This is a genomic window from Yoonia sp. R78084, from assembly GCF_044595625.1.
Taxonomy (GTDB): Bacteria; Pseudomonadota; Alphaproteobacteria; order Rhodobacterales; family Rhodobacteraceae; genus Yoonia.
In genome coordinates this window covers 955339-1407424 of sequence record NZ_CP138993.1, presented here as the reverse complement: position 1 = coordinate 1407424, position 452086 = coordinate 955339, and the positions used below count along the sequence as shown (strand labels likewise).

The window sequence follows — 452086 nt, the reverse complement described above, 5'->3', positions numbered from 1 at the left end:
CACACCATCAAGTGGCGGGAACAGCCCGAAATTCACGTTCATCGGCTGAAAGGTCTTGGCCTCTGCGCCGCCGGTGATGTGGGTCACTAAGGCGCCCATGGCTGTCGTGTTCGGGACCGGTGCAAGGCTGCGCCCCGTCATTTCCGCCACCGCCATCCGCCCCGCCAAAAGGCCCATGGCAGCACTTTCGACATAGCCTTCAACGCCGTTGATTTGCCCCGCAAAGCGGATATTGGGGCGGCTGCGCAGGCGCATTTGATCGTCCAGCAAGGTGGGTGAGTTGATGAATGTGTTGCGGTGGATCCCACCCAGCCGCGCGAATTCCGCATCCTCAAGGCCGGGAATCATTTTGAAAACAGCCTTTTGCGCGCCGTACTTCATCTTGGTCTGAAAGCCCACGATGTTATAGAGCGTGCCCAATGCGTTATCGCGGCGCAATTGTACCACTGCATAGGGCTTGTTTTGCGGATCATGGGCGTTGGTCAGGCCGACGGGTTTCATCGGCCCAAAGCGCAGGGTTTCGCGCCCGCGTTCGGCCATCACCTCGATCGGCAGACAGCCGTCAAAGTAGCCAGCGGTTTCGCCTTCCTTGAATTCGGTCTTTTCGGCATCCAAGAGCGCATCAATAAACGCTTCATACTGGGCTTTGGTCATCGGGCAATTCAGGTATGCGGTGCGTTCCGCCTCGGTTTCGCCCTTGTCATAGCGCGACTGCATCCACGCCACATCCATGTTGATGCTCTCGTGATAAACAATTGGCGCAATCGCATCGAAGAAGGCAAGCGCCTCGGCACTTGTCTCGGCCTGAATGGCCTCGGCCAAGGCGCCCGAGGTCAGCGGACCCGTGGCAATGATCCAGTTTCCGCTTTCAGGAAGTGCCGTAATCTCTTCATAAGACACAGAAATATTGGGATGGGCCTTGAGCGCCGCTGTCACGCTTTCCGCGAACGGATCACGGTCCACCGCCAGTGCACCACCGGCAGGCAGGCGGTGTTTGTGGGCGGTGTGCATGATCAGCCCATCGGCCTGCATCATTTCCCAGTGCAGCAATCCGACAGCGTTTTGTTCATGATCATCCGAGCGGAACGAATTGGAACAGACCATTTCGCCAAGGTTGCCTGTGCGATGTGCAAAGGTTTCCACCTTGGGGCGCATTTCGTGAATGACAACTTTCAGGCCCGCGTTCGCCGCCTGCCATGCTGCCTCTGATCCGGCCATGCCGCCGCCGATGATATTGAGTGTTTTATCCATAGGCGTGATCTAATCCGCAGCCCCGCAAAAGAAAAGGCCCGCGACAATCTGCGGGCCTTTTGCGTTATTCTGTGACGGGGTTTTCCTCATCCTCGCCCTGGTCGGCAATCCAGGCCACGCTGACAACCGTTTCGCCCTTGCCGGTGTCGAACACTTTGACGCCACCAGCCCCGCGTGAGCGGAAGGAAATCCCCTCAACCGGCACACGGATCGACTGGCCGGTCGAGGTGACCAGCATGATCTGATCGGACATTTCCACAGGGAAGGATGTGACCAACGGCCCGCCGCGCATCGCCTTGTCCATCGCTGCCACACCCATGCCGCCACGTCCGCGCACAGGGTAGTCGTGGCTGGAAGACAGCTTGCCGGACCCTTTTGCCGTGATCGTCAGGATCAGGTTTTCGGCTGCAGACATCTCTGCATAGCGTTCGGGGCTGATCGCACCGGCCACGGCCTCTTCCTCGTCATCGACCTCCGCATCATCGGCCAGACCAGCCATTGCGCGGCGCATTTTCAGATAGGCGGCGCGCTCTTCGGCCTCGGCCTCGAAGTGGCGGATGATCGACATGGACACGACCTTGTCGTCGCCTTGCAGACGGATCCCGCGTACACCCACCGAACTGCGCGAGTTGAAAATGCGCACGTCGGTCGCGGGGAAGCGGATCGCGCGGCCACTGTCGGTGACCAGCATCACATCATCATCGTTCGACGCTATGCGCGCGTTGATCAGCGTGGTGTCGGCGTGTTCATCCTCGAACTTCATCGCAATCTTGCCGTTGCGCATGACATTGGTGAAATCCGACAGCTTATTGCGGCGCACAGTACCTGCCGAAGTCGCAAAGACCACTTGCAGATCGTCCCATTCTTCCTCGGGGCGGTCCACAGGCATGATCGCAGCAATGGAAACACCCGGCGGGATCGGCAGGATGTTTACGATTGCCTTGCCCTTGGCGGTGCGGCTGCCAAGTGGCAGACGCCATGTTTTCAGCTTGTAAACCATGCCGTCGGTCGTGAAGAACAACAGCTGCGTATGCGTATTGGCGACGAAGAGGGTGGTCACCACGTCTTCTTCTTTGGTGGCCATGGACGACAGGCCTTTACCGCCACGCCGCTGCGCACGGAAATCGGCCAAGGCGGTGCGTTTGATATAGCCGCCCGAGGTGACGGTGACGACCATGTCCTCTTTTTCGATCAGGTCCTCGTCTTCCATATCGCCCGACCAGTCGACGATCTCGGTGCGGCGCGGCACGGCGAAAAGATCGCGCACCTCGGTCAGCTCATCACGGATGATCTGCATGATGCGTTCGCGTGAGCCCAGAATCTCAAGGTATTCGCGGATCTTGCCAGCCAGTTCCTGCAGCTCGTCGGTGACTTCTTTGACACCGATCTGTGTCAGGCGCTGGAGGCGCAACTCAAGGATCGCGCGCGCCTGCGCCTCGGAGAGGTTATAGGTACCATCCTCGTTTGCGGGGTGGGTCGGGTCATCAATCAGCTTGATATATTCAAGGATCGCCTCGGCGGGCCAACGGCGTGTCATCAGCTTTTCGCGTGCGGTTGCGGCGTCGGCAGAAGACCGGATGGTCGCCACAACCTCATCAATATTGGTGACAGCCACGGCCAGACCGCAGAGCAGGTGCGAGCGTTCACGCGCCTTGCGCAATTCAAACGCAGTGCGGCGTGCCACCACATCTTCGCGGAAATCCACGAAAGCGGTCAGGAAGGCGCGCAGGGTCAACTGTTCAGGCTTGCCGCCATTCAGCGCCAGCATGTTACAGCCAAAGTAGGTTTGCATCGGCGTAAACCGAAAGAGCTGGTTTAGTACCACTTCGGCTGTGGCATCGCGCTTGAGTTCGACCACAACGCGCACGCCATTGCGGTCGGATTCGTCCTGCACATGGGCGATGCCCTCAATCTTCTTGTCGCGGGCGGCCTCGGCGATCTTGTCGATCATCGCAGCCTTGTTCACCTGATAGGGAATCTCATTGATCACAATGGCATAGCGGTCTTTGCGAATTTCCTCGACCACGGTTTTCGCGCGCACGATCACGGACCCGCGGCCTTCCAGATAGGCTTTGCGCGCACCCGCGCGGCCGAGAATGATCCCGCCGGTCGGAAAATCGGGGGCAGGGATATATTCGATCAGTTCCTCGGACGACATATCGGGGTTGTCGATCAGCGCAAGCGTGGCATCGACAACCTCGCCAAGGTTATGGGGCGGAATATTCGTGGCCATACCCACGGCAATACCACCCGCGCCATTGACCAGCATATTGGGATAACGTGCAGGCAAAACCGTCGGTTCACGATCTTTACCGTCGTAGTTGTCCTGAAAATCGACAGTGTCCTTGTCGATATCCGCCAGCAGATAGACAGCCGGCTGGTCCATCCGCACCTCGGTATAGCGATAAGCCGCCGCGCGGTCGCCATCCATGGAACCAAAGTTACCCTGACCGTCCAAAAGCACCAGCGACATCGAGAAATCCTGCGCCATCCGCACCAGCGCGTCATAGATCGCACTGTCACCGTGGGGGTGATATTTACCCATTGTCTCGGCCACAGGTCGCGAAGATTTCCGGTAGGGTTTGTCCGGCGTGTTGCCCGTGCCGTGCATCGCATAGAGGATACGACGGTGCACCGGTTTCAGACCGTCCCGCAAATCCGGAATCGCGCGCGACACGATGACGCTCATGGCGTAATCCAGATAGCTGGTCTTCAGCTCATGCTCGATCGTGACAGAAGGCCCCTCATACGCAGGGCGCATGGGCGGGTTTTCTTCATCGTTTTCAGGTGTTTCTGGGGTATCGTTCACGTGATCCGCCTGTTGGTTTTTGGACTGCTACATCTGGTTGCGCCTACTCTATCAGACACTTGATGTGGGGTGCAATGATGGATGCTATCCGGCATTAGCAGCCACCGGCACGTGCTGCTAACATTTTGTTTTTGTTGACATAAATTTATCCCGTGGAATCATCAGGCTGAGGTTCACCAGAGCAGAGGAAAAAACATGCCATCCGAAACCGAATTGATGTTGAAGGGCTACGGGCTCACCACAGCCGAGATGTTCTATCACATGCCAGACTATCCGCATGTCCTGAACACCTTTGTCTGGCAGGATTATGATCTGGCACCCGACCACGACAAGCTTCTGAATTTCATCAGCTTTTGGCGCAAAGAGCTGGAAGGGCCGCTCCATTCAGTCCGTTTTGTCCACCGCAAGATGATCAGCCCAGGTGAATGGCGCCATGTGACAGGCGAATTTACCTATCATTAAGCGTTAGAATTGTCCCGGCGTCGGTTGTGGCACAAGCGGAATATCACGGGCAGGCGCACTGCATGCCGCCAGTGCGAGGAGGCCAATCAGTGCGGTCAAAACAAGGGCGCGTTTATGCATTCAAGAATACCTTCTTCGTTCTTTGCCCAAAGTAATCGCAGCAAATTCTTTCGAAAAGATAGATAATCAAAATTCACAAAATTCCGCCTATCCCGCGCGTTTGATCATCCCGAAAAGATCACGCGGATCATCAGGATCTGCGATCAGGTCCAGATCAATATAGAAAGGCGTATCCTGGATTTTGCGGTGCACATAGCGCAGTGCGCTGAAATCCTCGATGGCAAAGCCGACACCGTCAAAAAGCGTGACTTCACTCGCCGATTTGCGCCCAGTCTGCGCGCCAGTGATCACCTGCCAAAGCTCGGTCACGGGGTGATCGGCGGGCATCTGCTGGATTTCACCTTCAATCCGCGTTTGGGGCGGGTATTCGACGAAGACCGAGGACCGCGCGACGATATCGCGGTGCAGTTCGGTCTTACCCGGGCAGTCGCCGCCAATGGCATTAATATGCACGCCCGCACCGACCATATTGTCGGTCAGGATGGTTTGCATGTCTTTGTCGGCAGTGGCCACAGTGATCACTTCGGCACCTTCAATCGCCTCTTCCGGCGTTGTGCAGGGGGTGATGTGAAAGCCAAGACCGGCAAGGTTCTTGGCACATTTCTCTGTCGCGGCACTGTCGATGTCATAGAGGCGGATAGTGTCGATCCCGCAAACCGCCTTGATTGCGAGGCACTGGAATTCCGACTGCGCGCCATTGCCGATCATCGCCATCGTCTTGGCGTCTTTGGATGCAAGGTGCTTTGTTGCCACGGCCGACATCGCACCGGTGCGCAATGCCGTCAGGATCGTCATTTCGGAAAATAGCACCGGATAGCCGCTATAGACATCGGATAACACGCCAAAAGCGGTGACCGTTTGCAGGCCTTCTTTCATGTTCTTGGGGTGGCCGTTGACGTATTTGAAGCCGTAGAATTCACCATCAGACGTTGGCATCAACTCGATAACACCCACGTCCGAATGGCTACCGACACGCGGTGTTTTATCAAAGAGTTCCCAGCGGGCGAAATCCGCTACGATCTCGGCGGCAAGATCGGCCAGAAACGCCTCGATCCCGATGTGATGCACCAGACGCATCATGTTATCGACGCTGACGAAAGGCACCATGGCCCGCTGCGATGCTTTCAAACTCATTTTTTGTCTCGTGTTGGGCGGTCAAAGACGCGACGGCCGAGGAGTGAGGCGGTCAGATCGACCATCAGGTTTGCAGTGGTGCCGCGGTCATCAAGGAAGGGGTTCAGCTCAACCAGATCGAGCGAGGTGACGAGTTCACTGTCCGATAGGATTTCCATTACTAGATGCCCTTCGCGCACGGTCGCACCGCCGGGCACAGTGGTGCCGACGGCAGGGGCGACAGAGGGATCAAGGAAATCGACGTCCAGCGATACGTGCAGCATGCCATCGACAGCCGCGACACGCTCCAGAAATGCTTTCAGAGGGGTGCTGATGCCTTCCTCGTCGATCCGGCGCATATCGACCAGTTCAACATCACCGCCCGCAAGAACCGCATGTTCTGCCTCATCGACCGAACGCAGACCGATCATGCAGATGTTCTGCGTCTCAACCTTCGCGGGCAGGGGCGGGAAGGCATCGAACCCGTCGCGCCCAGTCACGTAACCCACGGGCGTGCCGTGCAGATTACCGCTGTCAGAGGTGTCGGGCGTGTGAATATCGCTATGGGCATCAAGCCAAAGCGCAAAGAAAGGGCGGCCCAGCTTTTGCGCATGTGCGGCCATGCCCGCCACGGTGCCAGCGGCCAAAGCGTGATCACCACCAAGGAAAATGGGCATCCCGCGCGGGGCGGCCTCTTGTGCGGCGGCCATCAAGGTCTGGGTCCAACCGACGTTTTCCGCCAGTTTATGCACCAGCGGGTTCTTCGGGGCAGCGACAGTCACATCGGCTGGTGCCAGATTGCCCACATCCTCAACCGTATGGCCAAGTTTCGTGATTGCCTCGGCAATGCCGGCGGTGCGGTAGGCGTCGGGGCCCATCAGGCAGCCCTGGCGGCGTTTGCCACAGTCCACAGGGGCGCCAATCAATATGCAGTGTTTTTGTGTCATGGCCGGAGTGTTGCCCAAAACAGGGGGTGGGTTAAGCCAGCAAATTGTGCAAAATGTAAATGGATTAGCCAAAATGGATAATAGGAATGGACGAACTGGATGCTCACTTGATCGCGGCGCTGAAACGCAACGGGCGCGCATCGCTGTCAGAGCTTGCCGCGCAGCTTGGTGTCACCCGCAGCACGGTGCGCGTGCGGCTTGACCGGCTGGTCCAGGGGGGCGAGATCGCGGGGTTTACAGTGCTCACACGGTCAGACGTGCGGCCTGACCCTGTGCGCGGTCTGATGATGCTGGAAATCGCCGGACGCGGGGCCGAAAAGGTGATGAAGCAACTGCAGCGGATGACCGAGGTGCAGGCCGTCCATTCCACAAATGGTACATGGGATCTGATCGCCGAGATCGGGACCGACACGCTGGAAAAGTTCGATCAGGCGCTCTTTGCGATCCGGCGTCTGGACGGCGTTACGCGATCCGAGACGAATCTTTTGTTGTCGACGCGGCGCTAAGCCGGAACGCGATGATCCAGCCGATCATCAGCACAAGCGACAAGATCGCGTTCCAACTGGCCATGGAGAGCGAAAACAGCTCCCAGCTGACCTGATCACACATGACAACGCGCGGGCCTGCGACGCTTAGAAGGTCCGCGCCGGTCAACCCTTCGAGGCTACTTCCGCCGGTACAGCTGCTGGGGCCTTCCCACCAGTCACGTTCTACGCCGGTGTGAAACACGCCAATCGCTGCGGTTGTCGCGGCGGCCAATGCCCCAAGCAAAGGCAGAAAACGGCCCGGAAACCGCAAGGCCAGCATACCGATCAGGATTGCTGCCGCATGGGGCCAGCGTTGCCACAGACACATCGCGCAGGGCGGATATCCAAGCGCCTGAAACAGGAAGGCGCCGGCCAGCAATGCGGCAGATCCACCCGCAGACAACAGGATCATCAGGTTTCTGGTCATAACAGCCCGATCATAGCGAATCCTCCGATCAGGAGCACGCAAAAGACGATGAACACCAACCCCAGCCGACGTTCGATAAAGTCGCGAATGGGAGCGCCGAACTTCCACAAAAGTGCAGCAACAAGGAAGAACCTCAGCGCACGTGCAAAAATGGACGACACGATAAAGACGGACAAGGGCAGACCGGTGACACCAGAGGCGATCGTGATCACCTTGAACGGCAGGAAGGTGACACCTGCCACCACCACGGCCCATGCGCCATATTCATTGAAGACCGCCGACATCTCGGCAAAGCTGTCACCCTTGCCATAAAGCTCAAGTATCGGCTGGCCGATCGTCTCCATCAAGACAGCGCCAATGTAATAGCCGAACAGGCCACCCGCGACAGATGCAATGGTGGCGACGGCCGCAATCAGGAAGGCACGCGAAGGCCGTGCAATAATCATCGGGATCATCAGCACATCGGGCGGGATAGGAAAAAACGAGGATTCAATAAAGGACACAAACGCCAACACCCAAAGGGCGTAGGGCGATTGCGCGCTTGATATGGTCCAGTTGTAAAGCCTGCGTAACATCGTCTGCCCGGTGGTTTTCTGCCTTAGGCCATGAAGTGCCCCTATCGTCAAGCTTGTGTTATGCGCGTTGGCATATTGTCCCTCTGTATTATCGTGGCGGGCAGGGGCGAATGGCTGCATGCGCCACCAATGTGAAAACGACCCGCGAAGTGCGCGATGACACTCCGCGACGCAGGTCAGCGTGTGGAACCTCATACCATGACGCATGGCACGGCAACCGTGGCTCCAGCGCGGACTGGATGGCGGAAACCTCGCGGATTGCGATCCGTTTACTACCAACCGTTTGTCGTAAATCGCGATTGACGCGCCCTGGCTTGCATATTAGGAGATGCGCTGTTGCCGATGTGGCGGAATGGTAGACGCAGGGGATTTAAAATCCCCCGATAGCAATATCGTGAGAGTTCGAGTCTCTCCATCGGCACCACTGGTCCTGCTTGTATGACCAGTCCGCACCTATCTACCAGCGGTTGTGACTTTCTACAGGAAAGACACAACATGAGCATAATTTAGCCAAATTTGTCATGTTTGAGCACAGAGGGTCTTTCCTTTAACGGTGCATCTATGTCTTTTTGCTTAGATAGTATTTTAGCCGTCGGGATACCCATCAAATTGAGACTGTGACGCGCGTCGGTATAGACAAACGGCGCGATAGAAAATCCGGATTGTTGGTCTCGTGCCGACGTGTTCGTAGCGGCCTGTTGTTGGGCTTGGTTCAAGAGTTGAATTTGCGCGGGCCCGACGTGGGGTTTCGCCGCGATGTTGAGAAGAGTGGTCAGATGCCTGCGGATATTGAGGCTGGTTTGAAATGACGAGAGATACGCAAAACGTGCTGTCAACCGACATTGATAGCGACAACACGGATGCAGGTGCAGGCGCTGATTTCGTCAACACCTCTCCCGAAATTGAGCGCGTGGTGCCTTGCTTTACCCCCGGGACGATGATTGCGACGCCACGGGGCGAGGTCGCGGTCGAAACGCTGAAAGCAGGCGACCGTATTCTGACCCGCGACAACGGTATTCAAACCATCAACTGGGTTGGTCAAAAGCGGCTCGATTTCATGGAGTTGAAAAAAGCGCCACAACTGCGGCCTATTCTCATCGCTGCCGGCGCGCTTGGCGACGGAATGCCGGAACGGGATATGATGGTGTCGCCGACCCACCGTGTCCTGATCACGTCGCACAAGGCCGAACTCTATTTTGGCCAGTCCGAAATTCTCGTGCCCGCCAAATATATGCTGGCAATTGACGGGGTATCAGTCTCGGATCAGCCCTATGTGACCTATATCCACATGATGTGCGAAAATCACGAGATCGTACTTGCTGACGGGGCATGGAGCGAGAGCTTCCAGCCCGGCGACCACACACTCAAGGGCTTTGACGAGGATCAGCGCGAAGAACTCTTTACACTGTTCCCCGAGTTGGCAACTGAAGAGGGGCTTGCCGCCTATCGCGCAGCACGCCGGACTTTGGGCAAGCGTGAAGCGGCCCTTTTGTTCACGTCCTAGTCAATCGCCAGGCGTCCCAGTCTTCCGGCGTATCAAGATCGAACCGCGCGCGTGCATCCGGCAGCGCGACAAGATGCGTGGCACCTGTGTGTTTTTTCACGAGCGCATCCGCGCCTTTATCGCCCGCAAGACCTGCAAAATCGGGCCGCAATGATGCATCGAACAGGATAGGATGCCCCGGTTTTCCGTCAGCGGACGTGCCCCGCCAGATCAAGGCATCAGGGGCCGCGTTGCGGGCACCTAGAACCGCCAGAAGATCTGCGGTCTCAAGGGCCACCAGATCGCCCAGCATGACCAAAAAGGCCGGTGCATCTGGCAATTGCGCCACGCCACTGCGCAGACTTGCGGACAAGCCTTCATCTGCATCCGCGACGATCAAAGCTGTTGCCTTGCTTTCTTCAATGATCGCCCGGCGGGCGATAGCATCGGGGGGGACGGCCACAAAAACCGGCTGACCTGTGGCCTCTGCCTTTGCAATCTGGCGGTGCAGAAGCGGCAGGCCATCGACATCTTCCAACAGCTTGTCACGCCCGCGCATCCGGCGGGACCGGCCTGCTGCAAGGATCAGGATCGGGATGATGGCCATCTCGGGCACTCCTCATTGCGGCGTCGTATGTCTCGCGCTGAAAAAACCGCTGACGGTTCGGAAAACGACAAAAGGTGTCGGTCGGCAGCTATCGCTTGTTCTTACCATTGCAGACGGTGGACATGTCATCAAACGAAAGGTTCTGTCGATGCGCACCCATGCCCAAGCTGTTGTAATCGGAGGCGGTGTGATCGGTTGTTCTATTCTCTACCATCTCGCCAAACTTGGCTGGACCGATGTTGTTCTTCTGGAACGCGATGAACTGACATCCGGTTCTACATGGCATGCGGCGGCGAATATCCACGGGTTGCATGACAGCACCAATATCAGCCGCATCCAGCATTATACGATGAACCTCTATAAGGCGCTGGAAGAGGAAACGGGCCAGTCTTGCGGCGTCTTCCAGCCCGGATCGCTCTATCTGGCGCAAACCGAAGCGCGCGAACACCAACTGCGATTGCAGGCTGCCAAGGCCAGATTCTACGGGATGAATTTTCACGAAGTTGACCGCGCCGAGGCTGAACGCCTGCACCCGCTGGTCGATTTTGATGGCATTCGCTGCATCATGTTCGAACCCGACGGCGGCAATGTCGATCCTTCGGGTGTGACCAACGCCTATGCCATCGGCGCGCGCCAGCGCGGTGCCGAGATTCACCGCTTTACGCCGGTGACGGCGACTGTCCCGCAGCCGGATGGAACATGGATTGTCGAGACGCCCAAAGGCAATATCCACACCGAATGGGTCATCAACGCCGCTGGGCTTTGGGGGCGCGAAGTGGCGCAACTGGCAGGCATCACCTTGCCGCTTTTGCCGACCGAGCATCAGTATTTTGTCACCGAAACGATCCCCCAGATCGCCGCACTGGACCGACGCTTGCCTTCGGTCGCGGACCGTGACGGGGAATATTACCTGCGTCAGGAAGGGCAGGGCCTTTTGGTGGGGGCCTATGAAAAAGACGTGCGCTTCTGGGCCGAAGACGGCACACCGCAGGGCTTTGGCCATGAATTGTTTGCCGATGATCTGGAACGGATCGAAGACAATATGATGCGCGCCATCGCCCGCGTACCGGCAGTGGGCGAGGCGGGGATCAAGCGCGTCATCAACGGGCCGATGATCTGGTCACCTGACAGCAACGTCCTTTACGGTCCGCATCCTGATTTGCGCAATTACTTCTGCTGCAACGGCATTATCCCGGGATTCAGCCAATCGGGCGGCATGGGCCTGATGGCAGCACAGTGGATCATCAACGGCGAAAGCGATTATGACATGTTCGCGTGGGATGTGGCGCGTTTCGGTCCTTGGGCGGATGCGAAATTCACCAAAGCCCGCGTCGGCGACCAATACGCCAAACGTTTTGCGATCCACTTTCCCAATGAGGAGCGCAGCGCAGGAAGGCCTGTGCGCACACGGCCTGTCTATGAGATGCAAAAGGCTATGGGCGCGGTCTTTGGCCTGAACTACGGCTGGGAACATCCGCTCTGGTTCGCCGATGCGCCTGATGTGCGCGAGACAAATGGGTTCACCCGCCAGAACTGGTTCGCACCTGTGGGCCGTGAGGCGCGGATGCTGCGCCAAACCGCCGGGATTATTGATATATCAAACTTCGCCAAATACTTCGTCAAAGGCCCCGGCGCCGCGGATTGGTTGAACGCCGTCTTTGCCAATCATATGCCCAAAGCGGTCGGACGGTCGTGCCTGACGCCGCTCATTGGCGTAAACGGCGGCATCGCAGGGGATTTCACGGTCACGCGGCTGGCCGAGGATGCCTTCATGATCATCGGCAGTGGCGCGGCAGAGCGCTATCACCAGCGGTTCTGGAGTGCGGTGCCATTGCCGGCAGGCACAACATTCGAGAGCCGCACCGATACGATGTGCGGCTTCAACGTGGCGGGGCCACTATCACGCGCTTTGCTGGCCAAACTGACCGACGCGGACCTCAGTAATGACGCATTCCCCTTCATGCGCTCGCAACAGATCACGGTCGCTGGCGTCGATGTCGTCGCGCTGCGGGTGTCCTTTTCCGGTGATCTGGGCTGGGAGCTGCATTGTGCGCAAGCGGATCAGTTGCAGCTCTATAAGGCGCTGCTCGTGGCAGGGCGCGATCTGGGCGCAGGGCCGGTGGGATCGCGGGCACTGATGTCGCTCCGGATCGAAAAGGGCTATGGCAGTTGGGGCCGCGAGTATTCGCCGGAATACTGGCCGCAAGAGGTGGGGCTGGATCGCCTGATCAAGCTTGGGAAGGATTTTCTCAACAAAAGCCGTTATTTGAAGATCAAAGACAATGCGCCGCGCGAACTTTTGCAGGTCATTGAGGTGACTGAGGTCACCGATGCGGATGCATCGGGCGGTGAGCCGATTTTCTTGCCGGACGGCACGCCGGTCGGGCGTGTCACCTCTGGCACCTACGGCTATAGCGTCGGGAAATCACTTGCCTTGGGCTATCTCAAAAACGTGCCCGCAGGCACCGCTGTTGACGTCATGATCCTTGGCAAACCACACCGCGGTGTCGTTCTGGCGGAGCCACCGTTTGACCCCGCCGGAAAGCGGTTGCGCGCTTAAGGAATGATGCGCGTGTATTTGGTGCCTTCCAGTGTCGCGCCGACGCGCAAACCTGTCTGCGCAAAAACCACGGCAATGACCGGAGCCAAGGAGGTTGTCGTCTCGGCGCGGATCATCTCGCTTTGATCGCGGAACGCGTATTCCATGTCCGCGCCAGCGGCCCAACCGGGGCCTTGGCGGAATTCCATCAGCGCCTCTGGCGTCATAAAGAACAGCACATGGCTGAACTGTTGTGCACCAATCTGGAAACCCGCACTGCCGGATGTGGCCGAATAATAGTCAACCGTCGACCCGCCGACGCGCAATGCGCCACGGCCGAATGAACCGCCTACACCGAGGCCGACTTCGGTCACCAAGGGCATCACCAAGAGCCCCGAAGCCCGCGCCGCAAGATCACGTGTGCCCGGATACTGTTGGAACATACCGTTCAGCGTGCTGTCGACGCGCGCGTCAATTGTCGCACCACCGGGGCTGCCGATGCCATTGCTGCATGCTGCCAGCGTTGACGCTGCCAAAGTTCCCAGCGCAAAGCTGCGCCTTGTCAAATTACTCATGATATATCCGCCTATTGCCTGTGATGGGGCCGTTTTTCGACCCTTATGCACATTTTTATAGGGCAGGATCACAGCGGTGTCACCCTTCAAGGTGCCCTGCGCGCCAAAGTTCGCCCTTCAAATGGTGCGGGACAGAACGCGCGGGCGCAAAAATATGATTAACCATTCAGGACTTTTGCCGCTGCAGGTGCGAAATAGGTCAGGATCCCGTCACATCCGGCACGTTTGAAGGCCAAAAGGCTTTCCATCATCACCTTCTCACCATCAAGCCATCCGTTCTGGGCCGCAGCCTGCAACATCGCGTATTCACCGCTGACCTGATAGGCATAGGTCGGCACGCCGAAATTGTCCTTCACACGGCGGCAGATATCCAGATACGGCATCCCCGGCTTGACCATGACCATATCGGCCCCTTCGGCCAGATCACGGGCCACAAGGCGCAAGGCCTCGTCACTGTTGCCGGGGTCCATCTGATAGGTTTTCTTGTCGCCCGTGAGCGCAGAAGACGCGCCCACCGCATCACGGAAAGGGCCATAAAAGGCCGAGGCATATTTGGCGGTATAGCTCAGGATCGTCACATTCTGGTGCCCTTCGGCTTCCAAAGCCGTGCGGATTGCTGCGATCCGTCCGTCCATCATATCGGACGGGCCCAGAATATCCGCACCTGAAGCGGCCTGTGCGAGCGCCATTTTGACCAGAGCCTCAACGGTCCGGTCATTCACGATTTCGCCGTTCTCGACGAAACCGTCGTGGCCGTTGATGTTGTAGGGATCAAGCGCGATATCGGTCATGACCGCGATATCAGGGGCTGCATCCTTGATCGCGCGGATTGCCTGATTGGTCAGGTTGTCGGGGTCCCATGCCATGGCACAGTCCTCGGTTCGCGCCTCCATGCCTGTATAGGGGAAAATACAAATCGCCGGAATGCCAAGGGCTTGCGCCTCTTTTGCGGCTAGCGCGACGCGGTCAACCGTGCGCCTCACAACGCCGGGCATAGATGCTACCGGCGTTTCTTCATCCTTGCCGTCCATCACAAAGACCGGCCAGATCAGATCATCCACCGTCAGCGTGTTCTGGCGGGACAGGGCGCGCAAGGCAGGGCTCTGGCGCATCCGGCGCAGACGTGTGGCAGGGAAAGGTGCAACGATCGGTTTCATGGTCTGTGGCCTCAAATGACGTGAATTTCTTGGTGCCACGGATTTTGCGCCATCACAAGGCTGGGCAAGTGCGGCCCCGGGCGCTAGGTTCCGGCCAAATACGCAGAGACAAATGGATAAGACGCTTGGAATCGACGATTGCGCTGCTCCGGTTACTTGATTTTCAGACGTTCGGCAGCCTCTGGTACTGGATGGCTGTGATGGTCACGTTTGCCGTGGCCAGCAATTGGTTACTTGGCGTACCTTTTGATGTGCTTTTCCGGGCGCGCAAACTGGACGCCCCGCATCTGGCCGATCTTGAAGCGCTTGTGTATGTGAACGTCCGGCGGATTGTTGAGCTAAACGCATATCTTGGCGTCGCCATTACGATGATGGTCGCCTTCAGCCTGAGTGTTCTTGTGGTCCTGAGCATCTTCTACCGTATGGAACTTGCGCAGGGGCTTTTGGCACTGGCCGCGCCGCTGACGTTGATCATGGTGATGAACATGCGTCTGGCACATCAGTTGAACGCAGCACCACTGCACGGGCGTGACCTGGTGCAAAGGCTGTTTCGCGTGCGGCTCTGGACACAGGTGGTCAGTATGATCGCGCTGTTCTTTACGGCCATGTACGGCATGTATGCGGTAATTTCCGCGCAGCATTTCTTCTAAGCAGTTGACACTGCAGGCGCGCGGGGTAGGTCAGCGGCATGTCTGATCCCAATCATATTACCGTCAGTGGCGCGCCCGAAGGGTATGATGCCCAATTGATCCTTGCCGAACTTGGCAAAGGTGCGCCCGTTCTGCATGTCGCGCGCGATGATAAACGGCTCGCGGCGATGCAGGCCGCTTTGGCGTTTTTCGCGCCCGATATGCCCGTTTTCGTCTTTCCTGCATGGGATTGTCTGCCTTACGACCGCGTCTCGCCCAACACCGATATTTCCGCGGCGCGCATGGCAACGTTGGCGGCACTGGTGCACGGGATGCCGCAGCAATTCATCATCCTGACAACGCTTTCGGCGGCGATGCAGCGGGTACCGGCGCGCAGCCTGCTGCGCGAGGCGGCGTTCAAGGCCACTGTCGGGAGCCGTATGGACGAAGAGGCGCTGCGCCATTTCCTTGTCCGTATGGGGTTCACCCAAAGCCCGACTGTGATGGAACCGGGGGATTATGCCATTCGCGGCGGGATCATCGACATCTATCCACCCGGTCAATCGGGGCCTGTGCGCCTTGACCTGTTTGGCGATGTGCTTGATGGCGCGCGTCGCTTTGATCCGGCGACGCAACGCACCACGGAAAAGTTGACCGAGGTCGAACTCGCGCCGGTGTCCGAGGTGATCCTCGACGAGGCCGCGATCACCCGTTTCCGCCAGAACTACCGGCTTGAATTCGGGGCCGCCGGTACGGACGATCCGCTTTATGAGGCGGTTTCGGCAGGACGCAAACACGCAGGCGTCGAACACTGGCTGGGGTTCTTTCAGGACGATCTGGAAACGCTGTTCGATTACCTGCATCAGGCAACTATCACACTTGATGACCAGATGACCCCGATGCGTCTGGCGCGCTGGGACAGTATCGCCGACCAATACGGCACGCGCATGCATGCGCTGAGCCAAAAGGGGCGCATGGACAGCGTCTATAAACCGGCGCCGCCGCAACTGCTCTACCTCGATGAGGCCGCGTGGGACAAGGCAGTGACCAACCGCCGCGTGATGCAGTTTTCACCGCTTAAGCAGGCCACAGGTCTTGGCGTGATTGATGCAGGCGGGCGGATCGGGCGGAACTTTTTACCGGAGCGTCAACAAGAACAGATCAGCCTTTTCAGTGTCTTGGCGGATCATATTAAAGTAAAACTGAGCGACGGTCCTGTCGTGATTGCGTCATATTCCGAGGGCGCGCGCGAGCGTTTGGAAGGGCTGATCGAGGATGAAGGGATCGGTGAGACGATCACGGTCTCTGATTTCAGCCGTGTCGGGAAACGGGGTGTGCATCTGGCGGTTTGGCCGCTGGATCACGGGTTCGAGGCCCCCGGCCTGACCGTGATTTCCGAGCAGGATGTGCTGGGCGACCGGCTGATCCGGCAGACCAAACGCAAACGCCGCGCCGAGAATTTCCTGTCCGAGGCCAATAGCCTGTCGCCCGGTGATCTGGTGGTGCACGTCGACCACGGTGTCGGGCGCTATATGGGGATGGAAGTGGTCACCGCTTTGGGTGCGGCCCATGAGTGTCTTCTGTTGGAATACGCAGAAGACTCAAAGCTTTACCTGCCTGTTGAAAACATCGAACTGCTGTCGAAATACGGCCATGAGACAGGGCTCTTGGACAAACTGGGTGGTGGAGCGTGGCAGGCCAAGAAAGCCAAGCTAAAGGAACGCATCCGCCAGATTGCCGAACGTTTGATCCGTGTGGCGGCAGAGCGCGAATTGCGCACCGCACCCGCGCTGGACCCGCCTGACGGGTTATGGGACCAGTTCCTTGCGCGCTTTCCCTATGTCGAAACCGACGATCAACTGGCTGCGATTGCCGATGTGCTCGAAGATCTTGGGTCGGGCAAGCCGATGGACCGTCTGATCTGTGGCGATGTGGGCTTTGGCAAGACCGAGGTCGCGATCCGCGCGGCCTTTGTCGCCGCACTGTCAGGCGTGCAGGTGGCGATCATTGCGCCCACGACCCTGCTGGCGCGCCAGCACTACCAGAGTTTCGCCGAACGTTTCCGCGGGTTTCCTGTGAACGTGCGGCCTTTGTCGCGTTTTGTGTCGGCAAAGGACGCGAACCTGACCCGCGAAGGTCTTGCGAACGGGACCGTTGATATTGTGGTCGGGACCCATGCGCTGTTGGCCAAAGGGGTGAAGTTCAAGAACCTTGCCTTGCTCGTCATTGATGAGGAACAAAAATTCGGGGTGCAGCATAAAGAGCGCCTGAAACAGTTGCGCACCGATGTGCATGTGCTGACCCTAACTGCGACACCCATTCCGCGGACCCTTCAGCTGTCGCTCTCGGGCGTCCGCGATCTGTCAATCATCGGGACACCGCCCATCGACCGGTTGGCGATCCGGACCTATGTCAGCGAATTCGACACCATCACCGTGCGTGAAGCGCTGTTGCGCGAACACTATCGCGGCGGACAGTCCTTTCTCGTGGTGCCGCGCATTACCGATATGGCAGAGATGGAAGAATTCCTCAAACGCGAGGTGCCGGAAGTCACCTTCATCTCCGCCACGGGGCAGATGGCGGCAGGTGAACTCGATGACCGCATGAATGCGTTCTATGACGGCAAGTATGACGTGCTGCTGGCCACGACGATTGTGGAAAGCGGTCTGGATATTCCGACTGCAAACACGATGATCGTCTGGCGCGCGGATATGTTCGGTCTCAGCCAGCTTTACCAGATCCGGGGTCGTGTCGGGCGCTCGAAAACCCGCGCTTATGCGTACCTGACAACCAAACCGCGCCAGAAACTGACCGATACCGCACAGAAACGCCTGCGCGTGTTGGGGTCGATTGATACGCTGGGGGCAGGCTTTACGCTGGCATCACAGGATCTGGATATTCGTGGTGCGGGAAACCTTTTGGGTGAAGAACAATCAGGCCAGATGCGCGAAGTGGGTTACGAGCTTTATCAGCAAATGCTTGAAGACCAGATCGCCGCAATCCGGTCGGGTGCGGCCGAAGGCATTATCGACGATGGCCAGTGGGCACCACAGATCAATCTGGGCGTGCCTGTGCTGATCCCCGAGGATTATGTGCCTGATCTGGACGTGCGTCTGGGGCTGTACCGGCGCCTGTCAGAGCTTGCCACCAAGGTTGAACTGGAAGGCTTTGCTGCGGAGCTGATTGACCGGTTCGGCAAGCTGCCGCGCGAGGTGAACACACTGATGCTGGTCGTGCGGATCAAGGCGATGTGCAAACGCGCAGGCATTGCCAAGCTGGATGCAGGGCCCAAAGGGGCCACGATCCAGTTCCACAATGACAAATTTGCCTCGCCCAAAGGTCTGGTTGATTTCGTCCATGCACAAAACGGAACCGCAAAGATCAAGGACAACAAGATCGTGGTGCGCCGCGATTGGGACAAGGAACGCGACAAGATCCAGGGCGCGTTCAATATCGCCCGCGATCTGGCGCAAAAACTGGCGGATGAGAAGAAAACCAAGGCCAGCACCTAAGAGATTTTATGCCTCCGGCGGGGATATTTACGGGCCAGTAATAGACCCTAGGTTTCGCCGGGGCGTTTGATTTGCGTCGTCAGCCAAAGGGCGATTGAGGCCAGCACCAATGAACCGGTCGCGGCGGGCAGGGGTGTGCCGTCGAAAAGCAGCGCGATGGGTACAGCGATCAGCACACCGCCAACCGTGGCGACCGAGGTCAGGACAGAGGCGGCAAGCCCGGCCATATGTCCCATTTCTTCCATGCCGAGCGCGTTGAGGTTGCCGATACTCAGGCCAGCCTGAAAGAAGTTCGACAGTACCCAAACCACGTAGACCGGAAAGGCGATGTGGTCGGGTGTCCCTGCCACAAGTACAGCAATCAGCAGAAGCGTCATGAAAATTTGCGCTGTGTACATCGCTTTGATGATCGCCCGCATCCCCAGCCTGACAACAAGGCGCGCGTTCAGAAAGCCTGATGAGGAAGCCACCACCGCAATGCCGCCAAACCACAAGTGAAAGTTGTCGCCTTGCCCGTAGGTCAGATCAAAGATCGGCTGCGTCGAGGACAGGATGCTGTAAAGCATCGCGAATGTGAGCGTCTGGATCAGGATTGAGAGGCGCGCAGTCGGGTGGGTGAACATCTCGATCAGCGCGCGCCAGAGGGCAGTGACGCTGAGCGGGCGGCGGTTTTCAGGGCTGAGGGTTTCCGGTTGGCGGATCAGCAACCAGGTTGTCGTGATGAAGGAAAACAGGATGCAAGCCACAAAGATCGCGTGCCAATCGAAGGCTGCAACAATGTAATGCCCCATTGTGGGTGCGATGGCAGGGACCAGCGTGAAGATGATCATCACGAATGACAGGATACGCGCCATTTGCGGGCCTGCGTAAAGGTCGCGGATCAACGCCATCGCAACCACCCGCGGCCCGGCGGCACCCAGCCCTTGCAGGACACGGGCCGCCAGCATCACCTCAAGCGTTTGGGCCTGCCATGCGGCTGCACTGCCGAGCATGTAGATGATTGTGCCCCCGATCATGACCGGCTTGCGGCCGAAGGCATCGGACAGGGGGCCGGTAAAGAAAGTGCCCACGCCCAACCCCAGAATAAAGCTTGTGACGATGAGCTGCGCGCGGTTGAAGTCATCCGGTGAAAGCGCCGCCGCCATTTCCGGCAGCGCTGGCAGCATCGCATCAATCGAGAACGCGACTGTCGCCGAGACCATCGCCATCAACGCGATGAACTCGCCTTGTGGCAGTGCGCGGGCTTTGGCTGGCTGGCTCATTCGTCGGCAGCGATCTGTTCCATGATGTCCTTGATGACATTCACCCAGATTTCGGGCGGCTGCGCGCCGGGCACCGCGTGCTGATGTGCGACAATAAAGGTCGGTACCGAATTCACACCCATATCACGGCTGTGCTTGTCACGGGCGCGGATGTCGGCGGTGTCAGCATCAGAGCTGAGCAGTTTTGTCACCATTGCTGCGTCCATTTCGGCAGTGTCGGCAATATCAGCCAGCACTTCATGATCGCTGATATCGCGGCCATCGACGAAATAGGCTTTGAAAAGCAGGTCCACGACAAAGGACTGGCGCTGTTCGATACCGGCCCAATGGATCAGGCGGTGGGCGTCGATCGTGTTGGGGGTGCGGTGGATGGCTTCAAAGTTGATATGCGCGCCGGATTTTTCGGCATGTGCAACGACAGGGGCGTAGGCTTTGACAGCGCCTTCCTTGCCGCCGAATTTGCCCTCCAGATAGGCGCGGCGGTCCATGCCTTCTGCGGGCATGTCAGGGTTCAGCTGGAACGGGTGCCATTCGATTGTGAACGGATGGTCGGGGAATTGCACCAGTGCCTTATCCAAGTTCGTTTTCCCGATATAGCACCAAGGGCAGATCGGATCGGATATGATATCAAGCTTGACCATAGGTGGTCTCCCATTCGTCGCGCAGCACGCGGCGCAAAAGTTTGTTGTTGGCCCCGCGGGGAAGTCTGTCTCGGGCGATCAACAGGCGGGGCATCTTGTAAGCGGCCAGACGCGCAGCTGCGAAATCGCGGAGTTCCTTTTCCTCTATCACGTCTGTCGCGACGTAAAACCCCGCAATCACATGAACCCCTGTGCGCACCTGCACAGCGCAAGCAGCGGCCTCTGATATCAGCGGATGCGCGGTCAAGGCGTCTTCCACCTCAATCGGACTGACGCGGTGGCCGCCTGCGTTCATCATATCATCGGCGCGGCCCGCGTAGGTGATCGCTCCGCTTTCGTCCATCGTGGCCAGATCACCGGTGACAAACCAGTCGCCCTGATAGCGCGCGGCTGTTTCTTCGGGGCGGTCAAGGTAGCCCAGCATCAGGCCAGGATCGTCCTTGTGGACCGCGATTGTGCCAACTGTGTCACGCGGGACCGGCCCGTCAGGGCCAATCAGCGCCACGCTGCGGCCTGGCTGGACAAACCCCGCAGCCCCTGCCGGGGCGGGCCTGTCCGGAGCGGATGAGATGAAGGTGGAACATTCGGACATTCCGAAGGCCTCATGTATTTGCGTGCCGGTTTTATCCTGCCAATCGGCACGGTCCCGCGCCGAGAGTTTTTCACCCGCAGAGAGCCCGTGGCGCAGCGCGGGAAGCGGCGGTATGTCCGCCCGCAAGAGCCTGCGATAAATGCCTGGCGCTGCGGCAAAGAGCGTTGCATCGAAGCGTTTCATCAGCATCGGCAATTGATCGGGGGTGACGCTGCTTTCGGGGATCAGTGCCGTCGCCCCGACTGACCAAGGATCGAGCAATCCGGTGCCCAAAGTATAGGTCCAGTTGAAAGCACCCGCGTGCAGCATCCGGTCATCTTCGCGCAGCCCGTACCAGCCATCCCACATCATCCGGCGCGCCCAGATTGCGCGGTGCGCGTGCACCACAGGGGTAGGGCGGCCGCTCGTGCCGGAGGTATAGATGATATAGGCAGGGCGGTTCGGATCACCAAAGGCAAAACCCGCTTGCGGCAACGTCCAGAAACGGCGCAGCGCTGCGAATGGGAGCGCGCTGCGCGGTGTTTGCGGTGCGCTGGCCGCGCGGATTTCCAAAGCGGGCCGGATCGTCTTGACCACATTGCTGTATTCATGCCCGGACAGGGCGCGCGACAAAGACACCGGAACAATGCCGGCCGCAATCGCACCCAAAAAAGCAATTGGGAATTCCGGCGTATTGCCAAGCTGGAGGATTATCCTCTGCCCCGGTTGCACCAAAGCGCGCAATCCGGTGGCGGTCCCGAGAACCGCGCGTTTCAGGAAACGGTGGTCAAAGCTGTCGCTGCCCTGCATGCCGATAATGCGCAGCGCAGTTTTGTCGCCCAGACGATCCGCATGGCCCAGCACATGGGCGGCCATGTTGAACCGGCGCGGGGCGGGGGGATACCTATCTGATTGCACAAGCGACAGCATGTCTCACCGCTACCCACACCTCGGTCCTGTTGCAAGATGCATGCGGTCTGCTTAATAGAAAGCGCATGACAGACAACGGCCCCAAAGATATGATCCGCGTCGCGCGGGAAAGCGGCGAAGCAAGCGTCGCACAACCGCTTGACCTTGGCGCGCGTGTGCGTGAACTGCGCAAAGCCCGCGACTGGACGCTGGAACAAGCGGCACAGCAGGCGGGGCTTGCACGCTCGACCCTGTCCAAGATCGAGAACGGCCAGATGTCACCCACCTATGACGCGCTGAAAAAACTGGCCGTCGGGCTGGAGATTTCGGTGCCTCAACTGTTCACGCCGCCCTCCAAGGGGCAGGTGAACGGGCGTATGGCGGTCACACGCAACGGCGAGGAAACCGCCAAGGTCACGACCACATATGAACACGCGATGCTGGCCGAGGCGCTGACCACCAAAAAGATGCTGCCCTATCGTGCCCGTATCCGCGCGCGCAAGATCGAGGATTTTGACGGCTGGGTGCGCCATGACGGCGAAGAGTTTCTCTATGTGCTCACCGGCCACATCCGGCTCTACACCGAGTTTTATGAGCCCATTGAGCTCAAGCGCGGCGACAGCGCCTATTATGACGCTGCCATGGGGCACAATGTTGTTTCGATCAGCGCCGAGGATGCAACGATCCTCTGGGTCACTTCCCTCAGCTAGCGCCGTCATTATTGGCCCGGAAATATCCCCGCCGGAGGCCTGAAAGTCGCGCGCAGCGCGCAGGTCTCCGGCAGTTATCCCGTTTCTATTCTTCGTACCACCAGACATCGGGCTGCCAGCCCGGCCAGTCGCCAAAGATCGGCAGTTTTTCGGGGAATTTCAGTTCTTTGGCATGAGCAAGCCGGCTGATGTTCCACTGATAGATGGGAATCACATAGCGGCCAGCGGTCAGGGTCCGGTCGAGTGCTTTGACGGCTGCGACAAAATCATCCTGACTTTCCGAGGTCAGCAAACGGCCGATCAGCGCATCCACCGCAGGGGATTTGACGCCCATCAGGTTGCTGCCACCGGGCGTGTCGGCGGCCTCTGAGCCGTAATAGACATATTGTTCGTTGCCGGGCGACAGCGACACACCGCGCCGGTAGTAGGTCATGTCAAAATCAAAGGCATCGGTCCGTTCGGCGAATTGCGCGCTATCGACCACTGCAACGGTGGGAGAAACTCCGATCCGTGCGAGCAATTCCGTATACATGTCGATGATCGCCTGATTTTCCGAACCACCCTGCGGGAGCAGGATTTCAAAGGTAAAAGGCTCACCTGCGGCATTGGCCATCACGCCGTTCTGCACCGTCCAGCCCGCGGCCTCCATCTGCGCAAGGGCCGCAGCGGTGCCGGCACGGTTGCGCTCGGATCCATCGCTGACGGGCAGGGCATAGCCCTCAAGCGTGCCGGGTGTCAGATCGGCGGCGAATGGTGCCAGAAACTCTGCAACGCGCCCTTCTGCGGGGCCATGTGACATGCCGAGGGGCGAGTTGGACCAATAGGAGGTGATGCGTGGCTGGGCCGATCCTGTCATCGCCTCGTTGATGAATTCAAAATTGAAGGCATGGATCATCGCATCGCGCACACGCCAATCGGCAAACTGGTCGCGGCGGGTGTTCATGACAAACCCTGTCATCCCCGATGGGCGTTCATGCGGCAGAATTGACAAAACCACATCACCGTCCTGCACGGCGGGGAAATTGTATTGGCTTTCCCAACGGGCCACGTTGAATTCGCGGTTGGAATTGACCTCGCCCACCTTGAAAGCCTCGAATGCGGCGGTTTCATCGCCGAAAAACTCCAGCCGGACCTCATCAATGTTGTTGGTGCCAACACGGAACGGCACATCCGCACCCCAATAATCGGGATTGCGGCGCAGCGAGACGAAACGACCCGGATCATATTCGGCAATCACATAGGGGGCGGATGTGATCGGCACGACCTCGGTTGTGCTTTCGGCAAAGTCGATGCCGTCCCACTGCGCCTTTTTCAGGATCGGGCGCAGGCCTGCCAGCAAGGCCAGTTCGCGGTCTTCTTCGGTGAAGGTAAACCGCACGGACCGTTCGCCGGTTTGTGCCATACTGGCGACCTTTGCCCAGAACCCCAGATAGCGGGGGTGGCCCACGGTGCCCAAGGTTTCATAGGACCACATTACGTCTTCGATGGTCACGGGGCTCCCGTCCGAGAATTCCGCCCCTTCGCGCAGGGTGAATTCCACCCATTCGCGGTTCGGTCCGGTCTCAACCAATTCGGCCAGAACACCGTAAAGCGAGAAGGGTTCGTCCAAAGACCGGCCCATAAAGCTCTCGCCCAAGAAGAACCGCAACTGCCATGGAGTCGATCCTTTGCGGATAAACGGGTTGAGGCTGTCAAAGCTGCCGACCTCTGCCGTAACGATCTGCCCGCCTTTGGGCGCGTCGGGGTTGGCGTAGGGGAGGGACACAAAATCCGGTGGTAGGGCAGGATCGCCATACATAGCTATGCCATGGCGGGGTTCGGCAAAGGCTGATTGCCCTGCCAGTCCCAGCACCAATGCGATGGCGGTGCTGCGGATCGCGCTGCGCGAAAGTCGTCTCATTTTGGTGTGCTCCCTGCGGCCTCATTTGCTCTTATCACCGGATCGTAGAGAGGGTTACCAACCTTTTCAAACTTTTAGCTTGGAGGCGGGCAAGGGATTGCTTATAAAGAGGGCACTGCTCGATAGGTTTCTTGCCTGTATGAAACCTGCCTCAATAACTTTACGCCCGCCTTGTGCGGGCGTTTTTTTTATGGCTCACGCAACCGTATCGTGGCTTTCGCAGTTGCAGCATATAAGGTGAGTCGCAACGCAGCAGAATCGGAGCCAAACTATGTCCCTGTCAGGAAAAACCGCCGTTATTACCGGATCGAACTCGGGCATCGGCCTTGGAATCGCGCGCGAATTGGCCAAGGCGGGGGCGAATGTCGTGTTGAACTCTTTCACTGACACCGAAGAGGATCACGCGCTTGCCGCTGAAATCGCGGACGTGACAGGGGTTGAGGCCAAATATGTGCAGGCCGACATGTCCAAAGGCGAGGATTGCCGCCGCCTGATCGTGGCGGCTGGCGGATGCGATATTCTGGTCAACAATGCCGGTATCCAGCACGTCGCACCGGTGCAGGATTTTCCCACCGCCAAATGGGATGCGATTATTGCGATCAACCTGACATCGGCCTTTCACACCACTGCCGCCGCTGTGACGGGGATGCGCGAACGCGGCTATGGCCGGATCATCAACATCGCCTCGGCGCATGGTTTGACGGCATCGCCCTATAAATCGGCCTATGTCGCCGCCAAACACGGCATCGTCGGCTTTACCAAGACGATTGGTCTGGAAACGGCGCGCGATCCGATCACCTGCAACGCGATCTGTCCGGGCTATGTGCTGACACCATTGGTCGAGGCACAAATCCCCGACACTATGAAGGAATACAACATGTCCCGCGAGGACGTGATCAAGAACGTCATGCTGGAACGTCAGCCGTCTAAGGAATTCGCGACCACCGAACAGTTGGGCGGCACAGCCGTTTTCTTGTGCTCGGATGCGGCAGCCCAGATCACCGGCACCACCATTAGCGTGGATGGCGGTTGGACAGCCCTGTGAAGCGGATCAATCTAGCACTCCAGGGCGGGGGCGCGCATGGCGCGTTCACCTGGGGTGTTCTCAACCGGTTGTTGCAGGACGAAGATATTGAAATTGCCGCCATTTCCGGCACATCGGCCGGGGCGCTGAATGCAGCGGCGCTCAAATCCGGCTGGGTCGAGAACGGGCGCGCGGGCGCACTAGAGAACCTCGATTGGCTTTGGAAACAGATCGGCGCGGTCACTGATCCGCAATTTACCCCGTGGATCGGGGCTGCATCGCCCACTGCCGAACTCTGGGCCAAGGCACTCAAGTATTCGCCTGCCTATACCGCTTTTGACATGACCACGCGGATGTTTTCACCTTATGTCTATGGCCCCGCCATGCAGAACCCTCTAGCCAAGATCGTGAAGAAATTCCACTACGATGCGGTCTGCGCCGGCACCGGCCCCGCATTGCACATCTGTGCCACGAACGTGCGGTCGGGCAAGATCCGCGTGTTCACAGGTGACGAAATCATGCCCGAAGTCATCATGGCCTCTGCCTGTTTGCCCAGCCTGTTTCAGGCCGTGGAATTCGAAGACCCGCAGACCGGCACGGTCGAGGCATTCTGGGATGGCGGCTATACAGGCAATCCCGCACTTTTTCCATTGTTTGCCAATGACTTGCCAGACGATATTCTGATCGTGAATATCAATCCTCTGTATCGCGAAGAGCTGCCGATGGACAGCCAGTCCATCGAAAACCGCGTCAATGAAATCAGCTTCAACAGCTCTTTGTTGCGGGAATTACGCGCCATTGATTTCGTCAAACGCCTGCTGGCCGATGGGTCGATCAAACGTGGGACAATGAAGGATGTGCTGGTGCATATGATCGCGGATGACGCGCTGATGAACGGGCTGAATGTCGCCACCAAAACCATCCCGACACCCGTGATCCTAGCGCGCCTGAAAGAAGCGGGCGAAGCGGCGGCGGATGCATTCCTTGCGCAGCACAAGCAGGACATCGGCAAACGCAGTTCGGTCAATCTGACCGAGATGTTCAACTGAGAAGTTTGACCGCCAGCGCCCACATCACAACCCCGATCAGGATATCAAGTATCCTCCATGCGCGGGCTGATTGCATGACAGGGGCCAATAGGCGCGCGCCATAGCCAAGGCTGAAGAAGAAAACGAACGACGATGTGACCGCCCCGATCCCGAAAGCTGTCTTTTCGATCGGATCAATAAACTGCGTGGATATCGCCCCCACAAGACCAAGCGTATCAAGATAGACATGCGGGTTCAGCCACGTAAAGGCAGCACCAGTTGCCAGTGTGGCCCAAAGACCCGCGCTTTTGCCGGCCAGTTGCAACGTATATGCGCCTTGCCACGCCGCCCACAGGCGCAACGCCCCGTAAACCGCAAGAAACGCGGCACCACCCCAGGCCATGAACTGTGGCAGCATCGGATAAAGCGTGACGATATACCCGAAACCAAGCACACCTGCCGTAATCAGGATCGCATCAGAGGCCGCGCAAAGCAGGCAAAGCCAGAAGACATACGCCCGCAACAGGCCCTGCCGCAAGACAAAGGCGTTCTGCGCCCCGATCGCAAGGATCAAGGCAAATGCCGTCGCAAAACCGGTCAGCGCAGCCGCGATCATGTGTTACGCAGCTGGGTTCGTGACGGGCAGAGCGGTTTTGTCGTTTGGGTAAACAAGTCCAGCCGAAATCACGAGCTTGGCTGCATCCTCGACCGTCATATCCAGCTCTTTGATGTCGCGCTTGGGCAGGAACAGCAGGAACCCTGACGTGGGGTTCGGTGTGGTCGGCAGGAAGACAGTAACGAAAGGCTCACCGTCGTTCAGTTTGGTATCAATCTCGCCCTTGGCATTGATCGAGATAAAGGCAATCGCCCAGATGCCCTTGCGCGGATATTCGACGAGACAGGCCTTGTCGAATGATGTCTCGCGCTGCGAAAAGACCGTTTCCGCAATCTGTTTGACCGCGTTGTAGATGGACCGGACAACCGGCATCCGGTCGACAAACCGTTCCCCGATGCCAAGAAACGAACGCCCGATCAGTCCCTTGCCGACCCAACCGACGATGATGGTAAAGATCAGGAAGATCACAACGCCAACACCGCGGACGTTGACCTCGATCTGGTCTTCGCCTTCCAGCCCCAAGAGGCCATTCAAAAGCGCAGTGGGCTGATAGGCTTGCGGGATAAAGGGCCAGACCCAGCTATCGACCCAGCCGACAGCCGTCCAGATCAGCCAGATGGTCAACCCGATGGGGGCCACAATGATCAGACCCGCCAGAAAATTACTGCGCAATCTGGCAATGATGCCCGGCTTGTGGCGCCGCTTGTCGTCTGATTGTGGGTCGATCATTTTGATGGTCTCGGACTCTCTTGCCGAACACTTAGGTGTTGCGCGGCCTTGCAGCAAGCAGTCATCGGACCGTGCTGGCGCTATTTCGTCATTGCGATGGCAATTTGTGCAGCTAACCGCGCATTGTTCCGCACAAGTGCAATATTTGCAGTCAAAGAGCGGCCTTCGGTCAATTCAAAGATACGTCCCAGCAGGAAGGGTGTGACGGCTTTGGCGGTGATCCCTTGTGCCTCGGCCTCTTGCAGGGCCTGGGTGATGATCGGGTGCAGGACCTCGGCGGGAATTTCATCAGCTTTCGGGATCGGATTGGCCACCAGCTGTCCACCCTGCAGGCCCATTGCGGTGCGGGTTTGCTGGGACTTGGCGATGTCTTCGGGCGTATCCATCCGCAAAGGTGCAGGCAGATCAGAGCTGGCAGACCAGAAAGCGGGCAGGCGGTCTTGCCCGTAGGCAATCACAGGCACACCCAGTGTTTCCAGCACTTCAAAGGTTTTCGGCAGGTCAAGAATGGCCTTGGCGCCCGCACCGACAACCGTGACAGGGGTTTGTGCCAATTCGTGCAGATCAGCAGAGATATCAAAACTCAGTTCCGCCCCGCGATGCACGCCGCCAATCCCGCCTGTCGCAAAGACATGGATACCTGCCAGATGTGCGGCAATCATGGTTGCGGCAACTGTCGTTGCTCCTGTCCCACCCGTTGCGATGCAGGCCGCCATGTCGGCACGCGACAGTTTGGCGACATCGCGGGCCTGACCCAATGCCTCAAGCGTCTCGGGTTCCAGCCCCACGTGCAGCTTGCCATCCAGCACGGCGATTGTCGCCGGTACCGCACCTGCGGCGCGCACGTCGTCTTCAACCAGCCGTGCGGTTTCCACATTTTGCGGGAAAGGCATGCCGTGGGTGATGATGGTGCTTTCCAAGGCCACAATGGCTGTGCCGGCGGTGCGGGCCGCGGCGACTTCGGTGCTGTAGTGGATCGGGATCATAGGGGTGTTTCTCCGGAAACATATGTGGCGGCGGCGTTCAAGGCGCGGGTGAGGGAGGCTGCACGGTCCATGCCTTGTGCCTCTGACGCGATATGCGCGGCCATGAAAGTATCGCCTGCACCGGTTACCCGCGTCACCATCACAGCGGGCGGAGTTTGCGTGATGATATCGCCTGCGGTGCCTTCGGATGCAGATTTGCCACCATCGGTCACCAGCACACGGTGGGCGCCTCGCTTGATCAAGGCTGCGGCGGCATCGGCAGATGTGTCAAATATGGTCTGGCAGAGCAGCCCGGCCTCTTCAAGGTTCACATAAAGTGTGGCGGAGGGGTGCCCGACAAGCGCCAAAAGCCGCTCGGCCTTGCCGGGGGATGCAGGCGCGACACGCAAATCAGAGGCGATAAAAAGCGGTGAGATTGCAATGATCTGCAACAACTCTTCGGTCAGGTTGCCATCAAGGGCAACAATCCCCGCGAAAGGGGTTTCAGCCGACCCCAAGCGGCCATCGGCCATCGGTCGCAGGATTTTTTCGCCAGCGGCTTCGAGCGAATGCGCGTCGGCAATGGCCGCGACCAGCCCATTGGCCCCCTCGATTGCCATATAGACATCGGTGGGCAGGTCATCGGAACGGTAGACATAATCGCAGATCATCCCCATGCGGAGCGCTTCGCCCATGAGTTCCTCGCCCTCCGCATCGCGGCCAACGGTGGTCAGCAGGGCAGGCGTCATGCCAAAGCGGCGCAGGGTCATGGCGATATTCATGGCCACGCCGCCGGGCAGGCGGGTGATCCGGCCCGGCACATCAGAGCCCACGCGCATGTGGCTGGCAGCGCGCCCGATCACGTCCCACAGGACGGACCCTATGCATAAAATATCAGGTGTCTTGGTCATACCGGTCTTCTGACCGAGAGCCGCGCCCAGAGCAAGCCCTATGGACAGGACCCGTCTTCAGAACGGTCATCATTAGTGTGATTTCGCTATTGAGGCCCCACACTTAAGGGGTTTTACCCCCGACGACATGCGGGGTGGTTGAGCGCAACAGATGCGCTTCGCCCAGTATCGCGATGAGCACCTCGACATGGCGCGCGGGCCGATAGCTTGCGGCATTGTCCTTGCGCTGCATGTCCATGACAGCCTCCACATCCAGCAACTGCATCAGAGCGGGGCCCGAGCGGGGCAGGCTGTCGCGCCCCAGAATACGGCGCAGATGCACCTCACGGCGGTAGTCATCGACGCCGAAGCGGGCGGCGCGCGCCAAGAGCGCGGGGCGTTTGAGCGTGGCAATTCGAGTGTGAAGATCAAGCATCTGTCAACTTCCTGTTACAGCGTAAGAGTTTGCCCAACATGACACAACCTAAGCGGGTGTTGCGGAAACACCATGAGCTAAGAACGCTGCGGTTAGGTTTGTTTATCTTTTGGAAAGAATAGTTGACGGGCAATTGGCGGCGTTAACAAATACGTAACCATGCACGCTCAGGTGGTATGCCATCATGCCCCATTGCATGTGGCTCTGTCTGTTGCGTCGGTAGTTTCGGCAAAAGGATGCATGATCATGACAGCACCACAAGGGCGCAGAACCACGTCTGATCTTCCACGTTGGGTTCCTGATGCAGCCCGTCACTATCTTGTTCACACGGAAACTGGGCTGTCTATCCGCGCGCTTGCGCGGGCCAGTGACTGTCACCCGTCAACGGTTCTGCGACAGGTACGTCGCCTGGAAGGCCGCCGCGATGACCCGCTGATCGATGCAGCGTTGCGGTCGCTCTCTGCGCAGGTTTCTGCGCGTGACATCTTGAAAGAGGGGAAGTTGAAAGCGATGAAAATGGAGTGTTTGAAGAGTGACCCGCATCAGCCGGTCGGCCTTACACAGGCGCGGATTGATCAAGAAGCCAAGCGCATCTTGCGGCGTCTGTGTGAACAGGGGGCCGTGCTTGCGGTGGCCCGCGAGATGGAGACATCCGTCGTCGTCCGCATGACGCCCGAAGGCGAACAGGTGCGCACGGCTGTCGTTGAACGCGAGATCGCGCAGGCTATGGCCCTGAAAGACTGGATTACCTGTCCTGATCCCGAGGGGCGGATTGCCCGATATTTTATTACCAATACCGGGCGCGCGGCCTTGCGGCGGCTGACAGCAGAGGATGAAAACCGGGCCAGCGGTTTCGCCGAACGCAGCGCCGATCCCGATGGTGATGCGGGGTGGGATATTGCCAGTATCGAAGGCACGCACCGTCCGCCATCGCGGGCCTATGCAACCGAAAGTCCGCTTGTGGGTCTGGCGCGCCGCAAAGATCGCGACGGCAAACCGTTTCTGCCGCGCGAGCTGGTCGCGGTGGGTGAACGGCTGCGCGAAGACTACGAGTTGGTAGAAGTGGGTCTTGGCGGCAGTGCAAGCTGGGAAAGCTTCGTGAACGGCGAAGCACTGGCGGAGGCTACCGAAGGCCCCAAGGGTGCGCTGGCCGCCCATGGCCGGATCAAGGATGCGCTGACCGAACTGGGTCCGGGCCTTGGGGATGTGGTTTTACGGTGTTGTTGTTTTCTGGAAGGTCTGGAGCAGACCGAGAAAAAGATGGGGTGGTCAGCGCGTTCCGGTAAGATCGTCCTGCGGATCGCCTTGCAGCGCCTGAAGCGTCATTATGAGCAAACCCAAGGGCGCTATGGACCAATGATCGGATAACCGCATCGGGCCATGCACGCCGCACAGGCCCGACATGCAGATGCGCGTGATGGTTGGACAAATGCCAAGGGCGAGGCTAGGTATTGGGTAACATCACTGGAGCCCAATATGCCCACACGCGATTTGAAGATTCCTGCGCAGCGCCACCCTGAGAAACAGCGCCGCCCGGATTCGCCGCAACCCAAAAAGCCCGACTGGATCAGGGTCAAGGCACCCACATCGGAAGGCTATAAAAAGACCCGCGATATCATGCGCGACAATAAGCTGGTAACGGTCTGCGAAGAGGCGGGCTGTCCCAATGTTGGCGAATGCTGGTCCCAAGGCCACGCCACGATGATGATCATGGGCGAGGTCTGCACGCGGGCCTGCACATTCTGCAATATCGCCACAGGCAAACCACCCGAGGCGCTGGACGTGTTTGAACCGGGCCGCGTGGCCGATGCGGTCAAAAAGCTGGGGTTGAATCACGTCGTGATCACCTCGGTGGACCGAGACGATGTCGAGGATGGCGGTGCTGAACATTTTGCCCAGACAATCCGTGCGGTACGCCGCCAGTCGCCCGGTACAACGATCGAAATCCTGACGCCTGACTTTATCCGCTGCGATCCCAAGGTCTTGGAGGTCGTTGTTGAAGCGCGCCCCGATGTATTCAACCACAACCTTGAAACGGTCCCCGGCCTCTATCCGGAAGTGCGGCCCGGTGCCCGCTACTTTCATTCCCTGCGCCTTTTGCAGCGTGTGAAGGAGCTTGATCCGACGATGTTCACAAAATCAGGCATTATGGTCGGGCTTGGCGAAGACAAGCAGGCCGTGATGCAGGTCATGGAAGACATGCGCGCCGCCGACATCGATTTTCTGACGATCGGTCAGTACCTCCAGCCAACGCCGAAGCACCATAGGGTGGACCGGTTCGTGACGCCGGAAGAATTCAAGACCTATGAAAAAGCCGCCTATAACAAAGGCTTCCTGATGGTTTCTGCGACACCGCTGACACGGTCATCCTATCATGCGGGCGATGATTTCGCGCGTCTGCGCGAAGCGCGTCAGAAAAAGCTCGGGCTGGCCTGATCACTCGGCCACAGGCGGGATCGCCTTGAGGTATGCGGCGATGGCGGCGCGGTCGTCATCGGTCAACTGGCCGGTGTTCTTGACGACTTCTGCCATCTCGCCGCCCGCACTGTCAAAATCGGGTGTGAACCCGCTTTTCAGATACTCTGCAATATCACGCTCGGACCACGACAGGGCTGCGGTTGTGATGTTCGGAATACGCCCTTCGTCGGACGGATGCGGCGCACCACCCATCCAGCGCGCTGTGTCCAACCCGCCCAATGCGTTGCGGGGCGTATGACATTCGGCGCAGTGGCCCAAGGCCTCGACAAGATAACGCCCGCGGATCAGTTCGGGGCTCGCTGCATCCTGCAAAACCCAGTCAGAGTTGGCGAAAAGGAATTTCCACGGCCCCAGCGCGATCCGCTGGTTGAACGGAAACGCCAGATCATGGGGCGCGTTCGGTTGGTCCGACGCGGGCAGGGTGCGGAGATGGGCGATCAGATCGACGATATCGCTGAGCTCTGCCTTGTTATAGCTTGTGTAGGGGAAAGCGGGATAGAGATGCGCGCCATTTTCACCGACCCCGCGTATGATCGCGCTGGCAAGCGCCAGATCGGACCACGCGCCCACACCATGCTCCGGATCGGATGAGATGTTGGGAGCGACGAAGGTCCCGAAATCCGACGCAAATGTCTTGCCGCCGCTTAAAAGCGTGGGCGGGCCGTCTTCACTGGTATGACACGAGGCACAGCCTGCTGCGGCAAAGACGATTTTGCCACGGGCGGGATCACCGGTGAGACCATCAAGCGCATCAGATGGCAACGGCGCCGGTTTGGTGATGTACCAGCCGGCACCGACCACAAGAAGGGCCAGGACCCCGATGATCCGCCATTTTGCCATGTGATCTTAGGTGCGCGGCGCGCGATAGGCTTCGTGGCAAGACCCGCAGGATTGGCCCACAGGACCGAAAGCCGCCTTCATGGCATCAAGCCCGTCGCCTGCGACTGCAGCCAAAGCAGCGGTCGCTGCGGCAAGTTTCTCTTTCTCGGCCATATATCCGGCGGCGTCGGTCCAGATTTCTGCCTTGGCGCGTGACCCTTCGATACTGGCGTCAGTCCCTTCGACCCAATAGGCGGCCTGGTCCATGCTGGCGAGCGCTGCAAGGTTTGATGCGGCTGCGGTGGCGATTGCGGCATCGTAAGGAATGCGGTCCTGCGCCATTGCGCCAATCGGGCCAAGGTTAAAAGAATAGAGGCCCATATGAGACTGCCGCGCATCCATGGCGCGCTGCTGGTCTTCGGTCAGGTGTCCTGCAGCGAATGCGGCCCCCGCGATACAGAAAGCAACAGCAGTTGCGACAACACGGTTCAGTTTTTTTGACATGGGGTTCTCCTACGAAATCAAAAAAATAATACCGAAAGCGTACCCCTCTGTGCGACAAAACGCCTCATAACGTTTTCGTGATTATCGCATTCGGCGTAAATCGGTCGGGGTGAGCCAATCCGGCCAGCCAAACAACTGCTCGAAGCCAAACAGGATCAGGCAGAACACAATGATTCCGACAATGAATTTGATCCTGGCGGGCGAGGGCGGGTTCTGCGCCCAGCGTTTGGCCTTCAAGAGCCAGCGGGGGTTCATGTCTCTTCGAGGAACCGCACTTTGCCGATAAAGCCGAGGTTACGGTTGCGTTGGGCAAAATCGATTCCATAACCCACGACAAATTCGTCCGGAATTTCAAATCCGATCCAGTCCGCCTTGAGATCAACCTCGCGGCGGGCGGGTTTGTCGAGCAACGCGATGGTTTTCATGCGCGCGGGTTTGCGCGACCACAAAAACTTGGTCACATGGGCCAGCGTATGTCCGGTATCGACGATATCCTCGACGATCAGCACATCACGCCCTTCGATCTGGCCGCGCAGGTCTTTCAGAATACGGACTTCCCGTGTGCTTTCCATACCGTCGCCATAGGACGAAGCCTCAAGAAAATCGACTTCGACAGGCAGATCCAGTTCGCGCACCAGATCGGCGATGAACACGAAAGACCCGCGCAGCAGGCCCACGACCACCAGCTTGTTGGTATCCGCAAACTCGGTGCGGATCTCGCGTGCGAGATCTTCGATCCGTGCCGCGATCGCTTTGGCGCTGATCATTTCGTCGATCACATAGGTGGGGTGCGTCATTCAGGCCTCAATACTGGGAAATAGGTTGATTTTCTGGCCCAAGTTTACGACATCCGTCAGCGAAGTCACCCGCGAAAGGCCGTTATGCCCCGTCATTCTGAAACCAAGTTTCTGCCCTATACTGCGCAGCAGATGTATGACCTTGTCGCCGACGTGGGAAATTACCCGAAATTTCTGCCGTGGACGGCTGCGGCGCGGGTGCGCAGTGTGACCGACAAGGGCGACCATCAGGAAATGCTGGCCGATCTGGTGATTTCGTTCAAAGTGTTCCGCGAAAAATTCGGAAGCCGTGTTCTGCTTTGGCCCGAACAGATGAAAATCGATACAGAATACCTTGATGGGCCGATCCGGTATCTTGAAAGCCAGTGGTCTTTCAAGGACGTCGAGGGTGGCTGTGAAGTCTCCTTCGCGGTGGATTTCGAATTCAAAAGCCGCCTTTTGCAGGGTGCCGCCGGCATGTTCTTCAACGAGGCGATGCAGCGGGTCGTGCGGTCGTTCGAGCGGCGCGCGGTGGAGCTTTATCGCTAGGCTTCAACCGCACCCAACAAGAGCGCGAGCGCATGATCGCGCGCAGCGGTGCGCACATTTGCGCGGCCCTGCGCGCCAAACTCTACCGTTTCGGTGCGCACGCCGGCTTCGGAGGCAACCCCGAAACACACGCGGCCTTCGGGCTTGTGGTCTGATCCGCCCGGGCCCGCGATACCGGTAATCGCCACCGTGATATCAGCGTCAGAGTTGCGCAGCGCGCCCTCTGCCATCTCGCGTGCGACCTCTTCCGAGACCGCGCCGAAGGCGTCCAGCGTGACAGGCAGCACCCCCAGCATCTGGGTTTTCGCGGCATTTGTGTAGGTAATGAATGCGCGGTCGAACACCGCCGAGCTGCCTGCAATATCGGTTATGGCGGCACTGACCATCCCACCGGTGCAGCTTTCGGCCGTGGCCAGCATCACACCTTTTGCCTTGGCGGCGTCCAGAAGAGCCTGCGCACTCATATCAGAACGATATGGTAAAGCGCGGCAAGTGCGGCAACGCCGATCGCGGCAAAGATGCCTGCAATCACGTCATCCAGCATCACGCCGGTTGGCCCATGGATCCGGTCGGCCCAACCAATCGGGCCCCATTTCGTGATGTCGAAAAGCCGGAACAGCGCGAATGCGGCAACCCAACCGGGCCAGAGCAGAAGGATATCAACGTCCTGACGAGCCGCGCCGAAGGCCAGCGGCAGAAGGGCGATCCATTGGCCGCAAACCTCGTCGATCACGATCTCGGAGGGGTCGTGGTTGACCTTGCCTTTGGTCTCGACACCCGTGGCCCAGACGCCAAGAACGTAAGACAGCACGATCCCCGCGATAAGGCCCCAAGGGCCGAAGAGCGCATAGATCGCCCAACCTGCGGGCAAGGCGGCAAGCGATCCCCATGTGCCGGGGGCAGGGCGGATGTGGCCCACATAAAAGAAGGTGGCAATCAGATGTGTCATGGCTTGATCAACGTCACGGTGGCGATGGCGGCAATGCCTTCCTCGCGCCCCGTAAAGCCCAGTTTTTCCGATGTTGTCGCCTTAACGCTGATGCGGTCGCTCTCGATGCCCATATAGGCGGACATCACGGCCTTCATCGCGTCATGATGCGGTCCGATCTTGGGGTATTCGCAGACCAGCGTGCAATCGGCATTGCCGATGCGAAACCCCAGCGACGCGGCAAGCGCCACCGCATGTTCGAGAAATATATGGCTGGCGGCCCCTTTCCATTGCGGGTCCGAGGGCGGGAAGTGCTGGCCGATATCACCTTTGCCCAATGCGCCATAGATCGCGTCTGTGACAGCATGCATGCCCACATCCGCATCGGAATGGCCCTGAAGGCTGCGGGTATGGGGAATTTGCACGCCACAAAGCCAGACATGATCGCCCTCGCCAAAGCGGTGCACGTCATAGCCGTTGCCACAGCGGATATCGGGGGTGGAAGTCATCGGGTTGCGCCTCATCAGCTCTGCGGCCCGGTCGAAGTCCTCGGGCGTGGTGATCTTTATGTTCGCTTCATCGCCTGCCACGATCGCAACGTCCAGCCCCGCCGCGCGGGCAACCGCCACATCATCGGTTTCCTGCCCGGTGCCCGCGGCATGTGCGTCCCGCAACGGTGCAAGGTGAAAACCTTGAGGCGTCTGCGCACGGTAGAGGCCCGTGCGGTCCTGCACACCTGCGACTGTGCCCTCTGTGCCATGCCAGAGCGTATCCGTCACCGCAATTGCAGGGGCTGCACCGACATGGGTTGCAAGAGCGTCGAGCACACGATCAATCACGGCATCAGTCACCAGTGGTCTGGCCGCGTCGTGTATGAGCACAGTCTCGATCCCGGGCTCTGCTGCCGCCAAACCCGCCTGTACCGATGCAGCACGGGTGGCACCACCCGTGACGACCGTCGCCAAAGGCTCGCGCGGCCAGAGGGCTGTGTCAACGTCATCGGGATGCAATACAAGGATCAACTGTGTGATTGCCGGGTGATTGGCGAAACGCGCCATGGCATAGGCGGCGACAGTGCGGTCACCGATCCGTTGCCACTGTTTCGGGACGTCGCCACCCGCACGGGTGCCGCGCCCTGCCGCTACGATAATTGCCGCTACTGTCATCTGTGATCTGTCCTTATCCTTGCCTCAGGTTTAGGCCCCGGACCGCGCCGGTGCAATTCGTCAGTTTGGCAAGCGAAATGCACAAAAATTAAGCAAACGCCATTTATTCGGGATTAATGGGCCGAGTTTCGTTGAAGGAGGCGCCAAATCTACGTAGATGTACCGCGACGCCTAACCTGTAAGCGAATGATTATCTCTGTGGCAGTAACCGAACAATTGGTCTTGGACGATGTGGCTTTGACGCCGCCTGTGGCGCTTGCGCCTTTGGCGGGAGTCACCGATCTGCCGTTTCGTCAACTGGTCGCGTCTTTTGGGGCTGGCTGGGTTGTCAGCGAAATGGTGGCAAGCCAGGAAATGGTGCAGGCCAAACCCGGCGTGCGCGAACGCGCCGAACTGGGCTATGATCAGGAAGGCACGGCCGTCCAGATTGCCGGACGCGAGGCCTATTGGATGGCCGAGGCGGCGCGCATGGCGGCAGGCAACGGTGCCGCGATCATTGACATCAACATGGGCTGTCCGGCCAAAAAGGTGACAAACGGCTATTCGGGGTCGGCGCTTTTGCGCACGCCCGATCATGCGCTCAGCCTGATCGAGGCCGTCGTCAATGCCGTTGATGTCCCCGTAACGCTGAAAACGCGTCTTGGATGGGATCACGACAGCCTGAATGCAGCCGATGTGGCGCGCAGGGCCCAAGAGGCGGGGATCAAGCTGGTCACGATCCACGGGCGGACACGCTGCCAGTTTTACAAAGGCGCTGCCGACTGGGCCGCGATCCGGCAGATCAAGGACGCGGTGACGATCCCGGTGATTGCGAATGGCGATATAGTGGATGCGGACACCGCGCGCGCGGCCTTGCGGCTGTCTGGTGCGGACGGCGTGATGATCGGACGCGGGGCGCAGGGACGGCCTTGGGTCCTCGCGCAAATTTCGGCTGCGCTGCACGGTCTGGCGGATCCTGTTGTGCCGCAGGGCCATGATCTGATTGATATGGTCTGCGGTCATTATGAGGCGATGCTTGCCTTCTATGGCCCCGAATTGGGGCGCAAGGTCGCGCGCAAGCATTTGGGCTGGTACATGGACGATGCGGGCACGCCGCCCGCGTTGCGTAAGGCAATCCTGACCCACGCAGCACCAGCAGATGTCCTGCGTGATCTTCCCGAGGCGTTCGATTTAAAGGTGGCGGCATGATTTTAGGACAAGCCCTTTGGTCATCCCTGCCGGTGCCGTCTTTGATGCTTGACGGCGATGACGTCATCATCATGAGCAACCCTGCGGCGGAAAGTTTTCTCAACCTGTCGTCCAAATCTCTGGTGGGTGAAAGGATCTGGGAAAAGGTCATGATCGATGCGCCGCTTGAGGCGCCCTATCGCCGTGCAAGAGAAAACCGCACATCGCTTTTCGTAAACGATGTGGATGTCGGCAGCGGCGAGCGCCCGCCGATGCTGTGCAATCTGCAATTTGCACCCCTGCAAGGCAGCGATGACCAGATGATCGTGATGATCAGCCCGCGCGAGATTGCCAGCCGGATCAACCAGAACCATTCGTCCGGTAAAGCAGCCAAATCTGCGATTGGGATGGCGGAAATGCTGGCCCATGAGATCAAGAACCCGCTGGCGGGGATCACCGGTGCGGCGCAGCTTTTGTCCATGGGGTTGTCATCGGAAGATCAGGAAATGACCGATCTCATCGTTGAGGAAAGCCGCCGGATCGTGAAACTGCTCGAACAGGTCGAACAATTCGGAAACCTGCGCAAACCGGTGCTCAAGCCGATCAATATCCACGATATTCTGGACCGCGCCCGCCAATCGGCGGCGGTGGGTTTTGGCGCCCATATGCTTTTCGTCGAAGCCTATGACCCCTCCCTGCCGCAAACGCTGGCAGATGGGGACCAGCTTTTGCAGGTGTTCCTGAACTTGCTGAAAAATGCCTCGGAGGCCTGCAAGGAAGCGGGAACCATCACCCTGCATACCTTCTATGATACCTCGTTACGCGTGCATCGGTCGGATGGCACCCATGCCCGCCTGCCGTTGCAGGTAGAGATTATTGACGATGGCCCCGGCCTGCCGCGCGAGATTGCGGAAGATATTTTTGAACCTTTCGTATCGGGCAAGGAAAACGGAACCGGGCTCGGGTTGGCGTTGGTGTCAAAACTGATCGGTGACGCCGGTGGATGGATTTCGGTGGATAGTGTGCCCGGGCGCACGGTATTCCGGATTTCGCTGCCGGTGGTGCCCAAAGACTATGAAGCAGGAGAATAGCAATGGACGGGACAGTACTTGTTGCCGATGACGACCGGACGATCAGAACGGTATTGACCCAGGCTTTGACGCGGGCGGGCTGCAAGGTGCATGCGACATCCTCGATTGTCACGCTGATGCGCTGGGTTGATGAGGGCAAAGGCGATTTGGTGATTTCCGACGTGATCATGCCTGATGGTAACGGCCTCGAGCAGTTGCCAAAGATTGCAGAGGCACGCCCCGGTCTGCCTGTGATCGTGATCTCTGCGCAGAACACCATCATGACCGCCATTCAGGCCGCTGAGGCGGACGCTTACGATTACCTGCCGAAACCTTTCGATCTGCCCGATCTGATGAAACGCGCCGCGCGCGCATTGGAGGTCAAACGCCGTGCGCCCACGACACGCGCGCCGGATGTGAATGCGACCGAACAGGGCGGTGATCTGCCGCTGGTGGGGCGCACGCCGGTGATGCAGGGCCTTTACCGGCTTGTCGCGCGGGTCATGAACACGCAACTGCCGGTGCTGATCACTGGCGAAAGCGGTACGGGCAAATCGCTGATCGCACGCGCTGTCCATGATTTCTCAGACCGGCGCAGCCTGCCGTTTGTTGTGGTGTCAGCCTCTGATCTGGAAGGGATGGATGGCCCCTCAACGGTGCTGAGCCGTGCCAAAGGCGGGTCGATCCTCTTTGACGAGGTCAGTGATCTGTCCGAGGAGGCGCAGGGCCGGATCGTGCGGATGCTGGATACGCTGGGCGACAATGCGCCGCGGATCATGGCCACCTCGCAAACCGACCTGATGGGACGTATGGAGGACGGGCTATTCCGCGAGGATCTGTTCTACCGGCTGGGCGGTGTCACCGTTGATGTCCCGTCACTGCGCGAGCGTGTGGATGATATTCCGCTGCTGGCCGAGCATTTTCTGGCCCGCGCCGAACGTGATGGCGCGCCTTTACGCCGCTTCGGCGATGCGGCCCTTGATCTTGTCCGCGCCTATAGCTGGCCCGGCAACGTGCGGCAGTTGGAAAACGCCGTGCGCCGGCTGGTGTTTACCGCATCGGAGGATGAGATCACCCGCGCCGAGGTCGAACTGGTCCTCGGTAACCAGCCCGCAATCGAACCGCTGCGATCAGGCGGCGAGGGCGACAAGCTGAGTGCGAGCGTGAACAAGCATCTGCGCCGCTATTTCGATCTGCATGGCGGGGTTCTGCCGCCGCCGGGGCTCTATAACCGAATCCTGAAAGAGGTTGAGGGCCCACTGATCGAGATTGCACTGGATGCAACGGGCGGAAATCAGGCCAAATGCGCAGATTTGCTGGGCATAAACCGCAATACACTCCGCAAGAAGATCACCGATCTCGATATACGCGTGACACGCCGCCGCAAATTGATGTAAAACCGCAACAGAACCGTGGCACTCCTACGTCAGCGTAGCAGAAAGACCACAGCGAATGGCGGTACCGTGGGGGCGACCTCACCACAATAACAGGGCATTGCGCGTGCGGCGTTCCCTACTGGGCCTGAATATGACGCGACTTGGCCGCTGGTTCCGCCAGCGCCATGTGCAAACGGCGTTTACGATCGGCCTTGTGGTGGCGGGGCCACTGCTGGCGGTGCTGACCTATATTGTCGTCGGACCGCTGGATCGCGGGGCGTCGTCCACGTCTCTGCGTTTGGTTCTGCTTCTGGATTTCATCTATGTGCTGGTCGTGGCGGCCTTGGTCATGCGGCAGGTGGCGCGCATGGTCTCGGCGCGGCGCGCCAAATCGGCAGGCTCACGGCTCAGTCTGCGTCTGACCGGGGTCTTTGCGCTGTCGGCGCTGGTCCCCATCGTGCTGGTGGCGGTCTTTTCTGTCACCCTGATTTCGATTGCCCTCGACGGGCTGTTTTCGGAACCTGTGGGCAATGTGTTGCGGACGTCTTTGACAACAGCACAGGCCTATGAAGAAGAGCACCGCCAGGAGTTGACGCGCGATGGGCTTGATTTGGCGGCCTATCTGAACCGCGAACGGCAAGCGAATCTCTTTATGGACGATGGCGAGGTGCGGCGCGCCTTGGGTGACGTGCAGGCGCAGGTGGAGCGGGGCCTGAGCGAGGCTTTTGTGATCGACGGCTTGGGCACAATCGCGGCCCGCGGCGCGCGGTCCTATGAATTTGGCTATGAACGCCCCTCAGCCGAGGATTTCACGCGCGCCGATGACACCGGCCTTGCGATCATTCAAGACTTTGCCAACAACGAATTCCGCGCCCTGATCCCGCTTTTGGCCTTCCGCGACAGGTATCTCTACGTCACGCGCCCTGTGGACGGGAATGTATTGACCTTGCTTGATGATACGACCGAAACGGTGGCGCAATATGAGGAACTGCAGAACGAGCGCGGGCAATTGTTGTTCCAGTTCGGCCTGCTCTATCTGGGATTCGGATTTATCCTGATCCTTGGCGCGATCTGGGGCGGTCTGGTCTTTGCCGAGCGCCTGTCAACGCCTGTTGGGCGCTTGGTGTCTGCGTCGCAACGGGTGGGCTCGGGTGATCTTGATGTGCGCGTGATCGAGGATGACGGCGATGACGAGATTTCCGAACTGGGTCATTACTTCAACCAGATGACGAGCCGCCTGAAAGGGCAGCGCGACCAGCTGATCGAGACAAACCAGCGGACAGAACGGCGGGGGCGTTTGTTTGACTCGGTGTTGCGGTCTGTCACCTCCGGGGTTGTCGGGCTTGATGCCTATGGCCGCGTGACGTTTGTGAACCCCTCGGCCAGCCGGTTGTTGTCCGTGGGTGATCACCCCGAAGAAACGGCGCTCACGGTTGCCGTTCCCGAGTTTGCAGATCTCTTTGCGCAGGTCTGCGAAACCGACCGTGAGAGCGTGCAGGGCCAGGTGAACCTGATCCGCAAAGGTCAACAGGAAAGCCTGCTGGTGCGGATGGCGCAACGCCGCAATGTAGACGGGACATTGGAGGGCTATGTTGTGGCCTTTGACGATGTCACCGATCTGGTCAGCGCCCAGCGTATGGCCGCTTGGGGCGACGTGGCGCGCCGGATTGCGCATGAGATCAAGAACCCGCTGACGCCCATTCAACTGTCGGCGGAACGGATTAAGCGCAAGTTCCATAGTCAGGTCGGCCATGACGCGGACAAGCTGGAACAGATGACGGACGTGATTGTGCGCCAGACCAACGATCTGCGGCGCATCGTGGACGAGTTTTCCAAATTTGCGCGCATGCCGGAACCGGAACTGCATATCAATGACATGACGCAACTGGTGCATGACGCGCTGTCCCTGCAGATCGCAGGCCAGCCCGATGTGCATTTTGCTGCTGAAATTCCCGAGGAACAGGTCTTGGTCGATATGGATGACACCATGATCGGGCAGGCGCTGACGAACATTTTGAAGAATGCAGGAGAGGCGACGGAAACCTATATCAGCCGCCACGGGGCAGAGGGCTATCGCCCTGAAATCCAGCTCCGTATGTCCAAGGACAAGGATACAGTAACGATTAAAATCTCGGACAACGGGATCGGCCTGCCGGAAGATCGCGCGCGCCTGTTCGAGCCTTACGTGACGACGCGTGGCGAGGGGACGGGTCTTGGCCTGCCCATCGTCAAGAAGATCATCGAGGAACACGGCGGTACGCTGACACTGACAGATGCCGAGGTTTTTGCAGGTTCCACTCACGCAGGCGCCTGCGCCATTATTCAACTGCCCGCATCGGTGCAAGCCGCGCGTGCCCCAAAAATTCCAGCATGAGGTAAATTATGGGCGATATTCTGATTACGGATGATGAGCGCGACATTCGCGAACTCATTTCGGAAATTCTGATCGACGAAGGCTACACCACGCGGCTGGCCGGAACCTCGGACGAATGTATGGCCCAGATTGCAGCCGAGCAGCCCGCTCTGATGATTCTCGATATCTGGCTGAAAGACAGCAATATGGACGGGATTGATATTCTCAAGACCGTCAAACGCGACCATCCCGAGATACCGATCGTTATTATTTCGGGCCACGGCAATATTGAGATCGCGGTCGCGGCAATTAAACAGGGCGCCTATGACTTTATCGAAAAGCCCTTCAACATTGACCAGTTGTTGGTGGTGATCCGCCGCGCGATGGAAACCTCGCGCCTGCGCCGCGAAAACGTGCAACTGCGGCGCGGCGAGAGCCAGAGTGCCGAGATGCTGGGCGACAGCGCGGCCTTCCGGACACTCAAATCGCAACTGGACAAGGTGACCAAATCCAACGGCCGTGTGATGCTGACGGGGCCTGCGGGGGCGGGCAAGGAAATCGCGGCACGCTATATCCACGCCAATTCCAACCGTGCCTCGGCACCCTTTGTGGTGGTGAACTCGGCCTCGATCGAACCCGAGCGTATGGAGGAAGTCTTGTTCGGCCGTGAAGACGCAGGGCGCGGCATCGAGCATGGTTTGCTGGAAGAAGCCAATGGCGGTGTCGTTTATTTCGATGAAATTGCGGATATGCCCTTGGGAACGCAATCGAAGATCCTGCGCGTATTGGTCGAGCAGCGCTTTCAGCGCGTGGGCGGCAACGACAAGGTTCAGGTGGATTTGCGGGTGATTTCCAGCACCAACCGCGACCTTTCCGCAGCCATCGCTGCGGGCATGTTCCGCGAAGAACTCTATCACCGTTTGAATGTTGTGCCGATTGCTGTGCCGTCACTGGAGGAACGCCGCGAGGATATTCCGCTTCTGGCCGAGCATTTCATTGAAACCTGCAACAAGTTGCAAGGTCTGCCACTGCGCAAATTGGCAGAGGACGCGCGCGCGCTCTTGCAAACCATGCTCTGGCCGGGAAACGTGCGGCAGTTGAAGAACGTGGTTGAACGCGTTCTTATTCTTGGGGAAAACACGGGCGAGATCACCGCCAAAGAGCTGCCGAACAGTGAAGATGGCGGCGGTGAGGAAGGCCGGATCGTGCTGGCTGGTGGTCTTGCGACGCTGCCCTTGCGCGAGGCCCGCGAGCTTTTTGAACGCGAGTACCTGCTGACCCAGATCAACCGGTTCGGTGGCAATATCAGCCGTACAGCGGCATTTGTGGGCATGGAACGTTCGGCCTTGCACCGGAAGCTGAAATCGCTAGGCGTTGTGACAACGAACAAGGCGGGTGGCCGCGTGGCCTATATTGAAGGCGAAGACGAATGAAAGTCATCATCTGCGGTGCAGGTCAGGTTGGCTGGCAAATTGCCCGTCATTTGTCCGGCGAAAACAACGATGTCACAGTCGTGGACAGCAACCCCGAACTGGTGCGTCGTGCGACAGATACGTTGGATGTGCAGGGCATCGCGGGCTTTGCAAGCTACCCTGATGTGCTGGACCGCGCGGGTGCCGCAGATGCCGATATGGTCATTGCGGCGACCCATTCCGATGAGGTGAATATGGTCACCTGTCAGGTGGCCCATTCGGTATTTTCGGTGCAGCGCAAAATCGCGCGCCTGCGTGCCCAGAACTATCTTGATCCGGCCTATGCCGATCTTTACCGCCGCAATCACCTGCCCATCGACGTGGTCATTTCGCCCGAGCGCGAGGTCGCAGAGGCGGCCTTGCAGCGCTTGGCGGCACCCGCGGCCTTTGACACCGAAAGCTTTCTGGAAGGGCGCGCGCAACTGCTCGGGATCATGATTGATGACGATTGCCCTGTCATCAACACACCCCTGCGCCAGCTGACCGATCTTTTCTCCACGCTCCGCGCCGTCGTGGTGGGCATCCGGCGCGAAGGAACGCTTTTTGTGCCATCCCCCGGTGACCAGATTTTCCCCGATGATGAATGCTATATCTTCACCGACACCGAAGATATGACGCGGACGCTGGAAATCTTTGGTAAAACCCAGTCAAAACAAGAACGTATCGTCATCATTGGCGGCGGCAATGTCGGGCTTGGAGTGGCTCAGGCGCTCGAAGCGCGCACCGAACGTGTGCGTGTCAAGGTGATCGAGAAGAACCGCGAGAATGCCGAACGCGCGGCGGATGCGCTGGACCGGACGATCGTTTTGCATGGCGACGGGCTGGACAGCGGTTTGCTCGAAGAGGCGAATATTTCTTCGGCTGACGCTGTGCTGGCTGTGACGGATGATGACAAGACAAACCTGCTTGCCGCTGTCCGCGCCAAAGAGATGGGCTGTAAAATGTCGATCTCTTTGGTGAACGATCCGACCTTGGTGCCGCTGATGGGCCCATTGGATATTGATGCCTACATCAACCCCCGTGCGGTGACTGTAAGTTCGATCCTGCGTCACATCCGCCACGGGCGCGTGCGCGGTGTCTACTCGATCGGGGATGCCGAGGCGGAAGTGATCGAGGCGCAAGTGCTGGGAACATCACCGATTGCGGGCCAGAAGGTGAAGGATATCGACTTTCCCGAAGGCACATTGATCGGCGCGGTCATGCAGCAAGGCAAAATCGTGCGCCCGACTGGCGAGACGCGCATCGAAGAAGGCAACGTGATTGCGATTTTCGCGATGTCCGATGACGTGCCCGAAGTTGAACGCCTCTTGCAGGTCTCGATAGACTTCTTCTGATGGCTTGGATTGTCCGGCTTCCATTTTTCGTGATCCTGATGGGTCTGGGTGCGGCGTCGATGATCGTTCCTGCGGCCCATGGCGCGGTCATGGAAGACTTCGACACGATGCGCGTATTCTTTTACGGGTTTATCCTGTTTTCGATCATCACGCTGATGATCGGTCTGGCCACCGCGGGCTATGCGCCCCGCAGTGTGGCCCGCAGCCAGCTGGTCGGCCTTTTTGCGGCCTTTTCGGCCCTGCCGATTATGTTTGCGATCCCCTTCTATGTGGCTGTCGGCAACACGACATTCCTGGACGCATGGTTTGAAATGGTGTCGAGCTTCACCACCACCGGTGCCACGGTTTATGACACTGCAGGGCGGTTGACACCGTCGCAGCATCTCTGGCGCGGTCTGGTGGGCTGGATGGGTGGTCTGCTGGTCTGGGTGACCGCTGTGTCAATTTTCGCACCCATGAACCTTGGCGGGTTCGAGGTGCGCGCGACGGGCAACGCGGGCAGGGGCACCAGTGGCGGATTTACGCAGATTGCGCATATTGCCGATCCGTCTGAACGGCTTGTGCGCTATACGCTGGCCCTGACGCCGATTTATATCGGCCTGACAGCGATACTCTGGATCGGGCTCGTGATTGCGGGGGAATTTCCCTACATCGCACTGATTCACGCCATGTCGACGCTCTCGACCTCGGGTATTTCGCCTATTGGCGGGCTCTATTTTGCCGCCTCGCGGTTCTGGGGCGAGCTGTTGATCTTCTGTTTCTTCATTTTCGCCCTGTCCCGCCTGACCTTCAGCCGTGGCCTGATCGGCGAGCGGGAGCGCGGGTTGCGGCGCGATCCCGAGTTTCTGACAGCACTGGTCCTGATCGGCACGGTCACGACGCTTTTGTTCATGCGCCATTTCATTGGTGCCGCCGAACGCGCAGACCCTGCCGGTTTGCAGGAAGTGGCATCAGCGCTTTGGGGCGGTTTGTTCACAGTGACCTCTTTCTTGACGACAACCGGATTTGAATCGCATTTCTGGGGCGGCGCAACGGACTGGTCAGGCCTGAACACACCGGGGCTGTTCCTGATCGGACTTGCCCTCATCGGGGGCGGTGTGGCGACAACGGCAGGCGGGGTCAAACTCTTGCGGATTTACGCGCTTTACCGTCATGGCGAAAGGGAACAGGAGCGCCTTTTGCATCCGTCCTCTATTGGTGGCGGCGGCAAGGACGCGCGACGTATCCGCAAACAGGGCGCCTATATCTCATGGGTATTCTTCATGCTGTTTGCGATCAGCATTGCTGCGGTGATGCTGGCTCTGTCGCTGACAGGGGTACAGTTTGAAACGTCAATGGTGCTGGCGGTCTCGGCACTGTCGACAACAGGGCCATTGGCCTCGGTTGCTGCAGAAACGCCGATTGCCTACTCGGGAATTCCCGATGCCGCCAAGGTCATTCTGGCCTTTGCCATGGTCCTGGGACGCTTGGAAACGCTGGCGATCATCGCGCTCTTCAATCCTGAAATCTGGCAGCGCTAAGCGCTTCTTTTAATGTGTAAATAGGGGGTGGAAACTCCAGATCAGGCGCGACATACTGAGCCTGACTACACTGGGGGGCCGGTCCGCGGCCGCAAGAAAAAGAAAAAGAAAAAAGGGTTTGGCGATGGCTGCCGACAAAGCAAATCTGCAAGACGCATTCCTTAATCATGTGCGCAAAACAAAAGTACCCGTCACGATTTTCCTCGTGAACGGTGTGAAACTCCAAGGCGTGATCACCTGGTTCGACAGCTTTTGCGTCCTTCTGCGTCGTGACGGACAATCGCAGCTTGTTTACAAAAGCGCGATTTCCACGATCATGCCGGCGCAACCGATCAGCCTTTATGAAGGTGAAGAGTAACTTTGCTCGAACATGATCGCCCCGTGACACGGGCTTGGGTACTGCATCCCGAACTAAAGAACGACCAGAACCGCCGCGCGGCTGAGCCTGCTTTGGCGGAAGGATTGGCTTTGGCCGCTGCCTTGCCTGATCTGGATGTGATTGGCGGCACCATCGTTCGCCTGCCGAAAATCCAGCCCGGTAAACTCTTTGGCAAAGGCAAGATCGCAGAGTTGAAACAGGTGTTTCACGACGCCGAAATCGAGCTTGTCCTGATCGACGGCCCCGTGACCCCTGTGCAGCAGCGCAATCTGGAAAAGGAATGGGGCGTCAAACTGCTTGATCGCACCGGTCTTATTCTTGAAATCTTCAGCGACCGCGCGCGCACCTCCGAGGGCGTGTTGCAGGTGGAAATGGCCGCACTGTCTTACCAGCGCACGCGTCTCGTGCGGGCATGGACCCACCTTGAACGGCAACGCGGTGGTTTGGGCTTTGTCGGCGGCCCGGGTGAAACCCAGATCGAGGCCGACCGTCGCGCTATTGACGAACAGCTTAACCGCCTGCGCAAGCAATTGGCGAAAGTCGTGAAAACCCGCGAATTGCATCGCGCATCCCGCGCCAAGGTGCCGTTCCCGATTGTCGCTTTGGTGGGCTATACCAACGCGGGCAAATCCACGCTGTTCAATCGTCTGACAGGGGCCGAGGTCTTTGCCAAGGACATGCTCTTCGCGACACTTGATCCGACCATGCGCAAGATCGTGCTGCCGACAGGTGACGAAATCATCATGTCCGACACGGTGGGTTTCATCTCTGATCTGCCGACCGAACTGGTTGCGGCCTTCCGTGCGACATTGGAAGAGGTGCTTGACGCGGACCTGATCGTGCACGTCCGCGACATCAGCCATGAACAGACCGAAGAACAGGCACAGGACGTACGCGCCATCCTCCAAAGCCTTGGCGTGGCCGAAGAGGCCCCGATCATCGAGGTCTGGAACAAGGTCGACCTGCTGGAAGGTGACGCGCGCGATGCGGTGCTGACACAGGCAGCGCGCATGGACGATCTTTACGCGATTTCCGCGGTCACGGGCGAGGGGTTGGACAGGCTCTTGGCGGCGATCCCCGACAAGCTCAAAGACCCGCGCAGCGAGGAAAAGCTGACGCTGACCTTCGCCGAAGGGCGCAAACGCGCATGGCTCTTTGATGCGGGGATCGTCACGGATGAAGTGCAGACCGAAACCGGTTATGACCTGACGGTGTTTTGGACAGCTTTGCAGAAAGAACGGTTTGTGCGGTTGTAGGGGAACGGCAGCTTTGCGGACCTAGTGGACATTCGCTGCGGCTGCTCCAATGGCCGCCTTTATAATTTCTAGTGCATCATGATGGTTGATGCGGGGGGTGAATTCTATCTACTTGACCTTGTGGGATCAATTAAGCGTCGATGAAGCTGCAATGCACCAGTTATGACTTGTTCGACCATACTGCAGGTATCCTCTTGGAGATAGAAACTCCCAACTAGCCAACAAGCGAGTCAGGGCAGACACTAAACGGTTTAGATTTGGTGCACCCTGCACTGGGGAAAGGGAAAAGTACCAATCATTTAGACAATCTGTTGGAAAATATGCGGACGGGGAAGCTCGGTGGCCGTAGCCGCCCGTCAATCCACCAGACACTTCATGGCCTTGGCGCTTTTCAGCTTTCCAAAATAGTATAGTGGCATAAACACAACCTATGGTGTCGGGAGTGTCTTAAACTTTGAAACGTTTGCTTCTAACTTTTGCTTGTTTTGCTGCGTTTTTCTCTACTTCGGGACGAGCAGAGGTACCTGCGGCGGATCCCGACAGAAAGGAGCAAGCACCTAGCGTGATCGACCCCGATCTACATCCCTGCCGTTACTTCACGCTAGAAGAGGAAATGATAGACTTCTTTATCGGTATGGAGCACGAGGAACGACTGGTACCGATACGCGTTCCGAAACGCTATCTGGAAGACCGCTTCGATCACGAAGAGGGCGCGGTGCATGGGGCGCAGCTATTCCGGATAGAAGTCCCAACTTTTGAGCCAATCACCCGCCGGGAAACTGGTCGACGCAACGCGGCGGGGCTTCCGTGGAACTGGATGAATTTCATTATCAAAGATCAGCTACCATTGGATCACACCCTAGGGTTGCGACTTGCATTGCCCATCTCCGTAGACGACATCGGAAAGCCTCGTTCTGTTCCAGATTTTCGTGATTTTCCCAATCTGACTGGCCCACATGGCTTGACCAGCGTGGTCGCCCCTGACCGTTTGGGAGGAGAAGATCTCTTTGTTCACTATGACGACGAACAGAATTTGGCCGGATGGATGCTCTGCAGCGTGCGGGGTTTGAATCATACTCAAAACGAGCGCTGTTATCACACTACCCGCCTCTCAGAAATGGACGTGGGCATCAGCTTCCGCCGTACAGAACTATCAAATTGGAACATCATCTATCAGAATGTTGCGCAGTTTTTAACCTGTGCGACCTCAGAAAACCTTTGAAGGGAACAGCTCAATGCCGCTTAGTCAGACCCAACTCGATATTCTGGGACTCCACGTTCAGGCGGGCGACAGAATCGCCTATTGGGAAACGCTATCATCCTATATCAGTCGTCTTTCCGCGCGGTAGTCGCGGGTCACACATTTTGCAAAGTCGGCTGTGCGGGACGGAGCGGTTTTTCGCTGCCCAGGGGCCAATGGCCGCTTTCCTTCGGGGCTCTACGAGTGATCGTTAGGTTTTTTGGCAAACGGCACGCAAAGCGGTTTCAATAGGCTTTTCACTTCCGGTTTTGTTGAATTTCCTATTTAAACCGGCTTTTAGACTTTTGGTCGCGGCATACTGATATTGCCACACTGAGAGTAATTGGCTTCTGGGCGGTTTTTGATGGCGAGACGGGCAATAGAGTGGAACGTTGGCGATGTGTTTCTTGTGGAAACGGAGGGTGGACGGCGTTTTCTCGCACAGGTGATTGGTAAAGGGCTCGATACCATGAAATCCGCCCTGTGTGCTTATACTTTGGTTGAGTACGCAGAAGGTCGGATTGAGATTGGACCCGCCGATTTTATTACTGTGCAGTTTACGACACGGGACCTCCTTGAAAGAGGTAAATGGAACATTGTAGGCAATCAGCCCGCGCCAACGATTTCCAGCTACTTCGAGAACTATGAAGACCTAATGCGCTCTGGGTTCTTCGGCGTTACCGTGCGTGGCTCCGGAGTTATCCGAAAGTTCTTGGAAGCTTGCATAGGTGAACGATATTGGGACTCTTTTGCAGATCCAGAATATTTTGAAATGCTACTTTTGCCAGGGTTAGAGAGACCTCCTACGGCAAAACTGCACGACCAATCATAGCCGACATTCGTACAGCGTGCAGCATCCGACAGTTTGGGCTCTAAGCCGACTTTCACTGCAACTCTGTGCGATCCTACTCCATAGGCCGCAACACCGTCACCCCAACCGCTGCCGCGCGCGCCAGATCGGGATCAAGTGACATCGGGATGTATTCGCCGCGCCGCCACAGCTCGCCCAGATTGTCGTAGTGCCGTGACAGCGGGTGACCGGATTGCCCTGTGGAGTTGATAAAGACCGAACTGTCGGGATCGGCGAAATCATAGACGCCGCGATAGCCTGCCGCGTGGACGTTGTGGAACGGATGCGGGTCCATGCCCGATGTCTTGGCCCGTTGCAGGGTGTGATCGCCGCCGCTGGTGGACTGGCGGATATTCACGATCCATTCAAGGATCGGGGTGTTGCCCAGTACGGGGTGGTCGTGGGTCGCCACATGGGCGTCACCCCAGCGCACGGCCTCGATCGCTTCGCCATAATTCTCGGTGATCCAGACCAGTGCATCATCCAGCGATTGCCGTGCGATATCGGTGCAGGTTTCCACCGGCGCGGACTGGATCACATCGCACCACACACTGGCCCCGTCGATATCGCGGAACACGCGTTCGATAAACACCGGCTCGACATGGGTGAACTCTTCGGCCAATGGCCCCAATTCGTCGCGGATCAGGCGTTGCTGGAATGCGCGGGTCCAGGCCGCATAGATCAGCGGCTCCGGCAGGTGTTCGTTCATCTCGCCGTTCCATGCTGACAAAAGGTCCAGCGCGATCTGGCGGCGGCGTTCGGGGGTGCCTTCGGCGGCGGCATCGCCGGTGAACCACAGATCTGCACCCATCAGGGTCGACAGCGTCCGCGCGGCAAAACTGACAGTATCAAGCTGGGTTTCAATAAAACTGTCGCGGGTATGCACCTCGCGCGCCTGCATCAGACGCCGCCAGCGGTTGATCCGTTGGGTGTCACCCCATGTGTGCGCGACGTGGAACGGAAAGGGCCGGTCGACGGTCTTGTTATTGGTGTTCCCCAAGATCCCGCCCGGCGGGTCAAGAAATTCGGGGTTGTCGCCATAGGGAAACCGTCCTTGCCAGCGGTTCTCAGGCAGATAGCCAAAGGCAGGCAGGCGGCCCTGGCTTTGATTCGCTGCATCACGGGCGGGGATGGCGCCGATCGTTTTCATGGCGATCCGGTTACGATCCGCCAGTGTCAGGTTCATAGCGGGCGCGATGAAATCCGCACCAGCGGTGATGGCCTCTTCCACGGTGCGCGCATGGTTGATGGCAAAGGCGGCAGACATAGAGGTGTCGCGATCCGACAGCGCGGTCCATGAGATCGCCGTCACATGCCCCGGCGGGGTGATGGTGCCAAGATCATACTGGCCACGCGGCATCACAGGGCCATTCGCCGTCCAGCGCAGGCGGAGCGTGACGGCAGGGGCATCCTTGATGTTGATGATACTATCGCGGGTCCGAAACGGCGCCCAGCCTGTCGGGGTGCGGTATTCTTCGGAGTTTTCGGGGTTGACCTCTTCGACCATCACGTCCTGATCATCGACATAGGCGCTTGTCAGGCCCCATCCGAGCGCGTCGCTCCGCCCGCTCAGGACAAGTGGCATGCCGGGAATGGTGCCGCCGATGATGCCACCTGTTTCAAGCTCGAGCCGTGCCAGATACCAGATGGATGGCGCGGTCAGGCCCAGATGCGGATCATTGGCCAGCAGTGTCGAGCCTGTGGCCGAGCGTGATGCGCTGGCCGCCCATGCATTGGAGGCCCCTGACAGCGGTGCGGGTTTCAGCGGCGAGAGCGGATCGTAGGCCAGCCGCATGTTGGGCGTGTAAGACGGTACACCGGGGATCAGACTTGCGTATTCGGGCAGGGCCGCAGTGGCGCTGGTGGGATCGTCGGGCAGGATATCGCGCAAGCGGTCGTTCTCAAGCAAGAGCGAGGTGCGGGCGCGCAGGACCTCATCTTCGAGGTTCGACGTCAGGTCCAGCGCCATCAGTTTCAGGATCGCAATGGAATCGGCAGGCTGCCAAGGTGCAATCGCATGATTGAAGAGCCACATTTCGGGTGCGCCACGCCCCAGCGCCCCTTTGTTCACCTCGGCCAGCCACGCATTCACGCCGCGCGCATAGGCCACCAAAGCAGCGTTGGTTTCTGCGGTCTGCACATTCACCGATGCCACGGCCGTCGTATAGAGATCAAAGCGCCGCAACACCTCATCAATGCCTAGTGTGCGTTCACCGAAGAGCTCGGACAACCGCCCTTGGGCTGTGCGCCGCAGCATTGTCATCTGCCATAGACGGTCCTGCGCGTGGGCATATCCCAGCGCGAAATAGACGTCACTGTCGGTTTCGCCGAAAATATGCGGGACATTGGCGTTATCGCGGACGATTTCGACAGGTGCCGCGATCCCCGCAACCTCGCGGTTGGCGTTGTATTCGGGCAGCGAGCGTGACGCAAAATAATAAACGAGCGCGATTGCAGCGACGCCTAGAATGATCAGGGCAGTGGCAAGCCGGATGAGCCAGCGAAAAACAAACGCCATTAGGTCCTCGGGGTGTTGTGTCTGCCCCGTTGTAGCAGGGCAGACAGCAAGGACAAGTTAGCGTTCGGGGATCAACCCGCGCGGGCTGAACCGCAGCACCAGAAGCAGCACCAGACCCATGGTCAGCAAACGCATGTGCGCAGCGGATTCGATCATCCGCTCTTTGAGCGTGCTGCCGTCTTCAAGTCCGCTGCTGAGGATATTCATCAGCCCCAGACCGAGCGGTTCCACCTGCACCCAGAGCCACCAGATGAGCATACCGCCCAGCACCGCACCAAAGTTGTTACCGGACCCGCCAACAATCACCATGACCCAGACAAGGAAGGTAAAGCGGAGCGGCTGATAGGTGCCCGGTGTCAGCTGACCATCCAGCGTGGTCATCATCGCACCCGCAATTCCGCAAATCGCAGAGCCGAGGATAAAGATCTGCAAATGCCGCTTGGTCACGTCCTTGCCCATCGCCTCGGCGGCGGTCTCGTTGTCACGGATCGCGCGCATCATGCGGCCCCATGGGCTTTTGAGTGCCTTCTGCGCCAGCCAGAGCAGGATCAGCAGGACGATGGTAAAAAGCACGGCATAGGCCATTTTCGTGTAAAGCGTTGAGGCAAGGACCGGATCAAGCCCGACGCTTGCAGCGCGTTCAATGAAAACAGGGTCCTGTTGCAGGTCGATTTCAAACGGCACCGGACGATCAAGGCCGATGACGTTTTTCACACCGCGCGCGAGCCAGTCTTCGTTCTTCATCACCGCGATGATGATTTCCGCGATGCCAAGTGTCGCGATCGCAAGGTAATCAGAGCGCAGCCCGAGTGCTGTCTTTCCGATAATCCAAGCCGCCCCGGCCGCCAACAGACCACCCACAGGCCAAGACAACAGGATTGGCAGGTTCAGACCGCCAAGGTTGCCGGTCGAGGCGGGGTTCACAGCCTCGATCGCTTCTTTCGCGGGATCGAACACAGCACGGTAGAGAAAGAAGCCGCCGACCAGGATCACGAGCGTGACAATGGTTTTCATGCGCCCCTCAAGCCGCTTTTGCGCCATGACGGCGGCAACCACGGTCAGGGCACCCAAGGCCAGACCTGCAAAAATCCGCAGACCGCCGGCCTGCCATGCCTCGGGCACAGGCTCGGTCGAGACCAGCACAGCGGCAAGACCGCCAAGGGCCACAAAACCCATGACACCGATGTTGAACAGCCCCGCAAAGCCCCATTGCAGGTTCACACCCAGCGCCATGATGGCCGAGATCAGCCCCATGTTCAGGATCAGAAGGGCCGAGTTCCAGCCTTGGATCAGGCCGGTCCCGATCAACAGGATGGCGACAAGGCCGAAGAGGGCGGTATCTTTGACTGTAGTGCTCATACGGATTGTCCCTTGAAGAGGCCCGTCGGTTTGAACAGCAGCACGATAATCAGGATCGCGAAGCTGACGGCGAATTTGTAATCGGTGGACAAAAGCTGCACCAACCCATCAGGTTCGAGGCTTTCGGGCAACAGATAGGTCAGGACCTTTTTCCACGCATAGGTAATGGTGACCTCGCTGAAGGCAATCACGAAACCACCCGCAATCGCCCCCAGCGGATTGCCCAGACCACCCACAATCGCTGCGGCAAAGATCGGCAGCAGAAGTTGGAAATAGGTGAAGGCTTTGAAAGACTTATCCAGCCCGTAAAGCACACCGGCGGTGGTGGCGAGGGCCGCGACGATCATCCAAGTAACCTTGACCACCCAATCAGGGTTGATGCCCGACAGAAGGGCAAGGTCTTCGTTATCCGAAAAGGCGCGCATGGATTTGCCGGTGCGGGTTTTATTGAGGAACCAGAACAACAGCGCCATGACGATAAAGGCCACAACGACCGTGATCGCCTGGGTCGTTTTGATCGCCAGACCTTCCTGAAGGCCGGTCATGTCGCGGAATTCACGGGCGGTGATAATGAACCGCTCGCCATCGGCAAAGTTGATGTCGCGCACGCCGATAATGAAACGCACGATGCCGTTCATTACGAACATCACGCCCATCGACACGATCACAAGGATCACCGGCGAGGCCTTTTGATCGCGGTAGAATTTGTACACGCCGCGATCAATCCCCAGCAAAAGCAGGATCGTCGCACCAATGCCGACGGGCAGGGCAAGCAGGGCGGTTGGCAGGGGTCCAAAGGTGATCCCTGCCGTCGTCAACAGGCCCGTGATCAGAATGGTGATCGCTGTGCCAAAGGCCATCGTGTCACCATGAGCAAAATTCGAGAACCGCAGGATGCCATATATCAGCGTGACACCCAGCGCGCCGATAGCAAGCTGCGCCCCGTAGGCAAGGCCCGGCACAAAAACGAAGTTCGCGAATGCGACAATCGCGTTCAGAAAATCCATAAGAAACGATCCTCGGTATTCAGAATAAAGGTCATTGCAGCACCTCGCATGTGCCCGTCATCGGCGTGACGTTGCGTGTATCGGAGTAGACGGCGCTACCATCAGGCTGCATTACAAGCACAACCTCGGCACCGTCATCCTGTGTGGTCCAGAACCCGCGGGTATCGCCGATGATGAACGGCTCTGCGGAAAACGCGGCGTCACCCATCTGCACGGTGGTAAGCTGGCGGCGGGGCGGGTCGGATGGATCCTGCGCGGGCGCAAACTGTGACGCATCAATCGCAAAAGCGACCGCCACACCGGAAAAGTCGCATCTGACGGTATCCGCACAGGCAGGCCCGGCAATCGTGGCGCAAAGAACGGCTGCCATCCTCATCCACCCAGGAAACTGCGCCGGACCTGTTCGTCCGCGAGCAGTTCTTTGCCAGTGCCAGTGTGAGCATTGCGGCCCTGTACCAGAACATAGGCTTTATCCGCAATTTCAAGTGCTTGGCGGGCGTTCTGTTCCACCATCAGAATAGGGATACCCGTCCGTGCGACCTCGATGATCCGGTCAAAAAGCTCATCCATCACGATGGGCGACACACCGGCGGTCGGTTCATCCAGCATCAGCACTTTGGGCTGTGTCATCAGCGCGCGGCCCACGGCAACCTGCTGGCGTTGACCGCCTGACAATTCACCAGCGGCCTGATTGCGCTTTTCCTTGAGGATCGGGAAAAGGTCATAGACCTGTGTCATCGTATCGCGGAAATCATCCCGCCGGATGAAGGCGCCCATCTCAAGGTTCTCTTCCACCGTCATCGACGTAAAGATGTTCGAGGTCTGCGGCACGAACCCCATGCCCTTCACAACACGCTGTTGCGGGGAGAGGTGGGTGATATCCTCGCCATCAAGGCGCACGGCACCCTGATTGACGTTCAACATGCCGAACACCGCTTTCATCGCCGTGGACTTTCCGGCACCATTCGGGCCGACAATCACGGCAATTTCGCCTTTTTCGGCGGCAATCGTGCAGGAATGCAGGATATCGGGGCCTTTTCCGTAGCCCCCTGTCATCGCATCACCGATCAGAAACGGTTCACCCGGATTGGATTGGCTGTTGCGTGCGGCGTTCTTGCCCGGCGTCATTGTGCCGCCATTGGGATTGGCGATCGACCGGTCCTTGTTGCCACGGGCGTTCTGGTAGGGATTATCGCTCACGGGGTGATGTACTCTTCAAGGAAGGGCGCATAGGTCAAAAGCGTGTCGCGCATCAGCGCCTGCTCGGTCCCATCCGCATGGTTGACATAGATGTAATAGAAGGTCGCAGCAGAGCCCAGAATGGCCCCCAGAAGAACGGTCAGTAGGAATTTCATGTCGCACTTACCTTGTCTTTGTTTTTCAACCCGGTGCCGAGATAGGCCTCGATCACCTGCTCATTGGCCTTGATTTCTTCCAAGGTCCCTTCGGCCAGGACGTGGCCTTCCGCCATACAGATCACTGGATCGCAAAGGCGACCGATGAAATCCATGTCGTGTTCAATGACGACGAATGTGTAGTTGCGTTCCTGATTCAGGCGGATGATGGCGTCGCCAATTGTGTTCAGCAGGGTGCGGTTCACACCTGCGCCGACCTCATCGAGAAAGACGATCTTGGCGTCGACCATCATGGTGCGGCCCAGTTCAAGCAGCTTTTTCTGGCCGCCAGAGAGGTTACCGGCTTTTTCTTCTTTCAGGTGATCAATCGTCAGAAACTCGATGACTTCATCGGCCTTGGCCTGCAAAGCGCGCTCTTCATTGGCGATCCGCTTGCGGCCAAACCATGTGTTCCAGAGTTTTTCGCCCGATTGGTCGCCCGGAACCATCATCAGGTTCTCGCGGACGGTCATCGAGGAAAATTCATGTGCAATCTGGAAGGTGCGCAGCAAGCCCTTGTGGAAAAGTTCGTGTGGCGGCAGACCTGTGATGTCCTCGCCATTCATGGTGATGCGGCCCGAGGTTGGTTTAAGAACACCCGCGATCACATTGAAAAGCGTTGTTTTTCCCGCACCATTGGGGCCAATCAGCCCTGTGATCGTACCTTTTTCGATTGTCAGTGTTGCGCCATCAACGGCACGAAAGCCCCCGAAGGTCTTGACCACATCTTCAACAACAATCATCGCACATCCCCTTGCGCACGGGTTTTTCCGTGTCTTGTTTTGCAAAACGGCGCGGGGGGGTAAGCCCCGCGCCGTTTCTGTGTCAAATCAACCGATTAACGGTAGTTGATTGTCGAATATACGCCGTCAGCAAATTCGATTTCCTGATAGGAACCGGCGGATTCACCGGGGCCGATCAGTTCAACTGCGGATGCACCAACATAGTCGATGTCTTCGCCAGCTGCGATCAGCTCCAGACCACGGGCCAGTTCGCCAGGCAGGATCTCGATGCCGGGTGCGTTGGCCACATCAAAGATGTGCTCTTTGTAGTCAGCCGGATCTTTCGAACCAGCCGCCTGCATCGCCAGCATGATAAGTGCCGCAGCATCGTATGATTCAGGGGCAAATGCGCCTGTCCCGTCAAAGCCTGCTTCTGCGGCCAGTTCGACAAAGATGCCTGCGCCTGCGTTATCGGTGCCGGGGTAGGCGCCGAAAGACCCGTTCAGTTCCGCACCGAAGTTGTCGTTCAGCACCGCACCAACCATGCCGTCTGGCAGGTAGAATGTGTCAAACGCGCCGCTGTCGAGGGAGGAGCGGATGATGCCGGAACCACCTTGGTCAACATAGCCTGCAACAACCAGCACCTCACCACCGGCGGATGCCAGCGCACCCACTTCGGCCGAGTAGTCGGCTTTGCCGTCTTCGTGCGCGGCAGAGATGGTGACTGTGCCGCCGGCTGCTTCAAAAGCGGCCTGGAACGCATCGGCAAGACCTTTGCCATAGTCGTTGTTTGTATATGTCAGGGCCACTTCGCTCACACCACGATCCTGAAGGATCTCGGTGATGATGACACCTTGACGTGCATCGGATGGGGCTGTGCGGAAGAACAGACCGTCATCTTCGGCTGTGGACAGGCCAGGCGATGTTGCTGATGGCGAAATCATCACAACGCCGTTGGGGCGTGCAACGTTTTGCAGGATCGCGCCGGTGACACCGGAACAGTCTGCACCCATGATTGCATCAACCGCGTCGGATGTGACCAGACGCTCGGCCGCAGCAGTCGCGGCACCGGCGTCGATACATGTGCTGTCACCACGTACGGATGTGACGGTCGCACCACCAAGCAATGTGCCGGCTGCAGTGACTTCGGCCATCGCCATTTCGGCACCAGCACCCATCGCGGGTGTGATCAATTCAAGCGGCCCGGTGAAGCCAAGGATCACGCCGATCTTTACTTCTTCAGCGTGACCAGCGGCATAGGCACCACCAGCGATCATGGCGACAGCAGAGGTCGCCAACATAAGTTTTTTCATTACTATTCTCCCAAGTTGGATTTTTTATCCTGAGTTAATTTATCAGCCGCTTTCCAAAAGGAAAGCCGGAACAACAGGATATTGTCCCTATCAATAGGTATTTGGAAGTCAAATTCACTGTTTCGGCGCAGGATGAGGCGTTTCTTGGCCCTCACTGCATTAATGGCTTTCCAGCGTCATCTCGACCGCGTCCCAGTTTTGCGCCAATAGGTCTTCTTCGCTGATCCAATACTGCACGACACCACGGTCGCCCCACATCCAGTTTACAAGCTGGTCCGAGTGCAGTTGCAGCAGTAAATGATGGTGTGTGTGCATTGACGCAGCCGAACCGATCTTGAAACCAAGCCCGAACATCTGGTGCCAACGGCCGATGTTTGCGATCCTGTAGCGCGTGTCGATATCGTCGCGCACCTCGAAAGGCAGCGTGGCATAAACCTCGGGCGGTGCATTTGCTGCGGCCACAAGGGTTGCTGTTGCTGCCTCCTGAACGCTGATCAATTCACCTTGTGTGAATTGATAAAACGGCTTGAAGCGTCCCGGCTCTGCGCCATTGTCGCGCACTTGGGCGAAATAGATTTCCAACTGTGCGGCATCCTCGGGGCTCATCCTGTCCCAAGGTTCATGTGACACGGCCCAGATGCTGACCTCATCGACAAAGGCCGAAAAAGCATCCTGATCGCGCCGGATGGTATCGACGGCGGCCTGATAGCTCGGCCCGTATCGCTGGACCCGTTTTTTGGCCTTCTGCAACGTATCCTGAATATCATCGCGCGCCAGACGCACCGACATTGTAAAACGGTAGGCCGTGTCCCAGAACCAGGGCCGCGCGAAATCCGGCAGGGTGGTACGGTAGTTCTGCGGTGAAAGCTCTCCGGCGGCCTGAAATGGCAACAGATCGCCCATGAGTTCGTGGGCGTCATCATCCCTGTTCTGGTTTGTCATCGGCAAAAGCACGAATTCGACAGGCCAGCGGGGAAAGGTGTCGGGGGCTGTTTCGCGGGCATGGCCTTTGACGTAATAGCCCCAGTCCGGCCCGTGATAGATCGGCACCAGATCCGCGGGCGGTTCGGTGGCGGTATTTCCGATCGTTGGCGAATAGATCACCTTGCCCTGACGCGGCCCGTCCGTTGCCGTATTCATAAAAAAAGACAGCGCGCCCTTTTGTGGCATACCAGTCGGTAAGAGCGGATCGGGGACTGTATCGAGGTCGATTTGTGCCAGATGATGCATCGCACGTCCGAATTCATCCCGTGGCCAGGGCGTATCCCCCAAGGTCGGCAGCCCCCCCAGCCAACTGGTCCCGCCGTAATCCACATCAAGATCGGCGCGTTGCATGCGCACCAGTGCGATCCCGGGCGTGCGCTTGAAGGTCTTGCCGCGCAGATCACGGCGGTCAATGTCAGCGGCAATCCGGTCTATTTCGTCGGGGGTCAGTTCAGGCAGGGCGTTCTTCTGGATGATCTCATGGACATGGGCGCGGAAAGCATCACCGGTTTTATGCCCCGCCAGACGCGCGAAAACGATGTAGAGCTCGTCATCCTTCAGGTCTTCGTTTTCTTCAACGGTGACCGTCGGGGCAGGGCGCGGCGGAGGGTTCGGGCGCCGCTGCTGCGGGGCACTATTGTCTTTTGGCACTTGGCGGGTGAGGGGCGCTGCCGGTACCTTGACAGCTGGTTTGCGCCGGAACACCCCAAAGGCATAAGCCGCAGCCAAGACAACCGACAAGAGGCTGAGTGCGGTTGAACGCAAATAGGCATCATTCCGGAGATGAGCATAAATCGTCAGGCCAAGCGTGGCGATCCCAAGGATAAGCAGCAGTATCTTGAGAAGCTTCAGGACCATCGCATCGGATCAACCGGGCAGCCGCGATGCATGACTGCCACGCTCACGGTAGGGCGTAGTGTCGTAATGTGATCTGTAGCATTTGGAAAAATGCGAAGGCGACGCAAACCCACAGGCCAGCGCCACATTAATCACTGTCATATCGGTCTGCATCAACAGGTTGCGCGCCTTCTGCAGGCGCAGCTCCATGTAATACCGCTTAGGGCTGCGCGCGAGGTAGCGGCGGAACAGGCGCTCAAGCTGGCGGGTGGACATGCCGACATCTCTGGCAAGGATCGCTGGACTGATCGGGTCTTCGATGTTTTGTTCCATCATTTGGATCACGCGGCTGAGTTTCGGGTGCCGCACGCCGATGCGCGTCGGGATCGACAGGCGCTGTGTGTCCTGATCGGTCCGGATCGCGGAATAGATCTGCAGGTCCGCCACCGCATTGGCCAGTTCCTCACCATGATCATCGGCGATCAGTTTGATCATCAGATCAATCGAGGCCGTGCCACCTGCGGTGGTGATCCGGTTGCCATCGACCACAAAGATCGATTTGGTGAGCTGCACTTCTTCGAACTCTTCGGCGAAGCTGTCCTGATTTTCCCAGTGGATCGTGGCCTTCTTGCCGTCAAGCAACCCCGCCTTGGCCAGCGAATAACCCGCCGTGCAAAGCCCTGCGACCGTCACACCGCGCCGCGCCTCGCGGCGTAACCAGTTCAGCAGCCGCTTGGTGGTCGCCTTCTGCACGTCAATGCCACCGCAGAGCATGATCGTATCGTCCCGCTCAAGCTCGTCCAGCCCGTGGTTGACGCGAAAGACGCAGCCGTTGGAACAGCTGATCTCGTTGCCGTCCTCACTGACAATGATCCACGAATAAAGCTCTTTTCCCGCGGTTCTGTTCGCAATGCGCAGGCTTTCGATTGCCGCCGCAAAGCTGAGCATGGTAAAATCGGCCATCAGCGCGAAGACAAACCGGCGCGGTTTGCCAATATGGTCAACATCGACGATCTGAGGGTCGGTGAGCATCGTTTTCTTTCTGGGTCGTGTATTCAGGTGCAGACATCAACAGGTTTGGCGCCGGTGGACAAGGGAAAAGTCGTCTCGGGAAGGCCGGTTCACCTGGTGCATTTTGCCATTGGCCTGCTGGTATGCACGCGCTATACGCTTCGGGCTGATAACGCTAACCGACCCTATATGGAGCAAGACGATGACTGACTGGCAAAAATCTGACTGGCGCAAAAAGCCCCGGGTCCAGATGCCTGAGTATACCGACGAAACCGCGCTGAACGCTGTTGAACGTCGTCTTGCAAGCTATCCACCACTGGTTTTTGCAGGCGAGGCCCGCAATCTGCGCAACGAGCTGGCCGCGGTCAGCCGTGGCGAGGCGTTTTTGCTGCAAGGCGGTGATTGCGCCGAAAGCTTTGCGGAATTCGGCGCGGATAGCATCCGCGACACCTTCAAGGTGATGCTGCAAATGGCGATGGTCCTGACCTATGGCGCGAAAGTGCCTGTGGTAAAGGTGGGCCGCATGGCCGGCCAGATGGCCAAGCCACGCTCTGCGCCGACCGAAACAGTCGATGGCGTCGAATTGCCTAGCTACCGTGGTGACATCATCAACGGTTTCGATTTCACACCCGAAAGCCGCATCCCCGACCCGGAGCGTATGTTGCAGGCCTATTTGCAGGCAGCGGCCACGCTGAACCTGCTGCGCGCCTTCTCCACCGGTGGTTTTGCCAATGTGCATGAAGTCCACAAGTGGACACTTGGCTTTACCGACAGCAATGAAGTGAAGAAGTATAGCGATATGGCGTCCCGTATCAGCGACACGCTGGACTTCATGGAAGCCGCCGGTTTGACGACCGAGACGAACCATGAATTGCAGACCGTGGATTTCTACACCAGCCACGAAGCATTGTTGCTCGAATATGAAGAGGCGCTGTGCCGTCTGGATTCGACCTCAGGCAAATGGCTGGCAGGCTCGGGTCACATGATCTGGATCGGTGACCGCACACGTCAGCCTGACGGGGCCCATGTGGAATTCTGCAAAGGTGTGCTGAACCCGATCGGCCTCAAGTGCGGCCCGTCGATGACGACCGGTCACCTCAAGGCGCTGATGGCCGCGCTGAACCCCAAGAACGAAGCGGGCCGTTTGACCCTGATCGCGCGCTTTGGCGCAGGGTCGGTGGGCGAGCACCTGCCGCGTCTGATCAAGGCCGTCGAGGAAGAGGGTGCCAACGTCGTTTGGACCTGTGACGCGATGCACGGCAACACGATCAAATCCTCCAGCGGTTACAAGACACGTCCGTTTGAGAGTGTTCTGCGCGAAGTGAAGGAATTCTTCGCGATCCACAACGCCGAAGGCACTGTCCCCGGCGGTGTGCATTTCGAAATGACCGGCAAGGACGTGACAGAATGCACCGGCGGTGTCCGCGCTGTGACAGACGAAGATCTTTCCAGCCGTTACCACACCGCCTGTGATCCGCGTCTGAATGCATCCCAGTCGCTCGAGCTTGCGTTCCTTGTGGCCGAAGAATTGTCTTCGCGCCGCACGGCAATGGCACAGGCAAAAGCGGGCTAATTAGCCGTTATTGACGACAAGTCTGAGGGCCGGACGTACCGCGTCCGGCCTTTCGCTTGGTGGCTTTGGAAACATCGGTGTGGGCGCAAGCCGCAAACCAATGTGGTCATGCCGAATGCGCGCCGCTTTATTGATGGTGAAGCGCCGTGGGCGACTCCCATTGTCCGGCTCAGTGACCAAAGCGCCGAGCATACGTGTGGTGTTGTCATCGCTGTCGCGCAAAGGCAGCAACAGGACCGTTCCATGCAGCGCTGGCCGCAGAATGGTGGCGGGTGAGATCAGTGGAATGCTGACGATTGCAGGCGAACTAAAGGCGGATTCCAGCAAGGTCTGCACTTGATCCTGCGCCTCCGGCAAAAAAATTGTGCTGAACGGCATGCCGCGCGCATCCATTTTCAACAGATGATGGAGCCTTTGGCCGGCAACCCGGAACCGTGCAATACCGGGGGCCACGCGCTGAAGGATGAAGGCATGGGGTAGGGCATTGTCGATCTGACTTGGTGCTACATCGTTGCGCGCCGGAAGCCGTTGGGCGTGCCGCAAGGTTTGCCAGTACTGCTCGAGGTTCTTCAATATCGGATCACGCTGCCCGCACATATCGCGGCGACGGCGTTCCGTCATTTCGTCGGAAATATCTTTACTCATAGTTACTCTTTCTTCTCCAAACACCGGAGCACTCGTTCACAAAGCTTTTCTATCAAAGTTCTGGGCTCAAATCATTTAAGAAAGTGTAAAGTGGTTAATGCCTCTCTGGCAATGCACCCCTTGCTCCGCCTTGCCGATTGGCATTAGGTGCAGGCAAACAATGACAGGTCGGTGCATCGCATGACACAATCCATGACAGCTTTCGCAAGCCGGACAGGCGCATTGGGTGCGGCCTCTTGGGCGTGGGAAATGCGCGGGGTGAACGCGCGGGGGCTGGACATACGGTTGCGGATGCCCGAGGGGATCGAGGGGTTGGAACCTGCACTGCGTGCCGCATTGGGCAAGACGCTGTCCCGCGGCAATGTCACCGTAAACCTGCGTTTGCAGCGCGACGATGTCGCGGGCGCGCTGGCCGTGGATGAAGCCTATCTTGATGAGGTGCTCAAGGCGCTGGACTTGGTGCAGGAACGTGCTTTTGCCATGGGTGTCACGCTGGGCCAGCCGACGGCGGCGGATGTGCTGACACAGCGCGGCGTGTTGATGCCTGCAAAGGCCGATGATGATGCAGCAGCCTTGGCGGCCGCATTGATCGCGGATGTGGCCCCGCTCGTTGCGGATTTCGTTGACATGCGGGCCCGCGAAGGTAGCGCGCTCGCGGCGGTGATCCGTGACCAACTGGACCAGATTGCGGCATTGACCGATGCCGCGGCCGTGGCCGCCGAGGCCCGCGCGCCGCAGGTAAAGGCCAATCTGACTGCAGCACTGCGCCGTGTGCTTGAAGACGTGGCCGAGGTTGAACCGGGGCGCGTCGCCCAAGAATTGGCATTGCTGGCCGTGAAATCGGATGTGACCGAGGAAATCGACCGCCTGAAAGCGCATGTTGCAGCGGCGCGGGCGCTGCTGGATGAACGCAAACCTGCCGGCCGGAAGCTTGATTTTCTGGCACAGGAATTCAACCGTGAAGCCAACACACTTTGCGCCAAAGCGCAGGCGGCACCGCTGACGGCCATCGGCCTTGATCTAAAGGCAGTGATCGACCAGATGCGCGAGCAGATACAGAATGTGGAGTAAGACATGACCCGACGCGGCCTTCTGATTATCCTTTCGTCGCCCTCGGGGGCAGGGAAATCCACACTGGCCGGACGGCTGCGGGCGTGGGATGACACACTGCGGTTTTCGGTGTCGGCCACAACACGCGCGCCGCGTGAGGGTGAAGAGAACGGCAAGGATTACTTCTTTGTCTCGGTGCCCGAGTTCCAGGCACAGGTTGCCGCCCAAGAGATGCTCGAACATGCGCGGGTTTTCGGGAATTACTACGGATCGCCCAAGGCCCCTGTGCAGGCAGCCATCGAAAGCGGGCGCGATGTGTTGTTTGACATCGACTGGCAAGGCGCACAGCAGATCAGCAACTCGTCGTTGCAGGAACATGTCCTGTCGATCTTTATCCTGCCGCCGTCCATCACAGAGCTTCACCGCCGTCTTGTCAGCCGTGGTCAGGATACACCCGAGGTGATCGAAGGCCGGATGCAGAAAAGCTGGGACGAGATCAGCCATTGGGACGGCTATGACTATGTGCTTGTGAATGATGATCTGGACAAGACCGAAGAGCAGCTCAAGACGATCATCAGCGCCGAGCGTCTGCGCCGCTCGCAGCAACCGCAATTGGTGGATCACGTCCGCAGCTTGCAGAGCGAATTTGGAGAAAGATCATGAGCCTTTACGCTTTGGGTGAAATCGCCCCACAGATCGCGGATGATGCCTGGGTGGCGCCGGGTTGTCACTTGATTGGCGACATTGTGCTGGAAGAAAAGACGTCTGTCTGGTTCGGCAGCACCCTGCGCGGTGACAACGAGCGGATCACGGTGGGTGCAGGGACGAATGTGCAGGAAAATACAGTGATGCACACCGATATGGGATCCCCGCTTATGATTGGGCCGGGCTGTACCATCGGCCATAAGGTCATGCTGCACGGCTGTGTGATCGGGGAAAACACCCTGATCGGTATGGGTGCCACGATCCTGAACGGGGCCGTCATCGGCCGCAACTGCCTGATCGGTGCAGGTGCGTTGATTACCGAAAACAAGGTGATCCCCGATGGCAGCCTTGTGATGGGTGCCCCGGGCAAAGTGGTGCGGGAACTGGACGCCGAGGCGATTGCCGGACTGCGGTTATCGGCCCTGCATTATCAGGAAAACGCCGCGCGATTCCGGCGTGACCTCAAGCAACTGTCCTGATTATTTCTGACAGGGTGGCGGCAGCGACAACAGGTCGAAGTCGAGCCCCTTAACTTGCGTGCGGACTTCTTTGAGGATCATGGCGACATCCGGCATATTGTCGCTAATGGCACGATACCGGCCTTGATAGCCCAATGCCACCAGCCGCTGTGCCACATCAAGCACATCAAATCCCCCTGCAAAAAGTGGCGAAAGGATCAAATCGGGATCAAATGCCTCTAGCAGTTCCTCTGTCAGATTGCACAGATCGATAAAATGCACATCCTCAAACGGAACAACCATGCGCCCCTCGGCACTCCACCGTGCCAAATTGCCGATCACCAGCGTGCGATCTGCAAGCTTGATTCTGGCCTCTGAATACGCAGCCGCAGGCTGACGCTTGGAAATCTTCATCGAAAAATCAGTAATACTAGTGTGTGAGACTATGCCTCAGTTACCCAAAATATCTTTTGCGTTTCAACTACGGATTGAAATGGAGTATCGCGATCTTATGAGGCATTTTGCCCCATGCTTTCAGAATATCGTGAAAGAGCGCAGGAACGTGTCATGACGCAAGACCAGATTGTTTCCATAATCCAAGCCTTTCCAATGCCGGTACTGGTTATTGGCCACGATGAACGTGTGCGCGCGTCAAATGCCACTGTCGATTCGATCCTCGGGCCTGATCTTTTGGACAAGCACTATATCACCGCGCTGCGCCAACCAGCGATCCTTGCCGCTATCGCCGAGACACGGCGGACCGGGGTGGGCGCATTCGTCCGCTATACCGGACGGTCAGGGTCGAAAGATGTGATTTACAGGGTAAGTGTTGCGGCGGCACAGACCGATATTGTTCTGACATTCGAGGATCAGACGGCCTCGGAGGAGGCGGGCCAAATGCGCCGCGATTTTGTCGCCAACGTCAGCCATGAGCTGCGGACACCGCTGACAGCCTTGCTGGGCTTTATTGAAACACTGAATGGCGCTGCAAAGGATGATCCGGTCGCACGGACGCGGTTTCTGGACATCATGGCACATGAAGCAAACCGGATGCGCAGGCTGGTGGATGATCTGATGTCTCTGACACGTGTGGAGGAGGACGAACGCGTGCGCCCGCGCGAAGAGGTTGAACTGGGCACGCTGCTGGCCTCGGTCATCAAAGGGTTGGAACCGCAAGCAGCAGGGGCGGGCGTCACAGTTGCCTTGGACCTGGTCGCAAGCGAGGAAACTGTGCCGGGTGATGCCGGGCAGCTGGTGCAGGTGTTTACCAATCTGGTGGAGAACGCGATTAAGTACGGGGCGACCGGAAAAGAGGTAAAAGTATCGCTGATGCCGCGCACGATGCACCAGCGCCTGCGCGCCGAGGCGGTGCAGATCACTGTGACTGACAAGGGCGAGGGCATTGCTGAACATCATCTGGCGCGCTTGACCGAACGATTCTACCGCGTCGATAATCACAGATCGCGCGAAGTCGGTGGAACCGGTCTCGGGCTTGCGATTGTGAAACACATTATCAACCGGCATCGCGGGCGCTTGACGATCGAAAGCCAGCTGGGAGAGGGGACCACCGTATCAGTTTTTCTGCCAACGGCCCGACTGTCATAAAACTTTTACATAAGTGTCACAAAAGCTTCGGGAAGGCGGCATAGACGGGCCGCGATGGTGAGGCGGCTCGCGCTTCACCGAAACCTGACAGACAGGAGTGTTTTTATGTCTCTCATGAAGCTGACCGCGACAACCGCGGTGATTGCCCTTACTGCCACCACATCTTTTGCACGTGACAACGTGCAGGTTGCCGGTTCTTCCACAGTGCTGCCCTACGCCTCGATCGTTGCCGAAGCATTCGGCGACAACTTTGATTTCCCTGCACCGGTTGTTGAATCCGGTGGTTCTTCCGCAGGCCTGAAGCGCTTCTGCGAAGGTGTTGGCGAAAACACAATCGACATTGCAAACGCATCGCGCGCAATTCGTGACTCCGAGATCGCTGCCTGCGCCGAAGCCGGTGTGACAGACATCATCGAAGTCCGCATCGGTTATGACGGCATCGTCTTTGCATCGCAGATCGACGGCCCTGCATTCACTGCATTCGAGCCTTCCGACATCTTCAACGCTCTGGCCCCGATGGTCATGGTTGACGGTGCGCTGGTTGAGAACCCGCACACAAAATGGTCCGACTTCAACGCTGATCTGCCAGATGCAGACATTCTGGCGTTTATCCCGGGCACCAAGCACGGCACACGCGAAGTGTTTGAAGAAAAAGTGATCGCTGCTGGCTGTGAAGCTACAGGTGCGATGGAAGCGATGATCGCTGGCGGCATGTCCGAAGATGACGCAGAAGATGCATGTCTTGCTGTCCGTACAGACGGTCGTTCTGTCGACATCGACGGTGACTACACCGAAACACTCGCACGTATCGACGCCAACACAAACGGTATCGGCGTGTTCGGTCTGGCATTCTATGAAAACAACACAGACAAGCTGAAAGTAGCGACAATGTCCGGTGTTGAGCCAACAACCGAAACAATCGCTGCAGGCGTCTACCCTGTTTCGCGCCCGCTGTACTTCTACATCAAGGCGGCACACATCGGTGTGATCCCCGGCCTGCAGGAGTTCGCAAGCTTCTTCATCTCTGACGAAGTTGCCGGTCCAGACGGTCCATTGGCCGCTTACGGTCTGGTGTCCGACCCGGAACTGGCCGAGACACAACAGGCTGTCATGAACAACGTGACAATGAACTAAGAGCCATCCGGCTCAGATCGGTTCCGACACTCTGTCGGGACCGATCGACCACTTTTAATAATCTATCGTTGCATTTATGCGGTGATCAGAGCCTGACACAGGCTGACCGGCAAAAGGCGCAAGGGGACACTTGATGTCAAACACACTGATCCTGCTGATTGTTCTTGTCATAGGCGTGCTTGGTTTCTTTGCAGGCCGTGTACGTGCCATGGCCGCCGCTGGCGGTGACCGCCGTAATCTGCACTCTCTGCCGAACTACTATGGGGCCAACACAGCCCTGAACGCGATTGTGCCTGCCGGTATTGCTCTGGCGGTTTGGCTGATTGTCCAGCCATTCGTAATCAACAACACAGTTTCCGGAATGATTGACCAAGAGGCAATCGCCGAGGGCAGCTCGCTCGGTCTGATCATGTCGGATGTGCGCCGCGTGGCCGAAGGGCTTGATGTGGCTGTGGCCGAAGGGGCCATGACCGAAGAGACTGCGGCAGATATGCGAACCGAATTCACCGATGTGCGCGAGCGGCTTGCCGAAGTCGGCGTTGCACTTGGTTCCGGTGTGACATCCGAAACGCTGCAGGCCGCACAGCGCTACCGCGAAATGGCGTGGACGGGAAACTGGCTCAAGACCCTTGTGGTGATCGCGATATCCATCGGTGGGCTTGCCCTGACATGGCGGCTGATCACGCGGGACTACCGTGCGCGTAATGTTGTGGAAAAAGGTGTCCTGAGCGTCCTGATTTTGGCCGCATCTATCGCGATCCTGACAACAGTCGGCATCGTCTTTTCGCTGATCTTCAACACCTATGAGTTCTTCAAGCTCTATCCGGCCGCCGACTTTTTCTTTGGTCTGAACTGGTCGCCCAGTTTCTCGGGGCGCGGCCAGTCGTCGCAACTGGGTATTCTGCCATTGCTCTGGGGTACGCTCTATATCTCGTTTATTGCTTTGCTGGTTGCAGTGCCGATCGGGCTGTTCTCTGCCATCTACCTGTCCGAATATGCGTCCAAGTCGGTGCGCGCGATCGCCAAGCCGATGCTTGAAGTGCTCGCCGGCATCCCGACGATTGTTTACGGTCTCTTCGCGCTTTTGACGGTCGGGCCGCTTCTTGTCGGGGTCTTTGGTGAAGGCGGTGCGCTTGGCGTGACGTGGATGTCAGGCGGCACCGCCGTGATGACCGCTGGTTTGGTCATGGGCATGATGCTGATCCCGTTTGTGAGTTCGTTGTCAGACGACATCATCAATGCTGTGCCACAAGCGATGCGTGACGGATCGCTGGGCCTTGGTGCCACCCATTCCGAAACAGTGCGCAAGGTGATCCTGCCTGCCGCCTTGCCTGGTATTGTGGGTGCGATCCTGCTGGCGGCCTCGCGTGCGATTGGCGAGACAATGATTGTGGTTCTGGGCGCGGGTGCTGCGGCACGGCTGTCGCTGAACCCGTTTGACGCAATGACGACGGTGACCGCCAAGATCGTGAGCCAGTTGACGGGCGATAGTGACTTTTCCTCGCCAGTGGCTTTGGTGGCCTTTGCCCTCGGGATCAGCCTGTTTGTCGTCACCCTCGGCTTGAATATTTTTGCCCTCTACATCGTCCGCAAGTACCGGGAGCAGTACGAATGACCGACGCCGCCACAGATATGCCCGAGAAAGCACCTGCGCAGACGGGGCACGGCTCACTGCTGTCAGAAAGCCCTTTGATGAAGAAACGGAACGCGGCTGAGGCGCGTTTCAAGATGTATGGCGTTGTGGCCATCACCTTTGGTCTGGCGTTCCTGATCTTTCTGACGTTCTCGATCCTGCGCAACGGCATTCCGGCCTTCACGCAAACGGTTGTGAATGTTGAATTTACGCTGACACAGGAACAGTTCGATGAGGCCGAGAGCAAGATGCTCAAGACTGCGGCCTACACAGAGATTTTTGTCAATTATATCACTGAATTGTTGCAGCAGCGCGGGCTGGACGTGGCCTTTGACGGCGATACGATCGAGCGAGTTATGGGTAAGGTTGGCGGTGACCTGCGCACATTTTACCGCGAAAACCCCGACCAGATCGGGCAAGCTGTTGATTTTGAACTGTCGGCGGCCAGCCGTGTTGACCGCTATTTGCAGGGTCAGCTGACGCGGGACATGGTTGTTGACGGGCGCTTTCTTGAAGTTGCCGACCTTGATCTGGTTGATGCACTGGCAGAAGCGGGCATCATCGGAAGCGCATTTGACTGGAATTTCATTACCGGTACGGACACCGGTGTTGATAACCCCGGCGGCGCAGGGATCGGCGCATCGGTCATCGGGTCATTCTTCATGATGCTGATCGTGCTGCTACTGTCACTGCCCATCGGGGTGGCCGCATCGATCTATCTGGAAGAATTCGCGCCCAAGAACCGGTGGACCGATTTGATCGAGGTGAATATCTCGAACCTTGCGGCAGTCCCGTCCATCGTCTTCGGTATCCTTGGCCTTGCTGTGTTTATCCAGTTTGCGCATCTGCCGCAGTCCGCGCCACTGGTTGGTGGCCTTGTGCTGACGCTGATGACGTTGCCGACAATCGTGATCTCTACACGCGCCTCGTTGAAGTCTGTGCCACCATCCATCCGCGATGCGGCACTCGGGGTAGGGGCATCCAAGATGCAATCGGTCTTTCACCATGTGCTGCCGCTGGCCATGCCCGGTATCCTGACAGGCACGATTATTGGTCTTGCGCAAGCTTTGGGTGAAACCGCGCCGCTTCTGCTCATCGGGATGGTGGGCTATGTGGCCCGCGAATATCCTGATGGTATTGCCTCGGGCCTGCTTGATCCGAACTCGGCGATGCCCGCGCAGATTTACACCTGGGCTGCGCGGTCGGACGAAGCCTTCTTTGAAAAGGCATGGGGTGGGATTATCATCTTGATGATCTTCCTGCTGACCATGAACATCATCGCAATCATCCTGCGCCGCAAATTCGAGCGCCGTTGGTAGGAGCCCAGATATGAAAGATATGATACCAGTGGACCGAAAGATGAGCACGATGCAAGATTCCAAGATCAGCGCCCGCGGCGTACAAGTCTATTACGGCGAAACACATGCCATCAAAGATGTCAGTGTCGAGATCGCCGACAATACTGTCACCGCATTTATCGGTCCGTCAGGTTGCGGTAAATCCACGTTCCTGCGCTGTATCAACCGGATGAACGACACGATCGATACCGCGCGCGTTATGGGCGATATCCTGATTGATGGCGAAGACATCTATGACCCGCGCGTTGATCCCGTACAGCTGCGCGCCAAGGTCGGCATGGTGTTTCAAAAGCCGAACCCGTTCCCGAAGTCGATCTATGATAACGTGGCTTACGGCCCCAAAATCCACGGTCTGGCCCGCAACAAGGCCGATCTGGACGAGATTGTCGAAAAATCCCTGCGCAAGGCCGCCCTTTGGGAAGAGGCCAAGGATCGTCTTGATAAGCCCGGCACGGGCCTGTCCGGCGGTCAACAGCAGCGCCTTTGCATTGCGCGGGCCATCGCCACAGCGCCTGAAGTTCTGTTGATGGATGAGCCATGTTCTGCGCTCGACCCGATTGCCACGGCACAGGTCGAGGAGCTGATCGACGAGCTGCGCCAGAGCTACTCGGTGGTGATTGTCACCCACTCGATGCAACAGGCCGCCCGTGTCAGCCAGAAAACCGCGTTTTTCCACCTTGGTAACCTGGTCGAATACGATGACACCGACAAGATTTTTACCAACCCGCAAGACCCGCGGACGGAAAGCTATATTTCCGGCCGGATCGGGTAAGGAGACACCGCTATGAACGATCATATTTCGTCGGCCTATGACCGTGATCTCGAAGGGATAACCACGCTGATCATGCAGATGGGTGGTCAGGTTGAAGAGGCAATTCTCAAGGCGGTCAAATCCCTTTCGGACCGTGACACCGAGTTGGCTGAAGAAGTGCGCGAAGGCGACAAGAGCATTGATGCGCTGGAAATCCAGATCAATGATGAAGCTGCACGCACCATTGCCCTGCGCGCCCCTGTTTCCAAGGACTTACGCTCTGTTCTTACAGTGCTTCGCCTTGCGGCATCGCTTGAGCGGATCGGCGACTACGCCAAGAATATCGCCAAACGCACGAGCGTGTTGGTCGAAATGAACTCGGTCAACGGGTCTGACGCGGCCCTGCGGCGCATGGCGCGCGAGGTTGAGCAGATGCTCAAGGACACGCTGGATGCCTATTTGCGCGGGGATGCGGAACTGGCCGAGGACGTGCGCCAGCGTGATCAGGAAGTGGACCAGATGTATAACGCGCTGTTCCGCGAGTTCCTGACCTTCATGATGGAAGACCCGCGCAATATCACGCCCTGCATGCACCTGCATTTCATGGCAAAAAATATCGAGCGTATGGGCGATCTGACCACGAATATGGCCGAACAGGTCATCTATCTGGTGACCGGCGAAATGCCGGAAGAGGCGCGGCCGAAAAGTGACAAAACAGCATATGTGACAGATCCGGGCTAAACCAATGACCCAACATCCCCATGTTTTGGTTGTCGAAGACGAAGCCGCTCAGCGCGAGGTCTTGGGCTATAATCTGGAAGCAGAAGGGTTTCGCGTGACCCGCGCCGAGAACGGTGAAGAAGGTCTGCTTTGTGTCGCCGAAGATGCGCCGGATGTCATCGTTCTGGATTGGATGATGCCCAATCTGTCAGGGATCGAGGTGTGTCGGCGACTGAAGATCAGTCCAGAGACGCGCGCTATCCCGATCATCATGCTGTCGGCGCGTGCCGAAGAGGTGGATAAAGTCCGTGGGCTGGAAACGGGCGCTGATGACTACGTCGTCAAACCCTATTCCGTGTCCGAGCTTATGGCGCGTGTGCGCGCGCAGTTGCGCCGTGTGCGTCCCGCAACTGTCGGGCAAGTTCTGACCTATGATGACATTGTGCTGGATGCGGAAACCCACCGTGTGACCCGCAATGATGTGGCACTCAAGCTTGGGCCAACCGAGTTTCGCCTGCTGTCGACGTTCATGGAAAAGCCCGGGCGCGTGTGGTCACGCGATCTGCTGCTCGATCGGGTCTGGGGCCGCGATATCTATGTCGATACCCGGACGGTTGATGTGCATGTGGGCCGATTGCGCAAGGTACTGACGCAAAATGGCGGCGCTGATCCCGTGCGCACGGTGCGCGGGGCAGGCTACGCCCTGGGTTAATTTCCCCAAGGGCCGTGGTGACCTTCACCGCCGTCGACACGTGCAAAGCCGTGGGCGCCAAAAAAGTCACGCTGGCCCTGGATCATGTTTGCCGTGCCGCGTGCGGTGCGCATGGCATCAAAATACGCCAGACCCGATGACAGCGCAGGAACAGCCAGACCGTGCAGCGCCGCTTGTGCCACCACATTGCGCAGCGCGTTGTGCGTGTGCTTGAGCCGGTTTGCGAAACCGGAGGCCATCATCAGATTGCGTTCAGGGTTTTCGCGCAGCGCAGTCGCCATATCATCCAGCATATCAGAGCGGATGATGCAGCCCTCGCGCCAGACTTCGGCGATCGCGGGCAGGGGGAGCGCCCAGCCATACTTGTCTGATGCCTTCTCTATCATGCCGAACCCCTGCGCATAGCACAGGATCTTGCCCGCAATCAGCGCCTCTTCCAGCGCGTCCAATGATAGCACATCATGGGCAATATGGTGCGGAGCCGCACCAAAAAGCGCCTCGCCAGCCGCGCGTTCGTCGCGTTGAGAGGACAGGTTCCGCGCCACAACGGCCGCCTCAATTGCGGGGATCGCGGCCGCCAGATGCTGGGCCTCGATCGCAGTCCAGCGGCCGGTGCCCTTTTGGCCTGCCGCATCGACGATCACATCCAGCATGGGTTTGCCAGTTTCGGGGTCCGCCGCAGCGGCGACTTTCCCTGAAATTTCAATTAGGTAACTGCGCAGTGGGCCTTTGTCCCATTTGGCAAAGGTGTCTGCGATGGCTGCGTTATCCATGCCCAACCCGTCACGCATGATGCCGTAAACCTCGGCGATCATCTGCATGTCGGCGTATTCGATCCCGTTGTGAACGGCTTTGACGAAATGTCCGGCACCTGCCTCGCCCATCCATGTGGCACAGGGTGTGCCCTTATGTTTGGCAGAAATCGCTTCCAGGATATGTGCGACGCGGTCCCAATGTTCCCGCTTGCCGCCGCCCATGATGGAAGGACCGAAACGCGCCCCTTCCTCGCCGCCTGACACCCCGATGCCAAGGAACGGCAGTTCGCCCGCGTCCTGCATCCGGCGGTTGGTATCGTGGAAATTCGCGTTGCCAGCGTCGATGATCATATCGTCGTCATCAAGCAGGGGCCGCAGCGCCTTGATCTGGTCATCGACCGGCGCACCGGCAGGCACCATCAGGATGATCGCGCGCGGTGATTTGAGCGCGCGGACGAGATCTTCCAGCTTTTCGGTCGGCGTGATGCGGTCTGCCAGTTCACCGGCCTGATCGTGAAATTCGCGGGTGGTTTCGGTGGTCCGGTTCCAGACGGCGATGTCAAACCCTTTGTCGGCAATATTCAATGCAAGGGCCGCACCCATGGTGCCAAGGCCGATCAGACCGATTTCTGCGTTGCTCATGGTATGGGGCCTTCTTGGTTATGGCGTCAGATATTGTGCCGCGACAAAGATCACATAGGCGGCCATCATGATGATACCGGTGGTGCGGTTCAAACGGCCGATTGTCAGCATCCACAGCGTGAAGAGAACAGCAACCGCCACAGTGATCCAGAGGTCCGCGCCGAGGAGAACCGGATCAACATCCAAAGGCGCGATCACGGCGGTCAGACCGATGATGGACAGGATGTTAAAGGTGTTGGAGCCGATGATATTGCCAAGGATGAGGCCCACCGATTGCTTGCGCGCGGCGGCGATACAGGTTGACAGCTCGGGCAGGGAGGTGCCGAAAGCAACGACAGTCAGACCGATAATTGCTTCAGGGACACCGATGGCAGAACCGGTCTGGACGGCGCCTTTGACAAGCAGTTCGGACCCGACCCCGAGGGCAGCAAGGCCTGCCAGAAGAATAACAATGGCCCCGTTCATCGTCGTAATGGTGGGGGTGTCGTCATCTTCGTCATCTTCTTCCAGCGGGATGCTGTCCGTTTTGTACTGGTAGAACACAAAGGACACGAGAATGGCGAACATGATCAGGCCGAGGATCTGGTTGAAGCCGCCAGTCAACATACCAAAGGCCATGATGCCCGTGGCCAAGAGCATCATGCAAAGGTCCTTGAGCAGATCCTTGGGGCGTGCCGTCACCTGAAACACAAAAGCCGTCGCCCCCAGGACCAACAGGATATTTGCGACATTCGAGCCGAGGACATTGCCGAGCGCTATGCCGGGGTAGCCCTGTAGGTTAGCCGTGACCGAGGTGAAAAGTTCCGGCACCGAGGTGCCAAATGAGATGATCGTCGCCCCGATAAAGAGCGGCGACAGGCCTGTGCGTTCGGCGACAAAAACGGCGGCATCTACTGTCCAATCACCACCTTTGATCAAGAGATAAATGCCAAACGCCATAGCTCCAGTGGCGAGAACGAAAAGCTCATAAGTGCTGAGTTCAATCAAAGCGGACTTCCAGATTGGTGGTCAATTCTTTACGCAGTGCGGGCCAGATAACTGATTTCCAGCGCAAGTGTAATGGTCATTGCCGGATCGGAGCCCGGAATTAGTGCTTTGGTGTCTTCTGCCCAACATGGCCCCCTCGCGATCTTGTTTGTTCGTATGCATGTAGACTTTGAAAAACAGGATTAAAGGTTTGATGTGGAAATATAAAAGGGAGCGAGGCATCCACACCGCTCCCTTCTGTTTTTCTCAAAGGTCTTCTTCGCTTATGCAACGACCCTTGGCTGCGAGACTTTGGCCATGAAATAAAGGCCAACTGCGCCACCGAGGCCGATCAGGTCGGTCAGCCAGCCGCCTGCAATCATGCAAAGTGCAGCAACCATCAGGCCAAGCCGGATCGGCAGCGCGGCACGGTTGCCGACCCACCAGCCTTGGACACCCGACGACAGCAGGAACACCCCGAAGACTGCCGTTGCACCTGCGCGGATCACCTCGAGCCATGTGCCGTCCATCAGGATCGCGCCGTTGTAGAAGAACATGAAAGGCACGATGAAGGCTGAGATGCCGATCTTGAACGATGCAACCGATGTGGCCATCGGGTTCGCCCCCGATATCCCTGCCGCCGCATAACTGGCCAAGGCCACAGGTGGCGTGATGGCAGAGACAACCGCAAAGTAGAACACAAAGAAGTGCGCGGTCAGCATCGGGATACCCAGTTGCACCAGACCCGGTGCGACGACAGAGGCCGCCACGGCGTAGGCCGCAGTTGTCGGCATCCCCATTCCCAGCAGGATCGCGATGCACATGGCAAAGAAGAGCGCGAGCAACTGGTTGGCTTCGGCGATGTTCAGCAGCACGGACGAGAAGCGCGCGCCAACACCGGTGAGCGAGATCACACCCACGATGATACCGGCACAGGCACAGACCGCAATGATCTGGATCGACATGATGCCAGCGAGTTCAAACGCTTTGGTGACCGAGCGCAGACCCATCCGGTACGGCGTGAACCAGCTGACGACGGCAGCAGAGGCAGTTGCCAAGGTTCCTGCGCGGATCACAGAGTAGCCCATGAAGAGCGCGGCAATCAGAATGATGATCGGCAGGAACAAAAAGACGCGGCGCACCATGGCCCTGAGCTTTGGAAGCTCGTCCTCGCGCATTCCGCGCATGCCCAGCTTTGCGGCTTCAAAATCAACCATGAAGTAGATCGATACGAAGTACAGGATCGCAGGAATGATCGCGGCGATTGCGATATCGGTATAGGGAATACCTGTGATTTCGGCCATGATGAAGGCACCGGCCCCCATGATCGGCGGCATGATCTGGCCGCCGGTCGAGGCGGCGGCTTCAACTGCGCCTGCCGTTGTTGGTTTGTAGCCCACCTTTTTCATCAAAGGGATTGTGAGCGAGCCTGTCGCCACAACGTTCCCCGCGGAGGTGCCGTTGATCATCCCCATGAGGCCAGAGGCAAAGATCGCTACTTTCGCTGGGCCACCGCGTGCGCGACCAGCCACAGCAAAGGCGAAGTTCACAAAATAATCGCCCACTTTCGAGGCCTGCAGGAATGCGGCAAAGATGATGAACAGGATGATATAGGTCGAGGACACGGCCGTTGTTGGCCCAAGGATACCGGCATCAGTGTAGACCTGGCTGAAGAAGCGCTGCCACGTGATATCGGGCGCGTTCAGGAAGCCTGGCAGCAGGTCACCGACAAAGACATAAACGAGAAAGACCCCGGCGATGATGATCAATGCCATGCCAGCCACACGGCGGGTCAGTTCCATGATCAGCGCAGTCCCTGCGACTGCGGCAATGCTCATGCCGATCGGCGCAAAGGGCGTACCGGTTGCGTTGCGCATCAATGTGCCGAAGATCGTGATCAGATACATTGCAACCGCGATGCCGCAGACACTCAGTACCAGATCGGCAGGGGCGATTGTGCCGCGCACGCGAGGACGCACCCAGCCAAGCACAATCCCTGCGATTGTCGCTGCGATCAGCGGATAACCATAATGATAGATTTCCGCATTGCGGATACCTTCATCCATGCCGTTCCACATGACACCCCCTTGGATGTCTGCCGCGAACCCAAGCGCGGTCCAGCAGGCATAGAGGGCAGGAAGCAAAGCTGCATACGCAAGATAGTCCAGCGGGCTGTGTGTATCAGCGTCCTCATCAGGAAAGGCCCGCGCTGAATAGAGCGTGAAGCCGAGGATCAGCGCGCCTGCCACGTGGACGATGCGAAAATTCCAGGTTTCCATGGGAAAAACCGGCAGGAGCGGAATATCAATTCCGGTCCATGCGCTGATCGACCAGCCATTCAGAGCGGCCATATGAAAAAGCGCGTAAAATGCCGAGATACCGGCAATAACCAGATAGGTCCGGCCGGTGAAGATCCGCCGGTTATGCTCAACCGGTTCTTCGTCGACCCCTTCGGCCAGAATGGGGCCGTCCGTTTGATCGTCAAGTGTTTGGTCGGTCGTCATGGTGTGGTCCTCGCATGCTGAAAGAATGCCCTGACGGACATTGAGCCTGCATCAATTTATCGAATGAATTGCGTGTCGCGGGGCTGCTTGGGAAAAGCAGCCCCGCTGTGATCACGGCTTAGTTGCCGAAGATCTGATCGGCAGGGATATCTGCACCGGCGTTCTCGATGAACCACTCGGCTGCACCTGGGTGCCAAGGCAGAACGCCAGCGTTCTTATCCCAGTTCTCTGGCAGTGTGGAACGGGCGGCACGGTGGATGTTCACCATACGCTCGTTGTCGGACATCACCACATCGACCGCTGCTTTCACGAAGGAAGCAGGCAGTTCACAGTTGGCAATCGCAAAGTTCCACATGGATACCGAACGGGCCGGTGCTTCCAGTGTGGTGTATGTGTCAGCGCCGATTTCAAATGCCGACACAGGGAAGGCGGCCATGATTGCTGCCTGCTCTTCTTCGGTGAACTCGATGATGTTCACATCAGTTTGCACTTCAAGCTGGGAAACAGCCGGCACAGGCACACCCGCAGCGAACGCGATCACGTCCAGCAGACCGTCCTGCAACTGGCCACCAAGGTCGCCCCAACCGCCGTTACGGCGCTCGAAGTTCACACCCAGCTCTTCCATCATGCGCGGGAAGTATGTGTCGGATGTCGAACCAGCAGGGCCGAAACCGATACGTGCGCCATCAGGGATATCCGCGATGGATGTGATGCCAGAAGAGGCAAGTGTCGTAACCGAGAACGGTGTCTGGTACATCGGGAACATCGCACAGGCGTTGGTCATTTGCAGACCGGGTGCAATCGGGTTTGTACCGGCGATGGACTCAGCTGCCGGACCCATTGTTGTCATGCCGAACTGTGCGTCGCCTGTGTGCACAAGCGCCATGTTCTGCATTGGGCCGCCGGTGACTTCGCCACCGCCTGTGATGCCCAGTTCTTCGGCAACCAGGTTTGCCCAGCCGGAACCATAGGCAAAGAAGGTGCCGCCTTGGGATGCTGTCCCAACGGTGAAGCTCTCTGGCCAACCTGTACGGTCCTCGTGACCGGCGGCAAAAGCTGTCGTTGCTGTCAAAGCAGTTGTCGCGATAAGCGCTGCTAGTTTCATAAGTTCTTCCTCCACAAATTAATCCTGACCTCTCCAAGATCAGGCCGTGATCTCATGCACGTTGCGTGCAAGTAGACCGCATGGCGAGCACTTCCACTGTCTGGCGTGGCCGTTACAAGGTTTCAGCAGTGATGTTTGCGATAACAGTTCATAATTGTCAGAGTGGATGGGTCGCCAAGGGGACAAAAGGTCAATTACATGTGTCGAAACGGGTGCATTTCAGCCGCTTTGATCTGCGTCCGCCTTGGATAACCCATATTTCTGCATCTTCTCGTAGAGGGCTTTGCGCGAGAGACCCAGCGCCTCATAGGTCTGTTTGAGACTGCCGCCTTGTGCGGTCAGCGTTGCCATGATCAGCGCGCGCTCGTGATCTGCCATCTTCTGGGCAAGTGACCGGGCTTCTGTTTCTGTCCCCACCGTCATGGTCGGATCCAGCCCCAGCACAAAACGATCCGCCGCATTGCGCAGCTCGCGCACATTACCGGGCCAGTCTTGCGTGGCCATGCGCGCCAGAACATCCGCAGGCACATCGGGGGCCGGTTTGGAATAGCGCGCAGCGGCCTGGGCCGTGAGATTGAGAAAGAGCGACGGGATATCATCACGGCGCTGATCAAGCGTTGGCACATGCAGCGTGACAACATTGAGCCGGTAAAGCAGATCCGCGCGGAAATTGCCGGCTGCGACGGCCTCGGACAGGTCCGTTTTCGCGGCGGCAACGATGCGGATGTCAAGATCAACCGGATCATTCGCCCCCAGTCGCGTGATTTGGCGTGCCTGAATGGCATGGAGCAGTTTCGCCTGTACGCCGACAGGCAGGCTGTCGATCTCATCGAGGAACACCGTACCTTTGCGGGCAAACTCGAATTTCCCGAAGCGGGCGCGCATCGCCCCGGGAAAGGCTCCGGCCTCATGCCCGAAAAGTTCGCTTTCCACCAGATCGACGGGCAGGGCGGCGCAGTTGATTTGCACGAAAGGGTGGGGACCACGTGCAGAGAGATCATGCAACGCATGGGCCGTCATATCCTTGCCCACACCTGTGGCCCCTGTGATCAGCACATCGGCGTCGGTGGCGGCAATCGTGCGGATCTGTTTGCGCAAAGCCACCATCGCATCCGAACGCCCGATCAAACGGGCCTCCAGCTTGTCCCGCCCGCCAACCTCGCGTTTGAGCGCACGGTTCTCGATGGTCAGGCGCCTTTTCTCAAGCGCGCGCTGTATCGTCGAGACCAGCCGCGAGGGGGCGAAGGGCTTTTCGATGAAATCATAGGCCCCTTCGCGCATCGACTGCACCGCAAGGTTCACATCGCCGTGGCCGGTCACAAGGATCACCGGAAATTCGGGATCAAGCTCAAGCACCTTGCGCATGAGCCACAGCCCGTCCTGATCCGGCATACGGATATCCGTGACCAAGACCCCTTCAAACCCGCGGCTGATCTGCGCCAGTGCCAGTTCCGCCTTATCAAGAACCACTGCGGGAATGTCGGCCAACATGAGCGTCTGGCTGGTTGCGTGGCGCAACTCCTCTTCGTCGTCGACGAATATGACTGTCTGCTTCATTGCGCGGCCACTTCAATAGGGGTTGCCGGTTGCAATGTGACTGTAAAGACCGCGCCCCCGTCAGGATGGTTTGCAGCAGAGAGCGTGCCGCCAAAATCGCTGATGATATTAAAAGAGATCGACAGCCCGAGCCCGAGCCCCTTGCCGGGCGCTTTGGTTGTAAAGAAAGGATCGAAGATACTGGCAATCGCGTCATGCTCAATTCCGGGGCCGGTGTCGCGGACCTGAAGGCGCGTATCGTCGATGTTCAACTGGACGACACGTTTGGGCTGCCCCTCCATCGCGTCAAGCGCGTTATTGATCAGATTGACGATGACCTGTTGTAGGCGCACGTGCCCGCCGGTGACCCAGATTTCCGATTTCGGCGGCGTATAGGCGATTTCGCCACCCTCTGACGCCAGCCGCATCTCGATCACCGCCAGCGCATCCTGTACGACCGCATTCAAGAGCAAGGGACCGGTTGCCTGCTGGGGACGGCGGGCGAAATTGCGCAAATGCGCCGAGATCGTGGCCATCCGGTCCGCCATTTTCGAGATGCGCGTGATATTGTCTTTAGCCTCGGCCACCTGACCGCGTGCAAGGAATGCGCCCGCGTTGTCGGCATAGGATTTCACCGCCGCGAGCGGCTGATTGAATTCATGACTGAGCGCAGCCGACATCTGCCCCAGCGCCGAAAGCTTGCCCGCCTGAATAAGATCGGTCTGGGTTTGCCGAAGATTACCCAATGCGGCTTCTAGATCCGTCGTGCGTTCGGCAACAGCGGCTTCCAGCAGGCGTTTCGCCTCTTTTTCACGGGCAAGGGCCTCGGTCTGGCGCGCCTGTTTCAGAAGATAGGCAAGCAGCGCGCCAAGCAGCAAAAGCTCCGTGAGGCCAGCAATCAGCATTGTCCGCAAAGCGCTCAGCGTCGCAGGTCCGAGAGGTGAAAGCGAAGACATCGTCCAGTCAAGATCCGCCAGACGCTGCGAGGTCAAAATGTAGGTTTCGCGCGTCGTGCCTTCGATTGTGACCAACCGCGCATCCGCATCAAGCGGCCGCACTGTGATCGGCAAAAGCTCGATCCGGTCGATCGGGTACTGCAGGTTCTGCGCGATCAGTCGCAAGGTGGCGTCACTCAGCGGGCGCATTGCACGGAAATGCCAGTCAGGGCGTGAGGACATGAAAACAAAGTCATTGCGGTCCGCGACCATGAATTCACTGTTGGCCCCGCGCCAGATGCTCTCAAAGGCCGATACATTGAATTTGACCGCCAGAACCCCGACGATCCGTTCACCGTCCTCGACGGGGGCTGCGTAGAAATAGCCGCGTTCACCTGTGGTGGTGCCATAGACGGAAAAGCTGGACAAAGCGCCGTTCAGCGCTTGGGTGAAATAGGTCTGGTAGCTGAAATTACGCCCCAGAAAGCTGCCGGGTTCACGATAGCTTGCGGCGGCGATGGTCAGACCCGAAATATCCATCAGATACACATCGCTTGCCCGCACAGTGGCTGCCGTTTGGCGCAGATCTTCATTTACCGCCGCAACAAGGGCGGGGTTCTCGGGGCTGTTCAGCAAGTCAATCAATGTGCTGCGTTCGGCGATCAACGCAGGCAGGGGGGCATATCTGTCAATTGCGGCACGCAGGCCCTCGACGGCCAGTTTCAGCGGCACTGCGTCTTTCTCTGCTTGTTGGCGCATATAATGGCGCTCAAGGGCAGGGAACGACATCGCACCTGCAATCACCATAAGCGTGGCGATCACTGCGATCAGGCCAAAGATACGAGGGCGTGTCAAATGCATGCATATCTTATGGTGCACAGCGGTATGGCTGCACAATCAGAAATTCGCGCGCGATGCTCGGTCGATCACTATGCAACCGGTTGCATTTCAGGGGTATGGAGATAAAGTACCGGACAGTCTGGAGAAAAGACCCAACGCATGTACCTGAGTTTCAACATACAAGTCATGACACCGCAGGACGTTCGCGCTGTGCGGAAAGAGCTTTCTGTGAAATTCGCAAGGATGCCCGCACATGCGGTCTGATCAACCCAAACCGGGGTTCTTCGATCTCGGGGTGCCGTTCTTTTTGCCGGTATGGCGCAGGGTTGTGACCGTCGTTCTGCCCTTGCTGTGGGCCATGGTTGAATACGCCAATGGCGCGCCGCTCTGGGCGCTGTTGTTTGTGGCACTTGGCGGTATCGCCATCTGGAAATTCGCGACGACGGATTGGGCGGCTGTGGCCGCAGAGGCGGAGAAAGATGCCACGCGAGACCGCTAGAGGGGCAATCACGCTCAAGGAAGTCGCGTTGCTTGCGGGCGTGTCGCGGTCCGCTGTGTCGCGCACCTTTACCGCTGGGGCCTCGGTGTCGGCCAAGACACGCGCCAAGGTCGAAAAGGCCGCGGCAACTTTGGGCTATAGCCCCAATGCGCTGGCGTCTTCGCTCACAACGGGCCGAACCAAGATGATCGGGCTAGTGTCGAACAACTTCCACAATCCGGTCTTTCTCGAAGTCTTTGATCTGTTCACCAAAGGCCTGCAAGCGCGGGGCCTGCGTCCTTTGCTGGTCAATCTCACCGATGAGGTGCGCCCCGAGACATCAATCCGCATGCTGCGGGCCTATTCGGTGGACGGGGTGATCGTTGCCTCATCGACGCTGCCTGCCAGCTTTGCGGAAGGGTTCCATGATGCGGGTGTGCCCGTGGTCCATTCCTTTGGGCGCCATATAGCGAACCCGCAGGTGAACGTGCTGGGGATCGACAATATCGCCGCAGGGCGATTGGCGGCAAAGACGCTGATTGAGCGCGGCTATCGGCGGATAGCATTTCTGGGCGGGCCTGCGACGGCGACCTCGACACAGGACCGTTTTGCAGGGTTTGCAGAGGTGATCAGGGCCTCCGGACTTGATCTCTCGTTCAGCTATGCCAGCAATTATTCCTTTGATGCAGGGCGCGCGGAAATGCTGCGGCTGTTGGCGGCAGGCGCACCGGCGGAGGCCTATTTCTGTGGCGATGATGTGCTGTCAATCGGGGCGCTTTCCGCCATTCAGTCTTCTGGACTGCGGGTACCTGAGGATATCGGGGTGATCGGGCTCAATGATATGGAAATGGCAGGGTGGGCCAACATCAACCTCACCACGATCCACAACCCCTTTGCACAGATTATTGCGGCCTCGATTGATGTGATCGCGGCCAGTTTGAACGACAACAGCCGCGCCCCCGAGGCGCGGCTGTTTGACTGTTCCATCGTCGAGCGGGGCACTCTGCGCCCCTTGTCGTAAGGTGGATTTCAATCCACCTTACCGGAACATCGGTGGTCGCGCATCCAGCCAAGCGCCCTCCGCTTTGCCGGACTCGGCCACAGCATAAACCGCCGCCATCGACCGCAATCCATCCTCCGCGCGCGGATAGAGGTTCGCCGCCGGATCCATCATGCGGCCTTCCTTGCGCGCACGGATCGCCTCGGCCAGATCAGCATAGATATTGGCAAAGGCCAGCGGCATCCCTTCGGCATGGCCGATGGTCACGCGACTGGTGCGGTCGGCCTCGGGCGACAGGTTCGCCTCGCCCCGTTCGATCACCTGCAGGCGCTGTCCCAGCGGCATGTAATAAAGCTGGTTGGGCTGTTCCTGGCTCCAGCGCAGGCCGCCGGTTTCACCGAAAACCTGAATCCCCAATCCGTGCTGGCGGCCAATCGCAATGGAACTGGTCCAAAGCCGCCCCACAGCGCCGCCATCCATGCGGAAATTCACCATCGCGTCGTCTTCGAGCGTGCGGACATCAATGCAGGATACTGTGTCCGCCGAGAGCTTCGTCACTTCCTGACCGGTCACAAAACTGGCCATATGCAACGCGTGGATACCGCAATCTGCGAATTGTGCCGAGACACCTGCCTGTGCCGGATCATAGCGCCAACGCACGCGCGGGTTATCCGCATCGCTCGCATCTGCGTGGTGGCCATGGGCAAATTCGGCGTTGACCAGACGGACCTTGCCGATGTCACCGCGCGCAATCATCGCCCGCATATGGCGCACCAGCGAATAGCCCGTGTAGCCATAGTTCACAGCACAGATATTGCCGGTTTTCTTGGCGATCTCGACGATCTCTTCGCCTTCTTCCACGGTCATCGTCATGGGCTTTTCGCACAGCACATGAAAGCCGTTTTCGAGGAACGCCTTGGTAATCGCGAAATGCGTGGAATTGGGGGTGGCAACCGTAACCAGATCAACGCGGTCGTCGCGTTTCAGCTCACCCTCCAGCATGTCTTCCCAACCGCCATAGGCGCGGTCGCCAAGCCCAAGGCGCTGACCGTAATCAATGCCATATTCCGGCCGGTGATCCAGCGCGCCCGCGCTGAATTCAAAAAGCCCGTCCAGCCCTGCACCCAACCTGTGTGCCGGTCCGATCTGGCTGCCTTCACCGCCGCCGATCATGCCCCATTTGAGTTTTGTCATCGTCGTCAACTTTCGTCTGATAGGTTTAGAAACCAATGGATTCCAGATATTTGCGGTTGCTTTCGGCATCCTCGAGCGGCGTGCCGGGCAGGGCAGGGTCGCAGTCCTGCTCGACGGTGCACCAGCCTTCAAATCCTGCATCCAGAAGGATCTGACGCACGGCAGGAAAGTCCACGTCGCCCTGGCCGAGGTTGCAGAAAATGCCCTGACCGCAGGCCGTGTAGAAATCCGTCCGCTTGGCGACCACATCCGCTTTCACCACCGGATCAATATCCTTGAAATGCATATAGCTGATGCGGTCGATGTGCCGCTTCATAAAGGCGACCGGATCAAAACCCGCATAGGAATGGTGGCCTGTATCAAAGCAGATTTTGAGGATGCTTTCATCGACCTCATCCAAGAGCCGCTCCAGCTCTGGCTCGAAATCCATGAAACCTGCCGCATGGGCGTGAATACCAACCGTTAGCCCGTACTCCTCGGTGCCCATTCTCGCAATCGTCGCCAGGCGGTCGCGAAAGGCGGTCCATTCGGCCTTGTCCATCTGCTCGGCCTCGGTGGCGCGACCAGCTGTGGGTGCGCGACGCGGCGAGATGCTGTCGATCAACACCAGATGCTGCGCGCCGTGGGCCACCAGCGCCTTGCAGGTCCGCACAGAGGCGTCCATCACATCATCCCATTTCGCAGGATCGTGGAAAGCGCGGAAAACGACACCGCCAATGATGCTGAGGTCGTTCTTGTCCAGCTCTTCGCGCAGCAGAGCTGGGTCCTCGGGCATATACCCGATGGGGCCGAGCTCGATCCCCTTATAGCCCGCACTGGCGCATTGGTGCAGCACGGATTGCCACGTGGGATAGGAAGGATCGGACGCGAATTCGATCCCCCACGAACAGGGTGCATTGCCGATATTGATCATATCATAGGTCTTTCGGTTAATAGTCTGAAACGTTGACCCAGGTTTGCCTTTCGCTTGAATCAATCGCGGCGGTGACGACGCGATTGACCTCAAGCCCTTCGGCAAAAGTGGGCCAGATATTGGTTTTGGTGGCGATGGCTGTCAGGAAATCCTTGGCCTCGATAATGATCTGGTCCTGATAACCGGTGCCATGGCCGGGCCCTTGGCAAAAGGGCAGATAATCGGGATGGGCAGGGCCGGTCAGGATCTTGCGAAACCCCCGTTCGGCCTCGGGACCTTCCATGGTGTAAAGATGCAGGGCGTTCTGGTCTTCCTGATCAAAACGGATCGCTCCCTTGGTGCCGTGGATCTCATAGGCATAGCCCATCTTGCGGCCCGTCGCGACGCGGCTGAAAAACAGATGCCCCTGCGCGCCGTTTTCAAAACGGCACATGAACTGTGCCTGATCATCGTTGGTGACGGCTGTGTTGCCGCGTTGGGCATGGACGGTTTCGACCTGCGCGCAGAGGGCCGTAATCGGCCCGATAAGCGCGCGTGCGCCGTTGATCATATGGGGGGCAAGATCGCCCATCGTTCCGTTGCCCATGCCCTGACAACGCCACGTGGCGGGCAGGGCGGGGTCGGCGAAAAAATCCTCGGTGTGTTCGCCGCGGAACCATGTGATTTCCCCGATGCGGCCATCCGCCACCAGTTGACGCGCGTATTGGGCCGCAGGGGTGCGGATATAGTTGAACCCGACCATGTTGATGGCACCTGCCTGATCGGCCGCTTCCGTCATTGCGATAGAATCGGCCAGCGTTGCCCCAAGCGGCTTTTCGCAGAAAACGGGCTTGCCCAAGGCAAAAGCTGCAAGCGCAATGTCGCGGTGGGTGTCCTGCGGAGAGGCGATGACGACAGCTTCAACCTTTGGATCATGCACCAACTCCCGCCAATCCGCTGTGCCGCGCGCAAAGCCGAAGGCCTTTTGATACCTGTCAGCCGAGGCATCGGATGATGCGCAGACCATTTCCAGACGCGGCCGCAAGGCAGTATCGAAAATTGCGCCAACGGATGCGTAGGCAGCCGCATGCGCCTTGCCCATGTAGCCGCCGCCGATGATCCCGATACCGATCTCTGTCATGTCCGCTCCCCTACCCAGAAACCGGTTGCAACCGGTTGCAAAATGCGTAACGTTCTTTCAGGTGGTTGGTCAATAAACAATCGCGACCGACGCAGGATTTATGCGCCGATAGGGGGACGATCATGGGGCACATCGCCGAAACAGTCACGCTGACAACGGCGCAGGCCATTGTGCGTTATCTGGCCAATCAGTGGATCGACATCGACGGGGTCGAGACCCGGATTTGCGGCGGTGGTTTAGGCATTTTCGGCCATGGTAACGTCACCTGTCTGGGCGAGGCGCTTTACAATGAACAAGACGCGCTGCCTCTCTATCGCGGGCAGAATGAGCAGGGGATGGGCTTTGCCGCTGCGGCCTATGCCAAGGCCAATTTGCGCCGCCGGTTCATGTTTTGCACGGCATCCGCCGGTCCCGGAACGGCAAACCTGTTAACCGCTGCCGCGCTTGCCCACTCGAACCGTTTGCCCATGCTGATGTTCTGTGGCGACACCTTCATCACCCGCCTGCCGGACCCTGTCTTGCAGCAGCTTGAGCATTTCGGCGATCCGACCTTCGGTGTGAATGATGCTTTCAAGGCCGTGACCCGTTACTGGGACAGGATCACGCATCCCGCACAGGTGATCCAGTCGCTGCCTGCGGCGCTCGCCACCATGCTGGACCCTGCGGATTGCGGGCCTGCGTTTCTTGGCCTGCCGCAGGATGTGCAGGGCTGGATCTATGATTATCCGCGCAGCTTCTTTGACAAACGTGTGCACCGTATACGCCGCCAGATGCCTGACAGTGCAGAGGTGGCTGATGCCGTTGCCCTCCTGAAATCAGCCAAGCGTCCGATGATCATTGCAGGGGGCGGTGTGCAGTATTCCGGCGCAGTGGCGGAACTGACCGCTTTTGCCGAGGCCACGGGGATACCGGTCGTGGAAACCATCGCAGGGCGCGCCAATCTGGTGCATGATCATCCGCTCAATATCGGGCCGATCGGGGTGACCGGATCGGACAGCGCCAATACAATCGCGGAAGAGGCGGATGTGATCCTGGCCGTCGGTACGCGCCTGCAGGATTTCACAACCGGATCATGGACGGCCTTTGCGCATGATGCGAAACTGATCGGCCTCAATGCCGCCCGTCATGACGCGGCCAAACATTTGTCGGCGACGGTTGTGGGTGACGCGAGACTGGGCTTGGTGGCGCTGCAACAGGCGCTCTCATCATACCGCACGCCTGAAAGCTGGACGCAGCGCGCGCAGGCCGAGCGGGCGAAATGGAATGACTATGTGGCCGAGAATACGCGGGTAGGGAACGGCCCTGCGTCCTACGCGCAGGCCATTGGTGAGGTGAACCGCCTGTGTCATCCGCGCGACCGCATTGTTGCCGCGGCGGGTGGTTTGCCGGCCGAGGTCACGGCCAACTGGAAAACACTGGATATCGGCACGGTTGATGTGGAATTCGGGTTCTCCTGCATGGGCTATGAAATCGCAGGCGGTTGGGGCGCGCGGATTGCGCAATCCCAGAATGAGCCGGAGCGCGATACCATCGTCTTTACCGGTGATGGATCTTATCTTTTGATGAATTCCGACATCTATTCCTCTGTTCTGACAGAGAAAAAGCTGATCGTCATGGTGCTGGACAACGGTGGCTTTGCGGTCATCAACAAGCTGCAGAACAACACGGGCAACGAGAGTTTCAACAACCTGATCGCGGATACGCCGACGGCGACCGCGCAGGTGGGTGTGGATTTCGAAGCCCATGCCAAGGCCATGGGGGCTGATGCCGAAACCGTCAGTTCGCCCGCAGAACTAGAGGCGGCCTTCGGGCGCGCGCAGGCGGCCAAAAACACCTATGTGATCGTGATGAAGGTCGACCCGTATGAGGGCTGGACGACGCAAGGCCATACATGGTGGGAAGTCGGCACACCGCATGTGACGACCTCGGACAAGGTGCGCAAAGCCCATCTCGATCAGGAAGCGACACGTCACAAGCAACGGAACGGTGTGTGATGGCGGGGCTGATTGAGGGCATAGGCGCCAATAACTTCGTCGTCGTCGGGCGCGCGGGTATCGATCTTTTCACCGATGCGGGCGTGGCGACCGAAGATGCGGAAACCGTCACTGTGGGGCTGGGCGGATCATCCGCCAATATCGCGGCTGGCATTTGCAAGCTGGGCGGGCAGGCCGCACTTGTCACCCGTGTCTCCGACGACAGCATCGGCAGTTACTGTATCGGGCAGTTGAAACGCTATGGCGTTGGCACCGAATATGTGACGCCCGTGGGCGGTGAATACCGCAATTCTCTGGCCTTCTACGAAAGCCGCGTCGCGGGGCATCGCAATGTCATCTACCGCAATGGTGCGGCCGATTTCCAGATGGATGCAGATGATGTGGCCGTCGTGGATTATGCCAAATTCGGTGCGCTGATTACGGCCGGTACGGTGTTTGCCGCCGAACCATCGCGCAGCGCGACGTTTGATGCCTTTGCGCGCGCCAAGGCTGCGGGCTTGCCGATCATCTTTGATGTGGACTACCGCCCGTATTCGTGGCCGTCACCGCAGGTCGCTGAAGAGGTTCTCAGCCGTGCTGCGGCCCAATCGGATATGATTGTCGGCAATGATGAGGAATTCGGCTTTATGGCGGGCGGGATTAACCAGGGTCTTGCCAAAGCGCGCGCGCTGGCCGCTAGCACCGCCACGATTGTGGTCTACAAGATGGGCGAAAAGGGCGCGATCACCTTTGCCGCAGGCGATGAGATCCGCACTGGTATCTGGCCTGTTGAGGCGCTGAAACCCACAGGGGCAGGGGATAGCTTTATGGCAGGTCTGGTCACGGGTCTGGCCGAGGGGCAGGATTTGCGCTGCGCGCTCCTGCGTGGATCGGCCTGTGCCTCTGTCACCGTCTCCCGCCCGGGCTGCGCGCCTGCGATGCCGGACACAGCGACATTAACCAAGTTCATGGCCGAACACCCCGGTCCGACCGACGCATAAAGGACAAGCCGATGCATATTCCGCCATATGACAACCAGAACAAACCGATCGTTGATGTGGATGACCCGACCGTTCCGCTGAACTATTTCAACATCGTGAAACTGACCAAGGGGCAGGCGTTCGAATATGCCGTGCCCGGGTATGAGACCTGCATCGTGCCCGCGACCGGAACTGTGGATATTGATATCGAAGGGTTCAAGGCTGACGGCATCGGCAATCGGGGCGAGGATGTCTGGGATGGCGAGCCTGAGGGCGTTTATGTGCCCACCGCCGCCAAGGCGCAAATGGTCTGCACCTCGGACGCGGCCGAGGTTTTCGTGTGCGGCGCACGCTATGACAAGGTGCTGGATGCTTTTGCCGTGCGTGCGGACGATCTCGATCTGGTGCAATACGGATCAGACGACACCAAAACGCACCGTAAAATCAAACACATCCTTGGCACGAAGTACCATGACAAGGTCGGGCGTTTGCTGGTGTCCGAGCTTTTCACCGTGGGCGAGGGCGGCTGGTCGGGCTTTCCATCCCACAAGCATGACACCGACCGCCTGCCGCTTGAGACACGGCACGACGAGACCTACAACTTCCGTTTCAAGCCCAACCACGGCTCTGGCGTACAGATGCTCCAGCGCGAGGACGGCAAGGCGGGCGATGCCTATCATATCGTGGATGGATCGACGATCTGTCTTGATAGCGGCTATCATCCTTGTGCAGTTCTGCCAGGCTATCAGATGTATTACTTCACCATTCTGGGCGGGCTGTCACAGCGCAGCCTGATCCAGTATTTCCAACCCTCCCATGCCGATCAGATCGAGACGATCCCCGGCATCAAAGACATGATTGCCAAATTCAAGTGACCCTTGCGACGCTCAAAGATGTGCTCCAGCCTGCGTTGCGGGGTGGCTATGCCGTCGGCGGTCTGGTGTGTCTGGGTTGGGAGGACATGTGCGCTTTTGTTGCCGCAGCAGAGGCCGAGAATTGCGCGGTCATCCTGCAGGCGGGGCCGGGGTGTCGGGCGCATACGCCTTTGCCTGTTCTGGGCAGGATGTTCCGTCATTTGGCCGAAAATGCCAGCGTGCCGGTCGTAGCGCATCTCGATCATGGTTACACATATGATGATTGTTCCGCCGCATTGGATGCTGGCTTTACGTCGCTGATGTTTGACGGATCGCGAAAACCGCTGAAAGACAACATCAAGGAAACCCGTCAAATCGTTGAACTTGCACAGCAATCCGGAATTTCCTGCGAGGGCGAGATCGGCTTTGTCGGCTATGCGGGCGGTGAGAGTTCAGCGGGAACAGACCCCAGCGAGGCCGCGCTTTTTGCAGCAGAGACCGGCATCGACGCGATGGCGATTTCGGTCGGGAATGTGCATCTTCAGCAGGAAACAGACGCGGGCCTCGATGAAGCGCGGATAGCAGCCATTCAGGCGGTCACACCGGTGCCTTTGGTAATCCATGGCGGATCAGGCGTGCCAGTTGACCAGCGCAGGCATTTGGCGCGGACGACAAATATCTGCAAATTCAACATTGGCACAGAATTGCGTATGGCCTTCGGTGCCGCGCTGCGTGAAGCGGTGAACAAGGACCCTGATCGCTTTGACCGGATCGCGATCCTGAAAGAAACCCATGATCCCGTGATGGCGGCTACACGCACGGTCTTGCGGAACCTCAAGGGATAGGGCGTTGATATTGCGGGATTTCAGCTTTATCCAATAATCGCATAATCAGTATTATGTAATATAAATACCTACGGGATGGTGAGATCGCCGCAATCCCGCGCTAACTGCTATTCTTGGATTTCCGCACGAATAGATGCCCCGTCAGCGTTGGATCCAAACCGTGCTTCTTGCACAGCTCGTCAGCAAAAGACCCCTCAGGTGGGATGCCTTGGGTGAATGCAAAGATATTCCGAAACCGACGACCGTAGAAATGCACCGATAACGTCTGTTCGGTGATCCGGCTGTAGACATCCTTTCGCAACCGCCTCCGATGAAACGAACGCGTGGACGCAAATGGCACGGGATAAAGCACGTCACCCTCAAAAGCATGTGCGACTTCGCCGGTGGCGTTGGCAAAGTGGTGCAAAGCATCCGGTCCGCAAACACCCCAACGCATCTCTGACATATGCACGCCCTCGCCCGCATCTTTCAGGCCTTGGAGCCTGTTTTGTTCGCGTGGCCCAAGCCATGGCGGAACAGGATATTCATCCTTCGTCAGTGCGAGCATAGCCTTTAGTGTCTGCGAGCCTTTTGGCAATCCCAGGACGCCCGAATAGAGCTTGCGCTGCGTATCGCTCCCCCAGCCGTAAAAGAAGCCGTGGTCGGGCCGGACGAAGGGCTTCCAGCAATACGCATCTGTGTCGATCCACAAAAAGTCGGTTTGCTCAAGCATGCGGAGCCGGAAGACGTCGGAATGAAACGCCGGACTTCCGGTATGGACATGATAGATGATCTTATCCGACGGCATGATTTCGTTGGCATCGCGGACTTCGACACCATCAGGGACAGATTTCACCTCGTCATAGACGTAAAGAATTGTGCGATGACCTTTCTCCACAAAAGAAAGAAGGCACATCTGCTCCATCCAGGTAAGTTCGGGACCAACCCAAAGACTGGCAACGTCATAAAGCTTCATCTAAGGCTCCGTTCTCGGCTCTGCGCGCCGGAGTGTGGGTGTCGTGGCGCCACCTTGCAAGTACTGCTGCATATCCAGAAATCAGCCTTTCTTTTCGGCAAGTTCATGCAGTTTTCTGACAGCATAATCATACGCGTCTTGTTCACCGGGATCGCCACGCTGAAAGGCCAGGTTGGCGTTTGTATCCGGTCCAAAAAGTCGGTCGCGATCGGGAAAGAATGCCGTGCGCAATGCGGTGTTTCGGGCTTCGAGCATGTCATTGATCAATGCACGCTCGTCCGGATTCAGCACGTCATCGCGCCCAAAAACGCGCGGATCACCACTTATCTGGAGCAACCGCCCGAGTTGCCGACGCGCCTTTTTGTCAAAACCTGGATTGCCGCGCTCAAAACGGCCCAGGGCCTCGCTTGCGACACGGGAGAGTGATTTGTTCGCGGCCCCCTCTGGCAAGACCACGTCATCGACCGGAACACCCATTAATCCCACGAAGTCCGAGATCACATCATTGCCCGTCATTTCGTCGCGCAGATACAAACGCGGGACAATCTCGGCCCCCGGCACCTGTGCGCGGATGCGGTCAAAAATGACGGAAAAATCCATGTACTCCGGATCGTTCCGGATTTGGGTCAGACGGTTGGCGACAAAAGCGTCTACACCGCCCGTTCTCATACCGTTCTTTGCGCGCTGTTTGTAGTCAGCCTCGATAAATTCATCGAAACGCCTGATGTAGACGACAAATTTGACAGGTGTCGGGATCGTCTTGAGGTATCTCTCATAAAGAGGCGAGAGATCGCGCCCGAAAAACATCTCGCTCGAGAGGATGCAGTGCTGCTCCGCATGTGTCTGGTATTCCTCGACAAAAGCCTCGGCCGCTGGTGCTTCGGCCCAGCCACGTGACATTGCGATCGCCATCGTGTTTTGGCAAATCAGACGCGCACGGCCTGTCCCCCGGTCACGGCCGGTCGCCATATACCGGATATTATGCGTTGCCAGAAAAGCAGCATTGCTATGGAGATAGCCTTGCAAGGCGGTTGAGCCTGTCTTGGGCATCCCGATATGGATCCAAAGCATGACCTGTCCTTCAATCGATCGGTTTACTGTTAGCAGATCCTGCAATGTGTCATGCGGACCCCACTATCAATATTTTTCAATGAGCACTAGGCCTTGGCCCGACATTGGCCCGATGCACAGATCTTCCAGACGGTTCACTGCGATTTCCGCAGAATGCGTGCACGCCGGTTCTGGTAGCGCTTTTGATTGGGCGCAATCCGTGCCGCGCGATCAAGCGCTGCGATTGCAGCGGTCTCATGGTTGTTCTTGCGATGGAATTCGGCGACATAGGCGTGAAGCTCCGCGGTCGTCTCATCCATAGCTGTGGCCCGATCAAATGCCAGGCCCGCACTGGCGCTATCCCCTGCCCCTTCGTGGATGACGCCGGTCAGAAAATGCCAGAATGCATGGTCTGGGCCCGATGCCATGCACTTCTCCATCTGGGCCAGCGCGCCGTCATAATCCGCTTTGAGTAACAGGATTTCCGCTTGCCGCTTGCGCACAAGCTGATCCTCGGGCGCGTGTTCCAGCGCCTGTGTGTTCCGTTCCAGCGCGCGGTCCAGTTTGCCCATCCGCGCATCCAGCAAGGCACAGAAACTGAAGGGCCCCGCCCCCGGCACAGCGTGATCGCCTTCCAAAAGCTTTGTGCGCATTGCCTTGAGCGCGTGTTTGGCCTTCAGCATTTTCTGCGTTTTGCCATCAATCGCAAACCACGGCCATTCGACCGCGATCGATGACAGGTCCAGCGCACGCGCACGAATGATCTTGTTTTGTTGCAAGACAATGTTGTGAAGCTGATAGCCAAGCTGGAGCGCCATCACAGTTTCACGGTCAAAGGGCAGCGCCTCACCGGGGCGCAAGCGCTGCCTGCGGATCATGAACGTGCCAATGACTGTAACATCCGGCAGGGACGGTTTCTGCCAAAAGCCCTTCAGGAAGGAATTGCGCGCCTGCACGGCCTTGCCAAGCGCACCAAGAATATGCGCGCGGATGGCAAGGGCAGAGACATAGTTTTCCTGCCATTGATTGGGGTCCTCAATGGCAGTCTGCACATGTGCGAGTGCCTCGTCCCACTTGTTAAGGTAGATGCAATTGGCTGCCTGTAGCAGGGGTAGAAATGCATTGTCAGCACCCGCCGTCAGGATCTTGTCCGCAAATTCCCATGCGTCTTCTTCCCGCCCTGCCACCTGCAACCTGCGGGCCACTTTTACATAGATATGAGCCGCCTCGCTGGGCGTGATGAAAGCGGAAACGCCCTTGTGGAAACGGTCAATCGTGCTGTCATAGGCGACATCCCTTTCCGCGATATCCATCACTTCGTGAAAGCATTTACGCTCTTGGCCACTCAAACGGGCCGCTGCGCGGCTGAAGGCACTCACGGGTGGCGCGATAATCTGCGATGCAAGCGACATCGCATAGAGTTCGAGAAAATCGCGCTGCACCGGTTTGCAATGTGACAGGTCCACCAGATCGGCCATGCTACGCAGTTGCGGGTGCGCGGCCATCAGCCCTGCAATGCTCTCGGCCTGATCGGAAAACACCAATGCGGCAGCACCGGGATTCTTTTTGATATAAGCTGAATAAAGCTCGTCAGGCTCAATCTTGGAGGGCCATTCCTTGTGCTTCCAAGGGGCTTCGTTCAGGATATCGCCGCGCCTGATGTGAAAGGCAAACACCGGGCCGGGCAATGCGGCCATGGCACTTTCGATCTCGGCCATATGGGCTTTGACGGTGTCGTTGAACCCGATACGCGCAATAAAGGCGCGAAACCGGTCCTGATGGTCTTCTCCCTGCTCGAAAGGCAGTCTTTCGATCTCGAACCCTTCATCAAGCAGAACGTGACCACCACTCGAAAGATGGGCGTTCAATCTGCCCGGATCGGGATCGCGCCGGAAGCTCTCAATCGGCTTGGTGATTGCGGACAGTTTTTCGAAATCATCATTCGCAATAAAGTGCCGGTCGATAAACGCGGGATCGAACAGATCAAGCGGCGTGTCCAGCTTGGGGGCCGCAGCACCGCGCGGAAACCAGTTAATGCGAAAATCGGTTTCATAGTCTTCCGCAAGGCGCATGCTGTTCAGCACCATCAAAAGGCGCGCGCCCAATTGATCCCGCCTCAGGCCAATAAAGAAACCCCGACTTTGGCCTGTCCGCGGCATCGTAAATCAACCTTTTCTAACCACCGCAAAGCCTATACATTCACGCCGATATTCACAAGCACTCCCACCGCCGGGCAGTGGAAGAAGGAGGCGCAATATCATGAGGGTAGGTCCGCGGCTGTTGCTCAGCGCCTTCATGTGGAAACCCACGTCAGCCTTCCTGGAATGGCTTGCTTATCACCGCACTCTTGGTGTGACACAGACGGTAATTTACGTTGATCGCAGACAGGATGGAAAAGAACCTCTGCTGGATGCGCTTGCCGCGGCAGGCGTGATCGACATTGTTCCTGTGTCCGTTGATTCCGACATCAAGGAAGAAATCCACAATTCGGCCATCCGCGCGGCCTGCATAGAGGCGGCAGAGACAGGCGGTTACGGGCTCTACCTCGCACCGGATGAGTATTTCTGCATCAGTGATCCGTCACAGAGCCTGCCTGCGCTGATGCAGTCCTGCGGTGATGCTGATGTGCTCTGCGCGCCCGTTCATCTTGCAGGGATTGCGCCGAAACGGCCCCATATTCCGGGCGGACTTCTGCAACACGCGATATCGCTTGCGGGTACGGGGACACAGCGCAGTGTAACTCGGCTTGGCCTGTTTGCATCACGCACACCGGAACGGCCCGTCGGACCGGTGCAAGGTGACGCAGACTCAGTTTGGGTTAATGGTGACGGCAGTGTGATCCCTGCCCCCCAAAGCCTTGCCGGCGCGACCGGTCCCGCCCAGGCCGGCAGCAAGGCATCAATTCTGAAAATTCCCGCGCCATCGGTGGAGACCTATCTCGTCCACCAGCAAGCCCTGCCCGCCAAGCAACACCCAAGTGTCGCGGTTCACACAGCACGGCTGGAAGCCTTGGCCGCGTCCACCGGCGGACGCTGGACAGTGGACATGCGCCCGGATGCAACAAGCGCGGAAGTATCTGCACTGTTGGCCTTACCTGACGTGGCAGCGGCACAGGCCGCATTGTGCGACGCGGAGACCACCACCCGCGAAAACCTGCGCAACACATCGCCTGATTTCCAGGCCGTCATCGCGGCCCTGAATGGTGAGGCCCCAGCCAAGACAATGGAGCCGTCCAAGCCGATTATCGAAACCGATGAGACCAGCATCGCAGACGATGACCCACGACCCGAGGGCGGAGCAAAGCTGCCCCGCTGGTTTGCCGAAATCCATACCAGTGGCGACAAGCAGGGGTTCTACACCCGCCTGAAAAATCATGCGGTGTCATTCGTTGAACGAGATCCCGCCCGTCTTGTTGTGACATTCGACAATCTTTCCAGCGTCAATGACATGTCAGCCGAGCGCGAGCCATGGGCCTATAAATTCGTCCATGACAACGGTTTTTCGCACCTGTCCGTCATGGCACGCCGCAAGGACTGGTTCCGCGATCCACAGTTGATTACCTATCTCCAAAAGCTGTCCTCTGACGGGTTCTTCGCGGGTTTCGACAAGGTGATTCTGACAGGCACTTCCATGGGCGGCTTTGCAGCGCTTGCCTTTGCGTCATTGTCGCCTGGTGCAACCGTCATCAGCTTTAATCCGCAAACCACGCTTGAAGAGGCCCTGGTGCCATGGGAGGAACGCTTTGCCGTGGGGCGTGCACGTGACTGGTCCCTGCCCCACAGCGACTGCGCCTTTGAAATCGACGACGTAAAGAAGGCTTATGTCATCTATGACCCATTCTTTACCCCCGACCGGCGGCATGTCGAACGGCTTGAGAGCGACAGGTTGATCCTTCTCAAGACATGGTGCTCAGGACATTATTCGCCTGTGTTTTTGCGGCGCGCAGGTTTGCTGAAGCCGCTGATGCAGCACGCCTTTGACGATACGCTGACACCTGCGGTCTTTTACGACATGATCCGCGCGCGACGCGCTTTGCCGTGGTATCGCAAGGCGTTGATTGCAAACCTGCAAGCACGTGGGCACGACCAACTCGCGGCACGCGTCACGCCTGCCTTTCGCAAACTCAAAAGAGAACGCGCAGAATGACAGATACCGCGGCCCTGCCACCCCCTGCCCTTGGCGGCAGCCATGTCATCATGTCCACGATGAAAAACGAGGGGCCGTTCCTGCTTGAATGGATTGCCCATAATCTGGCGATCGGGTTCACAGGTTTTGTGGTCTTCACCAATGATTGCGAGGATGGCACGGATCTGATGCTGCAACGGCTGGAAGAGCTTGGCTATTGCAGTCACCGGCCCAATGACGTTTCAGACGGATCACCCCCGCAGCACAAGGCGCTGCGGCGCGCCACAACCCACCCTTGGGTGACCGACGCAGACTGGTTGATGTGTCTTGATGTGGATGAATTCATCAATCTGCGTGAGGGGCTGACGACACTTGACCAGATGATGGCAAAGATCGGGGATTGCGATGCGGTCTCATTTGTCTGGAAACTGTTTGGCTGTGGCGGCATCGGCCCTTATGAGGACCGCCCTGTCATGGAGCAGTTTACACTGGCCGATATCGAAGATGACCCTGCCAACGGACGCGCCACCGGGTTCAAAACACTGTTTCGCAACAACGGGTTGTTCCGGCGCTTCAATCCTCATCGGCCCAAGAACGTTCCAAACGGGCGAGAGGCCGAGGTGCGGTGGTCCGATTGCGGCGGGAACCTGAAACCGATGGACGAGATCGGGTGGCGCGCATGGGAAGGCTTCAGCCACAAATACGCGCGGCTGAACCATTATTCCGTACGCTCGCTCGAGAGTTTTCTGGTCAAGCGTGATCGTGGCCGCACGAACCATATCGCCCGCGAACAGACCGAACATTACTGGTCGGATATGAACGTCAACCGCGCGGAGGATCACACGATGGCCCCACATGCGGATCGCGCGCGGCCTTTGCTTGCGGCGCTGAAGGCTGATCCGGTCTTGGGTCCTCTCCATGACAAGGCCTGCGCATGGCACCGCGCGAAGATTGTCGAACTGAAAGACCGTCCCGGTTGGGACGCTTTTTATGACTGGCTCTATGAGAACCGGATTGAAACCACGGCCGCCGTTGAACAAACAGATTATTGAACGCATGGTGCGGTGACGCCAACCGCGGTGAGGACGAACGGCACAGTGTCACGCGTGCCGTTTTGGATAAGGACACAGACATGACACGCTTTGTCATCGCGACCCCGATGAAGAATGAAGGGCCATTTATCGTTGAATGGGTTGCGCATAATCTGGCGATAGGTGTCGATGAAATTGCCGTTTTTTCAAATGATTGCTCTGACGGCTCTGATGCGCTGCTCGACCGGCTTGATGCAATGGGCAAGGTGCGCCATTTCGACAATACGCGCGGTGGCAAACCCGCGCCCCAGCGGCGCGCCTTCCGACGCTTTATGAAGATGGAGCTTGCGGGCCCCGAAGACTGGGTGATCCCGATTGATGCGGACGAATATATCAACATCAAAACAGGCGATCATACACTGCAGGCCCTGACCCGTGCTGTCCCCGATGCGCGCACCCTCTCGATGACATGGCGCCTTTTCGGCAATGCGGGCGTGGTCAATTACAAAGACAAGTTCCTGACAGATCAATTCCGCTCTGCCGCCGCCGATCATACACCGCGACCGCCGCAGGCATGGGGGTTCAAAACCATGTTCCAGCAAAGTCTCTGGGGGCATATCGGGGTGCATCGCCCCAAACGCCCCGCGGTCGCGCGTTTTGCCGAAACACAATGGTACAACGGGTCGGGCCAGCCCATGCCGGAGAGATACATGCAAGGCAGTTGGCGGTCGGGCCCGGATTCACTCGGCTATGATCTGGTACAAATCAACCATTATGCCGTGAAGTCATGCGAATCCTATCTGGTCAAAAAGGCCCGCGGCCGCGCCCATCACAGTGGTGAGGCGATGGGCCTCGAATACTGGCAAATGATGAACCACAACCGGATCGAGGATCGCACAATCGACGCAATCCGCCCGCGCAAAGCCGCGATCTATAAAGAGCTGCTTGCGGATAGCGAACTGCGCACCCTGCATGATGCATGTTGTGAAAATCACCGTGCCTTGATCAGGGAATTGCAAACGCGACCGGACTTCAGCGAACTGATGGCCGCACTGACACCCGGAGAGACGTTACAATGAAGGTGCGATGTGTGAAACGGGAAGGCTGCGAGTGCTTACATCGCGACGTCAGAAGGTCATATCAAATGTGTGAAACTGAACTGCCCCGCCGGTCTGCGTGCGGGGGATCAGATCGTGGAAGCGACGCAATCAGGAAGGCAGGCTTGGCATGACGCCCGCCGTTGAAACCGTGCCGGACCGTGTAGCGAGTTTATGGATAGGCAAGCGGCTGTCCATTCTTGAGAAGCTCTGCCTTAAGTCGTTTGCGGACGTGGGTCAGACCCCCATTCTATATACCTATGAGCCATTGGACGAAACGCCCGACTATATCGAATGGCGCGATGCAGCGATGATCATGCCGTTGGATAGCACGGGCCGCATTTACCGTGATCCGGTCAATCATTCTCCCGCAGTCCATGCCGACGTATTCCGCCTGAACCTGTTGCATCAAACTGACGAAATCTGGGTGGACTGTGATGCCTATGCGGTCAAACCCTTCCGCGCGAAGGACGGGTATCTTCTGTGCGGACGCCGCAATGGACGCGGGAGGCTGCGCAATGGCGTTATCAGCCTGCCCAAAGACAGCCCTGCTTTGCTGAATTGGCTTGCTTTCGTCCGCGAGACGCCATGCGTCCCGCCATGGTGGGATCCCCAGTTGAAGACCCAATACACCAAGCTCTATGGCAGCAGAGCAACATTTTCGACGCTACCTCTGGGCGTGATCGGGCCACTTGCGGCGCATTACTTCCTGACACAAAGCGGGGAAATCGACCTGACCTTGCCGGAACCTGAATATTATGCGCTGCCGTTTTCGACACGTCTGCAATGGTTTGCCGAGGATAAGGGGCAGCTTGACGTCCATGACTGGCAATCCAAGACCTCGATCCATTTCTTTTCGTCGGTTTTCCGGACGAACCTTGCACGGCGGAACTATCAAATCCGGCGCGACAGCTTTGTCGGTCGCCTCATTCTCAAGCACGGACTTGAGAATGATCCGGACGCTATTCTGATCTGATGCTTTGACAGTGTAAGGCGACGATCGGGACCGGCCCTCCAGACCGCTCAGAACGGGTTAGCAAAGGCGCCAATGATGCGCGCCATATCCTTGCGCGGCAAAGCCGTCTCATCGAGCACAAATTTTGCCATGCGGCCCCGTATTTCTACAGGTTGAAAGAAATGCTCTACGCGATGATAGCGCACGCGGTCAGTATAATCATCGAAGAGTACAACGGTCTTTTTGGTACAGCTTAGCATGACCGCATAAAAACATGCCTCACGAAAGCGTCCGTCGATCAGCACGCAGTCGGGTGCCTTGAAATCAGGATGTCCCCATATGCCAAGCGGATAATCGTGATAGTAGCGGTGCCCTTCGGTACCAACAGGGCGGCCCCATTTCCCGACTTTGCCTGTAAACACATGATGCAAATGCACTTTGGACGCACCATTCGCCTGATCAAGATAACTGCGGAGCTGATCCGCCCATTCTTTGTCATTCTCGACGGAGAAGATGGTTTTTCCCGACATTTCAGAGGCAAGAACAGTCGATCCGCCGCTGCCGTATTCCAAGATGACATCTGACGCGTGATATGTTTCACGCACCCAGTCGCTGACCTCTGGGGAAAAAGTGAGTTCTGGCCGTTGCATCCTCAAATACCTTAAATTTCTTGCGTTGCTTTTGGGAAACCGATCCACCGATCAGGCAAGACCAAAGCAGGTTTGCGCAGGTTGTGACGGACATCCAACGGATGCGGCAAGGAGACTACCGGCCGTAACCCCTGTGCGCGATCACGCCGGAGCAGCGTCACCTCGACCACGCGCGGGATCATTTCGCCCTCAATCTCCACGGTTCCCGAAACGTTGTTGGGGTGAAGATGAACAGTCACAAAGTCGTCGTGCAACTTATTGATCGCTGACAGCGCCCGTTTCAGAAATTTCGGTTTGGTCAGTATTGAGGGCAAATGGTGAAGCTCGATCACGATGATCCGAAAGCGGCGCAGCAGATCACGGGGGGCGGCCCCGAGTGTCTCGTATTCTGCGCCCTCAATATCCATCTGCAAAAGCAGATCAGCCGCCCGGTCTGGGTCGGTCTCGGCAATCCAAGATGCGAGCGTCATAAACTCCCCCGCGTCCTTGTCACCTAGAAATTTCGGAACGAACTGCGCGCCGGGCACCTGTAGCGGCGGGTTTTCAACCGAGGCATCCGCCATGAACGACGGTATACCACGTTTGGCGACATCCATCTCAAAGCTAGCCTGTTGTGACACACCCGGCGAATAACAGGCAGCAATGCCGCGAAAATCGTCCGGTACCAGATAGCCGCCGTCACCAAATTCACCCACCCGGATTAATGGTGTGTCCGTGGCGTAGGGCCGCAGAAAGTCATCGACGACAGATGCTTCAGGCAAAGCTCTGCGCGCGGGGCTATTTGCAGTCACAACGGGGCTCCTTCCCGCAAGACCTGCAAGACAAAAGAACAAGGGGTGCAAACCTGCTCCAGAAATTCACGTATCAACAACTTCCCTTTCAGCATTCCGTGGGCCATGGGCCTAGCATTTGCGAGCACCTACCGCACTTGGGCCTTAATTTGCGGCTGAAACACGCCACTGTGAATGGCATATTCGGGTGTTGTCGGAAACTGCAAAAAACTTATGGTGAAAAATCCGTTGGGCCAAATAGTTAAAGCTGGTAATGAAACCGGATGACACATTCTATTCTGATCCTAAACGGACCGAACCTGAACCTGCTTGGCACGCGCCAGCCCGAAGTCTACGGGCCAACGACGCTTGCCGATATCGAAGCCCTTTGCCTCGAAAAGGCTAAGGCGCTAGGGGTTCAGATTGTTTTTGCGCAATCCAACCATGAAGGTGAAATGATTGATATGCTGCATGGCGCGCGCGGTGTTCATGCGGGTGTGATCCTGAATGCTGGCGCCTACACGCATACCTCGGTCGCTTTGATGGATGCGATTTCAAGCATCATGTTGCCCGTGGTTGAACTGCACCTGTCAAACATCCACGCCCGCGAGGCATTTCGCCAGAAATCCTATATCGCACCCGTTGCAGTAGGGCAGATTTGCGGGTTTGGCGCAGCCGGCTATCCTTTGGCGATGGATGCGCTTGTCTCCTACATCGGGCGGGTCCAATGACAGCACTGGTAGCGCAGCTCGCAAAGCTGACGAATGCCCACTCGGTCGAGGAATTGTGGGATATTCACACCCGCCAGATGGCCACCTATGGTTTCGACAGGCTGATGTATGGATTCACCCGTTACCGGACATCAACAGGTCTCGGTGATCCGCAGGACTGGGTCCTGCTTTCAACCCAAAGCGAAGAATACATGGATGTATTCATTCACGAGGGGCTTTATGCCCACGCCCCGATGTTGCGGTGGGCGTTGGAGAACAATGGCGCCTGCAGCTGGCGCTGGATGCTGGATATGGAGCGTGTTGATCACCTCACCCCGAGTGAATTGCGGGTGGTGGAATTCAACAAATCAATGAACGTGACGGCCGGTTACACGATCAGCTTTCGTTCGGTCTCTGAACGCACCAAGGGTGCCATTGCGCTCACTGCCAAGCCGGGCATGAACCAGGACGCAGTTGAGCAGGTTTGGGGCGAACACGGTGACGAGATTGTCGTCATGAACAACGTCATGCACCTTAAACTGCTGACCCTGCCTTACTCTGGCGATCGCAACCTGACCAAGCGGCAGCGCGAGGTGTTGCAATGGGTGGGCGACGGCAAAACCACACAAGACATTGCAGAGTTACTGAAACTGACACCTGCGACTGTTGAAAAACATTTGCGACTGGCACGCGATACGCTGGGCGTCGAAACCACCGCTCAGGCTGTCTTGAAGGCCGCTTTCTACAATCAGATGTTTCTGATGGAGCCCGAAATCGCCTGAAGACACGACAAAAATCTGATGTGCAACTGTGCTATAAACTTTTTGTGAAGTCAGGTTTACCTTACTTTCGTGACCTCACGTAAGCTGGCAAGGTGTCGAAGTTCCGTGAGTGGTGGCCTTAGGCCTGGGAACATGAGGACGTATCACCATGTGATTGCATGGCTCTGCGTCCTTGTTCCGGGTAACCGGATGCTGGCGTGGCAGGTTTGCCTGTTTGCGTCAGCGCTTTAACGATTGCACTCAGTTTTTCGTCCCGAAACTGAACTGAGTATTCTCGTTGCGGCACCTGCTTTCTTCCGAGCGTGGTGTCGCGCTTTTATCCCCGCAACGGGAAACGGCCCGCGAATACCAACGCGGGCCGTGTTCGTTTTGCAAGACGCTTTGATCAGCCGTTCAGCTTTGCAACTTCGGCCGCGAAATCTTCTTCGGCTTTCTCGATGCCTTCACCCACGGCGAGACGGATGTAACCTGTGATGTCCACACCGGCCTCTTTGGCGGCCTGACCAACGGTCAGGTCGGGGTTCACAACAAACTGCTGGTTCAGCAATGTGACCTCGGCCATGTATTTCTGCATCCGGCCCACGATCATCTTTTCGATCACCGCTTCAGGCTTGCCGCTTTCACGGGCGATGTCCATCTGGACCTGCTTTTCTTTCTCGACGACTGCCGGATCAAGATCAGCTTCGGACAGGGACGCAGGGTTTGCGGCGGCGATGTGCATCGCAACCTGACGGCCAAAGGTCTCGTTGTCGCCGGACATAGCAACCAGAACGCCAATGCTGCCCATGCCGGGTGCGGCTGCATTGTGGACATAGTTGACCACGGAGCCACCTTCCAGCGTCGCCATACGACGCACGGACATATTTTCACCGATCACGGCAACAGCGTCTGTCACGGTCTGCTCGACAGTCTTGCCGCCCATGTCGGCCGCTTTCAGGGCGTCAATGTCAGAAGTGCCAAGAGCCACATCGGCGATGCCCGCAACCATTTTCTGGAAGTCAGCGTTTTTCGCGACAAAGTCGGTCTCGGAGTTGACTTCAACAGCCACACCCTTGCCACCGGATACAGCAACAGCCACGAGGCCCTCTGCTGCGGTACGGCTGGATTTCTTGGCGGCTTTTGCAAGGCCTTTGGTGCGCAGCCAATCGACGGCGGCTTCCATGTCGCCATCAGTTTCGGTCAGCGCCTTCTTGGCGTCCATCATGCCTGCGCCTGTGCTGTCGCGCAGGTCTTTCACCATTGCAGCGGTGATTGCCATGTTTCTTCTCCTTTGGAGGTATTTCAGGGGGTCGGGCGGGACATAAGGCCCCTGCCCTACAGTTTTATGACGCTTACTCGGCTGTCGCGGCTTCGGCGGCTGCGTCTTCAGCAACCACTTCCTCAACCAGCTCTTCCAGCTCGCCCATATCAACGCCTGCGGCGCCCATCTGTGCGGTCATACCGTCAAGTGCCGCGCGGGCAGCCAGATCGGTGTAGAGTGCGATGGCGCGTGCCGCGTCGTCGTTGCCGGGGATGACATAGTCAACGCCAGCAGGCGAACAGTTGGTGTCAACGACAGCAACAACAGGGATGCCCAGCTTGTTGGCTTCTGCGATGGCCAGATCTTCTTTGTTCACGTCGATGACGAAAAGAAGGTCAGGCACCCCGCCCATTTCGCGGATACCGCCCAGCGACGCCTGCAGTTTGCCCTGCTCACGCTCCATGCCAAGACGCTCTTTCTTGGTCAGACCGGCAAAGCCGTTTGCGGAAGCTTCGTCGATCGCTTTTAGACGGTTGATGGACTGCGAAACTGTCTGCCAGTTTGTCAACGTGCCACCCAACCAGCGGTGGTTCATGTAGAACTGCGCAGATTTCTCGGCGGCTTCCATGATCGGCTTGGCTGCCTGACGCTTGGTGCCAACGAACAGAACGCGGCCGCCTTTGGCGACAGTGTCACGGATGACTTGCAGCGCCTGGTCCAGCATTGGAACAGTCTGTGTCAGGTCCATGATGTGGATGCCGTTACGCGAACCGTAGATATACTGATCCATCTTAGGGTTCCAGCGGGCGGTCTGGTGACCAAAGTGTACGCCTGCTTCAAGCAGCTGACGCATGGAGAACTCGGGAAGAGCCATGTCGTTTTCCTTTTCCGGTTTCAAGCCTCAGCGGGGGATCAGCGTTGTGCCAACCGGTGGATCCTTTGGGATGTCTCCCCATGGGACCCGCCCCCGCCTGCGGGATTAAGTGAGCGCGCTATAGCGGGGGTAGATGCGCTGCGCAAGCCTTAGGATGCCTCCGGCGGGCGTTTTTAAGGGCAAGATGCGATTCAGACCCGCATTATATGCCCGTGAGCGTGCCGTATGATCGCGCAATGAACCAGTAAAGGCCAATCGCGGCGATCACGACCGAGGCCGGAACAGCGACGAAAAGGCGGTAGGCGTCGATCCGGTCACGCAGCACAATCGAGATACTGCAAAGCACCGCCATTGCGACAAATGTAACAGCGAAAAGCAGCGCAGGCGTATCGAGGATCAGAAGCGGAGATGCCAGCACCGCAGGAACCTGCGCACTGTCGAAGACGATCAGAAGTACGCCGATCACGGCAAGAAAGCCGTAAAGCGCCAATCCGCGACCGATTTCATTCGCGCCACGATCAATGCGCAATGCCTGCCAGACAAAAAAGAACATCGCCGCGATCACGGCAAGCTGTCCCACTTCGACGCCCACGTTAAAGCCGATCAAGGCCGCAACAAAGGTTTCCTCGGGCAGACCGAATTCGGCAAGCACCGATGCAAAGCCAAGCCCGTGCAACAGTCCGAAAATGAAGATCACGAAAGGCCGCCATGGGCTAATGCCCTTGGTGAAAATGTTCTCAATGGCGACATAGGCGATAGACAGCGCAATCAGCGGCTCGACGATATCAATAAAGGCAATACCGAATGTGCCCTGGGTGAAATCATCAACAAAATCTGTATAGCCAAGGGCCGCCGCCGCCAGTGTGATCGTGTGCGCAAGCGTAAAGAGCGACACCTGCAACAAAAGCGGTCGGAACCGTGCGGCCAGAAAGAACAGGCCCAATACAAAGAGGATGTGATCAAGACCCTTGGGAACGATATGGTCGAACCCGACAGGGATATAATTGGCAAAGGTGACCCACCATGTTGTCTGTCCGCCACCCGCAAGCGAGATCTGATCCGACAGCGCACCACCGGCCAAATAGCCGTCGTAAGGCAGAGGCACATCCATTTGGCGCAAAACCAGTACGCCAAATTCGGGCGCCCACCCCATTTGCACGGTTTCCGCCCCTTCCGGCAGGGCGGCACTGAATTCAAAGACGGAAAAGCGCACGACCTCGACATTGCCCACCGGTTCCACCGCGACTGATCTGAAGGTCGGCACCAAGGGCGTGCCATCTGCCGTCAGGGTGATCCCTTGGGCCATCTGCGGCCAGAAGGCCTCGAACTGCGCGGCAAGCTCGGCTGCCGGAAGCGCGCGCAAGTTATCATAAATCTCGGCGCGGTCGCTTTCATTTATGTCCTCTGTTTCGGACAGGTTTACACCGGCGATGAAGCTTTCGATGTTCGCGCGGATTTCGAAACGCAACTCGCCATCGACTGCGCGCATATCGGCGATCGCAGGGATCACCTCATGGGCCTGCGCAGTTGACAGTGTCGTGAACCAAATGAGGACAGCGCTTGACAACAACCGCAGAAAGGCCACCCTCACGCGAGTAAAAGGGGAAATATCCATGCGCATTCTTGCCTTCGCTTTCATTGTATTTGCAGTACCTGCAGCGGCCCACGAGTTCTGGATTGAACCAACCGACTATCAAGTGGAGGCCGACGGTAGTCTTGAGGCAAATATTGTCAATGGGGAAGAGTTTGCAGGCGTTAAACTGGCCTATCTTCCACAGCGCTTTGTTAATTTTGTTCTTTTTGCCGCAGACAGCTCTGCCCGCGTGAGCGGTCGTACCGGTGACACTCCCGCCTTGCAGCAGGATCCTGTGGCAGAGGGGCTGAACATCGCGGCCTATCAGGCCAACAATGCAACTGTGGACTATGAGAACTGGGAAAAATTCCAGCGTTTCGTGGATCACAAGGACTTTGGCGATGTGCTGTCCCAGCATGAGGCGCGTGGCCTGCCGCTCGAGAATTTCACGGAGGTCTATTCCCGTCATGCCAAGACCCTTTTCGGGGTCGGCAATAGCGAAGGTGCGGATCGCCGCGTTGGGCTGGAGACCGAGATCGTGGCCCTGACAAATCCTTACACAGATGATCTGAGCGAGGGATTTCAGGTGCAGGTCTATTACCGCAATGACCTGCGCGCCAACACGCAGGTAGAGGTCTTTGAGAAAGCCGCTGATTCACGGGTTTCAATCTCGCTTTACCAAACCGATGAGAACGGGATTGCCACTTTCCCCGTGCGCCCGGGCTACAGTTACATGGTTGACGCAGTTGTGCTGCGCGCACCCAGTGAACGCCTTGCGGAACAATCCGGTGCGGTCTGGGAAACGCTCTGGGCAAACCTGACGTTTGCTGTCCCGCAGTAGGGTGAAACGCGCCCGAAGAAGGGGCACCAGTGTGATTGTCTTCAAAATCAGGGTTTGGGGCGCAAGAGTGAACGTATCACCCCTGCTTTGCGCCCCAAGCTATTGAATTAAAAAGGCTTAATCTCAAGTAAATGCATCCGGCATGCTGGCCTTCTTTTCGGCCACATAGGCCCGCAGACGTGCTTCGATCTCGGGATCGAGGGGGGGCTGCTGATAGGTATCCAGCAGCTTCGCAACCCGCGCCTTGGCAAGAATTTGTGTATCGCGCGCGCCTTCTTCGTCCCATGTTTCGAAGGGCTTGTAATCAAACAGGTCCGACCGCCAGAACGCTGATTTGAAATTGGCCTGCGTGTGTTCGCAGCCAAGGTAGTGCCCGCCCGGCCCCACTTCCGCAATCGCGCCCATGGCCTGCCCGTTTTCGGACATGTCCACGCCGCGCGCGAAATGGTGCAACACGCCCAGTTGATCCGCATCCATCACGAATTTCTCGAACGAGGCCACAAGCCCGCCCTCGAGCCAACCACAGCTGTGCAGCATGAAATTCACGCCTGACAGCAGGCCCATGTTCAGGCTGTTGGCGCTCTCATAGGCCGCCTGCGCATCTGGCAGCTTCGATCCGCAGAAGGCACCTGCAGAGCGGTAAGGCAGGCCCAGACGCCGCGCCAGTTGCCCCGCGCCATAGGTGATATGGCTGGCCTCCGGTGTGCCGAATGTCGGCGCGCCCGAGTTCATGTCGATCGAGGTCACAAATGTCCCCATGATCACCGGCGATCCGGGGCGGATGATCTGGCTATAGGCCACCCCTGCCATGACCTCGGCCAAGACTTGTGTCAGTGTGCCTGCGACGGACACAGGTGCCATCGCGCCACCAACGATAAACGGGCTGATGATCGAGGCTTGGTTGTTGGCGGCAAAGACCTCGAGCGCGCCCATCATGATGCTGTCGAAGGTCAGGGGCGAGTTGATGTTGATCAGCGACGTCATGACCGTGTTCTCTTGGACAAACTCTTTGCCAAAAAGAATCTCGCACATTTCGATACTGTCTTGCGCGCGGCTGGGTTCGGTCACCGACCCCATGAAAGGTTTGTCGCTATAAATCATGTGGGCCAGCAGCATATCGAGGTGGCGTTTGTTCACCGGCACATCGGTCGGTTCACAAACGGTCCCACCGGAATGGTGTAGCCATTTCGACATATAGGCCAGCTTCACGAATTTCTCGAAGTCCGCCATCGTCGCATAACGCCGTCCGCCATCGACATCGCGCACGAATGGCGGACCATAAACCGGTGCAAGCACAAGGTTCTTGCCGCCAACCACAACATTACGTGCGGGGTTGCGGGCGTGCTGGGTGTATTCCGACGGGGCCGTCGCGCAAAGCTTGCGCGCCAGACCACGCGGAATGCGGACGCGTTCGCCGTCGACTTGGGCACCAGCCGCTTTCCAGCGCGCCAGACCTTCAGGGTTGTCCACGAAGTTTATCCCGATTTCCGCCAGAACGGTTTCGGCGTTGGCTTCGATGACGTCCAGCGCCTCTTCGGTCAGAACCTCATAATTGGGGATGTTACGTTCGATATATTTCGCCGTTTCGATGCTCACAGCCGTCCGCTCGGCGCGACGGGCAGCCCCGCCTCCGCCCCGTGCGCGTCTGCCTGCTGTTGCTGGTGCGTCCGACATGATCATTCCCCGTGGTGTCGCTGTGATGTTGGTGCTTCATACAACGCAGCGGGGAATGCACTTACCAAATTTGCGGCCCCTGAGGCGCGAAAACGACATGCGTCATCAGTAGACCCGAAAACTGGCCACAAACGGCAGGTGGTCCGACACTTCGTCCTTGAACCGCTCACGCCCCATATCCATCGTCCAATGCATTGGAAACAAACGCAACGATCCGCGCACATAATCTGCTGCAAAGGTCCGCGACACGGCAAATCCATCCAGCAGGTTCGCGCGGCCCTTATCCAGAATATGGCTGAACCGATCCTGCAAATCCCAGCTTGAGACGAAATCCATCAGGTCGTCACCGCCCAAATGGTGGAAATTGCTGACGTCCTGACCGGGGATCATGTTGAAATCACCCATTAGCAACAACGTTTTACGTTTATAACCCGGGGTATTGCGCAGGGTCGTCAGGTAGTCGCCAATCGCCACACATTGCGTGTCGCGCAGCTGTTGTTCCGGCCTGTCGCGGCCCGATTTCAGATGCACGCCAAGCAGATGCGCAGAAAACTTGCCCATCTTGACATCAACCGCAATTGCGCGACGGCCATTGGCGTAGGCCCCTTCCGATCCTGGCACCAGTCGGGGATTTTTGACCGCGACGCCCTTTTTGTGCAGAAAACCAATATGCAGCCCCCCCGGTTGCGGCAGGATCGTGGTATCGTAGTGCAAACCATAGGTGCCAATCTCGGCGGCGAGGTCATTGATGTAGCTGACAGGATTGACCTCAACGAGGGTCACAAGCTCGGCATCCAGCAAAGCCAGCCCCTCGGCCTGCCGTTTCATGCGCGCCTGATCTATGCCGCCAAAGCCCGCAAGGTTCCAGACGGCAACACGCGCCAATGTGTGCTCAAATATCTGCATCTTTCAAACTCCTCAAAATAATGGGGAGAGCGTAGCATATTTTCGGGCATTTGCGGCGCGCGAAAATCATCAGCACCCCTTGCACAAATCCGGCCCTGCCATTACCGAAGCGCCATGGAAAACAGCACCCACGAACGCCTTCTCATCATTGATTTCGGCAGCCAGGTCACGCAGCTGATTGCGCGTCGCCTGCGTGAATTGAACGTCTATTGCGAAATTCACCCCTATCAGAACGTCACCGACGCGTTTTTGGCCGCGTTCGCGCCCAAAGCGGTGATCCTTTCAGGCGGTCCAGATAGCGTCACGCGCGAAGGATCGCCCCGCGCCCCGCAATCGGTGTTCACGATGGGTGTCCCTGTGCTGGGCATCTGCTACGGCCAGCAAACGATGATGACGCAACTGGGCGGCAAAGTGACCAGCGGGCATGGCACCGCCGAGTTCGGCCGCGCCTATGTCAAACCGGAAGGCAAGCTGGCATTGCTTGAAGGCTGGTTCCTGACAGACAAGGAACAGGTCTGGATGAGCCATGGCGATCATGTCTCTGAAATTGCACCCGGATTTTCGGTTTACGGCACCTCGCCCAATGCGCCCTTTGCGATCACAGCAGATGTCGCGCGGAATTTCTATGCGGTGCAATTCCACCCCGAGGTGCACCACACACCGAACGGCGCGAAGCTCTATGAAAACTTCGTGCGCATCGCGGGCTTCAGCGGTGACTGGACAATGGGCGCCTACCGCGAACAGGCCATCGAAGCCATCAAGGAGCAGGTGGGCGACGCCCATGTGATCTGCGCGCTGTCTGGCGGTGTTGATTCTTCGGTTGCCGCCGCCCTGCTGCACGAAGCCATCGGCGATCAGCTGACCTGTGTTTTCGTTGATCACGGCCTTCTGCGCCTGAACGAGGCCGAAGAGGTCGTGGGCATGTTCCGCGATCACATGAATCTTAATGTTATTCACGCCGACGAATCCGAATTGTTCCTGGGCGAACTTGACGGCGTGAGCGACCCAGAAACCAAGCGCAAGATTATCGGGCGGCTGTTCATCGACGTGTTCCAGAAATACGCCAACGGCATTGAGGGCGCGGCGTTCCTTGCCCAAGGCACGCTCTACCCCGATGTCATTGAAAGCGTGAGCTTTTCCGGCGGCCCCTCGGTCACGATCAAATCGCACCACAATGTCGGCGGCCTGCCCGAAAAGATGGGTCTGAAACTGGTCGAGCCGCTGCGCGAACTGTTCAAGGACGAGGTGCGCGCACTGGGTGTCGAACTGGGCCTGCCCAAATCCTTCATTGGACGCCACCCCTTCCCCGGCCCGGGCCTTGCCATCCGCTGTCCCGGCGAAATCACCCGCGAGAAGCTTGAGATTTTGCGCAAGGCCGATGCGGTCTATATCGACCAGATCCGCCGCCACGGCCTTTATGATGACATCTGGCAAGCCTTTGTTGCGATCCTGCCGGTCCGCACAGTGGGCGTGATGGGCGACGGGCGCACCTATGACTTTGCCTGTGCGCTGCGTGCGGTGACATCTGTGGATGGCATGACGGCGGATTATTACCCGTTCAGCCACGAATTTCTTGGTGAGACCGCCACGCGGATCATCAATGAGGTGCAGGGGATCAACCGCGTGACCTATGACATCACCAGCAAACCTCCCGGGACGATTGAGTGGGAGTAACACCCTCACGGGCGCTGATGCGAAAAGGCACGTAGGTTCACGTGGAAACAGTAGGATTTAAATGTGAAGATTGTTTCGTTATTTTTGCGCAACTGGACAACGTGGCAAAAGCTTGAAGATTTTGCATTTATCATAATAAAACCAGCTACTTAAAATGCATTCCTCACAGGTAAAATTCTGTATGCATATCGTGCAGCGCGAGTATCTTACCTGCAATTAACCAACTATTAAGTCTTCCGCACAAAGCTCATCCCGACCGCAACTTGATGAGCTAGACCCGTGCAACCCATTCTGACCCGACCGACCTTCCGCCCATTCCGCGAAGGAATTGCTGCAAACCGGCTTTTGCGATCGCTCGCGTTGCCCCTACTGCGCAAATGCGACCGGGCGATGACCATGACAAATCCGTTCTCCGGTCTGCCATTCCACCTGCGCAGCTATGCCCACAAAGGCTATTGGTTTTACGGTCGTCACCGTGAACGCGACACCATGCAGCGGCTGGCGGCACTTACCCAGCGCGGGGATATCGTGTTCGAGGTTGGCGGGCATATCGGCTATTTTGCCCAGTTTTTTGCCAAAAAGGTCGGCCACCGCGGTCAGGTCCATGTGTTCGAACCGGGTGAGCAGAACCAGCATTTCCTGCGCCGCAACATTGCACGCTGCACGCAATGTGTTCATGTGAATGTCGCGGTCAGCGACAAGATCGGGAAGGCGCTGTTTTATGAAGAGAACCTTGGCGGCTTTATGAATTCGCTTGATCCTCAATTCGCCAAGGAAACCGGCAATGCCACGGCACAGCATGGCGATCTGAAACTCCGCAAAAGGCGCGTGAATACGACGACACTTGATGCCTATGCCGCAACCCACAACGTCTGGCCCGATGTGCTCAAGATCGACGCCGAGGGTGCGGAACTGGCTGTCTTGGTCGGGGCGGCAAAGGTGCTGCAGCATGTGCGCAGCCTGATGATCGAAGTGCAGCGCAACCATGATGAGATCTTCGATATCCTTGTGGATCACGGCTTTTCGCTTTGGCATCCGGATGGCCGCAGGATCAGCGATGCCGCAGATATGGATGGAAATGTTTTTGCGACCCGCGCCTAGAGGTTGAGCGCGTCAAGCAGCAATTCGGCAGTAAACTCGCCCGGCCCGCAGGCCGCCAGATCCCCCTGCTGTCCAATCGCCAGCCATTCCGCGCGTGCAGCCATGCCAATACTCACCTCGGGGCCAACGCGCAACGGATCACGCCCCCAATGGCTGTCAGTGAACGGCTCTTCCGCGAACGCCACCGCTAGGTCAAACGGCGGCACACCGGCCCGCGCCAGCAGAAAACCCGCGATACATTCCACCTGCCGCGTAACCAACCCGCGCAGCATCGCCTCTTCCGTGCGGCGTTGGCGGATCTGGCGCAGCGCAAAGTCAGCAACACCGTGCTGCACCTGCACCGCATGACCATAGACATGGGCCAGCATATAAGGTGTCTGGGGCGCGGCCATCGCATCACGCGCCAGCAGTATCCGATTTGTCGACGTGCAATAGGCGACAACCGCATTGACGCTCTCGTCGGCACCACAAAGGCCAGCGATCTGATCAACCTGCTGCACCACCGGCATGCGATCAAACGCGGCATTTGCAGCGGCTTCGACCTGCGCCACAGGGTCTGCACCTGCCGCCTGCCCCAGAAACACCGCCGCAATGATCCATTTCACCATTTCAAATCCCGTTATTGCTGTTCTCAACCAAACACGATCCGACAGGGCTTGCCAAATCACAAAACAAAGGCACAACTGCTGGCATGAACACCGTCGCAAAAGCAGCCTTCTGGATGATTGGCGCCATATCATCCTTTACTCTGATGGCTGTCGCTGGACGTACCGTCAGCACAGAGCTTGATACGTTCGAGATCATGCTGTTCCGCAGCCTGACAGGGATCGCGATTGTTGTCAGCGTCGCCATTGCGACAGGGACCATATCACAAATCGGGCGCAACCGGCTTGGCCTGCATGCCACACGGAACCTGTTCCATTTTACCGGCCAGAACCTGTGGTTCTATGCCATCACCGTGATTCCGCTGGCACAGGTCTTTGCGCTGGAATTCACCACGCCGATCTGGGTGATCCTTCTGTCTCCGCTGATCTTGCGCGAAAGGGTCACTGCAATCGGCCTGCTGAGCGCCTTGATAGGATTCATTGGCATCCTGATCGTCGCCCGCCCCGATCCCGCCAACCTTAGCTGGGGACTGATGGCCGCCGCCAGTTGCGCCGTCTTCTTTGCGCTGACCGCGATCTTCACCCGTAAATTAACCCAGACCGAAACGATTACGACAATCCTTTTCTATCTGACAACCATGCAGGCCGTCTTTGGCCTGATCTGCGCGGGATATGACGGCGATATCGCGCTGCCATCACTGGCAGCACTGCCTTGGGTGGTGCTGATCGGTTGTGCCGGGCTCTTGGCGCATTTCTGCCTGACCAAAGCGCTGAGCATCGCGCCAGCAAGCATTGTGATGCCAATTGATTTCGTGCGCCTGCCCACCATCGCGATCGTCGGGATGGTGCTTTACAGTGAACCGCTGGAGGTGTGGGTGTTTGTCGGTGCCGCGCTCATTTTCGGGGCAAATTATCTCAACATTACCAGCGCGATGCGGCCTGCTAAGGCCTAGGCGCGCACCCTTCCGAAAGCCTGGGCTCAAGCCGATTGTCACAGATATGTGACGCTACGGCGCGTCGCAATGAATGACGTGGCGTCAATAATTGACGTAAAGCTTAGGCACTCCCTAGGGTGATCTGCACACATTTTATTCATGACAGGGATGAGGACATGAGAAACGTAATGACAGCAGGAGCGGCGCTGCTGCTTTCAACGAGTATTGTTTCGGCGGGGGGAATTGACCGGTCCGGAAACGCATATTCCGTGCTCTTCGAGGACGGCAACTATGCACAACTGTCTTTTTCGACAGTAAATCCTGACGTCTCCGGGGACTACCCACCAGGTGCGCCACCAGCAGGACTAGGCGGCGGCTCGACAGACAATATGGCGGAAGGCTATACCAGCGCAGGCGTCGCTTTGAAGTATGGCATCAATGAAGACATTGATCTGGCTGTTTTTCTGAACCAACCTTACGGTGCGAATGCTAACTACACTGCGGGCGCCTACACTGGATTGGCGGCAGAGTGGAAAAGCCTGCAGCTTGCTGTGCTGGGCAAGTACCAACTGAATGACGCTGTTTCCGTCTTTGGCGGCTTGCGCGCTATCCAGTCAGAAGCGACAATTGCTGTACCAACTGCACTCGTCGCTGGTGCGTCCGGTGGCGCTATCGTATCGCCGTATGCCGCCACCGCAAATTCTGACGTACAGATCGGCTATGTTTTGGGTGCCGCATACGAGATGCCTGAAATCGCATTGCGCGTCTCTTTGACATATGAAAGCGGTGTCACTCATGAGTTTGACACCGACGAAGAGTTTGCCACTCTACCTGCCGAATCCAGCACTACAGAGATCGAATTGCCACAATCGCTGGCACTCGACTTCCAAACCGGCGTCGCCGCTGACACGCTCGTTTTTGGTTCAGTGCGCTGGGCGGAGTGGTCCGTTTGGGAAGTCCGACCTGCACTCTACGAGGCCGAGGTGGGTGACCGTGTGACCGGGATCGACAATGATGTCTTCACTTACCGCATCGGCGTAGGTCGCAGAATCAACGAAGAGCTCTCTGTTTTCGCTCGTGTCACCTATGAGGAATCAACGGGTGACGAAGCATCGCGGCTTGCACCTACAGACGGCACGACGAGCTATGGTTTCGGCGGAAGCTATACAATCGACAACACCGAAATCTCGGGCGGCATTGAATATGCTATGCTGGGCGACGCGACTGACGGAAGCGGTACAACCTTTGAAGATAACACAGCCCTTGGCTTTGGTATTAACATCGGCTTCAGTTTCTGATCCCATACCGCAGGTTTAAGCAACAAGAGCCCCGCCCTCACCGGCGGGGCTTTTTCATTGGCTTGCGCAGGATACGGGTTGCACAGACCGTGCCAAAGGGCGCATGTCGCCCTCATGACACCAGTACAAAAAACCATCTCGCCGCAGGCCTGGGCAGGGCTATTGATGCTGGCTTTCATTTGGGGCGGGTCTTTTCTATCGGTCCATGTGGCCTTGGAAGAAATCGGGCCGCTTACCTCGGTTGCACATCGCACCGGATGGGCGATGGTGATCCTGTGGGCCTATGTCCTGATCCGCCGTTTGCCCATGCCAACAGACCGGCGCGTGTGGGGTGCGTTTCTGGTGATGGGGCTGTTGAACAACGCCATCCCCTTCAGCTTGATGGCATGGGGGCAGTTGCACATCGAAACCGGCCTGACCTCGATCCTCAACGCCGCAACTGCGATTTTCGGTGTGAGCGCCGCGGCGCTTTTCCTTGCAGACGAACGCCTGACAGCACGCAAGGCGATCGGCGTGGGCATCGGATTTCTGGGGGTCTCGACCGCGATTGGCCTGAACGCATTCAAGGACTTTGACATCCGGTCGCTCGGCCAACTGGCCGTGATCGGCGGGACGATCAGCTATGCGCTGGCGGCTGTCTGGGCACGCAAAACGCTGGGGCACCTTAAACCGCAGGTTGCCGCGGCCGGCATGTTGACCGGTGCAAGTATCATCACGCTCCCTGCCGCATGGATCATGGAAGGCCCCATCACCCTGTCTCTCGCGCCACAAACATGGGCCGCCATCAGCTATTACGCCGTGGTCGCGACAGCCATCGCTTACATCCTCTACTACCGCGTGCTGGCGCTTGCAGGCAGTGGGAACGCGATGCTGGTCACGCTGCTGGTCGCCCCTGTCGCGATCGTTTTGGGCGCAATCGTGCTGGGTGAGGCTTTGCCAATGCGCGCCTATATCGGCTTTGCGACCCTGGCGCTGGGGCTACTGATCCTTGATGGCCGCCTGGTCAAGCCGCTCCAACACCGCCTTCGCCGCGCGTAGGCCGGGTGCCTCACCACCCTGCCCCAGCCGCTCCATGGTCAGCGCCATCGCGGCCTGCTGCGCCTGCGGGTCGGCCAGCACCGCCAGCACCGCATCGGCAATCGGACCGGGCTGGCAGGCATCGCCGATAAATTCCGGCACAACGCGGGTGTCGCTGACCAAATTCACCAAGGTCACCGTATCCACCAACAACATCCGGCTGATGATGATCCGGCTGAGCCACGCCATATCATAGGCAATCACCATCGGCGTGCCGCTTGCCGCCAGTTCCAATGACACTGTGCCAGAGGCCGCAAGTGCCACATCTGCCCGCTTGAACCACGCGGCCTTGTCCGGCGATCCCGGCGGCAGGACCGTCACGGGCGTAGCCCAGTGTTTGACCTGCGCCTGCACAAGATCGTGTACACCGCGCGTTGTCGGGATCACGAATTGCGCATCAGGCACGGACGCTGCGATTTTGGCAACCGCCACACCAAAACGCGTGGCAAGCCGCCCGACCTCGCCTTTGCGACTGCCCGGCAGCACCAGCACGACGGTGCCTGAACCCAATGCCGCCGCCTCTGCATCGCTGGCCACAGGTTCTGCGACCACAGGATGCCCTACAAAATCGCAATCCATGCCTGCGGCCTGCATCAAAGGCGGCTCAAAAGGAAACAGGGCCAAGACATGATCAATGTGCCGCGCCATCTTTTCCGCACGCTTCGGCCGCCATGCCCAGACCGTCGGGGCGACATAGTGCACGGTGCGAATATCGCTGCCCGCCTTCACCAGACGCGCGACGCGCAGGCAGAAATCAGGGCTGTCGATGGTAATCAGTACGTCAGGTTTCGTCGCGATTATCGCCTCGGCCATCTGCCGGATCCGCGCCTTGAGTGCGCGATATTTCGGCAGGATTTCGGCAAGCCCCATGACGCTGAGCTCTTCCATGGGAAAGCGGCTTTCCAGCCCCTCGGCCTGCATCAGGGGCCCACCGACACCGTCAAATGTCACCTCAGAGCGCAGCGTCTTGAACCCCACCATGAGGGCCGCGCCCAGTTTGTCACCAGAGGCTTCGCCTGCGATTACAAAAACCCTCATGCGCCCCCCTTGGGCCGCACCCAGAAGAACAACCCTGCCGCATCAAGCGTGCCCACGACATCATCCAGTTCCAGAACCATGACGCCGCCCTGTTCGATCACAATCCCACTCAGGCCTGCTGCAACCGCACCCTTGGCCGTGTGCGGCCCGATGACGGGCAAATCCGCGCGGCGGTCCTGATCGGGCTTGGGCGCTTTGAACAATACCGCACCCCGCGCATCGGTCGGCTCACCATCTGCACCACTCAGCCATTCAGCCGCACCACCCAGAACCGCCCCCAGACCGTCAACCACACCCCATAACGGATCATCGCTGGGGGCGAACCGGGCGAGCATCGCATCTGTGCCGGCCTGCCCTTCGCGCGCCAGAACACGGCCATTGCGCACCACGCAGGCCTGGCCCACATCCGCGCGCCCCATCTCGGCGATGGTCTGTTCTGCGGTCACTGCGTCCTGTCTTTGATCAATTGTCACGGGCATGCGGCTCAGCACGCCTGCAGGCGGGAGCAAATCGGGCGCGATTTCATGTGCGGCGCGCACGACCAGCCCCGCTTCTTCGAATAACGCGATGACGACGCGCAGGGCCCCGTCATCCCCCTGTGCAATGGCCTGCAAGATACGCGGAACCAAGGGTTGGGTGGCGGCATCAATGGCCGCAGGATCAATAGCCGGACGCTTGATGGCCCCTGCAAGGCAAACCTCGGTCACGCCGCGGTCTACCAATGCGTTCAGAAAACTACCCAGTTGTTCAATGCGAAACGTGATCTCGGGTGTCAGCGCGGGGCGAAACCCGTCAAGCGCACAAATCAAGGGCCGCTCTGGCAGGCGCGCCACAAGCGCGGGCGGCAAATCCCCTGTTCCGGCAATCAACGCAAGCATCAGCCCGGCGTCAGAAAATTGCGATCGGTGTCGCCCAGAATGAACGCCACCATTTGCTGCACATAGGCGCTGTCGCTTTCATCTGCCAGACGGTTGGCGCGATCCTGAAAGGTGCCTTCACCGTCCCGCAGCATCTGAAAGGCTGCACGCAGTGCCGTGATATCGCCGCGGCTGACGCCCTTGCGCTTCAACCCCACAAGGTTCAGCCCGTCCAGAACGCCGCGCGGCCCCTGCACCAGACCATGCGGCACCACGTCTTTGGTCACCATCGTCACCGCGCCAATAATCGCACCCTGCCCAATGCGCACATGCTGATGCACCCCGCAAAGACCGCCGATGATCACATCATCCTCGATAATGCAGTGCCCTGCGACGGCGGATGAATTTACCACGATCACACGATCACCGATCTGCGCGTCATGGGCGATATGGCAGCCGGCCATAAACAGCCCGTCATCACCCACCCGCGTCTCACCCCCGCCGTTCGCGGTGCCGGTGTTCATCGTCACATGTTCACGGATGCGGTTGCGGGCACCAATGCGCAGACGGGTCTTCTCGCCGTCAAATTTCAGATCCTGCGGGATTTCTCCGATCACCGCAAAAGGAAAGACCGTCGTGTCATCGCCGATATGGGTATCCCCGTCGACAACAACATGGCTTTTGAGCGTCACGCGATCGCCCAGCACCACGTCCTTCCCGATCACGCAAAACGGGCCGATCACGCAATCCGCGCCAATTTGCGCGCCGTCAGCGATCACAGCAGAGGGGTGAATGCCTGCCATCAAGCTTGCATATCCATCATTGCGGTAAACTCGGCCTCGGCGGCCATTTCGCCATCGACAGTTGCCACACCACGGAAGCGCCAGACCTTGCCACCCGGTTTGCCCCGTGTGGTTTCCACATGCATTTCAAGCACATCGCCGGGCACGACCTTGCGGCGGAACTTGCAGCCGTCAATTGCCATGAAGTAGACCAGCAGATTGCCATCGGTCAGTCCCAGAGATGCACCCACCATCACGGCCGTTGTTTGCGCCATTGCCTCGACAATCGTCACGCCTGGCATAATCGGGTTTCCGGGGAAATGGCCCTGAAAATGCGGCTCGTTCATGGTGACGTTCTTGATGCCTACGGCAGATGTGGTGCCATTGATACTATGCACCTTGTCCACCAGCAGAAACGGATAGCGATGCGGCAGGATTTTCTGGATCAGCTGGATATCGGCGGTGGTGACAGCTTCGCTCATGCGGGGCGGCTCCTCTTATTGCTTGTGGCGCGCCATGGCCGCCGTTTGGACATGACTACCAAGCCGCGAGAAGCGCGGCAAGCATCGGCTACTCTTCACCGTTGCCCAATTCCGCATCAATCCGCACGATGGCATCATCGGTGATATTCGCTGCGCGCACAGACAGGACTACGTTGCGCTGCTCCAACACCAGAACAGCTCCTCGTTCAAGCATCAAATTGGCCACGATCCCCTGCACACGTTGCTCGAACCGTGCGCGCGCTTCGGCGGTGGCAACCTGCAATTCGACGTTCTTGGCATCACGCACGCGGCGCACATCCTGCACCTTGCGGTCAAAGGCCTCGGCCTCGGCGCGAAAGTCCTCTGGTGTCATGTCGGGGCGGCGGATCGTCAGGCTGCGCTCTTCAAGCGTCAGCGATTCAACAATGCGGTCATTCTCGGCTTGCAGTGCGGCCGCCTGTTCGGCCAGCTCTGCGGCAAGACGCTGGCCGTAGAGTGTTTCGATAAACAAACGATCACTGTCCACAATCAGCACCGGAGGTGAGGATTGCTGGGCTGATGCGGGCAACACCAGTATCAGCCAGACAATGATTGCGCGCAGCATAGCCATCAGAAGTTTGTTGAAATGGTCACATCAAAGTTCCGTGTCTTGTCGAAGTCCTGAACATCCAGCGGCTCTGTAAAGTTGAACCGCAGCGGGCCGATCGGGGTGGTCCAGAAGATTGACAGACCGGCAACAGAGCGCGCGATTGGGTCATTCGACAGAATAGAAGAATCGTCCGCTACACCCACATCCCACACCGAACCGTAGTCGATAAAGGCGCCGCCCGTGATCCCGTATTCGCTTGGCAGGCCAAGCGGGAATTCAGTCTCAAGCGTCAGAACAGAGAAAGCGTTCCCGCCCAAAGCATCATCGGTATCCTCATCGCGCGGACCGATCCCACCGGCCTCAAAACCGCGCATCAGGCGGCTGCCAAGGAAGAAGCGGTCGGTCACACGGCTGTTGCCATCCAGATAGTTCAGCAAGCCTCCCTGCAAAGAGGCGCGCACGGTGACCTCCTCGTTCAGAATCGCCGTTTCGGCACCCGCAAAAGCTGTTGTCTTGATGAACTGCGAGTCACCGACGCCGAACTCCTGGCCAAAGCGCAACACATAGCCGGTCGTCGGGTTCACGCCTGTCCGGCGGCTGTCATAGCTGTAGTTATAACCGATCGCATTCGTCCAGACACCGCCGACAAGACCTTCGTTCTGGATGATGGTGCTGGCATCGGCTGACACATCGGTCAAATCGGTGTATTCAAGCGCGTAGAACAAAGACAAACGTCCGGTTTCACTGATCGGGAAACTGACCGCAGGCGACATCCGCAGTGTTTCGGTATCATAGAGCGCGTTCTCGTTGTTTGTTGTTCCGTAGTTCAGGTCGAATGACCCTCGCAGATCACGTCCCAAAAGCTGTGGCTCGGTAAAACCAAAGCCAAATCGGCGATTGGTTTCGGCGGTCGAAAAGTCAAAATTCAAACGCTGCCCGCGACCTTGGAAGTTGCTTTGACGGTAAGAGGCCAGCAAGCTGATCCCGTTGTCGGTATTGAAGTTGGCACCGAACGACAGCGTTCCGGTGGGCCCTTCTGTCACGTTCACATCAACGATGCGCTGGCTCGGGGATGAACCGGGGCGCGTGTCAACATTGACACCCTGAAAAAAGCCGAGGGCACGGATACGCCGCGCACTTTCCTGAATTTCGCGGCTGTTCAGCGGGTCGCCCTCAACCGAACGGAACTGGTTGCGGATCACGCGGTCCAGTGTTGTCCCGTTCCCTTCAATGTCGATGCGTTCGATAAAGACGCGCTCACCCGATACCAGCACATAATTCACATCAATCGTCAGATCGCGCGGATTGCGTGACAGGCGCGGTTCGACCTCGACAAAGCGTAGCCCCCGCGCTGCAGCTTCCCGCTCGATCCGGCTGATATCTGAATCGATCGGCACCGGCGAGTAAGTCGCGCCTGACCGCACACCAATTAAATCGGCAAAATCAGCAGCATTCACGCCATTGATTTCACTCGAAATAGACGTGTTGCCAAAGCTGAACTGTTGCCCCTCGCGAATATTGTACGTCACCAGATAGGCGTCGCGCTCACGCGTCAGCGACACGTCGATGTTCTGCAAAACGAAGTCGATATAGCCACGCGAGCGGTAAAAATCAGTGAGCGCTTCGCGGTCTTGCGCCACACGCTCGGGCGAGTAGGTATCACGTCCAACCAGAATGCGGAAAATACCTGCCTGTTTGGTTTCCAGCACGCGGCGCAAACGCCCTTCTGAATACGTCCTGTTGCCGACAAACGAGATGCGCTCGATCTCGGTCACGGCAGATTCCACCACCTCGAAGACCAGATCAACGCGGTTGTCGGATTGTGGAATGATCCGCGGTGTGACGGTTGCGTTGATCCGCCCGCGGCGCGCATAGGCCTCGGTGATTGCGGCGGTATCGGCTTCGGCCTGCGCAGGCGTAAAGACACGCCGTGGTTGGGATTGCACAAGTGCCAGAAGTTCCTCGTCACGCAGGCGGTTGTTTCCCTCGATATTGATACGATTGATCGTCGGATATTCGACCACACGGATGAGCAACCGGTTGCCTTGCGGGATCAGTTCGACACTCTCGAAAAGGCCGGAGGCGCGAATATTCTGCCCTGCTGTGTTCAGCTCCGCAGTCGAAAGTGCAGCACCGGGCGCCAGTCCGCCGAATGTCAGGATTGTGCCGTCTGCCACCCGCAGATTGCCTTCGATCTCGAAGCTGCTGAAGGCGAAGCTTTGTGCGTTTGCGGCACCGGTCGCCAAAACCACGATACAAAGCGCCATCCAGAATGACCGCACTTTCGCAAAACCCTGCGCCAGAAAGCGCCCTACACTTGTCTTCATAACGACCGCCCGTACCCAGATTATTCTTACAGAATTGAGTAGCGACAATATACGCGGTTGTCAAAACGCCAGCGCGTCTGTTTTACATGAAAAGCCCGTGCAGAATTACGGACAAAGGATCGTGTCGTTGAGAATCGTGAACATCATCAGCGACAGGATCAGAGACAATCCAACAAACATAAAGACTTGGACCGCACGGTCACTGGGTTTACGCCGTGTGACGGCTTCATAGGCATAAAATACAAGGTGCCCGCCATCCAGCACAGGGATCGGGAAAAGGTTGATCAGGCCCACTGCGGCGGACAGCGCGCCAATAAACCAGATAAAGCTCTGGGGGCCCTGCTCTGCCATTGACCCGCTGGTTTCGGCAATACCCACAGGACCGGACAAATTACAGGTCGAAATCTGGCCGAAAAGAATATGCTGCATCGCCGAAAGTGATGTTGTCGTCGTGTTCCACAGCCCCTGCGCGCCAAGACTGATGGCTGTGAACAGCCCCACGCTTTCGGTTTTTTCTTCAAAGAAAATCGTGCCGCTGATGCCAATCAACCAGCGCGTCTCGAACCCGCCCTCGGGATTCGGCAAATCAACGCGACGCGGCGCGATGGTTTTTTCCAGCGTTTCCCCATCCCGCCAAATCGTGAAGACCAGTGGCGCGCCATCCGCCTCAAGAACGATCTCCTGGACCTGCGCAAATGCGAAAACCGGCTCTCCGTTGATGGCGGTGACAACGTCATCCACCTTGATGTCGGCATCATCCGCCGCCGACCTTGGGCTGACACTCGACACCGCTGTGGGGAAGAAATACGGGCCTTCTACTGTTATTTGATCACCATCGCGCAGAACTGTATATTCAAGCCGCTCGCGCAGGGGCACAAGATCGGACATATCCACTGTCCGCTCGGGGTCATTGAATACAACGCCTTCGACAGCAATCACCTGATCACCCTCGCGCAGATCAGAGGCATAGCTAGCAGGCAACGGGCGCATTTCGCCAAAGGTCAACGGATCGGTCGAGCGGCCCTGAAACATGATCGAGCCCGCGAAAATCGCAATCGCCAGCACAAAGTTGAACACAGGCCCTGCCGCCACTGTTGCCGTGCGCGCCCAAAGTGGCGCACCCAGCATGGTGCGGCGCAGATCAGCCTCGGACACCTGCCCGTCGCTACCCACGCTGGCCGCATTCGCATCACCGAGAAATTTGACAAAACCGCCCAAAGGCAGCGCTGCAATCTGCCATGTCGTGCCGCGTTTATCGACGCGGCGGTAGATTACCGGACCAAACCCGAGTGAAAACACCTCGGCATGGATGCCGCACCAGCGCCCGACGATATAATGGCCATATTCATGGATCGCCACGATCACCGACAGCGCCACAATGAAAGCCACAATCATGAAGGCGAAGTTGCCGAACATCGGCACAAACTGCATCAGGTCCAAAGGTCTTATCCCAGTCGGCTAAAGGTTTCGGCGGCATAAATCCGCGCCAGTCGGTCGGTCTCTAGCACGTTATCTAGGGTAATTGCCGCATTTTGCAGCCCACCATCCGATGACATTTTGTCGAGCGTGCGCGAAACCACCGCTGACATATCCAGAAAACCTATGTCGCCTGCAATAAATCCGTCCAGCGCGCGCTCTTTGGCCGCATTAAAGACCGCACCGGACAGCCCCCCCTGTTCCATGACGCGCGTGGCGATGGCCAATGCGGGATAACGCGCCGGATCGGGTGCTTCGAATGTCAGACTGCCGATCTTGGCCAGATCAAGCCGTTCGACTGGCAGCGCGCGCCGTTCCGGCCAATGCAGCGCATAGCCGATGGCATGGCGCATATCGGGCGGGCCCACATGGGCCATCAGCGCCCCGTCGTTAAAGCCCACCAGCGCATGGATCAGGCTTTCACGGTGCACGAGCACTTCGATCATATCAGGCGTGACGTTGAAAAACTCTTTGGTTTCAATCAGTTCCATTGCCTTGTTGAACATCGACGCACTGTCGATGGTGATGCGCTGCCCCATGTCCCAGTTGGGATGGCTTGAGGCCTCAGCCAGTGTCGCAGTGGCGAGTTTCGCGATCGGCCAGTCACGGAACGCGCCGCCGCTTGCGGTAATAATGACCCGCTCGACAGCCGCCATATGTTCACCGACCAGCGCCTGAAAAACAGCTGAATGTTCACTGTCCACAGGCAGCACGGTCGCGCCATGCGCCTTGGCACGGCCCAGCAAAAGCGGCCCTGCGGTGACGAGAGATTCCTTGTTTGCAAGCGCAAGTGTCGTGCCATGGGCCAAGGCCTCTAACCCTGGCACCAGCCCCGCCGCACCCACAATCGCCGAAAGCGCCCAGTCTACAGGCCGTGCCGCCGCTTGGGCAATGGCATCCGGTCCCGCCGCAACCTCTACATCCGTATCGGCCAGCAAGTCTCTCAATTCATTATAGCATTCTGGATAGCAGGTCACGGCCAGTTCAGCGCGTAACCGCCGTGCATCCGCTGCAAGCTGCGCCACATTACGCCCGCCTGTCAGGGCCACAACATCATAGGCATCCGCATCACGCGCCACCAGATCAAGCGCATTCTGCCCGATTGATCCTGTCGCCCCGAAAACCGAAATCCGCCTCACCAGACAACCCCTGGCACACCGAAGACATCCGCAAGGACAAGCAGGAACAGCGACGCCCCCAAGAGCGCATCGAAGCGATCAAACAACCCGCCATGGCCGGGGATCAGTGTCGAGCTGTCTTTCACCCCCATCCGGCGTTTCAGCGCACTTTCCGCGATATCACCCATCTGTCCCGCAAAACTCAGCAGCATTGAAAACAGGACAATCATAATCCCCGCATCGGTGAAAAGCGAAAAGACAAAGCCCACCAGACCAGCGCCCAGCCAGCCTGCAACTGTCCCGCTCCAAGTCTTCTTGGGGCTGATCCGGGGCCAGAACTTGGGCCCCCCCAGCGATTTACCTGCAAAATAACCAAAAATATCGGTGACGATGACAACCGACATTAGCCACAAGAGCCACGTAAACCCGAAGTCCGTACGGAAATGCACAAGGCCCCAGCCCGCAAGCTGAATCCCCAAAGCAAAAAAGAAGAACGTCTTGATCTCGGTCTTGAGCTGCGTGACTCCGATCAGTGGAACCACCAGAAACAGCAGCATCCCCCACGCCGATCCTTCCGCCAACTGGCCCGACATGACCGAGGCAACCAGAGCCGCCATCAACATGCCTTTGGTCGGTTCGCCGGGGCGGATCATCATCCACAGTTCCCACACCATGACCGCTGTGACAAAAACAACGAGCATCTGGAACCAGAGACCGCCCAGTATCACACCAAAGGCGCCGATCACGACCATTGCAGCACTTGAAGTGAGGCGAACGGTCAGATCATCCCATTTTGCGGGCGGAGGCGCGGCATTGGTCATTCTCAGGCTCGGACAGCCCCGAAACGTCTGTCCCGCTTGCCATAATCACGCAGGACGCGGGCGAACTCCTCGGCCGTGAAATCGGGCCAGAGCGTGTCGACAAATTCATATTCGGCATAGGCCGACTGCCACAGCAGGAAATTCGAAATCCGCGCTTCGCCACTGGTGCGGATCACCAGATCGGGGTCGGGCAGAACATGCGTATCCAGGAACCGCGCAAGCGTTTCGGCGTCCACATCTTCATGGGTCAAGCGGCCCTGCTCGATCTCATAGGCAAGCCGCTTGGCGGCTCGGGTCACCTCATCGCGGCTACCGTAGTTCAGCGCGACAGTCAGATGCACGCGATCATTGCCCGCAGTACGCAGTTCCAGATCATCCATCAATGAGACAAGTTTATCATCTAGCCGCACGCGATCCCCGATAAAACGGACACAAACGCCGCTATCAAAAAGCTCCTGCGCCTCACGCTCGAGATAGCGACGGAACAGGCTCATCAATCCCGCGACCTCTGTCTGGGTGCGCTTCCAGTTCTCGGTCGAAAACGCAAATATTGTCAGGTACTTAACCCCAAGATCAGGACAGGCCTCGAGGATTTCACGCACCTTGCGCGCACCCGCATGGTGACCAAACAGACGCGGACGCCCGCGTTTTTGTGCCCAACGCCCGTTGCCATCCATGATGATCGCGACATGAGCGGGCGATGATTTGGCGTCTGCGTCCTTGGGCATATGGCCCCCTTCTGGTAAAAACCTTGCGGGTCAGACCTGCATAATTTCAGCTTGTTTCGTCTCGACCGTCTCATCGACCAGCTTAATATGCAGGTCGGTCACTTCTTGTACCGTCGCTTCCCAGAATTTCTGGTCATCCTCGGACAGGCCATCGCTTTTGGCTTTCTTGATCTGGTCCATGCCGTCGCGGCGCAGGTTGCGGATCGCAACACGCGCGCTTTCGGCATACTGGCCGGCGACCTTGGTCAACTCACGGCGGCGTTCCTCGTTCAACTCGGGGATCGGCAGCATAATAATCGTGCCGTTCAGTTGAGGATTGATCCCCAAGCCACTCTCACGAATGGCTTTTTCAACTTTCCCCACCAGCGCCTTGTCCCAGACGTTGATGGTTACCATCCGTGGTTCAGGCACGTTCACAGTGCCCACCTGATTGATCGGTGTCATCGACCCGTAGGCATCCACCATCACAGGTTCCAGCATCGAACCGGATGCGCGGCCGGTGCGCAATGACGCCAGTTCAACACGCAGGTTCGCGATTGCACCCTCCATGCGGCGGGTCAGATCATCGGTATCGAGTTCAAAATCGTCAGACATGTTCTACTTGCTCTTCCTCATCGGGCGCAGCCCGCTTTTGATCGTTTTAGGCCAAAGGGACAGCCTTGTATAGTCAGGCAAATCTGGCGCTATTGTGCAGTTTTCGTGCAACTGCCCTTTTTATGCTGGCAAATCACAAATGTTGTTCAAGAGGAGGCGCACCAGCGCGCCCTAGTCTTTCACAATCGTATAGGTGCCTTCACCGGCCAGAATACCCTTGAATCCGCCCGGTTCATCCAAAGAGAACACGATAATCGGCAGATCATTGTCACGCGCCAGGGCAATGGCACTGGCGTCCATCACACCCAGATGCTTTTGCAGTACCTCGTCGTAGGACACATTGTCATAGCGGACCGCATCATCATGTTTGGCGGGGTCCTTGTCATAAACACCGTCCACCTTGGTCCCTTTGAAGATCGCCTCGCAATTCATCTCGCTGGCGCGCAATGTTGCAGCGGTATCTGTGGTAAAATACGGGTTGCCCGTACCTGCGGCAAAGATGCAAACGCGCTTTTTCTCAAGGTGGCGCACGGCGCGGCGGCGGATATAGGGCTCGGCCACCTCGTTCATGGTAATCGCCGAGATCACGCGCGTGTGGATGCCCAGTTCTTCCAATGCCGATTGCATCGCCAGCGCGTTCATGACCGTGGCCAACATGCCCATATAATCGGCTGTCGTGCGCTCCATGCCTTGGGCCGAGCCTTGCAACCCGCGAAAGATATTGCCGCCGCCGATCACCATGCAAATCTCGACACCCATGTCGTGGACCGACTGCACCTCGCGCGCGACGCGTTGCACCGTTGGCGGATGTAGACCAAAGGATGTGTCGCCCATCAGCGCCTCACCCGAGATCTTAAGCATCACACGTTTATATGCTGTTTTCTCAGTACCGCTCATGGCGCGCCCCTATGTCTGATTGATTGAGCGGCAAAATGTCGGAAAATGGCGGTAGTTTCAATGCCACAATCACCACAAAAGGCATTGCCAGACGTTGACCGGAGCGAACCCTGCGCCCTATGGTCGCAACATATTCATTCCGCGAGACAAATTCAGTTGGGTCCGCGCCCGCAACCTGACCAGAGGAACACCCGATGCATACTGTGACCAAGACAAGTCTTCTTCTTATCGGTGCACTTGGCCTTGCCGGCTGTGACGGCGCGAGCGAGCCCTTTGAGTTTGCGACGACATTCGACACTTTCGCAGACTATGATCCGATCCTGACCTTTGAAGATGTCCTCATAGATGAGGGAGGCGAGATTATCACCACAGATGACATCGCACAGCCCGACAATTTCGCCACCGCAGGGACCGGCACAACCAGCTATACAGGCGCAATCCTGACAGAGACGGTACCTTCCGATGATGAAGCCAGCCGTTTGCTGGTCGGCCAGTTGCAGCTGGATGTTGCTTTCAGCACCGACACAATCACCGGCTATGCGGGCAATTTCATTTATGAAGATGATGAAGCCCTGAATGGGACCCTGATCGGAAATGGCGGTTTCGTGCGCGACTCCGTTGAGTCGACGCCGGGTGCAGAAGACTTCTCGCCCCACTTCACAGGCATGAACCTGACCGGAGCGCTTTCAGGACCAAATGGCGAGGCCTATGACGCCAACATCGCGCTGACAGGCTATTTCCTGGCTGAAGGTGATGTTCCTGGCTCCGCTGTCGACAGTATAGCAGGGATCGCAGAATTCGACTTTGGAGCCACGGGCCCCGATTTCGAAACCGGAATTTTCGCCGCATCGGATTAAGTTCCGGTCCCTGAAATCGCGCAACGACGTGTCAACACAGGCAGATAGTCCGCTGATCCTGCCGGATCGGCCCATACTGATCGCGGGGCCGACCGCCTCGGGTAAATCTGCGCTGGCGCTGCATATCGCGCAGACCCAAGGGGGTGTCATCGTGAATGCCGATGCGCTGCAGGTCTTTGACGGCTGGCGCATTCTGACGGCACGTCCCGATGACCGTGATCAGGCTTTGGCCGAACACGCGCTTTACGGGCATGTGCCCTTCGATGCGGATTATTCCGTCGGGCATTGGCTGCGCGACGTTGCGCCATTTGTGAACGGCCCCCTGCGGCCGATCATCGTGGGTGGCACCGGTTTGAACTTTCACGCCTTGACACAAGGGTTGGCCGAAATCCCCCAAACGCCGCCCGAGGTCAGAGAGGCCGGTAACGCCCTGCCCCTGCCCGCGTTGCTTGCCGCACTTGATGCAGAAACCAAAGGTCGCATCGACACGCGGAACCGGATGCGCGTGCAACGTGCGTGGGAAGTGCTGCAAGCCACCGGCCAGAGCCTTGCCGATTGGCAAGACAACACACCACCGCCGCTGCTTCCCGCGACAGCGGCAACCTGCATTACGCTGGATGCGCCCAAAGACTGGCTGAACGACCGGATCGCGCGGCGCTTTGATCAGATGCTTGACCAGGGCGCCCTGGATGAGGCGCGCGCCATGCTGTCCCGTTGGAACCCTGACCACCTGTCATCAAAAGCCATCGGCGCGCCCGAACTGATCGCCTATCTGCAAGGCACCCTGAGCCTGCCCGACGCACGCGAGGCCGCGATCATTGCGTCACGGCAATATGCCAAGCGCCAGCGCACGTGGTTCCGCGCGCGGCATAAGGACTGGCACCACATCGCGGCAGACAACCCTGACTTATCTGCAACACTCCGATTCGCTGATACGGCAGAGGATTGAATCCAAAGCGAAATCTGCAAAGACTTGCCAAAAATCAACAATGAGGCAAGTTGATGAATATGATGAGCACCGATCACGCAGCCCTTGCGCTGGCGACACTCACCCATGGCGGTCCTGCGTCCCGCTGGCGCACCGAGGCAATGCGGAGCCACAGCACGGCCCGACTGATCCACATCACCAAGGGTCAAGGCCGTATCACTGTGGCCGGTCTGACCAACGGCTACGGCCCCAATAACCTGATCTATATTCCTCCCCATACGATGTACGGCATCGAGGTTGGCCCGACAGTGTTCGGCCAGATCCTCACCTTGCCTGACACGAACGGATGGCCGGAGACGCCGTTTCATCTGCGGCTCTTGGATGTGGTGCCGCAAAAGGAACTGGTCTCGCTGATCGAGGCGATTGAACGCGAACTCAAGCCGACGGGTGATCAGCGGGCAGCGCTTTGTCACTTCGGCCTGCTGGGGATTTTCGTGGAACGTCAACTGATGAACCAGAACCCAGCAACACGCGACGCACGACGCGCGACGGCTGCGGCCAAACTTGTCGCGCAATATACCACCTTGATTGCGCAGGATTTCCGCTCGGATCGCAGTGTCGCGAGCTATGCCGCAGCCCTCGGTGTGACACCGACGCATCTGGCCCGCAGTTGCCGGCAGACTTGCGGCCGCTCTGCCCTGTCGCTGCTCAATGACCGCATCCACTATGAGGCCTGCACATTGCTGCGCGACACAACGATCCCCGTGCAAGAGATCGCCAAGCGTCTGGGCTTCAGCTCGCCCGCCTATTTCACCCGCAGCTTTCAGGAAAAATCGGGTCAGGCCCCCACGGATTTCCGCAGGACAGGGACAGCACCTGCACGGGCCTGAAAAGGCACGCTAGTCGCCCCAGATCACCCGGACATAGTTTTGTGTTTCCGCAAATGGCGGAATGCCACGATACCGCTCAACTGAGCCAGGGCCTGCGTTATAGGCCGCCAGCGCCAGTGGCCATGACCCGAAGGCCTCATATTGCGCACGCAGATAGCGTGCGCCACCCTCAAGGTTTTGTGCCGGATCCAGCGGATCAACCCCCAACGCACTTGCGGTTTCGGGCATCAGCTGCGCCAATCCCAAGGCCCCTTTCACAGACCGCGCCGTCGGGTTCCAACCACTTTCCTGTGCGACAAGACGCAGAAAAAGCCCGACCGGAACACCGTGGCGCGTCGCCGCCGCCTGCGCGAGGCGCAGATGCGGGCCGTTGTAGGTGCCTGTATAGGCGGGGGTGATCGTGAACGCTTCCGCGCGGGGCGGCTGAAGGCGGACAGAATTCTCGTATTGCTCGGCGGCACGCCCGTCCAAAACCGATGTCTGGCTTTTCAGTAGCCCTGAGCGCGACATGGTGGACACCTGCTCTTGTGCGACGACGGGTGTGGCGGCCCAAGCGACAAAAAGGCAGGCAATCATTGGCAGTCGGGACATCACGGGCGCTCTCGTCGGTTTCGCATGAGAGATACCTAGTCCTTTTGACTGCCCACGCCAATGCTCTTGCACGTGAACCACTCGTTAACCTTGTTGCGCCATCCCGTGTCTGTCACAAAAGCGCAAAGCAGAATCGTCGGAGGTGCCATCATGGCCGGATCAGTCAACAAAGTTATTCTCATCGGTAATCTGGGTGCTGACCCTGAAGTGCGGACGTTCCAGAACGGTGGCAAAGTCGCAAACCTGCGGATTGCGACATCCGAGACATGGAAAGACAAAAACACCGGCGAGCGCCGCGAAAAGACCGAATGGCATACTGTGGCGATTTTTCAGGAAGGGCTGGTGCGCATCGCGGAACAGTACCTCAAAAAAGGGTCCAAGGTTTACATCGAAGGGAAGTTGCAGACCCGCAAATGGCAGGACCAGTCCGGTCAGGACCGCTATTCGACAGAAGTCGTGCTGAACGGCTATGACGGCACGCTGACCATGCTCGACAGCCGCAACGAAGGTGGCGGTGGCGGCAACTATGGCGGCGGTGGCGGCTATGGGGGTGGCGCATCCGGCGGTGGCTACGGCGGCAACGATGGTGGCTATGGCGGCGGCGGTGGTGGCGCACCATCCGGCGGCGGCAGCGACATGGACGACGAAATCCCCTTCTAAAGCCCATGGTTCTTGCACCCGAAGCACAGATCCTGATCCTGATCGGCATTATTCTGGCGGTTGCCTATCTGGGGATATTCCCCACGCTTGAAGAGAAAACCATCAATAAGCTGATGGGGATTGATCTGGCCCTGAATGTACTGGCCCTGATTGTGGCCGGTGCATGGTTCTGGGGCACAGGCGTGACCTTTACGCTGGTTTTCTACGAGACAAACTGGGCGATCTTCACGATTGTCTGCTTTGCACTTCTCGAAATCCCGCTGTTTCTGAACTTTGCAAAGAAACACGGCATCCGATTGGATGGCCGCGACGACGACGATTAGGCACAACGCAGTCCCGGACGTGATCCGGGACCTCGTGTTGCCGTGAAACCTACGCCGAGATCAACCCCGCGACGCTGCGCCAAGCGCGTCTTCCAAGACACTCAAAACAGCTTCGCGCGGCACATCGGACGTGATAAAGGCATCGCCGATCCCGCGCGCCAGAATAAACCGCAGCTTGCCATCCAGCACTTTCTTGTCCTGCCCCATCAGCGCCAGCAGGCCCGCTGCATCAGGCAAATCGCCCGGAATATCGCGGATATCCACCTTCATGCCCATGTCGCGCAGGTGCGCGCGCACACGGCTGGGGTCTTCCTGACTGCAAAGCCCCATGCGCGCAGAGAGTTCAAACGCCAGCGCACAGCCAATCGCCACCCCTTCACCGTGTAACAGTCGGTCGGAATAGCCTGTCGCCGCCTCCAGAGCATGACAGAACGTATGGCCAAGGTTCAAAAGCGCACGGTCGCCCTGCTCTGTCTCATCACGTTGCACAATATCGGCCTTCATCTCGCACGACCGCGTGACCGCACGCACACGCGCATCCATATCGCCCGCAGCCAGTGCCGGCCCTTCCGCCTCAAGCCAGTCAAAGAACGCCGCATCGCCCAAAAGCCCGTATTTGACGACCTCACCATAGCCCGCCAGAAAATCGCGCGATGTTAGCGTGCCCAGCAAAGCGGTATCGGCTAGCACGAGGCTGGGTTGATGAAAGGCCCCAATCAGGTTCTTGCCGCTGGGGGAGTTGATGCCGGTCTTGCCCCCGACAGAGCTATCCACCTGCGCCAGAAGTGAGGTTGGGATCTGCACAAAGCGCACGCCCCGCCGCAGGATTGCCGCGGCAAAGCCCGCCAGATCACCGATCACACCGCCGCCAAAGGCCACCACGATATCGCCGCGCTCGACCTTCTGGGCCAGCAACCATTCGACAGATCGTTCCAGTTGCGCCCAGCATTTGGTCGCCTCGCCCGGCGGCAAGGCAAGCGCATCGCTCGTCAGCCCCGCGTCCGCCAACGACCTTTGCAACTGCGCCAGATGCAACCCAGCGACATTCTCATCCGTCAGAATACAGACATGCCGCCGCCCACCCATTGCGGCGATACGCGTCCCTGCCTGCGACAGCACACCGGGGCCAATCAGAATGTCATAGGCGCGGCCGGGCAAATCGACGTGGACGGTAGCGGTCATTCAGGTGCTCTCCAGAATATCGGGGCGGCTGGCCAATACATCGCGCACGGAACGCATCGTCTCGTCGATACTGGCGTTTTCCTTGACGTCGATCTTCAACCCTGCAAGCGCATAAATCGGCGTCCGTTCAGCATGGATCGCCGCCAAGGTGGCTTGGGGGTCGGCTGTGCGCAGCAAAGGCCGCGTATCTTTATGGCGCACACGTTCCCATAAAATCTTGAGGTCCGCATCCAGCCAGACCGCCACACCCATCTGAGCGATAGCCTTGCGGTTCTCTTCGGCCAGAAAGGCCCCGCCACCGGTTGAGACAATCCCCGGTGGACCTGACAAAAGCCTCTTGAGCACCTCTGCCTCGCGTTTACGGAAAAAGGCTTCGCCATCACGGGCGAAGATTTCGGCAATCGTTGACGCCGCCGCCTCTTCGATGGCCGCATCACTGTCCACAAACGGCACATCAAGTGCGGCCGCGAGGGCACGCCCGATCGCGGTCTTGCCAGACCCCATCATACCGACCAGAACAACGGTCCGTTTGAGGTGATAGGTCTGCCCTTCGGCCATCGCGATACTGCCTTTCTTGTCGGCCAACCTATGCCGAACGCAAAATTTAATGCATGAATGCCGTGATCTTGCACGAAAGGCCATATATAATCCCTTCAATAAGCGGGGAAGAACCCGCATATTGAGGCAACATAAGAATTGGGGCAGACAATGTGGCGGCTCATCAAGGCAGTTTTATTTTTGATTATTATCGCGGGTCTGGGTCTCGTGGCCTATGCCTATATCGGTCCACTCTTTTTTCCGACCGATTTCGCAGCCCCCTCAGAAGAGGTAAGTTATCCTGTTACGCTGGAAACAAACTAAGGCATTTGGTTTGGCATTTTGCCTGACGGCAACTTCAGTGTCCGCGCAAGGCGACGGGCAAAACGAACCGCTGTCCGCCATTGAATGGCTGTCACGCAGCGTCGAGCCGACCCCGCTTTACGAACCCCCTGCTGTGGATGATGCCACCTCGCCTGATGTGCAGGTCACACCGTTGGACCGCCCCTCGAAAGACCCCATCGGTCTGTTGTCTTCCGACGTAACCGGCCTGCCCCCGACACTCTGGGCCGCCAGCGATGAGGCTGTGCTGGTCGATCTTGTCCGCGCCGAGCGTGTTGATACGGTGCCCGCCTTGCAGGATTTTCTCAAAGTGCTGATGCTGGCCGAGGCTGATCCGCCACGTGGCGCGGACGGCGAAGGGGCACTGTTTCTCGCGCGTGTCGACAAACTTCTCGACATGGGCGCGCTGGAACCTGCGCAGGCGCTGATTGAACAGGCCGATCCCGATACCGCGCCGCTGTTCCGGCGCTGGTTCGATGTAGCGTTGCTCACGGGGACCGAGGATTACGCCTGCGACGCCATGCGCAGCACGCCCGCGATCGCACCCACTTTTTCGGCACGTATCTTCTGTCTTGCCCGCACAGGTGACTGGCCCGCTGCGGCCCTGTCATTGAACACACACCGCGTGTTGGGCGACATCAACCCGCAGGAAGAGGCGCTTTTGTCACGCTTTCTGGACCCCGAGCTTTACGAGGGTGAACCACCGCTGACGCCCCCTGCCCGCATCAGCCCACTGACATTCCGCATGCATGCCGCAATTGGCGAGCCGTTGATCACTGCCACCCTGCCCCTGGCCTTCTCCCATGCGGATCTGCAACCGACGACTGCTTGGAAAGCACAGCTTGAGGCGGCTGAGCGCCTTGCCCGCTTGGGGGCCATTTCCGAGAATGTCCTGCTCAAGCAATACACCGCCCGCACCCCCGCGGCCTCTGGCGGGATCTGGGATCGCGCCGCCGCGATCCAGCGCTTTGATGCGGCGATGGCCGCGAATGACCCCGCCCGCGTGGCACGCACCCTGCCCGATGCATGGGCCGCGATGCAGCAGGCGCGTGTCGAAGTGCAATTCGCCAAACTCTACGGCGCGGCGCTGCAGGATGTACCTTTGTCCGGCGAAGCCGCCGTGATCGCATTTGAGGTGGGATTGTTATCGCCCAGCTATGAGGCCGTGGCCAATGCCGCCGCGGGCACCGGTTTCGATCCGTTCCTGATCGGGATCGCACAGGGCCTTCCGCAAGAGGTGCGCGCCACTTCACCGCAGGCACGCGCCATTCAGGAGGGTTTTGAGAACGTGCCGCCCCCTGCCGCATTGGAAAGCAAGGTGGACCAAGGGCAACTGGGCGAGGCCCTGTTGCGCGCCCTTGCTCTTTTCGCGGAGGGCGCAGAGGGTGATTTGCGTTCTGTGACAGACGCGCTCTTGCTGTTCCGTGCAGTGGGTCTGGAAGATGTCGCGCGCCGTTCTGCGTTGCAATTGATGTTGTTGGACCGCAGGGCATGACCGCGACCGATCAACCGATGGCCCGTTGGGTGCAGATCTTTCTGGAGGCGCAGGCGGCAGAACTGGATGCGGCCACAAACACGCAATTAGCCTATGCCCGCGATCTTCAGGATTTCGCTGGATGGCTTGCACACAAAAAGCTGCATTTCGCGGACGCGACCCGCGATAACGTCGAAAGCTACCTGATTGATTGCGAACATGAGGGACTGGCAAACAGCACGCGGGCACGCAGGCTTTCGGCGATCAAGCAACTCTACCGCTTTGCGTTCGAGGAAGGGTGGCGCGACGACAACCCCGCCATCCAGATCAAAGGCCCTGGCCGCACGCAACGTCTTCCCAAAACGCTCTCCATTGCCGAGGTGGACAGGCTGCTGGACGCGGCGCGAAATACGCCGCGCGAAGCCTTGCGCAACACCTGCCTGATGGAACTGCTCTATGCCACAGGCATGCGGGTGACCGAGTTGGTCAGCTTGCCGGTTTCGGCTGCACGGGGTGATCCGCGCATGCTGTTGGTGCGCGGCAAAGGCGACAAGGAACGTCTTGTGCCACTGTCGCCTTCGGCGCGCGATGCTTTGGCGCTCTATCTCAAAGAACGCGATGTGGCCGAAGAGGACGCGCGCAAGAAAGGGATACCGCCCTCGAAATTCCTCTTTCCCTCACGCGGCAAGGCGGGGCATTTGACACGGCACCGGTTTTTCGGGCTGATCAAGGAATTCGCGGTTGCCGGTGGTGTCTCGCCTGCCAAGGTCACACCGCATACGCTGCGCCACGCCTTTGCGACCCATCTGCTGGCGGGCGGGGCCGATCTGCGGTCCATCCAGACGATGCTTGGCCATGCCGATGTCGCAACGACCGAGATTTACACACATGTGCTCGATGAACGCCTGAAATCGCTTGTATTGGACCACCATCCCCTTGCAAAAGCGTCAAAGTCTTGAAGCTGACGCCCAGACCCCCCATAACAACGATGTTCTTGCTTGAAAGCCTCTGATGGAAACCGCTTCTTACGACGCCGCCTTTTGGTTAACCGCTGGCGCTATTCTTGTACTTCTGGTGATGTCCGCCTTCTTTTCCGGCTCGGAAACGGCGCTGACCGCCGCCTCTCGGGGCAAACTGCGTTCCGCCGCTGACAAAGGCTCAAAGGGGGCCGAACGCGCGCTCAAGATTACCGAAGACAACGAACGCCTGATCGGGTCGGTCCTTTTGGGCAATAACGTTGTGAATATTCTGGCGACATCGCTGGCGACAGCCGTCCTGACCAAACTTTTCGGCCAGAACGGTGTAGCAGCCGCGACCTTGATCATGACGCTCCTGGTGCTGATCTTTGCCGAGGTGCTGCCCAAGACCTTTGCCATCACCAACCCTGAAACCGTGGCCTCCGGCGTGGCGCGCCCGATTTCGGTGATCGTCTTTGTCTTTTCGCCCATCGTGGCTGCCGTGCGTTATCTGGTGCGCGGTGTTCTGTTCATGTTCGGTGTCCGCACGGACCCTGACAGCAACATCCTTGCCGTGCGCGAAGAGATCGCAGGCGCGCTGTCGCTGGGCCATTCCGAAGGGATCGTACAGAAAGAGGACCGCGACCGTATTCTGGGCGCGCTTGATCTGAACGAACGCGCAGTCGAGGAGATCATGCTCCACCGCTCGCAGATCGAGATGGTCGATGCAGACCTGCCGCCGCAGGATATCCTCGCGCAGATCCTTGAAAGCCCCTATACCCGCCTGCCGCTCTATCGGGGCGAGCAGGAAAACATTGTCGGCGTGATCCACGCCAAAGACCTGCTGCGCGCGATGCACAAACTGCTACGCGGCGGGAATGACGCAGCGGGGCTGGCCGCGTTTGACGTGATGAAAGTGGCGATGCCGCCCTATTTCGTGCCTGACACCACAACGCTTGATGACCAGATGCGCAACTTCCTCAAACGCAAAACGCATTTTGCGCTGGTGGTGGATGAATACGGCGCGCTGCAAGGGCTGATCACGCTGGAAGATATCCTTGAGGAAATCGTGGGCGAAATCGCCGATGAATTCGACGACCACGAAGAAGACCAGATCGAGGCCACCTCGGACGGGGCCTATATCGTGGATGGCGGCATGACGATCCGCGATCTCAACCGCGCGCACGACTGGAACCTGCCCGATGACGAGGCCAACACCGTCGCCGGACTGGTCATCCACGAGGCCCAGATGATCCCTGTCGAGGGTCAGGTGTTCTCGTTCCACGGCTTCCGTTTTGAAGTACTGGCCAAAGATGAGAACCGGCTGGCGACGCTGAAGATCAGGAAGCTGTGACAGGCGCAGCCCGCTAGCACCCTCAAATCTCGTGTTGCGCAACAAACGGGCATGACGCTTGTTTTGCGTACAAGGTCGGTGTCGGATACGCGACGCGCATAATGAGCGTTAGAATTTACTTTGTTCTGAGCGGTCCTGCCATTATCATCCTAACAAGTGAACCGCACTTATCGACGCGCGACACAAGGTGTTTACCGGAGATCGTTATGAGTTAGATTTTACAAGTTGCAGCGATCGCCATGGCTACGGTGGGGACCGGTGCCGCAACGATGACGGTCATGAAGCCCGAGATTGCAGACCTTGCCGTGCCTGAGGGTGATTGGTCCACGGGTGAGATATTGGATGGTCAATCCTACTTTATTGAAGGTGTTGATCTCGACAGTGGCACGGTCTTGCTGGATGAGCTCGTTTTTCGCGACGGAACTTTTCAATCCGTGAATTGCCAGACCTACTGCGATTTCGGATGGAGCAACTACCGGACGAAAGTACTGGATGATGTGATCCACTTCACGGCCACGACGCAATGTCCGGATGCACCCCATACGGTCGTCTGGTACGGGACTGTGACCGAAGGCCAGATGCAGCTTGCTGGCACATGGACCACAAGGCGATGGTACTGGAACCATCAAATCAGGTTCTCGGCTGAAGGATCCACAACGCCGCCCCTTGATCCGAACGTCACCGGATAAGGCCGCACCTGTGAACCCTTCACGCACGAGCACTACGAAATTCGTAGTGCGGTTTTTGATCCTGATCGCTTTTCTTGTGCTCGCCACTTGGGGCGCGCATATGGTCAAAGAGGCACTGAACCTCGAAATCAAACCCGGCAATGAGGCGATGGTCCATCGTGCCATTATGCTGGGTGGGGTGGCCTATATCGGGCTGCTGGCCCTGCCCTTTGTGCCGGGTGCCGAAATTGGCATTGCGATGCTGGCTGCCTTTGGTCCCGGGATCGCACCTCTGATTTATATGGCGACGGTCGCATCCATGATGTTGGCTTATATGATTGGGCGGTTTCTTCCGATAAGCGCGCTGGAACGTTTTTTAAATTTGCTGCACATGCAACGCGCCGCGGCCCTCGTCGCCCGCGCCACACCGCTATCCGGCGACGACAGGCTTGCTATGCTGTTGGACGGTCAGTCCAAACGTGCGGTCCGTGTGGGGCTGCGCTATCGCTATATCGCCCTTGCTATTGCGGTGAATACGCCGGGAAATTCAATCATCGGCGGCGGCGGCGGGATCATGATGATCGCGGGTCTGAGCGGGATATTCTCGCCGCTTCTTGCCTTTCTGACGATCGCGATCGCCGTTTCACCGGTGCCCTTGGCCGTGTTGTTTCTGGGCCTGCAGTTGCAGTAGCGGTGGTCCGCTACCGCCCCTTGAACAGACCGCCCAGAATCCCGCGCACGATCCGGCGGCCTGTTGTGCCCTTGAGCTCTTTGACCACCACAGACGCCAAGGCGCCGCCGAAACCCTCATCGGAGGACTTGCGGGATGACGATTTGCGGGTGCTGCCCCCGTCATAGCGCCGCGCCGCTTTGAATTCGCGCTCTTTCTCTTCAAGGCGCGCCTCTTCGGCTTCGGACTCTTCGGCGGCTTTCGCGGCTGCGTCGGCCCGCTTGCTCAGGATTTCAAACGCACTCTCGCGGTCCATTGTCTTGTCGTATTTGCCCGCCATGTCCGACACGCTCATGATCGCCTTGCGGGTCGGTTCATCAATCGGCCCAAGCTGTGATGACGGCGGCCTGATCAGGGTTCGCTCAACCACCTGTGGGATACCTTTGCGGTCAAGGAAGGACGTCACGGCCTCACCGGTGCCCACCTCTTGGATGGCCTGCGCCGTATCGAACGCCGGATTGTCACGATAGGTTTCGGCAGCGGTCTTGAGCTCTTTACGGTCCTTGGCCGTGAACGCGCGCAGCGCATGTTGTACGCGGTTCCCCAACTGGCCCAGCACATCATCAGGAATATCGCCAGGGTTTTGCGTGACGAAATAGACGCCCACCCCTTTGGAGCGGATCAGACGCGCGACCTGCTCGACCTTATCGACCAAGGCTTTGGGTGCGTCGTCAAAGAGCAGGTGCGCTTCATCAAAGAAGAACACCAGTTTGGGTTTGTCGGGGTTGCCGACCTCGGGCAGTTCCTCAAACAGTTCCGACAGCAGCCAGAGCAGGAATGTCGCGTACAAACGCGGGCTGCCCATCAGTTGATCGGCGGCCAGAATGTTGATCTCGCCCCGCCCGTCATCGCGGGTGCGCATCATATCGGCCAGATCAAGTGCGGGTTCCCCGAAAAGCGCAGTGCCTCCCTGATTTTCCAGCACCAGCAATTGCCGCTGAATCGCCCCCACAGAGGACGCCGCTACATTACCATAGCGCAGCGAGAGCGCCTGCGCATTCTGCCCGACCCAGACCAAAAGCGCCTGCAGATCCTTGAGGTCCAGCAATGGCAGACCCTCTTCGTCCGCGACACGGAAGGCGACGTTCAGCACGCCTTCCTGCACATCGGTCAGGTCCATCAGGCGTGAGAGCAGCAAAGGCCCCATTTCTGCGACGGTGGCGCGGATCGGGTGGCCTTTTTCGCCGAAAAGATCCCAGAACGTCACAGGATAGCTATCGTATTGCAGGTCTAGGCCGATGGTTTCAGCACGCGACATGAAGGGGGCGTGCAGTTTGAAATCCGCTGAGCCGCTGAGCGCCAGACCGGACAGATCACCTTTCACATCCGACAGAAACACCGGCACCCCTGCCGCTGAAAATCCTTCGGCCATGATCTGCAAAGTCACTGTCTTACCGGTGCCCGTCGCCCCTGCGATCAGACCGTGCCGGTTGGCCTTGTCCAACAAAAGCGTTTGGGGTGCGCCATAGCCCTCACCGCCGCCACCAATAAAGATACTTTCAGCCATATCAGCGTTCCCTGCATAAATTTATCAGGCAAAATACATTGTTAACCAAATCGTGCCACCTTAAAGCGCGCGATCGTGTCAGAGATTGACATTACTGCATACGTCCTCCCTGTTTGACTGGCCGTGCCTTCGGGCACGGCTTTTTTCTGTGACACGGAGAAACAACGGTCTTCACCAAGTCGTCAAATTTTTGCTGTTGACGGTCACTTTTTGTTTTCGTAGCTTCTTTCCAATTAGTCGGCCAAGTCCGACAGGGAGAACATGAAGCAGGGTCCTTTCGGGGGCCCTTCTTCTTTTCTGGCCCCCGAAATTGTGAGCGGAAGCCAGCGCAGTCCCGGGTTTTTGCCCCTGACACCCTGCCCGCCCCGTGTTAAGCCGCCAAAAAGCGAATGAGGAACAAATCTATGCGCAGTCTATTGAAATCCGCCCTCTTGGCCGCCCTGCTGGGTCACGCCGGCATGGTTCTGGCACAAGAGACATCAGAGCAGCCGGAAACAACCGCCGAAGACGGGCTGGCATTGGGTGAGCCTCTTGGTCCACAGGTCGGCGAACCTTATGAGCGTGAGGTTTTCGGTGACTGGGCCCTGCGCTGCATCAAGGCCGAGGAAGGCGAGCGGGATCCCTGCAATCTCTATCAACTGCTGACCAATGAAGACGGTGTTGCTGTTGCAGAGTTCAATCTTTTCCCGCTTCCCGAAGGCCAGCGCGCTGCAGCGGGGGCCACTGTGGTTGTGCCGCTCGAAACACTTTTGACCGAACAGCTGACAATCGCAGTCGATGGGCAGAACGCACGCATTTATCCGTTCACTTTCTGCAATCGCGCGGGCTGTGTGGCACGGATCGGCTTTACACAAGCTGAAGTCGACCAGTTCAAGCGCGGCTCGGTCGCGACCGTCCGCCTTGTTCCTGCGGCAGCACCGGACGCAGAGGTTGTATTGGATGTATCACTGCGGGGCTTTACCGCCGGCTTCACATCGTCGTCACAAACCAGCCCCGACTGATCCAGCCGGATGTGATGCCCTTTTTGCATTGTGCGGCCCATCAGCCGCTCAATGCTTGCGCAGCGCAATCACCGCATTGAGACCGCCAAAAGCGAAAGCATTGGACAAGGCGACATCCACCTGCGCCTCGCGTGCCACATTCGGCACCACATCCAGCGCGCATTCCGGATCAGCTTCTTCATAGCCAATCGTCGGCGCAATGATCCCGTCGCGCAGCGCCATGATGCAGGCGATCAGCTCGACCGCACCAGTGCCCCCGATCAAATGCCCGTGCATGGATTTGGTCGACGACATCATCAACTGATCCGCATGCGCGCCAAAGACATCCGCAACAGCGGCACATTCGGTTTTGTCATTCGCCGCAGTGCCCGTGCCATGGGCGTTGATATAGCCAACAGAGTCTTTGGGAAGTTTCGCATCCTTCAGCGCGCCACCTATGGCACGGGCGGCGCCCTGTTTGGACGGTGTCACAATATCGCAGGCATCCGACGACATCGCAAAACCCGCCACTTCGCAAAGAATCTCTGCGCCACGGGCGCGGGCATGTTCATAGTCTTCGAATACGAAAACCGCCGCACCCTCGCCCTGTACCATGCCACTGCGTGTGGCCGAAAACGGGCGGCAGGCGTCGCGCGACATCACGCGCAACCCTTCCCACGCCTTGATCCCGCCAAAGCACAGCATCGCCTCGGACCCGCCTGTCACCATGACTTTGGCCATGCCGGAACGCACCATGTTGAATGCCTGCCCCATCGCATGGTTCGAGGACGCACAGGCTGTGGCGACCGTAAAGGTCGGGCCGCGCAGGTTCCATTCGATCGACACGTGGCTGGCGGCGGCGTTATTCATGAGGCGCGGCACAATGAAGGGATGCACGCGGTTCTTGCCCGCCTCATAGACAGCGCGGTAGTTTTCGTCCTGCGTGTTCAGCCCGCCACCCGATGTGCCAAAGATCACACCGGATTGATCTGCCAACTCACCTGAAAATGTGAGACCGGACTGGCCAATCGCCTCGCGCGCGGCCAGAAGCGCGAATTGCGTAAAGCGGTCATAAAGCGCGATTTGCTGGCGGTTGAAATGCGCGCCTTCATCATAGCCTTTGATCTGCCCCCCGATCTGGATCGCAAGGCGGTCGACGTCCGCGATCTCGAGCGGGCCAATGCCACAGCGCCCGTCCTGCATCGCCAGGAGTGTGCTGGGCATATCGGGCCCCAGCGGATTGATCGTCCCCGCCCCGGTGATGACCACACGCCGCATTCAGGCGGCCTGCTCGGACTTCAGCTTTTCAACCGCGGCCACAATTGCCGCGACAGACGAGATATCAAAATCACCGGCTGTCGGGTCATTGGCGTTGAAGGGAACAGAAATATCAAAGGTTTCTTCGATCGCAAAAATGCTCTCGACAAGGCCGAGGCTGTCGATGCCGATATCCTCCAGCGTATTCTCCATCTGGATATCGGATGGCTCCAGCATGGCCTGTTCGGCTATAATTGCAATCACCTGATCTTTGATGCTCATCTTATCACACCCATGTTGCTTGGCGGGGATGTAGTCATTCTATCAGCAATTTGAAACAGGCAATTAACGCTGCGCCAAATCGCGCAGGATACGGGGCAAACGGCGCAGGGCTTTGTAGCTGTCGATATGGACCTGCATTTTGGTGGCCGGATAGCCCATCATCACGCGCCCCGCAGGCACATTGGACAGCACGACACTGCCGCCCCCCAAGACCACATCGTCGCCGACTTTTAGATTATCCGCGATCCCGGCTTTGCCACCCACAACCACACGGTCGCCAATCACCGTGGACCCGGCGACACCGGCCTGCGCACATAGCAGACAATGCGCGCCCACAATCACATTGTGGCCAACCTGCACAAGGCTGTCGATCTTGGTGCCATTGCCCACCCGTGTGGGGCGGATTGTGCCTGCATCAATGCAGGAATTCGCCCCCACTTCCACATCATCGCCGACAACCACCCCCCCCAGTGAATGGATCCGGTGCCATGTGGGATCGTCAGGCGCGTGCATCGCAACCTCGCCCAACGTCTCGCGCGCCTTCTCAACGTTCGAAGGTTCCGCCGTCACAAAGGAAAATCCGTCGCCGCCAATCACGACATTGGGGTGCAGGATTACGCGCGCACCAAGGTGCACGCCACGTTGCAGGCGCACACCCGCGTGAATTTGGCACGCCGCACCAATCTGCACGCCTGCCGCGATGCTGACCTGATCGGCAATCCAGGTTCCCGCGCCGATGACGACATCCGCACCGATCACGCAAAACGCCCCGATTGTCACATTGGCCCCGATCTGTGCCGACGGATCAATCGCCGCCTGCGGGCTAATCCCTGTGCGCGGCAGGTCTGCATCCAGCATCTGCGTCAGATGCGCCATGGCCAGCCGTGCGCGCGGTGCGATGATCGCGGCCTCAAGCCCCAGACCCTGCCAATCGGCGCCGGGCCAGACTACAGCAACGCGTGCCTGCCCTTGCCCTAAAGCTGCGCCATAGGCGGGGCTCATGGCCAGCGCCAGATCGTCGGGGCCCGCGCTTGCGGGTTCAGACGCACCATTGACCAAAAGCTCAACGGCGCCAAAGGCTTCTGCCCCCAGCGCCGCAGCGATATCTTTTACACGATGTGCCATTCTGCCCCCGGGCGTATTATTCCGGGGTCAGATTTACCCGCGAACGGCGCGAAGAGCCACCCCTTCCCGCGCAAGCGCGTTCCAGATCCGTCCGTCACGGCCATAAACATCGCGGCGGAATTGCACACGCCCGTCCGCAGGCACAAAGGCCGTCCGGTAGATAATGTGCACCGGCACCGGTGCCTCAAGATCAACGCGCCGTTCCCGACCAGAGCGCAGATGCGCCTGAAACACCTCTTCGGGGTTGCCCACCTGCCTTGCAAGCAAGGCATAGGCAAAATCGAACGGATCGGCCAGACGCACACACCCGTGGCTATAGGCGCGCACCTCGCGGCCAAAGAGGCTCTTGGAGGGGGTGTCGTGCAGATAGATGTTGTAGCGGTTCGGGAACATGAACTTCACAAGCCCCAAGGCATTGCCCTGACTTGGGGGTTCGCGCATGGAATAGGGAAAGTTTGTCTCGGTGTAACCGCTGAAATCAGCACTGCTACGGTCAACCACACGGCCATTGCGATCTGTGATCACCAGATTGCGCACTGCATTGGGGTTTGCCCGCAACTGCGGCAGATATTCCTTGGTGATGATGGAACGCGGGACGTACCAGCTTGGATTGATGACCATAAATTCCATCACATCCGAAAACTCGGGCGTGACGCGGTCGCGGTCACGCGCGCCCACGACCGAACGGGTCGAGAAAGTCTCGACGCCGTTGTCGAATATCTTGGCGGTGAAATCCGTGATGTTCACCCAGATATAACGCTCGCCACGCGGGCGGTTGATCCAGCGTTCGCGTTCCATCGCAACGATGATGGAGCGCAGGCGTTCTTCGGGCTGCTTGTTGATCTCGGCAAGTGTGCCCGGACCTGCGGTGCCATCAATGGCAAGGCCATGGGCCTCCTGAAAGCGGGTAATCGCGCCGAAAATTGCATCGTCGTAGGTTTGGGTCGTCGTCCGCTGCAGATAGCCCATCGCAATCAGACGGTTACGCAGCGCGACAACACCCGCGCCGCTATCACCACGCTCGTATTTCTGGCCCGGAACCGTAGGCCCCCAGCCGCCATCGGCCAACAAACGTTCCATCCGCATCTTTTCGGACATCAGGCGTGTGTATTCCGGGGCGCTGGGCGGCAGCGCGCGCAGAAACGCAGCCGGATTGGATTGCGCAAAGGCACGCATCGTGCTCAAGCGCGACCGCAAGGGCACCTGCCGCACGATCGAGGCATCTATGCTTGACGGTGTCAGCAACCCTGTCTGGATATCACGCGCATAGTCCAGAAACTGGCGCGACAGTTCAACTTCCAGACGGCCCTGCTGTTGCGGCGTCGACGCAGCCTCCAGCTGGGCAATCAGACCTGCCGCATCATAACGGTTCGTTGGCAGACCATGGTCGCCCGCACTGTTGAACGCCGCAAGCAAAGCGTTACGGCGATTGCGGTCATCCCGCGCGCTCCAGATACCATCAAATCCGCGCTCGCGGTAAAAGCTGAGCAGGTCGGGATCACTTGATGCCGCCTCTGCGACAGCCTGCCGGAATTCGGTGACTTGGGCCTGCGCTTGCGGGGCGGAGAAGAGAAAAATCAAGGCGGCAAAAATCGTTGGCAACACAGCGCGCAAACGGTTCCGGGGCAAAATGGCAGCAGACATCGCGTTTCGGTCCCTTAATAAACAATGACTTACAATACACTTCGGACAGTGTGATCAAAAGTATGCATATCCCTACCCGAATTTGTGTCTATTGACAAAAGCGCGAGCCATTCACGCGGTTGTAAAGTGTTGCACCGTTGCAGCCCCGCGGTGTGACATTGAATCCTCAAAGCCACAAATGCGCGAAAATTCGCCAATTTCCCACTTGTTAAGCACAATTGCCTAAACAGGTCTTGGTCAACGATTCGAAATATGTAATACCACCTGCACATCTGGGGAGATGTCGGGACAAGCCACTGAAAAATTGGCCAATTAAGTCGAGCGACGGGACAGGCGCGAAACACATGAAAAAAACAAACTCCTCTGGGTTCACCCGGCGCGGATTACTGGGCGCATTTGCAGCAACAGCCGTTGCAGCAGCACCAACATATTCCAACGCGGCGGGTTTTTTGCGTGGTGCTGGCGATGTGCGCCGGATCGCAATGCATTCCGGCCGCACCGGCGAACGCCTGGACACGATCTACTGGATCGAGGGTGAGTATATCGCCGAAGCAGTCCGCGAAATTAATATGCACATGCGCGACTGGCGCACAGGCGAAGCAGTACAGATGGATCTGCGCACAATCGATATCATGTCGGCCGCGCTGAACCTGATGGAAACCAGCGAACCCTACCTTCTTCTTTCCGGCTACCGCTCCCCCCAGACAAACCAGATGCTCCGTTCCAGCAGCCGCGGTGTTGCACGCAATTCTTTGCACATGCGCGGCCAGGCCGCCGATCTGCGCTTGACCAGCCGGACAACAGCGCAAATGGCCAACGCGGCGATTGCCTGTCGTGCGGGCGGTGTGGGCCGCTACAACGGGTCAAACTTTGTCCATATGGATTGCGGCCCGATACGGAGCTGGCGCGGCTAGGCCACCCGCGACCCCCTAATCCAGAATAATCGGCGATTGCCCCGTCTGAAGGTTTGCGCGTGCCGCATTTCGGATCACATCCGATAGGCGCTCGAACATCCCTGCATTTGCAGCCCGCCGCCACACCAGACCAATAGACCGCGTCACCGAACTGCGCCGGAACGGACGCACTGTGACATTGCTGGACCGGCTATCAATTTCGGACCACGCATATAGCCGCGGCAAAAGTGCTACGCCCATCCCCATCCCGACCATCTGACGAATGGCATCAAGGCTCGTGCCTTCATAGTCGCGCGCGATGATGCCCCCATGCTGCTGGCACAAGGCTGCAATCTGGGCATGCATGGCATAGTCCGGCCCCAGCGAGAGCACATTCAGATCCAGCAAGTCCGCTTCGGTCACTTCTGATTTTGCTGCCAAAGCGTGGTCATCCGGCAGCGCCAAAAGCAGGGGTTCGCGAAACAGGCGCTGTGTGGTCAGGTCCGCGCCGCCCTCGGGCAATTGTGTGAGAATGACATCAAGGCTGCCCGCCAGAAGCTCACCGCGCAGATCGCGCGGCGCAACCTCGCGGATATAAAGTCGTAGGTCGGGGTATTTCGCGTGCAACCGTTCCACCACGAACGGCATCAGATAGGGCCCGATTGTCGGCGTCGTGCCCAGCCGGATGGTACCGGTCAACCCTGTCTGCAGCGCCGCTGTCAAATCCATGATCCCGCGCACCTCGTGCAGGATCCGCGAGGCCCGCGCCACGACCTCGCGCCCCTCGGGCGTCAGCGTCACAGGCCCGCGCCCCCGTTCCACAAGACGCAGGCCCAGAAGCTCTTCGAGATTGCCTATTTGCAAGCTCAGCGAGGGCTGGCTGATCCCCATTGCCTCGGCCGCTTTGCGAAAGTGCCGCGTCTCGGAAAGCGCCACCAGATAGCGCATCTGGAGCATACTGGGCAATTTGGTCATCTGTCCCCCATCCGATAGGAAATTCCTATCAAAACTTAACGTCCCATTGACTTCACTATATTATATTTGCTGCTACATCCAGTCGCAGTTGGGGACAAAAAGGGACGCGCCTGCAAGGACTTGCACAAGTTGCAATGTGTTGCGGGCCAAAAACAGAATGCAGCGATTTCAGACCAGACGCATCCGGCACCAGGCGCGCAGCGATTGCCGCATTGGCGGGCCGGCATCCTTCACCAAACTTGTTGCCTCTGCCGCTTGAAAAGCTACATCTCAACACGCAGTGAATACATTCTGACCGGATAAAAACATTGGATACATCAACGCCCACCCGCTGGATGACGCTCGCTGGTCTCCTCCCCGTCGTCATCGCTGGCAGCCTTTTTATCTGGTTCGCAGGAATGTTGCCCGTGATCGCGGCCGGCGACACGTTGCGCTTCGTTTGGGAATGGGTGCCAAGCCTGGGCGTCAATGTCAGCTTCTATATAGACGGGCTCAGCCTGACATTCGCACTGCTGATTACCGGCATTGGTGCGCTGGTGATGCTCTATTCTGCGCGCTATCTGGCGGGTCATGTGCATCAGGCGCGTTTTTCGCTTTACCTGACCAGTTTCATGTTGGCGATGATCGGTCTGGTGATTTCGGACAACCTTTTGGCGTTGTTCGTCTTTTGGGAATTGACGACGATCACGTCCTATCTGCTGATCGGTTTTAGCCATGACACGGTCAAGGCGCGCCGTTCGGCCCTGCAGGCCCTGATGATGACAGGTGTCGGCGGTCTGGCGCTTCTGGCGGGGATCATCCTCATCGGCACCACCGCAGGGACCTTTGAGATGTCCGAGATCAACGCCATGCCCGGCGTGTTGACCGGAAGTGTCATGTATCTGCCGATTACTCTTTTGGTTCTGGCCGGTGCTTTTACCAAATCTGCACAGATGCCCTTCCATTTCTGGCTTCCCAACGCGATGGCCGCCCCGACCCCTGTGAGCGCCTATCTGCACTCGGCCACGATGGTGAAAGCGGGCGTCTATCTGATGGCGCGCACGCATCCGTCGCTTGCCGGCACCGATTTCTGGCTTTGGACCCTGACCATCGCGGGCGCCATCACCATGGTGTTTGCCTCTGTCATGGCGCTGCGGCAAACCGATCTGAAACTGGCGCTGGCCTATACCACGCTCATGGCTCTTGGTGCGCTGACGCTGCTTTTGGGCAATGAAAGCGGCTATACGATCACCGCCGCAGCCACATTCCTGATCGTCCACTCGCTTTACAAGGCGGCGCTCTTCCTTGTGGTCGGTATTCTGGATGCGCAAACCGGCACGCGCGAGGCGGGTAAACTGTTCGGGATGGCGCGCGCCATGCCCGTCACAGCCGCCGCTGCCGCCGTGGCAGCACTTTCGATGGCGGGCTTCCCGCCCTTCCTTGGCTTCATCGGGAAAGAGTTAAAATATGCCGGTGCCATCGCCGTGGCATCCGAGCCGTACCTTGTCGCGGGTGCCTTTCTGATCGCCAGCGCTTTGATGGTGGCGATTGCAGGTATCGTGTCTTTCCGGCCCTTCTGGAGCAAATCCGGCGCGCCGATTGCAGGCGTAAAAGAGGCACCGTGGCCCATGCTGGTCGGCCCCGTCGTGCTGGCCCTCCTTGGTGCCTTCTTTGGCATCTTCCCGGACACATTGGCCACCATGCTGGTGAACCCGACCGTCGCGTCGATTGTCGGCAGTGCAGAGCCCGCAAAAGAACTGAAACTCTGGGCCGGCGTCAACCTGCCCCTCTTCCTCAGTATCGCGACCTTCGTTCTGGGCTTTGCGATTTATGCCTACAAACTCAAGCTGCGCGCGATCCTGATTGATCTGACCGAGCGCAGCCCGAAGTTTGACAACGGCTGGGACAAGCTGATGGCGGGAATTGCGGCGGGGTCCAAGGCCCTGACCCGTGTGATCCAGACCGGTGTACTTTATCATTATATGGTTGCGACTTTCGGCACCGCCCTTGCCGTGCTCGCTGTGACGCTGTTTTTCCGCAGCACAGGCATCCCTGCCTTGGGTGTCCCGCAAGTTCAGCTTTGGGACTGGCTGGTCTTTTTGCTTGTCCTTCTGGGGTCGATCCTCGTGCTGGTCACGAATTCGCGGATCACTGCAATTGCAGGGCTTGGCGTTGTCGGTATCGGCATGGCGATGATCTTTATTCTTTATAGCGCGCCGGACGTGGCGATTACCCAGCTTCTGGTCGAAACCCTTGTTGTGGTGCTTTTTGCTGCGGCCGCGCTGAAATTGCCAAGCCTGACGCCCGAACCGCTGCGCAAACGCTGGCTTGATGCGATCATTTCGGTTGGCCTGGGCGTTGTGACAACCGTGATCCTGCTCAAGGTCACGACCGGCCCGATTGACCGCGAATTGACCACTTTCTTTGAAACCGCCAGCTATCCGCAGGCGTTCGGGCAAAACATCGTCAACGTCATCCTCGTGGATTTCCGCGCCTTGGATACATTCGGCGAAATCGCGGTCGTTCTGATCGCTGCGATCAGCATCTTTGCCCTGCTCAAGAGTAAGCCCGAGGAGGATAAGCCATGAACTCCGTTATTCTGCGCGCAGGTGCGCGGCTACAGGTTGTCCTGCTCTTGGTGTTTTCCGCGTACATGCTGCTGCGCGGGCACAACGCACCGGGTGGCGGGTTTATCGGCGGGCTGATCGCCGCCACGGGTTTTGTCGTTTATGCCATCGCATGTGGCACGGCAGATGCCCGCAAGGCACTGCGTTTTGATCCGGGCAGTATCGCGGGTGCGGGTCTTGGGATCGCGCTGGTCGCGGGTCTGATGGCCGTGCTCTGGGGTGACGCGCTCTTTACCGGACAATGGCTCTTTATCGGCGCGACCGAGACCGAGAAGGGCCTGCCACTGTCCACCGTGCTGGTGTTTGATATCGGGGTTTATCTGGTGGTCTTGGGGGCGATCCTGTCGATCACCTTTGCATTGGAGGAGGCGGTCTGATGGAACAGCTTCTCTCGATCCTGATCGGCATTCTGGTCGCGGCGGCGGTTTATCTGATGCTTGCGCGGAACCTGCTGCGGTTTCTCTTCGGGCTGATCTTGTTGTCCAACGCGGCCAACCTGACGATCTTTGTCGCAGGCCGTCTGACACCGGGTGCGCCGCCGCTGGTGCCTGACGGGCTGGATGCGCCTGCAGGTGTGGTGGCCAACGCCCTGCCCCAGGCGCTTGTGCTGACTGCGATTGTCATCGGCTTTGGCCTTTTCGCCTTTGCCCTCATCCTTGCCTTCCGCGCTTATCAAAGCCTTGGCACCCTGAATACCGACGAGATGCGCGTCGCCGAACCAAAAGAACCCCATTCATGAGTTGGTATCTGACACTTCCCCTCGCCATTCCGTTCCTGACGGCGATTATTGCCTATCTGCTGCGGGCCAACCCCGTTGGCGCATGGGTGTCGATCGTCGGATCGGGGCTTGGGCTCTTGGCCTCGATCGCGCTGATGGTTGTCGTGCTCGACGCGGGCGTCGTTGCGGGGCAGATGGGCAATTGGCCCGCGCCTTTCGGGATCACACTGGTGGCGGACTTGCTGTCTGCTGTCATGGTCCTGATCACCGCCATCACCGGCTTTGCCGTCGCGATCTATGCCTTGGGTGACATTACAGAGCGCCAGGCGAAACTGGGTTATCATGCGCTGTTTCAATTGCTGCTCGCGGGCGTGACGGGCGCATTTATGACAGGCGATCTGTTCAACCTTTATGTCTGGTTCGAGGTGATGTTGATTGCCTCTTTCGGCCTGCTGATCCTGAACGGCGGCAAAGAGCAGATCGACGGCGGCGTGAAATACGTGGCCTTGAACCTGATTTCGACGATCCTGTTCCTGACTGGCATCGGGCTGCTCTATGGCATGACCGGCACATTGAACTTTGCCGATCTTGCGCTGAAGGTCGAAGGCGTTGAAAATCAGGGCCTGCTGACCGTTGTCGCGATGATGTTCATGGTCGCCTTCGGGGTCAAAGCGGCGGTCTTTCCGCTCTTCTTCTGGCTGCCTGCCGCCTATCACACTCCCAGCTTTTCGGTCTCGGCAGTCTTTGCGGGCCTGCTGACCAAGGTCGGGGTCTATGCGCTGATCCGGATGTTCACGCTGGTCTTTGACCACGACATCGGCTTTACGCATACGGTGCTGTTGTGGGTCGCCTGTCTGACCATGGTGATCGGCGTTCTGGGTGCGGCGGCGCAGTCGGATTTCCGCAAAATCCTGTCGTTCCACATTATCAGCCAGATCGGCTATATGGTGTTGGGCCTCGCGCTGATGACACCGCTGGCACTGGTCGGTGCGGTCTTCTATCTCGTGCACCACATCATCGTGAAAGCGAACCTGTTCCTGATCGCGGGCATCGCCAAACGCCTGACCGGCGGCACCGAGGTTTACCAGATTGGCGGCCTCTATAAGTCAGCGCCACTCCTTGCGATCCTGTTCCTGATCCCTGCCTTTTCACTGGCTGGCTTTCCGCCGCTGTCAGGGTTCTGGGCGAAATACATCATCGTCAAGGCAACACTTGATATCGAAATGTGGTTTGTTGCCTTCATCGCGCTGGCTGTGGGTCTGATGACGATCTATTCGATGACAAAAATATGGGCCGAGGCCTTTTGGAAGAACCATCCCGATGGAATCCAACCCGAGCTGAAGAATCTTGAGCACAAATGGGCGCAGCTTTTGCCCGTCGCAGGCCTTGCCGCACTGACGGTCTTTATCGGGCTCAACCCCGAACCCTTCGTCCAGTTTGCCGAGCGCACAACCGCGCAACTGCTTGATCCGACCGCCTATATCACCACCGTGTTGGGAGAAGTGCGATGAACCTGTTTCTTCTCAACCTGCTGCTGGCGGTCATCTGGGCGTCACTTTGGGGCAGCCTGACCTCGTTCCAGCTGGTCGCAGGTTTTATCGTGGGCTTTGTGACGCTGTGGATCGCGCAGCCGCTTTTCGGCGGGCCAAGCGGATATTACCTGCGCGCCTACCGCATCGTGCGGCTGGTGCTCTATTTCCTCTATGATCTCTGCGTCTCGAGTATCCGTGTCGCCTATGACGTGCTGACGCCCACCGATTACAGCAACCCCAAAATTCTCGAGATGCCACTGGATGTGAAGTCCGACATCGAGATCCTGCTGGTCACCAACCTGATTTCGCTCACCCCCGGCACGCTGTCGCTTGATGTGACACCTGACCGCAAAACACTGATTGTCCATGCAATGTTTGCTGATGACCCTGATGCGGTGATCGCAAGTCTGAAAAACGGCATGGAACGCATGGTCAAAGAGGTATTCGAAGCATGACTTCCGCCGCATTTCTGGATCTCGCGATCTACGCAAGTTTCTTGATGGTGATGCTGTCGCTCGCTATCGCCTTTATCCGTCTGGCCAAAGGTCCCACGCTCGCCGACCGCGTGGTGGCGCTTGATATGATGACCGTGTCGATCATCGCCGTCTGTGGTGTGGTTGTCGTCGGAACCGGAGAGCCTGCATTGCTTGACGTGGCCCTCGTGCTCGCGCTGGTTGGCTTCCTTGCCACCGTCGCACTTGCCCGTTTCGCCGAACGCCGCGATGCCCGCCAAGAGGAGAACGCCAATGATTAATGTCATCATCGGTATTTTCCTTCTGTTGGGCGGTTTCTTTGCCCTCGTCGCTGCAATTGGCGTACTGCGTCTGCCCGATGTGCTGACCCGTATGCATGCTTCGACCAAAGCAGGTGTGCTGGGCAGTAGTCTGATCCTGATCGGCGGTGCGTTCTATCTGGCCCAGACCGAAGTCACCGCACGCGTCATCGCGACGATCATCTTTCTGATGCTTACCTCACCCATCGGTGCGCATATGATCGGGCGCGCCTCAGTGCGGGATCTCAAGGATAAACACGACAAGGTCTAGAGCGACGAAGGGACTTGCGGATACTGTCGTGTGAAGGGCAACATGCACCCAACACGCCGCAAGGAGCCGCCCCATGTCCGACCCGTTCGATTTACTGATCACAGGCGGCCGGATCGTGACACCGGCCGGTGTGGTGACTGGTGATCTTGCCGTGCGCGGGGAAAACATCGCGGCGGTCGGTACACAGCTCGGTCCTGCAAAAACGATCATCGACGCGGCGGGAAAATTCGTCATGCCCGGGGGCATCGACCCGCATGCGCATATCGAGCAAATGTCCGGCATGGGTGTGATGAATGCCGACACTTTCGAGACCGCCACAAGATCCGCAGCCCTTGGCGGCACCACAAGCGTGATCTCTTTCGCGGCGCAGGCGAAAGGCGAGCGGCTGGCCCAGACCGTCGCCGATTACAGCGCCCGCGCTGATCGCGGAGCGATGATCGACTATGCGTTTCATATGACGGTCACTGATACCAGCGTGCCCGCTTTCGCGGATGATCTGGCCGCGCTGATCGGCGCGGGCAACCGCTCCATCAAGGTTTTTACCACCTACAACATCCAACTGTCGGACGCGCAAATCCTGTCCGTGATGTCCCAGGCCCGCGCCCATGGTGCATTGGTCTGTGTTCACGCCGAAACCGATGCCATCATCGCACAGGCGAAATCCGAACTCATTGTCGCAGGCAAGACCGCCCCGCATTTCCACGCAGCCTCACATCCGCGCATGGCCGAGATCGAGGCGGTGGAACGGATCTGCCGCTTTGCCGAATATCTGGGGCAGCCGGTGATGCTCTTTCACATCTCCACCACAGAGGGTGCCGCCGCCGTCAGCAGCGCCCGCGCACGCGGTACGCCGGTCTGGGCCGAAACCTGCCCCCATTACCTGTTCATGAACGAGGACATCCTGCGCCAACCCGGATTGGAGGGCGGAAAATGGATGTGCTCTCCCCCGCAGCGACAAGTCGCGGATCAAGAGGCGCTCTGGTCCGCTCTTCTAGAGGGTGATCTACAAATCGTCTCTTCCGACCACGCGCCTTACCGTTTTGACGCAAGCGGCAAACTCTCGGCCGGACCTGACGCAGGGTTCCACGAGATCGCAAATGGGCTTCCCGGGCTGGAAACCCGCCTGCCACTGATGTTCGACGCGATGGTCAGCCAGGGCCGTGGCGGACCCGCGGCTTTTGCCCGCCTTACCGCCACCGCCGCTGCCGAAATCTATGGCCTGCCCCAAAAGGGCGCTTTGGCTGTCGGCATGCACGCCGATATTACCCTCTGGGACCCTGAAAAGACGGTCACCTACGGCGCGAACGACCTGCATGACAACGTGGGCTACAATCCGTGGGTGGGCCGCACGGTCACCGGCTGGCCCACGGATGTCTGGCTGCGGGGGGCGCGGATTGTGACAGACGGTGCCCTGACAACAACGCCCGGCATGGGGCGCAAGATTGACCGCCCCGCGCTTGCTGTCACGCCAACAGCCCCCCAAAGCTGAGGATCACGCATGCCCCGCCCCGACGCCCCGAACACGCTTGCCATCACCTTTCTCTATTACCGCGACCTGCCCACCGCGATGGCGTTCTACGAAGATATTCTCGGGCTGCCGCTCGCCATTGATCAGGGATGGTGCAAAATCTACCGGATCTGCGCGGGCGCGCATGTGGGGCTGGTCGATGAAAGCCGTGGCATGAACAAATGGCAGGCGGTCAAACCCGTGCAGCTTTGCATCCGTGTGCCCGATGTGGATGCATGGTATGCCTACGCGCAAGAGGAAGATCTTGCCAACCTGTCCGACCTCTTTGTCAATGATGCCTTGGGAATCCGCGCTTTTGTTTTCAACGACCCTGAAGGCTATCAAATCGAAATCCAGTCCGCCACGCGTGAGAGTGCATGACCAGTAAAACCTTGATTGTGATCAATCCCAATTCGTCCCAGACCGTCACGGACGGGATCAAACGCGCACTTGATCCGCTGCGCAAATTCGGAACCCCGATCCGTTGTCTGACACTCGCCGACGGCCCCCCCGGCATCGAAAACCAACGGCAGGCCGATCTGACCATCGCGCCCATGCTGGCACTTGCGGCAGCACAAACCGATGCGGCAGGCTATGTCATCGCCTGTTTCGGAGACCCGGGGCTGCATGCCCTGCGCGATCAAACCGCCCTGCCCGTCGCGGGTATTCAGGAGGCGGCCGTCATGACCGCGCTGACCCTCGGGCAGCGCTTTGGCGTCATCGCCATCCTTCCTGCCTCGATCCCGCGCCACTTGCGCGCCTTTGGCGCGATGGGTGTGCTGGACCGGCTGGCCGGCGACCGCGCCCTTGGCCTCGGGGTGGCCGACCTCGCTGATCCGAACAAGAGCCTTGCGGCCATGATCGCCACCGGCAAACGGCTGCGCGATGAGGACGGGGCGAATGTGCTGATCATGGGCTGCGCGGGCATGGCGCAATACCGCGCAACCCTTGAACATGAAACCGGCCTGCCCGTGGTCGAACCCTGTCAGGCCGCCGCCGCAATGGTGCTGGGCCAGATCGCCCTGATACTTAGCCACAAAGGAAATCGGGATGCTTGATGAAACCGCCAAAGGTGTCTTCACCATTGCCGTGACCCCCTTCAAGCCGGATGGCGCATTGGATTGGGACAGTGTCGACCGGATGGTTGATTTCTACATCGCACAAGGTGCGACGGGGCTGACCATTCTGGGCATGATGGGCGAGGCGGGAAAACTCTCGGCCGAGGAATCAATTGCCGTGGTCAAACGTGTCACAGCGCGCAGCACTGTGCCCATTGTCGTTGGCGTTTCGGCACCGGGATTTGCCGCTATGAAAACACTCTCCGATGCGGCGATGGACCTTGGCGCCGCGGGCGTGATGGTGGCCCCCCCCGGCAATCTTAAGACCGACGACCAGATCCTGACCTATTACCACAACACGGCCGAGACCTTGGGAGATGCACCTTTCGTCTTGCAGGACTTCCCGCTGGTCACCAATGTCGTGATCCCCACCAAAGTCATCCTGCAGGTGGTTGCGGACTGTCCGACCTGCGTGATGCTGAAACACGAGGACTGGCCGGGGCTGGAAAAGATCAGCGCCCTGCGCCGCGCTTCGGACGCAGGCGCGCGGCGGATATCGATCCTGTGCGGCAATGGCGGGCTCTACCTGCTGGAAGAGATGCTGCGCGGGGCGGACGGGGCCATGACTGGCTTTGCCTATCCCGAAATGATGGCGCAGGTGATTGCCGCCCATAGCGCGGGGGATATCGACCGCGCACGCGATATCTTTGACGCCTATATGCCGATGGTGCGTTATGAGGCGCAACCGGGTTTGGGGCTGGCAATCCGGAAATATACGCTGGCGCAGCGCGGGGTCATTGCACATGACACACTGCGCAAACCGGGCGGTGTTCTGACAGCGGAGACGAAAGCCGAAGTCGATGCCTTAGCCGCGCGGCAGGCCGTAAAACTTCAGGCTCTTGGTCTATAGAAATTGGCGCACCCGAGAGGATTCGAACCTCTGGCCTCTGCCTTCGGAGGGCAGCGCTCTATCCAGCTGAGCTACGGGTGCCTAGGGGTTCTATAACGACGCCGATTGTGGGTCGCAACGGCAAAGTCAGGTAAGGTGGATCAAGATCCACCTTACGCGAAAAGATCGTGGCAAAGTTCCAGCGCGTCGATCAGAACATCGACTTCGTCGGTAGTGTTATACATCCCAAACGACGCGCGGCAGGTCGCGCCCACGCCCATGTGTTCCATCAATGGCATCGCACAATGGGTACCGGCACGCACAGCGACACCCTTTTTGTCCAACACGGTCGAGATGTCATGCGCATGCGCCGCGCCTTCCAGCGTGAACGAGAAAATAGCGCCTTTGGTCGCGGATTGCCCCTGCACGCTGAGCCAGTTCAAACCGCCCAACCGGTCGCGGGCATAGTCGCGCAAACCACGTTCATGGGCGGCAATCGCGTCCATGCCGATTTCCATCATGTATTCCAGCGCCACACCAAGCGCGATTGTCTGCACAATCCCCGGCGTGCCTGCTTCAAACTTCATCGGCGGGTCGTTCCATGTGACAGTATCGCGGGTCACATCGCGGATCATGTCGCCACCGCCCATGAAGGGGCGCATTTCAGCCATCCGTTCCTTGCGCACATAGATCGCACCAGACCCGGACGGACCGTAGAGTTTATGGCCCGTCACCGCATAGAAATCGCACCCGATATCCGACACATCCACCGGCATATGCACGGCGGCCTGACTGCCGTCTACCAGCACAGGCACGCCTTTGGCATGGGCACCGGCGGTGATGGTTTTGACGTCAACGACGGTGCCCAGAACATTGGACATATGGGTGATCGCCACCAGCTTGGTCTTGGGGCCGATCGCATCAATCACCTTCTGGGGGTCCAGATCGCCATTGGCGTCCACATCGACCCATTTGATTACCACGCCCTGCCGTTCGCGCAGGAAATGCCACGGCACAATATTGGCGTGGTGCTCCATGATCGAAAGCACGATTTCATCACCCGCCTGCAGATGCGGCATGGCCCAGCCATAGGCCACCATATTGATGCCCTCGGTCGTGCCGGAGTTGATGATGATATCATCTTCGGCGGGTGCATTGAGAAAGCGCGCGATGATCCCGCGCACGCCCTCATAGCGCTCGGTCGACAGGTTGCTGAGGTAATGCAAACCGCGGTGCACATTGGCGTATTCCTCGGCATAGCCGCGGGTGACCGCGTCAATCACCACCTGCGGTTTCTGGGCCGATGCACCGTTGTCGAGATAGACCAGAGGCTTGTTGTTCACCTCACGCGACAGGATCGGAAAATCGGACCGGATTTTATTGATGTCATAGCTCATGCCATACCTCCTGTCGGACCTACGCCCAGAACAGCCAAAATGATGCCCGAGATCAGGGCGGTCCCGATCAGGGCAAGAACGATCGCACCCAGGGCTTTGCCCAGATTGTTGAAGCCGTGCAAGACGTTGATAAAATTCATAAAACACCAGATCAAAGCGCCGAGTGTGAGCAGCCCGAAGATCGACCCGATCGCGGGGCTAATCAGAACCAGTGCGAACTGGATTGCCTCAAGCGTCAGACTGACCGCCTGAAACCACACCACAATCGTCAAGGTGGCCTGCAAGGTGCCTTGGCCGCCGATCATCCGGCCGGCATAGAAAATGCCGTAAACAAACAGGACGAAAAAGATGCCGATGATCGCGAAAAACCCGAAGGGCGACAGTGCAAAACCTTGATCCTGCATCGCCTGCGGCATGGGCGATATCAACTGCAACAACGCCACGAGGATCACGTTCAGTACCGCGACAAGGGCCAGCCCTGTCCAAAGAGCTTGTACAGGTATGTCCATCGCAAGCGCTTTGCGCGCGCTCTCTGACGGCTCCATGATGCTGGTCCAGACGGCACGCATCCAGGTTTGAAAATCAACGGTCATGAATGGCTTTCCGCCTCGCGCAAGGATTGTATCCAGATGAAAACAAAGGCAATTGCCCCGATTGCACCGACAAGAACCTCCTGTGTGCCATGCCCAATCAGGCCGCGCACCAGACCGTAAAACAAAAACATCGGCGTTGTCGCCAGCATGGTCCAGAACAGAGCTAAGCGCGCCCCGAACCAAGACCCCTTCCCGCCCAGCACCTTCGCCACAAGATGCGACAGCGCCGCGATCCCGTACATCATCAAAGGCAGGATGATGACCGACCCGAAGAAAGTATAGGTCATCATCCCCTCAAAGTTCATGTCAGGCGGAAACGGTGAGGGTTCAAACCCTTCCGCCACCCGACGCAAACGGGGCCACTGCGCCACAAAGATCAGAAAGCAACTGACCATCAGATACATGATGACCCTGTCTTCGCGCCGCCCTTGATCCAGCAACTCGCGCATCACGGCGCGCGGCCTGCGCCACGTCCGCATGATGTCGTTTGTGACAGGCATTACCGGTGCCGCGCCAGCCAGCCTTCAAGCCGGTCGCGCAAGTCTTCTGCCAGGGTCTCGTCCTCGATTTCTTCCAGTGCCTCGGCCAGAAACGACAGGGTCAGCAGATTGCGTGCCTCGTCATGGGGCACACCGCGCGAGCGGAGATAAAACAGGGCCGTTTCATCAATCGCCCCCGAGGTGGAGCCATGCGAACAGGCCACATCATCGGCGTATATCTCAAGCTCCGGCTTGGCGAGGAACTGGCTGTCATCATCGAGCAGAAGCGACTGGCTGATCTGGTAGCCATCGGTCTTTTGCGCGCCTTCCTTGACCAGAATCTTACCCTGAAAGACGCCCGTCGCACCGTTGCGCAGCACCTTTTTGAACACCTGACGGCTTTCACCGTTCAACGCGTCATGGGTGATGAAGACGGTGTCATCGTGATGGAAATCCTTGCCGTCACCGACACAGACACCCGCCACATGGGCGACAGCATCATCGCCGACAAGCTCAAGCACACATTCGTTGCGCGTCAGCACACCGTTGAAGGTGAGTGTGAAGGACTTAAACACAGAATCCGCAGCAATCCTTGCAAAACAATGCGTTACGGCACGACGTTCATGATCGCGGCCTTGTGCGCGGACATGGTTGAACTTGCCGCCCTCGGCCACTTCCACTTCCAGCAGCTTGGAGAACCGCGCCGCTGCAGGGCCGGTTTCCAGCAAGGTCATCTCGGCCCCCGCCTCGACCTTCACCACATTGTGCAGGATCGCGTCAGAGGTGGTATCACCATGAAGGTAGATAAAGTTGACGGGTTTCGTCGCCTTTCCTGTCACACGGATCACAACGCCATCGGTGGCAAGGGCCGTGTTCAGCGCCGCCAAGGGCCGCGCCACAGGTTTCTGACCGCGCGCTTCGAGAACACCGTAAATGTCTTTGGCCCAGTGGATGTCTGTCGCCATGGCAGCAGACAGCCGTTCGATCTCAAGGCCTGTCGCCTCCAGATCGTCAGACGCATCCGCATCGAACACACCGTCCACAAAAACGATCTTTACGCGGTCAACCGTGTCAAAAAGCGGCGCCTCATCGCTTGCGAAGAGCGCGGCCTCTGGCGCATCTACCGCGGTCAAGGATGTCGGATCGGTATATTTCCAGTATTCGTCACGCTTGGTCGGCAGACCCATCTGGCGCACGCGCGCCAAGGCATCGGCCCGCGCGGCATTTGCCCAGGCAGCCCCCTGCGGCAGGTCGACATCGGCCAATCGGGCCTCTGTTGTATCAATTTTCAACTGTGCCAGTGCCATTAGGCCACCTCGGACAGAATGTCGGCGTAACCGTTGTTTTCAACCTCGAGCGCAAGCTCGGGGCCACCGGATTTGATGATCCGGCCATTTGCCATGATGTGCACGATATCCGGCTGGATATGATCCAGCAGACGCTGGTAGTGGGTGATCACAAGGAACGACCGCCCCTCGGACCGCAGTGCATTCACGCCATCGGCAACCAGCTTCATAGCATCAACGTCAAGACCGGAATCTGTCTCATCCAGAATGCACATCTTGGGCTCAAGCATGGCCATTTGCAGGATTTCATTGCGCTTTTTCTCACCACCGGAGAAGCCGACATTGACCGGACGCTTCAGCATCTCTGCGTCGATCTTCAGGCTCTTGGCCTTTTCGCGGACCTCTTTGAGGAAATCTGCGGCGCTCAACTCGTCCTCGCCGCGCGCTTTGCGCTGTGCGTTCACAGCCGTGCGCAGGAAGGTCATATTGCCGACACCCGGAATTTCCACTGGGTACTGGAACGCAAGGAACAGGCCCAAGGCCGCGCGCTCTTCAGGTTCCATATCCAGCAGGTCTTCGCCGTCCAACGTGGCGGATCCACCGGTGACCTCATAGCCGTCCTTGCCCGAGAGCACATAGGACAGGGTCGATTTGCCGGACCCGTTCGGGCCCATGATCGCATGCACGGTTCCCGGTGCGATCGACAGGTCCACGCCTTTCAGGATCTGCTTGTCTTCTTCTTCCAGTTTGACCTCTAGGCCTTTGATTTCCAGCATTTTATTCTCCTGAAGATGATTGTGTTACGCCAACGCGCATGGCCCCGCGCCGGACCAAGCCGCGCAGGGTTTTCGCATTGCGATAGAGTGGGTTTACAGGCCGAAAACGGTCCCGCGATACACAACGGAATGTTGTGTTGTGACTTCCATGATCTGATCCACGTATTCTGCGGTATAGATCATCGCCATGGGTTCGGGCCAGCGCCAGATCAGGTTGTGCCCTGCGGTCAGCATCACTGCGATACCCGCGACCTGCGCGAACCGCTCCACCACCTTGCGCCGGTCCAGAATTGCCGAAAACAGCACCATCGCCCAGAACGCGATGAACAGTTCCAGATAGAACACCACATCGCTTTGCTCGAGCAGGCCAAAATAGCGGATCCGCAGCACTTGCGCGAAGAGCAACGCCAGCGCCCCGATGATCATCGAGACGATAAACTTGCCCAAGAAGGATGGTTCCTGCGGCTTCGCGATCTTTTCGCGTGTAACGCGCTTGGGGATGTGCATCCCCAGGTCGGGGTCGTAGTACGACTTGTTGCGCGGGTTCTTGATCTTCTTCACCCGCGCATTGAAATCGTTGATATCGTACTTCCGCGTCGCCATAGGCCGCTGCCCCACCAAAATATTGCTCAATCCCTAATGGCATTGAACTGGGGCAAGAAATTGGCCGCAGCGTGACAAGGTCACGACAGTTATGTTGACGCAGGCGAAGCATATTCAGCCGACAGACCCTTCCAGCGAGATCGCCACAAGTGCCTGCGCCTCCATCGCGAATTCCATGGGCAGCGCTTGCAGCACTTCCTTACAGAACCCGTTCACGACGAGCGCGACCGCCTCTTCCTCGTCCATTCCGCGCGAACGGCAATAGAACAGCTGGTCATCATCCACCTTGGATGTGGTGGCCTCATGCTCGACCCGGGACGAGTTATTCTTGACCTCGATATAAGGGACAGTATGCGCCCCGCATTTATCGCCAATCAAAAGGCTGTCGCACTGGGTATAGTTGCGCGATTTCGTGGCCTTGGGGTGCATCGACACCAGACCACGATAGGTGTTCTGTGCCTTGCCCGCACTGATGCCTTTGGACACGATGCGCGACTTGGTATTTTTGCCCAAGTGGATCATCTTGGTGCCGGTATCGGCCTGCTGCATGTTGTTGGCAATCGCGATGGAATAGAACTCACCCTGGCTGTCATCGCCACGCAGAATGCAGCTTGGATACTTCCATGTGACGGCAGAGCCCGTTTCGACCTGCGTCCACATGACCTTGGATCGGTCGCCGCGGCAATCGGCGCGCTTGGTCACAAAGTTATAGATGCCGCCAACACCGTTCTCATCACCGGGGTACCAGTTCTGTACGGTGGAATATTTCACCTCGGCATCTTCTTCGACGATAATTTCCACCACTGCCGCGTGAAGCTGGGCCACATCACGCTTGGGCGCAGTACAGCCCTCAAGATAGGACACGTAAGAGCCTTTATCTGCGATGATCAAGGTGCGCTCGAACTGGCCGGTGTTTTCAGCATTGATACGGAAATAGGTCGAAAGCTCCATTGGGCAGCGCACACCAGGTGGGATGTACACAAAGGAACCATCTGAAAACACAGCGGAATTCAGCGTGGCGTAAAAGTTGTCCGACGGCGGCACCACGGTGCCAAGGTATTTCTTCACAAGCTCAGGGTGCTTTTCAATCGCCTCGGAGATCGAGCAGAAGATCACCCCCGCCTTTTCCAGTTCCTTTTGGAAGGTCGTGCCGACGGACACGGAATCAAAAACCGCATCCACAGCCACTTTGCGGCCTTCGGCAGGCGCATCTTCCGCTCCTTCAACACCGGCAAGGATCATCTGTTCTTTCAGCGGAATACCCAGCTTTTCGTAAGTGGCCAACAGCTTGGGATCGACATCATCCAGCGATTTCGGCTTCTCTTCCATGCTTTTAGGGCGCGCATAGTAATAGATATCCTGAAAATCGATGTCAGGATAGTTCACCATCGCCCACGTCGGCTCGTCCATCTTTTCCCAACGGGCGAACGCGGACAGACGCCACTCGGTCATCCACTCGGGCTCTTTGTTCTTGCTTGAGATCAGGCGCACGATATCGGGGTTTACGCCTTTAGGGGCGTAATCCATCTCGATCTCGGTGTTCCAGCCGTATTTGTAGTTGCCAGAGAGTTCCTTGACCGCATCCACGGTCTCCTGATCAACGCCTTCTTTGACCTCTACGGTATCCAAAGCTGTCATCTTTTCATCCTCTCAAGCGGCCCTGCGCCGCGCCCGTTTTTCGTTCCAGGCCTGCGCAAAGCGCAAAACCTCATCCTCAGTTGTCTCGATGCCCAGTGACACGCGGATTGCGCTTGATGCCACCTCATCGTCCAGTCCCAGCGCCTGCAGCACCCGGCTCGTCTTGACCTTGCCACTCGAACAGGCCGAGCCCGCCGAGACAGCAAATCCTGCCAGATCCATCGCCATCACCTGCGTTTCACCCTTCCAGCCAGGAGAGGCAAAACAGCTTGTGTTCGGCAAGCGCTGCGACCCTTTCCCGACAAAAATAGTGCTCTTTTCAGATGCCTCAATGGCTGTTTCTAGAATATTTCTAAGTTTGGCAACCCGCTCCCATTTTCCAGCCGCCAGATCGGCCTGTGCCGCCACCGCAGCAGCACCCATTCCGGCAATCGCCACGACGTTCTCGGTGCCGGACCGGCGGCCCATTTCCTGCCCGCCACCCTTGATTTGTGCTGCGATATCTGTGCCTTGCGGGAAGATCAACGCACCAACGCCTTTGGGGCCACCAAATTTATGCGCCGACAGGAAGACCATCTGCACACCGGACCACGAAAAAGCGAAAGGCACTTTGCCAAACCCTTGGGTAATGTCACTCACAGCCAATCCTTGCGGCAAATCCTGCACAATACCGGTTTCCGAATTCGCCAGTTGCACGGTCGATCCGGCCGGATCATCCACCTGCACAGCGCCATCCACAACGGCCAGACAAGGATCAACCCAGGCATGCACCGCGTCATGTTCAATGGGGGCGGCCTTCAATCCGCGCCCCGCCAATGCCAGTGCCGCAGCTTCCGTCGCGCCCGATGTAAAGACCACATCCGCACCCGATGCACCCACAGCTTCGGCAATCTGCTGCCGTGCGGTTTCAACAACCCCTTTGGCTGCGCGCCCTTCGGCATGGACAGACGACGGATTGCCAACCACATCCATGGCCGCCAGCATCGCGGTCCGCGCCTCGGCCCGCAACGGGGTTGTCGCATTGTGATCCAGATAGGTTCTCATCTCATCATCTTGCCTAAAATACTCCGGGGGAGCGCGGAACGCGTGGGGGCGGAGCCCCCTTAAGTCTCTTCATCAACAACTTCGAACAACGCCGGTACAGCAGGACAAGGGGCAAGCTCGTTGCTGACCACATCGGACAGGCGGGCCTGGTGCAGGAACACATAGACATGCGCGCTCAGCCCCTCCCACAAGCGGTTCGTCATGGATTGCGCCCGCGATCCAGACGCCCCGCCAGAGGCTCCCGCCCCTTTGTGCATTGCGGACACGGTTTCATCCACCGCACCCAGAATTTCGACCACGCGAATATCCGACGCAGGCCGCGCAAGGCGGTACCCGCCCCCCGGTCCACGCACAGAATCAACCAGTCCTGCGCGGCGCAACTTGACAAAAAGCTGCTCCAGATAGGGCAGTGAAATGTCCTGACGTTTGGAAATCTCGGTCAGATTGACCAGGGCATTTTCGGGCTGCAACGCCAAATCCGCCAAAGCAACCATCGCATAGCGGCCCTTCGTGCTTAATTTCATTGGCTTTCCCCAGATAAACAGGCGCAATTACATTGACGACGCAGGCTCGCGTCATTAGGTCACTTTGACCACGACAACATGGGCCCGCGCCCGAGTTTAGAATCTTTCTAAGGTGTCTGAGCATTTTCGTCAAGAATGTGAAGGCACCGACAGCAGCAACGGAAATACCATGCCCGAAGTCATTTTTCCTGGTCCAGAAGGTCGCCTTGAGGGGCGCTATCACCCGCAAAAAGACCGGGACGCACCCATCGCGATCGTTCTTCACCCGCATCCGCAGTTTGGCGGAACGATGAACAACCGCGTCGTCTATAACCTGCACTATGCGTTCTACAACATGGGCTTTACGGTCCTGCGGTTTAACTTCCGCGGCGTCGGGCGCTCTCAGGGCGAATACGATCAAGGCGTGGGTGAACTCTCTGATGCGGCCTCCGCGCTGGATTATCTGCAGTCCATGAACAACAACGCCAAACATTGCTGGGTGGCAGGTTTCTCTTTCGGGGCATGGATCGGCATGCAGCTTTTGATGCGCCGCCCCGAGATCACGGGTTTCATCTCGGTGAGCCCGCCTGCAAATATGTATGACTTCAGCTTCCTCGCCCCCTGCCCGTCTTCCGGCCTGATCATCAACGGCTCGAACGACCGTGTGGCCCCGCCTGCCGATACGGTGAACCTTGTAAACAAATTGCACGAGCAAAAGGGCATCACGGTCACCCACGACGTGATGGAAGGTGCAGGGCACTTCTTTGAAGACCCTCACATGGACCCGATGATCGACACTGTGCGCTCTTATGTGCGCCGCCGTCTGACAGAGAACACACGCTAGCCATGGCCGATAGCTATCTTGAACGCGTTGCCGGTGAAATCGCCGATCTTGCTCTCGAAGATGCAAGGACCAACGGGGATGAAAACATCGTTGATGTTATCGGTGAAATCCTCGGCTCGTCTTCGCAAACCTTGCAAGAGGCTTTTCTGACCGCAGTGCGCGTCCGGCGCGCCGAAGCACGTGCGCGCAAGCTTCTGGCGGAACGTGCGGGCAAACCCACGCGGGTGAAATCGCGGCTTTTGGCGGATGACGACAAACCCCGTTCATCATCAGAGTCGATCGCAATGGGCGGCGCCACAACGCAGGCCCCTGCGGAAGAAACACCGGCGGCTACAGAGTCAGAAGAAGATGCTGCATTTGCGGATGTCCTGAGCTCGCTTGATGAATTCCTTCAATCAGACGACACCGATACTGACGCCCCGCAACCGGGCATTCAGCCTTCGCGCCCCTCGCGCGGCTAGATCCGGCCATGTCGCGCATTGATGCACAGCTGGCCTTTTTGATCGAAGCCGACAAACTCAAGACCGTCCTGCGGGGCACGACACTCTGCGATGGTGCGCGCCGTGAAAATTCAGGCGAACACAGCTGGCATATTGCACTTTACGCGCTGGTGATGGCCGAACACGCCAATCGTCCTGTGAATATCGACCGCGTGATCAAGATGCTGCTGATCCACGATATTGTGGAAATTGATGCTGGCGATAATCCCATTCACGGCGATCATGATCCGGCGGAGCAAGACATCATCGAAAAGGCCGCTGCCGACCGCATCTTTGGCCTGCTGCCTGCAGATCAGGCCCAAAGCCTCCGTGCGCTTTGGGACGAATTCGAAGCGGCCGAAACCGACGATGCCATCTTTGCCAAATCCATCGACCGTGTGCAGCCGGTGATCTCCAATCTGGAGACAGGTGGCGGCACATGGCCCGCATACAACGTCACCGCCGCGCAACTGCAATCCCGCGTCGGCGTCAAGGTTGAACGCGGCGCACCGGCGATCTGGTCTGCCCTCAGAACGCGCATTGATGCGTGGTTTGCCCAACACACAGGCTGATGCACAGACGCCGCAGTCGCCGATTTCCCCCTATACAAACAACCAACACAGGCGTAGGGCGCAGGTCTAACGCCCATGAAAGCACTTTTTATATGATCACGACCCTCGCCGACGCCCTTGCCAAACAGGGCTATACCGACCTCACCCCCGTCCAGGAGGCCGTGACCGATGACGCACTCGTCGGTCAGGACCTTCTTGTATCGGCGCAAACGGGGTCCGGTAAAACAGTCGGCTTCGGGCTTGCCATTGGCCCGACCATCCTGAACGAAGAGGGCCAGTTCGGCCCGATGAGTGCGCCAGTGGCGCTGATCATCGCGCCCACGCGCGAATTGGCGTTGCAGGTCAAACGCGAATTGCAGTGGCTTTACGCTGGTGCCGGTGCAACGCTGGCCTCTTGTGTCGGTGGCATGGATTTCCGCGACGAACGCCGCCACCTTGAGCGCGGCGCGCATATCGTCGTCGCAACCCCCGGCCGTCTGCGTGACCATATCATGCGCGGCACGATTGACCTGTCCGAGATCAAGGCCGTCGTGCTGGATGAAGCGGACGAGATGCTTGATCTGGGGTTCCGTGAAGACCTCGAATTTATCCTCGAACAAGCCCCGAACACCCGCCGCACCCTGATGTTTTCTGCCACCGTCCCGCCGATGATTGCGACACTGGCCAAATCCTATCAGCGTGATGCCGTCCGGATTGCGACGACCAGCAAGGAAAGCCAGCACGCCGATATCGAATACCGCGCATTGACCGTTGCCAACCACGACATCGACGCCGCCATCGTCAACGTGCTGCGCTACTACGATGCGCCCAATTCCATCGTCTTCTGCAACACACGCGCGATGGTCACACGCCTGACCACGCGCCTGTCGAACCGTGGCTTCTCTGTAGTGGCCCTCTCCGGTGAACTCACGCAATCCGAACGCTCCAACGCGCTGCAAGCCATGCGTGACGGGCGTGCCAAAGTCTGTGTGGCCACTGATGTGGCCGCACGCGGCATTGACCTGCCTAACCTCGAACTGGTGATCCACGCCGAACTGCCAACAAACGCCGAAACGCTACTGCACCGCTCGGGCCGGACAGGCCGCGCGGGCCGCAAAGGCATCTCTGCGCTGATCGTGCCTGCCAAGATGAAACGGCGCGGTGAAAACCTGCTGAAATGGGGCAAACTGACCGCAACTTGGGCGCTGCCGCCCTCCGCCGAAGAGGTTGCGGCCAAAGACGAAGAGCGTCTACTGACCGATCCGGTCTGGTCCGAGGGTTTCACCGAAGAAGAAATCACATTCGCCGCACGTCTGCTGGAACAGCATGCGCCCGAAAAAATCGCCGCGGCCTACCTGCGCCTTTATGCGGGCAAGCAATCGGCGCCGGAATTCATTTCCGAATACAAAGACGGCCCCGCCGCCAAGGAACGCGCTCCGCGCGAGGTGAAATCCTTTGGCCCTTCCAAATGGTTCAGCGTTGATATCGGGCGCGAAGGCAAGGCCGAGGCGCGCTGGCTCTTGCCGATGATCTGCAAGGCCGGCGGGATCACCAAAAACGAAATCGGCGCGATCCGCATCCAGCCCAACGAGACCTTTGTCGAGATCTCAGCCCCCGCGGTGCCCGGTCTTCTGGACAGCGTCGGCAGCGATATGAAGCTGGAAAACCAGGCCACGCTGACCGCCTTGGATGGTGCCCCGCAACTGGGCGAACGCGGTCCGCGCAAAACCAAGCGTGACTATGACGACGGCCCGAAACGCGCACCCAAGCGCGATTTTGGCGACAAGCCCAAGCGCGACCAAGGCGATAAACCCAAGCGCCACGCCCCGCGCGATCAGGCGGCCCCGCCACCCTCGCAGCAAGATCACGTGCCTGCAATCCAACCGGTCCCCGGCGCCGCCGACGACCACAAAGCGCGCAAACCGCGCCATAAACCCGAGCGCCGTGACCACGGTGAGGCACTGACCGAGAAGCGCAGCAAACCACCCTACAAGGGCAAATCGGACGGCAAAAAACCGACCGGTAAAGGCAAACCGCCATACAACGCAGACAGCAAACCGCGCAAACCGGGCGCAGGCAAGCCTACAGGCAAACCCGCGGGCAATGCCAAGGATACATCCAAACGCTTTGTCCCGCCGGGCGGAAAAGCCAAGCCGCGCAAGGGCTTAGGCAAAGGCGGCGGTGCCGCACCTCGGCGCGGGAAATCCTAAAACCCGCACAATTGGTCACATTTATGTCACGCCAACCCCATCTTGTGGGCACAGCAGACTAGTCCAATGACAACACCATTCCTTATCATAAATCCCACGAGCAAGCTAAAGGACCAGCAAAATGGCCACAGCAACACCAAAGACAACTTCGCCCGCGCCGGCGCCAAAACCAGCACCGATGGCACCGCAGCAACAGGGCAAACCGACAGCGCCCGTCTATACCGATTACGCGAGTATCTAGCCGTTCACGTGCGCCAATGGCCGGTGAGGCCACGACCAGACCGATCGCCCTCCCCGATCAGCCGTCTGGAACCTCACTGGCCCTTTTTTCGTGGTATGGCTAAGATCGCGACATGGCAGAGCTGACTTCTATCAGGAATATCGGACCTGCGTTTGCGGCGTCTTTGAAAGCTGTGGGGATCACCACAGCAGAAGAATTGCGTGCGCTTGGCGCAGATGCAGCCTACACAAAGATGCTGGAAGGCGGATCCCGCCCCCATTTCATCGGCTATTACGTGCTGCATATGGCGCTGCAAGGACGGCCCTGGAATGACTGCAAGGGCGAAGAGAAAAAGGCGCTGCGTAAGCAGTTTGACCAGATCAAAGCGGGCAGCTTTGATGAAGACCGCTCGGAACTGGAACGGTTTCTGAACCAGATTGGCGTGGTGGCCGTGGCCAAGGAATAACATCCGGGATCCCCCTACTTTCCCCTCGCGCGTTCCGGCCTTCCTGTTACTGTGCCACGATAACTCAATATGTCAGAGGCCGGAAATGTCGCGGGTCGTGGTCTTCGCTCTCTATTTTTCGGCTATCTTCCTGCAAGCAGGGGCTTACGGGCTAACCTTTATGTTGCCGCGCCTCTTTGACAGTTTCGGGGCCAATGAAAAGGTCGTCGGCGCGATGCTGGCGCTGACGGCGATTTCTACCATCGTCACGGTCTATTTCTCGGGGCATCTGTCCGATCTCTTCGGGCGCTTGCGCACCTTGGGCGGAGCCTGTCTCGCGATTGCGCTCTCGCTCTATCTGTATGCCATCATTGACACGGTCGGCATCGGCCTGATCAGCGCAAGCCTGCTCCTGGGCTTTGGGTGGGGGCTGACCTACTCGCTCGGCCCCATCGTTCTCACAAGGCTGGTGGTGGCAAATGAGCGGACCCGCTTCTTTACACTGCTGTCGCTTTTCGTGATGGCCGGTTTCGGCCTTGCACCTGTTCTTGCCGCCGCACTTGAGGGCGCAGGCTATTCCGTGCGAGATGCCTTCACCCTCACTGCCATTGCCTGCCTTGTCAGCACGGCCCTGTTCTTTGGCCTCAACGGGGCCGTCAAAACCCATGCGGTCACGCCCATTGCCGAGGTCCCCTCGCGCATCACCTTGGCGGCCCTGCGCGGTGTGGCGCGCTCATCTGCTCTCTTGCCGGTGGCGATGGTCTGTCTGGGGGCGAGCGTCTTTGCAGGTATGGCCAATTTCCAGACCGTTTTCGCCGATGCGCGCGGGCTTGATTACGCGCAATTCTTCCTGACCTACACCACAACGGTGGTTTTGGGGCGGATGATCCTTGCGCGCTATAAGGGGGGCGAGAACACGTATCGCACCATCGCGGTGCTGCAATATATCATGGGTGCCAGCGTGGTGCTGTTCATCTTCAGCGGGGCCAGCCTGCCCGCCTATCTGCTCGTCGCTTTCCTTTTCGGGGTCGGCTACGGCATGTCCTATCCGCTGCTGGTCAGCATGGCCGCACAGGATGCTGATGACGGTCTTGGCGCGCAGACGCTGCAACTATTCGCACTGACCTATTTTATCGGGATTTTCGGCTTTCCCCTGATCGCAGGCTGGATGATCGTCGAGGTCGGGACCACCGCACTGTTGATCCTCACGGCCATGCTCGCGATCATCGAGGCCACGCTGGCACTGCGCCGTGCGCAAAGAAAAAACCGCCCGCACCAATCAGGAGCGGACGGTTCTGTTGCTTGACCCGTAGGTCGGGGCCTGCCCAGACTTAACCGACCAGTTCGAGACCGGAGAAGAAGAACGCGATTTCTTCTGCCGCTGTCTCAGGCGCGTCTGAACCGTGGACCGAGTTTTCGCCGATGGACAGCGCGAATTCCTTGCGGATCGTGCCGGGTGCTGCGTCTGCGGGGTTTGTGGCACCCATGACTTCGCGGTTCTTTGCAATCGCGTCTTCGCCTTCGAGAACTTGTACAACGATCGGCTCGGAGATCATGAATTCGCACAGCTCGCCAAAGAACGGACGCTCGGAGTGCACACCGTAGAACTGCTGCGCCTGTGCCAGTGTCAGCTGGATGCGCTTGGATGCGACAACGCGCAGGCCTGCTTCTTCGAATTTTGCGGTGATTGCACCGGTCAGGTTACGCTTGGTGGCGTCAGGTTTGATGATGGAAAAAGTACGCTGGATAGCCATGTGAGCCTCTTGATGATTTACGCGGCGGATGCCGCGGTGAAATGATGGCTGCGCCCTACCATGCGCGTCCGACCATGAAAAGGCGTGAATTGCGCCACCCCCCGCGACCCGCTAGCGTGGATGCATGTGGACCCTCATGAAACACCCCGTCTTTGGCCGGCTCTTCGGGGCGCAGGTGGTCGCATTGTTGGGCACGGGGCTTTTGACGGTGGCCCTTGGTCTGTTGGCGTTTGATCTCGCGGGGGCCGCCGCAGGTGCTGTGCTGGGCACGGCCTATGCGATCAAGATGGTGGCCTATGTGGGCCTGTCCCCGGTTGCCGGCGCTCTGGTCGCAAACCTGCCGCGCAAGCCTGTGTTGATCATGGCAGATCTTGTGCGTGCCGCGGTTGCCCTTTCCCTGCCCTTTATCAGCGAGGTCTGGCAGATTTATCTCGCCATTTTCCTGCTGCAAACCGCATCGGCGACGTTCACGCCCGCGTATCAGGCGACAATCCCTGATGTTTTGGAGGATGAGGACGACTATGCCCGCGCGCTCTCGCTCTCACGGCTGGCATACGATCTGGAAAACCTGATCAGCCCCGCTTTGGCAGGTCTCCTCTTGCTGATGATCAGCTATCACTGGCTTTTTGGCGGCACCGTGATCGGTTTTGCCTTTTCGGCCTTCCTGATCTGGGGCACGCTGCTTCCTGCCCGTCAACGGGCCAAAGACCGCCCCTTCCGTGCGCGCCTGACGCGCGGCGTGCGGATTTATCTGGCCACCCCCCGCCTGCGCGGCTTGCTGGCGCTTACGCTGACCGCCGCTGCCGCAAGCGCCTTTGTGATTGTGAATACCGTGGTCGTCGTGCGCAGCGGCTTTGGCGGGACCGACGGCGATGTGGCGATTGCGCTGGCGGCCTTTGGCGGCGGCTCCATGATCGCGGCGCTGGCGCTGCCAGCCATGCTCAAACGCCTCAGTGATCGTCCTGTCATGCTGACCGGCGCCGCTCTTCTCACGGTGCTTATGGCACTCCAGGCCTTCATCACCGTCACCTGGCCCGTGTTCCTCGCACTCTGGGCGCTTCTCGGCCTCGGGTATTCCGCCACGCTCACGCCCCAGGGCAAACTCTTGCGCCGCTCGGCCCATGCCGAGGACCGCCAGGCAATGTTTACCGCGCAATTCGCGCTGTCGCATGTGTGCTGGCTCTTTACCTATCCGCTGGCGGGGAACGCGATGACAGCCTGGGGGATGGGGCCGACCTTGGGTATTCTGGCCGTCGTCGGAGCCATCGGGCTGACCGCTGCCCTGCGCCTTTGGCCCGTGGGCGATCCGGTGATCGTCACCCACAGCCATGACGACCTGCCCGACAATCACCCCCATCTTGCAGGCGGCGGTCACAGGCACGCCCATGCTTTGGTGATTGACGACGAACACCACGCATGGCCAACACAGGGCTAGGCAGGCTTCCTTTTCCGTTCGGGCAGAAACTCCAGCACACCTGCAATCAAGACCAAACTGCCGCCGATCCATTCGGCTGGCGACAACACTTCACCGGCAATCACCGAGGCCGAGGCCACACTGACCAGCACCTCCGAGATCATCAAAATCCCCACGCGCGCCGGTTCCAGCTTCGTCGTGGCCCAGAGCAGGCCCACAATTGACAGCGCCCACCACAAGGTTGCAGAGAATACCACCCAAAAGGCAACGGCGCCCGGCTGTGGCAATGCCGCGATATCCGGCAAAGGGGCCACGAGCGGCGCCAGAATCAGCCCGCCTCCCAAAGCCCCCACGGCAAACAGGAACGTGCTTTCCGCAGGTCCCGCCGTGGCCTTCACCTTGATCCCGATCGAGGCCACGGCCCATAAAAATCCGCTTGTCAGGCCAAGCCATTCGCCAAGCCCGCGGGGCACCGGCAGCTCACCATCCCCGCCCAACATTAACACAAGCCCTGCAATGCCTGCCAGAAGCGCGGCAATCCGGGGCCCCGTGATCGGCCAACCCATCAGGTATCGCCCGATGAGCGTGCTCCAGATCGGGGTGAGATAGAACAGGATCACAATAATCGCCACGCGCCCGTAGAGCAGGCCCAGCGAGTAAAACATCAGCGAACAGCCGCCCAAGACCAGCGAGGCAACAGCCATGGGGTGCGAACCCATAAGCCGATGGCGCCCGCGCCACCCCCAAGGGGCCATGACCATCACAGCCACGACCATGATCGCCACAGTACCCCAAGGCCCCGTCAGCCCCAGCGCATCAATCTGGCGTAACGGCAGCCAGTAAAACCCCCAAAGCATGCCGAAACCCACAATGGTGAGACTGGCCAGAAAGATCGTGCGCGGCGTATCCATACCCACCGCTTAGCAACCTGCCCCTCATGGCACCAGCCACAACAATCGCAGGGCTACAGAAAACGGGTGATTGACCCCGCCCAGACGATCAATCATAGCGCGCATATGCTCAAGATTTCAGATATCACTTATTCCGTCGAAGGCCGCACGCTGGTCGAACACGCAACCGTCACCATCCCTGCCGGCCATAAGGTCGGGCTTGTGGGGCGCAATGGCTCGGGCAAGACCACGCTGTTTCGGGTGATCCGCGGCGAAATGGTGCTTGATACCGGCAGTGTCAGTATCCCCAAAGGCTGGAAGATCGGCGGCGTCAGCCAGGAAGTGCCCGGCAACGAGGTGTCGTTGATCAACACCGTCTTGCGCGCCGATACCGAACGCGAGGCGCTTTTGGCCGAGGCCGAGACCGCCACAGACCCCGCGCGTATTGCCGAAGTGCAGACACGTCTGGCAGATATCGAGGCATGGTCCGCCGAGGCGCGCGCCGCCACCATCCTGCGTGGTCTGGGCTTTACCCATGAAGAGCAACAGATGCCCTGTTCCGCTTTTTCGGGCGGGTGGCGGATGCGTGTGGCATTGGCCGCAGTGCTGTTTTCCGAACCCGATCTGTTGCTGCTCGACGAGCCGACAAACTATCTCGACCTTGAAGGCGCGCTCTGGCTCGAAGCCTATCTTGTCAAATACCCCCACACCGTGCTGATCGTCAGCCACGACCGTGAACTCCTGAACCGGTCGGTCGGCGGCATCCTGCACCTCGAAGACAAGGGGCTGATCTATTATACCGGCCCCTATGACACCTTCGCGCGCCAACGCGCCGCCAACCGCGCGGTGCAGGCTGCGGCTGCGAAAAAGCAGGACGCGCAACGCGCGCATTTGCAGGCCTTTGTTGACCGTTTCAAGGCAAAAGCCTCAAAGGCCAAACAGGCACAATCGCGCGTGAAGATGCTCGAAAAGATGGAAACGATCCGCGCGCCCGAAGATGCGGCACGCACGGTCTTTACCTTCCCCGAGCCGGAAGAACTCTCGCCACCGATCATTGCCACCGAAGGGGCGGCTGTGGGCTATGGCAACCACATCGTGCTGCATGACCTGAACCTGCGGATTGATCAGGACGACCGGATCGCCCTTCTGGGGCGCAACGGTGAAGGTAAATCAACCCTGTCGAAAATGCTCTCGGACCGCCTGCCGCTGGCACGCGGGAAAATGGTGACCTCGAACAAATTGCGCATCGGCTTTTTCGCCCAGCATCAGGTGGATGAGCTGCGGATCGAGGAAACCCCGCTCGACCACCTCTTCCGCGAACGCCCCAATGAAGGCCAGGCCAAGCTGCGCGCCCGCCTTGCCGGATTCGGACTGGGCGCCGATCAGGCCGATACCGCAGTGGGCCGTCTGTCCGGTGGGCAAAAGGCACGTCTGTCGCTTTTGCTGGCCACCCTGCCCGCACCACACCTTCTGATCCTCGACGAGCCCACCAACCACCTTGATATCGAAAGCCGCGAAGCGCTGGTTGAGGCTCTGACCGCCTATTCCGGTGCGGTGATCCTTGTCAGCCACGACATGCACCTTTTGTCCATGGTGGCCGACCGTCTGTGGCTTGTGAAAGACGGTCATGTCACAACTTACGATGACGACCTGAACGCCTATCGCAAAATGCTGCTGACGCCGGAAAAGCCCCGTGAAAAGGAAAAACCCGCCCCCGTCAAAGCGCCGAAACCCTCGCGCGAAGCGATTGCCGCGTTGCGCAAAGAGGTGCGCAACAACGAAGAGAGGGTCAAGAAAATCAACGACATGCGTGACAAACTCGCCAAGAAACTGGCCGATCCGGTCCTCTACGAGGATGGCAAGGCGGGCGAGCTTGCCACATGGAACAAGAAATACGCGGAAGTGATGGACGGTCTGGACCGCGCCGAAACCATGTGGATGGCATCGCTCGAGAAACTCGAAAAAGCCGAGAAAAGCTGATCCCAGACTTTCTGCGTCCCCTCAAACTTCCGCCGGAGGCAATCCTGCCCTTGCCACCGCGCGGTCCCATCTGGCAGAGACAAGAGCATGACCGAAATACCAGCCCTCATCGCAGCCTTCACCACGCTGTTCATCATCATCGACCCTCCCGGTCTTGCGCCAGTGTTCATTGCGCTGACCCAAGGGATGACCGCGCAGCAACGCCGCGCCATTGCCCTGCGCGCCTTTCTGGTCGCCGTCGGCCTGATGATGGTGTTTCTGGTGCTGGGCGAGGCCGTATTGGGCTTCATCGGCATCTCGATGGATGCCTTCCGCATCGCGGGCGGGATACTGCTTTTCCTGACCGCGCTGGACATGCTTTTCCAGCGCCGGCAGGCGCGGCGCGCCGGTGAGGCCGCCGAAGGACAGGCCGAACACCAGGATGACCCGTCGGTCTTTCCGCTGGCGCTGCCCCTGATTGTCGGCCCCGGTGCCATCACCACGGTGATCCTGCTGGCAGGCGAGGCACAGGGTGCCGCCGATATGGGCGCCATCGCGGGCGTCATCTTTGCGGTGCTGCTGATCGTCCTTCTGGCCTTCCTTGCCGCGCCTGCAATCGAACGTGCACTGGGCAAAACCGGGCTGAACATCGTCACCCGTCTTTTGGGCATGTTGCTGGCGGCTCTGGCCGTGCAATTCGTGCTTGATGGTCTGCGGGGTTTCGGGATCGGCGCCTAGTGCCTATATCTGTGCCATGACCACTGACCAAATCATGCAACTGACCTATCTGGTCCTTCTGGGGGCCGCCATCGGCGGCTCTGCTATCGTGGTCGGGCGCAAGAATATGGGCAAAATGGCGCAGCAGGCCGCAATCTGGGCGCTGATCTTTATTGGCGTGATCGGGGCTTACGGGCTGTGGGAAGATATCAGCAACGATGTAAATCCGCGCCAGACCATCCTCAGCGAAAGCGCCATCGCCGTACCGCGCAGCAATGACGGGCACTATCACCTGACCCTTGATGTCAACGGCACGGCGGTTGATTTTGTCATCGATACCGGTGCCAGCCAGGTCGTGTTGTCCCAACGCGATGCGGCACGGATCGGGATTGATGCCAACAGCCTGAATTACTCGGGTGCAGCCAGCACCGCCAATGGCGTCGTGCGGACAGCCCCAGTGGTGCTGGATCAGGTGCGCTTGGGCGATATCACCGACCGCAATGTGCCCGCGGTCGTCAACGGCGGCGATATGGATAATTCGCTACTGGGCATGACCTATCTGGGGCTTTACAACCGGATCGAGATTTCCAACGGCGAACTGGTGTTGAACCGATGATCAGAGCTTTCGCGATCCTGCTTCTTCTGGCTGCCTGCACGCCCGCGCCCGCCGAGCTGCCCGAAGGGTTTGACCCGACATTCACGTTCTAGCGGATCATCGCATCATGTAAGGTGGATCAGGATCCACCCTCCTTTTCAGCTTTCTTCGTCCAGCGCCCCGCCTCTTGCGCCCAGTATTGCGCAGCACAGCCTGCGTCGGTCAGCGCCTTCCACTGGCCGCGCGCCACATCAAGTGCGGCACCATCATGGCCATCAAACAGGATACAGGTCCGCTCGGCGGCGCCGACTTCCTCGGCGCTTACGGCCGCCCCGCCCACGCTCATGACGCAGGCAAACCCGTCACTGGGCACATCGCCCAACAGAACAGGTTGGTCTGCGTCATAGGGCCCGCCCGCAAGGCCGTGGGGCAGAAAGCCGTCCTCGGGGCCCTGCCACAGCACCTCGTCCAACCGCTTCAAAAGTGCCGCGTCATGCCCACGCACCAACACCCGCCAGCCCGCGCCGCGCGCCTTGCCAATCAACATGGGCAAGGTTGCCTCCAGCGGGCTGTCGGTCAGGTGGTAGAAAAACGCAGCCCCCATCAACCCTTCTCGTAATTGTCGGCAATCAACCGGTTCAGCGCCATGACACCCCAGCCCGTCGCACCCGCAGGGGCCAGCGTGGTTTCTTTCTTCACGCTGGCGGTACCCGCGATATCCAGATGCGCCCAAGACACGTCGGGTTTGACAAACCGCTGCAGGAATTGCGCGGCAATCACCGCACCACCCATGCGTCCGCCAACGTTCTTCATATCCGCAATCCGTGATTTCAGTTCGGCGTCATAACCCGCACCCAGTGGCATCCGCCAGACACCTTCACCTTCCGCAGCGGCGGCTTTCGCAAAAGCGGCACTCAGATCATCCGAGTTCGAGAACATGCCTGCATTTTCATGGCCCAAGGCCACCATGATCGCCCCTGTCAAAGTGGCCAGATTGATCATGCCCACAGGCTTGAACCGCTCTTGCGCGTACCACAACACATCGGCCAGCACCAAACGCCCCTCGGCGTCGGTATTGATGATCTCGATCGTGTCGCCCTTCATGGATTTGACCACGTCACCGGGCCGCGTGGCATTGCCCGAGGGCATGTTCTCCACCAACCCCACAATCCCAACGACATTGGCCTTGGCCTTGCGCAGCGCCAGCGTGCGCATGACACCGGCCACAACGCCCGCACCGCCCATGTCCATGGTCATCTCTTCCATACCACCGGGCTGTTTGAGGCTGATGCCGCCGGTGTCAAAGACCACGCCTTTGCCCACAAAAGCAAAAGGCGCTTCCTTACCGCCACCGTTCCAGGACATCACAACCACTTTGCTAGGGCTGTCCGATCCTTGGCCGACGCTCAACAACGTGCGCATCCCCAGCTTGGCAAGGTCTTCTTCTTCGAGGATTTCCACCTCGAGCCCCAGTTCCTGCATCGCCGCAAGCCGTGCTGCGAAATCATCCGTGGTCAGCACATTGGCGGGTTCATTCGTCAGATCGCGGGTGAAAAACACGCCTTCGGCCACTGCCGCCAAAGGTGCGGCCGCTTTCGCAACCGCTTCGGGTTTGGAGACCATGAAGGTCACCGTTCCAGCCGTCTTGGCCGGCGCGGTCTTGTGGGTCTCGAACGTGTATCCCCGCAGCGCGAGGCCCAAGGAAATCTCCTCGGCGCGTGCGATGGAACCCGCGAGGATCAGCAGGTCATCACCGTTCTGGATCTTGGCCAGTTGCGCCCCGGCCTTGCGTGCATCCACACAGCTTGGCTTGCGCCCCAGTTTCACCACGACCACAGCCACCGCCGCCATGCCCGCCGGATATCCAAGCGGTGCTGCATCGCCCGCGGCCATCTTTTCAAAGGCTGCGCTTTCAACAAACCGTGTCAGCGCCTTGCGGGTCAGCGTGTTCACCTTGCGCGCACCCGCATCCAGCTTGCCATCCTCCGCGACAAAAACAACAACCTTCCCCGCGGCACCGGCGACAGCCTCAAGGTCAACGTCTTTGAATTGGATTTCAGCGGGTGTGGTCATGGTCTCTCCGATCTGTGTGCATGTCTTGGTGGCAATAGGTAGCCCGCGACCACCCCTTTGACCAGATAGCTGTTCAAACCCGTGCGCGCTTGGGCTAGTTTGGCCCCAACAAAACGACAGGCATCAAAAAGGACACAGCATTGGGGCAATTCGACAGATATATGTTGTCGCAACTGATGGTGCTGTTCGGCTTTTTCAGCCTTGTGCTGGTGTTGATCTACTGGATCAACCGTGCGGTGTCCCTCTTTGACCAATTGATCGCGGACGGGCAGTCTGCGGCGGTCTTCCTTGAATTCACCGCGCTGTCACTTCCTTCGGTGATGCGGCTGGCCTTGCCTTTGGCAGCCTTTGCAGCGGCAGTCTATGTGACCAACCGCATGTCGACTGAATCCGAGCTGACTGTGGTGCAGGCGACCGGATACTCGCCTTTCCGGCTTGCGCGGCCCGTGATGTATTTCGGGCTGATTGTCGCGGTGATGATGTCGGTCCTGATGCATTTTCTGGTCCCCCTCAGCAGTGCGCGCTTGGCCGAACGCGAGGTCGAAATCGCGCAAAACATCTCGGCACGGTTTCTGACCGAAGGCCGCTTTCTCGAACCGGTAAACGGCGTCACCTTCTATATCCGCGACATCACGCCGGAGGGGGAACTACGCGATGTCTTTCTCTCGGACACCCGGGACGCAGACGAACAGATAACATACACTGCCGCCAAGGCGTTTCTGGTCCGGCAGGACGGCGTGACACAGTTGGTCATGATCGACGGCATGATCCAGATTCTCAGAACAGCCGATCAACGCCTGTTCCGCACCTCATTTGACGATTTCGCCTTCAACATCAGCAATCTGATGAGTGAACCGCGCACAAGCGGCCGGCGCGAAAATGTTGTCCCGACGTGGGAACTGCTTCGTCCGACACAAGCCCTACAAGATGAAACGAACCGGTCGGCCGCGGCACTGCTGGCGACCGCACACGACAGGTTCAGCCAATCCATTCTAGGAATCGTTGCAGCGCTTTTGGGATTTTCGGCGCTGATGGTCGGCGGATATAGCCGGTTCGGGGTTTGGAAGCAGATTATTTTCGCAATCGTCCTGATCATCATCGTCAAGGCAATCGAAACATCAGGCATGCGCACCGCGCGCAGCGATCCACAATTCTGGTTTGTTGCCTACCTGCAGTGCATTGTGGGGTTTGTGATGATCTGGTGCCTGCTCTTTTGGGCGAGCAGGCCCTATCTCTTCAAACGCCGGATCCAGGGGGGCAGCGCGCCATGATCCTGCACCGCTATTTCGCACGCCGCTTTCTGGTCACACTGCTGGGTGTCGGCGGGGTGTTTTTCATGATCATGTTCTTTTCCGAACTGGTCGAGCAGTTGCGCCGTTTCGGCAGCGCCGACGCCACTTTCACCGATATGGTGATCCTGAGCCTGCTCAATATCCCCGAAGCGCTTTATGCCATACTGCCATTGATCGTCATTCTCGCGACTGTGGCGCTTTTCCTCAGCCTTGCACGCTCCTCGGAAATGGTCGTGACACGGGCCGCAGGACGTTCGGCACTGAAAGCATTGCTGGCCCCGCTAACCGTTGCCTTTCTGGCGGGTGTGTTGGCAGTGGCCGTTTTGAACCCGATCGTCGCCGGTACATCGAAGGCATATGAAGTGCGCAGCGACGCCTTGCGCGGTACAAGCTCCGTGCTGTCCATCGGTTCGTCGGGTCTGTGGCTGCGTCAGGGCGATGAAGCCGGACAAACCGTCATCCGTGCCCTCAGTGCCAATCTTGACGGAACGCGATTGAGCGATGTCACCTTTCTGACATTTACGCCCGACGGGGCGCCATTCCAGCGGATCAGCGCGGAAACCGCCGAATTGATGGCGGGTGCATGGGTTCTGCAAGACGTCAAGTCATGGGCTTTGTCCGAAGACACGACACCCGAGGCGACAGCCCGGCTCTTGCCAGAACTCAGCCTGCCTTCCACGCTCACCCCTGATCAGATCCGTGACAGCTTTGGTACGCCCTCTTCGATTGCGATCTGGGACCTGCCCGCGTTCATAACGCGGCTGCAAACAGCCGGTTTTTCGGCACAGCGCCATCTGATGTGGTTCCACAAAGAGCTGGCGCAACCTTTGTTTCTGGTCGCAATGGTCATGATCGGCGCGAGCTTTACCTTGCGGCATCAACGCGGCGGGCGCACCGGCCTGATGGTCATGTTCGCGATCCTGCTGGCGTTCGTAATCTATTTCATCCGTAACTTTGCAGAGGTGCTTGGCGAAAACGGCCAGTTGCCCGTGCTGCTGGCGGCATGGGCCCCGCCCTTTGTCGCGATTGGAATATCCATGGGTTTCCTGTTGCACAACGAGGACGGCTGATGCGCGTTTTCCTGATCCTCTTGATGCTGTGCCTGCCTCTTTCGCTGCATGCCCAAGGCGCTGCCACACTCGTGGCGGACAGTGTTGTGCTGACCCAAGACGAACAGCTGATTGCGACGGGCAATGTTGAAGTGCTCTTTGACGGAAGCCGGCTGACTGCCAGCGAGATCGTATTTGATCGCGCCAGTGACACGTTGCAGATTATCGGACCGATCGTCGTTCAGGCGGCGGACGGTACCATCTTTACGGCAGACCGCGCCACACTCGACCCCCGCCTTGAGAACGGTATCTTGCAGGGTGCGCGCATCGTGCTTGATCAACAATTGCAGGTCGCATCAAACCAGATCGACCGCCGCGATGGACGCTATTCGCAACTGTACAAGACCACCGCCACCTCTTGCCGCGTCTGTGGCACGCAGACCCCGTTGTGGGAAATCCGCGCTGAACGGGTGATCCACGATGCAGAAGAACGGCAACTCTACTTCCGCAACGCCACATTGCGCGTGCGCGGCATACCGGTTCTATGGTTGCCGCGTATGCGCCTGCCTGATCCGTCGCTCGAGCGGGCCAACGGGCTGCTGGTTCCCGAACAGCGCAATACCACACAACTGGGTTTCGGGATCAAGCTGCCCTATTTCATCACGCTTGGTGATCATCGCGACCTGACACTGACACCCTATGTATCGCCGGAAACAACCACGCTCGAGCTGCGCTATCGTCAGGCGTTTGCCAATGGCAACCTCACCGTAGAGGGTGCGATCAGCGACGATACATTGCTGCCGGAGGCGCGGTCTTATCTCTTTGCCGAAGGCGGGTTCGATCTTGGCGATGACTATCAACTCAACTTTGATATCGAAACGTCCAGTGACCCCGCCTATCTTCTGGATTACGGCTATTCGGATATCGACCGCCTTGAAAGCGCGGTGCAACTGCTGCGCGTGATGGACGATACGCTGTTCAATGCACGTTTGACGAATTACGAATTGCTCCGTGATGACGAAGAAGACGCATCCCTCCCCCCGATCATCGCGGATCTGAGTTATGAAACGCGCTATGAACCCGCCTTTGGCGGGGTGTTGCGCTATGGTGCCAGCCTTGATGTGGCCTACAGATATAGCACAATCGACGGGGACGCCGGACGCGATGTCGGCCGCATCGGGGCGACAGGCGCATGGTCGGACAGTTGGGTCCTGCCTTATGGTTTTGTAGCAGACATGCAGACCGCATTGCGCGCGGATGTCTATTTCGTCAGCGATGATATCGCCTTCGAAAACGAAGATCTGCGCGTCGCGCCAAGTGTCGGCGCAACATTGCGATGGCCCCTGGGGCGCGTTGGGACTGCGGATGCCACGCATCTTCTGGAACCCGTCGTCAGTCTTGGCTGGGCCGAAACCTATGGCGGCACGCCCCCCAACGAAGACAGCCTGCGTACCGAACTGGACCGTGCCAACCTTTTTGCCCTGTCACGCTACGCGGGCGATGACCGCATCGAAACAGGCCTGCAAGGTGCCGCCGGAGTGACGTGGACGCGACTGGGCGGGCGGGGGTTCAACTCGGTCCTCAGCTTTGGGCGCATGTTCCGTCAGGAAGAGCAGGACGGCTTTACCAAGACATCCGGCCTGGACGGCCGCAATTCCGACTGGCTGCTTGCAGGCCAGTTCACAGCGCCCGGCGGTTTCCTCTTTGACACGCGCAGCCTGTGGAATGGCGTGCAGGACCTGACAGTGATCGACAGCCGCATCGCGTGGCAGAATGACCGCATATCACTGGGTGCTAACTATGTCTGGCTGGGGCCGGACCCAGAGGAAGACCGCTTGGAAACCAGTTCGGAATGGACGGTCGATGCGGGCTTCGTCATCAATGATGCATGGTCGTTTGACGTGGATGCACGCTATGATCTCGCCGCCGAGCGTCCCGTCCGCGCAGGCGCGGTACTGCAATGGAGAAACGAATGTGTGACCGTCGACGTTTCGGCCTCGCGCCGCTTTACGTCTTCCAGTACGGTTGAACCCACAACAACTTTCGGGATAAGCGGCTCTATCGGCAGCTTTTCCACAGGACGCGCGACAGGATGCGGAAACGAATGACGGGTTTTGAGATGCTAAAAGGTCGGGTTATGGCGGCAGTGGCTGCCGCACTTATCGGCACATGTGTTGGACCAAGCGCCATCGCGCAAGGACAGCTATCCGCAGTTATCACAGTTGATGACCGTGTGGTCACCCAATACGAACTGACCCAGCGCATCCGTCTGCTTGAACTATTCCGCACACCGGGTGACCTCAATGAGGCTGCACGCAATGCGCTTATCGAGGATCGCCTGAAACAGCAGGAAATGGCACGTTTCGATGTGACAATTTCCGAGGACGTCCTGCAGCAGGAACTGGAAGCCTTTGCCGAACGCGCCAATCTGACGCTGCCACAATTCACACAGGTCCTTGCGCAGAACGGTGTCGATTTCAACACGTTGCGCGACTTTGTCGAAATCGGCGTGCTTTGGCGCGACTATGTGCGCGCGCGCTTCAGCCGTCAGGTGACAATCACCGATAGCGACGTGGAACGCGCCATTGCGCAGCGCGGCAATGCCCGCTCGCAACTTGAAGTGCTGCTTTCGGAAATCATCATCGCAGCCCCACCCGATCGTGCCGCACGGGCACAGCAAGCGGCCGATCAGATTTCGCGGATGCGCTCTTTTGCAGAGTTTGAAGCCGCTGCGCGCCAGGTTTCTGCTTTGCCGTCACGTGAAGATGGCGGACGGCTGGGCTGGCTGCCCATTGACAACTATCCACCGCAAATCCGCGCGATTATCCTTGAGTTGGAACCGGGCGAAGTCACTGAACCAATCGAGATCCCCAATGGTATCGCGCTATTTCAACTCCGCGGCACGCGCGAGGCCCTGCGCCCCGCACAGGCCCCCGTCAGCCTTGAATATGCCGCCTATTATATTCCCGGTGGCAAATCCGATGCCGGCCTGCGTCAGGCGGCAGCCGTCAGCGATCAGGTGGACACCTGCGATGATCTTTATGGTGTGGCGCGCAACCAACCTGCCGAGGTGCTTGACCGGTTGACAGTTGCGCCCGCCGCGATCCCCGACGAGATCGCGCTCGAACTGGCCCGCCTTGATCCCGGCGAAGTGTCTTACAACCTGACGCGCGACAATGGTGAAACGCTCGTGTTCCTGATGCTTTGTGCACGCAACGCCGCAGGCGCCGACACACTTGATCCCGCCGTCGTGCGCCAGCAAATCCTGAGCCAGCGTCTGACAGCACTGGCCGATGCCCTGTTGGAAGACCTGCGGGCCTCTGCCGTTATCCGCCCCTGATGCAACCGATCGCCATCAGTTGCGGCGAACCGGCAGGGATCGGCCCCGAGATCGCGGTTGAGGCGTGGCAGGCGCTCCGAAACGAAGTGCCGCTGTTGTGGATCGGTGATCCGGCGCATCTGCCTGCAGGCACCGATGTGCACCGCGCCACCGATCCGGGTGATATCCACCCCTTCAAAATGACGGTGCTGGCGCGTGATTTCGGCAGCCCCGCCACCCCCGGCAAACCAGACCCGCGCCATGCCAGCGGTGTGATTGCAGCCATCGCTGATGCGGTAGCGCTGGTTCAGGCCGGTGCTGCCCGCGCGCTCTGTACCGCACCCATCCATAAGGCCGCGCTGATCGACGGTGCCGGTTTCGCCTACCCCGGTCATACCGAATATCTGGCGGCCCTCGCAGGGACCGATCAGGTGGTGATGATGCTGGCCTGTGATGCCCTGCGCGTCGTGCCGACCACCATTCATATCCCGCTGTCGGATGTGCATACCGCACTGACCGCCAGCCTTCTGACCGATACCCTACTGATTACCCATGCCGCACTGCGCCGCGATTTCGGCATCACCAAGCCGCGCATCGCCGTGGCGGGTTTGAACCCGCATGCGGGCGAAGACGGTAAAATGGGCCATGAAGAGCAGGAAATTATCATCCCTGTCCTGAATGCCCTGCGCGCCCAAGGCATGGATGTCAGCGGGCCGATGTCGGCCGACACGATGTTTCACGCAGGCGCGCGTGCGCGCTATGACGTGGCGGTCTGCATGTACCATGATCAGGCCCTGATCCCCATCAAGACGCTGGATTTTTCCGGCGGCGTGAACGTGACACTGGGCCTGCCTTTCATCCGCACGTCGCCCGACCACGGCACCGCCTTTGATATCGCAGGCAAAGGGATCGCCGACGCCACCTCGATGATCGCGGCCATCCGTATGGCCGCAACAATGGCCGATGCCCGTGATTGATAACCTGCCCCCCCTGCGCGAGGTGATCGCCACGCATGAGCTGGCCGCGAAAAAATCGCTCGGCCAGAACTTTCTGCTCGATCTGAACCTGACAGCCAAGATCGCGCGGCTGGCGGGTGATCTCACCGGCGCTGACGTGCTCGAAATCGGCCCCGGTCCGGGTGGCCTCACGCGGGGTCTCTTGGCCGAGGGTGCGCGCCGCGTGCTGGCGATTGAAAAAGACCCCCGCTGCATGCCCGCCTTGGCCGAAATTGCCGCGGCCTACCCCGGCAGGTTACAGACCATCAACGGCGATGCGCTTAACGTCAACCCGCTCGAACACCTGACCCAACCGATAAAGATCGCGGCCAACCTGCCCTATAACGTCGGCACGGAACTTCTGGTGCGCTGGCTGACACCACCGGAGTGGCCCCCCTTCTGGGAAAGCCTGACACTGATGTTCCAACGCGAAGTGGCGCAAAGGATCGTCGCTAAACCGGGCAGCAAAGCCTACGGGCGGCTGGCGCTCCTGGCGCAGTGGCGCACGGATGCCAAAATCGTGCTGGAACTGCCCCCCGAGGCCTTCAGCCCCCCACCCAAAGTAAACTCCGCCGTGGTCCACCTGACCGCCCTGCCCGCACCGCGCTATCCTGCGGATCCTGCCACGCTCAACAAAGTGGTGGCCGCCGCGTTCAATCAACGCCGCAAGATGCTGCGCTCGGCACTCAAATCCGTCAGCCCGGATATCGAAGACCATCTGAATGCTGTCGGCATCAAACCCACAGAACGCGCAGAACAGGTCGGACTGGAAGCCTTCTGCGCCTTGGCAAGAAGCCTCGACGCGTCCTAGGGCCCCGGTCCCCGGGCTTTCCATGTCCTTTCAAACTTCCGCCGGAGGCAATCCTGCCCCCGCCAAACAAAAAGCCCCCCGAAATCGGAGGGCCTGTCTTTATTCAGCAGCCTCTGGGGCGTTGTCGCTCTTTGGCCCCTCATCGGGGGCCTTGCGCGGTTTGCGCGGCTGACGCGGGCGCTTGGGCTTGGCCTCGGGTGTTTCTACCAAACCGCTGTCACCTTCGTGCGCATGATCCGGCTGATCCATCTCCAGAGGTGCGTTCGCGGCCTCCTCCTGCGCGCTCAAGCGCTCCTGACGCTCGCGGTCACGCTCGGCCTGACGCTGACGGTTCTGTTCTTCCTGCTCTTCGCGCTTGGCATCCACTTCGCGCTGCGCTTCGGCCAGAAGACGCGTGTAGTGTTCTGCGTGCTGGGCAAAGTTTTCCGCATCCACACGGTCGCCCGAAAGAACAGCATCGCGGTGAAGCTGGTTGTACTTTTCAATAATTTGCTGCGGCGTACCGCGCACTTTGCCATCAGGGCCCGAGCTGTCAAAAACCCGATTGATGATGTTACCGCCCGTGGGACGGTTGTTGCGATTTTTATTCCGCGACCGTGACTTAGATGATCTCATAAGTTGCTTTCAAGCCTTTGGCTGTCGTTGCTGGGCCAATGTCGCGCTAATAGCGCGTCTCAAATGTGTAGCCTTGCGATGTTTGGCGACTGATCGGGGGGAGGTCAGTGGCGAGCCTCGTCCCATCCGATGGGATTGAATAAGCATGTGGGGGGACGCAAGACAAGACCAAAGTGAGAAAAAGGCGTGTTTTTGCCGGTTAATGTGGCGCTGGCGGGTCAAGAACGCCTGGTTTTGCCGATCACGACCCGGTCGCGACCATCAAGGTCGGGAATCACGAAAACATGGGTCAGACCGCCTTGCAGCATCAGTTCAGCCACCGCTTTGCCTTGTGTCGATCCGATCTCGAAGATCAACCGGCCGTCCGGTTCCAGCACATCTTGCGCCTGTGAAATGATGGTGCGGTAGGCGGACAGCCCATCAGCCTCATCGGTCAGCGCCAAACGCGGCTCCCATTCGCGTACATCGCGTGACAGGCCCGCCATTTCATCGGCGGCAATATAGGGCGGATTCGCCACGATCAGATCAAAGGGCCGCCTGATACCCGCCAACCAGTCGCTTTGCACAAAGGTTGCCCTGTCATCCACGTGGTGTCGCTGTGCGTTGCGCAAGGCCACGGCAAGCGCCTTGGGCGACACATCGGCCCCCACACCAACCGCCTGCGTATTTTCCGCCAGCAGCGTCACCAGAATACAACCTGACCCCGTCCCGAGATCCAGCACACGCGCAAAGGGATCACGCAAGGCCACATCAATCAGCGTCTCGGTTTCAGGACGCGGATCAAGGACATCCTTTGTCACCTCGAAATCGCGCCCGTAGAACGCGCGTGATCCGATCAGATGCGACACGGGCTCGAACCGCGCGCGGCGGGCGATCAGGTGGTCAAACCGCGTCATGACCTCTGCCGACACAGGCTCTGGCAAGATCAGCGTCAGCCGCCCTGCATCCACGCCGGAGGCATAGGCAAAAAGCTTGCGCGCATCCCGCGCGGCATCGGGCACCCCGGCTTTGGTGAGTTGCTGCACAGCCGCCGCCAGAACCTGACTGCCGGACCTGGCGTCACTCACGCGCCCATCTCGGCCAGCATCGTGGCTTGTGCGTCAGACTGCAGGGCATCGATGATCTCATCCAGATCGCCCTGCATCACCTGCCCCAAGGAATAGAGCGTGAGGTTGATCCGATGATCCGTCAGGCGCCCTTGGGGGAAGTTGTAGGTCCTGATCCGCTCCGAGCGGTCCCCCGACCCGACCTGGCTTTTCCGATCCGCCGAGCGTTCACTGTCCACGCGCTGGCGCTCCATATCAAACAGGCGCGTCTTCAGCACTTGCATCGCAATCTCGCGGTTGCGGTGCTGGGATTTCTCGGAACTGACAACAATGATGCCGGTGGGAATATGCAGGATCCGCACCGCACTGTCCGTGGTATTGACGTGCTGTCCCCCCGATCCGGAGGCACGCATCGTATCAATGCGGAGATCATTCGCGTTGATCTCGATATCGACGTCTTCCGCCTCGGGCAGCACGGCCACCGTCGCAGCAGAGGTATGAATACGCCCGCCACTCTCGGTTTCAGGCACGCGCTGCACGCGGTGCACGCCGCTTTCGTATTTCAGCCTTGCGAAGACACCATCACCGACAACCCGTGCAACAACCTCTTTCACGCCGCCAAGTTCGCTCAGGCTTTCTTCGAGGATTTCGAATTTCCAGCCCTGCTTCTCGGCATAACGCTGATACATCCGCAGCAAATCTGCCGCGAAAAGCCCCGCTTCATCACCGCCAGTGCCGGGCCGGATTTCCAGCAATGCAGGGCGGCCGTCAGCGGCATCTTTGGGCAAAAGCGCCAGCTGCACGTCATGTTCGGACGCTTCCAGCGCCGCTTTTAGATCAGGCAATTCCGCCTCGGCCAGTTCCTTCATCTCCGGATCGGCCAGCATCGCCTCGGCATCAGCGATCTGCGCGAGCAGGTCCTTGTAGGCGGTCACGGTTTCCACGACGGGGCGCAAATCGGCGTATTCCTTGCCCAATTTGGCAATATCGTTGCCCGCGGCACCACTCGACATTTTCGCCTCCAGAAACTGGAAACGGTCAATCAGCTGTTCGATTTTATCAGATGCGATCATGGATCACCGATTGGCGGATCAAAGCGGCTCGGTCAAGGGGGCAAGCGTTTCAAGCCAGCTTTCAACGCGCGCCTTGTTCACACCCATATCGGACTGGCCGAACCGCAATCTGCCATAAATCACAAGCAGATCGTCCTGCACGGCAACAGTTGTATGATCGGGAAAGCCCCACAAAAGCGACCGTGTCTGAAAAGTCATCATACCCTCCGCCACACTGCCCGCCAGCAACCGTGTCCGTGGTGTCGCCAAGGCCCGCTGTTCAGCCATCGCCAGCACGTCGGCAGCAGGGGCATTGATGCGGCGCACGGCAAGGAACGACCCCGGCCCCTCCGTATCGCCCGGCGCAGTCACTTCGGGCACTTGATGCCAGCGCGCTACGTCCGTCGGCGCAAACCGCACATAGGCCATAAGACCGGCAACAATGAGAATGATCAGATAAAGAATGCGCATAGGGCCCCTCATAATTGATTTAAAATGCACCTAATGCGCCGCTGGCCACTTGTGAAGCCTAGCGGTACGGCACACCCGGCAAGATCGACAGCATTTCAAACATCAAATTCGCCCCCGTCAGTGCAGTATTGCCCGACGGATCATAGGGCGGCGACACCTCGACAAGGTCACACCCCACGATATTCAGGCCCCGCAATCCACGGATCAGCTCCATCGCCTGCGGTGTGGTCAGCCCGCCAATCTCGGGTGTGCCGGTGCCCGGCGCATATGCGGGGTCCAGACTGTCGATATCATAGGTGATGTAACAAGGCTGGTCGCCGATGGTGGCCTTGATCTCGGCCGAGAGGGGCGTCAGCGATTTGTGCCACAACTGCGGCGCCAGATACTGGTTGAACCCCCAGCCCGCCGCCTCTGTAAAGTCATCCGCGGTGTAACCCGTACCCCGCAGCCCGATCTGGAACACCTTGTTGGCGGTAATCAATCCTTCCTCATAGGCGCGGCGAAACACCGTACCGTGGGTCTCGCGCTCGCCGAACATCTCGTCGTTCACATCGGCATGGGCATCCACATGCACGAGCGCGACCGGCCCATGCTTGGCCGCCACCGCGCGCAGCACAGGCAGGGTCAGCGTATGATCACCACCCAATGTCATCGGGATGAAATCGTGCTTGAGGTGTGCCACGTAAGTCTCTGTGATAATGCGGATACTCTCGCTGAGCGAAAAGGTGTTGATCGCCACATCCCCTAGGTCCGCACATTGCAGTGCATCAAAAGGCGCAGCACCCGTCTGTATGTTATAGGGGCGGATCATCGCCGACTGTTCGCGGACCTGCTTGGGGCCCATCCGCGTACCGGACCGCCATGATGTGCCAATATCCATCGGGATACCGATAAATCCCACATCAAGGCCTTCCGCACTGGTGACTTCTGGCAGGCGCATGAAGGTCTGCGGCCCTGAAAACCGCGCCAGATCATTTCCCGATATCGGTTGGTTCGGCATCACTTTTTCCTTTTATTCCAGAGCGCAAGACAGCAAAGCTCCATCGCGACATGCGCCCCCGCAATCGCGGTGACCCCTGTCGTGTCATAGGGCGGCGACACCTCGACAATATCGCCCCCCACCATATTGATCCCGGCAATATCCCGCAGGATCGCCGCCGCCTGCCAGGACGCCAGACCACCCCAGACAGGCGTGCCGGTGCCCGGCGCAAAAGCGGGATCAAGCGCGTCGATATCAAAGGTCACATAGGTCGGATGGTCACCCACCCGCGCCCTGATCTCTTCGGCCACCCACGCGCTGCCCCTTTCGTGGGACGTGCGGGCGTCAATGTAGGGCATCCCCAGATAGTCTGCGCATTCCGTCCGAATGCCGATCTGGACAGAGCGCGTCACATCCACCAAACCCAGCTTCACGGCCTTATACATCATTGTGCCATGATCAATGCGGGCCATGTCATCGTCAGGCCACAAATCGGAATGGGCATCAAACTGCACCACTGACATTGGCCCGTATTTTTCGGCATAAGCGCGCAGGATCGGCAGGGTGATGAAATGATCACCACCCAAGGTCACCGCTCCGCAGCCCTCCCCCAATATCCCCGCGATATGGGCCTCCACCAAGGCTGGCACACTGGCCACGTTGGCATAATCAAAGGCCATATCGCCATAGTCCGCGATGGCAAACTCCCCCAGCGGATCAAACCCGTTCCACCCGTAAGGCGGATCAAAGGGTTGCAGGCTCGATGCCTCGCGGATCGCGCGCGGCCCGAAACGGGTACCCGGGCGGTGGGTGACAGCCTGATCAAACGGCACACCCGTGACCGCCAGATCAAAGCCGGTCAAATCCTTGGTATACTTGCGCCGCAAGAACGACGTAGCCCCGCCAAAAGCGTTCTCATAGGCCAATCCGCGCCGGTCAGTGGCCGTAAACGCACCATCGACCGCCTCTTTCGCTTTATCAAGTGTCACCACACCACCTCATTTTCCATGTCCAATCAAACTTCCGCCGGAGGCTCCTGCCCCCGCACCGCGCGCCTCAGGCCGCGGGCAAAGCCCGCTCGACCAACCGCGCAAAATAGGACGCCCCCGCAGGGGCCGCCCCATCGGCGAAATCATATTTGGGGTGATGCAACCCCGCACTGTCGCCATTACCGACATAAACATAGGCACCCGGGCGTTTTTCGAGAAAATACGAAAAATCCTCTGCCCCCATGTCATACTGGCGGGCATCATCCACATCCGGCGAGATTTCCCGCGCGACAGCCGCGGCAAAGGCGGTCTTTTCAGCATCATTGATCGTCGCCGGATAGCCGCGTTCGTAAATCACCTCGGCCTGCACACCGTAAGCCGCCGCATGACCCGCTACGATCTCGGTCAGCCGCTTTTCCACCATTTCCTGCACCGATTTTGCCATCGTGCGGACTGTGCCGTTGATATAGGCCTTCTCCGGTACGATATTATCGGCTGATCCCGTATGAATTTGCGTGACCGAGACGACCAGATCCTCGAAAGGCACATGGTTGCGGCTCACAATCGTCTGGATCGCATTGACCATCCCCACAGCCGCAACTACCGGATCGGCGGTTTCGTAAGGGTAGGCCCCGTGCCCGCCAATCCCTGTGATATGAATGTGAAAGCTATCGACAGCGGCCATAATCGGCCCCGGCGTGGTGTAGAAGGCTCCCACCGCATCGCCCGGTCCGCTGTGCAGGGCATAGACCTCGGTGATATCAAACCGCTCGAGAATACCTTCCTTGACCATGACCTCGCCGCCGCCGCCATTCTCTTCGGCAGGCTGGAAGATCAGCGCCACGCGCCCTGCGAAATTGCGCGTTTCCGCCAGATACCGCGCAGCCCCCAACAGCATGGTGGTATGCCCGTCATGGCCGCAGGCATGCATCCTGCCCGCCACCTTCGAGGCATAGGCCAACCCCGTTTCCTCCTGCATCGGCAGCGCATCCATGTCGGCGCGCAAACCAATCGTTGGCCCCGCAGCCTTGCCGTTGATAATCGCCACCACACCAGTCGTCGCGATCCCCTCGTGGATCTCGTCCACCCCGAAGCTGCGCAGCTTTTCAACCACAAAGGACGCCGTTTCATGGCATTCAAATCCCAACTCGGGATACTGGTGCAGATGCCTGCGCCACGCGGTCATATCCTCCGCAAAATCGGCGATACGGTTAATCACTGGCATGTCTGGTGCTCCGGCAAATCTGCTCTTACGGTGCCACTTGACCCCAACAAGAGGCCCCGTGCAATGCCTGATGACACCCTGATCCATGATCCGAACGGCGGAATGCCGCGCCTGCTGGAAATCATGCGGCGCCTGCGTGATCCCGACACCGGCTGCCCTTGGGATATCGAACAGGATTTCACCAGCATCGCCCCCTACACCATCGAAGAGGCCTATGAGGTCGCCGACGCCATCGCCCGCGCCGATTGGGACGAGCTTGAGGGCGAATTGGGCGATCTGCTGCTGCAAACCGTCTATCACACGCAGATGGGGGCCGAGGCGGGGCATTTCACCTTTGACAGCGTCGTCAAAGCGATTGCCGACAAAATGGTCGCGCGGCACCCGCATGTTTTCGGCGACGAATCCCGCGATAAATCCGCCGAACAACAGACCGCCGACTGGGAAGAGATCAAAGCAGCCGAGCGCGCAGACAAAGCGCAGACCCGCACGCTGGACGGTGTGGCCACCGGCCTGCCCGCGCTAACCCGCGCCGTGAAACTGCAAAAACGTGCAGCCCGTGTGGGCTTTGACTGGCCCGATACCTCCCATGTGATCGACAAGATTATCGAGGAAGCAGGTGAACTGGTCGAGGCGCGTGATACGCTCAGCCGCGCAGAGGTCGAAGAAGAATTCGGCGATCTGCTGTTCGTGGTCGCCAACCTTGCCCGTCATCTTGATATCGACCCCGAAACGGCCCTGCGCGCCACCAACGCCAAATTCACGCGGCGGTTTGAGGCGGTGGAAGATGCGCTGAAAGCAATGGGCAAAACCCCCGCCGACAGCGATCTCGCCGAAATGGATGCGCTTTGGGATCAAGTCAAAGCAGCCGAGAAACTGGCGAAAACCTAGCCCGCCTTCTCTTCCAGCATCAACCATTCCTCTTCGGCATCCTGCAACGCAGACTGTCGCGCAACCAATGCGTCAGTGGCTTTTTGAAACTTCACAGGCTGCTTGGTGAACAACTCGGGATCGGCCAACAACTCCTCAAGCTTCGCAATCTCGGCGGTCAGCTTGTCGATGACGCCGGGCAGTTCTTCAAGACGGTGCTTTTCGGTGAACGACAGCCCCGCACTGGCCTTCCTCGGAGCTTCTTTTTCCTTCTTGGCCAAAGGCTTGCTGGCCTGCTTGGCTTCGGTAAAATCACCACCGCGTTGCGCGCGGTAATCAGTCCAGCCGCCTGCATAAACAACCGCCTCACCATTGCCTTCCATGGCAATCGTCGTGGTCGCGACACGGTCGAGAAAGTCACGGTCGTGACTGACGAGAAGCACCGTGCCCTCGTAATCGCCCAAGATATCCTGCAACAGATCCAGCGTTTCGATATCCAGATCATTGGTCGGTTCGTCGAGAATCAGCAGATTGCTTTCCCGCGCCATCAGCCGCGCCAGCAAGAGCCGCGCTTTTTCACCGCCCGAAAGCGAACGCACGGGCGCACGTGCTTGCGCCTCGTTGAACAAAAATTCCTTCAGATAGCCAACCACATGTTTCGGCGTGCCGCGCACCATGATCTGGTCGGATTTGCCCGAAACACCCAGTTCGGGATCATTGGCCAGATTTTCCCACAGCGTCATGTCTTCGTTCAGCGCCGCGCGCGTCTGGTCAAACACGGCAATCTCAAGGTTGGTGCCGAGTTTCACCGATCCTGCGTCCGGCTCCACCTGCCCCAGAAGCATCTTGATCAGCGTGGTTTTGCCCACACCATTCGGCCCCACAAAGGCAATCCGGTCGCCGCGCTGCACCGTCAGATCGAAATTGCGCACGATGTTTTTGCCGTCAAAAGCTTTGCTCAGCCCGAAGGCCTCAACCACTTTTTTGCCAGAGGTTGACCCACCGTCAAAGGCCATCGCCGCTGTGCCCTGCCGTGTGATCTGCGCGGCACGTTCAGCGCGCAATTCCTGCAAGGCCCGCACGCGGCCCTGATTGCGCTTGCGGCGGGCAGAAATGCCTTCCACCGCCCAACGCGCCTCGGCCTTGATCTTGCGGTTCAGCTTATGACGCTGCTGGTCTTCTTCTTCCCAGATCTTGTCGCGCCACGCCTCGAAGTTCTCGAATCCTTCTTCGGCGCGCCGTACCTGCCCGCGATCAATCCAAAGGGTGGCCCGGGTCAGCGCGCGCAAAAATGCACGGTCGTGGCTGATCAGCACAAAGGCCGCACGGGTGGTCTTGAGTTCGTTCTCAAGCCAGGCAATCGCCTCGATATCGAGATGGTTTGTCGGCTCGTCCAGCAGCATCAATTCGGGCGCTTCGGCCATCAACTTGGCCAGTGCGGCGCGTCTGCGCTCCCCGCCCGAGGCCGTGTTCACATCACCTGCGGGATCAAATTTCAGGCCTTCGGCGACCATATCGACCTTATAGGCCTCATCAATATCCAGCCCGCTGGCAGCATAATCCCCCAAGGTGGCAAAACCCGCCATTGTCGGGTCCTGCTCCATATAGCCCACCCGCACACCGGGGGCGGCGGTGCGCGCGCCACTGTCGGGCAGGACCAGCCCCGCCATCACCTTCATCAAGGTGGATTTGCCCGATCCGTTGCGCCCCACCAGCGCCACACGGTCACCGGGTTGGACGACCAGGGACAGGTCTTCGAATACAGGATCGCCGCCGAAGGTCAGCGCGATTTCAGAGAGTTGGAGTAAGGGTGCTCTAGCCATATCCGCCTGCTATGGCAGAGATGCTGTCTGCGCAAGGGCCCTCAGTGCAGCGGCACGCGCAGGCGGCACCGATGCGACCTCAAGACAGGTGAAAACATGCAAGGTTTGCATGGTGCGGTCGATCACCGCGTGGTCACAGACCCAGCCGCCCATGGCCAGATACGTGCGCAAAAGCGGCGGCATCGGCACGGTGCCATGGCACGGGATATCGACAAAGCGCACGACCTCTGCGGCTTTCGGGCCGGGGCGCAAGGTTTCAGGCCCCAGATGACGCGCGGCAAGCCGTTTGAAGGCCTGCCCGTATGGCGCGGGATCGGTGCCTGCAAAACTGGTACAGCCGAACAGGACCGCGATACCGCGCGCATCCACCAGCCCGGTCAACGCCCCCCACGCTACGCGCAAAACATCCGCATCACGCGCATCAGCGGCAATACAAAAGCGGCCCACCTCGATCATCGGGGCGTCGCAGGTTGCAAGGCCGGACAGATCATAATACCCCGCCGCATAGCATTTGCCGATCTCGGCCCCTGACGCGATTTCGAGCAACCGTGCCGTCGCGACCAGCCGGCCCGCTTGATCCTCGACCATCACATGGGCACAGATCGGATCATAGGCATCGCGGTCCTGCCCCTTGCCGCCAAAAAAGCACTGATGCCGCAGGCGTTGACAGGCAACAAGATCATCATCGGTTCTGGCCAACCGTGCCGCATAGCGTCCGTCCTGAAACGAAATTGTCATCTGGGCCTGCCTTGGCGAACTACCGTTACAGACCTAAGTTAACGCTAGAAAAGTTATGAAAGGAATGGGGAAACCATGGATAAAGTTGTCAAATCTGATGCCGAATGGCGCGCGCAGCTCTCGGATATGGCCTATAAGGTCACGCGCAAGCATGGCACGGAACGGGCCGGCACGCATGAGGATTTCCCGAAAGGTCCGGGCACTTACATGTGTGTTTGCTGTGGCGCGCCACTCTTTGAGCAGGCGGCCAAATTCGAAAGCGGCACAGGCTGGCCTTCGTTCTATCAACCCATCGATTCCGAAATGGTTGGCGAAAGTGTCGACCGCAGCTTTTTCATGAAGCGCACAGAGGTGCATTGTAACCGCTGCGACGCGCATCTGGGCCATGTGTTCCCCGACGGACCACAGCCAACCGGTTTGCGCTACTGTATCAACGGGGTCGCGCTGGAATTTGAACCCGAAGAATAGTCACTATGCGTCGCTATGGGCATTTGCGCGCATGCCGCGACACATTCGACATGTTCGTTACAAACCGCGGGAGTGTACACAGGCCACCCGGACAACGCGCCACGCCCTGATCGGTTGGAAACAGAAAAACCTGAGTGTCGACAGTGGCAAACGGGACGTTACTATCATTCAGAAGTACGGGAATATCATTGAAAATCAGCCTGAAAAACGTAGGCGAAGCAGGCGAAACAACATCCACATTATCATACGGAAACCTGTGCTCAAAACCAAAGGGTATGCCCGTCATCGTCGGCTGCACGTATCTCAGATACAAGCGTGGCTCAAGGACCTGCACAGCATTCTGGCAGCCCTCGACGGGGTTTTGAAAGACAGTGCCCGTCACTTCAGACGGCCCATTCGGTTCGTTGATTTGCGCACGCCAACTACTGTCCATGATCTCGAATGCGAAAGGTGAGTGACACGCAGTAAATGTTCCAGAGACCGAGATGGCCGTCTGAGAAAGATTACGTGCATCGAAAGGCGAACGCTGCAATTCGCCGCCGTTGCAGCTGACTTCGACCTGTCTGAGCTCAGTGCCAGACCTGTGACCTACGAAGCATCTTGCTTCTTCCTCTAGGATGACACCATCCGATGATATGCTAGCCTCCCGCAAAGACTGCACATGCTGCGCCGTATAGGACACTTCGCCAGTCTCGAATTCCATTTTAAACGCGGTTTGCCCGGGACCATTGCATTGAGGGTGATCTTCAATGATCGTGAGCGGAGCAAATAATCCATTTGGAATATCTGGTGCAATTGTGTCCGCATCGCTGGCAACAGGTGCCGCGATGAAAAACGCGCTCACAACACCACCTAGACAAAGTGAATTCTGCATCGATCCCCCTACTCTACTTCAGGTAGAAATATGGGCAGCCTGATCTGTCACTTCAAGGTGCAGGCGTCTCTGGCAGCAGCCTCGTGACCAAACCAGCGGGCATGACAAGTGATTGTAATTGCCTAAGTGCGCCTTACGGCTCGTCACCCAGGAACTGCCCGGCATCAATGCGGCCGAACGATCCCAACAGCTGGCTGAGGAAGGTAATGTCGTTGATACCGTCCTCTGTCACCCGACGGTCAAGCACCACCACGCGGCCATCTTCGAGCGTGTAGCGCGAGATATTGCGCACCCGGTCGCCTGCGTCAAAATCAATCGCCAGAACCTGTCGGTCCACCTCTTCCGGTGCGAAGGGTCCGAAAATTTCAAACTGGCTGGAGGCATAGTAGATCGTGTTGTTCTGCAAGGCGCGGTCAGACACAGGCGGGCCGAAAAGGGCGATCACCTCGTCCTTGGTTGTGCTGCCGACATTCACTGCCGCCAGCTCTTCTGCGGGCGGGATAAAGCCGTGGTAGCGGTCCATCGGGCTACAGCCGGCCACGATTGCAAACACGGACACGATTCCTGCGGCCTTGATTGTTTTGCGCAGCTTTACTGTCATCGCACTCATACCCGTCGCCTCTTGCCTTGGCGCCGCGCGCCTTTTATCCCCGATACAGTACACCCCGCCCCTGTTCAAGAATCGAAAGCAGTTATGACCAACATACCCACGTCACATCTGCGTTTGGCAGATCTGGCAACGCGCAAACCAACACCCTTTGAACTGGTGCCGACGCCACAGGAACGCACGGCGATTGCAGAGGAACTCGGCATTGTCGGGATCAAGAAACTGCGCTTTGCGGGGACACTGACACCGCAAGACCGCAAGGACTGGGTCCTGAACGGCGAACTGGGTGCCACGGTGGTGCAATCCTGCGTCGTCACGCTTGATCCGGTCACCACCCGCATAGACGAGCCGCTTGTGCGGCACTACATCGCCGAACTGCCCGAGATTGAAGCCACCGAGATCGAAATGCCTGTGGACGACACCGTTGAGGCATTGCCCGAAACGCTTGACCTTGCGCAGGTGATGATCGAGGCGCTGGCGCTGGCTTTGCCGCTTTATCCGCGCAAAGAGGACGCCGCGCTCACAGATGCGGTTTTCACCAAACCGGGCGAAACCCCGATGACGGACGATGATGCCAAGCCCTTTGCGGGCCTAGGCGCTTTACGGGAAAGTCTTGAAAAGAAAGAAGAAAAATAGCACCACGGCCCTTGGCGAAAAAGGGTTGCACTATAGAGGAATCGCAGTATGTTCGCGGCCTCTTTGACATCGTGTCTCGACAGGGCTGCCACAATGGCGTAGGACCCCGCGCAGACGCACAGAAATCAGGGCCGCGGCCCTTTAAACCATAGGGTTGAGACATGGCTGTCCAGCAGAATAAAGTATCCAAATCCCGCCGCAACAACCGGCGTGCACACGATTCACTCGTAGCGGCGAACCCGAACGAGTGTGACAACTGTGGTGAGCTGAAGCGCCCACATCACGTGTGCCCTTCCTGTGGCCACTATGCGACACGTGAAGTGATCGCAGACACCACAGAAATCGATCTCGACGACGACGCTGCTTAACGTCGCATAAAGGCAAAGTGGCATGACAACACCCCAGACGGACACCGCTCCGACACAGGGGCATGCTGCGAGCCACGTGCTTTCCGTCGACGCCATGGGCGGCGACAAAGGGCCTGCAACGGTTGTTGCGGGCCTTGCCAAGTTTCTGGGCAAGCAATCTGCCGCCTCTGCTATTTTGCACGGCCCCAAGCAAGAACTTATCCCACTTGTCGACAAGCACGGCATCGCAGAACGCGTAACGATCCATGATGCCACTGACGTGGTGATGATGACCGACAAGCCCAGCCATGTGCTGCGCCATGGTAAGAACACCTCCATGTGGTCGGCAATTGAGGCGGTACGCAACCGCGAGGCCGCCGTCGCTGTCAGTTGCGGCAACACAGGCGGTCTGATGGCGATGTCCATGCTGCGCCTGCGCAAGGCCGAGGGCGTCAACCGCCCCGCCATCGCCTGCCTGTGGCCGTCGCGCAATCCGTCAGGGTTCAACGTGATGCTGGATGCAGGCGCCGACATCCGCGCCGATCAGGATGACCTGCTGACCTATGCGCTCATGGGGGCCTCCTACGCGCGCAACGGCCTTGATATCGCGCGCCCTCGTGTGGGGCTTCTGAATGTCGGCACAGAAGAGCACAAAGGCCGTGCTGAGTTGAAGGTCGCCCATGAACTTATTGGAAACGCTGCGATAATCGGTGACTTTGAATATGTCGGTTTTGTTGAAGGCGGCGATCTGCCTTCCAACAAAGTCGATGTGATCGTCACCGACGGTTTCACCGGCAACGTCGCGTTGAAGACCGGTGAAGGCACCGCCACGCTGATCAGCGAGTTGCTGCGCGGTGCCTTGATGAAGAACCCGTGGTCTATGCTGGGCGCACTGCTTGCGGGTGGTTCTTTGCGCAGCTTGCGCAAACGGATTGATCCGCGCCGCGTGAATGGCGGGGTGTTCCTGGGGCTGAACCAGACGGTGATCAAGAGCCACGGCTCTGCCGACGAAACCGGTGTCGCAGCCGCGCTGCATCTGGCCTACCGGCTCGCCCAAAGCGGTTTTTCAGATAAACTCGCAGCAAGGGTTGCGTCCGCTGCCTCGCTTGCCCAAGATGCAAGCACGGCAAGCGGAACCGACGGTTCCAAAATAAAAACGGGCAAATAACATGGTGCGTCGCGCAGTGGTCAAAGGGGTTGGTCATTACCTTCCCGAACGTGTGGTTTTGAACGCTGAATTCGAAGCAACACTCGATACCTCGGACGAATGGATCAAGACCCGTTCCGGCATCGAACGTCGCCATTTCGCCGCCGAAGGTGAAACCACATCCGACCTTGCGATCAAAGCCGCCAAAGCGGCCCTTGCCATGGCGGATATGGACGGGAACGATATCGACGCCATCGTTCTGGCCACTTCAACCGCCGATCTGACATTTCCCTCGGCCGCCACAATGGTGCAAAACGCCATCGGCAACACAAGGGGCTATGCCTTTGATGTCCAAGCGGTTTGTGCCGGATTTGTTTATGCACTTTCCAATGCCAATGCGCTGATTGTCTCGGGTCAGGCCGACCGTGTCCTTGTGATCGGGGCCGAAACCTTCAGCAGGATCATGGACTGGACGGACCGCGCGACCTGCGTGCTTTTCGGGGATGGTGCGGGTGCGCTGATCCTTGAGGCAGAGGAAGGAACCGGTGAAACCTCCGATCGCGGGATCCTGTCGGTCGATCTGAATTCTGACGGGCGTTACAAGGACCTGCTCTATGTCGACGGTGGCGTCTCAACCCAGAACTCGGGTATGCTGCGCATGAAAGGCAGTGAGCTTTTCAGACATGCGGTCGAGAAGCTCGCGAAAACTGCCGACACCGCACTGGAAAAGGTCGGCCTTGGCGCGGATGATATCGACTGGGTCGTACCGCATCAGGCCAATATCCGTATTATCCAGTCCACAGCCAAGAAGCTGGGAATCGGGATGGACCGGGTGATCGTGACTGTGCAGGACCACGGCAATACCTCGGCTGCATCGATTCCCCTCGCGCTTTCGGTTGGGGTACAGAACGGGCAAATCAAACAGGGTGATCTGCTTGTGACCGAGGCAATCGGTGGCGGATTGACCTGGGGTGCGGTCGTCATCCGCTGGTAAGGGCCGGAAACACGCTGTTCACTGTGCTTGCCAAGCCGTTGTTATTGACTCTGAAATTACGCTGCGCCTATGCTCTGTGAAACTGTGAGGGGTTCCGACTATGGCTGACAAGACTTTGACGCGGATGGATTTGGCAGATGCAGTGCACAGTCAGGTCGGACTTTCCCGGAACGACAGCGCCGATCTGGTTGAAAGCGTCCTGACACATGTTTCCGACAGCCTCGTTAACGGTGAAACAGTCAAGATTTCCTCATTCGGGACATTCTCGGTCCGCGATAAAGCGGCCCGCGTTGGTCGCAATCCGAAAACGGGCGAAGAGGTGCCGATCCACCCCCGCCGTGTTCTGACATTCCGCCCTTCGCATCTGATGAAAGATCGCGTCGCAGACGGGAACAAGCGCTAGGTCATGGCCAAAGCCAAAGACGCTTTCCGCACGATCAGTGAAGTCGCTGAGTGGCTGGACACGCCCACCCATGTGCTGCGTTTCTGGGAAAGCAAATTCAGCCAGATAAAACCCGTCAAAGGGGCCGGTGGCCGGCGGTATTACCGCCCTGCGGATATGGAACTGCTCGGCGGGATCAAACAGCTTCTCCATGTTGATGGCCTGACGATCAAAGGCACACAAAAGCTGCTACGCGAAAAAGGCGTCAAATATGTTGCCAGCCTCGGGCCGTCGATGACGGCACAGGCCGAACCTGTCCATGAACGGGCGCAAATCGACGCCGCGCCAACGCCGGAACCAGCAGCAGCGCCAACACCGGCAGAGCCGACACCAGCGCCAGCGCAAGAGGCCCTGCCCTTCGCACCAACGGCACCTGCGTTTGCCATCGACCTGCCTCTACCCCCAACGACGCTGCCTGCTGCAAAGCCGCGGTTGATCGGACGCGCACCTGCCAATTCACATGCCATGCGGGCCCGTGCCGCACAGATCACCCCGCTGCTCGCGCGGCTGGAAGAGATTCGTGCGCGGATGCATGGCTGAGAGATGTTTTTCGGGCTTGCCCTTGGACGAGTTTGGGGTATGAACGCCCTCAGTCGGGCTATAGCGCAGCCTGGTAGCGCGTCCGTCTGGGGGACGGAAGGTCGCAGGTTCGAGTCCTGCTAGCCCGACCAATCATAACCGCCCGCCTGTGCGCAAGCACGGCGGGCGTTTTGGTATCAAGAGGGAAGACGATATGACAAACGCTGGTGTCCTCGCCGACCATCAAATCCGCGATATGATCGCATCCGGTGGCATCACGGCCGACACCCCGATTGAGCCCGGCCAGATCCAGCCCGCCTCGCTTGATCTGCGTCTGGGCAGCACAGCCTACCGTGTGCGCGCATCCTTTCTGGCAGGGCGCCAGCGCACAGTCAAAGACCGTCTGGCCGATTTTCAAATGCACACTGTGGACCTGACAGGCGGTGCCGTACTTGAGAAAGGTTGCGTCTACGTCGTCCCGCTGATGGAGCGCCTGCGCCTGCCCAAAGGCATGACTGCTGCGGCCAGTGCAAAATCCTCGATCGGGCGGCTGGACCTGCTGACCCGCATCATTACCGATCACGGTGTCGAATTCGACCGTGTACCCGAGGGCTATGACGGCCCGCTTTACGTGGAAATTTGCCCACGGTCCTTTTCGGTCGTGGCCCAGCCCGGACAGATGCTGAACCAGATCATCTTCCGGCAGGGCAAAACCCTGATGTCAGACGCTGATCTGCGCGCCCTTCACGCGCAAACACCCATCGTTTCGGGCGATCCTGTCATCTCGGATGGCTTGGGCTTTTCGGTCGACCTGCGGCCCGAGAGCGGCACCTTGGTCGGCTACCGCGCCAAACCGCATACGGGTGTCGTGGATCTGGCGAAACTGAACCACTACGACCCGACCGAATTCTGGGAGGAGGTCCATACCAAGGACGGCTGGATCATCCTTGATCCGGGTGCCTTCTATATTCTGGTCAGCCGCGAAGCGATTGTGATCCCGCCGATGCAGGCCGCCGAAATGGCCCCCTATCTGGCAATGGTAGGCGAGTTCCGCGTGCATTACGCAGGCTTCTTTGATCCCGGTTTCGGCTATGCCGAAGCGGGCGGCGCAGGATCACGCGGTGTGCTGGAAGTGCGCTGTCACGAAGCGCCCTTTGTACTGGAACACGGGCAGGTCGTGGGCCGGCTGGTTTACGAGAACATGTCTGCCCTGCCAGCCGCGCTTTACGGGCGCGACATCAAATCGAACTATCAGGGACAGGGCCTGAAACTGTCCAAGCACTTTCAATCAAAGTAATACGCAGTCCCGGACCTGATCCGGGACCTCGTGCTAGCGCATAAACCGCCGTGCGGCATTGAGCCCGCGTTGCGCCTTTTGCGCGGTCTGCTGTGCGTTCTTGGCCTGCGCGCGTTCTTCTGGCGTCATATCCTCGGGCCGCTTGCCCTTGTTCGCCATCAGCGCCACGCCCTTGCTCATGCCTTTGCGCATCAAAATCCGCATGCCCATGTTGATCAACTGGTTCACATTCATCTGTGTCTCCCTATCTGCTCTACGCCATGTAAGGCCTGCGGATTAATCTTCAAACAATTCGGACTGGTTGTCGTCGTCATCGGCGTCTTCTGTCTCGCCCAATATCTGTGCACCCGGTGGCGGACGGTTTTCCAGAAGGCCCGCAGAGCGCAGTTCTTTCAAACCTGGCAGGTCACGGGCGTTTTCCAGACCGAAGTGATCCAGAAATCCCTGCGTGACAACAAACGTCACAGGCCGCCCCGGTGTCATCTTTCGGCGGCCAAAGCGGATCCATTCCAGTTCGATCAACTGGTCAATCGTACCACGACTGACGCTGACACCACGGATTTCTTCAATCTCGGCGCGCGTCACAGGCTGATGATAGGCCACAATCGCCAAGGTCTCGATCGCGGCACGGCTCAGCTTGCGGGTCTCGACCGTTTCTTTCTGCATCAGAAAGCCCAGATCACCCGCTGTGCGGATGGCCCAGGCATCACCCACCTTCACCACATTCACCCCGCGTCCCTCATAGCGTTTGCGCAGATGCGCAATCGCCTCGGCGGGGTCACAGCCATGCGGCATCCGGCCCGTCAGTTCCGTGATCGTCACCGGATCAGCGGTCGCAAACAGGATCGCCTCGACCATGCGCTCCTGTTCGCCCATGGGCGGCGCTTCAAAGAGGCTTTCGTTGCGGGGGGTCTCTGTCTTAGCCATCACGCGGGTCTTTCTTGCGGATTTCGATCGGGGCAAACATCTCGCCCTGCCGGATTTCTATTTTGCCTTCCTTGGCCAGTTCGAGCGAGGCTGCAAAAGTTGCCGCCGTCGTCGACCGGCGGCGTTGCGGGTCGGCATCCCAGCCGTCTGGCAGGTAACTGACAATATCGGTCCAGTTGCCCGCAAAGCCGATCAGCGACCGCATGCGTTCAAGCGCCTGTTCCATCGTCATCACATGCTGACGGTCCATCACAAAGGGGCGGAAATCATCGCGGGTGCGGATCCGGGCGTACCCCTGCATCAGGTCCAGCAGTGTGGCGGTATAGGTCACGCGGCGCACGCGCTGCACGTCTTCGGTGATCCCACGGGCAAAGAAATCGCGGCCCAGCTGGTCGCGCGCCATCAGTTGGGCGGCGGCATTACGCATCGCTTCAAGCCGTTCAAGCTGGAACGCAAGATGTGCCGCCAGTTCCTCGCCCGACGGCCCCTCCTCCGAGGGGTCAGGCGGCAACAAGAGCCGCGATTTGAGGAAGGCAAGCCAGGCCGCCATCACCAGATAATCCGCAGCCAGCTCCAGCCGCAGGCGTTTGGCCTGTTCCACAAAGGCCAGATATTGTTGGGCCAAGGCCAGAATGGAAATCTGGCGCAGGTCCACCTTCTGTGTGCGCGACAGCGTCAACAACAGATCGAGCGGGCCCTCGAATGCGCCCACATCAACGATCAAGGCCTCAGCGGCGACACGCTCGCTGACACTGATCGTGTCTTCCTGGAAATCTTCGCCCTGCATCTGCCCTCAGCCTAAGTGACGGCCAAGTTCCGCTTCCAGCGCCCCGATGTCAATATTTTCAGGTGTTTTTCGCAATGCCAAAGCACGATTTGCGCGGGTTATGGCCGCGTCCGTCATCACGCCCGACGCCTGTGCCACCGCCGCCATTTCATCCGCCTTGCCGTTGCAATGCAGGATAATATCACAGCCCGCCGCGATACTCGCCGCTGCACGCTGCGCGACCGTCCCCGAGAGCGCCTCCATCGACAGATCATCGGTCATCAAAAGACCATCGAAACCGATGTCCTTGCGGATCACTTTCATCATTCTAGCGGATGTTGTGGCGGGATTGGCGGGATCAATATCCGAGAACACAATATGCGCCGTCATCCCCATCGGCAGATCGGACAGCGCCGCAAATGGCGCGAAATCCCATGCGTCCAATTCCGGCCGCGGCGCATCCACACGCGGCAGGTCCTTGTGGCTATCCACCGCCGCCCGCCCGTATCCGGGGATATGTTTCAGCACCGGTAGCACCCCACCGGCAAGATGCGCATCGGCACAGACGCGGCAGGCATCAACGACCGTCTGCACATCATACCCGTAAAGGCGGTTCTTCAGAACCGGATGCGTTGCCTCTTCGGCGATATCGGCCAAGGGGGCGCAATTGGCATCAATCCCGACGTCATGCAGCTCTGCGGCGATCAAACGGTTGCGGACCCAATGGGCCCGCAGCGGATCAGCAGCACGCGACATCTGGTCCAAGGCAGGCAGGTATTCGCGCCAATGCGGGCTGCGCATCCGCTGGACGCGCCCGCCCTCTTGATCAATCAGGATCATCGCGTCGCGCTGGACCGCTTCGCGCAGGCTATGCGTCAGGCGGCGCAGCTGGTCAGGGTTGTCGATATTGCGCGCAAAAAGGATAAAGCCAAGCGGCTGGACTTCGCGGAAAAAGCCGCGTTCCCAATCCGTGATCTCCAGCCCCTCAGGGCCGAAAATCGTCGCATTCATCGTCACTTAGTTGACCACCACGGCAATGCATTCCGCGCCTTCGGCCTGCAAGGCCGCACACAGGCGGCGGGCTTCGGCGCGGTCTTCAAACCCGCTGGCCCGCAAACGGTACCACGTGGCACTGCTTTGATTGCTGACCTGTATGACGCGCTCGCGCCCGCCCATCAACTGGCCAAAGCGTGATTGCAGACGGTCCCATTCGGCTGCGGCAAGGCTGGGGTTGGGAAAGGCGCCAAGCTGCACAAGGTTGGTACCGGCAGGAAAGGTTGCGGTCGTGACGGCCACTTCGCTACTGGCAGGCACAGGTGTTGCCGCAGCCACCGGTGCCGGAATACGCATATTTGCAGGCCGGATCACAGGACGCACCGAGATGGCGACACCGGGCACGCTTGCCGGGATCACATTTGGGTCTTGTGCCTCTTCTGAAGGCATCATCGGTGGTTCGGTGCTCAGGGCTGCCAATTGCGCGGCAAGCGCTGTGGCGTCATCCAGCGGGGCAACGGCGGCAACGGCCTCATCCGCGACACTCTCGTTCTCAAACGCTGTGGGGACCTCTTCAACCGCCGCCGAGACGGTTGAAAGAACCTCCGGTGTTGGTCGCACGTCAAGGTCTTCGGGTGACAATCCCGCCGTGCGCGGGGCCAGGACCAAACGATCCTCGGGACCGCCCGCTTCGCCCATCGCGGCGACTTCATTCACCGAAAGCCCCGTATGCGCGGCAACGCCACCACCGGGGTTGTCGGGCAGAACCCGCATATCGCCTTCCATGGCGCGCACCACGGGGATCCCGCTGACATCACGCACGATCAGCTTGTATCCCCAAAAGCTTACGCCAAGGATCAGCGCCAGCGAAAACGCCGCACCTGCGAAGTTGACTAGATTGGTTGAGCGCGGCTCACGCGCCGCCCGGGCGAACCCGTCATCGTATACTGCCATCTCTGCCTCACTGCGCCCCAGACCTTGTGGTTTTTTCGGGGTCAATATTTTCAGCTCGATCCGGCAGTCTGTGCGTTAACGCATCTCTTCCGCCGGAGTGACGCCAAGAATACCCAAACCGTGCAAAATAACAATCGCTACGGCCCGAATGAGGGCAATTTTCGCTTGTGTGGTATCTGAGTCACCCTCTTGGACAAAGCGCAGGCTCTCGTCCGCGTTCCCTTGGTGGTAAAGCGCGTGGAAATCCGACGCCAGATCATAGAGGTAAAAGGCGATCCGGTGCGGCTCATGCCCGCGCGCCGCGATTTCCACCAGACGCGGCCATTCGGCCAGTTTCTTGATCAGAGTGAGCTCCGCCTCATGGGTCAGACCGGAGAGATCGACCCCTGCCAATGCGGCATCTGAGACATCCGTGAACGCCCCCGCCTTGGCCACGGCGGAATTCACCCGCGCATAGGCATAGTTGACGTAGAACACCGGATTGTCCTTGGACTGCTCCAGCACCTTGTCGAAATCGAAATCCAGCGGCGCGTCATTCTTGCGCGTCAGCATATGGAACCGTGTCACATTAGGGCCGACTTGATCGACCACATCGCGCAGGGTCACAAAGGTCCCTGCCCGCTTGGACATTTTGAAGGGTTCGCCGTTTTTATACAGCTTAACAAGCTGCGTCAGCTTCACATCAAGTGGCACCTTCCCGTCAGACAGCGCCGAGACAGCCGCCTTCATCCGCTTGACGTAGCCGCCATGGTCGGCACCAAAGACGTCGATCAACTGGTCATAACCGCGCTGCACCTTGTCATAGTGATAGGCGATATCGGGTGCGAAGTAGGTCCACGACCCGTCCGATTTCTGCACAGGCCGGTCCACATCGTCGCCGTGGGCGGTGGATTTAAAGAGCGTTTGCTCCCGCGGCTCCCAATCCTCGGGCATCTTGCCTTTCGGGGGTTCCAATGTGCCCCGATAAATCAGGCCCTTTGCATCGAGTTCCGCAATCGCTTTTTCAATCAGACCAGTGCCATAGAGCGATTTTTCCGAAAAGAAGTTATCCATGACCACACCAAGCTGGGCCAGATCCTCGCGGATCAGCTCCATCATCGCTTCGGTGGCGAATTCACGGATCTCTTCAAGCCAGACCTCTTCAGGCTGACCGACATAGGTGTCGCCTGCCTTTTCTTTCAGCGCTTGGCCGACAGGGATCAGATAATCGCCCGGATAGGTGCCATCCTCGAACGCCACTTCTTTTCCGTGCGCCTCAAGATACCGAAGATAGACAGACCGCGCGAGCACATCGACCTGCGCGCCACCATCGTTGATGTAATATTCTTTGGTGACATCATAGCCCGCATAATCCAGCAGACGCGCCAGCGCGTCACCAAAGACAGCCCCCCGCGTGTGGCCGACATGCAAAGGCCCGGTGGGGTTGGCGGAGACGTATTCCACCATCATTTTCTGGCCTTGGCCCAGCGTGGATTGCCCGTAGGACGGATCGCTCAGCACGGTCTTGATCACACCTTGCCACACGTCAGGCACAAGCCGCATATTCAGGAACCCGGGCCCCGCCACTTCCGCCACCGCGATTTGCGGATCGTCCAGCAGCTTTGCCGCCAGCGCATCCGCGATCACACGGGGGTTCATTTTGGCAGGTTTTGCCAAGACCATCGCCGCATTCGTTGCCATATCACCATGGGCCGCATCGCGCGGCGGCTCGACCGAGACAGCAGCGGTCGAGAGGCCATCGGGCAGCGTGCCTTCTGCGACCAGTTGGTCAAGGCAGGTCAGCACACGGGTGCGAATATCAGCAAAAAGGTTCATGGGTCATCCAACAGCTTTGTTTGACTGGGGTTTACCACCCCGATAGCGCAGGGCAAGCAGACTTTTGTCAAAAGTCTGCCTCCAAATCCTTCAAAGGATTTGGCCCCTCTAATTTCCGTCGATCACACCCGGCGGAATATCCTCGCCACCGATCAGCCGCTTATGCTCCTGAATGGCAAAACGGTCTGTCATCCCGGCAATGTAATCCGCGACAATCCGCGCCAGCGCGGTCGTATCGGGCGCATCAGCGACATCCTTGCGCCATTGCTTCGGCAACTCATCGGTGTTCTCCATGAAAAACGGGAACAGGTCGTTGATCATCTGCGTCACCACCACCCGCATCTCCACCACCGCAGGGGCGCGGTACATACGTGTGAACAGGAAGGCGCGGATCACCTTCAAATCTTCCCAAAGCGCTGGCGAAAACTGCACCATCATCCGCCCTGCGTGGCGGATATCATGCACGGATTTGGGCGCCAGTTCCGTCAGGTTGTGGCGGCTGACCGCAATGACGTCCTCGACCAGCACACCAAAGAACCGCCGCAGCGCTTCATGCCGGCGGCGATAGTAATTGAGGTCCGGGTATTTCGCATCCACCCGCGCAAAGCAGTCGCGCAGGATCGGCAATTCGGCCAGTTCGTCGGTGCTGAACAATTCCGCCCGCAACCCGTCGTGCAGATCGTGGTTATTATAGGCGATGTCATCGGCCAAAGCTGCCGCCTGCGCCTCGGCACTGGCATGGGTGTGCAATTCCAGATCGTGCCGCGCGTTATAGGCCGCCAGCGCAAAAGGCACCTGCCCCACAACCGGCCCGTTGTGTTTGGCAATCCCTTCCAGCGTTTCCCACGTCAGGTTCAACCCGTCCCATTCCGCATAATGCCGTTCGAGGGAGGTCACGATGTGCAGCGCCTGCGCGTTGTGATCGAACCCACCATAGGGCTGCATCAGCGCATCGAGCGCCTCTTCACCGGTATGACCGAACGGCGTGTGGCCCAGATCATGAGCCAATGCGACCGCCTCGGTCAGCTCCACGTTCAGATCAAGGGCTGCGGCCACGGTGCGCGCCACCTGCGCCACCTCGATCGAATGGGTCAGACGGGTACGGAAATAATCGCCTTCATGTTCAATAAAGACCTGGGTTTTATGCTTGAGCCGCCGAAAGGCGCTGGAATGGATGATCCGGTCACGGTCCCGTTGAAACGGCGAACGGAACGCACTTTCTTCCTCAGGATAAAGCCGCCCGCGCGCATTGGCGGGGTCTGTCGCATAGGGCGCTGCCATTTGAATTGCCTGTCTTGTCGCTTTTGCCTGTCATCCCTATATTACAGGTACACCCAAACCGATAGGCCCCCGTGATGTTCACCGTCCCTCCCAAAGTTACCACCCGCGCATTTGAACGCCTCGCCGAGATTGGCGCGAGTGCGCAAGGCAAGGCCCTGCGTGTCGCGGTCGAGGGTGGCGGCTGTTCCGGCTTTCAGTACGAGATCGACCTTGATGAAGCGAAAGAGGATGATCTAGTGCTGTCTGACAAGGGCGAAACAGTGGTCATCGATTCTGTTTCCCTGCCGTTTCTGGCGGACGCGGTGATTGATTTCACCGAAGAGCTGATCGGCGCGCGGTTCGTGATCAACAATCCGAACGCGACCTCGTCTTGCGGCTGCGGGACGTCGTTTTCGATGTAAATCGCACCACTTGGGCGCTATTGCGCGCTCTTCTGCTCCAGCCACAATACTCTTGCCAGCATAGGCAACAATGCGATGCAGGCTGTAGCGAACACCGCAACGGACCACGGGAGCAGCGGCATACCAACTGCCTTTGCCCGAGGTGCAATCAGGTAAAAGCCAATCGTCACCGCGATGATCAGATCGAACCAGACCTGATTGCCTGCGAAATCAGTTGTGTGGTTTACCCAGAACTGGATCAATCCGTCCTGCGCCAAGGTCACGAGTGTAAAGACAAAAAATGTCGCGCCGACGGCTGCAGGGATCAGCCATTGCAATACGGCAGTGGTTGACCGCCCGACGGCAATCATCAGGATTACGCCGATACATCCTGCGTAGCCAAGGATGGGCAGTACTTGAAACATGGTCATTGAAGTGTTCTTTCTAAGAAAGTGAATATCAGACAGCGTAGCAGTTGCTACATAATAGCTTTATGTAGCAACTGCTTCAAGGAAAAATATGGCCCGAACCAAGCCAAATAAAGACGCGCTTCTATCCGACCTCGCTGATCATGTACTGGCGCATGGCCTTAACACGGCCAGCCTGCGTCCGCTGGCAGCAGCAGCAGGCACATCTGACAGGATGCTCATCTACCACTTTGGCAGTAAGGATCAGTTGATCGCGGCGTTACTTGAATATCTCGCCGCTCGGATGGCAGCAGGGCTTGATGGGGCAATGCCCCCGGTCCGACTTGCTACGGAAGAAGAGTTGTTGCGCAAAGTCTTGCAGCTCATGCGATCAGATGCCTTTCAACCTTACAACCGTGTCTGGCTAGATATCATCGCCGCGGCGGCCCAAGGCGGGGCCGCCCATCGTGAGGCCGCGCATCAGATCATTCGGGTTTTTCTGGATTGGATCGCCAAGCGTCACCCTGCTGGCGCGCAAGGTGCGCCGCATGCATTGACGTTAATCGAAGGAATGCTGGTGATGGACGCGGCCGGACATGCGTCGATTGCCAATGCCGCAGCAGGTCTGAGCGACGACGAATAGATTACGGACAAGGCAAGCTTGCCTTTTGCCCCCGCCTCCACCAAAACCAGATTTACAAAGTGACGGGGTGCCTCCATGAAAATCGCGACATTCAACATCAACGGTGTCAAAGCCCGTATTGACGCGCTGACCGCATGGATTGACGACTCTCAGCCCGATGTGGCTGTGCTGCAAGAGATCAAATCAGTCGACGAAGGCTTCCCGCGCGAGATATTCGAGGACAAGGGCTATAACGTCGAAACCCACGGCCAAAAGGGCTTTAACGGGGTCGCACTCCTGTCGAAATTCCCGCTTGAGGACGTCACGCGCGGCCTGCCCGGTGCTGCAGGCGCGGGACGCGACGGTGTGGACGACGAAGAGGCCCGCTATATCGAGGCCACCGTTGTGGGCGACAAAGCGGTGCGGATTTGCGGGCTTTACCTGCCCAACGGCAACCCCGCACCGGGGCCGAAATATGACTATAAACTGCGCTGGATGGAACGGCTTCAGGCCCGTGCCAAAGAGCTGTTGGAACATGAAGAAGTCACGCTAATCTGCGGGGATTACAACATTATTCCGCAAGCCGAGGATGCCGCGCGCCCTGATGCGTGGCGCGACGACGCGCTCTTTCGTCTTGAAAGCCGTGAGGCGTTCCGCCGGATCCTGAACCTTGGCTACACCGAGGCTTTCCGCGCCCGCGAGGCGGGTGCGGGCCATTATTCCTTCTGGGATTATCAGGCGGGTGCATGGGACAAGAACGACGGCATCCGCATCGACCATTTCCTGCTGACACCGCAATGCGCGGACCTTTTGAACAACTGCTGGATCGAAAGCGAAGTGCGCGGTCGCGAAAAGCCCTCGGACCACGTGCCGGTCTGGGTAGACCTTGCCGCCTAGGCCGTCGATCGGCTAGTATCGCCTTTTCAGGTCGCATTTCAGGAGCACAGACACATGCTTCGCAAGTTAATCAGTATCGCAGTCGTCGCTGTCACATTGCCGACAATCGGTCAGGCACAGTGCCGCATCGCCGTCGCAGGCACCGCTTGCGTCGCCATCCCCCAGCCCTTGACGCCACAACCCGGCCCTGTCGAGATTGGTGAGATACTCGAACGCGGACAGTATTCCATGATCATGAATGCCCGCTACTATGGCCTGCCAACCGTCAGCGACGGCTGGGTCTATTTCCGGATCGAGGACGAGATCTACCGCGTCGATTGGCGCAGCCATGAAGTACTGGAGCGAGTCACGGATCAGGCCAGCAGAAATTGGTGATCAGTGCGGTTGGGCTTCAGGCGTTTGAGACGCCGAACGGCCACTAAGCGTCTGATACCAGTAAATCCCGCGACACCGCCCTCAGGTCACTGTTTTCTGTCGTGCGGTGTTTGCACGCAAAGGACAATGTCGTGCGCCGGATCGAGATTGCCAGAAACATATCTGCGCCGGACACGGAACCCGAAGCAGGCTGCACCGTGGAGGTTTGGGCATACTTATGAAAGTCGATAGGCAACATGATGGATGTCTACACATGCAATTTGCCGAAAGCGGGGCAAAAACCGGAAACAATCAAGGTATTCAGGGGCATTGTTGCCGCAATCGCGACATAACCTGAAAAAGCGTTCCTGCTTTATCCTGCCCGAAGGAATCCTGTGCACGGTTAGGCGGTCACATCGTAATCATAAAGCCAACCAAGCCGGTTGAGAAACGCCGCTGGCGCGACTTTCCCCAAGGTCCGCAGCCCAGCATGGGCCACCATGCGCTGCACACCGCCGAGATGATAATTGCGCGCATTCCTGTTTGCCGCCTCAATCGCCCGCACGACACGCGCGCGGCGTTTGTCCTGATAGCGGCGCAAGCCTGCCTCAATCGTGGCCTCTTCATTGCAGCAGCGCGCCAAGGTATAGGCATCCTCGATCGCGAGGTTCGCCCCCTGCGCAAGAAACGGCAGCGTCGGATGTGCCGCGTCCCCCAAAATCGCCACTGTGCCCAGATGCCATTTTGCCGCCACTGGATGCCGGAACAGCCCCCAAAGCCGCACCTCTTCGACCGCCGACAAGATGCTCTTGGCCTCCCAGCCGCAATCGGCAAAGGCCATCCGCAGGTTGCCGGGATCATCGCTGTGATGCCAGCCCTCCTTGGCCCATTGGCTGCGTTCCTGCACCGCAACAATGTTCAGCCGACCGCCAGGCAATGGATAGGTGACCATATGCCGTCCCGGGGCCATCCAGATACGCGCCACAGGGTCCGACTTATCGGTCTTGATCATGGCACGCCAAGCCACCTGCCCCGTAAAGAACGGCTGTGCAGGCCGGTTGATCAGGCCGCGCACGACGGAATGCAACCCGTCGGCACCGACAGTCAGCGCAGGACGGTGTGTCTTGCCATCTAAACTGAAACTGCCATCGGCACTGATCTGCGTGATCTTAGCACCCAGCCTGACCGTGACACCCGCGGCATCACACCCACGCGCGAGAATGTCGATCAAGGCCGCGCGGTGATAAAAAACATAAGGAGGTGTCTGCGCGGAAAGATCAAAGCGCGCAATCTCGCGCCCTGTCATCGCATCCATCGGCACCACGGCCTGTGCCTGCACACCGGAGGCGGCAAGCGCGCGGTCGATACCAAGCGCGTTCAAGGCACGCGCACCGTTGGGGGTAATCTGCAAACCGGCGCCAACCTCGGTCAGCGCGGGTGCCTGTTCATAGACCGTGACGTTCGCGCCACTGCGCGCAAAGGCCAATGCGGCCGTCAACCCACCAATGCCGCCGCCGATTACAGCGATGTCGCGGCTTTGGTTGTGGGTCATCCTAGTCGTCCCGATGCACCTTTTCGCGGCGTTCGTGACGCTCTTGCGCCTCAAGGCTCATGGTGGCGATAGGGCGTGCATCCAGACGCTTGAGCGAAATAGGCTCGCCGGTGATTTCGCAGTAGCCGTATTCGCCCTGTTCGATCCGGCGCAATGCCGCGTCGATCTTGGTGACCAGCTTGCGCTGGCGGTCACGTGTGCGCAACTCAAGTGAACGGTCGGTTTCTTCAGAAGCGCGATCAGCCACATCAGGAATATTGCGTGTCTGGTCTTTCATGCCGGCGACAGTGTCGCGGCTGTCTTCGAGGAGCTCGGCCTTCCATGCGATCAGTTTGCGACGGAAATATTCGGTCTGCCGCTCGTTCATGAATGGTTCGTCATCTGCGGGGCGATAGTCGTCTCCAAGAAACACTTCTGCCTTCATATTCATACCCTCTTGCTTTGATGCGCGCTGACACGTTGCGCTCACCCCAACCCCAATTTTGTCGGGGTTTACTTGGTTCCCGACGCGCTGTCACCCCCCATTTTGACAGGCCTCGCAGGGTGTTGATGATCCCGAACGACCTGCTAGGTTGTTTTTGCAAATCAAAGGGCAAGCAGATGCAATTCACCGGAACCGAAACCTATATCGCCACAGATGATCTGACGATGGCGGTGAATGCAGCCGTCACGCTGGAACGCCCGCTATTGGTCAAGGGCGAGCCCGGCACCGGCAAGACCGAGCTTGCGCGGCAGGTCAGCGCGGCCCTTGGCCTGCCCATGATCGAATGGCACGTCAAATCAACCACCAAGGCGCAACAGGGGCTTTATGAATATGATGCCGTCAGCCGTTTGCGCGACAGCCAGCTGGGTGATGCGCGGGTGCATGACGTGGCCAACTACATCAAAAAGGGCAAGCTCTGGCAGGCCTTCGGCGCGGACGGCAAGGTCGTGTTGCTGATCGACGAGATCGACAAGGCCGATATCGAATTCCCCAACGACCTTTTGCAGGAACTGGACCGGATGGAGTTCCACGTCTGCGAGACCGGCGAGACCGTGAAGGCCATCCACCGCCCTGTCGTGATCATTACTTCCAACAACGAAAAAGAACTGCCCGACGCCTTTCTGCGCCGCTGCTTTTTCCACTACATCCGCTTTCCAGACATCGACACGATGCGCAGAATTGTCGCGGTCCATCATCCGGGCATCAAGGAACAGTTACTGACGACCGCACTCACCCAATTCTACGAGTTGCGCGAAACGGCAGGCCTGAAGAAAAAGCCGTCCACCTCCGAAGTGCTGGATTGGCTCAAGTTGCTGCTGGCCGAGGATCTGAGTGCCGAGGACCTTAAACGTGACGGGGCGAATGCGCTGCCGAAACTCCATGGCGCCCTGCTCAAGAACGAGCAGGACGTGCATTTGTTTGAACGGCTGGCCTTTATGGCACGCGGACAGCGCTAGCGCGCTATTTCGTCCAGCCGTGGACGTGGACATCCTTGCCTGAATGACCTTTGAGGATCTTTGTCGCGAGCGCCTCTTTGTCCTTGTTTTCGGTGCGTACCCACAACAGGATGCCGCCGTTCTCGATTTGGTGGGCGTAGTAATCCTTGTGATGCTGCCCGACGCGCCGCGCTAGCAACGTACCCAGAATCGCGCCGGGGGTGCCACCGATCGCCACCGCCGCGATTGAGGCCGCAAGCGTGCTGAGCGGTGTCAGCATCGCGGTCATGGCGATGGCCGATCCCAGAAAGAAGAACCCGCCTGCGATAGCGCCCTCCAACTCTCCGATGGCTTCCTCTGACACAAAGGCCGCACGGGGCGCATGAGGGTCGTCTTCAAGGTCCTTCGCGCGCCAAAAGGCCGATCCCAGCTTGTCCTGCAAGGCGGCCTCATCCCCCAGAAGGCTGATATCACGGCGCGAAAAGCCCGACATGCGCAGGTCATAGATTGCGGCCTGCAGGTCTGCAAAGCTGTCAAAGACGCCGACCGCTTCGGGTATTTCGATTACGATGGTCTTTTCCTTGGCCTTTTGAGTGGTCATCTTCTTTCCTCTTGTATCAATCCCTCCCTTCCCTAACGCCAATGCCGTATCGCAAATTGCGTTTCATCAATCCGGAAGGCGCAAAGCGGCCATTCCCGAGACAAAACGTGCGCAGCCCCGCCCCCCACAGGGAATTGACTGGCCCTGCGCATAAACACCTCTATTGTCAGTCAAAGACAAAAACGAGAACACCCCATGGCAACATCCCCCATCGTCACAATCCGTCCACTTGCGGCCAAAGATGAAGCCCGTTGGCGTGTCCTGTGGTCGGGTTATCTCGATTTCTACAAATCCAGCGTCCCCGAGGCGGTCTATGCCAGTACTTTTGCGCGCCTTCTGGGGGATGACGCGCAAGATTTTCATGGCATGGTCGCCGAACAGGACGGCACCATCGTGGGGCTGGTGCATTATCTTTTTCATCGCCATTGCTGGCGGATCGAGAATGTCTGCTATCTGCAAGACCTCTATGCCGACCCGGCGGTGCGCGGCACGGGGATCGGGCGCAAGTTGATCGAAGCGGTCTATCAGGCAGCCGATAAGGCGGGCGCACCGGCGGTTTACTGGCTGACGCAAGAAGATAACGCGGTGGGCCGCCAGCTTTATGATCGCGTGGGCCAGAAAACCGACTTTATCAAATACGCCAGACCCGCATGAAGTATCTTGCCGCCCTTGCCCTCGCCTTTGTTGCGGGCTGCGCCCAGATGCCTGCGGGGCCGGATCCCGTGCGCCTGACATTCCCCGAAATGGCGCGTTTTGCAGGTGAAAGCCCCGGGCCGTCCACACGTCCGAACGCGGAGATTGCGCTGGATTTTGCGGATCTGGCGTTCCGGATGGAAAGCGGACGGCCTTTGCCTGTCCTGACCCGCTTTGAAGGGCCTATCACTGTGCGGGTCGTCGGACAGCTGCGCCCCGAAAACCGGCAGGATCTTGAGGCGCTGTTGCGCCGTCTGCGCAACGAGGCCCGTATTGACATCCGGCTGACCAATGCCACCGACGCCAATATCGTGATCGAGAGCCTGCCCAACCGTACCCTCCAGCGCGTTGCCCCCAATGCCGCGTGCTTCGTGGTTCCACGCGTCCAAAGCTGGACCGAGCTGCGTGCGGCCCGCGATACGCCCCTGCTCGACTGGGCGACGCTGGAGCGGCGCGACAAGGCGGCCATCTTCCTGCCATCGGATGTGACAGCCCAGGAAGTGCGCGATTGCCTGCATGAGGAACTCGCGCAGGCGCTTGGCCCGCTGAACGATCTCTACCGGTTGCCTGATTCTGTCTTCAATGATGACAACATGCACGCCGTGCTGACCGGTTTCGATATGCTGATCCTGAGGGCCTATTATGCCCCCGAATTGCGCAGCGGTATGTCCGAACGGCAGGTGGCCGAGCGCCTGCCCGCTATCCTTGCGCGGATCAACCCGAGCGGGCAACGTCCCGGCGGGCAGATCCCTTCCGAAACATCACGCGCCTGGATCAACGAAATCACAACCGCACTCGGCAATAACGCCTCTGAACCGCGGCGCAGGCAGGCCGCGGCGCGCGCCGTCGCGATCGGGAAATCACTGGGATGGACCGGCCCGCGCGAAGGCTTTGCCAACTACGCCTACGGTCGCTTGCAGATCGGCAATGACGCGACCCTCTCTTTGGGCGCCTTCAACGCCGCCGGCCGCGCCTATGCGCAAACGCCCGCCACCAATATCCACGCAGCCCACATCGCGCTGCAACTGGCCGCCTTTACGCTGATCTCGCGCGATGCAGACGCCACCATCACACTGACGACACCTGCCATTGAGGTCGCCCGCCGCCATGAAAACGCGGCTCTGATGGCGCTGCTGATGATGTTCAAAGCCGAGGCGCTTGATCTCAAAGGCGAGACGGAGGCAGGCATGGCCCTGCGTCTGGACAGTCTGGGGTGGGCGCTTTATGGCTTGGGCGACAGGGATGAGGTCATCTTGAGGCTCAATGAAATTGCGTCTCTGGCCCCGCCTCCGCCCCCAACCTAACAAAGGCCCTTTTCGATGATATTCCCGCTCTCAGGTATGGTTTTCGGTGCAGTTCTCGGCGCGTTGCGCGCGAAATCAAAGGGCGGACAGCGCAAGGATATGCTGCAATGGGGCGCGGTGTTTGCGATCATCTTCGGCCTTGTCGGTCTGTTTGTGCTGATCTTCCTGCAACGCAGCCTGTGATCCATGTTTCTGCCCTTCTTTGACAACTTACGCCGGCACGGGGTTCCTGTGTCTTTGCGCGAATTCTTGTCATTTCTGGAAGGGATGAAGGCTGGCCTTGCCACCTATGATGTCGAGGCTTTCTACTTTCTGGCCCGCGCCACCATGGTCAAGGACGAGCGCCACCTCGATAAATTCGACCGCGCCTTTGCCGCGAGTTTCGAGGGCCTTGACGCAATCCCTGATGAGGCCGTGCTGAATGCCGTGGATATTCCTGCCGACTGGCTGGAAAAGCTGGCTGAAAAGCACCTGAGCGACGCAGAGAAAGCCGAAATCGAGGCTATGGGCGGTTTCGACAAGCTCATGGAAACGCTCAAGAAACGGCTCGAAGAACAAAAAGGCCGTCATCAGGGCGGGTCCAAATGGGTCGGCACTGCGGGTACCTCGCCTTTCGGGGCCTACGGCTATAACCCCGAAGGCGTGCGGATCGGCCAGAAAGAAAGCCGCCACCAGCGCGCGGTGAAAGTCTGGGACAAGCGCGAATTCAGGAACCTTGACGATACCGTCGAACTGGGCACACGCAATATCAAGGTCGCTCTGAAACGTTTGCGCCGCTGGGCGCGTGACGGGGCACATGAGGAACTGGACCTCAACGGCACCATCCGCGCCACTGCCGAACACGGTTATCTGGATGTGCAGACGCGGCCCGAAAGGCGCAATGCGGTCAAAGTGCTGCTCTTTCTCGATATCGGGGGGTCGATGGACCCGCATATCAAAGTGGTCGAGGAACTCTTCAGCGCCGCCAAATCCGAATTCAAGCATTTCGAATATTTCTACTTCCACAACTGCCTCTATGAGGGCGTGTGGAAGGACAACCGCCGCCGCTGGAACGCGCAAACGCCGACATGGGATGTGCTGCGCACCTACGGCTCTGATTACAAATGCATCTTTGTGGGTGACGCCAGCATGTCGCCCTATGAAATCGCCTTCAAGGGTGGCGCAAATGAACACTGGAACGAAGAGGCAGGCCAGACATGGCTGGAACGGGCGCGCGATCAATGGCCCAATCATCTCTGGATCAATCCGCTTGACGAACGCTACTGGCCTTACACACAGTCGATCCAGATGATCCGCGATATCTTTGGCCCCGACCGTATGGTGCCGATGACACTCGCAGGGATCGACGCGGGCATGCGGACCTTGGGACGCTAGGAGACAAAGGCGATGTGGCACCATCTCAAAGACTTTTGGACCCACAATCGCCCAGCCTTTCTTGCCTTTCTGGTGGTTTTTGCGCTGACCGGCGTTTTCGGTGTGCGTGCCGTCACGCAATACATCTACTGGTCCGATCCGGTAAAACAGAACCAGACCTTGGCCGGATGGATGACCCCGCGCTATGTGGCCAAATCGTATAACCTGCCCCCCGAAGTGATCAAAGCGGCGTGGAACCTGAACCCCGACAGCGCATTGCGGCGCGCCTCGCTTGACACGATCGCGCAGGAACTGGGGCTCACGCTGGAAGAGATGCAACAGCGGGTTGCGGCCGCGGCATTGGCCTATCACGCAGGTCAAACCGATGAATGATCTGATCCTCGGGCTCGCGGCGGACTATGGCGTTCCCCTGCTCTTTATTGTGACATTCCTCAGCTGTCTGGCCCTGCCGGTCCCGTCATCACTGTTGATGCTGGCCTCGGGCGGTTTTGCGGCAGCGGGTGATCTGTCATTGACAGCCGTGACCGCAGCCGCGTTTTGCGGGGCGGTTTTGGGCGACAATACGGGGTATTGGGTGGCGCGCCGGTTGGGTGCGCGCATGGATCGCTGGCTTATGGCGAAACCCAAACGGGCGGCACTGCGCAGCAAATCCGCGCAGTTCATGGACAGATGGGGCGGGTCTGCTGTGTTTTTCTCGCGCTGGCTGGTGTCCCCGCTGGGTCCACATATCAACTACGTCAGCGGGCTTGCGCGTTTTCACTGGCCGCGCTTTGCGCTCTGGTCCATGAGTGGCGAGCTTGTCTGGGTCGCACTCTATGTCGGGCTGGGCTATGTCTTTGCGGATAATATGACAGCAATCGCCAGCATCTCGGGCAACCTTTCGGGCTTTCTTGCTGCGGGTGTCGTGGCCACGGGCCTTGGCCTGTGGCTGGTCAAATCCAGCAAGGCGCGGGCACGGCGCAGGGCGGACGACACGGCGCCAAATGTCGCAGATGAAAACCCCCGTCAGGCTTGAGAAACTGCCGCAAACGCCCATATTACACTCATGATCAAGTTCACGCCGATCCTTCTTGCCGTGCTCTACGGGCTTGCGATGTACCGCTTCTCGATGTGGCGGACCAAGCGCGAGCTTGACGCTCGATCCACCGAGCTTGCCGATCCGATCCTCAAAGTGCTGATGGACCGCATGGCCAAGGCCCTCGATATCGACCGGATCAAGGTGCATATCTATGAGATCGAACCCGTGAACGGGCTTGCCGCCCCTGACGGGCGCATTTTCATCACCCGCGGGTTCTATAACAAATACCGCGCAGGCGAGGTCACCTCCGAAGAAATGGCCAGTGTGATTGCCCATGAAATGGGCCACGTGGCCTTGGGCCATTCACGCCGCCGGATGATTGATTTCTCGGGCCAGAACGCGATGCGCACAGCACTTGCGATGATTCTGGGGCGCTTTGTGCCCTTTATCGGCCCGTGGATCGCCAGCGCGTTGATGAGCCTGCTGGCCGCCCGCCTGTCGCGCAGTGACGAATTCGAGGCTGATGCCTATGCCTCGGCCCTGCTGGTCAAGGCAGGGATCGGCACAGAACCGCAAAAATCACTGTTCAGGAAACTGGAAACGCTGACGGGTGCGCGTGGGGCCGCAACGCCTGCGTGGATGATGAGCCACCCCAAAACGCCGCTGCGCATCGCAGCAATCGAGGCGAATGAAGCCAAGTGGAACGCCGGTTAAACGCGCGGCACCGCTTATCATCTTGCCCGAAATACTCCCGCCGGAGGCACCTGCCCGCGCAATCCACGCAGGCGGTCCGGAAGGGGCATCACGCCTCCAGCGCCTTGCCGAACCGTGGCATCCGCGCCTTTTTCATCAGCGCCCGCATCGTCCAAGGCTCCGGTGACAGCCTGTTGGCCACGTCCAACACACGCGCCGCCACGCCCCGGACCTGATCCGGGGCCTCTGCCAGCAACATAAGCGCAAAACCGTCAGGATCCCACCGCAAGAGCGCGGCATCCCCCAGAATATCCTTGGGAAAATCCTTGGTATTCATCGTCAGAATGCCGTCACAGGAACCGATGACCGCCGCCGTCAGCACATGGATATCCGCCGGATCAGGCAACCAGAATGCCCGCTCCTGCGCCGGATCATAGCGTACCGTTGCATCCGGGAATTGCGCCGCCAGCGCTGCAATCTCGCCGCGCGCCCAGACCTCTTGCTCCAGCCCAAGCTTTGCCGTCGCCCGCGCCCATTCTTCCAGAATACGCGCCGACCACCGCGCCTCGAACAGCCCTGCCGCAGCGCAACCCAGAAGCACCTCGCGCATCACGGTGGGATAGAGAACGCAAGCGTCGAGCATCACCCTCATAGGCGGAAGGTCAGCGCTTTCAGATAGCCGCTTTCGGCCAGATGCGGCAGCAGCGGATGATCCGGCCCCGCAAATCCGGTCTGGATGATCTGCCCGCGCCGCCCCCCGCGCCCGATCCCGCGGGCCGAGGCATTGCGGAACTTCGTCAGATCTGCCGCATGGGAACAGGAACAGAGCGTCAGATAACCCCCATCCGCGACCAGTGGTGCCGCCAGTCGGGCGATCCGTTCATAGGCCCGCAGGCCCGCCTCCAGCGCGGATTTGGACGGGGCGAAGGCCGGTGGATCACAGATCACCACATCAAATGTCGCACCTTCTTCGGCCAGCGCGGTCAGCACATCAAAGGCATCGCCTTTGCGTGTTTCGAACCGGTCCGACACACCCATGGCGGCCGCACCCTGTTCGGCCAGCTCCAGCGCGGGCGCAGAGCCGTCAACCGCCAGTACTGAAGCCGCACCCCCCGCCAATGCCGCCAATCCGAACCCGCCGACATGGCTGAACACATCCAGCACGCGCGCAGCTTTGGACAGTCCGGCCACAAAGGCATGGTTCAGGCGTTGATCAAAAAACAGGCCGGTTTTCTGCCCGCCCATCACGTCGGCCATATAAATCGCACCGTTCATCGGCACCTGCACAGGCGCATCGGGGGCGGTACCCACAAGAACGTCGGTTTTTTCTTCAAGCCCTTCGAGCGTACGCGCACGCCCTGTCCCGTTCATAATCACTGTGGTGACGCCGGTCACCTCTTGCAACGCCGCAACCAGCGGTGTGATCAGCAAATCGGCCCAAGCGGCATTGGGCTGGATCACTGCCAGATCGCCAAACCGGTCGATGATAACACCCGGCAACCCGTCAGCCTCGGCATGGACCAGACGGTAGAACGGCGCCTCATAAAGCCGCGCACGATGGGCCAAAGCGCGCTGGAGCTTGCCCACAAACCACGCCTGATCAATGACCGCAGCCGGATCCTGATCCAGCATGCGGCAGATGATCTTGGATGCGGGGTTCACCGTCACAACGCCCATGGGCGTGCGATTGGCGTCTTCCAGTTGCGCAATGGTCCCGGGGGTCAGATTGCGGGTGCGGCGGTCTGTGACCAGTTCATTGGCGTAAACCCAAGGAAACCCGTGGCGGATTGCACGGGCTTCGGCTTTGGGGATCAGCCGGACAACCGGCATGGCGGAGGATGTATGTTCTGTCATACCCGCCTCCTATCCGCCTTTGGGGCGGCTGGGAAGCCGTGCGATGACAAATTAGACCAATTGCGCCCGCAGCAGGCTGGTCAGAAAATCCGTCACCCGCACTTTCTGCGTCTGGCCTTCGCTTTCCAGCACGGTTGCACGTGTCCCGCCCGGCGCTTCGAGATTGCCGACAACGCGCCGCGTCGGTTCGATCACGTCGCCTGTGGTCGCATTGCGCACAGTCATATCAAAGACGACATTATAAACGCCGCCCACGGTATAGCGGGTCCGGTTGGTCACCCCGTGAAACCGCACCAGTGTCACATCCACGGTGACAGGCAACGCGCCATTCACCACCCGCCGGTTGCGCGCAGCGGCCTCTTCGAACATCGCCGCAATCTGCGGAATGCGCGGACCTAGCGGATCGCCGCGCCACACCACATCTGCCGTCGGATAAAAGGATTCGTCTTCCGAGACGGTCAGACCCTCAAGCACATTGAAATTAAATCCTTGCAGCGCATAGGAGCGGTCCATCTGCGGGCGCGGGTCGCTTTTCATACCCGTGGCCGCGCCACAGCCCATAAGCCCCAGAAGAGAAAACGAAACAAGAAAAGTTCTACGATGCATAAGCCTGCCCAATGACGTGTTTTTATTCATTCACCATGGAATTCTGACAACATTAAGACATGGTCGGCGCGCCGCTGCAATCTCTTCCATGCGTCCTCTCGCCCCCTTGTTAGCGCTAACGGGTCGTGTTAAGGCATCCGTAAACAGATCGAGGGAGGATGTCATGTCACTGCACCCCAAAATTGCCGAAGTTACCGACCGGATCCGCGCCCGCTCGGAAGGGCCGCGCCGGAAGTATATGGACACGATGGCCCGCGCGGCTGCCGAAGGCCCGCGCCGGTCGCATCTGACCTGCGGCAACCAGGCCCATGCCTATGCCGCAATGGGCGGTGACAAAGACGCGCTGACGGCTGGCCGGACCCCCAATATCGGCATTATTACCGCCTACAATGATATGCTCTCGGCGCATCAGCCGTTTGAAACCTACCCCGATCTGATCCGCGCCGCCGCCCGTGCGGCCGGTGGTACCGCGCAGGTCGCAGGCGGCGTGCCTGCGATGTGCGACGGCGTGACCCAAGGGCAAACGGGGATGGAACTATCACTCTTCTCGCGCGATGTGATCGCGCTGGCCGCAGGTGTGGGCCTATCGCACAACGTCTTTGACAGCGCGGTTTACTTGGGTGTCTGCGATAAAATCGTCCCAGGCCTTGTGATGGCCGCTGCCACTTTCGGCTATATTCCAGGCATCTTCATGCCCGCAGGCCCCATGGTGTCCGGCCTGCCCAATGACGAAAAGGCCCGCGTGCGTCAGGAATTCGCCAAAGGCAACGTGGGGCGCGAAGAGCTGATGGCCGCCGAAATGGCCTCCTACCACGGCCCCGGCACCTGCACCTTCTATGGCACCGCCAACTCCAACCAGATGCTGATGGAGTTCATGGGCCTGCACCTGCCGGGTGCCTCTTTCGTCAATCCCGGCACACCGCTGCGCGACGCGCTGACCACGGCCGCCACAGAACGCGCGCTGGAAATTACGGCGCTTGGCAATGACTACACGCCTGTCTGCGACATCCTTGATGAAAAGGCCTTTGTGAACGGCATCGTTGGTCTGATGGCGACGGGCGGGTCCACCAACCTTGTGATCCACCTGCCCGCCATGGCCAAAGCGGCTGGCGTGATCCTCGATCTGGAGGATTTCAGCGATCTCTCCGCCGTCACACCGCTGATGGCCAAAGTCTATCCAAACGGTCTGGCCGATGTGAACCACTTCCACGCCGCAGGCGGGCTGGGCTATATGATCGGCGAACTGCTGAACGCTGGCCTGCTGCATGACGATACCAAGACCGTCGCGGGGCAAGGTCTGGAACGCTATTCGCAGGAACCCAAACTGGTGGATGGCCGCGTGGAATACGCCGCAGGTACAACCACATCGCTGAACGAAAAAATTCTGCGCCCCGTCACGGATCCCTTCCAACCGCAGGGCGGCTTGGTGCAATTGTCCGGCAATCTCGGGCGCGGCGTGATCAAAACCTCTGCCGTGGCCACCGAGCGTCACGTGGTCGAGGCACCTGCCCGTGTGTTCCACACCCAAGAGGCCGTCAAAGACGCCTTCAAAGCAGGCGAGTTCACGCAAGACACGATCATCGTCGTCCGTTTTCAAGGCCCCAAATCCAACGGGATGCCCGAACTGCATGGTCTGACACCGACATTGGCTGTTCTACAGGACCGTGGCCTGAAGGTCGCGCTCGTCACTGACGGGCGGATGTCGGGCGCTTCGGGCAAAGTCCCCTCCGCCATCCACGTCTGCCCCGAAGCCGCCGATCACGGCCCCATCGCCCTGATCCGCGACGGCGATATCATCCGTCTTGACGCGACAACCGGTACGATCGAAGTCAAAGGTGTCGATCTTTCCACCCGCACCCCCGCCACCGCTGACCTGAGCGGCAACGGCACCGGCGTCGGCCGCGAACTCTTCGAGGTGTTCCGCCAGACTGTCGGTCTCGCTGCGGAAGGCGCAGGTGTCGTTGTCTGAGCTGCCCTTTCCATGTCCAATCAAACTTCCGCCGGAGGCTCCGACACATGCCCCGCACACCCTACGCTAGGATCCTGAAATGACCCCACAAGAAGCCTCTGCCGCCGCCGCCAAAGTCTGCCTCATGGCCCCTGTCGTGCCGGTCCTCGTCGTTGATGATGCCGGTATCGCAGCCGCATTGGCACAGGCGCTTGTCGCCGGTGGCTTGCCCGCACTGGAAGTGACACTGCGCACCCCCGCTGCCTTGGATGTGATCCGCGAAATGGCGACGGTGCCGGGCGGTGTAGTTGGCGCAGGCACGCTTTTGACCCCCAAAGACGTCGAAGACGCCAAAGCCGCCGGTGCGACCTTCGGCGTATCGCCCGGCGCCACGGATCGTTTGCTGGACGCCTGTGAAGCCAATGACCTGCCGCTCCTGCCCGGTGCCGCGACAGCCTCCGAGGCGATGCGCCTTCTGGAACGCGGCTATACCGTGCAAAAATTCTTCCCCGCCGAAGCCAACGGCGGCGCCCCTGCACTCAAGGCCATCGGCGCGCCGATCCCGCAGGTGAAATTCTGCCCGACAGGTGGTGTTACGCTGAAAAATGCGCCCGATTACTTGGGTTTAAGCAATACACTCTGCGTCGGTGGTTCTTGGGTCGCACCCAAGAATCTGGTCGATGTGCAGGATTGGGCCGGCATCACTGCTTTGGCCGCCGAGGCTGCTGCTCTGTCATAAACGCAGGCTGCGTGGCGGCTTTCACGCCATGTTAGGAAATTGGCTTTAGGGGTTTCTCAAATGATTTGAGGAACCGCCAATGCTTGACTCATGGCCGATATCGCGACGCGTGAACACCGGCTTTCTCATCGTGACGCTGATGCTGGTTGGCCTGGCCGTGTTTGCGCACCGTACGGTCGGCGCGCTTGGCAACGTGTATGATGAATACCGGCAGATCGCGCGCCAGAACATCGCCATCTCGGCCTTTGTGGAAGATATCTTCGAGGCGCAACAGGCGGCCTTGCAGTACCGGATCACGCCGGAACCGGTATTCCGTCAACAGGTCAGCAGCAATATTGATGAGGTGTTGGATGGCACCGGCTTTCTGGACTCATTCGCAAATGCGCCTGACAGACTGGCCGCAGTCGAAACCATCTTTGACGCAGCGCGCATATATCAGGCACAGTTCACCCTTATGGCCAACGCAATCGAAGCTGCCGATGCGGCGGAACGCGATTTCTCTGCGCGCTCGGACCAGCTTCAAAGGGAAACGGGAACGGCCTTCAACCTCGCCCTGCAGTCGGCCAATCCGGCACTCACATCAGCAGTGGGACGGTGCCTGCAAACCCTGTACACGGCCATTCTGGCCGGAAAGCGCTATCTGGCATCAGGTGACACCGCTGACCTTGACGAGTTCACCACAGAGTATACCGCCTTTGGCAACGCACTGAACCGCTTGGAGGCACTGAACCGCCAGGACAACATCACTGAGGTCGTCAACCGGATCAAAGACCTGATGAACGGCTATCCTGAACTGCTTAATGCCTTTACTGTTACAAATGCCGATGCGCAGACCATCCAAACAGGGGTACTCGACCGGATAGGTCCGGAAATGCAGCAGCGGTTGGACGATGTCGCCGCAGCGATCGTCGACCGCCAAAGCGATCTTGGCGCCGAAGGCAGCACGATCGTCACTCAGATACGCGCTGTCATCCCGGTTGTGGGCAGTGTTGCAACGCTCTTTGCGCTCGCTGCCGCCTATGTCATCGGGCGCTGGATCAGCGGCGCCATCGCAAGGCTGGCAGACGTCACAGACAGGCTGGCCTCGGGCGACAACGAAGTCACCATTTCCGGCACCGAGCACCCGCATGAATTGGGGCGCATGGCGCGGGCACTCCTGATATTCCGCGACACGCAGGTCGAACGGATCGCAGGCGCGGCCGAGCAGGCAAAACTGCGCACCCAACAGGACGCGGTGGTCAGCACGATGAAACGCCAGCTTGCGGCACTTGCACAAGGCAATCTTACTGTGGAAATCAAGGAACCCTTCGCACCGGAATATGAAGAGCTGCGGGTCAACTTCAACGCCGCCATTCAGGGACTTCACAGCGCCATACTGCGTGTCATTGAAACATCAGCGCTGATTGGTCAGAACGCAACAAACTCAAATATCGCCACGGCAGATCTTTCCCAACGCACCGAAAATCAGGCCGCGACCCTTGAAGAAACGGCCGCTGCGCTGGATCAGTTGACCGCAAGCGTCCGCTCGGCGGCCGAACACGCAAAATCGGTCGACATCTCGGTGACGAAAGCACGTGCAGAGGCGGCGAAAAACGGGGAAATCGTCACACAGGCCGTCAGCGCCATGGACGCGATCGCACATTCCTCACAGCAGATCACACAGGTCATCGGCGTCATCGACGATATTGCGTTCCAGACCAACCTTCTGGCGCTGAACGCGGGGGTCGAGGCCGCACGTGCGGGTGAATCCGGCAGGGGCTTTGCCGTCGTCGCCTCTGAAGTGCGCGCACTGGCCCAACGGTCGGCCGATGCCGCCAAGGAGATCGCCGGCTTGATCGAAAACAGTTCACGCCATGTGTCCCAAGGCACGCAACTGGTCGGACATGCGGGGGATGCTTTGTCAGCGATTATCACACAGGTGAACGACATCGCGTCCATGACATCCCAGATCGCGACCAGCGCAGAGGAACAGGCGATTGGTCTGTCGGAGATCAATGTTGGCGTGAACCAACTGGATCAAGTCACCCAGCAAAACGCCGCAATGGTGCAGGACTCGATCACACGCGGGGATGCATTGGCGACGGAAACAAGCCAACTCAAAGCCCTGATAGGCAAGTTCAAAACGACATCAGAGCGCGCGAAACCCGCCGTACCCTACGACGCCGGAAACGCCCTGCGTGATGCGATTGCAAACACACATCTGCCCACGACAGGTAGGCCGCACAATACAGCACGTATAGCGGCGCAACCGGCGTGGGAGGACTTCTGAGCAGAACAGATCAGGGCGGCAGTGCAGGAATAGCTCACTGTGCTAGATGCGCCCGCTCCGTCCCCCTTTGCGTCTTGGTTTCGGTGGCTCTTGGAGCGCGGCGCGCAAAGTCTCCAGCATTGGATGCGCCTGCGGTGCGTGATCACGATAATGCGTGATGAGCTTGCTTGCCTCGATCCGCACATCATAGCCTGCAGGCAGGCCGAGCGCCCAATCCAGAAAAATGCTCCGGCATTCCGGTGCGCCTATGCCTTCAATCGCAAAGGATTCGCGTATCAGCCCCTTGGGATCAAAAAGTGCCTCGTCCGTCATGCGGCCTCCAGGTATCGTTGAATGATTGCGGCGGCCTGTTCTTGCGTGACAAGCAACGCAGCCAGAAGCGTCTCGACATCTTTCGCGCCTGTTTCGCGCAGGATCAAGCGTCTTGCACCCTCGGAGAGATCACTTAACTCGCCTTCTTCACCGGCCAGAAACCGCAGCGCCGTCTGCAACTGCCAGAAAAGATCAAAGGCAGCACCCAGTGTTTCCGCATCACCTGCTGTCAGCCAGCCATCTGCAACACCGGCCAGTAGCTGCTGCAAGGTATCCGCAGCACTGTCAGCGGTTTTCAACGCAACGGTCTGCGCAAAAAGCTCGATGTCCTGCAAGCGCCCGGGGCCGATCTTGGTGTCCCATCCGGCACCCTGCCCCTTTTCCGTCGCGATCCGCGCGCGCATGTCAGCCACATCAGCCAAAATATTTGCACCCCCCGATTTGGCCTGCAAAAGCGCCCGGCGAAACGCCTCGATCTCTGCGCAAAGACTGTCATCACCCGCGATCGCACGCGCACGGGTCAGCGCCAGATGCTCCCATGTCCAGGCTTCGTTTTTCTGGTAGTCCTCGAATGAGGCCAGCGATGTCGCCACAGGGCCCTGCCGCCCCGAGGGGCGCAAACGCATATCCACTTCATAAAGCCGTCCCTCGGCCATTTGCGCGCTCAGTGCCGTGATCAATGCCTGCGTGAGACGGGCAAAATAGGTGCGGGTGGGCAGCGGCCTGCGGCCGTCCGACGTTTCCACCCCTTGCGCATCATAAACCATGATCAGATCGAGATCAGAGGTGGCCGTCAACCGAGCAGCCCCCAGCGAACCCATCGCAATCACCGCACCACCACGCCCCGGCATGGGCCCGTGTTTGCGGGCAAAATCAGCCACCACGGCAGGCCAGAGGCCCACAACGACAGCCTCGGCAAGATCGGCATATTGCGCGCCGGCCTGGGCGGCATCGGTCAAGTCACGCAGGAAATGCACGCCGATCCGGAAATGCCACTCCTTGGCCCAGCGACGGGCAGCCAGCAACTGGGTCTCATAGTCGTCGGAGGCCGCCATGACCCCGTTCAATTCATCTACAAGTGCCGCCTTGCCGGGCCATTCTGCAAAGAACGCCCCGCCTAGAACCGCGTCCAGCACACCCGAATTGCGCGACAGATACTGCGCCAGAGCCGGTGCCGTTGCACAAATATCGACGATCAACTGCGTCAGATGCGGGTTGGCCTCAAAAAGCGAAAACAGCTGCACCCCCGCAGGCAGCCCCGCAAGAAATCCGTCAAACTGGGCCAAAGCCTCATCCGGCTTCGCAGCCTCCTGCAAACGGTCCATGATCTTGGGCGTGATGCGGGCAAAAATCTCGGTCGCGCGGGACGATCGCAAGGCCGGATAGCTGTGCCAGCGCGCGACAATGTCCTGCCCCCATTCAAGCGTTTCAGGGTCACCAGATGGCGCATCGGGGCTGAAGAACCCCTCGGTCAATGCGTGGACATCTTCCAACCTGTCGCGCAGATCCGTGCGCAATGCCGCTGTGTCCAGCCCCATAAAGGCCGCCAGCCGGTCAAATCCGGCGGCATCCTGCGGCAAGGTCTGGGTTTGTGCATCATTGATCATCTGCAAGCGGTGTTCGACCTCGCGGTGATGGCGGTAGTGGTCGTAAAGTTGCTCGGCGGTCTGCAATGGTATCCAGTCTGCCGCGGCCAGCGCCAGCAGACCTTCGCGGGTCTGGCGGGCGCGCAGGGACGGGTCCCGCCCGCCCGCAATCAACTGGCGGGTCTGGGTGAAGAACTCGATCTCGCGGATACCCCCGCGCCCCAGTTTCATATTATGGCCTTCGAGCACAAGCGGGCCGTGCAGCCCCTTGTGGTCGCGGATTTTCAGGCGCATGTCATGTGCGTCCTGAATGGCTGCGAAATCCAGATGCTTGCGCCACACGAAGGGGCGCAGGGTTTCAAGAAAACGTGCCCCCGCCGCCTGATCGCCCGCGCAGACCCGCGCCTTGATAAAGGCCGCCCTTTCCCACGTGCGGCCCACGCTTTCGTAATAGCGCTCGGCGGTTTCCATCGACAGGCAGACCGGCGTGACAGAGGCATCAGGACGCAAACGCAGGTCTGTCCGGAAGACATAACCGCCCTCGCGCAGGTCCGACAGGATTGCGGTCATCTTGCGGGTGACGCGAATGAAGGCACTGCGCACTTCGTGATAATCGTCAGGATCAAAACGCGTTTCGTCAAAGAGGCAGATCAGGTCAATGTCGGAGGAATAATTCAGCTCTCCCGCGCCCATCTTGCCCATGGCCAGCACCACCATGCCGCCTGCATCGGCAGGGTCTCCACCATCAGGCAGTTTGCCGCGCGCGACCTCGGCCGCAACCAGCTGGCTGACTGCCGCCTGTACTGCCGCATCGGCAAAATCTGTGAGAATTTGCGTCACCGTCTCCAGCGGCCAGACACCGCCCAGATCGGCAAGACCTGTGAGCAGCGCGATACGCCGCTTGGCCTGTCGCAAGGCAAGCGGCAGATCGGACAGTGCCACTTCGGGAATATCCGCCAAAAGATCGGCAACCGCCGCTTCGGGATCATCAAAGGCCGCTTCGATCCACGCCCCCTCGCGACGCAGCAGATCGGCCAGAAACGGGCTGCACCCCGCCGTTCCGGCAATCAGACTGCGCAGTTCAGGTGCCAGTGACGCAAACCCTGCAAGGGCATCCTGCCCCCGATCAACATCGAAAGGATTAGGCGAACGGGTGATGCGTGCAGCAAATGACATGGCCCCACACTGCGGCGCAGTTGCGCTCTGGTCAATCCGTCTCGCAGGGGTAAACTGGCCCCAAAAAGGACATGACGATCATGAGCAAAAGTCTCAAACGGGTGGTGGCAGCGTTGTCGGAAGCCGGCCACGAAATTGCGCCACTGGAGCTTGGCCCCGAAACGCGCACGGCACAGCAGGCCGCCGATGCTGCGGGATGCGCGCTCGACCAGATCGCGAAATCGGTGATTTTTGCAGGGCAGACCAGCGGGCGCGCGATCCTTTTCATCACCGCAGGTGGCAACCGCGTTGATCCGGCCAAAGCCAGTGCCGTAGCGGACGAGCCGTTGGGCAAGGCTGACGCCGCCCTGATCCGCGCCCAAACGGGGTTTGCGATTGGCGGGGTTGCACCCGTGGGCCACCTTGCCCCGATCACCGCGTTTTTCGATCCGAGACTCCTGGATTTTCCGCTGATCTACGCCGCCGCAGGCACGCCAAGGCATATTTTCCCCATAGCGCCAGCGGATCTTTTGAAAATTTCCAGCGCGCAAGTATCTGAATTTACGTTATAATAAAAGTAAATGTAAAAAACATTTACATCAGGACTTGAAGCAGGGTGTCAAACCTCCAATATCGGTGATGTGAAAATCATTCACATAGACACACACAGATAGCTAAGGAGCCCAACCATGAACACCGCCACATCCCATTCCCCAATGGCAATGCACAACCGTCCCGGTTTTTTTGCCCGTGTCGAGGCTTGGCTTGATGAGCGTGGCAAAGGTGCCTGGATCGCCGCCATGGTTGTCAGCTTTATCGTCTTCTGGCCCATCGGCCTTGCCCTTCTTGCCTATATGATCTGGAGCAAACGCATGTTCAATTCTTCCTGTTCGTCCAAAACCCGCAGCCGCACACGCCACATGGGTCAATCCTCGGGCAACAGCGCCTTTGACGCTTATAAGGCCGAAACGCTGCAGCGTCTGGAAGAAGAGCAGGACAAGTTCGAGGCCTTCCTCAAGCGCCTGCGTGACGCCAAGGACAAGGCAGAGTTCGACCAGTTCATGGACGACCGCGCCAAGAAGATGACGGACGCTGACGACGAAAACACCGGTCCTGCCGCTGTCTAAGCGCAGCACCCCCAAGGGCGGCCCGCTTTCCCCGGCAGGTCGCCCTTCCCTGCCCCTTTGATGCATGAGTTCACCATGACCACGTCTTACGCATACGCCCCCCATCTTGATTATGACCCCGAACGCTATGAGGGCGTGACACTCAAACGCGGTATTGCCTGGGTGTTCGACGTTGTCATGATCGCCATGCTTTGTGCATTGGTGCTGCCGTTTACGGCCTTTACCGGCATCTTCTTCTTTCCCTTCCTGATGCTGGTTGTGGGCTTCATCTATCGCTGGTTCACGCTGGCAAACGGGTCATCGACATGGGGGATGCGCCTGATGGGCATCCGGTTCCGCGACCATCGCGGCGCGCCGCTCTCGTCCGGTTTGGCGCTTGCCCATACGCTTGGATATAGCATCAGTATCACGGTGGCCCCTCTGCAACTTATCTCGATTATCCTGATGCTGGTCACCCAACGAGGCCAGGGCCTGACCGATCTGGTCCTGGGGACCGAAGCCGTGAATATCTACCATTAACTATGTCGCACACGGGGGGCTTGGCGCAGGGTAAACAGATTGTTAAGCTTTGTGGAAATCAACCGGACCTCGCATGCGCCACACGCTTCCCATTGCCCCGCAGTTTTATGTAACTGCCCCACAGCCATGCCCTTATTTGGAAGGGCGGATGGAGCGTAAGCTCTTTACGGCGCTACAGGGCGATATGGCCACCAAGCTGAACGACTCTTTGTCAAAGCAGGGCTTTCGCAGGTCGCAGAACGTGCTCTACCGCCCCTCTTGCGCGGAATGCTCGGCCTGTATGTCGGCGCGGATTGATGTGTCGAAATTCACCCCCAGCCGCAGTCAGCGCCGTGTCGCCAAGCGGGCCGCGCATCTGAACCGCCGCGCCACATCCCCATGGGCGACGGAAGAGCAATATGACCTCTTTCGCGAATACCTTGACGGGCGGCACGCCACAGGCGGCATGGCTGACATGGATATGTTCGAATTCGCGGCGATGGTCGAAGAAACGCCGATCCGGTCCCGCCTGATCGAATACACGACCGAACAGGATCTGACAGCGGTTTGTCTCACCGATATCCTCGATGACGGGCTGTCGATGGTCTATTCCTTTTTCGATCCCGCCAATGAGAAACTCTCGCTCGGAACCTACGTTATTCTGGATCATATCGCCATCGCCCGTGAATTGGGCCTGCCTTACGTGTATCTGGGCTATTGGGTGCCTGGCAGCCCCAAGATGGACTATAAAGCCAAGTATAAGGGCCTTGAAGTGTACCGCGGCGGTGAGTGGACGCCCGTCACTGACCCGTCGGAATATCGCGCCGACCTGCACCCGCTCTCGACCGATCCGATTGCGGAACAGGTGGCGCGGATCGACCTGCCGGACGGGCGGAGCTGAGCACCGATTTCACATGCAAATGAAAAAGGGCGGCGCCATCGGCACCGCCCTTTTCTTGTTATGCTCCGGCTTAGTTCAACAGGTTCGGGATGATCGTCACCACACCCGGCACGAAGGCCAAAAGCAGCAGTGCAACAACCTGAATACCGATGAACGGCATCACACCCTTATAGATCTGGCCCGTCGTGATCGACTTGGGCGCAACCCCGCGCAGATAGAACAGCGCAAAGCCAAAGGGCGGTGTCAGGAAGGATGTCTGCAGGTTCACCGCGATCATGATTGTCACCCATTTGGGATCGAAGGTGCCGCCGTAGATGACAGGCCCCACAATCGGGATAACGATGTAGATGATCTCGAGGAAGTCGAGCACGAAGCCCAGCACAAAGAGCACCAGCATCACCAGCAGGAACACGGTCCATTCGTTGTCGAATGAGCGCAGGAACTGCTGGATGTAATGTTCGCCACCAAATGAGATCAGCACGAGGTTCAAAAGCTGCGAACCGATCAGGATGGTGAAGACCATTGAGGTCACTTTGGCCGTCTCGCGCACAACCGGTGCCAATACACCGCCCGCGATCAGAACCCAGCAAGACCAGAGCAAGCCGAACATCGCGTAAAGGAACGCGGCAAAAGCCACCAGATAGGCCAGACGGTTCTCAAACAGCACCACTTCCTGTCCAAGGCGCAAATCGAAGTTGCCGCCAATCACGAGCATGACAACAATCGCGCCAGCGGTCAGGAGTACGATCCGCCCAGAAAGCCCCTGATCCTTCCGCTTGCGGTAGGCCGCCAGCAGGATCGCACCGCCCGCACCCAAGGCCGCAGCAGGTGTCGGGTTGGTGATACCGCCAAGGATGGATCCGAGCACTGCAACGATCAGGACGAGCGGCGGGAAGACCACACGCATGATCTCGTTTCCGGCCAGATATCTGACCGCATGCCGCATACCCAGATAGGTCACGAAAAGCGGGATCACCAAGATCATCGTCGTCACTCCGGGCGACGTCAGCGGCGTGATCAAGACGATATCGGCCAGCAGGATCAGGCCAACACCTGCCGCCCCCAGCCAAAGCGGGCGATGATCGGCACTTGGTGCCACACCACGTGCCAGTGCGAGCAGAAGGCCCAGCAGAACGGCAAGAACCGCAATACCTGTCCCAATCGGGGCTGCATCTTCGGCGGCCTGTACGACAGCCGCTGCGCGCTCTTCCGGTGTCAGTTCGCGCGATGCCGTCGCACCACCCGATGCTTCAATCGCCGCCTGCTGGGCGACAGCGGTTTCCCATGCCTCGATCCCGTGCAGTTCGATCATGGATGCCTGACATTCCTCACCGACGCGCGTGCGCAGTGATGCGTTTTCACTGGCGTCTGTAAAGCTGTCCACAAGGACGGATTGCGAACCCACAAGGTTCACCTGCCCCATGCCGATGGTCAGGGCGATGATACCCGCAGGTACAGCCAACAGCCATGTCAGGCCTTCGTTGCGCGTAATCACTTCACGGCCTGCACTATCGGCAAACTGTACCGCCGGTGCCTTGCTCGGGTTGATCAACGCAAAGATGAACGCATAGCCCGCATAGAGCGTTGCCAGAAGAACACCGGGCAACAGCGCCGCCTGGAACAATGTCCCGACTGACAACACGGCAGGTGAGCCGAGATAGGTCAAGGCATCGGTACAGCCCGCCAGTTGCGCGCGGTTTTCCTGCGCCGCCGAATAGATATCACCGGCCAGCGTCCCCAAGAGAACGATCACGATGGACGGTGGAATGATCTGCCCCAAGGTGCCCGATGCGGCGATGACGCCGGTCGAGAGTTCGGGCGAGTAGCCGTTCTTGAGCATGGTCGGCAGCGCCAGCAGACCCATGGTCACAACAGTTGCACCTACGATGCCTGTGGACGCAGCAAGGAAAGCACCCACGATCACGATGGACACAGCCAAACCACCTGGCAGCGGGCCAAAGACCTTTGCCATCGAGGTCAGCAATTCATCCGCAATCCGCGACCGCTCGAGCACGATGCCCATCATCACGAACATCAGAACCGCGAGCAGCGTTTCAATCGACTGGCCCGCAAGCACACGCTCGTTCATGCGGTTGACCATAAAGCCGATGTTGCGGTCCAGCGCCACTTCCCAGCCTTGCGGGAACAACGGCCCCTCGTAGCGTGGCAGTTCGGGGTGACTGAAGACCGAGATCGTTTCCTGTCGTACCCCCTCGTTGACCAAGGCGCGGAACTCGGCCGAGCTTGAGTCGACCGCCGCGTGAATCAAGAGACCCGCACTATCCAGCCCCGCGATAATCGCGAACGAAATCACCGCAGAGCCCATGATTGCAAAGGCCACAGGGAAGCCCGAAAGGATCCCCGCAAAGAGCGTCAGAAATACGATAATGATACCGATTTCGATGCCATCTAATCCGAAAAGCATGTCTTTACCGCCCTGTTCTTAGTGGATGTCTGCGACGAGTTCGGCAGTCGGATCGCCGAGTTCGTCTTTATCAAGGTATTTGCCTTCGCTTTCAGGACCCTCTTTCCACTCAAGATACGAGCGGTAGAAGAAAGCAACAGCCTGCAACATGACCATCAGCGCGAAGGTCACCAGCAAAACCTTGAAGAGGAAGTACGCATTAAAGCCGTTGGGCGAGAAACCGATGGTTTCGATATTCCACCGCAGCGCGCGGGCTTTGGTCAGCAAACGGTCAAGCGTATCCGAGGCCGACGGGTTCGGCACCACAAGGTGACGCCACAAGAAGAACCAGCCGTAAAGCCAGATAATAATCGCTCCGGGCAGCATGAACACAATGGACCCGAACATGTCGATGACGCGCTTGGTGCGATAGCTGACGGCGGAATAGACCAGATCGACGCGCACATGGCCGCCCTGCACAAATGTGTAGGCGGCGCAAAGGCATACAATCATGGCATTGTAGAATTTCAGTTCTTCGGACCACCAGCTGACATCTTTGGTGAAACTGGCCCCGAAGCCGACGCTGATTTCGGCCACAGCAAAGACCCGCTGCATGAAGATAATGACGATCTGCTGCAGCACCATAAGCAAACCCGCCCATGCCGCAACGCGGCCGACGATGTTCGCAAAGCCCTCAAGCCCGCGCACATAGCCCCACATGATCCGGTTGTTATAAAGACCGACCGCTGTGAAAACGAGAAACGCTGCCAATGCGACAAAGAAGAACTCGACGGAGGCCCCGTAGTAGATGAAGCGCATCAGCGCTTCTTTCTGCTCGGTCTCCATTGCCCCGTTGATGGTGGGCACCCAAGACAACCACTGGCCCGGATGAAAGATCGCATAAAAGAAGTTGTAGAACGCCTCAATCAGGTTGGCAAAAAACCACCCGATCGCATTACCGCCCCATGCTTCGACCAGTCCCATGGTCACTCCCCCGCATTGATGATCGTCTTGTTTTGCGGATAGGGCCCCGCCACTGGCAGGGCCCTATACGATGGCTGATTTTCAGCCGCTATGCGGCCGAAACAAACGCCTTAGAGTGCGTTGAAACGTGCGCGCTGTTGCTGGAACACGTTGTCCGAGATGGACGTCCAAGCATAAGTCGCAGCAGCCGCTTCTTCCTGGCTTGCACGGATACGCGCGAAGAGCTCGTCACCCATGAACTCGTCCAGTGCTTCTTTTGATGCACGACCGAATGCATCCCAGACATCGTCAGGGAATTGCATGATCTTGGTGCCCTGCTGCTGCAAACGCAGCAATGCGGCACCGTTGTTGTAGTTGGACTGTGACAGGCTCCAGTGGTGTGTTGCAGCGGCGGCTGTTTCACAGATCGCCTGCTGGGCTGGTGTCAGCTCGTTCCACACATCGCGGTTGAACGCACATGTCAGAACTGAACCTGGCTCGTGGAAACCACCTGTGTAGTAGAATTCACAGACTTCCTGGAAGCCAAGACGCTCGTCCGCGAAAGGACCGATCCACTCGGCACCGTCGATGGCACCCGAAGACAGCGCCTGATAGATTTCGCCGCCTGGAATGTTCTGAACGGATGCGCCTGTGCGACCCAGCGCCAGACCACCGATGCCTGGCATGCGGAAACGCAGACCCTGCAGGTCAGCGGCAGAGTTGATCTCTTTGTTGAACCAACCACCTGGCTGGTGACCTGTGTTGCCGCACATGAACGACTTGAGGTTAAAGATTTCGCCCAGCTCGTCGTGCAGCTCCTTACCGCCGCCATGCTGGTACCAGCTGATCATCTCGCCGCCTGTTGCACCGAAAGGCACAGCAGTGAAGTAGTAGTAACCTGGGTGCTGACCGCCGAAGTAGTAGTCAGCCGAGTGGTAGACGTCTGCCTGGCCCGAAGACACAGCGTCAAACACTTCGAATGCACCGACCAGCTGGCCTGCTGCGCGCTTTTCGATTGTGATCTGACCGTCGGACATGCTGTTGACAAGGTCAACAAACTTGACTGCGGCATCATCAAAGACGGCAAAGCCGTCAGGCACCGATGTTACCATCGTCAATGTGCGTCCACCCTGCGCGATTGCTGGTGCTGCCAGTGCCGATGCGGCAACAGCCGAACCACCAATAGCGGTATTCTTTAGAAAGGAACGACGATCCATATAGTTTTCTCCCAGTTGTAACTCTGTCCGGCTCCTCCCAGAGCACGAACCTGTATTAGGTTCCCGCATCCTAGCGCCGCAGATTGAAAGTTAAAGCATTACATTCGTGCAAATGGCAAAAATTGTTATTTTTTTTGACCAATCTTTACGCAAATCCGACTTACGGCCCCGCCGGAACACGCAAAACGGGTAGAGACAGGGTGTTTATTGCGCGCAAGCAGCACAGATCGCAACAATATCACATGCACGTTCAGGCAAACTACCGGCCTGCGCGTCACACCTGCCCCTGACAAATGAAAACGCCCGCTGCAATCAAGCAACGGACGCTTCCATCCTGGGAGGAGGGAACTTGATTTAGTTCTCGACGGTCTCTTGGATGCTTTCACGCACAATGTTAAACCACTCGCCCGACAGGCGCAGCTGTTCCAGACCTGCATTGATGATCGGCAGGGCTTCGTTGGCGAAAGCGTTGTTCTTTGAAACGAAGATGTGTGACGACACGGTTCCGCGCAGCGGTTCCAGTGTGGCTACGGCGTCTTCCATACCGGCAGAACGAATGTCCTCTTCGGCTGGCAGCGCGTCATATGTCACAACATCGACCTCACCGTCCTTCAACAGCTGGAAGCAGCCGTTCTGTGCCACTGTTGTCACGTAAGTGATGTTCGGCTCGACAAGCTGCGCTGCCTCGAGATCAAACATGAACCACGCTTCGGGCCGGCAAATACGCGCCCCGAACAGATCGTCGGTGCTTTGTGCATTGGCATATTCACTGCCATTCAGCGTATAGAAATCTACGATAATTTCATAGAACGGGTCAGAGTGGTTGAATTCCGTACACCGGCTGGCGCTCGCCGGCCCAAGGTTTTCAACGCGGCTACAATCGGGACGGAACCAAGGGAAGGCCATATCGATGGCACCGATTGGCAGCAGCGTCTCAAGATGTGAGCCCCAGTCGTTCACGAACACAATATCATATTCCTGATCCGGATTGCCCAGTTGCATGGACCGGTCGACCATCCGCGTGATCATCCCGCCACCTGGCAAGTCTTCATCGGTAAAGGGCGCGTAATCAGAGCCTGTGGCAATGCGCAACGGCCGCGCAGGCGCAGATGTCACGGGTGCAGGCGCTGTGGAGGCCGCGACAACGGGCGCAGCACCTGTTGGCAATGATCCGTCGGCGCAGGGAATCGTCAGGACCTGCCCGACTTCAAGCAGGTTCGGGCTTTCGAGAACGTTGGTGTTGGCATCAAACAGAACGCGGAAGCCGCCGCGCACATCTGCCTCGGATGCAATACGGCTCAATGTGTCACCACGCACAACAGTATATGTCGAGCACGCCTCTTGCGCTTGCGCCTGCCCTGCGGTGATTGTTGTGAACCCTGCCGCTGCTGCAACAGCCAAAGCCATACTCGTGGAAGCCTTATACATTGTGTTTCCTTTCCCAATAGGAGCGCCGCAGCGCAAAATGCTTACGTTGAATGAACCGTCGTCACCGATTTCGGTTTCCTTGCGGCCCACTATCCTGCAGAAAAAGGCAAAATGTTGACCAAATCGGGACCAATACAAAGTTTCTTTCTGTTAACTTTCGTACAACCAAGATGCAGTGTTTAACCCCGGTTTGAGATCTAACAGGACCGAAACCGCGCTACTGTAGTGAAAAAAGAAACGGTGAAACCCCGGCTCATTTTCTTCATGCGGCGGAAATATGGCTGATTTTGCGGCATCCCAATTTTTTGTCATACGATGGTTGAACAGAGTAATCTCGGGCGGCTGTTTTGCATCTGCAGCACGCAAAGCCTTGCAGCGCCAGCAATGCGACCCACATTGAAATGAACATCAAATACCCCTGAACGGAGAAGACATGTCAGAGACCACCGCCTACACCCCGCCGAAAGTCTGGACTTGGGACGCCGAAAGCGGCGGTCAGTTTGCCAATATCAACCGCCCGATCGCAGGGCCAACACATGACAAAGACCTGCCCGTCGGCAAGCACCCGCTGCAACTGCACTCGCTTGCCACGCCGAACGGGGTCAAAGTGACCGTCATGCTCGAAGAGCTGCTGGCCGCGGGCCACGCCGCCGAATATGACGCCTGGCTGATCAACATCCAGGAAGGCGACCAATTCAGCAGCGGGTTTGTGGATGTGAACCCCAACTCCAAGATCCCTGCCCTGTTCGACAAGGAAACTGGCGTGCGTGTGTTCGAGAGCGGCGCGATCCTGCTCTATCTGGCCGAGAAATACGGGGCGTTCCTTCCCAAAGACGTGGCGGAACGCACGGAAACGCTCAACTGGCTGTTCTGGCTGCAAGGCTCGGCGCCCTATCTTGGCGGCGGATTCGGCCATTTCTACGCCTATGCTCCGGAGAAATTCGAATATCCCATCAACCGCTTCGCGATGGAGGCCAAGCGCCAGCTGGATGTGCTGAACCAGCGGCTTGAAGACTGCGAATATCTGGGGGGCGACAGCTATTCGATTGCCGACATCGCCACAGCACCCTGGTATGGCGCGCTGGTCAAAGGCCTTGTCTATGATGCGGCTGAATTCCTTGATGTGGCCTCCTATGAACACGTCAACCGCTGGGCAGATGCGGTGATGAACCGTCCCGCCTATTTGCGCGGCAAGATGGTGAACCGCGCATGGGGTGATCCGGCCGAGCAGTTGCGCGAACGCCATGATGCAGGCGATTTCGAGACGCAAACGTGGGACAAGATCGGGACCGAGGAAAGTTGATTGGCAAAGGCTTTCACACTTGCCCGAAGCAAGACCTGCACAGGGTCTTGGTTTCGGGTATGTGCCCGCCCGCCAAAAGTGAAACCTGCGGGATAATTATTTTCGGCCTCCACTTGTAAACGCCCGCGCGGCGGCTTCTCTACACAAAAGCAGGGGGCGCGTGATGCTGACATATCTTATTCTGGTTTTCGGGCTCGCAGCCCTCTTTTTTGGCGGCGATATGCTGGTCAAAGGGGCCAGTGGCCTTGCCTTGCGGTTCGGGCTCTCGCCCATGGTGATCGGGCTGACCGTGGTGGGCTTTGGCACCTCTGCGCCTGAACTGCTTGTGTCGTTGAACGCAGCCCTTGGCGGGCAATCCGGTATCGCGATCGGGAATGTCGTAGGCTCCAACATCGCCAATACCCTGCTGATCCTCGGGCTGGCCGCCATACTGGCCCCTATCGTTGTCAATTTCAAAACCCTCCGGCGCGATCTGGGCTGGATGATTGCAGCCACGCTTGCGCTACCGCTTGTGCTGTGGTCCGGCGAAATAGGACGGATTGAAGGGTTGGTATTGGTCGCAGGTCTTGCGGTGTTCCTGGTCACCAGTCTGCAATCCGGCGGACATATCCCTGATGAAATCACCCCCGCAGGTTCCTTGGGGCGCGGTGTGGTTTTTACACTGGGCGGGCTTGTCACACTCATGGTCGGCGCCCATTACCTCGTGCAAAGTGCCACCATCATCGCCCGCGATTTCGGCGTGTCAGAGGCGATGATCGGGTTGAGCATCGTGGCCATCGGCACCTCTTTGCCCGAACTGGCAACCACCGTCACCGCCGTGATCCGCGGACAACGTGATATCGCGATCGGCAATGTGATCGGGTCCAATATTTTCAATATATTGGGCATTCTGGGTGTAACGGCATTGGTCACGCCAATCCCTGTCGCTGCGCGCTTTGTTGCCGTTGATATGCCGTTCCTGCTGGGCCTGACCGCCGTCACCGTCGGGCTATTGTGGCTAACCGGCAGACTGGGGCGGATCACCGGAACACTCATGCTTCTCGCTTACACAGCATATCTGTTGTCGACAGCCAATCTCTGACAGGCAAAAACACCTTTTGAAAGAAAGTTGCAAAAAACCGCCCTGAAACGACATTTTCTCCATTCCGGCGGTTGACCCCCCTTTTCCCGCGCACTAATGTCCGCCCAAGCAAAAGGAACCCCGATGACACACGTCGTACTAATTGTGAGAAACACGCGCATGGGCCGGTAACGGTAAATCCATAACGATCCCATGCGCCCCCGACACACTCGGGGGTTTTTTTGTGACTAAAGAAACCAGATACGCGAAGGACGCGAGACAGATGACAAAGACCATGACGGGCGCAAAAATGGTTGTTCAAGCACTGATTGATCAGGGCGTGGACACAGTCTTTGGATACCCCGGTGGTGCCGTCCTACCGATCTATGACGAGATTTTTCAGCAAAACAGCATCAAACACGTGCTGGTGCGCCATGAACAGGGTGCGGTGCACGCGGCCGAAGGCTACGCCCGTTCCACCGGCAAACCCGGTGTGGCGCTGGTCACGTCCGGCCCCGGTGCTACAAACGCTGTGACAGGTCTGACCGATGCGTTGATGGACAGCATTCCGATCATCGTGCTGACAGGTCAGGTGCCGACCTTCATGATCGGCTCTGATGCGTTTCAGGAATGCGACACCGTCGGCATCACCCGCCCCTGCACAAAACACAACTGGCTGGTCAAAGAGACCGACAAACTGTCGTCCGTCCTGCACGAGGCGTTCCACATCGCCACGTCCGGCCGCCCCGGCCCTGTTGTCATCGACATTCCCAAGGATGTGCAGTTCGCCACCGGCAAATACACCGAGGCCCGTCAGGTCGAGACCCATTACAACCCGCAGGTCAAAGGTGACATGGAAATGATCACCGAACTGGCCGAGGCGATGGAAACCGCCAAACGCCCTGTGTTCTATACCGGCGGCGGTGTCATCAACTCGGGCCCTGCGGCCAGCCAACTGCTGCGCGAACTGGTGGCGGAAACCGGTTTCCCGATCACATCCACGCTGATGGGTCTGGGCTGTTATCCCGCATCCGGTGATAACTGGCTGGGCATGCTGGGCATGCACGGGCTTTATGAGGCCAACATGGCGATGCACGACTGCGACCTGATGATCAACATCGGCGCACGTTTTGACGACCGGATCACCGGACGGCTCGATGCCTTCAGCCCCGGCTCAACCAAGGCGCATATCGACATCGACGCCTCGTCAATCAACAAGGTGATCAAGGTCGATATCCCGATTTTGGGTGATGTGGCGCATGTGCTGGAAGATCTGCTGAATGTCTGGAAATCCCGCGGTCGCAAGACCAACAAAGAGGCGGTCCAGAAATGGTGGGGTCAGATCAACGAATGGCGCAAGGTGGACTGTCTGAAGTTCGAACAAAAGGGCAAGGTCATTAAACCGCAATACGCCCTGTCGCGCCTGCAAGAGCTGACAAAGAACCACGACCGTTACATTTGCACCGAAGTGGGACAGCACCAGATGTGGGCCGCGCAATACCTTGATTTCGAGGATCCGAACCGCTGGATGACATCTGGTGGTCTGGGCACGATGGGTTACGGTTTCCCTGCGTCCATCGGTGTGCAGATGGGCCACCCTGATGCGCTGGTGATCAACGTGGCCGGTGAGGCCTCATGGCTGATGAACATGCAGGAACTCGGCACGGCGATGCAGTATAAACTGCCCGTCAAACAGTTCATCCTGAACAACGAACGTCTGGGCATGGTGCGCCAGTGGCAGGAGTTGCTGCATGGCGAGCGGTATTCCTCCAGCTGGTCAGAATCGCTGCCTGATTTCGTGAAACTGGCCGAGGCATTTGGCGCCAAAGGTATCATCTGCTCCGACCCCGATGATCTGGATGATGCGATCATGGAGATGCTGAACCATGACGGGCCGGTCCTGTTCGACTGTCTGGTGGAAAAGCACGAAAATTGCTTCCCGATGATCCCGTCAGGCAAACCCCATAACGAGATGCTCTTGGGCGAAAACGCCGATACAGCCAACGCAATCAAATCTGACGGCGCGGTGATGGTGTAAGCACATCTGTCTGCACGCATTGTGTACAGGGTGTGTACGCCCTGTTTACCGGAAAAATAACGACTAAAGGGACAAACACATGTCACCGCTAAAAATCAAAAAAGGCTCGACCAGCCACTCCGCCTATGACCTACGGCCCACCTTTTCCGATAAGGAAGAGCGGCACACGCTGGCGGTTCTTGTTGAAAACGAACCGGGGGTTCTATCGCGCGTCATCGGGCTTTTTGCGGGCCGCGGCTATAACATCGACAGCCTGACCGTGGCCGAGGTGGACCATCTGGGTCACCGTTCACGCATTACGATCGTGACCAGCGGCACGCCGCAAATCATCGTGCAGATCAAGGCGCAGTTGGGCCGGATCGTGGATGTGCACAAGGTCAACGACCTGACGGTTGAGGGCCCGTCTGTTGAACGCGAACTGGCGCTCTTCAAGGTGCAGGGCACCGGCGAACATCGGATCGAGGCCATTCGTCTTGCCGATATCTTCCGCGCAAGTGTGGTGGATAGCACATTGGAATCATTCGTTTTCGAGATCACCGGCACATCTGAAAAGATCGACGCCTTCGCCGAATTGATGCAGCCTTTGGGGCTGACAGAAATCGCACGCACCGGCGTGGCAGCACTCGCGCGCGGCTCCGTCGCCTAAGCGCAATCCCCCGCGCCCGATTGGGGCATGACGCGAGGGACGCGTTGTTGCGCCGGACCAGAGGCAGGACCGGCGCGAACAGACTTTAGGCTGGCAGAAGGCCCGCTTCTGTCGCTGCGGCAATCTCGTCCGCGTCCAGCAGGCCGTCACCCGATGTATCGAGTGCCGCGAAATCATCTTCGGACATTTCAGGCATCACCGCCTGAACTTCCGGATAGCTGTACATGCCATCGCCGTTGATATCGATATCGGCGCTTTGGGCAAAGCCGGGAACAGCCAGCGCAGTAAGTACGGCAATTGGTGCAATCAGCTTAAGTGTACGTGTCATTTTTCGTTCTCCTATAAGGACATGAAGAAGGCTTTGCTGCCTTCGCCGTCACAATTGGTCGTCCTTGCGCAACCATTCCATAGGCACGGCGGAAAAGACAGTATTCCAGCGCCGTTGCGCCAAATTCTGCGTCGGTGATGCGCTAAAGCACGCTGACAATCCCGCACGCCAAACCCACCGGCAACAGACCACCTAAGCACTCTGCGCGAAATGGCAATCTTTGGCGCATGATGGCCAGCAATGTCGCTGGGGGAAAATCCGCCGTCGCGGTCAGACCGAATCTTTGACCGGTCCCTGTGCTAGGGTTTTGTCACAATGAGGATGTGACCCATGGCAAAAGACATTTCCCCCCAGGCACTCGACGCGGTACGCCAGCCGATCGAGACAGCCAATGGTTTGCCCAACGCGCACTATATCGACCCTGCCGTCTTCGAGATCGAAAAACAGGCCGTGCTTTGTGCCAACTGGGCCGGCCTTGCCGTTGCCTCAGACGTGCCAGAGCCGGGCGATGCGAAACCGATGGAATTTCTGGGTATGCCGCTATTGCTGGTCCGCGACCGTGCGGGTCAGGTCCGCGTGTTCCAGAATATCTGCCGCCATCGCGGGATGATCCTTGTGGCCGAACCGCGCAAGATCGAAGGCGCCATCCGCTGCCCCTATCATTCGTGGTGTTATTCCACCGAAGGCAAACTGGTGTCGACCCCCCATGTGGGCGGCCCTGGCCACAACACCCATGAGGCAATCGACAAATCCCTGCTGGGGCTGATCGAGGTGCGCAGCCATATCTGGTTCGACACTGTCTTTATCAACATCGACGGCACCGCCGCCCCCTTTGAGGAGGTCCACGCCGATCTGATCGCCCGCTGGTCCGCCTTTGACCAGCCGATGTATCACGGTGGCGAGGACAGCACCTTTTCCCTTGATGTCAAAACCAACTGGAAACTGGCGGTCGAGAATTATTGCGAGAGCTATCACCTGCCGTGGGTCCACCCCGGCCTGAACAGCTATTCGCGGCTGGAGGATCACTACAACATCAACGAGAAAGGCAAATTCTCGGGCCAAGGCACGCTGGTTTACCGGCAGCTGACGGGTGACGATGGCGCAGTATTCCCAGATTTTACGGGACTTGACGCGCAATGGACCGAAGGTGGCGAATATCTGACCGTCTTTCCCAACGTCCTGCTGGGCGTGCAGCGCGACCATGCCTTTGTGATCGTGCTGGAACCTGTGAGCCACGCGCAAACGCGCGAGCATATCCACCTTTACTATGCTGCACCGAAAACCGACGACGCCTTGCGCGCCAAGAACGCGGCGCAATGGAAGGTGGTCTTTGAAGAAGATATCTTCGTGGTCGAAGGCATGCAAAAGGGCCGTTACGCGCCTGATTTTGACGGTGGCCGCTTCAGCCCCGCGATGGACGGCCCCACCCATTGCTTCCACGATTGGGTGGCGGAAAAAGTCGCGGCGCATCTAGCGACCCCATGACGCCACTCCAAGACCGCCTGCTTGACTCACACGCCCGCGATGACCGCGCAGCGCTGGTTGGCCTTTATACCGAGGCGGCGGATGCGGCCCCTGATCTGGACACCGCCTGTTTCTACCTGACCCACGCCTATATCTACGCGCTTGAAAAAGGTGATCCCGCCGCAGAGCGGCTTTATCGCCGTCTGAAGGCGCAAGGGCGCGTCTAACCCCTTGCCCCTGCCCGCCCTTCACCCCAGTTTAGGGGTAAGCAAGACAGGACAAATACATGGCACCGCGCAAAATCATTATCGACACAGACCCCGGACAAGACGACGCGGTGGCGATCCTGCTGGCCTTGGCCTCGCCCGAGGACATCGAGGTGCTGGGGATCACGGCAGTGGCGGGCAACGTACCCCTGCCCCTGACCGAAAAGAACGCGCGGATTGTTTGCGAACTGGCAGGCAAGCCCGAGACCAAGGTCTTTGCGGGCTGCGATGCGCCCATGAAGCGCAAGCTGGTCACGGCCGAGCATGTCCACGGCAAGACCGGCCTTGACGGCCCGCAGATGGACGACCCCACGATGCCCTTGCAAGAGCAGCACGCGGTGGATTTCATCATCGAGACCCTGCGCCGCGAACCCAGCGGCACTGTCACCCTGTGCCCCATCGGCCCGCTGACAAATATCGCAACCGCCTTTGAACGCGCACCCGATATTATCGAACGCGTGCAGGAGATCGTCCTGATGGGCGGTGCCTATTTCGAGGTTGGCAACATCACACCCACCGCCGAGTTCAACATCTATGTTGATCCCGAGGCCGCCAAGATCGTTTTTGGTGCAGGTGTGCCGCTGGTCGTGATGCCGCTGGATGTGACGCATAAGGCGCTAACCACGCATAACCGCATCGACGCCTTCCGGTCCATGCACACAAAGGTCGGCGATATGGTTGCGGCCTGGACCGATTTCTTTGAACGCTTCGATATGGAGAAATACGGGTCCGAAGGCGCGCCGCTGCATGACCCCTGCACCATCGCCTATCTGATCGAACCGCAGCTTTTTGCAGGGCGTCATATCAATGTGGAAATCGAAACCGAGGCCGAACTGACCCTTGGCATGACCGTGGCCGACTGGTGGCGCGTCACCGACCGCCCCGCCAATGCGCTGTTTATGAAGGATATTGACGCCTCGGGCTTTTACGCATTGCTGGCGGCAAGACTGGCGCGTCTGTAAATGCAAATCCCTTTCGACAATTCATATGCCAAACTGCCGCAGCAGATGTACACGGCGCAACTGCCGACACCGGTGAAGGCCCCGCAGGTGATTGCAACAAATGCGGCACTTGCCACGATCCTCGGGATTGATCCTGCTGATCTGGCCGCACCGGATGCCGCACAGGTCTTTGCAGGCAACCATATCCCCGACGGGGCCGCCCCGCTTGCGCAGGTCTATGCCGGTCACCAATTCGGCAACTGGAACCCGCAGCTGGGCGACGGGCGCGCGGTGCTCTTGGGTGAGGTTGTGGGCACAGACGGCATCCGCCGCGATATCCAGCTCAAGGGCGCTGGCCCCACACCCTATTCACGCAGCGGCGACGGGCGCGCGTGGCTGGGGCCTGTGATGCGCGAATATCTCGTCTCCGAAGCGATGCATGCAATGGGTGTGCCTACAACCCGCGCGCTGGCCGCCGTAACCACCGGCGAAGACGTCTACCGCGAAGAACGCCTGCCCGGTGGCGTGATCGCCCGCGTCGCCCAAAGCCATATCCGTGTCGGCACATTCCAGTTCTTCGCCAGCCGTGGCGATATGCAGGCCCTACAAGCGCTGACCGACCACGTCATCGCGCGGCACTACCCCGACGCGACCGGCCCTGCGGACCTGCTTGATCTGGTGATCGCCCGCTATGCCAAGCTGATCGCGCAATGGATGGGGCTGGGGTTCATTCACGGGGTGATGAACACTGATAATGTTTCGATCGCGGGCGAGACAATTGACTACGGGCCTTGCGCCTTCATGGACGGGTTCCACCCCGACAGCGTGTTCAGTGCAATCGACCAGTACGGGCGCTACGCCTATTCCAACCAGCCCGGGATCGGCGCGTGGAACATGGCGCAGTTTGCAACGGCGCTCATTCCGCTGATGCCGGACCGTGAAGCGGCGATTGAAGACTTTACAGCCGCCGTCCACCGTATGCCTGCGCTCTATGAAGACGCGTGGCTGTCTGTCTTTGGCGCAAAACTGGGGATCGCTGATCCTCAGGCAGATGACCGCCCGCTGATCAATGATCTGCTGGATTTGATGGCCAAAGATGGAGCGGATTTTACCAACACATTCGCCAATCTGGACGCAGCCCATGCGCGCGATCAATTCATCGACCGTGATGCCTTTGATGCATGGGCCGCGCGGTGGCAAACCCGCAAATCAGCCGGTGCCGCGCAAATCATGGCGCAGGCCAATCCGCAGATCATCCCGCGCAACCACCGCGTGGAAGAGGTCATTCAGGCAGGCCGCACTGGCGACTATGCGCCGTTCCACGCGCTTCTGGCGGCAGTGACAGCGCCCTACGCGCCCCTGACCGACACCACCGCCAAGTTTGCGCGCGCGCCCAGCAAGGACGAAATGGTTACGCGGACCTTCTGCGGGACTTAGGCCGGTTCACCATCAGGATCCCGATGGCGACGAGGATCAGAGCTAGGATCAGATTGGGTCCAACTTCTTCGCCCAGCAACAGCCAGCCAAGCGCCACCGTCAGCACCGGTGACAGAAAGCTGAACGAGGCGACACCGGAGGCGGGATAGATCGACAAAAGCCAAAGCCAGAAGATAAAGCCCGCGCTGACCACCACAACAATCTGAAACGCCAGCCCCGCGATATGGATGGGCGCGATGTCGCGGATAAAGGGACCGAAGAAGAGTGCGGCAAACAACAATAGCGGCGCCGAGACGCCAACCTGCCACATCAACTGGATTTCAGGACGCACCCGCGACAGCGACGAGGCTTTGGCGATCATCGCTGTGACGGCCCAACCGATTGCAGCCCCCAAGGCCGCCAGATCGCCCCAGAAACTGCCCACGCCGTCGTCCCGGGTCAGGATGGCAATCGCGACCCCCACAAGAGCAAGCCCAAGGCCAACGGCTTTGACCGGCGTGATCTTGTCGTCAGGCATGATGAAATGCGCAATGATCGCAAGCCAGACCGGCATGGAGTAGAAAATCACGGAAGCGCGACTGACGGCCGTCAGATCAAGGGCCACAAAGAGACACAGAAACTCAAACGCAAAGACGCAACCGACAGCAAAGCCCGCAGCCCGCGTGCCCTTTTCAAAACGCAATGGAATGCCGCGCCAGCGCAACCAGAGCCAGATACAGACAACAGCCCCTGCCGAGCGAAGCCCTGCAAAGAACACAGGCTGCAACCCGCCGTTTGTGACTTTGATCACCACCTGATTGAAGGCCAGCAAAAGCGCAAAACTTGTGAGTGCCACAGCACCGAACAGATCAATCTGGGATTTCTTTTCCATCCGCGCAGATCATGCACGCATCGCCCCCATGTCAAGCGAAACCCTATGACTTTCCATGTCCCTTCAAACTTCCGCCGGAGGCAGCAACCGCGCAGACCGGCACAAGGCTAATTGCCAATCATCCACATCCCCTCGGGCCAGAAGGCGTGGAACGCAAAAGCAAACAGCACATCATGCGGCAGATCATGACCCGCGTCGTCGCGCACCCGCACATTGCCCACGTCCCTGCCTGCGCTGATGGCGGCACTGTCCAGCGCCGAGGCCTGCCCTGCGGTCCATGACAGGGTCACCCCCGCTTCACTCAGGGTGCCGGCCTCTGCCAGCCGGGTCAGTGGCCACGCCCGATCACCGACGCGCACGACACGCGCCAAGGCGGGGATGTCATGGGGGGGCATTTCACCGGAATAAAGGAACGGGCGACGGGAGCTGTCATAGCGCACATAGGGGTTGGCCCCGTAGTTGCGGTTGAACGCAGGCTCTTCCATCACCAAGCCTTCGGGATTGCGGCTTGCAAAGCTCTCCCAGCTTTCCATCCAGCTGGGCAGGCTGGTCAGGTCTGCCCCTGACAGTTCACCTACAATCGCCTCGCCTGTGGCCTGTTGCCACCAGCTTTCGGTTTCGCGGTCATACATGATCATATCGGAATTCCGCAGCTTGCCCGACACGCCGAAGCTGAGCGTTCGGTCTGCGGTGCGCCGGTCAAAGGTGATGCCGGAATTACACAAGGGACAAAAGGTGACAGCGACAGGCATGTCGCCGACCACGTCGTTGACGATCTCGTGCCATGTCAGATAGCGGATCGGATAGGCGCGCGGCGTCTCGCCTTCAATCTCAAGAGTGATGACCGGTTCGCGTGGTGTCAAACCCGCTTTGTCGGCGACAGTCACGAACGAAGGATTGTCGAGTGCCGGAATACCGTCTTTCGGCGGACCGCCCGAGATAACCTCGACCCAGCTTTCGACGCTTGTCGTTTCAAAATCGGTGTTCGGCCATTCAAAGGCCCAGAATTCCGGGCTTGCCGCAGACATGGTCGCAGCAGTGCAGAATGCTAGAAACGTAGGGAAAATGCGCATCGGTCTCTCCTGGCAGTTGCGCACAGGGTGTCCGATTGTGTGGTTTGCGCCTAGCCCCCTCGCGGAGTTGTGAGGGGGCCAGACGGATTTGTTTACTCGGTCACGCGCACCGCGGCCATCATGTCAGGCTGGCCGATCACGGCGCCATTGGCACCTGTACCGCGCTTGATCTGGTCAACGAGCTCCATGCCTTCGGTGACTTCGCCCACAACGGTATATTGCCCATTCAGGAAATAGCCCGGCTCGAACATGATGAAGAACTGGCTGTTGGCCGAGTTGGGGCTTTGCGCGCGGGCCATGCCCACGACCCCGCGTTCAAAGGGAATGTCCGAGAATTCGGCAGGAATATCCGCAAACTCAGAACCGCCAGTCCCCGCACGCGACAGGTCCATGCCCATCACGCCGTTTTCCACGTCACCCGTTTGCGCCATGAACCCGTCGATCACGCGGTGAAAGACCACGCCATCATAGCTGCCCGCTTCGGCAATGGCGGTAATCTGGGCGACATGCAGCGGCGCTGTCTCTTCGAAGAGATCGATAACAATCGTGCCATTGGCTTCGCCCGCAATGTCGATTTCCAAGCCCGCGCTGAGCGCAGGGGTGGCCAACACAGCAAATGCAGCAGCGTATTTAAACATCGGCGGCGACCTTGACGCTGATCATGCGGTCAGGGTTCATCGGCGGCTCGCCGCGCACGATGGCATCGACGTGCTCCATGCCGGAAATGACCTGCCCGTAAACGGTATACTGGCCGTTCAGGAAGTCGTTGTCCTTGAAGTTGATGAAGAACTGGCTGTTGGCCGAGTTCGGGTTCGCAGAACGCGCCGCACCCAGCGATCCGCGCGCATGCGGGATCTTGGAAAATTCGGCAGGCAGGTCAGGCAGGTCGGAGCCACCAGTGCCTGCGCGGCCGATGTTGAAATTGTCTTCCATATTGCCATTGGCCACGTCGCCTGTCTGCGCCATGAACCCGTCGATCACCCGGTGAAAACAAACGTTGTCATATTTGCCGGCCCGCGCCAGTTCTTTCATGCGGGCGGTGTGGGCCGGGGCCACTTCTGGCAGCAATTGGATAATCACATCGCCGCCTTTCAACGTCATGATGATGGTGTTTTCGGGGTCTTTGATCTCGGCCATGGGGCACTCCTTCATTCTCTGGTTCGCCCCTGACATATGACCCCTTGCGACGATTGCCAAGCGGGTCTGGTTGACGCGGGCGCGAGATTGCCGCAACACCATTGTAAAACCTCTGACGCACAGGAGCATGAAGATGGCTTGGAAGACACTTGACGACATGGATTTTGCGGGCAAACGCGCCTTGGTGCGTGTGGATATCAACGTGCCGGTCGAGAATGGCGTCGTGACCGACACGACCCGCATTGAGCGGATCATTCCCACAGTTGATGATATTCAAGAAAAAGGCGGCAAGGTCATCCTGATGGCCCATTTCGGCCGCCCGAAAGGTCAGGTCGTGTCCGAGATGTCGTTGGAACACATCGCCCCTGCGGTCGCTGATGTTCTGGGCCTGCCGGTGACATGGGTCAATTCGGACTATGCAGATGCCGTGGCCGAGATGGAGGATGATGAGGTTTTGCTCTTGGAAAACCTGCGCTTCAACCCCGGTGAGGAAAAGAACGACACAGGCTTTGCCAAACGTCTGGCAAGCCTTGGTGATATCTACGTCAACGATGCCTTCTCTGCCGCCCACCGCGCCCATGCCAGCACCGAAGCGATTGCACGGCTCTTGCCGTCTTGCGCGGGCCGTTTGATGGCCGAAGAACTGGGCGCGTTGGAAAAGGCGCTTGGCACACCCGAACGCCCTGTGGTGGCGGTTGTCGGCGGCGCGAAAGTGTCGACAAAGCTTGATCTGCTTGGCAACCTCGTAGGCAAGGTGGATCATCTGGTGATCGGTGGAGGGATGGCGAATACATTTCTTGCCGCGCAAGGGATCAATGTGGGCAAGTCGCTTTGCGAACATGATCTGGCCGACACCGCGCGCGATATTCGGGCCAAGGCAGAGGCAGCGGGCTGCGAGATTATCCTGCCGCGTGACATTGTGGTGGCGCGCGAATTCAAAGCGGGTGCCGCCAATGAAACGGTGGCCCCTGATGCCTGTCCGGCAGACGCGATGATCCTTGACGCGGGCCCTGCAACCGTCGCCTATATTTCCGAGGTGCTGGAAAAGGCGAAAACCCTCGTCTGGAACGGCCCTTTGGGGGCGTTCGAGATAGCGCCCTTCGATGCGGCAACCAACGCAGCGGCGGCGAAGGCGGCGGAACTCTCCAAGGCAGGCAAGCTGATCTCGGTGGCCGGTGGTGGTGATACCGTGGCGGCACTGAATCAGGCGGGGGCTGCGGATGATTTCACCTATATTTCCACCGCCGGTGGTGCCTTTCTGGAATGGATGGAAGGCAAGGAATTGCCCGGCGTGGCCGCACTTGGCTAACTGTTTGCGATAACATCTTGCCCGGTTGCGCTAACACATTTGCAACCGGGCACGCAGCCCCCTATCGGTCAGGTAACGCTGTTCAGCCACAAGGGGCCCATCATGAAAACCACCCGTACCGTTCAGAAAATCCTTGCCAACTACGAAGGGGAAACACCCGGTGTGAAGGCCAATCTGGCGCGCATTCTGATGAACGGCAAACTGGGTGGCACGGGCAAGATGATTATCCTTCCCGTCGATCAGGGGTTCGAGCACGGCCCTGCCCGCTCATTCGCCCCTAACCCTGCCGCCTATGACCCGCATTATCACTATCAGCTGGCGATTGACGCGGGCCTGAACGCCTATGCAGCTCCCCTCGGCATGATCGAGGCCGGTGCCGATACCTTTGCAGGGCAAATCCCGACAATTCTGAAGGTCAACTCGGCCAATTCGTTGATCCCCGATGCAGCGCCCAAGACCCAAGCGATTACCGCGTCTGTCGATGATGCGCTGCGGCTTGGCTGTTCTGCCATCGGCTTTACTGTCTACCCCGGCTCATCTGCAGCACTTGATATGTTCGGCGATATCGCGGAGATGCGCCGCGAAGCGGCGGCCAAGGGCATTGCGACCGTCATCTGGTCCTACCCCCGCGGTGAAGCGCTGGACAAGGACGGCGAGACCGCCATTGATATTGGCGCCTATGCGGCCCAGATCGCGGCCCTTCTTGGCGCGCATATCATCAAGATCAAACTCTCGACCGATCATCTGAGCCTTGGCGAGGCCAAGAAGGTTTACGAAGCGCAAGGTATTGATGTTGCGACCCAAACGGCCCGCGTGCGCCATTGTGTGCAAAGCGCCTTTGACGGGCGCCGTTTGATGGTCTTTTCGGGCGGTGCAGCCAAAGGTGCCGATGCGGTTTACGATGATGCGCGTGCGATCCGTGATGGCGGTGGCAACGGGTCCATCATCGGTCGGAATTCGTTCCAGCGGGACCGCGCAGACGCGCTGGCGATGCTGAACAAACTGGTCGAGATTTATCGCGGCAAGGACTAGGCCACACGCCCGTTTCCCTGCGCTGTTGATTGCCTTATGACCTGTGCAGATAAATTCTGTGGCTGAGACAAGGACAAACATCATGCATTCTATTGCACTTGCGCTGGGGGCGGGCGGCGCGCGCGGACTGGCGCATATTCACGCGGTCCGTGCGTTTGATGAGTTGGGCGTCAAGCCAAAGGCAATCGCAGGTACCTCGATGGGGTCGATCATCGGGGCAGCCGCCTGCGCGGGTATGCGTGCTGACGCGATCACCGACCATGTCTTTAGCAAGATCAGCAATCCCCTTTCGCTGATCAATGATGCCTTCAAGACCCGCGCAACCAGCCTGAAGCGGTTTTTCGAGGAAGGCGGACCGCGTATCGGCGAGTTGAACCTTGAACGCATTCTTGACGTTGTGTTGCCGGATGCGATTCCCGAAACCTTCGCGGAACTGGCAACCCCTTTGAAAATCGCCGCGACGGATTTCTATGGCCAGCGCACCGCAGTGTTCGCTGACGGGCCGCTGCTCTTTGCGATGGCTGCTTCGGCTGCCATGCCTGCGGTGTTCCTGCCTGTCTCGCGCAACGGCCGCTACCACATTGATGGCAGCGCGACGAACCCCTGCCCGCTGGATCTTGTGCAAGGTGACGCGGATCATGTGATCGCCATTGACGTATCAGGCGGCACAAGCGGCGATCCCAAAGAGCGCCCGAGCAAGATCGACGCGGTCTATGGGTCCAACCAGATGATGCAGATGTCGATCGTTCAGAACACGGCAATGCAATACCCCCAAACAGTCTTGCTGCGCCCGCCCGTTGATAGCTATCGCGCGCTGGATTTGTTGAAGGCGAAGGAAATCCTCAACCAGACGGCGGCACTCTGTGAGCAGGTGAAGCACGAGATTGATCGCCTGAGCACATAACACCCGCCCGGGTTCAAAAAACGCAAGAAATTAACAGGTTTGTTGCATTTAAGGGATTCCCTTTGCGAATCAGATATGCGATTCTGCTTCTAGTCATCCGCCAGAGGTGACGTTTGAGGCAGACCTATGATCCGACGCGGCCGCACACAACTTGGTGCATTGTTTTACTTCCTCGGCATGATCATGCTGGGGCTGTATTTCACATTTGCCGCCGTGCAGGGCGACTACGGTCTCTTCAAGCGGATCGAAGTGCGTGCCGAGGGTGATGCGCTGAGCGTTGAGCTGGCAGCGCTTGAAGACGAGGTTGCACGGATGGAAAACCTGACCATGCGCCTGTCTGACGATTTTCTTGATCTGGATCTTCTCGATCAACAGGCGCGCGATGTTTTGGGCATGATCCGCGCCGATGAAATCGTCATTCGCTAATCAATCCTGACATTCGAACGGCGCAACACAGCTATTCCACTCACGCTTGACGAAGGGTCACTTTGACTCTCGCATTTGTTCGGGGCATGCTTTAGTAGATAGTTTAATACTAAACTAAATACGAAACCGCTGGAGGATAGCACATGCCGCCCAAGAAGGCCGCCGCGAAACCCAACGTCTCAGCCGAGGAACTGCTGGGACATTACCGTGAAATGCTGTTGATCCGGCGATTTGAGGAAAAGGCGGGCCAGTTGTACGGCATGGGCCTGATCGGCGGTTTCTGCCACCTCTATATCGGGCAGGAAGCGGTTGTTGTGGGCCTTGAGGCTGCAGCCGAGGAAGGCGACAAGCGCGTCACATCCTATCGCGACCACGGCCATATGCTGGCCTGTGGCATGGACCCCAAGGGGATTATGGCCGAACTAACGGGCCGCGAGGGTGGTTTTTCCAAAGGCAAAGGCGGCTCCATGCACATGTTCTCGAAAGAGAAGCATTTCTATGGCGGCCACGGGATTGTGGCGGCGCAGGTGCCACTCGGCGCCGGTCTGGCCTTTGCGGATAAATACAAAGGCAACGGACGCGTGACATTCACCTATTTCGGTGATGGCGCTGCGAACCAGGGCCAGGTTTATGAAACATACAACATGGCCGAACTTTGGGACCTTCCGGTCGTTTTCGTGATCGAGAACAACCAGTATGCCATGGGCACCTCGGTCCAGCGTTCGACCAAGTCTCCGTCGCTTTGGGAACGCGGTGCGGCTTACGGCATCCCCGGCGAGGAAGTGGACGGCATGAACGTTCTGGCCGTGAAAGAAGCAGGCGAGCGCGCTGTTGCCCACTGCCGCGCGGGCAAGGGCCCCTATATTCTGGAAGTCAAAACATACCGTTATCGCGGCCACTCCATGTCGGACCCTGCAAAGTACCGCACCCGCGAGGAAGTGCAGAAAATGCGCGACGAGCGTGACCCGATCGAGCAGATCCGCGATATGCTCTTGACCGGCAAACATGCGACGGACGATGACCTCAAGGCCATCGACAAGGAAATCAAAGCCATTGTCAACGAGGCCGCAGAGTTTTCGAAAGAAAGCCCCGAGCCTGCCTTGGACGAGCTTTGGACAGATATCTACGCAACCGAAATTCCGCAGGAGGCTTAAGGAATGGCAACCGAAATTCTTATGCCCGCCCTCTCGCCCACGATGGAAGAAGGCACATTGGCCAAATGGCTTGTCAAAGAGGGCGACACTGTCTCCTCGGGCGACATCATGGCCGAGATTGAAACCGACAAAGCCACGATGGAATTCGAGGCCGTTGACGAAGGCGTGGTTGGCAAGATCCTGATCGCCGAAGGCACAGAAGGGGTGAAAGTGAACACACCCATCGCGATCCTTGTGGAAGAAGGCGAAGACGTGCCCGCCGCTGGTGCGGCCCCTGCTGCCGAGGCCAAAGAAGAAGCGGCACCTGTCCCAACCAAAGCCCCTGCTGTTGCTGCACCTGCGGCACCAGTTGCGGATGCGACGCCTGACTGGGATGCAGATGTCGAGGTCAAGCAAACCACCGTGCGTGAAGCCCTGCGCGATGCGATGGCCGAAGAAATGCGCCGTGATCCCGACGTGTTCCTAATGGGTGAGGAAGTTGCCGAGTATCAGGGCGCTTATAAGATCTCCCAGGGTCTGCTGGATGAATTCGGCGCCAAGCGCGTGATCGACACGCCTATTACCGAACACGGTTTTGCAGGTATTGGTGTGGGTGCCGCCTTTGGCGGACTGAAGCCGATTGTGGAATTCATGACGTTCAACTTCGCCATGCAAGCCATTGATCACATTATCAACTCTGCCGCCAAGACGCTCTATATGTCGGGCGGTCAGATGGGTGCCCCCATGGTATTCCGCGGACCGAACGGTGCCGCTGCCCGCGTAGGTGCGCAGCACTCTCAGGACTATGCGGCATGGTATATGCAGATCCCCGGTCTGAAGGTCGTCATGCCCTACTCGGCTGCGGATGCAAAAGGTCTGATGAAGACCGCAATCCGTGACCCCAACCCTGTGATCTTCCTTGAGAACGAAATCCTTTACGGCAAATCATTCGATGTGCCGGTCATGGATGACTTCACCATTCCCTTTGGCAAGGCCAAGATCGAGCGCGCAGGCGATGATGTGACCATCGTGTCCTTCGGGATCGGTATGACCTATGCGCTGGCGGCTGCTGAAAAGCTGGCCGAAGAGGGCATCAACGCCGAGGTGATCAACCTACGCACCCTCCGTCCGATGGACACGGCGACAATCCTGAATTCCGTGCGCAAGACCAACCGCTGTGTCACCGTTGAAGAAGGCTGGCCGCAAGGCAGCGTCGGCGGCTATATCAGCAGTGTGATCATGCAAGAGGCGTTCGATTACCTCGATGCGCCCGTTATTACCTGCACCGGTAAAGACGTGCCGATGCCCTATGCTGCCAACCTCGAAAAACATGCTTTGGTGACCGCTGATGAGGTCGTGGAAGCCTGTAAAAAAGTAACCTACCGTTAAGGAGACCGCGCAATGCCAACAGAAATCCTGATGCCTGCCCTGTCCCCCACGATGGAGGAAGGCACGCTGGCCAAATGGCACGTCAAAGAGGGGGACAAAGTGTCCTCCGGTGACATTATGGCCGAAATCGAGACCGACAAAGCCACGATGGAGTTCGAGGCGGTGGACGAAGGTGTGATGGGCAAGATCCTGATCGCCGAAGGCACCGAAGGCGTGAAGGTCAACGATGTGATCGCCATTCTGCTGGAAGATGGCGAAAGTGCGGATGATATCGGCGACGTTTCGTCCGGTTCATCCGCCGCTGAAGCACCGTCTTCACCTGAACCCGCGCCGAGTGCCGCACCAGCGGCCGAGAAGCCTGCGGCGGCCCCTGCCGCGCCGAAAAAGGACGGCGAGCGGATCTTTGCAACGCCGCTGGCGCGCCGGATTGCTGCCGATAAGGGCCTTGATCTGACACAGATCAGTGGTTCTGGCCCCCATGGCCGGATCGTCAAGGCCGATGTGGAGAACGCGACTGCCACACCCAAGGCTGCGGCACCTGCGGCCAAGGCCGATGCGCCTGCGCCCGCAGCTTCTGCCGGTGCAGCAATGGCCGCTGGTCCTTCAACCGATGCTGTGCTGAAGACCTATGCGGATCGTCCGTTCGAAGAGGTCAAGCTTGACGGGATGCGCAAGACGATTGCCGCCCGTCTGACCGAGGCCAAGCAATCCGTGCCGCATTTCTATCTGCGCCGCGATATCCAGCTGGACGCGCTGATGAAATTCCGCGCCCAGTTGAACAAACAGCTTGAACCGCGTGGCGTGAAGCTGTCGGTCAATGACTTCATCATCAAGGCCTGCGCACTTGCCTTGCAGCAGGTGCCCGATGCGAATGCGGTTTGGGCCGGTGACCGGACGCTGAAGTTCGAGAAATCCGACGTGGCGGTCGCTGTCGCCATCGAAGGCGGGCTCTTTACTCCTGTGCTGAAAGATGCCGAGATGAAGTCGCTCTCTGCCCTTTCAGCCGAGATGAAAGACCTCGCCACACGTGCCCGCGACCGCAAACTGGCACCGCATGAATACGCAGGCGGCAGCTTTGCAATCTCTAACCTTGGCATGTTCGGCATCGACAACTTTGATGCGATCATCAACCCGCCACACGCGGCAATTCTCGCGGTGGGTGCGGGTGTGAAAAAGCCGATTGTCGGGGCTGACGGCGAATTGACCGTGGGCACAGTCATGTCGACGACACTGTCGGTTGATCACCGTGTGATTGACGGTGCCTTGGGTGCAAACCTGCTGAATGCGATCAAGGACAACCTTGAAAACCCTATGACGATGCTGGCATAAAGTGCTGATATAAAGATAGAAAAAGGGCGGCCCACTTATTGGGCCGCCCTTTTTTATTTCACCGTCTTCAAAATCTGGTCCATGCTGAGCGCCGGCTGGGAACAGCCTGCCTCGCCCACGATCTTGGCGGGCACACCTGCCACCGTTTTCATCGGCGGCACTTCTTCGAGCACCACAGACCCTGCGGCGATCCGGCTGCAATGGCCGACTTTGATGTTGCCAAGCACTTTCGCCCCGGCCCCGATCAGCACGCCGTCGCCGATCTTGGGGTGGCGGTCATCGTCCTCTTTGCCGGTGCCGCCCAAGGTGACGGAATGCAGCATCGACACGTTATCGCCCACAACAGCGGTTTCGCCGACAACGATAGAATGAGCGTGGTCGATCATGATCCCCTGCCCGATCCTCGCGGCGGGGTGAATATCGACGCCGAACATCTCGCTTGTGCGCATCTGGATGAAATAGGCCAGATCCTTGCGGTTATGCTGATAAAGCCAATGTGCCAGACGATAGCACTGTACCGCTTGATACCCTTTGAAAAACAGCAAGGGTTTCATAAAGCGGTGGCAGGCCGGATCACGGTCATAGGTCGCCACAAGATCGGCGCGCGCCGCTGCAACCAGATCGGGCGATACGACATAGGCCTGGTCTGCGATTTCACGCAGAATCTGCTCGGACATTTCGCGCGACGCGAGCTTCATCGAAATGCGGTAGGCCAGCGCGCCTTCAAAGGATTTATGATGCAGGATACCCGAATAGATCAGCCCGCCCATAAGCGGCTCTGCATCAATGGCCGCCTCTGCCTCTTGGCAGATGCGTTGCCAGACCGGATCAAACTCGGTGACACTGGGGTTTGGACGCGCCATGGCACTTACCTCGCTGCTTGTTGGTCATCTGTCTAAAGCAGATAGGGCCTTCAAGCCAAGAACAAAGCTGTGATGGTGTGTGTCACTGAATTTGATGCATGAAATATTCGCGCAGTTCCTTTGCGGCGATGACGAACGTGTGCAGAGCATCCGGCCCCAGCGCCGCAGGACGCGGTGCAACCGCCCTGCGCAGGGCACAGGACATGAGCGTGCCGGTCCCGAAAAGCGGGTGCGGGCGGCCATGTGCAAGGCGGTATTTGTCGGCAAGCGCGGCCTTTGCGATCATGTCTCGCATGACCGCCGCGCGTTCTTCTGGGGCAATCAGCGCCAAGGCACGCGCGGCGGTTTCGATGTCGGCCAGATGAAGCGGCCTCACAGGTAACGCTCGATTTGCGCTGTCAGCCCAGCGCCAAAACGGTCAGAGAGTTGCGCGACCTCTATTGTGTAAAAGCCGGAGCCGATATCGTTGCCGAGATCGGCAGCCGCGTAGGTCCACTGCGCTGTTGCAACGATCTGCTCGCGGCGCAGCTGGCCCGACTTGTAGATGCGCAGGCGGTAGGCCTCGCTATCCTCGCCCAGCGGGATCTCGCCATCGGCCCAGATATCCCCGTCAATGCGGCTGCATCTGATCCATGAGATCACAACATCCCCACCGTTCGACGAGGCGCGCAAATGTGCCACCGGATAGGGCCGCAGCCCGTTCCCCGCAAAGGCGTGGGTCTCATAGCGAAAGCTGGCGTCGGACATGGGTTGCGCTGCGGGACCAAAGCGATAGTGCCGCGCGGTGCCGCGCGCCGCAGTCGGCAGTGTAATTTGCCCCGGCACCCCGTTCATCAGCACGACCCGTGATCCCGGATGCCATGTTTGCGGCATCAACCCGCGACTGCCCGCCTGCCCGCGCAACAGACCCGACAGGCGGTAAACGCTGGCAGCGAGCGGAGTCGCCTCCTGGAACTGCAGGATTTCCCAATTGTCCTTTGTCCCGTCGCCGATCGCGATGGTGTTGGCCCCTGCCAGCACCGCCTCTTGCAGGGCCGCACTGGCGCTGCCGTTGACAAAGGTCACTTCGACACCCGCCTGACGGTCCCATATGCCCACAGGACCCCGTGACAGCGCCGTTTGGGTGACACCGACCGTGGCCGGTTCGTTCAGGATGCTTTGCAAGGCATAATCACTGTCCTGCGGTGCCCCATAAAGCGCGATGTTCCCAGGCCACGGGTTACCGGCCGCCGCAACATAAGGCGCATGGGGCAGCTCGTCACCGGTCAGCATGCCGATGTCGAGGAACAGCAGTTCCGCGGGGATCGGGCCGATGTAGGGCTGCAATTGCACGCTGTCCTCGGGGCGTGCGCCCCGCGCGTAGACAGAGGGTTCGATCCGCGTGGCCTCGATCAGGCGCGCGCCCGCCTCTTCGATCCGGTCGATCCGGTACGTTCCCGCATGACCACCCGCGCGCAGATCAATCGTATCGCCCGCACCCACGTTCTGTTGCGAGGGCGGCAGCGCAAAGCGGACGGTCTCGCGCCCGACACGTGCCTCTTGCAGCCAGCGGGAGACGAGATCCTGCCCCTCGCCACGGGTCAGAACCAAAGGCGCTTCGCTGCGTGTTGTGGTCAAAGTGTCATCATCCGGCAGGGTCACCTCTGCGGCGACAGCCTCATAATTGCCATCAGCGGTGATATGGGCGAATTGCACGCGCCCTGCGATATCTGCCTCGGCCGTGCGCGTATGCGACAGACCGCTATCACTGTCAGGATCCAATGCGATATGGGCATCGGTGAGGTGATGATTGACCTGCCCATGACGGCTCCGGAAGACCAGTACGCCATCCCGTTCGACCGCATCAAACCCGTAGGCCAGCATCAGCGGCTGGAGTGCTGCGCGCCCCGTACTGACATCCGACACGGTATAGCCGCGCACGACACCGAAAAGCCCGCGCACATCATAGTCGTGCACGCCCGAGCGCGCGCAGATCTCTGCCACCACCGAGGCCAGCGACCGATCCGAGGCGCGCCCGTTCAGCCAGGTGCCGGTGGCGTAGCGGTCACCGTCGGACCAGACCGCACGGTTGCCCGGCCAATAGGGATAAGGGCGCGGATCCCAGCCTGTGACATGCAGATGCGCCATATCCACCATCCGCCCGCCATAGATGTCAGACAGCGGGTTCTTTGCAGGGTCAGAGAAATGGCGTGTCATGGCCTGCAGGTATTGCATCTGCATCAGGTCGTCACGGTTCCCGTTCGAGGCCAGCGGCAGCGCTGCCTGCGCAAGGAAACGGCCCGGCGCATTGGCGCCCTTGTCGATGGCGGGACAACCGATCGCGGTGAACCAGAACGGCTTACTCTGCGGTTCCCAATCTGTGGCGACGCTCTGTCTGATGCCGCCGATCCGGTCATGGTGCCGGTGCGCCCACCAGCCGTGAAAGTCCTTGGCGCGCCAGACCCAAGGCTCGCCATCTGCATCGGTAATGGGTACACGGCGCTGTGCTGCACGGGCCTCGGGCGTGGGATAGGACCAGTCATAGTGTTCACCACCCGCGACATTGCCTTGCAGATAATCCAGATCATAGATGGTCCCGACATCTGCATCGCGGTGATCGCTGCCTTCACGCCAGTCTGCCAAGGGTAGCGCCGCCGACACACCGATGAAATCGATATTTGGATCGGCCCAGAGAGGATCAAGGTGGAAAATCTTGTCATCGGTCCCCGCAGGCTGCATCCCGTGATATTCGAACCAGTCGGCGGCATAGCTGATCTTGCATGCCCCCCCAAGGATCTGGCGGACATCGGCGGCAAGGGCACGCAAGGCCGCGACCATGGGAAAACCGCTGGCCCCACGTACCTTCGTCAGGCCCGCAAGCTCTGTGCCGATACAAAAGGCAGACACACCACCGGCAGCCGTACAAAGATGCGCATAGTGCAGCACGAAGCGCCGGTAGCTGTTCTCGGCGGCACCCGTATACGTCACTTGCGTGCCTGAGATGTTGAAATCGGAAGGTCCCGCCTGCCCCATGAAATCCGCGACCTGCGCATCGGCGGCAGCAGTTCCATCTGGCGATCCCGCCATACCGGGCGCCACCGTCAGGGAGATATCGCCAACCCACGGCAAAGCACCCTGTTCGGTCGTGCCGTAAGGGTCAGGCAAGCCATTCCCCGCGATCACATCCATCATCACAACGGGGCTGAAAACCACGTCAAGCCCGCGCGCGTTGAGGTCTGTGATCGCCTCTATCACAGCCGCATCCGCCGGCGTGCCCCCAGCAACCGGAATTCCATCGACTTCGGTGACCGTAGCCGCAGCACTGCGGGTCTTGCCGGAAACGCGCCAAGGCATCGCGCCTACGTCAGTCTGCCCCTGCACGACCTTTGGCTCAATAGCGCATGACCCGCAGCGCAGATCATCGCCAAACCACGTGACCGGCAAGAGGACCGCACCGCATTGCGGCAAGGCAGCCTGCATTGCGTTCATCGAGACGGTGAAATCGCTGCCCCCCATGGGCGAGTTGGTATTGACCGCCTGTTGCGCCCCGTAGCTTGCTGAGGCCGTGAGTTGCGACGTGGCTAACGCGTATTCCCCTGCTCCGGGCATCAGTGTGACGGCCTGCGCGGTTTGCAACGCGTCATCCCGCACCCCCTGGCCCGCCCGCATCACCTCAAACGTCAGTTGCGGGATCCGGTTCCCGAATTGGCCCAGCGCGAGGTCTTCGAGCACAACGTAGGCGGTGCCGCGATAGGCAGGCGTGTTTTGCGCCCCCTCGATGGCGGAAATCTTGGGATCGGGCAGTTGGTCCTCGGTGCCCACATAGACCCGCATGTTCAGGGTATCCGGCGAAATCTCGGCCCCGTCGGCCCAGATACGGCCCAAGCTGCTGATCTGCCCTTCGCACAAGGCGACGGCGAGGCTGACAGAATAGGAATAGGTTGTCGTCTTGGGCGCGGATGGCGCCCCTTTGCCGCCGCCGGATGTCGAAGAGCTTTCCTGAAACTGCGAGGCCCAGATGACCTGCCCCGCAATACGCATCCGGCCATAGATTTGCTGGATATCCACGCCTTCGGCCGCACCTGTGACACGGAAACGGTCAATGCGGCCGGTCTCGACACTGCCACTGCCAGAGCCCAAAATCTGCTGGTCGATACGCTGGCCAATCACAGCACCGGCCGCCCGCCCGATCGTCGCCATCGACAGACCCACAACAGACCCGCCAATTGAGCCGCCCAGCGCCATGCCCACAGCAGAAAGTGCAATCGTTGCCATCAGGTGTCCCTCTCGATGAATTCAAAGCGTGCGGCGATCCGTTTTCGCCACGGCGCAGATAGTGGGCTCTCGACGACGCCGTGGCCCTGATAGGCGTGAATGAACTGCGGCAAGGCCCCAGTCTGTGACACCAGCCCAAGGTGTTTGGCCACGGCACCCTGACGCATGCGGAACAGCACCACCTGGCCGGCGGCCAAAGGGGTGTCGCTCACATCATGGAAATGGCGCTTGGCGGCACAGAGCAAGCGTTCCACCCCCTGTGGCTCGGACCAGTCGCGCGTATAGGCGGGGATTGCTTCGGGCTCTTGGCCGTAGACCTCGCGCCAGATACCGCGCAACAGGCCCAGACAATCGCAGCTGACCCCCTGCACCGAAGCCTGATGCCCATAGGGCGTGCCCAACCATGTGCGGGCAATCGTGACGACGCGATCGTTCATCGGCTCAGGCTCCCGCCCGTGTTGGGACGATCCGCGCGCGGCACGCTGACAAGCCAGTCATCGCCGGGAATATCGGGGAACCCCTGAAAGTTCAGAAAATTGTTGAATTTCTCACGGCATGTCACAGGGCGTTTATCACAGCCTGCAGTGATGCGGATCAGATCCCCCGCGCGGATCACCGCCTGCAACGGGGACCAGAGCGTGAGCACGCGTGTCTCGGTTCCGCTGTCACGCTTGATCACGCCTTGTAGTCCTGCGCCCGCGCCGCTCAGCACCCGCAAAGTGCCATTCTCGAACCAGCCCGCATTGAAGGACGCGCCGCCAGCCACATCAAACACTTGGCCGTCACTGGGCACAGACAACCTAAATTCAAGCCGGTATGAACTGTGATCTGTCACGAACTTACAATGCCCGTCCCCCAGTACAGCGCTACAGGTCTTGAGGTAGGACCGGCCCTGCATCCGGTTCAACGCCTCGGTCAGCCCGTGCAATTCGGCCTCAAACCCGCCCGCAGCGCGCGTGATTTCTCCTAAGGTGCCGCGAAACAGCATTTTCCGCAGCGCCACATCATCCCAGCACACCAGCCAGACCTGTACCGCCGCCCCGTCAAAACGGCCCGCCAGAATATCGGCCTCGGAGATAGCGTCGTCAGACAGAACGCCGAAGGCTTCGGTGTTGTTCACCGATAACCCCGTAGTACTGGCAATCGCACGCGCGCTCAGCCCGTTCTGCGGGGTGTAGTCCACACCGCCAAACCGTAAGGTCCGGTCATGGTCGGTAAAGCCGAACATCCGGCCATCCCGCCGCACGATCAGCCAGCAGTGGCAGGTATGGGTGGTGCCCGATTGCAGATGGGCGATGAGTGCTTCACTGCTCATAGACGCACCTCGATCACGGGGACATTTGGCACTTGGCCCGCCTGAAAGCTGGACATCGAGGTCATGATCGCATCGGTGTCAAACCGCACCGGTACATCGAATTCAAAGCCGGCGCGCACCTCGGCCGTGTGGTCAGGGGCGCTCGCAAAGGTCAGCATGCCGGTGTTGTGGTCTATTTCGTAATCCACACCCTGTGTCACCGGATCACCGCCAACCTGGACGCGCACCGAGCCTGCCACGGGTTTGGTAATCGGGCGGCGATAAACGGTCTCACCCGACCGATAGGCTTTTTGCAGCTGAAACAGGCACGTGGTTGCATCGCCGACGCCGATCAGCTGATCCGATGACGTGACCGCCGCCGAAGGACGGCACGAAAGATAATCGCTCCAGTCCTTCCAGCGAAAGCCGATCAACTGCCCCTGTCGCGCCTCGAAAAACGCAATCAGCGTTTCAACATCGTCCAAAGACCGCAGCCCCAGACCTGCGTCATACCGCCTGCGCGCATGCGCCCAGGGCGTATTGCGTTCCTCATAGCCATTGGCCAGCGTCACGATCTCGGTGCGCCGCTCGGGCCCGCCCAAAGCGCCAAAGCTTAACGAGGCGGGAAATCTCACATCATGGAAAGTCATATCGGCTCCTAACGGTGACGGTCACTGCGGCCCAAAGCGCGGCTCATCTGCGCTGCGATCTGGCCTCGGCTGCGCTGAAACCCCTGCACATCAGGGGTTGTGATGTTCATATTGACCGTGACCGCGCCGCCCCCGCCGCCACGCACCCCCAAGGTGCCGTCAGGGCCACGGGCCAGCGGCATGATCGCCTCGGGCCCCGCCTCGCCCATCAGGCCCATGCCACCTCGCATCGGAAAGCTGGTCGCCTGCGCAACAACACCGCCTTTGGCAAAAGGCATCACGCGGCCTTGGGAAAACGATCCTCCCTGCGCAAAAGGCATCAGGCCCGAAACCACTGCATTCACCCCGTCAGCCATCAACCCGCCAAAGTGGTCGGTGACAGGGTTCACCGCCGCGGCGTAGACTGTCTTGGACATCTTGTCGGCCAATCCACTCAGCACATCCGACAGGGTTCGCCCATCCAGCACCAGCCCGTCAAAGGCCTGCCGCAGGCCGGTGGAAAAGCCACGCTCCAGATTGCCCAGATCACGGCTGGTCTGTACCAACGCGCCTTGCATCTGGCGCAGCTGGTCGTCAAAAGCCGCTGTCATCACCGCTGCATCACCCAGACTTTCTTCCAGGGTCCCGACGCCGCCCTCTAGCGCGTCAATCTTGTCGAACTCATCCATGTCTTTCGTCCTTCACGTCGTCAGGGAAATCACGCAGCAGCGCATCAAGCTGCAATCGGCCCAGAGGGGCCTTCGCCGCATCCGCCCCCAGCATGATTTGCAATTCCGCAGGGGTAAGCGCCCAGAATTGGGCAGGATGCAGGCGCAGATGATGCAGTCCCGCCCACATTAGACCCGGCCAGTCCATGCCCTACTCCGGCACAGCAAAAGCGCGCGCCAAGAGCGTGGCGGCGAGTTTGGCAGCACCGACAGGCCCCCCTGCGATATCAGCGGTCAGCAGATCGGCCATTGTGCCGGTCCATCCGCCGCCACGCAGCCCTGCAACAACCACCGCCATCACATCGGCACCGGAAAAGGCAGCCCCCTCGAACCGGCGGATCAGGTCAACCAAAGTGCCTGTTCCCAGCGTCGCCTCCAGCTCGGCCAAGGCGCCCAGTGTCAACTTGCAGGTATGCGGTACACCGTCGATCATAATGCTCACCTCACCGGCCCAGGGGTTTGCCATCAGATCAGCGCCACAAAATTCAGCGCACCGGCAGAGGCAAGCGACAGCTCATAGGTGGCCTCACCGTTGTAGGACCCCGCATATTCGATCGCGGTGATCTGGAACGGGCCTTCCAATGTGCCAAAACCCGGCACGATGACCTGAAAATCAGGCGTCTCGCCATCAAAGAAGATCTGGCGCGCGCGTTCGTCCGTGGCATCATCCTTGAACACACCTGAGCCTGAAATCGCGGCGGTTTTCACGCCTGCCCCGCCCAGCAGTTCACGCCAGCCGCCTTCGCTTTCAAGACTGGTGACATCAACTGTTTCGGCATTCAGGCTGATGCGGGTTGCCCGCAGCCCTGCGGCCGTTTCGAACATCCCCCCGCCGGTCATATCAATCTTGACCAGCAGGTCCTTACCATTTTGTGCAGCCATCAGGTGTACTCCTTTCGAAATTCGGTTGGGTTACGTGTCATCCGCCACGCGGGCACGAAAATTCAGGTTGATCTGGCGCACTGCACCGGTGCCGACACGGGCCGCTTTGGCTTTGTGGAAATTCAGCGCAACAAGGCTGCCGCGTTCCAGAGTGAGCGGGGCATCGACCAAGGCATCACAGACAGCCGCCGCTGCCGCCTTGGCACTGGCAAAACCCGCGCTTTGCGTCACGACCGAAATCACCAGATCATGCCACGCCCCGTTGCCTGTCTTGTCAGAGGCATCACGCACGTCCTCGGCCCCCAACACCACATAAAGCGGCGGCAACGGGCCCGCAGGCAGCGCATCATAGATATCCGCACCCACCAGAACCGCCAGCGCGGTATCCGTGCTCAACCGCTGAAATATCGCCGTCTGAAGGGCACCAGAAACGCTATAGGTCATGGCGATACCTCTTCTTCGGCGTGGCAGGTCAGATAGGCCCCGCCTGTGTCACGCTCGGCGACCGCGTGAATATTGAATATCCGCGCGCCATCACGCAGGCGCTGGCCCGCCACGGGCCGCGAGGGCGCGCCAAATGGGGCCGCGCGGACAGTGATCCGGTAGGGCACGCGCGACAGGGTTGCGGCTGTCTCGGCCTTTTCACGCCCGGCACCTGCCTTCAGTTCGGCCCAAAGCACCCCCAAAGGCTCCCACTGGCGCGCATACCCCCCCGCGCCATCCGCAATCTTCATGGGCGCCTCAAGGACCAGCGCACGGTTCAATTGCGGCGCGCTCATTGGCTGCCCCCCATGAACAGACGCACGGTCCGGTAGCGTTCGATCAGCGCCTGCACGCCCATCGGCATGGTCGGGGCATTGCGTGACACATCATGGCGATATTCGTAAAAATGCGCGGCCAGCAGCATCACAGCCTGCGCAAGATCGGCGGGCAGATCGCGCCATTCGGGGCCAAAGCCCGCCAGCATCCCGATCCGCACAGACCCGCCATGCGGAAGGTTTGGCAAAAACGTACCAACAGGCCGCAAACCGGGGCGCTGCATGTCGGGATCCAGAGACCAGAGGGCACCGTCAACGACGCTCTCGTCTCCGCGCGCATTCACCAGCGTCACTGCGCTGATCGCGCTGACAGGCGCAACAGGGAGCGGCTGGCGGCGCGCATCGCGCCAGGCGGTCAGGCGCCAGCTGAATTCGCGCTCGATCAGGATCTTGCCGGTGCGCGCCTCAATCGCGGCCAGCGCCGCACGCAGATAGCTTTCCAGCACCGCGTCTTGAACTCCATCATCGGAAAACCCCGATCCCAGGCGCAAATGGTCTTTGAATTCAGCGACCGGAAGCGCCGAAAGCGGCACGGTGGTCTCTTCGACTAACATCATGGAATTACTCCGCAAATTCTGGCCACCTATCGGCCCTCAGGGCCCCGGACGCACCCGCCCCCCGCATTGCTCGGACGGAAGGGAACTGCTAGACAATGCGAGGATTGTCTTGATGTGCGCCCGGGGGTTGGGCGCCGCATTTCGGCGGCACCCGTTCCACAGCTCAGCCCTAGCTGACTGCGAACTTCAGCAGCTTGATCGCGGCGAAATCACTGACTGCACCGCCCACGCGCTTGGTGGCATAGAAAAGCACATGCGGCTTGGCCGAGAACGGATCGCGCAACACGCGCAGATCAGGGCGTTCGGCCACGGTGTAACCGGCACGGAAATCACCAAAGGCCACGGCCATCGCGTTATCGGCAATATCGGGCATGTCCTCGGCGATCAGCACGCGGTAGCCCAACAGACGCGCAGGCTCGCCCATCGCCAGACCATCGACCCATACGAAACGGCCGTCATTATCCTTGAGCTTGCGGATATGACCTGCGGTCTTGGAGTTCATCACAAAGGTCGCATTTGCGCGGTATTCCGCCCCCAGCGCATAGACCAGATCAATGATCGGATCCGCACGGGTAATGCCGCCCGCCGTCTCGGAGGGCACATAGCCAAGATTGCCCCAGGTCCAGCTGTCATTGTCCACTGTGCCATAGGTCAGCATGCCCGTCGGCTTATCCACGCCGTCACCTTCAATGAATGCCTGCGCTTCAGCACGGGCAAACTTGTCCGCTATGCGGCCAGCCAACCAGCCCTCGATGTCAAACGCGCTGTCATCCAGCAAACGCTGCGATGCCTTGGGAAGGGCAGACAGCTCATGCAACGGAATGGAAATCCGCTCAATGCGCGGTGTGTCGGTTTCCGTGACCGCACTGCTCTCTGTGGCCCAACCCGCACCCATTTCCGAGTGATCGACCAACACGTCATAAGACGTCGCATCAACGTTCACGACACTGGCAATCGACCGGATCGACGCGGTCGAAGACAGCGTGTTCTGGATCGTTTCGGCAGTTTGCGGATCGACCAGATAGCCCCCGTCAGCGGCAATCGTCGTTCCCAGCGCCTTGCCTTCCAGCTCAAGGCCACGCAAGCCATCATCATCGCCAGAGCGCAGATAGGCGGCAAAGGCCTTCTGGTGCGGCGCATCCTGTGATGCCGCATGGGCCAGTGCCGTGCGGGTCGTCATCATTGTCTTTCGGTCCAGCTTGTTCATCCGGTCATCCTGTTTTTGAAGTTTGGCATTCACGCCGTGGGAAAAGTCTTTGAAGTCGCTCATAAATCCGGCAATCGCCGTGTTCAGAGCCTGGGCAGGAGACACATCTTCCCCGTCCCGAGAATTGCTCTCAGTTGCTGTCATAATCAGTCCTTTGATCTGTCCTTTGGGCGGGGTTAGTCCCGCGCCATCATGCGGCGCGCACCCTCGAATGCCGCAGCCATCTCACGCAATGCGGTCTCCGCAGGGTCCTCCCCCTTGGCCCCCACACGCGCATCCGGAAGCATCGGAAAGGTGACCAAAGACACCTCCCAAAGTTCCAACTCAGACAACAGGCGTCCGCCTTTGTCGTCTTTGCGGGCCTTCACGGTGCGATATCCGATGGACAAACCATCAATCGCGCCCGCCGCAATCAGCGACGCGGCCTCGCGGCCCTTGGCCACATCTGTCAGCAAACGTCCCTTGACCCAAAGCCCCTTGGCATCCTCACGCACCTCGTCCCACACCCCAATCGGCTGGGCAGGGTCGTGTTGCCACAACATCTTGACGCCACGCCCTTTGGCCAGCGAGGCCCCATAAGCGCCCTTTTCAACGGTGTCGCCACCTTGATCCGACAGCCCAAAGACCGAGGCATAGCCACTGATCGTGGTCCCGTCAGTGACGGTCACTTCCGTGCCCAAGGCGCTAAACTTATGTTCCAAATTCATGTCCGAACCCCGCTCAGTGCTTTGACGATTTCAAAAATCAATAATCCCGCGCAGCCGCAAACGATCAGCCAGATTTGCCATTCCAGCCGTGCAACGATGAATTCAATCTGGCTCAGGCGCACATCAACCTGCGCAAACCAGAAATCTGTGACCGGCGGCGGTGCGTCGCGGCGCGGTGTGCCGTCCAGTTCAACAACCTTACGATCCATCACCCACCTCCACTGCCGGCAAGCCCAACAGATTGCGCTTTTCCGCCGCTGTCAGGAAATCAGCCTCACTCACACGCCGCCACTGGGCATCACGCTCGGATGAGAGCGCCGAAATCTGGTCCAGATCAGGGCGCAACGCCACCTCTTCGCCGCCGTGATCAGACAGCCAGACCGCAATTGCGCTCAGCACACGGGTGGCCAGTGGCAGCACCGTCAGGCGGTAAAAGGCGCGGTTGGCCTCTTGGTAATTGGCATAGGTCGCATCTCCCGGAATCCCGAGGAGCATCGGCGGCACACCGTAGGCAATCGCGATTTCGCGCGCGGCTGCCTCTTTGGTTTTCTGGAATTCCATATCCGAGGGCGAAAACCCCATCGGTTTCCAATCGAGCCCGCCTTCCAGCAACATCGGCCTGCCCGCATTGCGCGCCCCTTGGTGCTGGGTCTCCATCTCGCCCAGCAACCGGTCATATTGATCCGCCGTCAGCGATGATTGCCCGTCCGCCCCGCGATAGACCAGCGCACCCGAGGGGCGTGCGGCATTGTCCAGCAAGGCCTTTGACCACCGCGACGCTGCATTATGCACATCAATCGCCGAGGCCGCCGCCTGTAGCGGTGAAAACCCGTAATGATCATCCTGCGGATGGAAACTCTTGATATGGCAAATCGGACTCAGCCCTTCGGCCACTGCAAAGCGGTGTTTGCGTCCGTTGACCAGATATTCATAGCCCACAGGCCAACCATCCGCACCCGGCACCACAGACATACGATCCGACCGAAGCACATGCATCTCGACAGGCAGCCCCTCATCGGCCACAGCCTCCAGATAGCCATTGCCGGTCAGCAACACCTGCCCGAAGAGCGCCTCCAGCAACTCCGCCCGCCCCTGCCCTGCATTGGGGCGCGCCAACAGCGACTGGACTGGATGGGTATCATAGCGGCGCGTAGCGTCCTGTACGACAACTGGCAGGGCCGCCGCCGCCTCCGCAATCATCTTCACTGCCCGAAAGCCGATGGGATTGCCGGTGAAACCCGCCCGCGTCAGTGACACCACATCACGCGGCGACCAAGCAACGCGACCGGCACCGGACATCGCCATCACACGCCCCGTCGCCGAGGCTTTCACCTCGACAGGGGCCGCGTCTGGCTTGGTACGGTTTAAAAAATCAAACATTCAAAACTCCTGGTGCCGGTCGGTGGTGACCATCTGCAGTTCACGAAAAACAATTTGCCTCAGCGGGATTAGGAAATTGACACAGCAGCGCACGCACCGGCGCGCAACGCCCTTACAGCGTACGAATGCTGGGGTTGCGCCACTTTGCAGCGGGTTCGATCATCAGATCATAAAGCGCCCAGACAAGTGCATCGACACGGTCGGGCGATCCTTTGCCCTCATATCCTGCGCCGGTCATCTGCCCCATCTGGTCTTCCAGCGCAAAGAGACCCAGCACATGCGCCACACGACCCTGCTCATAGAGTGCCGCCACAGGTTCCGCGCGCGCAACTTTGCCTTTGGACGCGTGAACGGAACGGTAGGGCACCATGCCATCCACACCGCGCAAGACCGCCTCAACCATATCACCGCCCTGATTGACCTCGGCGACCAGACGGTCGGCCCCGTGCCTGCGCATCGCCGCAATTGCGGCTTCGGCCCAGACCGTGGGGCGTGCCGCTTTCACACTGGCATCCTCTAACACAACAGCGGTCCATTGATGCGGCGGCCCTTTCATATAGGCCCCCGCCACCACAATCCCGCAGGCGTCCGATCCCGCATGCGATGTACCCGGCGGGTCGATTGCCACGACAATGCGGTCAGGCCTTTGCACCTCGGCCACCTGACAACGCGCCAGATCATCCGATGACCACAACGCCCCCTCGACCTCGGTCAGCATCAGGCCTTCCATCTCCTGCCGCCCCAGCGAGGTGCCGCCATAGCGCCCCTCGATCTCGCGCAGGAAACTCGCGGCCAGATTTGCGCGGTTGGCCTGTGTAGGGGCGTGGGTGACAACGGTCGTGTCCATCTCCAGCAGATCGCGCAGTAGCTGCGACTTGCGCGGCGTTGTGGTTACACAGGCCCGCGGGCTGTCCCCCAACCGCAGCGCAAACTGCAGCATATCCCACGCCGCGTCCCCCTTGCGCCATTTCGCCAGTTCATCCGCCCAGACCGCATCAAACTGCGGCCCGCGCAGGCTATCGGGATCGTGGGCGGAAAAGAGCTGGGCCTCGGCCCCGTTGGGCCAGACCAACAGCCGCCGCCCCGCAATCCACAACGGGCGGCGGTCATCAGGGCAGACCGAAAGTATCCCGCTATCACCAAAGACCATCACCTCGCGGGCCTGATCCATCGTCTCGCCTACCAAAGCCACACGGCGCGCAGTGCCTCGCGCATGGGGCGTCGGCCCTTCGACCATTCTGCGCACCCATTCCGCACCGGCGCGGGTTTTCCCCGCGCCGCGACCGCCCAAAATCACCCAAGTGCGCCAATCACCTTCTGGTGCGATCTGATGCGGCATGGCCCAGAAATCAAACAGATATGGCAATGCGCGCAGCTGCTCATCCGTCAGCATCCCCAAGAACGCCCTCTGCGATGAGGGCGTCGCGGAGGCGATCAAGTTGGCGCCCGATGTCATCCCTGATCGCGTCATAGTCGATAGCGTCTGCATCAGGGTCGGTTCCGATTTTGTCATGGAATTTATCCTCAGCGATCACCACCCGCAGGTGCGACGCATGTAAAAGATCAAGCTGTTTGTTGATTTCATTCAGATTGCCGTAGGTAACCTTTTTCAGGTCATCAGCCATTTCGCGCAGCCTCTCGCGGACGTACCGCGACACGGCATCTATCTCGACGACCCTGTCGGATGCCGACTCGAGGCCATCCGGCCCTGTTTTATCTGGTGTATTCATTTTGAACTGACCTTGGGAAGGAAACTTCCGTTACGGTCGAGCGACGGGGATTACGTTCGTTGATCCCCGTCTTCTAGCCTGTGTAAACTACGCCTGACACTACGATAAGTCAACAAAAATGGCGCCTCCAGAGGACGCGCCATTAAGAATTTGTTAACAAATATAGAACGTTACCCGTCGTTCGCGCGCTGCGCCTCGATCTCGCGCCAGCGGGCCACATTGCGGTTATGGTCATCCAGATTGGTCGCAAAAGCATGCCCTCCGGTGCCATCAGCCACAAAGAAAATATACTCTGTGGTATCAGGATCGAGCGCCGCTTCAATAGCCGCCTGTCCGGGGTTTGCAATGGGGGTTGGCGGCAGACCAGTGATCACATAGGTGTTCCACGGCGTTTCGCCGCGCAGTTCACTCTGGCGCAAACCACGGCCCAAGACACCTTCACCGCGCGTGATGCCGTAAATCACCGTGGGGTCTGTTTGCAGGCGCATGCCAAGGTTCAAACGGTTCACAAAGACGCTCGACACCTGACGGCGCTCATCGGGCACACTGGTCTCTTTCTCGATGATACTGGCAAGGATCAGCGCCTCTTCAGGGGTCTCCAATGGCAGCCCGTCCACACGGTTCTCCCAAGCCTCGGCCAAAATCGCCGCCTGCGTGTCCTGCATCCGGTTCAGGATCGACGATACCGTATCCCCTGGCGTGAATTCATAGTCACGCGGCGCAAGGCTGCCTTCGGCCGGTGCCTCGGTCACATCCGCGACCAGACTGTCAATCTGTCCAAGCGCGTTCGCGATCTGCCAGCTTGTTGCACCCTCGGCAATAACGAGCCTGAACGTGGCACTGCCATCGGCCTTGATGGCCTCATAGCTCGCTGGCGGTTCGGTCTCGCCCACCACAAAATCCGCAACTTCGATGAATTCATTAGTCGCAGGATCAAGTTCGCGCACATCGACAAGCGTCTGGTTGATCCCGACGCGATAGATCACCTCGGCACCGCACGTATTGCGGCCACCACGGGTGACGATATCAACAATCTCTTCCATCGACGCCGCTGCTGGCACACGGAAGCGGCCAAATTTCAAATCACCGGATTTTTCGGTGTAATCCGCGCCAACCTCAAAGATAAAGGCCGACGAAATCGCGCCCTGATCCACCAGATCAGAACTTAGCGCCTTCATGCTGCCCCCGCGCGGCACCTCAAGACAAATGGCGGCGTCCAGCGGGCCTGCCGTGCGGTATTCACGGCCACCCCAGGCAATCACGCCCGCAAGCAGGAACAGCCCGACAATCAGGAACGTCAGCGCATTCGACGCGATATGACGCCACATTAATCCACTTTCCCGAAGACAACGCTGGCATTCGTGCCACCAAAGCCAAACGAGTTCGACAGAGCGATATCAATCTTGGCTGGCTTCTTTTCGTTGGCGCAAAGATCGACAACCGTCTCGCAATCCACATTATCAAGGTTAATGGTCGGCGGCGCGACCTGATCACGGATCGCCAAGATCGAGAAAATCGCCTCAATCGCACCCGCAGCCCCCAAAAGGTGGCCGGTGGCCGATTTCGTCGAGGACATCTTCAACGATGAAGCGGCATCACCCACTAGGCGCTCGACAGCACCCAGTTCAATCGTGTCTGCCATCGTCGACGTGCCATGCGCGTTCACATAATTGATCTGGCTTGGATCAATCCCCGCGTTGCGGCAGGCCGCGCGCATGGCACGTTCCGCCCCTTCGTGATCGGGTGGCGGCGCGGTGATGTGGTAGGCGTCACCACTCAAACCATAGCCAAGCACTTCTGCATAAATCTTGGCACCACGCGCTTTGGCGTGTTCATATTCTTCCAGCACCACAATCCCGGCACCTTCGCCCATGACAAATCCGTCGCGGTCGGCATCCCACGGGCGGCTGGCTTTGGTCGGATCATCATTATGCTTCGTGCTCAACGCCTTACAGGCGTTAAATCCGGCAATCCCCAGTTCGCAGATCGCAGCCTCGGCGCCACCGGCAATCATGACATCCGCATCACCATGCTGGATCAGACGCGACGCATCGCCAATCGCATGGGCCCCTGTCGAACAGGCGGTCACCACCGCATGGTTCGGGCCACGGAACCCGTATTTGATCGACACCTGACCGGAAATCAGGTTGATCAGCGCACCCGGCACAAAGAACGGCGATACGCGGCGCGGGCCTTTCTCGGCCATCATCACGGCGGTATTGGCAATCGAATTCAGGCCACCAATCCCCGATCCGATCATCACGCCCGTGCGTTCCAGATCCTCACGATCCTCGGGGGCCCAGCCGGAATCCTCAATCGCCTGTTGCGCCGCCGCCATACCGAAGATGATGAAGGTATCAACTTTGCGCTGCTCTTTGGGATCAAGGTATTTGTCGGCGTTAAACGTGCCGTCGGTCCCGTCGCCCAAAGGCACTTCACAGGCATACTGTGTGGTCAGACGGCTGGGATCAAAGCCGGTGATCTTGCCGGCGCCGGACTGGCCGTCAAGAATGCGCTCCCAAGACTTTTCCACACCATCTGCAAGGGGCGTGACCAACCCCAGACCTGTCACAACAACACGACGCATATTTTGCCCTCACCTCTTGGCGTATTTGCCGACACTGATAGCCCAGCCAAGGGCCAAGGGGCAAGTGCAGCAATCTTGATCGGCAAGGATTGCACCAATTGCAGAAAGCGTCCTGTTCGCTCTTTGATGAAAAATGCGCCAGAGACTGATTCCACTGCCGCGCATACCGCCGACCCGCGAATGACAGACGACCCCACAAAAGCAAAACGGCGCCCCGAGGGACGCCGTTTCACAAAACCGAACCTGACGCTTAGCTTGCGCCGTCGATGAACTTAACCGCATCACCGAATGTCTGGATGGTTTCTGCAGCATCGTCAGGAATCTCGATCCCGAACTCTTCTTCGAAAGCCATAACCAGCTCAACAGTGTCGAGGCTGTCTGCGCCCAGATCATCAATAAAGGACGCAGCTTCCGTCACTTTGTCTTCTTCAACACCAAGATGCTCTACAACAATCTTGCGTACGCGGTCTGCAACGTCGCTCATATTAAATCCTTACGTTTCTGTGGGCTCTCGCCCGTTGTTCCCTAGGCTTGTGCCTAACTTTATGCGCCCGTGACGGGTCGCAGCCTTATCTGCCCTGCACAACAATTGACGTGGCGTCACATGCACCGTTCAGCAAATCTGCGTGGCCTATAGCAGAGAATACCCGCTTGGCAAACGCTTTCAATCACCGAAAGTGATGATCTTCTAGATCATGGCCATCCCGCCATTCACATGCAAGGTGGTCCCTGTCGTATAGGCAGCCTCGGGACTGGCAAGATAAAGCACGGCCGCCGCGATTTCCTCGGCCTCGCCCATCCGCCCGGCAGGAACCTGCGTCAGGATGCCGGATTTCTGGTCATCGGTAAGCTTGTCTGTCATCGCCGTCGTGATGAAACCGGGGGCAACGCAGTTGACCGTAATGCCACGGCTTGCCACTTCGTAAGCGATGGATTTTGACATCCCCACCATACCGGCCTTCGAGGCCGCATAGTTGGCCTGCCCCGGATTGCCTGTTGCACCGACAACGGAAGAGATATTCACGATCCGTCCCCAACGCGCTTTCATCATCCCACGGATCACGCCCTTACACAGACGCATCGTCGAGGTCAGGTTGACCTCCAGCACAGACGACCATTCCTCATCGGACATCCGCATGAAGATGTTGTCGCGCGTGATGCCCGCATTGTTGACCAGAATATCAACCGATCCCATCAGGTCAGCGGCCTGTTTGGGCAGCGCCGTCACCGCTTCGGCATCGCTCAGGTTACACGGCAAAACATGCGCGCGCTCCCCCAAGGACGCGGCCAGCTCTTCCAGCGGCGCCACCCGGGTGCCCGACAAGGCAACCGTTGCGCCCGCATCATAGAGCGCCTTGGCAATCGCGCCACCGATGCCACCGGATGCACCTGTTACAAGCGCATTCTTTCCATTCAGGTCAAACATTTATACGTCCTTCTTCAACTTATGCTTTGATGGCAGCAACCGCTGCTACAACATCTTCGGGCGAGCTCACCGCCACCGCGTTGATCCCCCGATCAATCCGCTTGACCATGCCGGACAGGGCTTTGCCTGCACCGATCTCATAGACCTCTGTCACGCCTTGGGCGGCCATATACATCACGCTTTCACGCCAGCGTACCGAGCCGGTGACCTGCTCTACCAGCAAGCGGCGGATCATTGCCGGGTCACTGACCGCTTCGGCCAGCACATTGGACACCACAGGCACCTTGGGCTGCGCGATCTCGACCGCATCCAGCGCAAGCGCCATCGCATCGGCGGCGGGTTGCATCAGGCTGCAATGGAAAGGCGCGCTGACTGGCAAAAGCAACGCGCGCTTGGCCCCTTTTGCCTTGGCAATCTCGACGGCCCGTTCAACAGCCGCCTTGTGACCCGACACAACCACCTGCGCGGGATCATTGTCATTAGCGGCCTGACACACGTCGCCCTGCGCGGCCTCTTCGGCGACCGCTTTCACAGCCGCAAAATCCAGCCCCAAAATCGCGGCCATCGCCCCGACGCCCACAGGCACCGCCTCTTGCATCGCGATGCCGCGTGCGCGCAGCAAACGGGCCGCATCTGCGACAGTGAACGCACCTGCCGCCGCAAGCGCAGAGTATTCCCCAAGTGAATGACCTGCCACAAATGATGCGGCATCCACCGTGACACCCTCTGCCTCAAGCGCACGCATCACGGCTATCGAGGTCGCCATCAACGCAGGCTGAGCATTCGCTGTCAGTGTCAGCGCGTCCAGTTCACCCCCCCAGATCAGACCAGAAAGATCCTCCCCCAGCGCCTCATCCACCTCATCAAAGACGGCCTTGGCCGCCGGATAAGCATCAGCAAGGGCCTTACCCATCCCGATTGTCTGTGCACCCTGCCCCGGAAATACAAATGCGCGCATGAAGCGTCCCCCAATCATTGCCTTTTATTGCCATGACGCTTACCGCGCCGCGCCCGTCTGCACAAGCAAACACGAAACTGCACAGCACCAAGAGCACAGGCGCACAGAACGCGCCCTTTGCATGATCACCAGACATGTTACCTATCCTGAAACTTTTTTGGAGATTGTTATGTCAGGCACGCAAACCTACGGTACAGTTACGAAAACCTTTCATTGGCTCACGGCACTATTGATCATCACCATCGTGCCGCTTGGGGTGGTTGCCTATAACCTGCCCTACGAAACAAACGAGCAGCTGGCCCTGAAGGCACAGCTGTTTTCATATCACAAGACACTGGGGGTGATCGTCTTTGCCGTGGCCCTGGCGCGCATTGTCTGGGCGTTGACCCAAACCAAACCGGCCCCGCTGCACCCTGACCGCAAATCCGAAACCTGGCTTGCCGAGACGGTACACTGGCTTCTTTACATCTCGCTGGTGGCTGTGCCGCTGACCGGTTGGATCCACCACGCCGCGACCGAAGGCTTTGCGCCGATCCTGCTGCCCATCAGCCAGGACCTGCCCTTTGTGCCCAATGACGAAGCCGTTGCAAAACTCTTTGGTGGTCTGCACTGGCTGTGGAGCAAGATCATGGTTGGTTCAATTCTGCTGCATATCGCAGGCGCGCTCAAACACGTGTTCATCGACAAAGACGCCACCCTGCGCCGCATGTGGTTCGGCAAAAGCGACGCTGCTGGCCTTGGTCGTCACGTTGGCACATGGACAGCACCTGTTGCAGCGGTCGCACTTTATGTTGCCTTGACAAGTGCAGGCGCGGCAGCCGGCCTCTACGCTGCACCTTCAACTGCTGAACGGATTGAACTTGCCGAAGTATCCTCGGACTGGACTGTCACCGAAGGCTCCATCAACCTCACAATCACGCAATTCGGCAGCGCTGTCAGCGGCAGCTTCGCGGACTGGACCTCTGCCATCAGCTTTGATGAGACCGCAAGCGGCGTCATGGGATCGGTTGAAACAACCATTTCCATTGGGTCCCTGTCGCTGGGTTCTGTCACGGGTCAGGCGCTGGACGCAGATTTCTTCAACGCAGCCACCTTCCCCACCGCCGTCTTCACCGCCGACATTCTGGCCGATGGTGACGCCTATGTCGCTGATGGCACGCTGACGATAAAAGACATCACAGCACCGCTTGCCTTGCCGTTCGCGCTGACACTTGAAGACGACACGGCCACGATGAATGGGTCCATCACCATTGACCGGCGGACGTTTCAAATCGGCCAGAGCATGAGCGACGAAAGCAACCTCGCCTTCCCTGTGCAGGTTGATATCGCCCTCACCGCAACCCGCTAAACGAAAAAGGCCGCGCTCCGATCTGGAGCGCGGCCTGATTGTTCCGTCAGACGGTGAGCTTATTCAGCTGCTTGCATCGCCTCGATGGAAATCATGACTTCCACTTCATCGCTGACGAATGGTGCGAATGCGCCGACTTCGAAATCGGACCGCAGCAGTGTTGTTGTCGCGTCAAAACCTGCCCACGGCATTTCGGCCATCGGGTGCATGCCAACCTGGTTCAGCTTGGCATCCAGGACAACAGCTTTCGTGATGCCGTTCAGTGTCAGATCACCCGTGATCAACGCTGTGTCTTCGCCCGTCACCTCAATCCCTGTGGATGTGAATGTCACCATCTCGTCTTCGGCAGCGTCGAAGAAATCACCGCTCATAAAGTGCTGAAAACGCTCTTCCCAACCTGTCAGCATGGTGCGCACAGGGAAAGAAACGTTGACGGAAGATGCAGCGGGATCTTCCTGGTTGAATGCGATCTCGCCTTCAAATCCGGAGAACATGCCGTAGGTTGTCGAATATCCAAGGTGGTCGTAGCTGAAGACAATCTGGCTGTGGCTCGCGTCCAGCACGTAGTTTTGTGTTGTTGCAAATGCGGGTGTTGTCAGGGTCGCAGCAGCAAGTGCCGCGGAGGTCAAAAGGGTTTTCATGAGGCTTCTCCAAGCTGAAAAATGTTTCGTGTGCTTCAGATAGCCAATCTGATTTTGGTTCCTAGCTTCAAAAACGAACAGAGTCTGTTCACGGATACGCAGGATCACGACGCACGCATTCGCCGAAACAAAAAAGGCCGCCCCTTTCGGACGGCCCATGTCATTGGCGACAGTGCGTTCTTACAACAAGTCACTTGCCAACCGGTCCCGCAACGGGAGCAATTGTGCCTCTGTTCCTCTTGCAACGCTGATCGCATGGGCGGAATCGTTGTAGCCCAGCAAAAGCTGTGACTGACCGGTGCTTTCATCCAGCTCCAGATAGATGCCACTGATTTCGTCGAATGTATAAAGCCCCACGGTTGTCGGACTGCCGAAACGGTTGTTCACAACCTCGCGGATTTCGCGCGCTTTGGTGTCGATATGGACATCCGCAATCGTGCCACGGCTGGCAAACCACAAAAGATACAACCCGATCGCCCCCATCAACACGGCAGCACCGATGCGCATAAAGCCGAAATTACCATCGAAGAAGAGGGTCGGCAGAACCAGAACGCCCAAAGTTGCCGTCACCAGACAAACACCAAAAAAGAAACTGATCGCCTGCCCCAGCATCACCGAAACAGGCGCGGCGTCGGATGAGCGAACCTTATAGCCCCAAAACTGATCTTCGGTCGCAAACGGGGCCGCACGCGCAACGTGATTAACAAAGCCGCCGGCGGTGATGTTCATATCTGTCATTCTGCCCACTCCAAACTTATTGATGACATGATGCCCTGCAATCCGGGCAATAAAGCGGCAAGCACAAGGCGAGGTTAAGAAATCCCCGATTGTTGCGAAAAGGCTGCTTTTCTGGGGCATTCATGGCTTGCGCCACGGGAATTCACCTGTATAAGACGCCATCCTTGCTGCAAAACGTATGAACTGCGCAGGCTCTCGTGGATGGGACGCATGCAAGGGGAACCGCCCATCCTTTGAAATGCGCTGATAAATGAACTGGAGTTCACATGCCGCTATACGAGCATGTCATGATTGCGCGTCAGGACTTGTCCAACACGCAAGCTGAAGGCCTCATCGAACATTTCGGAACCGTCCTTGCCGACAACGGCGGCAAGCTGCTGGATAACGAATACTGGGGCGTCAAAACGATGGCCTACAAGATCAACAAGAACCGCAAGGGCCACTATGCCCTGCTGCGCACAGATGCGCCTGCTCCTGCTATTCAGGAAATGGAACGCCTGATGCGTCTGCACGAAGACGTCATGCGCGTGCTCACCATCAAGGTCGACGCACACGAAGAAGGCCCTTCCGTGCAAATGCAAAAGCGCGAAGAGCGCGGTGACCGTGGCGAACGCCGCGAGCGTCGCTAATCGTTGATCTGAGAAAGGACATCAATCATGGCAACCAAACCATTTTTCCGTCGTCGTAAGTCCGATCCGTTTGAAGGCGAAAACGCCCCGAAGATCGACTACAAAGACACTCGCCTTTTGCAGCGCTACATCTCTGAGCGCGGCAAAATCGTTCCCGCCCGTATCACTGCTGTTGGTGCAAAAAACCAGCGCGCTCTCGCCCGTGCGATCAAGCGTGCCCGTTTCCTTGCCCTGCTGCCATACGCCGTAAAATAAGGAAATCATCCCATGGATATCATCCTCCTTGAGCGCGTTGCAAAGCTGGGTCAGATGGGCGAAGTCGTCTCTGTCAAAGAAGGCTACGCACGCAACTTCCTGCTGCCACAGGGCAAAGCCCTGCGCGTAAACGCAGCAAACCTTGCCCGTTTCGAGGCCGAAAAAGCCCAGATGGAAGCACGCAACCTTGAAACCAAAAAAGAAGCCGAAGCGCTGGCTGCAAAGCTGGACGGTGAGAAATTCATCGTGATCCGCTCTGCCTCCGACGCAGGTTCGCTTTATGGTTCGGTCACAACACGTGACGCCGCAGAAGCCGCTACTGCAGCCGGTTACTCGGTCGACAAAAAGCAAGTTGTTCTGCTTGGCGCGATCAAAGAACTGGGCCTGCACGATGTTTCGATCAACCTGCACCCCGAAGTCACAGCCACCATCACACTGAACGTCGCACGTTCCGTGGAAGAAGCTGAACTTCAGGAAGCCGGCAAATCCATTGCCGAGCTTGCAGCAGAAGAAGAAGCAGCAGCTGAATTCGAAATTCAGGAACTGTTTGACGATATCGGTGCTGCAGCATCTGACGACGATGATCTGGCAGAAACTGCCGGTGTCGACGCAAATGCGGATGACGCAAACGAAGAGAAGTAATTTCTTTTCATCTGACAAATTCAAAGGCCGCTCCATTCGGGGCGGCCTTTTTCGTTTCGCGATTCTCTCATTCACGAAATCTTAGTGCGCTGTGGCGATAACACGTGACACAATGAGAAAGGAGCAGGAATGAAAACGCTATCACTTGGCCTCGCGGTCATGATCACCGCGACACAACCACTTTACGCAGACGGAACACAGCAGGCGATGGAGGCGTTCATGACCGCCCAAATCATGCCTTGGGCCTCAGACCCCGTCTTGATTGCTGCGATTGAGGCGCAAAACACGACGACATCCAGCTACGATCAAGCAGAGATTGATATGCTTGATCAGCTTTGGCGCGGTTACGCGGCAAGCGGCGATGGCGACCTTATAAATAAAGTCCTTCAGAACGCGGCCGCCGACTTTCTGCGCACACAGGTAAGCAAGTCAGGCGGCGCCATTACCGAAATCTTCATCATGGACGCGCGCGGCCTGAACGTTGCGGCATCATCTGTGACTTCCGACTACTGGCAAGGTGACGAGGCTAAGTTTCAGGAAACCTATCAGGTTGGGCCAACGGCCGTGCATTTCGGGGACGTTGAACTCGACGATTCAACGCAGCAGGTTCAGGGACAGGTGTCGATGACCATGACAGATCACGACACCGGTCAGCCGATTGGCGCAATGACAATCGGGATCAATCTGACATCCTTGATGTAAACGGAATTGCGCATCTGACCGAAGGCACAGGATGCACCGCAAGCGGGCACCCTAGCGGTCAAATGTCTCCAGCTCCAGCCGCGCGTTGCAATACGCGCCATCATAGGTCCCGATCCAGATATCGACCCGTCCATCGGCAGGGCGCGTCAGGGTGATCTTGGGGTCAAGATTACCATTGTCGTCATCGTCGTAATACCAATTGGCAGAGGCTGTGTTGATCAAAAGTGCCGCATCACATTCACTGACCACCCGCAGTTCAAGCCGATAGGGGTTCATATTGCTCAACTGAAAGGAAAAGTCCGGCGCGGTCGGAAAATATCCTGCCCCCGTGTCGGTCCCGGGACGCACATTTGGACAATCCCAGATATAATTATCCCCTCCGGCAACAACATCGAAAGACCGCGGCGTATAAAGTTGCTGACCGGTCGCCTGATAAGAGGCTTGTGGCGCGACATTGAAATTCGGGCACGCCGCGGCACTCCCCGCCATTCCTACAATCGCACAAACGGACAATACGGTTAGTTTTCCCATTATCTGGCTCCTTCACTTGATGCCGCAAGCATAAAGTCGGAAAACTGAAAAAGTACCTGCATTTAAAGGCAGTCTGGGGCAAGTAAGGATCGGGCTGCAATCATCTCATGAAAAAGGGCGCCGCAACGGGCGCCCTCTCTTATTCGATATTGCTGAAAACCTATTCTTCTTCGAGCTTCTCGACAGCCTTCTCAAGGTCTTCTTTGCTGACCTCTTTGTCTGTCACGGCCGCCTGCGCGAGGATGTGGTCAACAACCTTGTCTTCGAACATCGGCGCCTGCAACTGCTGGCGGAACTGCGCGTTCTGCTGAACAAACTCGAAGAACTGACGCTCTTGACCCGGGTACTGACGCGCCTGGTTCATGATCGCCTGTGTCATCTCCTGATCGGTCACCTTCACTTCGGCCTTCTGGCCGATGTCTGCCAGCAACAGACCCAGCTTTACGCGGCGCTCGGCCAGCTTGATGTGCTCGTCGGTTGGCTTGATCTCGGGATGATCATGGCCTTCGACCTCGGGGTTTTCTTCATGCCACAACTGATGCGCAATCTGGTTGGCTTCCGCCTCGACCAGCAACGCTGGCAGATCAAATTTGACCTTCTTGTCGAGCGCATCCAGCAAACCACGCTTTGCAATCGCACGGGACGCGCCGGAGTATTCCGCTTCCAGACGCTCTGTGATCTGACCTTTCAGCGCTTCAAGATCCTCGGCACCGAACTTTTTGGCCAGGTCATCATCCAACTTTGGCTTCTTTGGGCCGCGGACTTCTTTGATTGTGCATGAGAAGACAGCTTTCTTGCCAGCAAGGTTTTCTGCCTGATAATCCTCAGGGAAGGTAACCTCGACGTCTTTCTCGTCGCCCGCTTTCACTTTCAACAGGCCGTCTTCAAAGCCCGGGATGAACGAGTTTGACCCCAGCACAAGCGGGTAATCCTCGGCTGCACCACCATCAAAGGGCTCGCCGTCGATCTTGCCGACGAAATCCAGAACAACCTGATCGCCGTCCTTGGCTTGCGTCTTTTTCGCCTCATAGGTCACGGCCTGCGGGCTCTCGGCAAGGTTCTCGAGCGCTTCTTTGACAGAGGCCTCATCCGCCTTCACGATCAGGCGCTCAAGCTTGACCTTGCTGAAGTCAACGTCCTCGATCTCTGGCAGCTTCTCGTAAGAGACGGAAATCTCGACGTCGTCGCCTTCTTTCCAGTCTTCGTTGGTCATTTTCATCTCGGGCTGTGCCGCAGGACGATCACCGGTTTCTTCCAGATGCGATGACAGCGCGCCGTCGATCGCCTCTTGCATGCTCTCGCCCATCAGGCGCTGGCCGAATTGCTTGCGCAGCAATGCCATCGGCACTTTGCCTTTGCGGAAACCTTTCATTTCGACCGAAGGCTGTGCTTCTTTCAGCTTCTCTTCAACCTTGGCGTCCAGTTCAGCCGCCGTGACGGTGATCGCATACTCGCGCTTGAGGCCTTCGTTCAGGGTCTCGGTGACCTTCATGTGCTGTCCTTCTTTTTTCAAACTTGGTGCGGGTGAAGGGACTCGAACCCCCACGCCTTGCGGCGCCAGAACCTAAATCTGGTGCGTCTACCAATTCCGCCACACCCGCATGATCAAAAGGGGCTGGATTGCGCCAGCCCCGGTTTGCGCGCTGTCTAGCAAAGGAAACGGGGGGATGCGAGAGGAAAAATCGCGTTAAAGACCCAATGCACGAAAGACTTTGGGCAGTTCTTCGGGAAGGTCCTCGGCAATCAGGCCCGGACCGAAGGAGAGCGCGCATTCGGTGTGCAGCCAGGCACCGGATTCGGCGGCCTGCATCGGGTCGAAACCGCGCGCCAACAGACCCGTGATAAAGCCTGCCAAAACATCGCCCGATCCCGCGGTCGCCAGCCAAGGCGCGCTGCGTTCATAGACGGATGCGTTGATGCTGCAGCGCCCTGACGGATCAGCGATGACGGTATCGGGCCCTTTGAACAAGACGACACACCCTGCCCGCCTTGCCGCATCCCGCGTGGCATCGACCTTGGAATAGGCCGGGCCCTTGATCGCAGGTGCCGCCAGCTTTTCCGCAATATCCGGAAACAACCGTGCAAACTCGCCCGCATGGGGCGTCAAAACACACCTGTCATGTAACATCGCGAAGAGAGGCGCATCGCGCCCGATGAGCGTCAGGGCATCCGCATCCAGCACAATCGTCCGCCCGCTCTTCAAGCCTGCCTCTACGAAGTCACGGCTTTCATCGCTAACCCCCATTCCAGGCCCCAGACATAGGGTGTTGATGCGGGGGTCTTCCAAAGCCACACTGAGCGCAGTGGCACTCTTGATCTTGCACAGCATCACCGCATTCAGTTGCGCCGCATTCTCAATCAGAGCAGCAGGCGGACAACCAAGGGTCACAGCCCCTGCCCCGACCCGCAACGCACCACGCGCCGCAAGGCGCGCAGCGCCGCCTTGGCCAATACCGCCAGAGAGAATGAGGGCATGACCGTGGGAATACTTGTGGCCTTGTCGCCGGTAGGCCGAGCCGCCGCCAGAGGTCAGTTTCACCTTTTCAGCAAATGTTATCTTTCTTGAGGCCGGCGGGCGAATACCAATATCAACCAATTTAATCTTGCCGCACCAGAGAGCGCCAACAGATTGCATTTGTCCGACTTTCTTGGCGTGAAACGTAACTGTCAAATCAGCCGCGGCGCAAGCGGCACGAGAACCGCCATTTGTGGTGAAATCCCTGTCAGCCAATACGCGCCCGCTATCGGCGCAAATCCCCGATGGCATATCAATCGCAACGACGGGCGGCCAATACGGCAAGCGATCATCCAAACTTTGAATACCTCCCGCGTCCACGCAATCGCAGATATCACGTAGGACAAAGCATAAGTCGCCAAGAGGACGTGTAAGGCCCGTTCCAAACAAGGCATCGACGACGAGGTGCCTGTGTGCAAATTCTGGTGGACTATCATTGCAAAGTTCGTAGACCTCCCCCATCCCCCCCCAACGCTCATAATTCACCCGCGCATCCGGCGGCAACTTCTCCGCATCCCCATACAGAAAGACCTCAACGTGCCACCCCGCCTCTCTGAGCAGCCGCGCGACAACAAACCCATCACCGCCATTATTGCCCGGCCCACACAGAACCACCGCGCGATGCAGTCCCTGCTCATCATTTTGCAGGAAATACTCCGGGGGTTTGGGGGCTGGCCCCCAAGATGGCGCCAACTCCGGCCATTCCTCAAAAATAGCCGCGACGACGCCCCGCCCCGCGCGCTCCATCAGTTCCAGCCCGGTCACCTCGCCCGAGGCGATCGCGGCCGCTTCGATGGCGCGCATTTGGGCAGCGGTGAGTAGTTCGGTCATGGTTTCAGCACCAAAAGTTTACAAATCGCCCATCAATAAGTCTAGTTGCACAAATTTTAAGCATTACGCATAGTTTCCCCCGACCAGCTTGCCTTGAGGTTCCACGACGAATTGTCCCTATGCAAGAGAAATGGTCTCACCACTGACGAAACACACAAGGGGGAGTCGCGAGCGATGAAAAAAATCGAAGCGATCATTAAGCCATTCAAGCTCGATGAAGTGAAGGAAGCCTTGCAAGAGGTGGGTGTCCAAGGCCTGTCTGTCGTCGAAGTCAAAGGGTTCGGCCGCCAGAAAGGGCACACCGAACTTTACCGCGGTGCGGAATACGTGGTCGACTTTCTACCCAAAGTGAAAATCGAGGTCGTCTTGGCGGACGACCAGGTCGATGCGGCCATTGAAGCCATTATTGGTGCCGCGAAAACCGACAAGATTGGCGACGGCAAGATCTTTGTATCGTCAGTCGAGCAAGCCATCCGCATCCGCACCGGCGAAGCCGGCGACGATGCACTCTAACCAGTAACGACGCTACAAAAAAGGACATCATAGATGGACAACAAGGCTGTTCTAAAACTGATCAAAGACGAGGAAGCCGACTACGTCGACATCCGCTTCACTGATCCACGCGGCAAACTGCAACACGTCACTGTTGTGGCCGATCTCGTTGACGAAGACTTCCTCGAAGAAGGCTTCATGTTCGACGGTTCATCCATTGCCGGTTGGAAATCCATCGATCAGTCCGACATGAAATTGATGCCACAGGCCGAAAGCGCCTATGTCGATCCGTTCTATGCGGAAAAGACAATCTGCATTAACTGTAACATCGTCGAACCCGACACAATGGAACCTTATGACCGCGATCCACGCGGCACAGCAGTGAAAGCCGAAGAGTACCTGAAATCCTCCGGTATCGGCGATACAGCCTACTTTGGCCCGGAAGCTGAATTCTTCGTCTTTGACGATGTGCGCTTTCAGGTGTCCATGAACAAAGTGTCCTATCAAGTCGACGCAATCGACGGCGCATGGAACACAGACACCGAGTACGAGATGGGCAACACTGGCCACCGTCCCGGCGTCAAAGGCGGCTACTTCCCTGTGAACCCCATCGACGACGCACAGGAAATGCGCTCCGAGATGCTCTCCACAATGAAGCGCATGGGCATGAAAGTTGACAAGCACCACCACGAAGTGGCGTCTTGCCAGCACGAGTTGGGCCTCATCTTCGGCACGCTCACCCATCAGGCGGACGAGCTGCAGAAGTACAAGTACGTGATCCACAACGTGGCACAGGCCTACGGCAAATCAGCGACGTTCATGCCCAAGCCCATCGCAGGCGACAACGGCACCGGCATGCACGTAAACATGTCGATCTGGAAAGACGGCAAGCCGCTCTTTGCTGGCGACAAATATGCTGACCTGTCACAGGAAGCGCTCTACTTCATCGGCGGTATCCTCAAGCACGCCAAAGCGCTGAACGCGATCACAAACCCGTCGACCAACAGCTACAAGCGCCTGATCCCGGGCTTTGAAGCACCCGTTCTGCGCGCCTATTCCGCACGTAACCGTTCGGGCTGTGTCCGTATCCCATGGGCTGAAAGCCCCAAGGCAAAGCGCGTCGAGGCCCGTTTCCCCGATCCCGCAGCCAACCCATACCTGTGCTTTGCAGCACTGCTTATGGCTGGCCTTGACGGTATCAAGAACAAGATCGACCCAGGCCCCTCTTCCGACAAAGACCTTTACGATCTGCCACCAGAAGAACTGGCAGCGATCCCGACGGTCTGCGGCTCACTGCGCGAAGCGCTGGAAGCACTGGAAGCGGATCACGAATTCCTGCTGGCCGGCGACGTGTTCACCAAAGACCAGCTGGAAGGCTACATGGAGCTGAAGTGGGAAGAGGTTTACGCCTACGAGCACACACCGCACCCAGTTGAATACAAGATGTACTACAGCTGCTAATTTCCCAAGTTTAAGAAAGCCCCGTCAGAGAAATCTGGCGGGGCTTTTTTGTTTCTTTTCACAAACCACGCCGTTTGTATCTGCCGGATATCACGCATAGCCGTCTTGCTTTGAGTTTATAGCCACATGGTGCCCACCACCCAAAACACCACACTTATTAGGCAACTCGTGTCAGACTGCTGCATTTTTGGGCAAAAGACGGCGCACAACCATAGACCTATGTGCCCTCCTTCGTTACGCTTTTCCTCAGGCCGACAGAAAATATTTGCCCCTCGGGGTGAATTGCACCACGAAGCCTGATCATAAGATAAATAAACAGGGACAGAATAATGAAACTCGTTATTGGATTGGACGGGCGAAGCTCGGGGGAGAAAGCCCTCGCCTTCGCCAAAAGTCTGGCAAAGAAAGCCGACGATTGTGAATTGATCGTCGTCTATGTAATTGAATGGTCACCGTTTTCTTTTCAAACCGCTGCTGAAAATGCCGAACGTCACAAGCGGCGCGAAGAGGAAATCTCGATCGCGCGCGAACGGGTTGTCGACCCTGCTGTGGCCGACCTCACGGCTGCGGGCCTCAATGCCCGAGCGATTGTGCGCCACGGTGATGTGGCCGATACGATCGACAGCATCGCGCATTCCGAAGGTGCCTCTCAGATCATCGTCGCCCGTTCGAGCGACGGCGGCCTGACATCGCGCATCTTTGGCAGTTCAACCGCAAGCCTCGTGATGAACGCCCGCGTTCCTGTCACCGTCGTCGCATAAGGACCGATCCAGATGAAAAATTTCAAAATTCTGATATTGACACTGATTGCCGCACTGGCCATTGCCGTTCCCGCGCGAGCACAAGAAGCAGCCGTTTCTCTTGACGCACGCGTGAACGAGGCGTTTGCGAGCGCCACGGGTTGGTTCGTTAACTTCATCTTCATGTCGATCCCCGGGACAAACTTCCCCTGGATCGTCATGTGGCTGGTGGTCGGCGCCACAGTTTTCACAATCTACTTTGCCGCCGTGCAGTTCCGGTTCTTCGGTCACGCCATCGCGCTGGTAAAGGGCGATTATTCCGACCCCAACGATGCGGGCGAGGTCAGCCACTTTCAGGCGCTGGCAACCGCGCTGTCCGGGACCGTTGGTCTTGGTAACATCGCCGGTGTTGCCGTGGCCGTCGGTATCGGTGGTCCGGGGGCGACATTCTGGATGATCCTCGCGGGTCTGCTGGGCATGGCGTCCAAGTTCACCGAATGTACACTGGGTGTGAAATACCGCAACGAATACCCTGATGGCACGGTGTCGGGTGGTCCGATGTATTACATCTCTAAAGGTTTTGATGAACTGGGTCTGCCCGGTGGGAAAATCCTTGCCGTGATGTTCTCGATCTTCTGTATCCTTGGCGCATTGGGCGGCGGCAACATGTTCCAGGCCAATCAGGCGCATGCGCAGATCACGCAGATCACAGGTGACTTCCCGGGCTGGATCACTGGGATTGTCTTTGCTGGCGTCGTGTTCGCCGTGATCGTCGGCGGCATCAAATCCATCGCACGGGTAACCGAAAAAGTCGTTCCTTTCATGGGCATCCTCTATGTCGGTGCGGCCATTGTTGTGCTGATCGTCAACTACGACATGATCGGTTGGGCCTTTGGTCAGATCTTTGCCGGTGCCTTCACCGGTCTGGGCGTTGCAGGCGGTTTCGTCGGCGCGCTGATCCAGGGTTTCCGCCGTGCGGCCTTCTCGAACGAAGCGGGCGTTGGCTCTGCGGCGATTGCGCACTCTGCGGTGAAAACCAACGAACCCATCACCGAAGGGTTTGTGTCCTTGCTCGAGCCACTGATCGACACGGTTGTGATTTGTACAATGACCGCCTTGGTCATCATCATCTCGCAGCAGCTGATCATTGATCAGGCAACAGGCAACTACATGTTGAACGAAGCAGGCACAGCGATTGCGACGATTGATGGCAACAGCGGTGTTGCACTGACATCCGCCGCCTTCGGCTCTGCCATTAGCTGGTTCCCCTATGTACTGGCACTGGCCGTGATCCTGTTCGCCTTCTCGACCATGATCTCGTGGTCTTACTACGGGTTGAAGGCATGGACCTACCTGTTCGGCGAAGGCAAAACGACAGAGCTGGTCTTCAAGATCATCTTTTGCATCTTCATCGTGATTGGCGCAGCCGCAAGCCTTGGCCCCGTGATCGACTTCTCGGATGCCGCGATCTTTGCCATGGCGGTGGTGAACATCTTCTGCCTCTACTTCCTGATGAAAGTGGTCCGAAAAGAGCTGAACTCCTACAGCGCGCGCCTGAAATCAGGCGAGATCAAGAAGTTCACGCACTAACAAGTGTGGCATGAATGAAAGGGGCCGCGGTGCATGCCGCGGCCTTTTTTCGTGGCGCGGGGCTGGATTGCCCACAGGACTGTGACAATCCACCCCCCTTCAATGCCTTGACACAACACCGCATCAGGTCACTCTGTGAACGGTTCCCACCGGAGGCATATGATGAAGACTTTCCCCGTCACGCTTACCCTGATCGCCCTCACGACACCCGCATTCGCCGATGTCACCATCAGCCACGGCTTTTCGACCTTCGGTGATCTGAAATACGGCCCGGATTTCACCCATTTCGACTATGCCAACCCCGACGCCCCCCAAGGCGGCACCATGAGCCAGCGCCAGCTCTTCGGCACCCCGACTTTTGACAGCCTGAACGCCTTCATCATCAAAGGCGACAGCGCCCCCGAGGTCAGTGTCCATATCTATGACAGCCTGATGGTGCGCGCCAATGACGAACCCGATGCGCTTTACGGGCTGATTGCGAAAACCATCGAATACCCCGATGATTTTTCCTATGTCGTCTTCAACATGCGCCCCGAGGCCCGTTTCCATGACGGAACACCCGTCACCGCCGCCGATGTCGTGTTCACGATCAACGCATTGCAAACCGAAGGGCACCCCTACTATCGCAACCTCTTGTCCGATGTGACCACCGTAACCGCCGAAAGCGCGACGCGCGTCCGCTTTGATCTGGCCCCCGGCGCGGGAAGCGGCCTTTTGGGAAGCGTCGCAGAACTGCCCGTGCTGCCGGCACATTTTTATGACACCGTGGATTTCGCCGAAAGCTGGATGGATACCCCCCTTGGGTCCGGCCCTTACGAGGTCACGACCGTGGATGCCCCACGCACCATCACTTTCTGCAAAGACCCCGATTACTGGGGTGCGGACCTGCCCGTAAACACAGGCCGCAACAACTTCGACTGTTTTACTTACGAATACTTCGTCGATGATACCGTGGGGCTCGAGGCCTTTGCCGCCGGTGAATACCATATGCGTGTCGAATACCGCTCGGCTTCTTGGGCGACAGGCTATGATTTTCCTGCAGCACAGCGCGGCTGGGTCCAGCAACTTCTGATCCCCGATGGCCGCCCCGCCAATGCCCAAGGCATCTGGTTCAACATGCGTAATCCCGTCCTGCAAGACATCCGCGTGCGCCAGGCCCTTGAATATGCGTTCAATTTCGAATGGACGAATGATACGATCTTTTACGGAACATATGCCCGCAACGACAGTTTCTTTGAAAACACCGATATGCAGGCGACAGGTATTCCCGAAGGCGCGGAACTGGCACTGTTAGAGGAATTCCGCGACCAGCTCCCGCCGGAAATCTTTACCGAACCTGCCCATGTCCCCAACCCCGGCAGCGACCGCCCCCGCGACCGTGGTGATCTGCGCAGGGCGGGCGAGCTTCTTGAGGCCGCGGGCTGGACTGTGGGCGATGACGGGATGCGCCGCAATGCGGCCGGCGAGATCCTGCACCTTGAATTCCCCGACAGCAGCCGCAGCCTTGAGCGGATCATGATTCCCTATACCGAAAATCTCAAAGCCCTTGGCATTGACGCAGAATTCGAAGTGATCGACCCAAGCGCGTGGACCCAGCGCAGGCAGGCATTCGATTTCGATCTGTCCTCGACCGCATGGTCCGTCGCCACGACACCGGGGGCAGAATTGCGCGCCTTTTACGGGTCTGCCGCCGCCGGTGCGGAAGGCAGCAACAACCTGACAGGCCTTGCCGATCCTGTGGTGGACGCGCTGATCGAAAAGGTCGTCGTGGCCAGCACCCGCGAAGAGCTCACCACCGCTGTGCGCGCGCTTGACCGCGTCCTGCGCTCCAAACATATCTGGATTGGCGGCTGGAACCTCGGGGCGCACCGTGTGGCGGTCTGGGATATCTTCGGCATGCCCGAAACGCCTGCCCCTTATGATTTCTTCCGCAACGTCGATTTCTGGTGGTTTGAACGCGACAAATACGATGCTTTGGTGGCTGAAGGGGCACTCGACGGCGGATTGTGATCGAAACCCGGGATTTTTCGCGCGCCGCCCAATGATTGCGGTATAGGCTGACGTCAGATTGCGATTCATTCCAAAGCATCAATTCACATGTCCAAATACCACCCTATCGACGTGCGCTACAAAGGCCCCTCGACCGCCTATCGCGGGTCGGCACACCGGAAAGCAGAGCAACGCGCCAGCGTTTTCGCGCAAACCAAGCCACGTGCTGCCAAGACTGTGCCAACAGCCATCCCCAAAGTCAGACGCAGCCAAAAACGGCCGGTGGCGCAGTCTGCCAAGCGCCCGCAGCGGCTGACGCGACTTCTCGGCTTCGTCACCAGAGGCAACCTTGCACTCGCTGTGTTCTTGCTGGTCATAGGCCTCATCAGCAATCCACATCTCTTGTGGGACTGGCTTTCGCTGGGCAGCACGCAGATGAACACGATCCCCTGAGCAGTATGGCCCCCACCACGGCAGCGCATCTGACGCGGTAACATCTCTCACCTTCCTGCGATAAACAGGTCTGCTGATTGCCATCCGCGCGCCACCTTGCCATCACGGATACAGACAATGGAGGCCCCGCATATGCCAACCGAAAAGCTCACCTTCACCGGACATGGCGGCGACACGCTTGCCGCACGCCTTGATCTGCCAAACGGGCCGCACCTTGCCACAGCCCTTTTTGCGCATTGCTTTACCTGCTCCAAGGACATCACCGCCGCACGCCGGATCGCGGCGCGTCTGTCCTCCATGGGCATCGCTGTGCTGCGGTTTGATTTTACCGGTCTCGGGCATTCCGAAGGCGAGTTTGAAAATACCAGTTTCACCTCGAACGTGGATGATCTGGTTGCCGCCGACAAGGCGCTGGCCGCACGGGGCATGCCGGCCTCCTTGCTCATCGGCCATTCGCTGGGTGGTGCCGCCGCCCTGAAGGCTGCCCCTATGCTGACCGGTATCAAGGCCGTCGTCACAATCGGCGCACCCTTTGATCCCGAGCATGTCACCCATCATTTCGCCCATGCGATCCCCGAAATCGAGGATCAGGGCGTGGCCGAGGTTGACCTTGGCGGCCGCCCCTTCCGCATAGGCAAAGGCTTTGTCGAAGATATCAGCACGGCAAATCTGAAGGCCGCGATTGGCAATCTGGGTGCGGCCCTTCTGGTGCTGCATGCCCCCCGCGATGCCACCGTCGGGATCGCAAACGCCTCGGATATCTTTATGGCAGCCAAACACCCCAAGAGCTTTGTCACGCTGGACAATGCCGACCACCTGATGACAGGAGCAAGAGACGCAGATTACGCAGCAGATATGATTGCCGTGTGGTCGAAACGCTATCTGGAATTGGCACAGCCTGAACCGAAAGCCACCACACCTGAAGGCATTTTGCGGGTGTCCGAGGCGGACGCAAACGGCTTCTTGCAGGATATCCAGTCCGGTCCGCACCATCTGCTGGCAGATGAGCCTGCAAAACACGGTGGCAGCAACAAAGGGCTTTCGCCCTATGGCCTTGTTTCTGCTGGTCTAGGCGCCTGTACGTCGATGACGATCCGCATGTATGCGCGGCGCAAAGGCTGGCCTTTGACGGGTGTCAGTGTCGATATCAGCCATGCCAAGGAACACGCCGCTGACGCAGCTGATCCGGCGGATGGCAAAGTCGATCACTTTGAACGCCTCATCCGGCTCGAAGGCGATCTTAGCAAGGACCAGCGCGAAAGACTGCTTGAGATTGCAGATAAATGCCCAGTGCACCGCACGCTTGAGCGGTCATCAGCTATCACGACCCGTCTTGCATGAAAAAAGGCGCAAGCGTGATGCTTGCGCCTTTTCCAAGAATTGAAAGCGAAGCTTAAGAGCGCGCGTCGCCGATCAGCTTCCACAGACCGGGGACCAGCAGTGCCGCAAGGCCCAGCTTGAGCGCGTCACCGATCAGGAAGGGTGTCATGCCAACTTCGACCGACCATGCAAGGCCGTTGCCGTAGAGAACGCTCAGCCATGCCACACCGGGCAGGTAGATCAGCGCATTGGCGATCAGCAATGCAACACCCATCATCAGAACCGAACGGTCCCAACCGGCACGCGCCGCAAAGCCGAGTGCCAGCGTCGCCACGACATAACCCACCAGATAGCCGCCTGTGCCGCCCATCATATAGGTCAGACCTGCGTTTTCAGCGGTCGAGCCTGCAAAGACGTCAAATCCAAGCGCACCGATGATCATATAACCCATAATCGTCGCCAGACCCAAACGCGGGCCGTAAGTAGCACCGATGGTCAGCACCGCAAATGTGCCCATGGTGATCGGGACCGGCCACATCGGCACTTTCACTTTCGCCATGATCGCCAGAACCGCGATCCCCAGAACCACCATGGCGGCCTGCTTGATGCGCAGCGCGGTACCGGTTGACGGGCCGATCGCCTCGGCCAGGACTTTGTCGTTAAGTGCGAGGGCCATGTGCCACTCTCCCCTATTGTGAATTTCGTTTCGGTTTTATCGCCGATGCCGCGACGCGGCGCAAGCATGATGGCGTTAACGGCGTTGATAAGTCGAGGTCGAGACATAATCCTTGCGCGGCCCTTTGACGGTCCAGATCGCGCGCCACACGGGCCATGCCGTGAAATCATAGCGTACCGTATAGAAATCATCGCCACAGGGATGGTCGGTGCCTGCGGCATGGCCTGCAGGAGTAAAGGCATGAAACGGACGCCCGTCATCGAATGTGACGACAACATCCAGTGGCGTGAAGGCCCAGTGATAGCACCGTTGCGCCTCTAGTGTGACACCGCTGTCCAGCGTCAACTGCCCTTGCTCGTGATAGGTCAGATGATCCGCATCCGTAGCTGTGAACACCACCTGCCCTTCCAATACACCGTTCTGGCCATCGCGCCGGTCCACGATCGTGCGCCGCAAAGCCCAAACGCCCTGAAAATCCGTTGCCACCAGTGCCAAAAGCCATCTCTCCCTTGAGGGTTCTCCCTCGGCCCCTTATGACGCGTCAGGAATCCTCTGCCCACCCCCTGTAAAAGGTGCATGCCAATGATCCCTCGCTATTCCCGCCCCGAAATGACCGCCATTTGGGAGCCAGCAACCAAATTTCGCATCTGGTACGAGATCGAAGCGCATGCCTGCGACGCGCAAGCGGCCCTTGGCGTGATCCCCAAGGAAAACGCCGAAGCAGTGTGGAAAGCCAAGGATGTTGAGTTCGATGTGGCACGCATTGATGAGATCGAAGCGGTCACAAAGCACGATGTCATCGCGTTTCTCACGCATCTGGCCGAACATATCGGATCGGATGATGCGCGTTTCGTTCATCAGGGCATGACATCGTCCGACGTGCTCGACACAACGCTGAACGTGCAACTGGTGCGCGCAGCCGATCTGTTGATCGCCGATATGGACCGCGTCCTCGCCGCCCTGAAAACCCGTGCCTACGAGCACAAGGATACGGTTCGCATCGGTCGCAGCCACGGTATTCACGCCGAGCCAACGACGATGGGTCTGACCTTTGCACGCTTCTACGCCGAAATGGACCGTGGCCGCGCACGCCTTGTGAATGCCCGCGAAGAAATCGCGACTGGCGCAATTTCCGGCGCTGTCGGCACATTCGCCAATATTGATCCCGCCGTCGAAGAGCACGTTTGCGAAAAACTGGGCCTGAAGCCCGAACCGATCAGCACCCAGGTGATTCCCCGTGACCGCCACGCGATGTTCTTTGCGACCCTTGGCGTGATCGCGTCCAGCATCGAAAACATCGCGATTGAAATCCGGCACATGCAGCGGACTGAGGTGTTGGAAGCCGAAGAGTTTTTCTCTGCCGGTCAAAAAGGCTCGTCCGCGATGCCGCACAAGCGTAACCCCGTGCTGACCGAGAACCTGACAGGTCTGGCGCGTCTGGTGCGCATGTCGGTGGTGCCGGCAATGGAAAACGTGGCCCTCTGGCACGAGCGCGACATCAGCCATTCATCCGTGGAACGTGCGATTGGTCCCGATACGACAATCACCTTGGATTTCGCGCTGAACCGTCTGGCGGGTGTGATCGAAAAGCTGGTGATCTATCCAGACAACATGCTGGCCAACATGAATAAATTCCGTGGCTTGGTCATGTCGCAACGTGTGCTTTTGGCCCTGACACAGGCCGGTGTCAGCCGCGAGGACGCCTATAAACTGGTCCAGCGCAACGCCATGCGCGTTTGGGAACAGGGCGCGGATTTCAAAACGGAACTGTTGGGTGACGCCGATGTTCTGGCGGCGCTCTCTGCCGAGGAGATCGAAGAGAAATTCGACCTCGGATACCACATGAAACACGTGGATACGATCTTTGGGCGCGTCTTCGGCGCTTAACAACACACTTCAGATGACCTGATCGCAAACCGCGATGCGATCAGGTCTCTCACCAATGAACCTACAGCTTTGACGGCGCGTGGAGCGCCTGTGCCGGCAAACTGTGTGTCGACGACCGCGGAACCGGAGCAACTTGCGCTGCCTTGGCCGATTTGCGGCGTACCGCAGGCATCGCCATTGCCACATAGCGGCGATCATCATGCAGGTTCGTGTAAGGCTCACCAATAATCTTTGCAGGGTATCCCAACTGACGCAGCGTGCGCGCAAAGACGGGCGGACAAAGTGCTACAATTTCGGTGGCACCCTGCGCTGTCGCCTGCTCGACCACACCATCCAGCACCAGCGCAAGGCATTCTGACCGTTCCGCATGGGTGTTGAGCGCGTCCGAGATCACAACGCGGGTTGCTTCCCAGACATTCGGCGTGACTTCTGCATGCGGAATGATGTCGGCGGGGATGCCGATCAGCTTCCCGTCCACCGCATCACGCAGCATATATGTATGCGCCCCCCACTGTGCCGTCGTGGCCATTGCCCGCATGCCACCGACAACCTTGCCATCTTTCAGAACAAGCGAATAATACGCCTTGGGGTTGTCGTACTGATCCATTTCCACATCGTCGTCATGCGGAATGTCCCACCCCAATTGATCGACAAAGAATTGCTTGCGAAGTGCAAGAAATTCGAAGAACGCAGATCCATGCTTGTGGAGTTCTGTCAGGTTGAATGTAATCTTCTCCATAGTATTCCCTCTGGTTGTAATGTTTGGGTCGACGGCCCCCACCGTCACCAAGTACGATGCTAACATAGCAACCTACAATTTAGCTCTAATTGTAAGGAATGGATAAAAGAAGCGCCTAATTCTTTTTAGATTAGGCCGAATTGATTTGCCAATGCAGCCGCCTGGGTCCCGGTTTTAGCACCCAGTTTCAGTTTGGCATTCTTGAGCCGCTGCTTGACTGCACCTTCGCTCACACTCAACTCAAACGCGATTTCTTTCAAGCGCTTACCGTCCTTGACCATCCCCAGCGCTTCAAGCTCTGCCTTGGTCAGATTCGTCGGTGGTGCTGTTTCGGTGTGGCGGCGTGTCAGGTAGGCAAGCAGGAGCTTGACTTCGAGATCGGTGTAATCCCGGTCAGATCGTGTAAAAGATGCAAAGGACCGTTGCTCGTCTGCATCGCTATCGAACACCGAAACAGTGACACCGTATCGCATGCCAAAACTATACGCCTGAGTGATGATTCGCTTTGGATCGTCTTCTGCAAGTGCGGACCACCTGATGGCACCCACATTCGCATAGGCCCACTTTACGACCGGATCAAAAAGCATATACCGCTGTTTGGTGTAATGGTTGATCCAGCCTTTCGGAAAGGCGTTCACCTCTTCCATCGGGAAAGCAAAGCCAATGCGTAGCGCCACATAATAGCCAGAGGGGGCTAGCTGCCCAATCTCTTCTGGGTCTAAGAGTGTCGACATTCAACTTCCTTAACGAGCCGTTGTAACAAAGCTCTTGTTGCGGCCGCGCTGTTCGCCCTAATATGCCCGGACAGCGGTTCGAACAGACTTTATGGTCATAACGTTAATCTTGGCAACCGGAAAGCGAGTACAATTCGATGGCCTCTACGCAATTTGAGATTAGCGAAACACTCGGCCAGCTCAATGACCTTGCGCCTGCTGGCTATGCGTTAGGCATCCATATTGAGTACACGACCCCCAAGTTCATGTTTCAAACCTACCCCAAAGACTGGCTGGATTACTATTCACGAAATGGTCTGTTGATGTCAGACCCGATGGTCGCCTGGGCGTTTGATACGGAAGGTGCCACGCGCTGGTCCGCCCTTGATGATCCGGCGGGTGTCATGACCAAAGCGGCTGAACATGGTCTGAGATATGGCATCGTGGTATCCATCGTATCGGATGACAGCCGCACAATTTGTGGTTTTGCCAACGGTGAACGCGAATTCTCGGATGAAGAAATCGCAAGTATTCAGGGACTTGTCACCAAGATCCATGACAACACCGCAGACACTGCCCAGCTTGACCCCAAGACCGTTGAGCAGTTGAAAAAGATGTCAATTATGGTGACACACCCGCGCGCTTAAGTCGTTTAAGCTAACCAATATTTTACGGTCACGCGTTTATGTGACCATATGGATTTCAGCGCCCCGCCCACCCCTGATATGACCCTGACACGTCGCCGCAAGGCGGCAATGGTCGTGCATATGCTGCTTGAAGACGGCAATACGCTCGCATTGGGGCAACTGCCTGAGTTGTTGCAACTGCTGCTCACCGATGAGTTGGGCGCCCTGCGGAGGGTCGACAAAGCCACCGTCACCGCCGTGGCAGAAGAATTCACTGCCGAGCTTGAGGCGGTGGGCCTGACAGCCCCCGGCACCCGCGACGGGGCAATCACGGCACTTGCCGATCACCTCAGCCCCGTTCTGGCCAGCAGGCTGCGCAACCAGTTGGAAAGCGTACGCAACGGGGATCACTGGCCCGTTGTCGTTGACCTCAGCCTAGAACGGCTTGTGAAAATCATGCAGTCCGAAAGTATCGAAATCTGTGCGGTCGCCCTGTCCAAACTGCCCGTTGCCAAGGCCGCAGAGGTGCTGACAAAAACCCCCGGGGAAAGGGCGCGCAGGATCACCTATGCGATGTCCCAGACCGAAGATATCTCGCCTGACGCCGTGCGCCGTATCGGGGCCGCATTGGCTGCGGACTATGGCCAGCCGGCCGATCAGGCGTTCGAAAAGGCGCCGGTGCAGCGCTTGGGTGCAATTCTGAACTCGACAGTCACAGATACCCGTGAAGACGTGCTGGAAGGGCTGGAAGGCACGGATCCGGATTTCGCCAGCAATGTGCGCAAGGCGATTTTCACCTTCAAGGACATCGCGCCGCGCGTCAAGCCGACCGACATTCCGAACGCGATCCGCAATGTGGATGGCGATACGCTGACCACGGCGATCGCGGCAGCACTCGCCGGTGAAGAGGCGCTGATGAATTCGGCAGAGTTTATCCTCAAAAGCCTGTCGCAGCGCATGGCAACCCAGTTGCGCGAAGATGCGCAGGAACGCGGACGCATCAAAAAAGACGATGCTGAAAAGGCCATGGCCGCGATCACGACTGTTATCCGCGAAATGGCTGACGCCGGTGTCATCACCCTGATTGATCCGGACGCAACGGATACCGCCGAAGAGGAAGGCTAAAAACAACAAATGTGATTCACGTCGCGCAGAAAATCCCCTAAGCTCACAGCATGACTGATAATCACCCCTTCACTGGCCAACGCTGGCACGACATGGGCGGCGGCGCGGCCGGCACCATACCTACCGGGCAACATGATTTTTCACTTTGGGAAAAGCGTGTCGATGCCTTGATGATCATCGCCTCGAGCCAAGGGCATTTCACCGTCGATGGTCTGCGGCGCGTGCTTGAAGACATGGGCGAAGAGGCGTTCGAAACCATGACATACTACGAACGCTGGATTGCCGCCGTGAACCAGAACCTGATCGAGGTTGGCGTCTACACCATCGCCGAACTTGCCCAACGCATGACGGCGGTCGCAGCACGCGGCGCCACCTATGGCGAGGCTGCAAGTGAGTGACCGCCAATATATGCGGGTGCGCGCGGATATGCCCCCCGGCCACGTGCGCACACCATCCTATCTGCGGGGCAAGGTCGGCTGGGTCGAACGCACACTTGGCCCCTTCCCCAACCCCGAACAACTGGCCTATGGGCTGAACGCGCAGGCCCTGCCCTTGATGCGGGTCCGCTTTTCCATGGCCGAGGTTTGGGGTGAGGCATCCGAAAGCCCCGCCGACACGATTGACGCCGAAATCTACAGCCATTGGCTTGAACCCGCAGAGGCACCCCATGCCCCATGATCACCACGACCACCTGTCGCCCTCGGGTCACCCCTACCGGCCTGACGACGACCACCCGCTGACCTATTGGCAGCAAATGGAAATCGCCGTGCGCGAGCTGCTGATCGAAAAAGGTGTGACCACGGCTGCGGCCATCAACGCCCAGATCGAGGCCATGGACGCGCGTAGCCCTGCCCATGGCGCAGCAGTAGTGGCACGCGCATGGACCGACCCCGATTTCCGCACAGCTTTGCTGGATGACGCCAGTGCCGCGACCCGCGACATGGGCTTTGACATCGGCCCAATGCGGCTGATCGCTCTGGAAAATACGGAACACATCCACAATATCGTCGTCTGCACACTATGTTCGTGCTATCCGCGCAATCTGTTGGGCCTGCCCCCCGACTGGTACAAATCCCGCGCCTATCGCTCCCGCACCGTTAAGGAACCACGCAAAGTACTGGCCGAGTTCGGCGTGACATTGCCCGACACCACCACCGTTCGCGTCCATGACAGCACAGCAGACATGCGCTATGTCGTCATCCCGCATCGCCCCGCAGGCACTGACGGATGGCAGGCAGATGACCTTGCAAAACTCGTCACCCGTGACAGCATGATCGGCACAGGGCTTGCCAAATCACCGGATGCCGCGTGACGACTGAAGAACCCCCGACCGGAACACGGGCCGATTGGCTGGCTGACCGCGCCCTGCGCGGCCTGATCGGCACGCTCATGCGCCTGCCATATGAAACCCGCGTGCGCATGATGGGCAGCGCGCTGCGCCGCGCAATCGGGCCTTTGGCAGGATACCGCAAACGGGCCGAACAGAACCTGGCGCTGGTCTATCCCGACATGGGCGTCATCAAACGACGGCAGATTGCGGAGCAGTGCTGTGACAACTTCGGACGCACAGTCATCGAGAATTATTCATGGCAAGAATTTGGCAATAAACTACGCGATATCAATCCACAAGGAGACGGACTTGATGCACTTTCGGATTCCGTGAAATCCAAGCGACCGGTCCTTTTTGTGACCGGCCACTTCGGCAATCACGAAGCCCCGCGTCAGGTACTGACCGCGATGGGCCATACCATCGGTGGCCTTTATCGCCCGATGCAAAACGCCTATTTTAACGATCACTATGCCAAGACGATGACCTCTTGGGGCGGCCCCGTCTTTGCCCAAGGCCGACGCGGCACCATGGGCTTCGTACGGCACCTGCGCGGTGGCGGTCTGGGCACGCTGCTGTTTGATGTCGCGGCACCAGGGCCTTCTCTGCCCTTTCTGGGCCACCCTGCGCGCACCTCGGTCTCTGCCGCCGAGATCGCGTTGAAACTCGATGCTGTCATGATCCCCTATTTCGGGATCAGACAGCCTGACGGGCTTTCATTTCAGGTCGAGGTTGAAGCGCCCATCGCGCCTGACACGCCTGAAAACATGCTTTTGGCCATGAATGCACGTCTTGAGGCACAAATTGCGAGTAACCCGGCGCAGTGGTTTTGGGTGCACAGGCGATGGAAAAACCGTGGTCGCAGTGCCTAGCGCAGCACAGCCGCACCGACGATGGGGCCATCCGTGGACTGCTGCAAGATCACAACAATCGGGCTATCCCCTTCTGCAACCGCCTCAAACGCCAGTGGTGACCGGCCGTCCCATTCAGCGACGACTTCCCATGATGTGACGATATTGGCATAGCTCAATTTGCGTCCTGCGTTTTCCCCGCGTCTGATATCAACGGTTTCCTCGGGGATGTAACGGACAAGCTGCACTGCATAGTCCCCGCCTTGCCCCGGTTCGGCGGCGATCAGAACGGCACCCTCACGCCGCGTCAGTTGCAGATCAAAGAGGCTCCCTGCCTCTCTTTGCGCCTGGAGCGCATCCATCACCTGCATGGGGCGCGAACCGACCACCTGTTCAACACCGTTGATAATCATCTGCGGGGTATAGACCGAGGTGGCATTCGCAGCGCGCGCATAGGCGTGCTGGCGCGCGGTGAAAGCAGGGTTTGCAAAGATATCCTTCCAGCCGATGTAATCCCAGTAATCCACATGAAGTGCCAGAGCGATCACATCATCCCGCTTGGCCAGATCATGCAGCATCTCGTCTGCCGGAGGACACGAAGAGCACCCTTGCGAGGTATAAAGCTCAACCACCACCGGATCGTCCTGGGCTGCAACCTGTGTTGCATGCATGACTCCAAAGACCGACAAGGCAGCAAGAAAATAACGCATAAGGAACCCCGGGTAATTGCTCTTCTGTGTCGGGTGTAATCAGATTAGACTGAAATGGCCAATCAATGAATTGCGATTGCAAAGTTAACAATGTTTCAGTGTCAAACGGCGTTGATCTTTATTGTGTGCAACAGTATACAACGCGCAAATGCGCCGCATTGCATGACGAATCTGCATGGTGCATCACCGCGACAAGCAGCCTTGCATAAGCATACGCCACGAAAGGGAACGCCATGACGATCACAGTCGGCAAAGATACTGCCAAGACACGCAAAACCCTCAAAGTCGGTGACCAGTCGGTCGCTTACTATTCCATCCCTGCCGCTGAAGCCGCAGGTCTGGGGGATTTTTCCAAACTGCCCGCAGCCCTGAAGGTCGTGCTTGAAAACCTGCTGCGCTTTGAAGACGGCGGTTTTTCGGTCTCAGTCGACGATATCAAAGCATTCTCCGCATGGGCCGACAACGGCGGCAAGAACCCCCGCGAAATCGCCTACCGCCCTGCCCGCGTGCTGATGCAGGACTTTACCGGCGTGCCTGCCGTGGTTGATCTTGCCGCGATGCGCGACGGGATTGTGGCGCTGGGGGGCGACGCCCAGCAGATCAACCCGCTGAACCCTGTTGATTTGGTCATCGACCACTCGGTCATGATTGACGAATTCGGCAATCCGCGCGCGTTCCAAATGAACGTAGACCGCGAATATGAGCGCAACATGGAGCGTTACCAGTTCCTCAAATGGGGTCAGGGCGCGTTCAACAACTTCCGCGTTGTGCCACCGGGCACAGGCATCTGCCATCAGGTGAACCTTGAATATCTGGCGCAAACCGTCTGGACCGACAAAGACCAGAACGGCGAGGAAGTGGCCTATCCAGACACGCTCGTCGGCACCGATAGCCACACCACGATGGTCAACGGTCTGGCCGTCTTGGGCTGGGGTGTTGGCGGGATCGAGGCCGAGGCCGCGATGCTGGGCCAGCCTGTCTCCATGCTGATCCCCGAAGTGGTGGGCTTTGAGCTGACAGGTGAAATGGTCGAAGGCACCACAGGCACCGACCTTGTGCTGAAAGTCGTCGAAATGCTGCGCGAGCTAGGCGTTGTGGGCAAATTCGTGGAATTCTATGGCGCGGGCCTTGATGTGCTGCCACTGGCCGACCGTGCCACCATTGCCAACATGGCACCGGAATATGGCGCGACCTGCGGCTTCTTCCCGATTGACGGTGAAACCCTGCGCTACCTGCGCAACACAGGCCGCGACGAAGACCGCATCGCGCTTGTCGAAGCCTACGCCAAGGAAAACGGCTTCTGGCGCGACGAAAACTATGCACCCGTCTACACCGACACGCTGCACCTTGATATGGGCACAATTGTGCCCGCAATCTCCGGCCCCAAGCGCCCGCAGGATTACACACCGCTGACCCAGGCCTCATCGGCCTTTATGGATGTGGTGAACGAATATCGCGGTATCGACAGCAGCAAGGCCGCTGACGAAATGGCATCCGAGGGCCCTGCCCCGACCGAACCGATGGATCCACGCAAATCACAAGCCGTCAAAGGCGAGGATTACAAACTGCGTGACGGTTCTGTGGTGATCGCTTCGATCACATCCTGCACCAACACATCAAACCCCTACGTCATGATCGGCGCAGGCCTCGTGGCACGCAAAGCCCGCGCCTTGGGCCTGAACAGCAAACCATGGGTCAAGACATCACTGGCCCCCGGATCGCAGGTTGTGTCGGAATATCTTGAAGCCGCAGGCCTGCAAGAGGACCTCGACGCCATCGGGTTCAACCTTGTCGGTTACGGCTGCACCACCTGCATCGGCAACTCTGGCCCGATCCAGCAGGAACTCTCCGAAGCTATCGCCGAGGGCGACCTGATTGCCACGTCCGTTCTGTCGGGTAACCGCAACTTTGAAGGCCGGATTTCGCCTGATGTGCGCGCCAACTATCTGGCCTCTCCTCCGCTCGTCGTGGCCTATGCGCTGGCCGGTGACATGAACGTCGACATGATCAACGACCCGCTGGGGCAGGACAAAGACGGCAATGACGTCTACCTCAAAGACATCTGGCCCACCTCTGCCGAGATCAACGAACTGGTCGAGCGCACCGTGACACGTGAGGCGTTCCAGAAGAAATATGCCGACGTCTTCAAAGGCGACGAAAAGTGGCAAGCGGTCGAGACCACCAATTCAGAGACCTACGACTGGCCCGCATCGTCAACCTATGTCCAGAACCCGCCCTACTTCAAAGGCATGTCAAAGGACGCAGGCACGATCAAGAACGTGGAAAATGCCAAGGTTCTGGCTGTTCTCGGCGATATGGTCACAACCGACCACATCTCGCCTGCCGGTTCGTTCAAAGACACCACTCCCGCGGGCCAATACCTGCTGGACCGTCAGGTGCCTGTACGCGAATTCAACTCTTACGGATCGCGTCGCGGCAACCATGAAGTCATGATGCGCGGCACATTCGCCAACATCCGCATCAAGAACGAAATGCTCGACGGCATTGAAGGCGGCTATACCAAAGGCCCCAATGGTGCGCAGACATCCATCTTTGACGCGGCTATGGCCTATCAAGAAGCCGGCACACCGCTGGTGATCTTCGCGGGCGAACAGTACGGCGCGGGCTCTTCGCGCGACTGGGCGGCCAAAGGCACGGCACTATTGGGCGTCAAGGCCGTGATCGCGGAAAGCTTCGAGCGTATCCACCGCTCCAACCTTGTTGGCATGGGCGTTGTGCCGTTCGAGTTCACTGGCGGCGACACCCGCAAATCGCTGGGCCTGACAGGCGACGAAACGGTGACCATCGAGGGTCTGGATACCGTCAAACCGTTGCAGGACATGACCGCCAAGATCACAATGGCCGATGGCAGCGTGAAAGAGATCACCGTGAAATGCCGGATCGATACGGCGGTCGAGATCGAATACATCGAAAACGGCGGTGTGCTGCACTATGTGCTGCGGAACTTGGCCAAAGCGGCGGCCTAACCGAAAAAGGAAAAGCCCGGTCATTTTGACCGGGCTTTTTTCATCTATGCGTGGGTTTCACCCACCCTACTCCATCGCCTTTGCGAGTTCGGGCAGGAACCGCTGCTCGTAATCCGACCCTACCAACGGCCCGACAAAACGAAACAGGACCGTCCCGTCACCATCCACGATGAATGTCTCTGGCGGCGCGGTCACACCCCAGTCGATCGCCGAACGGCCCCGCAGATCAAACCCTGTGGCAAAAAAGGGGTCGTCATAATCCACCAGATACTGTGAGGCTTGGGCCTGCTGATCGCGGAAATTGACGCCAGCGACACGGTAGCCTTCGGCCTCGAGATCAAGCAGATTCGGGTGTTCGGCGCGGCAAGGCGGGCACCAGCTCGCCCAGAAGTTCACAATCGTAATCTCGCCTGCACGCAAATCGGCATCGGTCAGTTGCGTTGTTCCCTGCACCGCCTCAACCGGCACAGGCGGGGCCTGCTTCCCCACGAAAGTTGACGGCAGCTCATCCGGGTTGTCCCGCATCATCCCAGCAATCGCGAGGCCGGCAAAGGCTGCAAAAATCACCGGAGGCAGGATCATCAAAGGTTTGATCTTAGCCATTCTTCTCGACATCCTCCAAGGCAGCACGCACCTTGGCATAGCGCCGCCAACTCAGCCACACCAGCGCGAGCAACAACACGATGCTGACTGCATAGGCCGACAAAACCTCAATCCGATAGTCACCTAAATCAGGCACGGCGCGCCCTCGCTTGCAAGGCGCGGATCCGGCGTGCGCGAATTTCGGTACGGGTGCGCATCAGAACGAGCGCGATGAACAAAAGGACAAATCCGGCGATGCAGACAAGGAGCGGAAACCAGAATACATCCGAGATGTTCTCTTCCTTATCCAGCGACAGCGTCGCCCCCTGATGCAGCCCTTGGTTCCAGAACAACACCGCATAGCGCGACAGGATCGCAAAGACCGACCCCACCATGCATAAGACCGATGTCAGATCGGCGGCAGTATCAGGGTCTTCAATCGCTTCCCAAAGGGCGATGTAGCCCAGATAAAACAGGAACAGGATCAGGAATGACGTCAAACGCGGGTCCCACGCCCAGTAAGTACCCCACATGGGCTGCCCCCAGATGCCGCCGGTGAAGAGCGCGATCAGCGTGAAAACAACGCCCACAGGGGCCGCGGCACGCGCCGCAAGCGCCGAGACATGGTGGCGGCGGATGACCCAGATCAGAGAGGCCACCAGCATCATAATCCATGCGTTAATCGCCATCAGGGCCGCTGGCACATGCAGGTAGATGATCTTGACGGTCGAGCCCTGGCGGAAATCATCTGGGGTAAAGAAGAACCCCCAGATCAAGCCCACAGTCAGGCACAGCCCCGCCAAAGCAAAGCTCCACGGCAGGACCGGACGGGTCCAGCCCATGAAACGTCTTGGATTTGCATATTCCCACATCGACATGGCGTTTATTTATCCTTCATGGTCCCGTCCAACAATCCCCGATCACCGCAGATTGATGCGTAAGACAGCCGCAGTGGCAAATGGCAGGAGCGCGAAACACCCTGCAGTGATCCCCGCCATCAACATCAAGGCCCCCGTCGGATCAAGGCCATCAGCCCCGCGGCGTACGGCCTCGGCCCCGAAAATCAATGTTGGCACATAGAGCGGCAGCACCAGTAGCGACAACAACAACCCGCCGCGCCGGATGCCGACGGTCAGCGCGGCCCCGAATGTCCCGATCATCGACAGCGCAGGCGTGCCCAGCAAGAGCGAGATCAGCAGATAGGCGTAGGCCTCGGGCGCGAGGCTGAGCAGGAACCCCAAAGCGGGTGCCGCCAGCGTGAGCGGCAGCCCCGTTGTGATCCAATGCGCTAGCGCCTTCATCATCGCAGCCCCTTCCATTGGCAGCGGCGATGTCGCCAAAAGGCTGAGCGATCCATCCTCGAAATCCAGCGCGAAAATCCGGTCCAGCGACAAAAGCGCCGCCAAGAGCGACGCGACCCAAAGAATACCGGGCGCGATGCGCGACAAAAGCTCCGTTTCCGGCCCAACCCCGAAGGGCACCAGCACGACGACGATTAGAAAGAAAGCAAGGCCAAGTCCAAAACCGCCGCCTGCGCGGAACGCCAGCCGCAGATCGCGCAACAGCAGCGCAATCACAAGAAGGCCTCGTCTGATCCGCCATCTGCGTCCGCTGCGGCTTTGAACGGTGTCAGGTCCAGTTCGGGGGCCGCCAGCCCCAGATCAATATGCGTCGCAATCACCGCCACTCCGCCCGCGGCAAGATGCGTGTTTTGCAGCCAATCGGCAAAGAGTTTCACGGAAAACCGGTCGAGCGACACCGTCGGTTCATCCAGAAACAGCACTTTCCGGCCGATCACACCCAAACGCGCCAGCCCAAGGCGGCGTTTCTGCCCCGCAGACAACGTCCCGCCCAAACGGTCACGCAAGTCAGAGAGATCAAAGGTTTCCAAAATCGTATCAGGCAGTGCTGCACCATGCACATCCGCCCAGAATTTCAGGTTCTCAGTGACTGTCAGCGCGGTCTTGATGCCGTCTGCATGGCTGGCATATGCACCTTGCTCTTCAGGAAAATCCACCTCGCCTGTGATCGGCGGCTGCAAACCTGCGAGCGTGCGCAGCAGCGTGGTTTTCCCGACGCCATTGGGACCGCGCAATATAATCGCCTGACCCGCTGCCACCTCGAAACTGACGTCCGTCAGCACCGGCACGCCGCCTCGGGCGCAACTCAGATTACGGACATACAGCATTCAGACAGGCAAGAGGGCCACGGCAACGCGCCGGCCCTCGGACAAGAGAACATTATAGGTCCGGCACGCCGCAGGGGATGCCATGGTTTCCACGCCAATCCCTGCATGCTCAAACGCTGTGCGAAAGGCCACCGGCGGATGCGCGATTTCGGCTCCGGTGCCAACGAACAGCACGTCAATGTCATCCACATGATCCAGCACAGCAGCGGTATCTTCAAAACCACCCCAACCGCTCACCCCCGAAGGCATGACGAGAACAGCACCATCATGGCGTTTGCCGCCAATGCGGAAAAACCCGGTGCCATAGCCATCTATCGGCACGGCATCGTTATAGCTGATTTCGTTCAGACGCATGTCTCACCTCCATTCAGGTGTCGATGTGACCGTATTTCGTCCCCGCGCTCGGGTCTTTCTTCGACCAGTCGCGCTTGACGCCCAGCACCAGCAGGATCGCTGATGCCACAAAGATCGACGAATAGGTCCCGATCAACACGCCCCACATCATCGCAAAGACAAACCCGCGGATCACGTCACCACCCAAGACGAACAGCGCCAAAAGTGCAAGCATCGTCGTCATCGAGGTCATCAACGTCCGGCTGAGGGTTTCGTTGATCGACAAGTTCAGCACCTCTTTGAGGTCTTTTTGCTTATACTTGCGCAGATTTTCCCGCACGCGGTCGAATACAATCACCGTATCGTTGATCGAATAGCCCACAATGGTCAGCAAGGCCGCGATAATCGCGAGATCGAACTTGATCTGAAGCTCCGAGAATATCCCGATGGTCAGGATCACGTCATGGCAGAGCGCAAGCACCGCGCCGACCGCGAACTGCCATTCAAAGCGCAGCCAGATATAGAGAAGGATCGCGATCACCGCCAAACTGACCGCCAATATCGCGGTCTGGATCAGCTCACCCGACACCTTCGGCCCGACGGATTCCACCGAAGGGAACGTCATATCGGGGTCAATTGTGCGCAGCGCGGCCTGCACCTGATCAATCGTTTCAGTCGCGATCCGCTCATCGCCTTCCTGCGCCTGAATGCGCACCATGGCCACGTGCTGGTTTTCGTCAAACGACGGATCGAACACCTCGGCAATCGACACATCACCGAGGTCCAGCGCCTCAAGTGCGGCACGGTATTGGGCCACATCGACAGGCGTTTCGGATTGAGTCCGGATGCTTGTACCACCCTGAAAATCAATGCCGTAGTTCAGGCCCTGGATCAGAAAAGACGCAAAAGCGATGACCATGGCGATCATGGAAATACCCAGCCAGATACGGGCGCGGCTGAAGAAATCGATCGTTGTGTTTTCGCGAACCAGTCTCAGGCGCATATCAAACCTCGATTGTTTTGGGGCGGGTGCGCGAGAACCAGATCACAATCAGGGATCGGGTCACGAAAATCGCGGTAAAGACGGATGTCATGATCCCGAAGCCCAAAGTCACGGCAAAGCCGCTGACCGGGCCGGAACCCATGGTGAACAGGATCACAGCCGTCATAAAGGTGGTGATATTGGCGTCGATGATCGACGACAGCGCTTTTTCATAGCCCAGCTCGATCGCGCGCGCAGGGCCTTTGGCCGTCTTCAACTCTTCGCGGATGCGTTCAAAGATAATCACGTTCGCGTCCACCGCCATCCCGATTGTTAGGACGATGCCCGCGATCCCCGGCAAGGTGAGTGTCGCACCAACAATGCTCAGCAGGCCAAAAATCAGACCCACGTTAATGATCAGCGCAATATTGGCGAACACGCCAAACAAACCGTAGCTGAGCACCATATAAAGCAGAATGCCAATACCTGCGACGATGCACGCCACCTGCCCCGCCGCAATACTATCGGCACCCAGTTCCGGACCGATGGTTCGCTCTTCAAGAAACGTCAGTTCCGCTGGCAGCGCGCCTGCGCGAAGCAAAACAGCCAGATTTGTTGCTTCCTCAATCGTGAAATTACCGGTGATGATACCCGAACCACCCGGAATATGGCTTTGGATCGTAGGGGCGGAGATGACCTCATTATCCAGCACAATCGCGAAAGGGCTACCGATGTTTTCCAGCGTATAGTCGCCGAATTCTCGGGCCGCGGATGTATTGAACCGGAACGCCACCGCAGGGCGGCCGTTCTGGTCAAAATCCAGTTGCGCGTTCTGCAGGTCCTCGCCCGTCACCACAGGGCGACGTTCCAGAATATAGAAAAGGCCCGCGGTCTCTTGCGCAGGCACAATCATATTGCCGGTGCCTGCCGACGCATCGGGATCGCCCGTCGTGCCCTCAACAGGGTTGAATGTCAGCTGTGCAGTGGTGCCCAGCAGTTCGATGATCTCGTTGGCCGAGCCGACACCGGGGACCTGTACGAGAATACGCTCTGCCCCTTGCCGCTGGATCGTTGGCTCACGGGTGCCGACCTCGTCGATCCGGCGGCGAATGATCTCGAGCGTTTGGAGGATCGTCCGCTCGTTCATCGCGGCCATTTCCGCATCGCTCAGCGTGATTGTGAGCAGCGTACCATTCAATCGGACATCTATATTGGTGGCGGCAGCACCGGTAAAGGACGCCACAGGTGTGGCCAAACTCCGCGCAATCTCGAAAGCGCGGGTCGCACCAGCCGCCTCGGAAATACGCACGCGCAATTCGGTGGGCGGGCTATCCTCGCGGGTGACGAACCCAACTGTGTCACGCTCTATGGCCAAGGCATCGCGCACGGATGGCCAGAAACCTTCAAGAAATGAGGCATGCACATCCTCGACCTGCACTTCGACCAACAGGTGTGCCCCGCCGCGCAGATCAAGCCCGAGGTTGACAAGGCCGGAGGGCAGGAAACTGGGCCATTGCGCGGCATCAGCGGCAAGCGCGTCATTGGTGATGCCCGTGTCGATGATCGCCATCGCATCATTATGCGTCTCGACCCGACCATAAAAGCCGTTGGGCAAGGCAAACATCAGACCAACGACAACTGTGATCCAGATCATCAGCTGCTTGGGAAACGAAATATTGAGCATAAAAGCGTGCCTCGCCGGCCAGACTTAGGTTTTTGCCGGTTCTGTTTTGTTCATGACGGTCGCAATTGTCGATTTGACGACACGGACGTTCACGCCCTTGGCAATCTCGACTTCGACTTCATTGGTGCCGTCTTCTTTGACTTTCACGATCTTCCCAACCAGACCGCCTTGAGTGATGATCTGGTCACCCCGACGCAGGCCTTCGATCATGGCAGCATGCTCTTTCAGCTTTTTCTGCTGCGGGCGGATCAGCAGGAAATACATGATCGCGAAGATCAACAGGAGCATAATCAGGTCGGCAGGTCTCATAAATCCATCCCTTTTGGTCGTGCGGCTTTAGCGCCTTGGAAACTCGCGGCACATTATGTCCGCCACCTGTGAATGGCAACCGCGATTGGCCCGAATTGAGCAGGCTTGCGTGGCATATGGGGACAGCACGGAAGGAAAGCAATCACGTTTAAAATGTTTGCGTCCAAAGACGGCAGTCACTGGCGGTTTTCTTCGCTGGAAATTCCTAGTTCACTTGACCGGCACAATCAGGCATATGACCGTCACGCAAACACCCGAGAAGGACCGATGCTATGCATGATATCCGCACCATCCGTGACAATCCCGCTGCTTTTGATGCGGCCCTGTCTCGTCGTGGGCTTGCACCTGTATCGTCCCGGATCCTTGCGATGGATGAGGCGCGCCGCGCCAAAATACTCGCGGCTGAAACCGCGCAGGCCGAAGCCAATAAAGCCGCCAAAGACGTCGGCGCCGCCAAGGCCCGCGGTGACGAGGCCGAGTTCGAACGCCTGCGCGCGCTTGTCGGTGAAAAGAAAGCACAGATCGCCGCGTTGAACGATGAGGCCAAGGCCGAGGATGCCGCCCTCACCGATCTTTTGATGGGCATCCCCAACCTGCCCGATGACAGTATCCCCGATGGTGCGGACGAAAACGACAACGTCGAAATCCACCGGCACGGCACCCCCCGGGCCCTTGATTTCGCGCCACTAGAACACTTTGATATCCCCGCCATCCGTCCGGGCATGGATTTCGAAACCGCCGCCAAATTGTCCGGTAGCCGGTTCGTGCTGCTGTCGGGTGCTGTGGCACGTCTGCACCGTGCGCTGGCGCAATTCATGCTGGACGTACATGTGGAAGAACACGGTCTGACCGAAACCATCACCCCTGTGCTGGTGCGCGAGGACATGATGTATGGCACAGGCCAATTGCCGAAATTCGGCGATGACAGCTATCAGACCACCAACGGCTGGTGGCTGATCCCGACGGCCGAAGTAACCCTGACCAATATCGTCAACGGCCTGACAGTCGACGAAAGCTATCTGCCCCGCCGTTATGTGGCACACACCCAGTGTTTCCGCTCTGAGGCAGGTTCTGCGGGCCGCGACACGTCAGGCATGCTCCGCCAGCACCAGTTTGAGAAGGTCGAGATGGTCAGCATCACCAAGCCCGAGGACAGCGCCGCCGAGCACGACCGCATGACCAAACAGGCGCAGGCGATCCTTGAAAAGTTGGACCTGCCCTACCGCACCGTCGTGCTGTGCACCGGCGATCTGGGTGCAGGTATGCGCAAAACCCACGATATCGAGGTCTGGTTGCCCGGTCAGAACACGTACCGCGAAATCAGCTCGGTCTCTGTCGCGGGCGATTATCAGGCCCGCCGCATGAACGCCCGCTACAAGCCCGAGGGCGGTGGCAAGCCGCAGTTCGTGCACACCCTGAACGGATCGGGCCTTGCCGTCGGGCGCACGCTGATTGCCGTGGTCGAAAATGGCCAGCAGGCTGATGGATCGGTGGATCTTCCTGCCGCCTTGCACCCCTATCTGCGCGGCAAGACGCGGATTAACGCAGACGGCCAGATGGTCTAGCGCGGCGGCAAGAGATCGTCCTTTGTGAGGGTCTCTTGCAGTTTTGGCAGGACTTTTGCGAGCGTCTTGGGCTGATAGGCCGGATCACAGGCGATCCGGTCAATCGCCGTCTGGCTCACATCCACCACACGCGTCGGCCCGTCGCGATCAAAAGGGCGCAACCGCATCACGCGGGCCAGCAGTCCCAAACGGGATTGATTGACCAGTGCCTCGCGGATGTTGCGCCCCTCACGGACCTGCGCCAGTTTCGCGCTGTCCATGCACAGCTCCGCCCTTTGCGCCCCCTCCGCGACCCAGTCAAATGCGAAGGCCGAGAGCCCCAACCGGTCGCCCCCGCCCCCGACTGATCCATGATCGCCGGGAAACCATTCCTGTCGGTAGGGCCAGTCCGCGCGGGTGGCAGGATCAAGACTTGTCTCCTCATCCACTTCCAGCGCCGTCCGGTTCATGCGGTCCAGCTTGTCCGACCAAAGTGCCGGCGCAAAGGTCCTGCGCTGCTCGTCAATCGCGACGGCGTGACGGGCCGAAAGCACCGTACGTGACAGGTCCGCATCGTGGAACTGGTGCCTTTTGTTGAAAAGTGGTGCTGCGGCCCAATAGCCCGGCACCCCCAGCGCGCCGACCGTATCCCAGACGCCAAGATATTTGATCGTCAGGTTTACACAGAGGCCCGGGTTTGTCTTTTGCCGCCAGTTCCATTCCAACTGGCTTGTTGCCGTATAGGGCGCAAAATCGCGGCGCCACGCAAAGCTTGCCGGATCATCCGGTTTCGTGTCCTTGGATCGCGACCGATAGCGCCGTATTGCCTCGCCGATGCGGCCCACATTTTCGCGCGGCGGGATCCCGCAAGAACGCAGTAGTCCGGCCAATGACCGCGCCGTATAGGCCCCGCGCGAAAAGCCGAAGATGAAAATCTCGTCCCCTGGTTCATAGCAGAAAACCAAAGCGCGATAGGCATCCTCTATATTCTCGATCAGGCCCCAGCCCAATGCGCCACCCGCAAACCTGTCCAATGTCCGCGCGACCGCGTTCGATCCGCGTCCGGCCCCGACGCCCAGCACATAAAACACCTGCTGTTTGCGCCCGTCATCCGCCGTGTGTTTGACCGCCTGCGCCATGCGCACCACATTCGTGGGGTTCACAGCATCATGGCGGTTCCAAGTCCCGTCACAAAAAATCGCAATGCGTTTCATGGCAATCTCCTGAATTGAATAAGTGAATGCTGGCGCAAGGACCGGTTGTAGGCAAGTCCGGGATGTAACCGGTTTTTTTGGTAGCACTCCATCAGCAGACAGAGGATAACAGGGACATGAAAAACATATACGCGATCCTCACCCTTTTCTTTACGCTCACTTTTGTGGTGTCCCCTGCGCTCACCAGACCGTTCAGCGGGTTTCGCGAAGACCAACTGCCCGTTCCGCAGATTGACCCGCCTGTGCAGCCCGAAGGCTATGCCTTTACGATTTGGGGGCTGATCTATGGCTGGCTCGTGGTGTCAGCCGTCTACGGGATGATCAAACGGGCCGACAGTGCCGAGTGGAATTACGCCCGCCCGCCGCTGATCATCAGCCTCGCCGTTGGCACACCGTGGCTTGCTGTGGCAAACGTCAGTGCAATCTGGGCGACAATCCTGATCTTCGTCATGGCCGCCGCAGCCATTGCGGCGCTCTTGCGCGCACCGCGCAAGCATCGTTGGTTCTTTCGGGTGCCGGTGGGAATCTACGCGGGCTGGCTGACAGCGGCGTCTTTCGTGTCACTGGGCAGCACCGCAGCAGGCTATGGCATCGGCCCCGCGGCGCAAGGCTGGGCCTATATCGGCATCGTCGGTGCCTTGATCGTTGCAGTCGCCGTCCTGACCCGCGTCAAATCACCCGCCTATGCACTGACCGTGATCTGGGCGCTGGCAGGGATCATCGTCGCCAATGGCGCAGCAAACTGGACCGTATCAGCGCTGGCGGCCATCGGCGTGGTCATCCTGCTGGGGCTGGTCGCCAGAATGCGGGTCAGCTTGGCCCCTTCTTGAGGTGCTTTGACAGGCGCGACGGCTGCGAGGACTTCTTGTCCTTATACGGATTCTTGTCGCCCTGATCGCGCAAATAAAGCCGGATCGGCGTGCCCGGCATATCAAAGTCAACGCGTAAGCCGTTGACAAGATAGCGCTTATAGCTTTCCGGCATCAAATCAGGATGTGATGTCATCACAACAAACGCAGGCGGACGCGTTTTCACTTGGGTCATATAGCGCATCTTGATCCGCTTGCCGCCCGGTGCGGGTGGTGGGTGCTGTTCCAGCATCCCCGTCAGCCAACGGTTCAGTTGCGCGGTTGAAATGCGGCGGTTCCAGACCTCATGGGCGCGCATGATGGCCTGCTGCAAACGGTCAAGCCCTTTGCCGGTCTTAGCGGAAACCGTGACCAAGGGCGCACCGCGCAGTTGCGGCAAAAGCCGTTCAAAGCTTTCGCGCAATTCCTTCAGCTTGGTCTGCTTTTCGTCCTCGACGTCCCATTTGTTGATGGCCACGACAACAGCACGACCTTCACGTTCGGCCAGATCGGCGATGCGCAAATCCTGCTGTTCAAAAGGAATTTCAACATCAAGCAAAACCACCACGACTTCGGCAAATTTCACCGCGCGCAAACCGTCAGAGACCGACAGTTTTTCCAGCTTTTCCTGCACCTTGGCCTTTTTGCGCATCCCAGCGGTGTCAAAAATCCGCATCGGCACCCCGCCCCAATCCTGCTGGACAGAGATCGCATCGCGCGTGATCCCTGCTTCGGGACCGGTCAGAAGGCGTTCTTCGCCAATAATCTTGTTGATCAGCGTAGATTTACCCGCATTCGGGCGGCCCACCACGGCAATCTGCAAAGGCTTGGCGCGGGTCGGAATACGCGGCGCATCCTCATCATCCTCGCCCACGTCCACATCAATCTCGGGCGCGTCAGCGGCAGCTTTTTCCTCATGTGCCTCGGCAATCGGGCGCAGCACATCCATCAATTCACCCATGCCCTCGCCGTGTTCGGCGGACATGCGGATCGGCTCGCCCAGACCCAGCGCATAGGCCTCTAGAATGGTCGCATCGGCGGCTTTGCCTTCGCCTTTGTTGGCGGCGAGAATCACATTGGCGTTTTTCTTGCGCAGGATATCGGCAAAGACCTCATCCGCGGGCAGCACACCAGCGCGGGCGTCGATCATGAAAAGGCAGACATCGGCCATTTCCACGGCACGTTCTGTCAGGCGGCGCATCCGGCCTTGGAGGCTGTCGTCTGTCGCTTCTTCCAGACCCGCGCTGTCAATCACGGTAAAGCGCAGATCGGCAATCCGCCCCTCACCTTCGCGCAAATCACGCGTTACCCCCGGCTGGTCATCGACCAAGGCCAGTTTCTTGCCCACCAGACGGTTGAACAAGGTGGATTTGCCCACATTCGGACGGCCCACAATTGCGAGGGTAAAGGTCATTTTGTCAGCTCCTGACGGTCTACGCCTGCGCGCTTACACCAACGCGCGCCTAACGGAAAGCGTGCAATTGACCGTCTTTGCTTAGCACATAGAGCGTCCGGCCAGCCACAACAGGCCCAGAGGCCGCGCCGCCCGGCAAGGCAAGCTGTCCCAAGGATGCGCCAGATGCGGGATCGAACTGCCGGATCTGCCCGTCAGACGAGGTGACAATCAGCCGACCACCGGCCAGAACAGGCCCGTAATGCGTGAAGATGCGTCTTTCGCGTCGCGGGTTCGCACCGTCCTCAAGCACCGGCAGCGGGACACGCCAGACGGGGCTACCGGAGTTTGCATCCAGACGCACCAGCTCATTGACATCGTTGATCAGGAACACGGCATCACCGACAACCCAGACAGGGCTCAGCGACCCTTCGGTTGCCGTCCACAGGCGCGCGCCATCGCGCAGATCAAAGGCGGCAGTGCGGCCCCCAAAGTTGCCGATATAGACGCGATTGCCCACAATCACCGGATCGCCCGAGATATCATTGATAACGGCCGAGGCACTGCCCAACCGGTCACCGGTGACAACCGAAGACCAGCGTGTCAGCCCGCCACGGGGATAGGTGGCCAGCACCTCACCCGACGGAAACGGAAACACAACATATTCGCCGCTGACTGCAGGCGCTGCCCCGCCCGCGAAATTCGCGGTGGACGGCGCACCGGAGCGCTGCCAGCGGATCCGGCCATTGGTCACATCAAGCGCCCATGCGGTACTGTCGCGGGCCACGACATAAACCAGATCGCCCTGCAGTGTGGGTGCGGCATTTGCGGGTGCATCAAGGTCCTGCACCCAGATTTCAGCACCGGTAGCCGCATCAAGGGCCGTGATTTCACCGAAACCGGTGGTGACGTAAACACGCCCGCCGCCGACAGAAATGCCCCCGCCGGAGGCATCCGTCGCATTGTCGCGCGTAGGCGTCAGATCACGGGTCCAGATATTGCCACCATCAACGGATGTCGCTGTCACAAGGGCACGTGCATCAACCGTGTAGATGATCCCGTTTGCCACAACAGGGTGCGATGTCATCCGCGCACGTCTGCTGTCGCCCTCGCCGATATCCACCGAAAACAGCGGGCTAAGGCTCGGACCGAGTGCCGGATGCGTGATCGTATGGCTGGGGCTGCCGTTCCGGTGTGTCCAGTCGGCATTCACCTGTGCTGCAGGCAGCGCCACAGGGCGGCTTTCATTGGCCAAAACGGTCTGCCCACGGATGTCGAAACGGTCACCGGGCAGGATCACATCATCGTCACCGCATGCCGCCAAAAGAACGAGGCTGATCGCTGCGGTGATGGTTACTCTTAAGGTCACGGGTCAGATCCAATCTGCGCTTTACTGGCTCACAGGGTCGGGCATGGGTTCGCCCAGTGCCACCATGAGGCTCTGGACACGCTCGCGCAAGCCGCGAGTGACACCGGCGTCTTCCTCAATCTGACGCAAAAACCCCAGTCCTGCGTCAATGTCGCCCTCTGTCAGGGACAGATAGGCCAGCTGCTCAAGCGCCAGCAGGCGGAACGGCTCACCCGGCTGGGCCAATGCATCAAGCTGGATGCGGCGGGTATTAATGTCTTCGACCGGCAACATCGCCATCTTGAAAGCCGCCAGTTCGCGGTACATTTCCGGCACATCGGGATTAACGGCAACACGGTTCAGGGTCGCCAAAGCGCCCGCATTGTCGCCTGCTTCTTCCTGTGTGGAGGCCTGCAAAAGCAAAGTGACGGCAACGGCCGCACCCTCGGCCTCGATCTGGGCCATCGCGGCTGCGCGCGCAGCAGGGTCGGCCTCTTCCAGCGCTGCCATGATCGCATCACCGGTTGCCTGTGCGGTCGCACGCTCTTGGGCGTTACGATACTCGTTCCAGGCCGCACCACCCACGAGCAGCAAGACTGCCGCGACACCGATCCAGCCATAGCGGCGCAAATAGCCAAACAGCTTTTCGCGGCGGACTTCTTCGGTGACTTCATTGATAAAACTGTCAGTGTCGCTCACCTTGGCCCCCAGTTTTGCATAAATCTGTAATCTCTTTGCGGGTACATATCGTGAAGCCTGCGCGATGAACAAGAGGCCAGCGTCATTTGCGCAGGTGAAAGCCGCAATTGATGCGCAAAACGGTGCTTGCCGGAACAGTATTGGCAGTATAATCTGAACTGAGCAGTTTAGTATGGCAAAGTGATCCTACCGCCGCGACCGGACGTAACGATAACAGACTGATCATTGCGCCACAGCGTGCATCGATCGCAAGAGAGATGACAAGATGAAACTGATACCGATCATCACGGCACTTTTGGTGCTTGCCGGCCTTTACATGGTCGTTTTCGAGCGGGATGTGCTTCTCGGCGTCGCCCAGTCCACCGCACCCGAAGCAGCCGTCATGGACACCACCGATGCCACGGCCCCTGAAAGCGTGGTGCCGGATGCCGCCGCAGTCAGTGTTGTTGCTATGCATTCCGTGGCGCAAACCATTGACAGCGCAGTGATCCTACGCGGCCGCACCGAGGCCGCACGCAAGGTCACGGTCGCTGCTGAAACATCGGGCCTTGTGATTTCGGAACCGTTGCGCGCCGGCGCATCGGTGAATGCGGGTGACGTTCTGTGCCGGCTGGACCCGGGCACACGCGAAGCGTCATTGGCCGAGGCGCGCGCACGACTGGCCGAGGCCGAAGGCCGTGTGCCAGAGGCGCAGGCCGGTGTGCTGGAAGCCAACGCGCGGGTGCGCGAGGCGGAAATCAACCTCAACGCTGCCAGCCAGTTGTCGGAAGGCGGTTTTGCTTCTGAAACCCGCCTTGTCAGCGCGCAGGCCGCGATGGAAGCCGCAGCAGCCGGCGTGCAGCGCGCCAATTCCGGTGTGGCGTCGGCGCAAGCGGGCATCCAGTCCGCGCAGGCTGCCGTTGCTTCTGCTTTACGCGAAATTGACAAACTGACGATCACCGCCCCCTTCTCCGGTTTGCTTGAAACCGACACCGCCGAATTGGGCGCGCTCTTGCAGCCGGGTGCACCATGTGCAGCGATCATCCAGCTTGATCAGGTGAAACTGGTGGGCTTTGTGCCCGAAACCGATGTTTCCAAGATCACGGTCGGGGCGATGGCGGGCGCGCGGCTGACTAGCGGCGCACAGGTGCAAGGCCGCGTGACATTCCTGTCGCGCAGTGCTGATGAGTTGACGCGCACATTCCGCGTCGAAGTGACGGTCGAGAATAGCGATCTGGCCATCAGCGACGGACAGACAGCAGAAATCCTTGTGGCCTCAGACGGGCGCACGGCGCATCTGATCGCGCAGTCCTCGCTGACGCTGGATGATGACGGTGTGCTGGGCGTACGCACAGTGGCAGAAGATAACATCGTCAAGTTCATGCCCGTTACGCTGTTGCGCGACACTGCCGAGGGTGTCTGGGTCACAGACCTGCCTGAAACGGTTGATATCATCACTTTGGGTCAGGAATTTGTTGTCGACGGGGTGCGCGTGGCACCCACATATACGGATGCCAAAGGATGACCGGTCTCGTTGATTGGGCCGCAGCCCGCGCGCGGATGGTGCTGGCCTTTATTGCGCTCTCGCTGCTGGCGGGGGGCATGGCCTATGTCGGACTGCCAAAAGAAGGTGAACCCGATATCGAAATCCCTGCGATCTTTGTGTCGGTCCCCTTCCCCGGTATTTCTGCCGAAGACAGCGAAACCCTGTTGGTCAAACCGATGGAGACCGAACTATCCGATCTCGACGGGTTGAAATCCATGAGCGCCACCGCCGCCGAAGGCTATGCGGGCATGGCGCTTGAGTTCGAATTCGGCTGGGACAAAACCAAAATCCTTGCCGACATCCGTTCGGCCATGAACAACGCCGAGGCGCAGTTCCCTGCAGGTGCGGATCAATATTCCATCAATGAAATCAATTTCTCGGAGTTCCCGATTGTGATCGTGAACCTCACCGGCCAAGTGCCCGAGCGCACCCTGTTGCGGGTGGCCAAAAACCTGCAGGACCGCATCGAAGGAATTGATGCGGTCTTGGAGGCAGGGCTTGCCGGTCAGCGCGATGAAATGCTGGAGGTCGTGATCGACCCGCTCCGTCTTGAGGCCTATAACGTCACAGCAGGCGAATTGATCGGCGTTGTGACCAATAACAACCTGCTGATCGCCGCAGGCGAGGTGGACACCGCGCAAGGGACGTTCTCGGTCAAGATCCCCTCGTCTTTTGACGAACCACAGGACGTCTATAACCTGCCCGTCAAAACCAACGGTGACCGCGTGATCACGCTGGGCGATCTGGCCACGATCCGCCTGACATTCGAAGACCGGCTTGGCACTGCACGGTTCAACGGTGTGAACACGGTGGCCTTGCAGGTGGTCAAACGCAAAGGGTTCAACCTGATCGATACCGCCGCATTGGTTGAAGAAGCGGTCGAAGCCGAACGCGCAAGCTGGTCGCCCGAGCTTCAGGAGGCGATCCAGGTCGGCACCTCGAACGATCAGTCCCGCAATGTGGCCTCAATGGTCAGCCAGCTGGAAGGTTCGGTTCTGACCGCAATCGCGCTGGTCATGATCGTCGTTCTTGCCGCCTTGGGGACGCGGCCCGCGCTGCTGGTGGGCTTTGCTATTCCCACATCCTTCCTGTTGTGTTTCGCCCTGCTTGCGGTGATGGACATCACGATTTCCAATATCGTCATGTTCGGCCTGATCCTTGCCGTGGGTATGCTGGTGGATGGCGCCATTGTGGTGGTTGAATATGCCGACAAGCGCATCAAAGAGGGCACGGGCCCGATGCATGCCTATGTCGAGGCCGCCAAGCGCATGTTCTGGCCGATTATTTCCTCGACCGCCACGACGCTTTGCGCCTTCCTGCCGATGCTGTTCTGGCCCGGTGTGCCGGGGCAGTTCATGGGGATGCTGCCTGTCACCCTGATCTTCGTGCTCTCGGCATCGCTGGTTGTCGCGCTCGTCTATCTGCCTGTAATGGGTGGCGTGACAGGCCGGATGAGCCGGATGTTCGGCAATGCATCCGACACGCTCCGCGCCCGCCTGCCGTGGGCGGTGCGCGCGGCACTGGTCCTGCCTGCCATCATGATCGTGTTCACGGGTGCGATGCTGACGCTGAACCCCGGCTATCTGACCGGTGAGGCGGTGCAGACAAGCGGGTTGGGCGATTCCCTTCCCGGCATGATTGTCTTCCTTCTGGGGGCTTTCGCATTGTCGATCACCATCGGGGCCGCCAAGATTGAACGTGAAGCCAAAACAATCAAAGCCGGTTACCGCCGCTCGCCCTTTGGGCACTTCATGCATTTCGTTGCAGGTAACCCGATCATGCCGCTGGTCACTGTGGCGGCCGTTGTCTTCACCGTGATCTCGATCTTCGGCTACTACGGGGCCAACAACAATGGGGTGGAATTCTTTGTCGAATCCGAGCCCGAACAGGCCATCGTCTATGTACGCGCCCGTGGAAACCTGTCGCTTGAGGAAAAAGACGCGCTGGTGCGGCAGGCCGAAGATATCGTGCTCGCGCACCCTGGCGTGATCACCGCTTTCGCCTTTGCCGGTGATGGTGGTCTGAACACAGACGCAAGCGGCGCCAGCACCCCCAGCGACACCATCGGACAGGTCCAGCTTGAGACAATTCCATGGGAAGACCGCGCAGGCATCGCCGAACTGGACGGTGATGTGGTGCTGGCGGAACTGCAAGAACAACTCAACACAATCCCCGGGATCGAAACCGAGATCCTGGCCCAATCCCGCGGCCCTGCCTCGGGCAAGCCGGTGCATCTGCGACTGAAAAGCGACAATTGGGACGACCTGATTGCCGCCACCAACACGGCGCGCGCACAGTTTGAACAAACACCGGGTTTGATTACGATCGAGGATTCCCTGCCCCTGCCCGGTATCGACTGGCAGATCGACGTTGATGTTGAAAAAGCAGGGCGCTTTGGCGCGGATGTAGCGACTGTGGGTGCCATGGTGCAGATGGTCACGCGGGGTATTCTACTTGATACGATGCGCGTCGACAGCTCTGACGAGGAAATCGAAATCCGCGTCCGCCTGCCCGAGCAGGACCGCGTGCTCTCTACCCTTGATAGTCTGAAAGTCCGGACCAATCAGGGCCTGATCCCGCTGTCGAACTTCATCACCCGCACCCCTGTCGCGAGTCTCGCGCAGATCGACCGTATTGACCAGAAGCGCTATTTCGACGTCAAGGCAGGCGTGGCCACAGGGCTGACGACACTGACGATGGACGGCGAGAATATCGCTGTTGTCCGGATCGTGAGCGACGAGGCATCCGGCATGGATCGCTATGCAGTGCAGACGCTGCTGGGTGATATGACGTCTGCGCGTCTGACGGCCCTTGTGGACGCAGGCGACATCTCGGAGACACCGCTCAATGCCAACGAACGCATTGCCGCGCTGACGGACTGGCTCGGCACCAACCCCCTGCCCGCATCCATTGAATGGGAATGGACCGGCGATCAGGAAGAACAGGCCGAATCCGGTGCCTTCCTGCAAACCGCCTTTGCAGGTGCGCTGGGTCTGATGTTCATTATCCTGCTGGCGCAGTTCAACAGCATTTATAACTCTGTTCTCGTACTGATGGCGGTGGTGATGTCCACTGCGGGGTCTCTGGTCGGGATGCTGGTGATGGATCAACCGTTCTCGATCATCATGACAGGCACAGGCATTGTCGCACTGGCGGGGATCGTAGTGAATAACAACATCATCCTGATCGACACCTATCAGGAATACAGCCGCTATATGCCCAAAACCGAGGCGATCACTCGCACTGCCGAAGACCGCATACGCCCTGTGCTTTTGACGACCATCACCACGATGGCGGGGCTTGCGCCGATGATGTTTGGCCTCAGCCTTGATTTCATGAACGGCGGCTATTCCATCGACAGCCCGACAGCGCTTTGGTGGAAGCAATTGGCCACAGCCGTGGTTTTTGGCCTTGGTATCGCAACAATGCTGACGCTGGTCTTCACCCCCTCCATGCTGGCCCTGCGGGTCTGGTTTGTGACCTATGTGCAGTGGTTCGCGCAACTCTTGGCGAAACTCTCCATGGGTCGCAGCAGCCGCGCCGCCCGCGACTGGGCGCTGTCACGACAGGCCCGCCGCATGAAAGCGCCCGAGATTATCTGGGATGATCCAAGTGCGGCAGTGCTGACACCCATCGCGCCCAAACAACCGGTACAAGCCGCAGAATAAAGAAAAGGCCCGCGCGAACGGCGGGCCCTTTGATCCGGTCGGCGCGAACTAGACCGTCGCCTCTTCTTCCTCGGACTGTCTGTTCCACAGATGCGCATAGCGCCCTTCGGCGGCCAGAAGGGCGTCATGGCGGCCTTCTTCGACAATGACACCGTTTTCCAGCACCACGATCAGATCGGCATCGGCAATCGTGGACAGGCGGTGCGCAATCGTAATCACCGTGCGTCCCTCGCCCATCGCCTTCAGCTCGGCCTGAATTTCCCGTTCGGTTTCGGTATCAAGTGCGCTTGTCGCCTCGTCCAGCAACAGGATCGGCGGGTTCTTTAGCAAGGTGCGCGCGATCCCCACCCGCTGCTTTTCACCACCCGAGAGCTTCAGCCCCCGCTCACCCACTGTCGTTTGATAGCCGTCTGGCAGGCTGACGATAAACTCATGGATTTTGGCGGCTTTGGCCGCCGCGATAATCTCATCTTCGCTGGCCGTGGGCCGTCCGTAGGCAATGTTGTAATGCACCGTGTCGTTGAACAGCACGGTATCCTGCGGAACAACGCCGATCTGAGCGTGCAGGCTCTCCTGCGTCACATCCCGCACATCCTGCCCGTCAATCAAAAGCGCGCCACCGATGACATCGTAAAACCGGAACAACAAACGCCCGATGGTCGATTTGCCCGACCCGGAGGAGCCCACAATCGCCACGGTCTGACCGGGAGCCACCTCAAGGCTGACGCCTTTCAGGATCGGCCGCGCGGCATCATAGCCAAAGCTGACGTCCTGCAAGACGACACGCCCGCCTTTCACCTCAAGCGGTTTCGCGTCCGGTTTATCCGTCACCTCGGCGGGTTGTTCGAGCAGGTCAAACATATCACCCATATCAATCAGGGCCTGCCGGATTTCACGGTAAACCGTGCCAAGAAAGTTCAGCGGCATCGTGATCTGGATCATATAGGCATTGACCATCACGAAATCGCCCACGGTCAGATCGCCCCGTTGCACACCCAAAGCAGCCATGACCATCACCGCGACCAGACCGCCGGTAATCAGTAACGACTGGCCAAAATTCAGAAAAGCGAGCGAGTAATTCGTGCGGATTGCAGCGTTTTCATAATTCGCCATCGCGAGGTCATAGCGGTCAGCCTCCCAGCGCTCGGCGCCGAAGTACTTGACCGTTTCGAAATTCAACAGACTGTCGATCGCCTTCTGGTTCGCATCGGTGTCCTGATCGTTCATTTCCTTGCGGATTTTCACGCGCCATTCCGTCACCTTGAACGTGAACCAGACGTAAAGCGCGATGGTCAGAACAACGACAGCCAAATACCAGACATCAAAGAGGAAAAAGAGGACCACAGAGATCATCAGCAGTTCAAGAACCAGCGGCCCCATCGAGAACAGCAAGAAGCGCAGAAGGAAATCCACGCCTTTCACGCCACGTTCGATCACGCGCGACAGACCACCCGTCTTGCGGGTGATGTGGTAGCGCATCGAAAGGCGGTGGATGTGGGTAAAGGTTTCAAGCGCAAGCTGCCGCAAAGCCCGTTGCCCGACGCGCGTAAAGACCACATCGCGCAATTGCTGAAAGCCCACCGACATCAGCCGCGCCAAACCATAAGCCAGCGTCAGGCCGACGGCCCCCAAGCCCAGCACTGTGGCCGCTGTCGCCCCCTCGGGCGCTAAGGCATCAACGGCCTGTTTATAAAGAACAGGTGTGCCGACCGCGATCACCTTGGAGAGCAAGAGCACGGCCAGCGCAATCACAACGCGGCGCTTGACCCATGTCTGCCCCTCCGGCCACAGATAGGGCACAACGCGGCGAATGACGTTCCACCCCTGGATTTGGGCATCGCTTAGATTGGCATCGGTTTTTTCTAGACCACGCATTGGGACTCCACGGCTTGAGGCGTCATTCCTAAGCCTGTGATCCAAAGATGACCAGAGGCCCGCGCGCTATTGCGTGATCTCGGGGATACGAAAGATTTGACCGGGGTAGATCAGGTCAGGGTCGCGGATCAGATCGCGATTTGCTTCAAAGACCTCGACATAGAAAATACCCGCACCAAGGTTCTCTTCGGCAATGGCCCAGAGCGTCGCACCGGGTTGCACGGTACGCACCGCTACTTCAAAGCCCTCGACGGCTGTTTCTTCGGCCAGCACCGCCGCCACGTCAGCGGCCTCTTCGCGCCGGAACGGGGTTTCGAGGCGTGAAACGACACCACCCTCTGCATCCACTTCGTCAATCCGCAGCGTGTAAACACCTGTTGCGATATCGGGCAGATCAATCCGCCAGTCGCCGCCCTCGGTGACAGGCGCGGCTGTGACCGGTTCGTTGTCGATATAGACCTGCACGGCCCCGTCACCTGTGGCGCGGCCGGAAAGCTGGACTTCGCCCTCCGGATCATAGGTGATCGCATCAAGTGCCACGTTTGGCTGGGCCTCGGGTGTGGCGAGCGTGGGGCTCGCCTGGACAACGCGCACACCATCCGCATCCGCTTGCAGCACCGTGGGGGCCACGGGTGCAGCAGGTGCAAGGTCCGCATCCGGCACGCTTGGCGCTTGTGGTGCCGCAATAGGCGCCGCGTCCGCCGTCGCCTCCTGCACCGGATCAGCCGGTGCTTGCGGGACTGCATCGGTGACCGCCGGTGCGGGGTCTTCCGCCGCAGCGATTACGACGGGGGCCGCAATGGGCGCCACCATGTAACTTGTGGTCGAAGCAACCGCCTCGCCCTCCGGATCTGCCAGCAATGACAGCCTGCGTGGTTGTGCGGCGGGGCCTGCGACGGGCAGTGAGACAAAATTGCCGGCTGAGTCGGCAATGACGCGGTCAATCGCTTCTCCTGCCAGAATAACATCAACGGTTTGCCCCGGCTCGGCGCGTCCCGCGATCACCATGCTGCCGTCAGGCTCTACGCGGAACGTATCGAATTCAGGCACCTGCTGCGCTTGCGCGGGTGCGGGGGCTTCGGCCACGATGTCCGGGGCAGGTTCAGGCGCGGCGGCGGGTTCAGGCGCGGCAAGAACAGGTGTCTCGGCAACCACATCTGCGGGCGGTTCATCTGCGTCCGGTTGCGGCATCATTACAAAAATCAACACACCAATGGCCACAGCAGCGATGCTGCCCAGTACCACAGGCTTTGCGCCTGATTTCACGTCTTCTTCCAAGTTTCGCCCCTTTTACAATGCCCTTTGCAGGCAAACCCGCAGTCAAGGTTGAGACACCTTAACAACGCCGCTATGACCGGTCAAAGTGAAGCTAGCGCGAAGGAACCACAATGTCTGCACATCCAAAGTCAGTTTGCGTCTACTGTGGCTCTCGGGACGGCGCTGCACCTGCCTATGCCGAAGCTGCCAAAGCCACAGGCGAGATGCTGGCCGCCAATGGCTGGCGTCTGGTTTATGGCGCAGGTGATGTGGGGCTGATGGGCCGTGTGGCCAATGCGGTTCAGGCGGCTGGCGGCAAAACCTTTGGCGTGATCCCCACCCATTTGATGGATTGGGAAGTGGGCAAGCGCGACCTTGATACGTTTGTGGTGACCGAAACAATGCACGAGCGTAAGAAGGTGATGTTTATGAACGCCGATGCCATTGTCGTGCTTCCCGGCGGCGCGGGATCACTGGATGAATTCTTTGAGGCCCTCACCTGGCGGCAGCTCAAACTTCACATCAAACCGCTGATATTGCTCAATACCGAGGGCTTTTGGGACCCTTTGCGCGATCTGCTGGTGCATGTCGTCGACGAAGGTTTCGCGGGTGACGACATCCTGTCATTCGTACACGTCGCCGAGGATGTTGCCGATCTGGAAGCAAAACTGAAAGCGCTGCTATAGCGCCTGCATCAATGCGCCATATCGCTCCAACGAAATATTCGACCCACAGGCGATAATCCCGATCCGACGCCCTGCCAGTTCCGCCCTCAGCGGCCCCATGGTGGCCGCCAGTGAGGCCGCACATGCCGGTTCGGCCGTGAAGCGCAGGATGTTTTGATAGATGTCCATCGCCGCCAGCATATCGTGGTCTTCGATCTTGACGATCCGGTCGACATAGGCGCGGCTTACACCATAGGTCAGCGGCAGCGCGAGCGGTGCGCCAAGACTGTCTGCGATGGTGGCAACTCTGTCGAGTTGCACCGGGTAGCCTGCTTCAAAGCTTTGCGACATGCTATCCGCGCCGAAGGGTTCGACACCGATCACTGTCGCGTCGGGGTTCATCTGCTTGATCGCACAGGCCATCCCGCTGATCATGCCCCCACCCCCGACCGGAATGACGTATGTGTCAATTTGCGGTGCCTGAGTGGCGTATTCATAGCCACAGGTGGCCGCGCCCAGCACCATGTGCGCTCCCTCGAACGGATGCATCAGCGTGCGGCCCGCATCGGCTGCCACGTTCATCGCGGCAAAGGCCGCAGCCATATCATCGTGCAAAGTGACGGTCGCACCCAGCGCCTGACAACCTGCAATGCGGACGGGATCAGTGGCCTGTGGCATCGCGATCAGGGCGTCAACGCCCGCGGCCTTGGCCGCCCAAGACACCGCCAGTGCGTGATTGCCACCGCTGGCAGCGACGACACCTGCCGCACGCTGCGCCGCGTCCAGATTGCGCATCCCCAGCAAGGCACCGCGCGCTTTGAATGATCCGGCTTGTTGAAACAGTTCCAGCTTGACCGTAACGTCCGCGCCCTCTGGCAACAGCCCGTGCCAACGGGCAGAGGTCAGCGGCAGGATCGGTGTTTCAATCAGGTCCGCTTGCACTTGGGCTTTCGCGGCAACGATTTCGTTTAACCTTGGTCCGATCATCACTTCCTCCAAGCAAAAGGCCCGTATGAGCGATGTCACACGGGCCTTCCAGATTGTCCAGATCAGGCAGGATTACATGCGCGAGGCCACGTTTTCCCAGTTGACCAGATTATCCAGGAAGTTGGTCAGATAGGCCGGACGCTTGTTGCGGTAATCGATGTAGTAGGAGTGTTCCCACACATCACAACCCAACAGGGCGGTCTGGCCAAAGCACAGCGGGTTCACACCGTTTTCGGTCTTGGTCACGGCCAAAGATCCGTCCGCGTTCTTGACAAGCCAGCACCAGCCCGAACCGAACTGGCCCGCACCTGCCGCGCTGAACTGCGACTTGAATTCGTCAACCGAACCAAAGCTCTCGACCAGTGCTTTTTCAAGCTCGCCTGGCATTGCGCTGTCATTCGGGCCCATCATTTCCCAGAACTGGTTGTGGTTCCAAAGCTGGCTGATGTTGTTGAAAATCCCGTTCTGCGCAACCGCAGATTTGTCGTAAGTGCCGACGATGATCTCTTCGAGGGATTTACCCTCCCACTCGGTGCCCGCGATCGCGGCATTGCCGTTAGTCACATAGGCATTGTGGTGCAGATCATGGTGGAATTCGAGCGTCTCGGCGGACATGCCTTTGCTGGCAAGCGCGTCATGTGCGTAAGGAAGGTCGGGAAGGGAAAAAGCCATTTCTCATATCTTTCTGAGTTAAGGACAGGGATACCCCGTACATGTCACATGGACAGCGAAGGTCAAGGGTACGCGGCGGGACACGGTCGTCTGATTGCCGAAATCCACCTATGACATTCAGGGTCCCGCAGGTTGCCAAAGCTCAATCGGGTTGCCTTCTGGATCGTGAATGCGCGCAAAATGTCCGATGCCATCCATCCGTGTCTGGTGACTTGCTGCAATCCCTGCCGCAGCCAACTCTGTAACTGCGGCCTCCAGATCGGCCACGCGAAAGTTCAGCATGAAGGCACGGTCTTTGGGGAAATAGTCTGTATCCGTATCGAAGGGCGACAGGATGGTTACACCTTCTTGCGTCATCCAAGGCATGTCGTCCGGCCCGGTTGGAACCGGATTAATACCCAGATGGGTATGATACCACTGCGCCAAAGCGGCAGGATCCTTGGCGCGGAAGAACACGCCACCAATTCCCAAGACCTGGACCATATCAGCCAACCTCCTGATTACGCAGTCCGATCGTTTCGTAAAACCGACAAAAAAGCAATAAAAGACAATCACGGACACGTCGCCCATAAAGCCCTTGAATTGCGCCAAACAAACCGCCGACACAATTCGAACAAAAAACCTTGAATTGGTTCTTTTGGCGCCATTTTCCTGTCAGCATTTAACGTCATCCTCTTGGCAGAAGCTCTCCAAACCAAGGAACGTGTTATGAGTATTTCAAAGACCTTTATCGCAAGCCTTTTCACGATCAGCGCATTCGGCATCGCAACCACCGCGCAGGCCCAATCTGATACTGTCTGCCTTGACGGCTCTGTAGCCACTGGCGACTGCATTGAGGTTCTTCCACCTGAGCCGAACACACCGGTCTCGCGTGGCAACGATCAAGAGGATGACGATTAAATATCCTCTGTGTCTGACGGGCTTAGGCGCACAGACACCATCGCGTGCGTCGTGAAAACGCCGTAGCGCATTGGCACAAAGCGCGTCACAGTCATTTTCTAGCGCAGCTGTTTTGGTACGGCTGCGCTAAATTTTTGTGGCAAACAGGCAGGCGTTTCGGCGGCGCAACAGATGCACCGCCTCCCAAACCACCTATTCGAACTGAATAATGACCGCTTCGAAATCTACGTCGCTGGTGACCACCGTATGATGGCCCTTTCCGTGCTTGTCCTGCATGTGCCAGACATCGCCGGGGCCGATATCGCGGGCCTCTCCGTCACTGGCGGTCACACGGACCATCCCCGCGAGACAGATCAGCTTTTGCGCGACAGGTGTCGGGTGAATGGGTTCATCCCATCCTGCCTTTAGTCTTAAAAACATGGTTCTTTTGGCTGCCTCGGGCTGTGACACCGCGATGGCTTTGGCTGGCGGTGCAAAAACCCGCTCTTCAAGGGTGACCGTCACATCCTCCCAATGACTCTCGCCGCTCTTATCGACATAGAGCTTGTGAAAGGTCATCATGATGGAAAATACCCGACTTGCCCTGCCTCGGCAGAGGCCGCCAGCAGATTGAACGCATATTCCGCGACGGAGCGGAAACAGATCACCTGAAATGTATCCTCATCGCGCATCCAGAAGGCCGCAGCCACCTGCCCCAGACGCGTGCGGCGGAAATCGCCCGGTTTGAAGGTGTCAGGATGCAGATCAACAGGCGCCAGTTTCGCGATCACCTCGCGGCAGAACGCACCTTCGACAATCAATACCGCCCGCGCGTCTGACACATTTTCAGCCAGATAATGCGTGCCCGTCAACGCCTTGTCGATTGCGGCGATGGCTTCGGCCACCTCATCATAGGGCACAAGGACCAATATCTCGTCGGGAGACATCCAGCAGAGGCCCTTCTTGCCCTCGCTGTTTGCTTGACCCTGCGCCGGAAAACCGACGCCAGAGATCCCTGTGCAAACGGCGCGCAGTTTCTTATCCGCCAGATCACCGCGCAGGATAATCATGCCCTGCAATCCCGCCTCGCGGATCGTCACTTCACCGGGGGCAACCTTGCCTTGCAATGCGCTGACAGCACTAGACATTCTGCTTCTCCCCTTCTTTATCATAGACGACAGGATCGACGATCCTTGCCCGCACGGTGGTGCCATCGACTTTGTTGAATTCAATGACCTCGCCGATCCGCTCGGGCCCGCGATGCACCAGCCCCATCGCGATGCCGCGCTCAAGATTGGCGGAATAATAGGTCGAGGTCACGCGGCCCTGGGTATTGCGCTGCCCGTTGGCATTCGTCCCCTCGGCAATCGCATAGGCCCCGTCCGGCAGAACCGATCCATCCTCGGTCTCAAGCCCGACCAGTTTCCAGCGGTTCGGATCGGCCATATGGCTGCGCTCATGCGCGCGTTTGCCAAGGTAGTCTTCTTTCTTCTTCGACAGCGCCCATTGCAGATTGAGATCCTGCGGAATTACCGTACCGTCGGTTTCATCCCCGATCATGATAAAGCCCTTCTCGGCGCGCAGGATGTGCAGGGTTTCGGTGCCATACGGCATGATTCCGAATTCCTCGCCTGCTTCCATCAGCGCCTCCCAGAAGGCCGCACCCTGTCCGGCAGGAACGGCAATCTCGTAAGACAACTCACCCGAGAAAGAGATGCGGAAGACGCGCGCGTCAAAATCGCCGATCTTGCCTGCCGCATAGGTCATGAACGGCAGCGCCTCGGCGCTGACATCCATACCGCCCAGTTTGCGCAGCAGTTTACGTGCATTAGGCCCCACAACCGCGATCTGGGCATATTGTTCGGTGACATTGGCGACATAGACTTTCCAGTCCCACCATTCGCATTGCAGCCAGTCTTCCATATGGGCGTGGATGTGTTCGGCTCCGCCGGTCGTGGTGTGACACAGCCACGTATCCTCGGCCATGCGGACGACGACACCGTCATCCATCAGGAACCCGTTTTCGGAGCACATGAGGCCGTAACGGCATTTGCCCACCGGCAGTGTCGACATCATGTTGGTGTACATCATGTCGAGGAACTTGCCCGCGTCCGGCCCTTTGACGATCAGCTTGCCTAGGGTCGATGCATCAAGCAGGCCAAGGTTCTCGCGGGTGTTCATCACCTCGCGGTTCACCGCGTCATGGACGCTCTCACCGGACCGCACGTAGGCAAAAGGCCTGCGCCATTGGCCGACCGGTTCGTTATCGGCCCCATGAGCGTTGGACCACGCCGAGATCGGCGTCATGCGCAGCGGCTGGAACAACTCGTCGCGTGCGGCACCGGCAATCGACGCCATCGAGATCGGTGTATAGGGCGGGCGGAAGGTAGTCGTGCCCACATCGGGAATATCTGCATTAAGCGATTGCGAAAGGATCGCCAGACCGTTGATATTGCTCAACTTGCCCTGATCTGTCGCCATTCCCAGCGTGGTATAGCGTTTCGTGTGCTCGACGCTCTCAAAGCCCTCTTGCGCGGCCAATTGCACATCACTGACCTTCACATCGTTCTGGAAATCCAGCCACGCCTTGGACCGCAGCGCATGGCTTGCGCCCTGCGGCATCAACCAGACGGGCGAAATAGCGCCTTCCGCCGCATCCTCGCCCATAGGTGCCTGCGGGCCGCGTTTGGTGTGGCCTGTGGCTTTCGCCGCTGCACGCCCTGCTGCCCAGCCATCACAGACAACCTCGGCCGTAAACAGATGCCCGTTTGCAATTCCTGCGGTCATAACGAATGGCTGGCCATCTGCGCCAGTTGGCGCGCGGTCGGGATCGGGGCGGAACATCACCTGTTCCGCATCCCAGTTCAGCTTGCCACCGCAGTGCGACCACAGGTGCACCACCGGTGACCACCCGCCCGACATCGCCACGCAATCGCAGTCGATTTCCTCAAGGACCCCGCCTTCACCGGCCTGCGCACAAAGTGCGACGCCAGTGACGCGCTTGCCGCCCTTGACCTTGGCAATCCCTTTGCCCATCTCGATGCGGATCCCCAGCGCGCGGGCGCGGTCGATCAGCTCACCCTCGGCTTCCGCGCGCGCATCAACGATCACGGGCACATCAAGGCCCGCCTCTTTCAGCACAATCGCCGTGCGGTACGCATCGTCGTTATTGGTCACAACGACGGTCCGGTCGCCAATGGAGACGCCGAAATTCACCGCATAGTCGCGGACAGCAGAGGCCAGCATCACACCGGGCAAGTCATTGGCAGCAAAAGACAAAGGCCGCTCGATCGCACCGGTCGCGGTCACAATCTGCTTGGCACGAATCCGCCACAGACGATGGCGCGGACCCTCAGTATCGGGCGCGTGATCGGTCAGGCGTTCATAGGCCAGCGTATAGCCGTGGTCATAGACCCCTGCCCCCATGCAACGCAGACGCAAGTCGACGTTCGGCATCTCTGCCAATGCGGCCACCGTCTGTGCCACCCATTCGGCGGCAGGCAGCCCGTCAATCACGGGCGTATCAACCACCGCACGCCCGCCCCAATCGGCGCTCTGCTCGACCAGCAACACCCGCGCACCGCGCGCACCTGCGGCATGTGCGGCCGCAAGACCGGCAATCCCGCCACCCACGACCAGCACGTCCACATGACAGTTGAAATGCTCGTAGGTATCCTGATCGCGGTCTTTGGGTGCGCGGCCCAGACCCGCCGATTTGCGGATAATCGGCTCATAAACATGCTTCCAGAACGACCGCGGATACATGAACATCTTGTAATAGAAACCCGCAGGCAGGAACCGCGACAGATGCGTGTTGATCGCACCCACATCGAATTCGAGGCTCGGCCAGTGGTTTTGCGACTGCGCCGTCAGCCCCTCGAAGAGTTCGGTTGTCGTCACCCGCGCATTGGGTTCGAACTGCGCACCTTTGCCAAGGTTCACCAACCCATTGGGCTCTTCCGCGCCCGACGCCACAACGCCGCGCGGGCGGTGGTATTTGAACGACCGGCCCACCAGCATCTGGTCATTGGCCAGCAGCGCCGAGGCCAGCGTGTCGCCTGCGAACCCGCGCAAGTGCTTGCCATTAAACGTGAATGACACAGCCTTGTTTTTGTTGATCAAACGGCCCTGACCGGCCAGACGGGTGCTCATGTCAAATTCCCCCAAGACCAGCCGGGACGTGCGGCTGAAATCTTGTCTTTAATCTCTTGTGGTGGCTCAGGCGTCTGGGCCGGATAGGTGCCAAAGACCTGCAATGTATTGGTGCAGCGCGCGGCCAGAAACCATTTGCCGCAGCCATAGGCATGGCGCCAGCGTTCGAAATACACGCCTTTGGGGTTCTCGCGCATAAAGAGGTAATCCTCGAAATCCACATCCGATGCGCCGGGTCCTTCGCGTTTGAGATGGGCTTCGCCACCCGCGTGCAGATCAGTCTCATCGGCATCGACGCCGCAATAGGGGCAATGCAGGGTCAGCATGGTTGAGCCTCGGTATTTGGGAAACGCGATGCGTTCAGAACGAAAGGGATATGAGCGAAAATCCCCCACGCATATGCGCGAAGAGGCACTAATTCCGCCGATATCGCACAGCCACGGCCCGCAGGGGTCGCAGTGGGGTGGCCTGATGCTAGGCTCATCTCATGGAACTTTTGCTGATTGTCATAGGGGGACTCCTCTCGACGGCCATAATCTTTGTGGTCATCGACGGGTTGCGTGGTGGGTTGTCCGAAGATGACGAGGACAGGTTTGATTAGTGACGCGCAGACGCGGTCTGGCTGGACTGTGCTGAACATCAATGCGCCACCCCTGCTGCCACGCTTTCATCAATGAACTTGCCCTCGCGGAAGCGGAACATGCTGAACTCGTCGGTCAGCGGTGATTGCCCTTTGGCCATCAGCTCGGCCATGGCCCAGCCTGACCCCGGGATCGCCTTGAACCCGCCGGTGCCCCAGCCGCAGTTGACGAAGACGCCCTCGACAGGGGTTTTCGACAGAATGGGCGAGCGGTCGCCCGTCACATCCACGATCCCGCCCCACTGGCGCAGCATTTTCAGCCGTGCAATCATCGGGAAAGTTTCGACCAAAGCGCGCACGGTTTCCTCGATATGGTGGAACGATCCGCGCTGGGTGTAGTTGTTATAGCCATCCGTGCCGCCACCGATGACCATTTCGCCCTTGTCGGACTGGCTCATGTAACCATGCACCGTGTTGGCCATCACGACCACATCCATGCAGGGCTTGATCGGCTCTGACACCAGTGCCTGCAGCGCGACACTTTCAATCGGCAGACGGAACCCCGCCATCTGTGCCAGCACGCCGGAATGCCCCGCTACAACCATGCCAAGCTTGTCGCAATCAATCGCGCCTTGGGTGGTATCGACGCCCACAACCTTGCCGTTTTGCTTACGCACCGCTTTGACTTCGCATTGCTGGATCACATCCATGCCCATGTCAGAGCACGCTCTGGCATAACCCCAGGCCACCGCATCGTGCCGTGCGGTGCCACCGCGCGCCTGCCACAACCCGCCCAGCACCGGATAACGCGGGCCGTCAATGTTCATGATCGGGCAGAGCTCCTTGACGCGCGCGGCATCAATCCATTCGGTCGTCACCCCTTGCAGCGCATTGGCGTGGGCTGTGCGTTTATAGCCGCGCACCTCATGCTGGGTCTGGGCCAGCATGATCACGCCGCGCGGGCTGAACATGACGTTGTAGTTGAGGTCCTGGCTCATCGTCTCATAGAGAGAACGCGACTTTTCATAGATCGCGGCAGACGGATCTTGCAGGTAATTGGACCGAATGATCGTCGTATTCCGGCCCGTATTCCCGCCACCCAGCCAGCCTTTTTCAAGAATGGCCACATTGGTGATCCCAAAGTTTTTGCCCAGATAATAGGCCGTGGCCAAGCCATGCCCGCCCGCACCCACGATAATCACGTCGTACTTCTTTTTGGGCGCACGTTTGGCCCAGGCGCGGTCCCAACCGGTGTGTTGGCGCATGGCTTCTTTGGCAACTGCAAAGGCGGAATAGCGTTTCATCAAGGTCCAGAATCCTCTGTCTCGGGCGGCACTGCTGTTGCATACTATCTGGACCCTGCGCCTGTCCAAGAGGATACTATCAGCGGCGCATAGATTACCATTTACGACATGCGCGCCGACACCCCGAAACGGCATAGGGTCACAGCCCCTTTTCATGCCCGCCTCGGGTGGTTATGTCAGCCGCAACGAAAAGGACGAGAAACATATGATTTTCTGGATTGTTTGCGCTGTTTTGACGCTGGCTGTGACGGCGCTGATGGTCACGCCTCTGGTGCGGCCCAAAGAGATCGGCGACGACAACCCCGATATCGCCATTTACCGTGCCCAGCTGGAAGAGATCGACCGCGATCTGGAACGTCAGTTGCTGGAACCCGAAGAGGCCGAGCGTGCCCGCACCGAAGTGGCCCGCCGCCTGTTGGCTGCAAGCAACGCCGCCGTGAAACCGACAGCGGCCAGCAAACCCAACCGCTGGCTGCCTGCGGCGATTGTTGTGCTGATGCTGGGCGTGGGCTTTGGCACCTACTGGATGATCGGCGCACCCGGTTATCCCGATATGCCGCTACAGTCCCGCCTTGCCGCCAGCGAAGAGATGCGCGCAAACCGCCCCTCGCAGGCCGCGTTAGAGGCCGCAGCCCCTGTACCGCCGCCCGCCCCCGATGTCCCTGATGAGTATCGCGCGGCTGTCGAACAGTTGCGCGTGATTGCCCCAACCCGCCCCGATGATCTTGAAGCATGGTCGCGGCTGGCCATGGCCGAGGTCGAATTGCGCAACTATGCGGGCGCCGCCGCCGCGCAGGAACAGGTCGTCGCTATCAAAGGAGATGCCGCCGAAACCCTTGATCTGCAACGCCTGCTTGATCTCAAGGTCGTTGCGGCCGGCGGGTTTGTCTCGCCCGAGGCAGAAGAGCTGATCGGCGATATCCTTGATAGCAACCCCGGCAATATCGCGGCGCGGTATTATCTGGGGTCACTCTATAACCAGACAGACCGCCCCGATCTGGCCTTGCGCCTGTGGCGCGAGATTATCGAGAACGGCGATCCTGCGAATTTCCACGTCGCCAGCGCCCGTGCGCAGGTTGGCGATGCAGCCTTCCGCGCCGGTGTTGAATACGCCCTCCCCGAGGCGCGCGGCCCGTCATTTGAACAAATGGATGCGGCACAGGATATGTCCGAGGAAGACCGTCAGGCCATGATTGGCGGCATGGTCGCGGGTCTTGCGGACCGGCTTGCCACCGAAGGTGGCCCCGCCGAGGACTGGGCGCGCCTGATCCGCGCCTATGGCGTGCTGGGTGATCTTGATGCTGCACGCACTGTCTGGACTGAAGCACAGCAGGTTTTTGTCAGCAGCATGCGCGGGATGGAAATCTTGACCAATGCCGCCCGCGATGCGGGCGTCTTGGACGAATGATCTGCGAGACCCCCGAAGAATTCCTGCGCGTGATCCCGCCCCATGGCGCGCTTGCCGGGCTTGATCTGGGGACGGTGACCATCGGTGTGGCGGTGTCGGACGTGTTGCAATCGGTGGCGACCCCGGTGACCACGATCAAACGCAAGAAATTTGGGCTAGATGCAGCGAAACTTCTGGAACTGACGACACACCGCATGGTGCAGGGGATCGTGCTGGGCCTGCCGCGCAACATGGACGGCAGCGAAGGCCCCCGCGCCCAAGCGACCCGCGCCTTTGCCCGTAACCTGTCAAGACTGACCCCCTTGCCAATCACATTCTGGGACGAACGGCTGTCCACCGTCGCCGCCGAACGCGCGCTGATCGAGGCGGATACGTCACGCAAACGTCGCGCCGAGGTGATCGACCATGTTGCCGCAAGCTATATCCTGCAAGGTATGTTAGACCGCATGCGCAACCTGAGGGACGATTCGTGAGCAAACCCGAAAACACCGATCACATCTGGTCCCGTGCCGAGATCGAAAGCCCCTGCATCAAGATCTGCGTGATCGAACCCAAGAGCCGCCTTTGCACTGGCTGCCTGCGGTCCATCGACGAGATCGGCGCGTGGTCACGGATGACGGCCGAGGCGCGGTCTGCGATAATGGCTGAACTGCCCGCAAGGGCCAGCCAGATCACAAAACGGCGCGGCGGGCGGGCGGCGCGGCTGAAATCCTAGCTGTTCTTTCCTGCGCGGTGGTCGCGGAGCGCATATTTTGCAAGGACAGCTCTGCGGCCTTTGTTGCCATTCAAAAGATCAGTTTTTTTGCGGCTGACAACACTGATCAGTCCGAATAATTACTCGGTCGCCCCAGAATGTGATTTGAGGGTTCGAAGAGATAAGTAACTCGAACCAACAAGTTTCGGCCAAACCAATTTCTGGCGTTGCCCATGCCATACCCGAAAGCTTGTACTCGGAGCCCTTCTGCTCTTTCAATTGGATAGGCCAATGCTCTGTTGCTTCTTGATAATTCACGTTGACGAAGTTTTGGTCTGATTGGTTTACTGTCAGTCCATAATCGCCTTCAGGAAATTCGAACTTCCAAGTAACGTTGCCAAATTGTGCGGTTTCGTCGTCATAAATTCGGTGCCATTGTTCCATATCAGAAAGATGTTCAAAATCAGAACGGTCAGCAAGCCCCATCGAACACAAACCTTATGTGAACTTTGGGCTCAAAGCCGCCATTCGCTGCGATCAGCACGATGGGTCCATGCATCAGGTTTTTCTGGCGTGCAATATCCGCCCGATCAGATTCATTAGCAATTGCGCCGCTAGTGTCGATGTAGACCCGCTTTGGTCGTAGTCGGGCGCCACTTCCACGAGATCAAGCCCGACGATATTGCCACGCTTTGCCAGTCCCGCGAGCAATTCCAGCACTTCGTAATAGATAAACCCGCCGTGGCTAGGCGTGCCTGTGCCGGGGGCAATGGACGGATCAAAGGCGTCAATATCCACGGTCACGTAATACTGCACACCCGCGGGAATGCGTGCGAGCATCGCGTCCACCCCCATCGCGCGAACCTGGCGCACCGACTGGATATCCGACCCCATGTTGCGCGCATCGACATAGCCGTCCTTGGCGGTGGACGACACGTTGCGGATACCGATTTGACTCAGACCCGTGACGTAATCCTTCTCGGCGGCACGGCGCATGGGATTGCCATGGCCGAAACGCACACCGTGTCGTTCATCAACAAAATCAAGATGGGCATCAATTTGAACCACATGGATCGGGCCTTGGTCATCAAAGGCGTTAATGCAAGGGATGTTCACCGAATGATCGCCGCCCAGCACCACGGGAATGGCGCCGGCAGCCAGAATTTTACGCACACCGAATTCGATATTCGCATGGCTCTGCACCGTATCGGTATGCACAATATCCGCATCGCCGATATCGACAATCGTCACCTCGGCAGGGTCCAGATAGGTCACATCGTCTTCGTGGTCATAGGCCCCCGCATGGCCGAAGGAAAACAGGGTCGAGGCCTCGCGGATCGCGCGCGGCCCCATGCGCGCTCCTGACCGCCACTGCGTGCCAAAATCAAAGGGCGCACCCATTACCGCAACATCGGCGTCAATCGCGTCCCAATCGGACACATAGGGGTATTTGCCAAAGGTGCAGATGCCCACAAATGGCAGGTTCAACCGCCCGCCCTCATAGCCATGATTTGCCATATCCCGTCCCTTCACTGCGTCATGTTCAAGGGAACTATGGCCGATCTCTAGGCGCGCTGTAAGGGCGTTTTTGCCGCTAGCTGCCTGTGCGCGGAAACACAAAACACCTATCGCGGCGGATCATCAGCCAAAGCGGCATGCCGGGTTTGGGCAGGAACACCGAGGGCACAACAGCCTTCAGGATCGAGCCATCAAAATCCATCCGGAATTCAACAAGGCTTGAGGCCCCCATAAACCGCGCGCGTTCGACAACGCCGCGCGCTGCGGTGCCGTCTTCGGGGGTCGGGTTCGGGCCGCGCCCGCCACGATCAAAATCAATCTTCAGGTGCTGGGGGCGGATCACGATATCCACCTCGGTCCCGTCCGGCACACCGGGGGCGAGGAACTGACCAAAGGGCGTGTCCGTCAATGCGCCTTGCACCTTGCCTTTCAGCACATTGATATCACTAAAGAATGCAGCGGCTGCTTTGTCTTTCGGCGTGTTGTAGATGTTATACGGGGCGCCCCGCTGCACAATCTTGCCGTTGCGCATGAGGGCGATCTCATCGGCCATGCGCATCGCCTCGCCCGGCTCGTGGGTGACCAGCAAAACGGCGGTGCCTTCGCTCTTGAGCACCTCAAGCGTTTCATCACGGATATCATCGCGCAGACGGTCATCAAGTCCGGAAAACGGCTCGTCCATCAGCATGATGCGCGGGCGCGGTGCGAGGGCGCGCGCCAGTGCGATGCGCTGTTGCTCACCGCCTGAAAGCTGATGGGGATAGTCGTGGATATAGGCAGACATGCCAACCTTGGCCAATAATTCATGCACGCGGTCGGTCGCCTTGCGGCCTTTCAGCCCGAAGGCCACGTTTTGCCCGACTGTCAGATGTGGAAAGAGCGCAAAATCCTGAAACATCAGCCCGATATGGCGCTCCTCGGGCGGCAGCGAGACATCGCCGTCACAAACCAGCTTACCATCCACAAGGATCGTCCCGCTGCTTTGCTTTTCCACCCCCGCGATAATCCGCAAAGTCGTGGATTTACCGCATCCCGACGGGCCCAGCAAACAGGTCACCTGCCCCGGCATCACTGTCAGGCTCACGTCATCGACGACACGACGCCCGCCGAAGTCTTTGACGATATGGCTGATCTCAAGGCGGGGGGCTGGCATAGGGGGCGTTATCCCTGACGGAAACTATTGGGTATAGCGCACCTAACAACAGTTTTGCTGCGGGGCAAGGTCCACACCCTGCCCCTTTGTTTTTTCGAACGGCTTAGATCGTGGCGTTGATCGCGCCACCGTCCAGAACGATGTTCTGGCCCACGATAAAGCCCGCGTGGTTCGAACAAAGGAAAGCACACATCGCGCCGAATTCTTCTGCGGTGCCATAGCGACGGGCGGGAATCGTCGCCTCGCGCTGGGCTTTGGCGGCCCCGATATCTATGCCTTGCGCCGTGGCAACACCGGTATCAAGGCTGACTGCACGATCGGTGGCGTGAATACCGGGCAGCATATTGTTGATGTTGACGCCGAACTGGGCCACCTGACGCGCTGTGCCAGCGGCATAGCCGGTCAAACCGGCACGGGCAGAGTTTGACAGACCCAACTGCGGGATCGGCGCCTTCACAGATCCCGAGGTGATGTTCACGACGCGGCCCCAGCCCTTCTCGATCATCCCGGGCATCAGCGCTTTCATCAACGCAATCGGGGCCAGCATGTTGGCATCAAGCGCTGCAATAAAATCATCGCGATCCCAGTCAGACCACATGCCCGGAGGTGGGCCACCGGCATTATTGACCAGAATATCAACACCTTCAGCCTCTTTGAGCAATGCGTCACGGCCTTCCTGCGTGGACACATCTGCAGCCACGGTCACAACATCAACGCCATACTTGCTGCGGATATCTGCCGCTGCCGCCTCAAGCGCCTCAGCACCGCGGGCGTTCATGACAAGATTGACGCCTGCCTCAGCCAAAGCCTCGGCGCATCCACGCCCCAAACCCTTTGATGATGCACATACCAGCGCACGCTTGCCTTTGATCCCAAGATCCATCGTGTCGTTCCCTTCTTCATTGATTGTGGACGATCTAGCACTGCCGCCCCGCTTCGGCAAACGAAACGCGCAACGCGGCGTTCATGCTTGGCCTGAGGCCAAAGCCGGTGTAACTCCAGTCGCCATGAGCCAGCGCCCCATTACTGTTGATATCTATCCTGCGACCAACGTGATCGCCAGCGATGGCGTGGCCAAGGGCGAGACGCTGTCATTCGCCGATGAACTGGTGATGGACGACGTCTACCAGATTGATGCCAAGGCAGGGCTGACACCGCTTGAGCTGATTGCGGATGGCAAGGGGCTGCACCGCGCCGATACGCAAGGCAATATCGTGCATCTGGACTGCTGCCTGACGCTTATGGCCCCTGACGGGGACACGCATGAAGCCCTTGTTCTGGTCGAAGTCGAAGATGACAGTGTCGCAGATATTTTCCTGCTGCCATTGGGAGAATTGCAGCCTGCGGTCGATTACCGCCTTGTCGGTCTGGAGCGTCACACAGCCACCCGCCGCTTTGCCGAAGCCGCCAGCGGGTCCTTTGCCCGTGGCACACGCATTACCATGAGCGACGGACAGATGCGCCCGATCGAAACGCTGAGCATCGGAGATATGGTCCTGACCCGCGACGCAGGCAAACAGCCGATCCGCCATATCGGGCAGGCCACAACGCGTGCCTCGGGCAGTTTTGCACCGGTCGTGATCACCAAGGGCGCATTGCACAACGAAGCCGATCTGGTAGTGCGTCCCGACCACCGTCTGTTCATTTACCAGCGCGAAGACCAGCTTGGCGCCGGACGCCCCGAAATTCTGATCAAGGCGCGGCATCTGGTGGATCACACAACAGTGTTGCGGCGGCGTGGCGGTTTCGTGGATTACTTCCAGCTCATCTTTGATGACCATCACATCATTTACGCCGAAGGGATTGCCGCAGAATTGCATCTGATCAGCGCGCAAACACGCCATGGTCTGCCCGCCGGCGTCTCGTCCCCCGATCACGCGCACCGGCCGCATCTGGATTACGAAGTGCAAAACAGCCTAATCCCTGCACAGAGAGCGGTGTCTTTGCTGCGCAAGGCATCGACGCGGTAGACCTACGGCCCCATCACATCCCGTTGTCTTCAAGCACGATGACAATCGTCCCCTCCCGTGGCATTCCATTGTGATCGACCTGCGCTTCCAGATCACCGCCCGCAAAGGCAGACGCGGGATTGCCCAGCAAAACCCCTGTCATTTCCCCCGAGAATCCCAGCGTTTGCCCCCCGCCGCTCAGTGCGCCCGCATAACCCAGCGGCATATCCTGCCCGACAGTGTTGCTTTGCAGATCAATGGTTCCGGCGTAATCCGCGATATCGCTATCGGAACTGCCCCCGAAAACACTTGTCACGGCCCCTTGGGCCACGCTGGTGTCAAAATCTATCTGCATCTCCGCATCGCCGAAAAGGATGAGCGGCTGGCTGCCCGTCTCGACCCGCATCGTTGCAAAACCGCTGAGGGACATGGAGCCGGACGCGGGGATGTTTTCATCGGCCGTCACAGCCATACCAAGGACACCCGCCTCGGGATCGCCTAGCACCCGCAATTTCTGTCCCTCATAAATGTCCAGCCGCGCAAGGCGGGGATCAATCCCGCTGCCGCCTCCGCCGCCCCCGCCGCAGGCCGCAAGACCAGTCAGCAGACAGACGGCACATGCATAGTGTTTCATTGCAACCCCCTTTCCCGCGGCAATAGCAATGAAAACCAAATCTTTGGTTAAGCGCACTGTCCCGATTGCCCTTTCCAGCCCGAACGCATAAAGCGTCATGCATGACAAATCGCCCTGACCTTCCCCCTGAAATCGCCCGCCGCCGGACCTTTGCGATCATCTCGCACCCCGACGCGGGCAAGACGACACTGACGGAAAAGTTTCTCCTTTATGGTGGTGCCATCCAGATGGCGGGACAGGTGCGCGCCAAAGGCGAAGCACGGCGGACGCGGTCGGACTTTATGCAGATGGAAAAGGACCGGGGCATCTCTGTGTCCGCCTCGGCCATGTCGTTCGACTTTGAAAAGTACCGCTTCAATCTCGTTGACACACCCGGCCACTCGGACTTTTCCGAAGATACCTATCGCACGCTGACTGCGGTCGATGCCGCCGTGATGGTGATCGACGGAGCCAAGGGTGTTGAAAGCCAGACCCAGAAACTCTTTGAAGTCTGCCGTTTGCGCGACCTTCCCATCTTGACCTTTTGCAACAAAATGGACCGCGAAAGCCGCGATACATTCGATATTATTGACGAAATTCAAGAAAACCTTGCGATTGACGTCACACCGGCCTCATGGCCCATCGGTGTGGGGCGCGAATTCATCGGCTGCTATGATATTCTGCGCGACAAGCTGGAATTGATGGACCGCGCCGACCGCAACAAGGTTGCCGAAAGCATCCAGATTTCAGGTCTCGATGACCCCAAGCTGGCCGAGCACGTCCCTGCGCATCTGCTCGAAAAATTCCTTGAAGAGATCGAGATGGCAAAGGAACTCTTGCCACCGCTCGACCCAGAGGCCCTCTTGAATGGCTCAATGACTCCGATCTGGTTCGGCTCTGCCATGAATTCCTTCGGGGTCAAGGAATTGATGGACGGTCTGGCCACCTATGGGCCGGAGCCGCAAATCCAATCGGCCCAGCCCCGCAATATCGCGCCCGAGGAAACGAAGGTCGCGGGTTTCGTATTCAAGGTGCAGGCCAACATGGACCCCAAGCACCGCGACCGCGTGGCATTTGTACGCCTTGCATCCGGACATTTCGAACGCGGCATGAAACTGACGCATGTCCGCAGCAAAAAGCAGATGGCCATCACAAACCCTGTGCTGTTCCTCGCCGCTGACCGCGAACTGGCAGAAGAGGCATGGGCCGGTGATATCATCGGTATTCCCAACCACGGCCAGCTGCGCATTGGCGATACGCTGACCGAGGGCGAGGCGATCCGCGTCTCGGGTATCCCTTCTTTTGCGCCGGAACTTTTGCAAACCTGCCGCGCGGGCGATCCGATGAAGGCCAAGCACCTTGAAAAGGCCCTGATGCAGTTTGCCGAGGAAGGGGCCGCCAAAGTGTTCAAACCGACCTTCGGGTCGGGCTTTATCGTGGGCGTTGTGGGGGCGCTGCAATTCGAGGTGCTGGCCAGCCGGATCGAGCTCGAGTACGGGCTGCCCGTCCGGTTCGAGCCCTCACAATTCACCTCGGCCCGCTGGGTGGCAGGCGATCAGACAGCCGTGGACAAATTCGTCGCCGCCAACAAACAGCATATCGCGACGGACAATGACGGCGACACAGTCTATCTGACGCGCCTGCAATGGGACATTGACCGCGTCGGGCGTGATTACCCCGAAATCAACCTTACCGCGACAAAAGAGATGATGGTATAAGTTATAGGTTGTTTCTCGATTCTCCGTTCATTAACTAGATGTTAATGAATAGAGAGAGGACAATTTATGTTTTTAAACATCAAGTTATGCACATCAGCCGCACTGGTTGCCTTGATCGCTGGATGCGGTGGATCGGGCAGCGTGTCGCAAGCGAGTTACAGCGGCTTACAAAGCGAGCTGGACGGTCTCTTCGCCGAAGCCGGAGGTGCACCCCTATTCCTAACCGACGACTTACCGGTCGAAGGCACCTCAACCTATAACGGTGTCATTAGCCTTCTGGTCTATGAGGACGACCTGCAAGTGCTTGGCGATCTCGAAGTCGTTGCGGATTTCGAATTGGGAAATGAAAGCGTTACGGCGAGTGCTGATAGTTTCTCGGATAACACCGGTGATACCTATCAGGGGCGGTTAGAGATGCCTGATGGAGTGATCTTTTTCAATTCGGACCCAAGCGACGCTGGGTTTACGGGCGATTTCGGTGGCACGTTGACAAGTAATTCAACCGACGAGCAGATCGTTGTCGACACTCTCTTGATCGGTGACTTTTACGGATCGGACTATGAGTATGTCTATGGCGTATTGCGGGGCGAAATCACAACCTCGCAAGGCACCCTTCAGATAAACGATGGTATCGACCGTAACAATGTAGAAGTTAACAATGCCGATGGTGATGTTATCTTTATCGCCGAACGGTAGCACGCGGTTGATGCTGGCAACTGCGACGTGGTTGCATCCCTGCACGGAGCACTGAATACTGCGCCCCATCAGCAATGAAGGGGCGTTTTTCTTTGCACCAAACCAATGAAACATTCCCCGGCGGGATCGGCGGCCTGATCCCTCAATACCAAAAACGTCGTGCGCTTTTGACCGGTGCCGACCTCCCGCCTTTGGACGTTAATTTTGAAGCGCTGAAGGCCCTTCCTTTGCCGCCCCAAACCATGCCCCGTCCCGAGGGCCTGAGCCGTGTCGAGAAAAAGCGCCACATGCTGTTGGGCGAATTGCAGGGGCACTGTGAATTGGCCTTGCTGCACGGGCTTTTGGTGTCCCATCTGCGCAAACACACTTACCCTGCAGGCGCGCCTGCACTGTTCCGGCGGCTCTGGGCCGAGCAGGAGGCGTGGTTGCTCGCCACCCTGCCCACCCGTTGGCTGATTTCTGCCGTCATCACTTTTGCAGAGCACGGGGGGACCGAGGCGGACCGCAATCTGGCCGCGCGCATGAACATCCTGTTTTCGCTGATGAAAATCTATGAGGCCGAGCGTGCATTCTCCGGGCACCCGCCGCAAACGCCGTTCCGAACGCAAGATCGCAACAAATCCCCCCTGCCTATGGGAATGACGGACTTTTCGGTCCTGAAAGGTGATCTGGAGGCCCATCTGCTGGCCCCCCTCTGGCGCGACGCGGAACATGCACCAGCCACCGGTAGACTGACACGACATTTGCTCGATATCCTCAACAGTGATGATGGTACCGTCTTCCGCCGCTTTGCCCTAATGCGCGAAAAAGCCACGAAATCCCCTTGAACGCAGGCGGTTTGTGCGCTCAGCTTGACGGTAACGGGCATTTCCGCTATCGCATCTTCACGGCTCGCGAGGGCCTACGACGCGGGACGCTCGGAGAATTGCGTCCTTTCACAACATGCGGACCGAAACCGCATCTAAAGGACGTATATGACCAAGTTTTCTGATTTGAACCTTGCCCCCAAGGTTCTCAAAGCGATTGCCGAAACCGGCTATGACACCCCTACCCCTATTCAGGCCGGCGCGATTGCCCCCGCCCTAGAAGGCCGCGATGTCCTGGGCATTGCCCAGACCGGCACAGGCAAAACGGCCGCATTCACTCTGCCGATGATCACGCTTCTGGGCCGTGGACGTGCGCGCGCGCGGATGCCGCGCAGCCTCGTGCTGGCACCGACGCGGGAACTCGCCGCGCAAGTGGCCGAGAATTTCGACGCCTACGCCAAATATACGAAACTGTCGCGCGCCCTGCTGATTGGCGGCACAAGCTTCAAGGATCAGGACGCCATCATCGACAAGGGCGTCGATGTGCTGATCGCCACCCCTGGCCGCCTGCTCGACCACCTCGAGCGCGGCAAACTGATCCTGACAGACGTCAAGATCATGGTTGTGGATGAGGCTGACCGGATGCTCGACATGGGGTTCATCCCCGATATCGAGGAAATCTTCAAACGCACGCCCTTCACCCGCCAGACCCTGTTTTTCAGCGCGACAATGGCGCCCGAGATCGAGCGGATCACGAACACGTTCCTGTCAAACCCCGCAAAGATCGAAGTCGCCCGCGCGGCGACCACGAACGTCAACATCAAGCAAGGTGTTGTGATGTTCAAAGGGTCCTCCAAGCCCAAAGAACCCTCTGAAAAACGTGCCCTGCTGCGCAAGCTGATAGACGCCGAAGGCGAGGCCTGCACCAACGCGATCATTTTCTGCAACCGCAAGTCGGATGTTGATATTGTGGCGAAGTCGCTGAACAAACACGGCTATCAAGCGGCCCCGATCCACGGCGATCTGGACCAAAGCCACCGGACCAGGACGCTGGATAAATTCCGTGACAATGAGTTGCGGATTCTTGTGGCCTCTGATGTAGCCGCGCGCGGTCTGGATATTCCGGCCGTCACGCATGTCTTCAATTTCGACGTGCCCAGCCACGCCGAGGATTACGTCCACCGTATCGGGCGCACCGGTCGTGCGGGCCGCACCGGCACTGCGATCATGATCTGTATTCCACGCGACGAGAAGAACCTCGAAGACGTGGAGCGTCTGGTAAACCAGCCAATCCCGCGCCTGGACGTGCCCGGCGGCAAAGCAACGCCGACACCCGCACCAGCCGAGGCTGCCGGCGAGACGACCGAAGAAAAGCCCAAGCGGACGCGTAGCCGCCGCAAGCCGGAGCCAAAGACAGAGACCCCAAAGGCGCAAGAGCCCAAGGTCGTTGAAGCGAAAGAAGAGGCCGCGGCACATGAGCAAAAGCCACGCGAAGACCGTTCACGCGGCGGGCGCGGGCGCGGCAACGACCGCCGCGACACCGGCCCGAAAATCGTAGGCATGGGTGAGGATACGCCAGCGTTTATCGCGCTCAGCTTTGCCGAGCGGGCCAAGAACTAGCGCCACTTAGCCAGCCCTCTTGAAGCGGATGTTCCTTAAGCGAGAACATCCGCTTTTGTTTGGGCGACCTTACGCAGGACAGGCAATCTGAATACGGTTTTCAGACAACAGCCGGTCGCCGGCGGGTCTGATCGTCACCCCTTCCCGCTCATTTATGATCCGGTAACCCTGCGGGCAAAGGCGGGCCGCATAGTTGTTGCGTTGTTGGTAGTAGGCCTCTGCGCCAAGCGGATCAGCATAGCGCGTCATGCTGAACTCATAGACATCATTGGCACCCTGGCGTCCAATCAGATGGCTGGACGGGTCCGTCATCATACAGCCGGACAGTGTCACCGCCGCAACAAGCAGAGGAATGGATTTATGTTTCATTTTCACTCACCTCATAGGTTTTGCCCCATGAGGTGATGATGATCAAAGCAAGTCGTCAAAACTGTGGCGGTAGCGTGTTGGCACTGGCAGGTGTCGCTGCGCCAAAGTCCCATCAGTGGCGTCGCAAAATCACAGATTCGCAGTCGTGAGCTCCCGCCTACCCCAGCCGCGACACAATCACGGTCACCTCAGGCTTCTTGCCGATCTCGCCTTGTGCCGACCGCCTTGCAATCGTCTTGAGCTCTTTTTCCAACTTCACTTCGTCGCGCAAGGTCTTCGCGTCGGCACGGTTCACGAACTGGCTCAGGTCTTCTTCAACGACCTCGACCAAAGCAGCATTGTTCCGCCCTGTCTCGGCAAGCCCCATGATTTCGACCCAAGGGTCGCCCAATGGCTCGTCATTCTCGTCAATGATCAGCGTCACAATCATATGCCCGTTCATCGCCATGCGGATACGGTCGCGCACGATGCCGTCCATGGCACCCACTTGCACCGACCCGTCCAGATAGGTCCGGCCCGTGTCGATATATTCGGCCACAGTGGGTTGGTTGCCAGAGAGATCAATCATCATCCCGTTGACCGCCACGATTCCTGACAGTCCGCTTTCCGCACCCAGCTTCACATGTTCACGCAAATGACGGTGTTCGCCATGCATCGGGATCAAGGTCTGGGGTTTGGTGATCTGGTGCAAACGCAGCAGATCAGGGCGGTTGGCGTGGCCCGATACATGGTACTTGCCGCCTGCATCGTCAATCACGTCAACGCCCAGCTCGGACAGCTGGTTCATGATGCGGATCACGCCGCGTTCATTGCCGGGGATCGTTTTGGAGGAAAACAGGAACGTATCGCCGTCCTGCAGCTTGATCCCCATATAGTTGCCCTGCGCAAGCTGCGCGCTGGCCGCGCGGCGTTCGCCTTGGCTGCCGGTGACCAACAACATGACGTTGTTGCGTGGCATCTGCAGCGCGTCCTCGGGCGACACCACAGGCGGGAAACCCTTCAGAATGCCCACTTCGGTGGCGGCTTCGACCATACGCCGCATGGCACGGCCCAGCAGAACGACCGACCGGTCCGCCTTTTGCGCGGCAATCGCCAGCGTCTTCAATCGCGCGATGTTGGATGCAAAGGTGGTTGCCACAACCATGCCCTGCGCCTCTTTCATCATCTCGGAAATCGCGTGGCCGATCGAGGCCTCGGACCGGCCCGGATCACGCGAGAACACGTTGGTACTGTCACAGATCAGCGCCTTCACGCCATCCTTTGACACCTCTTCCCACAGCGCCTCGTTCCACGGATCGCCGACCACAGGGGTTTCGTCGATCTTGAAGTCACCCGAATGCAGAACGCGGCCTTCTGGCGTATCAATCAATAGACCCGCGCTTTCAGGGATCGAGTGGCTGATCGGCAGGTATGACACAGTGAGCGGCCCACATTTGATCATCTCGGGGTAGACCCCCACGACCCTGACCACGTTTTCAGGATGCCCGTGTTCTTCAAGCTTGCGCCGCGCGATATTGGCGGTGAAGGGGCGCGCATAGACCGGTGCGCCCAATTGCTCCCAATAGTGGCCAATCGCGCCGACGTGGTCTTCATGCGCGTGGGTGATAAAGATCGCCTCGATCTGCCCCTTGCGCTCTTTCAGCCAGGAAATATCCGGCAGGATCAGATCCACCCCGGGTGTGCCGTCCATATCGGGAAAGGTCACGCCCAGATCGACAACGATCAGCCGCTCCTTGCCTGCAGGCCCATAGCCATAGACATAGGCGTTCATGCCGATTTCACCGGCACCTCCGAGGGGTAGATAGATCAGGCGGTCGCTCATGCGTTGTCCTTGTTATATTTGTGGATGACGGTCAGGCCGTGCATCGTCAGATCGTCTTCGAACGCGTCAAATAGGGCTTCTGCCTGTTGGAACAATGGGGCGAGCCCCCCCGTGGCGATGACTTGCATCGGCACGTCACGTTCTGCTTTGATCCGCGCGCATATCTCACGCACAAGCCCGATGTAACCCCAAAAGACACCGGATTGCATACAGGCCACAGTATTGGTCCCTATGACACGTTGCGGCTGGGTAATGTCTACATGCGGCAGAGCCGCGGCGGCATTATGCAGCGCCTCTAGCGACAGGTTGACCCCCGGTGCAATCACACCTCCTACATAGGCGCCGTCCTCCGCCACAACATCAAAGGTGGTCGCCGTGCCGAAATCCACCACGATCAGGTTGCCACCGTGCCTGTCAAAGGCACCGGCGGCATTGACCAAGCGGTCCGGTCCGACTTGGGTGCCTGCATCAACGCGCGGTGCTGTGGGCAAAAGGCAATCGGGCTTGCCGACCACCAGCGGGCGGCAATTATAATAGCGGTCTGCAAAGACCCGGAGATTGAACACCACACGCGGCACGGTCGAGCTGACGATCACTTCATCAATCATCACGTCGACATTCTGGAACCGCATTAGGGTGGACAGCCAGACATAGTATTGATCCGCCGTGCGCTGCCATTCGGTGCTGGTGCGCCATGTCGCGATAAACTTTTCCCCGTCCCAGATGGAAAACACAGTATTTGTATTGCCGCAGTCGATGGCCAAGAGCATGGGGCCGCCTCCCTTATGAAAAGAATATATCGGCCGCCGGGATCGCACGCGGCCCGGTACCTGTGATCAGCACCAGATTGCCGTCACGGTCGATACTGTCAAAGATACCTGTCACATCCTCGCGACCAGTCCGCGCAGTGATGACCTCGCCCAGACGCGCGGCTTTGGACAGCCACTCATCGCGGATACGGTCGAAACCGAGGCGCATCAGCTTGGCTTCCTGCGTGGCATACGCATCGGCAAGGGTCGCAAGGAAATCCTGCGGGGACACCAAATCTCCGCCAGCCTCCGCAAGGCTGGTGGGCGCAAAGGCAGCCCCCTCTATCCCTTCTGGCGTATGTTTGAGGTTCACCCCGATCCCGATCGACAACCAGTTTACGAAAGGACCGCTTCCCGAACTTTCCAGCAGGATCCCCGCCACCTTGCCCCCTGACAAAAGCACATCATTGGGCCATTTGAGCGCAAGCTTGTCGGCAGATACGTAAATCGAAAGCGCCTGATAAAGCGCGTTTGCCGCCAGAAAAGACCGTTTCGCGGCCTCTGCCGGTGTCGCCTCGGGCCGGAAAATCAATGTCGCGTTCAGGTTGCCTTCCGGCACGATCCACGCTCGGCCCCGCCGCCCCCGCGCTGCGGTTTGATGCTTGGCCATGATCCATGTCGGGCGGGTGATATCGGGGGCCCGTCGCGCTGCCTCGGTCATCGTGCTGTCCACAGTGTCCAGCACGACGCAGGCGTACCCCTCGGGCCAGGGCCCGTGTCCGGTGCCCTTAGTTGACAAGCGTCGCCGCGGCAGCCGCCGCGATCGGCTCGATGCCGAAAAGGTTGACGACACCGATCAGCATGACCGCCGCAGATCCCATCAGAAAGCCCCAGAGAACAGGGTTGATCTTGCCGTCCAGCGCCTCGCCCTCTTCACCGAAGTACATGAAGTACACGATGCGCAGATAGTAAAAGGCACCGATTACGGAGGCGATCACACCGGCCACAGCCAACCATGCCAACCCGCCATCGTAAGCCGCGCGCAACACGTAGAACTTGCCAAAGAAACCGACCATGGGCGGCACGCCCGCAAGGCTGAAGAGCAGGACTAGCATCGCAAGCGCGCGCAGTGGCTGACGCTTGGAATACATCTTGAGGCTATCAATGCTCGTGACGGGCCGCCCGTCACGTTCCATCGATAGAATGAACGCGAAGGTGCCGATATTCATCGTCACATAGATGGCCATGTAGATCAGCATGGCCTGCACACCAAAGGCAGTGCCCGCAGCCAGCCCCATCAGCGCAAAGCCCATATGCGCGATCGAGGAATAGGCCATCAGGCGTTTGATGTCTTTCTGGCCAATCGCGGCAATCGCACCAAGGAACATGGAAACTACAGCCAGGAACGCCACGATCTGCTGCCAGTCACCCACGATCCCGCCGAATGCGTCATGCACAACGCGCGCGAACAGCGCCATAGCGGCAACTTTGGGCGCGGTTGCGAAGAACGCCGTGACCGGTGTGGGCGAGCCCTCATAAACATCAGGTGTCCACATGTGGAAGGGTGCGGCCGAGACCTTGAACGCAAAGCCCGCAATCAGGAATACCAGACCGAAGAGCAGACCCAGAGATGGCTCATCCGCTGTCGCTTCGATGATGCCCGCAAAGAGCGTGGTACCTGCGAAACCGTATGTCAGCGATGCACCGTAAAGCAACAAACCGGAAGACAGCGCACCCAGCACAAAGTACTTCAGCCCTGCCTCAGTCGATTTCACGCTATCGCGCCGCAGCGATGCGACCACGTAAAGCGCCAGTGACTGCAATTCGAGGCCCATATAGAGCGCCATCAGATCGCCTGCGCTGACCATGACCATCATACCCACGACAGCCAAAGCGACGAGCACCGGATACTCGAACCGCAACAGGCCGCGACGCTGCATATAGCTTTCGGACATCAAGAGCACAGCGGCAGCGGACAGCAGGATCACCACCTTGGCAAACCGCGCAAAGCCGTCATCCACGAACATACCGCCAAAGGCAATGTTCGTGCCCTGCCCGTTGATCCCGATCCAGACCGCCAGCAGCACAAACAGACCCGAAGTGGCCCATGTCAGAAGCGGCGCCATGCCGTCTTTGGTGGTATAAACCGCCGCCAGCAATGCGCCCATGGCGTAAACCGCCAGCACAAGTTCGGGCATCAGGATTTGGATATCAGCACCAATCATAACGGGCTTTCCTTAATTCGAAGCAAACTGCGTTGCGGCCTCAAAGGTCGCAAGCGCGGTGTCATAGTTATCAACCAGCGCCGCAACGCTTGGGCCGATCATGTCAAGAACGAGAGCGGGATAAACACCCAAAAGCAGGGTCATCACCACCAGCGGCGCAAAGATCGCGCGTTCGCGTGTGGTCATGTCAGAGATGGTTTTCAGGCTCTCTTTGATCAGGTCCCCCATCACGACACGGCGGTACAGCCACAGCGCATAAGCGGCAGAGAGGATCACACCCGAGGTCGCAAAGACCGCGATCCATGTGTTGACCTGGAAAATACCCATCAAAGTCAGGAATTCACCAACAAAACCCGATGTCCCCGGCAGACCCACGTTCGCCATGGTGAAGAACATGAAGATCAGCGCATAGGCCGGCATCCGGTTCACCAGACCGCCATAGGCGTCAATCTCGCGGGTGTGCATCCGGTCGTAAATCACGCCGACGCAAAGGAACAGAGCGCCCGAGATAAAGCCGTGGCTGATCATCTGGAAAATCGCGCCGTCAATCCCCTGTTGGTTCACCGCAAAGATACCCATGGTCACGTAACCCATGTGGGCGACCGATGAATAGGCAATCAGCTTCTTCATATCTTCCTGCACCAGTGCGACCAGCGAGGTATAGACAATCGCAATCGCCGACAGCCAAAGCACAAGCGGCCCCATCACCTCGGATCCCACAGGGAACATCGGCAGGCTGAAACGCAGGAACCCGTAGCCACCCATCTTCAACAGGATCGCGGCAAGTACGACAGAACCCGCTGTCGGGGCCTGCACGTGTGCATCAGGCAACCATGTATGCACGGGCCACATCGGCATCTTGACCGCAAAGCTGGCAAAGAAGGCCAACCACAGCAGCGTCTGCATCCCGCCCACGATCTGGACACCCAAAACGTTGAAATTCTCGGTCCCGAAGCTGTGGGTCATCAGTGTCGGGATATCGGTGGTGCCTGCGTCGGCAAACATCGCCACCATCGCGACCAGCATCAGCACAGAGCCAAGGAAGGTATAAAGGAAGAACTTGAACGACGCATAAATCCGGTTCTTGCCACCCCAGATGCCGATGATCAGGAACATCGGGATCAGGCCTGCCTCGAAGAACAGGTAGAACAGCACCAGATCAAGCGCGAGGAACACACCCAGCATCAGCGTTTCCAGCACTAGGAAGGCGATCATATATTCCTTGACGCGGGTTTCGACGTTCCAGCAGGCCGCAATCACCAGCGGCATCAGGAATGTGGTCAGCATGACAAAGAGGATCGAAATCCCGTCGACACCCATTTTGTACTGCAGCCCCAAGAGCCAATCACGTGTTTCCACCATCTGGAAGCCGGTATTGTTGGGGTCAAAGTTCGTCAGAATGAACAGCGAGCAAATGAACGTCACCACGGTCGTGACCAGCGCCACCCATTTGGCATTGCGCTGCGCGTCCGCATCGTCACCGCGCAGGAAGAGCGCCAGAATGACAGCCCCCAGAAGCGGCAGGAACGTTGTGAGAGAAAGAATATTGCCCATTAGTTCGCTCCCCCAAAGAGCGTCATCCAAGTGAGGAGCACTGCAATGCCAAGCACCATCGCAAATACGTAGCTAAAGATATAACCGGACTGCGCGCGGCCAGCCAGACGGGTGAAGAAAGGAATGATCCCCATCGCAATCCCGTTGATCCCGCCATCAATCGTGTCGGTGTCACCGCGCTTCCAGAACAGACGCCCCAAAGCCAGCGCGGGCTTGATAAAGATGAAATTGTAGATTTCGTCAAAGTACCATTTGTTCAGCAAGAACTGATACAAGGGCGCCTGCTGTGCGGCCAGTTTGGCCGGCCAATCCGGACGGCGGATATACATCTGATAAGCCAGAGCAAGACCTGCCAACATCGCCACAAATGGTGCCAGCTTGACCCAGACAGGCACCTCATGCGCGTCGTTCAGCACATGGTTATCGGGGCTGTTGTGAATGGCCCCCTCACCCGGTGCGCCAACAAGATTGTAATGGGCCTTGGCGTAGTCGCCCTCTTCTGCCGCATGATCATCGGTAGCACCGTGATCGCCCTCATCGCTATGCTCTGAGGCTTCGGCATATGGCACGCCAAAGAATTTGCCGACCTTGTCGTTGGAACTGAAGAATGATCCGTACCAGACCATGCCCGAAAAGATCGCCCCCAATGCCAGCACATAAAGTGGCACCAGCATGATGGTCGGGCTTTCATGGGCGTGATCATGGGTATGCGCATCGCCGCGTGGCGTGCCGTAGAATGTCATGAACATCAAACGCCAGCTATAAAAACTTGTCATCAGCGCGGCCACAACCAGCATCCAGAAGGCATAGCCGCCATTGGTGCCTGCATAGGCGCTCTCAATAATCGCGTCCTTGGACACGAAGCCCGCAAAGCCAACAGGGAAGCCCACGTACAGCAACGGAATACCAACACCCGTGATTGCCAAAGTCCCGATCATCATCATCCAGAACGTCTTGGGGATCTTGTGACGCAAGCCGCCATAGTTCCGCATGTCCTGCTCGTGGTGCATCGCGTGAATGACGGACCCTGCTCCAAGGAACAACATCGCCTTAAAGAACGCATGTGTCAGCAGGTGGAACATGGCGACCGAATAGACGCCAAGGCCAGCGGCCACGAACATATAGCCCAACTGGGAACAGGTCGAATAAGCAATGACCCGTTTGATATCGTTCTGCACCAGACCCACGGTCGCCGCGAAAAACGCGGTTGTTGCGCCCAGAAACACAATAAAGCTGGTTGCTGTGGGTGCGTATTCCATCAGCGGCGACATACGGCAGACGAGGAACACGCCGGCGGTCACCATGGTGGCTGCGTGGATCAGGGCAGACACAGGAGTCGGGCCTTCCATCGCGTCGGGCAGCCATGTGTGCAGGAACAGCTGCGCCGATTTGCCCATCGCACCGATGAACAACAGGAACGCGATCAGGTTCAGCGTATTCCAGTCACGCCACATGAAGGTGATCGTGTGGTCCTGCAAATCCGGGATCGCGGCGAAAATATCGTCAAACTTGATGCTGTCGGTCACCAGATAAAGTGCAAAGATACCCAAGGCGAAACCGAAGTCACCCACACGGTTCACGACAAACGCCTTGATCGCGGCTGCATTCGCGGTGGGCTTTTTATAGTAGAAACCGATCAGAAGGTAGGACGCGACACCCACGCCTTCCCAGCCAAAGAACATCTGCACAAGGTTATCCGCTGTCACCAGCATCAACATCGCGAACGTAAAGAACGACAGGTATGCAAAGAAACGCGGACGATAGCTCTCGCCTTCTTTGAAGTTGTCGTCATGGGCCATGTAGCCGAAGGAATAAAGATGCACGAGCGCGGACACCGTGGTGATCACGATCAGCATGATCGCGGTCAGACGGTCCATCTTGATCGCCCAATCGGTCGAGAGCGTGCCACTTTCGATCCAGCGCAACAGGTTGACGGTATAGCTACCGTTCACATGTGCCGAGGCATCGAACGTCAGGAAAACAACCCAAGACAGGAAGGCCGAGAGGAACAACATGCTGGTCGCTGTCCACTGCGCGGCCTTTTCACCGATGAATTTCCAGCCAAAGCCGCAAAGCAACGCACCGACCAGAGGCGCAAAAAGAATGATGGTTTCCATTGGTCTTAACCCTTCATCACGTTGACGTCTTCAACGTCGATGGTCCCGCGGTTGCGGAAGAAACAAACAAGGATCGCAAGGCCGATCGCGGCCTCGGCGGCGGCAACTGTCAGAACGAACAGGGTGAAGACCTGACCGACCAGATCGCCCAGATAGCTGGAGAAGGCGACAAGGTTGATGTTCACCGCCAGCAGCATCAATTCGATGCTCATCAGCAGGATGATCACGTTCTTGCGGTTCAAAAACAACCCGAAGATGCCAATGACAAACAGGGCGGCCGCCACCGTGAGATAATGTTCAAGTCCGATCATACGCATCTTCCTTCATAGGGCATGGGCCCCGGTCTTTATTCGCAGTCCCGGACCTGATCCGGGACCTCATGTTGTCGTCCGGCCGCGGGCTTATCCCGCCAGCACAAATTCTTTCTTATCGCCACGCAGCTCCGGATAGGCCGCTGCACAGGCGCATGTTTCTGTTGTCTCGGTCGTGATCGCCAGATCACGGGTCATAAAAGCAAGGTCCGCCGCGATCCGTTCAAAGGTCGCAAAAACCCGCGATCCGGATTGATGGCGCTCAAGCACTTCGCGGACATCATCGGTGCGATCAAACGCGCTCTCGGGTCCCATGTTTTCTTCGGCGGCGCGGAAAGACAGCGTTTCACCCGTCGCACATTCCACCAAAGCATACCCTTTGTAGGATCCTTCTTGCGTCCACCAATGTGTCCACATCACACGGCCCTCACCCAGATCGCGGTGGCCATATTCGCCGCCGTGGCTGATATGCGTGATCCGCCGACACTCTGTCAGCGTCAGCGCGCTGGCAGTCGTTGCGAAAAGCAACATGGCCGTGGATATGATGGCGAGTTTCCGCATATCTGCTTACAGACCCTGCCCCGGCTTGACGTCTTTCAGTTCCATCGCCTTGGCCGGATCACGGTACATCTGTGCAAGGATGTTCTGGCGCTTGATGTCGACACGGTGGCGCAGCGTCAGCACAATCGCCCCGATCATCGCCACAAGCAGGATCAGGCCCGAAAGCTGGAACAGCAAAATGTATTTGTCATAGATCAGCAGACCCAGCGCACGGGTGTTGTCCAGATCACCCGCAGGTGCCGCAATGCGGCCTTCAACACCATCAGCAAAGCCCCAAACACCCAGCGCCAGCGCCAGTTGCATCAGGATCACCACGCCGATCAACAGCGCCAAAGGCAGGTATTTCGTCATTTCCGCCTTCAGTTCGGCGAAATCAATGTCGAGCATCATCACAACGAAAAGGAACAACACCGCAACAGCGCCCACGTAAACGATAATCAGCAACATCGCCACGAATTCCGCGCCCAAGGTCACGAACAGCCCCGCAGAGGACAGGAACGCAAGGATCAGCCACAGGACCGAGTGGACCGGATTGCGGCTCACCACGGTCATCAGACCACCGGCAACGGTCGTCACGGCAAAGAGGTAAAATATGAACGCGAAGACGGTCATGCGCTTTCGTCCTTTTCTAAGACTTCGGTTGCCAGTTCCATTGCTTTGGTCATGGCCGGTACGCCTGCGAACATGCCCATCTGGGCGATCACTTCGGCGATTTCCTGTTTCGTGGCGCCTGCTTCAACCAGATGGCGGACGGTCAGCCGGATCTGTGCCTCGGCCTGCGCGCCCAGCACGGTCAGCCCCGCAAGTGTCAGCATCAGCCGTGTTTTCGCGTCCAGCCCATCAGGGTTGATCCCCTTGCCAAAGAACATCTCCATGGTTTCCTTGGGCATGGTGGGCCAAAGGTTTTCGAACCCTTTGGGCGTGAAGGACTCCAGCGCCGGATTCATGGCTTTCGCCCAGTCCTGGCCCATCTTCATCATGGCGTCAAAGGGGTTCTGTTCGGTCATCTGTACGGCGCGTCCAGTTCGAGGTTGCGTGCAATCTCGGATTCCCAACGGTCGCCGTTCTCAAGCAGTTTGGCTTTGTCGTAGTAGAGCTCTTCGCGTGTCTCGGTGCTGAATTCGAAATTCGGACCTTCCACGATGGCATCCACAGGACAGGCTTCCTGACAGAAACCGCAATAGATGCATTTGGTCATGTCAATGTCATAGCGCGTGGTCCGGCGGCTGCCGTCATCGCGTGGTTCGGCGTCAATCGTGATCGCCTGCGCAGGGCAAACGGCCTCGCAGAGTTTACATGCAATGCAGCGTTCTTCGCCGTTGGGATAGCGGCGCAGCGCGTGTTCACCACGGAAACGGGGCGACAACGGCCCCTTTTCGTGCGGATAGTTCAGCGTGGCCTTGGGCGAGAAGAAGTACTTCATCCCCAGCTTGAAGCCGACCCAGAAATCCTGAAGCAGGAAGTATTTCGCGGCGCGGGTATAATCCATTTGCGTCATTTTATGCTCCCATAGCCCAGCGTGCCCAAAAGCCGCCGAGTACTTCGAATTTTGCAAGGAACGACACCAGCACGACCCAACCCAGCGACAGTGGCAGGAAGACCTTCCAGCCAATGCGCATCAGTTGGTCATAGCGGTAGCGCGGGGTGATGGCCTTGACCATCGCGAACATGAAGAAACACATCGCCATCTTGAGCACCATCCAGAAGATGCCATCCGGCAGGAACGGTACAGGGGACAGCCAGCCCCCGAAGAAGAGCAAAGAGATCAGCGCACACATCAGCACGACCGCCATCAATTCACCGATCATGAACAGCAGGAACGGGGTGGAGGAGTATTCCACCTGATAGCCCGCCACGAGTTCGGATTCCGCCTCGGGCAGGTCGAACGGCGGGCGGTTTGTTTCGGCCAAGGCGCTGATAAAGAACAAAAATAGCATCGGGAAATGCGCGACCCAGAACCAGTTGAACAGGCCTGCATTGCCGTCTTGCGCCGCAACGATATCGCCAAAGTTCATGGAACCCGCCGAGATGATCACGCCCACGATGATCAGACCGATGGACACCTCATAAGAAATCATCTGTGCGGCAGAGCGCAGTGAACCAAGGAACGGGTATTTCGAGTTGGACGCCCAGCCACCCATAATGACGCCGTAGACCTCCAAAGAGCCGATGGCGAAGATATAGAGGATCGCCACGTTGATATCCGCGAGCACCCAACCGTCATTGAAAGGAATCACGGACCAGGCGATGACTGACAAAACAAAGGCAATCAGCGGGGCAAGGAAGAAAACGAATTTATCCGCGCCGGCAGGGACCACGATTTCCTTGACGATGTATTTCAGAAAGTCGGCAAAGGACTGCAACAGACCGAAAGGACCTACAATGTTCGGCCCCTTGCGCATCTGGACGGCAGCCCAGACCTTACGGTCGGCATACATCAGAAACGCAAGTGCAACCAGAAGCGGCACAAGCACCAGCAGGCATTGCCCCAAGATCACAAGGACGATGCCAAGGTTGGTGTTGGTAAAGAATTCAACCATTGTCGTCGTCCTTATTCTGCGGCCAGTGGCGCAGATTTCCGTGCCTTCGCGTTCGCACTCAGCTCTGCCATCAGTGTTGATGCGCGGGCAATCGGGTTTGTCAGATAGAAATCGGTCACCGCATTGCGGAAGTCAGCCGATCCTGGTTTCTTGACGGGCAGAGCCGACCATTCATTCTCTGCCACTTCATCAATCTCACCCAAATGCGGATGCGCCGCCACAATCGCCTGACGCAGTTGCGCCATGCTGTCGAATGGCAAGGTGGCTTCCAATTCTGCGGACAACGCCCGCAGGATCGCCCAGTTTTCCTTGGCCTGCCCCGGTGGGAAGCTGGCACGCAGTGCCAGTTGCGGGCGGCCTTCGGTGTTGACGAACAACCCGTTTTCTTCGGTATAGGCCGCAGAAGGAAGAATGATATCAGCGCGATGCGCACCACGGTCGCCGTGCGATCCTTGGTAGATCACGAAGGCACCGGGTTTGACCTCAACTTCGTCCGCACCAAGGTTATAAATCACTTCGGCGCCCTCAAGTGCGGCCTCAAGCCCGCCTTCGGTTGCGGCACCCACATCCATGGCACCCACGCGGCCAGCCGCAGTGTGCAGGATCATCAACTTGCCACCCATGGCATCAGCGGCTTTCATCGCCTGACTCAAGACAGCTTCGCCATCAGCCTCGTTCAAGGCACCCTGGCCGACAATCACGATGCTGCTTTTACCTTTCTTGTCGCTGTGATCGGCGGCAGCAAAAACAACCAGATCATCACGCCCTGCACCAATCTGTTCCACATCAAAGGTCAGGTCATCGTTCGCACCGATCCGTGCGACATGCGCCCCACGTGACCATGCCTTGCGGATACGCGCATTCAATACCGGCGCTTCCTCGCGCGGGTTCGTGCCGATCAGCAGGATCATGTCGGCATCATCAATGTCTTCGATCACGGCAGTGCCGACATAACCAGAGCGGTTGCCAATAGGCAGTTTCGCACCATCCGTGCGGCACTCGACGCTGCCACCCTGCCCTTCGATCAATTGCTTGAGCGCGAAAGCAGCTTCAACAGGCGCCAGATCACCCACAAGACCCGCGACTTTCTTGCCTTTCATCGCGGCGGCCGCAGCGGCAAGCGCCTCAGGCCAGCTAGCTTTGCGCAGCTTGCCGTTTTCACGGATGTAAGGCGTATCCAGACGCTGGCGGCGCAGACCGTCCCAGACAAAACGGGTCTTGTCGGAAATCCACTCTTCATTCACGCCGTCATGGTTGCGCGGCAGGAAACGCATCACTTCGCGCCCTTTGGTATCCACACGGATGTTGGACCCAAGCGCATCCATCACGTCGATTGATTCTGTTTTGGTCAGTTCCCACGGACGGGCGGTAAAGGCGTAGGGCTTAGAGACCAGCGCACCCACGGGGCATAGATCAATGATGTTGCCCTGCATATTCGAATCGAGCGTTTCGCCCAGATAGGACGTAATCTCGGCATCCTCACCGCGCCCTGTCTGGCCCATCTGGTGAATACCGGCGACCTCGGTCGTAAAACGCACACAGCGGGTGCAGGAGATACAACGGGTCATATGGGTTTCGACCAACGGACCCAGATCAAGATCCTCTGTCGCGCGCTTGGGCTCGCGGAAACGGCTGAAATCGACGCCATAAGCCATCGCCTGGTCTTGCAGGTCACATTCACCGCCCTGATCGCAAATCGGGCAATCCAGCGGGTGGTTGATCAGCAAAAACTCCATCACGCCTTCACGGGCCTTTTTGACCATAGGCGAGTTTGTTTTCACAACAGGCGGCTGGCCTTCCGGTCCAGGGCGCAAATCCTTGACCTGCATCGCGCAAGAGGCGGCAGGTTTTGGCGGGCCGCCCACAACCTCGACCAGACACATGCGGCAGTTACCCGCAATGGAAAGCCGCTCATGATAGCAGAAACGCGGGATTTCGATCCCCGCCTCTTCACAGGCCTGTATCAGGGTCATGGCCCCGTCAACTTCGACCTCATTTCCATCAATGATGACTTTGCGCAGATCAGACATGGCGTGTCCTATGTGTTCCCTCATGCGCCTTAGGCCGCAAGGGACCTAGCGCGTTGTCACGCGTTCTAACGCGACAGGCCACGCGATGCCAGTCAGATTGACAAAAAAACGATCACTTTTCGCACTTGCAGCAAAGTCTTAGCGCAAGAGCCAGCCAACGCGCGTATTTGCGGCGATTTGGGCGCGACCTACGGTGCAATAGCTGTCAGGATCATCCGCAACGACCCCAAGGCGGGCCAATTGTGCACGCGCAATGCCCTCAAGCCGGTCTTTTTCTGCGTCGTCATTGATGTAGGCATCAATCTCTTCATCAGAAAAGCCAAGGCTGCTGGCATGGCTGCGCAGGGATTGCAGATACCCATACCCGCGAAACAGGCGCGCACGAATGCTGTCGCATTGCTCGGAAATCTCATAGGCCATGCCGACAGCGATAATGCCGTCGCGTACATGTGCCACATCTTTCAGCGCGGTCTGTGCAGACGCATGACCCGCAGACATAACCGTCGCGACAGCCATGACGGCACCAAGGGCAAAGTGTTTCATTCTCGATCTCCTCTGCGACACCCGACGCGTCACATTGCTCGCAGTACAGATCATCTTTCGGGCGGCGTTATTCAATATCAGGGCTTTGACATCGGTATATTCATGCCGAATAGAGAAAACAGAGTGAGTTAAGTCACTGACATCATGTGTTTTTACCTTGACTTGTTCATAGCCGATCCTTGGCACGCAACCAATCCCAGCCAAAAGCCTCTTCGCTATCGCCATGCGTCTGCCGATGCTGCAGCTTGGCCATCGCTTCGTCGAGCGTCGGTTGCGTCCCTTCCGGCACCCACCACATCACAAAATGCATCTGTACCAGCGTTTCGAACCATTCTTTGCTGCGATTCATGAATCTGGCGTGCAAGGTATCAAAGACATAGGTCCGCAATTGTGCGGGCGTTTCCCAAACCGACAGATTGGCTACAAACTGCGGATCACCGTCCAAATGCGCCTCGGTGTTGCCCTTGCCGGGCTCGCCCGAACCTTCCATCATCCACACAAACCCCGGCATGCGCTTGCCCAGTCCGTTAATCAGATCAAGGTTGTTCATAAACTCGGCCACGCGCGGATCATCCGTGGGGGCAATCAGGCGACCTATGTTCAACTCGGCAAGGTGCATCTGCTGGTCCTTTCTGGGCGGGTGGGTTGAAACCCACCTTACATTACCGCCGCCGTTGCCGTGCCGGCGCAATACCTGCGATCCCCTTGCGCAAAAACGCCAGTGTCAGGATCACCCCGATAAGCGCCAAAGCACCTGCCGCCGCATAGGCCCAAACGGGCGCTATGTCAGCCCGCACAGCTGTAACAGTAAACCACGCGGGCAAAAAGCAAACGCCAGACGTGACAAGGGCCGCGCCAAAGCTCGCGGCCCCGTCAAGAATATTCTGAAACGCCATAAGGGTTTAGGCGGGGATCAGCAGCGCGCTGATGGCCGAGCCTTCAAGCACCTCGGCGTCCCCTGCGGCGCAAAGATCGTCGGATGTGATATCCACGCCGTGCTTGACCTGAAAGCTGCGCTGGCTGACGTCGGTTTCAAGTTCGATACCGGCGCGCTGGCTGTTTGCGGACAAAGACCCGCGGCCAACCTCGTTGCGTGCTTCGTTCAAAGAGGAATCCAACGCCGCATCATAGCTGTAACGCGCGCAGTTCTGCGCAATACGGTTGGCCAGCGTCAGGCTCGCGTAGTACTGCGGCGTCGACATATTGAACAATTTCTGCACAGCCGGATCATCAAATGACCGCGCCCCGCCGGTTGTACAAGCGGCCAGTGCCAAAGCCGCGCCAAGCATCAATCCACGTGTCATCATTCTGCTGCCATCCCCGCCAAACGTTTGCCTTTGATCCGGTCCTCGATTTCGTCCCGGAAGTTCTTGATCAAGCCCTGGATCGGCCATGCAGCCGCATCCCCCAGCGCGCAAATCGTATGGCCTTCGACCTGTTTTGTCACGTCGAGCAACATATCAATCTCTTCCACGCTGGCGTTGCCTTCGACAAGACGCGCCATCACGCGCATCATCCAGCCGGTGCCTTCGCGGCACGGCGTACACTGGCCACAGCTTTCGTGCTTGTAAAACTTGGACAAACGCCAAATCGCCTTGATCATATCGGTCGAGTTATCCATCACGATCACAGCAGCCGTGCCAAGGGAGGATCCCTTTTCCTTCAGCGCATCAAAATCCATGACAGCGTCGCGCATGTTCTCGCCGCGCACACATGGCACGGATGAGCCGCCCGGAATAACCGCTTTGAGGTTATCCCAGCCGCCGCGAATACCGCCGCAATGCTTTTCAATGAGCTCTTCAAAGGAAATCGACATTTCCTCTTCAACAACGCAGGGGTTGTTCACATGGCCCGAAATCGCAAACAGCTTGGTGCCTGCGTTATTCGGGCGGCCCATGCTGGCAAACCAGCCACCACCACGGCGCAGGATCGTCGGCACAACGGCAATGGATTCCACGTTATTCACCGTGGTCGGACAGCCATAAAGACCCGCACCCGCAGGGAACGGCGGCTTCATGCGCGGCATGCCCTTTTTGCCTTCAAGGCTTTCCAAAAGCGCCGTTTCTTCGCCGCAGATATAGGCACCGGCACCGTGGGTCAGGTAAATATCGAAATCCCAGCCGGATTTGGCAGCATTCTTGCCCACCAGCCCGGCGGCGTAGCATTCGTCAATCGCGGCCTGCAGCGCCTCTTTTTCGCGGATGTATTCGCCACGGATGTAGATATAGCAAGCATTCGCGTTCATCGCGAAAGACGCAATCAAGCACCCCTCAACCAGCGTATGCGGGTCGTGGCGCATGATTTCGCGGTCCTTGCATGTACCGGGCTCGGATTCGTCGGCGTTCACCACCAGATAGGCCGGACGACCGTCACTCTCCTTGGGCATGAAAGACCATTTCAAACCCGTTGGAAAACCCGCTCCGCCCCGGCCACGCAGACCCGAGGCTTTCATTTCATTGATGATCCAGTCACGGCCCTTCTTGATGATGTCGGCAGTACCATCCCAATGGCCCCGCGCCTGCGCACCTTTCAAAGTGCGGTCATGCATCCCGTAAAGGTTCGTGAAAATCCGGTTCTCATCTTTGAGCATCAGCTATCGCCCTTGTCTTTTTGGCGCGCACGCCAGAGTTGGTAGGTCTGCCACAGGGCAAACCCGAAACCGGCGAGCGCTGCAAGGTCAAAAAGGGCCCGCAAACGGTTCGGCCAGTCATATTCGGCGCCAATCAGATTGGCCAACACCCAGAAAACACCTGTCCCCGCCACAATCAACGCGACGCGTTGTCCCGCGCGGCTCTCAGAGGTGTTTCCGTGTTGGGCCATTCGTCTGTCGTTGCCTTAGTAAACGCCACCCTTGTCAACCTTCTTGGAGAATTCTGTTTCTCCACCGGCAGCAAGAGTCTTTGCCTGTTCGACCCAGTTATCACGGGTCGCACGGCCTTTGAAACCTTCCAGATTGTCATCAATCCAGGCCTGTTCTTTGGGGCCCCATGTTGCGATCTGGTCAAAGTGGAAAATGCCCATGCCATGCAGGGTTTTCTCGAGCTTCGGACCAACGCCTTTGATCTGTTTGAGATCATCCGGGCCGCCATCACGTGCTGCACTCAGGAACTCTGGCGCGTCATCAGCCGTGGATGCAGGTGCCTCAGCAACAGGCGCAGCAGCAGGCGCGGCTGGCTTCGGTGCAGGTGCGGCGGCAGCAGCAGCAGGTTCTGGCGCAGCAACAGGGGCCGCCTTTGCAACAGGGGCTTCAACCTGGTTGGGGCCAGGTGCAGGTTCGCGCCACCCCAACGCCAGCGCGATCGCGGCAATCACACCAACGATACCACCTATAAAGGCCGAACCAAACAGTCCGTAATCGTAAAGAACAAATGCAACGCCTGCTGCAATAATGGCAAACAAAGCAGCTACGGCAATAATGCCCTGACTGATCGGTGCAGTATCTTTCATGGTCTTCTCTCTCCCTCAGGTGGCCGGTGTGGCGGCCTTGCAGATAAAACGCCAACCGCCTGTGCCAAACTGACGCAAGCGCACGTTCAGGGATATCTCTAACCCAATCTTTGCCATCCGGTAAAGAAATACCGCAAAAGCCCAAGACATCCGGTCGGTTGCAGACGCGCGATGCCTAATGGCTATGCGTTTACGCATCCTTGGCGAGATCTGCCGCCTGTGCCATCCAGTTATCGCGCGCGATGCGACCTTTGAATTTCAAACGGCTGTCGACCCAGGCGATCTCTGCTTCTGTCCATTTGGCGATCTGGTCAAAGTGCCAGAACCCCAGCTCGTTCAGCACCTGTTCCAGCTTGGGGCCAACGCCACTGATCTTTTTGAGATCATCTGCTTTCCCGTCACGCGGGGCGGTCAGTGTTTCCGGCGCGCTCCCGATCTCGGCCTCGGCAACATCAGGGTTCGGATTGGACTTGCCGGTCGGTTTCGCCTTGGATTTCGCAACCGCCTGCTGCTTGGTCGTGCCGGTCTCATCGACAGGCTTGTCAGCGGCGGGTTTGGCGGCCTTCGCCTTTGTTTTTGGCGCAGCGACTTTCTTGGCGTCTTTCACCCAAGGCGTCAGCAAAGGTACTTCGGTGCCGTCAATCCGTTTGACCGTATCGCCGATATCCGTCGCCAACTGCACACTGGCGTTATATTTGGTCTTGCCGCTGTCATAGTCTTTCAGCGTGGTCAGCCCTTTGAGGGGCTCTGCCGCAAAGCGCCCGTTCTGGGGGCCCGGTGTCGGTACGCGACCGGCGGCAAGTTCGTCGATGATTTCGCGCAGACGCTCGGCGGTCAGATCTTCATAGTAATCCTTGCCGATCTGGGCCATCGGCGCATTGGCGCAGGATCCCAGACACTCAACCTCTTCCCACGAGAATTTCCCATCAGCCGAGAGTTCGTGCGGCTTGTCCGCGATTTTATCCTGACACACGCCAATCAGATCTTCTGCACCGCAGATCATGCACGACAGCGTACCGCAGACCTGAATATGTGCTACAGAGCCAACGGGCTGTAGCTGGAACATGAAGTAGAAAGAAGCGACTTCAAAAGCGCGGATGAAGGCCATATCCAGCATATTCGCGACATATTCGATCGCAGGGCGTGACAGCCAGCCTTCCTGTTCCTGCGCGCGCCACAGGATCGGAATGATCGCCGAGGCCTGACGGCCTTCGGGGAATTTCTTCATCTGCGCCTCGGCCCATTTCTGGTTCTCGGGCGTGAAGGCGAATGTCTCTGGCTGTTCATGATAAAGGCGGCGTAGCATCAGGTCTTTCCGGTCACATCGTTGCGGTGAAACAGGTTTCACCGGATTTTCATTGTTCCCCTAACATACCGGGCGGCCCGGGCAAGGGATTTGTCTTCAGGCGCAAGCGCCCGTGGTCAGGCGAAAGGCCTGTCCATCAATCGCGCCCTGCCCCTCTGCGCGCAGTTCTGTCATGACACGGGCCAGATCTTCACGCGACAGCACGGCATCGGCCATGATCAGATCGGTGTTGGCGCTAGTCAGGGCACATCCGTTCGCTTCGACACTGCTCACAAAGCGCGCTTTCGCGGATTGTGGCACCGCAGCGGGTGCCGGCTCTTGTTCCGCTGGCGGCGCAGGCAGCGGTATAATGATCGGCACGGCGCAGGCTGTCACCCCCAGAAGTGCCGCAAGTGTCAGATAACGCTTCATATCTTTGTTCCTTGAACAGGGCCGGCGCTAGTTTTCAACAGCAGCCGGCGCAACGGCAAACACATCTGTGAGACCATAGACCAGAATAAACACCGACACGGCCAAACCGACCACACCGCCAATAAAAATCCCCGCCATACGCCCGCGGAACATGCGCGACACCGCAGCCGAGACGAAAAAGCCCAGCGCGACCAGAATGCCGAGGATCAGGTCACCCAGGGTCATCTGTCGATCTCGCCGAACACGACATCCATTGTCCCGATGATCGCACTGACATCCGCCAACTGGTGGCCCTTGCAGATATAATCCATCGCCTGCAGGTGAAGATAGCCCGGCGCGCGCAGCTTGGCGCGATACGGCTGGTTTGTGCCGTCCGCCACCAGATATACGCCGAATTCGCCCTTGGGGGCCTCGACCGCGGCGTAAACCTCGCCCGCTGGCACGTGGAACCCTTCGGTATAAAGTTTGAAGTGGTGGATGAGCGCCTCCATCGAGGTTTTCATCTCACCACGTGTCGGCGGCGTCATCTTGCCGCGCGCCATCACATCGCCCTTTTCATGGCGCAGCTTTTCGCAGGCCTGACGGATGATGTGCACCGACTGGCGCATCTCTTCCATGCGGCACAGATAGCGGTCGTAGCAATCGCCGTTCTTGCCCACTGGAATCTGGAATTCGAATTCGTCGTAGCATTCATAAGGCTGCGCGCGGCGCAAATCCCATGCAAGGCCGGACCCGCGCACCATGACACCGGAAAAACCCCATTCCTGAATATCTTCTTCCGTAACGATCCCGATATCGGCGTTACGCTGTTTGAAAATCCGGTTCTCGGTCAGCAATCCGTCGATATCGTCCAGCACCTTTGGGAATGCGACGGCCCAGGTATCAATATCCTCGATCAGCTGATCTGGCAGGTCCTGATGCACACCACCGGGGCGGAAATAGGCGGCGTGCAGACGTGCACCACAAGCGCGCTCGTAAAAAACCATCAGCTTTTCACGCTCTTCAAAGCCCCAGAGTGGCGGGGTCAGCGCGCCGACGTCCATCGCCTGCGTCGTGACGTTCAGCAGGTGGTTCAGCACGCGTCCGATCTCGGAGTAAAGCACACGGATCAGCGATGCGCGGCGCGGTACTTCGGTTTTGGTCAGCTTTTCGATCGCCAGACACCAGGCGTGTTCCTGGTTCATTGGTGCAACGTAATCCAACCGGTCGAAATACGGCAGGTTTTGCAGATACGTGCGGCTTTCCATCAGCTTTTCGGTGCCGCGGTGCAGCAGGCCGATATGCGGATCGCAGCGCTCCACAATTTCACCGTCCAGCTCCAGCACCAGACGCAACACGCCGTGTGCCGCAGGGTGTTGCGGGCCGAAGTTGATGTTGAAGTTTCTGATCTGCTGCTCGTCCGTCGCCGCATCAGTCGATCCATCATCATAGATATTTGTCCGGATATCACCGTCCATCATGGCTCAAGCCCTCGCTAAATTGTCTTGCCACCGCTGTGGCAGAGGCCCGACATTGCGGGCCACCCATTCATAGTGTTCATTCAATAGCCCCAAAGCGCGGGGACGTAATTTGTCCAGCATCACCACCTCGGGACCCTCATTGGCGGGACGGGCGACGGTTGGTTCGACCTGTCTGATCCCCAAGAACGCACAGAGCCGCGCCAGACCCTCAGCCGTAAAAAGGTCTTCGGCAAACTGGATCAAAAGCCTCCCCTCGGGGATGACGCGGCGCAGTTTACGGATGATCTTGGGGTAATCCCCGCGCTCAAGAATATGCTGCTCATGACCGCGATTCAAAATCCGGTAGAGGATATTGTTGGATTTCTTTTCATAGACCTCGTGGTCCTGCCGCTGGCGGCGCGCCTGCATCCGGATATGCGACCACAGGCGATCCAGTGGATCACGGATCAGATAGAGAAATTTTGCATTGGGCGAAAGGTCACGCATCCGCGCAAGCACGTCATCCGACAGCGTTGCATAATTGGGCGTGATATCACCAACGACTTGTGCATCACGTCCTTCGGTCAGCCATGCAACATAAGCGCTGTCGTCCGTGCGATCACCCACAAGCGTGGCGATCAGTGCTTTCATCTCATTGATGCGGCGGTCCATATTCTCGACCTGCCAACCACGGCCCTCTGCATCGGCTTGCACCTTGGCCGCGCGCATTTCACGCAGACGGACGCGAAAGGCCACCAACTGTTTTTCACAGCGTTCCGCGTCGAACGTATCCCAATAATGCGCTTCCTTCACCGCAGGCATGGCACACTCGGGGTGATCATGCAGATAGCGGTAAAGCCAGGTGGTGCCCGCCTTCGTGGCACCAACGCAAAAAAGAAGGGTTGGCGCGGCCATCAGCCTGCTTTCTCTGCTTTCTTCTCGTCGCCCGGCAGGATGTATTCGGCCCCTTCCCACGGTGACATGAAATCGAACTGGCGGTATTCCTGCACAAGGCTGACAGGTTCGTAAACCACACGCTTCTGCACTTCGTCATAGCGCACTTCGGTATATCCGGTTGTGGGGAAGTCCTTGCGCAACGGATGCCCGCGGAAACCGTAATCCGTCAGGATGCGGCGCAGATCGGGGTGACCCGAGAACAGGATGCCGAACATATCAAAGACTTCACGCTCGAACCAGTTGGCCGACGGATGCACCGAAATAATCGAGGGCATCATATCCTCTTCACGGATCTGCACGCGCAGGCGGATCCGGTGGTTCTGATACATGCTGAGGAAATGGTAGATCACGTCAAAGCGCTTAGCACGGCTGGGATAGTCCACTGCCGTAATGTCCACGAGCGAGGAAAACTTGCATGCGCCGTCCGTCTTGAGAAACTCGACAAAGGCCACCAGCGCCGAGGGTGCGACAGTTACTGTCAGTTCGTCATGGGCGACTTCCCAAGACAGCACGCAGTCGCGGCGCTTCATCTCAAGATGGGTGCCAAGTTCTTGCAGGGATTCAGTCATTTTCTCTTCCTTTCGTCCCGTTTAGCGGACGACGTTTTCACGCGTGCGGCCTAGCGCACGATAGTACCGGTGCGGCGCATTTTGCGCTGCAATTGCAGGATACCGTAAAGCAGCGCCTCGGCCGTGGGCGGACAGCCCGGCACGTATACATCCACAGGCACGATCCGGTCACAGCCACGCACAACCGAATAGCTGTAGTGATAGTACCCACCGCCATTCGCACATGACCCCATCGAAATCACATAGCGCGGCTCCGGCATCTGGTCATAGACCTTGCGCAGCGCAGGTGCCATTTTGTTGGTCAGCGTACCGGCCACGATCATCAGGTCCGACTGGCGCGGGGATGCGCGCGGAGCCGTGCCAAACCGCTCAAGGTCATAGCGCGGCATCGAGGTGTGCATCATTTCCACAGCACAGCAGGCCAGACCGAATGTCATCCAGTGCAAGCTACCGGTGCGCGCCCAGTTGATGATGTCCGCGGTTGAGGTCACAAGGAAACCCTTGTCCTGCAACTCCGAGTTAATCAGCTGCGCGCCGTGCTCTTTGTCGGCACCTACAGCGGTTCCAGTCATCACTCCCATTCGAGCGCCCCTTTCTTCCATTCGTAGGCAAAGCCAATCGTCAGCACGCCCAGAAACACCATCATCGACCAGAATGCCGTCATGCTGACATCCTGGAAGGCCACGGCCCATGGGAACAGGAACGCGACTTCAAGGTCAAAGATGATGAAAAGGATCGCGACCAGATAAAAGCGCACATCGAACTTCATCCGCGCATCGTCAAATGCGTTAAAGCCGCATTCATAGGCAGATACTTTTTCAGGGTCAGGGTTGCGCACCGCAACAATGGCCGCAGCAATGATCAGGATCAGGCCCAGCGCAATGGCGAGCCCCAAAAAGATCATGATCGGCAGGTATTCAGAGAGCATTTCCTGCAAGGGGTGTTCCTTTCGGCAGGGCGCGCATGTCACGCACCGTCTGTTGGCTGCGTTGTGCATACCGTTGCCACAACAAAGGGTCAACCGAGCGGAAGGTCACACCACAGCAATTTGAAAGGATTTATTTCGCGCGATTGGCCACAGGATGGCGCGGCGACAGCAGTGCACCGGCAACAGAAAGCAGTGACACATTATGCGCAAGTCCATTTGCCCGCGTTTCCTGCCCGAGGATGATATCGGTCATTTCGGTCAGGTTATCGGCCTGCTGATCGGTCAGCCAGAAGATCGCATGCATTCCGACAGTGAAATCAGCCGGCATATCCGTCACCTCAACGCGGCAGCCATTGCCCATCGGCTGAAAGCTCTGCGAGGTCACAGTGACAGACCCATTCGGCAGCACGATCATCACATCATGGCGCGCCTCGGTGGATGTCAGCACCTTGGCGTCGACTTTCACGATCATCGGCTGATCGGGGTTCTGGGGGTCAGCGGCATGGGGGGCTGCAACAGCCACATCAAAGAACCCGTTGTCATCCGCAGGACCCGTCAGAATACGTCCGCGGCGGGTTTGGGGCTGCAATGCACACTGGCGGCGCGCCACAGCGGCGGAACAGGGCAGCACCAGCTTTGTTTTCAGACGGATTTGCCATGCGGGGCCCGCATAGGCCAAGAAATTAAACAGAATTTGCAAAAGCGCCATAACCACGCCCATCGCGGCAACAGCGAGACACACCAGAATAACAAGTGCTGCCGACTGGTGCTCTGCGGGGGCCCAGCCTGCGACGATCTTGATCAACGGCATCACGACGATCAGCGCCGTGACAGACAATGACAAAGCGATCGTCTCAAGTGTGACGTTCGGGAAAAGGATGACATGGCCGACAACCAGCATCGCAACCGACAAGGACGCCAGTGTTGCGCGCTCGGGGGTCAAAGCGGCGGGATCAAAGAACGCCACGCCCAGCATCACGAGCACGGGAATCGCGACCGCAAGCGCGATCAAGCGGCGCAAACGCATGACGCGATACATCATCTGTTCGGCTGTGGGCCATTCAAATTGCATGTCACTCTCCTACTCCGCAGGTAGAATGCCCTGCGAAATCGGTCAGAAGTGAGACACAATTCTGACGATTATGACGCCGAAGTGACGGTCCAATCCGGTTTTCGCCGCTCAAAAAAGGCAGAAATGCCTTCTTTCGCTGAACGGCCCTCCCACTGGGCGATCAACGCGTCGATGGACCGCGCAATCACCGATTCGTCGATGACAGGGCCCAATGTGCGCGCAAAGGCTTTGGCCGCGGCTACTGCATCAGGCGCACATTGCAGATAAGGGGCCACTTCTGCCTCGATCGCCTCATCCAGCGCAGCTACCGGGACAGCTTTGGCGACAACACCCAGATCAACCGCTTCGGAAGCTTCAAAAAGCCTGCCTGACATGAACACCCGCCGCGCCATTGCCTCACCCATCCGTGCCAGAACATAAGGCCCGATGGTCGCGGGGATCAGCCCCAGCTTGGTCTCGGTCAGCCCGAATTTGGCGTGATCCGCCGCAATTGCGATATCGCAGACACAGGCCATGCCCACACCGCCGCCAAAAGCGTTGCCCTGCACCCGCCCGATGACCGGTTGTGGCAATGTGTTGATCGCCCCCAGCATCTGCGCCAGCGACTGTGCCGCTGCGCGTTTCTTTGCGGCATCACCCGCCATCTGGTGCTGCATCCAGCCCAGATCACCACCTGCGCAGAAAGATGCACCCTGCCCTGTCAGGACGACGACGCGGATCGTAAGATCTGCCGCAATCTTCGCTGCCACAGCCGTCAGATCATCAATCAGCGCCTGCGACAGCGCATTGTGCTTTTCAGGCCGCGCAAGGGCCAAAGTCGCGACACCGCGCGCATCGACATCCAGCTCTATCATCGCATCCCCTTTGCCATTGCCGCCGCCTGCGCAATCACATCCGCATCCACGCCGGTCGCGTACCCCAGCCGCTCTAAAAGCGCCAAGACCGCCTCCGTCGCCACATTCCCCGGTGCGCCCGGCGCATAAGGACAGCCACCCAAACCACCTACAGCGGAATCAAAGGCACGCAGCCCCAGATCAAGCGACGCCCCGATATTGGCCAAGGCCAGCCCGCCTGTGTCATGGAAATGCCCCGCAAGATCAGCGGCGGGTGCCACGTCCAGCACCGCCTTCAGCATCGCGGCAACACGTTCGGGTGTCCCCTTGCCGATCGTATCCCCCAAAGACACCTGCATCGGCGCAAGATCACGCAGCATTTCAACTGCGCGGGCCGCAGCATCCGGCGCCGTTGGGCCATCAAAAGGGCAGTCGGTGACGCAAGAGACATAGCCCCGCACCGTCACGCCTGCGTCCTCTGCCGCCTGCACAACAGGGCGTAGCCGCGCGACGGACTCCGCAATGCTGCAATTCAGATTGCTCTGTGAGAAACCTTCCGATGCGGAAATGAACACCGCGATATCCGTCGTCATATCCGCACGTCTTGCGGCCAGAAACCCCTCCCAGCCGCGCATATTGGGCACCAGAACCGCATAGCGCACACCCGCCCGTGGCGTCAGACCCGTCAGCACCTGATCCGAATTCGCCATTTGCGGCACCCATTTGGGGCTGACGAAACTGCCAACCTCGATATCGCGCAGACCCGACTGGCTGAGCAGATCAATCAGCGCCACTTTATCCGCGACCGCGATCACCCCAGGCTCGTTCTGCAAGCCGTCGCGCGGGCCGACCTCGTGGATACGGACATGCTCCGGCATCACCCCTCCCATGGCGCATAGAACGCCTTGGCATAAAGCGCGGGTGCATCCGGCAGGGCCTTTTGAAACGCAGGGCGCGCCTCCAGGCGGGCATACCACGCGGCCAAGGCGGGCAAGTCATCCAGATGAACGAAATGCTTTGCCATATAGACCGCCTGCCCCACGCTGATATCAGCCGCAGAAAAGCCGGATAGCAGATAGTCCCCTGTCAGCGCCAGTTCCACTGTGCCCAAGGTTTTCAACAGGCGCTTGGCCTCCAGTTGCATGATGATCGGCGACCGCATGCTGTCATCATATAGCGCAATATGTTGCTGGGTCAGGGCGGCAGTATGCTGCGAGATCGTCTCGGCGAAATGGATCCAGTTCAACCACTGTGCGCGCTCGGCGTGACTTGGGTCGCGACCCAAGCCCGCCTGCGGGAAACGCTCGCAGAGATATTCGGCAATCGCCCCGCTTTCAGTCAGGACGACCCCATCAATCTCGAGTGTCGGCACACGGCCTGTGGGGTTGAGCGAACGGTAGGGTTCCTGCCGCAGCGTCTTGTCGAACGGATAGGTGACGAGATCAAAATCCAGCCCCAACTCATGCAACAGCCACAGGCTGCGCATCGAGCGGGTTTGCGGGCAATGGTGCAGCCGGATCATACCGTGTCCTCCAGCCGGACCATCAATGCACCCGCGGTGACCTGATCGCCCGTGCCCACGCGCACCTCTGCGACGATGCCAGTACGCGGGGCACGTAGCACATGCTCCATCTTCATCGCTTCCAGCACCACCATACGGTCCCCCTCTTGCACGGTGTCACCTGCCTGCACGGCCACATCCCGCACCAGACCGGGCATCGGTGCCAGCACGGCATCACCGCCCAGTACCGCCCCACTGCGCGCCAGCGGATCGACCACGTCAAAACTGATGCTTTGCTGCCCGAAAACCGTCACGCGCCCTTGGTGCAAAACCGCTGGGACACCCCAATGCCCTGCGCGGCGCTGCAACGAAACTGTTTGTCCGTCAATGTCCACGCGGCACTGATCCGCGCTTTGCACGTGCAGGACCGCCACGATATCCACATCACCCTGCCGCAACAGGATCTGCCGCTGCAAAGGCTCCCACAGGGTGAACCCTGTGAAAGGATCATCCGCCAACCGTGCCACCATCACAGCCGCAATCGCGATGTTGCGCGCGGTCGGGACAACCGCCGCACCAAGCGTTTCACCATGCCGCGCAATCAGCCCTGTATCGACATCACCCGCCACAAAGTCCGGCACACGTGCCAAGCGGCGCAGAAAATCCAGATTGGTTACAGTCCCGGCAACTTCTGTGCCATCCAGCGCCGCCGACAAGGACCGCAAAGCCCCCGCCCGATCCGGGCCATGTACTGTCACCTTGGCAATCATCGGGTCGTACCAAGGAGAAATCTCGTCCCCCTGCGCCACGCCGCTATCAATGCGCGCGTCCTTCGGGAATATCAGGTGATCAATAACGCCTGTGGCAGGTAAGAAGCCCGCAGGCACATCCTCGGCATAAAGCCGCGCTTCAAAGGCATGGCCTGTGATCGCAAGGTCCTCTTGCCTGGCGGGCAAGGGCTCACCCGCCGCGACGCGCAATTGCCATTCCACCAGATCAACGCCCGTAATCGCCTCGGTCACCGGATGTTCGACCTGCAGGCGCGTATTCATCTCCATAAACCAGAACCCGTCGGTGCGCAGCCCATCACTGCCATCCACGATAAACTCGATGGTACCGGCACCAGCATATCCGATAGCCTTGGCCGCCTTCACCGCCGCAGCCCCCATGGCAGCGCGCACTGCATCGGTCATCCCCGGCGCGGGTGCTTCTTCGATCACCTTCTGGTGACGCCGCTGAAGCGAACAATCGCGTTCGAAAAGATGCACCGCGTCTTTGCCATCCCCAAAAACCTGCACCTCGATATGGCGCGGTGCGGTGATATATTTCTCGATCAGGACATCGGCATTGCCAAAGGCGGTGCGCGCCTCGGCCTGCGCAGAGGCAAGGTTTTCGGCAAAATCCGACGCCCGTTCGACAAGACGCATGCCCTTGCCGCCGCCACCAGCAACAGCCTTGATCAGCACGGGATAGCCGATCTGGTCGGCCTCGCGCGCCAGAAAATCGGGGTTCTGGTTTTCACCATGATAGCCCGGCACCACCGGCACGCCCGCGTCATGCATCAGTGCCTTGGCGGCATCCTTGAGCCCCATCGCGCGGATCGCATCTGCCGAGGGCCCGATGAATGTCAGACCCGCCGCTGTAACCTGTTCTACAAAATCCGGATTTTCTGACAAGAACCCATAGCCCGGATGGATCGCCTGCGCACCTGTATCAAGGGCCGCCTGAATGATCAGATCACCGCGCAGATAGCTGTCAGCCACTGGAGCAGGCCCCAGCCGCACCGCCTCATCCGCCATGCCCACATGCAAGGCCTGCGCATCCGCATCGGAATAGACCGCCACCGTGCGCACGCCCATGGCGCGGGCCGTGTGGATGATCCGGCAGGCAATCTCGCCACGGTTGGCAATCAGGATTTTGTCAAACATCGCCATCACATCCGGAACACGCCAAAGCGTGTCTCCTCGATTGGTGCGTTCATGGATGCCGCCAGCGACAGCGCCAGCACCTCGCGGCTTTTGCGCGGGTCGATGATGCCGTCATCCCAGAGCCGCGCACTAGCATAAAGCGGGTGCGATTGTTCGGCGAACATATCAATGGTCGGTTTCTTGAAGGCGGCTTCTTCCTCGGCAGACCATTCCCCGCCGCCGCGCTCGATCGCGTCGCGTTTGACGGTGGCCAGCACGCCAGCGGCCTGTTCGCCACCCATCACCGAAATTCGTGACGTCGGCCAAGACCACATGAAATTCGGACTGTAAGCCCTTCCAGACATACCATAATTCCCTGCACCAAATGATCCACCAACAACCATTGTGATCTTCGGTACCTTCGTGGTTGCCACGGCTGTCACCATCTTGGCCCCGTGCCGCGCGATCCCTTCGTTCTCGTATTTCTGCCCGACCATGAAACCGGTGATATTCTGCAAAAACACCAACGGGACCTTGCGCTGGCTGCACAGTTCCACGAAATGCGCGCCCTTCTGTGCGCTTTCGGAAAACAGCACACCATTGTTGGCGATAATCCCGCAGGGCCAGCCGTCGATATGGGTAAAGCCGCAGACCAGTGTTTCGCCGAAACGCGCCTTGAATTCGTCAAAGCGCGATCCATCAACGATGCGCGAAATAACTTCGCGGATGTCATACGGCGTACGCAGATCAGCAGGCACCACGTCAAAGAGCGTATCAGGATAAAACGCGGGAGGTTCGGGCGGTAGCCTTTTGGCCTTTATAGACTTTTCCAGATTACAAGAGGCTACCGCCTGCCGCGCCAGCGCCAGCGCATGGGCGTCATCCTCGGCCAGATAATCGGCTACACCGGACAGGCGCGTGTGCACATCACCGCCACCCAGATCCTCGGATGATACCACCTCGCCTGTCGCGGCTTTCACCAAAGGCGGGCCTGCCAGAAAGATCGTGCCCTGATCGCGGACGATGATCGACACATCCGCCATGGCGGGTACATAGGCGCCGCCCGCGGTGCAAGACCCCATGACAACGGCGATCTGCGGGATGCCTTTGGCGGACATCTGCGCCTGATTGTAGAAAATCCGGCCGAAATGGTCGCGGTCGGGAAAGACCTCGTCCTGATTGGGCAAGTTGGCACCGCCACTATCCACCAGATAAACGCAGGGCAAATGGCAGGCCTCGGCGATTTCCTGTGCGCGCAGGTGTTTCTTGACGGTCATCGGATAATAGGTGCCGCCCTTCACAGTGGCGTCATTACAGACGACCATCACCTGATGGCCATTTACACGGCCCACGCCCGCAATGACACCGGCACAGGGTGCTGCCCCGTCATAAAGCCCGTGCGCTGCCGTGGCGCCCACCTCGAGAAACGGACTACCGGGATCAAGCAACCCCGCCACGCGGTCACGCGGCAGCATTTTACCACGGCTCAGGTGGCGGGCACGGGATTTTTCGCCACCGCCAAGCGCCGCGATCCTTGCGGCCTCTGCCACATCCGCCAAGGCGGCCTCGTGTAACTTGCGATCACTCATGCCCCGAGCCCTTGTGGTGCAGGCAGGCTCTCACCGCGCGGGCCCACATAAAATGTTGTTGTCAGACCAAAGGGATGCACACAGTTGATCACCATGCGGATGGCCGGATCGGGATGTGTCGTGGCTGCACAGTCGGACGGGCTTGCCCCCGTGGGTGCGGCGGCCAGATAGGCGGCGGCATAGCGGTTGATAATTTCTGATTCACTCGGCACCGTTCCGTATTGCAGGCCGAGATAGGCTGCGAGCGCAACAAGTGCCGCCAACGGAAGAAAGAAATAAGCGCGCCTCATCCGTCGGTTTTCCCGCAAAACTGTGCAAAGGCCCCGTCCCTCGCCGCCACGCAAGCCTGCCTGACCGTGAATTCCAGCTCCAAGGCAATCAGCGCGGTTTCACTCATTTCACAGGCCGCTTTATCCGCCTCGGCGGTGGTTGTTTCGGTCTGGCCCACCCGCAGCGCGCATTCCAGCGCCACATTCGCCGTTGCCGCAGCCGGATTTGCAACCGACGCACGCAGATCATTATTTTCGCCCTCGGCAAGGTCGGCAACCCATGCCTGCAACCCATTGTAATTATTTGCTATTCGCCAGTCCCAATAGGCCTGTTCTGCTGCGAGACACGCCATAGGGTCAGCGGTGCAGGCCCGCGCTGAGTAGCCAATACAGGCCCGTGCCGCGCGTGTCACAAGCCCGCCGGGGCCTTTGGACATTTGATCATTGATGCAGGCATCGGTTTCGGATGCCGTGAAGGTCATACCGTCCAGCTCGACGACAGGTGGCGCGCCAAAGGATTGCGCGAAACCGGCCACGGGCATCAAAAGGAACAGCGCAAGCCATTTCATGACATGGCCGCCATCAATTCGCGGCCCACCAGCATCCGGCGGATTTCCGATGTGCCAGCCCCGATCTCCATCAGCTTTGCATCACGGAAAAGCCGCGCCACAGGGGCATCGGCCAAAAAGCCCGCGCCGCCCATCGCCTGCACGGCCTGATGGGCCTGTTTCATCGCCTCTTCGCTGGCATAAAGACAGCAGGCCGCCGCGTCCTGCCGCGTGACCGTGCCCCGGTCACAGGCGCGCGCGACCTCGTAGACATAGGCGCGGGCCGAATTCATCGCCGTATACATATCGGCGATCTTGCCTTGCATCAGTTGGAAATTACCAATCGGTTCGCCAAACTGTTTGCGGGTGCTCAGGTATGGCATGACCTCATCCAGACAGGCAGCCATAATGCCAAGCCCGATGCCCGCCAGAACGACCCGTTCGTAATCGAGGCCCGACATCAGAACGCGCACGCCGCGGCCCTCTTCGCCCAACACGTTCTCGAACGGGACTTCGACATCGTCAAAGATGAGTTCGGCCGTGTTCGATCCCCGCATCCCCAGTTTGTCGAAATGGGGCGAAGTGGAAAACCCTGTCATCTCTTTCTCGATCAGAAAGGCCGTGATCCCTTTGGACCCCGCCGCAGGATCGGTTTTGGCGTAGACCACCAGCGTATCGGCGTCAGGGCCGTTGGTGATCCAGTATTTGTTGCCGTTCAGGCGGTAATGATCGTTCCGCTTTTCCGCACGGAGCGTCATTGAGACCACGTCAGACCCCGCCCCCGACTCGGACATGGCAAGCGCGCCGACATGTTCACCCGATATCAGCCGCGGCAGGTATTTGGCCTTTTGCGCCTCGGTGCCGTTCAATTTGATCTGGTTCACACAAAGGTTGGAATGCGCCCCATAGGACAGGCTGACTGAGGCACTGGCGCGGGCGATTTCCTCGATCGCGACCGTATGCGCGAGATAGGACATGCCTGCGCCACCATAGGCTTCATCGACGGTGACGCCCAAAAGTCCCAGTTCACCCATTTCCGGCCAAAGTGCTGGGGGGAAGGCATTCGATTGGTCAATCTCGCCCGCCATCGGTTTCACGCGGGTTTGCGCCCAGTCATGGACCATATCGCGGAGGGCATTCACATCCTCGCCCAGATCAAAGGTCATTGAGGCATGAAACATCGGTTGCTCCAGATTAATTGAACGCTTGTTCATTAATAGGCGCAAAGCGCGCGGTGTGTCGAGTCATTTCTCGTTGAGCAGCTTCAGATCCTCTGGCGAAAAAACGTAAGGTCCCGGCTTGGTGCGCCGCAAAGCCCACAAGCGGCGCAGCTCCTTTTGGGTGCCGTCAGTCACATGGGCAAAATAGGCACGTATATAGGCATTATACTGGTTGTGCGGCTGATCCGGCTGCTTCTTGCCCGCCTTCTTCTCAGCCTCGATCTGCTTTGCAACGTCAACGGCATCAGCCAACGTCCGCCCGACATTCGCTTTCATCCAGTCCATAAAGGGGGTCGAGAACTTGTAGCCAGGGATTTCGGCCTGCATGAAACGGCGCATGTTCTGGGTATTTTTGTAGCTATCGGTGATCACTGTCTCGCGCGTCAGGGGCGCACTGTGCCAATCGAATTTTGAGGTCACCTTCCGGGCCTTCTTTACCTCCTTCGGTGGCACGCCATGATCAAGAAAATAGGCAATCCTGTCGGCGATGTCGAATTTGCCGCCGGTCGTCTTCAACCCGTTCGCCCGTGCGAAATCCACAAGCTCTGACTTGAGGTAATACCACTGTCGAAAGGTGGCTGCGTCAGCGCATTGCGCAATATCCGGGCGATCGGTCATACCCGTAAAAGTAGAAGCCCCGCGCGATTGTGCAAGTTATTCTGCTGCGACCTGAGCTTGATGGACTGCAGACACCTCGGCGCGGATGATCCGTGCGATCAGTGCGCAATCCTCTTCGGAGAACGTCAGCGGCAGGCGCATATCAACGACCCCGGCAAGAACACGATCCGACGCAGGCATAGGTGCGGACGGCGCATAGCGCCAGCTGTCATAGCGCGAGGTAAAGCCTTTGGGCTCTGCGCCGCCGAACCATTTCAACTCGACCCCGCGCGCCGCACAGCGTGCCAGCACAGCCTCGACCGCGGCAGGTGCCCAGTCGAGCAGCAGGAACTGGAACGACGAGGCCACGAACTGTTCTTTCTCGGGACGCGGGATCAGGCGCAGGCCCGGTGTTTCGGCCAAACCATTTTCAAGAACGCGATAGCGTGCGTTCCAGCGCGCCGCTTGTGCCGCCAGATTACGTAACTGCGGACGCAGGATCGCCGCGCGCAGATTGTCCATCCGCCCCGAAATGTTCGGCGTTTCGTATTTGATCTTGGCAAAGGTCGCGAGCGGCGGCGCGGCGCGGTGTTTTTCAAACAGCATATAACTGCCTGAGAGCATGATGGCCCGGGCCATATCCTCGGGCCCGTCACCAATCAGAAACCCGCCTTCACCGGAATTGATGTGTTTGTAGGTTTGCGTCGAATAGCAGCCGAACCGCCCCCAACGCCCCGAAGGCACGCCATTCCAAGCGGCCCCCATGGTATGGGCGCAATCCTCGATCACATCGACACCGGCGGCATCGCAGAGCGCCATCAGCCGTTCCATATCGCAGATATGGCCGCGCATATGGCTGAGCAGCAGCACTTTGGCCTGATCCAGCTTTCCCTCAAGATCATCCAGATCAATCACCAGATCCTCGGTCACGCCGACAAAGACCGGCACACCGCCCACGGCCGCAATCGCACCCGGCACCGGGGCCAGCGTGAAGGCATTGGTCAGCACCTTGTCGCCATGCGCAACACCGCATGCCCGCAAAGCCGTTGTCATTGCATACCCGCCCGAAGCCACCGCAAGGCAGTATTTCGCGCCTACTGTCGCAGCGAATTCCTCTTCCAGCAGAGCCGTTTCCGCAATCTCGTCGCCGCTTGTGTTGTAGCGGTGCAAGCGGCCTGATTGCATCACGGCATTGGCCGCAGCGATCCCTTCGGCGGGGATCGGTTCCTGCTGGGTGAAACTGCCTTTGAAAATCTCGGTCATGGGGTCACTCTGATGCGGTTTACGCCTGCATCAAAGCATCACTTGTCCCCCGCGCATAGGGCCAATTCACCCGATCAGCCGGGCCACCACTGCGTCCAGTTCATCGTAGTGATCAATCGTGGCCTCGGGATCAAGCGCCAGCACATCATCACGGCCCGGTCCGAACGTGACCAGCACCGACGGCACGCCGGCATTGCGCGATGTGTCGCGATCGGTCGCCGTATCCCCCACCAGAAGCGAGCGCGCAGGATCGCCGCCCGCACGGCGCACGGCCTCGAAATGATGTGCAGGGTCGGGTTTGCGCACCGGCAGCGTATCGGCCCCAATCAGCGAGCCGAATGCATCACGCACCCCGAGGCTGCGCATCAGGGTTTCGGCCAGCCCTTCGGGTTTGTTGGTGGCAATCCCCACGGCGTAATCGGCAGATAGCAGGCGTTCGACCGCATCCATCGCACCGGGGTAAAGCACAGTGTGGGTATCAATCGCTTGCGCATAGGCGGCCAGCAACACGGGATATTGCGCATCAACCTCGGCCTGCCCGTACCCTTCTACGCGCGAAAAGCCCAAGGTCAGCATCGCCCGCCCGCCGCGCAGTGCGGTAGCAGCATCGGTGGCATGATCCAGCAGATCGCCCAAACCCAGCCCGCGAAAGCAGCTATTGGCAGCGGCAATCAGATCGCCGCTGGTATCTGCCAGCGTGCCGTCAAGATCAAAGATTACAGTGCGTTTTGTCATCGGCTTTCCCTTTGTTGCCATTCACTCTGTAACGCCCTGTAAACTGATGTGAACCCCCTTCCCCTTGTGATACTGAAAAAGGGCAGTAGAAGGCAGGGAACAACAAGGTTCGAGGCAGCAATGGCAACCGCATTGATCATCTTAGCCGCAGGCATGGGCACGCGTATGAATTCCGACCTGCCCAAGGTCCTGCATGAAATCGCAGGCGCGCCGATGCTGGTGCACGCCATGAAAGCCGGTGCCGCGCTGGACCCCGCACGCACCGTCATCGTCGCAGGCCACGGGGCAAACCTGGTCGAGAAAGCAGCCAAGGCCTATGACCCTGACGTGACCATCGCGCTCCAGTCCGAACAGCTGGGCACCGCCCATGCCGTCGCACAGGCCCGCGACGCTCTGGCAGGTTTCGATGGCGATGCTTTGGTGCTCTATGGCGATACACCGTTTATCCGCCCCGAAACACTCGCCGCGATGACAGCCGCACGGCTGACCCACGATATCGTCGTGCTTGGGTTTGAGGCGGCTGATCCGGGGCGTTACGGGCGGTTGATCATGCAGGACGATCAGTTGGATCGGATTGTCGAATTCAAGGATGCATCGGATCAGGAGCGCGCCGTAACACTCTGCAATAGCGGCGTTATTGCAGCTGACAGCGCCACACTTCTTGATCTGGTTGCTGCGGTTGGCAATGAGAACGCCGCCGGCGAATACTACCTCACCGATATCATCGGCATTGCCCGCGCACGCGGGCTTTCCGCGACCGTAGTCCGTTGTGATGAGGCCGAAACACTTGGGGTGAATTCCCGCGCCGAGCTGAGCCGCGCCGAGGCGCTTTTCCAGCAAAATGCCCGCGCAGTTGCGCAAGAGGATGGCGTCACCCTGACCGCCCCCGAAACCGTTTTCTTCGCCCATGACACCGTCATTGGCCGCGATACGGTGATTGAACCCAATGTCGTCTTTGGCCCCGGTGTGACGGTCGAATCAGGGGCCACGATCCGTGCCTTCAGCCATCTTGAGGGCTGCCATGTCGCGCGCGGCGGGGTGATCGGCCCCTATGCGCGGCTGCGCCCCGGCGCGGAACTGGCCGAGGACGTCAAGATTGGTAATTTCGTGGAAATCAAGAACGCGCAGATTGCCGAGGGTGCGAAGGTCAATCACCTGTCCTATATCGGCGACGCCACCATCGGCGCGCGTAGCAATATCGGCGCGGGCACGATTACCTGCAACTATGACGGCGTGTTCAAACACCACACGACAATCGGGCAGGATACATTTATTGGATCCAACACCATGCTGGTGGCCCCTGTTACCGTCGGCGATGCAGCCATGACCGGCAGCGGGTCCGTGGTGACCAAGGACGTGCCCGCCGGTGCTTTGGCTGTTGGTCGCGCGCGGCAGGAAAACAAAGCGGGCTTTGCCATACGCCTGTTCGAAAAACTCAAAGCACGCAAAGCAAAAGGGTCTTAACCATGTGTGGTATCATTGGCGTATTGGGCGATCACGAAGCCGCCCCCCTTTTGGTCGAGGCGCTGAAACGGCTGGAATATCGCGGCTATGACAGCGCGGGTATTGCCACCATCAACGATGGCGCGCTGGACCGGCGGCGTGCCGTGGGCAAGCTTGTGAACCTCTCGGATCTGTTGGTGCATGAACCACTGGCCGGTAAGTCCGGGATCGGACACACCCGCTGGGCCACCCATGGCGCGCCCAATGTGGTGAACGCCCACCCCCACCGCGCCGGTGGCGTGGCGGTTGTACACAACGGGATTATCGAAAACTTCCGCGAATTGCGGGCGTTTTTGGCCGAACAGGGCGTGGGCTTTGCCACCGACACAGACACGGAAACAGTTGCCTTGCTGGCAGATCATTTCCGCAACCAAGGGCTGTCGCCCCGCGATGCGGCGGAACAGACGATTGCACGGCTTGAAGGGGCCTATGCGCTTTGCTTCCTCTTTGATGGCGAAGACGATCTTCTGATTGCCGCGCGCAAAGGCTCCCCCCTCGCCATTGGTTATGGCACTGGCGAGATGTTCGTGGGCTCTGATGCGATTGCCCTGGCCCCGATGACCGACCGGATCAGCTATCTCGAAGAAGGCGACTGGGCGGTGATCACGCGCAACACGGTCGAAATCCGCGACGCGAACGGCACTATCGCCAATCGCGCCATCAAAACCATCCAGATTGACAGCGCCATGGTCGACAAGGCCGGTTTCAAGCACTTCATGGCCAAGGAAATCGCGGAACAGCCTGTCGTGTTGCAAGGTGCGCTGTCGCATTACATCAACGCCGAAGCCACCGCCGTCACCATGCCCGACCCCGAGATCGACTTTGCGCAGGTCGAACGGATGACGATGGTGGCCTGTGGCACCGCCTTTTATGCCTGCCTCGTTGCAAAGTACTGGTTTGAACAGATCGCAGGCATCCCTGTCGAGGTCGATGTCGCCTCTGAATTCCGCTACCGCGAACCGCCTGTAACCAAGGGCACGGTTGCACTTTTCATCAGCCAGTCGGGCGAAACCGCCGATACGCTGGCAGCACTGCGTTACATGCAGGGCAAAGCGGACAAGATCATGTCGGTCGTCAACGTCCCCGAAAGCTCGATCGCGCGCGAGAGCGATATGCCATTGCCCATTCTGGCGGGAACCGAAATTGGCGTGGCCTCGACCAAGGCGTTTACCTGCCAGCTGACGACGCTGGCCATCCTCGCCCTGCGCGCCGCCCAGATGCGCGGCAGGATCAATGATGCGGAACTGGCCGAAAAGCTGGCCGCCTTGCGCAGCCTGCCCGGGCTTTTGAACCTCGCACTCGGGATCGAGGACAAGACCAAGTCGATCTCGCGCAAGCTGGCCGAAGCGCGCGATATCCTGTTTCTGGGGCGCGGCGCGATGTATCCCCTCGCACTGGAAGGCGCGCTTAAACTAAAAGAAATCAGCTATATACATGCCGAAGCTTATGCGTCTGGCGAACTCAAGCACGGCCCCATCGCCCTGGTCGACAAACACGTCCCGATCATTGTGATGGCCCCGCGCGACAGTCTTTTCGAAAAGACCGTGTCGAACATGCAAGAGGTCATGGCGCGTGGTGGCAAGGTGCTCCTGATTACCGATCAAAAAGGCGCTGCCGAGGCCAGCGCCGGTGTCTGGGAGACAATCATCATGCCCGAAGTCGATCCGTTTCTTGCGCCGATCCTCTATGCCGTCCCTGCGCAACTCTTGGCCTATCACACAGCCGTCGCCAAAGGCACCGATGTGGACCAACCCCGCAATCTTGCCAAATCGGTGACAGTGGAATGATCACACCCAAAACTGCGATCGCCCAACTGCGCGCCCTCGGCGATGCGGCAAAGGCCGCCGAGATGCACCGCTATCACAAAGTGGACCGCCCCTATCTGGGCATCGCCAATCCGGTGATTGACGAACACGTCAAAGACTGGCGCGCCGAGCTCGAGCTTGAAGAACGCCTCGCGCTGGCCAGGGGTCTGTGGAAAGGCAACACCCATGAAGGGCGGATTGCGGCGGCGAAACTGCTGACACAAGCACGGATCAGACCGGATGATGCAGGCGCCTGGGCTTTGATTGCGTCATGGGTGCCGGAGTTTGACGCTTGGGCTGTTGCGGATCACGCCTGCATTGCAGGCCAAAAACGGCTGGTCGCGGACCCTTCCCGTCTGGATGAGGTCGCCACATGGACCACCTCTGACCACATATGGACGCGCCGCGCGGCCCTTGTGATGACCTTGCCGTGGACCAAGCAGAACCACCCCAAACCGGCCGATCTCGCGATCCGCGAGCGTGTCTTGGGTTGGGCTGCAGGCTATGTGACAGACCACGACTGGTTCATCCAGAAAGCGATTGCTTGGTGGTTGCGCGAATTGTCCAAACATGATCCTGCACGCGTAGGCGCCTTTCTGGATGCGCATCAGGCGGATATGAAACCCTTTGCGGTGAAAGAGGCCGGTCGCAAACTGCCACAATAGGCATTCCTGCCGCCTGATTTTCCATGTCCAATCAAACTTCCGCCGGAGGCATCCTGCCTGATGCCGCACATCCTGCCGGTTCAAGGGGCCGCGAATACCGTCAATTCAGGCAAGGACGTCAGCGGCGCTTCAATCAGGCGCATCGCGGCAAGGCTGATCTGGCTGCCTGAACCTGCAGCCCCGCCCGAGGGGCGCAGCTCGATATTGATCGTTTTATCCTGATACGTGACGCGGCCTGGCGTCAGCGCCGCCACCAGTGGCGTTTTCAACCAGATGCCCGCCTCCGCAGGCGATCCCAGCGATGCGATTGTGCGGCCCAAGGGTTGCGCACCCGCAGGTGCGGTCGCGATCGCTGCGGCACGGTCCTCTGCGCTGGTGGTGTCGAATTGCGCGATCGTCACGGCATTTTGAGGCGGGGGTGGCGGGGGCGCCGGGTTCAGTGTTGGCACGGGTGCGGCAATATCAGCATCCGGTGCAGGCCCGAACGGCCCCTGAAACGAAGGCGTGGAACAGCCGGTAATGGCGATGACGGGGATAGTCAGGATCAGTCTCATACCCACAGACTATGCTTTCAAAAACGCGGATACAACGGAGGCCATGTGCCTTGCGCAAGGGATCGCCCGCGCGTAGGTTCGGTGACATGACACAGCCACTTATTGATCCTTTCGCCCGCGCCATCGAATACCTGCGCGTCTCGGTCACCGACCGCTGCGATTTCCGCTGCGTTTATTGCATGTCCGAGAACATGACCTTCCTGCCCAAGAAGGAACTTCTGTCGCTGGAAGAGCTTGACCGCCTTTGCACGGCGTTTGTCCGCTTGGGTGTGCGCAAATTGCGCATCACGGGGGGCGAGCCCTTGGTGCGCCGCGAAATTATGACCTTTTTTCGCAGCATGTCGCGGCATCTGGACAGCGGCGCCCTGCATGAGCTGGCCCTGACCACCAATGGCAGCCAGCTCGCACGGTTTGCCGATGATCTTTACGCGGCGGGTGTGCGGCGGGTGAATGTGTCGCTTGATACGCTGGATGAGACCAAGTTTGCCGATATCACCCGTTGGGGCCGCCTGCCCCAAGTCCTCAAAGGGATTGATGCGGCGCAAAAGGCGGGCTTGCGGGTCAAGATCAATACGGTCGCCCTGAAAGGCTTTAACGAGGACGAACTGGAGCAACTGACCGATTGGTGCGCGTCGCGTGATATGGACCTGACGTTTATCGAGGTCATGCCGATGGGCGATCTGGGCAATGAAGACCGCTTTGGGCAGTATTGGTCGCTCAAAGACCTGCGCGCGCGCCTTGCCGCACGATCGGAGCTGACAGATTTGCCCGAAAAGACAGGCGGCCCCGCGCGGTATGTGCGCGTTGAAAACACCGGTCAGAAGATCGGTTTTATCACGCCACTCAGCCATAATTTCTGCGAAAGCTGTAACCGCGTGCGGATTACCTGCACCGGCGAGATTTACACCTGTCTGGGTCAGGAAGGGCATTCCGATCTGCGCGCGCCGCTGCGTGCGTCAGAGGCCGATGTCGATCTGGAGAACGCAATCCGTGCCGCGATTGCGCTCAAGCCCAAGGGCCATGATTTTGACTACTCGCGCCAACAAGTCGATGGGCAGGTCAGCCGGCATATGTCGCATACCGGTGGCTAGGTAAGGTGGATCCTGATCCACCTTACGGTTTGCGCGCGACAAAATCGATCAGCGCCGCTTGTCCTACGTGGGCACTACCGGATCTTTGGTCGCGCTCGTAAACAGCACAGCGTTCAATCGTCCAACCTGCAAAAGCCTCGCGCAAAAGCGCTTCGGTATACATGTTCTCGATAAACGGTGGCCCGCCCGTTCCCCGTCCGATCTGCTCGGGCCTGTAGCCATGAAGCAAGATCCGTCCGCCACTGCGCAGCGCGAACTGCATGTTGCGGAACTGGCGCGCCCGAAATGCGGGGTCAGCGAATTGGATAAAGATCGCAACGACCATGTCGTATTGCTGTGACCAGTCCCATGTGTCCCAGTCCGACACATGGGCATCGACCACCACACCCGCATCAGCGGCAAGCTCTCCCGCCCGTGTAATGGCCGTCGGGGAGGGATCAAAGGCGGTCACCTTCATGCCATTACGGGCTAGATGCACACTGTTGCGCCCTTCCCCGTCCGCCACGCAAAGTGCGGATGCACCATCAAGAACCACCCACGGATTTTCAGCCAGAACCGCCGCCGGCGCGGTGCCGAAAAGATAGCCGTCGCTGCTGCTATAGCGTTCTTCCCACATCAGGCCGCTGGCATCCGCTGTTCGACGATTTCCGCCCACCAAGAGCACCCTGCAGGGATCGCCTCATCGCTGAAGTTGTATTCAGGGTGATGGACCGCAGCGGTGTTTCCGTTGCCCACAAGGATATAGGCGCCGGGCCGTTCCTCGAGCATGAAGGCAAAATCCTCGCCGCCCATGATCAAAGGTGCGTCCGCACAAGCGCCAGAGACCGACTTGGCCACTTCGGCGGCAAATTCTGTTTGTTCTGCATGGTTCACCATAACGGGATAACCGCGATAGTAGGTGACATAAGCCTTGGCGCCGAAAGCGGCCGCTGTGCCTTCGGCAATGGCTTTGAGCCGCTGCTGCGCTAGGTCGCGCATCGCCGTCGACATGGTGCGCACCGTCCCTTTCATATGCACCCGCTGGGCGATGACGTTGAAGGCCTTGGACGAGCTTTCGATCGCCGTGACGGAGACCACGATCTGATCCACAGGATCCGCATTGCGGCTGACAATGGATTGCAGCGCTGTCACCACGTGAGCTGCAACAAGCGTGCTATCCACGGTCTCATGCGGCTTGGCGGCGTGACCGCCTCTGCCTTCGATCGTGATATCGAACTGGTCGGTTGCGGCAAAGAATGCACCCGGTCTGATCGCGAAACTGCCCAAGGGAAGACCGGGCCAGTTGTGCATGCCGTAGACCTCTTGCACGCCCCAGCGGTCCATCATGCCGTCTTCGCACATCTCACGACCGCCGCCGCCACCTTCTTCTGCTGGCTGGAAAATGACGACAACGGTGCCGTCGAAATTCCGTGTCTCGGCCAGGTATTTCGCCGCCCCCAAGAGCATCGCGGTATGCCCGTCATGCCCGCAAGCATGCATCGCACCGTCTGTCTTGGATTTATAAGGAAGACCGGTCTGTTCGTGAATCGGGAGCGCATCCATATCGGCGCGCAACCCGATGACTTTGCCCGAAGTATTAGATTTACCCCTGATGACGCCCACGACTCCGGTGCGCCCGATGCCTGTCACGACCTCATCACAACCGAACGCTGTGAGCTTTTCGGCCACCATTGCCGAGGTGCGGTGCGTCTCGAACAGGATTTCGGGATTTTCATGCAGGTCGTGCCGCCATGCGGTGATTTCAGGCAGCAGTTCGGCAAAGCGATTCTTTACAGGCATAACTCGGGCTCCGGTTGGGGTGTGGCTTTAAGTGTCTCACTCGGCCAGCATGTCCACAAGGCGGCGCATGAATGCCTCACCCTGCTGGAACTGGTCAACGGTAATGTATTCGTTGGGCTGATGGGCCTGCGCGATATCGCCGGGGCCGCAGATGACGGCCGAATAACCGCGTTCCTGAAACTGCCCGGCCTCTGTGCCGTAGCTGACGACATTGCGGGCGTTCTCGCCGGTCAGTTTGCGGACAAGTGCTTCGGCCTTGCCCTCATGCTCGGGCACAAGGCCCGGCACATGGAAATACTGATCCGCAGTGATGCCCGCCTCGGGGCGGATCGCTTTCATTTCGGCCTCGATTTCGGCAAGCTTGGCCTGAAAGCGTGCCTGCCATGCGGCGATATCTTCACCCGGCACAATGCGGAAATCGAAACCGAAGTAGCAATCCTTGGCGGTGATGTTATGCGCCGTCCCGCCGCTGATCGTGCCGACATGCAATGTTGTGTAGGGCGGCACGAATTCCGCCGCCAGGTCGCTGGGGGTCTTGGCCGCGTTTTCGGCGTTCACCTCATTGGCCCAGTTGATCAGCTTGGCAGCCATCATGATCGCACTCACGCCTGTGGGTGCCAGTGAGGAATGCACCTCGAACCCGCGGAAATGCATCTTGTAGCCGATGCCGCCTTTATGGCCTGTCACGACCTTCATCATCGACGGCTCGCCCACCAGAACCGTATCGGCCCGCGGCAGGCCCATGCTGACCATATGGTCGATCATCGGCGGCGCGCCTGTGCAGCCGACCTCTTCATCATAGCTCAGCGCGATTTGCAGCGGGCGTTTGATCCCGCGTTCAAGCGCGAGTGGAACAGCCCAGAGCGCCAGCGCATCAAAGCCTTTCATATCGCAGGTGCCCCGCCCGTAGAGCCTGCCCTGCCGTTCGGTCACCTTGAAGGGGTCGGTATCCCATGACTGCCCGTCAACAGGCACAACATCCGTATGACCAGAGAGCACCACGCCGCCATCAATCTGCGGACCCACATGGGCGTAAAGTGCGGCTTTTGTGCCGTCTTCATTGGGCACGCGGGTGGACTCTATTCCAAATTCGTTCAGATAATCTTCAACAAAATCAATCAGATCAAGGTTGCTCTCGCGGCTGACCGTGGGGAAACCGACAAGGCGGTCCATCAGTTCTCTGGCGGTGAGTGTCATGTCAGTCCTTTCAAGATCAGCTGCCATCGTCGCATCTTTTCGCGCAACATGCCCATATTGATGGCAACCCTACTTTGACGCGTCCAATCTGGGTCCGCAATTAGGTTATCACTTGCGGTACCGCAATTTGATGATACCGTCTGTGGTTAGCGCAACCAGTCACATGAGAATCTGGTGCAAATAACAAAGTACCGAACCACCTGGGAGGTTCCATATGCTCGATGGGGCGCTGCCTGTCCTGGATGTCCGGGACCTCAAAACCGTTTTCAAAACACGCGGCGGCGAGGTTCATGCGGTCAACGATGTCAGCTTTTCGCTGCGCCCCGGTGAATTGCTGGGTGTTGTCGGCGAGAGCGGTTCGGGCAAATCCGTAACGATGATGTCTTTGCTAGGCCTGCTGCCCTCGCCACCCGCTGATGTGCGCGGCGGAACCGTTATGTTCGATGGCAAGGACCTGCTGCGCGTGACACCCGAGCAATTGCGCACGGTGCGCGGTGGCAAGATCGGGTTTGTGTTCCAGGATCCGATGACCTCGCTCAATCCTGTCTATCAGGTCGGGTTCCAGATCATGGAACCGCTGCGCAAACACATGGGTATGAACAAACGCCAGGCCGCAGAGCGTGCGCAAGAGCTGTTGGAACTGGTGGGTATCCCTGATGCCAAGCGCCGCCTGAATGACTACCCCCACCAGTTTTCCGGCGGGATGCGCCAGCGTGTCATGATCGCTATCGCTTTGGCCTGTGATCCGCAGGTTCTGATCGCGGATGAGCCGACAACAGCGCTCGATGTGACGATACAGGCGCAAATTCTGGAACTGATGAAGGAGTTGCGCGACAAGCTGGGGATGGCGGTGATCTGGATCACCCATGACCTTGGGGTCATTGCGGGGATCGCGGACCGTGTAATGGTCATGTATGGCGGCCAAGTGGTTGAACATGCACCGGTGAAAGAGCTCTTCAGCAACCCGCAGCACCCCTACACACGCGCCCTGCTGAAGACGATTCCGAAGATTCATGGGGCACGCTCCGCCCGTCTGACGATTATCGAAGGCCAGCCGCCAATCATGACCGGCGCGCCCACCGCATGCCCGTTCCGCGACCGCTGTGATGTGGCCTTTGATCGCTGTGCGTTGGAAAATCCACCACGTTATGATCTGGGCGAAGGCCACGACGCCGCCTGTTTCTTTGACGCCCGCACCGGAGAGCCACGCGATGCTTGATGATACCAAAAAGCCGCTGGTTTCGGTCAAAGACCTGAAAATGCACTTTCCGATCCATGCTGGGCTTTTGCGCCGCCGTGTCGGTGAAGTGAAGGCGGTTGATGGTGTCAGCTTTGATGTGTTCGAGGGGGAAACCCTTGGTCTTGTTGGCGAATCCGGTTGCGGCAAGTCCACCTGCGGGCGCGCTGTGCTGCGCCTTTACGACATCACGTCCGGGTCGATCACAATTGACGGGCGCGAAATCGGCGCGACACCGCAACCTGCCCTGCGTGACATGCGCCCCACGATGCAGATGGTGTTTCAAGACCCGCAGGCCTCGCTGAACCCGCGCATGACTGTCGAGGATATCATCAAAGAACCGCTGGACGAGCATACCAAGCTGTCAGACACCGAAAAGCGTGAAAAAGTGGGTGAATTGATGGATGCGGTCGGCCTGAACCGCAAATTCGCCAAACGCTATCCGCATGCGTTCTCGGGTGGGCAGCGCCAGCGGATTGGTATTGCCCGCGCGCTTGCACTGAACCCAAAGTTCATCGTCTGTGACGAACCGATTGCCGCCCTTGATGTGTCTATTCAGGCGCAGGTGGTGAACCTGCTGGAAGACCTGCAGGAACAATTCGGCCTCACCTATTTGTTCATCAGCCACGATTTGTCGATGGTGCGTCATATCGCAACACGTGTGGCGGTCATGTATCTGGGCAAAGTCGTTGAACTGGCCCCGCGCGAAGGGCTCTATGCCGACCCGCTCCACCCCTACACGAAAGCGCTGCTCTCGGCTGTTCCCGAACCGGACCCGAGCCTTGCGCGCGCAACGCAGCGGATCATCCTCAAAGGCGATGTGCCTTCGCCCGCGAACCCGCCCGCGGGCTGTAATTTCTGCACGCGCTGCCCTGCTGTCATGGACATCTGCAAACGCGTGGAACCCGCATACCGCGAGGTGCAGCCGGGCCGTTTCACGGCCTGCCACCTTTTCAACGAGACAACGAACACTGCTGACGAAACGGCAGGTTAAGAGGCAAAAAAATGAGCACCAACAAGGAGAAGATAAAATGAAACTCAAAACAGCCCTGATGGGCGCTGTTGCCTGCCTTGCGATTGCGCCGATGGCCCATGCGCAAGAGCGCGGCCGCGACGGCAACGTAAATATCATCTATTGGCAAGCTGTCTCAATCATGAACCCGTTCCTGTCGGGTGGTACAAAAGACATCGAAGCGGCCAGCCTCGTGCTCGAACCGCTCGCGCGCTATGACGAAACCGGCATGATGGTGCCTTATCTGGCAACGGCTATTCCGACCGTCAGCAATGGCGGCGTGTCCGAGGACCTGACATCCATCACATGGCAGATCGACCCCGATGTCGTCTGGTCCGATGGCTCGCCAGTAACATCGCGCGATGTCCAGTTCACATTCGAATACTGCACCGCTGACGGTGGTGGCTGTGCGCAAGGTGCGAAATTCTCGAACGTGGAAAGCGTCGAGATGATCGACGACAAGACAGTGAAGGTGAACTTCACTGGCCCGGCACCGAACCCCTATCAGGCCTTCGTCGGCCATGAATCACCTATCATTCAGGCGGCCCAGTTTGCAGAATGCCTTGGCCCACGGGCACCTGAGTGCACCGATGCCAACTTCATGCCCATCGGCACGGGTCCGTTTGTGGTGACAGACTTCCGCGTCAATGACGTGGTCCAGTTTGAAGCCAACCCGAACTACCGCGACCCAAGCAAGCCAGCCTTCGCAACCGTGACCTTCAAAGGTGGCGGTGATGCAACGGCCGCTGGCCGTGCTGTTATGGAAACTGGCGAATTTGACTACGCCTGGAACATGCAGCTTGCACCTGATGTGATCGCCTCCATGGCCGAAGGCGGCATGGGTGTGCCGGTCTCTGCATTCGGGACTTTGGTCGAGCGGATCGAGATGAACCTGACCGACCCATCGCCAGCACTGGAAGAAGGCGTGCGCTCGACTGTGGCCGCACCACACCCCTTCCTGACAGATGCCCGCGTGCGTGAAGCGCTCTCTATCGCTATCGACCGCGATCTGCTGGTTGAAGTAGGTTACGGTCAGGCTGGTCGTGCGACCTGTAACCTCGTGCCGGCCCCTGCGCTTTATGCGTCCGACAACACCGCCTGTCTGACACAGGACATGGACCGCGCGAATGCGCTGTTGGACGAAGCAGGCTTCATGATGGGCTCCGACGGTGTCCGCGTGAACGCAGACGGCGTGCGCCTGTCGATCCTCTACCAGACATCCACGAACGCAGTGCGTCAGGACTTCCAGGCCCTGATCAAGCAGTGGTGGGAAGAGATTGGCGTTGAAACCGAACTGCGCAACATTGATGCGGGTGTCTTCTTTGGTGGTGACCCGGGTTCGCCCGACACATTCCAGCGTTTTTATGCAGACGTTGAAATGTACGCCAACAACTTCCCCGGCACAGACCCACAGGCCTATCTGGGCGCTTACTTGTGCGACAACATCCCATCGCCGGAAACACAGTGGCAGGGCGAGAACATTAACCGTGTCTGTGACCCGGCCTATGATGCGCTTTGGGCCGAGTTGGCCGCGACTGCGGATCTCGAAGAGCGGGGCCGCATTGGCCGCGCGCTCAATGATATGCTGACAAAAGACAGCAACATCATCGTGCCGCTGGTCGACCGTGGTCGTGTGTCTGCACATTCCGTCACACTTGGCGGCGTTGTCCTGAACACATGGGACAGCGAGCTGTGGAACATCGCCGACTGGTACCGCATCAGTCAGTAAATCACTGACGCAGCCCCGGACCACGATCCGGGGCCTCTTGCCCCGCGCAAGAGGTCCCGGGAGCAAGTCCGGGACTGCGCCGCCCCTTCCTTCTTCCAAAGCCATGTACAGAGGCGTCGTAAATGCTGACCTACACCATCCGTAGATTGCTGCTGTCGATCCCGACGCTTATCTTCATTGCTTTTGTGATTTTCATGCTACTGGAGCTTGCCCCCGGCGACCCGATGGCCAGCATGCCCCTGTCGATCCCGCCCGAAGTGCGCCAGCAAATGCGCGAGGCACTGGGACTGGGCGAGCCTTGGTGGATCCGCTTCCCGCTCTGGCTCAACCAGTTCTTTATCGTCGAGCCGCAATACTGGATCGACAACGCCTTTGGCACCAATTTTGCCGATGGCGCACAGCGGATCATCAGTTTCCAGTCGCGCAGCCCCGTTTTTGACGTGATCGCACAGCGCCTGCCACAGACGCTCTGGGTTGTGGCGATGTCTTATGTCGTGGGCGTGCTGATCGCCCTGCCCATCGGGATTATCAGTGCCTACAAGCAGTATTCCGTCTTCGACAATGCGGGTACCTTCGTCAGCATGATCGGTTTTTCGGTGCCGCCCTTCTTTTCGGGCGTTCTGCTGATCGTGATCTTCTCGGTCCAGCTGCAATGGCTGCCGTCGATCTATGACACCACGCTGGTGGTGAATTCGTGGGAGACATTCAAGACCCAGCTTTTGCAGATGATCATGCCTGTGATGGTGCTGGCGCTGCAAACCACAGCACAGGTCAGCCGCTATATGCGCGCGTCGATGCTGGATAACCTCAGCCAGGACTACGTGCGCACAGCCCGCGCCAAAGGCATGTCGGAAAGCGTGGTCGTGCTCAAGCATGTGCTGCGCAACTCGATGATCCCTGTTGTGACCGTGATTGCATTGGGCATTCCGTCGATCTTTGGCGGTGCGATCATTACCGAGCAGATCTTCAAGGTGAACGGCCTTGGTCAGCTTTTGATTATCGCGCTGCAAGGCTCGGATATTCCGATGGTCATGACAATCACCTTCCTGCTCGCGGTGCTGATCGTGATGATGAACCTGATTGCCGATGTTCTTTACGGCATACTTGATCCGAGGATCCGCTATGACTGATGCAACCGTGGCAAAAGAAGTGATCGAAAAGCCCCGCAACCAGTGGCTGGATGTCTGGGACCAGTTCAGGACCCACAAAGGGGCGGTGTTCGGCCTTGGCTTTCTAATCTTCATCACGCTTTTCGTGACCATTGGTCCATGGCTTTGGCAGGTGGACCCCGGGAAGCTTGATATCCGCAACAAGGATGTGCGCCCGATCTACATGCTGCTGTTTGATAGCGACGCCAAGGTGAACTGGGCCAACCCGATGGGCACTGACAATCTGGGCCGCGATATTATGGCCAACATCATGCAAGGCGGACGTATTTCATTGGCCGTAGGCTGGACAGCGATGATTTTGGCTGTGTTCCTTGGCACGCTGATTGGTGTGCTGGCAGGGTATTTCCGCCGCCTTGACGGGTTGCTGATGCGTTTCACCGATCTGGTGCTGTCGCTGCCCCTTCTGCCGCTCTTGCTGGTCATGATGCTCTTGTTCCGCGATCCGCTGCGTGCGGCGTTTGGGCCCGAGAACGGAATATTTATCCTGATCGTTGTGGGCATCGGGATTACCTCATGGATGCAGACCGCACGCATTGTCCGCGGTGACGTCATGGCGCTCAAAGAGCGTGAATTCGTCCTTGCCGCACGATCCATCGGCACACCGCCACGGCGCATGATCACGCGGCATATTTTGCCCAATGTGCTGTCACCCATCATGGTCTCGGCCACGCTGGGCCTAGCCACAGCGATCATCACCGAAAGCGCGCTGTCGTTCCTTGGCCTCGGGTTCCCGTCGGATTTCCCCACATGGGGCAAGATCCTGTTTGACAGCGTTGACCGCATGACAGCCTTCCCCGAGCGCGTGTTGTGGCCCGGTCTGGCGATTTCGCTGACTGTGCTAGCTGTGAACTATATCGGCGACGGTCTGCGCGATGCGCTTGATCCGCGGATCAGGGGCTTGTGATTTGCCTTAGGGCTTGCGCGTCATATTTCTGAAGGAACGGGACAAACCCGTTCCAACAGGAGATCGCATCAATGACACGCATGACGGCCAAGGACTTTGATCAAGAGCTGCTTGATCTATACGATTTCTACGCACACGGCAAAATTTCCAAACGTGAGTTTCTGGATAAGGCGGGCAAATTCGCCGTGGGCGGTCTCACGGCTGCGGCCCTGCTCAGCATGCTCAGCCCCGATTACGCGCTGGCACAGCAGGTGTCGTTCAATGACCCCGATATCGTGCCCGAATATATCACCTACCCCTCGCCCAACGGCCATGGCGAGGTGCGTGGCTATCTGGTGAAACCCGCCAATGCCACAGGCCCCTTGCCTGCGGTGCTGGTGATCCACGAAAACCGTGGTCTGAACCCCTATATCGAAGACGTTGCCCGCCGTGTTGCCAAGGCAGGGTTCATGGCGCTGGCTCCTGATGGTCTGACATCCGTGGGCGGCTATCCCGGAAATGACGCCGAAGGGCGCGAACTACAGCGCACAGTAGACGGAGAGAAGCTGATGAACGACTTCTTCGCAGGGTTCGAGCACCTCATGACCCGCGAGGACAGCACCGGCAGCGTGGGCGCTGTAGGTTTCTGCTATGGCGGCGGCGTGGTGAATGCACTTGCCGTGGCCTATCCCGAAATGAACGCCGGTGTACCGTTCTATGGCCGTCAGGCGGCGGTTGAGGATGTGCCGCGCATCGAGGCGCCGCTTATGCTGCAATATGGCGCGCTGGACGAGCGGATCAATGAAGGGGCGGCGGCCTATAGCGCGGCACTCGCAGCCAACGGCAAGGTGTTTGAGGAATACTTCTACGAGAACGCCAACCACGGTTTCCACAACGACAGCACGCCGCGTTATGACGAAGCGATGGCAGAACTGGCGTGGGACCGCACCATCGGATGGTTCAATACGCATCTGACGTAAGGGGTGTGGGTTTCACGTACCCTACGGAATGAAAAAGGGCGGCGCTTTGCAGCGCCGCCCTTTTGCGTAGGGTGGGTTTAAACCCACCTTACCTTTAATCAATCTTCGGCAGCAATTCATCCAAGGACTTCTTCGCATCACCATAGAACATGCGCGTGTTGTCCTTAAAGAACAGCGGGTTCTCGATGCCCGAATACCCCGTGCCCTGCCCGCGCTTGGACACAAACACCTGCTTGGCCTTCCAGCATTCCAGAACAGGCATACCGGCGATGGGGCTGTTGGGATCGTCCTGTGCTGCTGGGTTCACGATGTCATTGGAGCCGATCACGATGGCCACGTCCGTATCTGGGAAGTCCTCGTTGATCTCGTCCATTTCCATCACGATGTCATAAGGCACCTTCGCTTCGGCCAAGAGCACGTTCATATGCCCCGGCAGACGCCCCGCGACAGGGTGGATCGCAAAGCGCACGTTCTTGCCCTTCGCACGCAGTTTGCGCACCAGTTCGGACACCGCCTGCTGTGCTTGCGCCACCGCCATACCGTAGCCCGGAATGATGATGATGCTGTCGGCCTCGTTCAGCGCCGTTGCAACACCGTCCGCATCAATGGCGATCTGTTCACCTTCAACTGCCATCTGCTCGCCCTGCGGGCCACCAAAGCCACCCAGGATCACGCTGACAAAGGACCGGTTCATTGCCTTACACATGATGTAGGACAGGATCGCACCGGAGGAGCCAACCAGTGCACCCACAACAATCAACAGATCATTGCCGAGCGAGAAGCCGATCGCGGCCGCGGCCCAGCCCGAATAGCTGTTCAGCATCGACACAACGACAGGCATATCCGCGCCGCCGATCCCCATGATCAGGTGATAGCCGATGAAGAGGCCTGCGAGTGTCAGCAGAACCAGCGCCCAAGAACCGCTGCCGCCCATATAGGCGATCAGCAGGATCACAGACAGGGCCGCAGCACCCGCGTTCAGCAAATGACCACCGGGCAGTTTCTTGGCCCCTGTGTCCACTTTGAACGGCAGCTTGCTCGAATTGCCGGCGAGCTTGGCATAGGCGATGACGGAGCCTGTAAAGGTCACCGCACCGATCCAGATGCCCAGCACCAGTTCGACCCGCAGAATGCTGATCTCGACGCTGGATTTCTTGGCAATCAACTGCCCGAATGCGCTCAGCCCGTCATAGATTTCCTTGGGCAGGCCGATGGCCGTAATCCCATCCGGCCCGACAGCGCCCATGACCTGACCATTGGCTTCATACAACGCGCCGATGGTGTTGATCATCAGGTCGGCGTTGAAGCCGACGAAGACCGCCGCCAGACCGACCATCGAGTGCATGATCGCCACAAGCTCGGGCATCTGTGTCATTTCGACCTTGGTGGCGAGTTGATAACCCACCATGCCGCCCAGCGCGATCAGGATGACCGACAAGAGCCCCAGACCGGAACCCGGGCCAACAAGCGTCGCAAAGACCGCCAAAGCCATGCCTGCGATGCCGTACCAGACCGCACGTTTCGCGCTTTCCTGCCCCGAGAGACCGCCCAGCGACAGAATGAACAGGATACCTGCGACCACATAGGCCGCGATTGTGAATGCGTTTTCCATTGCTCTGCCCCTTTAGGATTTCTGGAACATGGCGAGCATACGCCGTGTCACGAGGAAGCCGCCGAAGATGTTGACCGCTGCCATAAAGATACCAAGTGCCGCCAATATCGTGATCAGCGCGTTGCTTGATCCGATCTGGATCAGCGCGCCCAGAATGATGATCGACGAAATCGCGTTGGTCACAGCCATCAGCGGTGTGTGCAGCGAATGCGCCACGTTCCAGATTACCTGGAAGCCGATGAACACCGACAGAACGAAGACGATGAAGTGCTGCATAAAGCTGGCCGGCATACCGGGGATCAGGCCGATGCCAAGGATCAGTGCCGCACCAATCGCCAAGAGACCGACTTGGGTCTTGGTCTCTTTTTTGAAGGCCGCCACTTCGTTCGCGCGCTTTTCTTCCGCGGTCAGTTCCTTTGGCTTTTCCTTCTTGGGCGCGGCGGCAATCGCCGCCACTTTGGGTGGTGGTGGCGGGAAGGTGATTTCGCCCTTATGCGTCGCGGTCGCACCACGGATGACGTCGTCTTCCATGTTGTGGTTTGGCGTGCCGTCTTTTTCAGGCGTCAGATCCGTCATCATGTGACGGATGTTGGTGGCATAGAGTGTCGAGGACTGCGCCGCCATCCGGCTCGGGAAATCGGTATAGCCGACGATGATCACACCGTTGTCGGTGACGATCTTTTCGTCTTTCACAGTCAGTTTGCAGTTGCCGCCACGTTCCGCTGCAAGGTCGACGATGACCGAACCGGGCTTCATCGCCTCAACCATGTCTTTGGTCCAAAGTTCGGGCGCATCGCGGCCCGGGATCAGCGCCGTGGTGATCACGATGTCCATATCAGGCGCGATTTCGCGGAATTTGGCCAGCTGTGCTGCCGCAAATTCGGGCGAGGACACGGCGGCGTAGCCACCCGTCGCAGACCCGTCCTGCTGTTCTTCCTCAAAATCGAGGAAGACAAATTCGGCCCCCATGGATTCAACCTGTTCGGCCACTTCGGGGCGTACGTCGAAGGCGTATGTTATGGCACCCAGCGATGTCGCGGTACCGATCGCAGCAAGACCTGCTACACCCGCACCAACAACCAGCACTTTTGCCGGCGGCACTTTACCCGCAGCCGTTACCTGACCGGTGAAGAAGCGGCCAAAGTTGTTACCGGCTTCGATGACAGCGCGGTAGCCCGCGATATTCGCCATAGAGGACAATGCATCCATCTTTTGCGCACGGCTGATGCGTGGCACCATATCCATGGCGATCACGGTGGCGCCTTTCGCGTTGGCAGCCTCCATCAATTCCTTGTTCTGCGCAGGGTAGAAGAACGAGATCAGCGTCTGTCCTTCGCGCAGTTTCTTGACCTCTGCATCCGATGGCGGGCGCACTTTGGCGACGATATCGGCGGCCTTGTAGAGCGCCGCCGCGGTTTTCGCCACCTCGACACCAGCGTCTTTATATGCCTGATCAGAAAAACCCGCAGCGAGACCGGCGCCGGTTTCGATGATGCATTCATACCCAAGCTTTTGCAGGTCTTTGGCGGATGCCGGGGTCATCGCGACCCGGTTTTCGCCCTCGAATATCTCTTTTGGTGTGCCGATCTTCACGGACCATCCCCCATATCTGTTCTGGCAGTTCCCATGCATTATAGCGCGCAAGAATATTTCACAAGGGGATGGCTGGCATGACATTAAGTGTCATACGCTAACAATCACACCCAGCGGCGCGTCTTTTGGCAATAGCGGGCGAAATCTGCGCGAAATTTGACCCTGAGCCGGTTTTCCTCGGGGATAATAAAGCGCTGCGTGATGGTAAACATAAAGAGCGGGACAAGCAGCAGGGCAACGGGTGCATCCCAGCGCAAGGCGAGCCCCGCAAGCACCAGCGTATCCCCCAGATAGATCGGATTGCGCGTACGCTTGAAGATGCCTGTCGTGACAAGATGATCGGCCTCCAGATGCGGCACGATAGTGGTGCGTCTTTTGCGCATCTCGACCGCCGCAAGCAGGATCAGCACAATCCCGCCGCCCACCAGAAGCCCACCCAAAAGATCCATGACAGGCCCGCCGATGGCCCAGGACATGGGCTGAAGGGCTGCAATCCACCATGTCAGCACGACGGCAAGCAGCAACCACACGGGAGGGATGTCGATCCATTTCATGCCAAGTGTTGTGCCGCAGCGCTTTGCACTTGTCCATGCCCGCTGACCCGTTAGGGTCTGGCAAAACGGAGGAATGATCATGGAACATGCGGGCAAACACGCACTGGTCACAGGCGGCGGTTCTGGTATCGGTGCAGGCATTGCGCTGGCCCTGGCGCAGGCAGGTGCCGAGGTAACAATCACCGGACGACGCGCGGATAAACTGCAAGAGGTTGCATCGCTGTCCCCACGCCTGCACGGCGTCGTCATGGATGTGGATGACGAGGCGTCCGTGCGTGACGTCATCGCGCAAGCTGCCCGCGCCCGTGGCCCGATCCAGATATGTGTTGCCAACGCAGGTATTGCAGAGGGCGGGCCGTTCGAAAAAACCACATTGGCACAATGGCGCAAGACCATGACCACCAACCTTGATGGTGTCTTTCTGACCTTTCAGGCCGCCATGGCGACGCTCGAAGATGCCACCCCTGCCCGCATGATCGTGATCAGTTCGATTGCCGGTGTGCGCGGTCTGAAAAACGCCATTCCCTATACCGTGACCAAACATGGTGTCATCGGTTTGATCCGTGGTTTGTCCGAAGAGTTCATGCGCCGCCCCATTACATTCAACGCGCTCTGCCCCGGCTATGTGGACACCGATATCGTGCGCAACCAGTTACCCGGCCTGATGAAACGCTTTGATCTAAATGAACAGGGTGCGATTGATGTGATCGCCAAGGGAAACCGGCACCTCAAGCTTTTGGAGGTGGATGAAACCACGGCAGCGGCCATGTGGCTCTGCTCGGACGGTGCGCGCAGCGTGAACGGGCAAACGATCCAGATTTCGGGAGGTCAGGTCTAATGATTGGTCCTGTTCTCGTTGTTCTTGTGGCACTGATCCATGCCTATTTCGTGGTGCTTGAAATGTTCCGCTGGGAAGCGCCACGGACCCGCAAGATTTTTGGTACCACGCCGGAATTTGCGGCCGAAAGCAAAGTGATGGCCGCCAATCAGGGCTTGTATAACGGGTTTCTGGCGGCGGGGCTGCTCTATGGTCTTGTCATGGGGGTTGCTGGCGGGCAGATGGTGATTTTCCTTCTGCTTTGTGTCGTCGTTGCCGGATTCTATGCCGCGTATTGTGGCATCAAAGCCGCCCTCTACGGGCAGACGGTGCCTGCAACGCTCGCGCTGCTTGCGCTTTTCTTGAATATCTAGGATCGCACCATGACTGATTTCGCCGCTACCAAAGCCATGTTCCACCTGCCCGAAGGCATGATCTATCTGGATGGCAATTCGCTTGGCCCATTGCCCAAGGCGACGGCTGCGCGTGTCGCGCGCGCTGTGACCGACGAATGGGGTGAGAAGGTGATTACCGGATGGAACCGTGCGGGTTGGATGGCGCAGCCGACCGCTTTGGGCGACCGGATCGGGCGGCTGATTGGCGCAGAACCGGGCCATGTGGTGCTGGGGGATACCCTGTCGATCAAGGTCTATCAGGCGCTCGCCGCCGCCATTGATCTGGTGCCGGATCGCAAGGTCATCCTGACAGATAACGGGAATTTCCCGTCGGATATCTACATGGCCGAAGGCTTGATCAATTCACTGGGGCGCGGCCATGAGCTGCGCATCGTGGACCCCGAGGATGTGGAACATCAGATCAATGATGAGCTTGCTGTGCTTATGCTGACGCAGGTGGACTACCGCACAGGGCGTTTGCACGACATGAAGGCCCTGACAGAAAAGGCCCATGCGGCAGGCGCGCTCACCTGCTGGGATCTTGCACATACCGCGGGGGCCATGGCGGTCGACCTGCAAGGCTGCAACGCCGATTTTGCCACAGGTTGCACCTATAAGTATCTTAACGCAGGCCCCGGTGCGCCCGCGTTCATCTATGTGGCCCCCCGCCATATCGACAATTGCCAACCCGCCTTGTCAGGCTGGCTGGGACATGAGGCACCTTTCGCCTTTGATCTGGATTACCGCCCCGGCACAGGGATCGAGCGGATGCGCGTGGGCACGCCACCTGTGTTGCAGATGGCCGCCCTCGATGCGTCACTCGATATCTGGGACCAGGTGGACATGGACGCGCTGCGTTCCGCCTCGATCGTACTGACCGAGCAGTTCATCGCAGGGGTCGAGGCGCGCTGTCCGCAGCTCACACTTGCCAGCCCGCGCGATCCCCTTCACCGCGGCAGTCAGGTATCCTTTGCCTTCGCGGATGGCTATGCCGCGATGCAGGCCTGTATCGCGCGCAATGTCATCGGTGATTTTCGCGCGCCCGACATCATGCGGTTCGGGTTTTGCCCGCTTTTCATTGACGCAGGCGATGTGGATGCGGCCGTGGATGTGATTGCCGATGTGATGGACAACAGGTTGTGGGATGATCCCGTCTATAAACAGGTCGCACGGGTGACCTAGACGTAAGTGGTATCATCGGCCTCTGGCGGGGTGTCGTAGCCGTGCACCTGAACGTTCAGCGCGGCCCCCAGCAGGATCAGGTAAGCACTGACGTAAAGCCAGAGCAGCAAACCAATCACGGCACCGATGGAGCCGTATACCTCGTTATAGCTGGCAAAGTTTGTCAGATAGAACGACAGCCCCGCCGAGGCCGCAACCCAGAGCACCACGACCACGAAAGCGCCGACGGTAAACCATCGGCCACGGCTTCCGATCCGTGCGGGGCCGAAACGGTAAAGCAAACTCAGCCCCAGCATCAGGACGCCCAAAGCGATCAGCCAGCGGATACCTTCGAGCAGCCACGCCGTTGAATTTGCGACAGGAATGAACGCCAGACCAATCGGCACAATGACCACCACGAACAGTGCGACAATCGCCAAAGTCACCAGAGCAAATGTCAGCAACAAGGCCACGATGATTTGCCAGATGCCGTTGCGCATCCGCTGACCCGCAATCGCGTTCAGCCCGCCAATCAACGCCGCCACCCCTGCCCTGCAAGACCAGAGTGCGAGCATGATCGACACGCCCGTGGCCCAGCCCAGAGCATCCGCCGGTGCAGCCACCAGACGCACAACCTGTGAGGAAATCAAATTATAGGCATCGGGCGGGATGATATCCTGCATCAAGGTCAGCTGTTCGGCGATCACCACCGGATCGGCAATCAACCCGAAAATCGCGATCACCGCGGCAATGCCGGGAAAAATCCCGAACATGCCGAAAAACGCGACACCCGCAGCGATCAGACCAAGATGCTTTTCGCCCGCAGTCGTCCAGACCGCGGCAAGGATCCGCCATATCCGCTTGATTTTGGTCATGCGTCGGGTTGCCTGCCTTTTGTTCATTGCCCTTCAACCTAGTACAAAAGAGCGGCAACCGCCACTTTTCTCAACAGAAACCTGCGGTTGGCTTTGCCATTGACAATATGTCCACAAAAAACGGTCGCGTCAGAGCGCAAGACGCGGTAGGATTTTGAAAAGCCGGGGCCAACCCAGAGGCAGATGCAGTGAACACTTTGAACACACATACCAACACGCTCGCCGAGCGTGTTTTGGAGCAGGACAGTGACCGCTATCTGGTGGCGATTACCGGTGCGCCGGGCTGTGGCAAATCCACCTTGGCCAGCGAAGTCGCGCGGCGTCTGAACGCGCAGGGCCGCAAGACAGCCGTCGTGTCGATGGACGGGTTTCATCTTGATAACCGCATTCTAGAGGCGCGCAATCTGCTGCCCCGCAAGGGTGCGCCTGAAACCTTCGACGCGCCGGGTTTCTTGCGCCTGATCCGCGCACTCATGACCGGCGAAGAGGTCTTTGCCCCGGTGTTTGACCGCACCCGCGATCTGGCCATCGCCGGTGCTGTTGCGGTCCCCTCCGCCGCCCGTGTCGTGATTGTCGAGGGTAATTACCTGATGTTCGACGAAGCCCCCTGGACTGCGCTTGCAGAGCTTTGGGACCTGTCAGTGCGTGTGAATGTCCCGATGCCGGAACTACGCGCGCGCCTGATCCAGCGCTGGTTGAGCTTGAACTATTCCTCTGCCGTGGCCACCCGGCGCGCAGAAGGCAATGACATTCCCAACGCCAGGCGCGTGATTGAACGCGCCCTGCCCTGCGATATTGATCTGAACGGCGAACCGCTCCAGAACGGCATGTCAGCCTAGACAAACACCAACGTGATTGCAGGGAACATCAGCAGAAGAAAGACCCGCACCACATCGGAGCCTACAAAGAAAAGCACCGACCGGTAGGTTGCCGTCATGGGCGTCTCTTTGTCCATGCTGTTGATAATGAACAAATTCATACCCACAGGCGGTGTGATCAATCCCACCTCGACCACGATCAGCACCAAGATACCGAACCAAACCGCCAGTTCCTCGGTCGTCATGCCGAAATCCATTGCCGAGATGACCGGCCAGAAGATCGGCACCGTCAGCAGGATCATCGACAGGCTGTCCATCAGGCAGCCGAGGATCAGATAGAAGACAAGGATGAGAACCATCACCATCCACGGGCTGAAACCCTGGTCTGTGACCCATGCCGAAAGTTCCTGCGGCACCTGTGTCAGCGCCAGAAACCCGTTGTAGAAAGCGGCCCCTAGCACGATGAAAAAGATCATGCCCGTGCCGGTGGCGGTTTCTGTAATGCTCTGGCGGAACACCTGCCAGTTCAGTGTTCCCGAGAACAGCGCGATCAGCCCCGTGCCCATGGCCCCCACAGCGGCCCCTTCGGTCGGCGTAAACCAACCCTGATAGATACCGCCAACTACCAGACCAAAGACGACCAACACCGGCCAGACCGCGCCCAGCGCTTTGACCCGGTCAGCGTAGGCAACACGCGGGCGCGTGCCTGCCTGATCGGGGTAGAGCCGGACATAGATGGCAATGGTCAGCATATAGCCAAGGGCCGCAAGGATACCGGGAATAAATGCGGCTGCAAAAAGCGTGGCGATGTTCTGCTCGGTCAGGATCGCATAGATCACCAGAATCACAGACGGCGGGATCAGGATGCCCAAGGTTCCGCCCGCCGCAAGTGTCGCAGTCGAGAACCCGCCCGAATAGCCGTATTTGCGCAATTCCGGCAGGGCGACCTTGCTCATCGTGGCCGCTGTCGCAAGCGATGATCCGCAAATCGCCCCGAACCCCGCACAGGCCCCGACCGACGCCATCGCCATACCGCCTTTGCGGTGCCCCAGCCATGCCTCTGCCGCCTTGAAGAGCGACCGTGACATGCCCGAATAGGTCGCGAATTGCCCCATCAGCAGGAACATCGGGATGATCGAGAGGTTGTAGCTGGAGAAGGTCGAAAAGACCTCGGACTTGAGCCGCGCCATGAACACGGTGGTGCCGTCGGTCGCCAGCCACAGCCCGCCGATGCCGCACAAAAGCATCGCAAGCCCGATGGGCGCGCGCAGGAAGATCAGCAAGAGCAGCACAGGAAAGGACAAAAAGCCCAAGATCAGATCGGTCATAGGTCGCGCTGCCCTGTCAGCCGCATGGCGGCGCAGTAGAGGCTGACGAGACTGGCGGTGACTGCGGCGCCAAAGCTTGCCGCATAGGCCCACCAGATCGGGAACTGGATCAGATAAGAGGTTTCATTATAGCGGATCTTGTCCTGCATCCCCGCAAAAAGCCGCCATGTGATCAACACGATGGTCGCGGCCATCACAACGGTCCAGAATGTGCTCAGCGCCGCATTGACGCGTGGCCCGAGACCTTTCGTGAAGACATCGACGCGGGCGTGGGCCCCGCTGAGTTGTGTCAGCGGCAAGAAGGCGAAGATCGCAAAGGCCACCCCCGCTTCGACCAGTTCGAAATCGCCAAGGATCGGACCGACACCCAGATCAATCAGCCACTCACCAAGCCCGCGCAAGGCACCGCCGTGGGCCAGATCGCTGAGTTCGCGCCCGCTGACGCTGACGCAGACCATCAGTACCAGCAGGCACAGGACGATGCCGCCAAGCAGGGCCATGACATTGGCGAGTTTATGAATCGCGCGGTGCAGCATCAGCGCGGCTTAGTTGCCTGCGGCGTGTTTGGCAATCAGCGCCTGGGCCTCTTGGTAAAGCCCTGTGCCATCAATGCCTGCCGCATCGGCCTGGGCGATCCAGTTGTCAATCGTGGGTTGGCTGGCCGCGCGCCAGTCGGCAACCTGTGCTGGTGTCAGCGTGATGATCATGTTGCCCGCCTCTTGGGCCAGGGCCCGTCCGGGCGCGTCGTACTCTTGCATTGTGCGCCCCGCGAAAGCAGAAAATTCAAGGCCTGAATTGGCATCGATGACCGCCTGCAGGTCGGCGGGAAGATCGTCATAAGCCTCTTGGTTCATGGCGAAAATGAAGGCGGTTGTATAAAGGGCCTCACCGGGAAATTCGGTGTGGTTGGTGACCAACTCCTGCACTTTGAGCGAGGGAACGACCTCCCAAGGGATCACAGCCCCATCAATGACACCGCGTGACAGGGATTCCGGCACCGCAGGCACCGGCATCCCGACTGCGGTCGCACCCAGTTCGGTAAACAGCGTTGTTGTCGTTCGGGTCGGGGCACGCAGTTTCAGACCGCGCAGGTCGGCCACGTCTGTGACAGGGCGGTTGGCATGGATCACACCGGGGCCGTGCACCCAAAGCCCAAGGGGTTTGAAGGCGGCAAAATCGGTATCCATCATCCGTGTTTCTGCCAGTTCCCAGAAGGCGCGTGATGTGGCTTCGGCATCGGGGGAAAGAAACGGCAACTCGAAAACCTCAAGCTGCGGGAAGCGCCCGGGCGTATACCCTGCGACTGTCCAGATAATATCGGCGACACCATCAATCGCCTGATCAATCAGCTGCGGCGGTGTGCCGCCCAGTTGCATGGACGGAAAACGGTCAATCTTGATACGGCCATCACTGTCGGCCTCGACCTGTTCGGCCCAGACATCCAGAATGTGTGCAGGCACATTCGCCTGCGCTGGCAAGAATTGATGCAGACGCAACGTGACCTCCTGCGCGACGGCAGCTGTGGACAGGCAGGCGGCAGCAAGAACGCTCATCAGCGCGGTACGGGTCGTTTTCATGATGATCCTCCAGAAACAGTTGGCGCCATTGTGGTGATCACAAGCCTGCCCGCAAGGGGCAATTCACCGGATGGATGCGGTCTTTTGTGCGGCAAAGTCACCAGCCTTGCGCCCGATGAACAAAATGCAGCCAATCTGAAAGCACAGCCGCCCGAAACAGACAGCAAGAGAGGCCGGATCGCGCCGCATACTCTCTGCAAGTTGAGTTGTCGTGGCGGCAGACGTAGCATATCTGTCCCATACGCGATAACCTCGCGTGACGTCTGGGGCAGGTCCCCGCGATGGCAGGAGCCCGAACCGCGTGAGCATACACACGACGCCCCTTGATGATCTTGTCGCCTGTCCGCAGTGCGACACGCTGCATACAGCGCATAGCCTGCCGGAAAACTCGCAGGCCCATTGCCAGCGTTGCGGGATTGTTTTGATGACCTCACAACCTTCGGCCATCGCGCGCGTGATTAGCCTTGCGTTGACCGCCTTCGTGATGATGATTGCCGCAATCAGCTTTCCTTTTCTGACATTGGATGCAGGCGGTCTGCAAAACGCGACATCGGTTCTGGACGCGGTGATGGCCTTTAAAGACGGTTATGCGTTCCCTTTGGCGGTCGCAGTCGCTTTCTTTATCATCGTAATCCCGCTGATCCGCCTGAGCGCGCTGATTTATGCGCTGGGTCCGCTGGTACGCGAGGCCAAGCCGCGTCAAGGTGCGCGTCAAGCCTTTGCCTTGGCCGAGAAACTGCGCCCTTGGAGCATGGCTGAAATTTTCATCGTTGGTGTGACTGTTGCGCTGATTAAGGTGGCAGGACTTGCCGCTGTGACAATTGGCCCCGCATTTTGGGCCTTCGCCGGGGTCGTGGTGATTACCGTCCTCAAAGATCAATTGATTTGCAGGTATTCGATTTGGGAAGAGCTGGACAAAGCCTCGGCCTGATTACGGCCCGCAGCGCAGGATTGGTGGCCTGTCAGCGATGTGGACAGGTGCATCCGCTGGAGACGCGCATCTGCAAGCGGTGCGAGGGGCGGCTGGTCAGCCGTGATACCCAGAGCCTGCAGAAGGTCTGGGCCTGGCTGATCGCGGGTATGATCGCTTATATTCCGGCCAATATCTATCCGATGCTGCTGACCTCGACACTGGTTGAACGCTCGGAGAGCACCATCATCGGTGGCGTGGTCGAGCTTTTCGATCACGGCTCTTACGGTATTGCGCTCATTGTCTTTGTCGCCTCGGTGATGATCCCTGTCGGGAAATTCGTCGCCATTATGTATCTGGCCATCAGCGTGCAGCGCCATTCCGGTGAAAACCAGCACGAACGCCACGTGGCCTATGAGGTGGTCGAGTTCATCGGGCGCTGGTCCATGATCGACGTCTTTGTCGTTGCAATCCTGTCGGCACTGGTGCAACTCGACACTATCGCAACCGTCAACCCCGGCATCGCGGCAGTCAGCTTTGCGTTGTCTGTCATTTTTACCATGTTATCCGCACAGGCCTTTGATTCCCGCCTGATCTGGGACGCAGACAGGACCAAGCAGCAATGAGTGATCCGAACACAAACGGGCCAGCACCGCTCGACGTGAGACCCGTCAAAAAGAAGATCTGGCAGCGCCTATCCTTGGTCTGGCTTGTGCCCATCTTTGCCTTGGCAATTTCGCTTTGGGCCGCGTGGCAGAACTATGCTGATCGCGGCACGCTGATCACGATCAGCTTTGAAAACGCGGCAGGGATCACAGCGGGGGAAACCAGTATCAGATACCGCGATGTCACCATCGGTGAGGTGGAGGATGTCGAGTTTTCGGATGGTCTGACCGATGTGCTTGTCCATGCGCGGATTGATCAAACCGTCGCCCCCTTTCTTGATGACGACGCCCAATTCTGGGTTGTGCGCCCTGATGTGTCCGTGCGCGGCATTACCGGTCTCGATACCGTCCTGTCGGGCGTTTATATCGAAGGAAACTGGGACACAGAGGCCGATGTGGCCCAGACACAGTTCATCGGTCTGGAAGAGCCTATCCTGACCCGCGCAAACCAGCGCGGCACCACGGTGACCTTGCGCGCCGATGATGGTGGCAGCATCTCGGCGGGTGCACCGGTGCTGCACAAAGGGATCGAGGTCGGCTATCTGGAACAGCCGCAGCTGTCCCTCAATGGCAGTCAGGTTGTGGTCACCGCCTTTATCGAAAGCCCCTATGACCGCCGCATAACCAGCAGCACGCGATTCTGGGACACCTCTGGCTTTAGTGTCTCATTTGGCACCGGGGGCGTGTCCTTGAACGTCAGTTCACTCGCGTCTGTGATCGAAGGCGGGATTTCATTTGATACTGTTGTCTCGGGCGGCCAGCCAATTCAGGATGGCGCAATTTTTGACATCTTCGATAGCGAAGAGGCCGCACGCGAAAGTCTCTTTACCGATCCCAATGCAGAAGTGTTGCGTGTCGCGGTGCTTTTCGAACAGTCAGTCAGTGGTCTGGCCGTCGGGTCCGAAGTCCGCTTTCAAGGCATCCGTATCGGCGAGGTCAGCGACCTGAACGCCATCGTGGTGGGCCAAGGTGCCAATGCCGAAGTCCGCTTGCAGGCCGTGCTTGCGGTGGAACCTTCACGCCTTGGCATGGGCAGTGACGCCACTGTCGAAGAGGCGTTCAACCTGTTGTCCGATTTTGTCACGCGCGGCCTGCGGGCACGGATGGTGACAGGGAATATTCTGGCGGGTACCCTTTTTGTCGAACTGGTTGAAGTCGAGGACGCGCTGCCTGCAATCATGAACCTGACATCCGGCGACTATCCGGTCATTCCCACTACGGATTCGGAAATCTCCGACGTAGCCGCCACCGCCGAAGGCCTTCTGTCGCGCATCAATGCGCTGCCGGTTGAAGAACTGATGGATGGTGCGATTGACTTGATGGACAGCATCGAACGGCTGGCCAATGACGACTCGACGCGCAATGCGCCGGCGGCGCTTGTGTCCTTGCTGGACGAATCCCGTGCCTTGATTGCCTCAGAGGATTTGCAGGCCATTCCCAATGACCTGCGCACTGTCATTAATGACATCAACGGTCTTGTGGCCGAAGCAAGCGAAACCGGCATCATCACGAACCTTGATGCGGCGATCGCCACCGCGGCACAGGCGGCCACGAATATCGAACAGGCCACACAAAACCTGCCGCAGATCACCGCAGATATCCAGGCGCTGACAACCCGCGCCAACCAATTGGAGCTGGAGGCGCTGGTGGCGTCGGCGACCGAGACACTCAACGCGGTTGATGCCTTTCTGGGAACCGACGATGCAATTGCCTTTCCTGCCGAAGCCAACGCCGCCCTCGTGTCTTTGCGCACCTTCCTTGATGAAGTCCGCGAAGGCGGTGCGATTGAAAATGTGAACGACGCCCTTGCCTCGGCCAGTCAAGCAGCCAGCGCAGTCGAAGACGCGGTCAGCACCCTGCCCGCCCTGTCCGCGCGCGCAAATGATCTGGTGACCCAGATCACGACGGTGGTAAACAGTTATGGCGAGCGGTCCCGCTTCAGCGCCGAAACGCTGTCAACGCTGCGCGATATTCAAGAAGCGTCTGATGCGATTTCCTCGCTCGCGCGCACCATCGAACGAAACCCCAATTCCTTGTTGATCGGACGGTAAATCATGCTTTCACGCTTCACAGTCCTTGTCCTGACAGCCCTTGCCGCCTGTTCACCCCTGGCCGAGCGGGTCGCAATGACACCGCTCCCCTCCTCGGTCGAGCTGCGTCCCTTGGTGGGCAGTGCAATGATCCGGACGGTGTCTCTGCCAACATATGCCGCCGCAGAAGAGATTGCCGTGAAAACTGCCGACGGGCGCATCACATTACGTGAAGACGTGCTCTGGGCGGACGAGCCGGAGCGCGCTGTCACACTGATCCTGACGCGGACCCTCAGCGACATTCTGAACACCGATGTCGGCCCTGACCCTTGGCCCTTCATCGGCCTGCCCGATGTATCCGTCGATGTGCGGGTCGAACGGATGCTGGGGGGTCTGGATGGCACGTTCGAGCTGCGCGGCCAGTTCTTTGTTGCCAGTGAAGGTGCGGATTTCCGCAACAGCACCCACCGTTTTGACATCATGGAACAGGTGACGGACGGATCAGTTGAAAGTATCGCTGCGGCGCAATCGGCTGCCTTGCTGAAACTGGCCGAACAGATTGGCGCTGTGCTCGGGCGTTAACCTACTGCGTCACCCAGCGTTGCCGTGGCGCGCCGCACCTTCAGGTTCGCCCGCACGAATGCCACGATAAAGATCGCTGTCAGCACAAGGATGACAGTCGGCGCAGGCGCGCTGTCGAGAAAAAAGCTGAGATAGACGCCCGTTAGACCTGCGAACATCGTCACCCCCACCGCAATCGGCAGCATTAATGCAAAGCGTTTCGTCAGCAAAAACGCAATCGCCCCCGGTGCGATCAACAGACCGATCGACAGGATAATCCCCACCGCCGAAAGCGTGGCGACAATCGTCAAGGAAATCAGCGCCAACAGCCCGTAGTGCAGCCATCCGACCCGCAACCCGACCGCCTGCGCCTGCACCGGATCAAAGGCATGGAGCATGAACTCGCGTTGCTTGGCCAGAATGATGACCGCAACAAAGGCGGCAATTGTGCCAGCCGTCCAAAGGTCTGCGTTATCAACCCCCAGCATATTGCCAAAGAGGATGTGATCGAGGTGCACATCCGTTGTGATCTTTGTGTAAAGCACAAGCCCGAAGCCGAACATGCCCGAAAACACGATCCCCATGACGGTATCCTGCTTGACCCTGCTATTGGCCGCCAGAAAACCGGTGCTGAGCGCGCAGGTCATCCCCGCCACAAAGGCCCCGATGATCAGCGGGATGTTCAGCATATAAGCAATGACAATGCCCGGCAGAACCGCGTGGCTGATGGCATCGCCCATCAGCGACCAGCCTTTCAGCACAAGATAACAGGACAGCAAGCTTGTTGGCACAGCAATGATCGCCATCATCAGGAAGGCTTTGTTCATAAAGGCGAACTGGAAGGGAAAGAGGAGCGTTTCCATCAACTGCCCTCCAGTGCAGCGGCCGCACGGCGGCGCGCGGCCAGATAGCCGTGTTTGGGCGCAAAAACAAAGGCTCCAAGAAAGATCAGTGTTTGCAAGCTCACGATGATCCCGCCTGTGGCGCCATCAAGATAATAGCTCAGATAGGCGCCTACAAAGCTGGTCCCTGCCCCGATGGTGACGCTCAGCACCAACAACCGTGGGAAACGGTCTGTCAGCAGATAGGCTGTCGCCCCCGGTGTCACGACCATGGCAATCACAAGAAAGGCACCCACGGTTTGCAAAGCGGCAACGCAAGAGGCCGCCAGCAGCGTAAAGAACACCGCGCGCAACAGATCGGGCCGCAGCCCGATGGACCGCGCGTGGTTTTCATCAAAAAACGCAACCATCAGGTCTTTCCATTTGGCCAGCAGCACTGCCAAGGTCACAAACCCGATGATCGCCAGTTGCAGTGTATCGGAGGGCGTGATCGCAAGGATATTGCCCATTGTGATCGTCTGAACGCTCACCGATGTGGGCGAGAGCGACACCATGAAAAGCCCCAGCCCGAAGAAGGACGTAAAGATCAGACCAATGATCGTGTCCTCTTTCAGCCCCGATCGCTGGTTGAGAAACAGCATCGCCCCTGCGGCCAACCCGCCTGCGGCAAAGGCCCCCAAAGCAAAGGGCAGACCCAGCATATAGGCCCCCGCCACGCCCGGCACGATCGAATGGCTGAGCGCGTCACCGATCAGCGACCAGCCTTTGAGCATCAGATAGGCAGAGAGAAACGCGCAAACCCCGCCGACCAAAGCACTGACCCACATGGCGTTGAACATGTAGCCATAGCTGAAAGGTTCCAGCAAAAGCGCAATCATGTGGGCTCTTTCTCGGTGCTGCCGTCCTCGCCGTAGACAACAAAGGGGCGCTCGTCATCGGTGATCACACGGATCTGGCGACTGTCATCATCGTCGTGCAGGTCTGACCCACCCAGCACGAAGTGACGCAATACGCCACCAAAGGCGATTTCGAGGTTTTCGTGGGTAAAGACATCTGCGGTCAGACCGTAGGCCAGCACCGTTTGCTTGACCAGAATTGTGCGGTCACAGAACTCCGGCACGGACCCAAGATTATGGGTCGAGACCAGTATCACCCGCCCCTCATCACGCAGATCGCGCAAGAGGGCGACGATCGCATCCTCGGTTTGCACATCAACGCCGGTGAAGGGTTCATCAAGCAGGATCACCTGCCCTTCCTGCGCCAAGGCGCGGGCCAGAAACACCCGCTTGCGCTGTCCGCCTGATAACTCGCCGATCTGACGCTTGCGGAAATCCGACATATTCACCCGCGCCAGTGCATCAGCCACCGCCGCATGATCGGCGGCTTTGGGGCGGCGAAAGAACCCCATGTGGCCATAGCGGCCCATCATCACCACATCCTCGACAAGGACCGGGAACGACCAATCCACCTCTTCGGATTGCGGCACATAGGCCACGATATTGCGGCGCAGCGCCTCTTGTACCGGCATGCCAAGCACCGAGATTTCGCCGCGTGCGGCAGGCACGAACCCCATGATCGCCTTGAACAGCGTTGATTTTCCGGCACCATTTACCCCCACAAGGGCGGTGATCGTCCCTGTGGGGATTTCAAAGCTCGCGTTATGCAGTGCGGTGTGCCCGTTGCGGTAGGTCACCGTCACATTCTGCGAGATGATGCCGGGGCTTTGGATCATTCAGTCAGGCCTGCTGCAATGGTTTCTGTGGTGACGCGCAAGAGATCAAGGTAGGTCGGCACGGGGCCGTCCGCCTCTGTCAGGCTGTCAACATAAAGGACGCCCGCATATTCCGCATCTGTCTCGCGCGCGACCTGCTCGGCGGGGGCCTGACTGACAGTGCTTTCGCAGAATACGGCAGGGATATCGTTCTCGCGTACTGTATCAATCACGCGGCGCACCTGTTGGGGCGTGCCTTGCTGGTCGGCGTTGATGGGCCAGAGGTAGAGTTCCTGCATCCCGAAATCGCGCGCAAGATAGCTGAAGGCACCTTCACAGCTGACAAGCCAGCGCTGTTCGGCAGGCACGGCAAGAATCCGGTCGCGCAGAGGCGCAATCGTCGCAGTGATTTCGGCTTTATAGGCCTCGGCGTTGGCACGGTAGGTTTCGGCATTGTCGGGGTCATGTTCGACAAAAGCGTCGCGGATATTGTCGACATAAATCAACGCGCTCTCAAGGCTCATCCAGGCATGGGGGTTGGGTTTGCCGTCGTAGGACCCTGACGAGATGCTGAGCGGTGTGATCCCGTCAGAGAGTGTCACGCTGGGCACATCCGAGAGGTTGCTGAAGAACTGTTCAAACCAGAGCTCAAGGTTCAGCCCGTTCCACAGGATCAGATCGGCATCCTGCGCGCGGATGATATCGCGGGGGGTGGGTTGATAGCCGTGGATTTCGGCCCCTGCCCGCGTGATGCTTTCCACAATCGCCGCGTCACCTGCCACGTTCTGGGCCATATCGGCGATCACCGTAAAGGTCGTGACGGCTTTGAAACGGTCTTCCTGGGCCATGGCGGCAGAGGAAAACACGGCAGCGCAACACACAAAGGAGAGGCATTTGATCATAGTCATTGGAGTGTCCTTTCGGTAGAGAACTGTCAATCGAAAAGATGCTTATGCGACTTATTCGCAATTGTAAAATGAAATGAGAATGGTTCTCATGTAGTCACGAAGAGGTGATCATCAGACCGTGATAGCTCTATCCGTTGCCCCTATTCCGCCGGTGCGACGGCGCCAATTTTCGCCTCGCTAAGGTCTGGTTTGCGGATCGCCAGACGCAGCAGCGGCGGCACTGTCAGAAGCGTGAGGAAGGCCGACATTGACAGGCCACCAACAACAACTGCACCCAAACCACGGTAAAGCTCGGACCCTGCGCCGGGGAAGATGACCAAGGGCAACATCCCCATGATGCTGGTCAGCGTCGACATAAAGATCGGTCTGATCCGGTTGCGTGTGGCCTCTTCGATGGCGTCAACTGGCTCCATCCCTTCCTCGCGCAGATGGAAGAGCGTCTGATGCACGATCAGGATCGCGTTGTTCACAACGATGCCCACCAAGATCACGAAACCCAGCAGCGTCAGCATATCCATCGGCTGGGTCTGGTAGAGGTTCAGCACCGCGAGCCCCCCGACCCCGCCCGCCGCAGCCACCGGCACAGCAATCAGAATGACCAGCGGCAGGACAAAGCTCTCAAACAGCACTGCCATGACCAGAAAGACGATCACCAGCGCCACGATCAGGTTGATCTGGATCGCGTTCCAGGTCTGGCTGAGTTGATCGGCCGTGCCGGACACGCTCAGGCGGATATCGCCGGGGATGCCCTGCTCTTCCAGCACAGCAACGACCTGTTGTTCCAAAATCTCGACGGCCTGTTCCAAGGGCAGGTTATCGGCAGGGCGCACTTCGAGCGTGACCGTCCGCAGGCGTTCGCGGTGTCTGATCTCGGTCGGGCCTGCGGTGAGCATGACATCCGCCAAGGCCGATACCGGCACGATCTGGCCGCCCGGCGTGACAACAGGATAGTTGCCCACATCTTGCGTACGGGCCGCGTCACTTATCGTCGGGTCCCCTTTCAGCACCAGATCAACACGTTCTGAGCCCACCGTAATCTGCGCCACGCGCAACCCGTCGTTAAAGGCATCAACCGTGGCCGCCAGCCCGGAACTGTCCAAACCGGCATCTGCAAGGCGCAGGCGATCAGGGATCAATCGGACTTCTGGCGCGCCCAGCTCAAGCCCCGGGATAGGCCGGAACTGATGCCCTTCCGCACGCGGCAGAACACCAGAAACGATCCCTGCCGCACGTCCCGCCACAGCCAAGATTTCGTTCAGGTCCTGACCCGAGATATTGAGTTCAATCGCGCGGCCGCCACCCACGCCGCGCCCGAAAAGGGATGGTTGGGTCATAAAACCGAAGGTGCCGGGTTCGGCAAAAATCGGGCGGCTGAGGATCGGGATCAACTCGCCTGCGCGCTGGCTATCAACCGCTGCGGCACCGACGAAAGAATTGCCCGGTGTGGCCACGAAAAAGAAACTGTCGATAGCGGGCACGCCATCTGCGGTTTGCGTTTCGGGGGCCACTTCCCACAAAGGCTGGGCCACGTCTTCGATACGCTGCGCAATGGTTTCAGTGGTTTCAAGGTTATAGCCAGGGGGCGGAATGATCAGGCCGAAGACCAGATTGCGGTTGCCTTCGGGCAGATATTCCAGACGCGGCAGAAAGGCCCAGCTGGCCACCGCAGCACCGCCGGCAATCAGGGTCACCATGATGATCCCGATTGTACGGATGCGGACCGTCATCCGCACATAGGCCATGACCAGATTACGGAACCCCCGCCCCAAGTGGTCGATCCCCCAAAGCGGGACCATCTTTTGATCATCACGGCGCAGCAAACGGCTGGCCAGTGCGGGGATCACAGTAACGGCAACCACCAGCGACAACAGCACAGAGACCGAAATCGCCACCGCGATATCGCGGAAGAGTTGCCCTGCCTCAAGCTGCATCACCAGAATTGGCACAAAGACCAGAACGGTCGTCAGCGCCGACACGAGGATCGCGCCCCAGACCTGTTTGGCCCCCAGATAAGCCGCCTCGCGCCGTGAATACCCGGCCTCGCGCAGGCGGTAGATATTTTCCAGAACCACAATCGCGGCGTCCACGATCATGCCCACCGCAAAGGCGATGCCCGCCAGCGAGATAACGTTCAACGTGCGTCCTGTCGCGGCCATGACAACAAAAGTGGCAACAATCGACACTGGAATCGACAGTGAGATGATCACAACCGCCCGCGGCGAACGCAAAAACAACATCAGGATCAATGCCGCCAGCGCACCACCGATATAGATATTCGTGGTCACAAGATCGATCGCACCTTCAATATAGATCGTCTCGTCATAGACCTGTTGCAGGATCAGGCCTTGGTCGGTCATCGGTCCGGCCTGCAGTTCGTCCAGCACGACGCGCAGCTCTTCCATAACGGTGATCACATTGGCACCGGATTCGCGGACCACATTGAAGGCGAGGCTGGGTTCACCCTTGAACCGCAGCCGCGCGGTTGGTTCCTGATAGGCGAAGGCCACGTCTGCCACATCACTGACACGCACCCGCCCGATGCCACCGCTTGCTGCATCCGAACGCAGCACAACATTGCGGATCGCATCCTCGGTGTTCAGATTGCTTTCCGTGCGCACGATATAGCGCCGCTTGCCTTCATCCACATCCCCTGCAGAGATTGAGATATTCTCGGCGCGCAGCCGCTGCACCACCTCCGGGACTGTCAGGCCAAAGCGCGACAGGCGTTGCGGGTCCACCACCACCTGCAATTCGCGCGTCACCCCGCCAAAGACGTTCACAGCGGCGACACCGGGGATCCGCTCGACACGGTCCTTGACGATGTCTTCGATGAAATCACCAAAGTTCGGCATGGGTTGCGTATTGCCTTCGGCGGCCGTGATCAGCACCCATGCGATAGGGCTGTCGTCGGCGCCAGAGGTGTTCAGCGTCGGCTCATTCGCTTCCGCCGGATAGCCACCCACGCGGTCAAGGCGGTTGGAGACCAGCAAGAGCGACTGGCTCATGTCCGTCCCGATCGCAAATTCAAGCGTAACCTCGGCCTGCCCCGTCCGCGAGCGGGACGTCATGATCTCAAGCCCGTCGAGGCCACGCAGCGTTTCTTCCTGCGGGTTCACAATCTCGCGTTCGATTTCAGAGGGGGCGGCGCCGGGCCAGTTGGTCGAGATCACAACGATTGGTTTGCGCACATCGGGTGCGAGCTGGATCGGAATTTGGGTGAGGGCCAGCGCACCAAAAAGAACGGCCATCAGAACAGCCGCAATGACCGCGACAGGGCGTTCAATGGAATACCGGATGATATCCATCAATTCGTCTCCAACAAATTGGCGGCAATGGCCTGCCCCGGACGCAGCCGTTCATTCCCGCGGACAACCACCAGATCACCCTCAACAAGACCATCAACCACTTCATAACGGTCGCCCAAAGGTACACCCAAGGTCACATTGCGCGGCTGCGCCTGGTCCTCGGCGGCGACAAAGACGGTCCAGCCGCCTGCCCCTTGCACAAGCGCGTCTTTTGGCACGGAGAGCACATCACGCGCGGCCCCAACTGGGATATCCACGGTCAAACTCTGCCCGACAGCGGCGTTGCCTTCGGCCGACAGTGATGGCGCTGCAAAAAGCACGGCGCGGGTGCGCGTCGAAGGGTCCTCGACAGGCAGAATGGCGCGCAGTTCCAGCATCAGCTCGGCACCGGTTTCGGTCTTGGCGGTCACCATCTGCCCGGGGGACAGAAAATTAGTGTACCGCGATGGCACGCTGGCCTGCACTTCAAAGGCGTCGGTATCCAAAAGACGCACCAGCGGCGTGCCTGCCTGAATAAAGGCACCGGGGATCGTGTTCACTTCGAGGACAACACCTGAAAAAGGCGCTGTTATTCGGCTCTGCTCAAGCTGATAGCGGGTTTCGGCAAGGCGTGACTCGGCGCTTTTCTCACGGGCTTGTGCTTCAAAAAACTGGGCCTCCGCTTCGAGAAAATCGGCCTGTGCATCGTCAAACCGCCCTTGGCTAAAGGATGACCCGCCGCGCAACGCCTCGATCCGGTCGAGGGCGATCCGGGCCCGATCAACACGCGCACGGGCGGTATCAATGCCTGCGGCGGCTTCAGCCAGTTGCGCCTCGGACTGGGCTACCTGAATTGTCAGCAGATCATCGTTCAATTCGACCAAAAGATCACCGGTTGTCACGCGCGTGCCTGCGAGAACGGCTACCATGTCGACATTGCCGGCAACGCGGCCCGCGACATTGCCGTCACGTGCAGTTGTCACCTCGGCGAAGACAGGGACAGTCTCGGCCAATGCGCGCGTTTCAACAGATTGCACACCAACTGCCGCAGGTCCCCCCTGCGCCTGCAAAATCGAAGCAGTCGTCGTCAGGACAATCACAAAAACAGGTAGCAAACGCATTGGTGTTCTCCGATGAACGCTTGACCTAAAGTAGCGTGACGGCCGTGAAGTCAACGATTGGGCGGGTTGACCGCGCCAAACACGCCCTTTCTGGCGCATCTGCTGAAAAAGTAAGCAAAGCCAACCTGCAAACGCGCGCTTGTCATCACAAGATCAAGCGCAGATGGTGCCACAAAAGACCAATGCGAAGGAGCGAACAACATGCCAAAGGGCTATATTATCGGCCATGTCACTGTGACAAACCCAGAAGCCTATCAGGCCTATATCACACAGAACACGCCCATCATTCAGGGCTATGGCGGGCGACCCTTGGTGCGCGGGGGCCAGTCCGAGCATCCCGAAGGTCCGGAATACAGCCGCCATGTTGTTTTCGAGTTTCCAGATTACGCGTCAGCCAAGGCGGCCTATCATGATCCCGCCTATCAAGAGGTGGCGCAGATCCGGCGCGACAATGCCACCAGTATGATCGTCGTGGTCGAAGGCGTCTAGGGCAGGACCGCCAGCCACACCCAGACCGTCAGGATCGACAGGGCCGTGCCCATCAAAACAGCCGACGCCGCTACGCGCTTGGCCTTGCCGTACATATTGGCAAAGACATAGGCATTGATCCCCGGCGCCATGGCTGCCGTCACTGTTGCCGACCGCAAGGCCGCATCAGAGAGATCATTTGCGCGGACAAGCCCCCATGCGATCAAAGGATGCAGGACAAGCGAGACCGCCACAACAAACAGGATGGTACGCATGTCACCTTCCGGCCGGTAGCGATACAGCACACCGCCCAGACCGAAAAGTGCTGCTGGCAGGGCCGCGCGGATCATCAGATCAATCGCGTCCGTCAGCACCGAAGGCAAGGGAATGCCGCTCAGATTTACGATAAAGCCCAGCGTAATGCCGATGATGAGCGCATTGTGGAACATCGCATTGAGCACTTTGCCCGGCAAGGCCGCAACAGAGCCGCCGCGATTGCGTGCGATCTCCATCGCGGTAATGCCCACCATATAACAAAACGGCGAATGGATCGCGATGATGGCATAGTTCGCCTCGAGTGCTGAGACACCGTAGGCGCGTTCAGTGATGGGCAGTCCCAACAGAAGCGAGTTTGAAAACAGGCAACAAAACCCGATGACAACGCTGTCTTCCCAATCGCGCCCGAAAATGTAGCGCGCGCCCAGCAATCCCGTGACAAAACCGGCAAATGCGCCGGCGTAGAAGCTTGCAAGAAGCGCCAGATCAAAGTTCTGTTGGAGGTCAAGTGTCGAGATGGCGCGGAACAACAGGCAGGGTATCGCGAAGCCTTGGGTGAACTTCATTAACCCTTCGACACTGCTATCGCTGAAATAGCCTTTCCAGACAGCAACATAGCCAAAGCCGATGACCAGAAATACCGGCAGGATGACGTTGATCAGCGCGGCCATGTCGGATCCTTCGGCTTAGGGGACAGCAATGGTGATTGTCATGCCGTCATAAGCAGGGCTGACATGTTCCGGTGTCTCTGCGGCGACTGTTTCATAATCCAGATCGTTGTGCATATTCGTCAGGATCGCCTGTTTGGGGGCCACGCGCGCGATCCATTCGAGCGTATTGGCCAGATGCGAATGGGTCGGGTGCGGTTCACGGCGCAGCGCATCAACGATCCAGTAATCCAACCCCTCCAACACCGGCCAGACGTCATCGGGAATGGATGAGACATCGGGCAGATAGGCCACATCGGCAATGCGGAACCCCAGCGCCTCGATGGAGCCGTGTTGCACCGCGAAGGGGCGCAGCACGATATCGCCCCCTGCCCCGCTGATCGTGATATCGCCGTCAATCGTGTTCAGTTCGCAAATGGGCGGATAGGATGATCCTTTGGGCTGCACAAAGGCATAGCCGAAACGCCCCAGCAGGTCGTTGGTCGTATCGCCGTCGGCCCAGACTTGCAGTCGCTCGCGTTTGTTGAAAACAATCATGCGCAGGTCATCAATCCCGTGCACATGATCGGCGTGACCATGGGTATAGACGACAGCATCCAACAGGCCCACGTCAGCGTCGAGCAACTGGCTGCGCATGTCCGGCGTTGTGTCAATCAGGACGCGGGTCTGTCCGTGGGCACCGGTGCGGGTGACAAGCACGGAACACCGTCTCCGGGCGTTCTTGGGGTTGGTGGGATCACAGGCCCCCCACAGCCCGCCAAGACGTGGCACGCCGCCGGATGATCCACAGCCCAGTATGCGAAAGCTGATCTGGTCACTCATGCGGCGGCTTTCCAGAACAGGCGATCGAAATTTGCCGTCGTCTGCCTGGCAAAGTCCTCATAAGACAGACCGAAGACCTCGGCCCCGACCCGCGCGGTATGGGCCGTGTAGGCGGGCTCATTCCGTCTGCCCCGATGGGGCGGAGGTGCAAGATAGGGGCTGTCGGTTTCGACCAAAATGCGGTCGATGGGGGCCGCACCGAAGATATCGCGCAGGTCCTGACTTTTGGGAAAGGCCGCGATGCCGGACATGGACAGATAGAAACCCATCTCTAAAGCCGCCTCTGCCAAGGCCGCGCTGCTGGAAAAACAATGCATCACGCAAGTATAGGCGCCGTTGGCATATTCTTCTTTCAGAATACGCGCCATGTCGTCATCTGCGGCGCGGGCATGGATGATCAGGGGTAGCTTGGTTTCACGGGCCGCCGCGATATGGACCCGCAAGGATTTCTGCTGAATAGCGGCGCTTTCGGCAGTGTAGTGATAATCAAGGCCCGTTTCACCAATCCCCACGAATTTCGGGTGCGCAGCCAGAGTGATCAGCTCATCGACTGTTGCGAGCGGTTCGTCGGCGGCGCTCATTGGATGCGTACCTGCGGCATAGAAAACAGGGGCGTAAGTCTCGGCAATCGCCCGCACCTGCGGTTCCAGACGAAGCCGCGTGCAGATCGTGACCATCCGCGACACACCCGCCTCCAAAGCACGCGCAACGACCTGATCCCGCTCGGCATCAAAATCCGCGAAATCAAGGTGGCAGTGGCTGTCAACGATGGTGGCGTGGGTCATTATGGGGCCTTCAAAGGAGGACTGTCGCTTGCGCCGTCTCTTCTATTTTGAAAATCATATCAAGGATCAGCGCTGCAGGGTCAAGGTTCACAGCGCGTCCGTGGCGTGACCGGTCCGTCAGATCCTGCTGCAATTGCGCCCAGCGGCGCGCCGCGCGGTCATCCGGGGCCAGACGCGCCAGCAGCCGCGCTTCACCCGGGGCCCCTTGTGCGGACGGTTCGCCCATCAGGCCCGCGCGTGCGGTGCGCGACAAAAAGAGATCGATCAGATCAAGCGTCATCCCAAAACGTACCTCGCCCGCTTTGCCGACACAGGCATCCGCAAGGCGCAAGGCGGCGGGGCGATCCATGCGCGGCAGACGGTCAAGCATCTTGATCAGTTCGGCATAGAGCGCAAGCCCGTCGTGGTTCAACAACCGGATCGCATCACCCGCAGAGCCGCCTGCAAGGGTGGCAAGGCTCTCGGATTGTTCGGACGGGTGCCCCGCCTGCGCCAGCGCGCTTTGCAAATCAGCGGCGTTCAGACGCGCACAACGCAGTTCGCGACAGCGCGAGCGGATCGTCGGCAAAAGTCTTGACGGCTGGTGTGCGACCAGAAGGATGGTGCAATTCGCGGGGGGCTCTTCCAGCTCTTTCAGGATCGCGTTGGCGGCATTCCGGTTCAATTCATCTGCGGCATCGACGATGACCACACGCCGCCCACCATCGGCGGAGGACATCTGGAAAAACGTCTTGAGGCTGCGCACCGCATCGACGGTGATTTCGGTTTTCAGCTTTTTGGTTTTATCGTCCCACGGGCGGCGGATGAGCGACAGGCGCGGATGGGCGCCGGACTGGATCAGGCGGGCATCGGGGTGGTCAGGATCGACAGCGAGCGTGGGATCGCCAAAAAGCCCACCCTCCGGATTGGCCAGCAGGAAGGTTGCAATCTTCCATGCGAGCGTGGCTTTGCCCACACCGCGCGGGCCAGTGATCAGCCAACCCGAATGCAGCCGCCCTGCCCCGAAAGCATCCAGAAAATCCGCCTGCGCCTTGTCCTGACCGAACAGCACCTGTGTTTCACGCGGATGCGGTGCGCCGGCAATGCGGTCCGGTTCTGGGATATCTTCGTCGCTCATGCGTAGGCCGCGATTTCGCTGGCGATCTGGTCCGCTGTGCGGTTACCGTCGATCAACACGCAGCGGTCGGGATTGGCATGGGCCAAGGCCAGAAACCCGTGGCGCAGCGTTTCCTGAAAGCCCAGACCAAAGTCTTCAAACCGGTCCTCGCCGGACTTGCGGGCCAGACCACGTTGCAGCGCTGTTTCGGGGTCCATATCAATGATGAAGGTCAGGTCGGGTTCGCGACCGATCATCAGGCTATGCAAACTGTCTACGATCCCGCGCAAATCGCCGCGGGTGGCCCCCTGATAGACGCGGGTACTATCGGCAAAGCGATCCGAGATCACGGTCTTGCCGTCTGCCAGTGCGGGTTGGATCGTCCTTTCCAGATGATCGCGACGGGCGGCCGTAAATAACAGAATTTCGGTCTCGGGCGACCAGCGGTCCGTATCACCGGTCAGCAAAAGCGCGCGAATTTCCTCGGCACCGGGGCTTCCGCCCGGTTCTCGGGTCAGGATAACATCTTCGCCCTTCGCGCGCAGATGGTCTGCAAAACGGCGGGATTGTGTGGATTTGCCAGAGCCGTCAATGCCCTCGAAGGTAATAAAGCGGGGCTTGCTCATGCCTCTTCCGGCACCTCGCCCGCGTTTGCCGGACCATATTTCTGCCAAAGCACCAGCGCCGCCGTCCGCAGGCGTGTGGCAAACCCGCCCCTTGCAACATCCTCTTCGGCGACCAGAGGAATGCGCTTCTCGGGCAGGTCGTCAAACGTAATGACCAGTTCGCCCAGTTGCTGGCCCGCTGTGATCGGCGCCTCGATCGGGCCATCATAGACCACCTCTGCGTCAATATCGCCCTGATTGAGAACCGGCACCAAAAGGGAAAGGTCCTCGGCCACTGTCAGACCGACCGTCGGCATGGCACCCATCCACACGTCTGCCGTCGCAATGCGCGTCCCCGCTTCTGCCACGTCCTTTTCGGCAAACTGGCGGAAGGCCCAGTTAATGATCCTGACAAATTCCTCGGCCCGTGCTTCGCGGCTATCAAGGCCGGTAATCACCCAGATGATGCGACGGTCATCCTGTTTGGCAGAGCCCACGAGACCGAAGCCGGCCTCCATCGTGTGACCGGTTTTCAGGCCATCCGCCCCTAGCCCCATCGCCAGAACGGGGTTGCGGTTGGCCGAATTGGACGGAACGCGGCCATCAAAGGGAAAATCGGTTTCGGCGAAAAGCGGATAGAACGTGGGGAAATCCGTGATCAGACGGTCTGCCAGAATACCGAGGTCTTCCATCGACATCCGGTGACCGGCAGCGGGCCATCCGCTCGAATTGACGAAGGTTGAATTCATCATGCCCATCTGGCGCGCGCGTTCAGTCATCATGCGCGCAAAACCGGCCTCGGACCCGTCAGGCGAAAGCGCCTCTGCGAGCACAACGCTGGCGTCATTGCCCGAGACAACGATCACACCGCGCAACAGATCTTCGACGCGCACACGGTCGGTCGTGTCAAGAAACATGGACGAGCCACCAAAACTTGCCGCATGGGACGACACAGGCAGTTCTTCGTTGATGTCCAGACGACCATCCGCCACGGCCTCGAACGCCATGTAGATCGTCATCAGCTTGGACATCGAGGCCGGCGGCAAAGGTGTCTCGGCATTCTTGGACAGCAACACGGTGCCGGTCGACTGGTCATAGATATAGGCGGCTGTCGCACTTGTCTCAAAGGCAAGCGCCCCACCCGGCGTGAACAGGCAAGTGGCAATGACGGCAAAGTGGCGCAAGAAACCAAAACGCATGAGGACAGGTTCTCCTTTTTCGAAGGGTTTTTACTCTGTGGCTTCGATCACAAAGGCATCAACAAAACCCAATTCTTTCAGCCGGGTCACATCGGCAGCATCGGTCAGCGGCCCCGCGATCACACGCCACACGGTGCGCCCGCCAAGCTCTTCGGGGCTCACTGTTGCTTCAATCCCGGCCTCGGCAATCGTGGCGACGGCATTATTGGCATTGCGCTCCACGCTGAACACGCCGATCTGCGCCCGCGATCCCGCAGGCAATGGTGCGGGGGCTGCAAGCACGGAAGACACATCAATCGGCGCGCTAGGGGTGGCAACATCAGCAGCCACGGAGGCCGTGGCCGCAGCCGTTTCCTCTGCGGCGGCCGTGGCAGCTTCAACAGCAGCTGGCAAAACGACCGCAGCGGTGGCCGCAGCAGCTTCACCTGCCCCGCTCTCTTCCGCATCCTCCAAAGGTGTGGCTTCAACAGCGACAGGGGATGCAAGGCTCGCAACGACGGGGTTCTCTTCTGCGGGGGGCACCTCAACCTCTTGGCGGCGCAGCACAACGACCTCAAGCCGCGTCGGTGCACCGGGCAGCATACCCAGCGCATCAGCGGCATCCGAGGACACCTGCAACAGCGGACCAGGATTGTCGCGCTCACGGCGGAACAGCGCACCGATTACCTCCTGGCCGCCTTCGGTGTTGCGGATCACAACACGCTCGGGGTCAGTCACCTCGGGGTGGGCAACCCAGACACCGCCCAATGACGGGCGGCCGTCCCACAATCCGTCGCTGTTGATCGCGAAAATATCGGGGCGTTCGATATCGACATCACGTTGCATGCGCTGGCCAAGCGCATTGGCTGGCAAAGGTCCAGCGGCAGCCTGGGAAGCGTTACTGGTGCTTGGAAAGGCGAATTCTCCGTTCTCGTCGCAAGCGGTCAAACCGATCGTCGCGGCCACTGCCAGCGAAACCGGCCATTTTCTCGCGTTCAAAAACACAAAGCCTGTCATCATTTGCCCCTCTGTTGCACCTGCTCTGCGGCAGGTATCAGCTGTTTTCAGCCATCTTTGTTGCTGCTCTATGCCCTTTTGATGGACATGATCGCACGGCGCAAAACGCGCGCCCCTTCGTACACCGCGAAATGATAGCCTTCGTTGAAACGTTTTGAAAGGCTCTCGCTTATTTTGTCGGCGGAATTCCCCAAAGTGTGAACGTGCTTTTCGAATCAGAAACGACCCGCTAACAGGGCCGTGTCGGAGGAGTGGCAGAGTGGTTGAATGCACCGGTCTTGAAAACCGACGTAGGTGAAAGTCTACCGTGGGTTCGAATCCCACCTCCTCCGCCATGACAGCCCGAGCGGCTTTTATGCGCACAAATGCCTCCCGCATCTCCAAATTGCAGTGCAGGTTCAAGGGCTTGACCTTCAAGTGGCCTATCGCACCCTTGAGGTAACAAAGCGGCATCACCTTTGAGGGTCCATGCTGGCGCGCCCAGCATAGACAAAACACGCATATTTTGAGCCGCTGGCGTTCCGGGCTCAGATTTGACCTTTTCACCGATCCAGTGCACTGTGTTTTTGTTTAATATTTGGTAGTTTAATGAGTATCCTACGTCATGCCCTTTGGGCCTCGGTTCTGGCTTTGTCATCGGGGTCTGTCGCGACAGCACAAAGCTTTGACAGGGCCATGATGGCCTTTGACGAAGGCGATTATCAGGTTGCACTCGAAGAATTGCTTCCCCTCGCGCAAGGCGGCGATGTGCTCGCGCTCTATAACGTCGGTATGACTTATGAGGATGGCTTCGGAGACTATGCCGAAGCTGCGAAATGGTACCGGCTTGCCGCCAAGCAGGGTGATGCTGCAGCGCAGACCAATCTGGGCTACATGTACGACAACGGCCAAGGCGTGCCCCAGGACGATGCGCAGGCTGTGCGGTGGTACCGCAAGGCCGCCGAACAGGGAAATATAACGGCGCAATTCAACCTTGGTGTGATGTATCGCAACGGTGAAGGTGTGCCGCAGGACTTGTCGCAGGCGCTCCAATGGTACGCCATGGCGGCCAAACAAGGCGATCCCTTTGCCCAATCCACGCTTGGCGTCATGCACAGAAATGGCGAAGGCGTCCCGCAAGATGACGTTAAAGCCTATATGTGGTACGCTATTGGCGATGTGAACGGGTTCGAGGGCGGCGATATCCTTCGGGCGTCGGTCGCTCAGGACATGTCAGTCGAAGACGTTTCAGTTGCGCAGCTTATGGCGCATAAATGCCTGAGCAGCGGGTATGCCGACTGCGACTGGTAGTGCGGCGCCAGACATCAACCTAACGATTTCGTGCTAGTTTCTGCCGACATGCGTCACTGCATGTCTTGGCGTCCGCACGTGCAGAGACCGGCAGTTGCGATCCGCAGGCAACGCAGCGCCGTATGTGCTGCTTGCGTTTGGTTTCCCGCTCTACCCTGATTTTAGTCCGGCGCACGGCTTGCCGCTGACTATCGGTGAGCGGGGCACCCCCGTTTTCGCGCCGGAAATCCTCTTTCAGCTCACTGGCTGCCTCTTCTCCGCTCTTTTCTTTCACAGTCGTTTCCTTCAGCGCCGAAAGCACTTTGGTCAACTTTGTAAAGACAGGGTCGGGTTTGACAGCCATGGGCGTAGTCTAGCGATGGTTACCGCAACCGACAAGCGAGACGATTCAATGCTATTTCGTGACAATTAAACGTGACGTATTCACGCTTTTTCGTGACGCATATACGTTACGGTGACTTGAAAAAGGCACGTGCATCTTAGGCGACTTTGTTCGTGGGTGTGATTCCGGAAATGGCTTGGATCAGGTTGTCTTCTGTCACTTCTTCGCTGGTGAAGGTCCGCATCACCTTGCCGCTGTACATCGCGACAATCCGGTCACTGACGTGCAGCACCTCGGGCATTTCCGAGCTGATGACAATAACAGCATAGCCTTGTGCGGCAAGCTCACGGATCAGGTTGTGAATTTCGGACTTCGAGCCCACGTCGATGCCGCGTGTCGGTTCATCCACAATCAGCACGTTGGGGTGCATCGACAGCCACTTGCCAATCACGATCTTTTGCTGGTTACCGCCTGACAGATTGCCCACGGTCTGTTTCCAGCCGGGTGTGCGAATGTCCAACTTATCGCGGTATTGATCGAAAATCGCGATCTCGGCACCTTCTGCCACAAAGGGGCCTGCCGTTAGATCACTGACCTGCGGCAATGTCATGTTGTCACGACAATTCATACCCAGCACGAGGCCCTGCCCCTTGCGGTCTTCGGGCACAAGCGAGATCCCCATCGCGATGGCATCGGCGGGCGAGTTGATCTTGATCTCGTTTCCATCGAGGTGAATGGTGCCCCCGCTGGGGTTGCGCAGGCCAAAGAGCGTTTCGGCGATCTCTGTGCGTCCCGCACCCACCAGCCCGTAGAAGCCCAGCACCTCGCCGCGGCGCACCTGAAAGCTTACGTTTTCAAAGAGTTTGCCGCAGGACAGATCGCGCACTTCGAGTGCTATGTCGCCCAACTCATGGGTGACGGCGGCACGGCTGAGGTCAAGCTTGCGCCCGATCATCATCTGCGTGACACCTTCCTCATTGGTTTCGGCAGTGACGACCGTGCCCTGGTATTGCCCGTCGCGCAGCACCGAAATCCGGTCGGTAATCTTGAAGATCTCTTCCATGCGGTGCGAGATATAGATGATCCCCACGCCTTGCGATTTCAGATCGGCGATGACGTCGAAGAGGACGACTTTTTCGGCGTCGGTCAGGGACGCGGTCGGTTCGTCAAAGATCACTGCCTTGGCATCCACGGTCAATGCGCGGGCAATTTCGACCATCTGCTGGTTGGCAATAGACAGGTCGCCAACACGCGTTTTGGCGTTAAAGCCGACTTTCAGCTTTTCAAGGATCGCATCGGTTTGCGCATAAAGCTTGGCCCAGTCCACACGGCCAAATGATTTCAGCGGCAATTCACCAAGATAGATATTCTCGGCCACACTCAGTTCTTCGGCAAGGCTCAGTTCCTGATGGATAAACACAATCCCTTTGGATTTCGCTTGCAAGGGCGAGGTCATGACCGTTGGCTCTTCACCGACGATGATCTGGCCTTCGTTGGGCTGGTGGATCCCGCCCAGCACCTTCATCAAGGTCGATTTGCCCGCGCCATTTTCGCCCATCAGCGCGTGCACTTCGCCCGGCATGACCGCAAAGGACACACCATCAAGCGCGCGCACACCGGGAAAAGTCTTGACGATGCCCTCAAGCCGCAGTGCGGGGGTTTGGTCGGTCATGTCTTCAACTCCTCTTTGCCTTTGAGGTTCAACTGGCGGTCAAGAAACAGCACCGCGATCAGGATCAGGCCGATCACAAGGTTCACCGTTTCGGTATCCGCGCCGATGTGGCCCAAGCCTTTGCGCAACAACTGGATCGCCAGAACGCCGCCCAGCGTCCCGATGATGGACCCCGCCCCGCCGGTGAGCTTGGTGCCGCCAAGCACCACCGCGGTGATCACCCAAAGTTCGTAAAGCTGGCCGTCGTTGGGGTTGACCGAACCGGATTCCGAATAAAACACCACTGCCGACAGTGCGGCGAGAAAGCCGATGATCATGAAATTGATCATCATATGCGGCCCCACACGGATACCAGCGTTCACAGCCGCCTCGCGGTTATTGCCGATGGCATAGGCGTTGCGCCCGTGCACCGTGCGCGTCATCACGTACCAGATCACGAGGGTCACAGCCGCCAGAAACCATGTGGCCGTGTGCAGGCCGAGGAATTGCGCCTCGGCAAAGTCCACCAGTGTCCAGTTCAGTTCGGATGTGGGGTTTTCGCCGTTGTACATGAACACAAGCCCGCGAAAGCCCAGCATCGACCCCAAGGTCACGATGAAGGCATCAACGCCTGTCTTCCACACGATCAGCCCGTTGACAGCTCCAAGCACCACGCCGGTCAGAAGTGCCAGCGCCCAGGACACAGGGATCACCCAATCGCCCAGACCGGCAAAAATCGCCCACGACATGCTGTCGAGCAGGATCACCGCCGCCAGCGCAAAGATTGCACCCACGCTCAGGTCGATGTTGCCGTTGATCATGATGATCGTCATGCCCATCGCGATAATCCCGATCGGCGCCGACTGCTTGAGCAGCAGCAGCATGTTATCAAGGTCCATGAACGCCTTGTCCGAAAGGGACAGGAATTCACCTGCGACGCTGAAGAAAATCAGTTCAAGCACCACAAAGGCCCAGATCGCGCCAGTCTTGATGAACGGTGTCATTTTTCCCGCCTGCATATCCCCGCCCCCTAAGCGATGTTCGACCAGAGCTTGCCGCGCTTGGCCGCGATATCGAGCCAGACAGCAAGGATGATGATGATCCAGGTCACAACAAACTGGACGTAGAATTGCAGACCGACCAAAAGCAGTCCGTTCTGGATAAATCCGAGGATCAGCACGCCGATGACGGTTTTGAAGATCGTCCCCGACCCGCCCAGAAGCGACGCACCACCAAGAATGACCGCCGCCAGGACCTCAAGTTCAAGCCCCTGCCCCACGGTGTTCTGCGAGCCCAAGGACCGGCTGGCCTGAATAAGGCCAGCGGTGGCAACGCACCCCGCCGACATCAGGTAGCAAAGAAATACAGTGCGCGCGCGCTTGATGCCCGAGAATGTCGCCGCCGTGCCATTGCCGCCAACGGCGTAGACCTTGCGCCCGAATGGCGTCTTGGCGAGAATAATCCCGAGCAGCGCGGCAAGGGCAAGGAACATCAGGATCGGTACGGGAATACCCAGCGCCGTGCCTTGCCCGAAGACATCAAACCATGTGCCGTCCTTGTCGGCGATATCCATATTCTTGCCGCCCGAATAGGTCAGCGTCAGACCATGGATGGCCGATAACATGCCCAAGGTGACAATCAGCGAGTTCAGCTTGAGATACCCCACCAAGAAACCGATGAACGCACCCAGACATAAGGTCATGGCGAACATTGCAGGGATCGCCAGCGCCGGTCCGATCTTGTCGTGCAAATCCAGCACCACAATGGTCGAGAACGACATCATGGAGCCCACTGACAGATCAAGATTGCCGCTGATCACGACAAAGGTGACCCCCAAGGCCATCACACCCAAAATCGCCGAAGACCGGATGACACCCATCACATTATCAGGGCTCAGGAACCGGCCGTTGGCCAAGGTAAAGCCGATGATAAAGAACGCAAATGCGATCAGAATACCCTGCCGCGCCAGTATCTTACCAATATCTTGTTTCGACAGTGTCGCCATTATTTCCTCCCTGACACCACTTGCGTGGTTTGCTGATCCATGACGGGATCAGACGAGTACCATGCCCCCATCGATCATCACGATCTGGCCGGTCATGTAGTCGCTATCCGGCGCTGCCAGATAGTTTGTTGTGCCGGTGATATCGGCGGGCGTGGCTACGCGACCGCGCAAAATCTCGGACGAGAATTCTTCCATCGCCTGACCGGGCCGTTCGGCAGCACCAATGTCCATCAGGTCTTTGTCGACCTGCTCCCACATCTCTGTGGCCACCACACCGGGCGCAAAGCCGTTCACCGTGATATTGTGTTTGGCAAGATCACGTGCGCCGGATTGCGTCAGCGAAACAACCGCAAATTTGCTCGCACAATAGGGTGCAACGTTATCAAACCCTTGCCTGCTGGCAATTGAGGCGGTGTTCACAATCTTGCCACCGGTGCCTTGGGCGATCATCTGATGGGCGGCTTCCTGCATGCCGATCATGCAACCCAACCCGTTGATCCCCATGATGAAATTCCAGTTCTCTTCTGTCACATCCAGAAAGTTCATCGGCTTGTTAACGCCGGCGTTGTTGAACATCACATCCAGCTTTCCGAATGTGGCAACGGTCTTGGCAATCATCTCCTTGACGGCAGCACGGTCGGTTACATCGACCTTTGCGTGCATCACTTTCGCACCCAGATCAGTGGCTGTGGCGCGGTTCAATTCAGCTATTTCTGCTGCTTTCTCTGCGTTAATATCTGCAAAGCATACATCGGCACCCTCTTGGACAAGCGCCTCGCCTATCGCGCGACCAATACCCTGCGCGGCACCGGTGACTATACAGGAACGACCGGAAATACGGGCCATCCTATCCCCCCTTTTTATTGATCTTCACGTGAGCGAAGGCGGGAAGCCGAAGCCCCCCGCCCCCGTTGGGAGGGTCTTTAGAAGACAGGCTTCGTGAACTCGCTCATGTTGTCCTGTGTGATCTTCGGTGTGTCGAAGTAGTTCAGGAACGGCAGCTCTTCACCATCGAGAAGGTCAATCGCTGTCTTCAGCGCGGCTTCTGCATCGTCCACAGGGGATTGATAGATCGAACCCCAGTATTCGCCACGCTCCATTGCCTCGTAACCGACTGCAAAGTTTGTCGCACCGACGAAGGTAATCCCCTCGGTCCGGCCAGCGGCATTCGCTGCGTTCAATGCGCCAACACCCATGTTGTCATCACCAGCGTAAACGCCGTCGATGTCATCATACTTCACAAGAAACGCTTCCATCACCTGCTGTGACTTCTCGCGGTTCCAGTCGCCTGGCTGTGTTTCAAGCAATGTCACGTTCGGGCAAACCTCTGGCAGGCGCTCTTCAAAGCCCTGGGCGCGCTCGATCGCGGTGGTGTAGCCGGGCTGACCGGAAATCTGCACGACCTGTGCTTCATTCTCGATGCCCAGCGCCTTGAAGCGGTCACACATGATCTCGGCCGAGCGTGAGCCTTGCGTGATGTTATCCGGCCCCGAGAAAGAGGCAACGAAGTCAAAGCCTGCTTCGGCAATGTTCGAGTTGGTTACAACAACGGGAATGTCTGCCTGTGCGGCTTTACGCACTGCGGGGATCACAGCTTCACCGTTTGTCGGCCAGATGATGATGGCGTCAACCTCTTGTTGAATGAGGTCCTCCATCTGCGCGATCTGGCGGGCAACGTCGCCGCCGGCGTCAAGCACGACGACTTCTACATTGTCGTTTGCCTCAGCAGCAGCGATGAACGCCTGCTCATAAGTGGTCTGATAGCTGTCAACGCCGACGTTGTTTTGTGTGATGCCGATACGCATCGGGCTGTGGCCATCAGCGAACGCCGCGCCAGCGGTCGCGATTGCGGCTGTTGCAACGGTTGCAGTCAAAGTTGTTCGGATTGTCATGTTACGTTTCCTCCCTGAAATCGTCTGATGTTCTTTATCGCCCCACTCCTCCGGCGGGGAATCGCACTGCTCTCGTGAACAGGTGATGCAGACAAGGATGCGCGCCGACGCAACGGCAAACCTCACCATTAATATCCATTATGAATATCATTATATCCGTTTTGGATATTTTTGTGATACGATTCAACTCCCTCAACAATGATAGTGATCGGACGTGGAAAATGTCAGCCGACAAAATATCCAAAACGAACAAATTAGCCCGTAAGACAGCACCCCCGCGACGTCAGGGTCCTGTTGTAGCGCCCGGAAAGGGGCATTCAAGCGCAATGAACGCAATGACCGGAGATAACATGAGAAGGTTTGCTGCCCCAGAGGCAAAGACCGCCATGCTTCGCGCAATTGCCTTTGCCGAGGATCTGGGCGACGAGCTGGAAGACTTTGGCCATCTGTCTTCGCCCAATCCCAATATCCGGATTATTGCCGCCCTGATGCGCGGCCATATCGAGGGAAAGGTCGTCACGGCAACGTCACTGATTGGCGCAAGCCGTGCGCCCTATGCGACAGCCAGCCGCCGCTTGCAGGAGATGTTCGAGGCAGGGCTGGTCGAAAAACGCCCCCGCACACGCACCGGCAAAAGCTATTCCATGCACCCCAGCGAAACGCTTCTGGAGCACTGGATGCAGATGTCCAACCGCCTTGAGCGGCTTTCGGCAAAGCACTTCGGCACCACATCAGCACTTGGGAGCACCGAGGATTACTACTTTGGCGGCACCTATATGAACGTCAAATCAATCCCGCCCCTGCAAGTCCTGCCTGAGCCGCTCAAACTTGCCGGAGGATTGCGGGTTCTGGTGCATGGTGATCCGACGTTTATGGTCATGGATAACCTCAAACGCCAGTTTGAACAGACGCTTGGCGCTCAGATCCATCAACGTGCCTTTTCCATTGATCGCCTGCGCTCGGAGGCCAAGATCAACGCAGAGCGCAAGGCAAGCCGCTACGACATTATCGCGGTCGACCTGCCGTGGGTTGGTGAATTCGCCGACAGCGGAATCCTGATGCCTCTGGAAGAGGTGATGGATATCGCGCAGCTTGACCCCGCAGATTTCCACACGGCAGGCTGGCAGGCCGCGCACTGGAATGGCAAGCTCTATGGTGTTCCTGCGCAAACTACCCCTGAACTCCTGTTCTATCGCAAGGATCTTTTTGCACAGAACGGATTGGTGCCGCCGCAGACCACGGACGAATTGCTGACAGCAGCCAAAGCCTTGCATGCACCGCAGCGGGGGCAGTACGGCATCGCATGGAACGCAGCACGCGGCACGGCTTTGGGCCACACGGTTCTCATGACCTTGGCGGATTTCGGTCAGCCTATCCTTGATCTTCCCAGGATTGCGGGCGGTTTTGACACCGCGCATCTTGCGAAAGGCCAGTATCGCGTCACGATTGATACCGAAGCCGGACTGCGGGCCGCCGAGTTTCTTCTTGAGCTATTGAAATATTCTCCGCCAGAAATCCTGTCGATGTCCTGGTATGAGCGGGTCCGCCCCTATGCAAGCGGCCGCATTGCGATGGCCTACGGCTATACACTGCTTGCACCCTATTTCGAGCTCGACGATTCATCGCCTGCGCAAACACAAACGGGCTATCTGCCACATCCGGCAGGTCCGAATGCATCACCGGTCGCCCCTGTCGGCGGTTATATGATGGGCATTCCTGCAAACCTGCCCAAGGAACGCGTCGCGGATGCTGTGGCGGCCTTGCGGGTCTTTACATCACCCGAAGCTCAAAAACTCTACGTCCAGAACGGCAGCCGCACGAACCCGCGTTACTCTGTTGCGGCTGACCCCGATGTCCGGCGCGTATCGCCCATTTTTGAAGCCGTTGATGCCATGTCATGGCGCGACGAGCTCCAATTCTGGCCGCGCCCGCCCATCCCGGAAATCAACGAAATTATCCAGATTTGCGGTGAGGAATTCCACGACATGCTGCGTGGAATTGTCAGCCCGAAAGAAGCACTGCGTCGCGCACAAGGGAGGGCGGACGCCATCATCTAACGCACGCAATGACGTGTTAACAGGAGGAGAAACCAATGGACCCCAATCGCCTGAAAGGGAAAAACATTTTGATCACCGGTGCCGCGCGCGGCATGGGAGAAGCCAACGCCAAGGCCTTTGCCGCTCAAGGCGCCAATGTCTGCATCGGCGATCTGGACGGAGATCAGGCACAAGTCGTGGCCGACGCGATCAACGCCGAAGGCAATGGCAAAGCCGTCGCGGTGAAGATGGATGTGACCAAGCGCGAAGATAACGCAGCCGCAGTTGCCGCCACGGTTGAGGCATTCGGGTCCATCAACGTGGGTGTTTTCAACGCCGGTCTGAACAAGCCCCGTTTCTTCATGGATATCGATGAAGACAACTGGGACATGATCATGAACGTCAACACCAAGGCCATGTGGCTGGGGATGCAGGAAACCGCCCGCCAGATGATCGCGCAGGGTCCGATGGAAGATCACCCCTATAAGCTGATCAACGTCGGCTCGATTGCATCGCGCAAACCGCTGGTTGATGTGACTGTCTATTGCACCTCGAAATATGGCTGTCTTGCCCTGACCCACTGTGGTGCCATCGGTCTGGCCGAGCATAACATCACCGTCAACGGCTATGCGCCCGGCGTTGTTGTGACGCCGCTTTGGGAACAACTCGACAAGGATCTTGTCGATATCGGTTTCAAGGAAAAAGAAGGCCAGGCCTATGACGACATCGTGCGCGATGCGCTGCAGATCAAGCGCGTGTCCTACCCCAAGGATATCGTCGGCACCGCCTCTTTCCTTGCATCCGACGACAGCGACTACATGACCGGCCAGATGATCCACATCGATGGCGGCTGGTGCATCCAGTAACGCACCACCCTTTCAAATTCCAAAATTCAGACGGGGCCATGCGCCCCGAAGGAGACCGCAATGTCAGAACGTCCGGGCAACGCCCTTATGCCAAACCTGCTCACCCCCATGGACCTCGAGCCCAACTGGGAATGGCGCGACAAACTGCCGGCCCACGGCCATATGTCGGTGGATTTCGAACGCCGCATCGACCACGACCGCCTGCGCCGCTACCGCCTTGCGCGGACACGCCAGTCTTTGCAAAACTCGAACGCGGGCACGCTTCTTTTGTTCGATGTGAACAATATCCGCTACGTCAGCGCGACCAAGATCGGCGAATGGGAACGCGACAAGATGTGCCGTTTCTGTCTGCTGACAGGCGATGACAGCCCCTATGTGTGGGATTTCGGATCTGCCGCAGAGCACCACAAACGCCATTCCGACTGGCTCGAGCCCAGCCACTGCCTTGCCGGTGTTGTGGGCATGCGTGGTACGATCCCGCCGGAATTCGGACTGATGAAGAAATACGCCAAGCAGATCGCCGGATTGATCCGCGATGCCGGTATGGCCGATATGCCCGTGGGTGTGGACTATGCTGAAACGGCCATGTTCCACGCGCTGCAAGAAGAAGGGCTGAACGTGGTCGACGGCCAGCAGATCATGCTGGCGGCGCGCGAGATCAAGAACACGGATGAAATCCAGCTTTTGACCCAGGCGGCAGCCATGGTCGATGGCGTCTACCACATGATCTACGAAGAGCTGAAACCGGGTGTGCGCGAAAACGATATTGTCGCGCTTTCCAACAAGATGCTCTACGAGATGGGATCAGACGATGTCGAGGCGATCAACGCCATTTCCGGCGAACGCTGCAACCCGCATCCGCATAACTTTACAGACCGCCTTATCCGCCCAGGCGATCAGGCCTTCTTTGATATCCTGCAATCCTATCAGGGCTATCGCACCTGTTATTATCGCACGTTCAACGTCGGCCGCGCGACCCCGTCGCAGAATGACGCATATACCAAGGCACGCGAATGGATCGACGCGTCCATCGCGATGATCAAACCGGGCGTGTCCACCGATAAGGTTGCCGAGGTATGGCCAACGGCCCAAGAGCTGGGTTTCGCAAGCGAAGACCAGGCCTTCGGTCTGCAATTCGGTCACGGGCTTGGCCTTGCACTGCATGAACGGCCCATCATCAGCCGTGCGGTGTCGATGGATCACCCGATGGAGATCAAGACCGGCATGGTCTTTGCGCTGGAAACCTACTGCCCCGCCACGGACGGATATTCCGCCGCTCGGATCGAGGAAGAGGTGGTTGTGACCGAGACAGGGTGCGAAGTCATCAGCCTCTTCCCTGCCGAAGAGCTGCCCATCGCCAACCGCTACTAGAACACCGACAGGCCGCTGCATTTTCGTGGCGGCCTGCACATCACGCCTTATCAAACGACGATCCGGCAAGGGGGGAGCCCGCCATGGCCAAAGCCAAAACAAATTCCGAGGACTATCTGCGCATGTACCGCCAGATGGTCCGTATCCGCAGCTTTGAAGACAATGCAAACCAGCTGTATCTCTCGGCCAAAATGCCGGGCCTGACCCATATGTATTCGGGCGAAGAGGCCGTCGCCGTCGGCATCTGTGAGGCGCTGAAAACCACCGATAAAATCACTTCTACCCACCGTGGCCACGGCCACTGTGTTGCCAAGGGTGCGGACTTCAAGGAAATGTTCTGCGAACTTCTGGGCAAGGAAGAGGGCTATTGCCGCGGCAAAGGCGGCTCGATGCATATCGCGGACCAGTCCAACGGCAACCTTGGCGCAAACGCCATCGTCGGCGGGTCTATGGGGATCGCCACGGGGTCTGCCTTTACCGCCAAAATGCTGGGTAAGGATGACGTCACCGTCTGTTTCTTTGGCGACGGCGCCACCGCACAGGGCCTGATGTACGAGGTCATGAACATGGCCGCCCTGTGGAACCTGCCCGTCATCTACGCCTGTGAAAACAACGGCTATTCCGAATATACCAAGACCGAGGAAATCGCCGCCGGATCAATCACCGCCCGCGCCGAGGCCTTCGGGATCGAAGCGCATCAGGTGGATGGGCAGGATGTTCTGGCCGTCAACAAGCTGGCCAACGATCTGGTCGCGCGTGCGCGCAAGGGCGAAGGCCCGTTCTTTATCGAACTGATGACCTACCGCTACCACGGCCACCATGTGGGCGACATCAACCGCGAGTATTACCGGTCCAAAGACGAAGAGAAGGACTGGAAAGACAACCGCGACCCGATCATCCGGTTCCGCGCACATCTGGTGAATGAAGGCCTTGCTACCGAGGAAGAGATCGACGCGCTCAACGCCGAGATCGCCAAAGACGCCGAAGAGGCCGTCAAATACGCGCTGGACGCGAAATATCCTGATGTCTCCGAAGTCGACATGCACGTCTTTTCCGACATCAAACACGCGCTGGCATAAGGAGAATTTGCGATGCGAGAGATCACCCTATCCCAAGCCGTGAACGAAGCACTGGCCGAAGAAATGCGCCGCGACGAGACCGTGTTCATCATCGGTGAGGACGTGGCCGAAGCCGGCACGCCGTTCAAAGTCCTTTCCGGTCTGGTCGAGGAATTCGGCACAGGTCGCGTGGTCGACACCCCGATCGCGGAACCCGGTTTCATGGGTCTTGCGGTCGGCGCGGCCATGACCGGCACGCGCCCTGTTGTCGATCTGATGTTTGGCGATTTCATCTTCTTGATCATGGACCAGCTCTGCAATCAGGCGGCCAAGACGCATTACATGTCGGGGGGCAAACTTAGTGTGCCGCTGGTGTTGCGCACGAATATGGGTGCCACACGCCGGTCTGCGGCCCAGCACAGCCAGTCGCTGCATGCGCTTGTCGCCCATATTCCTGGTCTCAAGGTCGCTATGCCGTCCTCTGCCTATGAGGCCAAGGGCCTGATGAAGACCGCGATCCGCGACAACAATCCGGTCGTCATTTTCGAAGACAAACTGATGTATCAGGACAAGGCCCCTGTACCCGAAGAAGAATACCTGATCCCCTTTGGCGAGGCAAATATCAAGCGCGAAGGCAGCGACATCACATTGATCGGCACCTCGTCGATGGTGCAGGTTTGCGAGAAAGCCGCCGAAATTCTGGCCGCTGAAGGTATCAGCGCCGAGGTGATCGACCCGCGCACGATTGTGCCGCTGGATGAAAAGACCCTGCTGGAATCAGCGCGCAAGACCAGCCGTGTCATCGTGGTGGACGAAGGCCACCAGAGCTTTGGTGTGACCAGCGAAATCGCGAGCCGCATCAATGAAAAGGCGTTCTATCACCTTGATGCCCCTGTGGTCCGCATGGGCGCGATGGATGTGCCGATCCCTTTCAGTCCAGCGCTTGAAGACATCACAGTGCCCACGTCCGAAGGTGTCGCCGCCAAGGCGCGGCTGCTGGTCGGCGGGGAGATGATCCATGCCGCTTGACGTCATCATGCCCGCGCTCGGTATGGCCCAGGAAACGGGCCTGATCGTCGCGTGGCACAAACAACCCGGCGATGCGGTCACCAAGGGTGACATCCTGTTCGAGGTCGAGACCGACAAGGCCACGATGGAGGTCGAGGCCGCCGCAGACGGTTTCCTGACCGACGTCGCCGCCGGCGAAGGGACGGATGTGCCTGTTGGCAATGTTATCGCCAAAATCTCGGACAGTGCCGAAAGCGCAGCACCCGCACCTGCCGAAGAGGCGGCCCCTGCCCCGTCCGACGACCTGCCTGAAGGCAAAGAAGTCATCATGCCCACGCTGGGCATGGCGCAGGATTCAGGCCTGCTTGTTGCTTGGCACAAAAGCCCCGGTGATGCGGTCAGCGCCGATGACGTGCTTTTTGAAGTTGAAACCGACAAGAGCGTCAATGAAGTCAATGCAGGCTTTGACGGCTACCTTGGTGCCACGCTCGCCGAAGCGGGCGAAGACGTGCCCACCGGCCAGACCATCGCGATCATTACTGCTGAAAAGCCCGCCAACCCTGTCGCGCGCAAAAGTGCTGCGGCCCCTGCACCGCAAGCCGCCGTCGCCGAGGAAAAACCAGCGCCCGTTGCCAAAGCGCAAACGGCGAAAATGGCCCCTGCCCCCACAACGCACGGGCGCATCCTTGCGTCACCCAAACTGCGGCGGCTGGCGCTCGAGCAAGGGCTGGATTTGCAGCGGCTGGTCGACGCGGGGCATCCACAGCCCTTTCATGTCAAAGACCTCGACGCGCTTCGCGCATTGCCGCAAACCTCTGGCGCAACGCAAACGACCGCAGCGCAGGTCTCTGGCCGTTTGACGGCAGAGATTGCAAGCGAAGGTTTCACGGATTTCGCCGACTGGGCCGCAAAATCTGCGCAACTGACCGATACCGCGGCCCTGCTCGCAGGTCTCTGCGCCGCGAGCCACGGCAGCAATACGACAGTGGCGGTCGAAAGCTTTGGCATGACCAAGACCTACGCGGCCTCGGCCCAGCTTAGCGCCACAGAGCCGACCGAGGACGCCGCCCGACTGCGCGTCCGCGATTTGCGCTTCAGCGCGATCACAAGCGTAGCTGTCGGGGCCGAGGATGTGCCGACACTCACGCTCACGCGCACCGGCGCTGGCCTCACGATCACGCTTGAATTTGCGCCAGCGCAACTGGCGCCAAGCGACGCGATCATCCTTCTTTCCAACTTCGCAGGCCGGATGGAGCAACCGCTCCGCCACCTGCTCTGACCACATCGGAGACCAAAATGGACTTTACCGATCTTTATATCGACGGCGCATGGCACAAAGGCGCATCAAACGAACGCTT

At 58.6% G+C, this 452086-nt stretch carries 458 protein-coding genes and 5 tRNA genes (2 of these 463 running past the window's edge); 200 read left to right on the top strand and 263 right to left on the bottom strand.

What is annotated here, in order from left to right; all coding sequences use genetic code 11:
* On the bottom strand, positions 1-1251 hold the 5' portion of the coding sequence (gene trmFO, locus SJY29_RS07235) for a methylenetetrahydrofolate--tRNA-(uracil(54)-C(5))-methyltransferase (FADH(2)-oxidizing) TrmFO (RefSeq protein ID WP_400088282.1). 108 nt of this gene lie to the left of the window's left edge; 1251 of the gene's 1359 nt are visible here — the first part of the coding sequence; the start codon lies at positions 1249-1251; the stop codon falls past the left edge of the window.
* A 64-nt stretch (positions 1252-1315) separates the two neighbouring features.
* Entirely contained in the window at positions 1316-4060 is a 2745-nt protein-coding gene (gene gyrA / locus SJY29_RS07230; protein WP_400088279.1) for a DNA gyrase subunit A, read from the bottom strand.
* 195 nt (positions 4061-4255) lie between these two features.
* Here gyrA and SJY29_RS07225 point away from each other — a divergent pair, with 195 nt between their 5' ends.
* Positions 4256-4522: an usg protein gene (locus tag SJY29_RS07225; protein ID WP_055685746.1), complete on the top strand. Its 267-nt coding sequence runs from the start codon at positions 4256-4258 to the stop codon at positions 4520-4522.
* A 207-nt stretch (positions 4523-4729) separates the two neighbouring features.
* Here the strand turns inward: SJY29_RS07225 and SJY29_RS07220 are convergent, their stop codons facing one another.
* Together SJY29_RS07220 and rocF are read right to left on the bottom strand one after the other, a co-directional pair.
* Positions 4730-5776, bottom strand: coding sequence for an ornithine cyclodeaminase (locus tag SJY29_RS07220; RefSeq protein ID WP_400088277.1), 1047 nt, complete (start codon positions 5774-5776; stop codon positions 4730-4732).
* A complete protein-coding gene (rocF, locus tag SJY29_RS07215; RefSeq protein WP_400088274.1) occupies positions 5773-6702 on the bottom strand; it encodes an arginase in 930 nt (309 codons plus the stop codon). Before rocF ends, SJY29_RS07220 begins: the two co-directional genes overlap by 4 nt.
* 86 nt (positions 6703-6788) lie before the next feature.
* Here rocF and SJY29_RS07210 point away from each other — a divergent pair, with 86 nt between their 5' ends.
* A complete protein-coding gene (locus tag SJY29_RS07210) occupies positions 6789-7208 on the top strand; it encodes an Lrp/AsnC family transcriptional regulator (RefSeq protein ID WP_110278808.1) in 420 nt (139 codons plus the stop codon).
* Here the strand turns inward: SJY29_RS07210 and SJY29_RS07205 are convergent.
* On the bottom strand, positions 7165-7656 hold the full coding sequence (locus SJY29_RS07205) for a disulfide bond formation protein B (protein ID WP_400088271.1): 492 nt from the start codon (positions 7654-7656) through the stop codon (positions 7165-7167). The two genes, SJY29_RS07210 and SJY29_RS07205, sit on opposite strands and share 44 nt — an antisense overlap.
* On the bottom strand, positions 7653-8231 hold the full coding sequence (locus SJY29_RS07200; protein ID WP_110278806.1) for a YqaA family protein: 579 nt from the start codon (positions 8229-8231) through the stop codon (positions 7653-7655). Before SJY29_RS07200 ends, SJY29_RS07205 begins: the two co-directional genes overlap by 4 nt.
* 338 nt (positions 8232-8569) lie before the next feature.
* On the opposite strand from SJY29_RS07200, the gene SJY29_RS07195 reads away from it, so the two are divergent.
* Positions 8570-8655: transfer RNA gene (locus SJY29_RS07195), tRNA-Leu, on the top strand.
* 381 nt (positions 8656-9036) lie between these two features.
* The gene (locus tag SJY29_RS07190; protein WP_400088268.1) at positions 9037-9735 is read left to right on the top strand and encodes a Hint domain-containing protein; all 699 of its coding nucleotides are present in this window, start codon (positions 9037-9039) and stop codon (positions 9733-9735) included.
* On the opposite strand, the gene SJY29_RS07185 is transcribed toward SJY29_RS07190, so the two are convergent.
* Positions 9725-10321: an NTP transferase domain-containing protein gene (locus SJY29_RS07185; RefSeq protein ID WP_400088266.1), complete on the bottom strand. Its 597-nt coding sequence runs from the start codon at positions 10319-10321 to the stop codon at positions 9725-9727. The genes SJY29_RS07190 and SJY29_RS07185 overlap by 11 nt on opposite strands.
* A gap of 148 nt (positions 10322-10469) precedes the next feature.
* Here SJY29_RS07185 and SJY29_RS07180 point away from each other — a divergent pair, with 148 nt between their 5' ends.
* Positions 10470-12881: an FAD-dependent oxidoreductase gene (locus tag SJY29_RS07180; protein WP_400088264.1), complete on the top strand. Its 2412-nt coding sequence runs from the start codon at positions 10470-10472 to the stop codon at positions 12879-12881.
* Here SJY29_RS07180 and SJY29_RS07175 read toward each other — a convergent pair.
* The gene (locus SJY29_RS07175; protein ID WP_400088261.1) at positions 12878-13435 is read right to left on the bottom strand and encodes a YSC84-related protein; all 558 of its coding nucleotides are present in this window, start codon (positions 13433-13435) and stop codon (positions 12878-12880) included. The two genes, SJY29_RS07180 and SJY29_RS07175, sit on opposite strands and share 4 nt — an antisense overlap.
* A 158-nt stretch (positions 13436-13593) precedes the next feature.
* On the bottom strand, positions 13594-14592 hold the full coding sequence (gene hemB / locus SJY29_RS07170) for a porphobilinogen synthase (RefSeq protein ID WP_400088258.1): 999 nt from the start codon (positions 14590-14592) through the stop codon (positions 13594-13596).
* A gap of 125 nt (positions 14593-14717) precedes the next feature.
* On the opposite strand from hemB, the gene SJY29_RS07165 reads away from it, so the two are divergent.
* Together SJY29_RS07165 and mfd are read left to right on the top strand one after the other, a co-directional pair.
* Complete coding sequence (locus SJY29_RS07165) at positions 14718-15242, top strand: hypothetical protein (RefSeq protein ID WP_400088256.1); 525 nt, start codon at positions 14718-14720, stop codon at positions 15240-15242.
* Between the two features lie 38 nt (positions 15243-15280).
* Entirely contained in the window at positions 15281-18733 is a 3453-nt protein-coding gene (mfd, locus tag SJY29_RS07160) for a transcription-repair coupling factor (protein WP_400088254.1), read from the top strand.
* A 47-nt stretch (positions 18734-18780) separates the two neighbouring features.
* Here mfd and SJY29_RS07155 read toward each other — a convergent pair whose 3' ends face one another.
* From SJY29_RS07155 to SJY29_RS07145, 3 genes are read right to left on the bottom strand one after another with little or no spacing between them, the layout of a single operon-like run.
* Entirely contained in the window at positions 18781-19995 is a 1215-nt protein-coding gene (locus SJY29_RS07155; RefSeq protein WP_400088251.1) for a multidrug effflux MFS transporter, read from the bottom strand.
* Positions 19992-20636, bottom strand: coding sequence for a DsbA family protein (locus SJY29_RS07150; protein ID WP_400088248.1), 645 nt, complete (start codon positions 20634-20636; stop codon positions 19992-19994). Before SJY29_RS07150 ends, SJY29_RS07155 begins: the two co-directional genes overlap by 4 nt.
* Positions 20623-22137 (bottom strand): class I adenylate-forming enzyme family protein, encoded by a 1515-nt coding sequence (locus tag SJY29_RS07145; RefSeq protein ID WP_400088245.1) that lies wholly within the window; start codon positions 22135-22137, stop codon positions 20623-20625. The genes SJY29_RS07150 and SJY29_RS07145 overlap by 14 nt, the downstream gene beginning before the upstream one ends.
* 65 nt (positions 22138-22202) lie before the next feature.
* On the opposite strand from SJY29_RS07145, the gene SJY29_RS07140 reads away from it, so the two are divergent.
* Positions 22203-22826: a helix-turn-helix domain-containing protein gene (locus SJY29_RS07140; protein ID WP_400088242.1), complete on the top strand. Its 624-nt coding sequence runs from the start codon at positions 22203-22205 to the stop codon at positions 22824-22826.
* Between the two features lie 85 nt (positions 22827-22911).
* On the opposite strand, the gene SJY29_RS07135 is transcribed toward SJY29_RS07140, so the two are convergent.
* Positions 22912-24726, bottom strand: a complete 1815-nt coding sequence (locus SJY29_RS07135; protein ID WP_400088239.1) for an extracellular solute-binding protein — start codon at positions 24724-24726, stop codon at positions 22912-22914.
* A gap of 271 nt (positions 24727-24997) precedes the next feature.
* Here SJY29_RS07135 and SJY29_RS07130 point away from each other — a divergent pair, with 271 nt between their 5' ends.
* Entirely contained in the window at positions 24998-25771 is a 774-nt protein-coding gene (locus SJY29_RS07130; RefSeq protein ID WP_400088236.1) for a 3-hydroxybutyrate dehydrogenase, read from the top strand.
* The gene (locus SJY29_RS07125; RefSeq protein WP_400088234.1) at positions 25768-26799 is read left to right on the top strand and encodes a patatin-like phospholipase family protein; all 1032 of its coding nucleotides are present in this window, start codon (positions 25768-25770) and stop codon (positions 26797-26799) included. Before SJY29_RS07130 ends, SJY29_RS07125 begins: the two co-directional genes overlap by 4 nt.
* Here the strand turns inward: SJY29_RS07125 and SJY29_RS07120 are convergent.
* From SJY29_RS07120 to SJY29_RS07100, 5 genes are all read right to left on the bottom strand, one after another.
* Positions 26792-27394: a LysE/ArgO family amino acid transporter gene (locus SJY29_RS07120; protein ID WP_400088231.1), complete on the bottom strand. Its 603-nt coding sequence runs from the start codon at positions 27392-27394 to the stop codon at positions 26792-26794. The genes SJY29_RS07125 and SJY29_RS07120 overlap by 8 nt on opposite strands.
* A gap of 3 nt (positions 27395-27397) precedes the next feature.
* Entirely contained in the window at positions 27398-28123 is a 726-nt protein-coding gene (locus SJY29_RS07115; protein WP_110278792.1) for a DUF502 domain-containing protein, read from the bottom strand.
* An 80-nt stretch (positions 28124-28203) separates the two neighbouring features.
* Positions 28204-29109: a pseudouridine-5'-phosphate glycosidase gene (locus SJY29_RS07110; protein WP_400088228.1), complete on the bottom strand. Its 906-nt coding sequence runs from the start codon at positions 29107-29109 to the stop codon at positions 28204-28206.
* Positions 29106-29999 carry a PfkB family carbohydrate kinase gene (locus tag SJY29_RS07105; RefSeq protein WP_400088225.1) on the bottom strand — a complete coding sequence of 298 codons (894 nt, stop codon included), beginning with the start codon at positions 29997-29999 and terminating at the stop codon, positions 29106-29108. The genes SJY29_RS07110 and SJY29_RS07105 overlap by 4 nt, the downstream gene beginning before the upstream one ends.
* A gap of 103 nt (positions 30000-30102) precedes the next feature.
* Complete coding sequence (locus SJY29_RS07100; RefSeq protein ID WP_400088222.1) at positions 30103-30414, bottom strand: DUF6477 family protein; 312 nt, start codon at positions 30412-30414, stop codon at positions 30103-30105.
* A gap of 246 nt (positions 30415-30660) precedes the next feature.
* Here SJY29_RS07100 and SJY29_RS07095 point away from each other — a divergent pair, with 246 nt between their 5' ends.
* The gene (locus tag SJY29_RS07095) at positions 30661-31782 is read left to right on the top strand and encodes a DUF6456 domain-containing protein (protein ID WP_400088220.1); all 1122 of its coding nucleotides are present in this window, start codon (positions 30661-30663) and stop codon (positions 31780-31782) included.
* Positions 31783-31890: 108 nt separating this feature from the next.
* A complete protein-coding gene (gene lipA, locus SJY29_RS07090) occupies positions 31891-32850 on the top strand; it encodes a lipoyl synthase (RefSeq protein ID WP_400088218.1) in 960 nt (319 codons plus the stop codon).
* On the opposite strand, the gene SJY29_RS07085 is transcribed toward lipA, so the two are convergent.
* From SJY29_RS07085 to hpt, 4 genes are all read right to left on the bottom strand, one after another.
* Positions 32851-33732: a c-type cytochrome gene (locus tag SJY29_RS07085; RefSeq protein ID WP_400088215.1), complete on the bottom strand. Its 882-nt coding sequence runs from the start codon at positions 33730-33732 to the stop codon at positions 32851-32853. It abuts the gene before it with no gap.
* Between the two features lie 6 nt (positions 33733-33738).
* Entirely contained in the window at positions 33739-34215 is a 477-nt protein-coding gene (locus SJY29_RS07080) for a cytochrome c (protein ID WP_110278729.1), read from the bottom strand.
* Positions 34216-34296: 81 nt separating this feature from the next.
* On the bottom strand, positions 34297-34470 hold the full coding sequence (locus tag SJY29_RS07075; RefSeq protein ID WP_400088212.1) for a hypothetical protein: 174 nt from the start codon (positions 34468-34470) through the stop codon (positions 34297-34299).
* Positions 34467-35012 carry a hypoxanthine phosphoribosyltransferase gene (gene hpt / locus SJY29_RS07070; protein WP_110278730.1) on the bottom strand — a complete coding sequence of 182 codons (546 nt, stop codon included), beginning with the start codon at positions 35010-35012 and terminating at the stop codon, positions 34467-34469. The genes SJY29_RS07075 and hpt overlap by 4 nt, the downstream gene beginning before the upstream one ends.
* 84 nt (positions 35013-35096) lie before the next feature.
* On the opposite strand from hpt, the gene SJY29_RS07065 reads away from it, so the two are divergent.
* The gene (locus SJY29_RS07065) at positions 35097-35540 is read left to right on the top strand and encodes a type II toxin-antitoxin system RatA family toxin (RefSeq protein ID WP_400088209.1); all 444 of its coding nucleotides are present in this window, start codon (positions 35097-35099) and stop codon (positions 35538-35540) included.
* On the opposite strand, the gene SJY29_RS07060 is transcribed toward SJY29_RS07065, so the two are convergent.
* From SJY29_RS07060 to SJY29_RS07050, 3 genes are read right to left on the bottom strand one after another with little or no spacing between them, the layout of a single operon-like run.
* On the bottom strand, positions 35537-36004 hold the full coding sequence (locus SJY29_RS07060) for a CinA family protein (protein WP_400088206.1): 468 nt from the start codon (positions 36002-36004) through the stop codon (positions 35537-35539). The two genes, SJY29_RS07065 and SJY29_RS07060, sit on opposite strands and share 4 nt — an antisense overlap.
* Positions 36001-36489 carry a phosphatidylglycerophosphatase A gene (locus tag SJY29_RS07055; protein ID WP_400088204.1) on the bottom strand — a complete coding sequence of 163 codons (489 nt, stop codon included), beginning with the start codon at positions 36487-36489 and terminating at the stop codon, positions 36001-36003. The genes SJY29_RS07060 and SJY29_RS07055 overlap by 4 nt, the downstream gene beginning before the upstream one ends.
* Positions 36486-37634, bottom strand: a complete 1149-nt coding sequence (locus SJY29_RS07050) for a bifunctional 2-C-methyl-D-erythritol 4-phosphate cytidylyltransferase/2-C-methyl-D-erythritol 2,4-cyclodiphosphate synthase (protein WP_400088201.1) — start codon at positions 37632-37634, stop codon at positions 36486-36488. The genes SJY29_RS07055 and SJY29_RS07050 overlap by 4 nt, the downstream gene beginning before the upstream one ends.
* Positions 37635-37820: 186 nt before the next feature.
* Here SJY29_RS07050 and dusB point away from each other — a divergent pair, with 186 nt between their 5' ends.
* The 11 genes from dusB (at position 37821) to SJY29_RS06995 (ending at position 51633) form a co-directional block, all read left to right on the top strand.
* Positions 37821-38822: a tRNA dihydrouridine synthase DusB gene (gene dusB / locus SJY29_RS07045; protein ID WP_400088199.1), complete on the top strand. Its 1002-nt coding sequence runs from the start codon at positions 37821-37823 to the stop codon at positions 38820-38822.
* Entirely contained in the window at positions 38819-39892 is a 1074-nt protein-coding gene (locus SJY29_RS07040) for a nitrogen regulation protein NR(II) (protein ID WP_400088198.1), read from the top strand. The genes dusB and SJY29_RS07040 overlap by 4 nt, the downstream gene beginning before the upstream one ends.
* 2 nt (positions 39893-39894) lie before the next feature.
* On the top strand, positions 39895-41268 hold the full coding sequence (locus SJY29_RS07035; RefSeq protein WP_110278737.1) for a response regulator: 1374 nt from the start codon (positions 39895-39897) through the stop codon (positions 41266-41268).
* A 130-nt stretch (positions 41269-41398) separates the two neighbouring features.
* Positions 41399-43621: an ATP-binding protein gene (locus SJY29_RS07030; protein ID WP_400088856.1), complete on the top strand. Its 2223-nt coding sequence runs from the start codon at positions 41399-41401 to the stop codon at positions 43619-43621.
* A gap of 8 nt (positions 43622-43629) precedes the next feature.
* Positions 43630-45033, top strand: coding sequence for a sigma-54-dependent transcriptional regulator (locus SJY29_RS07025; protein WP_400088196.1), 1404 nt, complete (start codon positions 43630-43632; stop codon positions 45031-45033).
* Positions 45030-46406, top strand: a complete 1377-nt coding sequence (gene trkA, locus SJY29_RS07020) for a Trk system potassium transporter TrkA (RefSeq protein ID WP_110278739.1) — start codon at positions 45030-45032, stop codon at positions 46404-46406. The genes SJY29_RS07025 and trkA overlap by 4 nt, the downstream gene beginning before the upstream one ends.
* On the top strand, positions 46406-47926 hold the full coding sequence (locus SJY29_RS07015) for a TrkH family potassium uptake protein (protein ID WP_400088193.1): 1521 nt from the start codon (positions 46406-46408) through the stop codon (positions 47924-47926). Before trkA ends, SJY29_RS07015 begins: the two co-directional genes overlap by 1 nt.
* Before the next feature lie 124 nt (positions 47927-48050).
* Positions 48051-48284 (top strand): RNA chaperone Hfq, encoded by a 234-nt coding sequence (hfq, locus tag SJY29_RS07010; protein WP_007204924.1) that lies wholly within the window; start codon positions 48051-48053, stop codon positions 48282-48284.
* Positions 48285-48286: 2 nt separating this feature from the next.
* Positions 48287-49561 (top strand): GTPase HflX, encoded by a 1275-nt coding sequence (hflX, locus tag SJY29_RS07005; protein ID WP_400088191.1) that lies wholly within the window; start codon positions 48287-48289, stop codon positions 49559-49561.
* 454 nt (positions 49562-50015) lie between these two features.
* A complete protein-coding gene (locus SJY29_RS07000) occupies positions 50016-50783 on the top strand; it encodes a hypothetical protein (RefSeq protein WP_400088189.1) in 768 nt (255 codons plus the stop codon).
* 382 nt (positions 50784-51165) lie between these two features.
* A complete protein-coding gene (locus tag SJY29_RS06995; protein WP_400088187.1) occupies positions 51166-51633 on the top strand; it encodes a hypothetical protein in 468 nt (155 codons plus the stop codon).
* 73 nt (positions 51634-51706) lie between these two features.
* Here the strand turns inward: SJY29_RS06995 and SJY29_RS06990 are convergent, their stop codons facing one another.
* The 10 genes from SJY29_RS06990 to SJY29_RS06945 form a co-directional block, all read right to left on the bottom strand.
* Positions 51707-54169: a penicillin acylase family protein gene (locus tag SJY29_RS06990; protein ID WP_400088185.1), complete on the bottom strand. Its 2463-nt coding sequence runs from the start codon at positions 54167-54169 to the stop codon at positions 51707-51709.
* A 57-nt stretch (positions 54170-54226) separates the two neighbouring features.
* On the bottom strand, positions 54227-55528 hold the full coding sequence (locus tag SJY29_RS06985; protein WP_400088183.1) for a branched-chain amino acid ABC transporter permease: 1302 nt from the start codon (positions 55526-55528) through the stop codon (positions 54227-54229).
* Positions 55525-56535 (bottom strand): branched-chain amino acid ABC transporter permease, encoded by a 1011-nt coding sequence (locus SJY29_RS06980; protein ID WP_400088181.1) that lies wholly within the window; start codon positions 56533-56535, stop codon positions 55525-55527. Before SJY29_RS06980 ends, SJY29_RS06985 begins: the two co-directional genes overlap by 4 nt.
* A gap of 31 nt (positions 56536-56566) precedes the next feature.
* On the bottom strand, positions 56567-56905 hold the full coding sequence (locus SJY29_RS06975) for a hypothetical protein (protein WP_400088179.1): 339 nt from the start codon (positions 56903-56905) through the stop codon (positions 56567-56569).
* 2 nt (positions 56906-56907) lie between these two features.
* On the bottom strand, positions 56908-57663 hold the full coding sequence (locus SJY29_RS06970) for an ABC transporter ATP-binding protein (protein ID WP_400088854.1): 756 nt from the start codon (positions 57661-57663) through the stop codon (positions 56908-56910).
* 68 nt (positions 57664-57731) lie between these two features.
* Positions 57732-57890, bottom strand: coding sequence for a hypothetical protein (locus tag SJY29_RS06965; protein ID WP_172796222.1), 159 nt, complete (start codon positions 57888-57890; stop codon positions 57732-57734).
* On the bottom strand, positions 57887-58672 hold the full coding sequence (locus SJY29_RS06960) for an ABC transporter ATP-binding protein (protein ID WP_110278748.1): 786 nt from the start codon (positions 58670-58672) through the stop codon (positions 57887-57889). The genes SJY29_RS06965 and SJY29_RS06960 overlap by 4 nt, the downstream gene beginning before the upstream one ends.
* Positions 58673-58767: 95 nt before the next feature.
* Positions 58768-59964: an ABC transporter substrate-binding protein gene (locus SJY29_RS06955; protein WP_400088176.1), complete on the bottom strand. Its 1197-nt coding sequence runs from the start codon at positions 59962-59964 to the stop codon at positions 58768-58770.
* Between the two features lie 159 nt (positions 59965-60123).
* Positions 60124-61806, bottom strand: a complete 1683-nt coding sequence (locus SJY29_RS06950; RefSeq protein ID WP_400088174.1) for a DUF1963 domain-containing protein — start codon at positions 61804-61806, stop codon at positions 60124-60126.
* A 9-nt stretch (positions 61807-61815) separates the two neighbouring features.
* The gene (locus SJY29_RS06945; protein WP_110278751.1) at positions 61816-62817 is read right to left on the bottom strand and encodes a GlxA family transcriptional regulator; all 1002 of its coding nucleotides are present in this window, start codon (positions 62815-62817) and stop codon (positions 61816-61818) included.
* Positions 62818-62998: 181 nt separating this feature from the next.
* Here SJY29_RS06945 and SJY29_RS06940 point away from each other — a divergent pair, with 181 nt between their 5' ends.
* Positions 62999-64369 carry a class II 3-deoxy-7-phosphoheptulonate synthase gene (locus SJY29_RS06940; protein WP_400088172.1) on the top strand — a complete coding sequence of 457 codons (1371 nt, stop codon included), beginning with the start codon at positions 62999-63001 and terminating at the stop codon, positions 64367-64369.
* Here the strand turns inward: SJY29_RS06940 and SJY29_RS06935 are convergent, their stop codons facing one another.
* A complete protein-coding gene (locus SJY29_RS06935; protein WP_400088170.1) occupies positions 64370-65038 on the bottom strand; it encodes a PAS domain-containing protein in 669 nt (222 codons plus the stop codon).
* A 156-nt stretch (positions 65039-65194) separates the two neighbouring features.
* On the opposite strand from SJY29_RS06935, the gene SJY29_RS06930 reads away from it, so the two are divergent.
* From SJY29_RS06930 to SJY29_RS06920, 3 genes are read left to right on the top strand one after another with little or no spacing between them, the layout of a single operon-like run.
* Positions 65195-66085 carry a YicC/YloC family endoribonuclease gene (locus tag SJY29_RS06930; RefSeq protein WP_400088168.1) on the top strand — a complete coding sequence of 297 codons (891 nt, stop codon included), beginning with the start codon at positions 65195-65197 and terminating at the stop codon, positions 66083-66085.
* 3 nt (positions 66086-66088) lie between these two features.
* Positions 66089-66727 (top strand): guanylate kinase, encoded by a 639-nt coding sequence (gene gmk / locus SJY29_RS06925; protein WP_400088166.1) that lies wholly within the window; start codon positions 66089-66091, stop codon positions 66725-66727.
* Positions 66724-67248, top strand: a complete 525-nt coding sequence (locus SJY29_RS06920) for a gamma carbonic anhydrase family protein (protein ID WP_400088164.1) — start codon at positions 66724-66726, stop codon at positions 67246-67248. The genes gmk and SJY29_RS06920 overlap by 4 nt, the downstream gene beginning before the upstream one ends.
* Here SJY29_RS06920 and SJY29_RS06915 read toward each other — a convergent pair whose 3' ends face one another.
* Positions 67249-67641, bottom strand: a complete 393-nt coding sequence (locus SJY29_RS06915; protein WP_400088162.1) for a hypothetical protein — start codon at positions 67639-67641, stop codon at positions 67249-67251.
* Between the two features lie 153 nt (positions 67642-67794).
* Here SJY29_RS06915 and SJY29_RS06910 point away from each other — a divergent pair, with 153 nt between their 5' ends.
* From SJY29_RS06910 to phoB, 7 genes are all read left to right on the top strand, one after another.
* Positions 67795-68832 (top strand): sensor histidine kinase, encoded by a 1038-nt coding sequence (locus SJY29_RS06910; RefSeq protein ID WP_400088160.1) that lies wholly within the window; start codon positions 67795-67797, stop codon positions 68830-68832.
* Between the two features lie 105 nt (positions 68833-68937).
* Positions 68938-69966 carry a substrate-binding domain-containing protein gene (locus tag SJY29_RS06905; protein WP_400088159.1) on the top strand — a complete coding sequence of 343 codons (1029 nt, stop codon included), beginning with the start codon at positions 68938-68940 and terminating at the stop codon, positions 69964-69966.
* Positions 69967-70099: 133 nt separating this feature from the next.
* A complete protein-coding gene (gene pstC, locus SJY29_RS06900) occupies positions 70100-71581 on the top strand; it encodes a phosphate ABC transporter permease subunit PstC (RefSeq protein ID WP_400088157.1) in 1482 nt (493 codons plus the stop codon).
* Positions 71578-72918 (top strand): phosphate ABC transporter permease PstA, encoded by a 1341-nt coding sequence (gene pstA, locus SJY29_RS06895; protein WP_400088155.1) that lies wholly within the window; start codon positions 71578-71580, stop codon positions 72916-72918. Before pstC ends, pstA begins: the two co-directional genes overlap by 4 nt.
* Before the next feature lie 49 nt (positions 72919-72967).
* Positions 72968-73729 carry a phosphate ABC transporter ATP-binding protein PstB gene (pstB, locus tag SJY29_RS06890; protein WP_400088853.1) on the top strand — a complete coding sequence of 254 codons (762 nt, stop codon included), beginning with the start codon at positions 72968-72970 and terminating at the stop codon, positions 73727-73729.
* Between the two features lie 12 nt (positions 73730-73741).
* Complete coding sequence (gene phoU, locus SJY29_RS06885; protein ID WP_055292842.1) at positions 73742-74449, top strand: phosphate signaling complex protein PhoU; 708 nt, start codon at positions 73742-73744, stop codon at positions 74447-74449.
* 4 nt (positions 74450-74453) lie between these two features.
* Entirely contained in the window at positions 74454-75140 is a 687-nt protein-coding gene (gene phoB / locus SJY29_RS06880; RefSeq protein WP_400088153.1) for a phosphate regulon transcriptional regulator PhoB, read from the top strand.
* On the opposite strand, the gene gndA is transcribed toward phoB, so the two are convergent.
* From gndA to SJY29_RS06850, 6 genes are all read right to left on the bottom strand, one after another.
* Positions 75137-76537, bottom strand: coding sequence for an NADP-dependent phosphogluconate dehydrogenase (gene gndA / locus SJY29_RS06875; protein ID WP_400088151.1), 1401 nt, complete (start codon positions 76535-76537; stop codon positions 75137-75139). The genes phoB and gndA overlap by 4 nt on opposite strands.
* An 18-nt stretch (positions 76538-76555) precedes the next feature.
* The gene (locus SJY29_RS06870) at positions 76556-77524 is read right to left on the bottom strand and encodes a calcium/sodium antiporter (protein ID WP_110278765.1); all 969 of its coding nucleotides are present in this window, start codon (positions 77522-77524) and stop codon (positions 76556-76558) included.
* 263 nt (positions 77525-77787) lie between these two features.
* The gene (locus SJY29_RS06865; RefSeq protein WP_400088148.1) at positions 77788-80007 is read right to left on the bottom strand and encodes a TRAP transporter permease; all 2220 of its coding nucleotides are present in this window, start codon (positions 80005-80007) and stop codon (positions 77788-77790) included.
* A 118-nt stretch (positions 80008-80125) separates the two neighbouring features.
* Positions 80126-81112, bottom strand: a complete 987-nt coding sequence (locus SJY29_RS06860) for a TAXI family TRAP transporter solute-binding subunit (RefSeq protein WP_110278767.1) — start codon at positions 81110-81112, stop codon at positions 80126-80128.
* A 219-nt stretch (positions 81113-81331) separates the two neighbouring features.
* On the bottom strand, positions 81332-82669 hold the full coding sequence (locus SJY29_RS06855; protein ID WP_400088146.1) for a sigma-54-dependent transcriptional regulator: 1338 nt from the start codon (positions 82667-82669) through the stop codon (positions 81332-81334).
* Entirely contained in the window at positions 82666-84444 is a 1779-nt protein-coding gene (locus tag SJY29_RS06850; protein WP_400088144.1) for an ATP-binding protein, read from the bottom strand. The genes SJY29_RS06855 and SJY29_RS06850 overlap by 4 nt, the downstream gene beginning before the upstream one ends.
* Positions 84445-84676: 232 nt before the next feature.
* Here SJY29_RS06850 and SJY29_RS06845 point away from each other — a divergent pair, with 232 nt between their 5' ends.
* Both SJY29_RS06845 and SJY29_RS06840 read left to right on the top strand, forming a co-directional pair.
* The gene (locus SJY29_RS06845; RefSeq protein ID WP_400088142.1) at positions 84677-84922 is read left to right on the top strand and encodes a hypothetical protein; all 246 of its coding nucleotides are present in this window, start codon (positions 84677-84679) and stop codon (positions 84920-84922) included.
* Positions 84903-85922 carry a LacI family DNA-binding transcriptional regulator gene (locus SJY29_RS06840; protein WP_400088140.1) on the top strand — a complete coding sequence of 340 codons (1020 nt, stop codon included), beginning with the start codon at positions 84903-84905 and terminating at the stop codon, positions 85920-85922. The genes SJY29_RS06845 and SJY29_RS06840 overlap by 20 nt, the downstream gene beginning before the upstream one ends.
* Before the next feature lie 18 nt (positions 85923-85940).
* On the opposite strand, the gene SJY29_RS06835 is transcribed toward SJY29_RS06840, so the two are convergent.
* From SJY29_RS06835 to SJY29_RS06825, 3 genes are read right to left on the bottom strand one after another with little or no spacing between them, the layout of a single operon-like run.
* Entirely contained in the window at positions 85941-87095 is a 1155-nt protein-coding gene (locus tag SJY29_RS06835; protein ID WP_400088138.1) for a Gfo/Idh/MocA family protein, read from the bottom strand.
* A 25-nt stretch (positions 87096-87120) separates the two neighbouring features.
* On the bottom strand, positions 87121-88008 hold the full coding sequence (locus SJY29_RS06830) for a sugar phosphate isomerase/epimerase family protein (protein WP_400088136.1): 888 nt from the start codon (positions 88006-88008) through the stop codon (positions 87121-87123).
* Between the two features lie 16 nt (positions 88009-88024).
* Positions 88025-89128: a Gfo/Idh/MocA family protein gene (locus tag SJY29_RS06825; protein ID WP_400088135.1), complete on the bottom strand. Its 1104-nt coding sequence runs from the start codon at positions 89126-89128 to the stop codon at positions 88025-88027.
* A 122-nt stretch (positions 89129-89250) separates the two neighbouring features.
* Here SJY29_RS06825 and iolD point away from each other — a divergent pair, with 122 nt between their 5' ends.
* The 4 genes from iolD to SJY29_RS06805 are packed head-to-tail and all read left to right on the top strand — an operon-like array spanning position 89251 to position 93780.
* Positions 89251-91122, top strand: coding sequence for a 3D-(3,5/4)-trihydroxycyclohexane-1,2-dione acylhydrolase (decyclizing) (gene iolD / locus SJY29_RS06820; RefSeq protein ID WP_400088133.1), 1872 nt, complete (start codon positions 89251-89253; stop codon positions 91120-91122).
* A complete protein-coding gene (gene iolC / locus SJY29_RS06815) occupies positions 91122-92102 on the top strand; it encodes a 5-dehydro-2-deoxygluconokinase (protein WP_400088131.1) in 981 nt (326 codons plus the stop codon). The genes iolD and iolC overlap by 1 nt, the downstream gene beginning before the upstream one ends.
* Positions 92103-92113: 11 nt before the next feature.
* Entirely contained in the window at positions 92114-92956 is an 843-nt protein-coding gene (locus SJY29_RS06810) for a 5-deoxy-glucuronate isomerase (protein WP_400088129.1), read from the top strand.
* Complete coding sequence (locus tag SJY29_RS06805) at positions 92953-93780, top strand: class II fructose-bisphosphate aldolase (RefSeq protein ID WP_400088127.1); 828 nt, start codon at positions 92953-92955, stop codon at positions 93778-93780. Before SJY29_RS06810 ends, SJY29_RS06805 begins: the two co-directional genes overlap by 4 nt.
* A 100-nt stretch (positions 93781-93880) precedes the next feature.
* On the opposite strand, the gene SJY29_RS06800 is transcribed toward SJY29_RS06805, so the two are convergent.
* The 3 genes from SJY29_RS06800 to SJY29_RS06790 form a co-directional block, all read right to left on the bottom strand.
* Entirely contained in the window at positions 93881-94735 is an 855-nt protein-coding gene (locus tag SJY29_RS06800) for a hypothetical protein (RefSeq protein WP_400088125.1), read from the bottom strand.
* An 81-nt stretch (positions 94736-94816) separates the two neighbouring features.
* Positions 94817-95806, bottom strand: coding sequence for a hypothetical protein (locus tag SJY29_RS06795; RefSeq protein WP_400088123.1), 990 nt, complete (start codon positions 95804-95806; stop codon positions 94817-94819).
* A 134-nt stretch (positions 95807-95940) separates the two neighbouring features.
* The gene (locus tag SJY29_RS06790) at positions 95941-97890 is read right to left on the bottom strand and encodes a hypothetical protein (protein WP_400088121.1); all 1950 of its coding nucleotides are present in this window, start codon (positions 97888-97890) and stop codon (positions 95941-95943) included.
* 154 nt (positions 97891-98044) lie between these two features.
* Here SJY29_RS06790 and SJY29_RS06785 point away from each other — a divergent pair, with 154 nt between their 5' ends.
* From SJY29_RS06785 to SJY29_RS06770, 4 genes are all read left to right on the top strand, one after another.
* Positions 98045-99931, top strand: coding sequence for a glycosyltransferase family 2 protein (locus SJY29_RS06785; protein WP_400088119.1), 1887 nt, complete (start codon positions 98045-98047; stop codon positions 99929-99931).
* A complete protein-coding gene (locus tag SJY29_RS06780) occupies positions 99928-100962 on the top strand; it encodes a glycosyltransferase family 2 protein (protein WP_400088117.1) in 1035 nt (344 codons plus the stop codon). Before SJY29_RS06785 ends, SJY29_RS06780 begins: the two co-directional genes overlap by 4 nt.
* A gap of 80 nt (positions 100963-101042) precedes the next feature.
* A complete protein-coding gene (locus SJY29_RS06775) occupies positions 101043-102020 on the top strand; it encodes a glycosyltransferase family 2 protein (protein ID WP_400088115.1) in 978 nt (325 codons plus the stop codon).
* Positions 102021-102168: 148 nt separating this feature from the next.
* Entirely contained in the window at positions 102169-103014 is an 846-nt protein-coding gene (locus tag SJY29_RS06770) for a hypothetical protein (RefSeq protein WP_400088113.1), read from the top strand.
* A 47-nt stretch (positions 103015-103061) separates the two neighbouring features.
* Here the strand turns inward: SJY29_RS06770 and SJY29_RS06765 are convergent, their stop codons facing one another.
* Together SJY29_RS06765 and SJY29_RS06760 are read right to left on the bottom strand one after the other, a co-directional pair.
* Positions 103062-103565 (bottom strand): hypothetical protein, encoded by a 504-nt coding sequence (locus tag SJY29_RS06765; protein WP_400088111.1) that lies wholly within the window; start codon positions 103563-103565, stop codon positions 103062-103064.
* Between the two features lie 89 nt (positions 103566-103654).
* Positions 103655-104434, bottom strand: coding sequence for an FkbM family methyltransferase (locus tag SJY29_RS06760; protein ID WP_400088109.1), 780 nt, complete (start codon positions 104432-104434; stop codon positions 103655-103657).
* 263 nt (positions 104435-104697) lie between these two features.
* Here SJY29_RS06760 and aroQ point away from each other — a divergent pair, with 263 nt between their 5' ends.
* Positions 104698-105144: a type II 3-dehydroquinate dehydratase gene (gene aroQ, locus SJY29_RS06755; RefSeq protein ID WP_400088107.1), complete on the top strand. Its 447-nt coding sequence runs from the start codon at positions 104698-104700 to the stop codon at positions 105142-105144.
* A complete protein-coding gene (locus SJY29_RS06750) occupies positions 105141-105905 on the top strand; it encodes an autoinducer binding domain-containing protein (RefSeq protein WP_400088105.1) in 765 nt (254 codons plus the stop codon). The genes aroQ and SJY29_RS06750 overlap by 4 nt, the downstream gene beginning before the upstream one ends.
* 385 nt (positions 105906-106290) lie before the next feature.
* Here the strand turns inward: SJY29_RS06750 and tsf are convergent, their stop codons facing one another.
* The 3 genes from tsf to SJY29_RS06735 form a co-directional block, all read right to left on the bottom strand.
* On the bottom strand, positions 106291-107163 hold the full coding sequence (tsf, locus tag SJY29_RS06745) for a translation elongation factor Ts (protein WP_110278788.1): 873 nt from the start codon (positions 107161-107163) through the stop codon (positions 106291-106293).
* Positions 107164-107236: 73 nt separating this feature from the next.
* Positions 107237-108019 (bottom strand): 30S ribosomal protein S2, encoded by a 783-nt coding sequence (gene rpsB / locus SJY29_RS06740; RefSeq protein WP_400088103.1) that lies wholly within the window; start codon positions 108017-108019, stop codon positions 107237-107239.
* A gap of 202 nt (positions 108020-108221) precedes the next feature.
* On the bottom strand, positions 108222-109529 hold the full coding sequence (locus SJY29_RS06735) for a HupE/UreJ family protein (RefSeq protein WP_400088101.1): 1308 nt from the start codon (positions 109527-109529) through the stop codon (positions 108222-108224).
* Between the two features lie 103 nt (positions 109530-109632).
* On the opposite strand from SJY29_RS06735, the gene SJY29_RS06730 reads away from it, so the two are divergent.
* On the top strand, positions 109633-110433 hold the full coding sequence (locus SJY29_RS06730) for a DUF4198 domain-containing protein (protein WP_400088099.1): 801 nt from the start codon (positions 109633-109635) through the stop codon (positions 110431-110433).
* 123 nt (positions 110434-110556) lie between these two features.
* On the opposite strand, the gene SJY29_RS06725 is transcribed toward SJY29_RS06730, so the two are convergent.
* Both SJY29_RS06725 and SJY29_RS06720 read right to left on the bottom strand, forming a co-directional pair.
* Positions 110557-112107, bottom strand: a complete 1551-nt coding sequence (locus SJY29_RS06725; protein ID WP_110279426.1) for a trimethylamine methyltransferase family protein — start codon at positions 112105-112107, stop codon at positions 110557-110559.
* A gap of 105 nt (positions 112108-112212) precedes the next feature.
* Positions 112213-113013: a GMP synthase gene (locus tag SJY29_RS06720; protein WP_110278726.1), complete on the bottom strand. Its 801-nt coding sequence runs from the start codon at positions 113011-113013 to the stop codon at positions 112213-112215.
* Positions 113014-113127: 114 nt separating this feature from the next.
* Here SJY29_RS06720 and guaA point away from each other — a divergent pair, with 114 nt between their 5' ends.
* Together guaA and SJY29_RS06710 are read left to right on the top strand one after the other, a co-directional pair.
* A complete protein-coding gene (gene guaA / locus SJY29_RS06715) occupies positions 113128-114687 on the top strand; it encodes a glutamine-hydrolyzing GMP synthase (protein ID WP_110278725.1) in 1560 nt (519 codons plus the stop codon).
* Positions 114688-115083: 396 nt separating this feature from the next.
* Positions 115084-115788, top strand: a complete 705-nt coding sequence (locus tag SJY29_RS06710; RefSeq protein ID WP_400088096.1) for an FkbM family methyltransferase — start codon at positions 115084-115086, stop codon at positions 115786-115788.
* Here SJY29_RS06710 and SJY29_RS06705 read toward each other — a convergent pair.
* On the bottom strand, positions 115785-116396 hold the full coding sequence (locus tag SJY29_RS06705; RefSeq protein WP_400088094.1) for a hypothetical protein: 612 nt from the start codon (positions 116394-116396) through the stop codon (positions 115785-115787). The genes SJY29_RS06710 and SJY29_RS06705 overlap by 4 nt on opposite strands.
* A gap of 83 nt (positions 116397-116479) precedes the next feature.
* Between SJY29_RS06705 and SJY29_RS06700 the strand changes: the two genes are divergently transcribed.
* The 3 genes from SJY29_RS06700 to SJY29_RS06690 all read left to right on the top strand — a co-directional run bounded on the left by SJY29_RS06700 (position 116480) and on the right by SJY29_RS06690 (position 119664).
* Complete coding sequence (locus tag SJY29_RS06700; protein ID WP_400088092.1) at positions 116480-117346, top strand: DMT family transporter; 867 nt, start codon at positions 116480-116482, stop codon at positions 117344-117346.
* Between the two features lie 170 nt (positions 117347-117516).
* Positions 117517-118626: an OmpP1/FadL family transporter gene (locus SJY29_RS06695; RefSeq protein ID WP_400088090.1), complete on the top strand. Its 1110-nt coding sequence runs from the start codon at positions 117517-117519 to the stop codon at positions 118624-118626.
* Between the two features lie 114 nt (positions 118627-118740).
* The gene (locus SJY29_RS06690) at positions 118741-119664 is read left to right on the top strand and encodes a DMT family transporter (protein ID WP_400088088.1); all 924 of its coding nucleotides are present in this window, start codon (positions 118741-118743) and stop codon (positions 119662-119664) included.
* Here SJY29_RS06690 and lpxB read toward each other — a convergent pair.
* The 12 genes from lpxB to pyrH form a co-directional block, all read right to left on the bottom strand.
* Entirely contained in the window at positions 119605-120741 is a 1137-nt protein-coding gene (lpxB, locus tag SJY29_RS06685) for a lipid-A-disaccharide synthase (RefSeq protein WP_400088086.1), read from the bottom strand. The genes SJY29_RS06690 and lpxB overlap by 60 nt on opposite strands.
* Positions 120738-121619 carry an LpxI family protein gene (locus SJY29_RS06680; protein WP_400088084.1) on the bottom strand — a complete coding sequence of 294 codons (882 nt, stop codon included), beginning with the start codon at positions 121617-121619 and terminating at the stop codon, positions 120738-120740. Before SJY29_RS06680 ends, lpxB begins: the two co-directional genes overlap by 4 nt.
* Complete coding sequence (gene lpxA, locus SJY29_RS06675) at positions 121619-122401, bottom strand: acyl-ACP--UDP-N-acetylglucosamine O-acyltransferase (RefSeq protein ID WP_110278718.1); 783 nt, start codon at positions 122399-122401, stop codon at positions 121619-121621. The genes SJY29_RS06680 and lpxA overlap by 1 nt, the downstream gene beginning before the upstream one ends.
* The gene (gene fabZ, locus SJY29_RS06670; protein WP_055685836.1) at positions 122401-122862 is read right to left on the bottom strand and encodes a 3-hydroxyacyl-ACP dehydratase FabZ; all 462 of its coding nucleotides are present in this window, start codon (positions 122860-122862) and stop codon (positions 122401-122403) included. Before fabZ ends, lpxA begins: the two co-directional genes overlap by 1 nt.
* A gap of 88 nt (positions 122863-122950) precedes the next feature.
* Positions 122951-123472, bottom strand: a complete 522-nt coding sequence (locus SJY29_RS06665) for an OmpH family outer membrane protein (RefSeq protein ID WP_110278717.1) — start codon at positions 123470-123472, stop codon at positions 122951-122953.
* Positions 123472-125778 carry an outer membrane protein assembly factor BamA gene (bamA, locus tag SJY29_RS06660; protein ID WP_400088081.1) on the bottom strand — a complete coding sequence of 769 codons (2307 nt, stop codon included), beginning with the start codon at positions 125776-125778 and terminating at the stop codon, positions 123472-123474. The genes SJY29_RS06665 and bamA overlap by 1 nt, the downstream gene beginning before the upstream one ends.
* Positions 125779-125883: 105 nt before the next feature.
* A complete protein-coding gene (gene rseP / locus SJY29_RS06655; protein WP_400088079.1) occupies positions 125884-127218 on the bottom strand; it encodes an RIP metalloprotease RseP in 1335 nt (444 codons plus the stop codon).
* A 5-nt stretch (positions 127219-127223) separates the two neighbouring features.
* Positions 127224-128393, bottom strand: coding sequence for a 1-deoxy-D-xylulose-5-phosphate reductoisomerase (gene dxr, locus SJY29_RS06650; RefSeq protein ID WP_400088077.1), 1170 nt, complete (start codon positions 128391-128393; stop codon positions 127224-127226).
* Positions 128390-129193, bottom strand: coding sequence for a phosphatidate cytidylyltransferase (locus SJY29_RS06645; protein ID WP_110278713.1), 804 nt, complete (start codon positions 129191-129193; stop codon positions 128390-128392). Before SJY29_RS06645 ends, dxr begins: the two co-directional genes overlap by 4 nt.
* Positions 129194-129195: 2 nt before the next feature.
* The gene (uppS, locus tag SJY29_RS06640; protein ID WP_055685842.1) at positions 129196-129921 is read right to left on the bottom strand and encodes a polyprenyl diphosphate synthase; all 726 of its coding nucleotides are present in this window, start codon (positions 129919-129921) and stop codon (positions 129196-129198) included.
* Positions 129922-129951: 30 nt separating this feature from the next.
* Complete coding sequence (gene frr, locus SJY29_RS06635; RefSeq protein ID WP_110278712.1) at positions 129952-130515, bottom strand: ribosome recycling factor; 564 nt, start codon at positions 130513-130515, stop codon at positions 129952-129954.
* Between the two features lie 171 nt (positions 130516-130686).
* Entirely contained in the window at positions 130687-131412 is a 726-nt protein-coding gene (gene pyrH / locus SJY29_RS06630) for a UMP kinase (RefSeq protein WP_055292896.1), read from the bottom strand.
* A 194-nt stretch (positions 131413-131606) separates the two neighbouring features.
* Between pyrH and SJY29_RS06625 the strand changes: the two genes are divergently transcribed.
* From SJY29_RS06625 to SJY29_RS06615, 3 genes are read left to right on the top strand one after another with little or no spacing between them, the layout of a single operon-like run.
* Entirely contained in the window at positions 131607-132269 is a 663-nt protein-coding gene (locus SJY29_RS06625; protein ID WP_400088074.1) for a hypothetical protein, read from the top strand.
* Positions 132270-132297: 28 nt separating this feature from the next.
* Positions 132298-133218: a tRNA (adenosine(37)-N6)-dimethylallyltransferase MiaA gene (gene miaA / locus SJY29_RS06620; RefSeq protein WP_400088072.1), complete on the top strand. Its 921-nt coding sequence runs from the start codon at positions 132298-132300 to the stop codon at positions 133216-133218.
* A gap of 53 nt (positions 133219-133271) precedes the next feature.
* Positions 133272-134087, top strand: a complete 816-nt coding sequence (locus SJY29_RS06615) for an AraC family transcriptional regulator (RefSeq protein ID WP_400088070.1) — start codon at positions 133272-133274, stop codon at positions 134085-134087.
* 9 nt (positions 134088-134096) lie between these two features.
* Here the strand turns inward: SJY29_RS06615 and SJY29_RS06610 are convergent, their stop codons facing one another.
* A complete protein-coding gene (locus tag SJY29_RS06610) occupies positions 134097-134678 on the bottom strand; it encodes a lytic transglycosylase domain-containing protein (protein WP_400088068.1) in 582 nt (193 codons plus the stop codon).
* A 150-nt stretch (positions 134679-134828) separates the two neighbouring features.
* Between SJY29_RS06610 and ssb the strand changes: the two genes are divergently transcribed.
* Positions 134829-135338, top strand: a complete 510-nt coding sequence (ssb, locus tag SJY29_RS06605) for a single-stranded DNA-binding protein (RefSeq protein WP_110278708.1) — start codon at positions 134829-134831, stop codon at positions 135336-135338.
* Between the two features lie 5 nt (positions 135339-135343).
* A complete protein-coding gene (locus SJY29_RS06600; protein ID WP_110278707.1) occupies positions 135344-135661 on the top strand; it encodes a hypothetical protein in 318 nt (105 codons plus the stop codon).
* Positions 135662-135721: 60 nt separating this feature from the next.
* Here SJY29_RS06600 and aroB read toward each other — a convergent pair whose 3' ends face one another.
* Both aroB and SJY29_RS06590 read right to left on the bottom strand, forming a co-directional pair.
* Positions 135722-136843 (bottom strand): 3-dehydroquinate synthase, encoded by a 1122-nt coding sequence (gene aroB / locus SJY29_RS06595; RefSeq protein WP_400088065.1) that lies wholly within the window; start codon positions 136841-136843, stop codon positions 135722-135724.
* The gene (locus SJY29_RS06590) at positions 136844-137401 is read right to left on the bottom strand and encodes a shikimate kinase (protein ID WP_400088851.1); all 558 of its coding nucleotides are present in this window, start codon (positions 137399-137401) and stop codon (positions 136844-136846) included.
* Between the two features lie 150 nt (positions 137402-137551).
* Between SJY29_RS06590 and SJY29_RS06585 the strand changes: the two genes are divergently transcribed.
* The 6 genes from SJY29_RS06585 (at position 137552) to SJY29_RS06560 (ending at position 142865) form a co-directional block, all read left to right on the top strand.
* Positions 137552-137704 (top strand): hypothetical protein, encoded by a 153-nt coding sequence (locus SJY29_RS06585; RefSeq protein WP_165689292.1) that lies wholly within the window; start codon positions 137552-137554, stop codon positions 137702-137704.
* Between the two features lie 37 nt (positions 137705-137741).
* A complete protein-coding gene (locus SJY29_RS06580; protein WP_400088063.1) occupies positions 137742-139217 on the top strand; it encodes a hypothetical protein in 1476 nt (491 codons plus the stop codon).
* Positions 139214-140155, top strand: coding sequence for a site-specific tyrosine recombinase XerD (locus tag SJY29_RS06575; protein ID WP_400088061.1), 942 nt, complete (start codon positions 139214-139216; stop codon positions 140153-140155). Before SJY29_RS06580 ends, SJY29_RS06575 begins: the two co-directional genes overlap by 4 nt.
* Before the next feature lie 52 nt (positions 140156-140207).
* On the top strand, positions 140208-141506 hold the full coding sequence (locus tag SJY29_RS06570) for an HlyC/CorC family transporter (protein WP_400088059.1): 1299 nt from the start codon (positions 140208-140210) through the stop codon (positions 141504-141506).
* A 239-nt stretch (positions 141507-141745) separates the two neighbouring features.
* Complete coding sequence (locus SJY29_RS06565; protein WP_400088057.1) at positions 141746-142195, top strand: hypothetical protein; 450 nt, start codon at positions 141746-141748, stop codon at positions 142193-142195.
* A gap of 46 nt (positions 142196-142241) precedes the next feature.
* Complete coding sequence (locus tag SJY29_RS06560; protein WP_400088055.1) at positions 142242-142865, top strand: hypothetical protein; 624 nt, start codon at positions 142242-142244, stop codon at positions 142863-142865.
* Between the two features lie 10 nt (positions 142866-142875).
* On the opposite strand, the gene SJY29_RS06555 is transcribed toward SJY29_RS06560, so the two are convergent.
* Positions 142876-144411: a helicase HerA-like domain-containing protein gene (locus SJY29_RS06555; RefSeq protein ID WP_400088053.1), complete on the bottom strand. Its 1536-nt coding sequence runs from the start codon at positions 144409-144411 to the stop codon at positions 142876-142878.
* Positions 144412-144815: 404 nt separating this feature from the next.
* Here SJY29_RS06555 and SJY29_RS06550 point away from each other — a divergent pair, with 404 nt between their 5' ends.
* On the top strand, positions 144816-145412 hold the full coding sequence (locus SJY29_RS06550; RefSeq protein ID WP_400088051.1) for an invasion associated locus B family protein: 597 nt from the start codon (positions 144816-144818) through the stop codon (positions 145410-145412).
* A gap of 48 nt (positions 145413-145460) precedes the next feature.
* Here the strand turns inward: SJY29_RS06550 and SJY29_RS06545 are convergent, their stop codons facing one another.
* The 4 genes from SJY29_RS06545 to SJY29_RS06530 all read right to left on the bottom strand — a co-directional run bounded on the left by SJY29_RS06545 (position 145461) and on the right by SJY29_RS06530 (position 149699).
* A complete protein-coding gene (locus SJY29_RS06545; RefSeq protein ID WP_400088049.1) occupies positions 145461-146669 on the bottom strand; it encodes a beta-ketoacyl-[acyl-carrier-protein] synthase family protein in 1209 nt (402 codons plus the stop codon).
* Positions 146670-146930 carry an acyl carrier protein gene (locus SJY29_RS06540; RefSeq protein WP_110278699.1) on the bottom strand — a complete coding sequence of 87 codons (261 nt, stop codon included), beginning with the start codon at positions 146928-146930 and terminating at the stop codon, positions 146670-146672.
* 63 nt (positions 146931-146993) lie between these two features.
* Positions 146994-148055, bottom strand: a complete 1062-nt coding sequence (lpxD, locus tag SJY29_RS06535) for a UDP-3-O-(3-hydroxymyristoyl)glucosamine N-acyltransferase (RefSeq protein ID WP_400088048.1) — start codon at positions 148053-148055, stop codon at positions 146994-146996.
* A 33-nt stretch (positions 148056-148088) separates the two neighbouring features.
* Positions 148089-149699, bottom strand: coding sequence for a murein L,D-transpeptidase (locus tag SJY29_RS06530; RefSeq protein ID WP_400088047.1), 1611 nt, complete (start codon positions 149697-149699; stop codon positions 148089-148091).
* Positions 149700-150043: 344 nt separating this feature from the next.
* On the opposite strand from SJY29_RS06530, the gene SJY29_RS06525 reads away from it, so the two are divergent.
* The gene (locus SJY29_RS06525; protein ID WP_400088045.1) at positions 150044-150613 is read left to right on the top strand and encodes a YcbK family protein; all 570 of its coding nucleotides are present in this window, start codon (positions 150044-150046) and stop codon (positions 150611-150613) included.
* A gap of 15 nt (positions 150614-150628) precedes the next feature.
* Here SJY29_RS06525 and SJY29_RS06520 read toward each other — a convergent pair whose 3' ends face one another.
* Positions 150629-151567: a hydrogen peroxide-inducible genes activator gene (locus SJY29_RS06520; protein ID WP_400088043.1), complete on the bottom strand. Its 939-nt coding sequence runs from the start codon at positions 151565-151567 to the stop codon at positions 150629-150631.
* Positions 151568-151902: 335 nt separating this feature from the next.
* On the opposite strand from SJY29_RS06520, the gene mbhE reads away from it, so the two are divergent.
* The 11 genes from mbhE (at position 151903) to SJY29_RS06465 (ending at position 160941) form a co-directional block, all read left to right on the top strand.
* Entirely contained in the window at positions 151903-154134 is a 2232-nt protein-coding gene (gene mbhE, locus SJY29_RS06515) for a hydrogen gas-evolving membrane-bound hydrogenase subunit E (protein ID WP_400088041.1), read from the top strand.
* A complete protein-coding gene (locus SJY29_RS06510; RefSeq protein ID WP_076658529.1) occupies positions 154131-154550 on the top strand; it encodes a Na+/H+ antiporter subunit B in 420 nt (139 codons plus the stop codon). The genes mbhE and SJY29_RS06510 overlap by 4 nt, the downstream gene beginning before the upstream one ends.
* Positions 154550-154912, top strand: coding sequence for a Na+/H+ antiporter subunit C (locus SJY29_RS06505; protein ID WP_076658530.1), 363 nt, complete (start codon positions 154550-154552; stop codon positions 154910-154912). The genes SJY29_RS06510 and SJY29_RS06505 overlap by 1 nt, the downstream gene beginning before the upstream one ends.
* Complete coding sequence (locus tag SJY29_RS06500; RefSeq protein WP_400088039.1) at positions 154909-156402, top strand: Na+/H+ antiporter subunit D; 1494 nt, start codon at positions 154909-154911, stop codon at positions 156400-156402. The genes SJY29_RS06505 and SJY29_RS06500 overlap by 4 nt, the downstream gene beginning before the upstream one ends.
* Entirely contained in the window at positions 156399-156878 is a 480-nt protein-coding gene (locus SJY29_RS06495; RefSeq protein ID WP_110278692.1) for a Na+/H+ antiporter subunit E, read from the top strand. The genes SJY29_RS06500 and SJY29_RS06495 overlap by 4 nt, the downstream gene beginning before the upstream one ends.
* Positions 156875-157177 carry a monovalent cation/H+ antiporter complex subunit F gene (locus tag SJY29_RS06490; protein WP_110278691.1) on the top strand — a complete coding sequence of 101 codons (303 nt, stop codon included), beginning with the start codon at positions 156875-156877 and terminating at the stop codon, positions 157175-157177. Before SJY29_RS06495 ends, SJY29_RS06490 begins: the two co-directional genes overlap by 4 nt.
* Positions 157170-157466, top strand: coding sequence for a monovalent cation/H(+) antiporter subunit G (gene mnhG / locus SJY29_RS06485; protein WP_110278690.1), 297 nt, complete (start codon positions 157170-157172; stop codon positions 157464-157466). The genes SJY29_RS06490 and mnhG overlap by 8 nt, the downstream gene beginning before the upstream one ends.
* Before the next feature lie 73 nt (positions 157467-157539).
* Positions 157540-158955, top strand: coding sequence for a dihydropyrimidinase (hydA, locus tag SJY29_RS06480; protein ID WP_400088036.1), 1416 nt, complete (start codon positions 157540-157542; stop codon positions 158953-158955).
* Positions 158956-158964: 9 nt separating this feature from the next.
* Positions 158965-159354 carry a VOC family protein gene (locus SJY29_RS06475; protein ID WP_400088034.1) on the top strand — a complete coding sequence of 130 codons (390 nt, stop codon included), beginning with the start codon at positions 158965-158967 and terminating at the stop codon, positions 159352-159354.
* Positions 159351-160031: an aspartate/glutamate racemase family protein gene (locus tag SJY29_RS06470; RefSeq protein WP_400088032.1), complete on the top strand. Its 681-nt coding sequence runs from the start codon at positions 159351-159353 to the stop codon at positions 160029-160031. Before SJY29_RS06475 ends, SJY29_RS06470 begins: the two co-directional genes overlap by 4 nt.
* Positions 160024-160941, top strand: coding sequence for a dihydrodipicolinate synthase family protein (locus tag SJY29_RS06465; protein ID WP_400088030.1), 918 nt, complete (start codon positions 160024-160026; stop codon positions 160939-160941). The genes SJY29_RS06470 and SJY29_RS06465 overlap by 8 nt, the downstream gene beginning before the upstream one ends.
* A gap of 4 nt (positions 160942-160945) precedes the next feature.
* Here the strand turns inward: SJY29_RS06465 and SJY29_RS06460 are convergent.
* The 10 genes from SJY29_RS06460 to SJY29_RS06415 all read right to left on the bottom strand — a co-directional run bounded on the left by SJY29_RS06460 (position 160946) and on the right by SJY29_RS06415 (position 169260).
* A tRNA-Arg gene (locus SJY29_RS06460) sits at positions 160946-161022 on the bottom strand.
* Positions 161023-161093: 71 nt separating this feature from the next.
* Positions 161094-162317, bottom strand: coding sequence for a cysteine desulfurase (locus SJY29_RS06455; RefSeq protein WP_400088028.1), 1224 nt, complete (start codon positions 162315-162317; stop codon positions 161094-161096).
* Positions 162314-162910 (bottom strand): YIP1 family protein, encoded by a 597-nt coding sequence (locus SJY29_RS06450; protein ID WP_400088026.1) that lies wholly within the window; start codon positions 162908-162910, stop codon positions 162314-162316. The genes SJY29_RS06455 and SJY29_RS06450 overlap by 4 nt, the downstream gene beginning before the upstream one ends.
* Entirely contained in the window at positions 162907-163410 is a 504-nt protein-coding gene (locus SJY29_RS06445; protein ID WP_400088024.1) for a YIP1 family protein, read from the bottom strand. The genes SJY29_RS06450 and SJY29_RS06445 overlap by 4 nt, the downstream gene beginning before the upstream one ends.
* Positions 163410-164696 (bottom strand): SufB/SufD family protein, encoded by a 1287-nt coding sequence (locus tag SJY29_RS06440; protein WP_400088022.1) that lies wholly within the window; start codon positions 164694-164696, stop codon positions 163410-163412. Before SJY29_RS06440 ends, SJY29_RS06445 begins: the two co-directional genes overlap by 1 nt.
* Positions 164696-165451, bottom strand: a complete 756-nt coding sequence (sufC, locus tag SJY29_RS06435; protein WP_110278681.1) for a Fe-S cluster assembly ATPase SufC — start codon at positions 165449-165451, stop codon at positions 164696-164698. The genes SJY29_RS06440 and sufC overlap by 1 nt, the downstream gene beginning before the upstream one ends.
* 93 nt (positions 165452-165544) lie before the next feature.
* Complete coding sequence (locus tag SJY29_RS06430) at positions 165545-166054, bottom strand: hypothetical protein (RefSeq protein ID WP_110278680.1); 510 nt, start codon at positions 166052-166054, stop codon at positions 165545-165547.
* Between the two features lie 114 nt (positions 166055-166168).
* Positions 166169-167692 (bottom strand): Fe-S cluster assembly protein SufB, encoded by a 1524-nt coding sequence (sufB, locus tag SJY29_RS06425; protein ID WP_400088020.1) that lies wholly within the window; start codon positions 167690-167692, stop codon positions 166169-166171.
* A 12-nt stretch (positions 167693-167704) separates the two neighbouring features.
* A complete protein-coding gene (locus SJY29_RS06420; RefSeq protein WP_400088018.1) occupies positions 167705-168736 on the bottom strand; it encodes a cysteine desulfurase family protein in 1032 nt (343 codons plus the stop codon).
* A 59-nt stretch (positions 168737-168795) separates the two neighbouring features.
* Complete coding sequence (locus SJY29_RS06415) at positions 168796-169260, bottom strand: Rrf2 family transcriptional regulator (RefSeq protein WP_055292933.1); 465 nt, start codon at positions 169258-169260, stop codon at positions 168796-168798.
* A gap of 169 nt (positions 169261-169429) precedes the next feature.
* On the opposite strand from SJY29_RS06415, the gene SJY29_RS06410 reads away from it, so the two are divergent.
* The 6 genes from SJY29_RS06410 (at position 169430) to SJY29_RS06385 (ending at position 175294) form a co-directional block, all read left to right on the top strand.
* Positions 169430-170083 (top strand): alpha/beta hydrolase, encoded by a 654-nt coding sequence (locus SJY29_RS06410; protein WP_110278677.1) that lies wholly within the window; start codon positions 169430-169432, stop codon positions 170081-170083.
* Positions 170084-170085: 2 nt separating this feature from the next.
* Positions 170086-170544: a hypothetical protein gene (locus SJY29_RS06405; protein ID WP_400088015.1), complete on the top strand. Its 459-nt coding sequence runs from the start codon at positions 170086-170088 to the stop codon at positions 170542-170544.
* Between the two features lie 8 nt (positions 170545-170552).
* Positions 170553-171134, top strand: coding sequence for an HD domain-containing protein (locus SJY29_RS06400; RefSeq protein WP_110278676.1), 582 nt, complete (start codon positions 170553-170555; stop codon positions 171132-171134).
* 92 nt (positions 171135-171226) lie between these two features.
* Positions 171227-173323: a DEAD/DEAH box helicase gene (locus SJY29_RS06395; RefSeq protein WP_400088013.1), complete on the top strand. Its 2097-nt coding sequence runs from the start codon at positions 171227-171229 to the stop codon at positions 173321-173323.
* Between the two features lie 353 nt (positions 173324-173676).
* Complete coding sequence (locus tag SJY29_RS06390; protein WP_400088011.1) at positions 173677-174009, top strand: TfoX/Sxy family protein; 333 nt, start codon at positions 173677-173679, stop codon at positions 174007-174009.
* 85 nt (positions 174010-174094) lie between these two features.
* A complete protein-coding gene (locus SJY29_RS06385; protein ID WP_400088009.1) occupies positions 174095-175294 on the top strand; it encodes an MFS transporter in 1200 nt (399 codons plus the stop codon).
* A gap of 25 nt (positions 175295-175319) precedes the next feature.
* Here SJY29_RS06385 and ndk read toward each other — a convergent pair whose 3' ends face one another.
* On the bottom strand, positions 175320-175742 hold the full coding sequence (gene ndk, locus SJY29_RS06380; protein ID WP_110278672.1) for a nucleoside-diphosphate kinase: 423 nt from the start codon (positions 175740-175742) through the stop codon (positions 175320-175322).
* 124 nt (positions 175743-175866) lie between these two features.
* Here ndk and SJY29_RS06375 point away from each other — a divergent pair, with 124 nt between their 5' ends.
* Positions 175867-177177, top strand: coding sequence for an MFS transporter (locus tag SJY29_RS06375; RefSeq protein WP_400088007.1), 1311 nt, complete (start codon positions 175867-175869; stop codon positions 177175-177177).
* Here the strand turns inward: SJY29_RS06375 and SJY29_RS06370 are convergent.
* Complete coding sequence (locus SJY29_RS06370) at positions 177174-178067, bottom strand: DMT family transporter (RefSeq protein ID WP_400088006.1); 894 nt, start codon at positions 178065-178067, stop codon at positions 177174-177176. The two genes, SJY29_RS06375 and SJY29_RS06370, sit on opposite strands and share 4 nt — an antisense overlap.
* 105 nt (positions 178068-178172) lie before the next feature.
* On the opposite strand from SJY29_RS06370, the gene SJY29_RS06365 reads away from it, so the two are divergent.
* The 4 genes from SJY29_RS06365 (at position 178173) to SJY29_RS06350 (ending at position 181430) form a co-directional block, all read left to right on the top strand.
* The gene (locus SJY29_RS06365) at positions 178173-180026 is read left to right on the top strand and encodes an ABC-F family ATP-binding cassette domain-containing protein (protein WP_400088004.1); all 1854 of its coding nucleotides are present in this window, start codon (positions 178173-178175) and stop codon (positions 180024-180026) included.
* An 87-nt stretch (positions 180027-180113) separates the two neighbouring features.
* A complete protein-coding gene (locus SJY29_RS06360) occupies positions 180114-180743 on the top strand; it encodes a MarC family protein (RefSeq protein ID WP_110278669.1) in 630 nt (209 codons plus the stop codon).
* Between the two features lie 16 nt (positions 180744-180759).
* Positions 180760-181338, top strand: a complete 579-nt coding sequence (locus SJY29_RS06355; protein ID WP_400088002.1) for a TIGR02281 family clan AA aspartic protease — start codon at positions 180760-180762, stop codon at positions 181336-181338.
* Positions 181335-181430 (top strand): DNA polymerase III subunit chi, encoded by a 96-nt coding sequence (locus SJY29_RS06350; protein ID WP_400088000.1) that lies wholly within the window; start codon positions 181335-181337, stop codon positions 181428-181430. The genes SJY29_RS06355 and SJY29_RS06350 overlap by 4 nt, the downstream gene beginning before the upstream one ends.
* A gap of 26 nt (positions 181431-181456) precedes the next feature.
* Here SJY29_RS06350 and SJY29_RS06345 read toward each other — a convergent pair whose 3' ends face one another.
* Together SJY29_RS06345 and SJY29_RS06340 are read right to left on the bottom strand one after the other, a co-directional pair.
* On the bottom strand, positions 181457-181921 hold the full coding sequence (locus SJY29_RS06345; RefSeq protein WP_400087998.1) for a DNA polymerase III subunit chi: 465 nt from the start codon (positions 181919-181921) through the stop codon (positions 181457-181459).
* The gene (locus SJY29_RS06340) at positions 181921-183390 is read right to left on the bottom strand and encodes a leucyl aminopeptidase (protein ID WP_400087996.1); all 1470 of its coding nucleotides are present in this window, start codon (positions 183388-183390) and stop codon (positions 181921-181923) included. Before SJY29_RS06340 ends, SJY29_RS06345 begins: the two co-directional genes overlap by 1 nt.
* A gap of 161 nt (positions 183391-183551) precedes the next feature.
* Between SJY29_RS06340 and lptF the strand changes: the two genes are divergently transcribed.
* Genes lptF through rsmA form a run of 6 tightly spaced genes read left to right on the top strand, consistent with a single transcriptional unit; the run spans position 183552 to position 190856 of the window.
* A complete protein-coding gene (gene lptF, locus SJY29_RS06335; protein WP_400087994.1) occupies positions 183552-184661 on the top strand; it encodes an LPS export ABC transporter permease LptF in 1110 nt (369 codons plus the stop codon).
* Complete coding sequence (lptG, locus tag SJY29_RS06330) at positions 184658-185752, top strand: LPS export ABC transporter permease LptG (RefSeq protein WP_400087992.1); 1095 nt, start codon at positions 184658-184660, stop codon at positions 185750-185752. The genes lptF and lptG overlap by 4 nt, the downstream gene beginning before the upstream one ends.
* Positions 185752-187839: an LPS-assembly protein LptD gene (locus SJY29_RS06325; RefSeq protein ID WP_400087990.1), complete on the top strand. Its 2088-nt coding sequence runs from the start codon at positions 185752-185754 to the stop codon at positions 187837-187839. The genes lptG and SJY29_RS06325 overlap by 1 nt, the downstream gene beginning before the upstream one ends.
* A 29-nt stretch (positions 187840-187868) precedes the next feature.
* Positions 187869-189071: a peptidylprolyl isomerase gene (locus SJY29_RS06320; RefSeq protein ID WP_400087988.1), complete on the top strand. Its 1203-nt coding sequence runs from the start codon at positions 187869-187871 to the stop codon at positions 189069-189071.
* Positions 189071-190027: a 4-hydroxythreonine-4-phosphate dehydrogenase PdxA gene (gene pdxA / locus SJY29_RS06315; protein ID WP_400087986.1), complete on the top strand. Its 957-nt coding sequence runs from the start codon at positions 189071-189073 to the stop codon at positions 190025-190027. The genes SJY29_RS06320 and pdxA overlap by 1 nt, the downstream gene beginning before the upstream one ends.
* Complete coding sequence (rsmA, locus tag SJY29_RS06310) at positions 190014-190856, top strand: 16S rRNA (adenine(1518)-N(6)/adenine(1519)-N(6))-dimethyltransferase RsmA (RefSeq protein ID WP_400087984.1); 843 nt, start codon at positions 190014-190016, stop codon at positions 190854-190856. Before pdxA ends, rsmA begins: the two co-directional genes overlap by 14 nt.
* Positions 190857-190955: 99 nt before the next feature.
* Here the strand turns inward: rsmA and SJY29_RS06305 are convergent, their stop codons facing one another.
* From SJY29_RS06305 to SJY29_RS06275, 7 genes are all read right to left on the bottom strand, one after another.
* Entirely contained in the window at positions 190956-191471 is a 516-nt protein-coding gene (locus tag SJY29_RS06305) for a DUF4167 domain-containing protein (protein WP_110278659.1), read from the bottom strand.
* A gap of 218 nt (positions 191472-191689) precedes the next feature.
* On the bottom strand, positions 191690-192538 hold the full coding sequence (prmC, locus tag SJY29_RS06300; protein WP_400087981.1) for a peptide chain release factor N(5)-glutamine methyltransferase: 849 nt from the start codon (positions 192536-192538) through the stop codon (positions 191690-191692).
* The gene (gene prfA / locus SJY29_RS06295) at positions 192535-193590 is read right to left on the bottom strand and encodes a peptide chain release factor 1 (RefSeq protein WP_400087979.1); all 1056 of its coding nucleotides are present in this window, start codon (positions 193588-193590) and stop codon (positions 192535-192537) included. The genes prmC and prfA overlap by 4 nt, the downstream gene beginning before the upstream one ends.
* Positions 193591-193608: 18 nt before the next feature.
* On the bottom strand, positions 193609-194040 hold the full coding sequence (locus SJY29_RS06290) for a DUF1499 domain-containing protein (RefSeq protein WP_400087977.1): 432 nt from the start codon (positions 194038-194040) through the stop codon (positions 193609-193611).
* A gap of 58 nt (positions 194041-194098) precedes the next feature.
* Positions 194099-195040 (bottom strand): agmatinase, encoded by a 942-nt coding sequence (gene speB, locus SJY29_RS06285; RefSeq protein ID WP_400087975.1) that lies wholly within the window; start codon positions 195038-195040, stop codon positions 194099-194101.
* Positions 195040-196008: an agmatinase gene (gene speB / locus SJY29_RS06280; RefSeq protein ID WP_400087973.1), complete on the bottom strand. Its 969-nt coding sequence runs from the start codon at positions 196006-196008 to the stop codon at positions 195040-195042. The genes speB (SJY29_RS06285) and speB (SJY29_RS06280) overlap by 1 nt, the downstream gene beginning before the upstream one ends.
* A gap of 67 nt (positions 196009-196075) precedes the next feature.
* Positions 196076-197233: a M20 aminoacylase family protein gene (locus SJY29_RS06275; RefSeq protein WP_400087971.1), complete on the bottom strand. Its 1158-nt coding sequence runs from the start codon at positions 197231-197233 to the stop codon at positions 196076-196078.
* A gap of 63 nt (positions 197234-197296) precedes the next feature.
* On the opposite strand from SJY29_RS06275, the gene mazG reads away from it, so the two are divergent.
* Positions 197297-198121, top strand: coding sequence for a nucleoside triphosphate pyrophosphohydrolase (mazG, locus tag SJY29_RS06270; RefSeq protein WP_400087969.1), 825 nt, complete (start codon positions 197297-197299; stop codon positions 198119-198121).
* Here the strand turns inward: mazG and SJY29_RS06265 are convergent.
* Together SJY29_RS06265 and SJY29_RS06260 are read right to left on the bottom strand one after the other, a co-directional pair.
* Positions 198118-199923 (bottom strand): ABC-F family ATP-binding cassette domain-containing protein, encoded by a 1806-nt coding sequence (locus SJY29_RS06265; RefSeq protein WP_400087967.1) that lies wholly within the window; start codon positions 199921-199923, stop codon positions 198118-198120. The genes mazG and SJY29_RS06265 overlap by 4 nt on opposite strands.
* 9 nt (positions 199924-199932) lie before the next feature.
* Positions 199933-200661: a GNAT family N-acetyltransferase gene (locus tag SJY29_RS06260; RefSeq protein WP_400087965.1), complete on the bottom strand. Its 729-nt coding sequence runs from the start codon at positions 200659-200661 to the stop codon at positions 199933-199935.
* A 75-nt stretch (positions 200662-200736) separates the two neighbouring features.
* Here SJY29_RS06260 and msrB point away from each other — a divergent pair, with 75 nt between their 5' ends.
* Positions 200737-201129 carry a peptide-methionine (R)-S-oxide reductase MsrB gene (gene msrB, locus SJY29_RS06255; protein WP_076658567.1) on the top strand — a complete coding sequence of 131 codons (393 nt, stop codon included), beginning with the start codon at positions 200737-200739 and terminating at the stop codon, positions 201127-201129.
* 13 nt (positions 201130-201142) lie between these two features.
* On the opposite strand, the gene SJY29_RS06250 is transcribed toward msrB, so the two are convergent.
* A complete protein-coding gene (locus SJY29_RS06250; RefSeq protein ID WP_400087963.1) occupies positions 201143-202003 on the bottom strand; it encodes a hypothetical protein in 861 nt (286 codons plus the stop codon).
* A gap of 133 nt (positions 202004-202136) precedes the next feature.
* Entirely contained in the window at positions 202137-202613 is a 477-nt protein-coding gene (locus tag SJY29_RS06245) for an outer membrane protein assembly factor BamE (RefSeq protein ID WP_400087961.1), read from the bottom strand.
* 84 nt (positions 202614-202697) lie between these two features.
* Between SJY29_RS06245 and SJY29_RS06240 the strand changes: the two genes are divergently transcribed.
* The 8 genes from SJY29_RS06240 (at position 202698) to SJY29_RS06205 (ending at position 207992) form a co-directional block, all read left to right on the top strand.
* Positions 202698-203246 (top strand): YceD family protein, encoded by a 549-nt coding sequence (locus SJY29_RS06240; RefSeq protein ID WP_400087959.1) that lies wholly within the window; start codon positions 202698-202700, stop codon positions 203244-203246.
* A gap of 161 nt (positions 203247-203407) precedes the next feature.
* Positions 203408-203614 carry a 50S ribosomal protein L32 gene (rpmF, locus tag SJY29_RS06235; RefSeq protein WP_008236104.1) on the top strand — a complete coding sequence of 69 codons (207 nt, stop codon included), beginning with the start codon at positions 203408-203410 and terminating at the stop codon, positions 203612-203614.
* Positions 203615-203636: 22 nt separating this feature from the next.
* Positions 203637-204761 carry a phosphate acyltransferase PlsX gene (plsX, locus tag SJY29_RS06230; protein WP_400087957.1) on the top strand — a complete coding sequence of 375 codons (1125 nt, stop codon included), beginning with the start codon at positions 203637-203639 and terminating at the stop codon, positions 204759-204761.
* Position 204762: 1 nt separating this feature from the next.
* Positions 204763-205734: a beta-ketoacyl-ACP synthase III gene (locus tag SJY29_RS06225; RefSeq protein ID WP_400087955.1), complete on the top strand. Its 972-nt coding sequence runs from the start codon at positions 204763-204765 to the stop codon at positions 205732-205734.
* Positions 205735-205834: 100 nt separating this feature from the next.
* The gene (gene ihfA, locus SJY29_RS06220; protein ID WP_110278644.1) at positions 205835-206137 is read left to right on the top strand and encodes an integration host factor subunit alpha; all 303 of its coding nucleotides are present in this window, start codon (positions 205835-205837) and stop codon (positions 206135-206137) included.
* Positions 206138-206140: 3 nt separating this feature from the next.
* A complete protein-coding gene (locus SJY29_RS06215; protein ID WP_400087953.1) occupies positions 206141-206716 on the top strand; it encodes a MerR family transcriptional regulator in 576 nt (191 codons plus the stop codon).
* Between the two features lie 54 nt (positions 206717-206770).
* Positions 206771-206847: transfer RNA gene (locus SJY29_RS06210), tRNA-Pro, on the top strand.
* Positions 206848-206909: 62 nt separating this feature from the next.
* A complete protein-coding gene (locus SJY29_RS06205) occupies positions 206910-207992 on the top strand; it encodes a 2'-deoxycytidine 5'-triphosphate deaminase (protein WP_400087951.1) in 1083 nt (360 codons plus the stop codon).
* 33 nt (positions 207993-208025) lie between these two features.
* Here the strand turns inward: SJY29_RS06205 and SJY29_RS06200 are convergent, their stop codons facing one another.
* The 7 genes from SJY29_RS06200 to SJY29_RS06170 form a co-directional block, all read right to left on the bottom strand.
* Positions 208026-208226 (bottom strand): hypothetical protein, encoded by a 201-nt coding sequence (locus SJY29_RS06200; RefSeq protein WP_110278641.1) that lies wholly within the window; start codon positions 208224-208226, stop codon positions 208026-208028.
* Between the two features lie 42 nt (positions 208227-208268).
* Positions 208269-208919 carry an SMC-Scp complex subunit ScpB gene (scpB, locus tag SJY29_RS06195; RefSeq protein WP_110278640.1) on the bottom strand — a complete coding sequence of 217 codons (651 nt, stop codon included), beginning with the start codon at positions 208917-208919 and terminating at the stop codon, positions 208269-208271.
* Positions 208912-209706 carry a ScpA family protein gene (locus SJY29_RS06190; RefSeq protein ID WP_110278639.1) on the bottom strand — a complete coding sequence of 265 codons (795 nt, stop codon included), beginning with the start codon at positions 209704-209706 and terminating at the stop codon, positions 208912-208914. The genes scpB and SJY29_RS06190 overlap by 8 nt, the downstream gene beginning before the upstream one ends.
* 6 nt (positions 209707-209712) lie before the next feature.
* A complete protein-coding gene (locus SJY29_RS06185) occupies positions 209713-210696 on the bottom strand; it encodes a glycoside hydrolase family 3 N-terminal domain-containing protein (protein WP_400088849.1) in 984 nt (327 codons plus the stop codon).
* Positions 210697-210702: 6 nt separating this feature from the next.
* Positions 210703-211632 carry an SPOR domain-containing protein gene (locus SJY29_RS06180; RefSeq protein ID WP_400087948.1) on the bottom strand — a complete coding sequence of 310 codons (930 nt, stop codon included), beginning with the start codon at positions 211630-211632 and terminating at the stop codon, positions 210703-210705.
* Positions 211633-211707: 75 nt separating this feature from the next.
* Positions 211708-213447: an arginine--tRNA ligase gene (argS, locus tag SJY29_RS06175; protein ID WP_400087947.1), complete on the bottom strand. Its 1740-nt coding sequence runs from the start codon at positions 213445-213447 to the stop codon at positions 211708-211710.
* A 108-nt stretch (positions 213448-213555) separates the two neighbouring features.
* On the bottom strand, positions 213556-214728 hold the full coding sequence (locus tag SJY29_RS06170; protein ID WP_400087945.1) for a deoxyguanosinetriphosphate triphosphohydrolase: 1173 nt from the start codon (positions 214726-214728) through the stop codon (positions 213556-213558).
* Positions 214729-214802: 74 nt separating this feature from the next.
* Here SJY29_RS06170 and SJY29_RS06165 point away from each other — a divergent pair, with 74 nt between their 5' ends.
* Complete coding sequence (locus tag SJY29_RS06165; protein WP_076658583.1) at positions 214803-215129, top strand: iron-sulfur cluster assembly accessory protein; 327 nt, start codon at positions 214803-214805, stop codon at positions 215127-215129.
* 17 nt (positions 215130-215146) lie between these two features.
* Here the strand turns inward: SJY29_RS06165 and SJY29_RS06160 are convergent, their stop codons facing one another.
* On the bottom strand, positions 215147-215539 hold the full coding sequence (locus tag SJY29_RS06160; RefSeq protein ID WP_400087943.1) for a hypothetical protein: 393 nt from the start codon (positions 215537-215539) through the stop codon (positions 215147-215149).
* 88 nt (positions 215540-215627) lie between these two features.
* Between SJY29_RS06160 and SJY29_RS06155 the strand changes: the two genes are divergently transcribed.
* From SJY29_RS06155 to SJY29_RS06145, 3 genes are all read left to right on the top strand, one after another.
* On the top strand, positions 215628-216158 hold the full coding sequence (locus SJY29_RS06155; protein WP_400087941.1) for a TetR/AcrR family transcriptional regulator: 531 nt from the start codon (positions 215628-215630) through the stop codon (positions 216156-216158).
* Positions 216159-216233: 75 nt separating this feature from the next.
* Entirely contained in the window at positions 216234-217034 is an 801-nt protein-coding gene (gene xth, locus SJY29_RS06150) for an exodeoxyribonuclease III (protein WP_400087939.1), read from the top strand.
* Positions 217035-217088: 54 nt separating this feature from the next.
* The gene (locus tag SJY29_RS06145) at positions 217089-217409 is read left to right on the top strand and encodes a hypothetical protein (protein WP_400087937.1); all 321 of its coding nucleotides are present in this window, start codon (positions 217089-217091) and stop codon (positions 217407-217409) included.
* A gap of 382 nt (positions 217410-217791) precedes the next feature.
* Here SJY29_RS06145 and SJY29_RS06140 read toward each other — a convergent pair whose 3' ends face one another.
* Both SJY29_RS06140 and dksA read right to left on the bottom strand, forming a co-directional pair.
* Positions 217792-218940 (bottom strand): FAD-dependent monooxygenase, encoded by a 1149-nt coding sequence (locus SJY29_RS06140; RefSeq protein WP_400087935.1) that lies wholly within the window; start codon positions 218938-218940, stop codon positions 217792-217794.
* A 1-nt stretch (position 218941) separates the two neighbouring features.
* Positions 218942-219364: an RNA polymerase-binding protein DksA gene (dksA, locus tag SJY29_RS06135; protein WP_110279415.1), complete on the bottom strand. Its 423-nt coding sequence runs from the start codon at positions 219362-219364 to the stop codon at positions 218942-218944.
* A gap of 176 nt (positions 219365-219540) precedes the next feature.
* Here dksA and SJY29_RS06130 point away from each other — a divergent pair, with 176 nt between their 5' ends.
* Positions 219541-220380 carry an AAA family ATPase gene (locus tag SJY29_RS06130; RefSeq protein ID WP_400087933.1) on the top strand — a complete coding sequence of 280 codons (840 nt, stop codon included), beginning with the start codon at positions 219541-219543 and terminating at the stop codon, positions 220378-220380.
* 4 nt (positions 220381-220384) lie between these two features.
* Here SJY29_RS06130 and SJY29_RS06125 read toward each other — a convergent pair whose 3' ends face one another.
* Positions 220385-220960: a hypothetical protein gene (locus SJY29_RS06125; protein ID WP_400087931.1), complete on the bottom strand. Its 576-nt coding sequence runs from the start codon at positions 220958-220960 to the stop codon at positions 220385-220387.
* 195 nt (positions 220961-221155) lie between these two features.
* On the opposite strand from SJY29_RS06125, the gene SJY29_RS06120 reads away from it, so the two are divergent.
* Genes SJY29_RS06120 through SJY29_RS06090 form a run of 7 tightly spaced genes read left to right on the top strand, consistent with a single transcriptional unit; the run spans position 221156 to position 226063 of the window.
* The gene (locus tag SJY29_RS06120; RefSeq protein ID WP_400087929.1) at positions 221156-221614 is read left to right on the top strand and encodes a GNAT family N-acetyltransferase; all 459 of its coding nucleotides are present in this window, start codon (positions 221156-221158) and stop codon (positions 221612-221614) included.
* The gene (locus SJY29_RS06115) at positions 221611-222957 is read left to right on the top strand and encodes a DUF2927 domain-containing protein (protein ID WP_400087927.1); all 1347 of its coding nucleotides are present in this window, start codon (positions 221611-221613) and stop codon (positions 222955-222957) included. The genes SJY29_RS06120 and SJY29_RS06115 overlap by 4 nt, the downstream gene beginning before the upstream one ends.
* 15 nt (positions 222958-222972) lie before the next feature.
* Positions 222973-223140 carry a hypothetical protein gene (locus SJY29_RS06110; protein WP_181417111.1) on the top strand — a complete coding sequence of 56 codons (168 nt, stop codon included), beginning with the start codon at positions 222973-222975 and terminating at the stop codon, positions 223138-223140.
* Between the two features lie 3 nt (positions 223141-223143).
* Positions 223144-224331 carry a VWA domain-containing protein gene (locus SJY29_RS06105; protein ID WP_400087925.1) on the top strand — a complete coding sequence of 396 codons (1188 nt, stop codon included), beginning with the start codon at positions 223144-223146 and terminating at the stop codon, positions 224329-224331.
* A gap of 12 nt (positions 224332-224343) precedes the next feature.
* Positions 224344-224703 carry a hypothetical protein gene (locus tag SJY29_RS06100; protein WP_400087923.1) on the top strand — a complete coding sequence of 120 codons (360 nt, stop codon included), beginning with the start codon at positions 224344-224346 and terminating at the stop codon, positions 224701-224703.
* Positions 224696-225346, top strand: coding sequence for a DedA family protein (locus SJY29_RS06095; RefSeq protein ID WP_400087921.1), 651 nt, complete (start codon positions 224696-224698; stop codon positions 225344-225346). Before SJY29_RS06100 ends, SJY29_RS06095 begins: the two co-directional genes overlap by 8 nt.
* Before the next feature lie 30 nt (positions 225347-225376).
* Positions 225377-226063 carry a M48 family metallopeptidase gene (locus tag SJY29_RS06090; protein WP_400087919.1) on the top strand — a complete coding sequence of 229 codons (687 nt, stop codon included), beginning with the start codon at positions 225377-225379 and terminating at the stop codon, positions 226061-226063.
* 88 nt (positions 226064-226151) lie between these two features.
* Here SJY29_RS06090 and SJY29_RS06085 read toward each other — a convergent pair whose 3' ends face one another.
* From SJY29_RS06085 to SJY29_RS06075, 3 genes are read right to left on the bottom strand one after another with little or no spacing between them, the layout of a single operon-like run.
* The gene (locus SJY29_RS06085; RefSeq protein ID WP_400087917.1) at positions 226152-226694 is read right to left on the bottom strand and encodes an RSP_2648 family PIN domain-containing protein; all 543 of its coding nucleotides are present in this window, start codon (positions 226692-226694) and stop codon (positions 226152-226154) included.
* Positions 226691-227896, bottom strand: a complete 1206-nt coding sequence (locus SJY29_RS06080; protein ID WP_400087915.1) for an RSP_2647 family RNA methyltransferase — start codon at positions 227894-227896, stop codon at positions 226691-226693. The genes SJY29_RS06085 and SJY29_RS06080 overlap by 4 nt, the downstream gene beginning before the upstream one ends.
* Positions 227897-227947: 51 nt before the next feature.
* Complete coding sequence (locus SJY29_RS06075; RefSeq protein ID WP_400087913.1) at positions 227948-228502, bottom strand: DUF6778 family protein; 555 nt, start codon at positions 228500-228502, stop codon at positions 227948-227950.
* A 163-nt stretch (positions 228503-228665) separates the two neighbouring features.
* Between SJY29_RS06075 and edd the strand changes: the two genes are divergently transcribed.
* The 3 genes from edd (at position 228666) to SJY29_RS06060 (ending at position 233458) form a co-directional block, all read left to right on the top strand.
* Entirely contained in the window at positions 228666-230471 is a 1806-nt protein-coding gene (edd, locus tag SJY29_RS06070; protein WP_400087911.1) for a phosphogluconate dehydratase, read from the top strand.
* A gap of 79 nt (positions 230472-230550) precedes the next feature.
* A complete protein-coding gene (eda, locus tag SJY29_RS06065) occupies positions 230551-231189 on the top strand; it encodes a bifunctional 4-hydroxy-2-oxoglutarate aldolase/2-dehydro-3-deoxy-phosphogluconate aldolase (protein WP_400087909.1) in 639 nt (212 codons plus the stop codon).
* Positions 231190-231268: 79 nt separating this feature from the next.
* On the top strand, positions 231269-233458 hold the full coding sequence (locus SJY29_RS06060) for a methyl-accepting chemotaxis protein (RefSeq protein WP_400087907.1): 2190 nt from the start codon (positions 231269-231271) through the stop codon (positions 233456-233458).
* Between the two features lie 42 nt (positions 233459-233500).
* Here the strand turns inward: SJY29_RS06060 and SJY29_RS06055 are convergent, their stop codons facing one another.
* Both SJY29_RS06055 and SJY29_RS06050 read right to left on the bottom strand, forming a co-directional pair.
* The gene (locus SJY29_RS06055) at positions 233501-233770 is read right to left on the bottom strand and encodes a hypothetical protein (protein ID WP_110278617.1); all 270 of its coding nucleotides are present in this window, start codon (positions 233768-233770) and stop codon (positions 233501-233503) included.
* The gene (locus tag SJY29_RS06050; protein WP_400087905.1) at positions 233767-236532 is read right to left on the bottom strand and encodes a glutamine-synthetase adenylyltransferase; all 2766 of its coding nucleotides are present in this window, start codon (positions 236530-236532) and stop codon (positions 233767-233769) included. The genes SJY29_RS06055 and SJY29_RS06050 overlap by 4 nt, the downstream gene beginning before the upstream one ends.
* An 80-nt stretch (positions 236533-236612) precedes the next feature.
* On the opposite strand from SJY29_RS06050, the gene SJY29_RS06045 reads away from it, so the two are divergent.
* From SJY29_RS06045 to SJY29_RS06030, 4 genes are all read left to right on the top strand, one after another.
* The gene (locus tag SJY29_RS06045; RefSeq protein ID WP_400087903.1) at positions 236613-237083 is read left to right on the top strand and encodes a YbaK/EbsC family protein; all 471 of its coding nucleotides are present in this window, start codon (positions 236613-236615) and stop codon (positions 237081-237083) included.
* A gap of 117 nt (positions 237084-237200) precedes the next feature.
* Positions 237201-237638, top strand: coding sequence for a DUF2852 domain-containing protein (locus SJY29_RS06040; protein WP_400087901.1), 438 nt, complete (start codon positions 237201-237203; stop codon positions 237636-237638).
* A gap of 75 nt (positions 237639-237713) precedes the next feature.
* Complete coding sequence (locus SJY29_RS06035) at positions 237714-238157, top strand: RDD family protein (RefSeq protein ID WP_400087899.1); 444 nt, start codon at positions 237714-237716, stop codon at positions 238155-238157.
* Between the two features lie 73 nt (positions 238158-238230).
* Entirely contained in the window at positions 238231-239037 is an 807-nt protein-coding gene (locus tag SJY29_RS06030; protein WP_400087897.1) for an arginyltransferase, read from the top strand.
* 70 nt (positions 239038-239107) lie between these two features.
* Here SJY29_RS06030 and SJY29_RS06025 read toward each other — a convergent pair whose 3' ends face one another.
* From SJY29_RS06025 to SJY29_RS06010, 4 genes are all read right to left on the bottom strand, one after another.
* The gene (locus SJY29_RS06025) at positions 239108-241462 is read right to left on the bottom strand and encodes a TRAP transporter large permease subunit (protein WP_400087895.1); all 2355 of its coding nucleotides are present in this window, start codon (positions 241460-241462) and stop codon (positions 239108-239110) included.
* 18 nt (positions 241463-241480) lie between these two features.
* Positions 241481-242425 (bottom strand): TRAP transporter small permease subunit, encoded by a 945-nt coding sequence (locus SJY29_RS06020; protein ID WP_110278611.1) that lies wholly within the window; start codon positions 242423-242425, stop codon positions 241481-241483.
* 110 nt (positions 242426-242535) lie between these two features.
* The gene (locus SJY29_RS06015) at positions 242536-243621 is read right to left on the bottom strand and encodes a TRAP transporter substrate-binding protein (RefSeq protein ID WP_055293004.1); all 1086 of its coding nucleotides are present in this window, start codon (positions 243619-243621) and stop codon (positions 242536-242538) included.
* A 354-nt stretch (positions 243622-243975) separates the two neighbouring features.
* Positions 243976-245049 carry a LysM peptidoglycan-binding domain-containing protein gene (locus SJY29_RS06010; protein ID WP_400087893.1) on the bottom strand — a complete coding sequence of 358 codons (1074 nt, stop codon included), beginning with the start codon at positions 245047-245049 and terminating at the stop codon, positions 243976-243978.
* Between the two features lie 433 nt (positions 245050-245482).
* Between SJY29_RS06010 and yghU the strand changes: the two genes are divergently transcribed.
* From yghU to ilvN, 4 genes are all read left to right on the top strand, one after another.
* Entirely contained in the window at positions 245483-246352 is an 870-nt protein-coding gene (yghU, locus tag SJY29_RS06005) for a glutathione-dependent disulfide-bond oxidoreductase (RefSeq protein ID WP_400087891.1), read from the top strand.
* 166 nt (positions 246353-246518) lie between these two features.
* Complete coding sequence (locus SJY29_RS06000; RefSeq protein ID WP_400088847.1) at positions 246519-247433, top strand: calcium/sodium antiporter; 915 nt, start codon at positions 246519-246521, stop codon at positions 247431-247433.
* A 262-nt stretch (positions 247434-247695) separates the two neighbouring features.
* Positions 247696-249450, top strand: a complete 1755-nt coding sequence (locus SJY29_RS05995) for an acetolactate synthase 3 large subunit (RefSeq protein WP_110278607.1) — start codon at positions 247696-247698, stop codon at positions 249448-249450.
* Positions 249451-249529: 79 nt separating this feature from the next.
* Positions 249530-250096, top strand: coding sequence for an acetolactate synthase small subunit (gene ilvN / locus SJY29_RS05990; protein WP_110278606.1), 567 nt, complete (start codon positions 249530-249532; stop codon positions 250094-250096).
* Between the two features lie 85 nt (positions 250097-250181).
* On the opposite strand, the gene SJY29_RS05985 is transcribed toward ilvN, so the two are convergent.
* A complete protein-coding gene (locus tag SJY29_RS05985; RefSeq protein WP_400087888.1) occupies positions 250182-250424 on the bottom strand; it encodes a hypothetical protein in 243 nt (80 codons plus the stop codon).
* Between the two features lie 330 nt (positions 250425-250754).
* On the opposite strand from SJY29_RS05985, the gene SJY29_RS05980 reads away from it, so the two are divergent.
* The 4 genes from SJY29_RS05980 to SJY29_RS05965 are packed head-to-tail and all read left to right on the top strand — an operon-like array spanning position 250755 to position 254532.
* Positions 250755-251909 (top strand): aromatic ring-hydroxylating dioxygenase subunit alpha, encoded by a 1155-nt coding sequence (locus SJY29_RS05980; protein ID WP_400087886.1) that lies wholly within the window; start codon positions 250755-250757, stop codon positions 251907-251909.
* Entirely contained in the window at positions 251906-252115 is a 210-nt protein-coding gene (locus tag SJY29_RS05975) for a hypothetical protein (RefSeq protein ID WP_400087884.1), read from the top strand. Before SJY29_RS05980 ends, SJY29_RS05975 begins: the two co-directional genes overlap by 4 nt.
* A gap of 59 nt (positions 252116-252174) precedes the next feature.
* Positions 252175-253116, top strand: a complete 942-nt coding sequence (locus tag SJY29_RS05970) for a nucleoside hydrolase (protein WP_400087882.1) — start codon at positions 252175-252177, stop codon at positions 253114-253116.
* The gene (locus tag SJY29_RS05965) at positions 253117-254532 is read left to right on the top strand and encodes a YdiU family protein (RefSeq protein ID WP_400087880.1); all 1416 of its coding nucleotides are present in this window, start codon (positions 253117-253119) and stop codon (positions 254530-254532) included.
* Here SJY29_RS05965 and SJY29_RS05960 read toward each other — a convergent pair.
* From SJY29_RS05960 to SJY29_RS05945, 4 genes are all read right to left on the bottom strand, one after another.
* Positions 254507-255403, bottom strand: a complete 897-nt coding sequence (locus tag SJY29_RS05960; protein ID WP_400087878.1) for a DMT family transporter — start codon at positions 255401-255403, stop codon at positions 254507-254509. The two genes, SJY29_RS05965 and SJY29_RS05960, sit on opposite strands and share 26 nt — an antisense overlap.
* A 107-nt stretch (positions 255404-255510) precedes the next feature.
* Entirely contained in the window at positions 255511-256476 is a 966-nt protein-coding gene (locus SJY29_RS05955; protein WP_400087876.1) for a DUF3179 domain-containing protein, read from the bottom strand.
* A gap of 92 nt (positions 256477-256568) precedes the next feature.
* Positions 256569-257114 (bottom strand): peptidylprolyl isomerase, encoded by a 546-nt coding sequence (locus tag SJY29_RS05950; protein ID WP_400087874.1) that lies wholly within the window; start codon positions 257112-257114, stop codon positions 256569-256571.
* Positions 257107-257613, bottom strand: coding sequence for a peptidylprolyl isomerase (locus SJY29_RS05945; protein WP_400087872.1), 507 nt, complete (start codon positions 257611-257613; stop codon positions 257107-257109). Before SJY29_RS05945 ends, SJY29_RS05950 begins: the two co-directional genes overlap by 8 nt.
* Before the next feature lie 133 nt (positions 257614-257746).
* Here SJY29_RS05945 and SJY29_RS05940 point away from each other — a divergent pair, with 133 nt between their 5' ends.
* From SJY29_RS05940 to SJY29_RS05910, 7 genes are all read left to right on the top strand, one after another.
* Entirely contained in the window at positions 257747-258922 is a 1176-nt protein-coding gene (locus tag SJY29_RS05940; protein WP_400087870.1) for a phosphoglycerate kinase, read from the top strand.
* A 102-nt stretch (positions 258923-259024) separates the two neighbouring features.
* On the top strand, positions 259025-259954 hold the full coding sequence (locus SJY29_RS05935; RefSeq protein ID WP_400087868.1) for a class I fructose-bisphosphate aldolase: 930 nt from the start codon (positions 259025-259027) through the stop codon (positions 259952-259954).
* An 82-nt stretch (positions 259955-260036) separates the two neighbouring features.
* Positions 260037-260858, top strand: a complete 822-nt coding sequence (locus SJY29_RS05930) for a patatin-like phospholipase family protein (protein WP_400087866.1) — start codon at positions 260037-260039, stop codon at positions 260856-260858.
* Between the two features lie 126 nt (positions 260859-260984).
* The gene (locus SJY29_RS05925) at positions 260985-261284 is read left to right on the top strand and encodes a septum formation initiator family protein (RefSeq protein WP_400087864.1); all 300 of its coding nucleotides are present in this window, start codon (positions 260985-260987) and stop codon (positions 261282-261284) included.
* 143 nt (positions 261285-261427) lie between these two features.
* Entirely contained in the window at positions 261428-262438 is a 1011-nt protein-coding gene (pdhA, locus tag SJY29_RS05920; protein ID WP_055293021.1) for a pyruvate dehydrogenase (acetyl-transferring) E1 component subunit alpha, read from the top strand.
* Between the two features lie 3 nt (positions 262439-262441).
* Positions 262442-263806, top strand: a complete 1365-nt coding sequence (locus tag SJY29_RS05915; protein WP_400087862.1) for a pyruvate dehydrogenase complex E1 component subunit beta — start codon at positions 262442-262444, stop codon at positions 263804-263806.
* Positions 263807-263818: 12 nt separating this feature from the next.
* Complete coding sequence (locus SJY29_RS05910; RefSeq protein ID WP_400087860.1) at positions 263819-265135, top strand: pyruvate dehydrogenase complex dihydrolipoamide acetyltransferase; 1317 nt, start codon at positions 263819-263821, stop codon at positions 265133-265135.
* A gap of 53 nt (positions 265136-265188) precedes the next feature.
* Here the strand turns inward: SJY29_RS05910 and cysE are convergent, their stop codons facing one another.
* From cysE to fabD, 24 genes are all read right to left on the bottom strand, one after another.
* The gene (gene cysE, locus SJY29_RS05905) at positions 265189-265998 is read right to left on the bottom strand and encodes a serine O-acetyltransferase (RefSeq protein ID WP_110278591.1); all 810 of its coding nucleotides are present in this window, start codon (positions 265996-265998) and stop codon (positions 265189-265191) included.
* An 82-nt stretch (positions 265999-266080) separates the two neighbouring features.
* Complete coding sequence (locus SJY29_RS05900; protein ID WP_400087858.1) at positions 266081-266374, bottom strand: hypothetical protein; 294 nt, start codon at positions 266372-266374, stop codon at positions 266081-266083.
* Entirely contained in the window at positions 266371-270252 is a 3882-nt protein-coding gene (locus SJY29_RS05895; RefSeq protein ID WP_400087856.1) for a glycoside hydrolase/phage tail family protein, read from the bottom strand. Before SJY29_RS05895 ends, SJY29_RS05900 begins: the two co-directional genes overlap by 4 nt.
* Positions 270252-270689, bottom strand: a complete 438-nt coding sequence (locus SJY29_RS05890) for an NlpC/P60 family protein (RefSeq protein WP_400087855.1) — start codon at positions 270687-270689, stop codon at positions 270252-270254. The genes SJY29_RS05895 and SJY29_RS05890 overlap by 1 nt, the downstream gene beginning before the upstream one ends.
* On the bottom strand, positions 270686-271567 hold the full coding sequence (locus SJY29_RS05885) for a DUF2163 domain-containing protein (protein WP_400087853.1): 882 nt from the start codon (positions 271565-271567) through the stop codon (positions 270686-270688). The genes SJY29_RS05890 and SJY29_RS05885 overlap by 4 nt, the downstream gene beginning before the upstream one ends.
* Complete coding sequence (locus SJY29_RS05880) at positions 271564-272196, bottom strand: TIGR02217 family protein (RefSeq protein ID WP_400087851.1); 633 nt, start codon at positions 272194-272196, stop codon at positions 271564-271566. The genes SJY29_RS05885 and SJY29_RS05880 overlap by 4 nt, the downstream gene beginning before the upstream one ends.
* Before the next feature lie 8 nt (positions 272197-272204).
* Entirely contained in the window at positions 272205-272864 is a 660-nt protein-coding gene (locus SJY29_RS05875) for a phage tail tape measure protein (RefSeq protein WP_400087849.1), read from the bottom strand.
* A complete protein-coding gene (locus tag SJY29_RS05870; protein WP_400087847.1) occupies positions 272857-273051 on the bottom strand; it encodes a rcc01693 family protein in 195 nt (64 codons plus the stop codon). Before SJY29_RS05870 ends, SJY29_RS05875 begins: the two co-directional genes overlap by 8 nt.
* A 3-nt stretch (positions 273052-273054) precedes the next feature.
* A complete protein-coding gene (locus SJY29_RS05865) occupies positions 273055-273369 on the bottom strand; it encodes a gene transfer agent family protein (RefSeq protein WP_400087845.1) in 315 nt (104 codons plus the stop codon).
* A complete protein-coding gene (locus tag SJY29_RS05860; RefSeq protein ID WP_055293033.1) occupies positions 273369-273785 on the bottom strand; it encodes a phage major tail protein, TP901-1 family in 417 nt (138 codons plus the stop codon). Before SJY29_RS05860 ends, SJY29_RS05865 begins: the two co-directional genes overlap by 1 nt.
* Positions 273786-273815: 30 nt before the next feature.
* Positions 273816-274229 (bottom strand): DUF3168 domain-containing protein, encoded by a 414-nt coding sequence (locus SJY29_RS05855; protein WP_055293034.1) that lies wholly within the window; start codon positions 274227-274229, stop codon positions 273816-273818.
* Entirely contained in the window at positions 274226-274564 is a 339-nt protein-coding gene (locus SJY29_RS05850) for a head-tail adaptor protein (RefSeq protein WP_400087843.1), read from the bottom strand. The genes SJY29_RS05855 and SJY29_RS05850 overlap by 4 nt, the downstream gene beginning before the upstream one ends.
* Positions 274561-275160 (bottom strand): head-tail connector protein, encoded by a 600-nt coding sequence (locus SJY29_RS05845; RefSeq protein WP_400087841.1) that lies wholly within the window; start codon positions 275158-275160, stop codon positions 274561-274563. Before SJY29_RS05845 ends, SJY29_RS05850 begins: the two co-directional genes overlap by 4 nt.
* A gap of 169 nt (positions 275161-275329) precedes the next feature.
* The gene (locus tag SJY29_RS05840) at positions 275330-276511 is read right to left on the bottom strand and encodes a phage major capsid protein (RefSeq protein ID WP_400087839.1); all 1182 of its coding nucleotides are present in this window, start codon (positions 276509-276511) and stop codon (positions 275330-275332) included.
* Between the two features lie 32 nt (positions 276512-276543).
* Positions 276544-277074 carry an HK97 family phage prohead protease gene (locus SJY29_RS05835; protein WP_055293038.1) on the bottom strand — a complete coding sequence of 177 codons (531 nt, stop codon included), beginning with the start codon at positions 277072-277074 and terminating at the stop codon, positions 276544-276546.
* The gene (locus tag SJY29_RS05830; protein WP_400087837.1) at positions 277071-277283 is read right to left on the bottom strand and encodes a hypothetical protein; all 213 of its coding nucleotides are present in this window, start codon (positions 277281-277283) and stop codon (positions 277071-277073) included. Before SJY29_RS05830 ends, SJY29_RS05835 begins: the two co-directional genes overlap by 4 nt.
* Positions 277273-278454 carry a phage portal protein gene (locus SJY29_RS05825; RefSeq protein WP_400087835.1) on the bottom strand — a complete coding sequence of 394 codons (1182 nt, stop codon included), beginning with the start codon at positions 278452-278454 and terminating at the stop codon, positions 277273-277275. Before SJY29_RS05825 ends, SJY29_RS05830 begins: the two co-directional genes overlap by 11 nt.
* 112 nt (positions 278455-278566) lie before the next feature.
* Entirely contained in the window at positions 278567-279910 is a 1344-nt protein-coding gene (locus SJY29_RS05820) for a DNA-packaging protein (protein WP_400087833.1), read from the bottom strand.
* Positions 279834-280184 (bottom strand): hypothetical protein, encoded by a 351-nt coding sequence (locus SJY29_RS05815; protein WP_400087832.1) that lies wholly within the window; start codon positions 280182-280184, stop codon positions 279834-279836. The genes SJY29_RS05820 and SJY29_RS05815 overlap by 77 nt, the downstream gene beginning before the upstream one ends.
* A gap of 170 nt (positions 280185-280354) precedes the next feature.
* A complete protein-coding gene (gene mltG / locus SJY29_RS05810; RefSeq protein ID WP_400087830.1) occupies positions 280355-281512 on the bottom strand; it encodes an endolytic transglycosylase MltG in 1158 nt (385 codons plus the stop codon).
* Positions 281512-282771 (bottom strand): beta-ketoacyl-ACP synthase II, encoded by a 1260-nt coding sequence (gene fabF, locus SJY29_RS05805; protein ID WP_400087828.1) that lies wholly within the window; start codon positions 282769-282771, stop codon positions 281512-281514. The genes mltG and fabF overlap by 1 nt, the downstream gene beginning before the upstream one ends.
* 250 nt (positions 282772-283021) lie before the next feature.
* Positions 283022-283255: an acyl carrier protein gene (locus tag SJY29_RS05800; RefSeq protein ID WP_055293044.1), complete on the bottom strand. Its 234-nt coding sequence runs from the start codon at positions 283253-283255 to the stop codon at positions 283022-283024.
* 204 nt (positions 283256-283459) lie between these two features.
* On the bottom strand, positions 283460-284197 hold the full coding sequence (gene fabG / locus SJY29_RS05795) for a 3-oxoacyl-[acyl-carrier-protein] reductase (protein WP_400087826.1): 738 nt from the start codon (positions 284195-284197) through the stop codon (positions 283460-283462).
* A 19-nt stretch (positions 284198-284216) separates the two neighbouring features.
* Complete coding sequence (gene fabD / locus SJY29_RS05790; RefSeq protein ID WP_400087824.1) at positions 284217-285155, bottom strand: ACP S-malonyltransferase; 939 nt, start codon at positions 285153-285155, stop codon at positions 284217-284219.
* Between the two features lie 169 nt (positions 285156-285324).
* Here fabD and SJY29_RS05785 point away from each other — a divergent pair, with 169 nt between their 5' ends.
* Positions 285325-286503, top strand: a complete 1179-nt coding sequence (locus tag SJY29_RS05785; RefSeq protein WP_400087822.1) for a cytochrome b/b6 domain-containing protein — start codon at positions 285325-285327, stop codon at positions 286501-286503.
* 59 nt (positions 286504-286562) lie between these two features.
* Here SJY29_RS05785 and SJY29_RS05780 read toward each other — a convergent pair whose 3' ends face one another.
* Entirely contained in the window at positions 286563-287144 is a 582-nt protein-coding gene (locus SJY29_RS05780; RefSeq protein WP_110280598.1) for a YceI family protein, read from the bottom strand.
* A 180-nt stretch (positions 287145-287324) separates the two neighbouring features.
* The gene (locus tag SJY29_RS05775) at positions 287325-287882 is read right to left on the bottom strand and encodes a hypothetical protein (protein WP_400087820.1); all 558 of its coding nucleotides are present in this window, start codon (positions 287880-287882) and stop codon (positions 287325-287327) included.
* Positions 287883-288148: 266 nt separating this feature from the next.
* Between SJY29_RS05775 and rpsF the strand changes: the two genes are divergently transcribed.
* From rpsF to SJY29_RS05755, 4 genes are all read left to right on the top strand, one after another.
* A complete protein-coding gene (gene rpsF / locus SJY29_RS05770; protein ID WP_110280574.1) occupies positions 288149-288511 on the top strand; it encodes a 30S ribosomal protein S6 in 363 nt (120 codons plus the stop codon).
* A 27-nt stretch (positions 288512-288538) separates the two neighbouring features.
* Positions 288539-288766, top strand: coding sequence for a 30S ribosomal protein S18 (gene rpsR / locus SJY29_RS05765; protein ID WP_055293050.1), 228 nt, complete (start codon positions 288539-288541; stop codon positions 288764-288766).
* A gap of 12 nt (positions 288767-288778) precedes the next feature.
* Positions 288779-289408, top strand: coding sequence for a 50S ribosomal protein L9 (rplI, locus tag SJY29_RS05760; RefSeq protein WP_400087817.1), 630 nt, complete (start codon positions 288779-288781; stop codon positions 289406-289408).
* 129 nt (positions 289409-289537) lie between these two features.
* Positions 289538-290110, top strand: coding sequence for a hypothetical protein (locus SJY29_RS05755; RefSeq protein ID WP_400087815.1), 573 nt, complete (start codon positions 289538-289540; stop codon positions 290108-290110).
* A 51-nt stretch (positions 290111-290161) separates the two neighbouring features.
* On the opposite strand, the gene SJY29_RS05750 is transcribed toward SJY29_RS05755, so the two are convergent.
* The 4 genes from SJY29_RS05750 to SJY29_RS05735 all read right to left on the bottom strand — a co-directional run bounded on the left by SJY29_RS05750 (position 290162) and on the right by SJY29_RS05735 (position 293987).
* Positions 290162-290641 carry a hypothetical protein gene (locus SJY29_RS05750; protein ID WP_400087813.1) on the bottom strand — a complete coding sequence of 160 codons (480 nt, stop codon included), beginning with the start codon at positions 290639-290641 and terminating at the stop codon, positions 290162-290164.
* A 160-nt stretch (positions 290642-290801) separates the two neighbouring features.
* Entirely contained in the window at positions 290802-292133 is a 1332-nt protein-coding gene (gene tig, locus SJY29_RS05745) for a trigger factor (RefSeq protein WP_400087811.1), read from the bottom strand.
* Positions 292134-292157: 24 nt separating this feature from the next.
* Positions 292158-292242 (bottom strand) — tRNA-Leu (locus tag SJY29_RS05740).
* An 86-nt stretch (positions 292243-292328) separates the two neighbouring features.
* Positions 292329-293987, bottom strand: a complete 1659-nt coding sequence (locus SJY29_RS05735) for an NAD(P)H-hydrate dehydratase (protein WP_400087809.1) — start codon at positions 293985-293987, stop codon at positions 292329-292331.
* A 174-nt stretch (positions 293988-294161) separates the two neighbouring features.
* On the opposite strand from SJY29_RS05735, the gene SJY29_RS05730 reads away from it, so the two are divergent.
* The 7 genes from SJY29_RS05730 to SJY29_RS05700 all read left to right on the top strand — a co-directional run bounded on the left by SJY29_RS05730 (position 294162) and on the right by SJY29_RS05700 (position 302053).
* On the top strand, positions 294162-294500 hold the full coding sequence (locus tag SJY29_RS05730) for a P-II family nitrogen regulator (protein ID WP_055293055.1): 339 nt from the start codon (positions 294162-294164) through the stop codon (positions 294498-294500).
* Positions 294501-294533: 33 nt separating this feature from the next.
* Positions 294534-295940: a type I glutamate--ammonia ligase gene (gene glnA / locus SJY29_RS05725; protein ID WP_400087808.1), complete on the top strand. Its 1407-nt coding sequence runs from the start codon at positions 294534-294536 to the stop codon at positions 295938-295940.
* Positions 295941-296269: 329 nt separating this feature from the next.
* Positions 296270-296701 carry a universal stress protein gene (locus tag SJY29_RS05720; protein WP_400087806.1) on the top strand — a complete coding sequence of 144 codons (432 nt, stop codon included), beginning with the start codon at positions 296270-296272 and terminating at the stop codon, positions 296699-296701.
* A gap of 12 nt (positions 296702-296713) precedes the next feature.
* On the top strand, positions 296714-298270 hold the full coding sequence (locus tag SJY29_RS05715) for an alanine/glycine:cation symporter family protein (RefSeq protein ID WP_400087804.1): 1557 nt from the start codon (positions 296714-296716) through the stop codon (positions 298268-298270).
* Positions 298271-298429: 159 nt separating this feature from the next.
* Positions 298430-300280, top strand: a complete 1851-nt coding sequence (locus tag SJY29_RS05710; protein ID WP_400087802.1) for an extracellular solute-binding protein — start codon at positions 298430-298432, stop codon at positions 300278-300280.
* Between the two features lie 87 nt (positions 300281-300367).
* On the top strand, positions 300368-300712 hold the full coding sequence (locus SJY29_RS05705; protein WP_400087800.1) for a hypothetical protein: 345 nt from the start codon (positions 300368-300370) through the stop codon (positions 300710-300712).
* A gap of 132 nt (positions 300713-300844) precedes the next feature.
* Positions 300845-302053: an alpha/beta fold hydrolase gene (locus SJY29_RS05700; RefSeq protein WP_400087799.1), complete on the top strand. Its 1209-nt coding sequence runs from the start codon at positions 300845-300847 to the stop codon at positions 302051-302053.
* A 52-nt stretch (positions 302054-302105) separates the two neighbouring features.
* On the opposite strand, the gene SJY29_RS05695 is transcribed toward SJY29_RS05700, so the two are convergent.
* Positions 302106-302708 carry a biotin transporter BioY gene (locus SJY29_RS05695; protein ID WP_400087797.1) on the bottom strand — a complete coding sequence of 201 codons (603 nt, stop codon included), beginning with the start codon at positions 302706-302708 and terminating at the stop codon, positions 302106-302108.
* 75 nt (positions 302709-302783) lie between these two features.
* Positions 302784-303194, bottom strand: a complete 411-nt coding sequence (locus SJY29_RS05690) for a DUF6314 family protein (RefSeq protein WP_400088845.1) — start codon at positions 303192-303194, stop codon at positions 302784-302786.
* 96 nt (positions 303195-303290) lie between these two features.
* Between SJY29_RS05690 and purB the strand changes: the two genes are divergently transcribed.
* The gene (gene purB, locus SJY29_RS05685; RefSeq protein WP_400087795.1) at positions 303291-304595 is read left to right on the top strand and encodes an adenylosuccinate lyase; all 1305 of its coding nucleotides are present in this window, start codon (positions 303291-303293) and stop codon (positions 304593-304595) included.
* 61 nt (positions 304596-304656) lie between these two features.
* Here the strand turns inward: purB and SJY29_RS05680 are convergent, their stop codons facing one another.
* Positions 304657-305334, bottom strand: a complete 678-nt coding sequence (locus SJY29_RS05680; protein WP_400087793.1) for an acyl-homoserine-lactone synthase — start codon at positions 305332-305334, stop codon at positions 304657-304659.
* Between the two features lie 125 nt (positions 305335-305459).
* Positions 305460-306068 (bottom strand): autoinducer binding domain-containing protein, encoded by a 609-nt coding sequence (locus SJY29_RS05675; RefSeq protein ID WP_110280559.1) that lies wholly within the window; start codon positions 306066-306068, stop codon positions 305460-305462.
* Between the two features lie 137 nt (positions 306069-306205).
* Between SJY29_RS05675 and SJY29_RS05670 the strand changes: the two genes are divergently transcribed.
* From SJY29_RS05670 to SJY29_RS05645, 6 genes are all read left to right on the top strand, one after another.
* The gene (locus SJY29_RS05670; protein ID WP_110280558.1) at positions 306206-306694 is read left to right on the top strand and encodes an autoinducer binding domain-containing protein; all 489 of its coding nucleotides are present in this window, start codon (positions 306206-306208) and stop codon (positions 306692-306694) included.
* A 78-nt stretch (positions 306695-306772) separates the two neighbouring features.
* Positions 306773-307798: a FliG C-terminal domain-containing protein gene (locus SJY29_RS05665; RefSeq protein WP_400087790.1), complete on the top strand. Its 1026-nt coding sequence runs from the start codon at positions 306773-306775 to the stop codon at positions 307796-307798.
* Between the two features lie 50 nt (positions 307799-307848).
* Positions 307849-308196: a ScnB-like protein gene (locus SJY29_RS05660; protein ID WP_400087788.1), complete on the top strand. Its 348-nt coding sequence runs from the start codon at positions 307849-307851 to the stop codon at positions 308194-308196.
* Between the two features lie 10 nt (positions 308197-308206).
* The gene (locus SJY29_RS05655; protein ID WP_400088843.1) at positions 308207-308476 is read left to right on the top strand and encodes an SH3-like domain-containing protein; all 270 of its coding nucleotides are present in this window, start codon (positions 308207-308209) and stop codon (positions 308474-308476) included.
* Positions 308466-309110: a nitrile hydratase subunit alpha gene (gene nthA, locus SJY29_RS05650; protein ID WP_400087787.1), complete on the top strand. Its 645-nt coding sequence runs from the start codon at positions 308466-308468 to the stop codon at positions 309108-309110. Before SJY29_RS05655 ends, nthA begins: the two co-directional genes overlap by 11 nt.
* A complete protein-coding gene (locus SJY29_RS05645) occupies positions 309107-309997 on the top strand; it encodes a lysophospholipid acyltransferase family protein (RefSeq protein ID WP_400087785.1) in 891 nt (296 codons plus the stop codon). Before nthA ends, SJY29_RS05645 begins: the two co-directional genes overlap by 4 nt.
* On the opposite strand, the gene SJY29_RS05640 is transcribed toward SJY29_RS05645, so the two are convergent.
* Entirely contained in the window at positions 309994-310686 is a 693-nt protein-coding gene (locus SJY29_RS05640; protein WP_400087784.1) for a DUF1223 domain-containing protein, read from the bottom strand. The two genes, SJY29_RS05645 and SJY29_RS05640, sit on opposite strands and share 4 nt — an antisense overlap.
* Positions 310687-310919: 233 nt before the next feature.
* On the opposite strand from SJY29_RS05640, the gene acnA reads away from it, so the two are divergent.
* Positions 310920-313673, top strand: a complete 2754-nt coding sequence (gene acnA, locus SJY29_RS05635; RefSeq protein WP_400087783.1) for an aconitate hydratase AcnA — start codon at positions 310920-310922, stop codon at positions 313671-313673.
* A 66-nt stretch (positions 313674-313739) separates the two neighbouring features.
* Here the strand turns inward: acnA and SJY29_RS05630 are convergent, their stop codons facing one another.
* Genes SJY29_RS05630 through yajC form a run of 9 tightly spaced genes read right to left on the bottom strand, consistent with a single transcriptional unit; the run spans position 313740 to position 319751 of the window.
* Positions 313740-314276 carry a DsbE family thiol:disulfide interchange protein gene (locus SJY29_RS05630; RefSeq protein WP_400087781.1) on the bottom strand — a complete coding sequence of 179 codons (537 nt, stop codon included), beginning with the start codon at positions 314274-314276 and terminating at the stop codon, positions 313740-313742.
* Positions 314269-314412: a heme exporter protein CcmD gene (gene ccmD / locus SJY29_RS05625; protein WP_110280550.1), complete on the bottom strand. Its 144-nt coding sequence runs from the start codon at positions 314410-314412 to the stop codon at positions 314269-314271. The genes SJY29_RS05630 and ccmD overlap by 8 nt, the downstream gene beginning before the upstream one ends.
* The gene (locus SJY29_RS05620) at positions 314405-315133 is read right to left on the bottom strand and encodes a heme ABC transporter permease (protein WP_055293076.1); all 729 of its coding nucleotides are present in this window, start codon (positions 315131-315133) and stop codon (positions 314405-314407) included. Before SJY29_RS05620 ends, ccmD begins: the two co-directional genes overlap by 8 nt.
* Before the next feature lie 42 nt (positions 315134-315175).
* Entirely contained in the window at positions 315176-315832 is a 657-nt protein-coding gene (ccmB, locus tag SJY29_RS05615) for a heme exporter protein CcmB (protein ID WP_400087779.1), read from the bottom strand.
* A complete protein-coding gene (ccmA, locus tag SJY29_RS05610; protein ID WP_400087777.1) occupies positions 315829-316443 on the bottom strand; it encodes a heme ABC exporter ATP-binding protein CcmA in 615 nt (204 codons plus the stop codon). The genes ccmB and ccmA overlap by 4 nt, the downstream gene beginning before the upstream one ends.
* Complete coding sequence (locus SJY29_RS05605; protein WP_400087775.1) at positions 316444-316797, bottom strand: Mth938-like domain-containing protein; 354 nt, start codon at positions 316795-316797, stop codon at positions 316444-316446.
* A 13-nt stretch (positions 316798-316810) separates the two neighbouring features.
* The gene (gene secF, locus SJY29_RS05600) at positions 316811-317779 is read right to left on the bottom strand and encodes a protein translocase subunit SecF (protein WP_110280545.1); all 969 of its coding nucleotides are present in this window, start codon (positions 317777-317779) and stop codon (positions 316811-316813) included.
* Between the two features lies 1 nt (position 317780).
* Entirely contained in the window at positions 317781-319442 is a 1662-nt protein-coding gene (gene secD / locus SJY29_RS05595) for a protein translocase subunit SecD (RefSeq protein WP_400087773.1), read from the bottom strand.
* Positions 319443-319466: 24 nt separating this feature from the next.
* The gene (gene yajC / locus SJY29_RS05590) at positions 319467-319751 is read right to left on the bottom strand and encodes a preprotein translocase subunit YajC (protein ID WP_055293082.1); all 285 of its coding nucleotides are present in this window, start codon (positions 319749-319751) and stop codon (positions 319467-319469) included.
* 272 nt (positions 319752-320023) lie between these two features.
* Here yajC and serS point away from each other — a divergent pair, with 272 nt between their 5' ends.
* The gene (gene serS, locus SJY29_RS05585; RefSeq protein WP_400087771.1) at positions 320024-321316 is read left to right on the top strand and encodes a serine--tRNA ligase; all 1293 of its coding nucleotides are present in this window, start codon (positions 320024-320026) and stop codon (positions 321314-321316) included.
* Here the strand turns inward: serS and SJY29_RS05580 are convergent.
* The gene (locus SJY29_RS05580) at positions 321313-322509 is read right to left on the bottom strand and encodes a DUF2235 domain-containing protein (RefSeq protein WP_400087769.1); all 1197 of its coding nucleotides are present in this window, start codon (positions 322507-322509) and stop codon (positions 321313-321315) included. The two genes, serS and SJY29_RS05580, sit on opposite strands and share 4 nt — an antisense overlap.
* 116 nt (positions 322510-322625) lie before the next feature.
* Here SJY29_RS05580 and SJY29_RS05575 point away from each other — a divergent pair, with 116 nt between their 5' ends.
* Positions 322626-323339 (top strand): hypothetical protein, encoded by a 714-nt coding sequence (locus SJY29_RS05575; RefSeq protein WP_400087767.1) that lies wholly within the window; start codon positions 322626-322628, stop codon positions 323337-323339.
* On the opposite strand, the gene der is transcribed toward SJY29_RS05575, so the two are convergent.
* From der to SJY29_RS05560, 3 genes are read right to left on the bottom strand one after another with little or no spacing between them, the layout of a single operon-like run.
* Complete coding sequence (gene der, locus SJY29_RS05570) at positions 323320-324771, bottom strand: ribosome biogenesis GTPase Der (RefSeq protein WP_400087765.1); 1452 nt, start codon at positions 324769-324771, stop codon at positions 323320-323322. The two genes, SJY29_RS05575 and der, sit on opposite strands and share 20 nt — an antisense overlap.
* Positions 324772-324820: 49 nt before the next feature.
* Positions 324821-326119 carry a PQQ-binding-like beta-propeller repeat protein gene (locus SJY29_RS05565; RefSeq protein WP_400087763.1) on the bottom strand — a complete coding sequence of 433 codons (1299 nt, stop codon included), beginning with the start codon at positions 326117-326119 and terminating at the stop codon, positions 324821-324823.
* 21 nt (positions 326120-326140) lie between these two features.
* Positions 326141-326797 (bottom strand): tetratricopeptide repeat protein, encoded by a 657-nt coding sequence (locus tag SJY29_RS05560; protein ID WP_400087761.1) that lies wholly within the window; start codon positions 326795-326797, stop codon positions 326141-326143.
* Between the two features lie 265 nt (positions 326798-327062).
* Here SJY29_RS05560 and SJY29_RS05555 point away from each other — a divergent pair, with 265 nt between their 5' ends.
* A complete protein-coding gene (locus SJY29_RS05555; protein WP_400087759.1) occupies positions 327063-328301 on the top strand; it encodes an efflux RND transporter periplasmic adaptor subunit in 1239 nt (412 codons plus the stop codon).
* Entirely contained in the window at positions 328298-331990 is a 3693-nt protein-coding gene (locus SJY29_RS05550; RefSeq protein ID WP_400087757.1) for an efflux RND transporter permease subunit, read from the top strand. Before SJY29_RS05555 ends, SJY29_RS05550 begins: the two co-directional genes overlap by 4 nt.
* Before the next feature lie 48 nt (positions 331991-332038).
* Here the strand turns inward: SJY29_RS05550 and SJY29_RS05545 are convergent, their stop codons facing one another.
* The gene (locus SJY29_RS05545) at positions 332039-333865 is read right to left on the bottom strand and encodes an ABCB family ABC transporter ATP-binding protein/permease (protein WP_400087755.1); all 1827 of its coding nucleotides are present in this window, start codon (positions 333863-333865) and stop codon (positions 332039-332041) included.
* Between the two features lie 66 nt (positions 333866-333931).
* A complete protein-coding gene (locus SJY29_RS05540) occupies positions 333932-335131 on the bottom strand; it encodes a LysM peptidoglycan-binding domain-containing protein (protein ID WP_400087753.1) in 1200 nt (399 codons plus the stop codon).
* Between the two features lie 122 nt (positions 335132-335253).
* Here SJY29_RS05540 and SJY29_RS05535 point away from each other — a divergent pair, with 122 nt between their 5' ends.
* On the top strand, positions 335254-335808 hold the full coding sequence (locus tag SJY29_RS05535) for a TIGR00730 family Rossman fold protein (RefSeq protein WP_400087752.1): 555 nt from the start codon (positions 335254-335256) through the stop codon (positions 335806-335808).
* On the opposite strand, the gene SJY29_RS05530 is transcribed toward SJY29_RS05535, so the two are convergent.
* The 3 genes from SJY29_RS05530 to SJY29_RS05520 form a co-directional block, all read right to left on the bottom strand.
* Positions 335803-336774, bottom strand: a complete 972-nt coding sequence (locus tag SJY29_RS05530) for a threonine/serine dehydratase (RefSeq protein ID WP_400087750.1) — start codon at positions 336772-336774, stop codon at positions 335803-335805. The two genes, SJY29_RS05535 and SJY29_RS05530, sit on opposite strands and share 6 nt — an antisense overlap.
* Before the next feature lie 72 nt (positions 336775-336846).
* Positions 336847-337446 (bottom strand): superoxide dismutase, encoded by a 600-nt coding sequence (locus SJY29_RS05525; RefSeq protein ID WP_400087749.1) that lies wholly within the window; start codon positions 337444-337446, stop codon positions 336847-336849.
* A 117-nt stretch (positions 337447-337563) separates the two neighbouring features.
* A complete protein-coding gene (locus SJY29_RS05520; RefSeq protein ID WP_400087747.1) occupies positions 337564-337929 on the bottom strand; it encodes a VOC family protein in 366 nt (121 codons plus the stop codon).
* A 225-nt stretch (positions 337930-338154) separates the two neighbouring features.
* Here SJY29_RS05520 and SJY29_RS05515 point away from each other — a divergent pair, with 225 nt between their 5' ends.
* Positions 338155-338346, top strand: a complete 192-nt coding sequence (locus SJY29_RS05515; protein WP_400087745.1) for a hypothetical protein — start codon at positions 338155-338157, stop codon at positions 338344-338346.
* A 192-nt stretch (positions 338347-338538) separates the two neighbouring features.
* Here SJY29_RS05515 and SJY29_RS05510 read toward each other — a convergent pair whose 3' ends face one another.
* The 5 genes from SJY29_RS05510 to SJY29_RS05490 all read right to left on the bottom strand — a co-directional run bounded on the left by SJY29_RS05510 (position 338539) and on the right by SJY29_RS05490 (position 344361).
* Positions 338539-338907, bottom strand: coding sequence for a cupin (locus SJY29_RS05510; RefSeq protein ID WP_400087743.1), 369 nt, complete (start codon positions 338905-338907; stop codon positions 338539-338541).
* Positions 338904-339473, bottom strand: coding sequence for a sarcosine oxidase subunit gamma (locus SJY29_RS05505; protein ID WP_400087741.1), 570 nt, complete (start codon positions 339471-339473; stop codon positions 338904-338906). The genes SJY29_RS05510 and SJY29_RS05505 overlap by 4 nt, the downstream gene beginning before the upstream one ends.
* Positions 339466-342477, bottom strand: coding sequence for a sarcosine oxidase subunit alpha family protein (locus SJY29_RS05500; protein WP_400087739.1), 3012 nt, complete (start codon positions 342475-342477; stop codon positions 339466-339468). Before SJY29_RS05500 ends, SJY29_RS05505 begins: the two co-directional genes overlap by 8 nt.
* Positions 342474-342803: a sarcosine oxidase subunit delta gene (locus tag SJY29_RS05495; RefSeq protein WP_400087737.1), complete on the bottom strand. Its 330-nt coding sequence runs from the start codon at positions 342801-342803 to the stop codon at positions 342474-342476. Before SJY29_RS05495 ends, SJY29_RS05500 begins: the two co-directional genes overlap by 4 nt.
* Positions 342804-343116: 313 nt before the next feature.
* Positions 343117-344361 carry a sarcosine oxidase subunit beta family protein gene (locus SJY29_RS05490; RefSeq protein ID WP_400087735.1) on the bottom strand — a complete coding sequence of 415 codons (1245 nt, stop codon included), beginning with the start codon at positions 344359-344361 and terminating at the stop codon, positions 343117-343119.
* Between the two features lie 205 nt (positions 344362-344566).
* On the opposite strand from SJY29_RS05490, the gene ccmI reads away from it, so the two are divergent.
* Genes ccmI through SJY29_RS05475 form a run of 3 tightly spaced genes read left to right on the top strand, consistent with a single transcriptional unit; the run spans position 344567 to position 346484 of the window.
* Positions 344567-345769, top strand: a complete 1203-nt coding sequence (gene ccmI, locus SJY29_RS05485) for a c-type cytochrome biogenesis protein CcmI (RefSeq protein WP_400087733.1) — start codon at positions 344567-344569, stop codon at positions 345767-345769.
* Positions 345766-346242: a Holliday junction resolvase RuvX gene (gene ruvX / locus SJY29_RS05480; RefSeq protein WP_400087731.1), complete on the top strand. Its 477-nt coding sequence runs from the start codon at positions 345766-345768 to the stop codon at positions 346240-346242. Before ccmI ends, ruvX begins: the two co-directional genes overlap by 4 nt.
* Positions 346239-346484: a DUF1289 domain-containing protein gene (locus SJY29_RS05475; RefSeq protein ID WP_400087729.1), complete on the top strand. Its 246-nt coding sequence runs from the start codon at positions 346239-346241 to the stop codon at positions 346482-346484. Before ruvX ends, SJY29_RS05475 begins: the two co-directional genes overlap by 4 nt.
* 78 nt (positions 346485-346562) lie before the next feature.
* Here the strand turns inward: SJY29_RS05475 and SJY29_RS05470 are convergent, their stop codons facing one another.
* The 4 genes from SJY29_RS05470 to SJY29_RS05455 all read right to left on the bottom strand — a co-directional run bounded on the left by SJY29_RS05470 (position 346563) and on the right by SJY29_RS05455 (position 350017).
* A complete protein-coding gene (locus tag SJY29_RS05470) occupies positions 346563-346949 on the bottom strand; it encodes a hypothetical protein (protein WP_400087728.1) in 387 nt (128 codons plus the stop codon).
* Positions 346950-347021: 72 nt separating this feature from the next.
* A complete protein-coding gene (speB, locus tag SJY29_RS05465) occupies positions 347022-347981 on the bottom strand; it encodes an agmatinase (RefSeq protein ID WP_400087726.1) in 960 nt (319 codons plus the stop codon).
* Positions 347982-348057: 76 nt separating this feature from the next.
* Positions 348058-349134 (bottom strand): ABC transporter ATP-binding protein, encoded by a 1077-nt coding sequence (locus SJY29_RS05460; RefSeq protein ID WP_400087724.1) that lies wholly within the window; start codon positions 349132-349134, stop codon positions 348058-348060.
* Between the two features lie 103 nt (positions 349135-349237).
* A complete protein-coding gene (locus SJY29_RS05455; protein WP_400087722.1) occupies positions 349238-350017 on the bottom strand; it encodes an SDR family oxidoreductase in 780 nt (259 codons plus the stop codon).
* Between the two features lie 124 nt (positions 350018-350141).
* Here SJY29_RS05455 and SJY29_RS05450 point away from each other — a divergent pair, with 124 nt between their 5' ends.
* Positions 350142-351104: a Hint domain-containing protein gene (locus tag SJY29_RS05450; protein ID WP_400087720.1), complete on the top strand. Its 963-nt coding sequence runs from the start codon at positions 350142-350144 to the stop codon at positions 351102-351104.
* A 13-nt stretch (positions 351105-351117) separates the two neighbouring features.
* On the opposite strand, the gene SJY29_RS05445 is transcribed toward SJY29_RS05450, so the two are convergent.
* Complete coding sequence (locus SJY29_RS05445) at positions 351118-351717, bottom strand: hypothetical protein (RefSeq protein WP_400087718.1); 600 nt, start codon at positions 351715-351717, stop codon at positions 351118-351120.
* Between the two features lie 101 nt (positions 351718-351818).
* Here SJY29_RS05445 and SJY29_RS05440 point away from each other — a divergent pair, with 101 nt between their 5' ends.
* The 4 genes from SJY29_RS05440 to SJY29_RS05425 all read left to right on the top strand — a co-directional run bounded on the left by SJY29_RS05440 (position 351819) and on the right by SJY29_RS05425 (position 356536).
* Positions 351819-353414 carry a peptide chain release factor 3 gene (locus tag SJY29_RS05440; protein ID WP_400087716.1) on the top strand — a complete coding sequence of 532 codons (1596 nt, stop codon included), beginning with the start codon at positions 351819-351821 and terminating at the stop codon, positions 353412-353414.
* 66 nt (positions 353415-353480) lie between these two features.
* A complete protein-coding gene (locus tag SJY29_RS05435; protein WP_400087714.1) occupies positions 353481-354110 on the top strand; it encodes a hypothetical protein in 630 nt (209 codons plus the stop codon).
* Positions 354111-354202: 92 nt separating this feature from the next.
* Positions 354203-354937: a hypothetical protein gene (locus SJY29_RS05430; RefSeq protein WP_400087712.1), complete on the top strand. Its 735-nt coding sequence runs from the start codon at positions 354203-354205 to the stop codon at positions 354935-354937.
* A gap of 147 nt (positions 354938-355084) precedes the next feature.
* Positions 355085-356536 carry a DEAD/DEAH box helicase gene (locus tag SJY29_RS05425; protein WP_400087710.1) on the top strand — a complete coding sequence of 484 codons (1452 nt, stop codon included), beginning with the start codon at positions 355085-355087 and terminating at the stop codon, positions 356534-356536.
* Positions 356537-356605: 69 nt separating this feature from the next.
* On the opposite strand, the gene SJY29_RS05420 is transcribed toward SJY29_RS05425, so the two are convergent.
* The 41 genes from SJY29_RS05420 to SJY29_RS05220 form a co-directional block, all read right to left on the bottom strand.
* Positions 356606-356905, bottom strand: a complete 300-nt coding sequence (locus SJY29_RS05420; RefSeq protein ID WP_400087709.1) for a hypothetical protein — start codon at positions 356903-356905, stop codon at positions 356606-356608.
* Between the two features lie 157 nt (positions 356906-357062).
* Positions 357063-358727, bottom strand: a complete 1665-nt coding sequence (locus SJY29_RS05415; RefSeq protein ID WP_400087708.1) for a ribonuclease J — start codon at positions 358725-358727, stop codon at positions 357063-357065.
* A complete protein-coding gene (locus tag SJY29_RS05410) occupies positions 358724-359497 on the bottom strand; it encodes a type III pantothenate kinase (protein ID WP_110280513.1) in 774 nt (257 codons plus the stop codon). Before SJY29_RS05410 ends, SJY29_RS05415 begins: the two co-directional genes overlap by 4 nt.
* A gap of 13 nt (positions 359498-359510) precedes the next feature.
* Positions 359511-360221, bottom strand: a complete 711-nt coding sequence (locus tag SJY29_RS05405) for a biotin--[acetyl-CoA-carboxylase] ligase (RefSeq protein WP_400087707.1) — start codon at positions 360219-360221, stop codon at positions 359511-359513.
* Between the two features lie 43 nt (positions 360222-360264).
* Positions 360265-361701, bottom strand: coding sequence for an NADH-quinone oxidoreductase subunit NuoN (nuoN, locus tag SJY29_RS05400; RefSeq protein ID WP_110280511.1), 1437 nt, complete (start codon positions 361699-361701; stop codon positions 360265-360267).
* Between the two features lie 12 nt (positions 361702-361713).
* The gene (locus SJY29_RS05395) at positions 361714-363255 is read right to left on the bottom strand and encodes an NADH-quinone oxidoreductase subunit M (protein WP_055293115.1); all 1542 of its coding nucleotides are present in this window, start codon (positions 363253-363255) and stop codon (positions 361714-361716) included.
* A complete protein-coding gene (nuoL, locus tag SJY29_RS05390) occupies positions 363255-365372 on the bottom strand; it encodes an NADH-quinone oxidoreductase subunit L (protein WP_400087704.1) in 2118 nt (705 codons plus the stop codon). The genes SJY29_RS05395 and nuoL overlap by 1 nt, the downstream gene beginning before the upstream one ends.
* Positions 365373-365377: 5 nt before the next feature.
* Positions 365378-365683 carry an NADH-quinone oxidoreductase subunit NuoK gene (gene nuoK, locus SJY29_RS05385; protein WP_008235370.1) on the bottom strand — a complete coding sequence of 102 codons (306 nt, stop codon included), beginning with the start codon at positions 365681-365683 and terminating at the stop codon, positions 365378-365380.
* A 90-nt stretch (positions 365684-365773) separates the two neighbouring features.
* The gene (locus tag SJY29_RS05380; RefSeq protein ID WP_400087701.1) at positions 365774-366214 is read right to left on the bottom strand and encodes a hypothetical protein; all 441 of its coding nucleotides are present in this window, start codon (positions 366212-366214) and stop codon (positions 365774-365776) included.
* A 36-nt stretch (positions 366215-366250) separates the two neighbouring features.
* Positions 366251-366856, bottom strand: a complete 606-nt coding sequence (locus SJY29_RS05375) for an NADH-quinone oxidoreductase subunit J (protein ID WP_055293118.1) — start codon at positions 366854-366856, stop codon at positions 366251-366253.
* On the bottom strand, positions 366853-367251 hold the full coding sequence (locus SJY29_RS05370; protein WP_400087699.1) for a carboxymuconolactone decarboxylase family protein: 399 nt from the start codon (positions 367249-367251) through the stop codon (positions 366853-366855). Before SJY29_RS05370 ends, SJY29_RS05375 begins: the two co-directional genes overlap by 4 nt.
* The gene (nuoI, locus tag SJY29_RS05365) at positions 367248-367742 is read right to left on the bottom strand and encodes an NADH-quinone oxidoreductase subunit NuoI (RefSeq protein WP_055293121.1); all 495 of its coding nucleotides are present in this window, start codon (positions 367740-367742) and stop codon (positions 367248-367250) included. Before nuoI ends, SJY29_RS05370 begins: the two co-directional genes overlap by 4 nt.
* Before the next feature lies 1 nt (position 367743).
* Positions 367744-368784 (bottom strand): NADH-quinone oxidoreductase subunit NuoH, encoded by a 1041-nt coding sequence (gene nuoH, locus SJY29_RS05360; RefSeq protein WP_110280506.1) that lies wholly within the window; start codon positions 368782-368784, stop codon positions 367744-367746.
* An 11-nt stretch (positions 368785-368795) separates the two neighbouring features.
* A complete protein-coding gene (gene nuoG / locus SJY29_RS05355; RefSeq protein ID WP_400087696.1) occupies positions 368796-370814 on the bottom strand; it encodes an NADH-quinone oxidoreductase subunit NuoG in 2019 nt (672 codons plus the stop codon).
* Positions 370815-370952: 138 nt separating this feature from the next.
* Positions 370953-371357: a DUF5333 domain-containing protein gene (locus tag SJY29_RS05350; RefSeq protein ID WP_110280504.1), complete on the bottom strand. Its 405-nt coding sequence runs from the start codon at positions 371355-371357 to the stop codon at positions 370953-370955.
* A gap of 166 nt (positions 371358-371523) precedes the next feature.
* Positions 371524-371976, bottom strand: coding sequence for a DUF3291 domain-containing protein (locus SJY29_RS05345; protein ID WP_110280503.1), 453 nt, complete (start codon positions 371974-371976; stop codon positions 371524-371526).
* Between the two features lie 43 nt (positions 371977-372019).
* On the bottom strand, positions 372020-372253 hold the full coding sequence (locus SJY29_RS05340; protein WP_400087694.1) for a hypothetical protein: 234 nt from the start codon (positions 372251-372253) through the stop codon (positions 372020-372022).
* Between the two features lie 6 nt (positions 372254-372259).
* Positions 372260-372664 carry a hypothetical protein gene (locus SJY29_RS05335; RefSeq protein ID WP_110280501.1) on the bottom strand — a complete coding sequence of 135 codons (405 nt, stop codon included), beginning with the start codon at positions 372662-372664 and terminating at the stop codon, positions 372260-372262.
* On the bottom strand, positions 372661-373947 hold the full coding sequence (nuoF, locus tag SJY29_RS05330; RefSeq protein ID WP_110280500.1) for an NADH-quinone oxidoreductase subunit NuoF: 1287 nt from the start codon (positions 373945-373947) through the stop codon (positions 372661-372663). The genes SJY29_RS05335 and nuoF overlap by 4 nt, the downstream gene beginning before the upstream one ends.
* Positions 373947-374177, bottom strand: coding sequence for a DUF5337 domain-containing protein (locus SJY29_RS05325; RefSeq protein ID WP_110280499.1), 231 nt, complete (start codon positions 374175-374177; stop codon positions 373947-373949). The genes nuoF and SJY29_RS05325 overlap by 1 nt, the downstream gene beginning before the upstream one ends.
* Before the next feature lie 15 nt (positions 374178-374192).
* Complete coding sequence (locus SJY29_RS05320) at positions 374193-374804, bottom strand: NADH:ubiquinone oxidoreductase (RefSeq protein WP_400087691.1); 612 nt, start codon at positions 374802-374804, stop codon at positions 374193-374195.
* A 190-nt stretch (positions 374805-374994) separates the two neighbouring features.
* Positions 374995-376110 (bottom strand): NADH-quinone oxidoreductase subunit E, encoded by a 1116-nt coding sequence (locus tag SJY29_RS05315; protein WP_400087689.1) that lies wholly within the window; start codon positions 376108-376110, stop codon positions 374995-374997.
* A 96-nt stretch (positions 376111-376206) separates the two neighbouring features.
* Positions 376207-376521, bottom strand: a complete 315-nt coding sequence (locus SJY29_RS05310) for a hypothetical protein (protein WP_400087687.1) — start codon at positions 376519-376521, stop codon at positions 376207-376209.
* Between the two features lie 27 nt (positions 376522-376548).
* Positions 376549-376746, bottom strand: a complete 198-nt coding sequence (locus SJY29_RS05305; protein WP_076658711.1) for a hypothetical protein — start codon at positions 376744-376746, stop codon at positions 376549-376551.
* A complete protein-coding gene (locus tag SJY29_RS05300; protein ID WP_400087685.1) occupies positions 376743-377981 on the bottom strand; it encodes an NADH-quinone oxidoreductase subunit D in 1239 nt (412 codons plus the stop codon). Before SJY29_RS05300 ends, SJY29_RS05305 begins: the two co-directional genes overlap by 4 nt.
* A gap of 3 nt (positions 377982-377984) precedes the next feature.
* The gene (locus SJY29_RS05295; RefSeq protein WP_400087683.1) at positions 377985-378875 is read right to left on the bottom strand and encodes a sulfotransferase; all 891 of its coding nucleotides are present in this window, start codon (positions 378873-378875) and stop codon (positions 377985-377987) included.
* On the bottom strand, positions 378875-379486 hold the full coding sequence (locus SJY29_RS05290; RefSeq protein WP_400087681.1) for an NADH-quinone oxidoreductase subunit C: 612 nt from the start codon (positions 379484-379486) through the stop codon (positions 378875-378877). Before SJY29_RS05290 ends, SJY29_RS05295 begins: the two co-directional genes overlap by 1 nt.
* Before the next feature lie 50 nt (positions 379487-379536).
* Positions 379537-380067 (bottom strand): NADH-quinone oxidoreductase subunit B family protein, encoded by a 531-nt coding sequence (locus SJY29_RS05285; protein WP_181417207.1) that lies wholly within the window; start codon positions 380065-380067, stop codon positions 379537-379539.
* Positions 380058-380423, bottom strand: coding sequence for an NADH-quinone oxidoreductase subunit A (locus SJY29_RS05280; protein ID WP_055686150.1), 366 nt, complete (start codon positions 380421-380423; stop codon positions 380058-380060). The genes SJY29_RS05285 and SJY29_RS05280 overlap by 10 nt, the downstream gene beginning before the upstream one ends.
* 121 nt (positions 380424-380544) lie before the next feature.
* Positions 380545-381486, bottom strand: a complete 942-nt coding sequence (locus SJY29_RS05275; protein ID WP_400087678.1) for a hypothetical protein — start codon at positions 381484-381486, stop codon at positions 380545-380547.
* Positions 381487-381554: 68 nt separating this feature from the next.
* Entirely contained in the window at positions 381555-382340 is a 786-nt protein-coding gene (locus tag SJY29_RS05270) for a crotonase/enoyl-CoA hydratase family protein (RefSeq protein WP_400087676.1), read from the bottom strand.
* Positions 382337-383197, bottom strand: a complete 861-nt coding sequence (locus tag SJY29_RS05265; RefSeq protein ID WP_400087674.1) for a hydroxymethylglutaryl-CoA lyase — start codon at positions 383195-383197, stop codon at positions 382337-382339. Before SJY29_RS05265 ends, SJY29_RS05270 begins: the two co-directional genes overlap by 4 nt.
* Positions 383197-383841, bottom strand: coding sequence for a glutathione S-transferase family protein (locus SJY29_RS05260; protein WP_400087672.1), 645 nt, complete (start codon positions 383839-383841; stop codon positions 383197-383199). Before SJY29_RS05260 ends, SJY29_RS05265 begins: the two co-directional genes overlap by 1 nt.
* Positions 383838-385748 carry an acetyl/propionyl/methylcrotonyl-CoA carboxylase subunit alpha gene (locus SJY29_RS05255; protein WP_400088842.1) on the bottom strand — a complete coding sequence of 637 codons (1911 nt, stop codon included), beginning with the start codon at positions 385746-385748 and terminating at the stop codon, positions 383838-383840. Before SJY29_RS05255 ends, SJY29_RS05260 begins: the two co-directional genes overlap by 4 nt.
* 5 nt (positions 385749-385753) lie before the next feature.
* Positions 385754-387316, bottom strand: coding sequence for a carboxyl transferase domain-containing protein (locus SJY29_RS05250; RefSeq protein ID WP_400087670.1), 1563 nt, complete (start codon positions 387314-387316; stop codon positions 385754-385756).
* Positions 387313-387606, bottom strand: coding sequence for a hypothetical protein (locus SJY29_RS05245; RefSeq protein WP_400087668.1), 294 nt, complete (start codon positions 387604-387606; stop codon positions 387313-387315). The genes SJY29_RS05250 and SJY29_RS05245 overlap by 4 nt, the downstream gene beginning before the upstream one ends.
* Positions 387603-388154, bottom strand: a complete 552-nt coding sequence (locus SJY29_RS05240; RefSeq protein ID WP_400087666.1) for a hypothetical protein — start codon at positions 388152-388154, stop codon at positions 387603-387605. The genes SJY29_RS05245 and SJY29_RS05240 overlap by 4 nt, the downstream gene beginning before the upstream one ends.
* Complete coding sequence (locus SJY29_RS05235; RefSeq protein ID WP_400088840.1) at positions 388151-389314, bottom strand: isovaleryl-CoA dehydrogenase; 1164 nt, start codon at positions 389312-389314, stop codon at positions 388151-388153. Before SJY29_RS05235 ends, SJY29_RS05240 begins: the two co-directional genes overlap by 4 nt.
* A 63-nt stretch (positions 389315-389377) precedes the next feature.
* The gene (locus SJY29_RS05230; RefSeq protein ID WP_400087664.1) at positions 389378-389971 is read right to left on the bottom strand and encodes a DUF6434 domain-containing protein; all 594 of its coding nucleotides are present in this window, start codon (positions 389969-389971) and stop codon (positions 389378-389380) included.
* Positions 389972-390007: 36 nt separating this feature from the next.
* Entirely contained in the window at positions 390008-391213 is a 1206-nt protein-coding gene (locus SJY29_RS05225) for a DegT/DnrJ/EryC1/StrS family aminotransferase (protein ID WP_400087662.1), read from the bottom strand.
* Positions 391214-391279: 66 nt separating this feature from the next.
* A complete protein-coding gene (locus SJY29_RS05220; RefSeq protein WP_400087660.1) occupies positions 391280-391948 on the bottom strand; it encodes an HAD-IA family hydrolase in 669 nt (222 codons plus the stop codon).
* Between the two features lie 120 nt (positions 391949-392068).
* Between SJY29_RS05220 and glmU the strand changes: the two genes are divergently transcribed.
* Genes glmU through SJY29_RS05205 form a run of 3 tightly spaced genes read left to right on the top strand, consistent with a single transcriptional unit; the run spans position 392069 to position 395921 of the window.
* Entirely contained in the window at positions 392069-393412 is a 1344-nt protein-coding gene (glmU, locus tag SJY29_RS05215) for a bifunctional UDP-N-acetylglucosamine diphosphorylase/glucosamine-1-phosphate N-acetyltransferase GlmU (RefSeq protein WP_400087658.1), read from the top strand.
* Between the two features lie 2 nt (positions 393413-393414).
* Positions 393415-395238: a glutamine--fructose-6-phosphate transaminase (isomerizing) gene (gene glmS, locus SJY29_RS05210; protein ID WP_400087656.1), complete on the top strand. Its 1824-nt coding sequence runs from the start codon at positions 393415-393417 to the stop codon at positions 395236-395238.
* On the top strand, positions 395235-395921 hold the full coding sequence (locus tag SJY29_RS05205; RefSeq protein ID WP_400087654.1) for a DNA alkylation repair protein: 687 nt from the start codon (positions 395235-395237) through the stop codon (positions 395919-395921). The genes glmS and SJY29_RS05205 overlap by 4 nt, the downstream gene beginning before the upstream one ends.
* Before the next feature lie 80 nt (positions 395922-396001).
* Here the strand turns inward: SJY29_RS05205 and SJY29_RS05200 are convergent, their stop codons facing one another.
* Positions 396002-396475 (bottom strand): D-galactarate dehydratase, encoded by a 474-nt coding sequence (locus SJY29_RS05200; RefSeq protein WP_400087652.1) that lies wholly within the window; start codon positions 396473-396475, stop codon positions 396002-396004.
* A gap of 86 nt (positions 396476-396561) precedes the next feature.
* Here SJY29_RS05200 and moaA point away from each other — a divergent pair, with 86 nt between their 5' ends.
* Positions 396562-397566: a GTP 3',8-cyclase MoaA gene (gene moaA, locus SJY29_RS05195; protein WP_400087650.1), complete on the top strand. Its 1005-nt coding sequence runs from the start codon at positions 396562-396564 to the stop codon at positions 397564-397566.
* A gap of 22 nt (positions 397567-397588) precedes the next feature.
* Here moaA and SJY29_RS05190 read toward each other — a convergent pair whose 3' ends face one another.
* The 3 genes from SJY29_RS05190 to argE are packed head-to-tail and all read right to left on the bottom strand — an operon-like array spanning position 397589 to position 400542.
* Positions 397589-398182 (bottom strand): SAM-dependent methyltransferase, encoded by a 594-nt coding sequence (locus tag SJY29_RS05190; protein WP_400087648.1) that lies wholly within the window; start codon positions 398180-398182, stop codon positions 397589-397591.
* Positions 398182-399345: a M20 aminoacylase family protein gene (locus SJY29_RS05185; RefSeq protein WP_400087646.1), complete on the bottom strand. Its 1164-nt coding sequence runs from the start codon at positions 399343-399345 to the stop codon at positions 398182-398184. Before SJY29_RS05185 ends, SJY29_RS05190 begins: the two co-directional genes overlap by 1 nt.
* 36 nt (positions 399346-399381) lie before the next feature.
* Positions 399382-400542: an acetylornithine deacetylase gene (argE, locus tag SJY29_RS05180; protein ID WP_400087644.1), complete on the bottom strand. Its 1161-nt coding sequence runs from the start codon at positions 400540-400542 to the stop codon at positions 399382-399384.
* 214 nt (positions 400543-400756) lie between these two features.
* On the opposite strand from argE, the gene SJY29_RS05175 reads away from it, so the two are divergent.
* The 6 genes from SJY29_RS05175 to yghX all read left to right on the top strand — a co-directional run bounded on the left by SJY29_RS05175 (position 400757) and on the right by yghX (position 407552).
* A complete protein-coding gene (locus SJY29_RS05175) occupies positions 400757-401761 on the top strand; it encodes an ABC transporter ATP-binding protein (RefSeq protein WP_400087642.1) in 1005 nt (334 codons plus the stop codon).
* Positions 401754-402773 carry an ABC transporter ATP-binding protein gene (locus SJY29_RS05170; RefSeq protein ID WP_400088838.1) on the top strand — a complete coding sequence of 340 codons (1020 nt, stop codon included), beginning with the start codon at positions 401754-401756 and terminating at the stop codon, positions 402771-402773. The genes SJY29_RS05175 and SJY29_RS05170 overlap by 8 nt, the downstream gene beginning before the upstream one ends.
* Positions 402774-402810: 37 nt before the next feature.
* Positions 402811-404520, top strand: coding sequence for a peptide ABC transporter substrate-binding protein (locus SJY29_RS05165; protein ID WP_400087640.1), 1710 nt, complete (start codon positions 402811-402813; stop codon positions 404518-404520).
* A 122-nt stretch (positions 404521-404642) separates the two neighbouring features.
* Complete coding sequence (locus SJY29_RS05160) at positions 404643-405650, top strand: ABC transporter permease (RefSeq protein ID WP_110280476.1); 1008 nt, start codon at positions 404643-404645, stop codon at positions 405648-405650.
* A complete protein-coding gene (locus SJY29_RS05155; protein WP_400087638.1) occupies positions 405643-406593 on the top strand; it encodes an ABC transporter permease in 951 nt (316 codons plus the stop codon). The genes SJY29_RS05160 and SJY29_RS05155 overlap by 8 nt, the downstream gene beginning before the upstream one ends.
* Positions 406594-406664: 71 nt before the next feature.
* Positions 406665-407552: a YghX family hydrolase gene (gene yghX, locus SJY29_RS05150; protein WP_400087636.1), complete on the top strand. Its 888-nt coding sequence runs from the start codon at positions 406665-406667 to the stop codon at positions 407550-407552.
* Positions 407553-407646: 94 nt separating this feature from the next.
* On the opposite strand, the gene SJY29_RS05145 is transcribed toward yghX, so the two are convergent.
* From SJY29_RS05145 to SJY29_RS05135, 3 genes are all read right to left on the bottom strand, one after another.
* Positions 407647-409164 (bottom strand): NAD(P)(+) transhydrogenase (Re/Si-specific) subunit beta, encoded by a 1518-nt coding sequence (locus SJY29_RS05145; RefSeq protein WP_076658733.1) that lies wholly within the window; start codon positions 409162-409164, stop codon positions 407647-407649.
* A gap of 12 nt (positions 409165-409176) precedes the next feature.
* A complete protein-coding gene (locus SJY29_RS05140) occupies positions 409177-410757 on the bottom strand; it encodes a Re/Si-specific NAD(P)(+) transhydrogenase subunit alpha (RefSeq protein ID WP_400087634.1) in 1581 nt (526 codons plus the stop codon).
* Between the two features lie 104 nt (positions 410758-410861).
* The gene (locus SJY29_RS05135) at positions 410862-411311 is read right to left on the bottom strand and encodes an isoprenylcysteine carboxylmethyltransferase family protein (RefSeq protein ID WP_110280471.1); all 450 of its coding nucleotides are present in this window, start codon (positions 411309-411311) and stop codon (positions 410862-410864) included.
* Positions 411312-411390: 79 nt separating this feature from the next.
* On the opposite strand from SJY29_RS05135, the gene SJY29_RS05130 reads away from it, so the two are divergent.
* The 3 genes from SJY29_RS05130 to kynU are packed head-to-tail and all read left to right on the top strand — an operon-like array spanning position 411391 to position 413705.
* Positions 411391-412149 carry an SDR family NAD(P)-dependent oxidoreductase gene (locus SJY29_RS05130; RefSeq protein ID WP_400087630.1) on the top strand — a complete coding sequence of 253 codons (759 nt, stop codon included), beginning with the start codon at positions 411391-411393 and terminating at the stop codon, positions 412147-412149.
* The gene (locus SJY29_RS05125; protein ID WP_400087627.1) at positions 412149-412502 is read left to right on the top strand and encodes a DUF1304 domain-containing protein; all 354 of its coding nucleotides are present in this window, start codon (positions 412149-412151) and stop codon (positions 412500-412502) included. Before SJY29_RS05130 ends, SJY29_RS05125 begins: the two co-directional genes overlap by 1 nt.
* 9 nt (positions 412503-412511) lie before the next feature.
* Complete coding sequence (gene kynU / locus SJY29_RS05120) at positions 412512-413705, top strand: kynureninase (protein WP_400087624.1); 1194 nt, start codon at positions 412512-412514, stop codon at positions 413703-413705.
* On the opposite strand, the gene SJY29_RS05115 is transcribed toward kynU, so the two are convergent.
* Positions 413702-414559 carry a YihY/virulence factor BrkB family protein gene (locus tag SJY29_RS05115; RefSeq protein WP_400087621.1) on the bottom strand — a complete coding sequence of 286 codons (858 nt, stop codon included), beginning with the start codon at positions 414557-414559 and terminating at the stop codon, positions 413702-413704. The genes kynU and SJY29_RS05115 overlap by 4 nt on opposite strands.
* Before the next feature lie 188 nt (positions 414560-414747).
* On the opposite strand from SJY29_RS05115, the gene SJY29_RS05110 reads away from it, so the two are divergent.
* Entirely contained in the window at positions 414748-415398 is a 651-nt protein-coding gene (locus tag SJY29_RS05110) for a nucleoside/nucleotide kinase family protein (RefSeq protein ID WP_400087618.1), read from the top strand.
* On the opposite strand, the gene SJY29_RS05105 is transcribed toward SJY29_RS05110, so the two are convergent.
* The 4 genes from SJY29_RS05105 to SJY29_RS05090 form a co-directional block, all read right to left on the bottom strand.
* Positions 415395-416705, bottom strand: a complete 1311-nt coding sequence (locus tag SJY29_RS05105) for a TRAP transporter large permease (protein ID WP_400087615.1) — start codon at positions 416703-416705, stop codon at positions 415395-415397. The two genes, SJY29_RS05110 and SJY29_RS05105, sit on opposite strands and share 4 nt — an antisense overlap.
* Positions 416702-417241 carry a TRAP transporter small permease gene (locus SJY29_RS05100; RefSeq protein ID WP_400087612.1) on the bottom strand — a complete coding sequence of 180 codons (540 nt, stop codon included), beginning with the start codon at positions 417239-417241 and terminating at the stop codon, positions 416702-416704. Before SJY29_RS05100 ends, SJY29_RS05105 begins: the two co-directional genes overlap by 4 nt.
* Positions 417242-417250: 9 nt before the next feature.
* Positions 417251-418282, bottom strand: coding sequence for a TRAP transporter substrate-binding protein (locus SJY29_RS05095; protein ID WP_400087609.1), 1032 nt, complete (start codon positions 418280-418282; stop codon positions 417251-417253).
* A gap of 63 nt (positions 418283-418345) precedes the next feature.
* Positions 418346-418471: a hypothetical protein gene (locus SJY29_RS05090; protein ID WP_400087606.1), complete on the bottom strand. Its 126-nt coding sequence runs from the start codon at positions 418469-418471 to the stop codon at positions 418346-418348.
* Between the two features lie 112 nt (positions 418472-418583).
* Between SJY29_RS05090 and SJY29_RS05085 the strand changes: the two genes are divergently transcribed.
* From SJY29_RS05085 to SJY29_RS05070, 4 genes are read left to right on the top strand one after another with little or no spacing between them, the layout of a single operon-like run.
* The gene (locus SJY29_RS05085) at positions 418584-419213 is read left to right on the top strand and encodes a paraquat-inducible protein A (protein ID WP_400087603.1); all 630 of its coding nucleotides are present in this window, start codon (positions 418584-418586) and stop codon (positions 419211-419213) included.
* Positions 419183-419818 carry a paraquat-inducible protein A gene (locus tag SJY29_RS05080; RefSeq protein WP_110280464.1) on the top strand — a complete coding sequence of 212 codons (636 nt, stop codon included), beginning with the start codon at positions 419183-419185 and terminating at the stop codon, positions 419816-419818. Before SJY29_RS05085 ends, SJY29_RS05080 begins: the two co-directional genes overlap by 31 nt.
* Entirely contained in the window at positions 419815-421908 is a 2094-nt protein-coding gene (locus SJY29_RS05075) for an intermembrane transport protein PqiB (RefSeq protein WP_400087600.1), read from the top strand. Before SJY29_RS05080 ends, SJY29_RS05075 begins: the two co-directional genes overlap by 4 nt.
* Before the next feature lie 3 nt (positions 421909-421911).
* Positions 421912-422469 (top strand): membrane integrity-associated transporter subunit PqiC, encoded by a 558-nt coding sequence (locus SJY29_RS05070; RefSeq protein WP_400087597.1) that lies wholly within the window; start codon positions 421912-421914, stop codon positions 422467-422469.
* Here SJY29_RS05070 and SJY29_RS05065 read toward each other — a convergent pair.
* The 6 genes from SJY29_RS05065 to SJY29_RS05040 all read right to left on the bottom strand — a co-directional run bounded on the left by SJY29_RS05065 (position 422466) and on the right by SJY29_RS05040 (position 430314).
* Complete coding sequence (locus SJY29_RS05065; protein WP_400087594.1) at positions 422466-423311, bottom strand: metal ABC transporter permease; 846 nt, start codon at positions 423309-423311, stop codon at positions 422466-422468. The genes SJY29_RS05070 and SJY29_RS05065 overlap by 4 nt on opposite strands.
* Positions 423311-424168: a metal ABC transporter permease gene (locus tag SJY29_RS05060; protein WP_400087591.1), complete on the bottom strand. Its 858-nt coding sequence runs from the start codon at positions 424166-424168 to the stop codon at positions 423311-423313. The genes SJY29_RS05065 and SJY29_RS05060 overlap by 1 nt, the downstream gene beginning before the upstream one ends.
* Positions 424165-425022, bottom strand: coding sequence for a manganese/iron ABC transporter ATP-binding protein (locus tag SJY29_RS05055; protein WP_400087589.1), 858 nt, complete (start codon positions 425020-425022; stop codon positions 424165-424167). Before SJY29_RS05055 ends, SJY29_RS05060 begins: the two co-directional genes overlap by 4 nt.
* Positions 425019-425909, bottom strand: a complete 891-nt coding sequence (locus tag SJY29_RS05050; protein WP_400087586.1) for a metal ABC transporter substrate-binding protein — start codon at positions 425907-425909, stop codon at positions 425019-425021. The genes SJY29_RS05055 and SJY29_RS05050 overlap by 4 nt, the downstream gene beginning before the upstream one ends.
* Before the next feature lie 140 nt (positions 425910-426049).
* Entirely contained in the window at positions 426050-429214 is a 3165-nt protein-coding gene (locus SJY29_RS05045) for an efflux RND transporter permease subunit (RefSeq protein ID WP_400087583.1), read from the bottom strand.
* Positions 429214-430314, bottom strand: a complete 1101-nt coding sequence (locus tag SJY29_RS05040; protein ID WP_400087580.1) for an efflux RND transporter periplasmic adaptor subunit — start codon at positions 430312-430314, stop codon at positions 429214-429216. The genes SJY29_RS05045 and SJY29_RS05040 overlap by 1 nt, the downstream gene beginning before the upstream one ends.
* A gap of 201 nt (positions 430315-430515) precedes the next feature.
* Between SJY29_RS05040 and SJY29_RS05035 the strand changes: the two genes are divergently transcribed.
* Entirely contained in the window at positions 430516-430803 is a 288-nt protein-coding gene (locus tag SJY29_RS05035) for a DUF1330 domain-containing protein (RefSeq protein ID WP_400087577.1), read from the top strand.
* On the opposite strand, the gene SJY29_RS05030 is transcribed toward SJY29_RS05035, so the two are convergent.
* The 7 genes from SJY29_RS05030 to SJY29_RS05000 are packed head-to-tail and all read right to left on the bottom strand — an operon-like array spanning position 430800 to position 437232.
* A complete protein-coding gene (locus tag SJY29_RS05030; RefSeq protein ID WP_400087575.1) occupies positions 430800-431729 on the bottom strand; it encodes an AEC family transporter in 930 nt (309 codons plus the stop codon). The genes SJY29_RS05035 and SJY29_RS05030 overlap by 4 nt on opposite strands.
* A 15-nt stretch (positions 431730-431744) precedes the next feature.
* The gene (locus tag SJY29_RS05025; RefSeq protein WP_400087572.1) at positions 431745-432548 is read right to left on the bottom strand and encodes an MBL fold metallo-hydrolase; all 804 of its coding nucleotides are present in this window, start codon (positions 432546-432548) and stop codon (positions 431745-431747) included.
* Positions 432545-433333: a TatD family hydrolase gene (locus tag SJY29_RS05020; RefSeq protein ID WP_400087569.1), complete on the bottom strand. Its 789-nt coding sequence runs from the start codon at positions 433331-433333 to the stop codon at positions 432545-432547. Before SJY29_RS05020 ends, SJY29_RS05025 begins: the two co-directional genes overlap by 4 nt.
* A gap of 10 nt (positions 433334-433343) precedes the next feature.
* Positions 433344-434450, bottom strand: a complete 1107-nt coding sequence (locus SJY29_RS05015; protein WP_400087566.1) for a DNA polymerase III subunit delta' — start codon at positions 434448-434450, stop codon at positions 433344-433346.
* Positions 434447-435055: a dTMP kinase gene (gene tmk, locus SJY29_RS05010; protein ID WP_400087563.1), complete on the bottom strand. Its 609-nt coding sequence runs from the start codon at positions 435053-435055 to the stop codon at positions 434447-434449. The genes SJY29_RS05015 and tmk overlap by 4 nt, the downstream gene beginning before the upstream one ends.
* Complete coding sequence (locus SJY29_RS05005; RefSeq protein ID WP_400087560.1) at positions 435052-436233, bottom strand: D-alanyl-D-alanine carboxypeptidase family protein; 1182 nt, start codon at positions 436231-436233, stop codon at positions 435052-435054. The genes tmk and SJY29_RS05005 overlap by 4 nt, the downstream gene beginning before the upstream one ends.
* A 30-nt stretch (positions 436234-436263) precedes the next feature.
* Positions 436264-437232 (bottom strand): SPOR domain-containing protein, encoded by a 969-nt coding sequence (locus tag SJY29_RS05000; protein WP_400087557.1) that lies wholly within the window; start codon positions 437230-437232, stop codon positions 436264-436266.
* A 242-nt stretch (positions 437233-437474) separates the two neighbouring features.
* Between SJY29_RS05000 and SJY29_RS04995 the strand changes: the two genes are divergently transcribed.
* Positions 437475-437564: transfer RNA gene (locus SJY29_RS04995), tRNA-Ser, on the top strand.
* Between the two features lie 253 nt (positions 437565-437817).
* On the top strand, positions 437818-438519 hold the full coding sequence (locus SJY29_RS04990; protein WP_400087554.1) for a tetratricopeptide repeat protein: 702 nt from the start codon (positions 437818-437820) through the stop codon (positions 438517-438519).
* Between the two features lie 19 nt (positions 438520-438538).
* On the opposite strand, the gene SJY29_RS04985 is transcribed toward SJY29_RS04990, so the two are convergent.
* The 6 genes from SJY29_RS04985 to SJY29_RS04960 all read right to left on the bottom strand — a co-directional run bounded on the left by SJY29_RS04985 (position 438539) and on the right by SJY29_RS04960 (position 444389).
* Positions 438539-438862, bottom strand: a complete 324-nt coding sequence (locus SJY29_RS04985) for a hypothetical protein (protein WP_400087551.1) — start codon at positions 438860-438862, stop codon at positions 438539-438541.
* Between the two features lie 136 nt (positions 438863-438998).
* Entirely contained in the window at positions 438999-440513 is a 1515-nt protein-coding gene (locus SJY29_RS04980) for a sugar ABC transporter ATP-binding protein (RefSeq protein WP_110280445.1), read from the bottom strand.
* A complete protein-coding gene (locus tag SJY29_RS04975) occupies positions 440510-441511 on the bottom strand; it encodes an ABC transporter permease (RefSeq protein WP_327544513.1) in 1002 nt (333 codons plus the stop codon). The genes SJY29_RS04980 and SJY29_RS04975 overlap by 4 nt, the downstream gene beginning before the upstream one ends.
* Before the next feature lie 11 nt (positions 441512-441522).
* The gene (locus SJY29_RS04970) at positions 441523-442497 is read right to left on the bottom strand and encodes an ABC transporter permease (RefSeq protein WP_110280443.1); all 975 of its coding nucleotides are present in this window, start codon (positions 442495-442497) and stop codon (positions 441523-441525) included.
* Positions 442498-442545: 48 nt separating this feature from the next.
* Positions 442546-443343: an SDR family oxidoreductase gene (locus SJY29_RS04965; RefSeq protein ID WP_400087547.1), complete on the bottom strand. Its 798-nt coding sequence runs from the start codon at positions 443341-443343 to the stop codon at positions 442546-442548.
* Positions 443344-443420: 77 nt separating this feature from the next.
* A complete protein-coding gene (locus SJY29_RS04960) occupies positions 443421-444389 on the bottom strand; it encodes a sugar ABC transporter substrate-binding protein (protein ID WP_400087544.1) in 969 nt (322 codons plus the stop codon).
* 386 nt (positions 444390-444775) lie between these two features.
* On the opposite strand from SJY29_RS04960, the gene SJY29_RS04955 reads away from it, so the two are divergent.
* The 7 genes from SJY29_RS04955 to SJY29_RS04925 form a co-directional block, all read left to right on the top strand.
* Positions 444776-446446: an extracellular solute-binding protein gene (locus tag SJY29_RS04955; RefSeq protein ID WP_400087542.1), complete on the top strand. Its 1671-nt coding sequence runs from the start codon at positions 444776-444778 to the stop codon at positions 446444-446446.
* 35 nt (positions 446447-446481) lie between these two features.
* Entirely contained in the window at positions 446482-447291 is an 810-nt protein-coding gene (locus tag SJY29_RS04950) for an SDR family NAD(P)-dependent oxidoreductase (protein WP_400087540.1), read from the top strand.
* A 60-nt stretch (positions 447292-447351) separates the two neighbouring features.
* Positions 447352-448662 carry a Xaa-Pro peptidase family protein gene (locus tag SJY29_RS04945; RefSeq protein ID WP_110280438.1) on the top strand — a complete coding sequence of 437 codons (1311 nt, stop codon included), beginning with the start codon at positions 447352-447354 and terminating at the stop codon, positions 448660-448662.
* 83 nt (positions 448663-448745) lie between these two features.
* Positions 448746-449741 (top strand): thiamine pyrophosphate-dependent dehydrogenase E1 component subunit alpha, encoded by a 996-nt coding sequence (locus tag SJY29_RS04940; protein WP_400087537.1) that lies wholly within the window; start codon positions 448746-448748, stop codon positions 449739-449741.
* A gap of 12 nt (positions 449742-449753) precedes the next feature.
* The gene (locus SJY29_RS04935) at positions 449754-450749 is read left to right on the top strand and encodes an alpha-ketoacid dehydrogenase subunit beta (RefSeq protein WP_400087535.1); all 996 of its coding nucleotides are present in this window, start codon (positions 449754-449756) and stop codon (positions 450747-450749) included.
* Positions 450739-452007, top strand: coding sequence for a biotin/lipoyl-containing protein (locus tag SJY29_RS04930; RefSeq protein WP_400087532.1), 1269 nt, complete (start codon positions 450739-450741; stop codon positions 452005-452007). The genes SJY29_RS04935 and SJY29_RS04930 overlap by 11 nt, the downstream gene beginning before the upstream one ends.
* A 17-nt stretch (positions 452008-452024) precedes the next feature.
* Positions 452025-452086: the 5' portion of an NAD-dependent succinate-semialdehyde dehydrogenase gene (locus tag SJY29_RS04925; RefSeq protein ID WP_400087529.1), read on the top strand. It continues 1369 nt past the right edge of the window; only the first 62 of its 1431 coding nucleotides appear in the window; the start codon lies at positions 452025-452027; its stop codon lies beyond the right edge, outside the window.

Coding starts and splice junctions, on each gene's coding strand:
- SJY29_RS07225 (WP_055685746.1), top strand. CDS start 4,256: ATGCCATCCGAAACCGAATTGATGTTGAAGGGCTACGGGCTCACCACA.
- SJY29_RS07220 (WP_400088277.1), bottom strand. CDS start 5,776: ATGAGTTTGAAAGCATCGCAGCGGGCCATGGTGCCTTTCGTCAGCGTC.
- rocF (WP_400088274.1), bottom strand. CDS start 6,702: ATGACACAAAAACACTGCATATTGATTGGCGCCCCTGTGGACTGTGGC.
- SJY29_RS07210 (WP_110278808.1), top strand. CDS start 6,789: ATGGACGAACTGGATGCTCACTTGATCGCGGCGCTGAAACGCAACGGG.
- SJY29_RS07205 (WP_400088271.1), bottom strand. CDS start 7,656: ATGACCAGAAACCTGATGATCCTGTTGTCTGCGGGTGGATCTGCCGCA.
- SJY29_RS07200 (WP_110278806.1), bottom strand. CDS start 8,231: ATGTTACGCAGGCTTTACAACTGGACCATATCAAGCGCGCAATCGCCC.
- SJY29_RS07190 (WP_400088268.1), top strand. CDS start 9,037: ATGACGAGAGATACGCAAAACGTGCTGTCAACCGACATTGATAGCGAC.
- SJY29_RS07185 (WP_400088266.1), bottom strand. CDS start 10,321: ATGGCCATCATCCCGATCCTGATCCTTGCAGCAGGCCGGTCCCGCCGG.
- SJY29_RS07180 (WP_400088264.1), top strand. CDS start 10,470: ATGCGCACCCATGCCCAAGCTGTTGTAATCGGAGGCGGTGTGATCGGT.
- SJY29_RS07175 (WP_400088261.1), bottom strand. CDS start 13,435: ATGAGTAATTTGACAAGGCGCAGCTTTGCGCTGGGAACTTTGGCAGCG.
- hemB (WP_400088258.1), bottom strand. CDS start 14,592: ATGAAACCGATCGTTGCACCTTTCCCTGCCACACGTCTGCGCCGGATG.
- mfd (WP_400088254.1), top strand. CDS start 15,281: ATGTCTGATCCCAATCATATTACCGTCAGTGGCGCGCCCGAAGGGTAT.
- SJY29_RS07155 (WP_400088251.1), bottom strand. CDS start 19,995: ATGAGCCAGCCAGCCAAAGCCCGCGCACTGCCACAAGGCGAGTTCATC.
- SJY29_RS07150 (WP_400088248.1), bottom strand. CDS start 20,636: ATGGTCAAGCTTGATATCATATCCGATCCGATCTGCCCTTGGTGCTAT.
- SJY29_RS07145 (WP_400088245.1), bottom strand. CDS start 22,137: ATGCTGTCGCTTGTGCAATCAGATAGGTATCCCCCCGCCCCGCGCCGG.
- SJY29_RS07140 (WP_400088242.1), top strand. CDS start 22,203: ATGACAGACAACGGCCCCAAAGATATGATCCGCGTCGCGCGGGAAAGC.
- SJY29_RS07135 (WP_400088239.1), bottom strand. CDS start 24,726: ATGAGACGACTTTCGCGCAGCGCGATCCGCAGCACCGCCATCGCATTG.
- SJY29_RS07130 (WP_400088236.1), top strand. CDS start 24,998: ATGTCCCTGTCAGGAAAAACCGCCGTTATTACCGGATCGAACTCGGGC.
- SJY29_RS07120 (WP_400088231.1), bottom strand. CDS start 27,394: ATGATCGCGGCTGCGCTGACCGGTTTTGCGACGGCATTTGCCTTGATC.
- SJY29_RS07115 (WP_110278792.1), bottom strand. CDS start 28,123: ATGATCGACCCACAATCAGACGACAAGCGGCGCCACAAGCCGGGCATC.
- SJY29_RS07110 (WP_400088228.1), bottom strand. CDS start 29,109: ATGATCCCGATCCACTACAGCACCGAAGTCGCCGCGGCCCGCACCGCC.
- SJY29_RS07105 (WP_400088225.1), bottom strand. CDS start 29,999: ATGACCAAGACACCTGATATTTTATGCATAGGGTCCGTCCTGTGGGAC.
- SJY29_RS07100 (WP_400088222.1), bottom strand. CDS start 30,414: ATGCTTGATCTTCACACTCGAATTGCCACGCTCAAACGCCCCGCGCTC.
- SJY29_RS07095 (WP_400088220.1), top strand. CDS start 30,661: ATGACAGCACCACAAGGGCGCAGAACCACGTCTGATCTTCCACGTTGG.
- lipA (WP_400088218.1), top strand. CDS start 31,891: ATGCCCACACGCGATTTGAAGATTCCTGCGCAGCGCCACCCTGAGAAA.
- SJY29_RS07085 (WP_400088215.1), bottom strand. CDS start 33,732: ATGGCAAAATGGCGGATCATCGGGGTCCTGGCCCTTCTTGTGGTCGGT.
- SJY29_RS07080 (WP_110278729.1), bottom strand. CDS start 34,215: ATGTCAAAAAAACTGAACCGTGTTGTCGCAACTGCTGTTGCTTTCTGT.
- SJY29_RS07075 (WP_400088212.1), bottom strand. CDS start 34,470: ATGAACCCCCGCTGGCTCTTGAAGGCCAAACGCTGGGCGCAGAACCCG.
- hpt (WP_110278730.1), bottom strand. CDS start 35,012: ATGACGCACCCCACCTATGTGATCGACGAAATGATCAGCGCCAAAGCG.
- SJY29_RS07065 (WP_400088209.1), top strand. CDS start 35,097: ATGCCCCGTCATTCTGAAACCAAGTTTCTGCCCTATACTGCGCAGCAG.
- SJY29_RS07060 (WP_400088206.1), bottom strand. CDS start 36,004: ATGAGTGCGCAGGCTCTTCTGGACGCCGCCAAGGCAAAAGGTGTGATG.
- SJY29_RS07055 (WP_400088204.1), bottom strand. CDS start 36,489: ATGACACATCTGATTGCCACCTTCTTTTATGTGGGCCACATCCGCCCT.
- SJY29_RS07050 (WP_400088201.1), bottom strand. CDS start 37,634: ATGACAGTAGCGGCAATTATCGTAGCGGCAGGGCGCGGCACCCGTGCG.
- dusB (WP_400088199.1), top strand. CDS start 37,821: ATGATTATCTCTGTGGCAGTAACCGAACAATTGGTCTTGGACGATGTG.
- SJY29_RS07040 (WP_400088198.1), top strand. CDS start 38,819: ATGATTTTAGGACAAGCCCTTTGGTCATCCCTGCCGGTGCCGTCTTTG.
- SJY29_RS07035 (WP_110278737.1), top strand. CDS start 39,895: ATGGACGGGACAGTACTTGTTGCCGATGACGACCGGACGATCAGAACG.
- SJY29_RS07030 (WP_400088856.1), top strand. CDS start 41,399: ATGACGCGACTTGGCCGCTGGTTCCGCCAGCGCCATGTGCAAACGGCG.
- SJY29_RS07025 (WP_400088196.1), top strand. CDS start 43,630: ATGGGCGATATTCTGATTACGGATGATGAGCGCGACATTCGCGAACTC.
- trkA (WP_110278739.1), top strand. CDS start 45,030: ATGAAAGTCATCATCTGCGGTGCAGGTCAGGTTGGCTGGCAAATTGCC.
- SJY29_RS07015 (WP_400088193.1), top strand. CDS start 46,406: ATGGCTTGGATTGTCCGGCTTCCATTTTTCGTGATCCTGATGGGTCTG.
- hfq (WP_007204924.1), top strand. CDS start 48,051: ATGGCTGCCGACAAAGCAAATCTGCAAGACGCATTCCTTAATCATGTG.
- SJY29_RS06995 (WP_400088187.1), top strand. CDS start 51,166: ATGGCGAGACGGGCAATAGAGTGGAACGTTGGCGATGTGTTTCTTGTG.
- SJY29_RS06990 (WP_400088185.1), bottom strand. CDS start 54,169: ATGGCGTTTGTTTTTCGCTGGCTCATCCGGCTTGCCACTGCCCTGATC.
- SJY29_RS06985 (WP_400088183.1), bottom strand. CDS start 55,528: ATGAGCACTACAGTCAAAGATACCGCCCTCTTCGGCCTTGTCGCCATC.
- SJY29_RS06980 (WP_400088181.1), bottom strand. CDS start 56,535: ATGGATTTTCTGAACGCGATTGTCGCATTCGCGAACTTCGTTTTTGTG.
- SJY29_RS06975 (WP_400088179.1), bottom strand. CDS start 56,905: ATGGCAGCCGTTCTTTGCGCCACGATTGCCGGGCCTGCCTGTGCGGAT.
- SJY29_RS06970 (WP_400088854.1), bottom strand. CDS start 57,663: ATGACGCCGGGCAAGAACGCCGCACGCAACAGCCAATCCAATCCGGGT.
- SJY29_RS06965 (WP_172796222.1), bottom strand. CDS start 57,890: ATGAAATTCCTACTGACCGTTCTTCTGGGGGCCATTCTGGGCTCTGCT.
- SJY29_RS06960 (WP_110278748.1), bottom strand. CDS start 58,672: ATGATTGTTGTTGAAGATGTGGTCAAGACCTTCGGGGGCTTTCGTGCC.
- SJY29_RS06955 (WP_400088176.1), bottom strand. CDS start 59,964: ATGAAAAAACTTATGTTGGCGACCTCTGCTGTCGCCATGATCGCTGGT.
- SJY29_RS06950 (WP_400088174.1), bottom strand. CDS start 61,806: ATGGTCCTGAAGCTTCTCAAGATACTGCTGCTTATCCTTGGGATCGCC.
- SJY29_RS06945 (WP_110278751.1), bottom strand. CDS start 62,817: ATGCTCACCGACCCTCAGATCGTCGATGTTGACCATATTGGCAAACCG.
- SJY29_RS06940 (WP_400088172.1), top strand. CDS start 62,999: ATGACTGACTGGCAAAAATCTGACTGGCGCAAAAAGCCCCGGGTCCAG.
- SJY29_RS06930 (WP_400088168.1), top strand. CDS start 65,195: ATGACACAATCCATGACAGCTTTCGCAAGCCGGACAGGCGCATTGGGT.
- gmk (WP_400088166.1), top strand. CDS start 66,089: ATGACCCGACGCGGCCTTCTGATTATCCTTTCGTCGCCCTCGGGGGCA.
- SJY29_RS06920 (WP_400088164.1), top strand. CDS start 66,724: ATGAGCCTTTACGCTTTGGGTGAAATCGCCCCACAGATCGCGGATGAT.
- SJY29_RS06915 (WP_400088162.1), bottom strand. CDS start 67,641: ATGAAGATTTCCAAGCGTCAGCCTGCGGCTGCGTATTCAGAGGCCAGA.
- SJY29_RS06910 (WP_400088160.1), top strand. CDS start 67,795: ATGACGCAAGACCAGATTGTTTCCATAATCCAAGCCTTTCCAATGCCG.
- SJY29_RS06905 (WP_400088159.1), top strand. CDS start 68,938: ATGTCTCTCATGAAGCTGACCGCGACAACCGCGGTGATTGCCCTTACT.
- pstC (WP_400088157.1), top strand. CDS start 70,100: ATGTCAAACACACTGATCCTGCTGATTGTTCTTGTCATAGGCGTGCTT.
- pstA (WP_400088155.1), top strand. CDS start 71,578: ATGACCGACGCCGCCACAGATATGCCCGAGAAAGCACCTGCGCAGACG.
- pstB (WP_400088853.1), top strand. CDS start 72,968: ATGCAAGATTCCAAGATCAGCGCCCGCGGCGTACAAGTCTATTACGGC.
- phoU (WP_055292842.1), top strand. CDS start 73,742: ATGAACGATCATATTTCGTCGGCCTATGACCGTGATCTCGAAGGGATA.
- phoB (WP_400088153.1), top strand. CDS start 74,454: ATGACCCAACATCCCCATGTTTTGGTTGTCGAAGACGAAGCCGCTCAG.
- gndA (WP_400088151.1), bottom strand. CDS start 76,537: ATGAGCAACGCAGAAATCGGTCTGATCGGCCTTGGCACCATGGGTGCG.
- SJY29_RS06865 (WP_400088148.1), bottom strand. CDS start 80,007: ATGACGACCGACCAAACACTTGACGATCAAACGGACGGCCCCATTCTG.
- SJY29_RS06860 (WP_110278767.1), bottom strand. CDS start 81,112: ATGAAACTAGCAGCGCTTATCGCGACAACTGCTTTGACAGCAACGACA.
- SJY29_RS06855 (WP_400088146.1), bottom strand. CDS start 82,669: ATGAAGCAGACAGTCATATTCGTCGACGACGAAGAGGAGTTGCGCCAC.
- SJY29_RS06850 (WP_400088144.1), bottom strand. CDS start 84,444: ATGCATTTGACACGCCCTCGTATCTTTGGCCTGATCGCAGTGATCGCC.
- SJY29_RS06845 (WP_400088142.1), top strand. CDS start 84,677: ATGCGGTCTGATCAACCCAAACCGGGGTTCTTCGATCTCGGGGTGCCG.
- SJY29_RS06840 (WP_400088140.1), top strand. CDS start 84,903: ATGCCACGCGAGACCGCTAGAGGGGCAATCACGCTCAAGGAAGTCGCG.
- SJY29_RS06835 (WP_400088138.1), bottom strand. CDS start 87,095: ATGACAAAACTCAAATGGGGCATGATCGGCGGCGGTGAAGGCAGCCAG.
- SJY29_RS06830 (WP_400088136.1), bottom strand. CDS start 88,008: ATGATCAATATCGGCAATGCACCCTGTTCGTGGGGGATCGAATTCGCG.
- SJY29_RS06825 (WP_400088135.1), bottom strand. CDS start 89,128: ATGACAGAGATCGGTATCGGGATCATCGGCGGCGGCTACATGGGCAAG.
- iolD (WP_400088133.1), top strand. CDS start 89,251: ATGGGGCACATCGCCGAAACAGTCACGCTGACAACGGCGCAGGCCATT.
- iolC (WP_400088131.1), top strand. CDS start 91,122: ATGGCGGGGCTGATTGAGGGCATAGGCGCCAATAACTTCGTCGTCGTC.
- SJY29_RS06810 (WP_400088129.1), top strand. CDS start 92,114: ATGCATATTCCGCCATATGACAACCAGAACAAACCGATCGTTGATGTG.
- SJY29_RS06800 (WP_400088125.1), bottom strand. CDS start 94,735: ATGAAGCTTTATGACGTTGCCAGTCTTTGGGTTGGTCCCGAACTTACC.
- SJY29_RS06795 (WP_400088123.1), bottom strand. CDS start 95,806: ATGCTTTGGATCCATATCGGGATGCCCAAGACAGGCTCAACCGCCTTG.
- SJY29_RS06785 (WP_400088119.1), top strand. CDS start 98,045: ATGAGGGTAGGTCCGCGGCTGTTGCTCAGCGCCTTCATGTGGAAACCC.
- SJY29_RS06780 (WP_400088117.1), top strand. CDS start 99,928: ATGACAGATACCGCGGCCCTGCCACCCCCTGCCCTTGGCGGCAGCCAT.
- SJY29_RS06775 (WP_400088115.1), top strand. CDS start 101,043: ATGACACGCTTTGTCATCGCGACCCCGATGAAGAATGAAGGGCCATTT.
- SJY29_RS06770 (WP_400088113.1), top strand. CDS start 102,169: ATGACGCCCGCCGTTGAAACCGTGCCGGACCGTGTAGCGAGTTTATGG.
- aroQ (WP_400088107.1), top strand. CDS start 104,698: ATGACACATTCTATTCTGATCCTAAACGGACCGAACCTGAACCTGCTT.
- SJY29_RS06750 (WP_400088105.1), top strand. CDS start 105,141: ATGACAGCACTGGTAGCGCAGCTCGCAAAGCTGACGAATGCCCACTCG.
- tsf (WP_110278788.1), bottom strand. CDS start 107,163: ATGGCAATCACCGCTGCAATGGTGAAAGACCTGCGCGACAGCACAGGC.
- rpsB (WP_400088103.1), bottom strand. CDS start 108,019: ATGGCTCTTCCCGAGTTCTCCATGCGTCAGCTGCTTGAAGCAGGCGTA.
- SJY29_RS06730 (WP_400088099.1), top strand. CDS start 109,633: ATGCGCATTCTTGCCTTCGCTTTCATTGTATTTGCAGTACCTGCAGCG.
- SJY29_RS06725 (WP_110279426.1), bottom strand. CDS start 112,107: ATGTCGGACGCACCAGCAACAGCAGGCAGACGCGCACGGGGCGGAGGC.
- SJY29_RS06720 (WP_110278726.1), bottom strand. CDS start 113,013: ATGCAGATATTTGAGCACACATTGGCGCGTGTTGCCGTCTGGAACCTT.
- guaA (WP_110278725.1), top strand. CDS start 113,128: ATGGAAAACAGCACCCACGAACGCCTTCTCATCATTGATTTCGGCAGC.
- SJY29_RS06710 (WP_400088096.1), top strand. CDS start 115,084: ATGACAAATCCGTTCTCCGGTCTGCCATTCCACCTGCGCAGCTATGCC.
- SJY29_RS06705 (WP_400088094.1), bottom strand. CDS start 116,396: ATGGTGAAATGGATCATTGCGGCGGTGTTTCTGGGGCAGGCGGCAGGT.
- SJY29_RS06700 (WP_400088092.1), top strand. CDS start 116,480: ATGAACACCGTCGCAAAAGCAGCCTTCTGGATGATTGGCGCCATATCA.
- SJY29_RS06695 (WP_400088090.1), top strand. CDS start 117,517: ATGACAGCAGGAGCGGCGCTGCTGCTTTCAACGAGTATTGTTTCGGCG.
- SJY29_RS06690 (WP_400088088.1), top strand. CDS start 118,741: ATGACACCAGTACAAAAAACCATCTCGCCGCAGGCCTGGGCAGGGCTA.
- lpxB (WP_400088086.1), bottom strand. CDS start 120,741: ATGAGGGTTTTTGTAATCGCAGGCGAAGCCTCTGGTGACAAACTGGGC.
- SJY29_RS06680 (WP_400088084.1), bottom strand. CDS start 121,619: ATGCTTGCGTTGATTGCCGGAACAGGGGATTTGCCGCCCGCGCTTGTG.
- lpxA (WP_110278718.1), bottom strand. CDS start 122,401: ATGGCAGGCATTCACCCCTCTGCTGTGATCGCTGACGGCGCGCAAATT.
- fabZ (WP_055685836.1), bottom strand. CDS start 122,862: ATGAGCGAAGCTGTCACCACCGCCGATATCCAGCTGATCCAGAAAATC.
- SJY29_RS06665 (WP_110278717.1), bottom strand. CDS start 123,472: ATGGCTATGCTGCGCGCAATCATTGTCTGGCTGATACTGGTGTTGCCC.
- bamA (WP_400088081.1), bottom strand. CDS start 125,778: ATGAAGACAAGTGTAGGGCGCTTTCTGGCGCAGGGTTTTGCGAAAGTG.
- SJY29_RS06645 (WP_110278713.1), bottom strand. CDS start 129,193: ATGACCAATGCCGCGCCTCCGCCCGCAAAATGGGATGATCTGACCGTT.
- uppS (WP_055685842.1), bottom strand. CDS start 129,921: ATGCCCAAGGACGCAGACGCCAAATCATCGCCCGCTCATGTCGCGATC.
- frr (WP_110278712.1), bottom strand. CDS start 130,515: ATGTCTGACGATTTTGAACTCGATACCGATGATCTGACCCGCCGCATG.
- pyrH (WP_055292896.1), bottom strand. CDS start 131,412: ATGAGCGGTACTGAGAAAACAGCATATAAACGTGTGATGCTTAAGATC.
- SJY29_RS06625 (WP_400088074.1), top strand. CDS start 131,607: ATGCATACTGTGACCAAGACAAGTCTTCTTCTTATCGGTGCACTTGGC.
- SJY29_RS06615 (WP_400088070.1), top strand. CDS start 133,272: ATGAATATGATGAGCACCGATCACGCAGCCCTTGCGCTGGCGACACTC.
- SJY29_RS06610 (WP_400088068.1), bottom strand. CDS start 134,678: ATGTCCCGACTGCCAATGATTGCCTGCCTTTTTGTCGCTTGGGCCGCC.
- ssb (WP_110278708.1), top strand. CDS start 134,829: ATGGCCGGATCAGTCAACAAAGTTATTCTCATCGGTAATCTGGGTGCT.
- SJY29_RS06600 (WP_110278707.1), top strand. CDS start 135,344: ATGGTTCTTGCACCCGAAGCACAGATCCTGATCCTGATCGGCATTATT.
- aroB (WP_400088065.1), bottom strand. CDS start 136,843: ATGACCGCTACCGTCCACGTCGATTTGCCCGGCCGCGCCTATGACATT.
- SJY29_RS06590 (WP_400088851.1), bottom strand. CDS start 137,401: ATGGCCGAAGGGCAGACCTATCACCTCAAACGGACCGTTGTTCTGGTC.
- SJY29_RS06585 (WP_165689292.1), top strand. CDS start 137,552: ATGTGGCGGCTCATCAAGGCAGTTTTATTTTTGATTATTATCGCGGGT.
- SJY29_RS06575 (WP_400088061.1), top strand. CDS start 139,214: ATGACCGCGACCGATCAACCGATGGCCCGTTGGGTGCAGATCTTTCTG.
- SJY29_RS06570 (WP_400088059.1), top strand. CDS start 140,208: ATGGAAACCGCTTCTTACGACGCCGCCTTTTGGTTAACCGCTGGCGCT.
- SJY29_RS06565 (WP_400088057.1), top strand. CDS start 141,746: ATGGCTACGGTGGGGACCGGTGCCGCAACGATGACGGTCATGAAGCCC.
- SJY29_RS06555 (WP_400088053.1), bottom strand. CDS start 144,411: ATGGCTGAAAGTATCTTTATTGGTGGCGGCGGTGAGGGCTATGGCGCA.
- SJY29_RS06550 (WP_400088051.1), top strand. CDS start 144,816: ATGCGCAGTCTATTGAAATCCGCCCTCTTGGCCGCCCTGCTGGGTCAC.
- SJY29_RS06545 (WP_400088049.1), bottom strand. CDS start 146,669: ATGCGGCGTGTGGTCATCACCGGGGCGGGGACGATCAATCCGCTGGGG.
- SJY29_RS06540 (WP_110278699.1), bottom strand. CDS start 146,930: ATGAGCATCAAAGATCAGGTGATTGCAATTATAGCCGAACAGGCCATG.
- lpxD (WP_400088048.1), bottom strand. CDS start 148,055: ATGGCACATCGTGTAAAAGATATCGCTGCGGCGCTGGGGGCAGAAGCC.
- SJY29_RS06530 (WP_400088047.1), bottom strand. CDS start 149,699: ATGTCTGCTGCCATTTTGCCCCGGAACCGTTTGCGCGCTGTGTTGCCA.
- SJY29_RS06525 (WP_400088045.1), top strand. CDS start 150,044: ATGAAAAAAACAAACTCCTCTGGGTTCACCCGGCGCGGATTACTGGGC.
- SJY29_RS06520 (WP_400088043.1), bottom strand. CDS start 151,567: ATGACCAAATTGCCCAGTATGCTCCAGATGCGCTATCTGGTGGCGCTT.
- mbhE (WP_400088041.1), top strand. CDS start 151,903: ATGACGCTCGCTGGTCTCCTCCCCGTCGTCATCGCTGGCAGCCTTTTT.
- SJY29_RS06510 (WP_076658529.1), top strand. CDS start 154,131: ATGAACTCCGTTATTCTGCGCGCAGGTGCGCGGCTACAGGTTGTCCTG.
- SJY29_RS06505 (WP_076658530.1), top strand. CDS start 154,550: ATGGAACAGCTTCTCTCGATCCTGATCGGCATTCTGGTCGCGGCGGCG.
- SJY29_RS06500 (WP_400088039.1), top strand. CDS start 154,909: ATGAGTTGGTATCTGACACTTCCCCTCGCCATTCCGTTCCTGACGGCG.
- SJY29_RS06495 (WP_110278692.1), top strand. CDS start 156,399: ATGAACCTGTTTCTTCTCAACCTGCTGCTGGCGGTCATCTGGGCGTCA.
- SJY29_RS06490 (WP_110278691.1), top strand. CDS start 156,875: ATGACTTCCGCCGCATTTCTGGATCTCGCGATCTACGCAAGTTTCTTG.
- mnhG (WP_110278690.1), top strand. CDS start 157,170: ATGATTAATGTCATCATCGGTATTTTCCTTCTGTTGGGCGGTTTCTTT.
- hydA (WP_400088036.1), top strand. CDS start 157,540: ATGTCCGACCCGTTCGATTTACTGATCACAGGCGGCCGGATCGTGACA.
- SJY29_RS06475 (WP_400088034.1), top strand. CDS start 158,965: ATGCCCCGCCCCGACGCCCCGAACACGCTTGCCATCACCTTTCTCTAT.
- SJY29_RS06470 (WP_400088032.1), top strand. CDS start 159,351: ATGACCAGTAAAACCTTGATTGTGATCAATCCCAATTCGTCCCAGACC.
- SJY29_RS06465 (WP_400088030.1), top strand. CDS start 160,024: ATGCTTGATGAAACCGCCAAAGGTGTCTTCACCATTGCCGTGACCCCC.
- SJY29_RS06455 (WP_400088028.1), bottom strand. CDS start 162,317: ATGAGCTATGACATCAATAAAATCCGGTCCGATTTTCCGATCCTGTCG.
- SJY29_RS06450 (WP_400088026.1), bottom strand. CDS start 162,910: ATGACCGTTGATTTTCAAACCTGGATGCGTGCCGTCTGGACCAGCATC.
- SJY29_RS06445 (WP_400088024.1), bottom strand. CDS start 163,410: ATGCCTGTCACAAACGACATCATGCGGACGTGGCGCAGGCCGCGCGCC.
- SJY29_RS06440 (WP_400088022.1), bottom strand. CDS start 164,696: ATGGCACTGGCACAGTTGAAAATTGATACAACAGAGGCCCGATTGGCC.
- sufC (WP_110278681.1), bottom strand. CDS start 165,451: ATGCTGGAAATCAAAGGCCTAGAGGTCAAACTGGAAGAAGAAGACAAG.
- SJY29_RS06430 (WP_110278680.1), bottom strand. CDS start 166,054: ATGGCGACGCGGAAGTACGATATCAACGATTTCAATGCGCGGGTGAAG.
- sufB (WP_400088020.1), bottom strand. CDS start 167,692: ATGACAGCTTTGGATACCGTAGAGGTCAAAGAAGGCGTTGATCAGGAG.
- SJY29_RS06420 (WP_400088018.1), bottom strand. CDS start 168,736: ATGAGAACCTATCTGGATCACAATGCGACAACCCCGTTGCGGGCCGAG.
- SJY29_RS06415 (WP_055292933.1), bottom strand. CDS start 169,260: ATGAAATTAAGCACGAAGGGCCGCTATGCGATGGTTGCTTTGGCGGAT.
- SJY29_RS06410 (WP_110278677.1), top strand. CDS start 169,430: ATGCCCGAAGTCATTTTTCCTGGTCCAGAAGGTCGCCTTGAGGGGCGC.
- SJY29_RS06405 (WP_400088015.1), top strand. CDS start 170,086: ATGGCCGATAGCTATCTTGAACGCGTTGCCGGTGAAATCGCCGATCTT.
- SJY29_RS06400 (WP_110278676.1), top strand. CDS start 170,553: ATGTCGCGCATTGATGCACAGCTGGCCTTTTTGATCGAAGCCGACAAA.
- SJY29_RS06395 (WP_400088013.1), top strand. CDS start 171,227: ATGATCACGACCCTCGCCGACGCCCTTGCCAAACAGGGCTATACCGAC.
- SJY29_RS06390 (WP_400088011.1), top strand. CDS start 173,677: ATGGCAGAGCTGACTTCTATCAGGAATATCGGACCTGCGTTTGCGGCG.
- SJY29_RS06385 (WP_400088009.1), top strand. CDS start 174,095: ATGTCGCGGGTCGTGGTCTTCGCTCTCTATTTTTCGGCTATCTTCCTG.
- ndk (WP_110278672.1), bottom strand. CDS start 175,742: ATGGCTATCCAGCGTACTTTTTCCATCATCAAACCTGACGCCACCAAG.
- SJY29_RS06375 (WP_400088007.1), top strand. CDS start 175,867: ATGTGGACCCTCATGAAACACCCCGTCTTTGGCCGGCTCTTCGGGGCG.
- SJY29_RS06370 (WP_400088006.1), bottom strand. CDS start 178,067: ATGGATACGCCGCGCACGATCTTTCTGGCCAGTCTCACCATTGTGGGT.
- SJY29_RS06365 (WP_400088004.1), top strand. CDS start 178,173: ATGCTCAAGATTTCAGATATCACTTATTCCGTCGAAGGCCGCACGCTG.
- SJY29_RS06360 (WP_110278669.1), top strand. CDS start 180,114: ATGACCGAAATACCAGCCCTCATCGCAGCCTTCACCACGCTGTTCATC.
- SJY29_RS06355 (WP_400088002.1), top strand. CDS start 180,760: ATGACCACTGACCAAATCATGCAACTGACCTATCTGGTCCTTCTGGGG.
- SJY29_RS06350 (WP_400088000.1), top strand. CDS start 181,335: ATGATCAGAGCTTTCGCGATCCTGCTTCTTCTGGCTGCCTGCACGCCC.
- SJY29_RS06345 (WP_400087998.1), bottom strand. CDS start 181,921: ATGGGGGCTGCGTTTTTCTACCACCTGACCGACAGCCCGCTGGAGGCA.
- SJY29_RS06340 (WP_400087996.1), bottom strand. CDS start 183,390: ATGACCACACCCGCTGAAATCCAATTCAAAGACGTTGACCTTGAGGCT.
- lptF (WP_400087994.1), top strand. CDS start 183,552: ATGTTGTCGCAACTGATGGTGCTGTTCGGCTTTTTCAGCCTTGTGCTG.
- lptG (WP_400087992.1), top strand. CDS start 184,658: ATGATCCTGCACCGCTATTTCGCACGCCGCTTTCTGGTCACACTGCTG.
- SJY29_RS06325 (WP_400087990.1), top strand. CDS start 185,752: ATGCGCGTTTTCCTGATCCTCTTGATGCTGTGCCTGCCTCTTTCGCTG.
- SJY29_RS06320 (WP_400087988.1), top strand. CDS start 187,869: ATGGCGGCAGTGGCTGCCGCACTTATCGGCACATGTGTTGGACCAAGC.
- pdxA (WP_400087986.1), top strand. CDS start 189,071: ATGCAACCGATCGCCATCAGTTGCGGCGAACCGGCAGGGATCGGCCCC.
- rsmA (WP_400087984.1), top strand. CDS start 190,014: ATGCCCGTGATTGATAACCTGCCCCCCCTGCGCGAGGTGATCGCCACG.
- SJY29_RS06305 (WP_110278659.1), bottom strand. CDS start 191,471: ATGAGATCATCTAAGTCACGGTCGCGGAATAAAAATCGCAACAACCGT.
- prfA (WP_400087979.1), bottom strand. CDS start 193,590: ATGATCGCATCTGATAAAATCGAACAGCTGATTGACCGTTTCCAGTTT.
- SJY29_RS06290 (WP_400087977.1), bottom strand. CDS start 194,040: ATGCGCATTCTTTATCTGATCATTCTCATTGTTGCCGGTCTTATGGCC.
- speB (WP_400087975.1), bottom strand. CDS start 195,040: ATGCCGAACCAACCGATATCGGGAAATGATCTGGCGCGGTTTTCAGGG.
- SJY29_RS06275 (WP_400087971.1), bottom strand. CDS start 197,233: ATGCCAGTGATTAACCGTATCGCCGATTTTGCGGAGGATATGACCGCG.
- mazG (WP_400087969.1), top strand. CDS start 197,297: ATGCCTGATGACACCCTGATCCATGATCCGAACGGCGGAATGCCGCGC.
- SJY29_RS06265 (WP_400087967.1), bottom strand. CDS start 199,923: ATGGCTAGAGCACCCTTACTCCAACTCTCTGAAATCGCGCTGACCTTC.
- SJY29_RS06260 (WP_400087965.1), bottom strand. CDS start 200,661: ATGACAATTTCGTTTCAGGACGGACGCTATGCGGCACGGTTGGCCAGA.
- msrB (WP_076658567.1), top strand. CDS start 200,737: ATGGATAAAGTTGTCAAATCTGATGCCGAATGGCGCGCGCAGCTCTCG.
- SJY29_RS06250 (WP_400087963.1), bottom strand. CDS start 202,003: ATGCAGAATTCACTTTGTCTAGGTGGTGTTGTGAGCGCGTTTTTCATC.
- SJY29_RS06245 (WP_400087961.1), bottom strand. CDS start 202,613: ATGAGTGCGATGACAGTAAAGCTGCGCAAAACAATCAAGGCCGCAGGA.
- SJY29_RS06240 (WP_400087959.1), top strand. CDS start 202,698: ATGACCAACATACCCACGTCACATCTGCGTTTGGCAGATCTGGCAACG.
- rpmF (WP_008236104.1), top strand. CDS start 203,408: ATGGCTGTCCAGCAGAATAAAGTATCCAAATCCCGCCGCAACAACCGG.
- plsX (WP_400087957.1), top strand. CDS start 203,637: ATGACAACACCCCAGACGGACACCGCTCCGACACAGGGGCATGCTGCG.
- SJY29_RS06225 (WP_400087955.1), top strand. CDS start 204,763: ATGGTGCGTCGCGCAGTGGTCAAAGGGGTTGGTCATTACCTTCCCGAA.
- ihfA (WP_110278644.1), top strand. CDS start 205,835: ATGGCTGACAAGACTTTGACGCGGATGGATTTGGCAGATGCAGTGCAC.
- SJY29_RS06215 (WP_400087953.1), top strand. CDS start 206,141: ATGGCCAAAGCCAAAGACGCTTTCCGCACGATCAGTGAAGTCGCTGAG.
- SJY29_RS06205 (WP_400087951.1), top strand. CDS start 206,910: ATGACAAACGCTGGTGTCCTCGCCGACCATCAAATCCGCGATATGATC.
- SJY29_RS06200 (WP_110278641.1), bottom strand. CDS start 208,226: ATGAATGTGAACCAGTTGATCAACATGGGCATGCGGATTTTGATGCGC.
- scpB (WP_110278640.1), bottom strand. CDS start 208,919: ATGGCTAAGACAGAGACCCCCCGCAACGAAAGCCTCTTTGAAGCGCCG.
- SJY29_RS06190 (WP_110278639.1), bottom strand. CDS start 209,706: ATGCAGGGCGAAGATTTCCAGGAAGACACGATCAGTGTCAGCGAGCGT.
- SJY29_RS06185 (WP_400088849.1), bottom strand. CDS start 210,696: ATGAATGCGACGATTTTCGGCCCTGAGGGGCTGGAGATCACGGATTGG.
- SJY29_RS06180 (WP_400087948.1), bottom strand. CDS start 211,632: ATGGCAGTATACGATGACGGGTTCGCCCGGGCGGCGCGTGAGCCGCGC.
- argS (WP_400087947.1), bottom strand. CDS start 213,447: ATGAACCTTTTTGCTGATATTCGCACCCGTGTGCTGACCTGCCTTGAC.
- SJY29_RS06170 (WP_400087945.1), bottom strand. CDS start 214,728: ATGGCAGCGCCCTATGCGACAGACCCCGCCAATGCGCGCGGGCGGCTT.
- SJY29_RS06165 (WP_076658583.1), top strand. CDS start 214,803: ATGTTCACCGTCCCTCCCAAAGTTACCACCCGCGCATTTGAACGCCTC.
- SJY29_RS06160 (WP_400087943.1), bottom strand. CDS start 215,539: ATGACCATGTTTCAAGTACTGCCCATCCTTGGCTACGCAGGATGTATC.
- SJY29_RS06155 (WP_400087941.1), top strand. CDS start 215,628: ATGGCCCGAACCAAGCCAAATAAAGACGCGCTTCTATCCGACCTCGCT.
- xth (WP_400087939.1), top strand. CDS start 216,234: ATGAAAATCGCGACATTCAACATCAACGGTGTCAAAGCCCGTATTGAC.
- SJY29_RS06145 (WP_400087937.1), top strand. CDS start 217,089: ATGCTTCGCAAGTTAATCAGTATCGCAGTCGTCGCTGTCACATTGCCG.
- SJY29_RS06140 (WP_400087935.1), bottom strand. CDS start 218,940: ATGACCCACAACCAAAGCCGCGACATCGCTGTAATCGGCGGCGGCATT.
- dksA (WP_110279415.1), bottom strand. CDS start 219,364: ATGAAGGCAGAAGTGTTTCTTGGAGACGACTATCGCCCCGCAGATGAC.
- SJY29_RS06130 (WP_400087933.1), top strand. CDS start 219,541: ATGCAATTCACCGGAACCGAAACCTATATCGCCACAGATGATCTGACG.
- SJY29_RS06125 (WP_400087931.1), bottom strand. CDS start 220,960: ATGACCACTCAAAAGGCCAAGGAAAAGACCATCGTAATCGAAATACCC.
- SJY29_RS06120 (WP_400087929.1), top strand. CDS start 221,156: ATGGCAACATCCCCCATCGTCACAATCCGTCCACTTGCGGCCAAAGAT.
- SJY29_RS06115 (WP_400087927.1), top strand. CDS start 221,611: ATGAAGTATCTTGCCGCCCTTGCCCTCGCCTTTGTTGCGGGCTGCGCC.
- SJY29_RS06110 (WP_181417111.1), top strand. CDS start 222,973: ATGATATTCCCGCTCTCAGGTATGGTTTTCGGTGCAGTTCTCGGCGCG.
- SJY29_RS06105 (WP_400087925.1), top strand. CDS start 223,144: ATGTTTCTGCCCTTCTTTGACAACTTACGCCGGCACGGGGTTCCTGTG.
- SJY29_RS06100 (WP_400087923.1), top strand. CDS start 224,344: ATGTGGCACCATCTCAAAGACTTTTGGACCCACAATCGCCCAGCCTTT.
- SJY29_RS06095 (WP_400087921.1), top strand. CDS start 224,696: ATGAATGATCTGATCCTCGGGCTCGCGGCGGACTATGGCGTTCCCCTG.
- SJY29_RS06090 (WP_400087919.1), top strand. CDS start 225,377: ATGATCAAGTTCACGCCGATCCTTCTTGCCGTGCTCTACGGGCTTGCG.
- SJY29_RS06085 (WP_400087917.1), bottom strand. CDS start 226,694: ATGAGGGTGATGCTCGACGCTTGCGTTCTCTATCCCACCGTGATGCGC.
- SJY29_RS06080 (WP_400087915.1), bottom strand. CDS start 227,896: ATGACAGAACATACATCCTCCGCCATGCCGGTTGTCCGGCTGATCCCC.
- SJY29_RS06075 (WP_400087913.1), bottom strand. CDS start 228,502: ATGCATCGTAGAACTTTTCTTGTTTCGTTTTCTCTTCTGGGGCTTATG.
- edd (WP_400087911.1), top strand. CDS start 228,666: ATGTCACTGCACCCCAAAATTGCCGAAGTTACCGACCGGATCCGCGCC.
- eda (WP_400087909.1), top strand. CDS start 230,551: ATGACCCCACAAGAAGCCTCTGCCGCCGCCGCCAAAGTCTGCCTCATG.
- SJY29_RS06060 (WP_400087907.1), top strand. CDS start 231,269: ATGCTTGACTCATGGCCGATATCGCGACGCGTGAACACCGGCTTTCTC.
- SJY29_RS06055 (WP_110278617.1), bottom strand. CDS start 233,770: ATGACGGACGAGGCACTTTTTGATCCCAAGGGGCTGATACGCGAATCC.
- SJY29_RS06050 (WP_400087905.1), bottom strand. CDS start 236,532: ATGTCATTTGCTGCACGCATCACCCGTTCGCCTAATCCTTTCGATGTT.
- SJY29_RS06045 (WP_400087903.1), top strand. CDS start 236,613: ATGAGCAAAAGTCTCAAACGGGTGGTGGCAGCGTTGTCGGAAGCCGGC.
- SJY29_RS06040 (WP_400087901.1), top strand. CDS start 237,201: ATGAACACCGCCACATCCCATTCCCCAATGGCAATGCACAACCGTCCC.
- SJY29_RS06035 (WP_400087899.1), top strand. CDS start 237,714: ATGACCACGTCTTACGCATACGCCCCCCATCTTGATTATGACCCCGAA.
- SJY29_RS06030 (WP_400087897.1), top strand. CDS start 238,231: ATGCGCCACACGCTTCCCATTGCCCCGCAGTTTTATGTAACTGCCCCA.
- SJY29_RS06025 (WP_400087895.1), bottom strand. CDS start 241,462: ATGCTTTTCGGATTAGATGGCATCGAAATCGGTATCATTATCGTATTT.
- SJY29_RS06020 (WP_110278611.1), bottom strand. CDS start 242,425: ATGGGACTGGTCGAAGCATGGGGCGGTAATGCGATCGGGTGGTTTTTT.
- SJY29_RS06015 (WP_055293004.1), bottom strand. CDS start 243,621: ATGGATCGTCGTTCCTTTCTAAAGAATACCGCTATTGGTGGTTCGGCT.
- SJY29_RS06010 (WP_400087893.1), bottom strand. CDS start 245,049: ATGTATAAGGCTTCCACGAGTATGGCTTTGGCTGTTGCAGCAGCGGCA.
- yghU (WP_400087891.1), top strand. CDS start 245,483: ATGTCAGAGACCACCGCCTACACCCCGCCGAAAGTCTGGACTTGGGAC.
- SJY29_RS05995 (WP_110278607.1), top strand. CDS start 247,696: ATGACAAAGACCATGACGGGCGCAAAAATGGTTGTTCAAGCACTGATT.
- ilvN (WP_110278606.1), top strand. CDS start 249,530: ATGTCACCGCTAAAAATCAAAAAAGGCTCGACCAGCCACTCCGCCTAT.
- SJY29_RS05985 (WP_400087888.1), bottom strand. CDS start 250,424: ATGACACGTACACTTAAGCTGATTGCACCAATTGCCGTACTTACTGCG.
- SJY29_RS05980 (WP_400087886.1), top strand. CDS start 250,755: ATGGCAAAAGACATTTCCCCCCAGGCACTCGACGCGGTACGCCAGCCG.
- SJY29_RS05975 (WP_400087884.1), top strand. CDS start 251,906: ATGACGCCACTCCAAGACCGCCTGCTTGACTCACACGCCCGCGATGAC.
- SJY29_RS05970 (WP_400087882.1), top strand. CDS start 252,175: ATGGCACCGCGCAAAATCATTATCGACACAGACCCCGGACAAGACGAC.
- SJY29_RS05965 (WP_400087880.1), top strand. CDS start 253,117: ATGCAAATCCCTTTCGACAATTCATATGCCAAACTGCCGCAGCAGATG.
- SJY29_RS05960 (WP_400087878.1), bottom strand. CDS start 255,403: ATGGAAAAGAAATCCCAGATTGATCTGTTCGGTGCTGTGGCACTCACA.
- SJY29_RS05955 (WP_400087876.1), bottom strand. CDS start 256,476: ATGCGCATTTTCCCTACGTTTCTAGCATTCTGCACTGCTGCGACCATG.
- SJY29_RS05950 (WP_400087874.1), bottom strand. CDS start 257,114: ATGTTTAAATACGCTGCTGCATTTGCTGTGTTGGCCACCCCTGCGCTC.
- SJY29_RS05945 (WP_400087872.1), bottom strand. CDS start 257,613: ATGGCCGAGATCAAAGACCCCGAAAACACCATCATCATGACGTTGAAA.
- SJY29_RS05940 (WP_400087870.1), top strand. CDS start 257,747: ATGGCTTGGAAGACACTTGACGACATGGATTTTGCGGGCAAACGCGCC.
- SJY29_RS05935 (WP_400087868.1), top strand. CDS start 259,025: ATGAAAACCACCCGTACCGTTCAGAAAATCCTTGCCAACTACGAAGGG.
- SJY29_RS05930 (WP_400087866.1), top strand. CDS start 260,037: ATGCATTCTATTGCACTTGCGCTGGGGGCGGGCGGCGCGCGCGGACTG.
- SJY29_RS05925 (WP_400087864.1), top strand. CDS start 260,985: ATGATCCGACGCGGCCGCACACAACTTGGTGCATTGTTTTACTTCCTC.
- pdhA (WP_055293021.1), top strand. CDS start 261,428: ATGCCGCCCAAGAAGGCCGCCGCGAAACCCAACGTCTCAGCCGAGGAA.
- SJY29_RS05915 (WP_400087862.1), top strand. CDS start 262,442: ATGGCAACCGAAATTCTTATGCCCGCCCTCTCGCCCACGATGGAAGAA.
- SJY29_RS05910 (WP_400087860.1), top strand. CDS start 263,819: ATGCCAACAGAAATCCTGATGCCTGCCCTGTCCCCCACGATGGAGGAA.
- cysE (WP_110278591.1), bottom strand. CDS start 265,998: ATGGCGCGTCCAAACCCCAGTGTCACCGAGTTTGATCCGGTCTGGCAA.
- SJY29_RS05895 (WP_400087856.1), bottom strand. CDS start 270,252: ATGGCAACGATTGCACTTTCTGCTGTGGGCATGGCGCTGGGCGGCTCA.
- SJY29_RS05890 (WP_400087855.1), bottom strand. CDS start 270,689: ATGAACGATCGCGTCGTCACGATTGCCCGCACATGGTTGGGCACGCCC.
- SJY29_RS05885 (WP_400087853.1), bottom strand. CDS start 271,567: ATGAGCAGTGAAGCACTCATCGCCCATCTGCAATCGGGCACCACCCAT.
- SJY29_RS05880 (WP_400087851.1), bottom strand. CDS start 272,196: ATGACTTTCCATGATGTGAGATTTCCCGCCTCGTTAAGCTTTGGCGCT.
- SJY29_RS05875 (WP_400087849.1), bottom strand. CDS start 272,864: ATGGATGAGTTCGACAAGATTGACGCGCTAGAGGGCGGCGTCGGGACC.
- SJY29_RS05870 (WP_400087847.1), bottom strand. CDS start 273,051: ATGGACTGGCCGGGTCTAATGTGGGCGGGACTGCATCATCTGCGCCTG.
- SJY29_RS05865 (WP_400087845.1), bottom strand. CDS start 273,369: ATGGCAAACCCCTGGGCCGGTGAGGTGAGCATTATGATCGACGGTGTA.
- SJY29_RS05860 (WP_055293033.1), bottom strand. CDS start 273,785: ATGGCTGCACAAAATGGTAAGGACCTGCTGGTCAAGATTGATATGACC.
- SJY29_RS05855 (WP_055293034.1), bottom strand. CDS start 274,229: ATGACCTATAGCGTTTCTGGTGCCCTTCAGACGGCGATATTTCAGCGG.
- SJY29_RS05850 (WP_400087843.1), bottom strand. CDS start 274,564: ATGAGCGCGCCGCAATTGAACCGTGCGCTGGTCCTTGAGGCGCCCATG.
- SJY29_RS05845 (WP_400087841.1), bottom strand. CDS start 275,160: ATGATGTTAGTCGAAGAGACCACCGTGCCGCTTTCGGCGCTTCCGGTC.
- SJY29_RS05840 (WP_400087839.1), bottom strand. CDS start 276,511: ATGACAGCAACTGAGAGCAATTCTCGGGACGGGGAAGATGTGTCTCCT.
- SJY29_RS05835 (WP_055293038.1), bottom strand. CDS start 277,074: ATGAATTTGGAACATAAGTTTAGCGCCTTGGGCACGGAAGTGACCGTC.
- SJY29_RS05830 (WP_400087837.1), bottom strand. CDS start 277,283: ATGGATCGTAAGGTTGTTGAACTGGACGGCACACCGCGCCGCGACGCA.
- SJY29_RS05825 (WP_400087835.1), bottom strand. CDS start 278,454: ATGTTTGATTTTTTAAACCGTACCAAGCCAGACGCGGCCCCTGTCGAG.
- SJY29_RS05820 (WP_400087833.1), bottom strand. CDS start 279,910: ATGACATCGGGCGCCAACTTGATCGCCTCCGCGACGCCCTCATCGCAG.
- SJY29_RS05815 (WP_400087832.1), bottom strand. CDS start 280,184: ATGAATACACCAGATAAAACAGGGCCGGATGGCCTCGAGTCGGCATCC.
- mltG (WP_400087830.1), bottom strand. CDS start 281,512: ATGTGGCGTCATATCGCGTCGAATGCGCTGACGTTCCTGATTGTCGGG.
- fabF (WP_400087828.1), bottom strand. CDS start 282,771: ATGCGTCGTGTTGTTGTGACAGGTCTGGGGTTGGTCACGCCCCTTGCA.
- SJY29_RS05800 (WP_055293044.1), bottom strand. CDS start 283,255: ATGAGCGACGTTGCAGACCGCGTACGCAAGATTGTTGTAGAGCATCTT.
- fabG (WP_400087826.1), bottom strand. CDS start 284,197: ATGTTTGACCTGAATGGAAAGAATGCGCTTGTAACAGGTGCATCCGGT.
- fabD (WP_400087824.1), bottom strand. CDS start 285,155: ATGCGCGCATTTGTATTTCCGGGGCAGGGTGCACAGACAATCGGGATG.
- SJY29_RS05785 (WP_400087822.1), top strand. CDS start 285,325: ATGTCAGGCACGCAAACCTACGGTACAGTTACGAAAACCTTTCATTGG.
- SJY29_RS05780 (WP_110280598.1), bottom strand. CDS start 287,144: ATGAAAACCCTTTTGACCTCCGCGGCACTTGCTGCTGCGACCCTGACA.
- SJY29_RS05775 (WP_400087820.1), bottom strand. CDS start 287,882: ATGACAGATATGAACATCACCGCCGGCGGCTTTGTTAATCACGTTGCG.
- rpsF (WP_110280574.1), top strand. CDS start 288,149: ATGCCGCTATACGAGCATGTCATGATTGCGCGTCAGGACTTGTCCAAC.
- rpsR (WP_055293050.1), top strand. CDS start 288,539: ATGGCAACCAAACCATTTTTCCGTCGTCGTAAGTCCGATCCGTTTGAA.
- rplI (WP_400087817.1), top strand. CDS start 288,779: ATGGATATCATCCTCCTTGAGCGCGTTGCAAAGCTGGGTCAGATGGGC.
- SJY29_RS05755 (WP_400087815.1), top strand. CDS start 289,538: ATGAAAACGCTATCACTTGGCCTCGCGGTCATGATCACCGCGACACAA.
- SJY29_RS05750 (WP_400087813.1), bottom strand. CDS start 290,641: ATGGGAAAACTAACCGTATTGTCCGTTTGTGCGATTGTAGGAATGGCG.
- tig (WP_400087811.1), bottom strand. CDS start 292,133: ATGAAGGTCACCGAGACCCTGAACGAAGGCCTCAAGCGCGAGTATGCG.
- SJY29_RS05735 (WP_400087809.1), bottom strand. CDS start 293,987: ATGACCGAACTACTCACCGCTGCCCAAATGCGCGCCATCGAAGCGGCC.
- SJY29_RS05730 (WP_055293055.1), top strand. CDS start 294,162: ATGAAAAAAATCGAAGCGATCATTAAGCCATTCAAGCTCGATGAAGTG.
- glnA (WP_400087808.1), top strand. CDS start 294,534: ATGGACAACAAGGCTGTTCTAAAACTGATCAAAGACGAGGAAGCCGAC.
- SJY29_RS05720 (WP_400087806.1), top strand. CDS start 296,270: ATGAAACTCGTTATTGGATTGGACGGGCGAAGCTCGGGGGAGAAAGCC.
- SJY29_RS05715 (WP_400087804.1), top strand. CDS start 296,714: ATGAAAAATTTCAAAATTCTGATATTGACACTGATTGCCGCACTGGCC.
- SJY29_RS05710 (WP_400087802.1), top strand. CDS start 298,430: ATGATGAAGACTTTCCCCGTCACGCTTACCCTGATCGCCCTCACGACA.
- SJY29_RS05705 (WP_400087800.1), top strand. CDS start 300,368: ATGTCCAAATACCACCCTATCGACGTGCGCTACAAAGGCCCCTCGACC.
- SJY29_RS05700 (WP_400087799.1), top strand. CDS start 300,845: ATGCCAACCGAAAAGCTCACCTTCACCGGACATGGCGGCGACACGCTT.
- SJY29_RS05695 (WP_400087797.1), bottom strand. CDS start 302,708: ATGGCCCTCGCACTTAACGACAAAGTCCTGGCCGAGGCGATCGGCCCG.
- purB (WP_400087795.1), top strand. CDS start 303,291: ATGATCCCTCGCTATTCCCGCCCCGAAATGACCGCCATTTGGGAGCCA.
- SJY29_RS05680 (WP_400087793.1), bottom strand. CDS start 305,334: ATGGAGAAGATTACATTCAACCTGACAGAACTCCACAAGCATGGATCT.
- SJY29_RS05675 (WP_110280559.1), bottom strand. CDS start 306,068: ATGTCGACACTCTTAGACCCAGAAGAGATTGGGCAGCTAGCCCCCTCT.
- SJY29_RS05670 (WP_110280558.1), top strand. CDS start 306,206: ATGGCCTCTACGCAATTTGAGATTAGCGAAACACTCGGCCAGCTCAAT.
- SJY29_RS05665 (WP_400087790.1), top strand. CDS start 306,773: ATGACCCTGACACGTCGCCGCAAGGCGGCAATGGTCGTGCATATGCTG.
- SJY29_RS05660 (WP_400087788.1), top strand. CDS start 307,849: ATGACTGATAATCACCCCTTCACTGGCCAACGCTGGCACGACATGGGC.
- SJY29_RS05655 (WP_400088843.1), top strand. CDS start 308,207: ATGCGGGTGCGCGCGGATATGCCCCCCGGCCACGTGCGCACACCATCC.
- nthA (WP_400087787.1), top strand. CDS start 308,466: ATGCCCCATGATCACCACGACCACCTGTCGCCCTCGGGTCACCCCTAC.
- SJY29_RS05640 (WP_400087784.1), bottom strand. CDS start 310,686: ATGCGTTATTTTCTTGCTGCCTTGTCGGTCTTTGGAGTCATGCATGCA.
- acnA (WP_400087783.1), top strand. CDS start 310,920: ATGACGATCACAGTCGGCAAAGATACTGCCAAGACACGCAAAACCCTC.
- SJY29_RS05630 (WP_400087781.1), bottom strand. CDS start 314,276: ATGGCTAAGATCAAACCTTTGATGATCCTGCCTCCGGTGATTTTTGCA.
- SJY29_RS05620 (WP_055293076.1), bottom strand. CDS start 315,133: ATGTCGATGTGGGAATATGCAAATCCAAGACGTTTCATGGGCTGGACC.
- ccmA (WP_400087777.1), bottom strand. CDS start 316,443: ATGCTGTATGTCCGTAATCTGAGTTGCGCCCGAGGCGGCGTGCCGGTG.
- SJY29_RS05605 (WP_400087775.1), bottom strand. CDS start 316,797: ATGCGTCTGAACGAAATCAGCTATAACGATGCCGTGCCGATAGATGGC.
- secF (WP_110280545.1), bottom strand. CDS start 317,779: ATGCGCCTGAGACTGGTTCGCGAAAACACAACGATCGATTTCTTCAGC.
- secD (WP_400087773.1), bottom strand. CDS start 319,442: ATGCTCAATATTTCGTTTCCCAAGCAGCTGATGATCTGGATCACAGTT.
- yajC (WP_055293082.1), bottom strand. CDS start 319,751: ATGAGACCTGCCGACCTGATTATGCTCCTGTTGATCTTCGCGATCATG.
- serS (WP_400087771.1), top strand. CDS start 320,024: ATGCATGATATCCGCACCATCCGTGACAATCCCGCTGCTTTTGATGCG.
- SJY29_RS05580 (WP_400087769.1), bottom strand. CDS start 322,509: ATGAAACGCATTGCGATTTTTTGTGACGGGACTTGGAACCGCCATGAT.
- SJY29_RS05575 (WP_400087767.1), top strand. CDS start 322,626: ATGAAAAACATATACGCGATCCTCACCCTTTTCTTTACGCTCACTTTT.
- der (WP_400087765.1), bottom strand. CDS start 324,771: ATGACCTTTACCCTCGCAATTGTGGGCCGTCCGAATGTGGGCAAATCC.
- SJY29_RS05555 (WP_400087759.1), top strand. CDS start 327,063: ATGAAACTGATACCGATCATCACGGCACTTTTGGTGCTTGCCGGCCTT.
- SJY29_RS05550 (WP_400087757.1), top strand. CDS start 328,298: ATGACCGGTCTCGTTGATTGGGCCGCAGCCCGCGCGCGGATGGTGCTG.
- SJY29_RS05545 (WP_400087755.1), bottom strand. CDS start 333,865: ATGCGTGGTCTAGAAAAAACCGATGCCAATCTAAGCGATGCCCAAATC.
- SJY29_RS05535 (WP_400087752.1), top strand. CDS start 335,254: ATGTCTGCACATCCAAAGTCAGTTTGCGTCTACTGTGGCTCTCGGGAC.
- SJY29_RS05530 (WP_400087750.1), bottom strand. CDS start 336,774: ATGATCGGACCAAGGTTAAACGAAATCGTTGCCGCGAAAGCCCAAGTG.
- SJY29_RS05525 (WP_400087749.1), bottom strand. CDS start 337,446: ATGGCTTTTTCCCTTCCCGACCTTCCTTACGCACATGACGCGCTTGCC.
- SJY29_RS05520 (WP_400087747.1), bottom strand. CDS start 337,929: ATGGTCCAGGTCTTGGGAATTGGTGGCGTGTTCTTCCGCGCCAAGGAT.
- SJY29_RS05515 (WP_400087745.1), top strand. CDS start 338,155: ATGAGTATTTCAAAGACCTTTATCGCAAGCCTTTTCACGATCAGCGCA.
- SJY29_RS05510 (WP_400087743.1), bottom strand. CDS start 338,907: ATGATGACCTTTCACAAGCTCTATGTCGATAAGAGCGGCGAGAGTCAT.
- SJY29_RS05505 (WP_400087741.1), bottom strand. CDS start 339,473: ATGTCTAGTGCTGTCAGCGCATTGCAAGGCAAGGTTGCCCCCGGTGAA.
- SJY29_RS05500 (WP_400087739.1), bottom strand. CDS start 342,477: ATGAGCACCCGTCTGGCCGGTCAGGGCCGTTTGATCAACAAAAACAAG.
- SJY29_RS05495 (WP_400087737.1), bottom strand. CDS start 342,803: ATGCTGACCCTGCATTGCCCCTATTGCGGCGTCGATGCCGATGAGACT.
- SJY29_RS05490 (WP_400087735.1), bottom strand. CDS start 344,361: ATGAAACGCTATTCCGCCTTTGCAGTTGCCAAAGAAGCCATGCGCCAA.
- ccmI (WP_400087733.1), top strand. CDS start 344,567: ATGATTTTCTGGATTGTTTGCGCTGTTTTGACGCTGGCTGTGACGGCG.
- ruvX (WP_400087731.1), top strand. CDS start 345,766: ATGATCTGCGAGACCCCCGAAGAATTCCTGCGCGTGATCCCGCCCCAT.
- SJY29_RS05470 (WP_400087728.1), bottom strand. CDS start 346,949: ATGGGGCTTGCTGACCGTTCTGATTTTGAACATCTTTCTGATATGGAA.
- speB (WP_400087726.1), bottom strand. CDS start 347,981: ATGGCAAATCATGGCTATGAGGGCGGGCGGTTGAACCTGCCATTTGTG.
- SJY29_RS05460 (WP_400087724.1), bottom strand. CDS start 349,134: ATGCCAGCCCCCCGCCTTGAGATCAGCCATATCGTCAAAGACTTCGGC.
- SJY29_RS05455 (WP_400087722.1), bottom strand. CDS start 350,017: ATGGATCTTGGGATCAAAGGCAAGCGTGCGCTGGTATGTGCATCATCA.
- SJY29_RS05450 (WP_400087720.1), top strand. CDS start 350,142: ATGAGCCAGCGCCCCATTACTGTTGATATCTATCCTGCGACCAACGTG.
- SJY29_RS05445 (WP_400087718.1), bottom strand. CDS start 351,717: ATGAAACACTATGCATGTGCCGTCTGTCTGCTGACTGGTCTTGCGGCC.
- SJY29_RS05440 (WP_400087716.1), top strand. CDS start 351,819: ATGACAAATCGCCCTGACCTTCCCCCTGAAATCGCCCGCCGCCGGACC.
- SJY29_RS05435 (WP_400087714.1), top strand. CDS start 353,481: ATGTTTTTAAACATCAAGTTATGCACATCAGCCGCACTGGTTGCCTTG.
- SJY29_RS05425 (WP_400087710.1), top strand. CDS start 355,085: ATGACCAAGTTTTCTGATTTGAACCTTGCCCCCAAGGTTCTCAAAGCG.
- SJY29_RS05420 (WP_400087709.1), bottom strand. CDS start 356,905: ATGAAACATAAATCCATTCCTCTGCTTGTTGCGGCGGTGACACTGTCC.
- SJY29_RS05415 (WP_400087708.1), bottom strand. CDS start 358,727: ATGAGCGACCGCCTGATCTATCTACCCCTCGGAGGTGCCGGTGAAATC.
- SJY29_RS05410 (WP_110280513.1), bottom strand. CDS start 359,497: ATGCTCTTGGCCATCGACTGCGGCAATACAAATACTGTGTTTTCCATC.
- nuoN (WP_110280511.1), bottom strand. CDS start 361,701: ATGATTGGTGCTGATATCCAAATCCTGATGCCCGAACTTGTGCTGGCG.
- SJY29_RS05395 (WP_055293115.1), bottom strand. CDS start 363,255: ATGGGCAATATTCTTTCTCTCACAACGTTCCTGCCGCTTCTGGGGGCT.
- nuoL (WP_400087704.1), bottom strand. CDS start 365,372: ATGGAAACCATCATTCTTTTTGCGCCTCTGGTCGGTGCGTTGCTTTGC.
- nuoK (WP_008235370.1), bottom strand. CDS start 365,683: ATGATCGGACTTGAACATTATCTCACGGTGGCGGCCGCCCTGTTTGTC.
- SJY29_RS05380 (WP_400087701.1), bottom strand. CDS start 366,214: ATGTTGCTTTTCGCAACGACTGCCAGCGCGCTGACGCTGACAGAGTGT.
- SJY29_RS05375 (WP_055293118.1), bottom strand. CDS start 366,856: ATGACCGTCTTCGCGTTCATATTTTACCTCTTTGCCGTGACGACCGTT.
- SJY29_RS05370 (WP_400087699.1), bottom strand. CDS start 367,251: ATGACCGAACAGAACCCCTTTGACGCCATGATGAAGATGGGCCAGGAC.
- nuoI (WP_055293121.1), bottom strand. CDS start 367,742: ATGACGCAAATGGATTATACCCGCGCCGCGAAATACTTCCTGCTTCAG.
- nuoH (WP_110280506.1), bottom strand. CDS start 368,784: ATGGTTGAATTCTTTACCAACACCAACCTTGGCATCGTCCTTGTGATC.
- nuoG (WP_400087696.1), bottom strand. CDS start 370,814: ATGTCTGATCTGCGCAAAGTCATCATTGATGGAAATGAGGTCGAAGTT.
- SJY29_RS05350 (WP_110280504.1), bottom strand. CDS start 371,357: ATGAAACACTTTGCCCTTGGTGCCGTCATGGCTGTCGCGACGGTTATG.
- SJY29_RS05345 (WP_110280503.1), bottom strand. CDS start 371,976: ATGCACCTTGCCGAGTTGAACATAGGTCGCCTGATTGCCCCCACGGAT.
- SJY29_RS05340 (WP_400087694.1), bottom strand. CDS start 372,253: ATGGCGTTTCAGAATATTCTTGACGGGGCCGCGAGCTTTGGCGCGGCC.
- SJY29_RS05335 (WP_110280501.1), bottom strand. CDS start 372,664: ATGATGACACGTGGATTGATGCTTGGCGCGGCTTTGGCACTGGCCGCT.
- nuoF (WP_110280500.1), bottom strand. CDS start 373,947: ATGCTCAAAGATGAGAACCGGATTTTCACGAACCTTTACGGGATGCAT.
- SJY29_RS05325 (WP_110280499.1), bottom strand. CDS start 374,177: ATGGCCCAACACGGAAACACCTCTGAGAGCCGCGCGGGACAACGCGTC.
- SJY29_RS05320 (WP_400087691.1), bottom strand. CDS start 374,804: ATGAAAGATACTGCACCGATCAGTCAGGGCATTATTGCCGTAGCTGCT.
- SJY29_RS05315 (WP_400087689.1), bottom strand. CDS start 376,110: ATGCTACGCCGCCTTTATCATGAACAGCCAGAGACATTCGCCTTCACG.
- SJY29_RS05310 (WP_400087687.1), bottom strand. CDS start 376,521: ATGAAGCGTTATCTGACACTTGCGGCACTTCTGGGGGTGACAGCCTGC.
- SJY29_RS05305 (WP_076658711.1), bottom strand. CDS start 376,746: ATGACCCTGGGTGACCTGATCCTCGGCATTCTGGTCGCGCTGGGCTTT.
- SJY29_RS05300 (WP_400087685.1), bottom strand. CDS start 377,981: ATGATGGACGGTGATATCCGGACAAATATCTATGATGATGGATCGACT.
- SJY29_RS05295 (WP_400087683.1), bottom strand. CDS start 378,875: ATGGCCGCGCCAACCCTTCTTTTTTGCGTTGGTGCCACGAAGGCGGGC.
- SJY29_RS05290 (WP_400087681.1), bottom strand. CDS start 379,486: ATGACTGAATCCCTGCAAGAACTTGGCACCCATCTTGAGATGAAGCGC.
- SJY29_RS05285 (WP_181417207.1), bottom strand. CDS start 380,067: ATGGGAGTGATGACTGGAACCGCTGTAGGTGCCGACAAAGAGCACGGC.
- SJY29_RS05275 (WP_400087678.1), bottom strand. CDS start 381,486: ATGCAATTTGAATGGCCCACAGCCGAACAGATGATGTATCGCGTCATG.
- SJY29_RS05270 (WP_400087676.1), bottom strand. CDS start 382,340: ATGATAGAGCTGGATGTCGATGCGCGCGGTGTCGCGACTTTGGCCCTT.
- SJY29_RS05265 (WP_400087674.1), bottom strand. CDS start 383,197: ATGCCGGAGCATGTCCGTATCCACGAGGTCGGCCCGCGCGACGGCTTG.
- SJY29_RS05260 (WP_400087672.1), bottom strand. CDS start 383,841: ATGATCCGGCTGCACCATTGCCCGCAAACCCGCTCGATGCGCAGCCTG.
- SJY29_RS05255 (WP_400088842.1), bottom strand. CDS start 385,748: ATGTTTGACAAAATCCTGATTGCCAACCGTGGCGAGATTGCCTGCCGG.
- SJY29_RS05250 (WP_400087670.1), bottom strand. CDS start 387,316: ATGAGTGATCGCAAGTTACACGAGGCCGCCTTGGCGGATGTGGCAGAG.
- SJY29_RS05245 (WP_400087668.1), bottom strand. CDS start 387,606: ATGAGGCGCGCTTATTTCTTTCTTCCGTTGGCGGCACTTGTTGCGCTC.
- SJY29_RS05240 (WP_400087666.1), bottom strand. CDS start 388,154: ATGAAATGGCTTGCGCTGTTCCTTTTGATGCCCGTGGCCGGTTTCGCG.
- SJY29_RS05235 (WP_400088840.1), bottom strand. CDS start 389,314: ATGTTTCATGCCTCAATGACCTTTGATCTGGGCGAGGATGTGAATGCC.
- SJY29_RS05230 (WP_400087664.1), bottom strand. CDS start 389,971: ATGACCGATCGCCCGGATATTGCGCAATGCGCTGACGCAGCCACCTTT.
- SJY29_RS05225 (WP_400087662.1), bottom strand. CDS start 391,213: ATGACCGAGATTTTCAAAGGCAGTTTCACCCAGCAGGAACCGATCCCC.
- SJY29_RS05220 (WP_400087660.1), bottom strand. CDS start 391,948: ATGACAAAACGCACTGTAATCTTTGATCTTGACGGCACGCTGGCAGAT.
- glmU (WP_400087658.1), top strand. CDS start 392,069: ATGGCAACCGCATTGATCATCTTAGCCGCAGGCATGGGCACGCGTATG.
- glmS (WP_400087656.1), top strand. CDS start 393,415: ATGTGTGGTATCATTGGCGTATTGGGCGATCACGAAGCCGCCCCCCTT.
- SJY29_RS05205 (WP_400087654.1), top strand. CDS start 395,235: ATGATCACACCCAAAACTGCGATCGCCCAACTGCGCGCCCTCGGCGAT.
- SJY29_RS05200 (WP_400087652.1), bottom strand. CDS start 396,475: ATGAGACTGATCCTGACTATCCCCGTCATCGCCATTACCGGCTGTTCC.
- moaA (WP_400087650.1), top strand. CDS start 396,562: ATGACACAGCCACTTATTGATCCTTTCGCCCGCGCCATCGAATACCTG.
- SJY29_RS05190 (WP_400087648.1), bottom strand. CDS start 398,182: ATGTGGGAAGAACGCTATAGCAGCAGCGACGGCTATCTTTTCGGCACC.
- SJY29_RS05185 (WP_400087646.1), bottom strand. CDS start 399,345: ATGCCTGTAAAGAATCGCTTTGCCGAACTGCTGCCTGAAATCACCGCA.
- argE (WP_400087644.1), bottom strand. CDS start 400,542: ATGACACTCACCGCCAGAGAACTGATGGACCGCCTTGTCGGTTTCCCC.
- SJY29_RS05175 (WP_400087642.1), top strand. CDS start 400,757: ATGCTCGATGGGGCGCTGCCTGTCCTGGATGTCCGGGACCTCAAAACC.
- SJY29_RS05170 (WP_400088838.1), top strand. CDS start 401,754: ATGCTTGATGATACCAAAAAGCCGCTGGTTTCGGTCAAAGACCTGAAA.
- SJY29_RS05165 (WP_400087640.1), top strand. CDS start 402,811: ATGAAACTCAAAACAGCCCTGATGGGCGCTGTTGCCTGCCTTGCGATT.
- SJY29_RS05160 (WP_110280476.1), top strand. CDS start 404,643: ATGCTGACCTACACCATCCGTAGATTGCTGCTGTCGATCCCGACGCTT.
- SJY29_RS05155 (WP_400087638.1), top strand. CDS start 405,643: ATGACTGATGCAACCGTGGCAAAAGAAGTGATCGAAAAGCCCCGCAAC.
- yghX (WP_400087636.1), top strand. CDS start 406,665: ATGACACGCATGACGGCCAAGGACTTTGATCAAGAGCTGCTTGATCTA.
- SJY29_RS05145 (WP_076658733.1), bottom strand. CDS start 409,164: ATGGAAAACGCATTCACAATCGCGGCCTATGTGGTCGCAGGTATCCTG.
- SJY29_RS05135 (WP_110280471.1), bottom strand. CDS start 411,311: ATGAAATGGATCGACATCCCTCCCGTGTGGTTGCTGCTTGCCGTCGTG.
- SJY29_RS05130 (WP_400087630.1), top strand. CDS start 411,391: ATGGAACATGCGGGCAAACACGCACTGGTCACAGGCGGCGGTTCTGGT.
- SJY29_RS05125 (WP_400087627.1), top strand. CDS start 412,149: ATGATTGGTCCTGTTCTCGTTGTTCTTGTGGCACTGATCCATGCCTAT.
- kynU (WP_400087624.1), top strand. CDS start 412,512: ATGACTGATTTCGCCGCTACCAAAGCCATGTTCCACCTGCCCGAAGGC.
- SJY29_RS05115 (WP_400087621.1), bottom strand. CDS start 414,559: ATGACCAAAATCAAGCGGATATGGCGGATCCTTGCCGCGGTCTGGACG.
- SJY29_RS05105 (WP_400087615.1), bottom strand. CDS start 416,705: ATGACCGATCTGATCTTGGGCTTTTTGTCCTTTCCTGTGCTGCTCTTG.
- SJY29_RS05100 (WP_400087612.1), bottom strand. CDS start 417,241: ATGCTGCACCGCGCGATTCATAAACTCGCCAATGTCATGGCCCTGCTT.
- SJY29_RS05095 (WP_400087609.1), bottom strand. CDS start 418,282: ATGAAAACGACCCGTACCGCGCTGATGAGCGTTCTTGCTGCCGCCTGC.
- SJY29_RS05090 (WP_400087606.1), bottom strand. CDS start 418,471: ATGCGGCGCGATCCGGCCTCTCTTGCTGTCTGTTTCGGGCGGCTGTGC.
- SJY29_RS05075 (WP_400087600.1), top strand. CDS start 419,815: ATGAGTGATCCGAACACAAACGGGCCAGCACCGCTCGACGTGAGACCC.
- SJY29_RS05070 (WP_400087597.1), top strand. CDS start 421,912: ATGCTTTCACGCTTCACAGTCCTTGTCCTGACAGCCCTTGCCGCCTGT.
- SJY29_RS05065 (WP_400087594.1), bottom strand. CDS start 423,311: ATGGAAACGCTCCTCTTTCCCTTCCAGTTCGCCTTTATGAACAAAGCC.
- SJY29_RS05060 (WP_400087591.1), bottom strand. CDS start 424,168: ATGATTGCGCTTTTGCTGGAACCTTTCAGCTATGGCTACATGTTCAAC.
- SJY29_RS05055 (WP_400087589.1), bottom strand. CDS start 425,022: ATGATCCAAAGCCCCGGCATCATCTCGCAGAATGTGACGGTGACCTAC.
- SJY29_RS05050 (WP_400087586.1), bottom strand. CDS start 425,909: ATGACTATGATCAAATGCCTCTCCTTTGTGTGTTGCGCTGCCGTGTTT.
- SJY29_RS05045 (WP_400087583.1), bottom strand. CDS start 429,214: ATGGATATCATCCGGTATTCCATTGAACGCCCTGTCGCGGTCATTGCG.
- SJY29_RS05040 (WP_400087580.1), bottom strand. CDS start 430,314: ATGCGTTTGCTACCTGTTTTTGTGATTGTCCTGACGACGACTGCTTCG.
- SJY29_RS05035 (WP_400087577.1), top strand. CDS start 430,516: ATGCCAAAGGGCTATATTATCGGCCATGTCACTGTGACAAACCCAGAA.
- SJY29_RS05030 (WP_400087575.1), bottom strand. CDS start 431,729: ATGGCCGCGCTGATCAACGTCATCCTGCCGGTATTTCTGGTCATCGGC.
- SJY29_RS05025 (WP_400087572.1), bottom strand. CDS start 432,548: ATGAGTGACCAGATCAGCTTTCGCATACTGGGCTGTGGATCATCCGGC.
- SJY29_RS05020 (WP_400087569.1), bottom strand. CDS start 433,333: ATGACCCACGCCACCATCGTTGACAGCCACTGCCACCTTGATTTCGCG.
- SJY29_RS05015 (WP_400087566.1), bottom strand. CDS start 434,450: ATGAGCGACGAAGATATCCCAGAACCGGACCGCATTGCCGGCGCACCG.
- tmk (WP_400087563.1), bottom strand. CDS start 435,055: ATGAGCAAGCCCCGCTTTATTACCTTCGAGGGCATTGACGGCTCTGGC.
- SJY29_RS05005 (WP_400087560.1), bottom strand. CDS start 436,233: ATGCGTTTTGGTTTCTTGCGCCACTTTGCCGTCATTGCCACTTGCCTG.
- SJY29_RS05000 (WP_400087557.1), bottom strand. CDS start 437,232: ATGATGACAGGCTTTGTGTTTTTGAACGCGAGAAAATGGCCGGTTTCG.
- SJY29_RS04990 (WP_400087554.1), top strand. CDS start 437,818: ATGAGTATCCTACGTCATGCCCTTTGGGCCTCGGTTCTGGCTTTGTCA.
- SJY29_RS04985 (WP_400087551.1), bottom strand. CDS start 438,862: ATGGCTGTCAAACCCGACCCTGTCTTTACAAAGTTGACCAAAGTGCTT.
- SJY29_RS04980 (WP_110280445.1), bottom strand. CDS start 440,513: ATGACCGACCAAACCCCCGCACTGCGGCTTGAGGGCATCGTCAAGACT.
- SJY29_RS04975 (WP_327544513.1), bottom strand. CDS start 441,511: ATGCAGGCGGGAAAAATGACACCGTTCATCAAGACTGGCGCGATCTGG.
- SJY29_RS04970 (WP_110280443.1), bottom strand. CDS start 442,497: ATGGCGACACTGTCGAAACAAGATATTGGTAAGATACTGGCGCGGCAG.
- SJY29_RS04965 (WP_400087547.1), bottom strand. CDS start 443,343: ATGGCCCGTATTTCCGGTCGTTCCTGTATAGTCACCGGTGCCGCGCAG.
- SJY29_RS04960 (WP_400087544.1), bottom strand. CDS start 444,389: ATGACAATCCGAACAACTTTGACTGCAACCGTTGCAACAGCCGCAATC.
- SJY29_RS04955 (WP_400087542.1), top strand. CDS start 444,776: ATGCTTCGCGCAATTGCCTTTGCCGAGGATCTGGGCGACGAGCTGGAA.
- SJY29_RS04950 (WP_400087540.1), top strand. CDS start 446,482: ATGGACCCCAATCGCCTGAAAGGGAAAAACATTTTGATCACCGGTGCC.
- SJY29_RS04945 (WP_110280438.1), top strand. CDS start 447,352: ATGTCAGAACGTCCGGGCAACGCCCTTATGCCAAACCTGCTCACCCCC.
- SJY29_RS04940 (WP_400087537.1), top strand. CDS start 448,746: ATGGCCAAAGCCAAAACAAATTCCGAGGACTATCTGCGCATGTACCGC.
- SJY29_RS04935 (WP_400087535.1), top strand. CDS start 449,754: ATGCGAGAGATCACCCTATCCCAAGCCGTGAACGAAGCACTGGCCGAA.
- SJY29_RS04930 (WP_400087532.1), top strand. CDS start 450,739: ATGCCGCTTGACGTCATCATGCCCGCGCTCGGTATGGCCCAGGAAACG.